This is a genomic window from Streptomyces bottropensis ATCC 25435 (genome assembly GCF_000383595.1).
Lineage (GTDB): Bacteria > Actinomycetota > Actinomycetes > Streptomycetales > Streptomycetaceae > Streptomyces > Streptomyces bottropensis.
The window spans coordinates 6,295,209-6,754,907 of record NZ_KB911581.1; the positions used below are offsets into that span (position 1 = coordinate 6,295,209).

Sequence of the window (459,699 nt, forward strand, 5' to 3'; positions counted from 1 at the left end):
CGATCGGGTTCGGCACACCGTAGGAGCCGCGGCCCGCGTCGTTGTCGAGGGTGGCGACCGGGGAGCACAGACCGTCGTTGGCGAGGTTGGTGGCGACGGCGACCAGCGGCAGGCCCACCCGGGCGGCCGCGTACTTGGCACAGTCGATGACCTTGCCGCCGCCGAGCCCGACCACGGCGTCGTAGTGACCGCCCTTCTTGATCGAGTCGGCGAGCCGCACCGCGCCGTCGATGGTGCCGTCGGCGTCGCAGAACCAGTCGGCCTCCGGGAACGCCGGGGCGAACCGGTCGCGCAGCGCGGCGCCGGAGCCGGCGCTGATGGCGAAGGCCAGCCGGCCCGACGGCGCGATGCGCTGGTCCGACAGGATCGTCGCCAGGTCATCGAGCGCGCCGGGACGGATGTCCACGACGATCGGCGAGGGGATGAGCCTCGTCAGTACTGGCACGCGATCTCACGTCCCTTGGCGAGGTCGTCGTGGTTGTCGATCTCGACCCACTTGACGTCACCGATGGGGGCCACGTCGATACGGAAGCCGCGGTTCACGAGCTCCTGGTAGCCGTGCTCGTAGAACTGCTGCGGGTCCGTCTCGAAGACCGTCTTCAGGGCGTCGGCCAGCTCGTCGGCGGCCTCGCCCTCGATGAGGGTGACGCCGATGTACTCACCGGTCGCCTCGGCCGGGTCCATCAGCTTGGTGATCTTCGTCATGTCGCCCTCGGGGCCGACGACGACCTTCATCTCCTCGTCGGCGAGGGACTTCACCGTGTCGAGGGCGAGAATGATCTTCTTGCCGTCGCCGCGGGCGGCCAGCAGGGTCTTCTCGACGGAGACCGGGTGCACGGTGTCGCCGTTGGCGAGGATCACCGAGTGCTTGATGGCGTCACGGCCGCACCACAGGGAGTAGGCGTTGTTCCACTCCTCGGCCTTGTCGTTGTCGATCAGGGTGATCTTGACGCCGTACTTCTGCTCCAGCGCCTCGCGGCGCTCGTAGACGGCCTCCTTGCGGTACCCGACGATGATCGCGACCTCGGTCAGGCCGATCTCGGCGAAGTTGCCGAGCGTCAGGTCGAGAACGGTGAGGCTGTCCTCGTCGCCCTCCGGACCGACCGGCACGAGCGCCTTGGGAAGGGTGTCGGTGTAGGGGCGAAGACGCCGTCCGGCGCCGGCCGCCAGCACGAGGCCGATCATGCGGGTTCTCCTTCATCGTGTACGGCGGGTGCGCCTGTCTTATGGGCGGTCACCCAGAAGCGGATGCTCTCGAAGAGCACCAGCAGCGCCACGGTCACGGCGAGAGCCGTGAGCGCGACCTTGAACTCTGTGGGCGCGAGCAGCGCGGCCAGGACGGTGACCAGCAGGGTCCTGCCTTCGTGTCCCCCGATGGCCCGCACCAGCCACTGCGGCGGCGCTCCGGCGTCCCCGCGGATGCGGTACACCGTGTCGTAGTGATGGTAGGCGACCGCGGCCACCAGCCCGAAAGCCGCCGGAAGGGCGCCGTTCACCTCGGCCTTCGCCGCGAGGATCAGGACGGTGCCGTACTCGGCGGCGCGGAAGAGCGGGGGGATCAGCCAGTCGAGGGGGCCCTTGAGGGGGCGGGCGACGGCTTCCGCGGACACCAGGACGTACGCGCCGGCGCAGATGACCACCGCCCGGCCGGGCCCGTCGATCCAGGCCGCGAGCACCACGACGGCAGCGCCCGCGAGGGCGAACACCGGCGCCAGGGCACGCGGTCCGCCGGGCAGGACACGGGCGAGGAACTCGGCCAGGGGCCCGCTGTCCGCGAGGTCCGCCAGCGCCCGCGCCGCACGGTCCGTCCGCTTCGCCTTGCGCGTCAGTGAGCGCAGGACGCGGCCGGCCGTGGTGTAGGTCGCGGCGAAGGCACAGCCGACGAGCAGCGCGTAGAAGGTGACGCGCGGTGTGGTGACCGCCGTGAGGACGGCGATCATGGCCCAGCGCTCACCGATCGGCAGGACGATCATCCGGCGGATCCAGACCGTCCAGCCGACGCTGTCGAGCTTGCCCGAAAGCGCGGCCGTGGGGCTGGTGTTGGCGGTGGCGTCGTGATTCGCCTCGTTGAAGGAGAAGTCGACGATGTGCCGGCAGCTCTGCAGGACCATCGCGCCGAGCGCGAGGGCCCATACATCGTCACCGCCGCGGGCGGCGCCGAGGGCGAGGCCCGCGTAGTAGGCGTACTCCTTGGCGCGATCGAAGGTGGCGTCGAGCCAGGCGCCGAGCGTGGAGTACTGCAGGGAGTAGCGGGCCAACTGGCCGTCGGTGCAGTCGAGGACGAAGGAGAGGATCAGCAGCAGGCCGGCCGCGACGTAGCCGCCGCGGGTGCCGGTGGCCGCGCAGCCCGCCGCGATCAGGGCGGTGATCAGCGAGGCCGTGGTGACCTGGTTCGGGGTCAGGCCCCGGCGGGCGCACCAGCGGGCGAGGTAGCGGGAGTACGGGCTGATGCAGTACGTGGTGAAGAAGCCGTCGCGGGACTTCACCGCGGTGCGCAGGCGTACGGCCTCGTCGTCGACGGCGGCGACCGCCCGGTGGGCCTCGTCGCGGGTCCGCGGGTCGGCGGGGACGGCGGCGACCAGGGTGCCGAGTTCGGGGCGGTACAGGCTGACGCCGTCCGCGTCGAGGGCGGCGACGATCCGGTCGGCGACGCTGTCGACGGCGACGGCGGTGCCGCCGCTCGCGGCGGGGTTCTCGCGGGTGAGCACCCGGGTCAGCGCCTGACGGCCGGCGGCCCGTACGGTCACGGCGCCCGGCAGGGCGGCCGCCTCGAAGCGGGGGTCGGTGAGTCCCAGGCGCAGGGCGTGCACGTGGCCCACGAAGCGGGCGTCGACGATCGCGACCCGCTGGTCCGCGGGCACCGCCGCCAGGAGCCTCGCGGCGTCACCGGCGTCGGAGGCGACCCGCACGTCGAAGCCGAGCGAGCGCAGATCGCCCTCCAGCGACGATCCGGGCACCGGCTGACCGGTGAGGATGGCGGTCGACAGAGGAACTCACTCCCTGGGTGCCGACGCGACCGCGCCGGACATGTACGTGGTGGAAGGCGGCCAGGCCCTGGGGGCCGGCGGCGTGTCGGCAGAGGTTATCGGATGAAGGGAAGCAGGCGTTCACCGCCCGTTCACGGCCTGATCGGTCGCACCTGCTCAGGGCGTTGCTCCTCCGCCGCGATCATCATCGGGGATGTGGGGGGTGCGCCACAAACTCCGGTACGCATATCAGTTCATACGGGGTCAAGGAGTGGGTGCGGGCCCCTGTGAGGACCGTGATCCGCGTCCCCCGCACACCGCGCGGGGAACCGTGCGTCGGGCCACGACGAGAGCCGTGCCCGCCAACCCTGCACGCCCTCCCCGGTGAACGGACACAACACGGCCCCCGGCCCGCCCCCGAATAAGGTGGCCCCATGACATGGCTGATCACAGGCGGGGCGGGCTACATCGGCGCACACGTGGCGAAGGTCATGACCGAGGCCGGCGAACAGGTCGTCGCACTGGACGACCTCTCCGCAGGGGTCCGCGGCCGCCTCCCCGAGCACATCCCGCTGGTCCACGGCTCCGCCCTCGACGCCGACCTCCTCAAGCGCGTCCTGGCCGAGCACGCCGTGACCGGCGTGGTCCACCTCGCCGCCCGCAAGCAGGTGGGCGAGTCCGTCGCCCAGCCCACCCGCTACTACCAGGAGAACGTCGGCGGTCTCGCCACCCTCCTGGAGGCGGCGGCCGGAGCCGGGGTGGACCGCTTCGTCTTCTCCTCCTCCGCCGCCGTCTACGGCAACCCGGACGTGGACCTCATCACCGAGGACACCCCGTGCGCCCCGATGAGCCCGTACGGCGAGACCAAACTCGCCGGGGAATGGCTGGTCCGGGCCGCCGGCCGGGCGCACGGCATGGCCACCGTGTGCCTGCGGTACTTCAACGTGGCGGGGGCCGCCGACGCGGCACTGGCCGACACGGGCGTCTTCAACGTCGTCCCGATGGTCTTCGACCGCCTCACCCGTGACGAGGCCCCGCGGATCTTCGGCGACGACTACCCGACCCCGGACGGCACCTGCGTGCGGGACTACATCCACGTCGCCGATCTCGCCGACGCGCACCTCGCGGCCGCCCGGCGCCTCGCCGGGGGCGCCACGGGCGACCTGACCGTGAACATCGGCCGCGGCGAGGGCGTTTCGGTCCGCGAACTCATCGACCTGGTGGGCGAGGTGACCGGCGACCGACGCCCCGCGCTCGTCGAGGCGCGCCGTCCCGGCGACGCGCCGCGCGCGGTCGCCTCGGCCGCACGGGCCGAACGGGAGCTCGGCTGGACGGCCCGGCGCGGGGTGCGCGAGATGGTCGAGTCGGCCTGGGAGGGCTGGCGGTTGCATCGCGGCCTCTGACCCGTACCGATCATGGCAACGCTCTGACCTGCACATCGTTTCCGCAGGTCAGAGCACATGACAACGGTGTTCAGTGCCGCGTTGCCGGATACCCCCCACCCGTAGTTCACTGTGGTCCGGAGCCGAACACACGGACGCTTTCGAGAGGCGGCAACCCCATGGGGGCTGGGCACGATCACGGGCACGCGCATCACGCGCCGACCACGGGTACGGCGGCAGCGGCGTACCGCGGACGGCTGCGCGTCGCGCTGTCGATCACGCTCACCGTCATGGTGGTCGAGATCGTCGGCGGCGTGCTCGCCGATTCGCTCGCGCTCATCGCGGACGCGGCCCACATGGCGACGGACGCGGTGGGTCTCGGGATGGCGCTCCTCGCGATCCACTTCGCGAACCGCCCGCCGAGCGGCAACCGCACCTTCGGCTACGCCCGCGCCGAGATACTCGCGGCGCTCGCGAACTGCCTGCTGCTGCTCGGCGTCGGCGGCTACGTCCTGTACGAGGCGATCCAGCGCTTCGTCACACCGGTCGGCACCGAGGGCGGGCTGACCGTCGTGTTCGGCGCGATCGGTCTGGTCGCGAACATGATCTCGCTGACGCTGCTGATGCGCGGCCAGAAGGAGAGCCTGAACGTACGGGGCGCCTTCCTGGAGGTGGCCGCGGACGCCCTCGGCTCGGTGGCGGTGATCATCTCCGCGACGGTCGTCCTGCTCACCGGCTGGCAGGCCGCGGACCCGATCGCCTCGCTGGTCATCGGCCTGATGATCGTCCCGCGGACGGTGAAACTGCTGCGCGAGACCCTCGACGTCCTGCTGGAGGCGGCCCCGAAGAACGTCGACATGGCCGAGGTGCGAGCCCACATCCTGGCGCTGCCCGGCGTGGAGGACGTCCACGACCTGCACGCCTGGACGATCACGTCCGGTATGCCGGTGCTCTCCGCCCATGTGGTGGTCGGCTCCGACACGCTGGACTCCATCGGCCACGAGAAGATGCTGCACGACCTCCAGGGCTGCATCGGCGACCACTTCGACGTCGAGCACTGCACCTTCCAGCTGGAGCCGAGCGGCCACGCGGAACACGAGGCGAGACTGTGTCACTGACCACCGGGACGACCCACTGGACGACGCGACCGGAGACGCCGGCCGACCGGGAGGGGGTGTACGCCGTCAACGCCGCCGCCTTCGAGACCGACGCGGAGGCCAGGCTCGTCGACGCGCTCCGCGAGGACCCCGGGGCCTGGCTGCCGGAGCTGTCCTACGTCGCCGAGGCGCCGGACGGCACGCTCGCGGCCTACGCGCTCATCACGCGCTGCCATGTGGACGAGGTCCCCGCGCTGGCGCTGGCGCCCGTCGCGGTGCTGCCGGACCGGCAGCGGCAGGGAGCGGGTGCGGCCGTCGTCCGCGCGGCACTGGAGGCGGCACGCGCGCGTGAGGAGGGGCTGGTCCTCGTCCTGGGGCATCCGGAGTACTACCCGCGCTTCGGCTTCGTACGTGCGTCCGAGTACGGCATCCGGCCGGGCTTCGACGTGCCGGACGCGGCGATGATGGCGCTGGTGCTGGACGGTTCCGCGCCGGTGGCGCCCGGCACCCTCAGGTATCCGGCCGCCTTCGGGGTGTGACGCGCGGGCCTGGGCGTGTCTGCGGGCCGGGGCGGGCGGGTAGGACATGCGGGTTCGCGCGAAGTGCCGGGAGCGGCGGTTTCGTGCGGCAGACTTGAGGCTCGAAGAACGAGGCGAAGGATGGGCATGCCGATCACACCTGCCACCGCGGTGCAGAGTTCGCAGAACGGGACCACGGAAGCGATCCTGCTGGAGCTGGTCGACGAGGACGGCACCACGATCGGCACCGCGGAGAAGCTGGCCGCTCATCAACCGCCCGGTCAACTGCACCGGGCCTTCTCCGTGTTCCTGTTCGACGAGCGCGGGCGGCTGCTGCTCCAGCAGCGGGCCCTCGGCAAGTACCACTCCCCCGGCGTCTGGTCGAACACCTGCTGCGGGCACCCCTACCCGGGCGAGTCCCCCTTCGCGGCGGCCGCGCGGCGGACGCACGAGGAGCTGGGGGTCTCCCCGGCGCTGCTCGGCGAGGCGGGCACGGTCCGCTACAACCACCCGGACCCGGACTCGGGCCTGGTGGAGCAGGAGTTCAACCATCTGTTCGTCGGTCTGCTGCAGGCCCCGCTGCGGCCGGACCCGGAGGAGGTCGGGGCCACCGCGTTCGTGACCCCGGGCGAGCTGGCGGAGCGGCACGCCGAGGACATCTTCTCGGCCTGGTTCATGACGGTGCTGGACGCGGCCCGGCCGGCGGTCAGGGAGCTGACGGGTCCGGCCGCGGGCTGGTGACGGCACCGGGTCGGTGGACCCGATCCGCGGACCGGTGATCACTCACCCCTGGATCAGGTGTGCGGGTCTGAGCGGCAGGGCGGCCCAGATCACCTTGCCGCCGCTCGCGGTGTGCTCGACGTCGCAGACGCCGCCCGCCTCCAGCGTGATCTCGCGCACCAGCAGCAGACCGCGGCCGCCGAGGCGGCCGTGGTCGGTCTCCAGGGCGGTCGGGCGGTAGGGGTGGTTGTCCTCCACGGAGACCCGCACCCACTCCGCTCCGACGGCGACCTCGACGGCCAGCGTGGGCGACAGGAGCGCCGCGTGTTTGACGGCGTTCGTCACCAGCTCGGAGACGATCAGCAGAAGTCCTTGGACGAGGTCGTCCGAGATCGGCACACCCTGACGGGCGAGCAGGTCCCGGACGGCGCGCCGCGCCTGCGGCACCGAGGCGTCGACGGCGGCAGCGGTGAACCGCCAGACCCCTTCGTAGGGCAGTGGCTCCGGCGGACCCGGGTCCTCGGAGCCGTGCCCGCCGCCGTCAGGGCGTGGGTCGCTCCCGCGCCCTTGGTCGTCCATCGTCCGGTCGCCACCCTTGCGCTCGATTGTCACCACATGTCGAGTGTTGGTAACGGAGCGCCGAGCACGGAGGACTGAACAGAAGTCAGCGCGTATCGACGACTTTCGGATCGTTCGCGAGCGAATGAGTAAGTCGTGCGACCGTCTTTGTTCGACACTTGTCCCTTGCGGAACTATTCGGGTTGTACGGGTATGACGCCGAAGCCGGTGGCGCGCCGACCGGAGCGCCCGCCGGGCCCGCGACGGGGCCCCGCTCGTACGCGCGCGAGGGGTGGCTAGCATCCGGTGCATGGAGCCTCAGCTGCTGGAATCCGTCGCCGACGGGGTCGCGACCGTCGTCGTCCACCACCCGGCCAAGCGCAATGCCATGACGGCCGGGATGTGGCGGGCGCTGCCCCCGCTGCTCGACCGGCTGGGCGCCGACCCCGGTGTACGGGCCCTGGTGCTCACCGGGGAGGGCGACACGTTCTGCGCGGGCGCCGACATCTCCACGCTGCGGGAGGCCCCGGGCGAGGCCCAGGAGCTGGCGGGTCGTGCCGAGGAGGCCCTCGCCGCCTTCGCCAAGCCGACCCTCGCGGCGATCCGGGGCCACTGCGTGGGCGGCGGCTCGCAACTGGCGGCGGCCTGCGATCTGCGGTTCGCGGAGGAGGGGGCGCTGTTCGGGATCACTCCGGCGAAGCTGGGGCTCGTCTACCCGGCCTCCTCCACGCGGCGGCTGGTGTCGCTGGTCGGGCCGGGCACCGCCAAGTACCTGCTGTTCTCGGGTGAGTTGATCGACGCGGAGCGCGCACTGCGCACGGGGCTGGTGGACGAGGTGCTGCGCGTGGGCGAACTCGCCGGTCGTCTCGCGGAGTTCACCCGGGTGCTGGTCTCGCGCTCCCGGCTGACGCAGGCGGCGGCCAAGGAGTTCGCGAACGGCCGCACCGACCGCGACGCCCACTGGGCCGAGCAGGCACGCGGCAGCGCCGACGCCGCGGAGGGCGTCGCCGCGTTCCTGGAACGCCGGCAGCCCCGGTTCACCTGGACGGTCTGAGGGGCGGCCGGCAGCGGTCACATCAGGGCGAAGCGGCTGTTGGTGCGGAACTCCTCCACCAGGTGGGCGGGGGCCTTGTGCGGGGCGCCGGCGTCGTAGGGCGGCTGCGGGTCGTACTCGGTCATCAGCTGGACGGCCTGGGCGTGTTCGTCGCCCGCGATCCGGCCCACCAGGGTCAGGCCCATGTCGATGCCGGAGGAGACCCCGGCCGCGGTGACGTACTTGCCGTCGAACACGACCCGCTCCCCCGTGGGCTCGGCGCCGTACTGCTTGAGGAAGTCCAGCGCCAGCCAGTGCGAGGTGGCCCGGCGGCCTTCGAGGAGACCGGCGCCGGCCAGCAGCAGGGAGCCGGTGCACACGGAGGTCGTCCAGGCGCTGGTGCGGTCGGCCGTGCGCAGCCACGCGAGGAGGGTCTCGTTCTCCATCTGCGCGAACTGGCCGGGACCGCCCGGCACCACGACGATGTCCGGACTCGGGACCTCGGCGAGGGTCCTGTCGGCCGTGAGCGCGAGGGCGCCGGTGTCGGAGCGGACCGGGCCCCTCTCCTCGGCGACGAAGACGAGTTCGGCGTCGGGCAGACGGCCGAGGGTCTCGTAGGGGCCCACCGCGTCGAGGGCGGTGAAGCGGTCGAAGAGGACGATGGCGATCTGCATGGGATCCCTTTCAGTGGGTGGGGGCGGAGGCCGGGCGGAAGCGGCGGCGGTACTCCGCCGGGGAGGCGCCGAGGGCCTTCACGAAGGCGCGGCGCATGGCCTCGGCGGTGCCGTAGCCGCAGGTGCGGGAGATCTCCTCGACGCCGTCGGCGGTGTCCTCCAGGAGGCGGCGCGCGTGTTCGAGGCGGACGCGGTCCACGTATCGGCCCGGGGTCATGCCCGTCTCGGCCCGGAAGGCGCGGGCGAAGTGGCGGGGTGAGAGCCGGGCGCGGGCGGCCAGGCGCTCGACCCCCAGGTCGGCTGCGGGATGCTCGGTGATCCACTGCTGGACGTCGCGGAGCGGCTCCCGCTTGGCCGTCTGGGCGGCCAGCTGGGCGCTGAACTGGGCCTGGTTGCCCGGTCTGCGGAGGAAGACGACGAGGTGGCGGGCGATGGTGAGGGCCGCGTCGCGGCCGATGTCCTCCTCGACGAGCGCGAGGGCCAGGTCGATGCCGGAGGTGACACCGGCGGAGGTGGCGATGTCGCCGTCGCGGACGAAGATGGGGTCGGGGTCGACCTCGATCGCCGGGTGGTGGCGGGCCAGGGTGTCGCAGTACGCCCAGTGGGTGGTGGCCCGGCGGCCGTCCAGCAGGCCCGCCTCGGCGAGCAGGATCGCGCCGGTGCAGACCGAGACCAGGCGCTTTGCGCGCGGGCCGTGCTCGCGCAGCCAGGCGACGGTCTCGGGGGCGGGGCTGCGGGTGCCCTGGCCTCCGGGGACCAGCAGGGTGTGCGGGGTGGGTGCGGCGGCGAGGGAGTGGTCGGGGACGAGGGTGAGCCCGCTGGAGGTGCGCACGGGCGTGCCGTCCAGGGAGGCCGTGACGATGCGGTACGTCCCCGGAGTGTGCTGTTCCGCGCCGGCGAAGACCTCCAGCGGGCCCGTGACGTCGAGGCTCTGCACGCCGTCGAAGAGGACGACCAGGACAGTTCGCATGTCATCGATTCTTGGGCGGGCGGGGCATGGCCGCAATGACGAGCACCCCTCCTTTCCTGCCATGGACGAAAAGACGGGCGGTCCGACTCCCCACGACCTACTAACCGGTCGGTAACATGCCCGCCATGACCTCCTCTCTGCCGGACCGCGCCGGGCGGCGCTGCCATGGTTTCCTCAATCCCTTCCACTCCGCGCACTACTTCTCGCCGGACCTCGGCCGGGAGCTGGCCGCCGTGGGGGTGAAGCACCCGCAGGCGGCGTACTTCGCGGTGCGGGCCGCGGCCATGGGCCCGGTCGGCGCGGGCGTGGTGACGGCGACGTTCTTCAACTTCCGTCATGAGCTGGTCGCGGAGCACGTGCCCGCCGTGTGGGAGGCCGCCGCGCCTCCGGCGGTGCTGGCGGCCCGTGAACGCGCCGTCGACGCCACGCTGCGGCGGCTGCTCGGTGAGGAGCTGATCGCCTCCGAGGAACTGGCCGAGGCGGCGCGGCTGGCCCTGCGCGCCACCGAGGCGTGCACGAGGACCGCGCGCCCCCTGTATGCCGCGCACGCTGATCTCCCCGTACCCGAGCGCCCCCACCTCGCGCTCTGGCACGCGGCCACGCTGCTGCGCGAGCACCGGGGCGACGGGCATCTCGCGGTGCTCCTCGACGCCGGTCTGGATCCGGTGGAGGCGCTGGCCAGCCACACGGCGACCGGCAAGGGCATGTCCCCGAAGTGGGCCGCCGGCACACGCGGCTGGAGCCGGGACGAGTGGGACACCGCGCTCACCCGGCTCCGGGAGCGCGGGCTGACCGACGGCGACGGCGAACTGACGGAGGCGGGTGTGGCCCTGCGCCGGAACATCGAGGACGCCACGGACCGGCTCGACCTGGCGCCGTACGAGCATCTGGGCGCGGCCGGGGTGGAGCGGCTCACCGAGCTGATGAGCACACTGGTGACGACCATGCTCGCCGCGGGGGCGTTCCCGGCGGGGATGACCGGCAAGGGCTGATCCGAACGGTTCAGGCATGAACGACGGCGGACGCGGTACCCGATCAGTCCTGGCCCAGCCAGCCGGGAAACGAAAGGGGAAGTACGTGTTCCGTGCCATCGCAGACGTGTTGCGACAGATCGGTGGGGCCATCGCGACGGTGGTCACGCTGCCGTTCCGGGCCGTGGCCCGGCTCTTCGGCGGCGCGTCGAGTTCGACGCGCGGCGGCGGGCGGGCCCGTCGGGCCTGAGACGGCCGAGTGGACCTCGGGAGCCGGACGCGAGCGACGCGTCCGGCTCCCCGTGCGTCCGGACCGTCCCTTCCGGCCACGTCCCTTCCGGCCACGTCCTGTCCGGTCCGGGTCCGGTCCGCCCGTCCCGGTCGACGAGTCTCACGGCCTGAGCCCCCGCTGTCGGTGCCACCTGCCACAATTGCCGCGCAACCCCAGTGGAGAAGGCGGTACGGGAACGTGACGACACCCCTCGTAGGGTCCATCGAAGGCAGGATCGCCGAGGAACTCGGCGTACGGGAGCGGCAGGTCAGAGCCGCGGTGGAGCTGCTCGACGGCGGTTCGACCGTGCCCTTCATCGCCCGCTACCGCAAGGAAGCGACGGAGATGCTCGACGACGCGCAGCTGCGCACGCTGGAGGAGCGGCTGCGCTATCTGCGGGAGCTGGAGGAGCGGCGGACGGCGATCCTCGACTCGGTGCGCGAGCAGGGCAAGCTGACGCCGGAGGTCGAGGCGCAGATCCGTGCCGCGGAGACCAAGGCACGGCTGGAGGACATCTACCTCCCCTTCAAGCCCAAGCGGCGCACGAAGGCGCAGATCGCCCGGGAGGCGGGCCTCGAACCGCTGGCCGAGGGACTGCTCGGCGACCCGACGATCGAGCCGTCGGCCGCCGCCGCGGCGTTCGTGGACGCCGACAAGGGCGTCGCCGATCCGCAGGCCGCGCTGGACGGCGCGCGGGCGATCCTCACCGAACGGTTCTCGGAGGACGCCGACCTGATCGGCGAACTGCGCGAGCGCATGTGGGTACGGGGGCGGCTGGCCGCCAAGGTGAAGGACGGCAAGGAGGAGGCGGGCGCCAAGTTCGCCGACTACTTCGACTTCGCGGAGCCGTTCACCGATCTGCCCTCCCACCGCATCCTGGCGATGCTGCGCGGTGAGAAGGAGGACGTCCTCGATCTCGTCCTGGAGCCCGAGGAGCCCTCCGAGCAGCCCGGTCCCTCGTCCTACGAGGGGATCGTCGCCCATCGCTTCCAGATCGCCGACCGCGGGCGCCCCGGTGACAAGTGGCTGACGGACACGGTCCGTTGGGCCTGGCGGACCCGGATCCTCGTCCACCTCGGCATCGATCTGCGGCTGCGGCTGCGGACGGCCGCCGAGGACGAGGCGGTGAACGTGTTCGCGGCGAACCTGCGCGACCTGCTCCTCGCCGCCCCCGCCGGCACCCGCGCGACGCTCGGCCTCGACCCCGGTTTCCGTACGGGCGTGAAGGTCGCCGTGGTGGACGCGACCGGCAAGGTCGTGGCGACCGACGTGATCTACCCGCACGTCCCGGCCAACAAGTGGGACGAGGCCATCGCGAAGCTGGCGCGGCTCGCCAAGGAGCACGCGGTCGACCTGATCGCGATCGGCAACGGCACGGCCTCCCGCGAGACCGACAAGCTGGCCGGTGAACTGATCACCAAGCACCCGGAGTTGAAGCTCACCAAGGTGATGGTGTCCGAGGCCGGCGCATCCGTGTACTCGGCGTCGGCGTTCGCCTCGCAGGAGCTGCCGGGCATGGACGTCTCGCTGCGTGGCGCCGTGTCCATCGCGCGCCGCCTCCAGGACCCGCTGGCCGAGCTGGTGAAGATCGACCCGAAGTCCATCGGTGTCGGGCAGTACCAGCACGACCTGTCCGAGGTGAAGCTGTCGCGTTCACTGGACGCGGTGGTGGAGGACTGCGTGAACGGGGTGGGTGTGGACGTGAACACGGCTTCCGCGCCGCTCCTCGCGCGTGTGTCCGGCATCTCCTCCGGCCTCGCCGAGAACATCGTGACCCACCGCGACGCCAACGGCCCCTTCACGTCGCGTTCCCAGCTGAAGGGCGTGGCGCGGCTCGGTCCGAAAGCGTACGAGCAGTGCGCGGGGTTCCTGCGGATCCGGGGCGGCGACGACCCGCTGGACGCGTCCAGCGTGCACCCGGAGGCGTACCCCGTCGTACGGCGGATGGTGAAGACCTCCGGCCAGGAGGTGGCGGCGCTCATCGGCAACACGGAGGTGCTGCGGTCGCTCAGGCCCGCGGACTTCGTGGACGAGACCTTCGGTCTGCCGACCGTGTCGGACATCCTGAAGGAGCTGGAGAAGCCGGGGCGTGACCCCCGGCCGGCCTTCAAGACGGCCACCTTCAAGGAGGGCGTGGAGAAGATCTCCGACCTGGTGTCCGGGATGGTGCTGGAGGGGGTCGTGACGAACGTGGCGGCCTTCGGGGCGTTCATCGACATCGGTGTCCACCAGGACGGTCTGGCGCATGTCTCCGCGCTGTCCAAGACGTTCGTGAAGGATCCGCGGGATGTGGTGAAGCCCGGGGACATCGTGAAGGTGAAGGTGCTCGACGTCGACATTCCGCGGAAGCGGATCTCTCTGACGCTGCGGCTCGATGACGAGGCGGCGGCGAAGGGGCAGGGCGGCGCGGGGCAGTCGGGCGGGGGGTCTCGGCCTCAGCGTGGGGGGCGTGGGTCCCAGCCGCCCCGGCAGCAGGGGCGTGGGGGTGGGGGCGGTGGGTCCCGGCAGGGGGCTGGGGCTCCCGCGCCCTCCAACAGTGCGATGGCTGATGCGTTGCGGCGGGCGGGGTTGGTGGACAAGAAGCGGCGGTGAGTGTGGCGGCGGGGGTTCGCCCCCGCCGCCCCTACACGTCCCTCCCCCACCAGCAGGGCCTGGGCTTTTAGGGGCGCGGGGAACTGCGCGACCAGCCCCCGCTCAGCCGCAGTCGACAGCGGTGCTCAGCCCTCCGTCACCTTGCCCGCCTCCACGGTGAGGCGGCGAGTCACGTGGACCGCGTCCAGCATGCGGCGGTCGTGGGTGACCAGGAGGAGCGTGCCCTCGTAGGAGTCGAGGGCGGACTCCAGTTGTTCGATGGCGGGGAGGTCGAGGTGGTTGGTGGGCTCGTCGAGGATCAGGAGGTTGACGCCTCGGCCCTGGAGGAGCGCGAGGGCCGCGCGGGTGCGCTCGCCCGGGGAGAGGGTGACCGCCGGGCGTAGGACGTGGGCCGCCTTGAGGCCGAACTTGGCGAGGAGGGTGCGTACTTCGGCGGGTTCCGTGTCGGGGACGGCCGCGGCGAAGGCGTCGAGCAGGGACTCGGGGCCGTGGAAGAGCCCCCGCGCCTGGTCGACCTCGCCGACCAGGACGCCCGAGCCGAGGACGGCGTGTCCCGAGTCCAGCGGGACGCGGCCGAGCAGCGCGCCCAGCAGCGTCGACTTGCCGGCGCCGTTCGCGCCCGTGATGGCGATGCGGTCGGCCCAGTCGATCTGCAGCGACACCGGTCCGAAGGCGAAGTCGCCGCGCCGCACCTCGGCGTCGCGCAGGGTGGCGACGACGGCACCGGAACGCGGGGCCGGCGCGATCTCCATGCGCAGCTCCCACTCCTTGCGCGGCTCCTCGACGACGTCCAGCCGTTCGATCATGCGCTGGGTCTGCCGGGTCTTGGCGGCCTGCTTCTCGCTCGCCTCGCTGCGGAACTTGCGGCCGATCTTGTCGTTGTCGTTGTTCGCCTTGCGCCGCGCGTTCTTGACGCCCTTGTCCATCCAGGAGCGCTGCATCTGGGCGCGGTCCTGGAGGGCGGCCTTCTTGTCGGCGTACTCCTCGAAGCCGTCGCGGGCGTGCCGACGGGCCGTCTCCCGCTCCTCCAGATAGGCCTCGTAGCCGCCGCCGTAGAGGTTGATCTGGTTCTGGGCGAGGTCGAGTTCGAGGACCTTGGTGACCGTGCGGGTGAGGAACTCGCGGTCGTGGCTGACGACCACCGTGCCCGCGCGCAGGCCGGAGACGAAGCGTTCGAGCCGTTCCAGACCGTCGAGGTCCAGGTCGTTGGTGGGCTCGTCGAGGAGGAAGACGTCGTAGCGGGAGAGGAGGAGCGAGGCGAGTCCGGCGCGGGCGGCCTGGCCGCCGGAGAGGCCGGTCATCGGCTGGTCCAGGTCGACGCCGAGGCCGAGGGAGGCGGTGACCTCCTCCGCACGCTCGTCCAGATCGGCGCCGCCCAGGTCGAGCCAGCGCTCCAGGCTCACCGAGTACGCGTCGTCGGCGCCGGGCGCGCCGTCCACCAGGGCCTGAGTGGCCTCGTCCATCACGCGCTGGGCCTCGGCCACGCCCGTGCGCCGGGCGAGGAACTGCCGGACACTCTCGCCCTCCCGGCGCTCCGGCTCCTGCGGCAGGTGGCCGACGGTCGCCGTGGGCGGGGACAGCCGCAGCTCGCCCTCCTCCGGCGGGAGCAGACCGGCGAGCAGCCTGAGCAGCGTGGACTTGCCCGCGCCATTGGCGCCGACCAGCCCGATCACATCGCCGGGGGCGACGACGAGGTCGAGCCCGGAGAAGAGGGAGCGGTCGCCGTGGCCGGCGGCGAGGTTCTTGACGACGAGGGTGGCGGTCACAGGGGGCGATCCTAACGACAGGAGGACGGGACCTCCCAGCCGCGTCGGGTGCCGGGTCCCGCCCGCCCTGCGAACTCACGCCGCCATCGGCTCCACCAGGACCGTTCCCGAGGTGCGGGCCACGATGAACGACTCTCCCCTCACCGCCTTGGGGTCCAGGCCGATGCGGTGCCGGCCGGCCGGGAGGATGCCGTCGAAGAAGCGGTAGGTGTGGGGGCGGTAGAGCCGGTCGAGGCGGTAGGCGGTCAGCTCCACGCGGCAGGTGGAGGTGATCTCGATGCCGGCCTGTCCCCCGGCGGCGACGAGACGGATCAGGCGGCGCTGCCGTGCCGGGCTGCGGTCGAGGGCGTGTTCGATCTGGGCGACGAGCAGCGGGATGATCGGGGCGAGCCCGTCGACGTAGGCGACCTTGACCCCCGCGCGGTCGAAGGCCAGGCGCACGGCGGCGCGGTCCGCCTCGCCGACGGCCCGGCCGAAGACCACGGCACCGTAGGTCCGCAGTTCGTCCTCGGGCACACCGGTGGCGTCGTGCGCTATGTCGGTGCCGATGCCGATGGCACGCAGGGCGGCGGCGAGTCTGGCGAGGACGGCGACCCGGGCACCGATGAGGAGGACCCGGCGGCGGACCGACGGCTCGGCGGCGGACTCCGACAGCAGGGACTGCAGCGCGCCGCGGTACTCGGGGCCGCGGAAGCGGAACGGACCGATGCCCGTGTAGCCGTTCAGCTTGAGGTCGGCCTCCTCCGCCGTCTGCCAGGCGAAGTCCCGCCACACGAAGTCCTCGCCGGCCCGCTCGATGACCGCGGTCACGGCTCCGCAGGCGAGGTCGGCGCATTCGGGGCAGCCGTAGATGATGTAACGGCCCTGCGTCAGGGGGGCTTCGGCTTCCAGGAGCAGGCTGCGCACCTGGGCGGTGAAGATCGAGGGCGGGACGTCGGAGGCTAGTGGGGAGACGGCATCGAGGTCGGAGAGCTGGTACAGCAGCGGGCGTCCGTCGACGATGAAGTCCACGAAGTCCCGGTGCACCTGGTAGTCACCGTTGGCGAGGACGCCACCGGCTCGCATCGCCGGTGCCAGGCCGAAGGTCGCGTACTCGGCAGACATGGTGTGAGTATCCCCACAAAGGCAGACTTCTGCGCACGGTCCGCCACATTCCGTTAGCGTCCCTGCGTGACCAAGGAATCGAACAGCGATGTGATCGTGGTCGGTGGCGGAGTCGTCGGTCTCACGACGGCCGTCGTGCTGGCGGAGGGCGGCAGGCGGGTCCGGATCCGGACACGGGAGCCCGCGGAGCTGACGACGTCCGCCGTCGCGGGCGGACTGTGGTGGCCCTATCGGATCGAGCCGGAGGAGCTCGTCGGCGCGTGGGCGCTCGTCACCCTGTCCGTGTACGAGGAGCTGACGGCCCGGTCCGGCGAGACGGGCGTACGCATGGTCGAGGGCGTACACGGCGGGACCGAACTGGACGGACTGGGTGCGTGGGCCTCCCGGGTGCCCGGGCTGCGGGTGGCGACGGCCGGTGAGTACGCGGGCGTCGGCCTGTGGGCGCGGCTGCCGTTGATCGACATGCCGGTCCATCTGCGGTGGCTGCGCGAGCGGTTCGCCGCGGCGGGCGGGGTGGTGGAGGAGCGTACGGTCACGGATCTCGCGGCGGTCGACGCGCCGGTCGTCGTCAACTGCACGGGGCTGGGGGCGCGGAAGCTGGTGCCGGATCCCTCCGTACGGCCGGTGCGGGGTCAGTTGGTCGTCGTGGAGAACCCCGGGGTCACCACCTGGCTCACCTCGGTGGATCACGGCGGGTCCGAGAGCACGTACTTCATTCCTCAGCCGGGCGGTCTGATCCTGGGCGGCACGGCGGAGGAGGACGCCTGGTCCCTGACGCCGGATCCGGTGATCGCGCGGGAGATCGTGCGGCGGTGTGCGGCGATCCGGCCCGAGATCGAGGGGGCCCGGGTCATCGAGCACCGGGTGGGGCTGCGGCCCGCGCGGCCCGCCGTGCGGTTGGAGCGCGAGGTCCTGCCGGGCGGGCGGGTGTTGGTGCACAACTACGGTCACGGTGGGGCAGGGGTCACGGTGGCGTGGGGCTGCGCGCGGGAGGCGGCACGACTCGCCTCCGGGTGACCGGCGCAGGCGCGGGGGCGAGTGCGAGTGCCTAGGCCAGTGCGCGTGCGAGCCAGTGCGCGTGCGAGCCAGTGCGCGTGCGAGCCAGTGCGCGTGCGAGCCAGTGCGCGTGCGAGGCGTGACGAGGGCGGCCGCGAAATGTCGCGGCCGCCCGCCCACTCCCCCCGCGCCCCTGCCCCTCTCACTCCGCGCGGTGGCCGATCGGGTCGCCCTCGATCTCCGTGCCCTGGCCGGGGCCGACCCTGATCTCGAAGTCGCCGTCGTAGCGCTTGTGGCCCTCGATGACGGCGAGTTCGACCGCCTCGGAGGCCATCTCCTCGCGCACCATCACCGAGTCACGGCGCAGGTCGCGCATGAGCGCGACGCACATGCCGATCATGACGACGACGAACGGCGCGGCGGCCAGGATCGTCAGGTTCTGCAGGCCCGTGAGGGCGTCACCCTGCCCGCTGCCGACCAGGAGCATGATCGCGGCTACGGCCCCGGTGACGACGCCCCAGAAGACGACGACGAAGCGGCCGGGTTCGAGCGCGCCGCGCTGGGAGAGCGTGCCCATGACGATGGAGGCGGCGTCGGCGCCGGAGACGAAGAAGATGCCGACGAGGATCATCACGAGCAGGCTGGAGACCGTGGCGACGGGGAACTCGTGGAGGACGGCGAAGAGCTGGCCCTCCGGGGTGGCCTCCTCACCGAGCCGGCCCTGCTCCTGCAGCTTCATCGCCGTACCGCCGAAGACGGCGAACCAGACGAGGCTGACCGAGCTGGGGACGAGGATGACGCCGCCGATGAACTGGCGGATGGTGCGGCCGCGGCTGATGCGGGCGATGAACATGCCGACGAAGGGCGTCCAGGAGATCCACCACGCCCAGTAGAAGACGGTCCAGCTGCCGAGCCAGTCGGCGACGCCCTTGCCGCCGGACGCCTCGGTGCGGCCCGCGAGCTGGGGCAGGTCGCCGAGGTAGGAGAAGGCCGAGGTGGGCAGCAGGTCGAGGATGAGGATGGTGGGGCCGGCGACGAAGACGAAGACGGCCAGCAGCAGGGCCAGCACCATGTTGATGTTGGACAGCCACTGGATGCCCTTCTCGACTCCGGACACGGCGGAGGCGACGAAGGCGAGGGTCAGGACCGCGATGATGCCGACGAGCAGGCCGGTGCTCACCTTGCCCATCCAGCCCAGCTCCGTGACACCGGAGCCGATCTGGAGGGCGCCGAGGCCGAGGGAGGCCGCCGAGCCGAAGATCGTGGCGACGATCGCGAGGATGTCGATGACCCGGCCGGTGGTGCCGTTGGCGTGCTTCTCGCCGATCAGCGGGGTGAAGACGGCGCTGATGGTCTGGCGGCGCCGCTTGCGGAAGGTGCTGTAGGCGATGGCGAGGCCGACCACCGCGTAGATCGCCCAGGGGTGCAGCGTCCAGTGGAAGAGGGTGGTCGCCATCGCCGTTTCCATGCGCTCGCCGGAACCCTCGGGGTTCGTGCCCGGCGGGGGCGCGGTGTAGTGGGCGAGGGGTTCGCTCACGCCGTAGAACATCAGGCCGATGCCCATGCCGGCGCTGAACATCATGGCGACCCAGGAGACCGTGCGGAACTCGGGCTTCTCGCCCTCGACCCCCAGGTGGATGCGGCCGTAGCGGCTGACCGCGAGCCACAGGGCGAAGATGACGAAGCAGGAGGCGGCCAGCATGAACGCCCAGCCACCGTTGTGGATCAGGCCGCTCAGCATCTTGCCGGAGGCGGTTTCGAGCGAGTCGGTCCAGATGGCACCCCAGAGGACGAAGGCCAGGGTGAGTGCCGCCGTCACGCCGAACACGACACGGTCCGTCCGGGGCCGCCCGCCGCCGGAGAGGCCCGCTTCCGAGCCGGGAAGCGCGCCTCCCCCGTGGTGGGGGGTCTGTTGGTCGTGCGTCACAGGTGGAACCTTTCAAGAGTGGCTGGAACTGACCCTCTCCTGCCCAGGAACGCCTATCACATGTGACCTCGACACTTTCTTGTTCAACAGGTGGTGTCGGGCACTCCCTCCGCCAGGTGGTACGGCGCCCGCTCGTCGAGCAGCAGCGGCACGAGCGCCCGCAGCCGCTGGCGCAGCGGTACGAGTACGCCGTCGCCGTCACCCTCGGGCCGTACGCGGACGCCGTGCAGGGCCAGCTCGTCCGCGAACTCTTCGTACTGCTGTTCGGTGAGCCGGTAGCCGCAGGGCGGGTCCGGGATCACCTCGGCGGGTTCGGCCGGGTCGTTGTCGGCACCGCCGACGTAGACCGGGCCGGTGTCGCGCAGGCCGGCGAGACGGGCCGCGCCGGTCACCCGGTCGACCCGTCGGCCGCGTTCACCGGCGAAGGCGAACAGCCCCTTCAGCGCCGCGAGCTGCGAGTTCACCCGGCGAAGGTGGTTGGCCGGTCCCTCGGTGCCGCCGGCCGCCGGTTCCACGCGGCTCTCGATCAGCAGTCCGACCGAGTGCTTGATTCCGGACATGTTCCGCAGGATGCGTTCCTGGCCGTCACCGGCGACCTGGCGGATCGGGTCGCCGGTGACCGGGTCGGTCCAGATGCCGTAGGTGCCGGTCGTGTGACCGGCGGCCCACGCGGCCGGGCGCACGTGGTCCAGGGAGAGGGTGCGGGCCTCGGCGTGGACGGCCGCGTCGGTGTTGAGGTTGCGGGGCCAGAGGTCGAAGAGGTCCTTGTCGTAGTACTGGGGTGTGGCACCGTATTCGTGCAGGTCGTAGACGACGTCAGGTTGGTGGTCGCGCTGGACGGCGGCGAGCGCCCGTGCCTCGCCCGTGTGCAGGGCGAGGTGGTCGCGGTTGATGTCGATGCCGTCGGCGTTGCCTCGGGTGTCGGCGGCCCGGCCGTCGGGGTTGGCCGTGGGGACGACGAGAACGGTGGTGGACCGCAGCAGCCGCCGGGTCCGCTCGTCCCCGGAACGAGCGAGGTCGCGGATCGTGGTGAGGCAGGCCTCGCGGCCGGAGGGCTCGTCGCCGTGCTGGCTGCAGATGAGCAGGACCGTGCGCGAGGCGGACCGGGCGCCGACGCGGACGAGCTGGAGCGGGCGGCCCTGCCCGGTCGTGCCGATCCGGGCGACCGACACACGGTCGCTCGCCCGGTCGACGGCGGCCAGGAACTCCTGCTCCTCGGGCTGAGTGGTCCAGCGGGCGCCGCCCGACCGCTCGAACCCGGTGCGCGGCGGGGCGGTGTCCGTGGCGTACGCGGGCGTCGACAGCAGGGGGGCGGCGAGGGCGGTGGCGATCAGCGCCGCGATCCGGGCCCTCACGCCGTGCCGCCGGGCACGCGGGCGGCCCGGCCCGGGTCGCGCACGCCGTCGAGCACGGTGGCCCCCGGGGTGGCCGTGGCGCCGGTGGTCGCCCTCTCGAAGGCGGCGGCACCGCCGACCAGCGGAACCTTCGCGGAGGTCCTCCGGAGGTCGATGGTCAGGGTGGGCGTGGCGGCCGGCGGGTCGATCAGGTCCTTGTCGGTGCCCGCGACGATCAGCGCGAGACGGTGGCCGGCCGGAACGACGTGGTCGCTCGCGTGCAGGTCGAGCGTGATCGTGTACGGGGTGCCGGGCGTGAGCGGGGCTCCGGTGCCCGAGGAGTGGTTGCCGAGGTCGGCCCAGCCGCGGCTGAAGATCGTGTAATCCACGTCGGCCGTCTTCGCCCGGGTCTCCCGGAAGCAGGAGCTGTCGCCGGTCGTGCTCGGGCCCCAGCAGGTGCGCTCGGTGAGGGTGGTGATGCCCTCGCCCGCCGCCGCGTAGTCACGGACGGTGTCCGGGCCGAGGTCGACCAGGACCGCCGAGAGGTGGGCGGCGGAGGTGGTGGACGTGGCGGTGACGGTGACCTTGGAGGAGCCGGACAGCCGCAGGTCCCTGGTGAGGGGCGCGGTGACGAAGCCCGCCTTGTCGGGGGTGGACCTGTCGACGTACGCGGCCCAGTCGGTCTCGTCCAGCGCCGGGTCGTCGGTGAAGGACTCGGTGCCGGACCGCTTGCGCAGGCCGAGGGTGCCGACGCCCGGTGCGCTGCCCTTCGCCGGGCGGAGGGTCGCGGTCCTGGTCGCGCGCGGCGGCCAGAGCGTGGACGTCTCCCACTGGTCCGGGTGGCGTTCGATGTCGGCCATGGGCTCGTCGTCGATGCCGTTGTCGTAGCCGAGGAGTTCGTGGTCGAACCAGCGGTGCAGGGTGTCGGCCCACTCCGCGCGGCGGAAGTCGAACGGGTCGACGTGGCCGGTCTGGGAGAGCCAGATCCTGCGCTCGACGCCGTGCGCGGCGAGGGCGTCCCACCACTGGCCGAAGTGCTTGGGGCGGACGTTCAGGTCCTGCTGGCCGTGGATGACGAAGACGCTGGCGTCGATCTTCCGGACGTTCCTGACGTAGTCGCGCTCTGCCCAGAAGGGGGTCCGGTCGCCGGTGCGCGGGGCCCCGTCGACCAGTTTCCGCTGGACGTGACCGCACTTGGCGCGGGCTCCCGGGCTCTCCACGTAGTCGGAGAGCCACTCGGGACCCGAGTCGTAGAGGGGGGCGCCCTTGGCGAAGTAGTAGTCGTACCAGGAGGAGATCGCGCCGATCGGGACGATGGTCTCCAGGCCCTCGACGCCGGTGGCGGCCACACCGTTGGCGATCGTGCCGTCGTAGCTCTTGCCGATCATGCCGGTTCTGCCGTTGGTCCAGCGGGCCTTGGCCAACGCGCCGCCCGTGCGGGTGGTGTACGCCCTGCCGCGGCCGTTGAGCCAGTCGACGACCGCCTTGGCGGACTGGATGTCGGAGCGGCCGCCGACGTCCACACAGCCGTCGGAGCGGTTGGTGCCGGCGAGGTCGACGGCGACGAACGCGTAGCCGCGGGGCACGAAGTAGTTGTCGTAGAACAGCGGTGTCTGGACGATGTTCCCCTGGGCGTCGTACGTCTTGCGCTGGCTCTCGTTGCCGCGTCCGCAGCAGGAGTAGTACGGGCTGGCGTCCATGATCACGGGAATCTTGCGGCCCCGCTGGGCGGGTTCGCTCGGACGGACGATGTCGACCGCGACGCGGTCCTTCCTCCCGTCGCGGTCGCCGTCGAGCCCGGTGTCCACCCAGACGGCCTCGCGGATGGCCTTGTCGTACGAGTAGACCGGTTCGCTCTTCCGGGGGGCCGGGGTGCCGGCGACCGCCGGGGTGAGGAACGAGGCCGTGAGGGCGGCGGCCGTGGCCGCCGTCGCGAGCGATCTCCAGGTCGTGAAGCGTGTGCGTCGCACAGGTATCGGCATGCGCGGACGGTACTGCGGTCAACTCCCGTGCAAAAGAGGCATCATTGGGGTTCGCGGGGCTTCGGCCACGCCTGTGGCCGAAAGGAGCCGCTCGCAGGGCCGTCGGCCTCAGGGGCGCGGCTGGACCTCCACCTCGACCGGTTCGCCGATGATTCTGCCGGCGAGGTCCGAGGCCAGCGCGAAGACGTGGACGCCGAGTTCGGCCTCGGCCCTGGCACGGTCGGCGCCGAGGCGGGCGCGGCCCTCGGTGAGGAGGGTGGTGGACTCCCGGTGGGCGTCGGCGCGGGCCTCGGCGATCAGGGCGGCACCCTCCTCGTGGGCGCGCTGACGGATGCGGGCCGCCTCGTGACGGGCTTCGGCCAGGGTCCGCGCCACCTCCGCCCGCTTGATCCGGATCTCCTCCCGCAGGGCTTCCGCCTGCGCCTCGGTTCCCTTGGTCGCCGCCTCCCGTTCGTCGAGGACCCGCTGGACGCGGGGCACGAGCCGGACGAAGAAGAGGAACACCAGGGCGAACAGCAGCGCCGCGACGACGAGTTCCGCGACGACCGGGTTGAGCGGGCCGATGTCCATCGGGAGCAGTTCCATAGGGGTGCCCTACCCGCTCGCGTCCCGGCGGTACCGCGCTCCGGCCCGGGTTCAGTCCCCGTGGTCGTACACCGTCACCGGAATCCCGCGGCGCACCAGGCGGTCCGCTGTCAGCGGTTCCACCCGGGACCATGTGCCGCCCGCGAGCCCGCAGCCGATACGGGGCATGTGGACCGAGGCCTCCAGCTCCAGGGCCTTGTCCGCGAGCAGGCCGAGGGCGGTGTCGATGGCCTCGTAACGGACGGGTGCGCCCTTGCTGCCGGTGCGGGTGCCGTGCTGGCCTATCAGGTTCGCCACCCACGTGTACGGGCCGACCCGGACGAACTGGGCGGCACCGAGTCCGAAGTCGTTGCGCGCCCGGTCGCGGTGCCAGGCGCGGTAGGCGGCCTCCGGTTCCGGCCAGCGGCGGGAGAGGGCCAGGACGAAGCCCTTGCCCCAGCCGCCCATGTCGTTGCAGACATGCGCGATGATCTTGACGCCCTTGCCCAGCGGCGTGGTGGCGTCCCCGCGGACGTAGGTGATCCCCGACATGACGCCACCGTACGGGGCGGTACTGACAATCGGCCGTCCGGAGGTCACGGCACGGGTGCGACAGCGATACTGCTGTGCATGACCACCGACACCGCGCAGAGCACCGGCGGCGGCTCCGGCGAGGGCACCGTCGAGGGCGCCGGAGAGATCGTTCTCACCGTCGACGAGCTGGCCGCGCGGGCGGGCGTCACGGTGCGTACGGTCCGCTTCTACGGCACGCGGGGGCTGTTGCCGCCGCCGGTGATCGGGCCCCGCCGGGTCGGTCACTACGGGCGGGATCACCTCGCGCGGCTCGCGCTGATCGAGGAGCTGCAGCGGCAGGGCATGACCCTCGCGGCCATCGAGCGGTATCTGGGGCAGCTGCCGGCGGATCTCACGCCGCGCGATCTCGCGCTGCAGCGTGCGGTGGTGGCGTCGTGGGCGCCGGACGCGGTGGAGACGGTGACGCGGGAGGAGCTGGACCGGCGGGCCGGGCGGGCGCTGGGGGAGGCGGAGGTGGAGCGGCTGCTCGCGATGGGGGTGGTCGAGCGGGACGGGGACGCTGTGCGGGTGGATGTGGGGTTGTTGCGGCTCGGGGTGGAGCTGCTCGATGTGCCCCTGTCCGAGGAGTCGATTCTCGCGGCGCGGGGTGTGTTGACCGAGTATTCGCGAGCTGCCGCGGGGGAGTTGTCCCGGTTGTTCCGGGAGGCGGTGGCGGGGCGGGATGCGCAGGTTGCGCGTTCGTTGTCGGGGCGTATGCAGCCGCTGGTCGTGCAGGCGTTGTTGACGGCCTTTCAGCGGTCGTTGACGGAGGAGTTGCGGGGGTGGGTGGTGGAGTCTTGAGGGGGTGGGGTGTGCCGGGGGGTGTGCCGGGGGGTGTTTTCGCCCCCGCCGCCCCTACCCGTCCCTCCCCCACCAGGGGCTGCGCCCCTTCGACGCCCATCTGCGGGTTCGGTGGGGCTTCTCGCGCAGTTCCCCGCGCCCCTGAAAGCAGGGGCGCGGGGAACTGCGCGAGCAACCCCCACCGGGCCGCACCCGGCCGACGCGCCCCCGCCCGGAGGGCTTACGCGTCTGTGAAGGGTTCTCCCCTCTGGGCCTTTTCCCGTAGCAGGGCCGGTGGGGTGAAGCGGGGGCCGTAGCGGGCGGTGAGTTCTTCGGCTCGGGTCACGAAGCCGGCCAGGCCGCCCTCATAGCCGTTGATGTACTGGAGGACGCCGCCGGTCCAGCCGGGGAAGCCGATGCCGAGGAGGGAGCCGATGTTGGCGTCGGCGACGGAGGTCAGGACGCCCTCTTCGAGGAGGCGGACGGTGTCCAGGGCCTCCGCGAAGAGCATGCGTTCCTGCATGTCCTCGAAGGGGATCCGGTACCCGGGCCTGGTGAAGTGTTCGCGCAGGCCGGGCCAGAGTTTGGCGCGGCGGCCGTCGGGGCCGTAGTCGTAGAAGCCGGCGCCACCGCTGCGGCCCGGCCGGGCGAACTCGTCGACCATGCGGTCGATGACCGCGTCGGCGGGGTGTTCCACCCACGTGCCGCCCGCCTCCTCCACGGCCCGCCGTGACTCGGCGCGGATCTTGCGGGGCAGGGTGAGGGTCAGCTCGTCCATGAGGGAGAGGACCTTGGCGGGGTAGCCCGCCTGGGCCGCCGCCTGTTCCACGGAGGCGGGCTCGATGCCCTCCCCCACCATCGCGACGCCCTCGTTGATGAAGTGGCCGATGACCCGGGAGGTGAAGAAGCCGCGGGAGTCGTTGACGACGATCGGGGTCTTCCTGATCTGGCGGACCAGGTCGAAGGCGCGGGCCAGGGCCTCCTCCCCCGTCTGCTCGCCCTTGATGATCTCGACGAGCGGCATCTTGTCGACGGGTGAGAAGAAGTGCAGGCCGATGAAGTCGGACCGGCGGACGACGCCCTCGGCCAGCTCGGTGATGGGGAGGGTGGAGGTGTTGGAGCAGAGCAGCGCGTCCGGTGCCACGACCCCCTCGATCTCCTGGAAGACCTTGTGCTTCAGCTCGGTGTTCTCGAACACGGCCTCGATGACGGCGTCGCAGCCCGCGAGGTCGGCCGGGTCGGCGGTCGGGGTGATGCGGGCGAGGAGCGCGTCGGCCTTCTCCTGCGTGGTGCGGCCCTTGGCGACCGCCTTGGCGCAGAGCTTGCGCGAGTACTCCTTGCCCTTCGCGGCCGCTTCGGGCGTCACGTCCTTCAGGACGACGTCGATGCCCGCGCGGGCGCAGGAGTACGCGATGCCGGCGCCCATCATCCCGGCGCCGAGGACGGCGGCCCTGCGGACCTGGCGCGGCTCGACGCCCTTGGGGCGGTTCGCGCCGGAGTTGACGGCCTGGAGGTCGAAGAAGAAGGCCTGGATCATGTTCTTCGACGTCTGCCCGGCGGCCAGCTCCACGAAGTAGCGCGCCTCGATGACCTGGGCGGTCTCGAAGTCGACCTGGGCGCCCTCGACGGCGGCGGCGAGGATGTTGCGCGGGGCCGGGTAGGGCGCGCCGTTCGTCTGCTTGCGCAGCGTGGCGGGGAAGGCGGGCAGGTTCGCCGCGAACTTCGGGTGGGCGGGGGTGCCGCCGGGGATGCGGTGGCCGGGCTGGTCCCAGGGCTGCCGCGACTCGGGGTTGGCGTCGATGAAGGCGCGGGCCTTGTCCATCAACTCGTCCTGCGTGGCGGCCACTTCGTGGATCAGGCCATTCTCCAGGGCATGTTGCGGGCTGTACTGGGTGCCCTGCAGCAGTACCTTCAGCAGGGCGTCGGCGATGCCCAGCAGGCGTACGGTGCGGGCGATGCCCCCGCCGCCGGGCAGCAGACCGAGGGTCACCTCGGGGCAGCCGATCTTCGAGCCGGGGGCGTCGAGGGCGACGCGGTGGTGGCAGGCGAGGGCCAGTTCGTAACCGCCGCCGAGGGCGGCGCCGTTGATGGCCGCGACCACGGGCTTGCCCAGGGTCTCGATGCGGCGCAGGTTGCGCTTGATCTCCAGGCCGCCGTCGAACAGCTGCTGCGCGGTCTCGGGGGTGGCCTTGATGAGGTCGCGGAGGTCACCGCCGGCGAAGAAGGTCTTCTTGGCGGAGGTGATGATGACGCCGCGAATGCTGTCCTTCTCGGCCTCCAGCCGGTCGGTGGTCACCGCGAGGGAGTCGCGGAACGCCTGGTTCATGGTGTTCGCGGACTGGTTCGGGTCGTCGATGACGAGGGTGACGAGGCCCGTGCGGTCCTGTTCCCAGCGGATGGTGGTGCTCTGTGTCATGACAGGGTCTCCGTAGAGTCTTTCCGCAGAAGTCTTGGGTCGGGTGGTCGCGTGTCGCGATCGGCGTCGTGCGATCGGCGTCGTGCGATCCGCGTCGTGCGATCCGCGTCGTGCTTCGGCGACGCGTGATCCGCCGGTGGTCTCAGACGCGTTCCACGATCGTCGCGATGCCCATGCCGCCGCCCACGCAGAGCGTGGCCAGTCCGTACCGCTTGTCCTGCCGCTCCAGCTCGTCGACGAGGGTGCCGAGGATCATCGCGCCGGTCGCGCCGAGCGGGTGGCCGAGCGCGATCGAGCCGCCGTTGACGTTCACCTTGTCGAGCGAGAGGCCCATGTCCCGCACGAAGCGGAGCACCACTGCCGCGAACGCCTCGTTGATCTCGACGAGGTCGATGTCGTCGATGGTCAGCCCGGCCTTGGCGAGGGCCTTGCGGGTCGCGGGGGCGGGGCCGGTGAGCATGATGGTGGGCTCGGAGCCGGAGACGGCGGCGGAGACGATCCGGGCGCGCGGGCGCAGGCCGTACCGCTCGCCGATCTCCTTGCTGCCGATGGCGACGAGCGAGGCGCCGTCCACGATGCCGGAGGAGTTGCCCGCGTGGTGGACGTGGTCGATCTCCTCGACCCAGTGGTACTCCTGCAGCGCCACCGCGTCGAAGCCGCCCAGGTCGCCGATGTCGGCGAACGACGGCTTGAGCTTGGCGAGCGAGTCGGCCGTCGTGCCGGGACGCATGTACTCGTCGTGGTCGAGCACCACGAGACCGGAGCGGTCGGTGACGGGGACGACGGAGCGGTCGAAGCGGCCGTCCTTCCAGGCGGCGGCCGCGCGCTCCTGGGACAGTGCCGCGTACTCGTCGACATCGCGCCGGGTGAAGCCCTCGATCGTGGCGATGAGGTCGGCGCCGATGCCCTGGGGTACGAAGTTGACGGCCAGGTTGGTCATCGGGTCGTTGAACCAGGCTCCGCCGTCCGAGGCCATCGGCACCCGGGACATCGACTCGACACCGCCCGCGAGCACCAGGTCCTCCCAGCCCGAACGAACCTTCGCGGCGGCCAGGTTGACGGCCTCCAGGCCCGAGGCGCAGAAGCGGTTCTCCTGGACGCCGGCCACCGTGTCCGGCAGCCCGGCGGCGATCGCGGCGGTGCGGGCGATGTCGGAGCCCTGGTCGCCCACCGGGCCCACGACGCCGAGCACGATGTCGTCGACGGCGGCCGGGTCGAGGCCGGGGAAGCGCCGCCGGACCTCGTGGATCAGGCCGACGACGAGGTCGATGGGCTTGGTGCCGTGCAGGGAGCCGTTGGCCTTGCCGCGGCCGCGCGGGGTGCGGATCGCGTCGTACACGTACGCTTCGGTGCTCACGAGTCTGGCCTTTCCAGTGCGGGAGGGTGCGGCCCGGGGGCCGGTGTCAGGCGGTGTCCTCGGCGGACGCGTCCGACGGGGAGGCGCCGTCCGGCGGGAAGGCACCGGCGGGAGAGGCGTCCGGCGCCGGGCCGTCCACGACGGAGGCGTTCGGCGACAGGCCCGGTATGCCCCAGTCGTGGGCGACCTCGGCGGTGTCGGCGCCGGGCTGCGCGGGTCCGCCGCGGACGGAGGTGTGGGTGGCGGAGAAGCGGGGCGCGGGGGCGGGCTGGGTGATGCCGCCGAAGTCGGTGAAGGTGCCCCGGGCCGCGAGGTGCGGGTGGTGCGGGGCCTCGCTCAGCGACAGGACCGGGGCCACACAGGCGTCGGAGCCCTCGAAGACGGCCGTCCACTCGTCCCTCGTACGGCTTCTGAAACGGGCCGCGACGCTCTCGCGCAGCTCGCCCCAGGCGGCCACGTCCTTGCGGGCCGGGGCCCGGTCCGCGATGCCGAGGAGGTCGACGAACTCGGCGTAGAACTGCTGTTCAAGGGCGCCGACGGCCATGTACCGGCCGTCGGCCGTCTCGTACGTGCCGTAGAAGGGGCAGCCGCCGTCGAGGAGGTTGGCGGCGCGGCGGTCCTGCCAGCCGCCGGCGGCGAGCATGCCGTGGATCATCGCGGAGAGGTGCGCGGTGCCGTCGACGATGGCCGCGTCCACCACCTGACCGGCGCCGGTCGCGCGGGCGTGGTGGAGAGCGGCGAGGACGCCGACGACGAGGTAGAGGGAGCCGCCCGCGTAGTCGCCGAGCAGGTTGGCGGGGGCGGGCGGCGGGGTGTCCGGGGCGCCGATCATGCCGAGGGTGCCGGTCAGGGCGATGTAGGCGATGTCGTGCCCGGCGCGCCGGGCGAGCGGGCCCTGCTGGCCCCAGCCGGTCATCCGGCCGTAGACGAGGCGCGGGTTGCGGGCGTGGCAGGTCTCGGGGCCCACGCCGAGGCGCTCGGCGACGCCCGGCCGGTAGCCCTCGATCAGGATGTCGGCGCGGTCGGCCAGGCCGAGGACGAGGTCCGGGCCGGCCGGAGACTTCAGGTCGACGATCACCGAGCGCTTGTTGCGGTTGGTGACGTCGTACAGGGGGTTCACGGCGAGGCCCGTGCCGCCCGGCCGGTCGACGCGGACGACGTCGGCGCCGAGATCGGCGAGGAGCATGGCGGCGAACGGTCCCGGGCCGATGCCCGCCAGTTCCACCACGCGCACACCGGCGAGCGGGCCGTGGCCGGGCGTCTTCGCCACTGTCATCGAGCCCCCATGCTCTGTGACACATTCGATGTGACACCGGTGATGTTAGGAACGGGTTCCCCTTCGCACAAGCCCCGAATGAGCAAACGCTTAGTCATCGGCGCTCAGTCATTGTGCCCGGAGTCGCCGCACGTGTCAGCCCGCACGCGCCCGGCTTCCGGCGCCGGAGTCAGCGGGCGTCCAGCTCCGCTATCAGCTTCTTCGGGGCGATCACGCGGTAGCTCTCCTCGACCCAGTCGCACAGCAGCTCCACGGCCGGGGCGCCCTTCTCCTCCAGCGGGACGCGCACCCACCCGGCCTTGCCCAGGCCGTACCCCGCGGGCTCGGCGCCGGGGCAGCTCAGGGCGTGGGCATGGGTCTCCTCGTCCCTGAGCTTGACGGTGACGCCCAGCGGATGGCCGCCGTCATCCGTACCGAGGAACACGAACACCTTCTTGTTGACCTTCGCGACGCTCTCGCCCCAGGGGAACTCCTCGACGGCACCGGGCATGGCGAGGGCGAACTCGCGTACCTTCTGCCACTTTTTCAGGGCGTTCCTCGGTACGGTCACGGCCACCTCCGGATCCCGCGCGCTCGGCTGCTCGTCCCTCACGCTAGCCTCAGCCACCGACAACGGCGCGGGGGCGAGTGCTGAGGGGTGCAATGAGCGGGCAGAACAGGCCGGATCGGGCGTACGACGTCGTTCTCTACGGAGCCACGGGGTTCGTCGGGGAACTCACCGCGGAGTATCTCGCCGCGCACGCGCCGAAGGGGCTGCGCTGGGCGATCGCCGGGCGCGACGCGGGGAAACTGGCGGCCCTGCGCGAGCGACTGCCCGGCGGTGCGGGGATCGGTGTGCTCCGGGCGGACGGGTCGGATCCGCAGGCGGTGCGCGAACTCGCCCGGCAGGCACGGGTGGTGGCCACGACCGTCGGTCCGTACATCACGCACGGCGAGGAGCTGGTGGCCGCCTGCGCCGACGAGGGCACCGACTATCTGGATCTCACCGGCGAGCCCGAGTTCGTCGACCTGACGTACGTCCGGCACGACGCACGCGCGCGGGAGACCGGCGCCCGGATCGTGCACGCGGCCGGCTTCGACTCGATACCGCACGACCTGGGCGCGTACTTCACCGTGCGGCAGCTCCCGAAGGACGTGCCGATCACCGTGGACGGCTTCGTGCGCGCCGAGGGGATGTTCTCCGGCGGCACGTTCAACTCCGCGCTCACCGGCTTCTCGCGCACCCGGGAGACGATGGCCGCCGCGCGGGACCGCAAGCGGCACGAGCCGCGCATGGTGGGGCGCCGGGCGTACGCGCCGGTGAGCGCGCCCCGGTTCGCCAAGGAGGTCGGGGCGTGGGCGCTGCCACTGCCGACCATCGACGCGCAGGTGGTGCAGCGCTCGGCGCGCGCCCTGCCCCGCTACGGGCCGGACTTCCGCTACCGCCACTACGCGGCCGTGAAGACCCTGCCCTTCGCGGTGGGCGGGGTCGCGTTCGTCGGCGCGGTCGTCGCCGCGGCCCAGGTTCCGCCGGTGCGGCGCTGGTTGGGCGACCGGCTCAAGCCGGGCGAGGGGCCGAGCGCGGAGAAGCGGGCGAAGAGCTGGTTCTCGGTGCGGTTCGTGGGCGAGGGCGGCGGTCGCCGGGTCTTCACGGAGGTCGCGGGCGGCGACCCCGGCTACGGCGAGACGGCGAAGATGTTCGCGGAGTCCGCCCTGTGCCTGGCCCTCGACGACCTGCCGGCCACGGCGGGGCAGGTCACGACGGCGGTCGCGATGGGCGACGCGCTGATCGAGCGGCTGCGCGCGGCGGGCATCACCTTCCGGGTGGCGGCGAGCCGGTAGCGGACGGCCCCTCCCGGCGTCCTCGGGGCGGGTGGGCCCTACTGGGCCCACCCCGTCAGGGTGTAGATCATCCCGGCGATCCAGGCCAGCCCCGCGATCAGGGCGAGCAGCAGCCCGGTCGTCACGACCCGCTCGACGGAGTGGGTGGGGGCGGCGGCGGGCTTCGGTGCTCGGTGCGTCGTCATACGGCACAGCCTGCCGATCATGACGTGCGCCGGCATCCGTACAGGTACTCAGTTCGTACTCAGGTATCAGGTTGGTACGTATGCGCGAAGATGCCTTGGCGCCCGCTCGCGGCCCGGAATCGGGGTTCAGCCGGTCGTGTCCCGCAGGGCCCGGCGGCAGAGGGAGTCGGCGCGGCGGGTGGTCTCCGGGAGGCGGTAGGCCGGGGTGAGGGCGAGCGTGTGGGCGCAGGCGTTGTCGAGGCTCACCCGGTGGCCGACGGAGACGAAGACCGGCTTGACGCCGTCGCGGGTGCGCAGGGCGCGGCCCACCTCCTCGGTGCCCGCGAGGAGCGGGGCGGCGCTGCCGCGCGCGGTGCCCGGGTCGTCGTGGGTGAAGGTGAAGGGGTTCTTCGCGACGCCGATCGTGGGCAGGCCGGTGAGGACGCCGAGGTGGGCGGCGAGGCCGAAGCGGCGCGGGTGGGCGAGGCCGTAGCCGTCGCAGACGACGAGACCGGGGTCGCACGGCAGCGCGTCGAGCGCGGCCAGCACGGTCGGGATCTCACGGAACGCGAGCAGTCCGGGGACGTAGGGGAAGGAGACCTGCCCGACCGCCGTGGTCTCGGCCACCACGTCGAGGCTCACCGCGTCGAGCACCACGGCCGCCGCCGCGACGACGTCGCGCTCGTCGTCGTAGGCCACGTCCACGCCGGTGACGTACCCGGTGCCGGGCGGTGGTCCGCTCTCGTCGAGGACCACCTCGCCCCGCAACTCGTCCTGCACGGCGAGGGCCTGCTCTTCGGTGGCGGGCCAGCCCGCCGGGATGCGTACGGTCGTCATGATGCTGACGAGCGTACGCATCCCCCATGGCGCGAAGATCCGGGGCTACTTGTCGAGGGCACGCTTGAGCTGGCTCTTGTTCATGTCCGAACGGCCTTGGATGCCGCGCTTCTTGGCCTCTTCGTAGAGCTGGTCGCGCGTGGGCCCCTCGGAGCCCTCGTGCGAGCGCTGACCGCCGCGCCTGCTCGACGACATGTCCCGCGTGGAGGTGCGGCTCGCGGTCCTGGACTCCCCGGACCGCGCACGCTCCTTGTTGACCGTCCGGGCGGCGATCTCCTTGGCACGCGACTCGCTCTCGCCCCGGTCCTCGGCGCTCTCCTTGATGTGCTCGTACTGGCGTTCCCTCTTGGGACTCGAACCGCGTGGCATGCGGATCACACTCCCTTCGTGATTCGAACACGCCACGGGTACCCAGCACCGCCGGAACAACTCCGCGGCGATCAGCTCTCCAGCCGGGCCACGCGCCCCTTCTCGCCCGCCGCCCAGCAGCCCCGGTCCGCAGCGCAGTCGACGGTGTCGTACGAGCCGGTGTCGACCGTGCGCCAGGTGCGGCCCCCGTCGGTGGTGACGTCGGTGCCGGTGGGGCCGACGGCGAGGGCGGTCGTACGGCTGTACGGGAGCCAGGCGACCCCGGAGCGGTAGGCGGGCGGCGGCTGCGCGGCGGGTTTCCAGGTGCGGCCGGTGTCCCCGGTGGTGGCCGCGGCCCGGGGGGACGGCTGGTCGGCGCGGTAGTCGCCGCCGACGGCGATGCCGTGCGCCCGGTCGCGGAAGGCGAGCGCGAAGACGCCACGGGCCGGATCGCCGGCCGGGACGGGGGTGTCGGCGGCCGTCCAGGTCAGCCCGCGGTCGGCGCTGTGCAGCACCCGCGCGCGTGCGGCCCCGCCGGTCGCGAGCCAGACGTCGCGCGGACCGGAACCGACCAGGCACTGCCCGCTCGCGGCGAAGCCTGCCTCTCCCTCCAGGGCCGCGGGCATGCCCTCGTTCGGCAGGACCGACCAGGACCGGCCGCCGTCCTGCGTGGACAGGATGCGGAACTTCCCGTCGACCGGGTCGCTCATGGCGAGTCCGTGACGGGGGTCGAAGAAGGTGAGGCAGTCGTAGAAGGCACGCGGGTCGGTGTTCCGGAACGACTCGGTCCATGTCGCGCCGCCGTCGTCCGTGCGGTACACGCGGGAGGCCTCCCCCTCTCCGATGGCGAGCACGACCGCCCTGCGTGCGTCGAATGCCTCGATGTCCCGGAACTGCAACTCCCGTGCGCCGGGCGGCGAGACGTCGCGCCAGGTCCTGCCCCCGTCACCGGTGCGCAGCACGGTGCCCGCGGAACCCGCCAGCCACGCGCTGTTCCGGCTGACGGCGGCCAGACCGCGAAAGCGCGCGTCGGTGCCGGTCTGCTTCGGTTCCCAGTGCGGTGGCCGGCCCTCCCCGTGCGCCTGCGCGGGCACCGCCAGGGCGGCGGCGAGCGCCACCGCGGCCAGGCCCGTCGCCATCGTCCGACTCGTCCGACTCATCCGCCTCGACTGCCCCAAGCCCCTCATGGCGGGCGAAGCTAGTGCACCGATCCGGTGCCGTCCAGATGGCCTCCGCGGGAACCGCGGGGCGGCGTCCGGTGTCCTCTCCCATGTCCCGGAACACGCGATGAGAAATCGATCACCTCGGTGATTGGGCTCGGTGACAGAGGTCACTCGACCCTCATGTGCACGGATCGGCCCGATCCGGCGTCTTCTGAAATGCCCGGCCTCAGTCATCCGGAATCCGTCCACCCGTCACAAGGGAGCAAGGCGTTGTCCACCGTCATCGAGCAGCCCGTAGAGGCCCGTCTCGTCGCCGCCGCGCCGCGGATGCCGAGCATTCCCGCCACGCTCCACTACGACCGTCGCGACCCCTTCGCCGTCCGTATGACCTTCCCCGCCCCGGCCACGCTGGAGGGCGTCGAGGTCTGCTGGACCTTCGCCCGTGAACTGCTCGTGACCGGGATGGAGGAGTCCGTGGGCTACGGGGACGTCCGCGTCCGCCCCTACGGCTACGAGCGGCTGGTCCTGGAGTTCCACGCCCCCGAGGGCACCGCCGTGGTGCATGTCCACACCGGTGAGGTGCGGCGCTTTCTGGACAGCACGATCGATCTGGTGCCGCTGGGCCTGGAGCACCACCAGGTCGACCTCGACCACGACCTGGCGCAGCTGATGCGCGACGCCTGCTGAGGCCCCGCGCCACGACGCCCGCTGAGGCCCCGCCCCACTCCCCGCCTCCACTCGCGCCGCCCCCTGAGCGGGCCGCGCGTTAATGCGTTGACAGCCTTCCGGTGCCCTCCGTACGTTGGTTCACGGTCCTGTTGCCGTCGATTGGAGAAGGACGTTGCTCGTCTGAGGTCCTGAGACACCGCGTCACACACCCCGCCGTATCCCGGCGCCCGCGTGTGTGCGTTGCGTGCGACCTCGGCGTCTGAGCCGTCCTGCCGGCAGCGGGTTCTTCCCCGCCTCCGTCCTGTCGCCCCGCGGTGTTTCGAACGCGTCGCCCCTGGCCGCTTCCCGCACCCGCGAGGTTCCTCATGTCTACTCCCCTCTCTCTCACCTGTACCTCCCTGTCGTTCGCCTGGCCCGACGGCACCCCCGTCCTGGAGGATCTGCAGGTCGCCTTCGGACCCGGCCGGACCGGGCTCGTCGGTGTCAACGGCTCAGGAAAATCAACCCTGTTGAAGCTGATCGCCGGGGAACTCACCCCGACCGACGGCACCGTCCGCGTGGCCGGCGAGGTCGGCTACCTCCCGCAGAACGTCACGCTCGACACCGGCCTGCGGGTCGACGAGACGCTCGGTATCGCCGCCGCCCGTGCCGCGCTGCACGCCATCGAGGCGGGTGACGTGGCCGAGGAGCACTTCGCGACGATCGGCGACGACTGGGACGTGGAGGAACGCGCCCTGGCGACGCTCGGACAGCTGGGCCTCGGCCACGTCGATCTGGACCGCACGATCGGCGAGGTCTCGGGCGGCGAGTCGGTGCTGCTGCGCCTGGCCGCGCTGCTGTTGCGCCGGCCCGACGTCCTCCTGCTCGACGAGCCGACCAACAACCTCGACCTGTTCGCTCGGCGCCGGCTGTACGAGGCCGTCGAGGCATGGTCCGGGGTCATGGTCGTGGTCAGCCACGACCGTGAACTCCTGGACCTGGTCGACCAGATCGCGGATCTGCACGCCGGCGAGGTCACCTGGTACGGCGGCAACTTCTCCGCCTACGAGGAGGCCCTCGCCACCGAACAGGAGGCCGCCGAGCGGATGGTGCGGGTCGCCGAGACCGACCTGAAGAAGCAGAAGCGCGAACTGATCGACGCCCAGGTCAAGTTGGCCCGGCGCAAGCGGTTCGGGCAGAAGATGCAGGACCAGAAGCGGGTGCCGAAGATCGTGGCCGGGGCGCGCAAGCGCGCCGCTCAGGAGTCCGCGGGCAAGCACCGCATCCTGCACGAGGAGCGGCTCGCCGGGGCGAAGGAGCGGCTCGACGAGGCGGTGGAGGCGGTACGGGACGAGGACGAGATCCGCGTCGAGCTGCCGTACACGGCCGTGCCCCCGGGCCGTACCGTCCTCACCCTGCTGGACCTGGAGCTGAGGTACGGCGCCCGGGTGAAGGGCGGGCTCGACCTGCGCGGGCCGGAGCGGATCGCGTTGATCGGCCGCAACGGCTCGGGCAAGACCACGCTGCTGCGGACGATCGCGGGCGAGCTGGAGCCGGTGAGCGGCGAGACGACGGCGCATGTCCCGATGCGGTTCCTGCCGCAGCGGCTCGACGTCCTCGACGACGAGCTGACGGTCGCCGAGAACGTGGCCCGGTTCGCGCCGGACGCCACCAACAACCGGATCCGGGCCCGTCTGGCCCGCTTCCTGTTCCGGGGCGCCCGCGCCGACCAGCCGGCGGCGACGCTGTCCGGCGGGGAACGCTTCCGGGCCGCCCTCGCCGCGCTGATGCTCGCCGAGCCCGCCCCGCAGCTGCTGATGCTGGACGAGCCGACGAACAACCTCGACATGGCGAGCGTGCGGCAGCTGACGACCGCACTGGAGTCCTACGAGGGGGCGCTGATCGTGGCCAGCCACGACCTGCCGTTCCTGGAGTCGATCGGGATCACCCGGTGGCTGCTGATGGAGGAGGGAGAGCTGCGGGCCACGACGCCGGAGGAGATCGAGGCGGCCGGCTGACTCGGCGGGTCCGGCGCGGACGACCGCGCCGGGCCCGCCTACCGCCGAGTATCTCAGTCGGGCCACAGCCTGGCTCCGGTGGTTTTGTCCTCGTGCGCCGGGGCTGCATGATGGCGGACCGGCGTCGCTTCACGGGCGCCGGAAAACCGTCGTTCGATTCGGAGTCACCCACGTGCCCAGCAGGAAAGCCCTCGTCCGCCGTCCCAGCCCCCGCCTGGCCGAGGGCCTCGTCACGCACGTCGAACGCACCGAGGTGGACGTCGACCTCGCGGTCGAGCAGTGGGAGGCGTACGGGAAGGCCCTGCGCGACCACGGCTGGGAGACGATCGAGGTGGAGCCGGCCGACGACTGCCCGGACTCGGTCTTCGTCGAGGACACCGTGGTGATGTACAAGAACGTGGCCCTGATCGCGCGCCCCGGCGCCGAGTCCCGGCGGGACGAGACCGAGGGGATCGAGGAGGCCGTGGCCGCGCTCGGCTGCTCGGTGAACTGGGTCTGGGCACCGGGCACGCTGGAGGGCGGCGACGTCCTCAAGGTCGGCGACACCGTCTTCGTCGGGCGCGGCGGGCGGACGAACGCGGCCGGGGTGCAGCAGTTGCGGGCCGCGTTCGAGCCACTGGGCGCGCGGGTCGTCTCCGCGCCGGTGAGCAAGGTGCTGCATCTGAAGTCGGCGGTCACCGCGCTGCCCGACGGCACGGTCGTCGGGCACATCCCGAAGATGGACACGCCCTCGCTGTTCGGCCGCTTCCTGCCGGTGCCCGAGGAGGCCGGAGCGCATGTGGTGCTCCTCGGCGGCGACAAGCTGCTGATGGCGGCCAGCGCGCCGAAGACGGCGGAGCTGTACGCGGACCTCGGGTACGAGCCGGTCGTGGTCGACATCAGCGAGTTCGAGAAGCTGGAGGGCTGTGTGACATGCCTCTCGGTGCGACTGCGGGGGCTGTACGCCTGAGCAGGTGATCCCTTCACGCTTCCGGCCCCGGGACCTGCGGCTCCACGGGGCCTTCGGCACGCCCGACGAAGCCTTGCGCCACCCCGCTGATCAGCACTCTTTACAGCACTCTTAACCTACGGCATCGTAACCTACGGATTCGTAGCCTACGATGCCGTAAGTTCAGGCCACCCGCCCGTGGCCGGCAAGAAGACAAGCCCCCTGTTCGTCCCCCTGGAGCACTTGTGTCGATCACTTCTCCTCACCTCGGCAGCCCGTCCAGCGAATGGACCGACGCGCGCCTGCTGTACGCGCTGGAGGAGGTCGTCGAGACGGAACTGAACCGGCATCTCAAGGTCACCAAGAACTGGATGCCGCACGAGTACGTGCCGTGGAGCGACGGCCGCAACTTCCCCGGCTTCTTCGAGGACGGCGAGGCCTGGGAGAAGGGGCAGTCGAAGGTCACCGAGGTCGGCCGGATCGCCCTCGTGGTGAACCTGCTGACCGAGGACAACCTGCCGAGCTACCACCACGAGATCGCCACCCTCTTCGGCCGTGACGGCGCCTGGGGCACCTGGGTGCACCGCTGGACCGCGGAGGAGGGCCGGCACGGCATCGTGATGCGCGACTACCTGCTCGCCTCGCGCGCGGTGGACCCGGACAAGCTCGAAGAGTTCCGCATGTCCCACATGGGCGAGGGCTTCGAGTCGGACAACCGGCACTCGATGCTGCACACGGTCGCGTACGTCGCCTTCCAGGAGCTGGCCACCCGCGTCTCGCACCGCAACACCGGCCACCACTCCGGTGACCCCGTGTGCGACCGCATGCTGGCGCGCATCGCGGCCGACGAGAACCTCCACATGATCTTCTACCGGAACCTGCTGAAGGCCGCGTTCGAGTTCGCCCCCGACCTCACCATGCAGGCCGTCCGCGACGTCGTCGTGAACTTCCGGATGCCCGGCCACGGCATGCCCGGCTTCGAGCGCGCCGCCGCGCAGATGGCCATCGGCGAGGTCTACAACATGCGCATCCACCACGACGACGTCCTCGCGCCCGTCATCCGCTTCCTGAAGATCATGGAGATCGACGGCCTCGGCCCCGAGGGCATGAAGGCCCAGGAGGAGCTCGGCCTCTACATGGGCGGGCTCGACGCGGAGGCCCGCAAGTTCGACGAGAAGCTCGCGGCGCGCAAGGCGCGGATGGCGGCTCGCGCGGGGGCCTGACGGACACGGTCCGGGCCGCACGGGTGGGGCAGGGGCGGGGCGGGGCGGATTCGAACCGACGTGTTCCGGTTCTGGAGACCGGCGCGCCTGCCTCTGCGTTACGACCCCGCCTTGCGGGCCACCCCAGCCCTGTGGCTCACCACTCCGCCTCCCGGTAGTCCTTGAGGAACACACCCGACACCGGGTCGCCCGCCTCGCCGCGCACGATCGGGTCGTAGACGCGGGCCGCGCCGTCGATGATGTCGAGCGGGGTGCGAAAGCCTGCGCCGGCCATGCGCTGCTTCTTCGGGGCCGGGTTCTCGTCGGTGATCCAGCCGGTGTCGACGGCGCACATGTGCACGCCCTGGTCGGCCAGTTCGGCCGCGCTGGTGCGGGTGAGCATGTTGAGCGCGGCCTTCGCCATGTTGGTGTGCGGATGGCCTGCGGTCTTGTTGCGCACGGCGAAACGGCCCTCGACGGCCGTCACGTTGACCACGTACCGGCGCCGGCGCGGCCCGGTGAGCAGCAGCGGCAGCAAGCGGTCGCACAGGAGCGCCGGGGCGAGGGAGTTGACCAGCTGGGTCTCCAGAACCTCCGCCGGGTCGAGTGCACCGAGCCGCGTCGACCAGGAGTTCTCCGGCGAGGGGTCGGGCAGCAGCCCGGCCTCGTCGGCCTCGCGCAACGCGACGGGCAGCGCGGCGGCCCCGTCCGGCAGCATCCGCAGCGGCGTGAACCCGGGTGCCTGGCGCGCTCCTTCGGGCAGCGCGTCGAACTCCCCGCCGGCCAGCAGCGCGTACGACTCCGGTGGCCGCCGTACCGTCTGGGCCGCGTTGTTCACCAGGATGTCGAGCGGCTCGCCCTCCTGGCGCAACTGCTCGCACAGGCCCAGCACCTGGCGCGGGTCCCGCAGATCGACGGCGACGACGGTCAGCCGGTCGAGCCACTTCTCAGCTCCGGGTTCGGCCCGGAAGCGGCGTACGGTGTCGTGCGGGAAACGGCTGGTGACGAGCAGGTCGGCGCCGTCGCGCAGCATCATCAGCGCCAGCTGGAAGCCGATCTTCACCCGGCCGCCGGTGAGCAGGGCACGGCGGCCGCTCAGGTCGGTGCTCAGAGCGCGTCGCGCGGTGTTGTCGGCGGCGCATCGCGGGCACAGCCGGTGGTAGAAGGAGTCGACCTGTCGATACGACGTCTTGCAGACATAGCAGTGCCGCGCCTTGTGGAGCACTCCCCCGCCGCCCGCCGCCGCTTGTGACAGCGGGGCGTCCTCGCGCCGCGAGGGGGCTCCCGTGGCGGTCGCGGCCATCACGGCGGCGTCCGCGGCGGACTTCTCGGCGCTGAGCGCCGTACGCCGCCGCTTCCATCCGTCGCGTGCGAAGGACGCGGCGACCCGCTCGGTCCTCAGCCGCACGGGGTCGTCCACGGGCAGCGCCCGCAGCCTGCCGACCGTACGGTGAAAGGCCGCCAGCTCCTCCTCGGTGATCCCGCCGCTCTCGCCCATGCGTGCCCCCGCCCGCGTGCCCGTGCCCCGTACCGCTGTCCCGGCCGCACCCACGCGGCCGTCGGACCCGTGGCACGGCCGGGCACCGCGGAAGGTGTCGAGCGCGGTGCGGACGGCCGGATTCGTACCGGGGTTTCGCCCTGCGGAGGCGGTGCGACCGTCTCCGCGCCACCTTTCGAACCGCGCCTGCGGATCCTATGCGACCGCCCGGGACGGGACCTACCGCTTTATCTCCGACCGGCTCACGCCGACGGGCGGTTCGCCTGCGGTCCGACGAGGATCGGGGCAGTGGGGGTGAGCGGGGGTTCCGGTGTCGTGGGTCAGCCGTTCTCGGCGCGCCGGAGCCGTAGCCTCTCCTTCTCGGACAGCCCGCCCCAGACGCCGAACCGCTCGTCGTGGGACAGGGCGTACTCCAGGCATGCGGTGCGCATCTCGCACATCCCGCAGATGCGCTTCGCCTCGCGCACCGAACTGCCGGGCTCGGGAAAGAAGAAGTCGGCCCCCGTCTGCGCACACAGCGCGCGCTCCTGCCAGGCGCTGTCGATCGGGGTGATCGTGTCGTAGTGCATGCGCAGCATCGTGCCGCGCGCCGAAAAACGTTCGATCAACGCGGCATCAACACGACGGTCCGGGCCTGCCATGGTCCCCGAGGCGGTGGAGCGACGCACGACGGCGCGCTGAGCGAGGCCCACGGGGAACGACGCCCTCGGCCGTGACGCGAGGCGGGCGATCGTCCCTGGACGGTGCCAGACTCGGCAGTACAGGACATGGGCCCTCGCACCCCCTCGGAGGAGCACGGCAATGCTCACCACCCGTTACGTCACCGGCGCCCCGAACTGGATCGACCTCGGCACCCCCGACATCGAGGGTGCCGCCGGCTTCTACCAGGATCTCTTCGGCTGGCAATTCCGGCCGGCCGGACCCGACATGGGCGGCTACGGCTTCTTCCAGCTCGACGGCCGCACCGCCGCGGCCGGTATGCAGAACCCGCCGGAACAGGGCCCCTCGTCCTGGAACGTCTACTTCCGGACGCCGGACGCCGAGGCCACGGTCAAGGCGGTCGAGCAGGCTCACGGCGCGGTGCTGCTGCGGCCCATGGACGTCGCCGACGAGGGCCGCATGGCGATCCTCGCCGACCGGGCGGGGGTTCCCTTCGGGGTCTGGGAGCCCCGTGGCAACAAGGGCCTCGACGTCGTCACCGACCCGGGCGCGCTGTGCTGGCTGGAGCTGCACACCCCGGACCTGCCCGCGGCCGCCGGGTTCTTCAACTCGGTGTTCGGCTGGGAGACCTCCGCGATCGACGCCGGCGGCGGCAGCTACACCTGCGTGAGCCCGTCGGGGACCGAGCCGAGTGCCATGTTCGGCGGCATCGTCCCGCTCGACGAGGACCGGGGCGAGGAGGAGTCCGCAGCGCACTGGCTGCCGTACTTCGAGGTCCCGGACCCGGACGCGGTGGTGAGCAGGACGCGGGAGCTGGGCGGCGGCGTCCATGCGCCCGCCACGGATCTCGCGGGCGCGGGGCGCTTCGCCCGGCTCGCCGACCCGTACGGGGCACGGTTCGCGGTGATCCGGAGCGAGCAGCCGCAGGGCTGATTCCCGCCCGTCGTCAGGTGCTCCGCCCGGATACCGGGTCCGGACGCCGTTCGGCCTGTCGTCATCTCATGAAGACACGAAAGTCTTGAGAGCGCTCTCAGTCATAAGTCTTGACGGCTCAACTTCCCCTGGGAACAGTGGGGGAACCACAGCAGGGGCCCCGTCCGCTGTGCCTCCACTCCCCCACGTCCCAGGAGGCCACCGTGATCTCCCGCCGTATCTTCCTGTCCACAACCGCAGCCGCCGTCGGCACGACCGCCCTCGGCGGCGCTCTCGGCACACCCGCCCAGGCCGCGCCCGCGACCTGCCAACTCGCCCTGCGCAACGCCTCGTTGCCGGGCACGGTCCGGGCCTACGTCACCGGGCACGAGCAGGCGACGGGCGCCTGGCTGCTGCTGCGGGCCGACGGGGGTGTCTACCGGCCCACCTCGCCCTCCGCGCCGCAGACACCGCTGCCGGTCGACTGCGCGATCCCGCTCGGCCCGGCGGGGTCGGCCCCCACAGTGCTGACGCTGCCTCAGATGTACGGCGCCCGCGTCTACTTCGTACGCGACAGCACCCTGCAGTTCTTCCTCAACCCGGGTCCGGCGCTGGTCGAGCCCGCCTTCGCGACGCCCGCCGATCCCAATTACGGCAAGACGTGGTCGTTCTGCGAGTTCACCTTCAACTCCACGCAGCTGTTCGCCAACATCAGCTACGTCGACCTGGTGACGGCCCTGCCGATCGGGCTGACGCTGGAGGGCGACCGCACGCACACGGTCGCCCCGCTGCCCGACGGGGCGGTGGACCGGATCGCCGCCGATCTGGTGGCGCAGTCGGCGCGGGCCGCCCAGCCGTGGGACCGGCTCGTCATCCGGGGCGGCGACGGCAAGGTGCTGCGCGTCATCTCACCGCAGAACCTGATGGCGCCGTACTTCGACCGGCCCGACCTGATGCCGTTCCGCGCCTACTGGAACTCCTCCATCGACCAGGTGTGGCAGAAGTACCGGGGGACGGACCTGCGGATCGACCTCCAGGGCGGGCGGGGCGTCCTCGCCGGCCGCGTCTCCGGCGACACGCTCACCTTCGCCGGCGGCCACTCGTTCACCAGACCGACCTCGAAGGACATCTTCACCTGCAACCACGGCCCCTTCACCAACAACCCCGGTGATTCCGACACCAAGAAGGCGCTCCTCGCCCGTCTCGCCGCCGGATTCAACCGTTCGATCATGCTCACCCACCCCACACAGCCGAACGGGACGACGACGGCCGACTACTACCGGGGGACCGTGACGAACCACTGGTCACGTGTGGTGCACGCCAACTCGCCCATCGGGTACGCCTTTCCGTACGACGACGTGCGCCCCGACGGCCAGCCGGACGTGTCGGGCGCGGCCCACGACGGCAACCCCCGCCGGTTCACGGTGACGGTGGGCGCCTGAGCGCTTCGCCGCGATCGCCCCTGCCCACGGGCCGGGGCGGTTCGCGGCGCACCGGCGTATAGCCCACCGGGCGTTGTTCGAGGAGGACCGGCTGCTCGGTGATCCTGATGGTGTCACCGGGCCGGACGGCGGTCACCGTGCCGTCGAGCCGGTGCACGAAGGCGAGGCCCGGTTCGGACGTGGTCATGGCGGTGCCGGAATCGGTCCAGCGGACGGTGGCCTCGTGACTCGGCCCGGACTCGGTCACGGTGAACCTGCATTCCCACACGTTGGCGCCGAGGCCCGAGGCCAGACCATGGCCGCAGGAGTGGATCCGGGCGTGGGCGAGCCATCGCTGCAGCTGCTCGACCGCCAGTGCCGCCCGGGTCGGCGCGCCGCCCTCGGCCTGCAGCACGACGGGGATCTTGGTGCCGCCCCAGTTGTAGAAGTACATGCGCTCGACGTTGGCGTCGCGGGCGTACAGCCCCACGAGGTAGAAGCGCACCGCGTAGTCGGCGGCGCGACGGCGGCTCAAGGGCTTCTGCAGGGGGATCTCGTACATGGTGCCGGTGTTCCACAGGCGTGGATGGACCCCGGCGCGGTGCAGGATGCGGTCGACGGTGCGGGTGAGCGCGAGCATGGTCTCCGGAGGATCGGAGGCCGTGCGCTGGTAGAGCTTGACGCCCGCGACGTCGCAGTGCCGGTATCCGCCGAGTTCCGCGAAGCGCTCAAGGACGTGGACGGCCTCCGGCTCCCACAGGCGCCCCATGCCGGGGCACACGACGGTGGCTTCCGGATCGGCGGCCCGGATCGTCCGGCCGGCTCTGCGGACCATCTCGACCAGCGTCTCCACGCTGCCGTTGTAGAACCGGGAGTCGTTCGCCAGCACCCACAACTCGTAGGCCTCGATGCGGCCTTGATAGCGCCGCACGAGGGCGCTCACGAAGGCGTCCCAGTCGGCGAGGCGGTCGGGCGGCGCGGCCCGGGAACCGTCGGCGTAGGGGCCGACCGGGCCGTTTGGACTCGCCCATCGCGGGGTGCCGCCCATGACGAACAGCGCGGGCAAACCGGCCCGTTCGGCACCGTCGACCAGCCGGTCGAGGACGTCCCAGTCGAACTCGCCGCGCCGGGGCTGGATGTTCGACCAGCGCGTGTCGCTGTCCCAGAGACGCACGGCACCCGTCCGGAACGACGGCATGGTGCCCGTGGTGCTGTTGATGGTGACGCCGAAGAGGGTGGACCGTACCGGTGCCGGGGCGCTCACCCAGGCGGGCCCGGGTATCCACTGTTCCGCCCTCCGGGGCGAAGTACCGTGCAGGGTGGGGCCGCTGCTCGTCGCCGTCATGGCCACCAGAAGGGTCACCAACGCGGCCGAGAGCGCGAACAGCAGCGAGCGTCCGCCGGGTCTTCGCGTACCGTCGGCGGGCCGCACGGCCGGCACGGGCCGGGCTCGTGGTGCGGATGGTGAGAGCGGCGGCGTGCTCGGGGGCGGACCGGTGGTGGGAGAGTCCGCTTCGGCGGGGGCGCCGACGAGGGCGGTGGCGGGGACGCCGGGCTGCTCGGGTGCCGCGAGGGCGCCGGCCGGGAGGTCGGCCGGGACGTCGGCCGGGGCATGGTCCGGAACGTGATCCGGGGAGTCGGCCGGGACGGGGTCCGGGGTGTGGACCGGGGTGTGGACATGGACCGGGACTTCGTCCGGGGCGCAGGACGCGGCCATCCACAGCCGGTACAGCTCGGCCATCTCGGCCTTGCCGGCGTTGCATGTCTTCGCTATGCGCTCGATCGTGGCGAAATCCGGCGGCACGATCTGTCCGGTGCAGTACCGGTACACGGTGGACTTGCTCGCACGGACGCCCTGGCCGATCCGCTGATAGCTGTGGCCACTGCGTTGCTTGAGGTCTTCGAGGAGGGCCCCGAGCTGCTTGCGATGCGACGCCTCGGCCATGCGGTTCCCCTGGTCTTCTGCCACAGCATCGGTCTGATACCGGGCTGCCCCCCAGCAGCCGTGCGCACAGTATGCGCCACCGTCGAACGCCGGTTCGCCACGACAGAACCCGTCCGACGGCGTACCCAGGTCGTGCGCCGAGGCCGCCCACTCCGGCGGAGGCGTTCCAGCGCTCGGCGTTCTCCCAGTACAGAGCGTGGACCGCGTTCCAGGCGTGCCAACTTGCCCTGCCCCTCTTGTCCTTCGGTTTCCGGCCACCGAAGATCTTCCTCGCCGGGCGAACCGGTGACGGGGGACACGCACCACGGCACGCTGCCGCGCTGACGACACCTGCACCCGTCCGTCCCGAGCGGGGACTCTGCGGAACGTGCCGCAGGACGCCGGGACATCCAGGGAGGGAATCCTGTTGAGGAAAGGCTTCGTATACGCGGTGCTGGTCACCGTGGCCGCAGCGTCGATGAATCTGACCACGTTGACCGGTCCGGCGGCGGCTGACACCTGTCCGACCCCGGGGTGCGGCGGTGAGGTCGACAACAACACCAACACCTACCTGTCGATCTCCAACTGCTGGGCGGACTCCTACGGCACCTGGGAGAACGGCGACAACCTGCCGTGCCACGGCAACCCGGTGCGGGTCGGCAACATGGAAAAGGCGCGGGTCTGGCTGTCCCCCGGGCAGCGGGAGGACAACTACTCCTACTTCTACGACACCGATGCCGTGAGGTTCCCGAAGGACTGCAAGACCTACTACCACTGGTGGGGCCAGTCGCGGGAAGCGAAGTCGGAGGACCGCCGTGGCAAGGACGCCATCTGGCGGAAGATCACCAGCGCCGACCACTTCTACTTCGACCGGGTCGTCTGCTGAGCCGGGGCTCCTAGGCGGAGGCGCGTCGTACCAGCGTGGTCGGGAGGACCACGCTGGTCGGCGCGCCGACCAGTTTCTGGCCCCCCTGTTCGCCGGCGACTCGCCGCTCCAGCCCCCGCAGCAGCAGCCGGGCCATCAACCGGCCCATCTCCTCGATGTCCTGACGGACCGTCGTCAGCGGCGGATCGGAGTGCTCGGCCACCGGCAGCATGTCGTCGAAGCCGACCACGGCGACGTCCTCGGGCACCCGCCGCCCCCGCTCCCGCAGCACACGCAGCGCCCCGGCCGCGGACACATCGTTGGCGGCGAACACCGCGTCCACCTCAGGACACCGGTCGAGCAGTGCCCGCATCGCGCGCTCCCCGCCCGCCGGGGTGAAGTCGCCCTCGACGATCAGCCGGGGGTCGGCGTCCACCATGACGTCCCGGAACCCGTCGAGCCGGTCCACCGCGGAGGTCTGGTCGACAGGCCCGGTGATGTGGGCGATCCGGGTGCGGCCGAGGCCGACGAGATGGCGTACGGCGTCCCGGGCGCCGCCCCGGTTGTCGCTGTCGACGTACACGGTGGGGGTGTCGCCGCGCGAGCCGTCCGCCCAGCCGGGCCGGCCGCCGAACACGGTCGGGACGCCGGCGCCCCGGATCAGGCCCGGCAGCGGGTCGTCGAGGTGCAGCGAGAAGACGAGCGCCCCGTCGACGTGCCCGCCGGCGAGATACCGGCCCACGCGCGCGTAGTCCTCCGGGCCCTCGGTGAGCAGCAGGACGAGCTGGGAGTCGTGTGCGGTCAACTCCTTGCTGATGCCCCGGAGCTGGAGAGCGAAGAAGGGGTCGGCGAAGACCCTGGTCTCCGGTTCGGCGATCACCACAGCCACCGCGTCGTGCCGCCGGGTGACGAGGCTGCGGGCCGCCTGGTTCGGTACGTAGCCGAGTTCGTCGACCGCCCTGCGCACCCGCTCGACCAGCACTTCCCGTACGCCCTCGCCCCCGTTCACCACCCGCGAGACCGTCGCCCTGGACACCCCGGCCCGCGCGGCCACGGCCTCCAACGTGGGGCGCGACGCTGTCTCGGTCACTTGGGAACTCTCCTCCGGGGCGGGTGCGCTCAGGATAGCCCCGGAGGGGGTCGTTGAGAGCGCTCCCTGATCATCGGCCGGTGCCCCGAAATCCCGTTGTGCGCGGGGTCGTCACTCGGTCGAGGATCCTCGGATGACCATGAGAAAGGCCCATGAGGGCTGAGCGCCTGTCCCCGTACGCCCGCCCCCCGCGCGCGTACCGCGATCTGCACCTCCGGCACAGCACGGTCGACGCCTTCGGCGGCGCCCACCGGCTGCTGACCGAGCACGCGAATCCCCCGGCGCCGTACGACGCCCTGGTCGTCACGGTCACGGACGGCTGCTCCCGCGCGGCGTGGCTCGGCCCGGTGCCGGCCCGTTTCCCGCGGCTCGGCTCAGCTCGGCTCCCTCCCGGACGGCGGCTTCGTCGTCGCCTACCGTCCAGGAGGAGCCGTACGTCGAGCGGTTCGCCTTCGAGGTCGAGGCGTCGTAGGGCGCGAACCGTTGCGGGCGGGCGGCCGACCTGCCCCTCTGTCAGTGGTCGTGCGCGGCCCCGGTCGAGCCGGACCCGCCCGCCGTGTCCAACGCCCCCGGATCGACGGCCACGTGCGGCTTGTGCGGCTCGTACCCCGGAATCGTGCCGTCCGTCCTGCGGACCAGGAACAGGCCCGCCATGCCCATGTCGGAGTGGCTCTGGACATGGCAGTGGTACATCCAGGCGCCCGCCCCGACCCCCTCGCCCGCGATGATCTGGAAGCCGAAGGAGTCGGCGGGTCCGACGATCTTGTTGTCGATGACCTGGCTGGGGTCGTCGGGGCCGGTGAGCATGCCGGTGCGGTTGTCGGCCCAGCGGTGACCGTGCATGTGGAAGGTGTGGTAGTACTCGCCGTGCGTGATGACGACGAACTCGACGCGGTCACCGACGGTGGCGTCGAAGTCGGGGCCGGTGTGGGCGGGCTTGTTGTTGATGCGCAGGTCGTTGAAGACGACGGTGACGGTCTTGTCGGGCAGCACATCGCCCTTGCGGCGGACGACGACCGGGCCGTAGAGGCCCTTGCGGACGCCGCCCGTGCCGTGTGCGGTGCCGACGGCGTGGTCGTGGTAGTGCCAGTAGCCGGCGCTGCCCGCCCGCCAGGTGCCGTCCGGACGGGCGCCGGGGGCGTGGGTGCGCCAGGTGTAGGTACGGGTGCCGCCCGGCTCGACGTCGCTCCTGTTCAGCTTGGTGCCGTCGCTGGACGCCTCGTAGTCGAGGCCGTGCACATGCAGACTCGCCGCCACGTCCATGGTGTTCTCGAACTCGATGTGCAGCGTGTCGCCCTCGTTGAGCTCGATCAACGGGCCCGGTATGGAGGCCTTGCCCTTCTCGAAGCCGTAGCCCATCTGCCCGTCGGACAGCTTCTCGGCGTACATCTTGATGTGCTTGACCTCGCCGCCCGCCGGAGCCGTCCTCGCCCGTCCGGCGGCGCTGGCGGCCTCGGGGGCGGTGACGGTCTCGATGGCCACGGACAACGATGTCGCGGCGGCCGCGCCGCCCAGCAGCACCCGCCGGCTGAACCCTCGTCTGCCCATCGCGTCCATGCGGAACTCCCCATGCTCATACGGATTTGCGGAGACGCGCCTGTGATCAACCTGTGTGACGGTAGCGGCACCCCAGCGGTTTCTCCACACCCAGGACAAAGTTCGCACCATTCCGGTCATAGGTCTTGGCGAGCCGCGCAAATGGGGGCTAGCTTCCATGGCGCTGTTGCTGTGACCGAGGAGGTGCCCATGTACTTACGAGGGTTGAGCGACACCAAGAGACGGGCCTGGGCGGCCACACTGACCGCTTCGGTCGTCACCGCGGGGCTCCTGTCGGGCCCCGCGGCCCACGCGGGCCAGGCGCCGGAACCGCCGCTGACAACGATGTCGATCACGTCGCCGCCGGGCGGGTCCGGACCCCGGGTGCTGATCTTCCACGGCTCCGCGGCGGCCGGGGACGAGTCGCCCGTCGTGAACGCCGGGATCGAGGCGATCGAGCGGATCGGCCTGTCGGGTCCGGCCTCCGAACGGTTCGGGGTGGTCGCCACGGGTGACGCCTCCGTCTTCACCGACGAGGACCGGCTGAGCGGATTCAACGCCGTCGTCTTCCTCACCGGCGGCGGTGACGTCCTCGACCCCGAACAGGAGGCGGGGCTGGAGACCTACATGGAGGCGGGCGGCGGTTTCGTCGGCGTCCATGACGCGGCCCGCGCCGAGCCGTACTCGGACTGGTTCACGGGACTGATCGGAGCCCGCCCGGCCGCGTCGAGCCCGGCGGGCGTACAGCGGGCGACCGTCGAGGTGGGCGACCGGCGGCATCCGGCCACCAAGGATCTGCCCGTGCAGTGGAAGCGGCCGGACAAGTGGCTCAACTGGACGAAGAACCCGTCCGGCACGGTGCACACCGTGGCCCGGGTCCGCGAGTCCACGTACCAGCCGGGATCGAGCGCCAACGGCTGGGACCACCCGGTGAGTTGGTGCCGTGACTACGACGGCGGCCGATCCTTCTACACCGCCATGGGCGGGACCGTCCAGGCGTACGACGAGACGGACTTCCGTACGCACCTGCGCGGCGCCCTGCTGTGGACCTCCCGCCTGGCGCGGGCCGACTGCAAGGCCACCATCGACGCCAACTACAAGGCCGAGCGGCTGACCCGGCCCAACCAGCCGGGGCAGAACGACCAGATCGGCGAGCCGCACGGCCTGGTCACCGCGCCCGACGGACGGGTCCTCTACATCGGCCGGGGCGGCGCCGACTCGTCCAAGCCCGTGGTCACCGACTGGAACAACCCCGACATCGGCAAGGGCAAGGGCGAGATCCACGTCTACGACCCGAGAACCAAGCAGGTCACCCTCGCCGGCGCGCTCACCGTCTTCGGCAACAAGGGGGGCGGCGACGAGCTGATCAAGGTCGAGGAAGGGCTGCTGGGCATCGAGCTGGACCCGGGCTTCCAGCACAACGGCTGGGTGTATCTCCACTACACCCCCCACTCCCGCATCGACCGCGAGACCCGCACGGCCGAGCGCCGCGTCTCCCGCTTCACCCTCGACCTCACGACGAACAAGCTCGACCTGGCCGGCGAGAAGACCCTGCTCACGTGGCCGGTGCAGATCCACAGCTGCTGCCACGCGGGCGGCGGGATGACCTGGGACTCCAAGGGCAACCTGTACATCGCCACCGGGGACAACAACTCCAGCGGGTTCAGCGGTGGTTACTCGGGCAACAACCCCGAACCGAACTACAGGGGCCTCTCGTTCGCCGACGCCCGCCGCACCGCCGGCAACACCAACAACCTCAACGGCAAGATCCTGCGCATCCACCCGGAGCCCGACGGCACCTACACCCTGCCCGCGGGGAACCTCTTCACCGGCAAGGAGACCGCCGAGGGCGGCGGCAAGACCCGCGGTGAGATCTATGTGATGGGCGTCAGGAACCCCGCGCGGATCTTCGTCGACCGGCAGACGGACGTCCTCTACGCCGGCTGGGTCGGCCCGGACGCCGGCGCGCCCTCGACGACCTGGGGCCCGGCGAAGTACGACACCTTCGCCGCCATCACGGAGGCCGGCAACCGGGGCTGGCCGTACTGCATGGGCAACAAGCAGCCCTACCGGGACCGTAGTCTGCCGGACCCGTCCAAGCCGCTGGGCTGGTACGACTGCGACCACCCGAAGAACGAGTCCCCGAACAACGACGGGCTCGTGAACCTGCCCCCGGTGACCGGCAACAACATCTGGTACTCGCCGCAGGGAGGCGCCCCCGACTTCCCCCGGGACGCCGGCGGCCTGCCCTCGTACAAGAACGAGGAGGCGACGTACCTGCTGCCGTGGCTCAAGGGCGGCGGCCAGGCCACGATGAACGGACCGGTCTACCGGTACTCCGCTTCCGGTGACAACTCGGCGCGCTGGCCCGCCTACTGGGACGGCAAGTGGTTCGTCGGCGACTTCTACGACGCCGACCAGCCGCGCCACGCGGTGGTCATGGACCCGAAGAACCAGGGCAGCGGCGGACTCCCGGTCCACGCGGAGTCGCTGAAGAAGATCGTGCCCGTCGGGGCCGAAGGCATCAGGAACCTCATGGACTGGAAGTTCGGACCGGACGGCGCGCTGTACGTCCTCGACTACGGACGCGGGTTCTTCACCTCGGACGCCAAGTCGGCGCTGTGGCGCATCACCTACACGGGCGGCGGTCCGACGCCCGCGGCCGACGAACTGGCGAGGAAGGCGGAGTGATGCGGGCTAGACACGTGTGGGCGGCCCTGCTGGCGGCCCTGCTGATGGTGCTCGGGCTCACCTCGACGCCCGCGTCCGGCCGCGCGGGGCAGGCACCGGCTCCGGACGCGGCCGTCCAGGTGCTGACCTGGACCGCCGGTGACGACATCACCAAGTACCTGACCGTCCCGCAGACCGCGGTGGCGGGCCCCACCACCATCGTCTTCGAGAACAGCAGGGCGACCGGCAACACCATGGGGATGCCGCACACCCTGACGTTCGACGTCTCCGACCCGGAGTACAACAACGACGTCCCGCTCAACATCCTGGCCAACCCCGGCGACGACCAGGGTGGCCGGCACACCACCGAGGTCACGCTCACCCCCGGCCGCTACCGGTACTACTGCACGATCCCCGGGCACGGGCAGATGCAGGGCATCCTCGTGGTGACGGAGGGCACCGGCGAGGACACCACCGCGCCTCAGACATCGGCCGAGGTCGCCGGGACGCGCAACGCGCAGGGCGCGTACGTCGGTTCGGCGTCGGTGACGGTGAGGGCGACCGACACGGGCGGCTCCGGGGTCGAGCGGGTCGAGTACGCGGTCGGCGACGACGGCGCCTGGCTGCCGTACACCACGCCCGTGGTGATCGACCGGGTCGGCACGCACAAGGTCCGCTACCGCGCGATCGACAAGGCGGGCAACACGGCGGCCGAGAAGAACGTCGGGTTCACGGTCGTGGCACCGCCGACGGACGACACGACCGCGCCGGAGACCTCGGCGACGGTGGCCGGCGAGAAGAACCCGCAGGGCGACTACGTGTCCATGGCGACCGTCACCGTCACCGCCTCGGACACCGGATCGGGCGTCAACACCATCGAGTACGCGCTCGGCGACTCGGGGGCCTGGCAGCCGTACTCCGCCCCCGTGATGGTGCACGAGGCCGGCACGCACAAGGTGCGGTACCGGGCCACGGACAGGGCGGGCAACGTCGCGGCCGAGAAGAACGTCTCCTTCACCGTCGTCGCCCCGCCCGCCGCCGACACCACTCCCCCGGTGACGGGCGTGACCGTCGAGGGTGAACGGAACTCCGCCGGCGCGTACCTCAGGAGCGCGAAGGTCACCGTCAGCGCGACCGACCACGGCGGTTCGGGTGTCGCCGCGGTCGAGTACGCGCTGGACGGCGGCCCCTATCTCGCCTACGCCGCGCCCGTGGTGGTCGACCGGGCGGGCACCCACACGGTGACCTACCGGGCGAGCGACAAGGCGGGCAACACGGCCGCCGCGCGGTCGGTGAGCTTCACCGTCGTCGCGGGCGGCGGGGTTCCGGCCCCCAACTGCGCCGAGTACGACGAGCGCTCGACGGTCTTCGTGGGCACGGTCGACTCGGGTGTGCCGAACCGGGTGACCGACAACCGGTGCCGCATCAACGAGCTGATCGAGGACGAGAAGGAGTGGACGTCCCACGCCCTGTTCCTGAAGCACGTGGACACCGTCCTCGACAAGTTGTTCAGGGGCGGGGTCGTCGACCTGCGCGAACACACCGCCGTGCGGGAGGCGGCGGCGGAGTCCGGCATCGGCAAACCCGGCCAGACCGAGGGCTACCGCACGATCCTCGACGGCACGGCCGAGTCGTTCGCCAGGTGGCAGCAGGTGGGCGGCGGTTCGTTCGAGCGGAACGCCGACGGCTCCATCACCTCCGGCACCACGAAGGCCGGGCTCGGCATGCTGTGGTTCCCCGAGCGGAAGTACGGCGACTTCTCGCTGCGCCTGCAGTGGCGCGACGACGCCCCCGGCACGGGCAACGCCAACTCCGGTGTGTTCGTCCGCTTCCCCGGGGTCCACGACCACCCGGAGGAGTCACGGCCGGAGTGGGTGGCCATCAAGTACGGCCATGAGGTGCAGGTCTTCGACCGGCCCGACGGCGACATGTACAAGACCGGGTCGGTCTACGGCTTCGACCGGGTGGGGCTCGCCGGCGCGGGCGTCACCCAGAAGGGCACCTGGAACGACTACGAGATCCGCGTGGTCGACCAGCACTACTCGGTCTTCCGCAACGGCGTCCTGATCAACGAGTTCGACAACACCGGCGGCCAGGACTTCGCCCCGCCCCGCGCGGACGACCCGGGCACCGACGGGCGCCGGTTCGCCTCCGGCTACCTCGGCCTCCAGGTGCACGGCACGACGGACGTCGTCTCCTACCGCGACGTCAGGATCAAGGAACTGTAGGGACGCCCGGGACCACTCCGGCCCGGCCCGTTGTCAGTGGCGTACGGCAAGCTGTGATCAGTGGCCGCCGTACGCCACTGCTGTGCGACGGGGAGGCTTGGTGCTCACGGGGATCGACGACGTCGACTGGGCGTCGCTGGGGCATGCGTACACCGATTCGGCGACGGACGTACCGGACCTGCTGCGGGGCCTGGCGTCGGACGACCCCGCCGAGCGGGACATCGCGCTGGACGGCATGTACGGCGCGGTGCACCACCAGGGGGACGTCTACGGCAGCACCGTGGCGTGCGTCCCGTTCCTGTTCGAACTGGCCGCGTGGGAGGGACTCGCCGACCGCGCCGCGATCGTGTATCTGCTGTGCAGCATCGGGGGCGAGGAGAAACCCGATCCGGAGGAGATAGGCGGTCTCTTCGAGGACGAGGAGGAGGACGCGGCGTACGTCCAGCCGTACCTGGACGCCTGGGAGGGGGTCCGGGCGCGTGCGGACGCCTTCCACGGGCTGCTGGCCGACCCGGACGCGGAGGTGCGCGCGGCGGCCGCCGAGGCGCTGGCCCAGCTGCACCCCGATCCGGTGCGGGCCTTCGCCTCGCTGAGCGCGCGACTGCCCCACGAGCCGCATCCGGAGGCACAGCGGGCTCTGGTGGACGCGGTCGGGGAGCTGGCCGTCAGGCACGGGGAGCGCCTGGCGGAGGAGGCGGGGCCCGTGTTGGAGGCGGTGGCGCAGTCGACCGACCGCGTCCCCGACGCACGGCTGAGCGCTCTGGATCACCTGGCGCGCAGCGCCCCGGACCGGCTGCCCGAGAACACCGCCGAGATCGCCATCGAGGTGATGCGGCACGCCCACGAGCGGAAGGCGGCCGCCGCCGGGACGGTCCGGCCCCCGGACGAGCGCCCCCGGACGGACACCCTGGTGTCGCATCTGCGCGAGCTGGAGGCCACGCGTCGCACGGAGGCCGACCACGACGACGAGACCCCCGACATCCTGCGGAGGCTCCATCGCGGTCTCAAGGACCGGACCGACATACGGTTCCCGCTGCTGCTGGACCAGCTCGGCAGCCCGGACCGGGAGCAGCGCATGCGGGCCGTCGCCATGTGCGGAGAGGTGCTGCGGGGGTGGCGGGCCCCGGACGACGAACCGGTCATCGCGCTCGCCCGGCAGCTTCGCGAGCCCGAACTCGCGCTGTGCCGGGCCGCGCTCGGGCAACTGCGCACGCTCGCTCCGATCAGCCGTGTCGTGACCGACGACGTGGTGGACTTCCTCACGGAGTTCGCGGAGCGCCGCAGAGGCGACGAGAACGGTCTGTCCTGGGACGACATGGCGTTCGGCAGGGCCATCGACCTGCTCGCGCTCCAGGGCGACGAGCGCGTGGCGAACGCGGTGCGGTCCGTGGTGGGCCGGCTCCCCGAGCTGCCCCCGCATCTCGAACGGTGGCTCGGGGCTTTCGACCGCGAGACCGCCGCCGAGCTGGGCCCCGTGCTGCACGAACGGCTCACCGCGCTCGGACCGGACGACCGGAGCACCGACGGGGACCGGCTCGTCGGCGCCCTGGGCCTGATCGCCCACGCCGAGTCGCTGGACCTGCTCGTCGATCGGCTCCGCGCGGGCGGGGACAGCCGGACGACCCGGTGGTGCGTGCTGCGGGCCCTGTCCCGGTACGGCGAGGCGGCGGCCGAAGCGGCGCCGCTGCTGCGGGAGTTGACCCATGGCGCCGGGTCCCCCGACACCCGTCTGGCGGCGGCCCATGCCCTGTGGGCGACGACAGGGGACACCGCGACGACACTGCCGGCCCTGCGGACCGGTCTGGAGTCCGACGACGCCTCCAGTCGTGACATCGCCCTGCGGCTGCTCGGCACCCTGGGTCCGGCGGCGGCGCCCCTGAGCGACCTCCTGCGCGCGACGCAGGGGACCGCACGTGCGGCGGTCACCCTCTGGCAGGTGACGGGCGACATCGACGCGGCGCTGCCCCGCCTCCTCCACCACTGGACCGCCGACCCGGGGTCCCGGCCGTCCCTGGCCGCCTGTCTCACCGGGATGGGCGCCGCCGCGGCACCGGCGCTCCCCCTGCTCCGGGCGGAGCTGGCGTCACCACGCCGCCATCACCACGACGGGTCGGCCGATCCACGCCAGGACATCACCGCCGACGAGGAGCTGCTGCGGGACTGCCGTCGGACGGTGGCCGCCCTGGAGCGCGACGCGGAGACCGACCCGGAGACCGACGCGGGGCGGAGCACCGGGTGACCGACCGGGTGCGGCGGCAACGACCCCGTCCGCGTCTCACGCCTTCCTGGCCCTGCTCGGCTGCACCCGCTTCGGCTCGCCCGGCATCTTCGGGTACTCCGGCGGATACGGCAGATCCCCGAGCCCGTGGTCGTGTTCGTCCCGCGCCGCCAGCTCCAGCAGCGCTTCCAGGGAGAAGGCGTGCTCGTCCATGTCGGCGTGGACATCGCCGACCTCCGCGAAGCGCGCCGGCATCGTCCCCAGGTCGAAGTCGCGGGGCACGGCGACGCCGACCTCGTCCCAGGTGAGGGGTGCGGAGACGGGCGCGTGCGGGTGGGGGCGTACGGAGTAGGCGGAGGCGATGGTGCGGTCGCGGGCGGTCTGGTTGTAGTCGACGAAGATCTTCGCGCCGCGTTCCTCCTTCCACCAGGCCGTGGTCACCTGTTCCGGCATCCGGCGCTCCAGTTCGCGGGCCACGGCGATGGCCGACCGGCGCACCTGGGTGAACGTCCAGTCGGGCCGGATCGGCACGAAGACGTGCAGGCCGCGGCCGCCGGAGGTCTTGGGCCAGCCGCGCAGCCCGCCGTACTCGTGCAGGACCTCGCGCAGTTCGTGCGCGGCGCGTACCGCGTCCGCGTAGTCGGTGCCGGGCTGGGGGTCGAGGTCGATACGGAGTTCGTCGGGGCGGTCGACGTCGTCGCGGCGGACCGGCCACGGGTGGAAGGTGAGCGTGCCGAACTGCGCGGCCCACACGACGGCGGCGACCTCGGTGGGGCACATCTCGTCGGCACTGCGGCCGCTGGGGAAGGTGATGTGGGCGGTGGGGATCCAGTCGGGCATGTTCTTGGGAGCCCGCTTCTGGAAGAAGTTCTCGCCCGTCACCCCCTCCGGGTAGCGCTCCAGCGTGGTGGGCCGGTCGCGCAGGGCCCGCAGGATGCCGGGTCCCACGGCGATGTAGTAGCGCGCGAGGTCCAGCTTGGTGAAGCCGCGCTCCGGGAAGAAGATCTTCCCCGGGCTGGACAGCCGTACCGTCCGCCCCGCCGCCTCCAGCTCCACCGCTTCGCCCATGCGAGCCACGGTAGGCGGAACGGAAGAAAGCCGCATACCGGGTGCATCCGCCGCGCGACACCCGCACCGCGGTCGCAGAATCGGAGCATGGATCTTCCGGTGATGCCGCCCGTGAAACCGATGCTCGCCAAGTCCGTGGCGACGGTCCCGCCGGACATGCACTACGAGGCGAAGTGGGACGGGTTCCGGGCGATCGTGTTCCGTGACGGGGCCGAGGTAGAGATCGGCAGTCGCACGGGGAAGACGCTGACCAGGTATTTTCCCGAGCTGGTGGAGGCCCTGCGGGAGCGGCTGCCGGAGCGCTGTGTGATGGACGGCGAGGTCGTGATCGTGCGGGGCGGGCGGCTGGACTTCGACGCCCTGACCGAGCGCATCCACCCCGCCGCCTCGCGCGTGAAGATGCTGGCGGAGACGACGCCGGCCTCCTTCGTGGCCTTCGACCTGCTCGCCCTGAACGACGAGTCGCTGCTCGACGTGCCGCTCACCGACCGCCGCGCGCTGCTGGAGCTGGCCCTGTCCCGTGCGACGGCCCCGGTCCATGTGGCTCCGGCGACCACGGATCGCGAGCTGGCCGAGCAGTGGTTCGAGCAGTACGAGGGGGCGGGCCTGGACGGGGTGATCGCCAAGCCGCTCGATCTGCGCTACCGGCAGGACGAGCGGGCGATGTTCAAGATCAAGCACGAGCGGACGGCGGACGTGGTGGTCGCGGGCTACCGCTTCCACAAAAGCGGGCCGGTGGTCGGCTCCCTGCTCCTGGGCCTCCACGACGACGACGGCGCCCTCCAGCACATCGGCGTCTGCGCGGCCTTTCCCATGAAGCGGCGCGCGGAGCTGGTGGACGAACTGGAACCGTGGCGCCTGGAGGATGTCCGTGAGCACCCCTGGGCCGCCTGGTCCGAGGAGGCCGCGCACGAGACGGCCCGGCTGCCGGGGGCCCCGAGCCGATGGTCGGCGAAGAAGGACTTCTCCTGGGTACCGCTGCGGCCCGAGCGGGTGGCCGAGGTCGCCTACGACCACATGGAGAACGGCGTCCGCTTCCGCCACACGGCCCGCTTCCGCCGCTGGCGCCCGGACCGCACGGCGCAGAGCTGCACGTACGGGCAGCTGGAGGAGCCGGTCACCTACGACCTGGCGGAGATCCTCGGCCCCGGCACCGGGCCCTGACGGGCGGCCGCGGCGCCGGGCGCGTCGCGGGCGGGGACGGCCCGTATCAGGGCTCCATCACGACCTTGATCGCCCCGTCCTCCTTGCGCTGGAACATCTCGTACGCGTGCGGTGCGTCGCTCAGCGGCACCCGGTGGGTGGCGAAGTCGTCGACGCCCAGGGGGTCGCCGTCCGTGAGGAGGGGCAGGATGTCGTCGGTCCAGGTGCGGACGTTCGCCTGGCCCATGCGCAGCCGGATCTGCTTGTCGAACATGGTGAGCAGCGGCAGCGGGTCGACCTTGCCGCCGTAGACGCCGGAGAGGGAGATGGTGCCGCCGCGTCGTACGAGGTGGATGGCCGTGTAGAGGGCGGCCAGCCGGTCCACGCTGAAGTGCTCGGCGACGCGCGCGCCGAGCGCGCGGGGGAGGTGTCCGGCCGTGTTCTGGACGAGCCGGGCCGCCGCGCTGCCGTGGGCCTCGGTGCCGACGGCGTCGATCACCGAGTCGGGTCCGCGTCCGGCGGTCCGGTCCTGGACCGCGCCGACCAGGTCCTTCTCGTTCTCGTAGTCCCGGAGGTCGAACGTCTCGACGCCCCGCTCACGTGCCCGGCGCAGCCGCTCGGGCACCAGATCGACCCCGAACACCTGCTCGGCACCGCGCTCCAGGGCCACCCGGCAGGCCATGTCCCCGATGGGGCCGAGGCCGAGCACGGCGACGCTGCCGCCGGGCGGGATGTGCGCGTACTCGACCGCCTGCCAGGCGGTGGGAAGGACGTCGGAGAGATACAGGAACCGGTCGTCGGACGGCCCGTGCGGCACCTTGATCGGCCCGAACTGGGCCTGCGGGACGCGCAGGTACTCGGCCTGGGCACCCGGCACGGCACCGTACAGCCGGGTGTATCCGAAGAGGGCCGCACCCATGCCCTCGCCGCTGCACTGGGTGGTCTCGCACTGGGTGGGGAGTCCGGTGAGACACATCCAGCAGGCACCGCAGGCGATCTGGAACGGCACGACCACCCGGTCCCCGACCGCCAGGTCGGGCACGCCGGCGCCGACCTCCTCGACGATGCCCATGGGCTCGTGCCCGAGGATGTCGCCCGGCGTCATGAACGGGGTGAGCACCTCGTACAGGTGCAGGTCGGAGCCGCACAGCCCGGTGGACGTGATCCGGATGATCGCGTCCGTCGGCTCCTGGATCACCGGATCGGGCACGGTCTCCACGCGTACGTCCCGTTTGCCCTGCCACGTCACTGCCTTCATCGCGCCCACACTCCGTTCCCTGCATCGGTCAGCAAGTTCCGCACGGGTACCCGACGCCTCCTCGCCGAACCAGTCAGAAACGAACCGGTATGGCCATTCATCAACGGATAAGCGCACAATCGAAGACACTATGGACGGAACGAGCACGGTACAGGGAAGACCACGCGCGCGGCGGGCGGGGCGTCGCGCGCGGACGGGGGCGCTGCTCTCCGCCCTGGCCGCGGCCGCGCTGCTGGCGGGGTGCACGGTGACCGGGCCGGACGGCGACGACGGACGAGGGCGGAGCGACGGCGGCCGGGACGACCGGACGAGCGCGCCGCCCGTGGGCTCCGTCCTCGCGGTGAAGATCGACAACGCCTCCGCCGCCCGTCCCCAGACCGGCCTCGACACCGCCGACATCGTCTACGCCGAGCAGGTCGAGGGCGGTCTCAGCCGCCTGATGGCCCTCTACGCGACGACGTTCCCGGAGAGCGTCGGCCCCGTGCGCAGCGCCCGCGAATCCGATCTGGAGCTGCTGCGTCAGTTCGACGAGCCGACCCTGGCCTTCTCGGGCGCGCAGGGCAAGCTCCTTCCGCTGATCGACCGGGCGCCCCTGCACGCGAAGACTCCCGGGGACGCCGAAGGCGCGTACTTCCGCGGCGACGAGAAGCCGGTCCCGCACAACCTGTATCTGCGCCCGAAGGAACTGATCGACCCCCCACCCGGCGCCGAAGCCCTGACCACCGGCTTCCGCTACGGCCCCCTCCCCGACGGCGGCACGCCCGAGGACTCCCGCACCGTCCGCTATCCGGCGGCCCGCTTCACCTTCGCCTGGTCGCAGGAGAGCCGTCGCTGGGAGGTCTCCATGGACGGCACCCGGGCGGTCACCACCGACGGCACCCGGGTCGCCCCGGCCACGGTCGTGGTCCAGCACGTGACGATCCGCGAGTCCCGCTTCCACGACTATCTGGGCAACAACACCCCGTACACGCAGACGGTCGGCTCGGGCCGGGCGGAGGTCCTGCGGGACGGCCGGGTCTTCGACACCCGCTGGGAGCGGAGGACCCCGGCGGACGGCACGGCCTTCACGACGGCGGACGGCAAGCCGATGCCCTTCGCGCGGGGCCAGGTGTGGGTGGTGTACGCGAAGGCGTGAGGCTACCGGGCGCCCGGCGGCTCGGCCGGGCTGCGCAGTTCCTCGGCCGCGTCGGCGACCCGTCGTATCAGCCGGAAGAACATGTCCTGCTCGTCCGGCGACAACGGTGCCAGGAACACCTGGTTCATCCGGGCCGTCCGCACCGTGAGCCTGCGGTGCGTCCGCACGCCGTCCTCCGTGAGCCGGAGCAGGAAACGCCGCCCGTCCTGCGGATCGCGCACCTTGTCGAGCAGGCCCCGGCGCCCGAGCCGGCTGATGACCTCGGACATGGTCGAGCGGTCGAGCCCCACCCGCTCCCCCACCGAGCGCTGGTCGAGCCCCGGCTCGGCGACGAGGGTGTTGAGGACCGCGAACTGCGGCGAGGTGATCTCCTCGGAGACCATCACGTTCCACAGCAGGTAGTGGGCCTGTTGCAGCCGTCGGGCCAGGTGCCCGGGGTGGGCGGAGAGGTCCACCGCGGCCATGTTCGCTCCTCGGCTCGGATGAGTCGGACACTGTGCGTCGGACGAGTCGGACCGTGCGCGCCACCGTCCGTGGGTCACCGACGGCGATGCGTACGTGCGTGACGATTCGTCCGTGCACGGCGATGCGTACGTGCACTGCAATTTGTACGTGCACGGCAATTCGTACGTGCACGGAATAATATCCGCCATCCGGCAGAGCCTGTCCAGATCCGCGCACACACGTGACACGGTCGTCCCACCAGGCCTTGACGAGGCGACCGACGAGTGGCAGCGTGAACGAAACTTCACCTAAATGCTCAGTGCCCTGATGAACTGGTTCACCGGGGGCGCGGACGAGAGGGGCCCCGCGGATGGACATGGTGGTCGCCACCGCCCCGGAGGCGGTGGCCGATGTGCCGGACGGCGTGACACGCGCCGTCGCCCCCGGCCATCCGCCGGACGCCTCCGGTGCGGGGCCGGCCGGGACGGTCTCCCTCGTTCCGGAGCGTCGACGCTCCGCTGCGGCGACGTGAGAAGACCGCGGACCGCAGGCGGGACCGGTCGCGCGGCTCCACGCGCCCCTGACGGGCGCGACATCGACCTTCACCCTTCGACATGAACGTCAGGAACCCCAGGGACAGCCCATGACCCTCACCCAGCACGACATCGACCAAGAGATCGCCGCGGAACACGCCGCCTACGCCAAGCGCGTCGCCGACGGCGCGCCCGTGGAGCATCAGCCGCGCCGGGACTACGCCCCCTACCGGTCCTCGGTGCTGCGGCACCCGAAGCAGCCGCCCGTCGGGATCGACGTCACCCAGGACCCGGAGCTGGTGGAGCTGTCCTCCCCCGCCTTCGGGGAGCGGGACATCACCGAGATCGACAACGACCTCACCCGGCAGCACGACGGCGAGCCGATCGGTGAGCGCATCACCGTCTCCGGCCGGCTCCTCGACCGCGCCGGGCGCCCGCTGCGCGGCCAGCTGGTCGAGATCTGGCAGTCCAACTCGGCCGGCCGCTACGCCCACCAGCGCGAACAGCACGACGCCCCGCTGGACCCGAACTTCACGGGTGTCGGCCGCACGCTGACGGACGACGACGGTCACTACCACTTCACGACGATCCAGCCGGGCCCGTACCCGTGGCGCCAGCACCTCAACGCCTGGCGGCCGGCCCACATCCACTTCTCGATCTTCGGCTCGGCGTTCACCCAGCGGCTCGTGACGCAGATGTACTTCCCGAGCGACCCACTGTTCCCCTACGACCCGATCATCCAGTCGGTGACGGACGACGCGGCCCGGCAACGGCTGGTCGCGACCTACGACCACAGCCTGTCCGTGCCGGAGTTCTCGATGGGCTACGCCTGGGACATCGTGCTCGACGGCCCGCAGGCCACCTGGATCGAAGAAGGACGCTGACCCGCCATGACGAAGATCGACACCAGCCGCCCGGAGACGGTGCTCCCGACGCCGTCCCACACGGTCGGCCCGTTCTACGGCCACGCCCTGCCCTTCCCCGGCGGCGGCGACATCGCCCCCGTCGGCCACCCCGACACGATCGCGCTCCAGGGCTACGTCCTCGACGGCGAGGGCAACCCGCTGCCGGACGCCTTTCTGGAGCTGTGGGGCCCCGATCCGGACGGCGACCTCTCCCGGATCGACGGCTCCATGCGGCGCGACCAGGCCAGCGGTGGCTTCCTCGGCCGCAACGGCGTGGAGTTCACCGGCTGGGGCCGCGTCCAGACCGACGCCAACGGCCACTGGACGGCCCGGACGCTGCGACCCGGCGCACGCGGGCGCAACGCGCCGTACCTCAGCGTGTGCGTCTTCGCGCGCGGCCTGCTGGTCCACCTGTTCACCCGGATCTACCTGCCGGGCGACGAGGCGGCGCTGAGCGCCGACCCGCTGCTTACCCGGGTGGACGAGGCGCGCCGGGGCACGCTGATCGCCGAGAAGCAGGGCAACGGCACCTACCGTTTCGACATCCGCCTTCAGGGCGAAGGCGAAACGGTCTTCCTGGAGTTCCAGTGACTTCTGCCGATGCCGACACCGGTCTGCTCGCCCCCGGGTGGACCGGTTCCCCGGCCGCGTCCTCGACCGGCGACACCGCCTACCTGCGGGCACTGCTCGACGCCGAGGCCGCGCTGACCCGCGCCCAGGCCGCGCTGGGGCTGGTCCCCGCAGCGGCCGGCCCCGCGGTGACCTCGGCAGCGGACACCGCCGCCTTCGACGTGACCGCCCTCGCGGAGCGGGCCCGCAGCGGCGGCAACCCGGTGATCCCGCTGGTCGCGGACCTCACCGAGGCGGTGGGCGACGCGTACGGCCCGTACGTCCACCGGGGCGCGACCAGCCAGGACATCATGGACACCGCCGCGATGCTGGTCGCCGCCCGCACCCTCGACCTGGTCCTGGCCGACCTCGGCCGTACGGAGTCCGCGCTGGCCGCCCTCGCCGCCGCGCACCGGGACACCGCGATGCCGGGCCGCACCCTCACCCAGCACGCCGTGCCCACGACCTTCGGGCTGAAGGCGGCGGGCTGGCGCTCCCTGGTCCTGGACGCCCGGGACCGGCTCGCGGTCGTACGGGCGAGCCTGCCCGCCCAACTCGGGGGCGCGGCGGGCACCTTGGCGGCCTTCACCGTCTTCCGGGCGACCGGCGCCGAGAACGGGGCCGATGCCGGGGCCGACAGTGAGGCCGCGGCCGAGGGTGACAGCGGGGCCGCCTCGGCGGGCTCCCCGGCCCCGTCGGACACCCAGGTCGACACGCGCGCACTCGTCGCCGCGTATGCCCGCGAACTCGGCCTGCGTGAGCCGGAGTTGCCCTGGCACACCCTGCGCACCCCGATCGCGGACCTCGCCGGGGCACTGGCCTTCGCCGCGGGTGCCCTCGGCAAGATCGCGGCGGATGTGCTCACCCTGGCCCGTACGGAGATCGCGGAGGTCGCCGAGGGCAGCGGGGGCGGCTCGTCGGCGATGCCGCACAAGGCGAACCCCGTACGGTCCACGCTGATCGCGGCGGCGGCCCGGCGGGCGCCCCAGCTGGCGGCGACACTGTACGGCGCGCCGGTCGCCGAGGACGAGCGGCCGGCCGGGGCGTGGCACGCCGAGTGGGAGCCGTTGCGTGACCTGCTGCGGCTGGTCGGGGGCGCGGCGCGGGACGCGGTGGACCTCGTACGGGGACTGCGGGTGAACGCCGGCGTGATGCGCGCCCACCTGGACCTCACCCACGGCCTGATCGTCTCCGAGCGGCTGGCGGCCGAGCTGGCTCCGGTGCTGGGCAGGGCCCGTGCCAAGGAACTGCTGACGCGGGTGGCCCGGCGGGTCCACACCGAGGGCCGCCCACTGGCCGAACTCCTGGCCGAGGAACCGGAGTTGCGGGGCCTCGACCTGACCGAACTCACCGACCCCACGCACTACACCGGCTCCGCCGGAGATCTCACCGACCGTGCCCTGGAGCGACGTTGACCGACTCGATGCTCAACCACCGCGCGGAGGGTCCGACTTCCGCTCCCCCGCTGCTGCTCGGCCCCTCCCTCGGCACCTCGACCAGGCTGTGGGACAAGGTGGCTCCCGAACTGTCGATCACGCACCGGGTGATCCGCTGGGACCTGCCGGGGCACGGCGACTCCCCCGCCGGCCTGCTCGCTCCGGGGGCGACTGTCGGTGACCTCGCCGCGCTGGTGCTGGCCCTGGCGGACACGCTGGGCGTCGAACGGTTCGCGTACGCGGGGGTGTCCCTGGGCGGCGCGGTCGGTCTGCACCTGGCCGCGCACCACCCGCAGCGCGTCTCGTCCCTCGCCGTGATCTGCTCCTCGGCCCACTTCAACGGGGCCCGGCCGTGGCGGGAACGGGCGGAGCTGGTGCGCCGGGAGGGGCTGGCGGGGCTCGCGGAGACCGCCGACGCGCGCTGGTTCACGCCCGGCTTCACCGTGCCGGAGCTGGTCGACGACCACCGCGCCGCCGACCCGGAGGCGTACGCCGCCTGCTGCGACGCGCTCGCCTCGTTCGACATCCGCGAGGACCTGCCGGACATCTCCGCGCCCACGCTCCTCGTCGCCGGCCGGCAGGACCCGGCGACGCCGCCCGCGCATCTGCGGGAGATCGCCGACGCGGTGCCGGGAGCCTCGCTCGCGGAGATCCCCGGCGCGTCCCATCTCGCTCCCGCCGAGCGCCCGGAAGCCGTCCTGGCCGCGCTGCGCGGGCACTTCGACGGATACGCGAAACGCGGTATGGAGGTGCGCCGCCAGGTCCTCGGCGACACGCACGTCGACGGCGCCCAGTCCCGGCAGACTCCCTTCACGGCCCGCTTCCAGGACTTCATCTCCCGCTACGCCTGGGGCGAGATCTGGACCGACCCCACCCTGTCCCACCGCGAGCGCAGCCTGATCACCCTGACCGCCCTGGTGGCCCACGGCCACTACGACGAACTGGCCATGCACATCCGAGCCGCCCGCCGTAACGGCCTCACCCCGGAGGAGATCGGCGCCGTCCTCCTCCAGACGGCCGTGTACTGCGGGGTGCCTGCGGCGAACTCGGCGTTCGCCACGGCTCAGCGGGTGCTGGCGGAGGAGGAGCGGGGCTGACCGGCCTGCCCGGAGCCAGGGCGGTGGCGGCCGCGCACTAGCCGAGCCGCTCGATCGCCTCCCGTGCCTGCCGGGCCAGGCCGTCCGCGCCGCAGGACTCGGCCAGGGTCAGCCCCCGGTTGAGTTCGGACACCGAGCGGATGGCAGTGCCGTACTCGACGCGGGCCGCGGCGTGTTCGTAACAGGCGGGCGAGGCAGCCAGGTAGGTGACTGCCTGGGTGTAGAGGGAGACCGCGGTCCGGCCGGTGGCGAGAGCCGCCTCGACGCGGAGTGCCTCACCGATGGCCGTGTCCGTGCCGAAGCGTTCGGCACGGCGGCGGACGGTCGCGGCGAGTTCGGCGGCGCGGCGCGGGTCCTCGGTGGCGAGGGCCCGGGCGAGGGCTCCGCCCCACGTGGCCGAGACGGGGTTGAAGTGGCCCCGGGCGGCCGTCGCCTTCTCGGCTGCCTCCAGTTCGTTGATGCCGTCCTTGGTGCGGCCGACGGCGAGGAGCAGCCGCCCCCGTACGGAGCGCGGTTCGGGCAGGACGATGGTGGACGGGTACGGCGGGGCGAAGTTGTACTGCTCGGCGACCTGCCAGGCCTCCTCGACGTGACCGCGGACGAGGAGCGTGTCGACGAGGTTGCAGGTCGTGCTCCAGTACAGGGGCAGTCCGCGACCGACCCGCTCGGCGAGCACCAGCGACTTGCGCAGGGAGGCTTCCGCGTCCTTGAGGCGGCCCCGCATACGGTGTCCGAGCCCGACATAGGCATGGGCCAGGGCCAGATGGCCGCCGCTCCATCCGTCGGACTCGTAGGTGCGCAGCGCCTCCGTGTACAGGCTCTCCGCGCGGTCGAGCCGGTCGGCGTAGGCGTACGCGGTGGCCAGCATCAGCAAAAGTTCGATGCCCCACTCGGAGTCGGTCCAGCCGAGTCCGGGCGCGAGGCGGCCGTTGACGAGCGCGCGGTCGCACAGTTCGACCACCTCTTCGGCGTTCTCGCCTCGTGTCATGGCGTCGAAGCCGCGCAGGATGAGCAGCGCCCGCTCGGAGTTGTCGCGGCCCGTACAGGTCGCGGCAATTGCGGCGAGCTCCTGGGAGTGCGTGGGAGGAAGCTCCTCGCCGGCGTGGACGCCCTCCCACATGTACCGCGCGGCCTGGAGCCGCATCCGCGCCGGTCCCGGCTCCAGTCGGGCGATCTCCGCGTCGACCGTACGGACGGCTTCGTCCAACTGGTCGCTGTGCACCAGTACCTGGGACAGGCGGAAGACCGCGTCGACGCGTTCGGTGCTGTCGAGTCCCGGTTCGGCGAGTGCCGAGCGGAGGTAGGCGACGGTGGTGGCGGGCGAGGTGAGCAGCGTGGCGCAGCCCAGTTCGTAGAGCACCTGGACCCGGACGTCCGGCAGGGGCGGCTCCTTCAGGGCTCGCTCAAGACAGCGGCGGGCGGCGTCCGGAGCACCCACGGCCAGGTGTTCCGTCGCGGCGGCCCGCAGTTGCTCGACCAGATCGGCCTCGCCGTCCGGATGGACTTCGATGAGGTGGCGGGAGGCCGCCGCGGCACCGCGTCCGGACTCGGTGACGGCTGTCGCGGCGACGCCGTGGAACGCGGTCCGGATGCCGGGCGGGATCGAGTCGTAGACAGCGGTGGCGATCAGCGGATGCACGAACTCCAGGTCTCCGTCGTCCACCTGACGGTTGGCCGGATCGGGCTCGGTGAGTATGCGGGCGGAGGTCAGCAGCTCGGCGCACAGCTTCGCCTTGGACCGGGGCAGGCTGGCGAGGCGCGCCACGATGTCCACGGTGATGCCGGTGTGGAGGATGGCCGCCGCCCAGGCGAAACGGGTGGCCTCGACCCCGAGTTCCTCGAGTCGGGCGACGAGCCCGTGGCCCCGCGCGGAGCGGTTCAGGGCGCGCAGTTCGGCGGCCGAGTCCTCGACCGGTTCCAGTCCGCTGTCCTTCACCTTGGCGAGGAGCTCCACGGTGTTGTACGCGTTGCCGCCGGTGACCGCCCACACCTCGCGGCAGAAGGGATCGTCGGCGTGCAGGCCGACCGTGGCACGGGTGAGCCCGGCGGTGGCTCCGGGGGTCAGTGCGCTGAGGGTGGTGACCGGCCGGGCCTTGGCGGCGATCCGGGCGAGGTGCTCGGCCCGCTCGCCGGAGGCCTCGCCGGGCCGGTAGGCCACCACGACCAGTACGCACATCTCGGTCAGGCGGTCGGCCAGGGCGGACAGCCACTGCAGGGTCTCCTGGTCGGCCCAGTGGAGGTCGTCGATCAGCAGGACGAGCGGCCACGCACGGCGCACGAGCCGGTTCACGGCGGCAACCAGGCCGTCGCACACCCCCTGCGGGTCGGCCTGACGCGCGGCCGGTTCCGCCAGGCCCAGTGCGGGTCCCGCGATGTCGTACCAGTCGCCCAGGTACTCGCGGGTCTCCTCTTCCATCAGTCCGAGCAGTCCGGGCTGAAGCAACTGGCGTACGACGTTGAAGGGGACGGACGTGATGGTCTCGCCGCCGCGTGCGTACCAGGCCGTGCAGCCCCGCTCCTCGGCGATCCTGCGGGCCTCGGTGAGGAGGGCGGTCTTGCCGACACCGGCCTCGCCGTTGAAGACCAGGACGCCACCGGGAGAAGCCTGGTCGACGCGCAGTTCGTCGATCGCCTCCTTGATGGCGGTGATCTCCGCGTCGCGCTCCCACAGGGAGGCCGAGGCTGCCGCGTCGGACCGCGCCTCCGTCATCCCGCTACCTCCCCAGGTCGCCCGAACGATGCACAGGTCATTGAGCGTAGCCCTCTGCATGGCGAAGTGGAGGCGGGTCCGGGCACGTATTGCCGAGTCGGGTGACATCGGGCGGCCGACGGACGACGCATCCGGCCGCCCACCTGTGGCGTTGAAGGTGATCGAAAGTCAACTGCCCGTGCTCAGAGGCTTATTTTCCCGGTTCCTCGAAGTAGGTGGGTCCGCACTCCTGTCGGAGACGGAACGGCCGCATCCGCCCCAGTCCGCCCCACCCCCCACCCCGTGCCGGCGTGGCCGGCGCGCAGGCCCTGCTCGCGGGCTCGGTGGGGCGGCAGGCTCGGCGACCGGGTGGGACGCCGCCCGGTGCTGATCCTGGTGATCACCCCGAAGACCGTGGCGACGACGTCACGGTGGCGCCGGAGCTGCTGGGCTGTGCCGGGGGTCGCCGCGCTGCGGTCTCCCTCCTGCCCTCCGCGGAGCTGGAGTCGTGGGGAGGGCGGCTGCCGTTCCGATCGGGGACGCCACTGCCCGATCGTGCAGTTGGCGTCCAAATCATCTGGTTAGTGAAGGAAACAGGCGATCAGTGCGGGAATTGGCCGACCGGGGCAGGAAATCGGCCCGCGGGCGCGCCGATAGGCGTCCCCTCTCATCCGGTTTTCACTCCGGCCTCATACGGTTGCACCATGACGCAGGCAACTCCTCCCGGCTGGTACCCCGACCCCGGCCAGACAAGTGACGCGCCCGCCACCGAGCGCTGGTGGGACGGCAAGGCGTGGACGGACCAGATCCGGCCCGTGGGCTCGGCCGCGGGGTTCGGGCCTCCGGCCTATTCGCCAGGTGGCGGGCCGTACCCGCCGGGTGCGGGACCGTACCCGGCGGCGGCCGGCTCCTACCCGTCGGCGGCCGGGGGGTACCCGGGGTATCCCGGGTACCCGGCGCCCGCCCCCCGGCGGGGCCTCCGTATCGGGATAGCCGTCGCCGTGGCGGCCGCGGTGCTGGTCAGCATCGGAGTGGGGGTGTACGCGCTGGCCGGCGACGACGGTGGCAGCGAGGGCAGTACGACGTCCCAGGGCTCCGGCGGGCAGAACGGCCGGGGCGACGACGGCGGCGGTGACGACGGCGGCCGGGGCGGACCCGGTGGGTCCGGCGGGTCGGACGGCCGGACCCCCGGGCCGGACGGCTCCGGGCAGCCCCCGCAGGTCGAGGACGGGTACGCCACCGACACGACCAGCGGCATCAGCCTCCCCGTGCCCGAGGGCTGGCTCGGCGGGCCCCTGCAGTCCGGTGCGCAGGTGACGACGGAGGCGTCGTACAAGTGCCCGGCCGACGCCACCAAGACCTGCACCCGCGGCGGCGCCTACTCCTCGCCCGCCGAACTGCTGAAACTGAAGGCCACCACGGCCGAGGCGGCGGCCAAGGAGGACATCTCCCAGGCCGCCGAGGACGCCTACGGCACCGAGGGCTACGGGAAGATCACCTCCCACCAGGAGCTGGCGTCCAAGGCGGTGACCGTGGCCGGCGAGAAGGGGTACTACGTCCGCTGGAAGGTGGTCACGGGCAAGGGCGACGACGGCTATGTCGAGTCGCTGGCCTTCCCCTCCCCGGCCGACTCCGCCCGGCTCGTCGTGGTCCGCTTCGGCGTGGACGTGAGCGACAAGGCACCCAAGCAGTCGGTCATCGACGAGATCACCAAGGGCATCAAGAAGGCGTCGATCAGCGGGGGCGGCAGCGGTCAGGGCGTGTGATTCTTCGCACCCCCACGCCCACCCCCGCACCCACCCCGTGCCACGCTCCGTCCGCCGGGCGGAGAAGGCGGCCGGGCGGGGTTCCTCTCCGCTCCAGAGGAACCCCACCCGGCCGGGGTGCGCGCCGCCCCCGTCCCCACGGTGCGGCGCGATCAGGTCGTCGTCCGGATCGGTGCCAGGACGGCGGCCTGAGTCTCAGGCGAGGCCGAGCGTGGGCAGCACGGCGGCCTCCATGAACTTGATGATGTACGTCTCGTCCGCCTCCTGGCCGTCCAGGACCGGGCGTGCCCGCAGGACGCCGAAGATCTGCGCCGGGACGAACTCCAGCGCCGGATGGTCCGCGGCGACCTCGCCCCGGGCCACCCCCCGGGCGATCATCGTGCGGAGCGCGTCGATCTCCGGCTCCACCAGCGCGTCCCGCAGGGCGGTCCGCAACTCGTCGTCCTGCACGGCGGCGTGGCCGAGCGCCTGGAACAGCCGCCCCTCCAGCACATAGCCCGCTCCCGCGTGCCGGGCGACCTCGCGCAGGTCGCCCGCGAGGGTGCCGGTGTCGATCCCGGCGAAGCGGACACTGCGGCGCGCGCGCAGCGCGGCCGCCACGAACTGCGGCTTCGTTCTCCACTGGCGGTAGAGCGTCGACTTGCTGCACCGCGTGGTCGCGGCGACGCCCTCCATGGTCACCGAGTCGTAGCCGCACTCGCGGACCTGTTCGAGCACAGCGTCGAAGAACTCCTGCTCACGCTCGGGTGTGAGTTTGGAGCGGCGCGAGGCTACGGCCGTCTCCGGCCCCTCCGCTGCCTGCGACGTCATGACTCGTGTCTCCTTCGGTCGTCCCCAGCCGAAAGGCCTGTCGATACGCCACTGTACCGGAACGCCGACGTATCGGTACAGTGCCGTATCGATACCCATCCGTTTCGGTACAGTGGCGTATCGGTACACTCTCGTATCGGTACTTACGCGTATCGGTACCACCGCGTATCGATCGTCCGTACCGCCAGGAGAAGCCAGCGCCACCGGCGCCGTCAGGGAAAGGGCCGGGGATGGAATGCCACACCGAGCCTGTGGAGGAGCGGGCCGCCGCGACAGCGCGTCCGCCGCTCGTCCGTGAGTTCCTGCTCGTCGCAGGGCTCTTCCTCGTCTACAAGTTCGGCCGGACGCTGGCCGACGGCCACACCGCCGAGGCCTACCGCAACGCCCACCTCATGTGGGACTGGGAACGGCTCCTGCGTCTACCGGACGAGGGCTCCGTCCAGTCCGCGCTGCTGCACGGCGACACGCTGGTCCACCTGGCGAACGTCTACTACGCGACCGTCCACTTCCCGGCCACCGTGGCCTTCCTGGTCTGGCTGTACCTGCGGCGGCCCGCGCACTACGTCTGGGCGCGCCGGATCCTCACCGCCCTCACCGCCGCCGCCCTGCTGCTCCACCTCACGTTTCCGCTGGCCCCGCCGCGACTGCTGGACGTCGCCGGTCTCGTGGACACCGGACAGGTGTACGGGCCGACGGTCTACTCGGCGGCGCCTACGACCGATTCCCTGGCGAACCAGTTCGCGGCGATGCCCTCGCTGCACTTCGGCTGGGCGCTGATGGTGGCGATCGGCCTGATCGCCGCGACCCGCTCCCGGTGGCGCGTTCTGTGGCTGCTGCACCCGCTGGTGACCCTGGTCGTCATAGTCGGCACCGCCAACCACTACTGGCTGGACGCGATCGTGGCGGGCACCTTGCTGGCCGCCGCCCTCGCCGTGATCCCCCTGCCGCACCGGACGGTCACCACCGCCGGGCAGCACTCAAAGTCCCTCGCTCCGGTCGAGGAGCCCGTCCTGGTGGGAGCGGGCCGATGAACGCCACCCTGGTCGCCGTCGCCCTGTCCCTCGTCTCGGCCGTCGCCTACGCGGCCGCCGCCGTGGCGCAGGAGAGGCTCGCCTCCCGGGGCGCCGCCACGGGCGTCGGGCGGATGCTCGCCAGCGGTGCCTGGTGGGCCTCGGTGGCGCTCAACGCGGGCGCCGCGCTGCTGCACGTCGTGGCCCTCAAGTACGGCCCCCTCACCGTGGTCCAGCCCCTGGGCGCGCTCACCCTCGTGGCGGCGGTGCCGCTCGGGGCCCGGCTGGCCGGACGCCGGGTCACCGCGACGGAGTGGCGCGGCACGGCCCTCACGCTGGCGGGACTCGCCGCGATCCTGATCGCCGCGTCCGGGCCCGCCCCCGACGACGTGCTGAGCGTCCCGGAGGCCGTCGCCGTGGCCGGCGCGACCGCCGCCCTCATCGGCTTCCTCTCCCGTCCGGGCACCAGGCCCGGACTGCGCCACGCCGGCGCGTCCGGCATGGCTTCGGGCGTCGCCTCGGCGCTCACCCAGACCGTCACGGTCGCCGCCACCGACCGCTCCGGCTCCCTCCTCGACGCCGAGGTCGTCGTGGTGGCCCTCCTGGTCGCCACGTTCGCGGTCGGCGGCCTGCTGCTGTCCCAGACGGCGTACCGAGGGGGTCTGGGCGGGCCCCTCGCGGTCGTGACCCTGGCGAACCCCCTGGCCGCCGCCATGATCGGCCTCACCCTCCTCGGCGAGGGCCTGCGGGGCGGCGTCGCCGGGGTGTCGCTCGCCGTCGCGGGAGCGGCACTCGCGGCGCGGGGCGTGGTGCTGCTGACCCGGGTGACCGGGCAGGCCGAGGTCCGGCCGACGGACCCCGCGCCCGTGGACGAGGACCACCCGGTCGCGGCCGTACTGGCCCTGGAACCCCACCGCGCCCCGGCGGAACCGTCCCTGCTCCCCCGCACGGTGCCCGGGCACCTCACTCCCCTCTGAAGCGGACGGGGAGGAGGCGCCCCGGCGACCACCGACACACCAGCGCACACCGAGACACCGGCACCCACCGGCGACCACCGGCGCCGCCCGGGAGCTACCGGGCGGCGCCCCGCCTACCGCCGCCCCAGCGCCGGATCACTCACCCCGGCCCGGCCGTTCTCCACGTGCCCGGCGAACCTCCGCAGGAAGCCCCCGTCGGCGGTGACGGTCAGGTCGTACCAGCGGCGGCTCGACGCCAGGTCGAAGACCTCGCGGACTCGCGCCCCGGCCCGCACCCTGACCGAGCGGGACCGGCCGCCGTAGGCGCTCGCGACCTTCAGGGTCACGGTGCCGGCGCCCTTGTTGGTGAAGGTCAGCTCCACGTCGTCGCCGGTGTGCCGGGCGGTCACCTCCGGCCCGGCCTTCCCCGCCTCCCCCGGTCCCGCGAAGGCCCGCAGGAAGCCGTTGGGGCCGTGCACGGTCAGGTCGTACGAGCCGCCGGAGTACGCGGAGTTCCATGTGTCCGACACGGTCTTGCCCGCCTCGGTGGTGTACGTCCACGGTCCGTCCGTACGGTTCCCGGAGGTGACGAGGAAGGCCGCTCCCGCCCTGCCGCCGGAGGCGAAGGTGAGCGTGAGGGTCCCGGCCTTGGGGTCGACCGCGCCGTCCACCCTGGGCGCGTACTTCAGCGGCCGGGCCGGGCGCACCCCGCGCTCCTGCCTCGGCATGCTGGGGTCGCCCGGCACGGCCGGCTTGTAGTCGGGGTGCCGCTCGCGGTCCTGCGGCTCGTACTCGTCGGTGTCCGGCAGCGCGGCGGGCCGGCTGTCCTTGCGGGAGAAGTCGAACGCGGCGGTGAGGTCACCGCAGATAGCCCGCCGCCACGGCGAGATGTTCGGCTCCCGCACCCCGAACCGGCGCTCCATGAACCGCAGGATCGAGGTGTGGTCGAGGGTCTCCGAGCAGACCCAACCGCCCTTGCTCCAGGGGGAGACGACCAGCATCGGCACGCGCGGTCCGAGCCCGTACGGACCGGCGACATGGTTCGCGCCGCCCGCGAAGAGGTCCGGGCCGACGTCGACCGTCGACCTGCCGCGGGAGGCGTCGCGCGGCGGGAGCGGCGGCACGAGGTGGTCGAAGAACCCGTCGTTCTCGTCGTAGGTGATGAACAGGGCCGTCTTCGCCCAGACCGCCGGGTTGGAGGTCAGCGCGTCGAGGACCTGGGAGATGTACCAGGCGCCGTAGTTCGAGGGCCAGTTGGAGTGCTCGGAGAACGCCTCGGGCGCGGCGATCCAGGAGATCTGCGGCAGCCTGCCCGCCTTCACGTCGGCCCTCAGCCGGTCGAAGTAGCCGTCGCCGGCCTTGGCGTTCGTCCCGGTGCGGGCCTTGTCGTACCAGGGGTCACCGGGCTTGGCGTTGCGGTACTTGTTGAAGTAGAGCAGCGAGTTGTCGCCGTAGTTGCCCCGGTAGGCGTCCGCTATCCAGCCCCAGGAGCCGGCCGCGTCCAGGCCGTCACCGATGTCCTGGTAGACCTTCCACGAGACACCGGCCGCTTCGAGCCGCTCGGGGTAGGTGGTCCAGTCGTAGCCGACCTCGTCGTTGCCGAGGACGGGGCCGCCGCCCTTGCCGTCGTTGCCCGTGTACCCCGTCCACATGTAGTAGCGGTTGGGGTCGGTCGAGCCGATGAACGAGCAGTGGTAGGCGTCGCAGACGGTGAAGGTGTCGGCGAGGGCGTAGTGGAACGGGATGTCCTCACGGGTCAGGTACGCCATCGTCGTGGTGCCCTTGGCCGGCACCCACCTGTCGTACTTGCCGCCGTTGTAGGCGGCGTGCCCGTCCGGCCAGCTGTGCGGCAGGCCCTCCAGGAACTGCATGCCGAGGTCGTCGGCCTCGGGGTGGAAGGGCAGGACGTCCTTCGTGCCGTCCGACTGGTGCCAGACCGACCTGCCGTTGTCCAGCGTCACCGGATGGGGGTCGCCGAAGCCCCGTACGCCTCTGAGGGCGCCGAAGTAGTGGTCGAAGGACCGGTTCTCCTGCATGAGGACGACGATGTGCTCGACGTCCTCGATCGTGCCGGAGCGGTGGTGCGCGGGCAGTGCCGCGGCCCGCTGGATGCTGGCCGACAGTGCGCTGAACGCCGTTGTGGCGCCCGCTACCTGGAGGAATCGCCGCCGGTTGACTTCAGGCATGGGTGGATGACCTCTTGTCCTGACGTGGTGCGTCGGATGTGACCTGCGCGCAAGGAATGGTCCAAGAGGAACCAACACCGGGGAAGGGCCCGTGGCGCGGGTGTGACGCGGGGAGGGCCGCCGTGCGAACAGCGGCGGGCGGGCGGCCCTCCTTCGGGCAAAGCCGGGTGCGGCGGGCTTCCGTCTGACGGAAGGGGTATTGCCCGGTCCCGGGCGCGCTCAGGAATGTGGTGGCACGCGGAGTGACGTGGCTCCGCGGTCAGGGTTCTCAGGGACGGGATCGCCATGCCTCACATGACCGCCTTCGCCAGGAATCAGTGGTACGTCGCCGCCTACGCCGAGGAGGTCGGGCGGGAGCTGCTCGGACGGACCGTCCTGGGTGAGCCGCTCGTGTTCTACCGGACCGAGGAGGAGGGGACGCCGGTGGCGCTGCACGACCGGTGTGTGCACCGCCGCTACCCGCTCTCGGAGAGCGGGCTGGACGGGGACCGGATCGTGTGCGGCTACCACGGGTTCACGTACGACACGACGGGCGCCTGCGTGTACGTGCCGGGGCAGAAGCGGATCCCGCGGACGGCGCGCGTGGCCTCGTACCCCGTGGTCGAACAGGACTCGCTGATCTGGGTCTGGATCGGCGACCCGGCGCTCGCCGACCCGCAGACCATCCCGCGCGCCCGGCACCTGGCGGCCCCCGGCTGGACCACCGTGCGCGGCATGGAGCCGATCGACGCCGACTACGGGCTCCTCGTCGACAACCTGCTCGACCTGTCCCATGAGACCTATCTGCACGGCGGCTACATCGGCACCCCCGAGGTCGCCGAGACGCCGATCACCACCGAGGTCGACGAGGGCGCCGGTGTGGTGCGGGTGAGCCGGCACATGGACGACGCGGAGTGCCCGCCGTTCTACGCGAGGTCGACCGGCATCGAGGGCCGGATCACCCGCTGGCAGGACATCGAGTACTTCGCGCCCTGCCTGTACCTGCTGCACAGCCGCATCGCCCCCGTCGGCGTGCTCCCCGAGGCGGACGGCAGCGACCCGAACGGCTTCCACACCGAGATCACCTACGCGATCACCCCGTCCTCGGACGGCAAGGTGTACGACTTCTGGATGGTCTCGCGGGACTGGGCGACCGAGAGCGAGGAGGTCACCGGGTTCCTCAGGGGCAACAACCACACGGTCGTCATGCAGGACGTCGTCGCGCTGAACCTGCTCCAGGAGACGCTGGGCACCGAGCGCACCGGCTACCAGGAGCTGAGCATCAACATCGACACCGGTGGGCTGGCCGCCCGCCGCATCCTGGCCCGGCTGGTCGAGCAGGGCGAGAAGCCGGTGGAGAAGGTCCAGTGAGCACGTCGCCCACCCACCGGACCGGAGAGGTCTACCGCGTCGACTGGCTGCCGGGCACGGACATCCTGCACGGCACCTGTCACTGCGGGCGCGAGCACACCGCGCAGGACCCCATCGAGATGTGGGAGTGGATGCTCGCCCACCCCCAAGGACACGAGCCGCAAGGGACCACGTCATGACCCCGTCCCCCTCGCCGTCGCCCGCGTCGCCCGCATACGAGGCCGAACTGGTCGTCGAGACCCGGGAGTTCGCGGCTGACGGTGTGCTGACCCTGACCCTGCGGCATCCGCTCGGCGAAGAACTCCCGGCCTGGGAGCCGGGCGCGCACATCGACGTGCTGCTGGGGCCGGAGCTGGAGCGGCAGTACTCGCTGTGCGGTGACCCGGCGGACCGCGGGGTCTGGCGGATCGGCGTCCTGCGCGAGCCCGACGGACGCGGTGGATCGGCTTACGTGCACACGGAGTTGGCACGGGGCGACAAGGTCCGGGTGCGCGGGCCGCGCAACAACTTCGCCCTGGAGCCGGTGCCCCGGTACCGGTTCGTGGCCGGCGGCATCGGCATCACCCCCATCCTGCCGATGCTGGCGGCGGCCGAGGCGGCGGGCGCGGAATGGTCCCTGCTGTACGGCGGGCGCAGTCGTGAATCCATGGCTTTCCAGGCCGAGTTGGCCGTGTACGGGGACCGGGTCACCGTCGCCCCGCAGGACGAGACCGGGCTGCTCGACCTCGGGTCCGTGCTGGACGGCCTGCCCGAGGACGCGCTCGTCTACTGCTGCGGGCCGGGCGCCCTGCTCGACGCGGTCGAGGCGCGGTGCCCGGGGAAGGCGTTGCGGATCGAGCGGTTCCGGCCGAAGGAGCGGGAGGCGGGTCCCGACAGCGAGTTCGAGGTCGTGCTGGAGCGGACCGGGAAGACCGTCACGGTGCCCGTGGGGGTCTCCGTGCTCGACTCCGTGCGGGCCGCCGGGGTCGAGGTCCTGTTCTCCTGCACGGAGGGCACCTGCGGGACCTGTGAGACGGACGTTCTGGAGGGCACCCCCGACCACCGCGACTCGGTGCTGAGCGACGACGAGCGCGAGGCCGGGGAGACCATGCTCATCTGCGTGTCCCGGTGCCAGGGGTCACGGCTGGTGCTCGACCTGTAGCGGTACGGCCCCGGCGCGCGCCCGGCCCGTGGCGGTCCCCGTCACGCACAGGTCGGCCTCGATCCGGGCGGCCGTGGCCAGCAGGTGGGGCAGCAGGTCCCGGCGCACCGACTCCACGGAGGTGCGGCCGGCGTGGACGGGGATGTTCACGCCGGCCACCACCTCGCCGTGCCGGTCGCGCACCGGGGCGGCGACCGACCGCAGCCCCTCCTCCAGTTCCTGGTCGACCACGGCGTACCCCTGGCGGCGCACCCGGCGCAGTTCGGTCCTGAGCCGGTCGGCGGAGGTGAGGGTGCGCCGGGTGAGGGGTCGGAGGTCGGCGCGGGCGAGGCGGGCGTCGGTCTCCTCGTCCGGCAGATGCGCGAGGAGCACCCGGCCGACGGAGGTGACGTGGGCCGGGAGGCGGGTGCCCACGGTGATCGTCGCCGTCATGATGCGGCGCGCGCCGACCCTCGCCACGTACACGATGTCGTCGCCGTCGAGGACGCACAGCGAGGAGGACTCCCCGACCTGTGCGACCAGTCGTTCCAGATGAGGTACGGCGAGGTCGGGGAGGGTGACGCTCGACAGGTACGCGTAGCCGAGTTCGAGCACGCGCGGGGTGAGCCGGAACAGCCGGCCGTCGGTGTGGACGTAGCCGAGGTCGACGAGCGTGAGCAGGAAGCGGCGGGCGGCGGCCCGGGTCAGCTCGCAGGCGCGGGCGACCTCGCTCAGCGTCAGTGCGGGGTGCTCGGCGTCGAAGGCGCGGACGACCGCGAGGCCCCGCTCGAAGGACCGGACGAAGTGCGGCCGGCGGGCTGCGCCGAACCGGTCTCGATCGGGCATCGTCGCCTCCAGGAACGCACGGAAACCGCACGAACGCCGCACGGACGCCACACGAACGAGGCTCCGCACCCGCGTACCGTACGCACGGCGGTGCGTGGTGCGCACGCTAGGAGCACACTTCTGCAACTGTCAACGGGCTTGCAGCGCAAGGGCATTGACCCGCAACCGACGGCGTTCTACCTTCCCGCTGAGCACTTGTGTGCGGTGTGCGCACAGCCTGTCGAGGAGCGTTCCCACCAGGGGGAGTCATGCGTCGTCTGCTCATCGGTCTCGCGGCCGGTGCCTTGTTCGTCTCCGCGACGGCCTGCGGTTCCTCCGGGCCTGGCGGCGGGGACGCGGGGTCCGGAGGCACGACCACGCTCAAACTCGGCGTCATCCCCATCATCGACGTCGCGCCCCTGTACCTGGGCGAGAAGAAGGGCTTCTACAGCAAGCGCGGTCTCGAACTGGAGCCCACGCTCGCGCAGGGCGGAGCGGCGATCGTGCCCGGGGTCGTCTCCGGCCAGTTCGACTTCGGCTTCAGCAACATGACCTCCCTGCTGGTCGCCCAGTCGAAGAACGTGCCGGTGAAGGCCGTGGTGAACGGGGTCGCCTCGACCGGCAAGGCCGGCGCCGACTTCGCGGAGATCATGGTCAGGAAGGGCAGCCCGCTCAAGACCGCCAGCGACCTGGAGGGCAAGAAGGTCGCGGCCAACACCCTGGGCAACATCTGCGACACCTCGGTCAACGAGTCGGTCCGCAAGGACGGCGGCGATCCGTCCGAGGTGGAGTACGTGGAGATGCCGTTCGACCAGATGCCGGCCGCGCTCGCCAAGGGCCAGGTCGACGCGGCCTGCGTCGTGGAACCGGCGCTGGCCGCCATCAAGTCCCAGGGCGGCACCGTGCTGGCCTCGAACTTCGTCGACGTGTCGCCGTACCTCACCGTGGCCATGTACTTCACCTCGCAGAAGTACGCCGCCGAGAACCCGGAGACGGTGAAGAAGTTCCAGGAGGCCACGGCGGAGTCGCTCGCCTACGCCGACGAGCACCCCGACGAGGTCCGCCAGATCATCACCACGTACACGAAGATCCCGCGGAACCTGCTGGAGACGGTCGTCCTGCCCCGCTGGCCCGCCGAGCCGGACCGCGCCTCCATCGAGCGGCTCGGCGAACTGGGCCAGAAGGACGGCCTGTTCGAGAAGACCCCGGACCTGGACGAGCTGCTGCCGTGAGGGGTGCCGACACGCTCCTCGGCGCGGCCGGGCTGACGGGGTTCCTCGCCCTGTGGGAGGCACTGCCGCGGCTCGGCCTGGTCGAGGACGAGTACCTCCCACCGGTCAGCCGGGTCGCCGGCGCGCTGGCCGGCGAACTCGCCGACGCGGCGTTCTGGACGGCGCTCGGTGACACCCTGACGGGCTGGGCGCTCGGGCTCCTGATCGCCGCGACCGCCGGGATCCTCATGGGGATCGTCATCGCCGTCGTGCCGTATCTGCGGGAGGCGACGTCCTCCACGATCGAGTTCCTGCGCCCGATCCCCTCGGTCGCCCTGATCCCCCTCGCCGTCCTGCTGTACGGCAGCGAACTGCGGTCGGTGCTCCTGCTGGTGGTGTACGCGTCCTTCTGGCAGATCCTGATCCAGACCCTGTACGGCGTCCGGGACGTGGACCCGGTCGCCGAGGAGACCGCCCGCTCCTACGGCCTCGGCCCCTGGGCGCGGGTCCGGCACGTGCTGTGGCCCACCGCCCTGCCGTACGTCATGACGGGCCTGCGGCTGGCCGCCGCCGTGGCCCTCGTCCTGGCGGTGACGGCCGAACTGGTCATCGGGGCACCGGGGTTGGGCCAGCGCATCTCGGTCGCGCAGACCTCGCAGGCGGTGCCGGAGATGTACGCCCTGGTCGTGGTCACCGGGCTGCTGGGGCTGCTGGTCAATGTGGGCGCCCGTACGGTGGAGCGCCGGGCACTGGCCTGGCACCCGTCGGTGCGCGGGGAGGTGGCGGGGTGAGACGGCCGCTGCTGCGGCTGGTGTACGTCGTCGCCCTCCCCCTCGTCCTGGTCACCGTCTGGTGGTTCGCCTCGTACGGCAGCACCGATGTGTTCCGGCCGCCCCTGCGCACGATCCTCGCCGCCTTCCCGGACGTCTGGACGGCCGAGCGGGCGCGCGCCGACGTGCTGCCGAGCCTGCTGCGCCTGTCGGCCGGGTACGCGGTGGCGGCCGTCGTCGGCGTCGCGCTCGGCACGGTCATCGGCTCCTACCGCCGGGTGCGGTCGGTGTGCGAGCCGGTCCTGGAATTCCTGCGGGCCGTGCCGCCGCCCGTCCTCGTCCCGGTCATCACGCTGTTCGCGGGCATCGGCGACACGATGAAGATCGCCGTCATCGCGAGCGGCTGTGTGTGGCCGGTCCTGCTCAACACCGTCGAGGGCGTACGTGCGGTGGACCCGGTGCTGTCGGAGACGGCCCGGTCGTACGGCATCACGGGCGCGGCCCGGCTGCGGAACGTCGTCCTGCGCTCGGCGAGTCCGCAGATCTTCGCGGGGCTGCGGCAGGCGCTGTCGATCGGCATCATCCTCATGGTCATCAGCGAGATGACCGCGTCCAGCGACGGACTGGGGTACACGATCGTCCAGTTTCAGCGCGGTTTCGCGATCCCCGACATGTGGACCGGCATTCTCGTCCTCGGTCTGCTGGGGTTCCTGCTGTCCGTGGTCCTCCGGCTGGTGGAGCGGCGCGTACTGGGCTGGTACCACGGTCTGCGCGCGTCCTCCCGGCGGTCCTGGTGAAACGGGAGAAGGGGCAGCCGGCGATGGACGCCTTGCTGGAAGTGGCGGGTCTGCGGAAGGTCTACGAGGGTTCCGGGCGCCGGGTGGAGGCGGTGCGGGACCTCACCTTCACCGTGGACGCCGGCGAACTGGTCTGCCTGGTGGGCCCGTCGGGCTGCGGCAAGACGACCCTGCTCAAATGCGTGGCCGGGCTGCTGAACCCGACCGCCGGTGAGGTCCGCCTCGGGGGACGGCCGGTGGACGGCCCGCCGCCGGGCATGGCTGTCGTGTTCCAGGAGTACGGGCGCAGCCTGTTCCCCTGGATGCGGGTCCGCGACAACGTCGAACTGCCCCTGCGGCAGAAGAGGTCGGGCAGGGCCCGGCGGCGGGAACTGGTCGACGACGCGCTCGCCTCCGTCGGTCTGTCCGACGCGGCGGACGCCTACCCCTGGCAGCTGTCCGGCGGTATGCAGCAGCGGGTCGCCATCGCCCGCGCGCTGGCGTACGAGCCGGAGGTGCTGCTGATGGACGAGCCGTTCGCGGCGGTCGACGCCCAGACCCGGGCCGATCTGGAGGACCTCGTGCGGGGCCTGTGGCGGGATCGGAGCATCACGATCCTCTTCGTCACCCACGACATCGACGAGGCCGTCTATCTCGGCGAACGGGTCCTCGTCCTCTCCGCCTCCCCCACCGTCGTGCGGGAACAGCTCAAGGTCGACCTGCCCGCCGACCGGGACCAGCTGCACACCCGGGTGGCGCCCCGCTTCGCGGAGCTGCGGACCCAGGTGTACGAGCAGATCCAGGCGGCGAAGCGGGGTGTCCCGCCGGTCCTGGACAAGGGGTGAGCGCGGGTGGAGCGGTTGTCCTCCGGCGCCGTCGGCGACCTGAACGCCGGCGGCGCCGGAGGGGGTGCGGCTCACCGCTCGGGAGAGGGCACCACACTCAGATGGCTCGTGGCGGCGTGCCGGGGGCGGCGCGTCCGGCGCAGCGGGTCGGCCGGGCGACCCACCTCGCGCAGGACGAGGGTCATGCGGTGGTAGCCCATGTCGCGCAGGGTGTCCGGGGTCTCGCCGACGATCCGGCAGACGGTGGCGCCCCAGCGCGGGTCCGGGTGGACGACGTGGCGTACGGCGCCGTCGTGGCGCACGGCCGCCGGGCCGACCGTGCGGAGCCAGTGCGGGAGTCCCTGGCGGTAGGCGGCGTCCATGATCGGGTCCTGGGCGATCTCCCGGCGGACGGCCTGCAGGCCCCGGTCCTTGGGGTGGTGCTCCACGGCGGCGGCGAAATGGGCGAGCATCGGCAGGCACCAGCCGGACTCGTGGTCGCCGAGGACGGTGGCGGCGTCGGGGTGGAAGAGTACGAAGCGGAGGAAGTTGTCACCCGGCATGGCCGTCGGGTGCGGCCCCACGCCGTTGAACAGGGCACGGAACGCGGCGTTGGCCAGAACGACGTCCCAGCGGTGGTCGAGGACGACGGACGGGAACAGGACGGAATCCAGCAGCACGGCGTAGTCCTGGAGGTACGCCTGTGCTTCCTGGGCTTCGAGAGTGTCGGGGACGGGCCGCGGTACCCACCGCTCCCCTCCTGCCTGAAACGCCATCGGGAGGTCACCCCTCTTGCCTATGCGGCCTTCACGCGGCGCCTTGATCCTGGTGCCCCGGTCGGATCGGTGTCAACTATCGTGGCATTCGGCGCCGGTTGACGGCTGAATCTCGCCACAGTTGTGGCGAGACCTGGATGTGAGTTCGACAAAACCGCTAGTCTCCCCGCAGTTCACGGTGTACTTGCCGGGACCAGGGTCTCGCGCCAGGCTTGGATCCACGGATTCCGCAGTACCGCGAAATTGGCCTGAGAGAGACGTAGGAGATCTGTCGGTGACGGATGGCTTCGAGGTTCCGGACGCCGCGGCGACGGTTCTGCTGCCGGCCGTCGTGGCCCGTGTCACCGCGCTGGCGGACAAGCTGCGCGTAGGCCACACGGAGGTCTTCGACACCCGACGGCTCTCGGTCGCCTCGGGCGTGCCGGAGGCCGTGGTGAAGGCGCTGCTGAGCGGGCAACGCGCCGGTGAGCCCGACGTCCAGGCCCGCTTTCTGCAGCGCCTGGACCTGCTGCGACGCACCCGTCTCAAGCCGGGCGGCCGTAAGTACACCCAGCAGGAGATCGCCGACGGCGCGGGGATGTCCCGCCAGCAGGCGGGCGCCCTCATCAACGGGGACCGGCGGCCCACGATGGAGCACTGCGACGCCATCCAGCGCTTCTTCCGGGTGCACGCCGGTTTCCTCACCGCCGAGGACCCCGAGGCGCTGGCGAGCGCCCTGATGCGGACCGAGCAGGAGCTTCTCCAGCAGCTCGCCGACCGCGAACGCGCGGCGGCCGAGGCCGCGGACGACCCGTTGCAGCGGCTGCTGCAGAACCACGGGGTGCGCTCCATCGCCTGGCGGGCGGCCCAGCTGCCCACCGACCAGCACCGCGACAAGGTGGCGGAGTGGCTGGACATGCTGCTGGAGAGCGTCAAGCGGCCCGAGTCCTGACCGGGGGAGATCTGTGGGCATCGGAAAGGAAATGCGCCGTCTGTGCGGCGAGTTGGTCGGCGAACTCACCCTGCCGGCACCGGCGGACCCCGCCGATCTCTACGGCGCCCTGTGCGACGCCATGAGCAGGCGCCGCGGCCGCCCGGTCCAGTACCGCACGGCCGTCTTCCCACCGGGCACGGCCAGCGGGCTGTGGCTGGACATGGCCGAACAGGATCTGGTCGTCATCGAGGAACGCACCGCGCCCGACCACCAGCTGGTGATCCTCGGCCACGAGCTGTGGCACATGCAGGCCGGGCACTGCGGCCGGCACGTGGAGGGCACGGCGGTCGCCGCGCGTTTACTGAGCCAGGACGCCGATCTGCGGGCGACCGTGCTGAAGGTCGCCGCGCGTACGCGTTTCGACCTGACGGACGAGCAGGACGCCGAGAGCTTCGGGCTGCTGCTGGCGAGCAAGTGCCGTGCCTGGCTCGCCGGTTCGGCGCTGCGCGCGCCCGTGCGCCGCGATCACCTGGCCGGCCGCATCGGGGCCTCGCTGGGCTACCGCGGACCGCAGGGCTGAGCGGCCCGAGACGCCGAGACGTCACGACGCGAAGACGCAGAGACATCGAGAACATGGACGGGTCCAGCTACTACCTTCCGGCCGTCGCGATGGCGATCGCCCTGGCCTCGAAGACGCCCGCGCTGCTGCGGAACTGGGGCGACCCCCTGATCAGGTCCGTGTGCGCGCTGATGACGCTGGCCACCCTCGTCTTCTTCTTCGCCGCGCCGCCGACGATCAGCGAGTTCAACCGCGTCACCGGCGTCACGAACGTCTCGGCGGCCGTCGTGTACTTCCTGCTGAGCGCGTTCAGCGGCTCCTGCCTTGTGCTGATCACCAACTGGCGGGGCGGCCCGCCCGAGACGACCCGCCGCCTCTCGCACCGCTGGATCGCCGGGTACGGCGCGGTGTGCGCGGCGATAGTGCTGCTGTTCGTGCTCGGCGACGCCCCCGTGGAGCGCGTGCGGGACTTCGACACGTACTACGCCGGCACGCCCTTCATGCGCGAGATGATCGTGCTGTATCTGACCGGGTTCACCGTCGCGGGCGTCGCGATGAACGTCATGTGCTGGCGCTGGGCGCTCCAGGTGCGTGGCTGGCTGCGCGCCGGACTGCTGATCATCGCCTTCGGCTTCCTGCTGAACGTACCGTTCGCGGCGGTCAAGCTGATCGCCGTGGCCGCCCGCTGGCAGGGCGGCGACCTGGACTACCTGAGCACGTACGTCGCCCCCGTGCTGTCGTCCGTCGGCGCGCAGGTCTGCGCGGTCGGATTCTGTCTGCCCCTGGCCGGAGAGCGCCTCGGCGACTCCTGGACCATCTGGTCGATGTACCGCCGGCTCGGCCCGCTGTGGCGGGAGTTGCGTCCCGTCTGGGCCCAGGCGAGCCACGAGGTGCGGATCTCCTGGTGGGCGCCCGCCCGGCTGCAGATGACGCAGCGGGAGTCCGACATCCACGACGGCATGCTCAGCCTGTACCCGTACTTCGACGCCGGGGTCCGTGCCAAGGCGTACGACGCCGCCGTCGCGGCGGGTTCCGAGCCCGCCCAGGCGCGGGCGGAGGCCGACGCGGCGATGGTGACGGCGGCGGTGCGGGCCAGGGAGCACGACCCGGAGGGCCGGGTCATCAGCTCCGCCACGGCCGAGGCCGCCGTCCCGCCCACCGAGAACCCCCGTGACCTCGTACGGATGTCCATCGCCCTGCGTCAGTCACCCGTCGTAGCGGCCGCCCGTGAATGGGCCGCCGCGACCAGGTCAGAGAGCGACTTCCATGAGCGAACCCGTTAGCGGCCCGCGCGACACCGTGGTCACGACATCCCGGCGTGCCGTCGTCGTCGGCGCGGGCCTGGCCGGCCTGCTGGCCGCCGCCGCGCTGCGCGACCACGCCGACGTCACCGTCGTCGAACGCGACGCGCTGCCCGAGGGGCCCGGCCCCCGCCGGGGCGTGCCCCAGGCCCGGCACGCCCATCTGCTGTGGTCCGGCGGGGCCCGCGCGATGGAGGAGCTGTTGCCGGGGGTCACGGACGCCTGGCTGGCGGCCGGTGCCCGGCGCATCCCGCTGCCGACCGGTCTGGTCTCCCTGTCGCCCCAGGGCTGGGTGCGCCGCTGGCCCGAGCTGGAGTTCATGATCGCGTGCAGCCGCGATCTGCTGGAGTCGGTCGTCCGCGCCCGCCTGCTGGCCGGGCCCCGGGTCACCCTGCTCGACCGCACCGAGATCCTGGGACTGGAGGGCGACGCCTCCCGGGTGACGGGGCTGCGGGTCCGTTCCGCCGACGGCGAGGGGCGGGTCCTCGCCGCCGATCTGGTGGTGGACGCCTCCGGCCGCGGTTCGCGGGGCTCCGCCTGGCTCGACACCCTCGGGGTCGCGCCGGCGCCGATGGACGAGGTCGACTCCGGGCTCGTGTACGCCAGCCGGGTCTTCCGGGCGCCGGCGGGCACCGAGGAGTATCCGGTGGTCAATGTGCAGCCGGACGGGTCGCAGCCGGTGCCGGGGCGCAGCGCCACCCTCGTGCCCATCGAGGACGGGCGCTGGCTGGTGACGCTGTCGGGCACCCGGGGCGGTCAACCGAACGCCCGTGCCGAGGAGTTCGAGGCGTTCGCGCGGGACGTCAGGCACCCGGTCGTGGGCGAGCTGATCGCCCGCGCCGAGCCGCTGACGGACGTCGTGGTCACCCGCAGCACGATCAACCGGCGGCGCTTCTTCGAGAAGGTGTCCGGCTGGCCCGACGGTTTCGTCGCGATCGGTGACTCGGTCGCCACGTACAACCCGATATACGGCCACGGCATGTCCGTCGCCGCCCAGAGCGCCCTGGCGCTGCGTGAGCGGGTCGCCGCGCACGGTCTGACGGCGCCCGGACTCGCGCGCCGGGTCCAGAAGGCGGTGGCGGTACCGGTGTCCCTGGCTTGGGACCTGGCCACCGGCGCCGACATCCGTTACCCGGAGGCCATCGGCAAGCGGCCGAACGCCGTGCAGAGACTCTTCGGCCGCTATGTGGACCGGCTGGCGCGGACCGCGCTCGGCCGGCCCCTGGTCTGCAAGGCGTATCTCGGTGTGGTCACTCTCAGCGCACCGATCGGCGCCCTCGTCCGGCCGGAGGTGTTCCTGGCGGTGCTGCGCGGTCCGGTCCGAGCCCCGTTGACGGAACCGCCGCTGACGGACCATGAGCGACGGACGGTGCTGGGGACGCCTCCGCGGTAGCCCCCCGGGCGACTTCAGCGCGCGGGAGAACGGGATTGTCAGTGGGGGACGGCAAGCTGGGAGCGTGCCGCCCGTACGCCGGGGCGGGCACGGAGTTTCGCCGATCCGACCAGGGGAGAGCCGTTCGATGCCGACCGCCGTACTGACCGACCGCGAGCGCGCCGCCGTACAGGCCTATCTACGGCTGCTGGGGACCGTACGAGCAGCGTTCGACGGGTCCGGGGGGGCATGCCGACCACCCGTGGTGCCGCCCGCCGTGCTCGCCGAGGCGGAGCAGGCGCTGACGGCGGCGGGACTCACGGGCAACGAGGAGGATTTCTTCCGGCTGCTGCGGAGCTGGTGTCCGGAGGTCTGAGGCGTGCGGCGACGGTCCGCCGGGGGTCCCGGTGGGCCGTCGTCGTCGGGCGCCCTAGCCGTGGTGGCTCGTCAGATACGGCGCGGCGGCCTGGTCCACCAGCTGTCGCAGGGACCGCAGGCAGGCCGCGTCGCCGTCCATTCGGTCGAGCGCCCGGTGTGCCTCGTCGCGGAACGCCGCGAGGTCCTTCTCGTAGCGGCGGAGCACGGCGGGGGTGAGCAGCAGCGCCCGGAGTTCGGTGCGGGCCCGAGCGGAACCGCGTGCGGCACGCACGAGTTCCGCGAGCCGGCCTTGTGCCGCGGGGGGTGTCTCCCGCATCGCGCAGGTGAGGAGATAGGTGACCGTGCCGTTGCGCAGGTCCTCGTCGCGGCCGGAGAGAAGGTCCTCCTGGTCGTTGAACAGCTGCCAGAGCACGCCGAAGGCCGCGCCGAACTCCCGCCATCGCTCGGTCCGTTCGGTGTCCGCGCCAGAGAGGATCGCGGCCATCGCCGTGATCATTCCGAACGGGACACCGGATTTCCCGCGGTAGACGGCGACGACCGCTTCGGGAGAGGCTTTTTCCAGGTCGCCGCGCAGATCCCGCAACTGCCCCTCGACGGCGGCGATCGAGCAGTCGACGATCTCGGCCGCGAGGGCGTTGCGCACCGCGTGCGGGAGCGGTTGCGCCTGGACGATCCGGAGGGGGAGGGCCCCTCCGGCGAGGACGGCCGCCAACAGCGCCTCGTCGGTGCCGAGTCCGGCGGGAGGGCGCCCGTGGTGGCTGTCGGCCAGGTCGTCGAGGTAGCAGGCGGAGGTCCACCACAGGACGTGGACGGCCGCCAGCGGGATCGCCGGTTCCGGGGTGCCGGTCTCGGCGGCGTGCACGAGGAGCGGGAGGACGCAGAGCGGGTAGGTCATCCGCTGGTGGTGAAGCAGCCCGGCCATGGACGTTCGTACGGCCGTGGACGAGGGCCCGAGATGCTCCAGGGCGGCCGCGATCTCCGCGTCGACGGCCGGCGAGACCCGTTCGTGCAGGTCCGCGCAGGCGAGAACGATCACCCGGCGTCCCGGGCCTCTCCGGAGCGGGCTTCCACGGCGAGCGGCGCCGTGGAACGGGGAACCGACACGGCCGTCGCCACCAGTCCCCGCCGGGCCGTCCAGCGTCCGTCGAAGGCGTCGACCCGTCGGCCGTCCACCACAGGTCCCGGCACGAGGAGTTCGGCGCGCAGCGCGCCGGAGCGGCCGCCGGGCTCGACGGAGAACTCGATGTCGGCCTCCGAGAAGTCCAGCCACCGCCCGGTGAGCGGGAACCACGCCTTGTAGACGGACTCCTTGGCACTGAAGAGCAGCCGGTCCCAGTGGACCGTGGGATCGCCGGCGGCCAGACGCCCCAGCCGGGTCTCCTCGGCGGGGAGCGCGATCGCCGCCAGCACACCCTCGGGCAGGGCGCCGTGCGGCTCGGCGTCGATGCCGAGGGAGGCGAGGTCGTCCTGGCGGACCAGGGCGGCGGCCGCGTACCCCTCGCAGTGGGTCATGCTGCCGGTGAGCCCGTCCGGCCAGCCGGGGGCGCCGCGCTCCCCCGGCACGATCGCCCGCGGCGCCACGCCCAGCTTCTCCATGGCCCGCCGGGCGCAGGCGCGGACGACGGTGAACTCGCGGCGCCGCTTCGCCACCGCGCGCGCCACGACCGCCTCCTCCTCGGGGTACAGCTCGATCCCCTCGACGGCCGCGTCCGTGTCAGGGGCGTACGCCTCCACGGCCACGACCGCTCCCGGGAGCAGTTCCTCGATCACCGGCTTCGACCTCCATCGGCAGAATGCGACGCAGCCTGCCGGGCGGTCCCGGACGCGGCCGCCACTCGCGGGGGTAACCCACGGACACCTCTTCGAAGCGGACGCCGTCCAGCCAGGTGGTCCGCGGGATGTGCAGATGACCGTAGACCATGACCTCGACACGGAAGCGGCGGTGCCAGTCGGCGGTCAGTTCGGTGCCGCACCACATGGCGAACTCGGGGTAGTGCAGGACGTCCATGGGGTGCCGGTCCAGCGGGTAGTGGTTGACCAGCACCGTCGGCAGGCCGGGCGGCAGTTCGGCGAGTCTGCGTTCGGTCTCGGCGACGCGGGCGCGGCACCAGTCCTCGCGGCTCGGGTACGGGTCGGGGTGCAGCACGTGCTCGTCGGTGCAGACGATGCCGGTGCCGTGCGCGTACGCCAGCCCCTCGTCCTTGGTCGCGCAGCCCTTGGGCAGGAACGAGTAGTCGTACAGGAGGAACAGCGGGGCGATCACCACCGGGCCGCCCGGTCCGTCCCAGAGGGGGTAGGGATCCTCCGGTGTGACGACACCCACTTCCCGGCAGAGGGCGACCAGGTGCTCGTACCGCTCGACGCCCCGGTACGGAACGGTCTCGCCGGGGTGGGTCCACAGTTCGTGGTTGCCCGGCGCCCAGACGACCTTGGCGAAGCGGCCGGCCAGTGTCTCCAGGGCCCAGCGGATGTCGGCGACGCTCTCGGAGACGTCACCCGCCACCAGGAGCCAGTCGTCGTCGGTCTCGGGGCGCATCCGCTCGACCAGGGCGCGATTCTCGGGATAGCCGATGTGCAGATCGCTGATGGCCAGCAGATTTCCCTGCCGGCCGGCCTTCGAGTCCACCCGTGCTCCCTTCCGAACACCGAACATCAACACGAGAACACACGGGCGCGCCGGCGGACAAGACCGACCTGCCGAGCCGTCCGGCCCGCGTCCCGGTGACCCCGCCGCGCGAGGATTAACACGCGCGTGACAGAAACCTGGGGCCCGGTGGCCGTATGATCCCTCCTACACCACCGCCACGCCCTCTCTTTCGCGTACGGCGGTTCGGCGTACCTCCATCCCCCCTGGCCGGGCACGGCCTGCTCAGCCGTGCCCGCGAACCCCTGAAAGGCGGCCTGCATGGTCTCTCGCGTACGCGTCTGGCTCAACCGCACGTACGCGGAGAACGTCTTCTTCATGGATCAGCTGCGGCATAATCCGCACGCTCGTCCGGTGGACATCCATGCCACGCACGGTGACGCCGACTCCCCCGTACTGGCCGCCGCCGACACCGCCGACCTGGAGCCCGAGGGCCTCTCCCCCGCCGCGTACGTCGAGTACGCGCTCGATCAGTGCGCCAAGCGCGGCATCGACGTGTTCGTGCCCCGGCTGCACCAGGCGACCCTGGCCGCGCACCGCGAGGAGTTCGCGGCCGTCGGCACGGTCCTGCTGGCGCCGACCGCCGGGGCCATCGAGGTCTTCGAGGACAAGGTCACCGCGTACGAGGCGGTCCAGACGCACGGGGTTCCGGTGCCGCCGTGGTTCCGGGTGACGAACGCCGACGAACTCGTCGCGGCTGTCGACGAGTTGGAGGACGCCGGGCACCGGGCCTGCTTCAAGCCGGCGTCCGGAGCGGGTGGGGTCGGCTTCCGGGTCGTCTCGCGCACCCCCTTCTCGCTCTCCCAGCTCAGCGGTTTCCCGAGCCCGCACGTGCAGCTCGACATGGTCGTGGAGGCCCTGCGGGCGGCCGAGGAACCCGTGGACTGGATGGTGATGCCGCGTCTGGAGCAGCCGGAGGTGTCCGTCGACTGCCTCACCGGTCCCGACGGGCGGGTGCGGATGTCCGTGGGCCGGACGAAGAACGGGCGGCGTCGTGGGTTCAGCCAGAACCCCGCGTGGATCGAGCCCGCGCGGCGGATCGCGGAGGGGTTCGGGCTGCACTACCTGACGAACATCCAGTTCCGGATGTTCGGCGACGAGCCGGTGCTGATGGACGTCAACACGCGTCCGGCGGGCGGGCTGCACCAGCTCGCGCTGTGCGGCATCAACGCGCCCTGGGCCGCTGTGCAGCTGGCGCTCGGCGAGGATCCCGGGGACGTGGTGCCGACGCGGCTGGGGCAGGACTACACGGTGGTGTCGGGAACACGGCCGGTGCGGCCGGTCGTGCTGCCGCACCAGGTCGAGACGCCGGTCGCCGTGACGCTGCCCGAGCCGGAGTCCGTGGAGGCGCGACCGCTCGCGGTGGGGGCGCCGGTCGCCTGCAAGCCGTCCGCGGACCGGCCGCTGGCGGTCTGAGGCACCCGGGAAGTCCTGCCCCCGCGGCCCGGTGGGGACAGGTCGCGCAGTTCCCCGCGCCCCTGAAAAGCAGGGGCTGCGCCCCGTGCTTTCCAGGCCGGCAGGGCCGTGGCTTTCCAGGCCGGCAGGGCCGTGGCTTTCAGGGCCGCTGGGCCTGGGCTTTCAGGGGCGCGGGGAACTGCGCGAGAAGCCCCCACCGGACCCGCACCCGCCCTCCTGCCGCCGGATAGCCTCCCGCGCTCGGCGAACCAGGCCGCAGCGGGCAAGCAGCCCGCCGCGGCCTTTCTCACCGCCCGCCGGTCACGGGGTCACCGCTCCCCCACCGCCAGCCGCAGCGTCTGCACCTCGAACGGCCGCAGGGTCACCGGGACGCCGTTGCCCTCCGTGGCCGCCTCGGACAGGGGCCGTTCGAGCAGGTCGGTGATCTGGGCCCCGGCCAGCGGGAAGCCGGTGCGCAGGACACCCCGGGCCCGGCCGCCGCTCGACTCGTAGATCCGGACCACCACGTCGCCGGACGCGTCGTCGGCGAGCTTGACCGCCTCGACGGTCACACCGTCGCCGTCGACGGAGACGACCGGCTCGGGCGCGCCCGCCGCGTCGGCGACGCGCAGCGGCAGGTTGAGGGCGTAGCCCTCGGCGACCGCGTCCTCGATGGTCGCGCCGGGGAGCAGGGAGTACGTGATGCGGTGCTTGCCCTGGTCGGCCTCGGGGTCCGGGATGCGCGGGGCGCGGACCAGGCTCAGGCGGACCGTGGTGGTCGTACCACCGTCCTCGCGGACCGTGCGGGAGACGTCGTGGCCGTAGGTGGAGTCGTTGATCACCGCGACGCCGTAGCCGGGCTCGCCGACGTGCACCCAGCGGTGGCCGGAGACCTCGAAGCGGGCCGCCTCCCAGCTGGTGTTGGTGTGGGTGGGGCGCTGGATGTGGCCGAACTGGATCTCGGCGGAGGAGTGCGGCGCGCGGACGTCGATCGGGAAGCCGGCCTTGAGGAACTTCTCGGCCTCGTGCCAGTCGATGTCCGTGGCGAAGTCGATCCGGCGGCTGCCGGCGCGCAGGGTGATCGTCTGGCTGATGCGGGAGCCCTTGCCGAACGAGCGCTCCACGCGGACCGCGCCGAGCAGCGGGTCCTCCTCGACGACGGTGACCGAGTCGGCGTCCAGCAGGTCCGTGTAGCGGTTGCGGTAGTGCTTGTCGACGTCCCAGGCGTCCCAGTAGTTCGGGAGGTCGGTGTGCAGGCGGAGCAGGTTGCCCGTGTCGCCGAGCACCTCGCGGTCGGCGACCAGGTCGCGGACCGAGGCGAGGGTGCCGTCCTCGGCGATCTCGACCCGGACCAGGCCGTTGTCGAGGACGCGGCCGGAGACGGTGACGGGGTGCGGGGCTTCGGCGGCGGTCAGCGGCGCGCTGCCGCCCGCGGGCACCTCGACGTACACCGGCGCGCCCCCGGCCGTGCGGACCACCTCGGCCCGGTCGCGCGGGCTGGTGTTGAAGACGCGCGCGTCGCCCGCGCCGAGTGCCGTGACCGCCTCCGTCGTCAGCTCCTCCAGTTCCTTCGCCACCCGCGCGTACTCGGCCTCCGCCTCGCGGTGGACCCAGGCGATCGAGGAGCCCGGCAGGATGTCGTGGAACTGGTGGAGGAGGACCGTCTTCCAGAGCCGGTCGAGCTTCTCGTACGGGTAGGAGTAGCCGGGCGCGTGCAGCGCGGCCGTCGTCGCCCACAGCTCCGCCTCGCGCAGCTTGTGCTCGCTGCGGCGGTTGCCCTGCTTGGTGCGGGCCTGGGAGGTGTAGGTGGCGCGGTGGAGTTCGAGGTACAGCTCGCCGTTCCAGACGGGGGCGTCCTCGTACTCGGCGCGGGCCTTGGCGAAGAACTCGTCGGGGTGTTCGACGACCACCTTCGGTGAGCCCTCAAGGTCCGCGAGGCGGCGGGCGCGCTCCATGATCTCGCGGGTGGGGCCGCCACCGCCGTCGCCCCAGCCGAAGGGGGCCAGGGAGCGCGTGCCGCCACCCTTCTCCTGGTAGTTGCGGACCGCTCGGTCCATCTCCTCGCCGCTGAAGCGGGCGTTGTAGGTGTCGACCGGCGGGAAGTGGGTGAAGATGCGGGTGCCGTCGATGCCCTCCCACCAGAAGGTGTGGTGGGGGAACCGGTTGGTCTGGTTCCAGGAGATCTTCTGGGTGAGGAACCAGTCGTTGCCGGCGAGCTTGGCGAGCTGCGGGTAGGAGGCGTTGTAGCCGAAGGAGTCCGGCAGCCAGACGCCCTTGGTCTCGATGCCGAAGTGCTCGATGAAGAACCGCTTGCCGTGGACGAGCTGGCGGGCGATGGCCTCGCCGCCGGGCAGGTTGCCGTCGGACTCGACCCACATGCCGCCCACCGGCACCCACTGGCCCTTGTCGACGGCCTTCTTGATCCGCTCCCACACCTGCGGGTAGTTGTCGCGCACCCATTCGTACTGCACGGCCTGGGAGCAGGCGAAGATGAAGTCCTCGTACTCGTCGGCCAGCGCGGTGACGTTGGAGAAGGTGCGGGAGGTCTTGCGCTTGGTCTCGCGGATGGGCCACAGCCAGGCGGAGTCGATGTGGGCGTGGCCGACGCCGGAGATGGTGTGGGCACTGGCGTGGGCGGGCTTGGCGAGGACCGGGGCGAGGATCTCACGGACGGCGGTCGCGCTGCCGGAGACGTCGTCGAGGTCGACGGCGTCCATGGCCCGGTCCAGGGTGTGCAGGATCTCGTGGCGGCGGGGCTCGTGCTCGCCGAGGTGGACCATCAGCTCGCGCAGCACCTGGAGGTCCAGGTCGAGGTGGAAGACCTCCTCGTCGAGGACGGCGATGTCGGCGCGCCGGAAGGTGTACAGGGGCTTGTCGCCGGCGGTGAGGATGTCGCCGAGCGGCGTGATCCTGGAGAAGTTGTCGGCGAGGATGTCGGGGTTGGAGGCCGCCTCGACCAGGTAGTCGATCGTCTCGCCGCCGCCTACGGGGTTGCCGATCGGTACGTACTGGTTGAGCGGGTTGACCGCCTTCAGCGGGGTGCCGTCGGCGAGGTGGACCAGGGCCTCGGCCTGGTTGCCGGGCCAGTCGCCGACGAACCCGAGGTCGACGACCGCCTCGACGCGGCGGCCCGCCCACTCGGCGGGGACCTGTCCGCGCATCCGGAACCAGGTCGTGCCCCACGGCGGACCCCAGGGGGTGTCCATCGCGAACGGGGTGTACGAGGCGGCCGCGGCCTCCTCGAAGGGGACGGGCTCGCCCGGGGCCTGCCAGGCCTCGACCTCGAAGGGCACGGAGGCCGCGTAGATCGCGGGCTTGATGCGCTGGGTGTGGACGCGCTCTACGCGTTCCTCGATCCGGTGGCGTTCGTCATGCATGGGAGGTCTCCAGAGAGGGCGGAGCGGTGAGCAGAGGTCGGAGGAAGGAGCCCGCACACGGGCGGTAAGCGCTTTCCGGGCGGGAGCCTACTTCAGGTACTCCAGGCCAGGGTGCACCGCCGTGTAGCCCTCGACCAGGCGGCGGGCGACGTTCACCGAGTCGACCAGCGGATGCAGCGCGAAGGCCTTCACCGCCGTCGTACGGGACCGCGCCTCGGCGGCGGCGAGCACCTCGCGTTCGACGGCCTTGACCGCGCAGACCAGGCCGGTGGCGTGGTCGGGCAGCGGGGACACGGCGACCGGGTGGGCCCCGTTGGCGTCGACCAGGCAGGGCACCTCGATGACGGCCTCGGTGTCGAGGGCGGAGAGGGTGCCCTTGTTGCGGACGTTGAGGATGAGGGTGGTGCGCTCGTCGCGGGCGATGGCCCGCATCAGGGCGAGGGCGACCTTCTCGTAGCCGCCGGAGAGGTCGTCGGCGTCGCGTTCGCCGGCGCCGGCCGTCTCCCGGTTCTCCGACATGTAGGTGGCCTCGCGCTCGGCGCGGGTGCGGTCCCAGGCCTTGAGCGCGTGGGCGTCGGGGCGCCGCATCTCCTCGTAGAAGTGGGCCTGCTGGTCCTTGAGGAAGGCGCCGCGGGTCTTCTCGACCGCCTGGTAGGCGTGCACGGCCTCGCGGTTGAAGTAGTAGTAGTGCAGATACTCGTTGGGGATGGCGCCGAGGGACTGGAGCCAGTCGACGCCGAACAGCTTGCCCTCCTCGAAGGAGCCGAGGAGGTCGCGGTCGGCGAGCAGGCGCGGGAGCTCGTCGCGGCCGGCGATGTGCAGGCCGCGGACCCAGCCGAGGTGGTTGAGGCCGACGTAGTCGATCCACGCCTCGGCCGGCTTCGCGGCGCCGAGGACGCGGGCGATCCGGCGGCCGAGGCCGACCGGTGAGTCGCAGATGCCGATGACGCGGTCGCCCAGGTGCCGGGACATCGCCTCGGTGACCAGGCCCGCCGGATTGGTGAAGTTGATGACCCAGGCGTCGGGGGCGAGACGGGCCACGCGGCGGGCGATGTCGACGGCGACCGGGACCGTGCGCAGGCCGTAGGCGATGCCGCCGGCGCCGACGGTCTCCTGGCCGAGGACACCCTCGGCGAGGGCGATCCGCTCGTCGTTCGCGCGGCCCTCCAGGCCGCCGACGCGGATCGCGGAGAAGATGAAGTCGGCGCCGGTGAGGGCCTCGTCGAGGTCGGTGGTGGCGGTCACCTCGGGGGCGTCGGGGTCGTCGGCGGCCTGCTCGGCGAGGACGCGGGTGACGGCGGAGAGCCGCTCGGCGTCCAGGTCGTGCAGGACGACACGGCTGACCCGGCCCTCGGCGCGGTCCCCGAGGAGCGCCCCGTACACGAGGGGCACCCGGAATCCTCCGCCGCCCAGAATCGTCAGCTTCACGCAACTACCACCTTTGCCGATCGTGATGGGGGCCCCTCCCGCTCCAGCGGAGCCGGGAGTGGGGGAGTGCGGGCCGTCCCCACACCGTGCGCGCGGTCCGGGCGCACGGTGCGTCCGACACGTGTCAGCCGTCGCCGCCCGGCGGCCGTGCCGGCGGTCATACGGTGACCACTTCGACCCCCGCGTCCTCGAACGACGACCGTGTGCCCGGGTCGAGGGACCCGTTGGTCACGAGCACGTCGAGTTCCCCGGGGCCGCAGACCCGCGCCATTCCCGTACCGGGGAACTTCGCGGAGTCGGCGAGCAGGACGACCTTGTCACCTGCCCTGATCATCGCGCGTTTGACCGGGACCTCGACGACGGTCGTGTCCATCACCTGCCCGCCGGGGCGCACTCCGCTCGTGCCGAGGAACAGCCAGTCGGCGTGCAGCTGCCGGAGGTTGTCCTCGGTGAGGAAGCCGACGAGGGAACGGTACTCACGGCGGACCATGCCGCCGAGCAGGACCAGTTCGATGCCCTCGTCGTCGGCCAGCTCCTCGTAGACCACCAGATTGCTGGTGATGACGGTGAGGCGGCGGCCGTGCAGCTGCCGGGCCAGGCGGTAGGCGGTGGTCCCGATGTCGAGGAGCACGGACTGACCGTCGCGGACCATCGAGGCGGCCTGCGCCGCTATCGCGTCCTTCTCGGCCACCCGCACCTCGGCGACCTCGGCGAAGGGCTGGTCGCCCTCGTCCACGACCGCGCCGCCGTGCACCCGGGTGAGCAGCCCCTCCTCCTCCAGCCTGACGAGGTCACGCCGGATGGTGGCGGGGCTCACACCGAGTTGTTCGGACAAGTCGGTGACGGCCGCCGGGCCCCCTGATCGCAGGGCCCGCAGGATGAGTTGGTGTCTACGCTCTGCCAGCACGCGCTGAACAGTACTCGTCATTCCCAATCATTTCCATGCTCACTTCTGCTTGACTCTTGCCAAACCTCTCGGAGGCGCGCACGATCTGTGCACCGAAATTGAAGACTTTTGAAGAGTGATCTTCGAACGTCTCGACGAGAGGGTGCACGCGTGGACGACGACCGGCCCGATGTGCTGCTGACCGGGCTGCTCTTCTACGACCTCGTGCTCACGGGGCTGGGAAAGCCTCCCGCCCCCGGCGAGGAGATCTGGACCGACGGCATGGGCTGCGGTCCGGGCGGCATCGCCAACCTCGCGGTGGCCACCGCCCGTTTCGGTCTGCGGACCTCCCTGGCCACGGTCTTCGGCGACGACTACTACGGCGGCTACTGCCGTGACGTCCTCGCCGGCCAGGAGGGGGTCGACCTCTCCCTCTCGCGCACCGCCGACGGCTGGCACACCCCCGTCACCGTCTCCCTCGCGCTCCCCGTTCACGACCGGGCCCTGGTCACCCACGGCCAGGAACCGCCGTACTCGCAGGACGTGTTGATGGGCGACCCGCCCGAGTCGCGCACGGCGCTCGTGCACATCGAGGCCGAGCCCCGCGCATGGCTCGCCAAGGCCGCCGCGAACGGCACCCACATCTACGCGGACGTCGGCTGGGATCCCACCCAGCGCTGGTCCCGCGACCTGCTCGACCAACTCGCCCTGTGCCACGCCTTCCTCCCCAACGAGGCGGAGGCGATGGCGTACACCCGCACCGACAGCGCGGCAGCCGCGCTCGGCACGCTGAGCGAGCTGGTGCCGGTGGCCGTCGTCACCCGCGGCGGCGAGGGCGCGGTCGCGGTGGACCAGACGACCGGGGAGTACGCGCAGGTGCCGGCCCTGGACGTCGACGTGCTCGACGCGACGGGCGCCGGTGACGTCTTCGGCGCGAGCTTCGTCGCCGCCTCCCTCGGCGGCTGGCCGCTCGCGGAGCGGCTGCGGTTCGCCGTCCTGTCCGCCGGCCTGTCCGTGGGCCATCACGGCGGAGGCCTGGCGGCGCCCGGCTGGTACGGCGTCGACCGCTGGTGGCGCTCACTGACCGACCCCGGCCTGAAGAAGGCCTACGGCTTCCTCACGGACCGCATCCCCGCCGACGTCGGCCCCCCGGTGCGCCACGCCCCGGTCACCCCGCCCGCGCGGCCCCACCGACCCCACGCACCAAAGCCCTGAAGTACCACGAACAGGAACAAACAGGAGTGACCCGTGGACCTTTCTCGTAGAGGCTTCCTCCAGGCTGCCGTGTTCACCGCGGCGGCCTCCGGCCTGACCGTCGGCTGTGGCGGCGACTCGGAATCCGGCGGCACCAAGAACGGCAAGAGCCTCACCATGTGGTACTGGGGCGGAGCCCTCAGCGACAAGGTGGTCGCCGAGGCCAAGACGCACTTCAAGAGCCAGATCAAGCTGACCAGTTCCTCCATCGGCGGCGACTTCAAGCAGAAGCTCACCACCACCCTCGCGGCCGGCGGCTCCTCCGTGCCGGACATCACCGGCATCAAGGGCGAGGACATCGCCTCCTTCCTGCCCAACGCCGACCGCTTCCTCGACCTGAACGACCTGGGCTTCAAGAAGATCTCGTCCCAGTACCTGGAGTGGAAGACCAAGCTCGCCCAGACCGAGGACGGCAAGCAGATCGGCTTCCCGATCGACATCGGCCCCACCGCGCTCTTCTACCGCGCCGACCAGTTCGACAAGGCGGGGCTGCCCTCCGACCCGGCAAAGGTCGCGGCCGAGGCCAAGACCTGGGACGACTACTTCGCGCTCGGCACCGAGCTGAAGAAGGCGCTGCCCGGCACCTTCCTGGTCAACAACATGGGCTCGGTGTTCAACATCGCGGTCGGCCAGGGCACCAAGCGGTTCATCGACCAGGACAACCACTTCATCGGCGACCAGGACCACATCCGCGCCGCGTGGGACACCGCGGTCCGCGCCTACACCCTCGGCCTCGACGCCAAGATCAACGACCAGAGCTGGAACGCCGCCGTCGGCAAGAGCCTGACCACCGAACTCGGCGCCGCCTGGCACGCGCTGGACATCGAGTCGGCGGCCCCGGGCACCAAGGGCAAGTGGCGCGTCTGCGCGACGCCGGGCGGGCCGGCCAACCAGGGCGGCTCCTACCTGACCCTGCCCAAGCAGTGCCGCAACCCCGAAGAGGCGTTCAAGATCATCAGCTGGATCCTCAGCCCGGACAACAACGCCAAGAGCTACACCGACGCCGCGATCTTCCCCGCCTCCCCGGAGACCTACGCGATGCCGGCCATGACGGGCCCCGACGCCTTCTTCGGCGGCCAGAAGATCATCGAGGTCTTCGGCCCGGCCGCCGAGGCCATCCCCGTGAGCTACGAGGCACCCGCCGACTCGGCGGTCATGGCCCCCTTCATGGCCGAGCTGACCAGCATCGAGGCCAAGGGCAAGAAGCCCGACGACGCCTGGAAGGACGCGGTCTCCCAGGCCAAACAGATCGCCAGGCGGCAGGGGGTGAAGTGAGGTGACGTCACCTCCGGTCACCGGCCCCGCCACGGTGCCTCGGCACCGTGGCGGGCCGGGCCCGGCCCGTTTCCGCCCGCGGCGCACCCCGCCCGCGGGCGCGGCGCGGCCCGCGCGTCGCGGGGTGCTGTCGTACTGGCGGCAGTACCTGGCGATCTCGCCCTTCTACCTGATCTTCCTGTCCTTCTCCTTCGTCCCCGTCCTGTACTCGCTGTATCTGTCCTTCCAGCGCTACGACGGCCTGGGCACCAAGCAGTTCGTGGGCCTGCAGCAGTTCGAGTTCCTGTGGAGCGACCCGGTCTTCTGGCTGTCGATCCGCAACACCCTGGCGATCTGGGTGCTGTCCACCGTGCCCACCCTCTTCGGCGCCCTGGTGCTGGCGACGCTGCTGCACTCGGTGCGCCGCTTCAAGGGCTTCTACCGCATCGCCCTGTACGTGCCGAACGTGACGTCGATCGTCGCCGTGGCGATCTTCTTCGGCGCGGTGTTCAGCAACGACTTCGGTCTGGTCAACGCGATCCTGGGCGTGGTCGGCATCTCGCCCGTGCCGTGGCTGAGCGACCCGTGGCTGATCAAGGTGGTCATCGCGCTGCTGATGACCTGGATGTGGACCGGCTACAACATGATCATCTATCTGGCCGGCCTCCAGGCCATCCCGCAGTCGGTCTACGAGGCCGCCCGGATGGACGGTGCCGGTCCGATCCGTACGTTCTTCCAGATCACCATCCCGATCCTGCGGCCGATCATCCTGTTCACCGTCGTCATCTCGACCATCAACGGTCTGCAGAGCTTCAGCGAACCCCAGGTCCTCTTCGCCAGCAACGCCGCCAACCAGAACCTCGGCGGACCGGGCCAGGCGGGCCTGACCACGCTGCTGTACTTCTACCAGTCGGCCTTCCTCGACAACGACTACGGCTACGGCGCGGCCATCGTGTGGGCCTTCTTCGTCCTGATCATCGTGCTCGTCGTCGTCAACTGGCGGATCGTGCAACGAGGGAGGAAGTCATGACGACAGCCGCCACGCCACGGCCTGCCCCGGCCGCGAAGCGGTCGCGCCGCCCCAGGGGCCTGTCCCCGCACGTCTTCCTCGGCATCGCCGTCCTGGTCTCGGTCTTCCCGTTCGTGTGGACGATCGTGATGGCGACCAACACCACCCGTGACATCTACAAGAGCCCACCGAAGCTGACCTTCGGCTCCCATCTGCTGGAGAACATCCGGGGTGTGCTGCACACGGTCGACTTCTTCGGGTCGATGCTCAACACCGTCGTCATCGCGTGCGTCACCACGGCCCTGGTGCTGTTCGTCGACTCCCTGGCGGCCTTCGCCTTCGCCAAGTTCGAGTTCCCCGGGCGCAGGCTGCTCTTCGGCACGCTGCTGGTGTTCATGATGCTGCCGCTGCAGCTGGCCGTCCTGCCGCAGTTCATCCTGATGTCCGAGCTGGGCTGGGTCGGCATGCTCAAGGCACTGGTCTGGCCCGCCCTGTCCAACGCCTTCGGCATCTTCTGGCTCCGCCAGTACATCGAGACCGGTGTGCCCGACGAGCTCCTCGACGCGGCGCGCATCGACGGCGCCGGCTTCTTCCGGCAGTACTGGAACGTCGCGCTGCCGATGATCAGACCCGCGATGTCCTTCCTCGCCATCTACGCCTTCGTCGGCGCCTGGAACGACTACGTCTGGCCCCTGATCGTGCTCACCGATCCCCAGCACGTCACGCTCCAGGTGGAGCTGGCCCAGCTCAACGTCGGCCACAACACCGACTACAGCATGGTCATGGCCGGGGTCCTGATGGCGTCCCTCCCGCTGGTCGCCGTCTTCGCGATCTTCGCGCGCGGGTTCATCGCGGGCGCCACCGAGGGCGCCGTACAGGGCAGCTGAACCGCTCCCGGGAAGGTGCGAGATGGCGGACCCCGACGGCGCCGGAGGGCCGGGGCGCGGCAAGGTGCTCGTGGTCGGGATGGACGGGCTGCGCTACGACCGGCTGCCCCTGTCCCGGCCCACGGCGGGCCCGCCCCGCCCGCCGGCCACGGCGCCCGTGCTGCACGGCCTGATGGCCGCGGGCACCCACGGCAGCAGCCTGCTGCCCTACGGCGAGGTGGACGGCCGGGCCGAAGGCGGACCGTCCACCAGCATGGCCTACACCGACTCCGGTCCCGGCTGGTCCAGCGTGCTGACCGGGGTGTGGCCCGACCGGCACGGCGTGAGCGGCAACGACTTCGCCGGCGCCGACTACGCCCGCCACCCCGACTTCCTCAGCCGTGCCGCCACCGCGCGGCGCGGACTGCGGACGGCGGCCGTGGTGTCCTGGCCGGAGCTGGTGCGCCGGGGCACCCTCGGCCCGGCCGTCGGCATGCGCGTGGTGCACGACGGCGAGTCGGGCGGGTACGAGGACGCGGACCGCCTCGTCGCCGACACCGCCGAGCGCTGGCTCACCGAGGACGACCCGGACGCCCTGTTCGTGTACTTCGGCGCCACCGACGAGGCCGGCCACTCGGCGGGCCCCCTCGGTCCCGCGTACGACCGGGCGCTGCTCGCCCAGGACGCCCACCTCGGACGGCTGCTCGACGCGATCGCGGCCCGCCGCCGCGACACCCGCCGCGCGGACGAGCGCTGGACGGTCCTGGTCACCACCGACCACGGGCACCTCGACACCGGCGGCCACGGCGGCGACACCCGCGCCGAGCGCGAGGTGTTCGTGATCCTCGCCGAGCCCGGTGCGCCCGCCGGTACCCGGCTGGACGCGCCACGCCTCGTCGACCTCGCCCCCACCGTCCTGGACCGGCTCGGCATCCCCGTCGACCCCGCCTGGGGCCTGCGGGGCCGTGTCCTGCCCCGGCCGGCCGCCTCCCCCTCCTCGCCCCCAACCCCGGAACGGTCATGACCGACGCACTCTTCGCCCTGCGCCCCTGGGAAACACCCGAGGTGACCTCCTGGCGGCGGCTGCCCATGAACGCCGTCGACCGGCGCGACCGGGCCCTGTCGCTCGACGGCCGGTGGCGGTTCCAGCTGCTGCCCTCGCCCGACCGGGAGCCCGGCCCCGGCTGGTCGTGGGCCGAACTCCCCGGCTCCTGGGCGCTGCAGGTGGCGCAGGACCCGCCGCAGTACACCAACGTCCGTATGCCGTGGCCTCAGTTCCCGCCCGACTCGCCGCCCGAGAACCCGACCGGTGTGTACGAGCGGGAGGTCGACATACCCGCCGACTGGGCCGGACGCCGGATCGTCCTGCACGTCGGGGCGGCCGAGAGCGTGCTGCTCGTCCATGTCGACGGGCGGCCGGCCGGGCTCTCCAAGGACTCCCATCTGGCCGCCGAGTTCGACCTGTCCGCACTGGTCCGGCCCGGCCGGCCGGCCACGGTGCGGCTCACGGTGGTGAAGTGGTCCGACGCCTCGCACATCGAGGACCAGGACCAGTGGTGGCTCGGCGGGATCACCCGCCCGGTGCTGCTGTACGCCACCGATCCGCTGTATCTGGCGGACGTGGGCGTGCGGGCGAGCCGCGACGGGGAGCTGCGGGTGGACTGCCGGGTGCGCTCGGCGGCGGGCACGGGGACCGGCGCGCTGCCCGCCGGGTGGTACGTCAGCGGGGAGCTGGACGGCCTGGAGCTGGTCCAGGACACCGGGTTCGACCGCCTCAACGCCGAGGACGACCGGGTCTCCGACTTCCTCGGCGAGGCCCGTATGGGCACGATCGTCCCCGACGTGCGGACCTGGACCGCCGAGACCCCCGAGCTGTACGGCCTCACCGTCCGGCTGCACCGCGCGGACGGCACGGTCGCCGACACCTCCCACCACCGGATCGGCTTCCGCGACGTCGAGATCAGCGGCCGGGACCTGCTGGTCAACGGGGAGCGCGTCTACGTCCGGGGCGTGAACCGGCACGACTTCCACCCGCTGACGGGGCGGACGGTGTCGTACGAGGACATGCGCGCGGACCTGCTGACACTGAAGCGGTTCGGCTTCAACGCGATCCGCACCTCCCACTATCCGGGCGACCCGGCGCTGTACGACCTCACGGACGAACTGGGCTTCTACGTGGTGGACGAGGCGGACATCGAGTCCCACGACCACGCCCATGAGATCGCCGACGACCCGCGCTATCTCAGCGCCTTCGTGGACCGCGTCTCCCGGATGGTCCTGCGCGACCGGAACCACCCGTCGGTGATCGTCTGGTCGCTGGGCAACGAGTCCGACTACGGCGCGAACCACGACGCGGCGGCGGGCTGGCTGCGGCGGCACGATCCGACGCGGCCGGTGCAGTACGAGGGGGCGGCCAGGCTGGACTGGGCGGCGACGGACGACGCCTCCGACATCGCCTGCCCGATGTACGCGCCCATCGAGGACTGTGTGGCGCACGCGCTGTCGGGCGAGCAGACCAGGCCGCTGATCCAGTGCGAGTACTCGCACGCCATGGGCAACAGCAACGGCACTCTCGCCGACACGTGGGCGGCCATCGAGGCCACACCCGGTCTTCAGGGCGGGTTCATCTGGGAGTTCTGGGACCACGGCATCCTCCAGCGTGTGAACGACGGACGACCGGCCGGGCGTGGGGGCGCCGGGCTGTACGAGAACGGCGTCGCCGGACCCGGCCTGCGCTGGGCCTACGGCGGCGACTTCGGCGAGACGGTCCACGACGGCGCCTTCATCGCCGACGGGGTGGTCTTCCCCGACCGCACGCCCAAGCCGGTGATGTTCGAACACCGGGAGATCGCCGCCCCGGTGCGGCTGTCCGTGGAGGGCGAGGGCACCTGGCGGGTGCTGCGGGTGCACAACCGGCAGCACTTCCGCGACCTCTCGTGGCTGGCCGCCGAGTGGGAGTTCGCGGCGGCCGACGGCGGCACCTGGACCCTGCCGGCCCAGCTGCCGGACGTACCGCCCGGCGGCTCGGCGGTGATCGACCGGCCCGAGCCGGCGGGCGGGGCCGGCGAGGTCTGGCTGACCCTGCGGGTGACGACGGCCGCCGACGAGCCCTGGGCCCCGCGCGGCACCGAGGTGTGCTGTCCGCAGGTCCGCTGGTACCCGGCGGAGGAGGGCGAGCCGGTGGTGGGCGCCGAGGAGGATCCGGGGCACGTCCCCCCGCCGGAGACGGACGGGGCCGGGCTGCTGCTGCACCCGCTGCTGGCCTCCCCGCCGGTCCTGAGCCTGTGGCGGGCCCCGACCGACAACGACGTCCTCGGCGGCATGGCCGAGCGCTGGCGCGCGTGGGGGCTGGACCGCGCCGAGCGCGAGCTGGTCGCCGTGGAGCGCAAGGGGTCCACCGTGCGGGTGCGGTCCCGCTGGGCGACGGGCGCCGGGGTCGTCGAGCACGAGCAGGCGTGCACGGCGCTGGTGGACGGCCGGGTCCTCGTGGAGGAGACGGCGGTGCTGCCCGAGGAGCTGACGGACGTGGCCCGCGTCGGCACGGTGTTCGAGACCGCGGACGGTTTCGACCAGCTCGCCTGGTACGGGCAGGGCCCCTGGGAGAGCTACCCGGACCGGGCGGCCGGAGCACCCGTCGGACACCACGTCGCCGGCGTGGACGCGCTGTTCACCCCCTATCTGCGTCCGCAGGAGAGCGGAGGCCGGCACGGTGTCCGGCACTTCACGCTCTCCGGCGGCGGCCACGCCCTGTCGGTACGGCTGGACAGCCCCCGGCAGGTCTCGGTCACCCGGCACCGGGCGAGAGACCTGGCGGCCGCCGGGCACCACGACGAACTGACACCCCGGCCGGGCTGCGTGGTCCACATCGACGCGGCGCACCGCGGCCTCGGCACCGCCTCCTGCGGTCCGGACACCTCGCCCCCGTATCTCGTCCCGACGGGCGTCCACCGCTGGTCGTGGACGCTGCGGGCACTCTGACCCACGAACCCTCTACGGAGTAACTGTGTGCACCTCGCACGAACCGGGGCAGGAGTCTGCCCACGCCCACTCGGGCAGACGCAACTTCCTGCGCGCCACGGCCCTGCTGGGCGCGGCGGCGACCGTCGCGCTGCCCACCGCCACGGCACAGGCGGCACCCCGGCGCCCGAAGCCCGACCCCGGAAGCCGCCGCTTCACGCTCGCCGTCATGCCCGACACCCAGTACCTCTTCGACGGACCGAGCATCGACGACAAGCCCGTCGAGGCGTCCCTGAAGTACCTCCTGGAGCACGGTGAGGAGGAGAACATCGTGTTCCTGTCCCACCTCGGCGACCTCACCCAGAACGGCACCGCGCGGGAGACCGCGGCGATCGGCGGCGCGTTCCGGCTGCTCGACCGCAAGGGCGTCGGCTACAGCGTCCTCGCGGGCAACCACGACGTGCGCTCCTCCACCGACGACCAGCGGGGTCCGACTCCGTACCTCGACGAGTTCGGGCCGGACCGTTTCGAGGGCCGGCCCACCTTCGGCGGGGCCTCGCCGGACGGCTACAACTCCTTCCACCTGTTCGAGGCGGGCGGCCGGGAGTGGATGGTGCTCGCCCTGGACTGGCGGCTGTCCGCGAAGGGGTTCGCCTGGGCGAAGGACGTCCTGGCCCGGCATCCGAGGACCCCGGTGGTCCTCACCACGCACGAGCTGGTCGACGGGGACGACTCCCTCTCCCCCTACGGGCGGACGCTGTGGGACCGACTGGTCAAGGACCACGACCAGATCTTCCTCACCCTCAACGGGCACTACTGGCCGGCGGCGCGCGCGACGCGGAAGAACACCGCTGACAACGATGTCCACCTGCATCTCACGAACTACCAGAACCGCTACTTCGGCGGTGCGGCGATGATCCGCCTCTACCGTTTCGACCTCGACCGCAACACCATCGACGTGGAGACGGTCTCCCCGTGGATCCTGGGCCGGGCCGCCGAGGGGCTCAACGAGCTGGAGCGGCAGGAGAGCGAACTCACCGGCGACGCCGACCGGTTCACGGTCGAGATCGACTTCGACAAGCGGTTCGCCGGCTTCGCGCCGGTGCCCGCGCGGCCGTCGCGGCCGGTCGCGCGGATGCTGGTGCCGGGCACGGTCGCGTACTGGCGCTTCGACGGGCAGGAGGACGGAGCGGCCGTCGGCGGCAGGGTCCGTGACCGCTCGGGCCACGGCAACGATCTCGCTCTGGTCACCGTGGGCGGCGGCACGCTCACCTGGTCCGCCGACCACCACCCCGACCAGCCCGGCCACGGCAGCCTGGAGTTCCACGGCGGCAAGCCCCCGCTGAAGGGCGCGTATCTGCGGACGGTCGACGGAGCGCCGCTGAACTCCGAGACGTTCAGGGACGGTTACACCATCGAGGCGTTCTACCGGCTGCCCGCCGACTGGAACCCCTCGAACCACGCCTGGGCGGGCCTCCTCGGGCGGACCGGCACGGGCGGCGCGGCGGGCAAGAGTGCCGACGACCCCGACGAGCCGCTGGCCACGCTGTCGCTCTCGAACGACCGGGAGCCGCAGTGGGCGGTGCGCCCGCTCGACCAGCAGGGCATCGCGACCAACTGGGGGCAGGAGACCCCACTGGAGACGTGGTGGCACCTCGCCGTCGTCAACGACGGCAAGCGCACCACGCTCTACGTCCAGGGCTGCCCGGTCGTGCGCAACCCCAAGGCGAGGGCCGTCGGGCTGACCTCGGTCGGACTGCCGTGGATCCTCGGCGGCTACGAGTACGCCGGGAAGATCGACCAGATCCTGCACGGGCGTCTCGGTGACGTCCGCATCGTCGCACGGGCTCTGCCCGTCGAGTCGTTCATGAACCACTGAGACGCGAAGGAAGAACACCGATCATGTCCGACCTCTCCGGCACACCCGAGCAACAGCTGCCCACCTGGGCCGATCCGTCCGTCTCCGCCACCGACCTCGACGCACAGGGGGTGTCGCGCCGTGGGCTCCTGCGCGGCGCGGGCCTGTTCGGCGCCGCGTTCGCGATGGGCTCCGCGGGCGCCCTCGCGGCACCGGCCTCCGCCGCCTCCCGCCCCTACGGCGGCGAGGACCCGCGCCTCGCCTACCTCGTCGGCGACCACCACATCCACACCGTCTACAGCCACGACGCCAAGTACACGTTCTCCCAACTGGCCGCCGCGGGCGCGAAGTACGGCCTCGACTGGATGGTGTTCACCGAGCACTCCAACTTCGGGCACGCCGACTTCGGGGCCGCGCTGGAGCACAAGGAGATCCTGAAGGCACGGGCCGAGAACCCCCGGCAGCTGATCTTCCAGGGCCTGGAGTGGTACATCCCGGCCGCCGAGCACTGCACGGTCTTCACGACGCCCGGCCGGAACGAGGTCGACCTCCTCACCCGCTTCGAGCGCGCCTACGACGGCAAGCTGCTGAACTACACGGACGGTTCCGCGGGCGGCGCGGACACCGCCCGCAACGAGGCGCACGCGGTGAACGCGATCAAGTGGCTGGCCGAGCAACGCCGTTCCGGCTACGTGGACGACGTGCTGGTCCTCGCCAACCACCCGTTGCGCCTCGGCATCGACTCCCCGCACGAGCTGCGCAACTGGCGGGACGCTGCCCCCGAGATCATGATCGGCATGGAGGGCGCGCCGGGCGCCCAGGGCGCGGCGCTCCCCGGCTGGCGGGGGGCCACCTCGATACGCGGCGAGTACGAGAACAAGCCGTCGGCCCAGTCCTGGCCCGGTTACCCGGCGCAGGCGTTCCTCACGTACGGCGGTTTCGACTGGGCGACGGCGACGGTGGGCGGCCTCTGGGACGCCATGCTGGCCGAGGGCAGGCTGTTCTCGATCACCACCAACTCCGACGCCCACCGGATCGTCTTCGACACCTGGAGGAACGGCGACTGGCCGGCCGGGCAGAACTTCGACAACACCGGCAAGCTGCCGGACCCGGTGAACACCGACGCCCCGCAGCCCGGCAGCGACTTCTGGCCCGGCCAGTTCAGCCGCACCCACGTGGGCGTGACCCGCTACGGGTACCGCGCGGTGATGAGGGGCCTGCGCGAGGGCCGTGTCTGGGTCGACCACGGCCATCTGCTCGACGGCCTCGACGTCCGCGTGAAGCGGGACCGCAGCCCCGGCCGGGGCGTCACGCTGGGCGGCCGGCTGCGGGTCCGCAAGGGCGAGAAGCTCACCCTGGAGGTGACCGTGACGAGCGCGTCGCGCCCCAACGCCCAGGGAATCCTGCCCGAGTTGGCCCATGTCGACGTCATCCGGGGCGCGGTGCGCGGCCCGGTGACCGACCGGGACGCCTGGCAGGCCCCCGCCACCAAGGTCGTCCACACGAAGGACGTGAGCGGCCGCAAGGGCACGTACACCCTGCGCATCCCGGTCACGGCCGGGGACGAGTCCTTCTACCTCCGTCTGCGGGGCAGTGACGGCAGGCGCAACGGGGCGGGTCACCTGGGCGCGTCCGTGGACCCGCACGGCCCGATCCCGCACGCGCCGGGCGACGGGAACCCGTGGGAGGACACGTGGTTCTACTCCAACCCGGTGTTCGTGGACATACGGTGAACACCAGGGCCTGACAGGGCGTTGGGGGAACCGCGTGACCGCCAGGACGGTCCCACGGTTCCCCACGCCCCCCTACGCGTAGAACCTGGACAGGCTCTGCAGCACGGCCGCCGGCTTGGCCGCGCCCTCGATCTCGATCGTGCCGTCGACGGTGATCTGCACCCCGCCCGGCACGTCCTCCACCGAGGCCAGCCGGCCGACGAGGCGGATCTTGGACCCCACCTTGACCGGCGAGGGGAACCGCACCTTGTTCAGGCCGTAGTTGACCTTCGTCGACACACCCTCGACGTCCAGCAGTTCGGTGAACAGCGGGATGAACAGCGACAGGGTCAGGTAGCCGTGGGCGATCGGCGCGCCGAAGGGGCCCTCGGCCGCCTTCTCGGGGTCGACGTGGATCCACTGGTGGTCCCCGGTCGCGTCGGCGAAGGTGTCGATGCGCTCCTGGGTGACCTCGATCCACTCGCTGGTGCCGAGGTCGCTGCCCGCGAGCTTCTTCAGCTCGTCGATGCCGTTCACGGTGATGCTCATGGGGCGTTCCTTGTCTGGGAGTGGGTGCGTCTAGGAGTCGGTCCCGTAGCGCTTGCGCACCCGGGCCTTGAGGAGCTTTCCGGAGGCGGTGCGCGGAAGCTCCTCCGCGATCACCACCGACTTCGGGATCTTGTACTTGGCGAGCCGCCCGGCCAGGGAGGCCAGTACCTCGTCGGCGTCCAGGGCGCGGCCCTCGCGCGGGACGACGACCGCGCGCGGCACCTCGCCCCACTTGTCGTCGGGGATGCCGATGACCGCGCACTCGGCGATGTCGGGGTGGGCGAGGAGCTGGTCCTCGATCTCGGCGGGGTAGATGTTCTCGCCGCCGGAGATGATCATGTCCTTGATGCGGTCGACGATGAAGACGTAGCCGTCCTCGTCGACGCGGGCGGCGTCCCCGCTGCGGAACCAGCCGTCGGCGAAGACGGCGGCCGTCTCCTCGGGCAGGCCCCAGTAGCCGGGCATGACGTGCGGTCCGCGGACCACGACCTCGCCGGGCTCGTCGATGTCGACCGGCGTCATGTCCGGCCGTACGACCCGCACATCGCTGAAGAAGTGCGGCACACCCGCCGAGCCGGCCTTGCTGACGGCGTGCTCGGCGTCGAGGAAGAGGGTGCCGGGGGCCGCCTCCGTCATGCCGTAGCCCTGGAGGAAGGTGAGTCCGCGCTCCTGGAAGCGGGCGATGAGCGGGGTCGGCACCGGGGAACCGCCGCAGGACAGCATCCTGAGCGACGACAGGTCGGCGTCGGCCCAGCGCGGGTGCCGGGCGATCTGGTCGAACATGGTCGGCACGCCGAACATGAACGTGACCCGGTGGCGCTCGATCAGGTCGAAGGTGGCGTCCGGGACGAAGGACTCGACCAGGACGCAGGTGCCGCCCTTGAGCAGCACGGGCAGGGTGAGCATGTTCAGCCCGGCCGTGTGGAACAGCGGGGCGGAGACGAGAGCGCGTTCGTCGGCGATGACGTCCTGGTCGACGAGCACGTTGACGGCGTTCCAGATGATGTTGCCGTGGGTGAGCATCGCGCCCTTGGGGCGGCCCGTCGTCCCCGAGGTGTACATGATGATGCAGGTGTCGTCGGCGGTGACGGGCTGGTCGATCGGCTCGGTCTCGGCCCCGGCGAGGAGCGCCTCGTACTCCGCGCCGGTCTCCAGGAACGTCCGCACATCGGTGCCGTCGCCGGGCAGCCCGGCGACGAGCCCGGTGAAAGCGGGCCCGTACACCAGTGCCTTGGCCCCGGAGTCCGCCAGCTGGTAGGCGATCTCGGGGCCCGCGAGGCGGGTGTTGAGCGGGACGAAGACCGCGCCGAGCGTGCCGGCGGCGAACAGCGTCTCCAGGTACGAGGGGTGGTTGGGCCCCAGGTAGGCGACGCGGTCGCCGCGGCGCACGCCGGAGGCGCGCAGGGCGTGGGCGAGGCGCGTGGTGCGCTCGTACAGCTCTCCGTAGGTGAGGCTCGTGTCGCCGTGGATCAGCGCGGTGCGCCGGGGGGTCTTGCGGGCACGGCGGGCGGGCCACGATCCCAGTCCCTCATTGCGCATGTCTGTGCCCCTGTCCGTCGTTGCACATGGGGGTGTCCCTCACGGTCTCGTCATGGCTTCGTCGTGACGGCCACGGTCATGGCTTCGTCAGTCCGAGCAGCCGGGCGGCGTTCTCCTTCAGGATCTTCGGCCTGACCTCGTCCTTGATCGGCAGCTTCGCGAAGTCCGCGAGCCAGCGGTCGGGGGTGAGGACGGGGTAGTCGGAGCCGAAGAGGACCTTGTCCTTGAGCAGGGTGTTCGCGTACTGCACGAGCTGCGGCGGGAAGTACTTCGGCGACCAGCCGGACAGGTCGATGTGCACGCCCGGCTTGTGCGTGGCGACCGCCAGCGCCTCGTCCTGCCAGGGGAAGGACGGGTGCGCCAGGATGATCTTGAGATGCGGGAAGTCGGCGGCCACGTCGTCGACGTGCAGCGGATTGGAGTACTTCAGGCGGATGCCGCCGCCGCCCGGTACCCCGGCCCCGATGCCCGTCTGACCGGTGTGGAAGAGGGCGATCGTGCCCGTCTCCTCGATGACCTCGTACAGGTCGTAGGCCACCGAGCGGTCGTTGGGGAAGAAGCCCTGGATGCTGGGGTGGAACTTGAACCCCTTCACCCCGTACTCCTCGACCAGCCGGCGGGCCCGCTTGACCCCCGCCCTGCCGCGGAAGGGGTCGATGGAGGCGAAGGGGATCAGCACGTCCGCGTTGGCGGCGGCCGCCTCGGCGACCTCCTCGTTGGGGACGGGCTCGGTGCCGGTCGCGGACTCGGCGTCGACCGTGAAGATCACGGCGGCCATCTTCCGCTCGCGGTAGTGGGCGGCCGTCTCCTCCAGGGTCGGCTTCCGCTTGCCCTCGACCTTGAAGTACGCCGAGGAGGCGTCGTGCAGGTCGTCGGCCAGGGAGGCGTTGCCCTTGGAGGACACCTCGGCGTGGGTGTGGACGTCGATCGCGACCAGCTCGTCCACGTTCATGACGGGTTGCGCGGCACTCATCACGCCTCCGGGATCTTCGGGGCGGGGACGCCCACGGTCTGCGGTTCGGCGCCCAGGGAGGTCGGCCACACGTCGGCCAGGGCCTCGGGGGTCCAGCCGCCGTTCGCGTACGCCGTCTTGATCTCCTGCGGGTGCGACCAGAGTGCCACCTTGTCGCCGCCGATGCCGATGGCCTGGCCGGTGACACCGCGCGCCGCCTCGGAGGCGAGGAAGGGGACCAGGGCCGCGCAGTCCTCGGGGGTGCCGAAGCCCTCGCCCTTGCGCAGGAAGTCCGGGAACGGCTTGCCCTCGCGCAGCGCCTCGACGTACGGGGCGAAGACCGGGATGGTCTCGGTCATCGCGGTGGCGGCGACCGGGACGATGGCGTTGACGGTGATGTTCGCGCGGCCCAGCTCCATCGCCCAGGTGCGGGCGAAGGCGGCGATGCCGGCCTTGGCGGCGGCGTAGTTCGTCTGGCCGAAGTTGCCGCGCTGGCCGGCCGGGGAGCCGACGAGGATCAGGGAGCCGCCCTCGCCCTGCTCGCGCATGCGGATCGCGGCGGCGCGGGCGCAGGTGAAGGTGCCCTTGAGGTGGGTGGTGATCACCGCGTCGAAGTCGTCGTCCGACATCTTCCACAGCACCTTGTCGCGCAGGATGCCGGCGTTGGTGACCAGGATGTCGAGCCGCCCGAACTCCTCCACCGCGCGTCCCACAAGCCGGTCGGCGGCCTCGGTCGTGCCGACCGGGACCACCTCGGCCACGGCCCTGCCGCCCGCCTCGGTGAGGGACTTCACGGCCGCTTCGGCCACGGCCTCGTCGATGTCGTTGACGACGACGGAGGCGCCGGCGGCGGCGAGGGCCTGTGCGTAGGCCAGACCGAGGCCACGGCCACTGCCCGTGACGACGGCGACCTTGCCGGTGAGATCGATGCTGGGCACGAGGGGATCCCTTCGGTGGGGGTGCGACGACGGACGCTGACGAACGTCCGCCGACTGCGGCTGTGAGATCGAAGCTAAGAGCAATAGTTGTTGACGTCAATAGTTGTTGTTCTCCGGGCGTTGCGTCATGCTGGGACGGAACACCGGCACGCCCCCTGCCCGGGGCCTCGACCACGGGAGCCCGCCATCGCCCGCCAGCAGACGCAGAACGCCGCCCCGATCGACGCGCGCGAGCCCTGGATGCGCGCCCTGCACGCGGACACGGGTTATCTGCTGTACCGCCTGGGGATGCGGTCCGGGCAGCTGTTCAACTCCTCCCTCCAGGAGTCGGGGCTGCGGCTGCGGCACTACGCGCTGCTGCGCTTCCTGGCCACGTCCCCCGGGGCACTCCAGCGTGAGCTGAGCGCGTCGCTCGGGTACGACCCGAGCGCGATCGTCGGCCTGGTGGACGACCTGGAGAAGCTGAGCTTCGCCGAGCGGCGCCCCGCCCCCGACGACCGCCGCAGCCGGATCGTCGTCCTGACGGAGAACGGCCGCGCCTTCCTGCGGGACACCGACGAGGCGGGACAACGCGTCACGAACGAGCTGTTGGAACCCCTCGACGCCGACGAGCGCGAGACCCTCCACGTACTGCTGCAGAAGGTCGCCGAGGCCGGACTGGGGTGACGCCATGCCGATGACCGCCGACGCGCTCCCGTGGCCGGGGCCCGTCCCCCGGCAGCCGTCGCCGCCGGGGACCGCGCCCCGGACGGCCGCGCCCACGTCCACGGGAGCCGCCCGCTCCGCGCCGGACCGGCTCCTGGCCGTCCTGGCCGCCTTCGACCACGAGCACCCGGCGCTCTCCCTGAGCGACATCGGCCGCCGGGCCGGGCTGTCCCTCACCACGGCCCACCGGCTGGTCGGCGCGCTCACCGAGTGGGGCGCCCTGGAGCGGGACGCGTCCGGGACCTACCACGTCGGCCTGCGCCTGTGGGAGCTGGCCGCGCTCGCCCCGCGCGGGCTCGCGCTGCGCCAGATCGCACTGCCGTACCTGGAGGACCTGTACGAGGCCACGCACGAGAACGTGCAGCTCGCGGTGCGCGACGGCGACGACGTCGTCTACATCGAGTGGCTCTCCGGGCGCTCGGCCGTCGGTGTCCACATCCGGGTCGGCGCCCGCTGGCCCCTGCACGCCACCGGGGTGGGCCTGGCGCTCCTCGCCCACGGCGACACCGTGTCCCAGGAGACCTACTGCCAGGGGCCGCTGGCCTCGTTCACGCCGTACACGATCATCGACGCGCCCCGGTTGCGGCGCGTCCTCGCCGAGGTGAGGCGCACGGGCGTGGCCGTGAGCAGCCGTCAGGTCACCGAGGACGCGCTGTCGGTGGCCGCGCCGGTACGCGGCCCCGGCGGTGGCGTCGTCGCGGCCGTCTCGGTCGTGGTGCCCCAGGCAGGTGCCCAGGTACCGGTGTTGACACCCGCCGTACGGGTGGCGGCACGCGGGATCTCCCGCGCCCTGGGCTGGCAGCCGGACGAGCCCCGCCGGGGGTCACTGATCCCGGGCCGGGGCTCGTCCCCCTCGTGAGGGATGTGCGGGTGAGGCGTCGGGCTCAGGCCGACAGGCCCTCGTAGACGGCCGCGAGAAGCACGAAGGCCCGGTCGTCGGAGAGCCCTTCGTCGATCATCTGGTTCATCACGTACGCCACGGACATCCGGGCGTCGAAGTCGACCAGGACGATCGAGCCGCCCCAGCCGGCCCAGAAACAGGTGCGGGGGTTGGGCAGCTGGCCGCCGTTCAGCCCGTAGCCCATGCCGTAGCGCATCGGCACGCCCAGGACGCTGTCCACGCCGTCGAACTGTTCCTCCAGAACCCGCTCGCACCCCTTCTCCGACAGCAGCCGCACCCCGCGCGCCGCGCCACCGCAGGCCAGCAGCGACTGCACGGCGGCCACCGAGCGGGCATTGCCGTGACCGTTCGCGGCCGGGATCTCGGCGCGGCGCCAGGCGGTCGTGTTGGCGGCGCCCTCCGGGACCTCCGGGTTGGGCGGCGGACCGCTCCGGGGCGGGGAGGAGGGCGGCGGGATGATCGGCGCCACCCGGTGGTCGTGTTCGGCGGCGAGCCCGATGTGGAAGTCGGCCCCCAGCGGGCCCGTGACCTCCTCGGCGAGGAAGGTGCCGAGGCTGCGGCCGGTGACCCGGCGGACGATCTCCCCGAGCAGATATCCCTGGGTGAGCGCGTGGTAGCCGGCCCCGGTGCCCGGCTCCCAGGCCGGTGCCTGCGCGGCGAGCCGCGAGGTGACGGTCGGCCAGTCGTACAGGTCCTCCAGCGTCGTGGGGGCCTCGAAGCGGGGCAGGCCGGCCGTGTGCGCGAGCACATGGCTGACGCGTACGTTCTCCTTGCCCGCCGCCGCGAACTCGGGCCAGTACGTCGCCACCGGCGCGTCCAGGTCCAGTACGCCCCGGTCGGCGAGCATCAGCACGCACAGGGCGGTCATCGTCTTGGTGGTGGACCACACATGGGTGAGCGTGTTGCGCTCCCACGGTGTGGTGCGCGCCGCGTCGGCGTATCCGCCCCACAGGTCGACCACCGGCTCACCGTCCACGAAGACGGCGACCGACGCGCCCACGTCCTTGTCGTCCAGCGAGGCCGACAGCGCCTCGCGCACTGCGGCGAACCTGTCCGTGCACGTGCCATGAGTCATCGCCATGAGGGGAAGGTAGCGGGGCCTCGCCGACGGAGCCATCGAATTGTTCGCCGGCACATCGCCGTTCAGGTCGCCGGAGCAGTTGCGCTCGCCGCGGGACGTCACCGCCGCGTCCGGCCCCGCAGAGCGACACGATTCTTCGTGGAGCCGGGCGAACCGAAAGCCCGGCCCTGCGCGTCCGCGGCCGGACATCGGGCGCCGTCGGCGGCGCCGGCCCCCATTCCTGGGCCGGACACCACCCGACAACGGCCGATCTTCACAGGGTGAACTCGCCCCTCGCGCAAGGACTTTCTCCGCTTTAACTCTTGACGGCCGCAGCGCCGGAGCGCACATTGACCGCACGCTCTTCTTGAGAGCGCTCTCAGGACGGGACTCCACGGAGCGCTCCCCCCACCCGCGCATTCACTCCGTACACCCGAAGAGGCCGCTATGAGTGAACCCTCCGGCACACCCCTCGGACGTCCCCGCACGCTCAGGCGCGCGTTCCTCGCCATGGCCGGCGCGTTGGCGCTGGCCACGGCGTGGGCGACGACCGCGCAGGGCGCCGCCCCCACACCGCCCGCAGGATGGACCCAGGTCTTCGTCGACGACTTCAACGGCACGGCCGGCACCGGCGTGAACACCTCCAACTGGCAGTACGCGACCGGCACTTCGTATCCCGGCGGCCCCGCCAACTGGGGCACCGGCGAAGTCGAGACCATGACGAACAGCACCAACAACGTCTCCCTCGACGGCAACGGCAACCTGCGCATCACCCCGGTCCGCGACTCGGCGGGCAGGTGGACGTCCGGCCGGATCGAGACCAAGCGCACCGACTTCCAGCCCCCGGCGGGCGGCAAACTGCGGGTCGAGTCCCGGCTCCAGATGCCGAACGTGACCGGGACGGCCGCCGAGGGCTACTGGCCGGCGTTCTGGATGCTGGGCGCTCCCTACCGGGGCAACTACCAGAACTGGCCGAGCGTCGGCGAGCTGGACATCATGGAGAACGTGCAGGGCCGCAACCAGGTCTGGGCCACGATCCACTGCGGCACCAACCCGGGCGGCCCGTGCAACGAGACGACCGGCATCGGCAACTCCACCGTGTGCCCGGGCACGACCTGCCAGTCCGGCTTCCACACGTACACCATGGAGTGGGACCGCTCGGTGACCCCCGAGACGATCCGGTTCTCCGTCGACGGCACACAGTTCCATTCGGTCAACGCCAACCAGGTCGACGCGACCACCTGGTCCAACGCCACCGACCACGGCTTCTTCATCATCCTCAACGTGGCGATGGGCGGCGCCTTCCCGGACGCGTTCGGCGGCGGCCTGGACGGCGACACCCGCTCCGGCGTCCCCATGGTCGTCGACTACGTGCAGGTGCTGTCGGCCGGTGGCGGCACGACCACCCCGCCCCCGACGGGCACCCGTGACGCGTACAGCGCCATCCAGGCCGAGTCGTACGACAGCCAGAGCGGCACCCTCACCGAGGCCACGACCGACTCCGGCGGCGGTCAGAACATCGGCGCGCTGGCCAACGGCGACTGGGCACTGTTCCAAGACGTCGACTTCGGTTCCACGGCCGCGAGGCAGTTCGTCGCCCGCGTGGCCTCCGGCGCCAACTCGGGGGTGAGCGGCCTCGTCGAGGTCAGGCTCGACAGCCGGTCGAACGCGCCGGTGGGCAGTTTCTCGATCGCCGGCACCGGGGGCTGGCAGTCCTGGCGGACGGTGCCGGCGAACATCAGTGGGGTCACCGGCACCCATGACGTCTATCTGACCTTCACGAGCGGGCAGTCGCAGGACTTCGTGAACGTGAACTGGTTCAACTTCGGCCGCTGACGGACGGCTTGGGCGAGGGGCGGGCTCCACGGCGTGGAGCCCGCCCCTCGTCGCGCGTCACCGCATCTCCGCCCGGAACGCCACCGGCGTGGTCCCGGTGTGCAGATGGAAGAACTTGGAGAAGTTGGCCGCGTCGGGGAATCCGACGGCCGCGCCGACGCGGCCGATCGGCAGATCCGTGTGGGCCAGCAGCCGTTTCGCCTCCAGGACGACCCGCTTGTCGATGAACCCCTTGGGTGTCTCGCCGGTCGCGGCGCGGACCGCGCGGACGAGGGTGCGGCGGGAGCAGCCGAGGTCGTCGGCGTAGGCGCTGACGCTGTGGTTGCCGGCGAACCCCCGCTCGACGGCGTCCCTGAAGCGGGTGAAGGCCGTGTCGTCGGGCCGGCTCGCCGACTCGGCCGAGGCGGCGGCGAGATGGGCCAGGCGCAGCAGGAAGGCCGTCAGGCAGTGCCGCAGCACGGCGGCGTGCAGACCGAGCGGCAGGGTGGCGGTCGGCGCGGTCGCGTCGGCGTACTCGCGTTCCAGTTGGGCCAACGAGGCGCGCAGGGCCGTCAGTTGCTCCTTGCCGGGGCGAAGCAGCGGCGGCAGGTCGTAGCGGTAGAGGCCGGTCGCCTCGACGGTGGCGCGGGGCAGGAAGCCCGGTTGCATGGTGAGGGCCCTCCCGCGGTACTCGCTCACGCGTGAGAATCGATGCACCTGCCCCGGACGGATCCACAACAGGTCGCCCGCGCCCACCTCGTACTCGGTGAAGTCGACCATGTGGCGCACCGGACCGTCGTCGAACAGCAGCACCACGTGGAAGTCGATGCGGTGGACCCCCTCCAGGGGTATGTCCGCGCGCCACAGCTCACCGTCGTCCATCGGGCCCACCCGCATCCCGACACCGGAGAGGCCGTCGTCGACGGGGAAAGGGAAGGTCTTGATCCGGTCGCCGTCCGGGAAGTCTCTTTCCGTCATGTCCTCGCCGCCGCGTCGTCGGTGTCCCAGTTTCACCGAAGGCTGGCACACGACGACCTACCCCATCAAAAGTCAGACTTTTACTTTTGAATGCGCTAGACCAATTCCGCCGTCTCAGCGAGGACTTCTTGAACATGAACTGGACAGAACTCGACCGGCGCGCCGTCGACACCGCCCGCCTGCTGGCCGCCGACGCCGTGCAGAAGGCCGGCAACGGGCACCCGGGTACGGCGATGAGCCTCGCGCCCGTCGCGTACACGCTCTTTCAGAAGGTGATGCGACACGATCCCGCCGACCCCGAGTGGACGGGCCGCGACCGCTTCGTCCTCTCCCCCGGCCACACCTCGCTGACCCTCTACACCCAGCTCCATCTCGCCGGGTACGAGCTGGAGCTGGAGGACCTCAAGGCGTTCCGGACGCACGGTTCGAAGACGCCGGGCCATCCCGAGTACGGGCACACGGCCGGTGTGGAGACCACCACCGGTCCGCTGGGCCAGGGCGTCGCCAACGCCGTGGGCATGGCGATGGCCGCCCGCTACGAGCGCGGTCTGTTCGACCCGGACGCGCCCGAGGGGGCGTCCCCGTTCGACCACACCATCTGGGCGATCGTCTCCGACGGCGACCTGGAGGAGGGCATCTCGGCGGAGGCCTCGTCGCTGGCGGGCCATCAGCAGCTGGGCAACCTGGTCTTCCTGTACGACGACAACCACATCTCCATCGAGGGCGACACGGCCACCGCGTTCTCCGAGGACGTGCTCAAGCGGTACGAGGCGTACGGCTGGCACGTCCAGCGGATCGACCCCGCGTTCAACGGCAACATCGACGTGCACGCCCTGCACGACGCGCTGCTGGCCGCGCGGGAGGAGACCTCGCGCCCCTCGATCATCGCGATGCGCACGATCATCGCCTGGCCGGCGCCGAACGCGCAGAACACCGAGGCCGCGCACGGCTCGGCGCTCGGCGCGGACGAGGTCGCCGCCACCAAGCGGGTCCTCGGCTTCGACGCGGAGAAGACCTTCGCCGTCGCCGACGACGTGCTCGCCCACACCCGGCGGGCACTCGACCGGGGCGCCGAGGCGCACGCCGCCTGGGACAGGCGGATCGCCGAGTGGCGTGCCGCCTCACCCGAACGGGCCGGCCTGTTCGACCGGGTGGTCGCGGGCCGGCTGCCCGAGGGCTGGGAGCAAGCGTTGCCCGTCTTCGAGGAGGGCACGTCGGTGGCGACCCGTGCCGCGTCCGGCAAGGTCCTCCAGGCGCTGGGCGCGGTGATCCCGGAGCTGTGGGGCGGCTCCGCCGACCTCGCCGGTTCCAACAACACCACGATCGACAAGACGTCGTCGTTCCTCCCCGCGGACAACCCGCTGCCGGAGGCGGACCCCTACGGGCGCACGATCCACTTCGGCATCCGTGAGCACTCCATGGCCGCGGAGATGAACGGCATCGCGCTGCACGGCAACACCCGTATCTACGGCGGCACGTTCCTGGTGTTCTCCGACTACATGCGCAACGCCGTACGCCTGTCGGCGCTGATGCATCTGCCGGTGACGTACGTGTGGACGCACGACTCCATCGGTCTCGGCGAGGACGGCCCCACCCACCAGCCGGTCGAGCACCTGGCCTCGCTGCGGGCGATCCCGGGCCTGAACGTGGTCCGCCCGGCCGATGCCAACGAGACGGCGATCGCCTGGCGCGAGATCCTCAAGCGCTGGACCAAGGAGTTCGGCAAGGGCGCCCCGCACGGTCTGGCGCTGACCCGTCAGGGTGTGCCGACGTACGAGGCCGACGAGAATGCCGCCAAGGGCGGTTACGTGCTCTTCGAGGCGTCGAACGGTGCGCCGGAGGTCGTCCTCGTCGCCACCGGCTCCGAGGTCCATGTGGCCGTCGAGGCGCGTGAGCGGCTGGAGGCCGACGGTGTGGCCACGCGGGTGGTGTCCATGCCGTGCGTGGAGTGGTTCGAGGAGCAGGACCAGGGGTACCGGGAGAGCGTTCTGCCGCCGTCCGTCAAGGCGCGTGTCGCGGTCGAGGCCGGTATCGGACTGACCTGGCACAAGTACGTCGGTGACGCCGGCCGCATCGTTTCGCTGGAGCACTTCGGCGCTTCGGCCGACGGCAAGGTCCTCTTCCAGGAGTTCGGCTTCACCGCGCAGAACGTGGCCGCGGTCGCGCAGGAATCACTCGCAGCCGCTCAGCGCTGACGCTCTACACACGACACGTAGGAGATGGAATTTCCATGACAGACGCACTCAAGCGCCTCTCCGAGGAGGGCGTCGCGATCTGGCTGGACGACCTGTCGCGCAAGCGCATCACGTCCGGCAACCTCGCCGAGCTGCTCGACCAGCAGCACGTCGTGGGCGTCACCACCAACCCGTCGATCTTCCAGAAGGCGATCAGTAGCGGTGACGGCTACGAGCAGCAGGTCTCCGACCTCGCCGCCCGCAAGGTCACCGTCGAAGAAGCCATCCGCATGATCACGACGGCGGACGTCCGGGACGCCGCCGACATCCTGCGCCCGGTGTTCGACGCGACCGGCGGCCAGGACGGCCGGGTCTCCATCGAGGTCGACCCGCGCCTGGCGCACAACACCAAGGCGACGGTGGCCGAGGCCAAGCAGCTGGCCTGGCTGGTGGACCGCCCGAACACCCTGATCAAGATCCCGGCCACGATGGGCGGCCTGCCGGCCATCACCGAGGTCATCGGTCTGGGCATCAGCGTCAACGTCACGCTGATCTTCTCCCTGGAGCGCTACCGCCAGGTCATGGACGCCTACCTGGCCGGTCTGGAGAAGGCCAAGGAGCGGGGCCTGGACCTGTCGAAGATCCACTCGGTGGCGTCCTTCTTCGTGTCCCGCGTGGACACCGAGATCGACAAGCGCATCGACGCCCTCGGCACCGACGAGGCCAAGGCCGCCCGCGGCAAGGCCGGCGTCGCCAACGCGCGTCTGGCGTACCAGGCGTACGAGGAGGTCTTCTCCACCGACCGCTGGAGCGCGCTGGAGAGCGCGGGCGCCAACAAGCAGCGTCCGCTGTGGGCCTCGACCGGCGTCAAGGACCCGGCGTACAAGTCGACGCTGTACGTCGACGAGCTGGTCGCGCCGAACACGGTGAACACCATGCCGGAGGCCACGCTGGAGGCCACCGCCGAGAGCGGTGAGATCCGCGGCAACGCGATCGCCGGGACGTACGAGCAGTCGCGTGCCGAGCTGGACGCGGTCGAGAAGCTCGGGATCTCGTACGACGAGGTCGTCCAGCTCCTGGAGGACGAGGGCGTCGACAAGTTCGAGGCGTCCTGGAACGACCTGCTCAAGTCGACCGAGGCGGAGCTTCGGCGCCTCGCACCCTCGGAGGGCTGAACACCTTGTCGAGCAGCAATCCGCTGCGTGACGCCGCGGACCGACGGCTCCCGCGTATCGCGGGGCCGTCGGGCCTGGTCATCTTCGGCGTCACAGGCGATTTGTCACGTAAAAAGCTGATGCCTGCCGTGTACGACCTCGCCAACCGCGGACTGCTGCCGCCGGGCTTCTCGCTCGTCGGCTTCGCACGCCGGGAATGGGCCAACGAGGACTTCGCGCAGGAGGTGCACGACGCGGTCAAGGAGCACGCGCGCACGCCCTTCCGCGAGGAGGTCTGGCAGCAGCTCATCCAGGGCATGCGGTTCGTCCAGGGCACCTTCGACGACGACGAGTCCTTCGAGCGGCTGCGCGACACCATCGAGGAGCTGGACAAGGCGCAGGGGACGGGCGGCAACTTCGCCTTCTACCTGTCCGTGCCGCCGTCCGCGTTCCCGGTGGTGATCCAGCAGCTGAAGAAGCACGGTCTGGCCGACCAGAGCAGCGGCTCCTGGCGGCGCGCGGTCATCGAGAAGCCGTTCGGGCACAACCTGGAGTCGGCCGAGGATCTCAACAAGGTCGTCCACGAGGTCTTCGCCCCGGACCAGGTCTTCCGCATCGACCACTACCTGGGCAAGGAGACCGTCCAGAACATCCTGGCGCTCCGCTTCGCCAACACGATGTTCGAGCCGATCTGGAACCGGTCCTTCGTCGACCACGTGCAGATCACCATGGCCGAGGACATCGGCATCGGCGGCCGGGCGGGTTACTACGACGGTATCGGCGCCGCCCGTGACGTCATCCAGAACCACCTGTTGCAGCTGATGGCGCTGACCGCCATGGAGGAGCCCGCCTCCTTCGACGCGGACGCGCTCGCCGCCGAGAAGACCAAGGTGCTCGGCGCGGTGAAGCTGTCGAAGGACCTGGGCCGGGACACCGTGTTCGCGCAGTACGCGGCCGGCTGGCAGGGCGGCGAGAAGGTCATCGGCTACCTCGAAGAGGACGGCATCGACCGCAAGTCGAAGACCGACACCTACGCGGCGATCAAGGTGCAGGTGGACAACCGCCGTTGGGCGGGCGTCCCGTTCTACCTGCGGACGGGCAAGCGCCTCGGCCGCCGGGTGACCGAGATCGCGGTGGTCTTCCAGCGTGCCCCGCACTCCCCCTTCGACTCCACCGCCACCGAGGAACTGGGCCAGAACGCGATCGTCATCCGCGTCCAGCCCGACGAGGGCGTGACGGTCCGTTTCGGCTCCAAGGTGCCCGGCACGTCGATGGAGATCCGGGACGTGTCGATGGACTTCGCCTACGGCGAGTCCTTCACCGAGTCCTCGCCCGAGGCGTACGAGCGTCTCATTCTCGACGTCCTGCTCGGCGACTCGAACCTCTTCCCGCGCACCGAGGAGGTCGAGCTGTCCTGGAAGATCCTCGACCCGATCGAGGAGTACTGGGACAAGAGCGGCAGGCCCGCGCAGTACCAGGCGGGCACCTGGGGTCCCGTCGAGGCGGACCAGATGCTGCAACGAGACGGACGGAGCTGGCGCCGGCCATGAAGACGGACCTCACGGACACCACGGCCAGCAAGATCAACAAGGCGCTGGTGAAGGCCCGCCGGGAGATAGGGACCCCGGCGGTCGGCATGGTGCTCACGCTGGTCATCGTGACGGACGAGGAGAACGCGTACGACGCGCTCAAGTCCGCCAACGACGCCTCCCGCGAGCACCCCTCGCGCACGATCGTGGTCATCAAGCGTGTCTCCCGCTCCCCCCGGGACCGCACGAAGTCCCGCCTCGACGCCGAGGTACGGGTGGGCGCGGACGCCGGCACCGGTGACACGGTCGTCCTGCGGCTGTACGGCGAGGTCGCGGACCACGCCCAGTCGGTCGTGCTCCCCCTGCTGCTGCCGGACGCGCCGGTGGTCGTCTGGTGGCCGGTCAACGCGCCGCTCGACCCGGCCCGCGACCCGCTGGGCGCGCTCGGCCAGCGCCGGGTGACCGACAGCTACGCCGCCGAGAAGCCCATCGAGGAGCTGCGGAGCCGCGCCGACAACTACGAGCCCGGCGACACGGATCTGGCCTGGACCCGGATCACCCCCTGGCGCTCCATGCTGGCCGCCGCGCTCGACCAGGTGGACTGCGAGGTCATCTCCGCGGAGGTGCAGGGCGAGCAGTACAACCCGAGCGTGGAGCTGCTGGCGATGTGGCTGGCGGACCGCCTCCACGTCCACGTACGGCGGGGGGTGTCGGCCGGGCCGGGCCTCAACGAGGTGCGGATGCTCACCAGCACCGGTCCCATCCGGCTGTACCGCCCCGCCGGGGGGCTCGCCCTCCTCACGCTGGAGGGCCAGCCGGACCGGGCGGTCGCGCTGAAGCGCCGCGAGACGTCCGAGTTGCTGGCGGAGGAGCTGCGCAGGCTCGACCCCGACGACACGTACGCGTCGGCGCTGCGGTTCGGGGTGGACCGGCTGGGCGGGGCGTTGTCGCCCGCGGCCGGCTCGGCGGGGGCGGCCTCCGAGCTGGACGGCGCTGCGGGACGGGGGGCCTCGGCGGCGTTGCCGCCGGCGCTTCCGGCTCTGCCGACAAGGTCGGCTGGTTCGGGTAGTTCGATCAGTGCGGCCGGCTCGTCCGCGTCCGGCTCGGCAGATGTGTCGAGGTCTGCGGATTCCGTGGCGTCCGCGGGGTCGGCCGGTGGCGAGGACTCCGAGCGGCCCACGCCGGCGCAGATGCCGCCCGTGAAGAAGGCGGCCTCGCCGTGAGCACCCCGCAGCTGGTCGTGCACCGTGACAAGGAGCTGATGGCTCAGGCCGCGGCGGCCCGGCTGATCACCAAGGTCGTGGACGCGCAGGCCTCGCGCGGCTATGCCTCGGTGGTCCTCACGGGCGGCCGCAACGGCAACGGGCTGCTCGCCGCGCTGGCCGCGGCGCCCGCCCGGGACGCGATCGACTGGGGCCGGCTGGATCTGTGGTGGGGCGACGAGCGGTTCCTGCCGGAGGGTGACGCCGAGCGGAACGTCACCCAGGCCCGGGAGGCGCTGCTGGACTCGGTGCCGCTGGATCCGAAGCGGGTGCACGCCATGCCCGCGTCGGACGGGCCGTGGGGTGCCGATGTGGGCGCGGCGGCCGCGGCGTACGCGCAGGAGCTGGCGCGGGCGGCGGGGCCCGAGAACCACGGGACCGTGCCGACGTTCGACGTGCTGATGCTCGGGGTCGGGCCGGACACCCATGTGGCCTCGCTCTTCCCCGAGTCGCCGGCCGTACGGGAGACCGAGCGGACGGTGGTGGGCGTGCGTGGCGCGCCGAAGCCGCCGCCGACGCGGGTCACGCTGACGCTGCCCGCGATCCGCGCCGCGCGTGAGGTGTGGCTGCTCGCCGCCGGGGAGGACAAGGCGGCGGCCGCGGCCATCGCGTTGTCCGGTGCGGGGGAGATCCAGGCGCCGGCCGCGGGTGCGTACGGGCGGTCGCGGACCCTGTGGCTGCTGGACGCGGCCGCGGCGTCGCGGCTGCCGCGGTCCTTGTATCCGCCTGCCTCGCCGTAAGTCCGTTCGGGTGCGGGTCCGGTGGGGGCTTCGCGCAGTTCCCCGCGCCCCTGAAGGCGCGGGGAACTGCGCGAGAAGCCCCACCGGACCCGCACCCGACAACGCACCCCGCTCAAGCCGTCAGGACGTGAAGTCGTCCTCACGGGTCTCCGGCAGCGCCCACACGCACAGCAGACTCACCAGGCACAACCCACCCGTGTAGAACCCGAGCACCAGCGGCGACGACCACTGGCTGTTCAGCCAGGTCGCGACGAGCGGAGCGAAGCCGCCACCCAGTGTGTTGGCCAGGATGAACGCCGCCGACGCCCCCGTGTACCGCAACCTCGCCGGGAACAGCTCCGCGAGGAACGCCGCCGCCGGGGAGAACATCAGGGCGAGCAGCATGAGCCCGACCGTGTACGCGCCGGTGATGACGAACCCGTCGCCCGTGCTGAGAGACGCGTACATGGGAACGGACCAGACCACGCAGCCGGCCGCGCCCGCCAGCATCAGCGGCCGGCGCCCGATCCGGTCGGCGAGCCGCGCGACGGGCAGCGTGATCGCGATCCCGGCCGCCGCCCCCACGCTCGCGGCGGTGAGCATCGTGTTCTGCGGGATGCCGAGCGATTTCGGACCGTAGGACAGGCTGTAGACGATCGTCAGGTAGTACACGGCCGAGCCGCCGATCGCCGCGCCCGTGCCGAGCAGCAGCCGGCGCGGGTGGCGCGCGAGGAGCGTCCCGAGCGGAAAGCGCGGCGCCGGGGACCCCGCGGATCCGGGAGAGGCGGGGGACGCCGGGGACGCCGCCGGGGACGAGCCCTTGAACACCGGCGACTCCGACACCGTCGTCCGTACCCACAGCCCGACCAGGACAAGCACCGCGCTGAGCAGGAACGGCACACGCCAGGCCCACTCCGTGAAGCCGTCGCGGCCCACGATGTTCAGGGTGGGCAGGATGACGGCGCTGGAGAGCAGGAAGCCGAGCGAGGGACCGACGTTGGGTATGGCGGCGTACAGCGCGCGGCGGCCGGGCGGGGCGTGTTCGGCGGCCAGCAGGACCGCGCCGCCCCACTCGCCGCCCATGCTGACGCCCTGCAGCAGACGGAGGGTCACCAGGAGGACGGGCGCGAGGAGTCCGGCGGTCTCGTAGGTCGGCAGGAGGCCGACGCCGACCGTCGCGAGGCCCATGAGCAGCAGGGAGGCGACCAGGGCGCGGCGGCGGCCCAGCCGGTCACCGATCGTGCCGAAGAGGACGACGCCGAGGGGGCGGGACAGGAAGGCCGCGGCGAAGGTGAGGAACGCGGCGAGGGTGGAGACGGTCGCGTTGCCGGAGGGGAAGAACGCCGGTCCGAGGACGAGCGCGGAGGCCGTGCCGTAGACGGCGAAATCGTAGTACTCGATGGTGGTGCCGATGAGGCTCGCGGCGGCGACCTTGGGCGCCTTGCTCGGCTCGGCCGGCGGCGAGGCGCCAGGCGTCGGGGAGGCCGACGACGGTAACGCGACCGATCTGGGGTCCACGGCCTCGGAGACGGTCTCGGACGGGGATTCGGGCATGGGGGGCTCACTTCCGGTACGCCCGGACACGAATGTCCGGGTGCAGAGGGGGACGGCCACGCATGAAACACGAACCGGAGTGTGGCTGTCACCCTAGGCCGCGAAATTCGATTCCCACAAGGAAGCCTCGGAAATGGCGGTCCGGGATCCCCGTCGAATTTTTTCGACGGACCCGTAGGCGACGTTTACACGCGACAACAGTGAATAGGGCATGTGATCCCGCGTGATCCCTATGTGATCCGTGTGATCCCGCTATGCACGCGGACAGGTCGGCAGAATGTGCCACGAACACCACCCTCGCACGGCGTCAACCCGGTAGAACCTGTCAAGTCGTTATCAAATAATCATGTGTCAACCTGCATAAAAATTGCCCACAGGTCACTCCTTGCCAACCCCCGATCACGCACGGAATGCTGACGTCCTGGCAGAACTTGAAAGTTCTACGACCATCGTTTTTCGGACATGGAGACCGCATCGGGTTGCCGCGGTTCGACTTTCTGAAATGCGGCCTCAGAGCCGGGAAGGCGCATTACCCATGCTGAAAACTGGCAAGCCATTGCGTTGGAGAAGACTTTCTCGGGCCGGTGATGACCGGCATTTGCTCATCCCTCTCGACCACAGCGTTTCGGACGGCCCGGTCGCCCCTCCCGGACAGTGGGAGGACCTCCTTCGGGCCCTGGTGGCCGGCGGGGCCGACGGGATCGTCGTCCACAAGGGGCGGGCCCGCGCACTCGCCCCGGACCTCCTCGGGAACTGCGCGCTGGTGGTGCACCTGAGCGCGAGTACGGCCTGTTCCGCCGACGTGGACGCCAAGGTGCTGGTCGGCGATGTCGAGGAGGCGGTGGCGCTCGGCGCGGACGCGGTCAGCGTCCATGTGAACATCGGCTCGGACACCGAGGGGCGTCAGCTCGCCGACCTGGGCGCGGTGGCCCGTTCGTGCGACACCTGGGGCATGCCGCTGATCGCGATGGTCTATCCGCGCGGCCCCCGGATCGAGAACCCGCACGATCCCGCTCTCCTCGCGCACATCGTGAACGTCGCCGCCGATCTGGGCGCCGACATGGTGAAGACGACCGTCGCCCTGCCGGTGGAGCGGATGGCCGAGGTGGTGGCCCACAGCCCCATCCCCGTCCTCGCGGCCGGCGGTCCACCGGACGGCTCCGACCTCATCGAGTACGGCACCGCCGTGATGGCGGCCGGCTGCCGGGGGCTCGCCGTCGGCCGCCGGATCTTCTCCTCCCCCTCCCCCGCCTCCCTGGTCTCCCGGCTCGCGGCCGTGGTGCACGGGTCCGGCGGCGACGGCATCACCGAAGACATGAGCATGACCGCTCCCCCCTCCCCCCGTTACTCGACGATCGTGGCAGGTGTCGCATGAGGTTCGCGTGGATCGATCTCCGTGAAGTCCCCCGTCCGCAGCTCCAGGCGGTGGTGGACGCGGCCGTCCACGCCCGGATGACCGGAGTGGTCTCGGCCGACGCCGAGTTGCTGGGAACGCTGCCGCCGACCGTGACCCGGGTGCTGGTGTCCGCGGAGCCCGCGGCGGCGCTCGCGAGGAAGCCGGCCGACAAGTCCGCCGACAAGGGGGGCAAGGAGCCCAAGGGCGCGGGTGACGCCAAGTCCTCCGGCGCGGCCGGGACCCTCGCGGACGCCGGGATCGACGTCCTGCTGCGGAAGTTCTCCACGCAGGACGAGCTGGACGCGCTCGCCGCCGAGAACCGGGCCGCCGTCCGAATGCCCGGCTCAGGTGGGCCCGCCACGGGTGCGCCGGTCACCGCCGCACCCGTCGCCGGCTTCGTCGACGTACGGGACGACCGCACGCTCCAGCTGTCGTGCGTGGGCGCGATGGCGCTGCCGTACACGGTGATCCATTTCGCCGACCCGACGAAGATCCCGTTGGAGATCGTGCTCGCGGCGGCCGAGTCGGCCGAGGGCAAGCTGGTGACCGTCGTCGGGGACCTGGAGGAGGCGGCCATCGTCTTCGACGTGCTCGAACGTGGTTCCGACGGCATCCTGTTCACCCCCCGGAGTGCGGACGACGTGTTCGCGCTGGCCCGGCTGCTGGAGGCGACGACCCCGCAACTGGAGCTGTCCACGCTGACGGTGGAGAGCATCCGGCACGTCGGGCTCGGCGACCGGGTCTGTGTGGACACCTGCTCGCACTTCGAGGAGGACGAGGGCATCCTCGTCGGCTCGTACTCCTCCGGTTTCGTGCTCTGCTGCAGCGAGACCCACCCGCTGCCGTACATGCCGACCCGGCCGTTCCGGGTCAACGCCGGTGCCCTGCACTCGTACACACTGGGCCCCGACAACCGCACCAACTACCTCAGCGAGGTCGGCTCCGGCAGCGCCCTGCTGGCGGTCGGCGCCGACGGCCGCACCCGGCGGGTGGTGGTCGGGCGGGCCAAGCTGGAGTCCCGGCCGCTGCTGGAGATCCGCACGCACGCGGAGGACGGGCGCCTGGTGAGCCTGACCGTGCAGGACGACTGGCACGTACGGGTCCTCGGACCGGGCGGCAAGGTCCTCAACGTCACCGAACTGCGGACCGGGGACGAACTGCTCGGCTATCTGGCGCAGGACAAACGCCATGTCGGCCTGCCCATCGGCGAGTTCTGCAAGGAGGTCTGAGGCCCCATGGGCGAACTCGTGGCGGCCGCGGCCGGTGAGGACGGGATGGGCGTCCTCGTCCAGCGGCTGTTCGACGCGCGGGACGACGACCTGCCGTATCTGACGCATCAGCGGGAGACCGTCGGCCGGGGCGGGTTACGGGAGCGGGTGGCCAAGCAGGCCGCCGTGTTCGCCGGCTACGACATCGGGCCCGGCAGCACGGTGGGGCTGCGGACGCCGCCCAGTTTCACCCAGGTCGAGGTGCTGCTCGCGCTGTGGCGGCTGGGCGCGCAGGTGATGCTGTTCGACTTCCGGCTCAAGCCAGCCGAGGTGGACGCGCTCTGCGCCGGCTGCCGGCCGCAGTTCATGGTCCGGGCCGGGTCCAACGTCCGGTCGGCCTTCGGCTTCCGGCCCGAGTACGAGGTCGCCACCGAGTGCCGCAGAGGCGGCCGGCCGGCCTCGGGCGGGCACCGGCTGGTCCAGTTCAGCTCGGGCTCCACCGGGCGTCCGAAGGTGATCGGCAGGACTCCCGGGTCGATCGCCGCCGAGATCGAGTCGTTCGCGGCGGTCCCCGGCATGCCGGGCGAGGGCGACCGGCTGCTGCTGCTCAGCTCCACGGCACACAGCTTCGGCCTGATCGGCGGGCTGCTGCACGCGCTGGCGGCCGGCGTCCAGGTCGTCTTCGCGCCCCGGGTCTCCGCCCGCGAGATCCTGCGGACCTCGGCCGAACACCGGATCACCCATCTGTTCGGGGTGCCGATGCACTACGAACTGCTCGCCGCCGCCCTCGATCCTCCCGAGCTGTCCGAGCTGCGGACCGCCGTCTCCGGTGGTGAGCTGATGCCCCCCGAGGTCGCCGCGCGGTTCGCCGAACGGTACGGCGTCGCGGTCGGCGAGGCCTACGGCACCACCGAGACCGGCATCGTCGCCATCGACGTCGGCGGCACGCTCCGGCCCACGGTCGGGCGGCCCGCGCCCGGTGTGCTGGTCCGGGAGCACAAGGGTGAACTGGACGTGGCGCTCGACGCGTCGCCGTACCTCTTCGACTCCGGCGGCACCCAGTACGAGGACGGCTGGCTGCACACCCGCGACCGGGCCACGGTGGACGCCGACGGGACGGTCACCGTGGGCGGCCGCGCCGACTCCCTCGTCGTCGTCGGCGGCCTCAAGGTCGACCTCACCGAGGTCGAGCAGGTGCTCCGCGCGCACCCGGCCGTCGAACAGGCGGTCCTGGTCCACGAGGACGTGACCGAGGCGTACGTGGCGGTCGCCGCCGGGGCCGGGAGCCCGTCGGCGGAGGAGCTGCTGCGCTGGTGCCGGGAGCGGCTCGCCGACCACAAGCTGCCCCGCGTGATCCGGGTGCTGGACACCCTGCCCCGCACCTCGAACGGGAAGCTGGTCCGCCGGGCGGCCACGCTCCAGGCGGCGGCGAGCGGCGCGTAGCGGCCCGACGGCCGACCCCCGAGAGCGGCGACTCCCACGACGAGCAGTCCTCGCACGACTTTTCGCATGACCTTCTCACGACATTCCCCCATGGAGATGGCGATCATGAGCACGTCCACCCTGGACAACGAGATCCGCGAGTTCGTCCTGACCACGGTCATCGACGAGATGAACATCCTGCTGAGCCGCGACGGCATCACGGACGAGAGCCCGGTGACCGTCGGCGGGCTGGAGCTGGACTCCCTGAGCCTGATCGAGCTGACGCTGCGGCTGGAGTCGCGGTTCGGCGTGGAGATCCCGGACACCGACATCGAGCCGCTGGCCTCCCTGACCCTCGGCGGGCTCGTCACCGAGGTCGTCCGACGCGGGGCGAAGGCATGAGCGCGGAGGTCTCCGCGCCGTCCGTCCCGGGCACGTCACCGTCGTCCGTACCGGGCACCTCCGCGTCGTCCGTGATCACCCTCGGCACCGTCCGGGAGCTGCTGTCCGACCGCAAGATCTTCCCCGGGGTCCCGGACGACCTCGGCGACGACTCCGAACTGGTCCTGGACTCACTGGGGTTGGTGTGGCTGCTGCACGTGGTGGAGGAGCGGTACGGCCTGGTGGTGGAGCCCGGCGACGACGACATCGCGAACCTGACCTCGCTCCGGCGGCTCACGGAGTTCCTGGGCGCGTCCGCGGCGGACGCGGCGCAGGGGGGTGACCGCGTTGACCGGTGACGTGACGGTGACCGGATTCGGTGTGCGCACGGCCTTCGGCGCGGGCGCGGACGCCCTGCGTCGCGGTGTCTTCGCCGGCGTCCCCTCCTTCACCCCCACCACCCGCTTCGACACCGGCCCGTACCGCACCCCGATGGCCGGCGCCGCCCCCGACGGCCCCGACGGAGCCGAGCACCGGGCCCTGCGCCCCGCCCTCGCGGACTGCGGAAGGGAGGCGCTCGACATGGCGGGCCTGCCCCCGGGCACCGAGGCGGCGGTCCTGCTGGGTATCGCGGGCGACTGCACGAGCATCACGCGCCACTGGCGGGACGCGGCGGCGGGGCCGGGTGCGGAGACGAGCGGTGGCGCCGACGGGCGCGACGAAGCCGCGTCCGGGCCCGCCGACGCGGCGGCGCACCTCGCCGACGCCGTCCCGGCGCACCTCGCCGAGTCGCTGGCCCGGGGCCTCGGCCTGACGGGGCCCCGGCTCACGTTCACCAACGCCTGTGTGGCCTCCGCCGCCGCGATCATCCATGCCTGCCGGCTGATCTCGTCCGGCCGGACCGATGTGGCGGTGTGCGCCGGCGGCTACCTCGTGGAGGAGGAGACGTTCGGGAAGTTCGACTCGGGGCGGGCGCTGTCCCGGGACGGCATGGTGCGGCCGTTCAGCGCGGACCGCACCGGGCTGCTGCTCGGCGACGGGGTCGCGGCGGTCGTGCTGGAGTCCGCCGAGCACGCGCGGCGGCGCGGGGCCCGGCCGCTGGCGGGCGTGGTCGGCTGGGGGGCGGCCACCGACGCCCACCACATCGCCCAGCCGCACCCGGAGGGCGTGGGCCTGGCCCGCGCGGCCCGGCAGGCGCTGCGGCTGGCCGGGGACCCCGACGGGTCGGCCCTCGGCTATGTCAACGCGCACGGCACCGGCACCAAGTACAACGACGGCGCCGAGACCCGGGGGCTGCGCGCCGCCCTCGCGGAGCGGGCCGGGTCGGTCCCGGTCAGCTCCACCAAGAGCACCACCGGCCATCTCCTGGAGGCGGCCGGAGTCGTGGAGTTCGTGATCACGGTGCTGGCCCTCATGGACGGCGTACTGCCGCCGACCGCGGGCCTCACGCGGCCGGACCCCGAGTGCGACCTCGACTACGTGCCGAACCGGGCCCGGCAGGCCGACCTGCGCCGGGCCCTGACCATCAACGCCGCGTTCGGCGGCGCCAACACCGCACTCGTCCTGGAGCGGCCGTGACGACGACGGACCACGGTGGGAGAGCCGCGCCGACAGCCACTCCGACCAGCACACGGACAAGCACGCCGGCCCGCGCGGAGGAGACCGTGCCGGCCGGGAAGGGGCCCCTGCGTTCGCCGCTGGGCGTCCTCACCACCGCCACCGCGACGCACGCCACCGGGCGGCCCGACGACATCCCGCTGCCCCGGCTGCCGGGGTTCGTGGAGTCGGCGTTCAGCCCGTTGGCGTACGAGGTCGCCGCGCGGTGCCTGACCGAGCGGCCCGGGGACGGGGCCCGTACGGCCGTCGTGCTGGCGAGCCTCATGGGGGACACCACCACGGCCGATCTGGCGAGCCGGCGGGTGGTGTCCGGGCGGGTCCACAACCCGCTGCTGTTCATGCAGGCCACGCCCAACTCCGTGCTGGGGCACATCAGCCGGGAGTTCCGGATCACCGGGCAGATGTTCAGCCTCTCCACGCTCGACGATCCGGTGACCGAACTGCTGGCCATGGCCGACCTCCTCCTGGAGGACCCGGATCTCGACCGGGTCCTGGTGGCGGGCGTCGAACTGGGCGGCGGCGCGCGTACGGCCGCCGTGCACCGGGAGCTCTCCGCGATCAGCGGCCGGCCGGTCCCGGACCTCCCGGAAGCCGCCGCCCTGGCGGCGGCCGTCCTGCTCGGCCGCCCCGGCCCCGGCGTACCCGTGAGCGTCCGCGCGACGGACACGCACGACGGCGCGCGGCCGGCGGCCCTCGCGCACCCCGGCAGCGTCCAGGGCCTGTTCGACCTGGCCGCCGCCCACCGGCGGCTGCTGCGGGACGGCGGCACCCACGTCCTGGTCACCGAACCCCGGACGCCCGCGTTCCGCCTGGACGCCGAACGCCTCCCGGAAAGAAACGAGACGGAGACCCATGCTCATCAGTAGGCAGGAGCGGGCGCGGATCTGCTCCGACACCGAACTCGGCGCCGGCAACGTCCTCGGGCGGCTGCGCGCCTACGCACGCCCGCTCGACGAGCCGGTGCTGCGGACCGACGGCACCTGGCGCGCGCCGGACGGCAGCCGGCCCGAGGTGCTGACGCTCGGGCAGCTGTACGAGGTGGTGGAGACGTACGCGGGCTGGTACGCGGCCCGGGGCGTGCGGCCCCGGGACCCGGTGGCCGTCCACTCCTTCTCCGCCGCCGAGTTCGCGGTGAACTTCCTGGCGCTGACCTCGCTCGGCGCCGTCCCCTCGTTCGTCAACGGCAACCTGGCCCCGGAGACCGCCCGGGAGTACGTCCGCCGGCAGGGCGCGGTGGGTGCCTTCACCGACGAGGCCCACCGCGAGGTGCTGACCGGCGACGCCGAGGTCGCGGCGGGCGGGACCGGCCTCGGTTTCCTGGTGACCGCCGCCGACATCCGGCCGGAGCACCGCGCGTCGCTCCCGCCGTCGTACCCGTACCGGCACGACCCGACCGACCCGGTGCTCATCTCCCACTCGTCCGGCACCACCGGCATGCCCAAGGGGGTGCCGCACACCCACCGCACGCTGATGTACGCCCAGGTGCACCGGCTGCGCTTCTCCACCGGCGCCGACATGGAGCGCACGCTGGTGGGACTGCCCGGCGCGCACAACGCGATGGTGGCGACGCTGCTGTACTGCCTGCTGCTGCGCACGGACATCAAGCTGCTCTCCAGCCAGCGCGGCCCGGACGTGCTGGACGCCGTCGAGGAGTTCCGGCCGACGACCGTCCTGGCCTTCGCCGGGACCTTCGGCGAGATGGCGGCGGAGGACCTCGCGGCACGTGACCTGTCCAGCGTGCAGGTGTGGTTCAACACCGGGGACGCGGCGCACGAGGCGCACATCCGGGCGCTCGTGGAACACGGGAGCCACACCGAGATCCGGCGCGACCTGAGCCGGGTCCGGGTCGACGGCTCGGTCTTCGTGGACGGCCTCGGTTCGTCGGAGGCCGGGTACTCCGTCTTCCACAACCGGCACACCAAGGACACCTCGGCCTACTCCCGCCGCGTCGGCAAGCCGATCAGCTTCGCCGAGGCCGCGGTGCTGGCGGAGGACGGCACCCCGCTGCCACCCGGGCAGATCGGCCGGCTGGGTCTCAAGTCGCCCACGCTCACGCCGGGTTACTGGAACGACTCACTGACCTGGAACCGGATGCGGCTCGGCGGCTACTGGCTCACCGGCGACCTCGCCCACCAGGACGAGGAGGGCAACTTCTACCACCTGGACCGGGTCCCGGACGCCGTGCGCACCCGCGCCGGCATCGTCTTCAGCACCCGCACCGAGGAACTGCTGCTGGCCGGGCTGCCGAGGCTCGCCGACTGCACGGTGGTGGGGGTCGCCCCCGACGGCGTCCGCGCGGACTGGGACGGCGACGGGGAGGCCGAGGCGTACGCGCTGCTCCAGCTCGCGGACGGCGAGGGCACCGACGACGACGGTGAGAACGACGAGGTGTGGACCGCGCGCGTCAACGCCGTGCTGACGGCCGCCGGGTTCCCGCCGGTCACCCGGGCGCTGCGGATGAAGCCCGACGACGTGGCCAAGGGCGCCACCGGCAAGGTTCTCAAACGAGTGATGCGGGACCGGTTCGCGGCCCGCCTGGCCGCCGCGACCGCCGCCGAGGAGCAGCACGCATGAGCACGCACAGCGACGCCGACGGCGTCAACCACCGCGCCCGCGCCGGTGAGGCGTACCGGCTCTGGTGGCAGCACGACGCCAACTGGTACCAGGGGGTCGCCGCGCGGTACGGCCAGGAGGTCGCCAACGAGATCAACGCGGAGGCGATGGGGAAGGTCGCCCTGCACGTCGGGCAGCGCGTCGCCCGGCTGCGCGGACCGCTCCCGGACACCGGCGACAGCCGCAAGGACCTGGAGGAGCTGCGCCGCCGCTACGACGAGTGCGGCGACCGGATGTTCCCGCCGGAGCTGCGCAACGCCTCCACCGAGGTCGAGGACGACGACCTCGTCGTGCTCACCCTGAAGCGGAACTTCGCGATCACCATGGTCCGGATGGCCGGTTCCCTGGAGGGGTACCGCTGCCCCTGCACCGCCGTCCACGCGGGCTGGTCCGAGGGCCTCGGCGCGACCCTGACGGAGAACCGGGCCGAGAGCTGTCTGCGGGACGGCGACCCGGCGTGCCGTCTGCTCATGCGGATCGCCACCCCCCTCGCACCGGGTGCGGAGGGCTGAGGCGTGCGTGTACTCGTCGCCGGGGCCACCGGAGTGGTCGGGCATCCGCTGGTGGGCGCGCTCCGGGCGCGGGGCCATCACGTGAGCGCGCTGGTGCGGCAGGGCTCCCTGGGCCGGGCCCCCGAGGCCGACGAGGTGGTGGTCGCCGACGCCCTCGACCGTGCCGCCGTGCTGTCGGCGGTGTCGGCCGCCCGTCCCGAGGCGGTCGTCCACCAGCTGTCGGCCCTGCGGCTGCTGGGCGACGACCCGCCCGGAGCCTTCGCCCTCACCGCGCGGCTGCGCACCGAGGGCACCGCCCATCTGGTCGAGGCGGCCCGCGAAGCCGGCGCGCGCCGGCTGGTCGCCCAGTCCATCGCCTTCGCCGCCGCCCCGGCGGGCGATCCGGTCCTGGACGAGGACGCGCCGCTGTACGTGGACGCCCCCGACCCCGGCTGGGCCTCGACCGTACGGGCCGTCGCCGAGCTGGAACGGCGGGTGACGGGTGACGGCCCGCAGGGGGTGGTGCTGCGCTACGGCACGCTGTACGGCCCGCGCACCGCGTACGCCCGGACCGGCGCGACCGCCGCGTCCGTGCTGGCCGGACGGCTGCCGCTGGCCGGCGGCGGGGCCGGGATCACGTCGTTCCTGCACGTCGAGGACGCGGTGGGGGCGGCCGTGACGGCCGTCGAGTCCGACGCCACCGGGGTGTTCCATGTGACGGACGACGACCCCGCCCCCGCCGCGCAGTGGCTGCCGCACCTCGCCCGGACGCTGGCCGCGCCCTCCCCGCGCACGGTCCCCGCGGCTCTCGCGCCCCGGCTGCTCGGCTGGTTCATGGCCCACCAGCTCAACGCCGCGCACGGCGCCGCCAACGACCGCGCCCGTACGGCCCTCGGCTGGAAGCCGGTCAGAGCGAGCTGGCGCGACGGGCTGGGCCGGGAATGACCCGAACCGATGACGCCCTCGCCCTCTGCGTGATCGGCGCCGGTCCGCGCGGCCTCTCCGTGCTGGAGCGGATCTGCGCCAACGCGCGAGGGGTCGGGCGGCCGGTCGAGGTCCACCTCGTCGATCCGTACCCGCCGGGCGCGGGCGCGGTCTGGCGCACGGACCAGCCGGGCGAGCTGCTGATGAACACGGTCGCCTCGCAGGTGACCCTGTTCACCGACGACAGCGTGGACTGCGCGGGACCCTCGGTGCCGGGACCGAGCCTCTACGAGTGGGCGTGCGCGATCCGCGGCAGGGACGTCGAGGACGGCTTCGGCCGGGACGTCGCACAGGCCCTGCCCGCACGGGCGGTGGAGGAGGCCCGGCGGCTCGGCCCCGACACCTATCCGACCCGCGCGTTCCACGGCCACTACCTGGAATGGGTCTTCCGGCACCTGCTGCGCACGGCCCCCGCGCACGTGACGGTCCGCACCCACCGGACGACGGCTGTCGCACTCACCGACGAGGCCGAAACCGGGCACGACGAGGACACCGCGAACCCGCCGCAGCGGGTGACACTGGCGAACGGCCGGCGCCTGGCGGGGCTGGACGCGGTGGTGCTCGCCCTCGGCCACGGCGCTGTGACGCCGTCGCCGGAGGAACGCGCCCTACGCGCCTTCGCCGACCGCCACCACCTCGTCCACGTGGCCCCCGCGAACCCGGCCGACACCGACCTGAGCCGTGTCGCGCCGGGCACGCCGGTCGCCCTGCGGGGACTGGGCCTGAACTTCTTCGACTGCCTGGCCCTGCTCACCGAGGGCCGCGGCGGCACCTTCAAGGAGGGCGAGTCCGGTCTCGTGTACCTCCCGAGCGGCAACGAGCCCGTGCTGTACGCCGGTTCACGGCGCGGGGTGCCGTACCACGCCCGGGGCGAGAACGAGAAGGGCGCGCTCGGCCGCCACGAGCCGCGCTTCCTGACCCCGGACGTCATCGCGGGGCTGCGGCGCCGCGTGGCCGAAGGGCGCCCGCTCGGCTTCCGCCGGGACCTCTGGCCGCTCGTCGACCGCGAGGTACGGACCGTCCACCACGAGGCACGGATCCGCGCCGCCCGGGGAGCGGAGGCGGCCGAGGAGTTCGTACGGTCGTGCCTCGCGGACCCGGACGGGCGGGGTGAGGCGGCCCTGCTCGACCGTCACGCGGTCCCGCCCGGCGAGCGCTGGGACTGGGAACGGATCGAACGCCCTTACGGAGAGCGGAAATTCGCGGGCCGCGCCGACTTCCGGGACTGGCTGCTGGCGTATCTGCGCCGGGATGTCGCCGAGGCCCGTCGCGGCAATGTGCGCGGTCCGTTGAAGGCGGCGCTGGACGCCCTGCGGGACCTGCGCAACGAGATCCGGCTCGTCGTCGACCACGGCGGAGTCTCCGGCGACTCGTACCGCGCCGAACTCGACGGCTGGTACACCCCGTTGAACGCCTTCACCTCGATCGGCCCGCCGGCCTTCCGCATCGAGCAGCTGATCGCGCTGATCGAGGCGGAGGTCGTCCAGGTGCTCGGCCCGGGGATGCGGGTACGGGCGTGGACGTCCGGTGCCGACGCGGTGGCGGGCACCGGCGAGGGCGGTTTCCTCGTGGACGCCGAGTCGGTGGACGAACCCCCGGTGCGGGTCACCGCCCTGATCGAGGCCCGGCTGCCCGCCGTGGACCTGCGGCGGAGCACCGACCCGCTGCTCCGGGGGCTGCTCGCGTCCGGCGCCTGCGGCCCGTACCGGCTGGCGGGCGCGCCGGGGCACGAGCCCGGCGGGCTGGCGGTCACCGACGGCCCGCCCCGGCTGGTGGACGCGGCGGGCCGGCCGCACCCGCGCCGGTTCGCCTTCGGGGTGCCGGTGGAGGGGGTGCGCTGGGTGACGGCGGTCGGCATCAGGCCCGGCGTCGGTTCGGTGACGCTGGAGGACTCGGACGCGATCGCGCGTGCGGCGCTGGGGCTGGGGCCGGAACCCGGGTCGGCGCCGGGGCCGACGGCGGAGGCCGGGAGCCACGAGACCGCCGTCGTTCCGTCCCCGCATCGGACATCAGGCACGAGGAGTCGAGGAGCGTGAACGCGATGTCCGTATCCGTGGGCACCGATGCCGGCCTGCTCGCCCCCACCTGGGCGGGCACACCCGTCGCCGCCGAGGTGACCGACGAGGCGTGGCTGCAGGCCATGCTGGACGCGGAGGTGGCGCTGGCCCGCGCCCAGCACGCGGTCGGGCTGACCCCCGCCGCCGCCGTGGAGACGATCGCCGCGGCGGCCCGCGCGGAACGCCTGGACCTGGCTGCCCTCGCCCACGCGTCCCGGGCGGCCGCCAATCCCGTGGTCGCCCTGGTGACCGTCTTCGGGGAGGTCGTCGCCGCGAAGGATCCGGCCGCCGCGGAGTATGTGCACCGGGGGTCCACCAGCCAGGACATCCTGGACTCGGCGGCGATGCTGATCGGCCGCCGGGTGCTCGACCTGATCGCGGCGGACCTGTGCCGCGTGACGGCCGCCCTCGCCGCGCTGGCCGACACCCACCGCCGCACCGTTCTCGCCGGCCGCACCCTCGCCCAGCACGCGGTACCGACGACCTTCGGGCTGAAGGCGGCGGGTTGGCTGGAGCTGGTCACCGACGCGTCGGTGCGGGTGCGGGCGGTGGCCTCGCGGCTTCCGGCCCAGTTGGGAGGGGCGGGTGGGACGTTGGCCGCCTATCGGGAGTACGCGATTGTGGACCGCGGGGGCCCGGACGCAACAGGCGACGGCGGCACCGGTGAGGGCGGACTGGAGCTGCTCAAGCCGTTCGCCGAGGCGCTGGGCCTCGCCGAGCCCACCCTGCCCTGGCACACCGTCCGCACTCCTGTCGCCGAACTCGGGGCCGCGCTCCAGCTCGTCACCGGAGCGCTCGGGAAGTTCGCGCTCGATGTGCAGACGTTGTCCCGCACGGAGATCGGTGAGCTGTCGGAGCCGGCCGGGGCCGGGCGCGGCGCGTCCTCGGCCATGCCGCAGAAGCGGAACCCCGCGCTGGCCACGCTGATCGTGTCGGCCGCCCGGCAGGTCCCCGCGCACGCTCTCGTGCTGGCGCAGTGTCTGCTCGCCGAGGACGAGAGACCCGCCGGGGCGTGGCACGCCGAGTGGCAGCCGCTGCGGGAGGCGTTGCGCCTGACGGGCGGGGCCGCGCACACCGCCGTCGAACTCGCGGAAGGGCTGATCGTCCATCCGGAGCGCATGCGGGCCAACCTCGAACTGACCGGCGGCGCCATCGTCACCGAACGTCTGAACGTGGCGCTGGCCCCGGTGCTCGGCAAGGTCCGCGCGAAGAAGCTCCTGACCACGGCCTCGGCCGAGGCCGCCGACACCGGCCGCCCCCTGCGTGCGGTACTGGCCGCCGACCCGGAACTGTCCGCCCGGTTCACCCCCGACCGGCTCTCGGACCTGCTGGATCCGGCCCGGTACACCGGCGCGGCCGAGGCCCTGATCGACCGGGCGCTGCGCAGACACGCCGAGCTGGGCGGGGAGCGGCTCCGGGAACCGGACCGAGAGCGGCGCCGAGAACCGCACGAAGCTCCGCGCGGTCACGAGAAGAACGGAGACACGCGGTGAGCACCGTGAGCCGGACGACCGCGACACCGGCCGCCTCACCCGCCCGCTCCTGGCCCGTCCTCCTGGTCGTGGTCTGCGCGCAGATGCTGATCTGGCTGGACACCTCGATCCTCAACGTCGCCGTCACCACCCTCGCCGACCCGGTCGAGGGCCTGGGCGCGACCCCCGGCGAGCTGGAGTGGGTGGCGAGCGCCTACACCCTGGTCGTCGCCTGCACCCTGTTCGCGGGGGGCGCGCTGGCCGACCGTTTCGGCCCCCGCAGGACGCTGGTCGCCGGGCTCGCGCTGATCGGCGTGGCCTCCGGCGCGGGCGCGTTCGTGGACAGCCCGGCGTGGCTGATCGTGGCGCGGGCCTTCATGGGGGCGGGGAGCGGCCTGCTGATGCCCGCGACGCTGACGGTCATCGTGCAGAGCACCCCCGAGGAGAAGCGCACCCGGGCGATCGCGATCTGGAGTTCGTCGAGCGGCCTCGGCGTGGCCGTCGGCCCCGTCGCGGGCGGGGCGCTGCTCAGCCACTTCTGGTGGGGCTCGGTGTTCCTGGTCAACGTGCCGATCGTGGCCCTGTGTCTGCCGGCGGTCCTCGCCGTCGTCCCCGACCTCGGCGGCTCCCGCCGCCGGGTGCTCGACCTGCCGGGTCTCGCCCTGTCGGTGCTCGGCCTGGGCGGCGTCGTCTACGGCATCATCGAACTCGGCGGCGGCAGCGTCTGGTACGGCCCGCACGTCCTGTTGCCCCTGGTGCTGGGCGGTGTCGTGCTGGCGGTCTTCGTCGCCGGTCAGCGCAGGTCCGCGGCGCCCAGTCTGGACCTGAGGCTGTTCCGGCAGCCCGGCTTCACGGCGGGCAGCGTGGTGCTGCTGATCGCCTTCATGGCACTGGCCGGTCACCTGTTCTACGCGGCGTTCTACCTCCAGGGCCCCCGGGGCCTCTCCCCCGCCGACGCGGGCACCGTGATGATCGCCGCCGCCGTCGGCATCGTCCTCGGCAGTCAGGCGTCCCCGGCGCTGAGCCGCCTGTGGTCCGCCCGCTGGACGGTCGCCTCCGGCGTCCTGGCCACCGCCCTCACCTACGTCGCCTACGCCTGGCTCGACGGGAGCACCCCCCTCTGGGTGGTCGCCGTCCTGCTGTGGATCCAGGGCTTCGGCATGGGTCTGGTCGGCACGCCGGTCACGGCCGTGATGATGCGCGGGGTGCCGCCGCGGCTGGCGGGTGCCGGCTCCGCCGTCAACAGCGTCACCCGGCAGGTCGGCGGCACCCTGGGGGTGGCCATGGCCGGCTCGATCCTCGCCGGCGTCTACCGGCACCGGATGGCCGAAGCCGAACTGCCCGGCGCCACGCGGGGTCTGTCCCCGGCGGCCGAGGAACAGGCCCGCGCCTCCGCCGAGGCCGCCCGCTCCCTGTCCCGCTCCCTGGACCTGCCCGAGCTGGCCACCACGGCCGACCGCGCCTTCCTCGACGCCATGCACGCCGCCACGCTCTCGGTCGCCGCCCTCGCGCTCATCGGATGCGCGGTGGCCGTCGTGGGCCTGCGCACACGGCCCTCGGTAGGCGCCGGAGAGAAACCCGACAAAGAGAGACGGACAGCTCGATGACACAGCCCACGCCCCGCTCGGTCCTCGTCACCGGTGGCAACAGAGGCCTCGGCCTGGCCATGGCCCGCCGTTTCGCGGCGGCCGGGGACCGGGTCGCGGTGACCTACCGGGGCACCGAACCCCCCGGCGCCGAGGGCTTCCTCGCCGTCCGGTGCGATGTGACGGACAGTGCCCAGGTCGACCAGGCCTTCAAGGAGGCGGAGACCGCCCACGGCCCGGTCTCCGTCCTGGTCGCCAACGCGGGCACCACCCAGGACCGTCTGCTGGTCCGGATGACCGAGGCGGACTTCACCTCGGTCCTCGACACCAACCTCACCGGGGCCTTCCGTGTGGCCCGGCGCGCGGTGCGGGGCATGCTGCGCGCGGGCCACGGCCGTATCGTCCTGGTCTCCTCCACGGCCGCCCTGCGCGGCGCCCCCGGCCAGACCAACTACGCGGCGGCGAAGGCCGGTCTCGTCGGCTTCGCCCGCGCCCTCACCCAGGAGCTCGGCCCCCGCGACATCACCTGCAACGTCGTCGCCCCCGGCCTCACCGAGACCGACATGAGCCGCGCTCTCACACCGGACCAGCGTGGCGCACTGCTGCGGACCACCCCCGCCGGACGCCTGGGCACCCCCGAGGAGGTCGCCGACGCGGTGGTCTTCCTGGCCGGCGCCGGGTACGTCCGCGGCGCGGTCGTCCCGGTCGACGGGGGCGCCGGACTGGGGCACTGAGGCGGCGCCGCGGGCCGGGTGGGGAAGTGGACGTCGCGCGGCCGCCCGCTTCCCCGCCCCGTACGGCTACCGTCCGCGCAGTGTCCGGTACTTGGCGACCAGCGCCTTCGTGGACTCGTCCAGGCCGGGCACCTGCGCCCCTTCCGTCAGCGCCGGCTCCACCCGCTTGGCGAGGACCTTGCCCAGCTCGACGCCCCACTGGTCGAAGGAGTCGATGTTCCAGACGGCGCCCTGGACGAACACCTTGTGCTCGTACAGCGCGATCAGCTGGCCGAGGACCGACGGGGTCAGCTCCTTCGCCAGGATCGTGGTCGTCGGGTGGTTGCCCAGGAACGTCTTGTGCGGCACCAGTTCGTCCGGCACGCCCTCCGCGCGCACCTCGTCCGGCGTCTTGCCGAAGGCCAGCGCCTGGGTCTGGGCGAAGAAGTTGGCCATGAGGAGGTCGTGCTGGGCCTTGAGCGTGTCGCTCAGCTCGGCGACCGGCTCGGCGAAGCCGATGAAGTCCGCCGGGATCAGCTTCGTGCCCTGGTGGATCAGCTGGTAGTACGCGTGCTGCCCGTTCGTCCCCGGCGTGCCCCACACCACCGGCCCGGTCTGCCACGCCACCGGTTCACCGTCCCGGCCCACGTACTTGCCGTTGGACTCCATGTCCAGCTGCTGCAGGTAGGCCGTGAACTTGGACAGGTAGTGGCTGTAGGGCAGCACCGCGTGCGACTGGGCGTCGTGGAAGTTGCCGTACCAGATCCCCAGCAGCCCCAGGAGCAGCGGCACATTGGACTCGGCGGGCGCCGTCCGGAAGTGCTCGTCGACGATCCGGAACCCGTCGAGCATCTCCCGGAAGCGGTCCGGGCCGATCGCGATCATCAGGGACAGGCCGATCGCCGAGTCGTACGAGTAGCGTCCGCCGACCCAGTCCCAGAACTCGAACATGTTGGCCGTGTCGATACCGAAGTCCGACACCTTCCCGGCGTTCGTCGACAGTGCGACGAAGTGCTTGGCGACGGCGTCGGGGCCGGCCTTCAGCTCGGCGAGCAGCCACTCGCGCGCGGAGGTCGCGTTGGTGATCGTCTCGATCGTGGTGAACGTCTTGGAGGCGATGACGAACAGCGTCTCCGCCGCGTCCAGGTCACGCACGGCCTCGTGCAGGTCGGCGCCGTCCACGTTCGACACGAAGCGGACGGTCAGGTCGCGGTCGGTGTAGGAGCGCAGCACCTCGTACGCCATCGCCGGGCCGAGGTCGGAGCCGCCGATGCCGATGTTGACGATGTTCTTGATGCGCCGCCCGGTGTGGCCGGTCCACTCCCCGGACCGGATGCGCTCGGCGAAGCCGCTCATCCGGTCGAGCACGGCGTGCACGGCCGGCACCACGTTCTCGCCGTCGACCTCGATCACCGCGTCGCGCGGGGCGCGCAGCGCGGTGTGCAGGACGGCGCGGTCCTCGGTGGTGTTGATCTTCTCGCCGCGGAACATGGCGTCCCGCAGCCCGAACACGTCGGTCGCGGCGGCCAGCTCACGCAACAGCCGCAGCGTCTCGTCGGTGACCAGATGCTTGGAGTAGTCGACGTGCAGATCGCCGACCTCCAGCGTGTACCCGGTACCGCGCCCGGGGTCCGCCGCGAACAGCTCGCGCAGCTGGACCTCACCCTGCTGCTCCCGGTGCTCGGCCAGCGCGGTCCATTCGGGCGTCTGGTCGAGCCTGGTACGGCTTTCTGCGTTCATCTCGGACTTCAGCCTTCTTTCCTACCTGGTCCTGCGTACCTTGCCCCGCTGCCGGTCCCAACCTAATTGATCACAAGGGAACACGAGCCGTCGTCCCGCGGTCGTCCGGTGCAACAACGGATACGTCCCTACCGAGCACCGGTATCAGCACGGCGACGGACAGGGCGGGGAAAGCCGACGGCAACCGACATCGGCGGCGCGCTCCGCGGAACATGACCACGCTCCGGTAAGCGCCCTGACCAGCAGGAACGCGGAACTCGCGGGCCGCAGCCCCGGAACAGCTCCGGCCAGGCACCTTCGGTGCCCGGCCGGTGTCGACTTCTAGATCTCGCCCCGCAGTTTGGCGAGCGCCTCGGCGAGGATCGCCTCGCCGTCCGCGTCGCTGCGGCGCTCTCGCACATACGCGAGGTGCGTCTTGTAGGGCTCGGTGCGCGGTGGGTCCGGGGGGTTGTCGCGGTCCTGTCCGGCCGGGAAGCCGCAGCGCGGGCAGTCCCAGGTGTCGGGGACCTGTGCGTCGCTGGCGAAACTCGGCTGGGTCTCGTGTCCGTTGGAGCACCAGAAGGAGATGCGCAGCCGGGGTGCGGACTCGCCGCGCTCGGCTTCGCCCATCGGCCCCGCCCCGACCCGGCTTCCTCGGATCGCGTTGCCACTTGCCACGGTCGTAACTCCCTGCGTAATGGTGCGGCGAAGCGAGTCGGCGTTTCGCTTCGCTGCGAGCGCCTCAGTCTACGTAAGGCCCAACGCGCGTCCAGTGATTGGAGTTACATCCCGCCCACAGACGCAAGCCCCATGATAGGCCGCGTTCGAAGTCGCGTACCCGTCATGGGGCTTTACGTGCGGATTGGTGCGTCCGTGACGCGTTGTCTCTCGGTGTCGGCCCAAAGGTCAGTTGTTGACCTTCATCAGGATGCCGAGGACGATGATGCACGCGAACCACAACAGACCGACCACGACGGTGATCCGGTCGAGGTTGCGCTCGGCGACCGAGGAGCCGCCGACGGAGGACTGCATACCGCCACCGAACATGTCGGAGAGGCCTCCGCCCTTGCCCTTGTGCATCAGCACCAGCAGCATCATCAGCAGGCTGAAGACGATCAGGGCGATCGAGAACCCCATAACCACGGCTGGACCAACTTCCTCGGATTCTGATGGACTGCGGGGACCGGCCGCGTGGCCGGTCCCCGCAAGAGTACGACGTTACGCCGTCAGGGCCTACTCACTGGTCGCGGAAGCGCACGATCTTGACGAACTCGTCCGCGTCCAGGGAGGCACCGCCGACGAGGGCGCCGTCGATGTCGGCCTGCGCCATGATCTCGGCGACGTTGCCGGCCTTGACCGAACCGCCGTACTGGATGCGGATCCTGTCGGCGATCTCCTGGGAGTACAGCTCGGCGAGCTTGCCGCGGATGGCCGCGCAGACCTCCTGCGCGTCCTCGGCGCCGCAGACCTTGCCGGTGCCGATGGCCCAGACGGGCTCGTAGGCGACCACGACGGTCTCGGCCTGCTCGGCGGGGACGTCCTTGAGACCGCCCTCGACCTGGGCGAGCGTGTGGGAGACGTGGTTGCCCGCCTCGCGGACCTCCAGCTCCTCCCCGACGCACAGGATCGGGGTCAGGCCGTGCTTGTAGGCGGCCTTGACCTTGGCGTTGACGATCTCGTCGGTCTCGTCGTGGTACTGGCGGCGCTCGGAGTGGCCGATCGCCACGAACGTGCACTTGAGCTTGGCCAGCATCGGCCCGGAGATCTCTCCGGTGTAGGCACCTGAGTCGTGGGCCGAGAGGTCCTGGGCGCCGTACTTGATCTTGAGCTTGTCGCCGTCGACCAGGGTCTGGACCGAGCGCAGGTCGGTGAAGGGCGGCAGGACCGCGACCTCACAGGCCTCGTAGTCCTTGTCGGCGAGGGCGAAGGCGAGCTTCTGGACGTGCGCGATGGCCTCGAGGTGGTTGAGGTTCATCTTCCAGTTGCCCGCCATGAGGGGCAGGCGGCTCTGTTCCGTAGCGGTCATCGAGGGTCAGTCCTCCAGTGCGGCGAGCCCGGGGAGCGTCTTGCCCTCGAGGTATTCGAGGGAGGCGCCACCACCGGTCGAGATGTGGCCGAATGCGTTCTCGTCGAAGCCGAGGATGCGCACGGCCGCGGCGGAGTCTCCGCCGCCGACGACCGTGAAGGCCTCGGAGTCGAGGAGTGCCTGGGCGACCGCCTTGGTGCCCTCGGCGAAATCGGGGTGTTCGAAGACGCCCATGGGGCCGTTCCAGAAGACGGTGGCGGCGTCGGCGATCTTCGAGGCGTACAGCTTGTTCGACTCCGGGCCGATGTCCAGGCCCATCCGGTCGGTCGGCATGGCGTCCGCGGCGACCGCGGTGGCGTCGGCCGGGGCCTTGCTCTTCAGGTCCGGGAATCCGGGCGCGACGACGGCGTCGACGGGCAGGACCAGTTCGACACCGGTCCGCTCCGCGCGCTCCACGTACTCCTTGACGGCGTCGAGCTGGTCCTCCTGGAGGAGGGAGCTGCCGATCTCGTGGCCCTGGGCCTTGAGGAAGGTGTACGCCATGCCGCCGCCGATGAGGATGCGGTCGGCCTTGCCGAGCAACTGGTCGATGACGGCCAGCTTGTCGGAGACCTTGGCGCCGCCAAGCGCGACCACGTAGGGGCGCTGGACGTCGTCGGTGAGCTTCTTCAGGACGCCGACCTCGGTGGCGATGAGGTATCCGGCGTAGTACGGCAGGCGGGCCGGCAGGTCGAAGACCGAGGCGTGCTTCCTGTGCACCGCGCCGAAGCCGTCGCCGACGTAGACGTCGGCGAGGGCGGCCAGCTGGTCGGCGAAGGCGGCGCGCTCGGCGTCGTCCTTGCTCGTCTCGCCGGCGTTGAAGCGCAGGTTCTCCACGACGGCGACCTGGCCGTCGCCCAGGCCCGCGACGGTGGCCGTGGCGGACTCGCCGACGGTGTCCGTCGCGAACGCCACGTCGGCGCCCAGGAGTTCACCGAGGCGGGCGGCGGCCGGGGCGAGGGAGAAGGCCGGGTCCGGGGCGCCCTTGGGGCGGCCCAGGTGCGAGGCGACGACGACCCGCGCGCCCGCCTCGGCCAGTGCCTTGACGGTGGGCAGCACGGCGCGGATGCGGCCGTCGTCGGTGATGGTCGTGCCGTCCAGCGGCACGTTGAGGTCGGCGCGGACGAAGACCCGCTTGCCGGCGACCGGCCCGGCGAGGAGTTCGTCGATCGTCTTCATGAAAGAGGGCTCCCGGGGAGGACGTGTGGTGCTCGTGATCGTAGGAGGGCCGCTGTGTACGTGGGTCGGGGCCCGGGCGGCGCGTCCCTGCGCCGCACGGGCCCCGACGTCACACGAAGGTGCCTGCTCTGTCGGTCAGAGCTGCTCGCCGACGAAGACCGTGAGGTCGACGAGGCGGTTGGAGTAGCCCCACTCGTTGTCGTACCAGCCGAGGATCTTCACCGTGTTGCCCTCCTGGACCATGGTCAGGGAGGAGTCGAAGGTGCAGGAGGCCGGGTCGCTGACGATGTCCGAGGAGACGATCTCGTCCTCGGTGTAGGCCAGGTAGCCCTTGAGGTCGCCGTCCTCGGAGGCCTTCTTGAACGCGGCGTTGACCTCGTCCTTGGTGACCTCGCGCTGCAGCGTGACGACCAGGTCGGTGGCCGAGCCGGTCGGGACCGGGACGCGCATCGCGATGCCGTCGAGCTTGCCCTTGAGCTGCGGGAGGACCAGCGCGGTGGCCTTCGCGGCACCGGTGGTGGTCGGGATGATGTTCTCGGCGGCGGCGCGGGCGCGGCGCAGGTCCGAGTGCGGGAAGTCCAGGATGCGCTGGTCGTTGGTGTACGCGTGGACCGTCGTCATCAGACCCTTGACGATGCCGAAGTTCTCGTCGAGGACCTTGGCCATCGGCGCCACACAGTTGGTGGTGCAGGAGGCGTTGGAGATGACGTGGTGGTTGGCCGCGTCGTACTTGTCCTGGTTGACGCCCATCACGATGGTGATGTCCTCGTCCTTGGCCGGAGCCGAGATGAGGACCTTCTTGGCGCCGCCGGCGAGGTGCTTCGCGGCGTCGGCCTTCTTCGTGAAGATGCCGGTGGACTCGATCACGATGTCGACGCCCAGCTCACCCCACGGGATGTCGGCGGGGTTGCGCTCGGAGAGGACCTTGATGGTGTGGCCGTCCACGGTGATCGTGTCGGCGGTGTGCGACACCTCGGCCTTGAGACGGCCCAGGATGGTGTCGTACTTCAGGAGGTGTGCGGTGGTCGCGGTGTCACCCAGGTCGTTGACAGCCACGATCTCGATGTCAGCACCCTGCTCCAGCAGCGCGCGGAAGTAGTTACGACCGATGCGGCCAAAGCCGTTGATGCCTACGCGGATCGTCACGAACCGATCTCCTCGTTGGTACGCCGGCTCAGTGCCGGCGAGCTGTATGGGATGTCCCCGACCGCCTACGACCCTACCTCCCCCGGGCCCGTCGAGTGACATCGAGATGCCCTATACATGCCGGTGCGGTCCGTACTCGCCAGTAGGGGTACGGACCGCCCTGGTTTTGCAAGGCGATTACCTTTTGAGCGGCCCTCCGATCATCTGATTCCAGACGTCCGCAGGGCCGCTCACGAGGCCTTCTTCCAGCCGTTCGGCGCAGTCGGCGCTCAGTTCTTCAGAGCAGCCAGCGCCTTGCCGAGCAGTGCCTTGCGGTCGGCGGCCGCGGGGACCTGCTCCAGACCGAAGCCCAGCAGCACGGTGTCGCCCGTGGTGACCGCGCCGTAGGTCTTGAACAGTTCACCCGACAGGCCCCAGTCCTTCACCACGGCCGGGCTGCCCGCGGGCGGACCGGGAGTGCTCCAGGCACCGAGCGACGTCTCGAAGCCCTCGACCGCGCCGGCCGTGCCGCCGATGACGACGGTGGCGTTGTCGGCCAGGACGCCACGACCGCCGGAACCGGGGTCGGTGACGTAGCTGAGCGACACCTCGACCTTCTTCCCGGCGTACGCGGACAGGTCGAACTCGACCTTCTGCCAGCCGTCCGAGGCCCCGGTGAAGCTGTTCCAGGAGCCGCTGGTGCCGGTGGGCGTGCAGCCGCCGGAGCCCAGGGTCAGGTACCGCTTCAGCGCCGGGTGGCCCTGGATGAAGTACCCGGCCTCGCACTCGACGGGCACGGCGGTGGAGGTGGCGCCGCCGGCCTCCGGCAGCGTCGTCCAGTCGTCCGCCCCCACCGTGTGCGCCTCCAGCAGGGCGTGGTCGTAGCCCTCCTCGGTGCTCCACAGCAGCTGGCTGCGCAGGGCGGGCCTGTCGGCCGCGCTCACCGAGGTGAGGTCGATGGTGCGGGTGAGACGGTTCCACGCGTAGTCGGTGTGCGTGGCGGCCGCCATGGACGCGCCCTCGTACGGGCCGTACGGGTTGACGGTCCCGGGGTACTGGCCCGCTCCCGCGCTCTTGAACTGCGGGAACGTCTCCACGGGCAGGGCGTCGGAGGTGACCCCGAAGGAACCGGCCGTGTTCAGCGGGTTCCCGGGCGCGTCGCCGAGCTTGCCACTGAAGCCGCCGAGCTTGCCGAGGCCCGCGAAGGCGGTGGCGTTGGGCAGTGAGGTGCGGCTGTAGGCGCCCAGGTAGTACTGGCTGAAGTCGTTCGACAGGGTGCCGTCGCCGAGGTCGACGGAACCGCCGGCGCTCTCGCCCGCCTCGATCAGCTTGCCGCCCTCGTTGAGGTAGGCGCGCAGGGCGAGCTGGGTGGCGACGCCCGGACGGACGGCGCCCGTATAGTGCACGACGGTCTTGAAGTGCTCCAGTACGCCGAGCGCGTCGGGAGCGCCCTGGGTCGCGACATCCCAGACGAGCGCCCTCTTGTTGTTGGCCTTCAGGGCGTCGACGTAGGCCTGCGTCTGGGTCGCGGTCGCGCCCTCCTCGGCGACGACGAGGATGTCGCCCTTGGGGCGTTCGGCCACGGTGTAGGTGAAGCGCTCGCTCTTGGTGGGCTTGCCGCTCTTGGTCTCACCGGTGAACCAGACCTCGACCTTGTCGCCGGGCTCGCCCTCGCGCACCCTGGCCCGGTACTCGTCGAACCAGAGGTTGTCCTCACCGCCGAAGGTCTCCCCGCCCTTCCAGGGCTTGAGCCTCTCCTGGTACGTGGCGCCGCGGCCGTTGACCCGGTAGTTCAGCTCCTTGTCGCTCACGGACCTGCGGGCGACGACGGAGACCTCCTGCTTCTTGCCGCGCGAGTACGACGTGCCGAACGTCGCCGGGGTGAAGTCGGGGGCGTCGACGCCGACCGAGGACTTCGGCCGGTCGGGCGTGGCGGCGGACTCGGCGACGGAGAGCGCGAACGGGATGTTCTTCGCGAACTCCTGCTGGATCAGCTTCTCGTCGTCCGGGAACGTGAAGACGGAGGCGCAGTCCTCGGGCTTCCAGGCGTCGTTCGGGTCGATGTTCGACGCCGTCTGGCAGGTCGACATCTCGGGGGTGAACATCGCCGTGCCGTTGACGTTGGCCGCGTGGCCGTCCGCCTCACCGTTGGTGGTGTACAGCTCGGAGGAGAGCTGGGGGTGGTAGCCGGGGACCGCGGGGTTGTCCGGGGTACCGGCCAGCGACTTGTAGAGCACGTCGTCCGGGCTGGGCGTGGCCACCTGCCAGCCGACCCCGTAGAGGATGAGTTCGGCGGCCGAGTGGTAGTTGATGCCGTACTCGAAGCCGATGCGCTTCTCGAAGGCGTCCAGGGCCTTGGTCTCGGGCTCCGAGCCCGGGCCGCCGCCGCGGTAGGTCTCGCTGGTGGGGAACGGGGACGAGCCCTCGTTGTCGTAGCCCCACTTGTAGGCGAAGTTGCGGTTGAGGTCGACGCCGTCGCCGACGGTGATGGCGTTGTCGCCGTTGACGTCCCGCAGGTTCTTGCGCCACTGGCGGTTGGCGGCGTCGCGGTGGGTGAAGTCGTAGCCGTCCGGGTTGGCGGAGATCACGAACCACAGCTCGGTGGAGTCGACGATCTTCTTGATCCGCTTGTCCGTCTTGTAGTTGTCCAGGTAGTGGTGCATCAGGCGCCGGGTCATCTCCGGCGTGATCCACTCGCGCGCGTGCTGGTTGGACATGTACAGCACGGACGGCTTGGCACCGTCCTTGGTCTTCTTCGCGTCCTTGGTCAGCTTCACGGCGAGGATGTCCTGGCCCTGGAGGGACGTGCCGAGGGAGACCACCTTGGTCAGGGACGGGTTCTCCTGACCCGTCCGCAGGATCTCCTCCTTGATGTTCCCGGCTCCGCTGTAGGGGCGGTAGACCCCGTCGGCGGCGGCGTCCACACGCGCCTCCGCCTTACGCGTGAGCTGGTGCTCCTTCAGCTTGACGCCCTGCTCCTCCAGGGCGTCCGCCTGTTTGTCGGTGAGGTAGACCTCGACCGACGCGGTGCCCTTCTCGGGTGCCTGCTCGCTGAGTTCGTGACCGTCCTGCCCGGCGGCGAGCAGCAGCGGTATCTGCTTCTTCGTCACCTCGGCCCGGAAGACTTTGACTTCGTCGGTGTCGGAGCCGTCGTTCTCGGCGGCCTGGGCCAGCGGCGCGAGTCCCGCGCCACCGCCCAGCAGGAGTGCGCCGGCGGCGAGGATCGATCTCGCTCTTCGTCTCATGAGCCCCCCTTGCATTGTTCGCCCCAGTAGCGAACAGACGCCAGGCTCATGTCAGATCTGGGCCAAGTCAAGGAGGCGACACAGGCCAATCACGGAATTCACGCGGAAAGCAGAAAGCCGGTGCCGACATGCACAAGTGGCCGTCGGCACCGGCGAGTTGAGCCTCCCCCGATGATCTGTCACCCCACCAGGTTTTCGGCCATCTCCTCGGTGATGCTGGCCTCGGTGCCCGGGATGCCGAGGTCCGACGCGCGCTTGTCGGCCATGGCCAGCAGACGGCGGATCCGGCCCGCGACGGCGTCCTTGGTGAGCGGCGGGTCGGCGAGCGCGCCCAGCTCCTCCAGGGAGGCCTGCTTGTGCTCCATGCGCAGCCGCCCCGCGGCCGCGAGGTGCTCGGGGACGTCGTCGGCGAGGATCTCCAGGGCACGGCCCACGCGGGCGCCGGCGGCGACGGCGGCACGGGCCGAGCGGCGCAGGTTGGCATCGTCGAAGTTGGCGAGCCGGTTCGCCGTGGCCCGGACCTCGCGACGCATCCGCCGCTCCTCCCACGCCAGCACGGACTCGTGGGCGCCGAGGCGGGTCAGGAGCGCGCCGATCGCGTCCCCGTCCCGGACGACCACCCGGTCCACGCCCCGTACCTCGCGGGCCTTCGCCGCGATCGACAGCCGGCGGGCGGCGCCGACCAGCGCGAGCGCCGCCTCCGGGCCCGGGCAGGTCACCTCCAGGGAGGACGAGCGGCCGGGCTCGGTGAGCGAGCCGTGGGCCAGGAAGGCGCCGCGCCAGGCCGCCTCGGCGTCACAGGTGGCCCCGGAGACGACCTGCGGGGGAAGGCCCCGGATGGGGCGGCCGCGGCCGTCCACCAGACCGGTCTGCCGGGCCAGCTGGTCGCCGCCCGCCACCACGCGTACGACATAGCGCGAGCCTCTGCGCAGGCCGCCGGGCGCCATCACGATCAGTTCGGAGCTGTGGCCGAAGATCTCCAGGATGTCCCGCTTGAGTCTGCGGGCCGCCATCGCGGTGTCCAGCTCCGCCTCGATCACGATGCGTCCGCTCACCAGGTGCAGCCCGCCCGCGAACCGCAGGATCGCCGAGACCTCCGCCTTTCTGCAGCAGGTCCGGGTGACGGGTAGCCGGGAGATCTCGTCCTTCACCGCTGCCGTCATCGCCATGGGCCGATCCTTCCATGCATCCGAAAAATACGGTCGTACGCGGCGGCCAACAGCTCCGGGTCGTGCCGCGGAGATCCGTCGGGCCGGGCCACCGGCGCCAGCTCGACCGCGGCGCCGAACCGTTTGGCGGCGTCGGTCAGGGAGTCGCGGTCGGGCACGGCGGCCTCGTCGGCCAGCACCACGTCCAGGGCGAGTTTAGGGGCGTGTCGTGCCAAAACCTCCAAATGACGCTGCGGGGAGAAGCCATCGGTTTCTCCCGGCTGCGGTGCGAGGTTCAGCGACAGCACGAGCCGGGCCTTGGTCTCGGTGAGCGCGTCGAGCAGCTCGGGCACGAGCAGGTGCGGGATCACCGAGGAGAACCAGGAGCCGGGACCGAGGACCACCCAGTCGGCGTCGCGGACCGCCGCGACGGCCTCGGGCACGGCGGGCGGGTCGTGCGGCACGACGTGCACGGACTGCACCTCACCGGGGGTGAGTGCGACGGTCGCCTGCCCCCGGACCGTCTCGACGTCGTCCGGGCGCGCCGGATCGTGCCCCTTGACCAGGGCCTGGAGCTCCAGCGGTACGGCCGACATGGGCAGCACCCGGCCCTGGGCACCCAGCAGCCTGCCCACCAGGTCGAGGGCCTGGACATGGTCGCCGAGCTGTTCCCACAGGGCGACGATCAGCAGGTTGCCGACCGCGTGTTCGTGCAGGTCGCCCTGGGACTGGAAGCGGTGCTGGATGACACGGGCCCAGGTCTGGCCCCAGTCGTCGTCGCCGCACAGCGCGGCCAGCGCCTTGCGCAGGTCGCCGGGCGGCAGGACGCCCAGCTCGTCCCGCAGGCGTCCGCTGGAGCCGCCGTCGTCGGCGACGGTGACCACGGCGGTGAGGTCGCCGGTGATCCGGCGCAGGGCGGCGAGCGAGGCGGACAGGCCCATGCCGCCGCCGAGCGCGACGACCTTGGGCTGGGCTCCCCGGCGGCGCGGCTTGGCCCCGCGCGCCTCGGCGGGCTGGCCCGCGCGGCCCTCGGGGGTGACGCGGCGCAGTCTGCCCAACCGCAGAGCAGCACGTCCGGTCACTCGCGCCCCATGTCCCGGTGCACGACGACGGTTTCGACGCCCTGGGAGGCGAGGCGGGCGGCGAGCTTCTCGGAGGTGGCGACCGAGCGGTGCTTGCCGCCGGTGCAGCCGACCGCGATGGTCACGTACCGCTTGCCCTCGCGGCGGTAGCCGGCGGCGATCATCTGCAGCAGCTCGGTGTAGCGGTCGAGGAACTCCTTGGCGCCGGGCTGGTTGAAGACGTACGCGGAGACCTCCTCGTTCAGACCGGTGAACGGGCGCAGCTCCGGGACCCAGTGCGGGTTGGGCAGGAAGCGCATGTCCACGACCAGGTCGGCGTCGACCGGGAGGCCGTACTTGAAGCCGAAGGACATGACGGTGGCCCGCAGCTCGGGCTCCTCGTCGCCGGCGAACTGGGCGTCCATCTTGGCGCGCAGCTCGTGCACGTTCAGGCTGGAGGTGTCGATGACCAGGTCGGCGTCGCCGCGCAGCTCGCGCAGCAGTTCCCGCTCGGCGGCGATGCCGTCGGTGATGCGGCCGTCGCCCTGGAGGGGGTGCGGGCGGCGGACCGACTCGAAGCGGCGCACGAGGGCGTCGTCGGAGGACTCCAGGAAGACGATGCGCCGGGTGACGTGCTTGGTCTCCAGGTCCGCGAGGGAGTCGCGGAGGTTGTCGAAGAAGCGGCGGCCGCGGACGTCGACGACGACCGCGATCCGGGCCACGTTCCCCTGGGAGCGGGCGCCGAGTTCCACCATGGTGGGGATCAGCGCGGGTGGCAGGTTGTCGACGACGAACCAGCCGAGGTCCTCCAGACACTTGGCGGCCGTGGACCGTCCGGCGCCGGACATGCCGGAGATGATGACCAGCTCGGGGATGGCCGCCTCGGGGACCCCGGCTGTTTCGATGCCCGTACTCACGTGTGCTCCGTCTTCCTGTGGCGCTGGGTGCTGCGGGGTTGCGTCGCCCACCGCGCTGTGGGCCTCCCCGCGCTCCGCCGTGTGCTCGTGGTGCTGCTCTTCCGGACGCTCCGGGCGCCCCGGGAGTTCTGTGGGCTCCGGGAGTTCCGGTCGTTCGTCGTGCTCGGTCATGTCTCCTGCCCTCGCCGCCGGTCCGGGGCGCCCGCGGCCACGGGCTCCCCAGAGGGGTCCGCCGTCGTACCGGGCTCCTCCTCATCCATGATCTCTCCAGTGGCCGTGTTCACGGCGGGCGCGGCCGGAGCCGCCTCGGCGAGGGCCACGGCGATGGTCTCGGCCGTCTTGCGGCCTATGCCGGGGACCTCGCAGATCTGGTCGATCGTCGCGGAGCGCAGCTTCTTCAGCGAACCGAAGTGTTTCAGCAGGGCCTGCTTGCGAGCGTCCCCGAGGCCGGGCACGTCGTCCAAGGGGCTCGCCCGGAAACGCTTGGCGCGTTTGGCGCGCTGGTAGGTGATGGCGAAGCGGTGGGCCTCGTCGCGGACCCGCTGCAGGAGGTAGAGGCCCTCGCTGCTGCGGGGCAGGACCACCGGGTCGTCCTCGCCGGGCACCCAGACCTCCTCCAGGCGCTTGGCGAGGCCGCAGACGGCGATGTCGTCGATGCCCAGCTCGTCGAGCGCCCGCCGGGCGGCGGCGACCTGCGGCTGCCCGCCGTCGACGACGACGAGCTGGGGCGGGTAGGCGAACCGCTTGGGGCGGCCGTCCTCCTCGGTGAAGGCGTTCGGGTCGATGCCCGCGTTCTCGTCCTCCTCGACCCACTCGCCCGTCTTCTCCTTCTCCGCGAGGTAGCGCCGGAAGCGACGGGCGATGACCTCGTGCATGGAGCGGACGTCGTCCTGGCCCTCGCCGTGCCAGACCTGCGTGTCCCCGACCCGGCCCTTGATCTGGAAGCGGCGGTACTCGCTCTTGCGGGCCAGTCCGTCCTCGAAGACGACCATGGAGGCCACGACGTCGTCGCCCTGGAGGTGGGAGATGTCGTAGCACTCGATCCGCAGGGGGGCGCTGTCCAGGTCGAGGGCCTCGGCGATCTCCTCCAGCGCGCGGGAGCGGGTCGTGAGGTCGGAGGCCCGCTTGGTCTTGTGCAGGACGAGCGACTGCTGGGCGTTGCGTGCCACGGTCTCCATGAGCGCCTTCTTGTCGCCGCGCTGCGGGATGCGCAGGGAGACGCCCGCCCCGCGGCGGCCGGTGAGCCACTCCTGGACGGGTCCGACGGGGTCGGGCAGCGCCGGGACCAGGACCTCCTTGGGCACGGAGTCGCCGGTCTCCTCGCCGTAGAGCTGCTGGAGCGCGTGTTCGACGAGGTCACCGGTGGTGACGGCCTCGACCTTGTCGGTGACCCAGCCGCGCTGTCCGCGCACCCGTCCGCCGCGTACGTGGAAGATCTGGACGGCCGCCTCCAGCTCGTCCTCGGCGACCGCGATCAGGTCGGCGTCGGTCGCGTCGGCGAGCACGACCGCGTTCTTCTCCATGGCCTTCTTCAGGGCCTCGATGTCGTCACGCAGCCGGGCGGCCCGCTCGTACTCCATGTCCTCGGCCGCGTCCGTCATCCGCTTCTCCAGACGGCGGATGTACGTGCCGGTGCGCCCCGCCATGAAGTCGCTGAACTCGTCGGCCAGTTCGCGGTGGTCCTCGGCGGAGATCCGCTCGACGCAGGGCGCCGAGCACTTGCCGATGTAACCGAGCAGACAGGGCCGGCCGGTGCGGGCCGCGTTCTTGAACACCCCGGCCGAGCAGGTGCGTACGGGGAAGACGCGCAGCAGCAGGTCGACCGTGTCCCGGATCGCCCACGCGTGCGCGTACGGCCCGAAGTACCGCACGCCCTTCTTCTTGTGCCCGCGCATCACCTGCACGCGCGGGTACTGCTCGTTCATCGTGACCGCGAGGTACGGATAGCTCTTGTCGTCGCGGTACTTGACGTTGAACCGGGGGTCGAACTCCTTGATCCAGGAGTACTCCAGCTGCAGCGCCTCGACCTCCGTGGACACGACGGTCCACTCCACGGAGGCGGCCGTGGTGACCATCGTGCGGGTGCGCGGGTGGAGGCCGGTCAGGTCCTGGAAGTAATTGGCCAGGCGCTGACGCAGGCTCTTCGCCTTCCCGACGTAGATCACCCGGCGGTGCTCGTCACGGAACTTGTACACCCCGGGAGAGTCCGGGATCTGCCCCGGGCTGGGGCGGTAGCTGGAGGGATCGGCCATGCTCCACACCCTACTGGCGGGGAGTGACAACCCGGGGGCCCTGTGGACGGAGCGCAGCGGCCGGACGGCACCGCGCCCCGGGCTCTAACGCGTCTCCAGGAAGGTCAGTACCGCCAGGACCCGCCGGTGGTCGTCCGGCTCCTCGGGCAGCCGCAGTTTCCCGAGGATGCTGCGCACATGCTTCTCCACGGTCCCCTCGGTCACCCACAGCCGACGGCCGATGCCCGAGTTGGACCGCCCCTCCGCCATCAGGCCGAGGACCTCCCGCTCACGATTGCTGAGCATCGACAGCGGATCGTCACGGCGCTGCGCGGCCACCAGCTCCTGCACCAGTGAGGGGTCGACCACCGACCCGCCCCGGCGGATGCGGTCGAGGGTCTCCAGGAACTCGTCCACGACCGTGATCCGGCTCTTGAGCAGATACCCGATGCTGCGCCCGCCGGCCAGCAGCTCCAGGGCGTCCTCGACCTCGACGAACGCCGACAGCACCAGGATCCCGACCGACGGATACCGCTCCCGGATGGTGCCGGCGGCCTTCAGTCCCTCCGTGGACTGCGTCGGCGGCATCCGGATGTCGACGATCGCGATGTCCGGCAGCTCCGTCTCGACGAGGTCCATGAGCCCGTCGGCGTCGCCCGCCTGGCCCGCCACCTCGTAGCCGACGCGCTCGCACAGGCTCGCCAGCCCCTCCCGCAGCAGCACGTCGTCGTCCGCGAGCACCACCCGTCCGCGCACCGGATGCTGATCGGCCTCCATGGTCTCGGTCTCCCCCTTGCCCGACCTGTCCCGTTCGTCTCGACAGCCTGCCTGAACACGGGTCTTACGGCTAGCCGGAAGCCTAGTTGGGGGAGGGCCGTGAAGACACCTGAACGTCTGTCCGCCATGCTCGTAGATGTGCGGCCGCGGGTGGACCGGCACCTCCGACGGGAGACGGCGAGCCATCCCGCCCTGCCCCGGGACCGGACGGCCGTCTCCGCCGTCCGATTCGGCCGCCCGGAACGTACGCCCGTACCGAGTCCCGAACTCCCCCCTTGAACGGGCCTCACCGCGTACGCTTCGGGCGGTCACACACCTCACGCAGGTCACTCACGTCACACACGCGGCTGGACGACCGCCGCGTCCTCCTCCTGCGGCGGCGTCAGCGGCAGACGCACGCTCAGCGTCGTCCCGCTGCCGGGCGGGCTGGCGACCGTCAACCGGCCGCCGATCGCCTCCACCCGGTCGATGAGCCCGATCAGCCCCGACCCCTTGTCGGGCTCCGCCCCCCCGTCGCCGTCGTCGCGGATGACCAGTTCCAGCACGCCCGAGCGCTCCTCGGCCACCACGGTCACCACGTTCGCGCGCGCGTGCTTGACGGTGTTGGTGAGGCTCTCGGAGATGACGTAGTAGGCGGCCACCTCGACCTGTTCCGGGAAGCGGGCCTTGCCGAAGGCGAGGTCGAGTTCCACGGGCACGGCGCAGCGGCGGGCCAGGGCGCGCAGAGCGGGGCCCAGGCCACCCCTGGAGAGGACGGAGGGGTGGATGCCCCGGGCCACCTGCAGCAGCTCCTGGAAGGTGTCGTCGAGGCCCCTGGCCAGCTGGTCAAGCCGCCGGGCCAGTTCCGAGGAGGGGTCCTCCACCAGGGTCTCGGCCATCCTCAGTTCCAGTTGCAGGGAGACCAGGCGCTGCTGGACGCCGTCGTGCAGGTCGCGTTCGATGCGCCGCCGGGAGGCGTCCCCGGCGGCGACCACGCGCGCGCGGGAGGCGGCCAGCTGGGCGCGGCTGTCGGCGTTGGCGATCGCGGTGGCGATCAGTTCGGTGAAGTCGGCGAGCCGGGACTCGGTGCCCCCGGGCAACGGGTCGAGGAGCGAGGCGGCCACGACGACCCCCCACAGGCAGCCCTCGACGACGATGGGGGCGCCCACACAGGTGCCCGAGCGGGCGGCGCTCCGGGTGCGGGCCACCTCGTCGATGGTCCTCCGGGCCGCCTCATGGCGGGTCGTACGCACGATCTCGGCGGCCTCGTCCCCGCGCGCGTGCGCGATCCCGAGGACCTTGACGCTGCCGTCGGGCTCGTGGCGCAGGACGGCCGCCGCCGTGCCCAGCAGGGACGCCACCTCCTCGGCGACCTTCCCGAACACGTCGGCCGGCGGTACGCCGCGCGCGACCGCGGTGGCGACCCGGCGCAGCGCGGCCTGTTCGAGCGCGGCCCGGCGGCTCTCGGTGACGTCGCGGGCGGCCGCGTAGATGAGGCCCTCCTCCGGGACCGGCCGGGCGCTCCACTGCAGCCAGCGTTCGGTGCCGTCGGCGCGGACGTACCGGTTCTCGAACTCGGCGACCTCGGTGCCGCTCGCCAGCAGCGCGATGGTCTCGCGGGTCTTGTCCCGGTCCTCCTCGTGGACGAAGTCGAGCAGGGGCCGGGAGGTCAGCGTCTCGATCGGGTAGCCCAGGGTGCGTTCGAACGCCGGGTTGACGCGCTTGAAGTAGCCGTCGACGCCGCTGATGCAGAGCAGGTCCATGGAGAGGTTGAAGATGCTCTCCAGTTCCTGTTCGGCTCGTCTGCGGCGGCCGTGGGCGGCGGCGAAGGACGCCATGGTGCCGTTCATGCCGCCCAGCAGCTGGGCCCAGGTGCCGTCGAAGGAGTCGACGTCGGCCCGGTGGCAGAGCCGGCCCGCGTCGATCGCGGTGTTCATGGCCCGGATCTCGCCGGCCAGCCGTCCGCTGGTCACCCGCAGCTCGCGGAACGTGTCGGCGACGTCCCCGAGTTCGTCGCGTCCGGTGTAGTGGATGTCGTACGAGAGGTCGCCCTCCGACAGGGCGCGGGCGCCCTCGGAGACCTCGCCGAGAGGGCGGGTGATCGAGCGGCGCAGGGCCAGCGCGAGCAGGGTGACGAAGGTCAGGACGGCGAGGGAGATGCCCAGTTCGGTCAGGGCCTGGGCCCGTATGGCGCGCAGATCGCGGTGGGCGGTGTCGTCGAGTTCGCGGGCGGCGCGGTCCTGGATGCCGCGCAGGGCGTCGACGTAGCGCGCGGAGTCGTCGAGCCAGCTGTCGTACGAGGGCCAGTCGGCGGGTCGGGGGTCGGTGTCGGCGGCGAGCAGGTCGCGGACCGTGCGGACCTCGCGTCCGGGGGCCTGGAAGATCACGGTGTGCAGTTCGGCGTTCAGTCCGTCCGAGGCGGTCAGCCGAAACCTTCTGAGCTGCGACTTCTCCAGTTCGGTCCAGCGGCCGGCGGCGGCGGTGGTGCGCCGCTCGCCGGGTGTGTGGAAGAGGATGGCGAGTTCCGCGCGTTCGCTCTCGGTGGCGGCGACGGCCCGCAGCATCGCCATGTGGGCGTCGGCCGCGCGGCCCGCGGCCCGGGTGGGGCGCCCGGCTTCGAGGCCGGCGACCGTGTCGAGCACCTTGTTCTGGATCACCTCGTACCGCTGGGTGAGGGTCCGGGCGTCCAGCGAGCCGGTACCGGTCTGGACCCGCAGGGCGTGCAGTTGGCGGCGTACGGAGTCGAGGACCCCGGCGACGTCGGACCCCACCTGCCGGTCCACGGCTTCCCCGAAGGCGTGCCGCAGGGCGTCGTCGGTGACCCGCTGGGCCTGCGTCCGGGCGCGCAGGGTGTCCGGCCGGGCATCCAGCCGGGCCTCGACCGCGGCGATCCGCTCACGGGCGACGGCGCCTCCGACCTCGCTGGTCGTGAACGAGACCTCGATCGCGGTGTCGAAGTCGCGCAGGGTCCGCGCCTCCTGCCACTGGGTCATGGCGGTGAACGCCGTGAAGGACAGCAGGACGGTGACCGGCAGCAGGACGAGCAGCATCAGCTTGGGGCCGACGCGCAGCCGCGCCAGGAACGGGACGCGGCTCGCGCCCGTGGCGGGCCGGCGGACCTCGGTGGGGCGCGGGGCGGGGGTACGTCCGTGGGACGGCGGGCGGAGCACGGCCGGGCCTCACGGTCCGGTCGGGGGGTAGTGCCCGTGGTCCGCCAGATCCTGGTCGACGGCCCGCACCGCCTCGTCCAGCGCGGGCCGCACGGCCCCTCCCCCCATGATCTTCGCGAAGGCGTGGGAGAAGGCCTCGGTGATCGCCGGATAGGCGGGGGTCTGCGGCCGGGGACGTGCGGCCCCGGCGCGCAGTTGTTCTATGTAGAGGCGTGCGCGGCCGCCCTCGGCGAAGGCGTCGGTCCGCTCGATCGCGGTTCCGGTGGCGGGAATCCCCCCGTTGGCCTCGGTCATCCGCAGGATCTCCTCGGGGCGCAGCAGGAAGTCCAGGAACCGCCACACGGCGTCGCCGTCCGCCGTGCCCGCGGGGATGCCCCACTGCCAGGAGCCCATGCCGGTGGCGCTTCCCGTGCCGAAGTCGGGCAGCGGCACGATCGCCACGTCGCCCGGGTGGGCCTCGGTGTAGCGCCCGTACGACCAGTGGCCGGCCCAGGACACCGGGGTTCTGCCCTTCTGGAAGGCCTCGAAGTCCTTGTTCGCGTCCACGTAGCCCGTCTTCACCCAGCCCTGCAGCGTGGTCAGTGCCTGGACCGACCGCGGCCCGTTGAGCACACCGTCGGCCGTTCGATAGGTGGAGCGGTCGATGAGGTCGCCGCCCGCCGACCACAGCACCGGTGCGAAGCCGTACGTGCCCCACTCGGTGTCGGCCCACTGCAGCTGGAGGTCCAGCGGCCGCTCGTGGCCGTGAGCGCGCAGCTTCTTCAGGATGCCGGTGAACTCGTCGGCGGTCCAGGCGTCGCCGACGCCCCGCGGGATGCGTACGCCCGCCTTCTTCAGCTCCGACGGCCGTACGTACAGCCCGAGTCCGGAGTCGAACGTGCCGAGCCCCCACAGCCTGCCGCGATAGGTGCCCTGTTCGAGGACGGACGGCAACAGGTCGGCGCGCAGGGACTTCGGGACGCAGGAGTCGATCGGCCGGAGGTCGCCGGCCCAGGCGTGGCTGAACAGTTTCGGGGCGTCGAAGTCGAGCAGGTCCGGCAGTTCGCCGTCGGCGGCCGCCTTGCGGACCAGTTCGTCGTGGTCGCCCTTCGGATGGTGGACGAGCCGGACGGTCACGTCGTCCTGGGCGGTGTTGAAGGCTTTCACCTGGGCGCGCAGGGCCTCCAGTTCGCCGCGTGCCGACGGCCGGTGGTACCACATGGTGATCTGCGCGGGGGCGTCGATCCGCCCGTCGCAGGTCGCGTCGGAGGCACGCCGGGGGTCCTCGTCGCCGTCCCCGCCCGCCTCGCAGCCCGCGAGCAGCAGGGCCATGCAGAGCAGGAGCGCCGCCGGGCGGGGCGTGCTGCGCCGGGGTCCGGCGGCTCGGGTCATGGTCCGCTCTTGGGGTATCCGTCGTGGGCCGCGAGGTCCTGGTCGATGCTCTCGACCGCCTTGTCCAGCGTCTTCTGGACGGGCGCTCCGGAGAAGACGATGTCGGCGACCGCGTGCGAGAACGCGACGGTGACCGCCGGGTACGCCGGTGTCTGCGGCCGCGGCCGGGCGGCGCCGCTGCGCAGCTGCTCGATGAACAGCCGCTCCGCGCCGCCCTCGTCGTACAGCGGGGACAGCTTCACGCCCCCTTCCGTCGCGGGGATCGCGCCGTTGGCCTCGCTCATCCTCGCCACCTGCTCGGGCCGCAGCAGATACTCCAGGAAACGCCACACCGCGTCGCCGTCGGCGCCCCCCGAGGGGATGCCCCACTGCCAGGAGCCCATGCCGGTGACGGTACCCGTGCCGAAGTCGGGCAGCGGCACGATCGCCACGTCGCCCGGGTACGCCTTGCTGAACTCGCCGTACTTCCAGTGCCCCATCCAGGAGATGGGGCTGCGGCCCTTCACGAACGCGCTCCTGTCCTTCTTCTCGTCCCTGTCGACATAGCCCTGCTTCACCCAGCTCTGCATGGTGGTGAGTGCCTGGACGGCCTCGGGGCCGTTGAGGAATCCGTCGGCCGTGCGGAACTCCTCGGGGTCGATGAGGTCGCCGCCCGCCGACCGCACGGCCGGTGCGAAGGCGTAGGTGTTCCACTCGTCCGCGGTGCGGGAGTCGGTGAAGTTCAGGTCGAGCGGCGCCTCGTAGCCCTGTGCGCGCAGTTTGCGCAGGATCCGCGTCAGCTCGTCGGCGGTCCAGGCGTCGTCGACGCCCTTCGGGACGCGCACGCCCGCCTTCCTGAGCACCGACGGCCGTACGTACAGGCCGAGTCCGGAGTCGAACGTGCCGACGCCCCACAACCGGTCGTCGTACGTGCCCTGTTCGCGGATGGAGGGAAGCAGGTCCTTGCGGGTCCTCGCGGGTACGCAGGAGTCGATCGGCTTGAGGGTGCCGGACCAGGCGTAGCTGTAGAGGTTCGGGCCGTCGAAGTCGAGCAGGTCGGGCAGGTCGCCGCTGGCCGCCGCGGACAGGACGAGTTCGTTGTACGGGCGCTGCTCGGGCAGGGTGACCAGTTCGACCCGCACCTGCCGCTGGGACCTGTTGAACTCCTTGACCTGGCTCTTGAGCGTGCTCTGTTCTCCGCTCTGCCCGGCGTGGAACCACATCGTGATGTGGGCGGTGCCCTCGATCCGTCCGTCGCAGGTCGTGTCGGCCGCCGCCTTGCCCTCCTCGTCCACCCGGCCGTCGCCGTCGCCGCCGCTGCATCCGGCGAGGAGCAGGACGGCCGCCGCCGAACCCGACAACAGGGCACGGCGGACGGGACGTTCTCCGAGGTCCCGGCGCTGTTTCTGCATCGCACACCCCCACTTGACCGGAGGGTACGGCCCCCAGGGCAGCGACATGCTACTCCTCGTGTCGCGCCCGATTCCCTGGGTGAGAGTGAACCCGTCGTTCCGGCACAGGACGTGGGCACATTCCACCGGAGGGTGCGCGGCGGGGCCCACTCTTTCCCGCTAGCCGGAATGTGCGTCCATGACCGCCTTGCGAGGCTGTGCGCATGTCCACGCGCTGTCTCCTCGTCGATGACAGCGCCCGGTTCCTGGAGGCTGCCCGTACGCTGCTGGAGCGCGACGGGATCCGCGTCGTCGGTGTGGCCCGCACAGGCGCGGAGGCGCTGGCACGGGCCCTGGAACTGGCCCCTGATCTCGTCCTGCTGGACATCGACCTCGACGGCGAGAGCGGTCTGGAGCTCGCCCCGAGGCTCGCGCGCACCGCCGCGTCCGTCATCATCCTCACCTCCACGCACCCGCTGGACGACTTCGAGGAACTCGTCGCCGCCAGCCCCGCCCGGGGTTTTCTGCACAAGTCGAAGCTCTCGGGGCGGGCGCTACGGGACCTGCTGGGGCCTGATCAGGGGCCCCTGGCGCGTTGAGGATCTTGCCGTCGGTGTCCGGCCATGTGACGCATCAGGTGTTGTCGGGACCTGGTCAACACGCTTCAATGCGGAGGAACTCGGGGCAAGGAGCCCTCCCTACGGATGCGCGGACGGACGGACGCGTGGACGGAGGTGCGGACAGAGGCAGCGGTACGCACGGGGGTTCGGACGGGGGTTCGGACGGACGGTCGCCGACGGCCGCGGGGTGGGGGCGGGGCCCGGGGCCCCGAGAATCCACTGGGCCCCCTCGGCCCGCGTGGTCCGACCACTACTCGTCGCGCTCTCTTCAACAGAAAGGTCTCTGCATGCGGCACGCCACAGAGCACGCGGACGTCGCGACGGTCACGGACGCCGCCACGGCGGAGTTGGAGTCGGTCCTGCGGGGCGGCCCCTTCCATGTCGCGCTGCGCGCCGCGATCGCCGCCCGCGGCCTGCCGCTGCAGCGCGTGCAGCACCACCTCTCGCGCTACGGGGTCAAGGTCGGTGTCACCAGTCTCAGCTACTGGCAGCAGGGCGCCCGGCGCCCCCAGCGTCCCGAGTCGCTGCGGGCCGTGCGAGCCCTGGAGGAGATCCTCCAGCTGCCGGACGAGTCCCTGATCCGGCTGCTCGCCCGGGCCGACGACCACCCCGGCCCGGAGCGCCCCGCCGGCCGTTCGTACCGCTCGGTCGTGGAGGCCTCCGACGTCCTGGAGCGCCTCCTCGGCGAACTGCGGGTGCCGCTCGACGGCGGTGTCCATACCGTCGGCCACCACGAGCGGGTCCGCGTCGGCGCGGGCCGGGAGCTGCTGGGCCGCGAGTCCCAGCACATCGTGCGCGCCCACAAGGACGGCGTGGACCGCTATGTGGCCGTCCATCACGGCGACCCGGGCTGCGCGCCGGAGCGGATGGCCGTCCGTGCCCTGGAGAACTGCCGCAGCGGCAGGGTGCGCTGGGACCGGGAGACCGGCGTCCTCGTCGCCGAACTCCTCTTCGACACCTGGCTGCGCAGCGGTGACACGTACCTCTTCCGCTACGGCTTCGACGACGGCACGGCCGGTGAGTGCACCGAGTACGTCCGTGGCTTCCGCTCCACGGGCGGCCAGTACGCCCTCCAGGTCCGCTTCGACGAACGGGCCCTGCCCCTGCGCTGCCACCGCTTCAGCCAGCACTCCGCCGCGGCCCCCCGCAGCGGCCGGCAGATCCTTCCTCTGAGCGGCCCGCACCGCTCGGTCCACCTCGTCGAGCCACGGGTGCGGACGGGGGTCGTGGGCATCGGCTGGGACTGGGAGTGACGGCCGGGAGGCACGGGGCCCGCGCCGGGACGACCGTCCGTCATGGTGCGCACGCCTTTGCGATACTTTCCGGCCGACAGTCCCCGAGAAAGGATCCGCCTCGTGATCGTCGTCGCCGGTGAAGCCCTGATCGACCTGGTTCCGCAGGGTGCGGGCGCGCTCGTGGATCTGCGTCCGGCGCGCGGCGGCGGCCCCTACAACACGGCCGTGGCGCTCGGCCGTCTCGGCTCCCCCACCGCCTTCTGCTCACGGGTGTCCCACGACGCCTACGGCGAGACCCTGCTGGACGGCCTGCGCGACGCGGGCGTGGAGGTGGCGTCCGTGCAGCGTGGGCCCGAACCGACGACCCTCGCCCTGGCCTCGATCGGCGAGGACGGCTCCGCCCGGTACTCCTTCTACGTCGAGGGCAGCGCCGACCGCCTGTTCGAGACCCCCGACCGGCTGCCCCCGGGCACCCGGGCCGTCTCCTTCGGGACCTGCTCTCTCGTCCTCGAACCCGGCGCGAGCGCCTACGAGAAGCTGCTCCACACCACCGCCGCCCGGGGTGTGTTCACCGCCCTCGACCCCAACATCCGGGCGGGGCTGATTCCCGACGCGGACGCCTACCGGGCCCGCTTCCGGAGCTGGCTGCCCTCGGTGTCGCTGCTCAAGCTCTCCGAGGAGGACGCGCGGTGGCTGGGCGGCACCCCCCGCCAGTGGCTGGACTCCGGGCCCGCCGCGGTCGTGGTCACCCGCGGCGGTGACGGCCTGACCGTCCGCACCCGCGCCGGCGCGGAACACTCCGTACCCGGCGAGAAGGTCGACGTCGTGGACACCATCGGGGCCGGCGACACGGTCAACGCGGCCCTCCTCCACGGCCTGTCGACGCGGGACGCCCTCTCCGCTGGGGGCCTCTCCGCCCTCGGCGCCGACGAGTGGACCCGCTTGCTCCGCTTCGCCGCCCGCGCGGCGGCGATCACCTGCTCCCGGGCGGGCGCCGAGCCGCCGTACGCGGCGGAGGTGGGCGAGGTCTAGGACCCTTCGCGCGGGGTGTCCTGTCCGGGCCGCTCGGCGTTTTCGCCCGCGGTGCCCGGCACGGTGCCCGCGGGCCCTGGAATGTTCGCGTGGTCAGCCGCCGACCGCGCGCAGCGCACCCGGCTCACGGCTGTCGAGGAGGCCGAGGGCGGTGGCCGTGGCCTTGTCGGCCGGGAGGTGGACCATGAGGCGCTGCCCGTCGTCCGGCAGCGCGAGCGTCTCGTACGCCAGGCGCAGCCGTCCCGCCTGCGGATGCTCGACGAGATCCGTGCCGTTGCGCATCGGCATGGCCGGTACGCCCTTCAGCCGCAGGGTGAACCTGGCTCCCGCGGTGACCGTCAACTCGTCGGTCAGGGCGGCCACATACGGGTCGTGGGGCGGGGCCTCGTGGCGCAGATGGGCGACCTGTTCGTCGGCGAGCCGCTCCCAGCCCGGATACACCGCGCGGGCCCGCTCGTCGGTGAACAGATACCGCGTGACGTTGGGCGGGTCCCCGTCGAGCAGACCGAGCGGGCGGGCGAAGCGCTCGTAGCCGGAGGTGTGGGCCACGATGTCGCCGAGCCAGTTGAGGAGCACGGCCGGGGTGGGCTCCAGCCGGTCGAGGAGGGCTCGGACGGTGGGGCGCACGGTCCGGGCCGGCGGAGCGGCCGCCGGGCGGACCGTCCTGTCGTCGCCGCTCCCCCCGGCCAGTCGGCGCAGCAGTACCCGGTCCGGCACGGACAGGCACAGCGCGTCCGCGAGGGCGCCGAGCACTTGAGAGGTGGGGGTGTGGTCGCGGCCCTGTTCCAGCCGGGTGAGGTACTCGACGCCGATCCCGGCGAGGGTGGCCAGCTCGGCGCGGCGCAGGCCGGGTGCGTGGCGGCGGAGACCGGTGGGCAGTCCCGCCTCGGCCGGGGTCATGGCCTCGCGGCGGCTGCGCAGGAAGGCGGCCAACTCGTTGTCGCTCACCCGTCGAACGTACAGGGTGTGCCGCTGCCGAGGGGTGCCCTCGCCCCACCACCCCCGACCGGACCGCCCGCCCGGGTGCGAAACGGCGGATGGTGGAGGCATGACGCATGACGACGCTCCGCGCCGGCCCACCGCCGGCGCTCTGCCCCTGCCCCCCGGCGACTGGGAACTCGACCCGCTCCACTCGGCCGTGCGCTTCACGGTCCGGCACCTCGGGATCGCCAAGGTGCGAGGCCGGTTCGAGCGGTTCACGGCCGAGCTGCACATCGGCGTGACGGCCGACGACGTGCGGGTGGGCGCGGAGATCGCCCTCGCCTCCCTCGACACCGGGAACGCCGACCGTGACGCGCGCACACGCTCGGCGGACCTGCTCGATGTCGAGAGGCGTCCGACGATGACCTTCCGCTCGACGGGAGTGCGCGGGGCGGGCGAGAGGTGGTCGATGGAAGGGGACCTGACCATCGGGGACGTGACCCGTCCGTTGAGGCTCGCCGTCCGGTTCGGCGGGCTCGTGGACCCACCCGGCGACGGGCGCAGGCGCGCCGGGTTCGAGGCGACGGGTGAGATCCGGCGCGGCGACTACGGGCTGGACTTCGGGGCCGGGCTTCTCGGTGATGTTGTCAAGGTGCGACTGGACATGCGGTTCGTCGAGCCCGAGGCGCGGGAGGGCTGACTGGCCACAGGACCAGGGCAGTTGAGAGAAGAACGAGCGGTGGCCCGCGGGGAGTTCCCGCGGGCCACCGCACTTTTCCGGATTTCGGCGGACCTGTCGGTCAGGCGCCGCGACGCCGCCTCAGTCCTCGCGGGCCCGCGTGGTCCTCTTCGCCGGAGCGGCCTTCTTGGTGGCCGTGGCCGCCTTCTTCGTGGCGGTGGCGGCCTTCTTGGCGGGGGCGGCCTTCTTGGCGGTGGCCGCCGTGGCCGTCCGGGCCGTCGCCGTCTTCTTCGCGGGCGCCCCGGCGGCGACCGTCCGCTTGGCCGCGGCCTTGCGCGGGGCCTTCACCTGGGCCGCGTCGCTGATCCGGTCGGCGCCCAGGATCTCCCGCAGGAACTTGCCCGTGTGGCTGGTCGGCACCCCGGCGACCTCCTCGGGCGTGCCCTCGGCGATCACGAGGCCACCGCCGGCGCCGCCCTCGGGTCCCATGTCCACGACCCAGTCGGCGGTCTTGATGACGTCGAGGTTGTGCTCGATGACGATGACCGTATTGCCCTTGTCGACCAGGCCGGAGAGCACCTTGAGGAGCTTGTTGATGTCCTCGAAGTGCAGTCCGGTGGTCGGCTCGTCCAGGACGTAGACCGTGCGTCCGGTGGAACGGCGCTGCAGCTCGCTGGCGAGCTTGACGCGCTGCGCCTCACCGCCGGACAGGGTGGTCGCGGACTGCCCGAGCCGGACGTAGCCGAGGCCGACATCCTTGAGCGTCCTGAGGTGACGGGCGATCGCGGGGACGGCCTCGAAGAAGTCCGTGGCCTCCTCGATCGGCATGTTCAGTACGTCGGCGATGGACTTGCCCTTGTAGTGGACCTCCAGGGTCTCCCGGTTGTACCGGGCGCCGTGGCAGACCTCGCACGGGACGTAGACGTCCGGGAGGAAGTTCATCTCGATCTTGATGGTGCCGTCGCCCGCGCAGTTCTCGCAGCGGCCGCCCTTGACGTTGAAGGAGAAGCGGCCGGGCAGATAGCCGCGGACCTTCGCCTCGGTGGTCTCGGCGAACAGCTTGCGGACGTGGTCGAAGACGCCGGTGTACGTCGCCGGGTTGGACCGGGGCGTACGGCCGATGGGCGACTGGTCGACGTGCACGACCTTGTCGACCAGGTCGTCGCCGTCCACACGCGTGTGCCGCCCCGGGACGTTCCTGGCGCCGTTCAGCTCGCGGGCCAGGTGCGTGTACAGGATGTCGTTGACCAGCGTGGACTTGCCGGAGCCGGACACACCGGTGACGGCCGTGAAGACGCCCAGGGGGAACGAGACGTCGATGTCCTGGAGGTTGTTCTCCCGGGCGCCGTGCACGGTGAGCCGGCGGGTCGGGTCGAGCGGGCGGCGGATGTCGGGCAGCGGGATGGCCTTCCGGCCCGAGAGGTACTGCCCGGTCTGCGACTCCGCGTTGTCGAGCAGTTCCTTCAGGGAGCCGCTGTGCACGACGTTGCCGCCGTGCTCGCCCGCGCCGGGACCGATGTCGACGATCCAGTCGGCCATCTTGATGGTGTCCTCGTCGTGCTCGACGACGATGAGTGTGTTGCCCATGTCGCGCAGCCGGACCAGGGTCTCGATGAGCCGGTGGTTGTCGCGCTGGTGCAGACCGATGGAGGGCTCGTCGAGGACGTAGAGGACGCCGACGAGACCGGAGCCGATCTGGGTGGCCAGACGGATGCGCTGCGCCTCGCCGCCGGAGAGCGTGCCGGCCGCGCGGTTCAGCGAGAGGTAGTCGAGGCCGACGTCGACCAGGAACCTCAGCCGTTCGTTGACCTCCTTCAGGACGCGCTCGGCGATCTTCTTGTCGCGGGTGTTGAGCTTCAGCTTGCCCAGGAAGTCGGCGCAGTCGCTGATGGACATGGCGGCGACCTCGGCGATCGACTTCTCCATGACCGTGACCGCGAGGACGATCGGCTTCAGCCGGGTGCCCTCACAGGTGGGGCAGGGCACCTCGCGCATGTAGCCCTCGAAGCGCTCACGGCTGGCGTCGCTCTCCGCCTCGCCGTGGCGCCGCTTCACGAAGGGGACGGCGCCCTCGAAGGCCGTCGTGTAGACCCGCTCGCGTCCGTACCGGTTGCGGTAGCGCACCTCGATCTGCGTCTTGTGGCCGTACAGCAGGGCCTTCCTCGCGCGCTGCGGGAGTCCGGCGAAGGGGATGTCGGTCCGGAATCCCAACGCGTCCGCGAGGGCTCCGATGAGGCGGCCGAAGTAGTCCTTGGTGTGGCCGTGCGACCAGGGGTGGATGGCGCCCTCGTCGAGCGACTTGTCCTCGTCCGGGACGATCAGCTCGGGGTCGACCTCCATGCGCGTGCCGATGCCGGAGCAGTCGGGGCAGGCGCCGAAGGGCGAGTTGAAGGAGAAGGAACGGGGCTCCAGCTCCTCGAAGGACAGGTCGTCGTACGGGCAGTACAGGTGCTCCGAGAACATGCGCTCGCGCTCGGGGTCGTCCTCGGGGAGGTCGACGAAGTCGAGCACGACCATGCCGCCGGAGAGGCCGAGGGCGGTCTCCACGGAGTCGGTGAGGCGGCGCTTGGCGGAGTCCTTCACCGTCAGGCGGTCGACGACCACCTCGATGGTGTGCTTCTCCTGCTTCTTCAGTGTGGGCGGGTTGGAGAGCTGGACGGTCTCGCCGTCCACCCGCGCGCGGCTGTACCCCTTGGTCTGGAGGTCCGCGAAGAGGTCGACGAACTCGCCCTTGCGCTCCCGCACCAGCGGCGAGAGGACCTGGAAGCGGCTGCCCTCGGGCAGCTCCAGCACCCGGTCGACGATGGCCTGCGGCGACTGGCGGGAGATCGGGCGGCCGCACTCGGGACAGTGCGGCTTGCCGATGCGCGCGAAGAGCAGCCGCAGGTAGTCGTAGACCTCGGTGATCGTGCCGACCGTCGAGCGCGGGTTGCGCGAGGTCGACTTCTGGTCGATGGAGACCGCCGGGGACAGACCCTCGATGAAGTCGACGTCCGGCTTGTCCATCTGCCCGAGGAACTGCCGGGCGTAGGAGGAGAGCGATTCGACGTACCGGCGCTGCCCCTCGGCGAAGATCGTGTCGAAGGCCAGCGAGGACTTGCCCGACCCCGACAGGCCCGTGAAGACGATGAGCGAGTCGCGTGGCAGGTCGAGCGAGACGTTCTTCAGGTTGTGCTCGCGCGCGCCACGGACGATGAGACGGTCGGCCACGCCGGTCCGCACCTTTCTTGAGTGAATGACAGGGGCCAGAGCCCCCGTCTTCACAGACTAGGGGGAGCCACTGACAACGCCGGTCCTGTTTCCCCGTTCCAGAACAATCCCGGGCCTTCCAGCATGCCCGACGCCGCACTCGACCATATAGCACGCGCATTCGATTTACGGGGGTGGCCGGACCGCTTCACCCGAAGGTGTGGCGGGGCTAGGGTCGGCGGCATGATGGATCACGCACGTGACCTGGCCTCTGTACGAGAAGCGACGGACCGGCTCCTCACCGCAGCCGCCGCACTGGACAACGCCGCTGTGACCGACGCGTCACGGCTGCCCGGCTGGAGCCGGGGTCACGTCCTGGCTCATCTCGCCCGTAACGCGGACGCACTGGTGAACGTGCTCGAAGGGCGCCCCATGTACGTCTCCGAGGAAGCGCGGGACCTCGACATCGGGCGGGACGCGCCGCGGCCCCTGAAGGCGCAGCTCGCCGACGTGCGCGACAGCGCGGACCGGTTCCAGGACGCCGCCTCGCTCCCCGCGGACCGGGCCCGCACGGTCGAGCTGCGCAACGGGGTCACGGAATCGGCGTCCCGGTTGCCCTTCCGGCGCTGGATCGAGGTGGAGCTCCATCACGTGGACCTCGGCATCGGGTACGAGCTGGAGGATCTTCCGCGTGAGTTCGTGGAGCGGGAGATCGACTTCCTCGTCGACCGCTTCACCGGGCATCCCGACGTGCCTCACACGCGCCTGACGGACGGCACGCACGTGTGGACCACCGGTAGCGCCGCTTCCGGATCCGAAGTGACGGTGACCGGCACCGCGCCGACCCTCCTGGGCTGGCTCGCGGGCCGCCGCGACGGCACCGCGCTGCGCGTCGAAGGAGGGGCTCTCCCGCCGCTGCCCCCGCTATAGGCTGCCACCATGACGTACAGCGGAGCGGTGAAGGTCGGCGGTCCTGCGGATGTGCACGAGCTGCCGGACCTGATGATCTCCAAGGTCGCCGTCGGCCCGATGGACAACAACGCGTACCTGCTGCGCTGCCGGGCCACCGACGAGCAGCTGCTGATCGACGCCGCCAGCGACGCCGGAACCCTGCTCACCCTGATCGGGGACGACGGGATCGCCTCGGTCGTCACGACGCATCGGCACGGGGACCACTGGCAGGCGCTCGCCGAGGTGGTGGCGGCCACCGGCGCCCGTACGTTTGCGGGCCGGGACGACGCCGAGGGCATCCCGGTGGCGACCGACGTACCCGTCGGCGACGGCGACACGATCCGGGTCGGGCGCGTGGAACTGACCGCGCGCCACCTGGTGGGCCACACGCCGGGTTCGATCGCCCTGGTCTACGACGACCCGCACGGGCATCCGCACGTGTTCACCGGGGACTGCCTCTTCCCGGGCGGTCCCGGCAGGACGACGAACCCGGTGGAGTTCACGAGCCTGATGGACGGGCTGGAGGAGAAGGTGTTCGGCCCCCTGCCTGACGAGACGTGGATCTATCCGGGCCACGGGAACGACACGACACTCGGGGCCGAGCGGCCGCAACTGGCGGAGTGGAGAGCCCGCGGCTGGTGATCAGCCGATCCGGCCGGGGCCGCCCGGAGACGGATCGCCGGTGGCCGAGCGGACCGGTGCGGGCGGTCCGGGCGGTCCGCCGCTCCACGAGCGCGGATCGGTGGCCGCTGTGCGGCTTCCCCTCATACGGTCGAAGGACGCACCCGATCCAGTCACTTCACGGAGTATCGGCGGCCGCACGCTGCCCGAGTCGACGCAGCGCCATGTCCCCCCACGCGAGGTTCTCCCGCTCGAACGCCATCCCCCGCAGCAACGTGAGGTACGGACCGATGCGCTCGGCCTCGGTGAAGTAAGCCTCCTCCGAGCGCCCGTCGAGCAGACGCCGGCGCATTTTTTCGTAGCGGGCCAGCTTGGCCGTGGCCCATTCCATGCGCTCGGCGACGGCCGCCCGCACCGCCTCGACGTCCCCCGCGTCCGCGCACTGCACCTTGACCAGCAACTCGTCCCGGATGACCACGGGCCGGCTCGCAGACGCCGCCGTGTAGGCGCGCACAGCCTGCCGCCCGGTTTCCGTCAGCGAGAACAGTCGCTTGTTGGGGCGACGCTCCTGCTCGACGACCCGGGCCGCGATCAGCCCCTCGGCCTCCATGCGCTCCAGCTCTCTGTAGAGCTGCTGAGGTGTCGTCATCCAGAAGTTGGCGACCGTCGCGTCGAACCCCTTCGCGAGGTCATAACCGGACGCCTCGCCCTCCAACAGTGCGGCCATCACCGCGTTCCGCAATGCCATTGACCCAATCTATCAGAATTGCGACTAGTCAATAAGGTGATCAAGTCCATGCGCAGACTCTCTGGACAGGGCCACTCTGAGGCCTCTAGCCTCCCCGCTATCTATTCAACTTATTGACTATGGGAGGTGGGGGTCTCATGCATCCCTTCCGCAAGGCCGTCGAGGCCGGCGACATGGACGCCGTGGCAGCCCTGCTGGCGGACGACGTCGTCTTCACCAGCCCGGTCGCCTTCACGCCGTACCCCGGCAAGGCGGTCACCGCCGCGATCCTGCGCCATGTGATCCAGGTCTTCGAGGACTTCACCTACGTCCGCGAGATCGCCAATCCCGACGGCCGCGACCACGCCTTCGTCTTCACCGCGAAGGTCGGCGGCAAGAAGCTCCAGGGCTGCGACTTCCTGCACTTCGACGAGCACGGAAAGATCGACGACTTCACGGTGATGGTGCGCCCGCTGTCGGCTGCGAAGGCGCTGTCCGAGGCGATGAGCGCCCGGTTCGACGAGATCGCCCGCGAGGCGGCCGCGCAGTGACCACGACGCCCGACTTCGACGTCCGCGTGGGCAACACCCGCAAGGACCCTTAGGCGTTCGCCGGCCTGCTCCACGGCCCGGAGCGCCCGCACCCGTCGGAGTGGCGCGCACGGGGACGGTGAACTCTCCTGCGCCGTAAGGCAGTTGGCGAGACGGCCGACAGGGGGCGTGGAGCCACCCGCACGCGCCCCGTGTGAATCGAACGCACACGCCGACGCCCCGCGCGCGCTCCCGGCGTACGCCGTGGCGTAGTCCACTGGAAGCAGGTCCGCACGGGATGACGGCTCCCGCGCGGACGGGCCGCCGGCCACCCATCCCCGCCCTCGGCCGGCGGCCCCGCCCAGCGTTCACAGGAATGCAACACACGTTCCCAGAATGCGGACAGTTACCCATGTGACCTCGACAAACAGGACGTCACGCTGTCAATCTCACGCCATGCGTCCTGTCCTGCGAGCCGCCCGCTCCCCGCGCCGTGCCGTCTCCGCCGCCATAGCCGCCCTGCTCGCCACCGTCGCGGTGGGCTGCGCCCCGCAGCCGGAGGAGGATGCCTCCGGCACGGCCTCCGCCTCGGCGTCCGGGGCGTCCTGCGCCAAGGGCGGGTTGGACACGAAGACCTCCGGCAAACTGACCGTCGCCACCGACGAACCGGCCTACGAACCCTGGTTCACGAACGACGACCCGAAGAACGGCAAGGGCTTCGAGTCGGCGGTCGCGTACGCCGTGGCCGAGCAGCTGGGCTACGCGAAGGCGGACGTCGTCTGGCAGAGCGTGCCCTTCAACAAGGCGTTCGCGCCGGGGGCGAAGACCTTCGACTTCGACATCAACCAGGTCTCGATCAGCGACGAGCGCAAGAAGGCCGTGGACTTCTCGTCGGGCTACTACGACGTGCGTCAGGCCGTCGTCGCGCTGAAGGGCTCCGCGGCCGCGAAGGCCACGAGCATCGCGGACCTCAGGAAGCTGCACCTGGGCGCCCAGGTCGGCACCACCAGCCTCAACTACATCGACGACGTGGTGAAGCCGGCCCGGGACGCCGCCGCGTACGCGAAGAACGACCAGGCCAAGTCCGCGTTGAAGAACGGCCAGATCGACGCCATCGTGGTCGACCTGCCGACCGCGTTCTACATCACGGCCGCCGAGGTGACGGACGCCCAGATCGTCGGCCAGTTCGAGAACCAGGGCGGCACCCCCGAGCAGTTCGGGCTCGTCCTCGACAAGGGCAGCGCCCTCACGTCCTGCGTGACGTCCGCCGTGGACGCGCTGCGCGAGGACGGCACGCTGGCGAGGATCGAGCGGCAGTGGCTGTCCGAAGCCGTCGACGCCCCGGTGCTCAAGTGACGGTCGTGAAGGAGGAGTCCGGGCAGGGGGACGCCGACGACGACGGCATGCCCGGCGGGGACGACGGCTACGTCCCCTCACCACGACGACTCGACCGGGAGCGCTACAAGCGTGACCGGGCCCGCCGCGCCACCGGCGTAGCCGCCCTGTCGACCCTGGCCACGGCCGTCGTCCTCTATCTGGTCGTGGTCAACGCTCCCGGCTGGCCGCGCACCAAGGAGACGTTCTTCAGCGCCGAGTACGCGCGCGAGGCGTTCCCGAAGGTGCTCGAAGGGCTGTGGCTCAACGTCCGGCTGCTGCTGGTCTGCGGCGTCGCCGTCCTGGTCCTCGGCATGCTGATCGCCGTCGCCCGCACCCTGCGCGGTCCGGTGTTCTTCCCTCTGCGGGCTCTCGCCGCCGCGTACACCGACTTCTTCCGCGGTCTGCCGCTGATCATCAACCTGATGATCGTGGTGCTGGGCGTCCCGGCGCTCAGGCTCCAGGGCGTGACCGTCGATCCGGTGCTGCTCGGCGGCACCGCGCTGACGCTCACGTACTCGGCGTACGTCGCCGAGGTGTTCCGGGCCGGCATCGAGTCCGTGCACCCCTCGCAGCGCGCGGCGGCCCGCTCGCTGGGCCTCACCAACCGGCAGGCACTGCGGCACGTGGTGCTCCCCCAGGCGGTACGCCGCCAGGTACCGCCCCTCCTCAACGACCTGGTGTCGCTGCAGAAGGACACCGGACTGGTCTCCATCGGCGGCGCGATCGACGCCGTACGCGCCGCCGACATCATCGTGGGCCGCAGCCTCAACTACACGCCGTACATCGTCGCGGGACTGGTCTTCGTCGCCCTGACCATCCCCATGACCCGCTTCACCGACTGGGTCACGGCCCGGATGGACCGGCAGCGCGCGCAGGGAGGGACGACATGAGCGACACCCGAGAGACCGTGCACGCCCCCGAGGCGTCCCCCGTGCTGCGGATGGAGTCCGTGCGCAAGACCTTCGGCGGCTCGGTCGTGCTGCGCGACGTCGATTTGGCGGTCGCCCCGCACACCGTCACCGCGCTGATCGGCGCCTCCGGTTCCGGCAAGTCGACCCTGCTGCGCTGCGCCAATCTGCTGGAGGACATCGACGACGGGGCGATCTGGCTGGACGGCGAGGAGATCACCGACCCGCGCGCCGACCAGGACGCGGTACGCCGCCGCATCGGCGTGGTCTTCCAGTCGTACAACCTGTTCCCGCACATGACGGTGCTGGACAACATCACCCTCGCCCCGCGCCGGGTGCACGGCGTGGGCCGTGCGGAGGCCGAGGAGCGGGCCCATGGGCTCCTGGACCGGCTCGGGCTGAACGGGAAGGCGGGCGCGTACCCCGACCGGCTCAGCGGAGGCCAGCAGCAGCGCGTGGCGATCGTGCGCGCCCTGGCCGTACGCCCCCGGCTGCTGCTGCTCGACGAGATCACCGCCGCCCTCGACCCGGAGCTGGTGGGCGAGGTCCTGAACGTCGTGCGCGACCTGAAGGCCGACGGCATGACGATGGTGCTGGCCACCCACGAGATGGGCTTCGCGCGCGATGTCGCCGACCAGGTCTGTTTCCTGGACGGAGGTGTGGTGCTGGAACACGGCACGGCGGAGCAGGTCTTCGGCGACCCACGTGAACCACGCACACGGCAGTTCCTGCGCCGGATCGTGGAGGCGGGCCGTCTGTGACGGGCGGTGCAAAGGACGGGTGCAAGGGGCGGATGTAAGGGACGGGTGTAAGGGCCGACCACCTGGAGATCGGGCGTTACCGTCCGCCTCGCCGGTCGGACCGGTCCGGCCCGACCGCGCACCCCCGATGACCGAGCCCTACGCCTCCGCCCTCCCCGCCCCCGCCAGCGCGGCGACGCGCTCCACGCCGAACACATAGCCCTGCACCCCGCAGCCGGCGATGACCCCGTCGGCGCGCAGGGAGACGTACGAGTGGTGCCGGAACGTCTCCCGCTGGTGGATGTTGGAGATGTGCACCTCCAGCACGGGCAGCCCGTCACAGGTGTTGAGCGCGTCGAGGATCGCCACGGAGGTGTGCGAGTAGGCGCCGGGGTTGATGACGATGCCGCTGTGGTGGAGCCGTGCCTCATGGATCCAGTCGACCAGTTCGCCCTCGTGGTTGGACTGCCGGAAGTCCACCGTGCCCCCGTGCGCGGCCGCCGCCTCGGCGCACATCGCCTCGACGTCGGCAAGTGTGTCGGAGCCGTAGATCTCGGGCTGGCGCTGCCCCAGAAGGTTCAGGTTGGGGCCGTTGAGAATCATGATCGGGGCGTGGGCCAGGCTGCGGGGCACGGTTCCTCCGGTCCTTCGGTGTGGGCGGCCGTCGGGGACCGCTGCTCGACCCCGGTTTATCACGGTGAAACGATGCGGCAGGAAGCCGTACCCTCCCCGCATGACCACGCCCGCGTACCCTCCCAAGCCCTCCTCCGGTGACCGTGTCGCCGTCCTCTCGCCCGGCGCCGGCCTGCCCGAACTCTTCCCGCGGCCCTTCGAACTCGGGCTGCGGCGGCTGCGCGAGGAGTACGGTCTCGAACCGGTCGAGTACCCGACGACCCGGAAGATGGGCGCCACACCGCGGCAGCGGGCCGACGACATCCATGCCGCCTTCGCCGACCCGGACATCAAGGCGGTGTTCACGTCGATCGGCGGTGACGACCAGATCACCGTGCTGCCGCTGCTCGACCGGGAGTTGCTGCGGGCCAACCCCAAGCCGTTCTTCGGACTGAGCGACAACACCAACCTGCTGGCCTTCCTCCACGCCACCGGAATCGTCGGATACCACGGCGGCACCGTCATGACCGCACTCGGCAGGTCCGTCGCCATGGACCCGCTGACCGCGGAATCCCTGCGCGCCGCCCTGTTCACCTCCGGGCCCTACGCACTGCGGCCGGCCGAACGCTTCAACGACATCGACCGTGACTGGGCCGACCCGGCGACCTTCGACGCGGAGCCGGAGACCGTGCCCGGCACCGGATGGACCTGGGTGAACGCCGACCGCGTGGTGCAGGGCCGGAGTTGGGGCGGCTGTCTGGAGATCCTGGGCTGGCTGCTGATGGCCGACCGCGAGGTGCCGCGCGACCTGTCCGTGTTCGACGGCGGGGTGCTCTTCCTGGAGACCTCGGAGGAACTGCCCAGCGGCGAGGAGGTCTTCCGCACCCTGCGGAACATGGGCGAACGCGGCCTGCTCCACCGGTTCTCCGCGCTCCTGATGGGACGCCCCAAGGCGTGGTCCCTGGAGCGGCCCACCACTTCGGAGGAAGCGGCCCGTTACACGGCCGGACAGCGGGAGGCCGTCCTGCGCGCCATGCGGACGTACGCCCCCGACACCACGATCGTCTTCGACGTCGATCTCGGGCACACCGATCCGCAGGTCGTCATCCCCTACGGAGGCGTGGTCCGGGTGGACGGTCCCGCCCGGCGCATCACCGTGACGTACTGAGGCCCGTTGACGCCTCCCGGAACACAGTGTCCTCGCACGAGCCTCCGCACGCCCCCCGTAACCGCCCGTCACCGTGGGTAGTTGACGCGGCATGCAACCAGCACGCACCGTGAAACCGCCGTCCATGCTGCGCCTCGCGTCCGCCTCGCTCGCCGGGACGGCCATCGAGTTCTACGACTTCTTCGTCTACGGGACGGCGGCGGCGCTCGTCCTGGGGCCGCTGTTCTTCCCGACGTTCTCACCCCTGGCGGGGACCCTCGCGGCCTTCGCCACGTTCGGGGTCGGGTTCGTGGCACGGCCGCTCGGCTCGGTGCTGTTCGGGCACATCGGGGACCGGCGCGGGCGGCGGCCGGTGCTCGTCGCCTCGCTGCTGCTGACCGGGGGCGCGACCGTGGCCGTCGGCTGCGTCCCCACGTTCGACTCCATCGGTGTGATGGCCCCCTTCCTCCTTCTCGTGCTCCGCTTCCTCCAGGGGCTCGGGCTGGGCGGGGAGTGGGGCGGAGCGGTGCTGCTGACGGCGGAGCACGCGCCGGCCGACCGGCGCGGACTGTGGTCGAGCTTTCCCCAGGTCGGCCCCGCGGTGGGGTTCCTGCTGGCCAACGGCGTGATGCTGGCACTGTCGGCGACTCTGACGGAGGCCCAGTTCGCCGCCTGGGGGTGGCGGGTGCCGTTCTGGGCGGCGGGCGTCCTGGCCGTGGCGGGGCTGTGGCTGCGGTCGTCGCTCACGGAGAGTCCGCCGTTCCTGGGGATCGACGAGCCCGCGCGCGTGCCGTTCGCCGAGGTCGTACGCGACCACTGGCGGCTCGTCCTGCTGACGGCCGGGGCGCTCGCGATCGGGTACGCGGTGTTCTACGCGGTGACCACCTGGTCCCTCGCGTACGGAACCGAACGGCTCGGTGTCAGCCGGACGGTCATGCTGACCTGCGTCATGGGCGCCGTGGTGGTGAAGGGCGCCCTGACGCCGGTGGCGGCGGTGCTGGGCGACCGCTACGGGCGGCGCCCGATGTGCCTGATCGGCTGCGGGGTCACGGTGCTGTGGATGTTCCCGATGGTCGCGTTGCTGGCGACCGGTGAACCGCTGCTGATCTTCTTCGGCTTCCTCGTGGCGATGCTCGCGTTCGTCACGATGTTCGCCGTCGTCGCCGCGTACCTGCCGGAGCTGTACGAACCCCGGGTGCGCTGCACGGGCGCCGCCGTCGGCTACAACCTCGGCGGCGTGTTGGGCGGTGCCCTGACCCCGATCGTGGCCACCGCCATGGCCCAGGGCGGGCGGGTGCCCTGGGGCGTGGGCGCGTATCTGACCGGGATCGCCGTGCTGAGTCTGGGCTGCTTCGCCCTGCTCCCGGAGACCCGGCCGGTGCCCCTGACTGCGACGGCGCAGGCGGAGGCCGCGGCGAGGTGAGCACCTCTGTGCCGTACGCATCACCTCGCGCGACGGCCACCGGCCTACGGGTTGACCGCCAGCTCCAGATAGGCCGCGAACAGCACCAGGTGGACCCCGCCCTGCAGGGGTGTCGCGCGTCCGGGGACGACGGTCAGCGAGGCCACGACGACGGTCAGGGCGAGCAGCACCATATGGGTGGCGCCGAGGCCGAGGACGAGCGGGCCGGAGAGCCAGACGGAGGCCAGGGCGACGGCCGGGATGGTCAGGCCGATGCTGGCCATGGCCGAGCCGAGGGCGAGGTTGAGGCTGGTCTGGACGCGGTCACGGCGGGCCGCGCGCAGGGCCGCGATGGTCTCGGGCAGCAGCACCAGCAGCGCGATGACCACACCCACGACGGCGTGCGGCAGGCCCGCGGCGTCGACACCGGACTCGATGGTGGGCGAGACCCCCTTGGCCAGGCCGACCACGCCGACGAGTGCGAGACCGAGCATGCCGAGGCTGATCTTGGCGGTGCGGGCCGACGGAGCCTCGGCGTGGTCGTCCTCGGCGATCACCTCGCCCAGCCGGGTGATGGGCAGGAAGTAGTCCCGGTGGCGCACGGTCTGCGTCGCGACGAACAGGCCGTACAGAGCCAGTGAGGACAGCGCGGCGAAGGTGAGTTGCGGTGTGGAGAATTCCGGGCCCGGCTTGCTGGTGGTGAAGGTCGGGAGCACCAGGCTGAGCGTGGCCAGCGTCGCGACCGTGGCGAGCGCGGCGCCGGTGCCCTCCGGGTTGAAGACCGCGAGTCCGTGGCGCAGTGAGGCCACGAGCAGACAGATGCCCACGATGCCGTTACAGGTGATCATCACCGCGGCGAAGACGGTGTCGCGGGCGAGGGTCGCGCTCTTGTCACCGCCGTCGAGCATCAGGGTGACGATCAGGGCGACCTCGATGATCGTGACGGCGACGGCGAGGACGAGGGAGCCGAACGGTTCCCCGACCCGGTGCGCGACGACCTCGGCATGGTGCACGGCGGCCAGCACGGCGCCCGCGAGCACCAGGGTCACCAGGGCGACGGCCGCGGGGGGCAGATCACGTCCCCAGCTGAGAGCGAGCAGGACGACCGCGGCCACCGGGACGACATCGGTCCATCGTGTCGTGAGCGACCGGAGCCGAGCGAGCATACGGTGATCCTTTCAGACGTGAAGGGGCCCCGCACGCCGGTGGACGCCGTGGATACGCGTCACCGTCGTGCGGGGCCCCATCAGTGATTGCCGTGCGGTACGGGCCCGGCGTCAGGCCTCGATGCTGTCCTTCTCGGTGCCTTCGGCCTTCTCCTGCGCCGCCTCCGCCTCCGCCTGCTTCTTGGAGGCGATGAGGCTGGTGATCGTGGTGACGACCAGGACCGCGCAGATCACGCCGAGCGACACGGGGATGGAGATCTCGGGGACGTGCACCCCGGACTCGTGCAGGGCATGCAGCACCAGCTTCACCCCGATGAAGCCGAGGATGACCGACAGACCGTAGGACAGGTGGACCAGCTTCTTCAGCAGCCCGCCGATGAGGAAGTACAGCTGTCGCAGGCCCATGAGCGCGAACGCGTTGGCCGTGAACACGATGTACGGGTCCTGGGTCAGACCGAAGATCGCCGGGATCGAGTCCAGCGCGAAGAGGATGTCCGTGGTGCCGATGGCGAGCATCACGACCAGCATCGGCGTCATGACGCGCTTGCCGTTCTGCTCGATCCACAGCTTGGTGCCGTGGTACCGGTCGGCGACGCCGAAGCGCTTCTCGACGGCCTTGAGGAGCTTGTTCTCCTCGTACTCCTCCTCCGCCTCGTCGGCCCTGGCCTCCTGGATGAGCTTCCAGGCGGTGTAGATCAGGAACGCGCCGAAGATGTAGAAGACCCAGGCGAAGCTGGCGAGGATCGCCGCGCCCGCGGCGATGAATATCGCGCGGAGCACCAGGGCGATCAGCACACCGACCAGCAGCACCCGCTGCTGGTACTGCGTGGGCACCGAGAACTTCGCCATGATCAGCACGAAGACGAAGAGGTTGTCGACACTCAGGGACTTCTCGGTGATGTAGCCCGCGAAGAACTCTCCGGCCGGCTGGCCGCCGGAGAAGACGAGCAGCCCGAGTCCGAAGAGGGCGGCCAGGACGATCCAGACGATCGTCCAGATTCCGGCTTCCTTGATGGACACTTCATGGGGCTTGCGGCCGATGAAGAAGTCGACCGTGATGAGGGCGGCGAGGCCCACAACTGTGAGGACCCAAAGGGTCGTTGAAACATCCACTGCGCCTCCGGCAGTACGTAACGGCAAATTTCAGCGTCGTCGCTACCGGAGGTCTCTTCCACCCGGTCCTCCGGGACGTTCCACAACGTCCGGTGCCGCCGGGCCGACGCCCCGGGATCAGGCTTGATCCGTATTGACGGGTACGCCGCAGCATGTAGGGAGTACTCCCCTCCGCACGAAAAGAGTACCCAATCACCAAGAATAGGTAAAGGGTCTGGCAAAGAAAGAATCAAAACCGCAGGTCAGGCGGCTTTGCGAGGGCTTGGTACAGGGTTGGGCTCACCGGTTCCAGGAGCGGCGGGCGTCCGCGACGCGGGCGAGGACGTCGTGCATGACCCGGCTGCCGGGCGGGACGCTCGACGGCTCGTACGTCCAGGCGTGCCCGACCCAGGGGTCGGCGAGATGGTCGTCGGGGGCGGGTGTGAGTCGCATCAGCGAACGCCACAGCGGGTCGAGCAACGGCCCGTAGGAGGCGGCTTCCTGCCGGTCGGCGACCATCATCAGGTGGACGCCGAAGGCCGGGCCCTCGTCCGCGAGATAGCGGAGCTGGGTGACGGCGCGGTCGTCGAAACCGTGCGGGAAGTCGTTGACGATCAGCAGTTGCTCGGCCGTGTCGAAGCCGGGGGGCAGGGCGTCGGCCGCACCGCCGCGCACGGCCATCTGCACGAGGTCGACGCGCTGGGTGAGCCGCCCGAGGACGTCGGAGACGCCCGCGGCTCCGGCGGCCGGCGGTCCGGCGAGCACACCCGCCCCCACCAGCGGAGCCAGCGCGGACACGCCGGCGCCGGCCGCGTCGACGACGTGCACCGTGAACTCGCCGGGCGGGTAGACCGCGAGCAGGCGCGCGGCGAGCGCCACCGCCGTGTCCAGCGCACGGCGGCGCAGCTCGTCGGAGTCGGCGAGCGAGTCGCGGGAGCCGGAGCGCCCGCTGTCGATCCACAGGCCGCGCTCCAGCGGCAGCCGGACCAGCATCGGTATGCGCACGTCCTCGCTCTCCGGCAGCCGGAGGTCGCCCAGGCGCAGGGCCATCGGGATCTCCATCGGCACCCGGTAGCCGTGCCAGACCGGGTTGTCCCAGCCGGCGAAGGCCGGGGGCAGCGCGGGCTCGACGACATCGGCCTCGGCCCGGAGCTGGGCGAGGTCGCGGTCGAGGGCGTCCCGGGCCTGGTCGACGAGCTGGGCGTGCTTGGCGCGGGCGGCCTCGCGCACCGCGTCGCCCTGCCCGCCGATCCGGCTGCGCGGGTCGGACAGGGCCCTGTCCAGCTCCTGCTCCATGCGCGACTCGGCGAAATCGACGGCGCTGCGATACGCGGCGGCGGTGCGGGCGAGGTCCTCGAACATGCCCCACACCTGGTTGTAGAGCCGCTCCTCCATGGACCAGCCGGTCGCGTCACCGGCGACGGGCCGCGCGGGCTGTCCCGGCTGGGCCGGGGGCGCGGTCGGCGGCGGAGGCGGCGGCGCGGTGGTCTGGCGGCCGGGGTGGCTGTAGTTGACGGGGCCGCCGGTGGTGGACGCGGCGGGCTGGGACCCGGCGGACGGGTCGGCCGGGGCGGGGTCGCCGTGCTGCGGCGAGAGGTGATCGGGCAGTGTGGCGTCGGGCGAGGAGCCGTACGGGGGTGTGCTGCCGTACGGGGAGGCGGGTGGATGCCCTTGCTGCGGTGGGGTGTTCCCGGGCAGGCCCTGAGGTGTCGCATCCCCGTGGGTCTGGTCGGGGCCCTGTGCGGGGGCGGCCGTCCGGCGGGGACGGTCCGTCTCCGGAACGCGGGGCGGAGGCGCGGCCACGGAGCGGGCGAGGCCCTGGACCACGGCCTCGTGGATGCTGCCGGCGAGCTGCTGGGCCTGCGGCAGCCCCTGGTCGGTGAGCAGCTCGGCGAGGCCGCCCGCGTACCCCTGGCCGATCGCGCGGACCTTCCAAGCGCCCTGTCTGCGGTACAGCTCCAGAGCGATGACCGCCGACTCCGCCTCGAGGTCGGTGATGGTGTAGCTGGCGACCTCGGTGCCGTCGAGTCCGGTGACCGCGACGAAGGGGGCGGCGACGGCACCGAACCGCGCCGGCCCGCCGCTGCCGGACGGCAGGGCGAGCAGCACGGTCACCCGGTGCACGGACGGTGTCAGGGCATCGAGGTCCACGGCGAGGCGGTGGTCGGCCGCCGCCTGTCTGGGGACCTCGACGCCCGGCAGGGTGGGCGCGCCCGGGTGGGCGACCCACTCCACGCCGTGCACCCGGCCGCGCTCGTCGCCGAGGGTGGCCCCGGCCACGATCGGCGTGCCGGCCGAGACGCGGATCTCCAGTCGGACCTCGGGGAGCGGATGGTTCTGCCCCCGGACCAGCTCGGCCGTCATCGGCTTCTTCCCCCTGTGTCGCTCACCGCGTGCTGCGTCGTGCTCGCCTAGAGAACCGGCAGGATCGCCGGCATCAGGTCCTGGAAGGTGCGCCCGTTGGCGGGCGTGCCGATGGCGGTCATCTGCCATCCCGCGCCCGCGCGGTGCACCTTGGCCATGATCTGGGCCGTGTACTGGCCGCCGCCCGCGAGGGTGTAGCGCGCGAGCTCCTGGCCGTTGGTCTCGTCGACCAGACGGCAGAACGCGTTCTGCACCTCATGGAAGGTCTGGCCCGTGAAGGAGTTCACGGTGAAGACGATCTGGTCGATGTGGACCGGCACCCGGGCCAGGTCCACGAGGATCGCCTCGTCGTCGCCGCCCTGGCCCACGCCGCCGACCAAGTTGTCGCCGGTGTGGCGGACCGAGCCGTCGTCGCTCACCAGGTGGCGGAAGAAGACGACGTCGATGGGCTGCTTGTCCGCGAACAGCACGGCGGAGGCGTCGAGGTCGATCTCGCGGGTGCGGGATCCGAACAGGCCGCGCCTGGGGGCAGCCTGCCAGCCGAGACCCATGCGTACCGCGGTCAGGCTGCCTCCGTCGTTCTTCTGCAGACTGATGGCCTGACCCTTGGTCATGTTGACGGTCACGCGCTGTTTCCCCTCTCGAACTGTCCCCTGTTTCCGCGGAGTCCGCGGATGTGCAGCACCTTACGCAGCGGCACTGACATTGCCGCAGTCCGTGTGGCACTTTGTGTCGGTCTTGCAACACAGCGCGCCCGCGCCGGGGGGTGTGCCTCCTCCCCCGGCGCTCGCCCCGGCCGTCAGGCCTGCCCCGCCTCTCTCATCTGCCGCAGCTCCTTCTTCATCTCGGAGACCTCGTCACGCAGCCGGGCGGCGATCTCGAACTGCAGGTCGGCGGCGGCCGCGCGCATGCGCTGCGTCATCTCGTCGATCTGCTGGGCGAGCTCGGCGGCGGGGCGGTCGGTCGGAGCGGCTTCCTTCACTCCTCCCTTGGCTGCTCTGGCCGCCTTGCCACCGAGGGCGGGGACGGGGGCCTTGGCGGCCTTGCCGTCCTTCCCCTGGCGGTAGCCCGTGCCGAGCAGCTGCTCGGTGTCGACGTCCTCGCGGGCGATCCGCGCGACGATGTCGTTGATCTTCTTGCGGAGCGGCTGGGGGTCGATGCCCTTCGCCTTGTTGTACGCGACCTGCTTCTCCCGGCGCCGGTTGGTCTCGTCGATGGCCTTCGCCATCGCCGGGGTGATCCTGTCGGCGTACATGTGGACCTGCCCCGACACGTTGCGAGCCGCGCGGCCGATGGTCTGGATCAGTGAGGTCCCTGAGCGCAGGAAGCCTTCCTTGTCGGCGTCGAGGATCGCCACCAGGGAGACCTCGGGGAGGTCCAGGCCCTCGCGCAGGAGGTTGATGCCCACCAGGACGTCGTACTCACCGGCCCGCAGCTCGCGCAGCAGTTCAACTCGGCGCAGGGTGTCGACATCGCTGTGGAGATAGCGGACCTGGATGCCCAGTTCCAGGAAGTAGTCGGTGAGATCCTCGGCCATCTTCTTGGTGAGGGTGGTGACGAGGACCCGCTCGTCCTTCTCGGTGCGCTTGCGGATCTCGTGCACCAGGTCGTCGATCTGACCCTCGGTGGGTTTGACGACGACCTCGGGGTCGACCAGGCCCGTGGGACGGATGATCTGCTCGACATGGCCGTCGGAGCGGGACAGCTCGTACTGTCCTGGGGTCGCCGAGAGGTAGACCGTCTGCCCGACGCGTTCCTGGAACTCCTCCCACTTCAGGGGACGGTTGTCCAGGGCGGAGGGCAGCCGGAACCCGTGGTCGACCAGGGTGCGCTTGCGGGAGGCGTCGCCCTCGTACATCGCGCCGATCTGGGGCACGGTGACATGGGACTCGTCGATGACGAGGAGGAAGTCGTCCGGGAAGTAGTCCAGCAGGGTGTTCGGCGGGGAGCCGGGCTCACGGCCGTCGAAGTGCATCGAGTAGTTCTCCACGCCGGAGCAGGAGCCGATCTGGCGGAGCATCTCCAGGTCGTAGGTCGTGCGCATGCGCAGCCGCTGGGCCTCCAGAAGCTTGCCCTGCTTCTCCAGCTCGGCGAGCCGCTCCCCCAGCTCCTTCTCGATGTCGTTGGCGGCGCGCTCCAGGCGCTCGGGGCCGGCGACGTAATGGGAGGCGGGGAAGACGTACAGCTGCTGGTCGTCGCTGATGATCTCGCCGGTGAGGGGGTGGAGCGTGGAGAGGGCCTCGATCTCGTCGCCGAACATCTCGATGCGGACGGCGAGTTCCTCGTAGACCGGGAAGATCTCGATGGTGTCGCCGCGGACACGGAAGGTGCCGCGGGAGAACGCCAGGTCGTTGCGCGTGTACTGGATGTCCACGAACCGGCGCAGCAGCTCGTCCCGGTCGAACTCCTCACCGACCCGGAGGGGGACCATGCGGTCCACGTACTCCTGGGGCGTACCGAGGCCGTAGATGCAGGAGACCGAGGCGACCACCACGACGTCGCGGCGGGTGAGCAGCGAATTGGTCGCGGAGTGGCGCAGGCGCTCCACCTCCTCGTTGATCGAGGAGTCCTTCTCGATGTAGGTGTCCGACTGCGGGACGTACGCCTCGGGCTGGTAGTAGTCGTAGTACGAGACGAAGTACTCGACCGCGTTGTTCGGCAGCAGCTCGCGGAACTCGTTGGCCAGCTGAGCGGCCAGCGTCTTGTTCGGCGCCATCACCAGGGTGGGGCGCTGGAGCTTCTCGATCATCCACGCGGTGGTGGCGGACTTGCCGGTACCGGTCGCGCCCAGCAGGACGACGTCCTTCTCACCCGCCCCGATGCGCTGGGCGAGCTCGGCGATGGCCGTGGGCTGGTCACCGCTCGGCTGGTAGGGGCTGACGACCTCGAGGGGCGCCACCGTGCGTTCGATCTTGGAAACGGGCCGCATGGAATCCACCGTACGACCCCGCACTGACAACGGGCTCCGATCAGCGGTTCTGCGGGGTGCGGGAACTGCGCTCGCGGTACTCCCGGGCGAGGTGGGGCTCCGGGTGCCGGCAGGTGTGCGCGGTGGCCTGGGCCGGGATGCCGGGCCGCCGCTCGACCGGACCCGCGTAGAACCGGCCCATGATCATGAACGGGTCGAACATCACGACGACTCCCGCGAGGAGCAGGAAGACCAGCGGGCCGATGATCAGCGGAGCGAGCAGTCCGGCGGAGGAGGAGCCGTCGGCCGGGGCGGAGGCGGCGGCGCCGTGCAGATGGACGTCGAGGGCGGCCATGCCCGTGTAGTGCATGCCGCTGACGGCGATCCCCATGACGAGACTGGCGCCGACGCTCCACAGGAAACCGCGGACCTGTCCGGCGGCCCACAGGGCGGCGATGGCGGCCACCACGGCGATCACGACCGACGCGGCCACGGTGAGCGTGTTGTATTCGAGCGTGCCGTTGAGCCGCAGTCCGGCCATCCCCAGGTAGTGCATGGAGGCGATGCCCAGTCCCGTGATGGTGCCGCCGGTGAAGAGCGCGGCCCCGGTCGCCCCCTTGGAGGCGACCATGAAGATGCCGATGCCGACCATGACGATCGCGACGGCGAGACTCGCGAAGGTCGTCAGGGGGTCGTAGCGGACCGGGGTGTGCAGGACCTTGAACCCCATCATCGCCACGAAGTGCATCGTCCAGATGCCGGAGCCGATGGCCGCCGAGCCCAGCGCGAGCCAGCCGATCCTCCATCGGCCGTCCACGAGCGTCGATCTGGTGGTGCAGCGCAGACCCAGCGCGCCACCGAGGCAGGCCATGAGATAGGCCACCACCGGTGTGACGAGTCCGTAGCTGAAGCCGTCGACCGTGCCCTGCATTCGCGGCTGCCTTTCCCGCCCTGTCGCGTCCCTGGATTCCCTGACGTGCCCCCAGCCCCGGGACCGCCACGACGGTCAGGGTTGTCGCAGAGAGTATGACCCCCACCGGAATGGTCGAACGATTTTCCGGCAAAGAAACACGCCCTTGCCTCACTTGTGCGGTGCCCGTGAGCGGACTTGGGCAACTCCATTCAATTCGTGGCCATCCTGCGCCCCTCTGCCGTTGACCCTCTGCTGTCACTCTTGAGCTGACCGTGATCGATCGACGCGAGGAGTACGCATGCACGTGCGCGCAGTTGCCGCCGCGACCACAGCGTTCTTGGGGGCCACCGTCCTCCTGCTCCCCACTTCCGCCGCGCATGCGGCCGCCGATACCGAGAATCCGCTGGTCGTCGCGCATCGCGGAGCATCCGCCTACGCGCCCGAGAACACCCTGGCCGCCGTCGACAAGGCCGACGAGATGGGCTTCGAGTGGGTCGAGAACGACGTCCAGCGCACCCGGGACGGCAGGCTCGTCGTCGTCCACGACGCGACGCTGACGCGGACGACCAACGTCGAGGAGCTCTATCCGGAGCGCGCTCCGTGGAACGTGGCGGACTTCACCGCCGCGGAGATCGCGCGCCTGGACGCGGGCAGCTGGTTCGACGACGCGTACGCGGGCGCGCGCGTTCCGACGCTGGAGCAGTACATGAGACGTGTGTCGCGCAACCACCAGAAGCTCCTCCTCGAGATCAAGAACCCGCAGCTCTATCCGGGCATCGAGCAGGAGACCCTCAAGGTGCTCGGCAACGAGGGCTGGCTCGGGCCGGCACATCTGGACAGGCTGGTGATCCAGAGCTTCGGCGCCGACGCCGTCCGGCGGGTGCACGAGCTGCGCCCGGCGGTGAAGACCGGCCTCCTCGGCACCCCGGACATCGCCGACCTGCCCGAATACGCGACGTTCAGCGACCAGATCAACTCCTCGTACACGACCATCTCCGAGTCCTACGTAGCCACGCTCCACGCGCTGGTGGGTCCGCACGGGAAGCCGCTGGAGATCCTCACGTGGACCGTGAACGACGCGGTCAACGCGCGCCGGGTGGCGGGCTACGGCGTGAACGGCATCATCACCAACAAGCCGGACGTGGTCAGAGAGGCCACGCAGGGCTGACACGGTCCGGGGCCGAGGGCGTGCGTTTCGCCGGGGTGGACCGTACGCCGCCGCCGTTGTCGGTGGCGGCCCGTACGGTGGTCGCATGAACAGCCATGCGCAGGACGAGCAGCGGGTCGTATGGGCCGTCGTCGGCACGGAGATCGGGCCGCTGCTGCTGGCCGCGACGGACGAGGGCCTGGTGCACGTCGTGTTCCACGCCACGGACGCGGTGCGCGACCAGACACTCGGCCGGCTCGTCTCCCGCCTGGGCACCACCCCCGTGGAGGCACCCGGCGCGCCGCAGCTGGCGGAGGCGATACGTCAGGTGAAGGCGTACTTCGCGGGCGAGCGTCATGACTTCGAGCTGCCGCTGGACTGGTCGCTGATCTCGGGGTTCAACCGCCAGGTGCTGCGCGAGCTGGCGTCCGGTGTCCGCTACGGCTCGGTCGTGGGTTACGGCGATCTCGCTCGGCGCGTGGGGCAGCCGGGCGCGGCCCAGGCGGTCGGAGTCGCGATGGGGTCGAATCCGTTGCCCGTGGTCGTGCCGTGCCACCGGGTGGTCGAGAGCGACGGCGGCATCGGCGGGTTCGGCGGCGGGCTGGAGACCAAGCGGAAGCTGCTGGCGTTGGAGGGCGTGCTTCCGGAGCCCCTGTTCTGAGACGGCCGTGACCGGACCGTGCGTGTCCGTGGACGGACCGTGTGTGTCCGCGTCCGGCCTGTGCGCAAGGGGCACCGAAGGCGGGTGCGGTGGGCGCGCATCGGTCAGCGGGCGGCATTCCGGCAGGCGCGGAGCAGCCGGAAACCGATCACGCCTGGTCGTAGTGGCGTGCCTCGAACACGTTGCCGTCCGGGTCCCGGAAGTAGAAGCTGCGCCGGGCCGCTCCCCGCGCGCCGAAGGAGTCGTACGAGAAGTCGGAGACGGGAACCGCCCTGTCCTCCAGGCGGGTGCGCAGTTCATCGAAGGCGTCGCCGGGCATGGCCAGGCAGACGTGGTTGACCGGGTGCCCCGCGCTGTCGGCGGCGCCGGGCACCATGGTCAGGGTCTCGGCCATGGTGAGCGGCATGAGGTCGAGGAGCGTCTCGTCGTTGAGGCGTACGGAGGGGAAGGGCGCTCCTCCCGCCGCGTACTCGGTGATCCGCACGGGCTCCAGGCCCACGGCCTCCTCGTAGAAGGCGGCCGCGGCGATCGGCTCCCGCACCCACAGGACGACATGGTCGAGGCGTGTCGTGTTGTCCTTCATGCACTTCAGGCTGGTGTCCTGCACCACAGTGCGCAAGGGTTTGGCCGGGCGCGCCGTCCGCCAGGGATGAGGGAAGAACGACAGACAGGAGGCAAGCGCGTGCTGGTGGTGTCCGAAGAGGTGCGGGAAGCGGTCGACGCGCGTCGACCCGTGGTGGCGCTGGAGTCCACGATCATCGCGCACGGGCTTCCCCGCCCGCGCAATCTGCAGGTGGCACTGGAACTGGAGGAGGTCGTACGGCAGGAGGGAGCCGTACCCGCGACGATCGCCGTGCTCGACGGGCGGCCCCACATCGGCCTCGGCAAGGACCAGTTGGAGCGGGTCGCCAACGAGGACGGCATCCGCAAGCTGGGACACCGGGACCTGCCCCTCGCGGTGGCCTCCGGTGCGAGCGGCGCGACCACCGTGTCGGCGACCGCCCAACTGGCGGCCCTGGCAGGCGTACGGGTGTTCGCGACGGGCGGGCTCGGGGGTGTGCACCGGGAGTGGACGTCGACCCAGGACGAATCCGCCGACCTGGGCCTTCTCGCCCGCACCCGGATCACGGTGGTGTGCGCCGGCGTGAAGTCGATCCTGGACGTCCCGGCCACGCTGCAGCGCCTGGAGACGCTGGGTGTCGCGGTCGCCGGGTACGGCACGGAGCGCTTCCCCGGGTTCTATCTGTCCGACTCGGGTCATCCGGTGGAGTGGACGCTTCGGTCGCCGGACGAGGTCGCGGACGTCATGCGGGCACAGGACACGCTCGACGGACCGGAGTCGGCGCTGATCGTCGCCAACCCCGTACCGGAGGAGGAGCAGCTCGATCCCGAACTGCACGCGCGCGTGCTCGCGGAGGCGCTGCGGGCGTGCGAGGCGGAGGGAGTCACGGGGCAGGCAGTCACCCCCTTCCTGCTGAGCCATCTGGTCAGGCACACGGACGGCGCCTCCCTCAGCGCCAACCTGGCCGCGGTACGCGGCAACGTACGGCTCGCGTCCCGGATCGCGGCGGCCTGGGCCGGGGCGTGACATGAGCGGGGCGCTGCTCGTCGTGGGGGACGTCGTCACGGATGTCGTCGCCCGGCACCGCGGACCGCTCGCGCCGGGCACCGACACGGCCTCCGCGATCCGGACGCTGCCGGGCGGGGCGGGTGCCAACGTGGCCTGCTGGGCGGTCCACTGGGGCTGCGCCGACGTGCGGCTGCTGGGGCGGGTGGGCACGGACGGGGCCGCGTGGCACGAGCGGGAGCTGCGGGCTTCGGGGGTACGGCCCCGTCTCGTCGTCGATCCGGACGCGGCCACGGGGACGGTGATCTGCCTGGTGGACACGGGTGAGGCGGCCGAACGCACGTTCCTCACCGACAGTGGCGCCTCGTTGCGGCTCGACCCTGACGACTGGTCACCGTCGCTGCTCGACGGGGTCGCGCGGTTGCACCTGTCGGGCTATCTGTTCTTCTCGGAGCCGAGTCGCGCGCTGGTGTCCGTGGCCATGGAGTCGGCACGCGCGCGTGGAGTGCCGGTGAGCGTCGATCCCGCGTCGGCGGGCTTCCTCAGGCGGCTGGGCGTGGCCCGTTTCCTCTCGCTCGTCGAGGGGGTCGACCTGTTGCTGCCCAGTCGCGACGAGGCGTCCCTGCTGACCGGACTGCCCGATCCGGCCGACGCGGCGGCCAAGTTGAGCCGCCTCGTCCCCTTGGTGGTGGCCAAGCAGGGCGCCGACGGCGCGCTGGTCGCCCGCGGGGGCCGTGTCGCGGCACGGATTCCGGCGGCTCCAGCCACGCCGCGCGACACCACCGGCGCCGGCGACGCCTTCACCGGGGCGTTCCTGGCGGCGCTGCTCGCGGGCGCGGAGGCCGAGGACGCGGCGATCGAGGGGTGCGGGGCGGGGGCGCGGGCGGTGCAGAAAGTGGGGGGACGGCCGCCGGGGGTGGGCTGAGGGTCTTGCGCGGCGCAGGTCGGGCGGTTGCGCCCCCGGATGCCCGCGCGGGGCCGAGCGCGAGCACGCGCACTATGCCTTTCGGGTCTATGGCTTCTATGGCTTTCGGGTCTATGCCTTTCGGCCCCACGCCGAGATCAGCGGCGGGGCGGCGATGTCCATGGCTCCGGCGGCGATGTCGGCCAGATGCCGGTCGATCTCCTCCTCCGTGGCGAGGTTCGCCTCGACGAGTGCCGCACGGAGCCCGCCGATGGTTGTCGACTCCAGCGCCGCGCAGGCGGGTGAGGCCACGGGGAAGTACGCGTCGGCCTCCACACCGCGCAGTCCCGCCGCGCGCAGCAGTCGCGGGAGTCGCCGGCCGTGTGCCGGATCGATTCCACGTTCGGCGAGCAGGGCGCGGACGGCCTCACGGAGCCTGTTGGCCAGCTGATGCTCGGGGCCGGTTTCCTCCAGGCAGGCCAGGGGTTGGAGATCGTGGTCGGCGTCCTCGATCAGGAGGCGTCCACCAGGACGCAGAGCCTTGGTCATCGACAGCAGCGCCCGCTCCCGGTCCGGCGCCTGAGCCAGGGCGAGGCGGGCGTGGACGAGGTCGAAGCCGTCGCCGGGCGGCTGGTCGACGCCCAGGTGGTGGACGAGGGCCTCGACCGGCGGGCGGGTGACCGAGGGGACGGCCCAGGAGATGTCGGTGTCGGTCGCGATGACCTTGCCGGTCGGTCCGACCTTCTTGGCCAGCCAGGAGACCACGCTGGTGCCGCCCGCGCCGACCTCCCAGCAGCGCCAGCCCGAACCCAGTCCGAAGCTTTCCATGTGCCGGAACGTCGTGGGGTCGAAGAGGGTGGCGAAGGCGTCGGGGCCCTGGCCCGTCTCGGCCTGCCGGTGGTCGAGGAGATACCCGTCGGTTCGCATCATGCCGCGATCTTCCCATTTGCCCGACTTATCACTCACGGCGACTCTCCAGCGGTCCGCGAGGTCCGTCCCCCTGACGGCGATCGGACGGCGATCGGACGGCGATCGGACGGAACGGACCGGATCGGACGTCTGGATCAGGGCGGTTGGAACACGGTGGTCGGATCACGGCGGCCGAATCAGGAACGGCCGGCGTCGGCAAGGACGTCTACATCTACAAGCGAAGTGGAACATTCCGTTCCCACAGGCTTACCCGGCACTCGTTCGGCCCTGGCAAACTGGCGCGACAAGGCACGGAGTGCGGTGCGAGGGGATTCACGCAAGGAGAACCAGATGTCCATGGCAGGGAATCTGCGGAAGGTCACCGGCCTCGACAAGGTCGGTGGTCTCCGCAGGATGGCACGGCTGGCCCGACGGCGTCCCCGCGTCGACCTCAGCCACCCGGCCCGCTCCCCGCTGGGCACCTCGGTGGTGAACTGCGTGACGTACCACAAAGGCGTCCGCTCCCCCGGTGGCCGCGATGTCGTCGAGGCCGTCAAGCAGGTCCGCAAGCACGACCACGGCTTCGTCTGGCTGGGGCTGCACGAGCCGACGCAGCGGGAGTTCGCCGGCATCGCCGAACTCTTCGACCTGCACCCGCTGGCGGTCGAGGACGCGGTCGAGGCCCATCAGCGCCCCAAGCTGGAGCGTTACGGCGACACGCTGTTCGCGGTGTTCAAGACGGTCTGCTACGTCGAGCACACAGAATTGACCGCGACGAGCGAGGTGGTGCACACCGGCGAGATCATGGTGTTCGTCGGCGCCGACTTCGTGATCACGGTCCGGCACGGGCGGCACGGCTCGCTCGGTCCACTGCGCGAGGAGCTGGAGGCGAACACGGAGCAACTGTCCAAGGGACCGGCCGCGGTACTGCACGCGATCGCGGACCACGTGGTCGACGACTATCTGAACGTCACGGACTCTGTGCAGACGGACATCGACCAGGTCGAGACAGATGTGTTCGCCGCGAACGGCGCGCGCGTCGACCCCGGGCGCATCTACCAGCTCAAGCGCGAACTGCTCGAACTCAAGCGGGCGGTGGCCCCGCTCGCCCGCCCCCTCCTGGAACTGACCTCGCGGCCGATCCGGGTGGTCGACCCGGAGATACAGGCCTACTTCCGGGACGTCTCCGACCACCTGCTGCGGGCCACCGAGCAGATCGCCGCGTTCGACGAACTGCTCAACTCGATCCTCCAGGCGCACCTGGCGCAGGTCAGCGTCGCGCAGAACGAGGACATGCGGCGGATCACGGCGTGGGCGGCGCTGATCGCCGTGCCGACCATGGTGTGCGGGGTCTACGGCATGAACTTCGAGCACATGCCCGAGCTGCACTGGCGGTTCGGCTACCCGCTCGTCCTGGGAGTCATAGCCACCGCCTGCGTCACCCTCTACCGGGGCTTCAAGCGCAACGGGTGGCTGTGACTCCCGGAGGAGAACGGGAACGGGAACGGCGCGGGGAGCGGAGTGGTGGTCGTTCGGTCGGTCGTTCGGTCGTTCGGTCGTTCGGTCGTTCGGTCGTTCGGTCGTTCGGGTCAGTGTGTCGTGCTCTTGGCGTAGACGCTCTCGACCCAGGCGGCGATCTGGTCGTCCGACAGGTGATGGGCCAGGTCGGCCTCGCTGATCATGCCGACGAGCCGCTTGTTCTCGATCACCGGGAGACGGCGGATCTGGTGCCCCTTCATCTCCTCCAGTACGTCACCGATGTCCGCGTTCGCGTCGATCCAGCGCGGGGTTCCCTTGGCCATCTCGCCCGCCGTGATCGTCGACGGGTCATGGCCCAGGGCGACACAGCCGACGACGATGTCGCGGTCGGTGAGGATGCCGCAGAGCCGTTCGTTCTGGTCGCTGATGGGGAGTGCCCCGACGTTCAGCTGGCGCATCAGCTGCGCGGCGCGGTCCAGGGTCTCGTGGGCGGGGATCCACTGGGCTCCGCGGTGCATGATGTCTCCGGCGGTGGTCATGTAGTACCTCCCGGTGCCGGACGGCCGGCGCGGCGCAGGACACACCGCTAGTCCCGGCGCCCTTCATTCTTGCCGCGACCGGAGTGAACCGCACCCGGGGGCGTAATCGGGCGGGCCCGCGCCGCCCACGGGGGATGCCGATGTGCCCCCAGACGGCGAAGTGCCCGGTACGCACACAAGGGCCCGCCGACGATTCGGATGCGCACGCCGCGCCCCGCCGCTCCGAGGGCAAGGCCGGCGCATGGGGCCCACCGGACCGCCGGACGTGGCGGAGCTTCCGGAGTTCGCTGCGTGTCTGTCAGCCGTTCCAGGCCGGGTGCCGTGGGTCGTCGGCACGCACCAGCACGTCGGCGGTGGCGGCCGGGTCCGTCTCGGCCTCGTAGCGCTCGAAGGCGGGGAGGGTCCAGTGCTCGCCCTCACGGGTGCGGCGGCGCAGGGCGCCCGGGGAGAGGAGGACATGGACGGTCAGGTCGAAGGGGAACCAGTGCTTGAGGAGGAGGGGGCCGTGCGTCAACAGGAGCGCACCGGGTGGGAGTTGGACGTAGGGGCTGCGGGTCGCGCGGTCGCTGGCGGGGTCCCAGAGGTCGGGCAGGATCCGGCCCGTGCCGCCGGGGTCGAGGGGGCCGAAGACCTCGCGCCACAGGGCGGCGGTGTCGAACCAGCCGTCGTAGTACGCCTCCACGTCCTCGTGGCCGTACTCGAACCGGAGCGACGCGGGCCGGAGGAACCCCTCGGTGCCCACGACGAGCGAGGGCCGGCCACGTATGCGCAGTGCCTCCGCCACCCGGTCGGCGAGGTCTCCCGGGCGGGCGGCCGGGGCACCGTCGAAGGCGATGCGCGGCCAGGGCGATCCGTCGTCCGGCTTCAGGTCGACGATGCGGTCGGCGAGGAGGTCGCCGAGCCGTTCCCAGGTGATCGCTTCGAATCGCACACGGCCCATGATGCCGCGCGCGACCGACCGCGCCGGAGCCGGTCGGGGCGCCGGTGCGACGACGACGTGACCACACGGCCACCGGCGGGAAAGTACCGCGTATGGCAGCGCTCGCTACTCCCCCGCCCCGTATCGGGCTTGTCGTCGTGCAGGCACTCAGGAAGAAGCACTGCGCCGAGTGCCGGAGCGGTCCGGTGGCGCTGTTGGTGCTGGAGGAGGGAGCGCCGCGTTGCCTGGACTGCGCGGATCTCGGGCACCTGGTGTTCCTGCCCCGGGGCGACACCGCGCTCACGCGGCGCGCCCGGGAGGAGAGTGCGCTGTCGGCGGTGGTCGTACGGTTCAACCGGCGCCGAAGTCGTCACGAGCGGCAGGGTGTCCTGGTGGAGGAGGCGGCGCTGGTCCGCGCGGAGGAGCGATGCCTGGCGGACGCCGAGGTGCGGCGCCGACGCCGGCTGCGGGACGCACGGCGGCGGGCGGTGGAGGACGTACGTTTCACGGACGCGTTCGCCGCGGAGGTACGACGGCTGTTCCCCGCGTGCCCGGCCGAGCGGGCCCGGGAGATCGCCGCCCACGCGTCGATGCGCGGCAGCGGCCGCGTGGGCCGCAGCGCGGCCGGACGCGCGCTGACGCAGGTCGCGGTGACCTCCGCCGTCATCGCGTCCGTCCGGCACGTGGACACGCCGTACGACCGACTGCTGATGACCGGCGTGCCCCGCCACGAGGCGAGACGGCGGATCGTGGGGGCGGTGGAGGCGAGACTGCGGGAGTGGCGGGGGGTGGGGTGAGGGGTGAGGGGTGGGGGGCGGGGGGCGGGGGGAGGCCCCCCGGAAGGGGTACCGCCAGGTTCGAAAGCCCAGGGCCGCCTACGCTCGCGCGTGGGCCGGCGTGTGCGCGCGGGGGTGACTCTGGCTGTACATCTGTTCACTTGTGGTGACGGTGGGTGCGGGGCAGGATCTTGGGGATTCGGGGGATCGAGGTGGGAGCGGACATGATCGATGGGCCGTATTTCGTGCTGACGGTGCTGGGGCTGCTCGGGACGGCGATCGTGGCGGGCGTGTTCTGCGGGTTCTCGACGTTCGTGATGAAGGGGCTGGCGTCGTTGCCGCCCGCACAGGGTGTGGCGGCGATGCAGGCGATCAACGCGAGCGCGTTGACGCCGGCGTTCATGCTCGTGTTCATGGGTACGGCGGTGCTGTGTGCGGTGCTGGCCGTCGTGACGTTCGTGCTGTGGCCGGACGAGGGCAGGGTGGCACTGCTGCTGGGCAGTGCGCTGTTTCTGTTCGGCTCTTTCGGGGTCACGATGGTGGCGAACGTGCCGCGCAACGAGACGCTCGCCAAGCTGGACGCGGGTACGGCGGAGGCCGCCACGTACTGGCGTGAGTACGTGAGCCGGTGGACGACCTGGAACACCGTCCGGGCTGTCGCGTCGGCCGCGGCCGCCCTGTCGTATCTCCTCGCGCTGGCCTGAGGCGGGGGCGGCGGGCGCGTCGTATCGTGGCGGGAAGAGAGCCGCCCGACGGCGTACAGCCTCGCGCTTCGCGCCCCCGTCCTCCTGCCCCTCAGCCCCGCGTGTTTCTCATGCCTCTCGTACCTCTCATGCCTCTCATGCCGATCCAGTCCGCCGGAGTACGGCCCTGTGCGGCCGTGCCCGTCCGCGTACGCCATACGTGAGGGAGACGGCCATGGCCGATCCCAAGGGTTTTCTGACCACGCCGCGCGAGGAGTGGCGCCGTCGGCCTGTGGAGGAGCGGGTGCGGGACTGGGACGAGGTGTATGTCCCGGGGGCGCTCCTGCCGATCGTCAGCAGACAGGCCGACCGGTGCATGGACTGCGGGGTTCCCTTCTGCCACGACGCCTGTCCGCTGGGCAATCTGATCCCCGAGTGGAACGACCTCGTGTCACGGGAGGACTGGCGGGCGGCGAGCGACCGGCTGCACGCCACGAACAACTTTCCCGAGTTCACCGGACGGCTGTGTCCCGCGCCGTGCGAGGCGGGGTGCGTGCTGGCGATCAACCAGCCCGCGGTGACCATCAAGAACGTGGAGGTCGCCATCGCGGACCGGGCCTGGGAGGACGGTTTCACACTCCCGCGCCCACCGGACCGGCTGTCCGGGAGGACGGTCGCCGTCGTCGGTTCCGGGCCCACCGGGCTGGCGGCGGCACAGCAGCTGACGCGGGCCGGGCACACGGTCGCCGTGTACGAACGGGCCGACCGGATCGGGGGGTTGCTGCGGTACGGGATCCCGGCGTTCAAGATGGAGAAGCGGCATCTGGACCGGCGGCTGGAGCAGATGCGGGCGGAGGGAACGAAGTTCCGTACGTCGACCGCCGTCGGGAGGGACGTCGGCGCGGCCGAGCTGCGGGCCCGGTACGACGCGGTGGTGATCGCCACGGGGGCCACGGCCTGGCGCGAACTGGACGTCCCCGGGCGGGAGTTGGGTGGGATTCATCAGGCGATGGAGTATCTGCCGCTGGCCGACCGGGTGTGCGAGGGGGACCTGGAGGTGTCGCCGCTGTCCGCGGCCGGGAAGCATGTGGTGATCGTCGGAGGTGGTGACACGGGGGCGGACTGTCTGGGGACGGCGGTGCGGGAAGGGGCCGCGTCCGTGACGCAGTTGGACATCTATCCGCTGCCGGAGGCGGAGCGTGACGAGGACCTCGATCCGTGGCCGACGTATCCGAAGGTCTACCGGCTCTCGGCGGCGCACGAGGAGGCGCGCGAGCTTCGGTCGGCGCCGGCGGCGGACGCGGACGCGCGACTCTTCGCGGCGTCCACGCTCCGCTTCACCGGAGACGGGGCGGGGCATGTGCGGGCCTTGCACCTGGTCGAGGTCGATGGACGGCGGCAGGTCCGGCCCGGAACCGGGCGGTCGCTGCCCGTCGATCTGGTCCTGCTGGCCCTCGGGTTCTCCGGGCCGGACCGTCACGACGGGCTCGTCGAGCAGCTCGGGCTGGCGCTTGATCCGCGTGGGACGATCACACGGGGACCGGACTTCTCGACCACCGTGCCCGGTGTGTACGCCGCTGGGGACGCCGCGCGCGGGCAGTCCCTCGTCGTCTGGGCGATCGCCGAGGGGCGCGCGGTGGCCGCCGCGGTCGACCGGCGGCTGACCGGCACGGGACGCCTGCCGGCACCGATCGGACCATACGACCGGCCCATGACGGCGTGACCGGCCGGGGGCGGCATCGCATCGCCGGGCCGCGTCGCCAGGCCGCGTCGGCGTCGGCGGGATGACCTGGCGGAGTGATCTGCGGGGTGACCCGGCCGGGTGACCTGGCGGGGCGGCGGACCCGAGTGGGTCAGCGGGTGTCCGTGCCGGCTCGTTTGGCGGTGGAGAGGGCGATGCGGTTCCACGTGTTGATGGCGAAGATCAGGGCGAGGACATGGGCCAGTTCGGTGTCGTCGAAGTGGGTGGCGGCTTCCGCGTAGACGTCGTCGGGGACACCGGCGTCGGCGACGAGCGTGACCGCTTCGGTGAGGGCCAGCGCGGCCTGTTCGCGGGGGGTGAAGAAGTGCCGGGCCTCCCGCCAGACCGGGACCATGTGCAGCCGGTCCTCGCTCTCGCCGGCCTTGCGGGCGTCGTTGGTGTGCATGTGGAGGCAGTAGGCGCAGTGGTTGAGGTGGGAGGCGCGGATCTGGATCAGTTCCACCAGGGTCGGGTCGAGGCCCTCGCGGGCCGCAGCGTCGAAGCCGATGAGGGCCCGGAAGGTGTTCCGGGCGGACTTCGCGAAGTCGAGGCGGGGCGTGTTCACCGCGTTCGCCGCGCTGGTCGCGCCCGTCGCGTTCGCCGCGCCCGTCGCGTGTGTCGGGTCCGTCGCACCCGTCGCGCCCGTCACCGTGTCCATCGCGTTCTGCACCGTGTTCGTCGTCATGACCATGAATCTATGACGGAGAAAGACCTGCCATAGGGTGCATTCTCATGGTGGATTCATGGGTCAATTCCGCGGAGCGGATCGGAGCCGATCTGCATCTCGAACTGTCCGGTCGGGGTGGGCGGCGGGCGGCGCTGATCCGGGCGTTGCGGGACGCGGTGCGCGGTGGGCGGCTCCCTCCCGGGACCCGGCTGCCCCCGTACCGCTCGCTCGCCGCCGACCTGGGGATCGCCCGGAACACGGTCGCCGACGCCTACGCGGAGCTGGTCGCGGAGGGTTGGCTGACGGCGCGGCAGGGGTCGGGGACGCGGGTCGCCGAGCGGGCCGAGCCGTTGGACGTCCCCGCGCGCAGGTCCCGGGAGGCACATCCACGCGTGCGTGGGCCTCGGCACGATCTGCGGCAGGGTACTCCGGACGCGTCGGCGTTCCCGAGGACGGCCTGGTCGGCGTCGTATCGCAGGGCGTTGGCGCAGGCGCCCAACGAGGTGTTCGGGCCCGGTGACCCGGCCGGCCGGATCGAGCTGAGGGAGGCGCTCACCGAGTACCTGGCACGCGCGCGGGGCGTGCGGGCCGAGCCCTCGCGGATCGTGGTCTGCTCCGGCTTCGCGCACGCGCTGCGGCTGCTGTTCCACGGCCGGGTGCTGCGGGGGCCGCTGGCCGTGGAGTCGTACGGGCTGGGTTTCCATCGTGAGCTGCTGTCGGCGGGCTCCGTACGGACGGTTCCGTTGCCGCTCGACGAGGACGGTGCCCGGGTGGACGGGCTGGGCCGGGAGCGGGCCGTGCTGCTCACGCCGGCGCATCAGTTCCCCACCGGCGGTCCGCTGCATCCCGTCCGGCGGTCCGCTGTCGTGGACTGGGCACGCGCGCGTGGGGGGCTGATTCTGGAGGACGACTACGACGGGGAGTTCCGCTACGACCGTAAGCCCGTCGGGGCCCTTCAGGGTCTGGATCCCGAACGGGTCGTGCACATCGGTTCGGTGAGCAAGAGCCTGTCGCCGGCGTTGCGCCTGGGGTGGATGGTGCTGCCGGAGCGGTACGTGGGCGCCGTGCTGGAGGCCAAGGGGGAGCGGGAGGCGTGGGCGAGTGTGCCGGAGCAGCTGGCGCTCGCGGACTTCGTGGTCTCCGGGGCGTACGACCGTCATGTGCGGCGTATGCGGCAGCGGTACCGGGCGCGGCGGGACCGCCTTGTCGCGGCCCTCGCCGCGCACGCGCCGCACGTCGAGGTCACCGGGATCGCCGCCGGACTGCACGCCGTGCTGCGGTTGCCGCCCGGTACCGAGCGCTCCGCGGTGAAGGCGGCGGTCTGGCGGGGCGTCGCGCTCGACGGTCTGTCGGAGTTCCGGCATCCGGAGGCCGTGGGGGACGCGCCGGACGGGCTCGTCGTGGGGTACGCGACGCCCCCGGAGCACGCGTACGGCGCGGCGGTCGAGGCGCTGTGCGGGGTGTTGCCGCCCGGGTGAGGGGTGCTGCCCTCCGGGTGATCCGCTCCGGGTGATCCGCTCCCTCACACCCGAGCGCGCCCCCCACACCCGAGCGCGCCCCCGCGCGCGACCGTGTGCATGCGCCGCGACCACATACGTGCGCCGCGACCGACGTGCGTGCGCGGCGCGTGCCGGGAAGGTCGCGCCGCGCTCGTGCGTGACCGTCCGCGAAGCCCTACGGCTTGCGCGCCACCGCCCCGTATCCCGGGATGATCCCGTCGTCCTGACCCGGGACGGGTTCGCCGAGTTCGGGGTGCCAGTGCTGGGGCACCTCGACGCCGGGGTCGACCAGTTCGAGGCCGTCGAAGAAGCGGGTGAACTCCGCACGGGAGCGCAGGGCCAGGGTGACGCCCGCGGCCTTGAGCTTCTCGGTCGCGGCCCTGGACTCCTCGGGGGTGAAGTCGGCGGTGGCGTGCGAGAGGACGAGGTAGCTGCCGGAGGGCAGTTCGGACATCAGCCGCTGGACCAGGGTGTGCGCGCCGTCCTCGTCGGAGACGAAGTGCAGCAGCGCGATCAGCGAGAGCGCCACGGGCCGGTCGAAGTCCAGGATCTTCCTGGCGCCTTCGACGACGGCGTGCGGGTCGCGCACGTCGGCCTGCAGATACTCGGTGCGCCCCTCGGGCGTACCGCGCAGCAGGGCGGCCGCGTGGGCCAGCACGATGGGATCGTTGTCGCAGTAGACGACGTGCGCATCGGGGGTGACGCGCTGGGCGATCTGGTGCAGGTTCGGCTCGGTCGGGATGCCGGTGCCGATGTCGAGGAACTGCCGTACGCCGTTCTCCGTGAGCCAGCGCGTGGAGCGGTGCATGAAGGCCCGGTTGACCTGTGCCATCACCGGCACCCGGGGATCGAGGGCCAGCATCTGCCTGCCCATGGCCTCGTCGACGGGGTAGTTGTCCTTGCCGCCGAGGTACCAGTCGTACATACGCGCGGGGTGGGGTCTGCTCGTGTCGATCTCGACGGGGGGACTCCCGTTCATGACGAACTCCATGGGAACGAGCGGCGGCAGGTGATCAACTCAAGGCCAACATAGGGAAAGCGACTGAACAACAGGGAGGACGCAACAGGCCTCAGGACAGGAGGAAGTCGGCCACCCCCGCCTTGGCGCCCTGGATGAAGGCGTTCATCTCGTCGGGTGTGTAGATCAGTGCCGGTCCGTCGGGGTCGGTGGACTGCCGTACGGCGATGCGGCCGTCGGCGAGCTTCATGGCCTCCAGACAGTTGCCGCCGTTGCCTCCGCTCCAGGGCTTGTGCCAGCCCTCGCTGCCGAGTTCCCGGGCGGGCATGCCGTTGTAGACGCGTGTGTGCGACTGCTTGCGCGTGCGCGACTGCGACTTGACGAGTTCCATTCGGTGTCTTCAGAGCTCCTTGCGGAGATCCCTGAGGATCTCCTTCGTGCGTTGTGCCGTGGCGGCCTGCGCCGCCATGCGGTCCATGACCTCGAGGTGGGTCGCCACCTCGGAGCGGTCGTCCAGATAGACGGCGCCGGTCAGGTACTCGCTGTAGACCATGTCCGGAAGTTCGGGCATGGCGAAACGGAACAGGACGAACGGCCCGTAGGTGCCGGGGTGCGGTCCTGTGTCGAAGGGGGCGACCTGGAGCGTGACATGGGTCAGCTCCATGGCCTCCAGCAGTCGGTCGATCTGGGCGCGCATGACCGCCGGTCCTCCGACGGAGCGGCGCAGGACGGTCTCGTCCATCACGCACCACAGCCGGGGCGCGTCCTCACGGGTGAGCAGTTCCTGCCGTTGCATGCGCAGGGCGACATGGCGCTCGATGTCCTCGGGCTTGGTCTGGCCGATGGCGCCCGAGGTCATGACGCCGCGCGCGTAGTCCTCGGTCTGCAGCAGGCCGGGGACGAAGTGGGGGTCGTAGCCGCGGATCAGGCCGGCCGCGCCCTCCAGGCTGACGTACATGGAGAACCAGCCCGGCAGGATGTCGTGGTAGCGCTGCCACCAGCCGGGCTTGTTGGCGTCCTCGGCGAGCCGGACGAAGGTCTCGGCCTCTTCGTCGGCGACCCCGTACGCCTTCAACAGGAGCTGGAGGTAGGGGATTTTGAGGGCGACCTCGGCGGTCTCCATGCGGCGGACGGTGGCGGCGGCGACGTGCAGGATGCGTCCGGCCTCCTCGCGCCGGATGCCCGCGCGCTCACGCAGGTCCAGCAGCCGCCGGCCCAGCACGACCTGGCCGACCGTCGGCGCGGACCGCGGCTCGCTCATCTCGCCCCTCTCTTCTCTGACTCTGCGCTGACCTACGTCGATTCCCGGCCCGTCGGGTTCCGGCAGCCGGGCGGCGCTGTTTCGGGCCTCGCGCGCCGCGCGTGGCCGTGTACGCAAACGAACACTGTGCGTGCTTAAGAACGTTGTGCGAGGGATTTCCAACTGGCGCCGCTACACGTGCTGTTGCGTGCAGTGTGCCACGGCCGTTCAGAGAGTCATACGGCACTCTGCAATTTTCAGAGTGACACTTGCCAAGTGTTCACGGCGGGGCGATAGTGGCAAGCGTGATTCCGCCCCCTGCGCCGTTAGGAACAGACGCCGCCGGAGACCGTGTCGGTCCCGGTCCGGCCGCCGGGGCGCGCCCCGAGACAATCGCCGAGCGCCGGTTTCGATTCGAGCTGGCCGCGCACCCGGGTGCGGTGGCCCAGGCTCGGCGTGTGACCCGTACCCAGCTCACCGGCTGGGCCGTCTGCGAGGACACCTGCGACACGGCCGCCCTGGTCGTGTCCGAGCTGGTGACCAACGCGATCGTGCACACCGCCAGCACTCAGATCGTCTGCGAACTGCTGGACGGCGACGAGCTGGTGCGCATAGCGGTACGGGACGAGGGCTGTGCGCCCGGTGAACCGCACCCCTCGCCGCAGCGACCGGAGGAGGAACATGGCAGAGGACTGCTCCTCATAGAGTCGCTCTGTCGTTCCTGGGGGGCGCAGCCGGTCGGTCTGGGGCTCCTGGTGTGGGCGGACGTGCCGCGCGGGCTAGCCGACGCGGTCTCCCCCGACCTGGGCGCGAGCGCGGTGACCGTCACCAGCCTGCCCCCCGCGGCGGACACGGCGGCCCGGTCCGACCTGGGCTGGGGCGCGAAGAAGCCGCCGCCGGAGGGCCGGGAGGCCGAGCCGGAGGCCTTCCGCCGCACGGGTGCCGACGGTCTCGGCGGTGGTGCCGGAGCCCGCAGGGACACCGCGACCCGCCGGGGTGGCGAGACCCGCCGGGATGGCGAGACCCGTGGAGGGACCGAGGTCCGCAGGGGCATCGCGGGCCTCGCGGTGGCCGGGGGTCGCCCGGGTACGGAGAGTCGTCGGGAAGTCGAGGTCCGGCCCGAAGTCGGACGCTGGTCGGGGGCCGAATGGGTGTGAGCGCGTCGATCGGTCCCGCTCGGCCCCCCGGTGGGGGCAGAGTGGCTCGCGTGGTGAGCCTCGACACCCTGACCCGTCTGCGCCGCGCCCAGCGCCCCGCCGCGACGCCCCGCCCCGTCCCCCTGCCCGAGGGCATGACCGCGCCCATGGGCTGCGACGCGGTGACCGTACCGGCCCGCTTCGGGCCGCTGGTCCTGCCCCGCCTGCCCCGCGTGGGGTGCGTCTACGCCGACAGGGCGCACTGGTGGTGGATCGTGCCCGCCGACTCCGACTACGCGCTGGAGTGGCCCGCCCCGGTGCGCTACACCACCGGCGCGCTGGTCGCCGACGGTGCGGACGTGCCCGCGCTGATCCTCCGGCCGGAGGGGGCCATCGCCTACACCCCGCCGATACCGCTGTACCTGGCGCTGTGCCGGGTCACCGGGACCACGCCGTCCTGGTCCCGGACGATGACCGCGTAGGACTCCGCGGCCTCTGCTGCCTCCGCGGCCTTGCCACCCCCTGCTTCCGCGGCCTTGTCACCCTTGCCTCCTCCGCCGAACGAACGGTGTGCGGCCCCTTCACCCGCCTCGCGACGTACTCCTCCCTGCCTCTTCGCGCCCCGGCGTGCTCCGGGCGGACGAGGGTCCGGTCGTCGTGCGCCCTGGTCGGGGACGGGGTGCGCCGGGATAGTGGCCTGTCGGCGACGACTCGGGGGAGGCCGTGGGTGGGCAAGGCGCGTGACGGGGACAAGCCGGAGACCTCGGAGTCGGAGCTGCTGCTGTTCGGAGGGCCGCTGCGGTACGACATGGGCTGGTCGCAGCATGCGAACGCGTTTTTGGAGCTGAACTTCCGCGCGATGGTGCGGCGGCTGCCGTCACTGCTCGCGTCGAGTTTCCGGCTGGCCTGGCAGGCGGACCGCTGGGCGGCCCGGACCGTGCTGGCGTCCGAGACGGGCCGGGGTCTCGCCCAGGCGGTGAGCCTGCTCGCGATGAACTCGATCCTGGCCCGGCTGATCGCGGACGGCACGGTCGAGCAGCGCCTGAGGGGGGCCGCCCCCGCGCTCGTGGCCATCGCCGCCGTGATGCTGGTCTCGACCCTGCTGCGGGCCGCGTCGACGTACGCCACGGGCCGGCTGGAACCGAAGGTGGAGCGCGTCGCGACCGAGCTGTACCTGGAGCGGGCGGCGGCCGTGGAGCTGTCCGCGATCGAGGACGACGGCTTCCACAAGCTGCTGGACACCGCGAAGTACGGCGCCCAGTCCGCCCGCCGGATGATCAGCTACTCGGCGCACGTGGTGAACGCATTGATCTCACTGATCGCGGCGGCCGGTGTGCTGACCGTGCTGCACCCGGCTCTGCTGCCGCTGCTCGTCACGATGACGCTGCCGAGCGCCTGGAGCGCGCTGACGATCGCCCGTCGCCGGTACACGTCCTTCCACGCCTGGGTGCAGCATGCGCGCGCGGGGTATCTGATCGGCTCCCTGCTGATCGAGCCGGAGGCCGCGCCGGAGATCCGGGTGCACGGTGTCGGCCCGTTCCTGCTGCGTCACTTCCGCTCCATGTCGGAGACGGCCGAGGCGGAACAGGCCCGCCTGGCCCGGCTGGCGGCCCGTACGGGCCTGTACGCGGCGCTGTGGACCGGGCTGGCCACCGTGGCGACGTACGCGACGCTGGGCGGTCTGCTGCTCGCCGGCGCGATGGCCCTGTCCGTGGCCGGGACGGCCGTCATCGCGATCCGCACCGGCTCCGCCAGCCTCGACACCCTGGTGCTGGAGGTGAACTCCCTGCACGAGGAGGCCCTCTTCGTGGGCGACATGCAGCGCCTGTACGTGGAGGCCGCCAAGCGCGCGATCCCGGAGGGCGGTGACGCGCTGCCCGAGGACCCGCGGGAGATCCGGCTGGAGAACGTGACCTTCACCTACCCGGGCAAGGCCGCCCGGCCCGCGCTGAGCGATGTCACCCTGACCGTGCCGCTGGGCAAGATCGTGGCGCTCGTCGGGGAGAACGGCTCGGGCAAGACCACCCTGGTCAAGCTGCTCGCCGGGCTGTACACCCCTGACCAGGGCAGGATCATGTGGGACGGCGTGGACGCGGCGGGCGCCGACCGGCGGCAGCTCGCCGAGCGCATCGCGATGGTCGCGCAGGACTTCAAGCGGTGGCCGTTCACGGCCCGCGTCAACCTGGCGATCGGACGCCCCTCGGCGCCGCTGACCGAGGAGCGGCTCGCCGCGTCCGTCGCCGAGGCCGGGGCGCAGGACGTGCTGGAGGACCTGCCGCGCGGCCTGGACACGCTCCTGGGCAGGGGATTCAGCGGCGGGCACGAACTGTCGGGCGGGCAGTGGCAGCGCCTCGGGATCGCTCGGGCCGCGTACCGGCGCGGGCGCATCCTGATCGTCGACGAGCCGACGGCGGCCCTCGACGCCCGCGCCGAACTGGAGGTCTTCGAGAAGATCCGCGCCCTGGCGGGCACCGGTCAGACGGTCGTCCTGATCACGCACCGGCTGGCGTCGGTGCGCCACGCCGACCTCGTGCACGTCCTCGACCAGGGCCGTCTCGTGGAGTCCGGCACCCCGGAGGAGCTGCTGGCCACGGGCGGGGTCTACGCGGAGCTGTACTCGCTGCAGGCGGAGCAGTTCGCGGCGAAGGTGCCGGCGCCCGCGCGGGTTCCCACGACGGCGCCGACCACGGCTCCCGTGCCGGCGCCGACCGGGGCCTCCTCGACGAAGGCTGCCGCGCCGGAGCCGGGGTGAGGTCAGGCCGACGCGGTCACGGCGGTGTCGGCGCCGCGCACGATGACCAGGAACATGTCGGTCGCGATGTCCATCACGACCTCGGCCTGCAGCCCGTCGAGGCGGGCCGCGTGCGCCAGTTCCTCCGCCGGCCACGAGCCGCGCGGCCCGCCGGCGGGAAAGCGCCCCAGCACCGTTCTCCCGTTCATGCTGCACCTCCATGTCGCGCCGTGCCCGTGGCCGGTGATCCGCGGCCGGGCAGCTTGTAGATTTAAACGCCAACCACGGGGTGAACGGCTCGGGAAGTGACGGTACTGAGACGTAGTTGACACGAGGTCAACGGTGGATCGTGAGGTACCTCTCAGAAACCACACATTCCGGTGACGCTAAGTGCCGAATCTTGCGCTAATAGTCACTCCTCGTACTCGTCGTGGTAGCGGCTCCGCTCGTCGCCCACCGCTCCCAGTGCCGCGAGGGCCGGCAGTCCGGCCGCGGTCGCGGGCGCGTCGACGGTGAGCGGCTCGCGGTCGCGCATCACGACGGCCGTCGACGATCGTGGCGCGGGCCTCGGCGGAGCGGGCGCTGTGCACGGGGGCGGACCGATGGGGCGGACCCGCGGGCGCAAGCTCACGTGCGCCGGCTCACGTGGTCCACCCCCACCGGCTCGTGCGCGCGCTCGGACGCGCCGGCCCGTGCCTACCGCTCACGGGCTCAGGCCCTGCCTCCCCGGCGGTCGGCCTCGTCCGCTGCTTCGGTCCCGCCCGACGCGTCGGTCACGTCCGGTGCCTCGGGGAGGGTGGTGCCGGTGTGCCTCTGGTGGCGGGCGAGTTCGTCGAGGAGTGCGGTGAGGCGGTCGGTGTGGTGGCGGCTGAGCCGTCCGGTGTCGTCGAGATGCACGGCGCAGGCGGTGGTGGTGTCGACCAGTCGTTCGAGGAGAGCGGCGACCTCGTCGGTGCCCTCGGTGTGCCGGGCCAGAGCGGGCAGTTCGGCTTCGGAGAGGGCGATCGCGGAGCGGGCCTTGGCGAGCGCGCGGTAGGCCTCGCGGCGCAGGGCCCAGCGTGCCGCCCGCACGTCGGCCGTACCCGGCAGGGCGGACCCGACGGACACGGTGACGCCGTTGGGCGTGGCCGAACCGCCCGGCGACGACGTCACGCCCGTCCCGCCCGTCCCGCTCGTCCCGCTCGTCCCGGAGCGTGCGCCCGGCGTGCGCGGCTCGTCGAGGACGTGCGCGACGTAGGCGTACGCCGCGGTGCCCGCTTCCGTGAGCCGGGCGCGTACGCCGCCGCCCCGCTGCCCCCTCGGCATCGGCAGATGGCCGACGATCAGGACGATGGCGCAGGCCAGCAGCGTTTCGCCGATACGGCTCCAGGAGGCCTGGGGGTCGCCGCCGACCATGACGAGGGCGAGGACGAGGACGGTGACGACGGCGGTCTGGGCGGCGAAGTGCCGGGTGGCCACGGGTATCAGCGCCCCGCTGACCGCGACGAGCGCGATGAGCCCTTCCGGCCTGGGCAGTACGGCGGCGAAGGCGGCGAAGAGCACCGCGCCGAGCACGGTCCCGGCGGCCCGGCACAGCACGCGGGACGCCAGCGGCCCCAGGTCGGGCTTGACGAGGAAGACGGCGGTCGCGGGCAGCCAGTACCAGTGCTCGTGGTGCAGCGCCTGGGCGACGGCCGCGGCGGCCCCGAAGGACAGGGCGACCCGCAGCCCGTACTCGCGTCCGCCGGACCCGAGGCCGAGCCTGAGGAGGGAGCCGAGGGTTCGGCGGCGGGTGTGCAGGGCGCGGGCGTCGCCGCCCCGGTCGAAGGTCTCGGCGGCGCGCAGGAGCGCGTCGTCGAGGGCGCGCAGCGCGGGCGCGAAGGCGGCGTCCGCCGACGGACGATGCCGGGCGCCGGGAAGGACGGGCGCGGGCAGCGGCCCGGTCGCGGTGTTGCCGCGCACGGCCGCGGCGAGCCGCCGGGGCCCTTCGGAGGCCCGCCCGACGACGGCGTCCCGGTCCCAGGCCAGCGCGGTCGCCGCCTCGGCCAGGGGCAGCGCGGCGGCGTACTGGGCGTGCAGCCGCCGCTCGGCCGACGAGCTGGCGTACCGCCGCAGCCGGGGTCCGGCGAGCGCGTCCTGGGCGTGGTCGAGGGCGGCGGTCAGCGCGGAGCGCCGGGCGAGCGCGTCGGGGGTGCCGACGGCGTCCAGCAGCCCGGCGATCGCGTCGTAGACGGCGGCGACGGCGTCCCGTTCCCCGTCGAAACGGTAGTCACCGGCGGTGAGGACCGCGGGCGTGGGCAGGGCGAGACGCAGGACGAGCAGCCATCCCGCGCCGGCCAGGTAGGCGAGCGCCCGCTCCCAGCCCGGTTCGGGCAAGGGCATGCCGGCTCCGATGGCGGCCGCGACCAGCAGTTGCGTACCCGCTCCGGACGCCACGAGCCCGACCGCGCTCATCCCGCCGGCGAGCAGTCCGAGCGCGGTGAGCAGCAGGGTGAGGACGACCGCGCCGGTGTACTGCCCCGCGTACGTGCCGACGAGCAGCCCCACGGCTCCCGCGAGCGCGGGCACTCCGAGCCGCTGCACGGCCACGCGCCTGCTTCCGGGGCGGTCGTTGATCCCGGCGAGCATGGCGCCGAGCGCGGCGAGGACCCCGACGGAGGGGCGCCCCATGCAGACGGCCACCAGGAGCAAGGGCCCACCGGCCAGTGCCCCGCGCACCACCGCGTTCCAGGGCACCGGACCCCTCTGGGCGCGCAGGGCATGGGCGAGCCAGGGCGGCAGGGGCAGGGCGGCGGGGCGGGACACGGGGCTCCTGTCGTCGGGTGAGGGCGGGGTGTGCCTTCGGGCGACGGTGGCCGGGGCGTGGGTGGTCCGGCGGCGACAGGTGATGCGCCGCCGAGGGCTTCGGTGCTCGTGCTCTCCACCGTAGGTGCCCGACCTGGAGGATATGGAACGCTCGTATTGCCGCGATGTGACGATCCCTGTAGATGCCATGTTCTTTATGAACGCAATCAGGGCGCGCACGCGTGCGCCGAGGCGAAAAGCGGCGTGAGCCGAGTCGAAAGGGGTGTGAGCCGAGGCGAAAAGGGGTGTGAGCCGAGGCGGAACGGTGACGCGGGTCATGACGGCGAAAAAGGTGGGCCCGAGGGCGTAGCCGGCCCCCGGGCCCTGTGATGCCGCCCATAGGGCACGCCGCCACGGTAAAGAACCCAGGTCAGTCGTCATGTCGCCGCGTCCTGCCTTTGGACCACCACGCATCGAGCTGCGCGGGCTGGACTTGAACCAGCATTTCGACGTCCCGGGGCCTGGGCCCGGTCGTTGCGACGATCGGCGGCGAATACTGAGTCTGGAGCAATAGTCTGAGATTGATGACGGCCCGTCCCTGAACTCTTCGGCGGGTACGGACCGCTCCTTCACGACAAGCCTCAGCTTCAGCTTGCGCTCCTCGCGCACCCCGTCCGGCCTCGGGGCCGGTCGGGGAATCAATGAGGCTACCCGAACTATCCGAACAGGTAGCCGAACACGGCGTCACCGACGCGCTGGTCGACGACGTCCACGCCGTTCGCTTCCTCCCGTGCGAACTTCACGGCCTGCTGCAGCTTCTCGACGCGGTCGAGGATCTCGTTCACGCGCCGGGCGGGCAGGGCTCCGGAGAACTTCACGGTGGTCCAGTAACCGACCGGGATGTCCTCGTAGTACACCTCCACCTGAGCGGGGTGCTTGTCGGTCGCCTCGGCCTTCACGTGGTTGCGCGGGACCTTCTTCGTCCGCACCGTGCGTACGGGCTCGGTCTTCCAGTCGTCGGTCGACGGATCCTGTGCCCACGCCTCGGAGGCGTCGAGCACGGGCAGCTTCCGCACCAGCGTGTTGATCTCCCCGAGCTGCTTCTCCAGGAAGAGCAGATAGGCCACGGGAACGTCGGCGACGAGCACGCGCCCCTCGACCTTCACGTCCGCCCGTGCCGTGCAGTTGGCCCAGTCCTTGGTGGCGGTCACATCGAACAGCCGCGTGAGGATCCCCGCGGTCTCCCGCAGCACGTCCTCCGCCCGCACCTGCACCCGGGTCGACTCGGGCGGCAACTGCTCGCCCTCCTCGTCCTTCGGCTGATAGGTGCGCGCGATACCGGCCAGCAACGCCGGTTTCTGCAGCCCATGTTGAGAGGCCGTCAGGTCCTGATGCGACTTGGCCTTGACGCCCTTCTCCACTGCGATGATCTGATTGAGTTTCGCCACGCGAGAGACGGTAACAGCGTCAGCGCACTCCCTTCGAAGGATTATTCGCGGGCGGGTGCCCAGCACGAAATGCAGGGGCGCCGGGCGGACGGCGGGGCGGCTGCGCGCCGTTCACAGCGCTGCGGGCGCACGTTCACCGCGCTGCGGACGCACGGTCACTGTGCCGCGCACGCACAGCCGCATGCGGCACGTGCGAAATTCGTGGCGTCCGCCGAAAATGGGGATGCGTCGGCGGCGGGGCGTCCGCATCATCGTCGGGTTGTCCACCACACCGACCGGCTGACCACCACGAGGAGCCTTCATGATCCGGCGCACCACCGTCCCCGGCCTCTTCGCACCGCCCATGTACGCGCACGCGTCCGTCGTCGAGGCCGGGACGAAGCTCGCCTTCCTGGCCGGTTCCGTTCCGTTGGACGCCGACGGGAAGCTGGTCGGGGAGGGTGACCCCGTACGGCAGGCCGAGCAGGTGCTGGCGAACCTCGGGGAGCAACTGCGGGCGGTGGGCAGCGACTTCGCGCATGTCGCCGCCACCGACGTGTACGTCGTCAGCGGCGAGCCCGCGGTCCTCTCGGCGGTCTGGGAAGTCGTCGAGGCGTCCGGCCTCAGCACGGGCCCGCACTCCTCGACCCTCCTCGGCGTGGCCTGCCTCGGCTACACGGGCCAGCTGGTGGAGATCACGGCGACGGCGGTGGTCCCGCAGCCCCCGGCCGAGTGAGGGCTCCGGACGTACGGGGAGGAACCCCGCCGCGCCCTCACCCCCCGCTGTCCGGCTCGGCCGGTCCGGCGGCCCCCCAGCTCCTCCTCTTCGGCAGCGGCTTCGCGTACCCGCCCACACGGCTCGTGGTCAGCCCCAGCTCCACCAGTGACTCGGCAAGCTTGACGGCCGCCCCCACCCCGTCGACGACCGGCACCCCCAGCTTCTCCCCCACCGCCCGCTGCAGTCCGCTCATCCCGGCGCACCCGAGGACCAGCACCTCGGCCCCGGCGTCCCGGGCACGCTGCCCGGCCGCGAGGAAGGCCCGGGTGGTGCGGTCGGCGTCGGCGAGGTCGAGGACGCCCAGCCCGGTGCCGACGATCGCCGCGCAGTTGCGGCCCACGCCGGCGGCGTCGAGGCTGTCCTCGATCTGCCCGCGGGAGCGTTCGAGCGTGGTGACGACGCCGTAGCGACGGCCGAGCAGACAGGCGAGGTGGGCGGCGGCCTCGGTGATGTCGACGACGGGGACGTCCACCAGTTCGCGGGCACCCTCGCGCCCGTGCTCCCCGAACCCGGCCATCACGACGGCGTCGTACGGCTCCTCGTAGGTGCGCAGGGCGTCGAGGACGGCGGCGGCGGAGAGGTAGCTGTCGAGCCAGCCCTCCGCGGACTCGGGACCCCAGGCGGGGGTCAGTCCGGTCACGATGGTGCCCGGGCCTGCCGCGGCCCGGGCACCTCGCACGATCTCCTCGGTCATCCCCTGCGTCGTGTTGCAGTTCGTGACGACGATGCGCACGCTCAGCCCTCCACGGCTGCCGGTGCTGCGATGGCCGGCTCCGAGGCCCGCTCGTCCCGGCACAGCACCGCGTACAGGCTCGCGGCGAGGGCCGTGCCGATGAACCAGGAGTACGGGGCGACCTCGCCGAAGGTCGGTACCAGGGCGAGGACCGCGGAGACGGCCGCGGCCGGCAGGAACGCCCACAGCGCCTTGGGGTTGACGCCCTTGCGGTAGTAGTAGCGGGAACCGGGCTGGGCGTCGAAGAGTGCGTCGACGTCGATGCGGCCGCGCTTGACCCAGAAGTAGTCGAGCATGATCACGCCGAACAGCGGGCCGAGGAAGGCGCCCAGGCCGCCGAGGAAGTACTGGACGACGGTGGGGTTGGAGAAGAGGTTCCACGGGGTCACGACCAGTGCCGCGACCGTACTGATCATGCCGCCGACCTTGAAGGTGATCTTCTGCGGCCAGACGTTGGCGAGGTCGTACGCCGGTGAGACGAAGTTGGCGACGATGTTGACGCCCATGGTGGCGACGGCGAAGGTCAGGGCGCCCAGCACGAGGACCCAGGTGTTGCCGACCTTGGCGACGAGTTCCGCCGGGTCGGTGATGGCCTCGCCGAACACCTCCAGCGAGCCGGCGGTGACGATGACCGACACGACCACGAAGGCGGTCGAGTTGATCGGCAGGCCCCAGAAGTTGCCTCGCTTGACCGTCCGGTAGTCGGGCGCGAAGCGGGAGAAGTCGCAGAAGTTGAGCATCAGCGTGCCGTAGGTGGCGAGGATCAGTCCGATCGCGCCGAACCATTGCCGCCACTGCTCGCCCACGGAGACCGGGTGGGGGGTCGAGGTCAGCGAGATGGTCCAGCCGGCCTTGGCGAGGACCCACACCGCGAGCGCGATCATGACCAGCCAGATCGCGGGGCCGCAGAAGTCCTGGAACTTGCGGACCGACTCCATGCCCTGGCTGATGATCAGCGCCTGGATGAGCCAGAGGGCGACGAAGGTGCACCAGCCGAGCTGGTGCAGGCCGAGGAAGGAGTGGTGCGTCCAGGACTCCAGGCCCGGCCAGGCGGCCATCAGCATGATGTTGACCGCGACGGACGCGAGGTAGGTCTGGATGCCGTACCACATGATGGCGATCACGGCCCGGATGAGGGCCGGGATGTTGGCGCCCCAGACGCCGAAGCTGATGCGACTGACCACGGGGAAGGGCACGCCGTGGCGCTGCCCGATCCTCCCCATCCGGTTCATCCCGATGTAGATGATCACGAAGCCGACGAGCAGCGAGGTGAACACCTGCCAGACGTTCATACCGAGGACCAGCAGGCCCGCGGCGAACGTGTAGTTGCCGAGGTTGTGGACGTCGGACATCCACAGGGCGAAGAGGTCGAAGACCTTCCAGTTCCGCTTCCCCGCGGGTGCGAGGTCTTCGTTGGTGAGGCGGGGGTCGGGGACGAACGCTGTGGTGCCGGTGACTTCGGCACGGTCGGCGAGGGACACGGGGCCTCCGGGAGCGAGAGGAGACGGGGTCGGGGGGCGGGGACGGGCGCGGCACCGGCGTGGGGGGCCAGGGGAGCACCTCGCGCAGTTTGGTATACCAAACTGCGCTCATCGTCCTCCCGTCAACAGTTCCGACCGATGTCGTTGTGGTTAACGGTCGGTAAAAGACCCCGGGAGTCGGCGAAGATTGCCCCATGAGCTCCCTGGCTCCGGAAGGAGCGAAGATCGAACCCCTGGGCGCGGTACGGGAACGTGTCCTCGGCACCCTGCGGCAGGACATCATCGCCGGACGCCTCCGTCCGGGCGACCGGCTCGTCGAGCGCGAGCTGGCCGACCGCTTCGGGGTCTCGCGGGTCCCGGTCCGGGAGGCGATCCGCGCGCTGGTCGCCGAGGGCTTCGTCCACTTCGAGACCCCGCGCCGCACGGTCGTCCGCCGCCTCACCCCGGCGGACGTGGCGGAACTCTTCGAACTGCGCGAAGCGCTGGAGGTCTACGCCGCCGGGCTCGCCGCCGCCCGCGCCACCCCGGAATCCCTCGCGGAGCTGTCGGCGCTGCTGGACCGGGCGGCGGAGGCGACCCGCGCCGACGACGCCGAGACGATCACCGACATCAACACCCGCTTCCACGACCGCGTCCTCGCCATGGCCGGCAACAGCCTGCTCATCTCCGTGATGGAGCCGGTCGACGGCCGCCTGCGCTGGCTGACCAGCCAGAACACCGAGTGGCCCCAACTCCTCGCCGAGCACCGGGAGCTGTACGACGCCATCGCCTCCGGCGACCCCGCCCGCGCCCGCGCCCACGCCCTCACCCACGTGCGGACCAACTACCGGTCGACGGTGCGGCATCTGTTCGGCGACGACAGCGGCGGCGACAGCGACAGCGACGAGGCGTGCGGCGGCCCGCACGGCAGACCCTGAACCCGAGGCTCAGCCCCTGGCGTACCTGTCCGTCGCCGCCACCAGCGCCTCGGCCACGTCGGGAGCGCCCGCGTCGTGCCCCACGTCGTCGACGAGCACCAATTCGCTGCCGGGCCAGGCGTGGTGCAGGCGCCAGACGATGCCGAGCAGGTTGCCGGGGTCCAGGCTGCCCTGGACGAGGGTGCCGGGGATGCCCTTGAGCAGCGGCGCGTCCCGCAGGACCACACCGTCGCCGCTTCCGTCGAGGAAGTGGCCGTTGCCCCAGTAGTGGGTGACGGTACGGGCGAAGGCGTAGCGGAAGACCGGGTCCTCGTAGCGTGGCACGGAGCGGGGCGGCTGTCCGGCGATGGCCGTCTCCCAGTCGGTCCAGGCCCGCGCGGCCCGTGCCCGCACCGCCTCGTCGGGCGACTCGATCAGCCGGTTGTACGCGGCCGCGAGATTCCCGCCCCGCTCGCCCTCGGGCAGTTCGGCGAGGAACCGTTCGAAGGCCTCCGGGAAGTACTGTCCGAGTCCCCTGGTCAGCAGGGCGACTTCGGCGTCGGAGGCCGAGGTGACCCCGGTCAGCACCAGCTCCGTCACGGCCTCCGGATGCGTCTGCGCGTACCGCAGGCCGAGCGCCGACCCCCATGACACGCCCCACACCAGCCATCGGCCGATCCCCAGATGCCGCCGCAGCAGTTCCAGGTCGGCGATCAGGTGATCCGTCGTGTTGACGGTCATGTCGGTCTCGTACGCGCTCGCCGGCGGCGTCGAACGCCCGCAGCCGCGCTGGTCCAGCAGCACGATCCGGTACGCCTCGGGGTCGAAGAGCCGCGGGAACCAGGCGTTGGCCCGGGATCCCGGCCCGCCGTGCAGCACGACCGCGGGCCTGCCGCGCGGATTCCCGCAGACCTCCCAGTACACGCGGTTGCCGTCGCCGACGTCGAGCAGGCCGTGGTCGTACGGTTCGATCTCAGGGTAGAGGGGCATCGCGCGACCCTAACCGGCCCGGGGCACGCTCGGCAGCCGGTTATCTCCCGGCCCCGACAGCTCCGCTACGCGGTGACGGCCAGCCCCGCGGACCTCGCCCCCGTACGCAGGACCTCGCGCAGCATCGCCGGGGTCAGCCGGCCGGTGAAGGTGTTGCGCTGGCTCACGTGGAAGCAGCCGTGGAGGTCGAGCCCGTCGAGCGGTACGTGGGTGCCGTGCCCGAAGACGGGTCGCGGCCGGGGTATGTCCCAGCCGGCCTCGGCGAGCGCGGGCAGCACGGCCTGCCAGCCGAACGCCCCGAGTACGACCATGGCCCGCAGCGTCGGCCGCAGCAGCTCCAACTCCCGCACCAGCCAGGGCCGGCACGTGTTCCGCTCCTCGGGAGTCGGCTTGTTCGCGGGCGGCGCGCAGTGCACGGGCGAGGTGATCCGTACGCCGTGCAGCTCCAGACCGTCGTCCGCGCCGACCGCCGTACCGCGCGAGGCGAGGCCGAGGTCGTGCAGGGCCGCGTACAGCACGTCGCCCGAGCGGTCGCCGGTGAACATCCGCCCTGTCCGGTTCGCCCCGTGCGCGGCGGGAGCGAGTCCGACGATCAGCAGCGCGGCGTCGGGCGGCCCGAAGCCCGGCACCGGCCGCCCCCAGTACTCCTGGTCGGCGAAGGCGGCCCGCTTGGTACGCGCCACCTCCTCCCGCCACTCGACCAGCCGGGGACAGGCCCGGCACCCGCTGATCCGTGAGTCCAGCGCGGCCAGCCCCGCCGCCCCGCCACTGCCACTGCCCCTGCCGCCGCCCATGTCTCCACGGTACGTCCGGTGATCGCCTCCGCTGTGCGGCCTGATCGGGGAGCCACGGGGAGCTAAGGTCGAGGCATGGCTGCTGAAGGTACGCAGGAGCGGACGAGCGGTCCGGACACCGCGGACAGGGGTGCCCGCGAGTCGGGGGCAGCGTCACCGGCGGTCGAGGCCGCCGAGGCCGCCCGTCCGGCGAGCGGTGAGACCGTGCGCGTGGACAGCTGGATCTGGTCCGTCCGCCTGGTCAGGACCCGCTCGATGGGCGCCACCGCCTGCCGGGGCGGGCACGTCCGTGTCAACGGTGAACGCGTCAAGCCCGCCCATGCGCTGCGCGTCGGCGACGAGGTGCGGCTGCGCCAGGCCGGGGGACATGAGCGGATCGTCGTCGTCAAACGGCTGATCCGCAAGCGGGTCGGGGCGCCCGTCGCCGCCGAGTGCTACGTCGACAACTCCCCGCCGCCCCCGCCCCGCGAGGCCACCGCTCCGGCGGGCATCCGTGACCGAGGCACCGGCCGCCCCACCAAACGCGACCGCCGTGACCTGGAACGCCTCCAGGGCCTGGCCGAGGCCGCGAACGCCGAGCGCCACCGCCGCCCCACATAGCGCGGCCCCGGGCCCCCCGCGAGCGGCCGTGCGCGCGAGCACACCGACAGCGCCGGCGGCACGGACGCCGGCACCGGCACCGGCAGCCCACGCCCCGGCACCCCACCCCTGCCGCGGGCATCGCCGAGGTGCTTCCCGACGCCCACCGGGAAGCCCCTCGGCGATGCCCGCCGCGCAAGCGGGTCCGCGACGCTCACGCCTCCCGTCGCACCCGTCGCACCCACTGCGCCGGCCCGGCCACGTCCTGGCGGCGCGTCCAGGCGATCAGGGCGAGCGGAACCATCAGGATGAGCGGGGTCGCCGCGTACTGCCCGTCGAAGGCGGTGATCTGCGTGATGAACGCCCCCACCATCAGCGCGCCCAGCGACACCGCCGCGACCGAGGCCAACGCGGGGATCAACAGTCCGATGGCACCCGCCAGTTCGAGCGCGCCGATGCTGTACATCCCCGCGCTGCCCCAGCCGAGCGTGTCGAAGGACTCGACGGCCGACGGGTGCGCGATCAGCTTGGGCAGCGCGCTGGCGAACGCGTAGAACAGCGCGAGCACGATCTGCAGCGCGCGCAGCGAGATCCGTGCGCCCTTGCTGCGCGCGGTGCTGGTCGTGCGGACGGCGGAAGCGGTGGTCTCGGACATGGGATCTCCTGTGTGAAGCGGTTCCGATCGCTGTCACAGAGGTAGACCGGTCCCCTCCCCCGAACTCATCGCCGTCCGCCGGACCTTCCCGCCGGAATTCCCGTCCGCCTCATCCCGCGGGCACGGCCGGCACCGCCTTCACCCACATCCGGTCCTCCGTCAGATACCGATCGACCGCGAGCCCCGCCTCCCCCAGCGCCTCCTCGAACTGCTCCCTGGTCAGTGGTCGCGCCCGGAACGTCTGGGTCCACTCGCCGTCCGGGAAGAGATACTCCACGAACACCGAGTCGACGCCGTCCCCGACCGGTTCGGCCGAGACCACGCGGACGGTGAAGCCTCGGGGGTCGACCCGCTCCCGGGGCACGTTCGTGTGGTAGTCCTCCCCCTCGCGCTGGATCAGCACGAAGCCGTCGTCCGCGACATGCCGCAGACAGGTCCGGAGGATCCCGCGCCGCACCTCGGGGTCGCCGGTGTGGACGAGGAACGACGCGAGCAGCACGACGTCGAACCTCTCCCCCAGGTCGAGTTCTTCGATCGGGCCGCATATCGTGCGGGCCCCGCGCACCCGCTCCAGCATCGCCGCCGACTCGTCGACGGCCGTGACGGTGAACCCCCGTTCGATCAGGGGGTGGGTCATGCGGCCCACACCGCTGCCCAGTTCGAGAATGCGTGCGCCCGCGGGCGCGACCCCCGCGATCACCTCCGGCTCGTCGCCCACCGGCAGGCGCGTATACAGCTCGACCGCGCAGCCGTCCGGGGTGATCGCGCCGGGTCCGGTCCCCTCGTGTCCTTCACGCATCTGGATGCTCATAACCGTCCAACGGCCGGGCTGACACGGGCCGTTCCGGTCACTCATCACCCGATGGGGTGAATGTGGGGGCACCGCGTCGGTCGTCGTGCCCGTCCGGCCGCTCGGGTCTCACCAGGCGAACCAGCCGTGCCCGCTGTACCAGTGCCCGCCCGCGCGCAGGTGATCGGCCACGGCCCGTTCGAGGCGCGTGCGGCGGGGCAGTGTCTCCACCGGCAGGTCCGGGTCCCCGAAGACGAAGCGGACCGGCAGGTCGTCCTCGGGTTCGCCGGTGCCGCAGGAGACCCGGAACCGCTCCTGGAAGCGGACGATGTTGGCGTCCGCCGGCAGGTACCGCTTCAGCTGGGGATCCAGCAGCCAGGAGTGGCAGCAGCCCGCCGTATAGCGCTCCTGGGGGAAGTGCCGGGCGAAGAAGTCGTGGGCGGACGCCAGCGAACGGTCGCACGCCTGGGGTGTCAGGGGTCCCGCGTAGTCGGGTATGTGCAGGTCGAGGCAGGGCTCCCCGGGCCCCAGCGGCAGGCCCGCCGCCGCCAGGGCGACACCCTCCCGTCCGCTGACGCGGGAGCGCTGGAACTGCAGCCGGCCGAGCTGGAACAGCTCCCCGTGGAAGTGCAGCGCGTACCAGCCCGGCGCGACGAGCCCGCCCACGCCGTACCGCCGGCGGTGCAGCACCAGTCCGCGGCCGAGGTCCGCGAGGGTGCGCCGGGAGATGTCGTCGGGGATGGCGCGCTCGCGGTGGTGGGCGCGCACGTACGGCAGGACCGCGGCGAAGACGTAGACGTGGAAGTAGCGGCCGAGCGGGCCCGACTCCAGGGGCAGCGGCAGAAGTCTCGGGCCCTTGCCGATCTTCCCCATGTCGCGCACGAGACCATCGGCGCACCGTTCGAGCAGCCAGGTCGCCCCCTCGTCGGCGGCCAGTGTGCGGCGGAGCGCGACGAGTTCGTTGATGTCCTCGTAGGGGACGGCGAGGTCCACCAGCACGTCCGGCAGCTCGTCGGCCTCCGGCAGCCGGGCCCGTGTCGCCGGGGGGCTCCCGTCCTCCTCCAGGTCCTTCAGCCAGTCGGCGAGCCTCTCGTCCGCCCGCACCGCGTCCAGCAACACCGTCGTCTCCCCCGTAGCACCGCATCGGTCTCCTGGAGAACGTACGGGGCGGGGAGTACGTTTCCGAGTAGGACGAGGCAGGAGACGACAGGGAACGGAGGGGCGATCCGATGCGTACCGGCAGTGAACCGACGACCGCGCGCAGTCCCCTGCGGATGCGGCTCTGGCTGAGCGTGTGGGGGCTGATCTGGGCCATCGCCGGGACGACGGCCTTCGCTCTGGCCGGCCGCCCCGGCTGGGCAGCCGCCTGCGCGGTGTTGTGGCTGATCGTCACCGTCGACCTGACCATGGTCCTGCGCCACATCCGCCAGGGCCCGCACTACCAGCCCGGCCGGGACGTCCCGCCGTACGAACCACCGCACACGCCCCGCCCGTAGGCCTGCGCTGCCGAGGGCGCGGGGGCGTGCGGGGCGCGCGGCCGTCAGGAGTCGAAGCGTGCCTCTTCCAGGTACTGCGGGTTGGGGTCGAGGGCCGCGGCGAGCCGGAAGTGACGCTTGGCCTCGTCGTCTCGGGACTGGCGCTGATAGGTGCGGGCAAGGGCGAAGTGCGCGAACGCGTTGTCCGGCTCGCGCTCCAGGACGATGGTGAACTCCAGCTCGGCGGGCCGCAGTTGGGCCGCCGCGAAGAAGGCGCGGGCGCGCAGCAGCCGGGCCGCCGTGTTCTCGGGGTGCTCGGCTATGACTTTGTCGAGCAGCTTGACCGCACCCCGCGGATCGCGCGCGGCGAGCAGATGCTCGGCGGCGCGGAAGTCGATGACGTGCGTCTCCGGGGTACGTCCGGTGGAACCGCTGGTCTCGGGCACGGCTGAGTCCTTCCCTTGCTGCGTGGGTTCAACGCGCCCACGGACCCGGCTATTCCAGTGTGTGTTCGGATCGTTGCCGGGCCGTGTGGGCCCGCCGGGTGAGATCCGCCCAGACCTCCCGCACCCGCTGCCGGAGGTCCTCCAGCGGTACGTCGTTGTCGATGACGATGTCCGCGATCTCCAGACGCTTCTCGCGGGTGGCCTGGGCGGCCATGCGCGCGCGTGCGTCCTCCTCCGTCATGCCGCGCAGGCGCAGCAGACGGTCGAGCTGGGTCTCGGGGGCCACGTCCACGACGACGACCAGGTCGTACAGCGGGGCGAGGCCGTTCTCGGTGAGCAGGGGGACGTCGTGGACGACGACGGAGTCCTCGGCGGCGGACTCCTCCAGCTCTCTGGAGCGGGCGCCCACCAGGGGGTGCACGATCGCGTTCAGCGCGGCGAGCTTCTCGGGGTCGGCGAAGACGAGGGAGCCCAGCCTGGGCCGGTCGAGGCCGCCGTCCGGCGCGAGCACGCCCTCGCCGAAGGTCTCGACGACCGCCGCGAGTCCGGCGGTGCCCGGGGCGACGACCTCGCGCGCGATGCGGTCCGCGTCGATCAGCACGGCGCCGTGCTCCACGAGCAGCCGCGACACCTCGCTCTTGCCGGCGCCGATACCGCCGGTGAGACCCACTTTCAGCATGCCCGGCAGCTTAGGCCCTGCCGCGGCGGGCGGGCGGAGCGGGGCTCAGCCCTCGCCCTCCCGTTCGGCCAGGAACTTCTCGAACTCGCGCCCGATCTCGTCGGCGGAGGGGATGTCGACGGGCTCGGCGAGCATGTTGCCCCGTGTCTCGGCGCCCGCGGCCGCGTCGTACTGGTGTTCCAGGCCCTGGACGAGGGCGACCAGTTCCTCGTCGCCCTCCCGGATCTGCCTGTCGATCTCCGTCTGCGTGCGGTGGGCCTCCGTGCGCAGGGCGTGGGCGACCGAGGGCAGCACCAGGCCGGTGGCGGCCGTGACGGCCTCCAGGACGGTCAGGGCCGCGTCCGGGTAGGGCGAGCGGGCGATGTAGTGCGGTACGTGCGCGGCGACACCCAGCACGTCGTGCCCGGCCTCCATGAGGCGGTACTCGACGAGGGCCTCGGCGCTGCCGGGCACCTGGGCCTCCTCGAAGGGGCTGCGGTGGCCGGGGACCAGCTCCGCCCGGTTGCCGTGCGGGGTGAGGCCGACCGGGCGGGTGTGCGGCACGCCCATGGGGATGCCGTGGAAGTTCACCGAGAGGCGTACGCCGAGGCGCTCCACGATCTGCTGGACGGCGGCCGCGAAACGCTCCCACTCCACGTCGGGCTCGGGCCCGGACAGCAGCAGGAAGGGGGCCCCGGTGGCGTCCTGGACGAGCCGCACCTCCAGGGCGGGCTCCTCGTACTCGGTCCAGCGGTCGCGCTTGAACGTCAGCAGCGGGCGGCGGGCCCGGTAGTCCACGAGCCGGTCGTGGTCGAAGCGCGCCACCACCTGGTGAGGAGCCGAGCCGAGGAGCCGTTCGACGATCTGGTCGCCCGTCTCACCCGCGTCGATATATCCGTCGAAGTGGTAGAGCATGACGAGTCCCGCCGATTCCTGGGCGAGTGCCATGTCGACGACGGCCAGGCCCTTCGGCTCCCATGCGTACAAATCCTGCGGATCAAGCACTGTGACCGCTCCTCCTCGTGTTCCTACTCCCCAACGCGGATCGGTGGCGGGGCATTCCCGCCGACCGTTCCACGTGTGCGGGGCGCGCCGCCACGGCCGTGGCACGCGCGCGTGGAGCACCCTCACGCCCGCGCCCCGGAGTTGAGCATCCGCGCCATGCCCCGGCAACGGGGCTCGCTCCCCGGCCGTCGGCTCCGCGTCCCGGGCACCCGTCGCGGTGTCGGGGCGGGCAACTCCCGGACGGGGCGGCGCACATACACCCCCGGACGCACCTCGGGCCCGCATCCTGGTGGATGCGGGCCCGAGGTGTTATCGGCTAGTGCTCAGCCGTCCGCGTTCAGCTCTGGCCTCCGGCCAGCTTCTCGCGCAGGGCGGCCAGGGCCTCGTCCGAAGCGAGGGCACCGGAGGTGTCCGCACCCTCGGAGGAGTACGAGCCACCACCCGCGGCCGGAGCCGCACCCGCGGTGTCGCCGCCCTCGGCGGCAGCGGCCTCGTCGGCCTCGCGGGACTTGATGACCTGGGCCTGGTGCTGCTCGAAGCGCTGCTGCGCCTCGGCGTACTGGCCCTCCCACACCTCACGCTGGGACTCGAAGCCCTCGAGCCAGTCGTTGGTCTCGGGGTCGAAGCCCTCGGGGTAGATGTAGTTGCCCTGGTCGTCGTACGACGCGGCCATGCCGTAGAGCGTCGGGTCGAACTCGACCGAGGCCGGGTCGGAGCCGAAGGACTCGTTGGCCTGCTTCAGCGAGAGGCTGATGCGACGGCGCTCGAGGTCGATGTCGATGACCTTGACGAAGATCTCGTCGTTGACCTGGACGACCTGCTCCGGGATCTCCACGTGGCGCTCGGCCAGCTCGGAGATGTGGACCAGACCCTCGATGCCCTCGTCCACGCGGACGAACGCACCGAACGGAACCAGCTTCGTGACCTTGCCGGGCACGACCTGGCCGATCTGGTGGGTGCGGGCGAACTGCTGCCACGGGTCTTCCTGGGTCGCCTTCAGCGACAGGGAGACGCGCTCGCGGTCCATGTCGACGTCGAGGACCTCGACCGTGACCTCCTGGCCGACCTCGACGACCTCGGAGGGGTGGTCGATGTGCTTCCAGGACAGCTCGGAGACGTGGACCAGACCGTCGACGCCACCCAGGTCCACGAAGGCACCGAAGTTGACGATCGAGGAGACCACGCCGGAGCGGACCTGACCCTTCTGGAGGGTCGTGAGGAACGTCTGACGGACCTCGGACTGGGTCTGCTCCAGCCAGGCACGGCGGGACAGGACCACGTTGTTGCGGTTCTTGTCCAGCTCGATGATCTTCGCCTCGAGCTCCTTGCCCACGTAGGGCTGGAGGTCGCGGACACGGCGCATCTCGACGAGGGAGGCCGGCAGGAAGCCACGGAGGCCGATGTCGAGGATGAGACCACCCTTGACGACCTCGATGACGGTGCCGGTGACGATGCCGTCCTCTTCCTTGATCTTCTCGATGGTGCCCCAGGCGCGCTCGTACTGGGCGCGCTTCTTCGAGAGGATCAGGCGGCCTTCCTTGTCCTCCTTCTGGAGAACAAGGGCTTCGATCTCGTCGCCGACCTTGACGACCTCGTTCGGGTCGACGTCGTGCTTGATCGAGAGCTCGCGGCTCGGGATGACACCTTCGGTCTTGTAACCGATGTCGAGCAGGACCTCGTCCCGGTCGACCTTCACGATGACGCCGTCGACGATGTCGCCGTCGTTGAAGTACTTGATCGTCTCGTCGATCGCGGCGAGGAAGGCTTCCTCGTTACCGATGTCGTTGACCGCTACCTGCGGGGTGGTAGAGGTGGTCTCGGTGCTGCTCGTCATGTGGGAAAGGGCTCCGGTACGGACAGTGAGTCGTAGGTACTGCTACGCCGGGAGCCCGTATCGCTCTGAAGAAGCCGGACAGCCTAGGAAGCGCCACTTGAGAAATCCGGTGGCGCCTCGACAACCGAGGGGACATACGACAGATGCGAGCGCAGCCTGCTACGTCTGAGGTGCGCAGGCCCGCAGCGCAACTTGTAGCATACGGGGGCAGCCAGGCAGGGTCAATGCGCGAAGGCGCACACCCGGGGCGGAACGCCGCATACCCGGCACAAAACCTGTCCCGTGAGGCCACGCGGGCCATGGCAGACCCCATTCGTGACACCACCGGGGCGGGTCGCGCCACGCGGGTTACGGAAGAGTACGACGAGGGAGCCGATCATCCAAGAGCCTGAAGTCCACGAGCCCGACGAGGTACGCGGGGCCCACGGGGCCCACGGCGCGCCGGAGGCCGACGAAGCGGAGGCCACCCGGCGCGAGGCCGGTGCGACGGAGAGTTCCCGGGCCAACCGGGGCTGGTGGGACCGCAACGCCGACGAGTACCAGATCGAGCACGGCACCTTCCTCGGCGACGACCGTTTCGTGTGGGGTCCGGAAGGGCTCGACGAGGTGGAGGCGGAGCTGCTGGGACCGTCCGAGGAGCTGAAGGGCAAGGACGTCCTGGAGATCGGGGCCGGCGCCGCGCAGTGCGCGCGCTGGCTGGCCGCCCAGGGCGCCCGTCCGGTGGCCCTGGACATCTCCCACCGCCAGCTCCAGCACGCCCTGCGCATCGGCGGATCGTTCCCGCTGGTGTGCGCCGACGCCGGCGACCTGCCCTTCGCGGACGGCTCCTTCGACCTGGCGTGCTCGGCGTACGGGGCGCTGCCCTTCGTCGCGGACCCCGTGCGGGTGCTGCGGGAGGTCCGTCGCGTCCTGCGTCCCGGCGGCCGTTTCGTCTTCTCGGTGACCCATCCGATCCGCTGGGCGTTCCCCGACGAGCCCGGCCCGGAGGGCCTGTCCGTCTCCGGCTCCTACTTCGACCGCACTCCGTACGTGGAACAGGACGAGGAGGGCCGGGCCGTGTACGTCGAGCACCACCGCACGATCGGCGACCGCGTCCGGGACGTCGTGGCGGCGGACTTCCGGCTGGTGGACCTCGTCGAGCCGCAGTGGCCCGCCTGGAACACCTCCGAGTGGGGCGGCTGGTCCCCGCTGCGCGGCAACCTGATCCCGGGGTCGGCGATCTTCGTGTGCGAGCGGGACTGAGCGGGAGCGGGTCCGGCGGGTTCCGCGTACCTCTTCCCGCGCGTGCGAGCGGGAAAGAGGCACGCGCGCGTGGAGGGCGTCTCCGGGGGCGTACGACACTGGGGGCGTGATCCGTTACGACGCCCTGGACGCACTGCCCGTGCGCACCGCCCTGCCCGCGCTGGACGACGCTCTGGAGGGGCACGGCGCGGCCGTCCTCGTCGCGCCGCCCGGGACCGGCAAGACGACGCTGGTGCCCCTGGCCCTGGCGGGGCTGCTGGACGGCGGCCCGGTACGGCGGGTGGTCGTCGCCGAGCCGCGGCGGATCGCGGCGCGGGCGGCGGCGCGGCGGATGGCGTGGCTGCTGGGCGAGAAGGTCGGCGCGAGCGTCGGCTACACCGTGCGCGGCGAGCGGGTCGTCGGGCCACGCGCGCGCGTGGAGGTCGTCACGACGGGTGTCCTGCTGCAACGGCTGCAGCGGGACCAGGAGCTGCCGGGCGTGGACGTCGTGGTGCTCGACGAGTGCCATGAGCGGCATCTGGACGCGGACACGGCGGCGGCGTTCCTGCTGGACGTGCGCGAGGCGCTGCGGCCCGGGCTGCGGCTGGTGGCCGCGTCGGCGACGACGGACGCGCAGGGCTGGGCACGGCTGCTGGGCGGGGCGCCGGTGGTCGCGGCGCAGGGCGTCTCGTACCCGGTCGAGGTGGTGTGGGCGCCGCCGCCGCGTCCGGTGCGGCCGCCGCACGGGATGCGGGTGGACCCGGCGGCGCTGACGCATGTGGCGTCGGTGGTGCGGCGGGCGCTGGCCGAGCGGGCGGGGGACGTGCTCTGTTTCCTGCCGGGGGTGGGTGAGATCGCGCGGGTCGCCGGGCAGTTGGCGGGTCTCGGTGACGTGGAGGTGCTCCAGGTGCACGGGCGGGCGCCGGCGGCCGTGCAGGACGCGGTGCTGACGGGCGGGGAGGGGCGCCGGGTGGTCCTCGCGACCTCGGTGGCCGAGTCCTCGCTGACGGTGCCCGGGGTGCGGGTGGTCGTCGACTCCGGGCTCGCGCGGGAGCCGCGTGTCGACCACGCGCGCGGGATCGGCACGCTGACGACGGTGCGGGCCTCGCGGGCGGCCGGACGACAGCGGGCCGGACGGGCCGGGCGTGAGGCCCCCGGCGCGGTCTACCGGTGCTGGACCGAGGCCGAGGACGGCCGCCTGCCGGGTTTCCCGTCGCCGGAGATCAAGGTGGCCGACCTGACCGCGTTCGCCCTCCAGGCGGCCTGCTGGGGCGATCCGGACGCCTCCGGGCTCGCGCTCCTGGACCCGCCTCCGAGCGGGGCGATGGCGGCTGCCCGCGACGTCCTCTCCGCGATCGGCGCGGTCTCCCCCACCGGGCACGCCACGGACCGGGGCGCACGCATGGCCCGGCTCGGCCTGCACCCCCGGCTGGCCCGTGCGCTCCTGGACGCGACGCCGCTGGTGGGGGCGGAGCGGGCCGCCGAGGTCGTGGCGCTGCTGAGCGAGGAGCCCCCGCGGGAGTACGGCGACGATCTCACCGCCGCGCTGCGGACCGCCCGGCGCGGGGGTGACGCCTACGCGGCGCGCTGGCGCACGGAGGTGCGGCGGCTGCGCACCGCGTCGAAGCCCGCGTCGAAGCCCGCGTCGAAGCCCGCGTCGAAGCCCGCGTCGAAGCCCGCGTCGAAGCCCGCGTCGAAGCGGGCGTCCGCGACGTGGGGCGCCGGTGCCGGGGAGGAACGGGGAGTGGGGGTCGTGGCGGCTCTGGCGTTTCCGGAACGGGTGGCGCGGGAGGACAGGGGCGGCTATCTGATGGTCTCCGGGACCCGGGCCGAGGTGGGCGAGGGGTCCGGGTTGCGCGGGGCGCCCTGGATCGCCGTGGCCGTCGCCGACCGGGCGGCGGGCGCGGGGCACGCGCGCGTGCGGCTCGGGGCGGCCGTCGACGAACAGATCGCCCGGGAGGCGGCCGGAAGTCTGTACGGCCGGGGCGAGGAGGTGGCATGGCGCGACGGGGACGTCGTCGCCCGGAAGGTGGAGCGGCTGGGGGCCGTGGAGCTGGCGGTGCGGCCGTTGCGGGAGGCGGCGCCCGGGCTCGTACGGGAGGCGTTGTTGGAGGGGCTGCGGGCCGAGGGGTTCGGGCTGCTGCGGTGGTCGCAGGACGGCACCCGGTTGCGGGAGCGGCTGGCCTTTCTGCACGGGCGGCTCGGCGCGCCCTGGCCGGATGTCTGCGACGACGTCCTCCACGCGCGCGTGGAGGAGTGGCTGGAGCCCGAGCTGGGGCGGGCCCGGCGGCGGGCGGACCTCGGGCGGATCGACGCCGGGGAGGCGCTGAAGCGGTTGCTGCCGTGGGCCACGGGGGACGCGGTACGGCTGGAGGAGCTGGCGCCCGAGCGGATCGAGGTGCCGAGCGGGTCCCGGATCCGGGTCGACTACGCGCGGCCCGAGCAGCCGGTGCTGGCGGTGAAGCTGCAGGAGATGTTCGGGCTGCGGGAGTCGCCCGTGCTGGCCGGGGTGCCCGTGCTGGTGCATCTGCTGTCCCCCGCCGGGCGGCCCGCCGCCGTCACCGCCGATCTCGCCTCCTTCTGGAAGGACGGGTACCGGGCCGTGCGGGCGGAGTTGCGGGGCCGCTATCCCAGACATCCGTGGCCGGAGGACCCGGCGACGGCCGAGCCCACCCGGTTCACCAACGCGCGGCTCAGGCGTTGACCGGCTCGGACGCCGGAGGCCTGCTGGACGCGGCCGCGCCGGGCCGCCGGCCGCGGGCCTCGACCCACAGGGAGAGGGCGAGGAGCCCGATGCCGAGGGCGAGGAAGCCCCAGGGCAGGTAGGACGTCATGAGCAGGACGAGCAGGCGCTGGGACTTCACCAGGTCGACGGTGTGTTCGATGTAGTCCTCGCGCATCTTCACGTGCCCGGCGAAGGCGGTCACCTTCTCGCGGTCGCCCAGGAGGGTGCCGCCGCGGAGTTCCTCCTTGTGGATCTCCTCGCCGTAGACGGGGGCGCCGGTCACGGGTTCGACCCAGAACTTGCGGACCGTGGTGTACCAGCGGGTCGTGCCCGTCCCGGCGACCGTCTCGCGGGTGATGCCCTCCACGGGCATGACGCGTGGGAAGGGCACCTCGGTCCAGGGGATGGTCTGCTCGAAGTAGTAGACCTCGACGCCCCGGAAGTCCTGGGTGCCCTTGTAGTGGATGGGGGCGGTGATCCGGGCCTGGGCGTCGAAGTACTCGTAGTCCCTCTTCTCCGTGAGGAAGGGCCACTTGAATTCCAGACCCTCCCGTTCCACGGGGTCGCCGTCGACCATCTCGCCCTTGGCGTGCACGGGTTCCTGGGTGTGGGCGTCGAAGATGTAGCGCTCGGGGATCCGGGAGACCATCTCCCCGTCCGGGCCCTGGACGTAGGACAGGCCGTCCCAGACGACGACGTCCCGGCCGGTGTTCTTCTCGATGGCCTCGGACGCCTCCACGTCGCCCTTGAGGGTCTGCACGATGGTGACCTTCGGGACCGTGCGGGCGGTCATCGTGGCGTAGTCGAGGAGGGTGGCGTCCTTCGCCTCCAGGACCATGTCCTGGTACTGGTTCGCCGGGATCTTGGCCAGGTGCGGGAAGGCGTACCAGCGCACCAGTGGGGACAGGGCGGTGAAGAACACGGCGAGCGTGAGCAGGATCAGGCCGGCCCTACGGCGCATCTCGGTCTCCCTCCCGGACGGTTGTGTGGGCGTGCGGCCACCCTCGGCCGGTGCGGCTACGGATGTGCGGGGACCGTCGTCAGCAACGGCTTCGGTGAGGTCTCGCCCGTCGGTGAGCCGAGCACAGTGATCGTGAACACCAGGGCGAAGGCGAGGGCCAGACCGGTCGCGGCGGCGATCAGGGCGCGCATACGGACCTCCCGACTACGGGCCTCATGACGGAAACTGATAGTTCGTCAGATCCGGCACGGTAGCAACGGCCGGGCGAGATGAGAACACGTCGCACACAACGACGACGGCGGCGCCCCTCGGGAGAGGGACGCCGCCGTGGCCGTAGGCGCGGTGGGTGCCGGTCAGGACGCGTCGGCGCTCGGTGTCGCGGGCACGTCCGATCCGGTCGGCTCGGCCGTGGCGGCGGGCGCCTCCACCTTCAGTTCGAGGGTGAGGGTCGCGCCGCCCTCGGTCTGGATGCGGAGCAGGAACGTGCCGGTGGTGTCGTCCGCGTACAGCTTCGGGAGCTTGAGGACGCCGCCCGCGTCGGTCTCCAGGGCGAAGGTGCGCACGGGCTTGCCGTCCGCACCCTCGAAGTAGGGGCCCTTGTCGTTCTCGGTGGCGTCGAGGAGCGAGGTCACGAGGGTGGCCGTGGCGGCGACCTTGTCCGCGATCTCGCCCCGGTAGGTGGCCTTCACCTCGATCCGCTCCGCGAACTCGCCGCCCGCGACACAGGTCAGCGCGGTGGTGCCGACGCGGGTGAGGGCGTCGGCCCGGCGGGCGGTGACGGTCGCCTTGTGGTCCAGGGCGGCCACGGTGCGGCCCACGACGGTGGTGCGGATCGTGAGGTCGCCGGTCTTCTCACCGGCCACGAGCGCGGGCGCGGTGGCCTTGCCCGTGCTGTCGGTGAGGACGGTCGCGACCTTCTCGCCGCCGGTGAAGGTGGTGTCCGTGCCGCCGACGACGGTGAAGCGGACCCGCACCTTCGCCACGGCCTTGCCCGCCTTGGTCTCCGTGCGGGCGGCGAGCTTGCCGGTGAAGGTGTCGCCGGCCATCGCGGTGAGGCTCGCCGCGCCCGCGTTCTCCAGGTGGTGCACCGAGTCGGTGGGCGTCCCCGGCGGCTTGGGCGGGTTGGTGGTGGGCGGGGGCGGGGTGGTGCCGCTGCCCGGCTCGCTCGGGTTCGGCTCGGGCGTCTTCGGCGGCGTGGGCCTGGGCTTCGGCGTGGAGCCACCGTTGCCGTTGCCGGTGTTGTTGCCGGTCCCCGTGCCCGTGTTGCCGCCGGTGCCGGTGTTGTTGCCGGGGCCGCTCGGCGTCTGGGGCAGGGAGCCGGTGCCGTCCGGGATCTCGTGGGTGCCCTTGCGGTAGTGCGCCAGCCACGACATGACGGTGTTGTAGTACTCCGTCGAGTTGTTGTAGCTGAGGATCGCGCTGCGCAGGTTCGCGTCGTTCGACAGGTCCCAGTCGAAGCGGCACAGGTAGTGGCCGGCGGCGAGGGCGGCGTCGTAGACGTTGTTGGGGTCCTTGGCGCCGTCGCCGTTGCCGTCGCGGCCCGCCCACTCCCAGGTGGACGGGATGAACTGCATGGGGCCGACCGCCCGGTCGTGCTTGCTGTCGTCGTCGTACGCGCCGTTGTCGGTGTCGCTGATGTTCGCGAAGCCGTTGCCGTTGAGCTGGGGGCCGAGGATCTTGCCGATCGTCGTGCCCTCGGCGTCGACACGGCCGCCACTGGCCTGGCCGGACTCCACCTTGCCGATGGCGGCGAGGAGTTGCCAGGGCAGGTTGCAGCCGGGCTTGGACTCGCGCAGGGAGGCCTCGGCCTTCTTGTACGCGTCGAGGACGGTCGCGGGTATGCCGCTCTCGGAGGCGCCGGTCGTGCCCGGGCCGCCGTCCGGACCCGTGGTCGGGGTGGGGCTGTCGAGCGACGGCAGGTCCGTGTAGTACCGCGAGTTGCCCGAAGCGGTCTCGTCGGCCTGTGTGCTCATCTCCGGCGAGGGCGAGCCCGCGGTCTGTCTGCCCGCACCGTCGGTGGTCACGCCCGGGGCCTGGGAGGCGGCGAGCGCCGCCACCGTGGCCGCGGCCAGGGCGGTCGTGGCCGCCCCCTTGCGGAGCCTCAAACCGAACTGCGCCGCCATTGAGCGAACCCCTCCCCGGTGGTCGAACGCGTCAACGTTCATTTCGCTTACTGCCGTGTATTACCGCTTCTTGACGTCTCGGGCGTTTTTCCGGTTTCGGCGAACCGGCTTTCCCGCACAGGTACACCGACTCCGGAGTTCCGGTCTTGGTTGCCCTGTCCCGGCATTCCTTTTCCAGAACTCCGGCGGCCAACCCACCGAACGGGGCGACGACCCAGGCGACCCTACGACAACTCCCGCCGCCCGGACACCCGTTCGCGCCCGATATTCACCGATTGGCCATATCGATTCACTGTCACGCGAGCGCCCTTCGGACAGGCGGGGACAGGTCACGCATACTGGCCACCGGTCATCGCCGGGCCGACACGTCCGGCCAAAGTCCGTCACAGGGGGACGACTTGCCCTTCACGCTCAGCCACGCGGCCGCCGTGCTGCCCGCCCTGCGGGCGAACGGGACCGGGCGCGGGCCCCTGGTGCCGTCGGTCCTCGTCGCCGGTTCGCTCGCGCCCGACATGACCTACTACGTGGCGAGCGTGCTGCCGGAGGCCATGGAGTTCGGCGACGTCACGCACTCCTTCGCCGGGGTGTTCACCGTCGACGTCCTCGTCACCTGGGCGCTGGTCGGACTGTGGCTGCTGCTCCGCGAGCCGCTGGTCGCCCTGCTGCCGAGGGGACGGCAGGGGCGGGTGGCCGCGCTGGTGCGCTGCGGGGCGGGAACGCGGCCGTTCAGCCTCTCGCTGGCCCTGTGGTGGTACGTCTGCGCCGCCCTCGGCTCGCTGACCCATGTCGTGTGGGACGCCTTCACCCATCTCGACCGGTGGGGGATGCGGCTGCTGCCCGTCCTCGGCGAGGAGATCGCGGGCTCGCCGCTCTACTGGTACCTCCAGTACGGCGGCTCCGCCGTCGCGGCGGTCGTGATCGCCGTCTTCGTCGTGGTGGCCCTGCGCCGGCAGCCCGTGGTCGAACCCGTGGGCGTGCCCGTGCTCTCCGCGGCCGACCGGTGGGTGGCGGGCGCCGTCATCGGGGGCTGCGCGCTGGTCGCGGCCGTGCAGCGGGTGGCCCGCTGGTGGGCGCACTGGGGGTCGGTCGCCAAGCCGTACGAGGTGATCCCGACCGTGTGCTTCGGAGCGGGCGCCGGGCTCGTGGTCGGCGTGCTCCTCTACGGCGTCGGCGTCAGGGCGCGGCGCCCGGCTCCCGCCGCTGCGGCGCCCGCGGTGGACGCGGAGGCGGACAGCTCGGTCCGCCGCTGACCGCCGGACGCCGGGCCGGGGTGCCGCTGGGGAAGCGGGGCCTGGCGGCGCGGGCGGCGTACGGGGGGACGTGCCCGAGGAGGGCCGCCAGGGGGTGGGTCAGCGGCCAGGGGTAGAGGCTGTGCGGCCGCCGGACGCGTGGGCGGGCCCAGGGGGCCCGGGTGAGGCGGGTTCGCACCCCTGACAGGCGGGTGGCAGCTGTCGCTGTACGGCGGCGGAGCGTGCGTATGCCCATGCGGGCATCCTTACGGCTGGGCGCTGCCGGGGGCCTCCTGGTGTGGGCCGGATGGGTGATCACCGGGACGGTTCTCGGGGGCGGGTTCCATCGGCGGGTGCGGGGCCATGGGGGTTCTGTCGGCGGGTGCGGGCCCATCGGCGCGGTTCCGTCGACGGGTGCGGGGCCGGTGGGGGCTTGTCGCGCAGTCCCCCCGCGCCCCCTGGAAGGCAGGGGCTGCGCCCCTTGCCTGCCAGGGGCGCAGCCCGGCCGTGGTCGGCTAGTGGGCCGCCGACTCCCAGTCCGGGCCGTGGCCCACCGAGACGTCCAGCGGGGCCCTCAGGTGGACCGCGTCGGCCATCTCGTGGCGCAGGAGCTGCTCGACGCGGTCGCGTTCGCCGGGGGCGATCTCCAGGACGATTTCGTCGTGGACCTGGAGGAGCATGCGGGAGGCGAGACCGGCCTCGTCCAGGGCGCGGCCGACGTTCAGCATGGCGATCTTGACGATGTCGGCGGCGGTGCCCTGGATCGGGGCGTTGAGGGCCATCCGCTCGGCGGCCTCGCGACGCTGCCGGTTGTCGCTGTTGAGGTCGGGCAGATACCGCCGGCGCCCGAACAGCGTCGCCGTGTAGCCCGTCGCCCGCGCCTCGTCCACGACCCGGCGCAGATAGTCCCGTACGCCGCCGAAGCGCTCGAAGTACGCGTCGATCAGGGCACGCGCCTCACCCGCCTCGATGTTCAGCTGCTGGGAGAGGCCGAACGCGGACAGCCCGTAGGCCAGGCCGTACGACATCGCCTTGATCTTGCGGCGCATCTCCGCGTCCACCGCCGACTGCTCCACACCGAAGACCTGCGCGGCCGCCGTGGTGTGCAGGTCCTCGCCGGAGGTGAACGCCTCGATCAGGCCTTCGTCCTCGGACAGGTGTGCCATCACCCGCAGTTCGATCTGGCTGTAGTCCGCCGTCATCAGCGACTCGAAGCCCTCGCCCACGACGAAGCCGCGCCGGATGGCCCGGCCCTCGTCCGTGCGGACCGGGATGTTCTGGAGGTTCGGGTCCACGGACGACAGGCGGCCCGTGGCGGCGACCGTCTGGTTGAACGTGGTGTGGATGCGGCCGTCCGCCGCGACGGTCTTGATCAGGCCCTCGACCGTGACGCGCAGCTTCGCCTGCTCACGGTGGCGGAGCATGATCACCGGCAGTTCGTTGTCCGTCTGGCCGGCGAGCCAGGCCAGGGCGTCCGCGTCCGTGGTGTAGCCCGTCTTCGTCCGCTTGGTCTTGGGCAGGCCGAGCTCGCCGAAGAGGACTTCCTGGAGCTGCTTGGGCGAGCCCAGGTTGAACTCGTGCCCCGCCGCCGCGTGCGCCTCCTTCACCGCCTGCTGCACGGCGCCCGCGAACATCTGCTCCATGGCCTCCAGGTGGGCCCGGTCCGCCGCGATGCCGTGGCGTTCCATCCGGGCCAGGAGCGCGGAGGTGGGCAGCTCCACGTCCCGCAGGAGGTCGGCCGCGCCGACCTCCGCCAGACGCTCGCCGAACGCCACGCCGAGGTCGAGGATCGCGCGGGCCTGCACCATCAGCGCGTCGGCCTCGGCGCCCTCGTCCGCCCCGAAGGCCAGCTGGCCGTCGGCCGTGGCGGCGGGGGCCAGCTCGCGGCCCAGGTACTCCAGGGTGAGCGCGTCCAGGTCGAAGGAGCGGCGGCCCGGCTTGACGAGGTACGCGGCGAGGGCGGTGTCCATGCCGACGCCCTCGACGGTCCAGCCGTGCTCGGCGAAGACCCGCATCGCGGCCTTGGCGTTGTGGAACACCTTCGGCTTGGCGGTGTCGGCGAGCCAGGCCGCCCACGCGGTCTCGTCCGCCTCGTCCAGCTCGGTCGGGTCGAACCAGGCGGCCGCTCCCCCGGCCGCGGCGAGCGCGATCTCCGCCACCGAGCCCGCGCCGAGCGCCCAGGTGTCGACCGTGGCGACGCCGAGGATCTCCGTGCCGTGCTCGGCGAGCCAGGGGGCCACCTCGCCGGAGCCGAGGACCGTGCCGTCCACCTCGACGCCGGGGGCGGCCGGCTGACCGGCGTCCGCCTCCTCGGCGCCCGGGTCGACGGCCAGCAGGCGCTCGCGCAGCGACGGGTTGCGGATCTCCAGGGTGTCCAGGACCATCGCGACGGCCTTGCGGTCGTACGCGGCGCGCTCCAGGTCGGCGACGCCCTTGGGCAGTTCGACGGTGCGCACCATCTCGGTGAGGCGGCGGTTGAGCTTGACGGCCTCCAGGTGGTCGCGGAGGTTCTGCCCGGCCTTGCCCTTGACCTCCTCCACGCGCTCGACGAGATCCGCGAACGAACCGAACTGGTTGATCCACTTCGCGGCGGTCTTCTCGCCGACGCCGGGGATGCCGGGGAGGTTGTCCGACGGGTCACCGCGCAGGGCCGCGAAGTCCGGGTACTGGGCCGGGGTGAGGCCGTACTTCTCGAACACCTTCTCCGGGGTGAACCGGGTCAGCTCCGAGACACCCTTCGTCGGGTAGAGCACGGTGGTGTGCTCGCTGACGAGCTGGAAGGAGTCACGGTCACCGGTGACGATGAGGACCTCGAAGCCCTCCGCCTCGGCCTGGGTGGCGAGGGTGGCGATGATGTCGTCGGCCTCGAAGCCGTCGACGGCGAAGCGGACGGCGTGCATCGCGTCGAGCAGCTCACCCAGCAGCTCGACCTGGCCCTTGAACTCGTCCGGGGTCTTCGAGCGGTTCGCCTTGTACTCGGTGAACTCCTCGGAGCGCCAGGTCTTGCGGGAGACGTCGAACGCGACCGCGAAGTGGGTGGGGGCCTCGTCGCGCAGCGTGTTCGCCAGCATCGACGCGAAGCCGTAGATCGCGTTGGTCGGCTGGCCCGTCGCCGTCGTGAAGTTCTCCGCGGGCAGCGCGAAGAACGCGCGATAGGCCAGCGAGTGCCCGTCCATGAGCATCAGCCGCGGACGGCTGCCGCCGGGGGTGCTGTCGGTCTTCTTCGATCCAGTCTCTGCCACGAACCCGATCCTGCCACGTACCACTGACAGCCGGACCCCAGGGACGTGACGGGGGACCGCTCCGGGCGAGGACGACCGGTTCGGCACGGGGGAATGTGACCGGTTGCGCCTGCCGGACCGGCGGCCGGCCCTCCGCCCTCGGCACCGCAGAGGAGGGGGCGGGGCGACCCAGTGCGCCGCGTGCTCGCAGCCGTACGCCCTTACGCCGAGGACACCTTGGACACCCCTCATCCGCGCCCCCACCGCCGGCCACCCCACCACTCCGTTCACCGGCGCTGACACGTGCGAGGATCGAAGGCGTAGCCTCACGCCTGAACAGCACGTGTATGCGAATGGGGAGCAGCCATGGCCGGCAAGGCGCCGAAGAGTGATCCGGTTCAGGACGCGCCGCAGGTCGCGGAGCCCAAGCATGCCGCGGCGGGCCTGCCGGCGATCGGGCACACGTTGCGGATCGCGCAACAGCAGATGGGTGTGAAGCGGACCGCGCTGACGCTGCTGCGGGTCAACCAGAAGGACGGCTTCGACTGCCCGGGCTGCGCCTGGCCGGACCCGGACCACCGGCACGCCGCCGAGTTCTGCGAGAACGGCGCCAAGGCCGTCGCCGAGGAGGCGACGCTGCGCCGGGTCACCCCCGAGTTCTTCGCCGCCCACACCGTGGCCGACCTCGCCACGCGCAGTGGTTACTGGCTCGGCCAGCAGGGGCGGCTCACCCACCCCATGTACCTGCCCGAGGGCGGCGACCGGTACGAGCCGGTGACCTGGGAGCGCGCCTTCGACATCGTCGCCGAGGAACTGAAGGCACTCGCCTCTCCCGACGAGGCCCTCTTCTACACCTCGGGCCGCACGAGCAACGAGGCCGCGTTCCTGTACCAGCTTTTTGCCCGCGAGTTCGGCACGAACAACCTGCCGGACTGCTCCAACATGTGCCACGAGTCGTCGGGCTCCGCGCTGTCCGAGACCATCGGCATCGGCAAGGGCAGCGTCCTGCTGGAGGACCTCTACAAGGCCGACCTGATCGTCGTCGCCGGGCAGAACCCGGGGACGAACCACCCCCGGATGCTCTCCGCGCTGGAGAAGGCCAAGGCCAACGGCGCGAAGATCATCACCGTCAACCCGCTGCCCGAGGCCGGCCTGGAGCGGTTCAAGAACCCGCAGACCCCGCAGGGCATGTTCAAGGGCGCCGCCCTCACCGACCTGTTCCTGCAGATCCGCATCGGCGGCGACCAGGCCCTGTTCCGCCTCCTCAACAAACTGATCCTGGAGACCGAGGGCGCGGTCGACGAGGAGTTCGTCACCGGGCACACGCACGGCTTCGAGGAGTTCGCCGAGGCCGCCCGCGCCGCCGACTGGGACGAGACGCTCACCGCGACCGGCCTCACGCGCGAGAAGATCGACGAGGCGCTGCGCATGGTCCTCGCCTCGAAGCGGACCATCGTCTGCTGGGCCATGGGCCTCACCCAGCACAAGCACTCGGTGCCGACCATCCGCGAGGTGGTCAACTTCCTTCTGCTGCGCGGCAACATCGGCCGCCCCGGCGCGGGCGTCTGCCCGGTGCGCGGCCACTCCAACGTGCAGGGCGACCGCACGATGGGCATCTTCGAACGGCCCGCCCCGGCCTTCCTGGACGCCCTGGAGAGGGAGTTCGGCTTCGCCCCGCCCCGCGAGCACGGCTACGACGTCGTACGGGCCATCAGGGCCATGCGCGACGACAAGGCGAAGGTCTTCTTCGCCATGGGCGGCAACTTCGTGTCGGCCTCCCCCGACACCGAGGTCACCGAGGCGGCCATGCGCCGCGCCCGGCTCACCGTGCACGTGTCGACGAAGCTGAACCGCTCGCACGCGGTCACGGGCGCGCGGGCCCTGATCCTGCCCACCCTCGGCCGCACCGAGCGTGACCTCCAGGGCGGCGGCGAGCAGTTCGTGACCGTGGAGGACTCCATGGGCATGGTGCACGCCTCACGCGGCCGGCTGGAGCCCGCGAGCGGGCAGCTGCTGTCCGAGACGGCCATCGTGTGCCGGCTGGCCCGCCGGGTGCTCGGCGAGGACAGCCGTACGCCGTGGGAGGAGTTCGAGAAGGACTACGCGACGATCCGCGACCGCATCGCGCGCGTGGTCCCCGGTTTCGAGGACTTCAACGCGCGCGTGGCCGACCCCGCCGGCTTCGCCCTCCCGCACGCCCCGCGCGACGAGCGGCGCTTCCCCACCGCCACCGGCAAGGCCAACTTCACGGCCGCGCCCGTCGAGTACCCGCGGCTGCCCGAGGGCCGCCTCCTGCTGCAGACGCTGCGCTCGCACGACCAGTACAACACCACCATCTACGGCCTGGACGACCGCTACCGGGGGATCAGGAACGGCCGCCGGGTCGTCCTGGTCAACCCCGAGGACGCGCGCGCGCTGAAGCTCGCGGACGGCTCGTACGTGGACCTGGTGAGCGAGTGGCGGGACGGCGTGGAGCGCCGGGCCGACGGCTTCCGGGTGGTGCACTATCCGACCGCCCGCGGCTGCGCGGCCGCCTACTACCCGGAGACCAACGTCCTGGTGCCGCTGGACGCCACCGCCGACACCAGCAACACCCCGGCCAGCAAGTCCGTCGTGATCCGTCTGGAACAATCGTCGACCGACTGAGCGTTTGCTCAGGTGCCGGCACCCGACCCCGCCGGCGGCACTTTCGATCGAGGACGGACGGAGCCCCATGGGCGAGCAGCACCACGCGAAGTTCCCGCAAGAGGTCATCGACGAGTACGCGGCCCTCGGCATCGACCTGGTGGCGATGTTCTCCGCGGGACATCTGGGCACGCGGATGGGCGTGCGGATCGTGGAGGCCTCCGCGGACCGGGTCGTCGGCACGATGCCCGTGGAGGGCAACACCCAGCCGTACGGCCTGCTGCACGGCGGTGCGTCCGCCGTGCTGGCGGAGACGCTCGGGTCGGTCGGCTCCATGCTGCACGCGGGCAGCTCCAAGATCGCCGTGGGCGTCGACCTGAACTGCACCCACCACCGGGGTGTGCGGTCCGGGCTGGTGACCGGTGTCGCCACCCCGCTGCACCGGGGGCGCTCGACGGCCACGTACGAGATCGTCGTCAGCGACGAGGACGGCGAGCGGGTCTGCACGGCCCGCCTGACCTGCCTGCTGCGCGACGCCCCGGCGGCCCCGGGCGAGCGGACGGGGACGTCCGGCTGATGCGTGCGGGCGGGGGCCGGGCCGGGGCGGGGGCGTTATCGCCTCTGGTCCCGCAGGGCGCACAGGCCCTAGCGTCGGGGCATGGCAACGGCAAGAGCACCCTGGCCGCGCGTGGCGCTCGGGCTCGCGGTGCTGACCGGCGTCCTGGCCACCGGGTGCGCGGCGCCCGGCACCACGGGCGGACCGGCGTCCGCGCGGAGCGGCGGCTCGCCGTCCCCGTCGGCCACCCCGCGCGAGGAACTGTGCGCGAAGATCGTGTCGTACTGGTCGCGGCAGGTGCTCGACAGCGGCACCTACGGGGACTACCAGTCCATGGGGCTCTCGAACGGGCAGTACGAGATCCTGCGGGCGGTCGTGGACGCGGCACGGGCCGAGCGGCGGCGCACGGGCCCGAGGGCCGCCGACCGGCTGATCGGCCGGCGGGCCCGGACGGACTGCGAGACGTGGTACCGCTCGGGCGGGCCGGGCGGGGGACCCTGGCGGTGAGCGGGATCGGCCCCGTCGAGCCGGGCGAGGGCACCTGGGACGGCTCCGAGGCGGACGCCGCGGGCGTGCCCGATCCTCCCCGCGGGGGCGCGCAGGCGTACGCCCGCCATCGCCGCGCCGTGCTCACGGTGGCGACGGCCCTCGCCCTGCTCACGGGCGGCGGCTACCTGTACGCCACCCGCCCCGAGCCCGCCCCGCCGCCCGAGCCCGCGGCCCCGCCCTACCCCTCCCAGGCGGTCGGCGTCAGCTATCTGGGCCGGGTGACCCAGCCCGCCGGGTCCCCGCGCACGAGGTTCGGCTTCGAGGTGGAGTTGCGCGTCCTGTCCGGCCCCCCGGTCACCGTCGAGCGGATGACCCAGCCCTACGCGGGTCTCACCCTGCGGACGGATCCGCGCACTCCGGTACGGATCGGGACGGACCGGCCCCGAAGGATCGTCGTCACCATGCGCGTCACGGAATGCCGGAAAGCGCCCGAGAACCCCGGGCTCCCTTTCCTGGACGTAACTCTACGTAATACGCGTGCAATAGAAGCGCACAGTTTCATGCTGGGCGAGCGCTACGCGCGGGACCTCTCCGACGCCCTCCAAGTCGCCTGCAGCAACGATTCCGCGTCAGCACCAAAAGGTTGAACACTCCTGAACCTACCCGCGTCGACCCTGCACGTTCTCACTATGTGGACAGGGCGAATCGGTCCGAATTCCGCGCATCCACCCACTGAGTACCGCTCTGCATTACCTCGTGTCATAACAAGAGCGTCACAGCCTTGGTCAGACTCTCCTACACATTCCCTACACCCGCTTAGAGTCACGGCCAGTCACCGCGCCACCGGAATCGAAGTCACGTCTTCGGCCCAGCGCTCGACTCGGCCCCTTTCAAACAGGAAGGGCCGTGCCAGGGAAAGGACTGATCGTGCGTCAACGTTCGCTCATAGCCATCACCGCCGCGCTGGCGGCGGGAGCACTCACTCTCACCGCCTGTGGTTCGCGCGACGAGGACAAGGGCGGCTCGGACACCGGCAGTGGCACCACTGTCGTCATCGGCGTCGACGCCCCGCTGACCGGTGATCTGTCCGCGCTGGGCCTCGGCATCAAGAACTCCGTGGACCTCGCCGCCAAGACGGCCAACAAGGACAAGTACGTCGAGGGCGTCACCTTCAAGATCGAGGCGCTCGACGACCAGGCGCAGCCCTCCTCGGGCCAGCAGAACGCCACCAAGCTCGTCGCCGACAAGAACGTCCTCGGTGTCGTCGGCCCGCTGAACTCGTCCGTCGCCGAGTCCATGCAGAAGGTCTTCGACGACGCCAAGCTCGTCGAGGTCTCCCCGGCCAACACCAACCCGGCCCTGACCCAGGGCCCGGACTGGCAGAAGAGCAAGGTCCGCCCGTACAAGTCGTACTTCCGCACCGCGACCACGGACGCCATCCAGGGCCCGTTCGCCGCGCAGTACGTCTTCAACGACGCGAAGAAGAAGAAGGTCTTCGTCATCGACGACAAGAAGACCTACGGCGCCGGCCTGGCCGCCACCTTCTCCGCGGAGTTCAAGAAGCTCGGCGGCAAGGTCGTCGGCACCGAGCACATCGACCCCGAGACCAAGGACTTCTCCGCGGTCGCCACCAAGGTCAAGTCCTCCGGCGCCGACGTCGTCTACTACGGCGGCGAGTACCCCCAGGCCGGCCCGCTCAGCAAGCAGATCAAGGCCGCGGGCGCCAAGGTCCCCGTCGTCGGCGGTGACGGCATCTACAGCGCCGACTTCATCAAGCTGGCCGGCGCCAGCGGCACCGGCGACCTCGCCACCTCCGTCGGCGCCCCCGTCGAGGAACTCGCCTCCGCCAAGGAGTTCGTCGCCAACTACAAGACCGAGGGCTACAAGGAGGCCTACGAGGCCTACGGCGGCTACTCCTACGACTCGGCCTGGGCCATCATCGAGGCCGTCAAGAAGGTCGTCGAGGACAACGACGGCAAGCTCCCCAGCGACGCCCGCGCCAAGGTCACCGAGGCCGTGCAGAACGTCTCCTTCGACGGCGTGACCGGCAAGGTCTCCTTCGACGAGTACGGCGACGCCACCAACAAGCAGCTCACCGTCTACGCCGTCGAGGGCGGCGAGTGGAAGGCCGTCAAGTCCGGCACCTACTCCGGCTGACCCTCACCCACACCCATCCCTGAGCCGCGCGGGGCGCCGCACCACTGGCGCCCCGCGCGGACTCGCATCCGGTCAACATCCCTCGATATATCCGAAGTCTCGGAGGACATGCGGTGAACGAACTGCCGCAGCAGCTGGTCAACGGCCTGCTACTGGGATCCATGTACGGGCTGGTCGCCATCGGCTACACGATGGTCTATGGCATCGTCCAGCTCATCAACTTCGCCCACGGTGAGATCTTCATGGTGGGCGGATTCGGCGCCCTCACCATGTACCTGTACGTGCTGCCCGACGGCACGTCCATGTGGGTGGCGCTGCCCCTCATGCTCATAGGCGGCGTACTCGTCGCCGTGCTCGTCGCGGTCGGCGCCGAACGATTCGCCTACCGCCCCCTGCGCACAGCACCACGCCTCGCGCCCCTCATCACCGCCATCGGCCTCTCCCTCGCCCTCCAGCAGGCGGTATGGGCCTGGTACCCCAACGCCCGGTCCGCGATCACCTTCCCCCAGATCGAGGGCGGCCCCTTCGAGATCGGCAGCGTCACCATCCAGACCGGTGACATCTTCCTGCTGCTCGCCGCCCCCATCAGCATGGCGATCCTCGCCTACTTCGTGATGAAGACCCGCACCGGCCGCGGCATGCAGGCCACCGCGCAGGACCCCGACACCGCCAAGCTCATGGGCATCAACACCGACCGCATCATCGTGGTCGCCTTCGCCCTCGGCGCCGCCTTCGCCGCCGTCGGCTCCGTCGCCTACGGCCTCAAGTACGGCGAGGTCCAGTTCCGCATGGGCTTCATCCTCGGCCTGAAGGCGTTCACCGCGGCCGTCCTCGGCGGCATCGGCAACATCTACGGCGCCATGCTCGGCGGCCTGGTCCTCGGCGTCGCCGAAGCCCTCTCCACCGCCTACATCTCCGACATCCCCGGCATGGACCAGTTCGGCAGCCAGTCCTGGGCCAACGTCTGGGCGTTCGTACTCCTCATCCTCGTCCTCCTCGTCAGGCCACAGGGCCTGCTCGGCGAGCGCGTGTCGGACAGGGCGTGACACCGATGACCACACAGACCACCGCACCCCTGGCCACCGGCGAGACCACCGCCGCCGGCACCCCGACCCGCCTCGTGGGCATCCCCCCGCACCTCGGCCGCGCCCTCGCCACCGGCGGCGGAGCCCTCGCCATCGTCTCCACCTTCATGGCCTGGACGTGGACCTCCGCCTTCCCCGGCGACCTCACCGTCTACGGCTACCCCGGCGGCCTCCAGGTCCTCGTCCTCATCGGCGGCGCCCTCACCACCCTCCTCGGCCTGTCCTCCTACGGCATCAAGGGCCTGCGCTGGCTGACCCCCGCGGGCGCCGACAGCGCCCTCAAACTGGCCGCACTCGGCGCCTTCGCCACCGCCTGGTACACGATCATCGCGATCAGCACCAAGCTCGGCGGCGTCGTCAACCTGGAACCCGGCGGCTGGATCGCGGGCATCGCGACCCTCGTGGCCCTCCTCGGCGCCCTCTCCCTGCCCTACGCACGACCGGAGACCGAGCCCGGCGACCCCGACGACACCGGCTGGGACCAGTTCCGCCACAAGGCCCGCCAACAGCGGACCGTCGTCAAGGGGGCCTTCGCCTCCGGCACCGCCACCCCCGCGCGCCAGCTGCCCGCGTACGCCGAGATCCTGATCATCGTCGCCGCACTCGCCCTCGGCCTCACCGTCTTCACCTACGGCATCGGCACCGAGTACGACGAACTGTTCATCGGCTTCCTCATCACCGCCGGCTTCGGCTTCGGCGCAGCCGCCAAGGCCGGCCTCGTGGGCCGGATCTCGGCGCTCACCGCCAAGCACCGCAACGTGACGATGATCGGCGCGTTCGTCGCGGCCGCCGCCTTCCCCTTCACCCAGTCCGACGACCAGTACGCGACGATCGGCGTCTACATCCTGATCTTCGCCACCGTCGCCCTCGGCCTCAACATCGTCGTCGGCCTCGCCGGCCTCCTCGACCTCGGATACGTCGCCTTCCTCGGCGTCGGCGCCTACACCGCGGCCATGGTCTCCGGCTCCCCCTCCTCCCCCTTCGACATCCACCTGCCGTTCTGGGCCTCCGCCATCCTCGGCGCCGCCGTCGCCATGATCTTCGGCGTCATCATCGGCGCCCCCACCCTGCGCCTGCGCGGCGACTACCTCGCCATCGTGACGCTCGGCTTCGGTGAGATCTTCCGGATCACCGTCCTCAACATGGACGGCACCTCCGGCCCCGACATCACCAACGGCTCCAACGGCATCTCCTCGATCCCGAACCTCAACATCCTCGGGTTCGACTTCGGCCAGGAACACACCTTCCTCGGCTTCACCATCGCCCGCTTCGCCAACTACTTCCTGCTGATGCTCCTCATCACGCTGGTCGTGGTCGTCGTCTTCCGGCGCAGCAGCGACTCCCGCATCGGCCGCGCCTGGATCGCCATCCGCGAGGACGAGACCGCCGCCCTCGCCATGGGCATCAACGGCTTCCGCGTCAAGCTCATCGCCTTCGCCCTCGGCGCCGCCCTCGCCGGCCTCGCCGGCACGGTCCAGGCCCACGTCACCTACACCGTGACACCCGAGCAGTACCAGTTCGCCGCGGTCGTCCCGCCCAACTCGGCCTTCCTCCTCGCCGCGGTCGTCCTCGGCGGCATGGGCACCATCAGCGGCCCGCTCGTCGGCGCCGCACTGCTCTACCTCATCCCGTCCAAGCTCCAGTTCCTGGACGACTACCAGCTCTTCGCCTTCGGACTCGCGCTCGTCCTCCTGATGCGCTTCCGCCCGGAGGGCCTCATCCCCAACCGGCGCCGCCAGCTCGAATTCCACGAAGAGGCCGAAGCGCCCGCAGTGCTCAGCAAGGCAGGGGCCTGACCACCATGACTACCGACACCACCACCAAGGACACCGCCCCCGGCTCCAGCGCCGCCGGCGAGACCGTCCTCGACGCCCGCGGCGTCACCATGCGCTTCGGCGGCCTCACCGCCGTACGCAACGTCAACCTCACCGTCAACAGCGGCGAGATCGTCGGACTGATCGGCCCCAACGGCGCCGGCAAGACGACCTTCTTCAACTGCCTCACCGGCCTCTACATCCCCACCGAGGGCGAAGTCCGCTACAAGGGCCAGGTCCTGCCGCCCAAGTCCTTCAAGGTCACCGCGGCCGGCATCGCCCGCACCTTCCAGAACATCCGTCTGTTCGCCAACATGACGGTCCTGGAGAACGTGCTCGTAGGACGCCACACCCGCACCAAGGAAGGCCTCTGGTCCGCCCTCCTGCGCGGCCCCGGCTTCCACAAGGCCGAGAAGGCCTCCCGCGAACGCGCCATGGAACTCCTGGAGTTCGTCGGCCTCGACGCCAAGGCCGAACACCTCGCCCGCAACCTGCCCTACGGCGAACAGCGCAAGCTCGAGATCGCGCGCGCCCTCGCCAGCGAGCCCGGCCTGCTCCTCCTCGACGAGCCCACCGCCGGCATGAACCCCCAGGAGACGCGAACCACCGAAGAACTGGTGTTCGCCATCCGCGACCAGGGCATCGCCGTCCTCGTCATCGAGCACGACATGCGGTTCATCTTCAACCTCTGCGACCGCGTCGCCGTCCTCGTCCAGGGCGAAAAACTCGTCGAGGGCGACAGCGCCACCGTGCAGGGCGACGAGCGCGTCGTCGCCGCCTACCTCGGCGAACCCTTCGAGGACGCACCCGGCCAGGACGAGGTCGCCGAGGTCGAAGCCGCCGAAGCGAACGCCGAGCCCACGACGGACACCGTGCCCGGCAAGGAGAACGACCGATGACCGCACTGCTCGAAGTAGAGGACCTCCGGGTCGCCTACGGCAAGATCGAAGCCGTCAAGGGCATCTCCTTCAAGGTCGACGCCGGCGAAGTCGTCACCCTCATCGGCACCAACGGCGCCGGCAAGACCACCACCCTGCGCACCCTCTCGGGCCTCCTCAAGCCCGTCGGCGGCCAGATCAAGTTCAACGGCAAATCGCTCAAGAAGGTCCCCGCGCACGACATCGTCGCGCTCGGACTCGCCCACTCCCCCGAGGGGCGGCACATCTTCCCGCGCATGACCATCGAGGACAACCTCCGCCTCGGCGCCTTCCTGCGCAGCGACAAGCCCGGCATCGAGAAGGACATCCAGCGCGCCTACGACCTCTTCCCCATCCTGGGAGAGCGCCGCAAGCAGGCCGCCGGCACCCTCTCCGGCGGCGAGCAGCAGATGCTGGCCATGGGCCGCGCGCTCATGTCCCAGCCCAAGCTGCTCATGCTCGACGAACCCTCCATGGGCCTCTCGCCGATCATGATGCAGAAGATCATGGCGACCATCGCCGAACTGAAGTCCCAGGGCACCACGATCCTGCTCGTCGAACAGAACGCGCAGGCCGCGCTCTCCCTCGCCGACCAGGGCCACGTCATGGAGATCGGCAAGGTCGTCCTCTCCGGCACGGGCTCCGACCTGCTGCACGACGAGTCGGTCCGCAAGGCCTACCTCGGCGAGGACTGACCTCCCGCCGCACACGACGAGGCCCGCACCCCCTTTCCGTCAGGGGGTGCGGGCCTCGTCGTACAGCCCGCGTACGGCGCGGGGATCAGCCCTTCGCGGCCTTCTTCTCATCGGCGTCCTGGATGACCGCCTCCGCGACCTGCTGCATCGACATCCGGCGGTCCATCGACGTCTTCTGGATCCACCGGAACGCGGCCGGCTCCGTCAGCCCGTACGCCGTCTGCAGAATCGACTTCGCCCGGTCCACCAGCTTGCGCGTCTCCAGGCGGAGGGTGAGGTCGGCGACCTCCTTCTCCAGCTCCTTCAGTTCCGTGAACCGCGACACGGCCATCTCGATCGCCGGCACGACGTCACTCTTGCTGAACGGCTTCACCAGATACGCCATCGCACCGGCGTCCCGGGCCCGCTCGACAAGGTCACGCTGCGAGAAGGCGGTCAGCATCAGAACGGGCGCGATGCCCTCCTCGGCGATCTTCTCGGCGGCGGAGATGCCATCCATCTTGGGCATCTTCACGTCCAGGATCACGAGATCCGGCTGATGCTCCCGGGCCAGCTCGATGGCCTGCTCCCCGTCACCGGCCTCGCCCACGACGGAGTAGCCCTCCTCTTCGAGCATCTCCTTCAGGTCGAGACGGATCAAGGCCTCGTCCTCGGCGATGACGACACGGGTCGTCAGCGGAGGCACATGCGACTTGTCATCGTCGTCGGCGACGGGCTGGGGCGACTCGGGGGCGGTCACGGGGGGCTCCTTGTCCGGGGCAGGTACTGCTGACATGAGGGTACCTAGCTGCGATATGGTGGTCAGGCAGCGGGTCGAGGTAAACCTTCGATTCACGAGCCCCGGTAGCCCAATTGGCAGCAGGCAATGGATTCAAAACCCATACAGTGTCGGTTCGAGTCCGACTCGGGGCACTTTTCCTTTGATTCCAAGGTCACCATTCAGAAGCGGATGTTCACGTTCTCGTGAACGTCCGCTTTCTGCTGCATGCGGACGCGGCGAGTAACACAGAGTGGCCGCATGTACGACATCAGCACACGCAAGCGAGCACTCATGTTGGTCGTTCAGGGGCGCAGCCTCAACTCCGTGAGCCAGGAAACGGGCATCTCCCGAGCCGCCATCCGCGCCTGGCAACAACGCCTGGAACCCCTGCCTCGCATGGCGCCCACCGATCCAGGCCCACCAGCGGATGATGGCGCGTACTCCTATCTGCTGGGCCTCTACCTGGGCGACGGCTGCATCAGCGCCCACCCCCGCAGTGGCTACTACCTACGCATCGCCTGCGCCGACGCATGGCCCGGTCTCATGGAACAGTGCCGCGAGGCCATCACGAACGTACGCCCCGGTACCGGTGTCTACCTCCTCCAGAGGGAGGGCTGCACGATGGTCACCAGCTACTCCCGACACTGGCCCCTCCTCTTCCCCCAGCACGGCCCCGGCAAGAAGCATGAGCGCGCCATCGCTCTCGACCCCTGGCAGCAGGCCATCGTCGGCAACCACCCCTGGGACTTCATCCGCGGCCTCATCCACTCCGACGGCTGCCGCATCACCAACTGGACGACCCGCCTGGTCGGCGGTGAGCGCAAGCGCTATGAATACCCCCGTTACTTCTTCACCAACATGTCGGGCGACATCATCCGGCTCTTCACGGACACGCTGGACCGAGTGGGCGTCGATTGGAAACTTGCGAACGCCCGCAACGTCTCCATCGCCCGCAAAGCCTCCGTCGCCCTCATGGACACCCACGTAGGCCCCAAATACTGACCCCCTACTTCGAACCGCCGCCCTCCCCGATGCGGTGCACCCGCACCATGTTCGTCGTGCCCGCCACCCCCGGCGGTGAGCCCGCCGTGATCACCACCACGTCCCCCTTCCCGCAGCGGCCGTACCTGAGCAGCAGTTCGTCCACCTGGTCGACCATCGCGTCCGTGGAGTCGACCCGGGGCCCGAGGTAGGTCTCCACGCCCCACGTCACGCTCAGCTGAGAGCGCGTCGCCGGGTCCGGGGTGAAGGCCAGGAGCGGGATGGGCGAGCGGTAGCGGGAGAGGCGGCGGGCGGTGTCGCCGGACTGGCTGAAGGCGACCAGGAACCTGGCGTCGAGGAAGTCGCCGAGTTCGGCGGCGGCGCGGGCCATGGCGCCGCCCTGGGTGCGGGGTTTGTTGTGCTCGGTGAGGGGTGGCAGGCCCTTCGCCGGCAGCTCCGACTCCGCCGCCGCGACGATGCGGCTCATCGTGCGGACCGTCTCCACCGGGTACTTGCCGACGCTCGTCTCGCCGGACAGCATCACCGCGTCCGTGCCGTCGAGGACGGCGTTGGCGACGTCGCTGACCTCGGCGCGGGTGGGCCGGGAGTGGTGGATCATCGAGTCGAGCATCTGGGTGGCGACGATGACCGGCTTGGCGTTGCGTTTGGCGAGCTTGACAAGGCGCTTTTGGATCAGGGGGACCTGTTCCAGGGGCATTTCGACGCCGAGGTCGCCGCGCGCGACCATGATGCCGTCGAAGGCCGCGACGATCTCCTCGATGGCGGCCACCGCCTGTGGTTTCTCGATCTTGGCGATGACGGGGAGGCGGCGGCCCTCCTCGTCCATGATCTGGTGGACGCGTTCGATGTCCCGGCCGGAGCGGACGAAGGACAGGGCGATGATGTCGAAGCCGGTGCGCAGGGCCCAGCGGAGGTCTTCCTCGTCCTTGTCCGACAGGGCGGGGACCGAGACGGCGACTCCGGGCAGGTTGAGGCCCTTGTGGTCGGAGACGATCCCGCCCTCGATGACCTTGGTGCGGACGCGGGGGCCGTCGACCGCGGTGACTTCGAGGGTGACTTTGCCGTCGTCGACGAGGATGTGTTCGCCGGGGGTGAGGTCGGTGGCGAGGCCGGCGTGGGTGGTGCCGCAGCCTTCGCTGTTCCCGGTCGCGCCGTCCTCGACGCTGATGGTGAAGGTGTCGCCGCGTTCGAGGAGTACGGGGCCTTCGGTGAAGCGGCCGAGGCGGATCTTCGGGCCTTGAAGGTCGGCGAGGGTGCCGACGCTGCGGCCGGTCTCGTCGGCGGCCTTGCGGACGTGCTGGTAGCGCTCGTCGTGTTCGGCGTGGTCGCCGTGGCTGAGGTTGAAGCGGGCGATGTCCGTGCCGGCCTGGACCAGTGCCTTGATCTGGTCGTACGAGTCGGTGGCGGGCCCGAGGGTGCAGACGATCTTTGCTCGGCGCATGGTGCGAGCCTAGGGCTTACCGGCCGGTAGCGAGGTGGTGGGGGTTGACTACTCAACGGCCTTCGGGTGAGGGGTATTTGACAAGTAGTCATCAGAATCTGAAGGGGCCCCGGCCGGGTGGGGGCCGGGGTGTCCCGGGTGTCAGGTCACAGTCGTGGGGGCTGCATGGTGAAGCGTGCGTTGACCTGTGCGTAGACGTGTTGGCGTTGGGGTTCGAGGTCGAGGGGTGGGGCGTCGGTGTCGTCGGCGCTCTTGGCTCGGGCGGAGCGCATGAGGCCGCCGGGGGCTGCGGGGCGGAGGGGTTGGGGGGCTTCGGCGCCGATGTCGGCGAGTTCGACCAGGGCGGCGAGGGTGGTGCCGAGGGCTTCGGCGTATTCGCGGGCGCGCTGTACGGCTTCTTTCACTGCCTGTTGTCTGGCCTGTTTGTGGGCGGGTGAGTCGGGGCGGAGGGACCACCAGGGGCCGTCGACGCGGGTGAGGTCGAGGTCGGCGAGGCGGGTGGTGAGTTCGCCGAGGGCGGTGAAGTCGGTCAGGTCGGCGGTGATGTGGACGCGGCCGTGGTAGGCCTGGATGCGTTCGCCTCGGCCTTTCTCCTTGAGTTCGGGGGTGAGGGAGAAGGCGCCGGTCTCCAGTCGTTCGACGGCTTGGCCGTAGGTTTTGACGAGGTCGAGGACGGTGGTGTTGCGGCGGGTGAGGTCGTCGAGGGCGGCGCGCCGGTCCTTGCCGCGGGCGAGGACGGTGACTGTGATGCGGGCTATCTCGGGGTCGACTTCGAGGCGGGCTTCGCCGCGGACGGCGATGCGGGGTGCGTCGGGGGTGCCGTAGGGGACGGCTGCGGGTGCGGCTTCCTCTGCACTGGTGGTCATACGCCCCACTCTGTCACCGATGGCCTGGTGGCAGGGGTGCGCAGGTCACCAGATCGCAACCTGTGGGGTCTGTTGCGTGGGGGGTGGTGCGGGTCAGAATCTACGCGCGTCGTCACCTTTGGGTTGTGTTGCGTCGCCCATGGTCTACGCGCGTTGAGATCCGCCCGTTCCTCCGAGGAGTACCCGAGATGCCCTTGAACCGCCGGAAGTTTCTGAAGAAGTCGGCCGTGACCGGTGCGGGCGTTGCCATCGCCGGTTCGGCCATGGCTCCGAGCGCGCAGGCGGCGGAGGCGAAGGCCACCGGCCGGAAGAAGGACACCGACCGGTACAGCTTCACCGTGATGGGGACGACCGACCTGCACGGCAACGTCTTCAACTGGGACTACTTCACGGACAAGGAGTTCGACGACAAGGCGCACAACGACGTCGGTCTGGCGAAGATCTCCACGCTGGTGAACCGGATCCGCAAGGAGAAGGGCCGTCGGAACACGCTGCTCATCGACGCGGGCGACACCATCCAGGGCACGCAACTGTCGTACTACTACGCGAAGGTGGACCCGATCACCGCCAAGGGTGGTCCGGTGCATCCGATGGCGCAGGCGATGAACGCGATGGACTACGACGCGGCGGCGCTGGGCAACCACGAGTTCAACTACGGCATCCCGGTGCTGCGCAAGTTCCAGAAGCAGTGTCGTTTCCCGCTGCTGGGTGCGAACGCGCTGGACGCCAAGACCCTGCTGCCGGCGTTCCCGCCGTACAGCATGCACCGGATGCGTACGCCGCACGGGCCGGATGTGAAGGTGGCGGTGCTGGGGCTGACGAACCCGGGTATCGCGATCTGGGACAAGGCCAATGTGCAGGGGAAGATGACGTTCCCGGGTCTGGAGGAGCAGGCGGCGAAGTGGGTGCCGAAGCTGCGGTCGATGGGTGCGGACGTCGTCATCGTGTCGGCGCACAGCGGGTCGTCGGGGACGTCGTCGTACGGTGATCAGCTGCCGTACATCGAGAACGCGGCCGGGCTGGTGGCCGAGCAGGTGCCGGGGATCGACGCGATCCTGGTGGGGCACGCGCACACGGAGATCCCGGAGTACTTCGTCACCAACAAGGAGACCGGCAAGCAGGTCGTGCTGTCGGAGCCGTTGAAGTGGGGGCAGCGGCTGACGCTGTTCGACTTCGAGATGGTGTGGAGCAAGGGCTCCTGGAAGCTGGAGAAGGTCGGCGCGCAGGTTCTCAACTCCAACACGGTGGAGGAGGACCCGAAGATCGTGTCGATGCTCGTGGACGAGCACAAGGAGGTCGTGGCGTACGTCAACCAGATCATCGGGACGAACGCGGCGGAGATGACGTCGGTGGAGGCGCCGTACAAGGATGTGGCGATCATCGATCTGATCAACCACATCCAGGCGGACACGGTGAAGCAGGCGCTCGCCTCGACCGAGTACGCGTCGCTGCCGGTGTTGTCGCAGGCGGCGGCGTTCTCGCGGAGTGCGGTGATTCCGGCGGGGAACGTCACGATCCGGGATGTGGCGGGTCTGTACGTCTTCGAGAACACGCTGGAGGCGCGTCTGATGACGGGTGCGCAGATGAAGGCGTATCTGGAGTTCTCGGCGAACTACTTCGTGCAGACGGCGGCGGACGCGGTGATCGATCCGGCGAAGCTGACGAACGCGAACGGGACGCCGGACTACAACTACGACGCGGTGAGTGGTCTGTCGTACGAGATCGACATCGCGAAGCCGGCGGGGTCGCGCGTGTCGAACGTGCGGTTCGAGGGTGCGGCGCTGGCGGACGACCGGCAGTTCGTGTTCGCGGTGAACAACTACCGGGCCAACGGCGGCGGCAACTTCCCGCATGTCGCCGCGGCGAAGATGGTGTGGTCGAACTCGGACGAGATCCGTAACACGATGATCGCGTGGGTGAAGGCGAAGGGGTCGATCGACCCGGCGGCGTTCGCGTCGGTGGACTGGAAGCTGACGCGGAACGGTACGCCGGTCTTCTAGTACGGGAAGTACGGGACGGTGGGTGTCGCCGTCGTCGAGGTCGTCGCGGGTGCGGATGCGGGGTGGGTGGTCCGGGTCCGCGACGGCTGCGGCGGCGGCGATGCCTCGTTGTCGGCTAGCGCACGTCGACGAGCGGTGTGAGTGGGGTGCGGGTGCTCGCTTGCCGGGCGGCCGGGATCCGGGGCCCGGGTTCGAGGCCGAAGGTGGTGAAGGCGGTGCGGCTCGGCAGGGGGTAGGGCTCCTTCCCGGTGAGGGTGTTGAGGATGGTGGCGCTGCGCCAGGCGGCGAGGCCGAGGTCGGGGGCGCCGACGCCGTGGGTGTGCAGTTCGGCGTTCTGGACGTAGACGTGGCGGTCGGCGGCGGTGACGGACGGGTCGAGGATCATCCGGAAGTTCTCGTCGACGCGGGAGCGTTCGCGGCTGTCGCGCCGCATGTAGGGGTCGAGGCCGGCGAGGACGCGGTCGAGGGGGCGTTCGCGGTAGCCGGTGGCGAGGACGACGGCGTCGGTGGTGAGGCGGGAGCGGGTGCCCTGTTCGCCGTGTTCGAGGTGGAGTTCGACCTTGGTGGTGGCGAGCCGGCCGGCTGTGCGGACGTGTACGCCGGGGGTGAGGACGGCGTCGGGCCAGCCGCCGTCGAGGGTGCGGCGGTACAGCTCGTCGTGGATGGCGGCGATGGTGTCGGCGCCGATGCCCTTGTGGAGCTGCCACTGGGCGGCGACGAGCCGGTCCCGGGTGGGTTCGGTGAGGGCGTGGAAGTAGCGGGTGTAGTCGGGTGTGAAGTGTTCCAGGCCCAGTTTGGAGTACTCCATGGGGGCGAACGCCTCGGTGCGGCCGAGCCAGTGGAGCCGTTCTTGGCCGGGGGGCCGGTGGCGCAGGAGGTCGAGGAAGACCTCTGCTCCGGACTGTCCCGCGCCGATGACGGTGATGTGTCCGGCGGCGAGGAGGCGATCGCGCTGGTCGAGGTAGTCGGCGGCGTGGATGACGGGCACGCCGGTCGCTTCGACGAGTGGTTTGAGGGGTTCGGGGACGTGGGGTTCGGTGCCGACGCCCAGGACGATGTTGCGGGCGTAGGTGCGGGCGAGTGCTGTGGCCTGTCCGTCGGCGTCCAGTCGGGTGTGGTCGACCTCGAACAGGTCGCGTTCGGGGTTCCAGCGCACCGAGTCGACCTGGTGTCCGAACCGTAGTCCGGGGAGGTTCTCGGCGACCCAGCGGCAGTAGGCGTCGTACTCGGCGCGTGGGATGTGGAAGCGCTCGGCGAAGTAGAACGGGAAGAGGCGTTCGCGGGTTCTGAGGTAGTTCAGGAACGACCAGGGGCTCCGGGGGTCGGCGAGGGTGACCAGGTCGGCCAGGAAGGGGACCTGGACCGTGGCGCCCTCGATGAGCAGTCCGGGGTGCCAGTCGAAGCCGGGGCGCTGTTCGTAGAAGACGGCGTCGAGTTCGGTGAGGGGGTGGGCGAGGGCGGCGAGGGAGAGGTTGGCGGGGCCGATGCCGATGCCGACGAGGTCACGGGGGGCTTCGGGGTCGGGCTGGTCGTGGGGTGGGGGCGTGCTCATGCGGGGGTGTGTCCTTCGGGGAGGTCTGCGCGAGTCGTGGGTGCTGTGGCTTCGGTGGCCGTGGCGGCTTCCACGAGCTTCAGCAGGGTGGTGAGGTCGTCCGGCCGGGTGTGGGGGTTGAGCAGGGTGACCTTGAGCCAGAGGCGGCCGTCGAGTGCGGCGCGGCCTATGACGGCCCGGCCGTCGTGGAGGAGTCGGCGGCGTACGGCGGCCACGGCGTCGTCGGGGGCGCCGGTGGGCCGGAAGAGGACCGTGCTGATGGTGGGCCGGTCGTGGAGTTCGAAGGCGGGGTGGGCCTCGACGGTGGTGGCGAAGTCCTGGGCGAGTGCGCAGACCTGGTCGACGAGCCGGCCGATGCCGTGGCGGCCCAGGGTCTTGAGGGTGACGGCGATCTTGAGGATGTCGGGGCGTCGGGTGGTGCGCAGGGACCGGCCGAGGAGGTCGGGCAGGCCGGCCTCGGTGTCGTCGTCGGCGTTGAGGTAGTCGGCCCGGTGGCCGAGGACGGCGAGGTCGGGTGCGTCGCGTACGGCGAGGAGTCCGGCGGCTACGGGCTGCCAGCCGAGTTTGTGCAGGTCGAGGGTGACGGTGTGGGCGCGGGTGAGGCCGTCGAGGAGGGGGCGGTGCCGGTCGCTGAGGAGGAGGCCGCCGCCGTAGGCCGCGTCGACGTGGAGCCGGGCGCCGTGGGCGGCGCAGAGGTCGGCGATCTCGGGGAGCGGGTCGATGAGTCCGGCGTCGGTGGTGCCCGCGGTGGCGGCGACGAGGAGGGGGCCCGGGAGGTGGGTGAGGGCGTCGTCCAGGGTGGTGGGGTCCAGGGTGCCGGCCGGGCTGGGCAGGACGACGGGCTCGGGGAGGCCGAGGAGCCAGGCGGCGCGGGGCAGGGAGTGGTGGGCGCCCGCCGCGGTGACGAGCCGTACTCCGGGGTGGGCCTCGCGGGCCAGCAGGACGGCGAGCTGGTTGGACTCGGTGCCGCCGGTGGTGACCAGGGCGTCGGCGGCGCCGATCTCCTGGGCGAGTGCCCGGGTGACCAGCGCTTCGAGCGCGGAGGCGGCCGGGGCCTGGTCCCAGGAGTCGAGGGAGGGGTTCAGCACGGTGGCGGCGAGGTCCGCGGCGGCGGCCACGGCCAGGGGTGGTGTGTGGAGGTGGGCCGCGCACAGGGGGTCGGCCGGGTCGGCGGTGCCTGCCGCGAGGGCCCGGACCAGCCGGTGGAGGGCGTCCGGCTCGCCCTCGGCGGGCAGCGCCTCGCCGAGGGCCTGGCGTACCTGCGCCGCGACCGTCCGCGGGCCGCCGGCGGGGAGGGGGCCGCCCCGGGCCTCCGCGCCTTCCCGCAGGGCGTCGAGCACCGTGTCGAGGAGGGGACGGAGGCTGCCGGGACCGTGGGGTCCCGAGGCGAGGGGCGGGGTGGTCATGGATTCCTCCGGAGCACGGGGAACCCCATCTTGTACGCCGATCGGGTGCTGAGAGCGGAAAAGCCGTTGAATACAGCCGAAAGAGGGTACGGGGGCCTGCCCTCGACGGCAGCACGCCCCGAAGGGGGCGCGCCGCCGCTGCCCGTGACCGGTCCCTACGCCTCGCGTACCCGCAGCGCGCGCCGCAGGTCGTCCAGTTGGTCCACCAGTTTCCGCCGGAGCGCCGGGATCAGGTCGCCGTCCTGGAGGAACCGTTCCCCGAGGCCGAGGGTGTCCGGGTCGACCGCGTACACGGGGAACGCCCAGCGTCCCGCGGCTTCCGCGATCGCCGGTCCGCGCCGGGCGGCGAGGGCACCCGCGTCGGCCCAGTACCGCTCGACGTACTCCGTCAGCAGGTCCGCCTGTTCGGGCTGCCAGAACCCCTGGGCGGTGGCGGTGAACAGGTAGTTGGAGAGGTCGTCGCCGGTGAACATCGCCTCCCATGCGGCCTGTTTGGCCTCGGGTTCGGGCAGCGCGGCCCGGCAGCGGGCGGCGCCTTCCCGGCCGCTGGCGCTGGGGTCGCGTTCGAGTTCCTCCGCGATGGCTGCGGCGTCGACCGCGCCGAGGACGGCGAGGCGGCCAAGGACGCGCCAGCGCAGTTCGGGGTCGAGTTCGGGTCCGCCGGGGACGGTGCCGTCGGCGAGCCAGGCGGCGATGGTCTCGGGGTGGGCGGCGACGTCGATGAAGTGCCGTACGGCGGTGAGGCGCAGGCCGGGGTTGTCGCCGTCCTCGGTGCGGCGGATGAGGTCGCGGCACAGGGAGCCGAGGGTGGACAGGCCGGCGGCGCGCTGCTCGGGGGCGAGGTAGCGGTCGGCGACCTGGGTGGTGGCGAAGGAGAGGACGCCCTGGACGATGGCGAGGTCGGTCTCGCGCGGGAGGTGGGTGCGGGCGGCCTCCAGGTAGGCGGTGGGCGGGAGTTCGGCGTCGCGTACGGCGTCGCGCAGGGCGTTCCAGACGACGGCGCGGGTGAGCGGGTCGGGGAGGCCGCTGAGGTGGCCGGTGACGGCGGTGAAGGATTCGGGGTCGAAGCGGATCTTGGCGTAGGTGAGGTCGCCGTCGTTGAGGAGGAGGAGTGCGGGCCGCTTGCCGATGGGCTGGTCGGCGGTCTGGGGGAGGTCGAGTGCGAGGCGGTCGCGGAGGGTGAGGTGGCCGTGGTCGTCGCCGGGGTCCCGGTCGTAGACGCCGACGGCGATGTGGTGGGGGCGGCCGCCGGCGCGGTCGACGGTGAGGGTGTGGGTGCCGTCGGCGGCGCGGGTGATCTTCGGGGTGAGGGTGTCGACGCCGGTGGTGCGGAGCCAGGCGTCGGCCCAGGCGTGGACGTCGCGTTCGGTGGCGCCGGTGAGGTTGTCGATGAAGTCGGCGAGGGTGGCGTTGCCGAAGCGGTGGCGGGTGAAGTGGGCGTTGATGCCGGCGAGGAAGTCCTTCTCGCCCATCCAGGCGACGAGCTGGCGCAGGGCGGAGGCGCCCTTGGCGTAGGAGATGCCGTCGAAGTTGAGGAGGGCGGCGGCGGTGTCGTCGACGGCTTCGGGGGCGACGGGGTGGGTGGAGGGGCGCTGGTCGGCGTCGTAGCCCCAGGCCTTGCGGGCGACGCCGAAGTCGACCCAGGTGTCGGCGAAGCGGCTGGCTTCGGTGAGGGTCTGGTAGCCCATGTACTCGGCGAAGGACTCGTTGAGCCAGATGTCGTCCCACCAGCGGAGGGTGACGAGGTCGCCGAACCACATGTGGGCCATCTCGTGGGCGATGACCATGGCGCGGGTCTGGCGTTCGGTGTCGGTGACGGCGGAGCGGTAGACGAACTCGTCGCGGAAGGTGACGAGGCCGGGGTTCTCCATGGCGCCGGCGTTGAACTCGGGGACGAAGGCCTGGTCGTAGGAGTCGAAGGGGTACGGCTCCTCGAACTTCTCGTGGTAGCGGTCGTAGAGGGCGCGGGTGACGTCGAGGATCTCGTCGGCGTCGGTGTCGAGGTGGGGGGCGAGGGAGCGCCGGCAGTGGATGCCGAAGGGCAGGCCGCGGTGTTCGGTGCGCACGGAGTGCCAGGGGCCGGCGGCGACGGCGACGAGGTATGTGGAGATCGGCGGGGTGGTCGCGGCCCGCACGGTGCCGTCGTCCTGTCGCTCGGTGATGCCGTTGGCGAGGACGGTCCAGGCCTCGGGGGCGGTGACGGTGAGGTCGAAGACGGCCTTGAGGTCGGGTTGGTCGAAGGCGGCGAAGACGCGCTGCACGTCGTCCATGAACAGCTGGGTGTAGACGTAGGTCTCGCCGTCGGTGGGGTCGGTGAAGCGGTGCATGCCCTCGCCGGTGCGGGAGTAGCGCATGGCGGCGTCGACGCGCAGTTCGTGGGTGCCCGCGGTGAGGCCCTTGAGGGGGAGGCGGTTGCCGTCGAGGGTCCCGGGGTCGAGGGGTTCTCCGTCGAGGGTGACCGAGCGCAGTTCGGCGGGCTTCAGCTCGACGAAGGTGTCCGCGGCCTTTTTCTTCCCCCGTACGGTGAAGTGGATGACGGTACGGGAGTCGAAGGTCTCGTCGCCACGCGTGAGGTCGAGTGCGATCTCGTAGCGGTGGACGTCGAGGAGCCGAGCACGGGCTTGCGCTTCGTCGCGCGTCAGTACGGACATGAGGGACATGCTGCCTGATGCCTCAGGCCCAGGACAGGGGCGGGCCTGGTACGCGACCTATGTCCGGTCGTGTGCGCCGTGCGTCCGGCCGTTTGCGGCCTATGCCCGGTCGTTCGCGCCGTCGTGCTGTGCGGGGACGCGCCCCCGTTCGCGGCGGTGGTCGGCGGCGGACTCCAGGTTCTCGTGTTCCTTGAGGCGGGCGCGGAGGTCGCGGACCTCGCGTTCCAGGGTGTGGGCGCGGGCGTGGGCGTCGTAGAGGTAGCGGACCTTGGTGCGCAGGGCCCAGGGGTCGACGGGCTTCATGACGAGGTCGGCGACGCCGAGGCGGAAGGCGGCGGCGGTGAGGTCGGCGTCGGGGCCGAAGCCGGTGAGGAGGATGACGGGGATGTGCTGGGTCTGTTCGACGCCGCGCATGTAGTGGACGACGTCGAGGCCGCTGACGCCGGGCATGCGGACGTCGAGGAGGAGCAGGCCGACCTGGCCGCGGAGGACTTCCTTGAGCGCGGCGTCGCCGCTGGTGGCGCGTGTGAGGCGGTGGCCCAGCGGGGCGAGGGCGCTCTCCAGGGCGTACAGCGTGTCCTCGTGGTCGTCGACGATGAGGATCCTGGCTTCGGACGGCATGACCTCTCACCGCGTGTAGTCGTTCCCTGACAAGGAGTGCTCACGCAGGATGCCCCGTCGGCGGGCCGGTTGTCACTCCCCCATGTCCGGCGCTGCGCCGGTGGTGTCCGTCGTGGTCGCTGTTTCCGCTGTGCCGCTCGTGTCCGCTGTGCCGCCGTTCAGGGCGTCGTCCGCGATGCGTTCGTGGTGCCGGATGACCTCGGCGATGATGAAGTTCAGCAGCTTCTCCGCGAACGCCGGGTCCAGCTTGGCACTTGTCGCGAGTCCGCGCAGCCGGTTGATCTGTTGTGCCTCGCGGCCGGGGTCCGCGGGCGGCAGGTGGTGCGCGGCCTTGAGATGGCCGACCCGTTGGGTGCACTTGAAGCGCTCGGCGAGCATGTGGACGACGGCGGCGTCGATGTTGTCGATGCTGTCGCGCAGCCGGGTGAGTTCCGCCCGGACGTCCGCGTCGACCTCGGCGGCCGGCGCGGTCGCGGTCCTCGCGTCATCGGTGTGGCTGGTGGTCATGGTCGTCACCCTACGACGCCGTGGTGCGGCGCCCGCACCGGCCTAGAGTGGAACGTATCGAGGCGTCTTTGGGGGTACGGACGTGGCGGACGGCGGACCTGTCGAGCACGGCTACCCGCATCTGGACACCGTGCGGGCGTCGATCACCGCGCTGTACAAGCGTCTGTCCTACGACACGATCCAGCAGTTCGCCACCAGTGTGGCCCCGGTCGACGTGGCGTTCTGCGACAGCGACGATCTTCATCTCGGTGCGCAGCGGGTGGCGCGGGAGCTGGTGCGGCACTATCGGCTGCCGCAGGCCCGGATGGTCGTCGGCTTCCGGGAGATGACGCATGCGGCGAGTGTCGAACTGGCGGCGGGGCCCGAGTACTTCGTCGAACTCAACGACCGCTTCCGGACACATCGGCGGGACATCGGGGCGGCTCTCGCGCACGAGGTGATGCATGTCTATCTGCACCGGCTCGGGCTGTCCTTCCCCGGCACCCGGGAGAACGAGATCCTCACGGACACGGCGGCGACGTATCTGGGGGCGGGGTGGCTGCTGCTGGACGCGTACCGGGAGGATGCCGCGTCGTCGCAGAAGCTGGGGTATCTGACGCCGGAGGAGTTCGGGTACGTGCTGGCCAAGCGGGCGCAGGTGTTCGGGGAGGACCCTTCGGTGTGGTTCACCAGCGCGCAGGCGTACTCCGCGTTCGCGCAGGGCCGGGTGCGGGCTCTGCGGGACGGGCAGCAGCCGCCGCTGACGGCGGCGGGGTGGGCGGGGCGGCGGCGGTACGCGCGCGACCGGCGCCATGCGCAGGACCTGCCCTCGGGTTCGCCGGGGCCGGGGGTGCCGTACGCGTTCACGCCTGACGGGCGGGGGCCGTTGCGGGTGTCGTTCCCCTGCCCGACCTGTCATCAGCGGATCCGGGTGCCGGTGCGGGGGCGGGTGCGGGCGCGGTGCGGGTTGTGCCGGACGGTTCTGGAGTGCGACACGTAGGGTTTCGGTGCGCGCGCCGGAGGTGGGGGCCATGGATCAGCCGGTCCCGTACACCGGCCCGGGAGTCCGCGCCCGCGCCAGGAGCTTTCGTACGGTCTCCCCCGCCTCCTGCGGGGTCCAGCGGGCCTCCTTGTCCGTGGTGGGGCCCGGGTGCCAGCCCTCCATGGCGGTGATGCGGCCGCCTTCCGTCTCGAAGACCCGGCCGGTGACGCCCTCGCTCGCGGCGGAGCCGAGCCACACCACCAGCGGGGAGACGTTCTCCGGGGCCATGGCGTCGAAGGCGGTGCCGGGGGCGGGGGCGGCCATGGCTTCGGCGAAGGCGCCCTCGGTCATCCTGGTGCGGGCGGCGGGGGCGATGGCGTTGACCTGGACGCCGTAGCGGGCGAGTTCGGCGGCGGCGACGAGGGTGAGGCCGACGATGCCGGCCTTCGCGGCGCTGTAGTTGCCCTGGCCGAGTGAGCCCAGCAGGCCCGCGCCACTGCTGGTGTTGATGATCCTGGCGGCGGGGGTGCGGCCGGCCTTGGCCTCGGCGCGCCAGTGGGCGGCGGCGTGCCTCAGGGGGAGGAAGTGGCCCTTGAGGTGGACGCGGAGTACGGCGTCCCAGTCGTCCTCGTCGAGGTTGACGAGCATGCGGTCGCGCAGGAAGCCGGCGTTGTTGACGAGGGTGTCGAGTCGGCCGAAGGTGTCCAGGGCGGTACGGACGAGGCCGGCGGCGCCGTCGGTGGTGGCGATGTCCCCGCCATGTGCGACCGCCTCCCCTCCCTGCTCCCGGATCTCCGCGACGACCCGGGCGGCCGGGCTGTCGGGGTCCGGCGTGCCGTCGAGTCCGACCCCGAGGTCGTTGACGACCACCTGGGCGCCCTCGGCGGCGTACGCGAGCGCGTGCGCCCGCCCGAGCCCCCGTCCGGCGCCGGTCACGACCACGACACGCCCTTCGCAGAGCCGGTGCGCGCTGTTGCTCGTCACGGGTTCCCTCTCTCCGGGTCCTGGTCCTGCGGGTCCTGGTTTTGCGGGTCCTGGTTTTGCGGGTCCTGGTCTCCTGGGTTCTGACCGGCTGTCGGGTGTCCCCGGTCGGCGGACGGTCGTCCCCGGTCGGCCGTCGACGCGTCCAGGAAGGCCGGGCGTTCGCCGCCGCCGTGGACGTGGAGGGAGGCTCCGGTGATGTAGGCGGCCGCGTCGGAGGCGAGGAAGACCGCCGCGGCGCCGATGTCGGAGGGGGTGGCGAGGCGGCCGAGCGGGACCGTGCCGGCCACGGCGGCGATGCCCTGCTCGTCGCCGTAGTGGAGGTGGGAGAGTTCCGTGCGGACCAGGCCGAGGACGAGGGTGTTGACGCGTATCTCCGGGGCCCACTCCACCGCCATGGAGCGGGCCAGGTGTGCCAGACCGGCCTTGGCCGCGCCGTAGGCCGCCGAGCCGGGCGAGGGGCGGTCGCCGCTCACGCTGCCGATCATGACGATGGTGCCCCGGGCCCGCCGGAGGTGTCCGCGGGCGGCGAGGGAGACGGTCAGCGGGGCGACGAGGTTGAGTTCGACGACGCGCGCGTGGCGGCGGGCGTCGGCCTCGGCGAGGGGTCGGTAGGGGGTGCCGCCGGCGTTGTTGACGAGGACGTCCACGCGAGGCAGCTCGGCGAAGAAGCGGTGCACCGCGTCGGGATCCCGGACGTCCAGGGGCATGAACTCGGCTCCCTTGAGCGGCACTTCGGGCGGGCGTCGGGCACAGGTCACGACCTCGGCGCCGGCTTCGGCGAAGGCTCGGGCGATGCCCGCGCCGACACCGCGCGTGCCTCCGGTGACGACCGCGAGCTTCCCGCTGAGCCGCATCCGCTGCTACCTTCCACTCACGAGACGAACCTAACAAACGTTAGGTGGAAGGTAGCTGATGCGCCGATGAGTGTCTCCACCTCGTCCCCGGAAAAGGGAATTTCCGTCGTCATGGTCGACTACCCGCCGGTGAACGCGCTGCCGGTACGAGGCTGGTACGCACTGGCCGACGCCGTGCGCGGCGCGGGCCGCGATCCCGGGGTCCGGTGCGTGGTGCTGGCGGCAAAGGGGCGCGGGTTCAACGCCGGGGTCGACATCAAGGAGATCCAGGCGGCGGGCCCGGACGCGTTGATCGGCGCCAATCACGGCTGCGCGGAGGCCTTCGCCGCCGTGTACGAGTGCGAGGTGCCGGTGGTCGCGGCCGTGCAGGGCTTCTGCCTGGGCGGCGGAATCGGGCTGGTGGGCAACGCGGACGCGATCGTGGCCAGCGAGGACGCCACCTTCGGGCTGCCCGAGCTGGACCGGGGCGCGCTGGGCGCGGCGACGCATCTGGCCCGGCTCGTGCCCCAGCATCTGATGCGCGCGCTGTACTACACCTCGCGCACGGCGACGGCCGCCGAGCTTCGGGCGCACGGGTCGGTGTGGTGGGTCGTCCCCCGCCCCGAACTGCTCGGCGGGGCAATGGAATTGGCGCGGGAGATCGCCGCGAAGGACGGCCGGCTGCTCCGGCTGGCCAAGGCCGCCATCAACGGCATCGACCCGGTCGACGTCCGCCGCAGTTACCGCTTCGAGCAGGGCTTCACCTTCGAGGCGAACCTCAGCGGGGTGGCCGACGAGGTCCGCGACACGTTCGGGACGGCGGGGAGGGGTGGGAGCGGCGGGAGCGGCGGGAGCGGCGGGAGGGGCACAGGTGGGAGAGCCGGGGCGGCCGAGAATTGCGGACCGGCCGGGGCACGTGGGCAGGTCGCGGGGAGTACGGACGTGGAGGAGGGAGGAGCCGGGTGAGTGACAAGACGATGACCGCCGACGAGGCCGTCTCGCGGCTGGCGAGCGGAATGACCCTCGGCATCGGCGGCTGGGGGTCGCGCCGCAAGCCGATGGCCCTGGTGAGAGCACTGCTCCGGTCCGAGATCACCGATCTCACCGTCGTCTCGTACGGCGGACCGGACGTCGGCATGCTCGCCGCCGCCGGGCGGGTCCGGAAGCTGGTCGCCGCCTTCGCCACCCTCGACTCCATCCCCCTCGAACCGCATTTCCGCGCGGCGCGCGAGCGGGGCGCGTTCGAGCTGATGGAGGTCGACGAGGCGATGTTCATGTGGGGGCTGCGGGCCGCCGCGCACCGGCTGCCCTTCCTGCCGGTACGGGCGGGCATCGGCTCGGACGTGATGCGGGTCAACCCCGGCCTGAAGACGGTCACGTCGCCGTACGACGACGGCGAGACCTTCGTCGCCATGCCCGCGCTGCGCCTCGACGCCGCGTTCGTGCACGTCAACCGGGCCGACCGGCAGGGCAACGGCCAGTACCTGGGCCCGGACCCCTACTTCGACGACCTCTTCTGCGAGGCCGCCGACACGGCGTACGTCTCCTGCGAACGGATCGTGGACACGGCCGAGTTGACGAAGGACGCGCCACCCCAGTCACTGCTGGTCGGCCGCCATGTGGTGACCGGCGTGATCGAGGCCCCGGGCGGCGCGCACTTCACGTCGTGCGCCCCCGACTACGGCCGGGACGAGGCCTTCCAGAAGGCGTACGCGAGCACACCGTGGGCGGACTTCGCCGAGCGGTTCCTGACAGGGGACGAGCCCGCCTACCGGTCGGCCGTGCGGGCGTGGCACCAGGAGGGCTCATGAGCAGGGCAGCCGTCAGCGGTGTCACCCGCGCCGAGTACTGCGTGATCGCCTGTGCCGAGGCCTGGCGCGGCGCCGGGGAGATCCTCGCCAGTCCCATGGGGCTCGTCCCGTCCCTGGGCGCGCGCCTGGCCAAGCGGACGTTCTCGCCGGATCTGCTGCTGACCGACGGTGAGGCGCTGCTCGTCGGACTCGACGGCACCGTCGAGGGATGGCTGCCCTACCGGCGGCACCTGGCCCTGGTCACCGGCGGCCGCCGGCACGTGATGATGGGCGCGAGCCAGATCGACCGGTACGGCAATCAGAACATCTCGTGCGTGGGCGACTGGGCACAGCCGAGGCGGCAGCTCCTCGGGGTGCGGGGCGCGCCGGTCAACACCCTGAACAACCCGACCAGTTACTGGATCCCGAAGCACTCCCGACGGGTCTTCGTGGAGAAGGTCGACATGGTGTGCGGGGTCGGCTACGACCGCGTGGCCGAGCATCCGGCCGCCGCCCGCTACCACCACCTCCCGAGGGTCGTGTCCGACCTCGGGGTCTTCGACTTCGCGACCCCCGACCACGCCATGCGGCTGGTCTCGCTGCATCCGGGCGTCACGGTCGAGCGGGTCGAGGAGGCGACGGGCTTCGCGCTCGCCGTCCCGGACGAGGTGCCGTGCACCCGTGCACCGACCGAGGACGAGCTGAGGCTGATCCGTGAGGTGATCGACCCGGAGAACACACGCGCGCGGGAGGTGAACGGCTGATGCAAACGCCTCTGACCCGGCTTGTCGGCGTCCGCCACCCGATCGTGCAGACCGGCATGGGCTGGGTGGCCGGCCCCCGTCTGGTCTCCGCGTCGGCGAACGCGGGAGCCCTCGGCATCCTTGCCTCGGCGACGATGACGCCCCCGCAACTCCGGTCCGCCGTACGGAAGGTGAAGTCCCGTACGGACGGCGCGCCCTTCGGGGTGAATCTGCGGGCCGACGCGGGGGACGCGCGGGAGCGGGTGCGGATCATCGTCGAGGAGGGCGTCCGCGTGGCGTCGTTCGCGCTCGCGCCGTCGAGGGAGCTGATCGCCGAGCTGAAGGACGCGGGCGTGGTCGTGATCCCGTCCGTCGGTGCCCGGCGGCACGCCGAGAAGGTGGCGGCGTGGGGCGCGGACGCCGTGATCGTGCAGGGCGGCGAGGGCGGCGGGCACACCGGGGACGTGGCGACGACCGTACTGCTGCCACAGGTCGTGGACGCCGTCGACATCCCCGTCGTCGCCGCCGGCGGCTTCCACGACGGGCGCGGGCTCGTGGCCGCGCTGGCGTTCGGGGCGGCCGGGGTGGCGATGGGCACCCGGTTCCTGCTCACCTCGGACTCGACGGTGCCCGGGGAGGTGAAGGCCCGCTATCTGGCCGCGACGGTCAGGGACGTCACCGTCACGCGGGCCGTGGACGGGCTGCCGCACCGCATGCTGCGCACGGAGTTCGTGAGCGCGCTGGAGGCGTCCGGCCGTGCGCGCGCCCTCGTGCGCGCCGTGCGCCACGCGGCCGGGTTCCGGCGGATCTCCGGGCTGACCTGGCGCCGTATGATCCGCGACGGGCGCGCGCTGCGGCACGGCAAGGACCTCACCTGGAGTCAGGTCCTGCTCGCCGCCAACACGCCCATGCTGCTCAGGTCCGCGATGGTGGACGGCCGTACGGACCTGGGGGTGATGGCGGCCGGGCAGGTCGCCGGGGTGATCGACGACCTGCCGTCGTGCGCGGAGCTGGTGGAACGGATCATGAAGGAGGCGGAGGAGGCGCTGACGTCCCTGGGGCGACTCGACGCCCCTCGGTGACGGTCACGGACATCCGGTGACGGTCACGGACACGGTGAGACGGTGACGGTCACAGTGACAGACATCCGGTGACCGTCACGGCTGTTCGGTGACCGTCACGGCCTCTCGCCGACCGTCGCGGTCGTTCGAGGCTCGTCACAGCCGTTCGATGATCGTCACGTTCGCCTGCCCGCCTCCCTCGCACATCGTCTGGAGCCCGTACCGGCCGCCCGTGCGCTCCAGTTCGTGCAGGAGGGTCGTCATGAGCTTGGCGCCGGTCGCCCCCAGCGGGTGACCGAGGGCGATCGCGCCGCCGTTGACGTTGACCTTCTCCGGGTCGGCGCCCGTCTCCTTCAGCCAGGCCAGGACGACCGGCGCGAAGGCCTCGTTGATCTCGACGAGGTCGATGGCGTCGAGGGTGAGGCCGGTCTTCTTCAGGGCGTAGGCGGTCGCCGGTATCGGCGCGGTGAGCATACGGATGGGGTCCTCGCCGCGCACGGAGAGGTGGTGCACGCGGGCGCGCGGGGTCAGCCCGTGCTCCCGTACGGCGCGCTCGGAGGCGAGGAGGAGCGCGGCGGCTCCGTCGGAGACCTGGGAGGAGCAGGCGGCGGTGACGGTGCCGCCGTCGATGACGGGTTTCAGGGCGGCCATCTTCTCCAGGGAGGTGTCACGGCGCGGTCCCTCGTCGACGGTGACGTCGCCGTACGGCACGGTCTCACGCGCGAAGCGGCCCTCGTCGACGGCCCGCACCGCCCGCTGGTGGGAGCGCAGCGCGTACTCCTCCTGGTCGCGGCGGCCGATGCCCCACTTCGCGGCGATCATCTCGGCGCCCGCGAACTGGTTCACCGGCCGGTCCCCGTACCGTGCCCGCCATCCCTCGCTGCCCGCGAAGGGCCCCTGCGTGAGTCCGAGGGGGACGGCGGCCTGGCGGGAGGCGAAGGCGATGGGGATCATCGTCATGTTCTGGACGCCGCCCGCGACCACCAGGTCCTGGGTGCCGGAGAGCACGGCCTGGGCGGCGAAGTGGACGGCCTGCTGCGAGGATCCGCACTGCCGGTCGACGGTCGTGCCCGGTACCTCCTCGGGCAGCCCGGCCGCCAGCCAGCTCGTACGCGCGATGTCACCGGCCTGCGGTCCGACGGTGTCCAGGCAGCCGAAGACGACGTCCTCCACGGCGGCCGGGTCCACGCCCGCGCGCGCGACGAGCGCTTTGAGGGCATGCGCGCCGAGGTCGGCCGGATGGACCCTGCCGAGCCCTCCCCCGCGCCTGCCGACGGGCGTCCGGACCGCTTCGACGATGTAGGCCTCGGCCATGGCAACTCCCTTGGTGTCAAAGGTTGTTCACCGAATGTGTGTCAGGGCCCGGTGCGTACGGCGATCCCGTCCAGGACCATCGACAGGTACTGCCGGGCGATCTCCTCCGGGCTGTACTTTCCGCTGGGCTGGTACCAGGACGCGGCGACCCAGACCGTGTCGCGCACGAACCGGTAGGTGACCCTCGTGTCCAGGTCGGCCCGGAACTCTCCGCGCGCGACCCCGTTCTCCAGCGCGGTCAGCCACACCTTCTCGAACTTGGTCTGCGACTGCTCCAGGAAGGAGAACCGCCGTTCCTGGGCGATCAGCTGCTTCGACTCGTTCTGGTAGATCCGGACGGCGTCACAATGCCGCCCGATCGCCCGGAAGGACTCGGTGACCAGCGCTTCGAAGGTCTCCCGGGGGCCCGTTCCGGCGTCCAGGACGGCGTCGTACCGCTCCCAGAGTTCGTCGAGGAAGGTCCGCAGGATCTCCTCCAGCATCGCGTCCTTGGACTCGAAGTAGTAGTAGAGGCTTCCCGCGAGCATGCCCGCGTCGTCCGCGATCCGGCGCATGGTGGTGGCGTTGTACCCCTGGTCGGCGAAGACGCGGGCGGCCTTGTCGAGGAGTTCACGGCGGCGGGCGGGCGCGGCGCCGGGCGCCTGGGGGGTCTTCTTGGTCGGCACGCTGTTCGTTGTCCTTAGGGGTGCTGGTTGCTGACGGAGACGATCTCGCCCGTCATGTACGAGGAGTAGCCGGACGCGAGGAACACGATCACGTTGGCGACCTCCCAGGGTTCGGCGTACCGCCCGAAGGCCTCCCGCGCGGTCAGTTCGGCCAGCAGTTCGGGGGTCGTGACCTTCACCAGGTGCGGGTGCATGGCGAGGCTCGGTGACACGGCGTTGACCCGGACCCCGTACGCGGCCGCCTCGACCGCCGCACACCTGGTCAGCGCCATCACGCCCGCCTTCGCCGCAGCGTAGTGCGCCTGTCCGGCCTGGGCGCGCCAGCCGACGACGGAGGCGTTGTTGACGATCACGCCTCGCCCGCCTCCCTCGCCCCCACCGCCCTCCCGCATCAGCCGCAGAGCGGCCCTGGTGCACCGGAACGTGCCGTTCAGCGTCACGTCCAGCACCCTGGACCACTGCTCGTCCGTCATGTCGACGACATCCGAGGTACCGCCGAGGCCCGCGTTGTTGACGACGATGTCCAGCCCACCGTGCAACCGGGCCCCCGCCTCGAACAGCGCCCGCACCTGATCGTCGTCGGTCACGTCGCACGGCACCGCGTGGACGGACTCCGCCCCGAACTCGGCGACCAGCTCGTTCCTGTACTGCTTGAGCCGGCGCGTGTGGGCGTCGCTGATCAGTACGCGCGCACCCTCCTCCAGGAAGCGCCGTGCCGTCGCTCCGCCGATACCGGCGCCGGCGGCCGCGGTGACGACGGCGGTGCGGCCGGCGAGGAGGCCGTGGGCGGGAGGGTACGTCGGGGGGTCGACGTTGCTCATGGGGGCACGCTAACCTACCAAACACTTGTTAGGGAAGGCTTGACGTTCGTCAGGTACACCCACGCACCAACGCACCCACGCACCCACCACTCAGCCCGTCAGCGCCGACCAGGCAGCCAGGCCGCCGGCCGGCCGGGCAAAGAAGGGCGCCCCATGGACCTGGCCCATCCCCCCGCCGACGAGGCCTTCCGCGCCGAGGCCCGCGCCTGGCTGCGCGCCCATGTCCCACCCGAGCCGCTGCCCTCCCTGGAGACGGCGGAGGGCTTCGCCGCACACCGCCGCTGGGAGGCCGAACTGGCCGCCGACCGCTGGTCGGTGGTCGACTGGCCGGCCGCGTACGGCGGCCGTGACGCGGGCCTGCTGCGGAGACTGGTCTTCGAGGAGGAGTACTACGCGGCGGGCGCCCCGGGCCGGGTGGGCCAGAACGGCATCAGCCTCCTCGCCCCGACCCTCTTCGACCACGGCACCCAGGAACAGCGGGCCCGCGTACTGCCCCCGATGGCCTCCGGCGAGGTGGTGTGGGCGCAGGCCTGGTCGGAGCCCGAGGCCGGGTCGGACCTCGCCTCGCTCACCTCCAGGGCCGTGCGTACCAACGGGGGCTGGCTGCTGACCGGGCAGAAGACCTGGTCCTCGCGGGCCGCCTTCGCGGACCGGGCGTTCGGCCTGTTCCGCAGTGAGCCGGGCGCCCCGCAACCCCATCAGGGCCTGACGTATCTGATGTTCGACCTGCGTGCACCGGGCGTGACGGTCCGCCCGATCGGCCGTCTGGACGGCAAGCCCGCCTTCGCCGAACTCTTCCTCGACGACGTGTTCGTGCCGGACGAGGACGTGATCGGCGAGCCCGGCCGGGGCTGGCGCATCGCCATGTCCACCGCCGGCAACGAACGCGGCCTGACGCTCCGCCCCCCGGGCCGCTTCCTGGCCTCCGCGGACCGGCTGCTCGGCCTGTGGCGGGCCCAGGGAAGCCCGGCGTCCGCCCGCGACCGGGTGGCGGACGCGGTGATCGGCGCCCGCGCCTACCAGCTGTTCACCTACGCGGCCGCCTCCCGCTTCCTGGAGGGCGCGCCGGTCGGCCCGGAGTCCAGCCTGAACAAGGTCTTCTGGTCCGAGCTGGACCTGGAGCTGCACGAGACGGCGCTCGACCTGCTCGGCGAGGAGGGCGAGTCGGCGGACACCGACTGGTCCGAGGGCTATGTCTTCGCCCTGGCGGGCCCGATCTACGCCGGCACCAACGAGATCCAGCGCGACATCATCGCCGAACGCCTCCTCGGCCTGCCGAAGGGCCGCCGCTGATGCCTGATCCCCTCCTGAAGGGCCGCCACTGATGCGCTTCCTCCTGGACACCGAGCAGCGGGCGTTCGCCAAGTCGCTGGACGCCATGCTGACGGCGGCCGACACCCCCTCGGTCGTACGGGCGTGGGGGCAGGGCGAGCACCGGGCCGGGCGGGCGCTGTGGTCCCGGGTGGCGGAGGCCGGGGTGTTCGCGCTGGCGGCGCCGGAGGCGTACGAGGGGGTCGGCCCCCTTCCCGTCGAACTGGCCGTGGCCTTCGTGGAACTGGGGCGGCACGCGGTGCCGGGCCCTCTCGTGGAGACGGCGACCGCGGCGGTCCTCCTGACCTCCCTCCAGGACCCGAACCCGGCAGCGCGCCTGCTCCCGGCGCTGCTGTCCGGCAGGGCGATGGCCACGGCGGCACCGGCGCCGGGGTCGTACGCGCTGGACGGGGACGCGGCGACGATTCGCCTCTCGCTCGACCGGGACAGGGGCGAGCTGCGCCTCTCCCCCGGCCACGGCCCCGTCCGCCCCTCCCTGGACCCGGCCCGCCGTCTGACCCCCCTCTCCCCCGGCGGCGAGCTCCTCCCCACGACCCCGTCCTCCCTCACCCATGCCCTCACCTGGGCCCGTGTGGCCGTGGCCGCGCAAGCCCTCGGCGTGGGACTCGCACTCCTGGACAGGACGGTCGTGCACGTCCGCCGGCGCACCCAGTTCGGCGTGCCGATCGGCTCGTTCCAGGCGGTGAAGCACCGGCTGGCGGACGCGAAGGTGGCGCTGGAGTTCGCGCGTCCGCTGGTCTTCGGGGCGGCGGTCACCCTGGACCCGGCGGATGCGGCGGCGGCCAAGGTGATGGCGTGCGAGGCGGCGTACGCGACCGCGCGCACGGCGCTGCAGCTGCACGGCGCGATCGGATACACGGCGGAGTACGACCTGTCCCTCTGGCTGACCAGGGCGCGGGCGCTCCGGACGGCCTGGGGCACCCCGGCCGAGTGCCGCGCCGCGGTGCTCGGCGCCGGTCGCCTCCGCTGATTGCCCGGGGCGCCCTCAGGCGACGATGCCCTCGGCCCGAGCCGCCGCCAGCCACTTCGGGAACTCCCCCACCAGCCGGTCGTACAACTCGCCGTCGGAGACGGTCCGCGGATCCGAGCCGGCGTGGAAGAAGCCGGCGTTGTCGACGACACGCTTCCCCGGGACGGCCAGGTCGTCGAGCCGGCGCAGGAAGTCGAACTGCCTGCTGTCGGGGTCGCCGAAGCCGATGAACCGCCAGAAGAGGGGGAGGCGGGCGGCTTTGCACAGGTACCGTTCGGCGGCGAGCCTGCTGGTGGGCCCGCCGTCCGTCTGGAACACCACGAGCGCCGGGTCCTCGGCGCCACAGTCGAGGTAGTGGTCGATGACGGCGTCCATGGCCAGGTGGTAGTCGGTCTTCCCCATGTGCCCGAGCCCGGCCACGATGCGATCGATCCGGCCGTGGTGATCGGCCAGGGTGATCTCCGTGACCGCGTCGATGCCGGTAGAGAAGAAGACGACCGGCACGCTGCCGTCGTCGTCGAGTTGCGCGGACAGCCCGAGCACCCGGTCGGCGAGGGCCTGCACGCTGCCGTCCTTGTAGTAGGGCCGCATGGACCCGCTGTGGTCGATCACGAGATAGACGGCGGCCCGCTGTCCCCGCAGCCCGTGCCGGTCGAGGCAGGCCCCGGCCGCCTTGTAGAGGTCCACGAGGGCGGGGGCGGTCTCCAGCATCTTGGTGAGACTGATCGCGGACATACGGCGGTCCTCCTGACCTCAAGGCGCTGCGGCAGCCCCGAGGTTAGGGCACTCCCCCTGTCCCCTCTGTCCTGATCGTTCGCTATTTTGTTCGCCGCCGTCCTCACCGGCTCGTCATCAGCCCCGCACCCCCAAGGAGCCGGCCGTGGAACCCGAGTCCCCGTCGTCGTCCGAGCCCGTCGTCACCACCTGCTACCGCCACCCGAAAGTGGAGTCGTACGTCCGCTGCACGCGCTGCGAACGGTTCATCTGTCCGGACTGCATGCGCGACGCGGCCGTGGGCCACCAGTGCCCCGAGTGTGTGAAGGAGGGCGCGAGAGGGGTCCGGCAGGCCCGCACCGCCTTCGGCGGCCGGATCTCGGCCGTCCCGCTGGTGACGTACGTCCTGATCGGTCTGAACGTCATGGCCTACGTCGCCGAACTGCTCCGCGAGCAGGTCGTGGACGACTTCGCGATGCTCGGCCGGGGTCTGCTCGGCCCGGACGGGCTCCACTACGTCTGGCAGAGCGCCTACCCCGCCGACTTCCACCTCGAAGGCGTGGCCGACGGCGAGTGGTACCGCCTGCTCACCGGTGCCTTCCTCCATCTCCCGCCCACCGAGGGCACGTTCGGCATCCTCCACATCGTGATGAACATGGTCACGCTGTGGAACGTCGGCAGGATCGTCGAGGCCCAGCTCGGCCGCGCCCGTTACCTCGCCCTCTATCTCCTCTCCGCTCTCGGCGGCTCCGTCCTCGTGCTCCTCCTGGCGCCCGACACCAGCACGGTCGGCGCCTCCGGCGCGATCTTCGGCGTGTGCACCGCGTACTACGTCCTGGCCCGCCGCCTGGGCGCCGACGCGGCCGGGCTCAACCGCTTCATGGCCGGTCTGCTGGTGTGGCTGGTCGTCTCGGCGGTCGTGACGTCCTGGCAGGGGCACCTCGGCGGCCTGCTGACCGGCGGTCTGACCGCCCTGGCGTTGGCCTACGCGCCTCGGGACCGGCGGCGGGTGCTGGTGCAGGCGGGGGCCTGCGCGGCGTTGGCGGCGTTGTTGGTGGTGGCGGCGGTCCTCAGGGTCGCGGCGATGACGGCCTGACCGGGCGGCGGCCACCGGGCGGCGGCCCCGCTCCCTGCGAGCCGAGCCGCCTCTCCTGCTCAGCCCCGCTCCCGTCGGTCCCCGGACGTGCGACAGCGCCTGCCCAGTCGTCCGGTCGGGGACTGGCGGGCAGGCGCCGTCTGTGTTCCGTACGCCGTTGTACGGGACGTGTGGGGAGGTCCGGGGATCAGACCATCAGCGAGCGGTCCGTCGGCCGGATCGGTGCCGGCAGTTCGCTCGCGCCCGTCAGGAAGCGGTCGCAGCCCCGGGCCGCGGAGCGGCCCTCGGCGATCGCCCAGACGATGAGGGACTGGCCGCGGCCCGCGTCACCGGCGACGAACACACCCGGCACGTTGGTCTGGAAGTCGGCGTCGCGGGCGATGTTGCCGCGCTCGTCGAGGTCCAGGCCGAACTGGTCCACGAGACCGTTCTCGCGGTCCGTGCCCGTGAAGCCCATGGCCAGCGTCACCAGCTGGGCGGGGATCCTGCGCTCCGTGCCCGGCTTCGGGGTCAGCCTGCCGTCGATGAACTCGACCTCGGTGAGGTGCAGGAACTGGACGTTGCCGTCCTCGTCGCCCTCGAAGTGGGTGGTGGAGACGGAGTAGACCCGCTCACCGCCCTCCTCGTGCGCGCTCGTGACCTTGTAGAGCATGGGGAAGGTCGGCCACGGCTGGTTCGCGGCACGGTCCTCGCCCGGCTGCGGCATGATCTCCAGCTGCGTCACGGAGGCCGCGCCCTGCCGGTGGGCGGTGCCCACGCAGTCCGCGCCCGTGTCGCCGCCGCCGATGACCACGACGTGCTTGCCCTCGGCCGTGATGGGGGGCGTCACGAAGTCGCCCTCCTGGACCTTGTTGGCCAGCGGCAGGTACTCCATGGCCTGGTGGATGCCGGCCAGTTCGCGGCCGGGGACCGGGAGGTCACGGGCGGTGGTGGCGCCCGCGGCGATGACGACGGCGTCGTACCGCTTCTTCAGGTCCGTGGCCTTGAGGTCGCGGCCGATCTCGATGCCCGTACGGAAGCGGGTGCCCTCCGCGCGCATCTGCTCGATGCGGCGGTTGATGTGCCGCTTCTCCATCTTGAACTCGGGGATGCCGTAGCGGAGCAGACCGCCGACGCGGTCCGCGCGCTCGTACACCGCGACCGTGTGACCGGCCCGCGTCAGCTGCTGGGCGGCGGCCAGACCCGCCGGGCCCGAGCCGATGACCGCGACGGTCTTGCCGGACAGGCGCTCCGGGGCCTGGGCCGCGACGTCGCCGCTGTCCCACGCCTTGTCGATGATGGAGACCTCGACGTTCTTGATGGTGACGGCCGGCTGGTTGATGCCGAGCACGCACGCCGACTCGCACGGGGCCGGGCACAGCCGCCCGGTGAACTCCGGGAAGTTGTTCGTGGCGTGCAGCCGCTCCGACGCCGCCGCCCAGTCCTCGCGGTAGGCGTAGTCGTTCCACTCGGGGATGAGGTTCCCGAGCGGACAGCCGTTGTGACAGAACGGGATGCCGCAGTCCATGCAGCGGGACGCCTGCTTCGAGATGATCGGGAGCAGCGAACCCGGGACGTAGACCTCGTTCCAGTCCTTCAGGCGTACGTCGACGGGGCGGGACTTGGCGACCTCGCGCCCGTGGTTCAGGAAGCCCTTCGGGTCAGCCATTGATCGCCGCCTCCATCATCTTCTCGGTGATCTCGGTCTCGGAAAGACCGGCCTGCTCGGCGGCGGCCTTGGCGGCGAGCACTGCCTTGTACGTGCTGGGGATGATCTTGCTGAAGCGCGCCACGGCGACGGGCCAGTCGGCGAGCAGCTTCTCGGCGACCGTGGAGCCGGTCTCCTCGGCGTGGCGGCGCACCACGTCGTGCAGCCACTGCTTGTCGGTGTCGTCGAGGGCCTCGACGGCACCCAGGTTGCCGACGTTGACGTTGTCGCGCTCCAGGTCGATGACGTAGGCGATGCCGCCGGACATACCGGCCGCGAAGTTGCGGCCCGTCTCGCCGAGGACGACCGCGTGGCCGCCGGTCATGTACTCGCAGCCGTGGTCGCCCACGCCCTCGGCCACCACCAGGGCGCCGGAGTTGCGGACACAGAACCGCTCACCCGTACGACCGCGGAGGAACAGTTCGCCGCCGGTCGCGCCGTAGGCGATGGTGTTGCCCGCGATGGTCGAGAACTCGGCGAGGTGGTCGGCGCCCCGGTCGGGACGGACGATCACCCGGCCGCCGGAGAGACCCTTGCCGACGTAGTCGTTGGAGTCGCCCTCCAGGCGCAGCGTGACACCGCGCGGGAGGAAGGCGCCGAAGGACTGGCCCGCCGAGCCGGTGAAGGTGATGTCGATGGTGTCGTCGGGCAGACCCGCGCCGCCGAACTTCTTCGTCACCTCGTGGCCGAGCATGGTGCCGACCGTGCGGTTGATGTTGCGGACCTTGATCTGGGCGCGGACCGGCTGGGCGTCGGTGGCGTCCGAGGCGGCCAGCGCGTCGGCCGCGAGCTTGATCAGCTCGTTGTCGAGGGCCTTCTCCAGGCCGTGGTCCTGCTCGATCACCTGGTGGAGCGCCGCGCCCTCGGGCAGCTCGGGCACGTAGAAGAGCGGCTCCAGGTCCAGGCCCTGCGCCTTCCAGTGGTCGACCGCGCGGGTCACGTCGAGCGTCTCGGCGTGGCCGACGGCCTCCTCGATGGAGCGGAAGCCCAGCTCGGCGAGGATCTCGCGGACCTCCTCGGCGATGAACTCGAAGAAGTTCACGACGTACTCGGCCTTGCCGGAGAACCGGTCGCGGAGCACCGGGTTCTGGGTGGCGATGCCGACCGGGCAGGTGTCCAGGTGGCAGACACGCATCATGACGCAGCCGGAGACGACCAGCGGCGCGGTCGCGAAGCCGAACTCCTCGGCGCCGAGGAGCGCGGCGATGACGACGTCACGGCCGGTCTTGAGCTGGCCGTCGGTCTGGACGACGATGCGGTCGCGCAGGCCGTTGAGCAGCAGCGTCTGCTGGGTCTCGGCGAGGCCCAGCTCCCAGGGACCACCGGCGTGCTTGAGCGAGGTCAGCGGGGAGGCGCCCGTACCGCCGTCGTGGCCCGAGATGAGGACGACGTCCGCGTGCGCCTTGGAGACACCCGCGGCGACCGTGCCGACACCGACCTCGGAGACCAGCTTCACGTGGATCCGCGCCCGCGGGTTCGCGTTCTTCAGGTCGTGGATCAGCTGGGCCAGGTCCTCGATGGAGTAGATGTCGTGGTGCGGCGGCGGGGAGATGAGGCCCACGCCCGGCGTCGAGTGACGCGTCTTGGCGACCCACGGGTAGACCTTGTGGCCGGGCAGCTGACCGCCCTCGCCGGGCTTGGCGCCCTGGGCCATCTTGATCTGGATGTCGTCCGCGTTGACCAGGTACTCGGAGGTCACGCCGAAGCGGCCGGAGGCGACCTGCTTGATCGACGAGCGCCGCGCCGGGTCGTACAGACGGTCCGGGTCCTCGCCGCCCTCACCGGTGTTGGACTTGCCGCCCAGCTGGTTCATGGCGATGGCGAGGGTCTCGTGCGCCTCCTTGGAGATGGAGCCGTACGACATGGCGCCGGTCGAGAAGCGCTTGACGATCTCGGAGACCGGCTCGACCTCGTCGACGGAGATCGGGGCGCGGCCCTCCGTCGCCTTGAAACCGAACAGGCCGCGCAGCGTCATCAGGCGCTCGGACTGCTCGTTCACGCGGTCCGTGTACTTCTTGAAGATGTCGTAGCGGCGCGTGCGCGTGGAGTGCTGGAGGCGGAAGACCGTCTCCGGGTCGAACAGGTGCGGCTCGCCCTCGCGGCGCCACTGGTACTCGCCGCCTATCTCCAGGGCGCGGTGGGCCGGCGCGATGCCGCTGGCCGGGTACGCCTTGGCGTGGCGGGCGGCGACCTCCTTGGCGATGACGTCGATGCCGACGCCGCCGATCTTGGTGGCCGTGCCGTTGAAGTACTTCTCGACGAAGTCGTCCGCGAGGCCGACGGCCTCGAAGACCTGGGCACCCCGGTAGGAGGCGACGGTGGAGATGCCCATCTTCGACATGACCTTGAGGACGCCCTTGCCGAGGGCGTAGATCAGGTTGCGGATGGCCTGCTCGGCCTCGATGTCGGACAGGAACGTTCCGGCACGGACGAGGTCCTCGACGGACTCCATCGCCAGGTACGGGTTGACGGCCGCGGCGCCGAAGCCGACGAGCAGGGCGACGTGGTGGACCTCGCGGACGTCACCGGCCTCGACCAGCAGGCCCACCTGGGTGCGCTGCTTGGTGCGGATGAGGTGGTGGTGGACGGCCGCGGTGAGCAGCAGCGACGGGATCGGCGCGTGCTCGGCGTCGGAGTGGCGGTCGGACAGGACGATCAGCCTGGCGCCGTTGTCGATGGCGGCGTCGGCCTCGGCGCAGATCTCCTCGATGCGCGCGGCGAGGGCGTCGCCGCCGCCGGAGACCCGGTAGAGACCCGACAGCGTGGCGGCCTTCATACCGGGCATGTCGCCGTCGGCGTTGATGTGGATGAGCTTGGCCAGCTCGTCGTTGTCGATCACCGGGAAGGGCAGGGTGACGCTGCGGCACGACGCGGCGGTCGGCTCCAGGAGGTTGCCCTGCGGGCCCAGCGAGGAGCGCAGGGAGGTGACGAGCTCCTCGCGGATGGCGTCCAGCGGCGGGTTGGTGACCTGCGCGAACAGCTGGGTGAAGTAGTCGAACAGCAGCCGCGGACGGGCGGACAGCGCGGCGATCGGCGAGTCCGTGCCCATGGAACCGAGCGGCTCGCCGCCGGTCTTGGCCATCGGCGCGAGGATGACGCGCAGCTCCTCCTCGGTGTACCCGAAGGTCTGCTGACGGCGGGTGACCGAGGCGTGGGTGTGCACGATGTGCTCGCGCTCGGGCAGGTCGGAGAGCTCGATCTCGCCGGCCTCCAGCCACTCCGCGTACGGGTTCTCCGCGGCGAGCTGGGCCTTGATCTCGTCGTCCTCGATGATGCGGTGCTCGACGGTGTCGACGAGGAACATCCGGCCGGGCTGCAGGCGGCCCTTGCGGACGACCTTGGCGGGGTCGATGTCGAGGACGCCGACCTCGGAGCCGAGGACGACGAGGCCGTCGTCGGTGACCCAGTAGCGGCCGGGGCGCAGGCCGTTGCGGTCCAGGACCGCGCCGACCTGACGGCCGTCGGTGAAGGTGACGCAGGCCGGGCCGTCCCAGGGCTCCATCATCGTGGCGTGGAACTGGTAGAAGGCGCGGCGGGCCGGCTCCATGGTGTCGTGGTTCTCCCACGCCTCCGGGATCATCATCAGCACGGAGTGCGGCAGGGAGCGGCCACCGAGGTGGAGCAGTTCCAGGACCTCGTCGAAGGACGCCGAGTCGGAGGCGTCCGGCGTACAGATCGGGAAGATCCGGTCCAGGGTCTCCTGCGAACCGAAGAGGTTCGAGGCGAGCTGGGACTCGCGGGCGACCATCCAGTTGCGGTTGCCCTTGACCGTGTTGATCTCGCCGTTGTGCGCGACGAAGCGGTACGGGTGGGCCAGCGGCCACGACGGGAAGGTGTTCGTGGAGAACCGGGAGTGCACGAGCGCGATCGCGGAGGCGAAGCGGCGGTCGGACAGGTCCGGGAAGAAGGGCTCCAGCTGGCCGGTGGTCAGCATGCCCTTGTAGACGATGGTCCGCGCGGACAGCGAGGGGAAGTAGACGTCGACCTCGCGCTCGGCGCGCTTGCGCAGCACGAAGCTCTTGCGGTCGAGGTCGATGCCCGTGGCGGGCGTGGCCGAGCCGTCGCTGACGAAGACCTGACGGAAGGAGGGCATCGTGGAGCGGGCCGTGGCACCGAGCAGCCCGGGGGCGACGGGCACCTCGCGCCAGCCGAGGACGGTCAGGCCCTCGTCGGCGGCGATGGCATCGATCCGGGCCACGGCCTCGTCGGCGCCGTGCTCGGGCAGGAAGGCGATACCGACGGCGTAGGAGCCGGCCTCGGGCAGCTCAAAACCGGCCACCTCGCGGAAGAAGGTGTCGGGGACCTGCGAGAGAATGCCGGCGCCGTCACCCGAATCGGGCTCCGAACCGGTCGCCCCTCGGTGCTCCAGGTTGCGAAGAACCGTGAGCGCCTGCTCGACCAGCGCATGGCTCGCCTCGCCGGTGAGGGTGGCCACGAAGCCGACGCCGCAGGCGTCGTGCTCGTTGCGGGGGTCGTACATACCCTGCGCGGCAGGGCGAGCATCCATGAAGGACCACTTCTGGCCGTTCGTGGAGTGCTGGGACGGCTGGCGCGGCGTACGCATCGGCTCTCCCGTCGTCGTCATCTGGCTGGGGGCACCTCCCAGGCCCTTGAGGCTCTGGGGGAGCGTGTGCCGAGGGACGACGTTGGCCCTCTGCGAAAGTGCAAAATTTCGTGCAGGTTACATGATGGAGCGGTTCTCGGGAAGCGGATACTTCGTCCCAACATGCGGACGCCACGGGCGCGGAGGGGTGCACCGCACGCGGTGGCGTGAACTGGCTTCGACAGGCGTGACCAGGGGGTCGACCGGACAGATCGATGTCGGCAGACCGGGGGGGGCGCAGAAGGCGTCGTCGCCACTGCTTTCAGTTGCTAGGCAGGCGTCATTGCCTGCGGCGCTTACGGCTCATGCCCAGCGGTTAAGCATTCGAAACCGCCTGGTAACGCCTACTTATGCGGTCCCACGCATACGTAGCCATCCGATTCATCATACGGCCGCTCCGATCAGGCTGCCCAGGGCGTACGTCACACCCGCCGCGGCACCCCCGAGCGCCAGCTGCCGCAGGCCGCTGAACCACCAGGTCCTGGCCGTCACCCTGGCCACCACCGCCCCGCACCCGAAGAGTCCCAGGAGCGCCACCAGCACGGCGGGCCAGAGCGCGCCGGCGCCGAGCAGGTACGGCAGTACGGGCAGCAGGGCGCCCAGCGCGAAGGAGCCGAAGCTCGACACGGCGGCGACGGCGGGCGACGGGAGGTCGCCGGGGTCGATACCCAGTTCCTCCCGGGCGTGGATCTCCAGCGCCTGCTCAGGGTCGCGCGAGAGCTGGCGCGCGACCTCTCGGGCGAGTCCCGCCTCGACCCCACGGCTCTCGTAGAGCGCGGCCAGCTCCTGCTCCTCGTCCTTGGGATGCTTGCGCAACTCCCGCCGCTCGACGTCGAGTTCGGCCTCGACGAGTTCCCGCTGGGAGGCCACGGAGGTGTATTCGCCGGCGGCCATGGAGAAGGCTCCGGCGGCGAGCCCCGCGAGCCCGGCGACGACGACCGCCTCCCGGCCGGCCGAACCGCCCGCGACACCGGTCATCAGGGCCAGGTTCGACACGAGCCCGTCCATCGCCCCGAACACCGCGGGCCGCAGCCAGCCGCCGTTCACGTCCCGGTGGGTGTGGTTGTCACGGTGCGCCTCGTGCAGCGCGGCCTCGGTGTCGATGATCGCCACGGTCAAGCCCCTTTCCTCACGTCGAACGTACGCTCGGAAAATTGCTTCTGCCAGCAAGGAAGGCCGTACTTACCTGGGCACTCACCCGGGCCGACGACTGTTCGAGAAACCCCCGCCGCTCATTCGTACAGGGCACCGCACAGATGTCGACCGGGTGATACGAGGGCGTTCCGGCAGCCGGTGGGGTGCCCGGTGTGGCAGAGATCTTCACAGCGGAAGTCTTCGGTCTCCACATCGTCGGATCTCCGCATCTGCAGATCTTCAGAGCGGATCGACCGCCCGCCGGGCCCGAGCTGCCCACCGGGCGGGAAGGGCCCCAAGGCCAGACCTGCCCTCAGGGCCAGAGAGGCGCCATATGCCTTCCATCGCCTGCATTCCTTCGGTACCGGCGCCGGGGGACGCCGCCGATCTGCGCGAGCGCGCACGCGGGGCCATGCTCGGGCTCGCTGTCGGGGACGCGCTGGGGGCGCCCGCCGAGAACATGAAACCCTCCGAGATCCGCGCACGCTGGGGGCGCATCACGGGGTACGTGGCCGAGCACCCCTCGGGCACGGACGACACCGAGTACGCCATCTTCTCCGGGCTGCTGCTGGCCCGGCACGGCTCGGCGCTCACCGTCACGCATGTGGAGACGGCCTGGCACCAATGGATCGCGGACCGGGACGAGGGCCCCTTCCGGGGCGCCGGCTTCAGCGAACGCGGCACCCTGGAGAACCTCCGCCGGGGCCTCGCCGCCCCCATCTCCGCGCAGCACCGGCACGCCTGGAGCGACGGACTGGCCATGCGCGCGGCCCCCTTCGGCGTCTTCGCCTCGGGCCGCCCGGCGGAGGCAGCCCGTCTGGTCGCCGTCGACGGGTCGGTCAGCCACGACGGCGAGGGCATCTACGGCGGCCAGGCGGTCGCGGCCGGGGTGGCGGCGGCGATGGCGGGCGCCCCCACGATCGCCGTGGTCGCGTCGGCCCTCGCCGTGGTCCCGGACGACTCCTGGACGGCCCGGTCCCTGCGCCGGGCGGTCGCGGTCGCCCACCGCGGCGAGCGCGCGGTCCGCTCCGCCGTGGTCATCGGCGGCTATCCCTGGACCGACCTGGCCCCCGAGGCCGTCGCCCTCGCCTTCGGCGCCTACGCGGCGGCCGACGGCGACTTCACCGAGTCGGTGCTGACGGCGGTCAACATGGGCCGCGACGCCGACACGACCGCCGCCGTCGCCGGCGCGCTGGCCGGGGCGACCCGGGGCGCGTCCTCGATCCCGCCCGAGTGGGCGGCGGCCATCGGCCCGGCGCGAGGCAGCTGCCTTCCCTCCATGGCCGGCCACCACGTCCTCGACGTGGCCGAACTCCTGGTCCCCGGCGAGGGCGGCAAGTGGGCCACCGCCACCGCGAGCCCCCTCCCCCACGACGAGCGCCCCCCGACCGCCTTCACCCTGGCCCCGCCCACCCGACCGGAGACCCTCTCATGACCCCACCGACACCGTGGGACGAGACAACACCCACGGCTCCCTCGACGGAGGACGACGACACGCGGCGCACGGCGACGCCGACGGGTACACCGACGGGTACGCCGACGGCGGACGAGGAGCTCGCGCTCACGCCCGCGCACACGCCGCGCGACGAGCCCGCGCTCACGCCCGCCCACCCGCCGCACGAGCACCCCGGGACGGGGTCACCCACCCCCACCCCCGAACCCGCGGTCACCGTCGCCGTCGGCGAGGTCCCCGCGCAGGGGCCGCCCGCCCCCGACGACGAGATTCGCACGCACCGCGCGGGCGGCCGGACCGACCCGGCCGCAGGCGCGGCCGAGGACGATATGACGCCGCGCCCCCCGCGGGGCTCCCGCATCGAGGGCCTCCTGCTCGGCCTCGCCGCGGGCGACGCCGCCGGCTGGCCCGCCGCCCGGCACCGGGCCGCCCGCATGCCGGAGTGGACCCGCCGTCTCACCCGTGAGCTGGACACCTTCGCCGAGCAGAACGCCACCACCACCCTCCCGGTCCCCATCGCCCTCAACCAGCCCCCCGAGCCCCTGCGCCTCGGCCCCTCCGACGACGCGGAATGGGCGGCCTTCGCCGCGGAGGCCCTGCTGCGCGCCGGCGACGCCGCCGCCCTCGGCGACCTCAGCCTGGAACGCCGCACCCGCGCCTCGATCGACCTCTCCTGGAACGCCGTGGCCAGCGAGATCGCCGCAGCCGCCGAACGCGCCCCCGAGGTCGAGTCCGCCGTGCTCCCGCTGCGCGCCCGTATCTCCGTGCGCGCCGGCCTCGGCAACCTGGCCACCGGCCTGCGCCCACCGGCCACCGGCCACGACAACCCGCACTACTTCGACGACGCGGCCTGCGTACGGGCCTGCGTGCTCGCCGCGGCCCACCCCGGCGACCCCCGACGCGCCGCCGATCTCGCCGAGTTCGACGCCCGCTACACCCAGGACGGCGACGGCGTGCACGGCGCACGCGCGATGGCCGCCGCGCTCGCGCTGGCGCTCGTCGGCGCGAACGTCGACGACTGCGCGGCGGCGGCCCTGGCCGAACTCCCCGCCGAGACGGAGATCGGCCGCAACGCCCGCCATGCCCTGGACCTCGCCCACCGCCACAGGGAAGAGGGAACTTTCGCTCTGGTCCCGCTCCTGGAGCACCAGATCGTCGACCACGTCTACAGCTACGGCATCGCCGCCGCCGAAACCGTCCCCGTGGCACTCGCCCTGGCCACCGCCGCCGAGGGCCGGATCGCCGAGGCGGTCCCCGCCGCCGCCTGCCTCTCCCGCGTCGCCGACTCCGCCCCCGCCCTCGCCGGCGCCCTGACCGGCGCGCTCGGCGGCGCCGCCGCCATCCCCGACTCCTGGCGGAACGCCTGCCGCACCCTCTCCGGGTGCGCCCTCCCCCGCCTCACCGGCACCGATCTCGTACACCTCGCCGAACTTCTCGCAACCACGGAACTCGCCACCCCCGGAGGATGATTCGGGCATGACGCCCTCGAAGGAACCCCCCACCGCAGTGACCCTCGAAGAACGCATCACCGGCGCCCTGGTCGGCGCCGCCGTCGGCGACGCGCTCGGCGGCCCGGTCGAGGGCTACAGCCCGGAGCAGATCGCCGAGCGCCACGGCGGCCGCGTCCATGGCGTCGTCGGCCCCTGGAACGGCGACGACTGGCGCACCGCCCGCCCCATCGCGCCGTACCACAAGGGCGACGGCCACGTCACCGACGACACCCTGATGACCCACGCGCTGATCCGGGTGTACGACCGCGTACGCGACCACCTGGACGCCTACGCCGTCGCCGAGCACCTGGTGCCCGACATGATGACGACCCCGCGCTGGATCCCCGAACTGGAGGCGGAGGCCCTCCCCCTGCAGCGGGTCTTCCTCGCCGAGAAGTGGCTGGTGGCCCGGATCCACTACGGCCACGTCGACCCGCGCGAGGCCGGCACCGGCAACATCGTCAACTGCGGCGCCGCGATGTACATGGCCCCGGTCGGCCTCGTCAACGCGGCCGATCCGCCCGGCGCGTACGCCGAGGCGCTCGACATCGCGGGCGCCCACCAGTCGTCGTACGGCAGGGAGGCGGCGGGCGTGTTCGCGGCGGGAGTCGCGGCGGCGTGCACGCCGGGCGCGACCGCCGAGTCGGTGATCGAGACGTGCCTGGCCCTGGCGAAGGACGGCACCCGCGCGGCGATCGAGGCCGTGTGCGAAGTGGCCGCCCCCCTCAGGGACTTCGAGTCGGCGCTCCGGCCGCTCCGCGAGGCGGTGGCCCCGTTCGACACGGTCGGCCCGGACTACCGCGCCCCCTCGCTGGGCGCCCGCCGCCCCTCCCGCCTGCACGCCATCGAGGAACTCCCCATCGCCCTCGGCATGTTGCTGGTGGCCCGCGGCGACTACCGCCACGCGGTCCTGGGTTCGGTGAACTACGGACGCGACTGCGACTCGATCGCCACGATGGCGGGTGCCCTCGCGGGCGCGCTGGGCTCGGAGATCCCGTCCGACTGGGCCAAGACCGTGGCGGAGGCCAGCCGCCTGGACCTGCACGCGCCGGCCACGACCCTGGCGGAGGTCGCCCGCCGGATCCACGCGCAGGACGTACGCCGCCGCCGGGCCCACGAGTCCGCCTTCGCCGCGCTGGCCTCGATCCGGTGACCCCCCTGGCCCCCCTCCGTCTCACCTGGGTCCAGCCGGAGGATCTTCTCGGTCACGAACTCCACCAGGCGGTACAGGACGGCCGTGCGCCCTCGGCCGTCGCGGCCCGCTGGCGCGCGGCCGGCGGCCCCCCGGCGCCCCTCCGCGCCGGCGCCTCCCCCCAGCGGGTCTCCCGCTACCTGCGGCAACTCGCCGAGGACCTGCTGGACGAACTGGCGGACCTGCCGAGCGGGTTGCGGGAGGTGGAGCCGACGGACCTGAGCGGGATCAAGGCGCTCTGCCCGAACTGGCCGGCGCCCCCGTCCGCCCCCGGCGCCCCGCCCGCACCACCCCGCCCCACCCCGGCCGCGTACCTCCCCCGTCTGGAAGCCGCCTGGCTCGGCCGCGCCGTCGGCTGCCTCCTCGGCAAACCCGTCGAGAAGCTCCCCCTGTCCGCGATCCGCGCGCTCGCGAGGGCCGCCGGCAACTGGCCCCTCACCACCTGGTTCACCGCCCGCGGCGTCCCCGCGGAACTCCTCACCGCCCACCCCTGGAACCGTCGCTCGGCCCCCACCTCCCTCGCCGAGAACATCGACGGCATGCCCGAGGACGACGACCTCAACTACCCCCTGCTGAACCTCCTCCTACTCAGCCGCCACGGCCGCGACTTCACCACCACCGACGTGGCCACGCTCTGGCTCGCCGAACTCCCCGCGGGCCGCACCTTCACCGCCGAACGCGTCGCCTACCGCAACCTCCTCAGCGGCGTCGAGCCCCCGCACACCGCCCGCCACCGCAACCCGTTCCGCGAATGGATCGGCGCCCTGATCCGCGCCGACGTCCACGGCTGGACCAACCCCGGCGACCCGGCCGGCGCGGCCGAACAGGCTCACCGCGACGCCACCCTCACCCACACCGCGAACGGCGTCCACGCGGCGATGTTCGTCGCGGCCACCATCGCGGAAGCGGCCACCGGCACCCACGACATCCACCACTGCCTGCGCACCGGCCTCACGGTCGTGCCCCCGGACTCCCGCCTGGCGAAGGCGATCCGCCACGCCCTGCGACTGGCCACCGCCCACCGCGACTTCGACACGGTCGTCGACGAACTCCACGCCACCTACGCCGACCACCACTGGGTCCACGTCCTGCCCAACACGGCCCTGCTCACCGCCGCCCTCACCCACGCCGACGGCGACTTCACGGCCTCCATCTGCCGCGCGGTGTCCGGCGGTTGGGACACCGACTCCAACGGCGCGACGGCGGGCAGCATCGCCGGCCTGCTCGCCGGCTCCCCGGACGCGCTCCCCGAGCGCTGGACGGCCCCCCTCAAGAACCGCCTGGCCACCTCGATCGCCGACTTCAACGGCACCGGCTTCGACACCCTGGCCCACCTCACCCTCCGGGAGATCCCCCACCCATGACCGAGGCGTACGACCCCCCGCTCTCCCACCTCCGCGTCCTCGACCTCGCCACCCTCTTCGCCGGTCCCCTCGCCGCCACGATGCTCGGCGACTTCGGCGCGGAGGTCATCAAGGTCGAGCACCCCACGAAGCCGGACCCGTCCCGCGGCCACGGCCCCTCGAAGAACGGCGTGGGCCTGTGGTGGAAACTGCTGGGCCGCAACAAGCGCACCCTGACGCTGAACCTCTCCACCCCCGGCGGCCGGGACACCCTGCTGCGCCTGGCCGCCACCGCCGACGTGGTCATCGAGAACTTCCGCCCCGGCACCCTGGAGAAGTGGGGCCTCGGCTGGAAGGAACTGTCGACGGTGAACCCCCGCCTGGTCCTCGCCCGGGTCACCGGCTTCGGTCAGTTCGGCCCGTACGCGCACCGCCCCGGCTTCGGCACGCTCGCCGAGGCGATGAGCGGCTTCGCCGCGATCACCGGCGAGCCGGACGCCCCACCGGTCCTGCCCCCCTTCGGCCTCGCCGACTCGATCGCGGGACTGGCGACGGCGTACGCGGTGATGACCGCCCTCGCCGCGCGTGACCGGACCGGCGAGGGGCAGACGGTCGACATGGCGATCATCGAGCCGATCCTCACCGTCCTCGGCCCCCAACCCCTCTGGTACGACCAGCTCGGCCATGTCCAGTCCCGCACCGGCAACCGCTCCGCCAACAACGCTCCCCGCAACACCTACCGCACGGCGGACGGCTCCTGGGTGGCCGTCTCCACCTCCGCCCAGTCGATCGCGGAACGGGTGATGCGCCTGGTCGGCCGCCCCGAGCTGATCGACGAGCCCTGGTTCGCGTCCGGGGCGGAGCGGGCCCGCCACACTGACGTCCTGGACGAGGCGGTCGGCGCGTGGATCGCCCGCCGCACCCGCGAGGAGGTCATCGATGTGTTCGAGAAGGCGGAGGCGGCCGTCGCCCCGATCCAGGACATCACCGACGTGATGGCCGACCCCCAGTACCGGGCCCTGGACACCGTCACCACCGTGGACGACCCCGATCTCGGACCGCTGCGCATGCAGAACGTCCTCTTCCGGCTCTCCGACACGCCCGGCTCGATCCGCTGGGCGGGCCGCGCCCACGGCGCCGACACGGACTCGGTCCTCACCGAACTGGGCCTGTCGGACACGGACATCGAGACCCTCCGCAAGGAGGGCGCCCTGTGAACCCCATCCCCCTGACCTGGCTGTACGCCCCCGGCGACCGTCCGGAGGTGGTCACCAAGGCCCTGGCCTCCGGCGCGGACGTGGTGATCGTGGACCTGGAGGACGCGGTGGCCCCGGAGCGCAAGGCCTACGCCCGCGCGGCCACGGCCGACCTGCTCTCGGCCCCGCCCCCCGTGCCCGTCCACGTACGGGTGAACGCTCTGCACACCCCGGACGCCGAACAGGACCTCAAGGCCCTCTCGCCCCTGCTCGGCCTGTCGGGGCTCCGCCTCCCGAAGGTCACCTCCCCCGCCGAGGTCACCGCCGTCGCGGAGGGGACCGCTCACGCGGAAGGGGGCCCGATCCCTCTGTACGCCCTCCTCGAATCGGCCCTGGGCGTGGAACGCGCCTACGACATCGCCACCGCGCATCCCGCGCTGCGCGGCATGGCGCTGGGCGAGGCGGACCTCCGCGCCGACCTGGCCGTCCACCACGACCGGGCCCTCGACTGGCCCCGCTCCCGGGTGGTCCTCGCGGCGCGCGCGGCGGGCCTCCCCTCACCGGCCCAGTCGATCCACCCGGACATCAGGGACCTCGAAGGCCTGGCCGTCTCCTGTGCGCACGGCCGCGCCCTCGGCTTCCTGGGCCGCGCCGCCATCCACCCCCGCCAGCTCCCGGTCATCGAGCGCGCCTACGCCCCCACCCCGCAGGAGGTGGAATCGGCCGAGGAGACCCTCAGAGCCGCGACCACCACCCCCGGCGCCCAGGCCCTCCCCGACGGCCGCTTCGTCGACCCGGCCGTGGTGGCCGCCGCCCAGAGAACCCTGACCTTGGCCAACCGCCCCACCAGACACTGACACCCACGTGCCGCGTGGTTCCCCGCGCCCCGACGCCGTTCAGACTCGCGGGGTCGGCGTCCAACCTGCCGGGGCCGAGGCCTCCGGCCCGCAGGCCTGGTTCTTCAGGGGCGCCGGGAACTGCGCGAGAAGCCCCATCGAAGCCGCAGCAGCCCCGAACCCAAAGCGCCCACCCGCCCCCTTAGGGGCAGATGGGTGCTCGAACAACTACGGGTCAGCTCTTCTCCGCGGACTCGGCCTTCTTCCCGACCACGGGGTCGGAGACTTCCGCATCCTTCTTCTTCTCGACGTCCTCGACGCTCTTGTCCTCGACGCTCTTGCCCTTGACGCTCTTGGCGTCCTTGACGTCGTCGACATCCTTCGCGTCGGTCTTCCCCGAGGCCTCCGCCGACTCCGAGTCCCCGTCGTCCTTCCGGTCCACCGCGGCGGCGCCCTCGTCCCCGTTCCCGTCGGAGACGCCCGGCTCGACGACCTCTTCCCGCCCCGGCCGCTTCCGCGCCGACAGGACCAGATAGATCACCGCGAGGACGAAGACGAGCAGCGCGGTCCAGTTGTTCAGGCGCAGCCCGAGGATGTGGTGGGCCTCGTCGACCCGCATGTACTCGATCCAGAACCGCCCGACGCAGTACGAGGCGACGTACAGCGCGAACGCCCGCCCGTGCCCGAGGGTGAAGCGACGGTCCGCCCAGATGACGAGGAGCGCGACGCCGATGCACCACAGCGACTCGTAGAGGAAGGTCGGGTGGTACGTGCCCGGCAGCCGTCCGTCCGTGGAGGAGGTGATCTCCACGGCCCACGGGAGATCGGTCGGCTTGCCGTACAGCTCCTGGTTGAACCAGTTGCCCCACCGCCCGATCGCCTGCGCGAGGGCGATGCCGGGCGCGACGGCGTCGGCGTACGCGGGCAGCGGGATCCCGCGCCGGCGACAGCCGATCCACGCACCCACCGCGCCGAGCGCGATCGCGCCCCAGATACCGAGCCCGCCCTCCCAGACCTTGAAGGCGTCGACCCAGTCACGGCCCTCGCTGAAGTACAGCTCGTAGTCCGTGATCACGTGGTAGAGCCGCCCGCCGACCAGGCCGAAGGGCACGGCCCAGACGGCGATGTCGGCGATCGTGCCGGCCTGTCCGCCCCGGGCGACCCAGCGTTTGTTGCCGAGCCAGACGGCTACGAAGACACCGATGATGATGCAGAAGGCGTAGCCGCGCAGCGGGACGGGACCGAGGTAGAGCACCCCGCGCGACGGGCTGGGAATGTAGGCAAGTTCCATGGCAGGGTCGACGCTACCCTGTCGGGCCCGGCCGACGGCGGGCGGCCCGGCAACGGGTCCATAACGCCGTGTCACCTCTGGCGCGACGCCTCACCGCCCCCGGCAGCCCCTCGGCTCACACGCCGCTCTCACCCTTTTGCCCTCGCCTCCACCATCTGCTTCAGCTTGGCGGGGGTCATGGACTGGTCCGCGTAGATGTTGGTGCCGTTGAGGAAGACGCTCGGCGTGCCGGAGAAACCGCCCTTCTGGAACGCCTCGTTCGACTTGGCGACCCAGCTGTTGTGCTTGCCGTCCTCGACGCAGGTGCGGAAGGGCGCGGTGTCCAGTCCGTCCACCTTCTTCGCCAGGTCGAGGAGCTTGGTCTCGTCGGCGAAGTCGTCGTTCGTCTCGGGCGGCTGGTTCTCGTAGAGCACGTCGTGGTAGGCCGGGAAGCTGCCCTCGTTCTGTGCGCAGGCGGCGGCGTTGGCGGCCTTGCGGGAGCCGCTGCCGCCCATGTTCCCGTCGATCAGGGTGGCGAGGTGGTACTCGACCTTCAGCTTTCCGGCCTCGGTCAGCTCGTGGATCGTGGAGCGGTAGGCGTCCTCGAAGGACTTGCAGGCCGGGCAGCGGAAGTCCTCCCACACCGAGAGGGTCGACTTCGCGCCGGGGTCCCCGACGGGGATCGCGAGGCTGTCCTCGCCGTTGGCCCCCGAGGGGGCCACGACCGGGCCCGCGCTGTCGGCGTCGTCCTTGCCCGCGTTCGCCGCCACGACGCCGATCACGGCGGCCAGGCCCAGCACGCCCAGCACCGAGGCACCCACGATCAGGACCTTGCGGCGCTTCTCGGCGGTCTTCTGCTTCTCGCGCTCCTCCGCCAGCCGTTCCCGGGCGGTGCGCTTTCCCTCACGGTTCTTCTCGCTCACATCCCGCAGAACGAACCGGGGAGGCGCACCGCGCCTCCCCGGTCCCACTTCCACCCGTTCGAGTGAGCGTTCTGCCCGTTACGTCCGGTCGGCCCCGTACGACAAACGGGTGAACGTCACGCGCCCCGGCGTACGCCCTTCGCGAGGTCGCCCGCCAGCTCGCGCACGGCGTCCAGACCGGCCGCCTCGTCGGGAGCGTCCAGCATCCGCTTCACGAACGCGGAGCCGACGATCACGCCATCGGCGAACCCGGCGACCTCGGCGGCCTGCTCGGCGTCGGAGACGCCGAGCCCGACGCAGACCGGCAGGCCCGAGCCCGTGGCCCGGGTGCGTTCCACCAGGTCCTGGGCCTGCGCGCCGACCGACGCCCGGGTACCCGTGACCCCCATCAGCGAGGCGGCGTAGACGAAGCCGCTGCCCGCCGCGGTGATCTCGGCGAGCCGCGCGTCCCTGCTGCTGGGCGCGACGACGAAGACCGTGCCGAGCCCGTGCTTCGCGGCGTGCTCCCTCCACAGCGCCGACTCCTGGACGGGCAGGTCGGGCAGGATGCAGCCCGCGCCGCCCGCCTCCGCCAGCTCGGCCGTGAAGCGCTCGACGCCGTAGCGGTCGATGGGGTTCCAGTACGTCATGACGAGGACGGGCTTCCCGGTGGCCTCGAAGGCCTCCCGGACCGTCCGCATCACGTCGGCGATCTTGACGCCGCCGCGCAGGGCGATGTCGTCGGCGGTCTGGATGACGGGTCCGTCGAGGACCGGGTCGCTGTGCGGCAGCCCGACCTCGACGACGTCGGCGCCGCCCTCGAAGACGGCCTTGATGGCGGCGATGCCGCCGTCGACGGTCGGGAACCCGGCCGGCAGATAGGCGATGAGCGCGGACCGGCCCTCCGCCTTGGCGGCGGCGAGGGTGTCGCTCAACAGCTGGATGTTGCCGCTCACTTGGCGTCCCCCTCGATCTCGGCGAGATCGGCCGCGTCGGCCGCGACCTCGGCGTCGGTGTCGTACAGGCCGAAGTAGCGCGCGGCCGTGTCCATGTCCTTGTCGCCGCGCCCGGACAGGTTGACGACGATCAGCCCGTCCTTGCCCAGTTCCCTGCCGACCTCCAGGGCGCCGGCGAGCGCGTGGGCGCTCTCGATCGCCGGGATGATGCCCTCGGTGCGCGACAGCAGACGCAGCGCCTGCATGGCCGCGTCGTCGGTGACCGCGCGGTACTCGCCCCGGCCGCTGTCCTTGAGGTACGCGTGCTCGGGGCCGATGCCCGGGTAGTCGAGGCCGGCCGAGATCGAGTACGGCTCGGTGATCTGGCCCTCCTCGTCCTGGAGGACGTACGAGCGCGAGCCGTGCAGGATGCCGGGTTCACCGGCGGTGAGCGTCGCCGCGTGCTCGCCGGTCTCGATGCCGTGGCCGGCGGGTTCGCAGCCGACGAGGCGTACGCCGGCGTCGGGGATGAAGGCGTGGAAGAGTCCGATGGCGTTGGACCCGCCGCCGACGCAGGCCACGGCGGCATCCGGCAGTCGTCCGGCGCGTTCGAGGATCTGGCGCCGCGCCTCGACCCCGATGACACGGTGGAAGTCACGGACCATGGCGGGGAAGGGGTGGGGGCCGGCGACCGTTCCGAACAGGTAGTGGGTGCGGTCGACGTTGGCGACCCAGTCCCGGAACGCCTCGTTGATGGCGTCCTTGAGGGTCCGCGAGCCGGATTTCACGGCGATGACCTCGGCGCCCAGCATGCGCATGCGGGCGACGTTGAGGGCCTGCCGCTGGGTGTCGATCTCGCCCATGTAGATCGTGCAGTCGAGCCCGAAGAGCGCGCAGGCCGTGGCGGTGGCGACGCCGTGCTGGCCCGCTCCCGTCTCGGCGATGACCCGGGTCTTGCCCATGCGCCGGGTGAGCAGGGCCTGCCCGAGCACGTTGTTGATCTTGTGTGACCCGGTGTGGTTCAGGTCCTCGCGCTTGAGGAACACCCGCGCTCCGCCGGCGTGCTCGGCGAACCTCGGCACCTCGGTGAGCGAACTGGGCCGCCCGGTGTAGTGCACGAGCAGGTCGTCGAGCTCGCGCGCGAACTCGGGGTCGTGCTTGGCCTTGTCGTACTCCACGGCGACCTCGTCCACGGCGGCGACCAGCGCCTCCGGGATGAACTTGCCGCCGAACGCGCCGAAATACCCCTCGGCGCTGGGAACCTGACCCTCGGGGTCGGGAATGAAGAACTCACTGGACATGCGGATACCTCGCAGGGGCATGGGCCCGAAGTTGGCCGGACTATGACTCGCAACGACTCGCGGTGATCACGTACGCGCGCCGCCCCCGGCGCCGTCGACCCGCCGCCGCGGGTTTCACCCGCCACGACGGCGAGCGACCACGACGGCGAGCGACCACGACGGTGTCGTTCGGCGGTGCCGAAACCGACCGGAAGCGCCCTCGGCGACCGTCGGGGCGAGAACACCCGGCGGTCAGGGAAGGCGGACGCGGCTCAGCTGCCCGCAGGGCATCGGCGCGCACGTGACCGGGGCCATCGCATGCCGTTCACCTGACCCGGCTCGTCACCGATGACGTACCGGACCCGGCGCCCGTGGACCCGGCGGGCGGGTGCCCGGCAGCCACGGGGACGGCACCCGCGCGCGAGGCGGGCGTAGGGGTCCCTGGTCGTCATGGAGATCGAGAACATCGGGGCACAGCCTACCGGCCCCGGCTCACCCGTGTGGGTGACCTCGGCCGATACGGAGGCTCCCCCGCACCCCGGCGCCCCGGCCGGGACGGGTCCCGGCCGGTCGGCGGCGAAGGCGCGGTCGGTCATGGCGGGGTCAGCCCCGCCCGTGCCGCAGCGCCGGGTGCTCGCCGGCGGCGACGAGGTCGGCGACGGCGGTCTTGGGGTCCTTGCCGGTGACGAGGGACTCGCCCACGAGGACGGCGTCGGCGCCGGCGTTGGCGTAGGCGATGAGGTCGTGCGGGCCCCGGACGCCGGACTCGGCGATCTTGATGAGGGAGTCGGGGATCTCGGGGGCGACCCGCTCGAAGGTGGTGCGGTCGACCTCCAGGGTCTTGAGGTTGCGGGCGTTGACCCCGATCACCCGGGCACCGGCATCGACCGCGCGTTCGACCTCGTCCTCGTCGTGGACCTCGACGAGCGGGGTGAGCCCGATGGACTCGGCACGCTCGATCAGCGACTCCAGCGCCGGCTGGTCGAGGGCGGCGACGATCAGCAGCACGACATCGGCGCCGTACGCCCGCGCCTCCCACAGCTGGTACGAGGTGACGATGAAGTCCTTGCGCAGGACGGGGATGTCCACGCGCGCGCGGACGGCCTCCAGGTCGGCCAGCGAGCCGCCGAAGCGGCGCTGTTCGGTGAGGACGGAGATGATCGCCGCGCCACCCGCCTCGTAGTCGGCCGCGAGACCGGCCGGGTCGGCGATGGCGGCGAGCGCGCCCTTGGAGGGGCTGGACCGCTTGACCTCGCAGATCACCTTGACGCCGTCGCCGCGGAGGGCGGCCGCGCCGTCCTTGGCCGCAGGAGCCTTCGCCACGCGCTCCTTGAGCTCGTCGAGGCTGACGCGCGCCTGCCGTTCCGCGAGGTCGGCACGGACTCCGTCGATGATCTCGTCGAGCACACTCACGCGAGCGGCCCCCTTTCAGACGGTGGAAATCGGTGACAACGTTTGACCGTCACGCATTGACAGTCGAGCGGTTCTCATGGTTCGGGCAGTTCACTGTGATGGTATCCGCAGGAGGGCGTAGGCCTCGCATCCGGTTGACGGCGGTCCCACTACCTGGACGTTCACCATTTGATCAAGGATGGAGCCAGCCACCGAACGGCAGGTTCCGGACAACCGTGAAGACCAGCGCCGACGCGCCGAGCGACCACATCTGCACGGGCCCGAGGCGCAGGCGCAGGGATCGTCCGCGCGCGGTACGGACCACCCATACGGTCCACAGCACCGCGAAGCCCAGGAAACCCGCCACGGCCAGCGCGTTGTCGGTGAGGGCGGTCGCGAGGTCGCCGTGCGCGAAGGCGTGCGCGCTGCGCAGACCGCCGCAGCCGGGGCAGTACAGGCCGGTCAAGCGCCACAGCGGACACACCGGGTAGTGGCCGGGTTCGTTGGGGTCCACGGCCGCCACGTACGCGAAGGCCCCGCCGACGGCCGCGAGCACCCCGGCGGGCACCGCGAGCGCGCGGAGCGTGCGTCCGGTGGTCCGAGGAGGGCCGCCGGTCGCGACGGTCGCATCGACCGGCTCGGCGCCGTGGACGCGCGGCGGTGGCGCGGTCGGCTGGGTGTCGGCGTTCACACACCGCATTGTGCCCCGCGCGGGCCGTACGCGCGCCGGAGGGACGGCCCGCGGTGACACGGGACCGTCCCTCCGGCGGGGGTCAGCCCTTGGCGCCGGCCGGCTCGGGGGTGGTCACGCTCTGCGCGCGGACCGCCGCCGTCTCGTACGCGGCGTGCGCGTCCTTCGGCTGGCCCATGCCCATGGCGCGCATGACCATGCCGACGACGCCGCCGAGGACGACGATGACCATGCCGGCCCAGAATCCCAGCGGCTGGGCCATCACCATGTAGGCGCCCGAGACGCAGAAACCGATGAAGGCGATGGTGACGCCGGTCCAGGCGGCCGGGGTGTGACCGTGGCTGCTGCCCGCCATGACTTGCTCCTCGTTGTTCATTGCGTCGTGCTCGATGCGTGACGCTCGATGCCTGTGCTGAGTCGGACGCTCGTCGTCCATTGTTCCGTACGGGTACGGGTGCCATGAGCGGGGGTGTCCACTCTCACGTTCCCGGCTCCGTGCGGCTCGGCGCCTCAGGCCGGGCCGGGCCCCGTGGGATCCTCGCCCCGGTCCAGGGCCTTCCACATGTCCTCGGGCCGGTCGGGGTCGACCGGACGGACCTTGCGCGGCCGGGGCGTGCCGTCGCGTTCGTAGCGGCCGGACATCGCGGGCCACTGCCGTCCGTAGCGCAGCGCGAGCAGCCCGGCGAGCAGGATGAGCGCGCCACCGGCGGCCGCGACGTACGGCCAGCCGGTGTGGCTGAGCGCGTCGACGGTCGCGGCGGTGTCACCGGAGGCCTCGGCCGCCTTGCCGTCGAGCGCGGTGCCGTCCCGGGCGCCGAGCAGCGCGGCGGCGATGATGCCCGCCCCGGAGAGGGCGAGCAGCGCGGCGACCAGGACGCGCCCGGACCGGCGTACGGCGAATACGGCGACGAGCGCGGCGAGACCCACCACCGCGAGCGCTGCCGGCACGCCCGTGACATCGCTGCCCTGGGCGGTCAGCGGGAAGTCGCCGCCCGCCAGCGAGATGGTGCCCTCCGACCAGCGCTGTCGGCTGGCGAGCAGCGCGACGGCCGCGCCGAGGGCACCGCTGAGCAGCGCCAGGGCGAGACTGCGCCGGCCGGCACGGACGGACGCGGGTTCGGAACGGGGGTGGTCTGGTGCTGCGGTCACGTACTCCACTATCGCCTGCCCCCCGGGTGGAGCGTCACCCGGGGCGCACGTGAGAAGCGCCCTACTCTCCCAACCGGTTGGCCGTGTGCACCGCGCGCAGGACCGCCGCCGCCTTGTTGCGGCACTCGGTGTCCTCCGCGAGGGGGTCGGAGTCGGCGACGATGCCGGCGCCGGCCTGGACGTAGGCCGTGCCGTCGCGCAGCAGTGCCGTGCGGATGGCGATGGCGGTGTCGGAGTCGCCCGCGAAGTCGAGATAGCCGACGCAGCCGCCGTACAGGCCCCGGCGGGAGGGTTCCAGCTCGTCGATGATCTGCATCGCGCGCGGCTTGGGGGCGCCGGAGAGGGTGCCGGCGGGGAAGCAGGCGGTCAGGACGTCGAAGGCGGTACGGCCCGCCGCGACCCGGCCGGTGACGGTGGACACGATGTGCATGACGTGGGAGTACCGCTCGACGGACATGAAGTCGACGACCTCGACCGAGCCCGGCTCGCAGACCCGGCCCAGGTCGTTGCGGCCCAGGTCGACGAGCATCAGGTGCTCGGCGCGCTCCTTGGGATCGGCGAGCAGTTCGTCGGCGAGGGCCTGGTCCTCCTGCGGGGTCGCCCCCCGGTGCCGGGTGCCGGCGATGGGGTGGACCATGGCCTGTCCGTCCTCGACCTTGACCAGGGCCTCGGGGGAGGAACCGACGACGTCGAAGCCGTCGAAGCGGAACAGGTACATGTACGGGGACGGGTTGGTCGCCCGCAGGACGCGGTAGACGTCCAACGCGCTTGCCGTGCACGGGGTCTCGAAGCGCTGGGAGGGGACGACCTGGAAGGCCTCGCCGGCCCGGATGCGCTCCTTGATGTCCTCGACGGCCGTCTGGAAGTCGGGGCCGCCCCACAGCGCGGTGTACTCGGGCAGCTCCGAGGGCGGCAGGGCCGCCGGGGGCTGGGCGACGGGCCGCGTGAGGTCGGCCTCCATGGCGTCGAGGCGGGCGACGGCGTCGGCGTGGGCCTCGTCGACGCCCGTGTCCAGGTCGTTGTGGTTGATGGCGTTGGCGATCAGCAGGACCGAGCCCTCCCAGTGGTCCATGACCGCCAGGTCGCTCGTCAGCAGCATGGTCAGCTCGGGCAGCTTCAGGTCGTCCCGTCCGCCGGGGCCGATCTTCTCCAGGCGGCGCACGATGTCGTAGCCCAGGTAGCCGACCATGCCGCCGGTGAAGGGGGGCATGCCCTCCTGGTGGGGGGTGTGGAGGGCCTCGATGGTGGCGCGCAGGGCGGCGAGGGGGTCGCCGTCCACGGGGACGCCGACGGGCGGGGTGCCGAGCCAGTGGGCCTCGCCGTCGCGGGCGGTGAGGGTGGCGTGGCTGCGGACGCCCACGAAGGAGTAGCGAGACCACGAGCGGCCGTTCTCCGCGGACTCCAGCAAAAAGGTGCCGGGGCGCTCGGCGGCGAGCTTGCGGTAGAGCCCGACCGGGGTGTCGCCGTCGGCGAGGAGCTTGCGGCTGACGGGGATGACCCGGCGGTCGCCGGCCAGTTTGCGGAACGTCTCGAGGTCCATGGCGGCTGACCTTACTGATCCAGTGACGGTACGTCGGAACCGGCGGCGCTCCCGACGCCTTCCACGGCCTTGAGGACGTCCTCGTCGAAGCAGGTGCGGGCGCCGGTGTGGCAGGCGGCGCCGACCTGGTCGACCTTGACGAGGACGGTGTCGGCGTCGCAGTCCAGGCTGACGGACTTCACCCACTGGAAGTGCCCGGAGGTGTCGCCCTTCACCCAGTACTCACGGCGGCTGCGCGACCAGTACGTGCAGCGGCCGGTGGTGAGCGTGCGGTGCAGGGCCTCGTCGTCCATCCAGCCGAGCATGAGCACCTCACCGGTGTCGTACTGCTGGGCGATGGCGGGCAGGAGCCCGTCGACGCCGCGCTTGAGGCGGGCGGCGATCTCGGGATCCAGCGCGCTGGGCGTGCCGGGGCCGGCGGGGGCTCCGGGACCGTGGGGGCTGCTGGAGGACGGCGTGCGGGTCATGCGTGCCATTGTGCCGCGCCGGGCCGGGCGGCCTCGTCCGTTGTCCACAGGCCGGACCCTCTTGTCGTACGAATGACCGGTCGTCGGGCGACCGTCCGGGTATCCGTGGCCACGCATCGGCCGGACCTGCGCTGGGCGCGGGGGTGCCCCGGTCGTAGGGTGGCTGTCATGTCTACCCATGCCAAGCGTGAACGGCTTCTCTTCGCCGACCTGTTGGAGACCGCGGGCCCCGAGGCCCCCACCCTGTGCGAGGGCTGGACGACCCGTGATCTGGCCGCGCACGTGGTCGTGCGCGAGCGCCGCCCGGACGCCGCCGGGGGCATACTCATCAAACAGCTCGCGTCGCGCCTCGACCGGGTGATGGAGGAGTTCGCCGCCAAGCCGTACGAGGAGCTGATCCAGCTCGTGCGTACCGGTCCGCCGCGTTTCTCGCCCTTCAACCTCAAGCAGATCGACGAGGCGTCGAACACGATCGAGTTCTACGTCCACACCGAGGACATCCGCCGCGCCCGTCCCGAGTGGACCCCGCGCGAGCTGGACCACGTCTTCCAGGACGCCCTGTGGTCCCGTCTGGAGCGCACGGCCCGCCTCATGGGCCGCCGCTCCCCCACCGGCCTGGTCCTGCGCCGCCCCGACGGGCGGACGGCGGTGGCCCACCGCGGCGCCCCGGTCGTCACCGTCACCGGCGAGCCCGCGGAGCTGCTGCTGTTCCTCTACGGCCGGCAGCAGGTCGCCGATGTCGAACTGGAGGGTGAGAAGGAGGCGATCGCCAAGCTGCACGAGACGAAGCAGCTGGGCATCTGACGCCCGACCGCCTGATCCCGAACGCCGGATCCCTGCCCCCCCTCGGGCGGCCGGGATCCGGCGGGGCGCGAGGTCACCGCACCGGGTGACCCGCCCCCCGCAGCGCGTTCTTGACCTCGCCGATGCGCAGGTCGCCGAAGTGGAAGACGGAGGCGGCGAGGACGGCGTCGGCACCCGCTTCGACGGCCGGGGCGAAGTCGGCGAGCCGGCCGGCGCCGCCGGAGGCGATGACGGGGACGGTGACGTGCTTGCGGACGGCCGTGATCATCTCCAGGTCGTAGCCGTCCTTGGTGCCGTCCGCGTCCATGGAGTTGAGCAGGATCTCACCGGCGCCCAGTTCGGCGGCGCGGTGGGCCCACTCCACGGCGTCGATGCCGGTGCCCTTGCGGCCGCCGTGGGTGGTGACCTCGAAGGATCCGGCCTCGGTGCGGCGGGCGTCGACCGACAGGACCAGCACCTGGCGGCCGAAGCGCTCGGCGATCTCGCGGATGAGGTCGGGGCGGGCGATCGCCGCCGTGTTGACGCCGACCTTGTCGGCGCCCGCCCGCAGCAGCTTGTCCACGTCCTCGGCGGTACGGACGCCGCCGCCGACCGTCAGCGGGATGAACACCTGCTCGGCGGTGCGGCGCACCACGTCGTACGTCGTCTCGCGGTTGCCCGACGAGGCGGTGATGTCCAGGAACGTCAGTTCGTCGGCGCCCTCGGCGTCGTACACCTTCGCCATCTCGACGGGGTCGCCCGCGTCGCGCAGGTTCTGGAAGTTGACGCCCTTCACGACCCGGCCGTTGTCCACGTCCAGGCAGGGGATGACTCGGACCGCCAGGGTCATGAATCCACGGCTCCTAACAAGGGTTCTGGAGGGCCTAGCCCCTGAATGCTTCGATCTCTACTTCGACGAGGATGCGCGGGTCGACGAAACCCTCGACGACCAGCAGGGTCGCGGCCGGACGCACCGGGTCGAAGATCTCCTTGTGGGCCCGCCCCACGGCCTCCACGTCCCGCATGTGGGTCAGGTACATCCGCGTGCGGATCACGGCCTCGGCGCCGAGGCCGAACTCGCCGAGTGCCTGGACCGCGCTGGTGAAGGCGACCTTGGCCTGTTCGTACGGGTCGCCCTCCCCGTGCAGTACCTCGCCCCTGAAGGCCGTGGTGCCCGCCACCAGGACGCGGTCACCCGCCGCGACGGCGCGCGCGAAACCGATGGACTCCTCCCAGGGACTCCCGCTCTGCACCCGCCGCACGCCTTCGGACGTCATGACGTTGTGTCCGGTTTCATGACGTGGCCTCCAGTGCTTCTTCCAGGGTGAACGCTTTCGCGTACAGGGCCTTGCCGACGATGGAACCCTCGACGCCGAGGGGCACCAGTTCGGCGATGGCCCGCAGGTCGTCGAGGGACGACACGCCGCCGGACGCCACGACCGGGCGGTCCGTCGCGGCGCACACGTTGCGCAGCAGCTCCAGGTTGGGGCCCTGCAGGGTGCCGTCCTTGGCGATGTCCGTGACGACGTAGCGGGCGCAGCCCTCCTTGTCGAGGCGCTCCAGCGTCTCGTAGAGGTCGCCGCCGTCGCGGGTCCAGCCGCGACCGCGCAGGGTGGTGCCCTTCACGTCGAGGCCGACCGCGATCCTGTCGCCGTGCTCGGCGATGACCTTGGCGACCCACTCGGGGGTCTCCAGGGCGGCCGTCCCCAGGTTGACCCGGGTGCAGCCGGTGGCCAGGGCCTTCGCCAGGGAGGCGCCGTCCCGGATGCCGCCGGACAGCTCGACCTTGATGTCCATCGCCCGGGTGACCTCGGCGACCAGGTCCCGGTTGTCGCCGGTGCCGAACGCGGCGTCCAGGTCGACCAGGTGCAGCCACTCGGCGCCCGCGCCCTGCCAGGCGAGGGCGGCCTGGAGCGGGGAGCCGTAGGAGGTCTCCGTGCCGGACTCGCCGTGGACGAGCCGGACCGCCTGGCCGTCGCGGACGTCGACGGCGGGAAGGAGTTCGAGCTTTGCCATGGCTACAGGGTTCCGATCCAGTTGGTCAGCAGCTGCGCTCCGGCGTCGCCGGACTTCTCGGGGTGGAACTGCGTGGCCCACAGGGCGCCGTTCTCCACGGCGGCCACGAAGGGCTTGCCGTGCGTGGACCAGGTGACCCTGGGGGCGGTGAGCGCGGGGTTGTGCGTCTCCAGGGACCAGTCGTGGACGGCGTAGGAGTGCACGAAGTAGAAGCGGGCGTCGGCGTCGAGGCCGGCGAACAGCCGGCTGTCGGCCGGAGCCTCGACGGTGTTCCAGCCCATGTGCGGCACGATCTCGGCCTGGAGCGGCTCGACGGCGCCGGGCCACTCGTCGAGGCCCTCGGTCTCCACCCCGTGCTCGATGCCGCGTGCGAAGAGGATCTGCATGCCGACGCAGATGCCCATCACCGGGCGGCCGCCGGAGAGCCGGCGGTCGATGATCCAGTCGCCGCGCGCCTCCTTCAGCCCCTTCATGCAGGCGGCGAAGGCGCCGACGCCCGGCACGAGCAGCCCGTCGGCGTTCATGGCGCGGTCGAAGTCACGCGTTATCTCGACCTCGGCACCGGTGCGTGCGAGGGCGCGCTCGGCGGAGCGCACGTTGCCGAAGCCGTAGTCGAAGACGACGACCTTCTTGGGGGCGCTCAATTCCACACCTCCAGCCTCATGACACCGGCGACCAGACACATCGCGGCGCCGACGGAGAGCAGCACGACGAGCTGCTTCGGCATCCCCTGCTTGACGAAGGAGATGATCCCGCCGACCAGGAAGAGGCCGACGACGATCAGGACGGTCGACAGGCCGTTCACAGCGCGCCCTTCGTGGAGGGCAGGATGCCGGCCGCGCGCGGGTCACGCTCGGAGGCGTAGCGCAGGGCCCGCGCCAGCGCCTTGAACTGGCACTCGACGATGTGGTGCGCGTTGCGCCCGTACGGCACGTGCACGTGCAGCGCGATCTGGGCCTGGGCGACGAAGGACTCCAGGATGTGCCGGGTCATCGTGGTGTCGTACTCGCCGATCATCGGCGCCATCTTCTCGGGCTCGGTGTGCACGAGGTACGGGCGGCCGGAGAGGTCGACGGTGACCTGGGCGAGGGACTCGTCCAGCGGGACCGTGCAGTTGCCGAAGCGGTAGATGCCGACCTTGTCGCCGAGGGCCTGCTTGAAGGCGGCGCCCAGCGCGAGGGCGGTGTCCTCGATGGTGTGGTGGGAGTCGATGTGCAGGTCGCCGTCGGTCTTCACGGTCAGGTCGAACAGACCGTGGCGGCCGAGCTGGTCGAGCATGTGGTCGTAGAAGCCGACCCCGGTGGAGATCTCCGTGCGGCCCGTGCCGTCGAGGTCTATCTCGACGAGGACCGAGGTCTCCTTGGTCGTCCGTTCGATTCTGCCGACGCGGCCTTGGCGAGTCATGCGTGCTGCTCCTTCTTCAGTTCACGTACCGCGTCGAGGAACGCGTCGTTCTCGGCGGGAGTTCCGGCGGTGACCCGCAGCCATCCCGGTACACCGTTGTCCCGGACCAGGACGCCCCTGTCGAGGATGCTCCGCCAGACCTCGTGCGCGTCCTCGAACCTGCCGAACTGCACGAAGTTCGCGTCGGACTCGGTCACCTCGTAGCCGAGGGCGCGCAGTTCGGCGACGAGCCGGTCCCGCTCCGCCTTCAGCTGTTCGACGTAGCCGAGGAGGGTGTCGGTGTGCTCCAGGGCGGCCAGCGCGGTCGCCTGGGTGACGGCGGAGAGGTGGTACGGCAGCCGGACGAGCTGGACGGCGTCGACGACCGCCGGGTGCGCGGCGAGGTAGCCGAGGCGCAGGCCGGCCGCGCCGAAGGCCTTGGACATCGTCCGCGAGACGACCAGGTGGGGCCGTCCGTCGAGCAGGGACAGCAGCGAGTCGCCGTGGCTGAACTCGACGTAGGCCTCGTCGACCACCACCATCGACGGCTTGGCCGCCTGCGCGGCGTCGTGGAGGGCGAGGACGGTCTCGCGCGAGACCGCGTTGCCGGTGGGGTTGTTGGGGGTGGTGATGAAGACGACGTCCGGCCGGTGCTCGGCGATCGCCTTCTCGGCGGCGGCGAGGTCGATCGTGAAGTCCTCGCGGCGGGGACCGGAGATCCAGCCGGTGCCCGTGCCGCGCGCGATCAGGCCGTGCATCGAGTACGAGGGCTCGAAGCCGATAGCACTGCGGCCGGGTCCGCCGAAGGTCTGCAGAAGCTGCTGGATGACCTCGTTGGAGCCGTTGGCCGCCCAGACGTTCGCCGCCTCGACCCCGTACCCGGACGTCTTCGTCAGGTACTCGGCGAGCCGCGTCCGCAGCTCCACCGCGTCCCGGTCCGGGTAGCGGTTGAGCCGGCGGGCCGCCTCCCGCACCCGCTCGGCGATCCGCTCGACCAGCGCCTCGGGCAGCGGGTAGGGGTTCTCGTTGGTGTTCAGCCGTACGGGGACGTCGAGCTGGGGCGCGCCGTAGGGGCTCTTGCCGCGCAGTTCGTCCCGTACGGGAAGATCGTCGATTCCGAAGCTCACTTGCCGGGCACCTTCCAGCCGAACCTTGCCTTGATCGCCGCGCCGTGCGCGGGCAGGTCCTCCGCCTCCGCCAGCGTCACCACGTGGTGCGCGACCTCGGCCAGCGCGTCCTTGGTGTAGTCGACGATGTGGATGCCGCGCAGGAAGGACTGGACGGACAGACCGGAGGAGTGGCAGGCGCAGCCCCCGGTGGGGAGCACGTGGTTGGAGCCGGCCGCGTAGTCGCCCAGGGAGACCGGCGCCCAGGGGCCGATGAAGATCGCGCCGGCGTTGACCACCCGCTCGGCGACCGCCGCGGCGTCGGCCGTCTGGATCTCCAGGTGTTCGGCGCCGTAGGCGTTGACGACCCGCAGGCCCTCGTCGACGCCGTCGACCAGCACGATCGCGGACTGCCGCCCGGCCAGCGAGGGACGGATCCGGTCCTCGACGTGCTTGGTGGCCTCGACCTGCGGCTGAAGTTCCTTCTCCACGGCGTCGGCGAGGGAGACGGAGTCGGTGACGAGCACGGCGGCCGCGAGCGGGTCGTGCTCGGCCTGGCTGATCAGGTCGGCGGCGACGTGCACCGGGTCGGCGGTGTCGTCCGCGAGGACCGCGATCTCGGTCGGGCCTGCCTCGGAGTCGATGCCGATGACACCGGTGAAGTACCGCTTGGCGGCGGCCACCCAGATGTTGCCCGGCCCGGTGACCATCGGGGCCGGCGGGCAGGACTCGGTGCCGTACGCGAACATCGCGACGGCGGTGGCGCCACCGGCCGCGTACACCTCGTCGACGCCGAGCAGCGCGCAGGCCGCGAGGATCGTGGGGTGCGGGAGCCCGTCGAACTCGGCCTGCGCCGGGGAGGCGAGGGCGATCGAGGGGACACCGGCCTCCTGCGCCGGGACCACGTTCATGATCACGGAGGAGGGGTAGACCGAGCGGCCGCCGGGGGCGTACAGGCCGACGCGCTCGACCGGCACCCATTTCTCGGTCACGGTGCCGCCGGGGACGACCTGGGTGGTGTGGGTGGTGCGGCGCTGCTCGCGGTGGACGATGCGGGCGCGGCGGATCGACTCCTCCAGGGCCGCGCGGACGGCCGGGTCGAGCTGCTCCAGCGCCTGCGCGAGGACCTCGGCCGGGACCCGGACGGACGTCAGACGGACGCCGTCGAATTTCTCCGCGAAGTCGATCAGCGCCGCGTCGCCCCGATGATGCACGGCCTCGCAGATCGGACGCACCTTCTCCAGGGCGGCCGAGACGTCGAAGTCGGCTCGGGGCAGCAGGTCGCGCAGGGCGGGTCCCTCCGGGAGGGCGTCGCCGCGCAGGTCGATTCGGGAGATCACGTTCCCAATTCTCTCAGACCCGCGTCGGCCGTCATCCGCGCGTTCCAGTGGGTGATACGGGTAGGCCGGGGAACCTGGAAGATCACCTTCACGTCTTGTGTTCAGGACGTCACCCAGCGGGCATCACCAGCGTAAACAGTTGCGCGATACACGTGGATGCGCGTGAGTGCACGCGAGGGGCGCAGGACGGGGAAGGGAACAGGCGTGAGCGAGGGGCCCGGCATCCGGGACGACGGAGATCTGCCGGACGACCTGACCGCCGCCGAAGCGGGCATGTGGCAGGCCTTCCGCAACGGCAGCGTGTACGACCTGCGCGACGGGGACGTCGCCGTGGACGACCCGCACGGCGGCCACCCCTGGGGGCCCGAGCGGAGCGTGCGGGCGCGGATCGTGGCCTGGCTGCTGCTGGACGGGCCGCCCGCGCTGGCCGGGCGGGTCTCGGCACTGAAGCTGGTCGGCGTCCAGATCAAGGGCGTCCTGGAGCTGGCGGGCGGCCAGGTGGTGCCGTACGTGGAGATGAAGGGCTGCCGGTTCGAGAAGGAGATCCTGGTGCCGGAGGCGCGGTTCACGACCGTGCGGCTGGTGGACTGCTCGGTGCCCCGGCTGGAGGCGGCCCGGCTGCACACGGAGGGTGATCTGCATCTGCCGCGCTGCCGGTTCCACAACGGGGTGCGGCTCGCGGACGCCCACATCGGCACCGATCTGCTGCTCAACCAGGCGGTCGTCTACCGCGACCGGCACGGCCGCTCGCTCTCCGCCGACGGGCTGACCGTCGCCCAGGACGTCCAGGCCGAGATGCTGGAGTCGCACGGCGAGCTGAGCCTGCGCGGCGCGACCGTCGGCGCCTCGCTCAGCCTGCGCGGCAGCCGTCTCGCCAACCCCTACGGCCGCCTCGCGCTGAACGCGCCCCAGCTGACCGTCGAGCGCACCCTGTACCTGACCCCGGCCGGCATCGGCAATCCGCTGCACACCAGCGGCAGCACGCCCGCGCGCGGCACCCGCGTGCAGCGGTTCGAGTGCACGGGCGGGATCCGGCTGGACGACGGGCGCTTCGGTGACTCGGTCGACCTGGAGCGGGCCCGCTTCACCTTCACGGACGAGCAGGAGCTGTCGCTGCGCCGCGTCCAGGTGCCCGAGCTGCGCTTTCTCGGCGACCGGCCGGAGCGCGGCAAGGTCGTCCTGTCCGGGGCGCGCGTCGGCGTCCTGATCGACAAGTCGGAGAGCTGGCCCGGCCCGGGCAATCTGCACATGGGCGGTTTCCAGTACGAGACCCTCGTGCCGCGTGGCCAGTTCCCGCTGGTCGAGCGGCTGGAGTGGGTGGCGGCGGCGACCGCCGAGTACAGCCCGGAGCCCTACGAGCGACTGGCGAGCGTGCTGCGGACCGGTGGGGACGACGAGGGCGCCCGCGAGGTGCTCCTCGCCAAGCAGCGCCACCGGCGGGAGAACCTGCCGCTCGCGGCCAAGCTCTGGGGCCACGCGCAGGACTGGACCGTCGCCTACGGGTACCGGCCGGGCCGGGCGGCGGTGTGGATGGCGGTGCTGTGGGCGCTGACCTCGCTGGCCTTCTCGCAGTCGGACCATCCGCCGATGAAGAGCGGCGAGCACCCCCACTGGAGCCCCTCCCTGTTCGCCCTGGACCTGCTGCTGCCGATCGTCGACCTCGGCCAGGTCGGCTACTGGCAGCTGCGCGGCGGCTGGCAGTGGCTGGCCGCGGTGGTGATCATCCTGGGCTGGATCCTCGCGACGACGGTGGCGGCGGGCGCAACCCGGCTCCTGAGCAGGAACTGACCGGTTCTCCCCTGTTCTCACCGGTTGTCAACCGTTCACACCTGTTCTCACCCGTTGCCTCCGGTTGCCTCCGGTTGCTCCGGTTGCCTCCGTTGTCTCCGGTTGTCTCTGGAGGCCCCTCGATGCCCCGGACCTTAATCTGGGCAGCACACAACCGGACTCGCCCTCCCGTCGTCTTGCCAGCAGAACCACCGGTCGCGATCTTCCCGGTCGCGAAACCACGACGGCGAGGACACCGGCCCGCGGGAGCGGCGCCGGTTCAAGCGCAAGGGGGTGTCATGGGGCCGCTGCGCGCGCTCGTGCGTACCGTCCGGATGGCACGTCACACCTCCCGGCTCGCCGTCGGCCTGGTCGCCGACGACGAGGTACTGCTCGACGCCCCGGACGAACGGCTCGGACCCGCGCTGGTGGCGGCGGGCCGCGGTGAGTACGCGCCGGCGGCGAAGCTGCTGGCGACCACCCGGGAGGCCGCCGAGTGGGAGAACCGCGACCGGTACGCGTTACGCCTCGCCACCTTCGCCCACGCGCGCGACGCGTGGCTGCGGGCCTGGCACGCGGCCGCCCCGCACGACCCGGACGTTCTGCTGATCAGGGCCGAGCTGGCGGTGACCCGCGGCTGGGACTCCCCCGCCCGGGTCGAACTGCTGCGCGAAGTGGGTCCGTTGGTCGCCGCTGCCGCGGAGGGCGAGCCGCGCGACCCGGTGCCCTGGCGGATCGCGCTCGACCACGCCCGGGGCACGGGCCTCGGCCACACCGGGTTCGAGCGGCTGTGGGCGGAGGCGGTCCGTCGCTCCCCGCACCACTACGGGTGTCATGTATCGGCCCTGAAGTACCTCTCGGCCGCCTGCTGTGCTCGGTGGGGGGACACCCCCCACACATCCCGGTGCTCGCACCGCGAGTGCTTCGACTTCGCCGAGCGGGCCGCCGAGGACGCGCTGCCCGGCTCCCTCGTCCGGGCCCTGCCGGTCCGGGCGGCGCTGGCGTACCTCACCGAGGGCGGTGGTGCCGTGATCCCCCGCGCGCGGCTGGACGAGGCGGCGGACGGCGCGATCGCGCTCTCCGCCGAGTACGCGCCGGGCGATCCCTGGCCCGCGGAGGTCCGCAACCTGCTGACCTACGTCCTGATCCGCCTGGAACGCTGGCCCGACGCGCTGGCCCAGCTGCGCATGATCGGCCCGTACGCCACGTCCTTCCCGTGGGACCGGATGTCCGACGATCCGCTGGGCCAGTTCCTGCACCTGCGGGACGGCGTACGGCTCGAAGTGGCGTGCTCGATCCCGCTGCGCGCACGGCCCGAGCGGCCGGGACGGGCCGCAGGATAGCGTCCGCCGGAGGTCACCAAACGAGTACGGACGAACGCGCGCGCCCCGACGACCATTAGGCTCTGGCCTCGTGACCACCGTCCGGCTGCCGCTCTTCCCCCTGAACTCGGTGTTGTACCCGGGGCTCGTGCTACCTCTGAACATCTTCGAGGAGCGCTATCGCGCCATGATGCGCGAGTTGCTGAAGACCCCCGAGGACCAACCCCGCCGCTTCGCCGTCGTCGCCATCCGCGACGGCCACGAGGTCGCGCCGAGCGCCCCCGGCATGCCTGATCCGACGGCCCAGCCCGACCGGGGCCCGACCGCGGGCTTCGGCGACGAGCCGACCAAGGCGTTCCACTCCGTGGGCTGCATCGCGGACGCGGCGACCATCCGGGAGCGCGACAACGGCACGTACGAAGTCCTCGCGACCGGGACCACCCGGGTGCGGATCCTCTCGGTGGACGCCTCGGGCCCGTTCCTCGTGGCGGATCTGGAGGAGCTGCCGGAGGACGCGGGCGACGAGGCGGGCGCTCTCGCGGAGGGTGTCCTGCGGGCGTTCCGCCAGTACCAGAAGCGGCTCGCGGGCGCCCGGGAGCGCTCGTTGTCCACGGGTGCGGACCTGCCGGACGAGCCGGCCGTCGTCTCGTACCTGGTCGCCGCCGCGATGATGCTCGACACGCCCGCCAAGCAGCGGCTGCTGCAGGCTCCCGACACGGCGTCCCGGCTGCGCGACGAGCTGAAACTCCTGCGCGCCGAGTCCGCCATCATCCGTAGTCTGCCGTCGTTGCCCGCGTCGGAGCTGACGCGGAGCCCGACGAGCCTCAACTGACGCACACGGATAGGCCGATGGCGAAGAAGTCGAAGAAGCAGCAGGCGGGCGGCACGCCCGCGACGGTGGCCCTGAGCGCGGCGGGCGTGGAGTTCACCGTGCACGCCTACGAGCACGATCCGGCGCATCCGTCCTACGGCGAGGAGGCGGCCGAGGCGATGGGTGTGTCCCCCGAGCGGGTGTTCAAGACCCTGGTGGCGGACGTCGACGGCGCGCTCGTGGTCGCGGTCGTGCCGGTGGCGGGTTCGCTGGACCTGAAGTCGCTGGCGACGGCGGTCGGCGGCAAGCGGGCGGCGATGGCGGATCCGGCTCTGGCGGAGCGCACGACGGGGTATGTCCGGGGCGGCATCTCCCCGCTCGGCCAGCGCAAGAAGCTCCGTACGGTGCTGGACGCGTCCGCGGAGGGTCACGCCACGATCTGTGTCTCCGCGGGGCGGCGGGGGCTGGAGGTCGAGCTGTCCCCTCAGGACCTGCTGAAGCTGACGGAGGCGGTTGCCGCGCCGATCGGCCGCGCGTGACCCCTCCGCGGGGTGGTCGGGGTGCCCCGACCACCCCGAGTGCCCTCACGCACTCGGCGAAGACGTACCGTACCCGTCCTCGAACGGCGGCTCCGGATCCCGCGGCCCGAACAGCGCGGTCAGGCACAGATGCACCAGCAGCGCCGCCATCGGCCACGCCAGCAACGCCCCCTTCGCGGCCAGCTTCAGCGGCGCGGAGAACGTCACCCCCTGCCCGACCTCCTTCGCCCGCGCCGCGACATCGGTCTCGGGCCCGAGCCACACCCCCAGCCGCCACGCCAGCACCCCCGCCAGCAGCCCGCCGACGGTGAGCGCCGCGACGAGCGGCACCCCGCCGCGCCGGCGCAGCAGGAAGACGACGATCGCGCACAACGCGCCGGCGCCCAGGGCCAGCAGCACGAACGTCCCGTCGACCCCGACGGCCTGTTCGCCCTCGGTGTCCTCGAAGTAGACCGCCGACCCGTCGGAGACGAGCGGCACGTGCGGCGCGAGCCACCACCACAGCAGACCGAGCACCGCACCGCCGAGCACCGCCGTGACCACGGTGACGACCGCGGCCTCGATCAGTTCGGTCCGCAGTCCGGGACCGGCCGGCTTCTGCGGCTCGTACCAGAGTTCCGCCTCGCCCCCGCCGCTGGTGGGCGGCGGACCCCAGGGGTCGTTCGGGGACTGGTTGTGCGGCGGCGGAGGGGGAGTCAACGGTGCGGTCACCCTGCCATCGTGCCAGGCCCGGCCGGGCGCCGCGTCACCGGACGGCGGCCCGCCGGTACGCCCAGGTGGCGACGGCGAGCGAGACGACCCCGACCCCCGCGCACACGGCGAGGTCCCCGAGCACGAACGCCCAGTCCGGGTTCGGCCCGAACGTCCGCGCGAGGGCCTCGACCCCGTACGTCGAGGGCAGCAGATCCCGGGCGAACTGGATGAAGCCCGGCATCCGGCCCGCCGGCAGCACGCCGAGCAGCAGCGCGGCCGACATGCCGAGCTGCCCGAGGACGGTGGCGAGTTCCGGTCGCGGGGCGAGCAGACCCAGCGCGGCACCCAGTCCGGCGAGCGCGGCCCCGACGAGCGGGATCACGGCGGCGAGCATCCAGAGGTGCGTCAGCGGCAGCCCGAAGAGCACACAGCCGAAGACGGCGGTCACGACGGTCCCCGGCACGGTGAAGGAGGCGTACGCCCCCGCCGCGCCCAGCACCACCGCCGCCGGCGGCACCGGCAGCGTCGCGTAGTGGTCGAGACCGCCGCTGGAGCGCAGCTGCCCGAAGTACTGGGCCAGCAGGTTCAGGGCGACGAACGCGACGACCAGGACCGCCGAACCGGCGACCACGGCGTGCGCCTCGGCTCCGCCGTCCACCACTCCGCGCATCAGGATCATGATCCCGATCGACTGGAAGGTGGCCACGAACAGCAGGGGGATCCGCGCGACCCGCGCCCGGGAGAGCTGCGCCCGGTACACGGCGCACAGCGAGGGCCACAGGCGCGCGCGAGGCCCCAGCTCGGCGGCTTCACGCTCCACTCGCCCCTCTGCGGCCAGGGCCTGGCCCGGCAGGATCTCGGCGGGTACGACACTCACGTCGAGCTGCTCCTCTGCGCTTCGGCTGTCGCCCATTGTCGTACGGCCACGGCGGCCCGGCCGTTCACCCGGCCGTTCACGCCCGGGCCGGCCGTTCTCCGGTTCACACCCGTGTCCCTCACCCCTTGACCAGTCCCTGTGCGCTGCCCGCGCTGCCGCCGAGCGCCAGGTAGACGTCCTCCAGGCTGGGCGTGGCGAGGGTGAAGTCGTCGAGCGCCACGAAGGCGGCGCCCCCGGTCACCGTGGCCACCACCGCGCGCGCCTCCTCGGGGGCGAGCCGGAGGGTCCAGCGGCGCCCGGACTCCACGGCGCGCGGGCGCAGCGCGGCGACCTCGGGCACGTCCAGCGGGGCCTTCTCCCGCCACACCAGCTCGACGCGCACCTCGCCGGCGACCCGCTCCTTCAGCCCGGCCGGGGTGTCGCAGGCGATGACCCGCCCCTGGTCGAGGACGGCGACCCGGTCGAGGACGGTCTCCGCCTCGATGACGTTGTGGGTGACCAGCAGGACGGTGGTGCCGGACCGGGCCCGCCGCCGGTCCACGGCGGCCCACACGGCCCGCCGGGCCACCGGGTCCATGCCGCTGGTCGGCTCGTCGAGCACCAGCAGGGGCCGCTCTCCGACGAGCGCGGTGGCGAAACAGGCGAGCCGCCGCTGCCCGCCGGACAGCTTCTTCAGCGGTCGTGCGGCGAGCCCGGTCAGACCCAGCTCCTCCAGCACGGCGTCCCGCTCGGCCCGCGCCCGCCGCACCTCCAGCCCGCGCAGCCGCCCCGTGGTCTCCGCGGCGAGCGCCACGGTCAGCTCGTCCAGGGCGGTCGACTCCTGCCCCAGGTAGGCGAGGATCCGCGCGGCCCGCTCGGGATGGCGCACGATGTCGTGGCCCAGGATGTCGACGGTGCCGTCGTCGGGCCGCATCAGCCCGGTCAGCTGCCGTACGAGCGTGGTCTTGCCCGCCCCGTTGGGCCCGAGCAGACCGAAGATCTCCCCGCGCCGGACCTCCAGCGCCACCGCGTCGTTCGCCCGCACCTCGGGAGTGCCCGGCGTGCCCCGCCGCCCCCGGGTCGCCGGATACGTCTTGGTGAGCCCCCGCACAGCGCACACGACATCCCCACCATGCCGGACCGCCTGTGCCGTACGCGTACTCACGAGGGACGAGCCTACGGGGTCCGGGGCGCCCTTTTCCCTCCGGGTCACCCGAGCCGCGCTCCCCGGCGCCCGGCCGCGAACGCCGGCGCACGCGACCCCGGGTCAGGAGGTGCTCGCGCCACCGCCGGAGGTGGTCCGCACATCGATCTCCCGCCAGAAGCCGGCCCGGATCGCGTACCGGTCGTGCTCGTCGATCTGGTCGTCCTTGTGGGCCAGCAGTCCGAACCGGGCCGCGTACCGCAGCAGCTCCCCGTCGACGCGGTGCGGCACCCGCGGATACATCCCCGACAGTTTCTGCAGATGCGTCTGGTCGGGGAGTCGGGCCATCCACCGCCGGGCGAACACCTGTCCGACCTCGAAGGGATCGCCGCCGACCGTGGTGATGTCCTCCTCCCGGTCGGCCCACCGCTGCTCCGCGCTCGTCAGCTGCGCCAGCGTCGGCATGGCCGCCGCCTCGGGCGGCTCCGCCGCGCCTCCGGGCCGGTCCACCCAGCCCTTGTCGGAGGACCACCGCAGGGTGGCCGTCGCCGGGTGCTGCGCGGGGTGCGCCCCCGGCGCCCGCATGGCGGCCAGGTCCTTCGGCGTCGGTACGCCCTTGTGCGTGGCCGCCCGTTCCTCGGTCCCGTTGCGCGCGGCTCCGGCCCCCGAGGTGTGTTCGGGCTCTCCCGTCGGCCGTTCGGTGGCGGCCGCGAGGGCCGACTCGGGCAGCGGCGCCGACAGGATCGCGGCGATCTCCGGGCGCGGCACCGGCTGCGGCGCGCAGACCCCGCCGAGGTCCTTGGCCCGTACGGCCTTGGTGATCCACATCCGGTCGAGGACCCGCCGCTCGTCGGCCTCGGCGACCAGGTCCTCGGACTGGTTGTAGTCGCCGTCGGCGGCCTGCACGGCCCACAGATGCACGGCGACGCCGTGCTCCTTGGCGGCCATCATGCCCGGCAGCAGATCCCCGTCGCCGGTCACGAGGACCACGTCGGAGCAGGCGCGATTGCGGGCCAGCTCGGTCAGTTCGGCGTGCATGGCGGCGTCCACGCCCTTCTGCGCCCACCGCCCGTCGCTGCGGGTCAGCGCGCCGAGCCGCACGGTCACCCGGGGCATCACGCGCAGTCTGCGGTGCTCGGGCTGCGGGACGCGGTCGGGGGCACCGTCGAACCAGTAGATGCGCAGCAACGGCCGCTCGGTGTCGGCCTCGGCGCGCTCGCGCAGCCCCTGGATGAGAGCGGCGTGATCGACGGTGATGCGGGAGCGGGAGGGTTCCCCGGCGAGGAGGCTGGCGGCCGCGCCGAGCAGATACCCGGCGTCCACCAGGACGATGCAGCGGTCCACGCGATCCACCCTCTTTCCGGGAGGTTTGCTTCGGGCTTCCTTCGAGTCTGCCCGACCACGCGGAGGTTAACGGCCGGAACTCGATCTTCGGCGTGGCGTCTTCACTCCGTGTGCCACACCGTGTGCCACGCCGTGCGCCCTTCCGCGACACGGCACGCGGTCCGACAACTCTGGTCACGGACGGTGATTTTCCGAAATGCGCGTGTTGTCATGCTATGTGAATCTGGTCGCGGCCCTGGCCCCTAGACCCCCTTCAGGAGGCAGATCCCCATGGCCAAGAACAAGAAGCAGGACCGTAAGCAGCCGCAGTCCGAGCGTGGTCGGCAGGAGACCCAGCAGCCCTCACTGGAGTCGCAGACCGAGACGCGCATGACCCAGGTGACACCCGGCGACATGGCCCGCAAGGGCCGGCAGAAGCGCTTCGGTCACAACTGACATCGCGGGCCGGGCCGTTGCAGCCCGGACACACCGAGGGGCGCGTCCGTAACACCGGACGCGCCCCTCGCGAAGTTCACGCCTGTCGCGCTCCGCCGGGCCTCGCTCAGCCGGCCAGGCAGGACGGGCCGAGCAGCACCTTCAGATCGCCGAACAGGGCCGGGTCGGGCTTCACCCGGTGCCGGTCCAGGCGCAGCACGGTCGTCTTGGTGGGGCCCTGGAGCCGGATCCGGACCTCGCTGTCGCCCTTGTGGTGGGTCAGGATCTCGCCGAGCCGGCTGACCATGGGCGGGGTGACACGGGTGGCCGGGATGGTGAGGATCACCGGCGCGTTGGTGCCCGCGTTCGACAGGTCGGGGACCTGCATCTCCATGGCGACCAGCCGCGGCACCTCCTCGCGCTTGTCGAGGCGGCCCTTCACGAAGACGACCGCGTCCTCGACGAGTTGGGTCGAGACGAGTTGGTAGGACGCCGGGAAGAACATGCACTCGATGGAACCGGCGAGGTCCTCCACGGTGGCGATGGCCCAGGCGTTGCCCTGCTTGGTCATCTTGCGCTGGAGACCGGAGATGATGCCGCCGATGGTGACGACCGCGCCGTCCGCGTGCTCGCCGCCGGTGAGCTGGGCGATACCCGCGTCGGCCTTGTCGGAGAGCACGTGCTCCAGACCGAAGAGGGGGTGGTCGGAGACGTAGAGGCCGAGCATCTCCCGCTCCTGGGCGAGGAGATAGGTCTTCTCCCACTCGTCGGTGGTGAATTCGACGTCGAGTCCGAAGCCCGGCTCGTTGCTCTCCTCCTCGCCCATGCCGCCGAAGAGGTCGAACTGGCCCTCGGCCTCCTTGCGCTTGACCGCGACCACGTTGTCGATCATCGAGTCGAAGTGCGCGGTGAGGCCCTTGCGGGTGTGCCCCATCGTGTCGAAGGCGCCCGCCTTGATCAGCGACTCGGTGGTGCGTTTGTTGCAGGCGACGGCCTCGACCTTGTCGAGGTAGTCGGGGAAGGAGGCGTACTTCCCCTTGGCCTTGCGGCTGCGGATGATCGACTCGACCACGTTCGTACCGACGTTGCGCACGGCTTCGAGGCCGAAGAGGATCACGTCGTCGCCCTGGGCGGCGAAGTTGTGCTCGGACTCGTTGACGTTCGGCGGGAGCACCTTGATGCGCATGCGGCGGCACTCGTTGAGGTAGACCGCCGACTTGTCCTTGTCGTCCTTGACCGAGGTGAGCAGGGCGGCCATGTACTCGGCCGGGTAGTTCGCCTTGAGGTACGCGGTCCAGTAGGAGACCAGTCCGTACGCGGCGGAGTGGGCCTTGTTGAAGGCGTAGCCGGCGAAGGGGACCAGGACGTCCCACAGGGCCTGGATGGCCTCGTCGCTGTAGCCGTTCTTCTGGGCACCGGCCTGGAAGATGGTGAAGTTCTTCGCCAGTTCGTCGGGCTTCTTCTTGCCCATCACACGGCGCAGGATGTCGGCCTCGCCCAGCGAGTACCCGGCGATGATCTGGGCCGCCTTCTGCACCTGCTCCTGGTAGACGATCAGGCCGTAGGTGACCGCGAGGACCTCCTGGAGCGGCTCCTCCAGCTCCTTGTGGATCGGGGTGATCTCCTGGCGGCCGTTCTTGCGCTCGGCGTAGTTGATGTGCGAGTTCATGCCCATCGGGCCCGGTCGGTACAGGGCCGAGACGGCGGAGATGTCCTCGAAGTTGTCGGGCTGCATCTGGCGGAGCAGGGAGCGCATCGGGCCGCCGTCGAACTGGAAGACGCCGAGGGTGTCACCGCGGCAGAGCAGTTCGAAGGTCTTGGGGTCGTCCAGCGGGAGGGCGAGCATCTCCAGGTCGATGCCCTTGTTGGCCTTCACCATCTTGATGGCGTCGTCCATGATCGTGAGGTTGCGCAGGCCCAGGAAGTCCATCTTCAGCAGGCCGAGCGACTCGCACTGCGGGTAGTCCCACTGGGTGATCGTCACGCCGTCGGTGTGCCGCACCCAGATCGGGGCGTGGTCGACGATGGGCTCGCTGGACATGATCACGCCGGCCGCGTGCACACCCATCTGCCGGACCAGGCCCTCGACGCCCTTGGCGGTGTCGATGACCTTCTTCACGTCCGGTTCGTTCTCGTACATCGACCGGATCTCGCCCGCCTCGCTGTAGCGCGGGTGGGAGGGGTCGGTGATGCCGTTGAGGTCGATGCCCTTGCCGAGGACGTCGGCGGGCATCGCCTTGGTGAGCCGGTCGCCCATCGCGTACGGGTAGCCCAGCACGCGCGCGGAGTCCTTGATGGCGTTCTTCGCCTTGATCTTGCCGTAGGTGCCGATCATGGCGACCTTGTCGGCGCCGTACTTCTCGGTGACGTACCGGATCACCTCGACGCGCCTGCGCTCGTCGAAGTCGATGTCGACATCGGGCATGGAGACGCGCTCGGGGTTGAGGAACCGCTCGAAGATCAGGCCGTGCGGGATCGGGTCGAGGTCGGTGATGCCCATGGCGTACGCGACGATCGAACCGGCGGCGGAACCACGGCCGGGGCCGACCGCGATGCCCTGGGTCTTGGCCCACATGATGAAGTCGGCGACGACGAGGAAGTACCCCGGGAACCCCATCTGGATGATGACGTCCATCTCGTACTCGGCCTGCTTCTGCCGGTCGTCGGGGATGCCGCCGGGGAAGCGGCGCTCCATGCCCCGGCGCACCTCCTCCTGGAACCAGGTGACCTCGGTGAAGCCGTCGGGGATGTCGAACTTCGGCATGAGGTTCTTGGCCTCGAACATGCCGGAGGTGTCGATCTGCTCGGCGACCAGCAGGGTGTTGGCACAGCCCTCCTGCCAGGCGTCCGAGGAGTCGACGGCGTACATCTCCTCGGTGGACTTCAGGTAGTAGCCGGTGCCGTCGAACTTGAAGCGGTCCGGGTCGGAGAGGTTCTTGCCGGTCTGGATGCACAGCAGGGCGTCGTGCGCGGTCGCCTCGTGCGCGTACGTGTAGTGCGAGTCGTTCGTGACCAGCGGCGGGATGCCGAGTTTCTTGCCGACGCGGAGCAGGTCCTCGCGGACCCGGTGCTCGATGTCGATGCCGTGGTCCATCAGCTCCAGGAAGTAGCGGTCCTTGCCGAAGATGTCCTGGTACTCGGAGGCCGCCTTCACCGCCTCGTCGAACTGGCCGAGGCGCAGCCGGGTCTGCAGCTCGCCGGAGGGGCAGCCGGTGGAGGCGATGAGCCCCTCGGACCACTGGGAGATGGTCTCCTTGTCCATCCGGGGCCACTTCTGCAGCCAGCCCTCGGCGTACGCGTCGGAGGAGAGCTTGAAGAGGTTGTGCAGGCCCGTCCTGTTCGCCGCCCAGATCGTCTTGTGCGTGTAACCACCCGAACCGGACACGTCGTCGCGCTTCTGGTGCGGCTGGCCCCACTGGATCTTGCGCTTGTTGCGCCGGGACTCGGGGGCGACGTACGCCTCGATGCCGATGATCGGGGTGACGCCGGCCTTCTTGGCGGTGTGGAAGAAGTCGTAGGCCCCGTGGAGGTTGCCGTGGTCGGACATCGCGATGTGGGTCATGCCCATCTCGTTGCACGCGTTGAACATGTCCTTGAGCCGCGCGGCACCGTCCAGCAGCGAGTACTGGGTGTGGACGTGCAGGTGCGTGAACGGCGGCTTTGACACGGCTTCGGCCTCCAAGGGACACAACAGGGGAAACAGGCGTGAACGGCATCCCCACGGGCTGCGGACAGTCTGGGGGACAGCGTCGAAGTCTATGCCTCGGGACTGACACCGCGAGGGGTGTCCCCCGTACCTTTCGACGAAGGAGTCGCGGGCACTCGCGCGCGGCTCCGCACGTTGAGAGATCGACCCACCCGTGATCATCAGGAGGCACCCCGCGATGTCGGTTCCCCAGCTCGACGACGAGCGACGCGGCGAGGAGATCCTCGCCGTCTTCGACACCGCCTTCGGCCAGCTCCTGGCCGCCGATCCGGCCGCGTTCCGCGTGAAGTTCCGGAAGATGGCGGCATCGGCCTTCGCGTTCTACCGGGGCACGGCGTGCCTGTTCTACAAGGATCTGGACGACGAGAAGGCCGCCGGTCCGTTCCTGGACGAGCGCACCTCGCGCGTGTGGATCCACGGCGACCTGCACGCGGAGAACTTCGGCACGTACATGGACTCCACGGGCCGCCTGATCTTCAATGTGAACGACTTCGACGAGGCCTACGTCGCCCCCTTCACCTGGGACCTGCAGCGCTTCGCCGCCTCCGTGGCGCTCATCGGGTACGCGAAGGCGCTCGGCGACGAGCAGATCACGGAGCTGGTGGAGACCTACGCGGCCGCCTACCGCGAGCGGATCCACGCGGTGGCGACCGGCGCCAAGCGGGACGAGGTGCCTCCGTTCACGCTCGACACCGCCCAGGGCCCGCTGCTGGACGCGCTGCGCGACGCCCGCTCGCTGACCCGTTTCGGCCTGCTGGACTCGATGACGGAGATCCGCGACTTCGAGCGCCGCTTCGCGCCGGGGGGCGGCTCCATCGAGCTGGACGCGGCCACGCGCTACAAGGTGCTGGCCGCCTTCGACGGCTATCTGGAGACGCTCCCGGAGTCCTCGCTGACCCGCCCGGACTCCTACCGGGTGAAGGACGTCGTCGGCCGCCGGGGCATCGGCATCGGCTCGGCGGGTCTGCCGTCGTACAACATCCTGCTGGAGGGGCAGAGCGACGCCCTGGAGAACGATGTGGTGATCTACATCAAGCAGGCCCAGACCCCGGCCGTCTCCCGGCACATCACCGACCAGCGGATCCGTGACTACTTCCAGCACGAGGGTCACCGCACGGTGATCTCGCAGCGGGCCCTGCAGGCCCACGCCGACCCGTGGCTGGGCTGGACCGAGCTGGACGGCGCCGGGCAGCTGGTCGCCGAGGTGTCGCCGTACGCGGTGGACCTGGACTGGAGCGACATCGACGACCTGGAGGAGATCGCCACGGTCGTCGCCGACCTCGGCCGGGCCACGGCCACGATGCACGCGGCGGCGGACGACCTGACGGGGCAGTCCCTGGTGCCGTTCTCCACGGAGCGGGCCATCGACGCGGCGATCGCCGCCGACGAGGAGGGCTTCGCACCGCTCCTGGTGGACTTCGCGCACGCGTACGGGGCTCGCGCGCGCAGGGACCACCAGATCTTCGTCGACCTCTTCCGCAACGGCCGGATCCCCGGCCTGCGCAACCACTGAGCACACGCGGAAGGGGCACCGACGCCGACGAGACGTCGGGCACTCACAGGGACCTTTTAGCGGTCCCTTACGTGCCCGCGTGGGACACTCTCAGTCGCCATGGACATATCCGGGACCCACTTCAGAGCCGTACGCGCGGCGCTGTTCACGGCTGTCGTCGTGACGCTCGGCACCGCGTCGCACGTGCTGCTGTCCGGGGTCCCGCTCCCGCTCACCGTCGTCGGCGCGATCACCGCCGCCGTCTTCCTCGCCGCCTACGCGCTGGCCGGCCGCGAGCGCGGCTTCGGGCGGATCGCCGGGGTGCTGATCCCGCTGGAGCTGACCGCCGACACGGTCTTCACCGCGGGTCAGCACGCCTGTTACGGCGAGGCGGGCGGTCCCGTCACGGGTCCGCTGCGCCAGGTCGGGCTGGACGTGCTGTGCGGCGGCGGCAGTGTGGGCGCGCCGCTGGCGCGGGTCGCCGGCGGTTCCGAGCGGGCGGCGGCGCTGCTCGCGGGCGCCGGTCCGGGGGTCGCCTGGCTGCTGCTCGCCGCGCACATCGGCGTCGGCCTGCTGGCCGCCGCCTGGCTGCGGCGCGGCGAGCGGGCGCTGGCCCAGCTGCTGGACGCCGCGGTCGCCGCGGGTTTCCGGCCGCTGCTGATCGCGGTCGCCGCGGTCCTGGTGCGGCCCCCGCGGGCCCAGCACCGGCCGACGCGCACCGCGCACCGTACGGACAGTGCGCGCACCCTTCTCCACACGCACTCCCTGGGGCGGCGTGGACCGCCGTGCTCGGTCACCTTCGCGTGACCACCTCCTGAGCACGAACAGGTCCCCCCTCACATCTCTCCGCGCACCACGTGTGCGCGTTTCCCAGGGAGTTCATCCACATGAGCAAGCGGAACAGCAGCGCGGCGAAGTCGGCGGCCCGTGAGCGGCTGCGTCTGGAGCGCGAGCGTCAGGCCAGGCGCGCGAAGGTCAGGCGGCAGGCGATCGTGGCGTCCTCGATCGTCGCGGTCCTCGCGATAGCCGGCGGCATCGGCTACGCCGTCGTCCAGAACAACCAGCCCACCAAGTGGGAGGAGGCCGCCAAGGCCACGGTGGTGGCCCCGGCGAACACCTCGGGCAAGAACGGCACCACCGTGCTGATCGGCGACTCCACGACCAAGAACGTGGTCCACCTGTACGAGGACCCGCGCTGCCCGGCCTGCGCCGCCTTCGAGCAGACCGTCGGCGAGACGGTGAACAAGGGCATGAAGGACGGCGACTACAAGCTCTCCTTCACGCTGGGCACCTTCCTGGACGGCAACCTCACCGGCGAGGGCTCGAAGAACGCGCTGAGCGCCCTCGGCGCCGCCCTGGACGTCAGCCCCGACGCGTTCCTCGCCTACAAGACCGCGTTGTACTCGACGAAGTACCACCCGGAGGAGACCACCGACGAGTTCGCCAAGGACAGCTATCTGATCAAGGTGGCGAACACGGTCGACGCGCTGAAGAACGACAAGAAGTTCCAGGACGCCGTGAAGAAGGGCACCTACGACGCCTGGGCGATGAGGATGAGCAAGTCCTTCGACGACGCCGACGGGGTCAAGTCGACTCCGACCATCAAGATCAACGACAAGGTGATCGCCAACCCGTCGACGGTCGCGGACTGGGAGAAGGCGCTCAAGGACGCGGGCGTCACCGATTAGCGGGCCGCAGGCGGCCGCCGCGGGGCACGTGTGAACGGGCGGGCGCCCCGGAGAACGACTCCGGGGCGCCCGCCCGACGGCGGCTGCGGCTACGACGGCTCGGCGGCTACGGCGCGATGTACGGCTTGACCCGCTTGCGGTAGTCCTCGGCACGCACCTCGTTGTAGTACTTGTCGGCGTCCTCGTCGTCCGAGGTGAAGATGTAGACCGGGCACTCGTCGGACTCGGCCTTGCCCTTGTACACGTACCGCTCCTTGCCGGTGCGCGCCTCGACGACCCGCACCCGGTACGAGGTGTTGTACGTCCGGATCTTCAGCGGCTTGCCGTCGGCCTCCATGTCGCAGACCTTGCCGGTCGCAGTGGCCTTCGTGCGCTCGACGCAGACGACCAGCTCCGCCTCCTCCGGCTTGTCCTCGTAGCCGAGGAACCAGCCCTTGGGGAAGTCGCCGTCGACGGGCACGCTGCTCGTCCAGCCGTCACCGGTGCTGTTCATGAGCTGCGCCGGGTGCACGGTCTTCTTCGCTCGGTCGTAGGCCGGCAGTCCTTCGAAGCCGAGCCCGTCCGAGCAGACCCGCTCCAGGTCCTGGGTCGTCACCGGAACCTCCGGTTCGTCCGCGGCGGCCCCGCCCGACGACGATCCGCCGCCGCTCCCGGCCCCCGTGGTCGCGGCGGGTGACGAACACCCGCACAGGACCACGCCCAGCACTCCTGCGGCGACCCAGATCCGGGCACGCTGCATGACGACCTCCCTGCCGAAAGAGAAAAGCGGCAGGCAGGGCATGTCCCCCCGGGTCATGCCCTGTCCCCCCTGCCCTGCCGAACAGAAGCCTGCCGGACGCAGGGCCCCCGGATATCGGGGAAGATCCCCCATGTAGTGGTGCGACCCCCGGGGAAGTGGGGGCTACCCTGTACGCGCCTCGAAGGTGCATTCGAGGGGTGCCCGGCGGGGGTTGCGTACGGGGGCGTACGCGGGCTGCCACGACCATCCCGACAGGGCGCAGGGGGCCTGCAGTTGTCGTCGTTCTCTTCGATGCCGTCGTCGTTCTCCTCGACGCGGTCCTCGGCGTTCTCGTCGGTTCCGGCGTTCTCGTCCTTCTCGTCCCTCACGTCCTTCTCGTCGTTGTCGTCGCCCACTCCGGTCGGCAGACAGGCGGAGCGGGACCTGCTGACGGCTGCCGTCGGGGCGGCCCGGGACGGGCGGGGTTCGTCGGTGTTCGTGCTGGGCGAGCCCGGAATCGGCAAGTCCCGGCTCGTCGAGGACGCCGCGTCGGCCGCCGCCGCTGCCGGGGCACGGATCCTGCGCGGGCGCGCCGCGTCCGCCGGGCGGGCCGTGCCCCTGCGTCCGCTGGCGGAGGCGGTGTTCTCGGGGTCACGGGGCGAGGGTGCGCCCTCAAGCGGGGATCTGGGCTTCTACGAACCGCTGTTGTCCCGGCTGTGCGGGCTGGCACCGCAGGACGGCGCCCCGCTCGTCGGGTACGCCGAGGCGGTGCTCCGGCTCCTGCACGTCCTCGGCCGGCAGGGCGGCTGTGTCCTGGTGCTGGAGGATCTGCACGACGCGGACGCCGACACGCTCGCCATCGTCGACTATCTGACGGACAACCTCGCCGGCCAGCGGGCCGTGCTGCTGGCCACCCTGCGCGGCGAGCCCGGCCCGGCGCTCGACCTCGCCGAGGGTGCCACGTCCCGTCGTACGGCCCGCACGATCCGCCTCGCCCGCCTCGGGCCGGGCGGCACCGCCGAGCTGGCCGCCCGGTGTCTGGGCCACGACACCGCCGAGGACGTCCCGGCGGCGGTGCTGGACCGGCTGCACACGGTGTCGGAGGGTGTTCCCTTCGTGGTGGAGGAACTGCTGCGGGCCATGGTCGACGGCGGCGGTCTCGTCCGGGACGAGAACTCCCGCTGGACGGTGACCGGCTCGCTGGACGCCGGCGTGCCCGACACCGTCGCCGCCGCCGTCCTGCAGCGCGTGGACCAGTTGCCACCGGCCGGCATCGCCCTGCTGGAAGCGGCGGCGGTCCTCGGCAGACGCTTTCCCGTGGACATCGCCGCCCGTGCGGCGGGCCTGGACCACGCCACCGCCCTCACCCAGCTCCGCCACGCGGCCCACGCCCACCTGGTCTCCGACGCCACCACCGCGTCGGACCCCGGCTGGCACACCTTCCGCCACGCCCTCACCGCCGACGCCATCACCCGCCGCCTCCTCCCGCCGGAGCGCACGGCGCTGTGCCTGGCGGCAGCGGACGCGATCGAGGCGGCGAAGGGGGTGGGGCGTCAGGAGGCGAGCGCCGGCGGGCCGGGCTTCGACCGGGCAGGCCTCGACGCGGCGGACTCTGCCGAGGCGGGCCTCGAAGGGACGACCGCCGACGGGACCGATCCGACACGCCCGAGCAGCTGGGGTGGACGCGGCGAGGACGAGGGCCGCGGAAGCCACCGTGTCGGCCTCTCCCCCGGGTCGGACCACCCCCGCCGGCCCCTGGGCGGAGACGCCGACGACGACCTGTACCGGCTCGCCGCGGAGCTGTGCGTGGCCGCGGGGCGGTCGGCGCGCGCGGCCGTGCTGCTCGTGCGGGCCGGGCGGCAGGCGGTCGCGCGGGGTGCGTTGCTGACCGCCGTAGAACTCCTCGACCGGGGTCTGGAGCTGACCGCCGACTCGCCGGACGCGCCGCCCGAGGCCGTGGCCCGGCTGCTGGAGGAACTGCTCGACACGCTGGTCCTCACCGGAGACGTACGGCGCGTGCCCGAGCTGGGAGACCGGCTGGACCGGGTCCTGACGGTCTCGGGTGCGCCGGCCACGCGCCGGGCGGCGGGCTTCCTGACCCGCGCGCGGGCCGCCGCCACCGCCCAGCAGTGGGAGGCCGGCCTGACCGCCGTACGTCGGGCGAGGGAGCTGCTCCGCGACACGCCCGACCCGGCGGCCCGCGCGGCCCTGGACGCGGTCGCCGCCCACCTGGTGCTCAACTCGCAGCGCCCGGACCGGCTGGAGGGCGCCCGCGCGCTCGCCGAGGGCGCCGTCGCGACCGCCGAGGAGGTGGGGCTGCCGGAGGTGGCGTGCAAGGCGCTGAACATGCTCGGCTACTGCCTGCGGCCCCGGGACCTCGGCGAGGCGGAGGACGCGTTCGCCCGGCTGGTCGCCACCGCCGAGGCCCACGCGCTGCCGGTGTGGCGGATCCGCGGCCTGCTGGAACTGGGCGTGCTCGACCGCGTCCGGTTCACCGGCACGGACCGGCTGCTGGCCGCGCGCGCGGCCGCCGAGGACACCGGCGCGGTGCTCCTGACGGCCTGGGCCGACATGCACCTGACCCTCGCCCACATCCTGCGCGACGAACACGACCGGGCGACGGAGTCCGCGCGCCAGCTCCGGGCGACGGCCCGCAGACTGCGGCTGCGCGAGGTGGAGCTGATCGGCGCCGGGGTGGACGGCATCATCGCCGCCTCGCTCGGGGAGCGGGAGAAGCTCGACGCCACCCTGCGCACCCTGGAGCGCGCGCTCGCCGGGCGGAGCGCCGGGGCCCTGTGGGGCTACGCCGACACCTCCGTCTGGGGCTGGGCCCAGGGCATCTGCTCCCTGCTGCGGGAGGAACACGACCGCGCGCTGGCCGAGTTCACGGAGGCGGACGGGGTCATGCGGGCACTGCCCAGCACCGGTGGCGTGACCGGCTTCCTCGGCCCGTACCTCCTCCTGCGCACCCTGCGCGGCACGGCCGACTGGGGTGAACTGGACGGCCCCGGCACCGAGCGGCTCACCCAGGTCCAGTGGGACCGCCCCTTCGCCGGCTGGTCCCGAGCCGTCCTGCTGGGCCGCGAGGGCCGCGCCGCCGAGGCCGCCAAGGCGGCTCAGGAGGCGCTGACCGGGACCGCCGGGATCCCCCTGGCCGCGCATCTCTGTCTGCGCCTGGGTGCCGAGGCCGCGCTCGCCGACGGCTGGGGCCGGCCCGTCGAATGGCTGCGTGCCGCCGAGCAGTTCTTCCACGAGCGGGGCACGACCCGCGTGTCGGCCGCGTGCCGGGCGCTGCTGCGCGACGCGGGATCCCCCGTGCCCCGCCGCCGCCAGGGCCACGACACCATCCCGGCAGAACTGCGGCGCGCGGGGGTGACCGCACGGGAGTACGAGGTCCTGCGGCTGCTCGGTGCCCGGCTGGGCAACCAGGAGATCGCCGAGCACCTGTTCCTCTCCCCCCGCACCGTCGAGAAGCACCTCGCCAGCCTCCGTGACCGCACCGGCCGCCCCGACCGCGCCGCACTGATCGCCCTGGCCAGGAAATACGCCGACGAGCGGTGAGCGGCGGGCCGACTGCTCGGCGCCCGGCCCGCCGTGGCACGGCCACTGACGGCTCCTCGGCCCGGCCCGGCCCGCGCTCGCCACCCGACGTACAGCGCACAACCGTCTGAACTCTGCGCGGATTTCAGGCTTCTGTCTTACCCCCGGCCCTACCGATCAGTAATCTCGTCGGCCGTGACCAGTCGCAGATCTCACTCCCGCCCCGACTCCCCCGCCCAGCCCACGGGTTCGGCCGCACCGAGTCGCCGTACGGTCGTCAAGGCGGCCGCCGCCGGGGCCGTTCTCGCCGCGCCGCTCTCCGCCGTGATCCCGGCACACGCGGCGCAGTCCCCCGCCTTCCTGCACGGCGTCGCCTCCGGCGACCCGCTGCCCGACGGTGTCCTGCTGTGGACCCGCGTGACACCCACCGCCGCCGCGATACCCGGCTCCGGTCTCGGCCCGGACATCGAGGTCGGCTGGACCGTCGCCCTGGACAAGGCGTTCACGAACATCGTCGCCAAGGGCTCGACGACCGCGACCGCCGCCTCCGACCACACCGTCAAGGCCGACGTCCGCGGCCTGGTGCCCGCCACGCACTACTGGTTCCGCTTCTCGGCCGGCGGCACCGACTCGCCCGCCGCCCGCACCCGCACCGCCCCGGCCGCCGACGCCGCCACCGCCAACCTGCGCTTCGGCGTGGTCTCCTGCGCCAACTGGGAGGGCGGCCACTTCTCCGCCTACCGCCATCTGGCCGCGCGCGGCGACCTGGACGCCTGGCTGCATCTCGGCGACTACATCTACGAGTACGGCACCGGCGAGTACGCCACCCGCGGCAAGGTCGTACGGCCGCACGCGCCGACCCACGAGATCGTCTCCCTCGCCGACTACCGCGTCCGGCACGCCCGTTACAAGACCGACCCGGATCTGCAGGCCCTGCACGCGGTCGCGCCGGTCGTGGCCATCTGGGACGACCACGAGATCGCCAACGACGCGTGGTCGGGCGGCGCCGAGAACCACACCGAGGGCGCGGAAGGCACGTGGGCGGCCCGGCAGGCGGCGGCCAAGCAGGCGTACTTCGAGTGGATGCCGGTGCGCCCGGCGCTGGCGGGCACCACCTACCGCCGTCTGCGTTTCGGCAAGCTCGTCGACCTCTCCCTGCTGGACCTGCGCTCCTTCCGCTCGCAGCAGGTGGGCGTGGGCGACGGCGAGGTCGACGACCCGGACCGTACGCTGACGGGCCGGGCCCAGCTCGACTGGCTGAAGGCCGGGCTGAAGTCGTCCGACACGACGTGGCGGCTGGTCGGCAACTCGGTAATGATGGCGCCGTTCGCCCTCGGCAACCTCACGGCCGACCTCTTCGAACCCCTCGCGGAGCTGCTCGGTCTGCCGAAGGAGGGCCTCGCCCTCAACCCCGACCAGTGGGACGGCTACACCGACGACCGCCGCGAACTCCTCGCCCATCTGCGGCAGAACGCGATCGGCAACACGGTCTTCCTCACCGGCGACATCCACATGGCCTGGGCCAACGACGTACCGGTCAACGCCGGGACGTACCCGCTGTCGGCCTCCGCCGCCACCGAGTTCGTGGTCACCTCGGTCACCTCCGACAACCTCGACGACCTCGTCAAGGTCCCCGAGGGCACCGTCTCCGCGCTGGCCTCCCCGCTCATCCGCGCCGCCAACCGGCATGTGCACTGGGTCGACACCGACCGCCACGGCTACGGCGTCCTGGACATCACGGCCGCGCGCGCCCAGATGGACTTCTACGTCCTCTCCGACCGTACGAAGCCCGACGCGACGTCCTCCTGGGCACGCTCGTACCGGACCCGGAGCGGAACCCAGAAGGTGGAGCGCACGTACGACCCCGTGTAGACCGCGATGAACCAGCCGCGGGACTAGAGGGTTTCGAGGAAGCCGAGCGCCACCCGCCAGGTGGCCTCGGCGGCCTCCTCGTCGTAGTCCGGCAGCTCGGGGTCGGTGTAGAGGTGGCCGGCTCCGGCGTATCTGTAGACCTCGACGTCGGCCCCGGCCCTGCGCATCTGGAGGTACCAGGCACTCAGCCAGTCGTCCGGCTCGAAGGGGTCGGGCTCGGCGACGTGCAGTTGGACGGGCAGGTCGTCCACGGACGCGGTGGCGGCGATGTCCGAGGTGCCGTGCAGAAGCAGCAGCCCGCGCGCGTTCTTGTCGCCCAGGGCCAACGTCTGGGCGGTCGCGGCTCCCAGGGAGAACCCGGCGTAGACGAGGCCACGCTCCGAGTACGGCGCGGCGGCCAGGACCGCCCGCTTGAGAAGCTCCTCCCTGCCCAGCTCCTCGTTGAAGGCCATGCCGTCCTCGACCGTGTCGAACGTCCGTCCGGCGAAGAGGTCGGGGGTCCACACCTCGTGTCCGGCGGCGCGCAGCCGGTCCGCCGCGTCGCGCACGGCGGGCCGCAGACCGTAGGTCGAGTGGAAGAGCACGATGTTCATGAGGCCATCGTGCCAGCCGGATCCGACACCCGGCCCGCCGACCGGTTCCCCGAGCAGCCCGCCGGCCGATTCGCCGACCGGTTCGCCGTAGGGCCGCGACGCCCGTACCCAGAGCGCGTCGGAAGTCACATGTTCATGACCCCGCGCGGCCGGTTACGTTCGAAGGCATGGAGAATCTACTCCGCCCATTGATCGTCGTCGGCGGTTCGGTCGTCCTCACGCTGCTCATCGGCTGGACGACCGATCTGCTGCTGCGCAAAGCGGACCAGCGGCACCACGAGACACCTCTGTGGGGCCTGCTGCGCCGCGGCCGCATCCCCTACCAGCTGTTCCTGTGCGCGGCCTTGCTCAGAGCGACGTACGACGAGGCGCAGCTGCTGGAGCAGCACCGGACCGCCGCGGGCCGCACCCTGACGCTGGTGCTGATCGGTTCGACGGCCTGGCTGGTGATCCGCATCGCGGCGGCGATAGTGGAGACGACGTACAGCCGTTACGCCCGCGTCCACCGCGACGCCGCCCGGGTACGCCGGGTGCGCACCCAGGTGACGCTGATCATGCGGGTGGTCTCGGCGATCGTCGGTGTGGTCGCCGCGGCCGCGATGCTGCTGGCCTTCCCGGCGATGCGCGCGGCCGGCGCCTCGCTGCTGGCCTCGGCCGGGCTGCTCGGCATCGTCGCCGGTATCGCCGCGCAGTCCACGCTGAGCAACCTCTTCGCCGGGCTGCAGATCGCCTTCGGCGACATGGTCCGCCTCGGTGACGTGGTCGTGGTGGAGGGCGAGTGGGGCACGGTCGACGAGATCACCCTCACCTTCCTGACGGTCCGCACCTGGGACGAGCGCCGCATCACGATGCCGGTGTCGTACTTCACCTCGAAGCCCTTCGAGAACTGGTCCCGCGGCGGCGCCCAGATGACCGGCACGGTCTTCCTCCACGTCGACCACGCCGCGCCGCTGCTCGCGATGCGCGACAAGCTCCGCGACATCCTGCGGTCCTGCTCCGCGTGGGACGGCCGTCACTACGACCTGACCGTCACCGACACGACCCCCTCCACCATGGAGGTCCGCGCCCTCGTCACCGCCAAGGACCCGGACGACCTGTGGACCGTCCGCGTCACCGTCCGCGAGCAGCTCGTCCACTGGCTCACCGAGACCCACCCGTACGCCCTCCCCCGCATCAACACCGCCGACGCGGTCCTCTCCCCGACCCACCCCAACGGCCACGTCGACGGCCGCGTCCCCCGCCTCACGCGCAGCAAGGTCCACGAGCCCCCGTGGTCGCCGGGCAGAGGCTGACAGACCGCGAGTGCGGGCTCAGCGGCCGGATCACGCCGTCTGAGCCCGCACCCGCACCTGCGCCGCCTGCGCCTGCACTCGCGTCGACCCGGACCACGTCAGCCGAGCGGCCGGGGAGGAACAGACGCAGACGCACCCACACCCGCCGACTCACCGACTCACCGACTCACCGCAGTGTCCGCCGACTCACCGCAGACTGCGCACATCCAGATGCCGCAGCACCCGGTCCACCACCTCGGGATTCGCCCCCGGCTCACTCCGCGCGGCCAGCACCTCGTGCCGAGCCGCGCTCAACATCTCCCCCTGGATCCGACGCATCCGGCGAAGCCTGTGCACCCGCTGCTCGTGCCCCTCCCGGCGTTCGTCCTCCCCCACCTCCGGGCTGATCCGCACCGCGATCTCGACGGCCCGCCGCAGCAGCCGCTCGGACATCTCCTCCGGCAGCTCCTCCGTCTCCTCGATCTCCTTCAGCCGTCGCTTCGCCGCCTTCGCCGCCCGCACGGCCAACGCCTTCTCGAACTCCTTCTCGGCCCCCTCGTCCGCCCGCACCCCCAACCACCGCACCAGCCGCGGCAGGGTCAGCCCCTGCAGCACCAGCGTCGCCATGATCACGCCGAACGCGATGAACACGATCTCGTCCCGGTCGGGGAACGGCGCCCCGCTCTCGGTCTCCAGCGGAATCGCGAGCGCCAGCGCCACGGACGCCACCCCCCGCATCCCCGACCACCACATCACCACGGTCTCGCGCCACGACACGGGAATCTCCTCGTCGTAGTCCCGCTTGGCGTGCAGCCGCCGGGCCAGCCAGGTGGCCGGCAGCAGCCATGCCAGCCGGACGAGCACCACGACGACCACGACGGCCGCCGCCCAGCCGAGCATCTCCTGCCACCGCCCGGACGCCGTACGGATCGCGTTGTGCAGCTCCAGCCCGATCAGCCCGAAGGCGACGCCGGTGACAAGCGTGTCCACGACGTCCCAGACGGTGTGCCCGGCGAGCCGTGTCATGACGTCGTCCGCCCCGAGCGCGTACTCCGCGAGGAACAGCGCGGTCGTGAGCACCGCGAGCACCCCGGACCCGTGCAACTCCTCGGCCATCACGTACGACGCGTACGGCACGAGCAGGGTCAGTCCGATCTGCAGCGTCGCGTCCTCCAGGAAGTCCATCAGCTTGTTGGCGGCCCAGCCGAGCACGATCCCCACGACGACGGCGACGACCCCCGACAGCACGAGCTGGAGCGCGGCCCGGGGCCAGGAGAAGGATCCGCTGACGGCCGCGGCGATGGCCACGTGGTAGAGCACGATGGCCGTGACGTCGTTGAAGAGACCCTCGCCCTCCAGGATCGACACCAGTCGGCGCGGCAGCCCGAGTTGGCCCGCAACGGCCGTCGCCGCCACCGGGTCGGGCGGCGCGACCAGAGCGCCGAGCGCGAGGGCCGCCGCGATCGGCAGTCCGGGCACGATCGCGTGCGCCACGGCGGCCACGGCGGCGGTGGTCACGAACACCAGCGCCACGGCCAGCAGGAGGATCGGCCGCAGGTTCGCCGTGAACTGCCGCCAGGAGGTCCGCCGCACCGCCGCGTAGAGCAACGGCGGCAACAGCAGCGGCAGGATGAGCTCCGGCGGGATCTGCACGTTGGGCACGAAGCCGGGTACGGCGAGGGCGATGCCCAGCAGCGTCATCAGCACCGGCGCCGGCAGTTTCAGCCGCTCCCCCACCGGCACACTGACCACGGCCCCGACCAGCAACACGAAGAACAGGGCCAACTGATCCATGGGGGTGCTCCGCTGGTGCTAGACGATCAAGACCGGCCAGTCTTCAGGGTGCCCCACCCGCACCGTCGAACGCTAAATCGACCGCCGCATGGACCGATGAGGTATCCCCGCGTCCAGGAACTCCGCCCCGTACGCCACGTACCCCAGCCGTTCGTAGAACCCGAGCGCGTGCGTCTGCGCCCCCAGGTCCACCGCGGTCAGCCCGCGCTCCCGCGCCGCCTCCTCGACGGCCCGCACCAGCGCGACCCCGACACCCAGCCCGCGGGCCTCCCCCACGACCGCGAGCCGCCCCAGCGCCCCGACGCCCGGAGCCCCACCGGTCTTGCCGGCGGCGGCCTCCCCGTACAGCAGCCGCCCGGCCCCGAGGGGCGTCCCGTCGTCCCGGACGGCGAGGACGTGCACGGCCCCGGCGTCGTACGCGTCGTACTCCAGGTCCTGCGGCACGCCCTGCTCGACGACGAAGACCTCCTTGCGCACCGCGAAGCACGCCTCGCGGTCGGCGGGACCGTCGGCGACGCGCACCTCGTAGGACACCGGGACGGGACTCACGCGTACGTCTCCTCGCGCACCTTGTCGAGGGCCTTCTGCAGATCGGCCGGGTAGTCGCTCTCGAACTCGACCCAGCTGCCGTCCCCGGGGTGCTCGAAGCCGAGCCGCACGGCGTGCAGCCACTGGCGGGTGATGCCGAGCCGCTTGGCGAGCGTCGGGTCGGCGCCGTACGTCAGGTCGCCGACGCAGGGGTGCCGGTGGGCGGACATGTGGACGCGGATCTGGTGGGTGCGCCCGGTCTCCAGCTTGATGTCGAGCAGCGAGGCGGCCCGGAACGCCTCGACCAGGTCGTAGTGCGTGACCGACGGCTTGCCCTCGGCGGTGACGGCCCATTTGTAGTCGTGGTTCGGGTGCCGTCCGATGGGCGCGTCGATGGTGCCGCTCGTGGGGTCGGGGTGGCCCTGGACCAGCGCGTGGTACCGCTTGTCGACGGTCCGCTCCTTGAACTGGCGCTTCAGGGAGGTGTAGGCCCGCTCCGACTTGGCGACCGTCATCAGTCCCGAGGTGCCCACGTCGAGCCGGTGCACGATGCCCTGGCGTTCGGCGGCGCCCGACGTCGAGATCCGGTACCCGGCGGCGGCGAGGCCGCCGATGACGGTCGTCCCGGACCAGCCGGGGCTGGGGTGCGCGGCCACGCCGACCGGCTTGACGATCACCAGCACGTCGTCGTCGTCGTGCACGATCTCCATGCCCTCGACCGGCTCGGCGACGATCTGTACCGGTGCGGGCGCCTGCGGCATCTCGACCTCCATCCAGGCCCCGCCGTGCACCCGCTCCGACTTGCCGACCACCGACCCGTCGACCGTGACCTTCCCCGCGGCGGCGAGTTCGGCCGCCTTGGTACGGGAGAAGCCGAACATGCGGGAGATGGCGGCGTCGACGCGCTCGCCCTCCAGGCCGTCGGGCACGGGCAGGGTACGGATCTCGGGAATCGTGCTCACCCGTCGAGTATGCCGGACGGGTGAGAGCCGCCCGACCGTGCCTGTGGACAACCTCCTCGACGCGGCGGCCCCGCTCTCAGCCCTTGTGGACGGTCCCGTCCGGGTCGAGCCCCCGGAACGACAGCAGGACGATCAGGATGCCGCCGCACACGATGGCCGAGTCGGCGAGATTGAAGACCGCGAAGCCCTTGGGCGCGATGAAGTCGACGACCGCTCCCTCGAAGACCCCCGGCGCACGGAAGATCCGGTCCGTGAGGTTGCCCAGCGCGCCCCCGAGCAGCAGGCCGAGCGCGATCGCCCAGGGCAGGCTGTAGAGCTTGCGGGCGAGCCGGGCGATGACCACGATCACGATCGTCGCGATCACCGTGAAGATGATCGTGAAGGCCTCGCCGAAGCCGAAGGCCGCACCCGCGTTGCGGATCGCCTCGAACTTCAGCCAGTCCCCGATGATCTCGATCGGTTCGTGGTGCTCCAGCCTGGCGACCACGATCATCTTGCTGACGAGGTCGAGCGCGTACGCCAGCGCGGCGACCCCGAACAGCACGGCGATACGGCGCTTGCCGCGCGGGCGCGCGGGCGCGTCGGCCTGCTCCGCCACGGCACCGTTCCCGCCGTCGGACTGCTCCGGGTCGGTCCCCGACGCGTCTGGGATGTCCGGCGTACCGATGATGCGCTCCGCCTCTGCCACGTGAGTCCCTCAACCTAGGTTCCTGACTGAGGACAAAGGTACGACACGACCCACACGGACCAGGGGCTCAGTCCGCGATCACTAGCGGCGTTCCTGCTTCTGCTTGCACTCCACGCAGAGAGTGGCCCGTGGAAACGCCTGCATCCGTGCCTTTCCGATCGGATTGCCGCAGTTCTCGCAGAGGCCGTATGTGCCCGAGGCCAGCCGGTCCAGGGCGCGCTCGGTCTGGTCGAGCATCTCGCGCGCGTTGTGGGCGAGCGACAGCTCGTGCTCGCGCGTGATGTTCTTCGCCCCGGTGTCGGCCTGGTCGTCGCCGGCGCCGTCCCCCGAGTCCCGCATCAGGCCCGTGAGCGACCGCTCGGAGGCCTCCAGCTCGGCCCTCAGCCGCACGGCCTCGGACTGCAGCTCCGTGCGGGCCTCGGCGACCTCCTCCGGGCTCCAGGGGTCCTCGCCGGGCCGTACCGCCAGCTCGCCGGGCTCCACCGCGGCGGGCCGCGCCTTGGGGACGGCGGAGGGCTTCCGCTTCGCCGCCGTAGCCGTACCAGGAGTGTTCTTCGCAACCACCGTCGTGGCTCCCGTCGTCTCGGCGGCCTGGGCCGCGTCCGCCTTCTTGACCGTGCTCTTCTTCGCAGAGGGGCTCTTCGCCACGCTCTTCGCCACGCTCTTCGCCGTGCTCTTCCCGCCCGCGTTCTTCCTCGCGGCGGGCTTGTGCGCGGCGGCCTTCCCGACCGCCGCGGCCTCCTCGGCCGCCACCGTCGTCCCGGTCACCGTCGGCTTCCCGGACGCCGTCGCCTTCTTGGCCGCGGTCTTCTTCACGGCCGTCCTCGCGGCGACCGTCCCTTCGGCCGCGGTCTTCTTCGCCACCGCCTTCTTCGCCACCATGGCCGCGGCCCCTTCACATATGGTGATCTTGCACGCGAATCGTGCTGGGACGATAAATCGACCTGAGTCCCTCGGCAACGGGGCAGACCACCCGATTCTCCCACCTCACGGCCGTCACGCGACGAGCCTGCAAGCGTTGTGCCCAGCTCCCCGCCGGGTATTCCGCCCCGCCGGAGGTCCCAGGATCCGGACGCCCCGCCCGCTCCATTCGGGTCACCCCGCAGGTCACCGCGCGCCCGGCCGCGAGGCCCGCCGAAGGCCCCGCCCCACCCCTCCCGCGCGCCCTCGAAAACCGGTCGGCCGCCGTCCGTGCGGCGCCGTACACTGGGCGCAGCGAGAAGCGTGGATGGGGACGAGTAGCGTCGTACGCAGCCCAGAGCGACCCGGGGACGGTGGAAGCCCGGGGGCGAGCGCGATGTGAAGATCACCCCGGAGCCGCCGGAAGAAAGCCGCAGCCCATGGCACCGTCCCTGGGGCGCGGCGAGTAGACCCGGTATCGCGACCTCAATGAGGGGGTTCACCGGCGCGTACGGCGCACAGGGGAACCAAGGAGGGTGGTACCGCGGGAGCGCGCCGCACACGGCGTACGAAGGATCGAAGCTCTCGTCCCTCCGACGGAAGGCAGCAAGTCCGTTGGAGGAAGCCCGCTCATGACAGAGCCGACGTACCGCCAGGTGCCCGCCCAGGTCGATCTGCCCGCGCTCGAGCACGCGGTGCTCGACTTCTGGCGCGACCAGAAGATCTTCGCCAAGAGCCTGGAGCAGTCCGAGGGCCGCCCCGAGTGGGTGTTCTACGAGGGACCGCCCACCGCCAACGGCATGCCGGGCGCCCACCACATCGAGGCCCGCGTCTTCAAGGACGTCTTCCCTCGCTTCCGCACGATGCGCGGCTACCACGTGGCCCGCAAGGCCGGCTGGGACTGCCACGGCCTCCCGGTGGAGCTGGCGGTCGAGAAGGAACTCGGCTTCAACGGCAAGAAGGACATCGAGGCGTACGGCATCGCCGAGTTCAACGCCAGGTGCCGCGACTCGGTGACCCGGCACACCGACGCCTTCACCGAGCTGACGACCCGCATGGGCTACTGGGTCGACCTGGACGACGCCTACCGGACCATGGACCCCGAGTACGTGGAGTCCGTCTGGTGGTCGCTCAAGGAGATCTTCGGCAAGGGTCTGCTGGTCCAGGACCACCGCGTCGCCCCCTGGTGCCCCCGCTGCGGCACCGGCCTGTCGGACCACGAGCTGGCGCAGGGCTACGAGACGGTCGTCGACCCCTCGGTGTACGTCCGTTTCCCGCTCACCTCCGGTCCGCTCGCCGGCGAGGCAGCGCTCCTGGTGTGGACGACCACGCCGTGGACGCTGGTGTCCAACACCGCGGTCGCCGCCCACCCCGAGGTCACCTACGTGGTCGCCACGGACGGCACGGAGAAGCTCGTCGTCGCCGAGCCGCTCGTCGCCAAGGCGCTCGGCGAGGGCTGGGAGACCACCGGCCAGACCTTCACCGGCGCCGAAATGGAGCGCTGGACCTATCAACGTCCGTTCGACCTGGTGGAGTTCCCGGAAACGGCGCATTTCGTCGTCAACGCCGAATACGTCACCACCGAGGACGGTACGGGCCTGGTCCACCAGTCCCCCGCCTTCGGCGAGGACGACCTCAAGGTCTGCCGCGCGTACGGCCTGCCCGTCGTGAACCCCGTCCGTCCCGACGGCACCTTCGAGGAGGAGGTCCCCCTCGTCGGCGGCGTCTTCTTCAAGAAGGCGGACGAAAAGCTCACCGAGGACCTCCAGCAGCGCGGCCTGCTCTTCAGGCACATCCCGTACGAGCACAGCTACCCGCACTGCTGGCGCTGCCACACCGCGCTCCTGTATTACGCGCAGCCGTCCTGGTACATCCGCACCACCGCCGTCAAGGACCGTCTCCTCCAGGAGAACGAGAAGACCAACTGGTTCCCGGACTCGGTCAAGCACGGCCGCTTCGGTGACTGGCTGAACAACAACATCGACTGGGCGCTCTCCCGCAGCCGCTACTGGGGCACCCCGCTGCCGATCTGGCGCTGTGAGGAGAACCACCTCACCTGCGTGGGCTCCCGCGAGGAGCTGAGCCGCCTCTCCGGCACCGACCAGTCCGAGCTGGATCCGCACCGCCCGTTCATCGACGCGGTCACCTTCCCGTGCCCCGAGGACGGCTGCGGCGCCACCGCCACGCGCGTCCCGGAGGTGATCGACGCCTGGTACGACTCGGGTTCGATGCCGTTCGCGCAGTGGGGCTACCCGTACAAGAACAAGGAACTCTTCGAGTCCCGCTACCCGGCCCAGTTCATCAGCGAGGCCATCGACCAGACCCGCGGCTGGTTCTACACGCTGATGGCCGTCGGCACCCTGGTCTTCGACAAGTCGTCGTACGAGAACGTCGTCTGCCTCGGCCACATCCTCGCCGAGGACGGCCGCAAGATGTCCAAGCACCTGGGCAACATCCTGCAGCCGATCCCGCTCATGGACCAGCACGGCGCCGACGCCGTCCGCTGGTTCATGGCGGCCGGCGGCTCCCCCTGGGCGGCCCGCCGCGTGGGCCACGGCACCATCCAGGAGGTCGTCCGCAAGACCCTCCTCACCTACTGGAACACGGTCGCCTTCCAGGCCCTGTACGCCCGCACGTCGAACTGGGCGCCCAGCGCGGCGGACCCGGCCCCGGCCGACCGCCCGGTCCTGGACCGCTGGCTGCTGTCGGAACTCCACGCCCTCACCGACCAGGTGACCGGGGCCCTGGAGGCCTACGACACCCAGCGCGCCGGCAAGCTCCTCTCGGCCTTCGTCGACGATCTGTCGAACTGGTACGTACGCCGGTCGCGCCGCCGTTTCTGGCAGGGCGACAAGGCGGCGCTGCGCACCCTGCACGAGGTCGTCGAGACGGTCACGAAGCTGATGGCCCCGCTGACCCCGTTCATCACCGAGCGGGTCTGGCAGGACCTGATCGTGCCGGTCTCCCCGCAGGCCCCCGAGTCCGTGCACCTGGCCTCCTGGCCGGAGGCGGACCTCTCCGCGATCGACCCCGAGCTGTCCAGGCAGATGGTCCTGGTGCGCCGCCTGGTGGAGCTGGGCCGCGCCACGCGCGCGGAGTCGGGCGTCAAGACCCGCCAGCCCCTCTCTCGCGCCCTGGTGGCCGCCACGGGCTTCGACTCCCTCGACCCCGAACTGCACGCGCAGATCACGGAGGAGCTGAACGTCAGCTCGCTCGCCTCGCTCTCCGAGGTCGGCGGCTCCCTGGTGGACACCACCGCCAAGGCCAACTTCCGCGCGCTGGGCAAGCGCTTCGGCAAGCGGGTCCAGGACGTGGCCAAGGCCGTGGCGGGCGCCGACGCGGCCGCCCTGTCCCTCGCCCTGCGCGAGGGCACCGCCTCGGTCGAGGTCGACGGTGAGACCGTCACCCTCGCCCCCGACGAGGTCATCATCACGGAGACCCCGCGTGAGGGCTGGTCGGTGGCCTCCGACTCGGGCGCCACGGTCGCCCTCGACCTGGAGATCACGGAGGAGCTGCGACAGGCGGGCCTGGCCCGTGACGCGATCCGCCTGATCCAGGAGGCCCGCAAGAACAGCGGCCTCGACGTCGCCGACCGTATCGCCCTGCGCTGGACGGCCACGGACCCGGCGGTCACGGCCGCACTGACCGAACACTCGCCGCTGATCGCCGACGAGGTCCTCGCCGCGGACTTCGCCACCGGCGAGGGCGACGAGACCTTCGGCACGCCCTTCACGGACGAGGGCCTGACCCTGACGTTCCGCCTCCGCAAGGCGTAGCCCCGTCGCCCTGCTCGGCCGGGTCGGCGAGCAGGGCCCCGCTCCGCACCACCCCCGGGAGACCAAGAAGGCCTGGGGCGCCGTGAGAGATCTCGGCGCCCCAGGCCTTCGGCGTTGTGTCCGCCGCACATCCGCGCGTATCCCCGCGCGACCGCCCCGCCCCGGGGCCCGCACGGCAAAAGGGCGGGGCCCCGGAAAGAGATCCGGGGCCCCGCCCTGAACGCTGCCGACGCCTACGGCGTACCAGTAATCGTCAGTTGTCGTCCTCGTCGATCAGGAACCCGCGCATCGGCGAGGGAGCCTGTCCCATCGGAGAGGGACCCTGCGGCCGGACCGGAGCCATCGGCTGGGTCATGGCGGGCGACATCTGCTGCTGACCGCCGTAGGAGGGCGCGGCCGGAGACGGGGCGCCGCCCATGCCTCCACCCATGCCTCCGCCCATGCCTCCGCCCATACCGCCCGGGTTGCCGCCGTACGACGGGGCGCTCGCGCCGGCCGGAGCCATGGAGGGCGCCGGGGACGGCGGCAGCGACGCGGTCGCCGGGGTGCGCGGCGGGGCCAGCGAGTCGTCCGCCTGGGTCTCCAGCTGACGCAGCTGCGACTCCAGGTACGACTTCAGACGCGTGCGGTACTCGCGCTCGAAGCCGCGCAGGTCCTCGACCTTGCGCTCCAGCGTGGCGCGGGCGGACTCCAGGGAGCCCATCGCGACGCGGTGCTTCTCCTGCGCGTCCCGCTCCAGCGCGTCGGCCTTGGCACGGGCGTCCCGCTCCAGACCCTCGGCGCGGCTACGGGCCTCACCGACGATCTTGTTGGCCTCGGAACGGGCCTCGGCGATCGCCTGGTCGGCGGTCTGCTGGGCCAGCGAGAGCACACGCGCGGCGCTGTCGCCGCCGGGACCCTGGCCGGGGCCGCCCATCGGACCGCCCATGGGGCCGCCCATCGGACCGCCCATCTGCTGCATGGGAGGCTGGCCGCCCATGGGACCCTGGCCCATCTGGCCCTGACCCATTTGGCCCTGGCCCATCTGCTGCATCTGGCCCTGGCCCATGGGGCCCTGGCCCATCGGTCCCTGACCCATCGGGCCGGGACCCTGCTGCCCACCCTGGCCACCGGGGCCGGCGGGCAGCTGCGGAGCACCGCTCGGCAGCTGGGGCGGGCCACCCATGGGGCCCCCCATCTGCTGCGGCGGGCCCGATATCCCAGCGGGTACGGGTCCACCGGGACCGCGCATACCCTGCTGCTGCATGCCGCCTTGCTGCATGCCGCCCTGCTGCATGCCGCCCTGCTGCATACCCTGCTGCTGCATGCCACCCTGCTGCATGCCGCCCTGCTGCTGGTCCTGAGGCTCCGGGGGCTTGCGCATGTTCTGCTGGTTCTGGGCAGCAGCACGCGTGGCCGCGGCCAGTTTGGCGCGCAGGTCCTCGTTCTCACGTAGCAGGCGCGTCAGTTCGGCTTCGACCTCATCGAGGAAGGCATCGACCTCGTCCTCGTCATAGCCTTCTCGGAGGCGGACGGTCGTGAACTGCTTGTTCCGCACGTCCTCGGGGGTCAACGGCATCTCTTCACCTCAACGTAGTCATCGGCAGTCGGCAAGACCGGATCGTCCACAGTCACCTCGCGAGTCCACCCACGATGTTGATCAGGATGTAGACGATGATCATCAGTACGAAGAAGGACAGGTCGAGCGCCACGCCCCCGAGACGCAGCGGCGGGATGACCCGCCGCAGAAGCTTCAGCGGTGGATCGGTGACAGTGTAGGTGGCCTCCAGAACGACCACCATCGCCTTGCCGGGTTGCCACGAGCGGGCGAACTGGAACACATAGTCCATGACCAACCGGAAGATCAGCACGATGAGGAAACACATCAGAGCGATCCAGAGCACTTGCCAAACCACGCTCATGATCCGTGCTTCCCTCTCCCCTGTCCCACATCTTGTTCCGGTCCTGCGTCTCAGCTCTGGTTGAAGAACCCGCCCTCTGCGATACGGGCCTTGTCCTCCGCCGTGACATCGACGTTAGCAGGCGACAACAGGAACACCTTCTGCGTCACCCGCTCGATGCTGCCGTGAAGACCAAACACCAAACCGGCCGCAAAGTCGACAAGTCGCTTCGCGTCTGTGTCGTCCATCTCAGTCAGATTCATGATCACCGGGGTGCCCTCACGGAAGTGTTCCCCGATGGTACGGGCCTCGTTGTAGGTCCGCGGGTGCAACGTGGTGATCCGGTAAGGCTCTCGCTCGGACACGACCTTGGGCATGATCACCGGTGCGTTCTTCTCCAGACTCGAACGTTCTTGTGTGATGGACGCCACGGGCGCGATCCGGGCGGGTCGCGCCGATTCCGCGGGGAGCGAAGTGGCGTGCGACACCGGTTCGCGCTGCGCGGGGGGCTGTACCACTCGCACCGATTCATCCCTTTGGGACTGGTGTGACTGGTGTGCCTGATGCACCGGCTCGTGCCGGCGGTGGTCCCGCTCCGGCTCCGGGTCGAGCTCGGGCTCGAAGTCGTCATCGGGGTCGAAGCCCCTGCCGTCGTACCCATCGTCCTCCACGAGGCCGAGGTAGACCGCCATCTTGCGCATCGCGCCGGCCATGCTCTGAGTCCTCCGCTCTGTGGTGGATCCACTGACGACTTCCAAGTGCCCGCGATCCACGAGGTCGTTGCGCCCGCCTCTCGACGGAATGACCATATTTTCTGCTGTGGTCCGACTTCTTGGCGACGTTACCCGAGCCCGGGACGGACTCCGAGTACCGCAGTGCCGACGCGCACATGTGTCGCTCCGGCCGCGACGGCCTCCTCGAGGTCCGCACTCATCCCGGCGGAGACCATGTTCGCAGCCGGATGGGCTCGGCGCAGGTCGGTCGACAAATCCATCAACCGCTCGAAAGCGGCCCGTTGCCGTCCGGCGTACTCCCCGGTGAGCGGCGCGACGGTCATCAGACCATCGACCCGCAGCCCCGGCGCCCCCGCGAGGAGGTCGGCCAACTCTTCGATCCCGTCCGGCCCGACACCTCCTCGCTCCCCCCGGCCGCCCGCGTCGGCGTCGAGCGCGACCTGGATGAGACATCCCACCTCGCGCCCGACCCGGACTGCCTCCTTCGACAGAGCCGTGACAAGCCTGGAACGATCGACGGACTGCACGAGATCCGCATAACGCACCACAGAGCGGACTTTGTTGGTCTGCAATTGCCCCACGAAATGCCACACAAGGGACAGATCCGAACATTCGGCGGCCTTGGGCGCCGCGTCCTGGTCCTTGTTCTCGGCGACATGACGCACACCGAGTTCCGACAGGATCCGCACATCGTCCGCCGGATAGGTCTTGGTCACCACGACCAGAGTGACCTCGTCCCGCCCGCGCCCCGCGGCCGCGCACGCCGCCGCGATGCGACCCTCCACCTTCGCCAGGTTCGCGGCGAGTTGTGCCTTACGGTCCGTCATGCCCATCAGTCCAGCCAGACATATCCCGCGAGTCGCCCTGTGGCGCCGTCGCGGCGGTACGAGAAGTGATCGCGCGACTCCAGCGTGCACACCGGCGACTGCTCCCGGTCGTGCACCCCGAGGCGCTCCAGCTGTGCGTGCACTCCGGCGCACACATCCACGGACGGCGTGCCCCAACTGGTCTCGGCGTACGCGGCCGGCTCGACGGTGGCCACCTCGGCGCGCATCGCTTCGGGCACTTCGTAGCACCGGCCGCAGACGGCGGGTCCGGTCCGGGCGACGATCCGGGCGGGCTCGGCGCCGAGTTCGGTCATGGCCCGAACGGCGGCGGGGACGACCCCGGCGACCATGCCGGGCCGGCCCGCGTGGGCGGCGGCCGCGACCCCGGCGACGGGGTCGGCCAGCAGGACGGGTACGCAGTCGGCGGTGAGGACGGCGAGGGCGAGGCCGCGCCGGGTGGTGACGATCGCGTCGACGGACGGGATGTCGCCGGAACCGGAGCCTGAGCCCGGGGCCGGGCCGGAGCCGGAGCCCCAGGGTCCGTCGACCACGGCCACGTCCGCGCCGTGCACCTGGTTCATCCAGACGACCCGGTCCGGTTCCAGACCCAGCGACTTGGCCGCCAGCTCCCGGTTCGTCGTCACGGCGCCGGCGTCGTCCCCGACCGCCCCGCCGAGATTGAGCTGCTCATACGGAGCGGCGCTCACCCCGTCCCACCTGTCGGTGAAGGCGAAGTGCGCGCCGCCCACGTGCTCGTGCCGTCCTATCACTTGAGGAAGTCCGGCACGTCCAGCTCCTCCGCCGCACTGTCCGAGTAGGACCGGGACGGCGGGACCGGCGGGGCGACGGGCACCTCGTTCACCGGCTCGGGGGCGGGCGCCGGCTCCTCCTTCGGCTTGACGCTGCCGAGCGAGCCGAAGGACGGCCGGCTCTCGGCGGCGGGCCGGACCGGCGCCGGCTCCTCGCGCTTGGCCGCGGCCGAGCCGAGGATGTTGTCCCGCTTGGCCGGGGGCTGGCCGCCGTCGAACCCGGCCGCGATGACCGTGACCCGAACCTCGTCGCCGAGCGCGTCGTCGATGACCGCGCCGAAGATGATGTTGGCCTCGGGGTGGGCGGCCTCGCTGACCAGCTGTGCGGCCTCGTTGATCTCGAACAGACCGAGGTCGGAGCCACCGGAGATGGAGAGCAGCACGCCCCGGGCGCCGTCGATGGACGCCTCCAGCAGCGGCGAGGAGATCGCCATCTCGGCGGCGGCCACCGCGCGGTCGTCGCCGCGGGCCGAGCCGATGCCCATGAGGGCCGAACCGGCCTCGGACATCACGGACTTGACGTCGGCGAAGTCGAGGTTGATCAGGCCGGGCGTGGTGATGAGGTCGGTGATGCCCTGGACACCGGAGAGCAGGACCTGATCGGCCGACTTGAAGGCGTCCAGCACCGAGACCTGGCGGTCCGAGATGGACAGCAGCCGGTCGTTCGGGATGACGATGAGGGTGTCGACCTCTTCGCGGAGTTCCGCGATGCCGTCCTCGGCCTGGTTGGCGCGGCGGCGGCCCTCGAAGGTGAAGGGGCGGGTGACCACGCCGATGGTGAGGGCGCCCAGCGAGCGGGCGATGTTGGCCACGACGGGCGCGCCGCCGGTGCCGGTGCCGCCGCCCTCGCCGGCCGTCACGAAGACCATGTCGGCCCCCTTGAGGACCTCCTCGATCTCCTCGCGGTGGTCCTCGGCCGCCTTGCGGCCGACGGCCGGGTTGGCACCGGCGCCGAGTCCGCGGGTGAGTTCGCGGCCGACGTCGAGCTTGACGTCGGCGTCGCTCATCAACAGAGCTTGCGCGTCGGTGTTGATGGCGATGAACTCGACGCCCTTGAGACCGACCTCGATCATCCGGTTGATGGCATTGACACCACCGCCGCCGACACCGATGACTTTGATGACTGCGAGGTAGTTCTGCGGTGCTGCCACGTCGAAGGCCTCTCGCCTCGAGTTACGTGTCGCCGCTTCGCGGGGTACCCGTGATGCGACGACTGATGCCGAAGTGGGACGGTCCGAACGCCGACCCGAACCCTAACGCTGAAGTTTAGGGTTACCAGTGTGACTGTTCCTTGGACTCTTCCGAACAGGACACTAAGTCGACAAGTGGCGCACGTTCAACGAACACGCCGAACCTCCCGTTTTTCTTTTCACCCTATGTGATCAGGCATAGCGATGCCCAACCAGGGTGCTGGCCTGCACCGATGCGCGTCAACTCCCTGATGACGCGGGCGCGGTGGGGACGCTCACATCGAAGTGCCCCGCGCCTGGGGCGGCTTTGATCAGGGCGGCGAGTGCGCGGGCCTTCGCGCGCCCCTTCTCCGCACTTCCCCACGCGACGGTGCGGTCCCCGGTCAACTCCAGCGTGATGGAGTCGTAGGAACGGACCTTGACGACCAGGGTCTCGTGCGCGATCACGGCCGGAATGTCACCGGCGACCCGTACGGCCCCCCGTACGAGCCGGTCCTCACCGAATCGCCGCAGACCGGCGGCGGACGAACCCGACCGGGACACCGTCAATTCCAGTACGGGAACCCCTTCCGGGGCGCGCGAAACCGTGGCAAAACGCACCCCTTTCGCGTCCACTTCGACGTACTTGCCCGCATTTCCGGCCGCTTCGACAATCAGGACCGGAGTACGTTCGCGCACTTTCAGCCCGATTCCGTGGGGCCAGGAACGGGTGACCTCGACGGAGTCGATTCGCGGCAATTTCCGCAGCAGACGTGACTCGATCCCGTCGAGTTCGACGGAAATCAGCGGATCGCCGAGCGGTACGGCGGCGGCCCGGCGCACCTCCCCCACGGTGAGCACGCGGGTGCCCGACACGTACACCCGCTCCGCCCGCAGCCACGAGGAGCCGTACAGGGCCCAGACCGAGGCGCCGCCGATCAGCACGAGAGCGACCGCGACGGCGATCAGCACCCGGGGGCCGGGGAGCCGTCGCCGGGGCGGCGGGCCGGGGTCCAGATCCTCGTCTGCGCCGCGTTCGGCGGTGGTCGGTCCGGCCACGCCCACTCCCTCTCCTGGCCCGGTTCGCCTCCGGGCGCCTCAGCCGGCGAACCGCTCCCTAGCGGTGTCCACGCCGGGCGGCGATCGCCTCGTACACCATCCCGACGAGCAGGTCGTCGGCGTCCCTGCGGCCGAACTCGCTGGCCGCGCGGGACATCTCGTAGAGCCGGTGCGGGTCGGCGAGGACGGGCAGGACGTGTCGCTGCACCCACTGGGGCGTCAGCTCCGCGTCGTCGACCAGCAGTCCGCCGCCGGCCTTGACCACCGGCTGGGCGTTCAGTCGCTGTTCGCCGTTGCCGATGGGCAGCGGGACGTAGGCGGCCGGGAGCCCGACGGCGGAGAGTTCGGCGACGGTCATCGCGCCCGCGCGGCAGAGCATCATGTCGGCCGCGGCGTACGCGAGATCCATCCGGTCCACGTACGGTACCGGGATGTACGGGGGCATCCCCGGCATCTGGTGCACCTGCGGCAGTTCGTTCTTCGGGCCGACCGCGTGCAGGATCTGGATCCCGGCCTGCTGGAGGTAGGGCGCGACCTGCTGGACGACCTCGTTGAGGCGGCGGGCGCCCTGGGAGCCGCCGGAGACCAGCAGGGTCGGCAGGTTCGGGTCGAGGCCGAACATCGCGCGGGCCTCGGGGCGGGCGGCGGCCCGGTCGAGGGTGGCGATGGCGCGGCGCAGCGGGATGCCGATGTAGCGGGCGTCACGGAGCTTGCTGTCCGGGGTGGAGACGGCGACCTGGGCCGCGTACCGGGAGCCGATCTTGTTGGCGAGGCCGGGGCGGGCGTTGGCCTCGTGGACGACGATCGGCACGCCGAGGCGCTTGGCGGCCAGATAGCCGGGCAGGGCGACGTAGCCGCCGAAGCCGACGACCGCGTCGGCCTTGGTGCGCTCCAGGATCTGCTCGGTCGCCTTGATCGTGCCGCGCAGCCGGCCGGGCACGGTGATCAGCTCGGGGGTGGGCTTGCGCGGCAGGGGCACGGCGGGGATCAGCGCGAGTTCGTAACCGCGCTCGGGGACGAGGCGTGTTTCGAGGCCGCGCTCCGTGCCCAGGGCCGTGATGCCCACGGTCGGGTCCTGCCTGCGCAGGGCGTCCGCGAGCGCGAGCGCGGGCTCGATGTGACCGGCGGTTCCGCCACCGGCGAGTACGACATGCACCGAAATTCACCGCTCTCCGGACGGACGTGCCGAGGCACGCCGTCGCATCGTGTTCCATCTCCCTGGCCCCGAAGGGCCGCCGCCACGCTTTCTACCAAAGCGGGGTTGCCGCATGGCCAGCGCCGCCCGCGCCGCGGGTTCGTCGCGCGCGAAGGCGATCAGCAACCCGATGGCGAACATGGTCGGCAGCAGGGCGGACCCTCCGTAGGAGAACAGCGGGAGCGGGACTCCGGCGATCGGCAGCAGACCGAGCACCGCACCGATGTTGATCACTGCCTGAGCGGTGATCCAGGTGGTCACGCCTCCCGCGGCATACCTGACGAAGGGGTCCTCCGTGCGTCCGGCCACGCGGATACCCGCATAGCCTAGAGCCGCGAAGAGGGCGAGCACCGACAGCGTCCCCGCGAGGCCCAGTTCCTCGCCGGTGACGGCGAAGATGAAGTCGGTGTGCGCTTCCGGGAGTTGGCCCCATTTTTCCACACTGGCGCCCAGTCCCGAGCCGAAGATCCCGCCCGAGGCGAGCGCGTAGATGCCGTGCACGGCCTGCCAGCAGTCGGCGCCGTCGGTACGGGGTTCGGTGGCTCCGATGCAGGCCAGGCGGGCCATACGGTTCTCGCTGGTCCTGATCAGGACGAACCCGATGAACCCGGCGACGGACAGCACGCCCACGAACAGCCGCGTCGGCGCCCCGGCCAGCCACAGCAGGCCGAACAGGATCGCCGTGAGAATGATCGCGGTGCCCATGTCGCCGCCGAGCATGATCAGCCCGAGCAGCATGAACGCCACCGGCACGAGCGGCACGAGCATGTGCTTCCACTGGGTCAGCAGCCGCTTGTCCTCCTTGCGGGCCATCAGGTCGGCACCCCAGAGCACCAGCGCCAGCTTGCCGAACTCGCTGGGCTGGATCTGGAAGGAGCCGCCGATGGCGATCCAGTTCTGGTTGCCGTTGATCGACTGCCCTATTCCGGGCACCTGAACCAGGGCCATCAGGAACACACAGCCGGCCAGCAGCGGGTAGGCCAGCGCCCGGTGCAGCTTGACCGGCATCCGCGAGGCCGTGAGCAGCAGCGCGGTGCCGATCGCGGCCGCGAGGAACTGCTTGCGGAAGAAGAAGGTCCCCGGCAGCGACTTCTGCAGCGCCGTGATCTGCGAGGCCGAGTAGACCATCACCAGGCCCAGCACGGTGATCAGCAGGCTGCCGCCGAGAATCAGGTAGTAGGCGGTCAGCGGCCGGTCCCAGGCCTTGCGCGCCCGGGTGAGCAGCCGCCGCACGGGGTTCTCGCGCGGCGGCCGGGAGACGGGCGGCCGTCGTGTGACGCGCTGGAGGGGCGCACGGCTCGTACGGCTACCGGGCATCGGGGGCACCCTCGCCGCCGACCGAACGGATCCGTGTCACGCGTCCCTCCCAGGGTCACCCGGCGCCGCCAGGCGGGGCCGGGCCGGGTCAGCCGTCCGCGGGGGAGAGTCCGCGCACAGCCTCCGCGAACGCGTCCCCACGCTTGTTGTAGTTGACGAACATGTCCATCGACGCACAGGCCGGCGCCAGGAGCACGGTGTCGCCCGCCCGCGCCAGCGTCCGCGCCTCGCGGACAGCGGCGAGCATCGCCCCAGTGTCGGTCCGGTCGAGGTCGACCACCGGCACTTCGGGCGCGTGTCGCGCGAGCGCTTCCCGGATCAGCGCGCGGTCCGCGCCGATCAGCACGGCGCCCCGCAGCCGCCCGGCCGCACCGGCGACGAGCTCGTCGAAGGTCGCGCCCTTGGCGAGTCCGCCCGCGATCCACACGATCGACTCGTAGGCGGCCAACGAGGCCTGCGCCGCGTGCGTGTTGGTGGCCTTGGAGTCGTCGATGTACGCGACGCCGTCCACGTCGGCCACGTGCGCGATGCGGTGCGCGTCCGGCGTGAAGGCCCGCAGGCCGTCCCGTACGGCCGCGGCGGGCACCCCGTAGGCGCGGGCGAGGGCGGCCGCGGCGAGGGCGTTGGCGATGTTGTGGGGGGCCGGCGGGTTCACGTCCGAGATCTCGGCGAGTTCCTGGGCGTTCTTCTGCCGGTTCTCGACGAAGGCGCGGTCGACCAGGATGCCGTCGACGACGCCCAGTTGGGACGGCCCCGGGGTGCCGAGCGTGAACCCGACGGCCCGGCAGCCCTCCTCGACGTCCGCCTCGCGCACCAGATCCTCGGTCGCCTTGTCGGCCAGGTTGTAGACGCAGGCGACCCGGTTGCCCTCGTAGACGCGGCCCTTGTCGGCGGCGTACGCCTCCATGGAGCCGTGCCAGTCGAGGTGGTCGGGGGCGAGGTTGAGGACGGCGGCGGAGTGGGCGCGCAGCGAGGGCGCCCAGTGGAGCTGGTAGCTGGACAGCTCGACGGCCAGGACGTCGTAGGGCTCGTCACCGAGGACCACGTCCAGCAGCGAGACCCCGATGTTCCCGACGGCGGCCGTGCGCAGGCCAGCGGCTTCCAGGATGGAGGCGAGCATCTGGACCGTGGTGGTCTTGCCGTTGGTGCCCGTGACGGCCAGCCAGGGGGCCGCGCCCGGCCCCCGGAGCCGCCAGGCCAGCTCGACGTCGCCCCAGATCTCCAGGCCGGCCGCGCGGGCCGCGTCGAACAGCGGCTTGTCGGGCTTCCAGCCGGGGGCGGTGACGACGAGTTCGGTGCCCTCGGGCAGGGTGGCGCCGTCGCCGAGGCGCACGGTGATGCCGAGCGCCTCCAGGTCGGCCGCCTGCGCACGGGCGCGTTCGTCGTCGCCGTCGTTGACGACGGTGACGGCCGCGCCGAGGCCGTGCAGGACCTTGGCCGCCGGGATGCCCGAGACGCCGAGCCCGGCGACGGTGACGCGCTTGCCCTGCCAGTCGGTCACTTGTCGGCCGCCCATCCCGCGTAGAAGAGGCCCAGTCCGACGATCACACAGATGCCCTGGATGATCCAGAAACGGACCACGACGAGGACCTCGGACCAGCCCTTGAGCTCGAAGTGGTGCTGGAGCGGGGCCATGCGGAACACCCGCTTGCCGGTCAGCTTGAAGGAGCCGACCTGGATGACGACCGACATCGTGATGAGGACGAACAGACCGCCGAGGAGCGCGAGCAGCAGCTCGGTGCGGGAGCAGATCGCGAGACCGGCGAGCGCGCCGCCGAGGGCCAGCGAACCGGTGTCGCCCATGAAGATCTTCGCGGGCGAGGTGTTCCACCACAGGAAGCCCAGGCAGGCGCCCATCAGCGCGGAGGCCACGATCGCCAGGTCGAGCGGATCTCGTACCTCGTAGCAGGCGGAGGGGTTGGTCAGGGTCTGCGTGTTGGCGCAGGACTCCTGGAACTGCCAGACGCCGATGAAGGTGTACGCGCCGAAGACGAGGACGGAGGCGCCGGTGGCGAGGCCGTCCAGACCGTCGGTCAGGTTCACGCCGTTCGACATGGCGAGGATCATGAACAGCGCCCAGATGACGAACAGCACCGGGCCGATGGTCCAGCCGAAGTCCTGGACGAAGGAGATCTTCGTGGAGGCCGGCGTCTGGTCGCGGGCGTCCGGGAACTGCAGCGCCAGGACCGCGAAGCCGATGCCGACGATCAGCTGGCCGGCCATCTTCGCCTTGGCCCGCAGACCGAGCGAACGGCGCTTGACGATCTTGATGTAGTCGTCGAGGAAGCCGACGAGACCCATGCCCGCCATCAGGCCGAGCACCAGCAGACCGGAGAAGGTCGGCGGCTGTCCCGAGATCACCTTGGCGAGGAAGTACGCGACGACCGTCGCCAGGATGAAGGCGATACCACCCATGGTCGGCGTACCGCGCTTGCTGGCGTGCTCGCGCGGGCCGTCGTCGCGGATGTACTGGCCGTAGCCCTTGCGGGCCAGCAGCTTGATCAGCAGCGGCGTGCCGACCAGGGTCAGGAAGAGGCCAATGACTCCTGCGAACAGGATCTGATTCATCATCGGGCGGCGACCTCACCCTCGTTGCCGCTGTCGAGCAGCGCCTGGGCCACGCTCTCGAGCCCGACCGACCGGGACGCCTTCACGAGCACGACGTCCCCCGGGCGCAACTGACTGCGCAACAGATCGATCGCCGCCTGTGCGTCGGACACGTGCACCGACTCCTCACCCCACGAACCCTCGTTATATGCGCCCAGTTGCAGCCAGGACGCTTCCCTGCCCCCGACCGCGACGAGCTTGCCGACATTGAGCCGGACGGCGAGCCGTCCGACCGCGTCGTGCTCGGCGAGCGATTCGTCCCCGAGCTCGGCCATCTTGCCGAGCACCGCCCAGGTCCGCCGCCCCTTGCCCATGGCTGCGAGGGCGCGCAGAGCGGCCCTCATGGACTCGGGGTTCGCGTTGTAGGCGTCGTTGACGACCGTCACGCCGTCCGGGCGCTCGGTGACCTCCATGCGCCAGCGGGAGAGGGAGCCCGCCTCGGAGAGCGCGGTGGCGATCTCGTCTGCGGACATGCCCAGCTCATGGGCGACGGCGGCCGCGGCGAGCGCGTTCGACACGTGGTGCTCACCGTACAGGCGCATGGTCACATCGCTTGCACCGGAGGGTGTGTGAAGCCTGAAGGCGGGCTGTCCGGCGTCCGTGAGCGTGACGTTCTCGGCGCGTACGTCCGCTTCGCCGGACTCTCCGAAGAGGATCACCCGGGCCTTCGTACGGGACGCCATGGCCCGCACGAGGGGGTCGTCGGCGTTGAGGATCGCCGCGCCGCCCTCCTGCGCGGACGGCAGGGCCTCCACCAGCTCGCCCTTGGCCTGCGCGATCTGTTCGCGGCCGCCGAACTCGCCGATGTGGGCGGTGCCGACGTTCAGGACGAGGCCGATCCTCGGCGGGGTCAGGTCGGTGAGGTACCGGATGTGGCCGATGCCCCGGGCGCCCATCTCCAGCACCAGGAAACGGGTCTCCTCGGTGGCGCTGAGCGCGGTGAGGGGCAGCCCGATCTCGTTGTTGAGGGAGCCGGGCGTGAACACGGTCGGCGCCTTGCGCTGGAGCACCTGGGCGACGAGGTCCTTGGTGCTGGTCTTGCCCGCGGAGCCGGTGAGGGCCACGAGGGTCGTGCCGAGCTTGCGGACGACGTGCCGGGCGAGGGCGCCGAGCGCCGCCTGGACGTCGGGCACGACGATCGCGGGCACGCCGACGGGACGGGACGCCAGCACCGCTGCCGCACCCGCCTCGACGACCGCGGCCGCGAAGTCGTGTCCGTCCACGCGCTCGCCCGCGAAGGCGACGAAGAGGCTGCCGGGACCCACCTCACGGGAGTCCCGGACGACCGGTCCGGTGACCAGCGCCGACGGATCCGGTATGTCGTGCGTCTGCCCGCCGACGACTTCTGCGATCTCGGCGAGAGAGAGGGCGATCACAAGTTCATCCCTGGGTCTGCTGGATAGCTTCGCGAAGCACCTGGCGGTCGTCGAAGGGACGTACCACGCCGGCGATGTCCTGGCCCTGCTCGTGGCCCTTGCCCGCGACCAGCACGGTGTCGCCCGGCCGCGCGCGGGCCACCGCCGCGGCGATCGCGGCGCCACGGTCCTCGAACAGGAGGACCTCGCCGCGCTCGTGCGCCGGCACGGACGCCGCGCCCTGGAGCATGGTCGCGAGGATCGCGAGGGGGTCCTCGGAGCGGGGGTTGTCGGAGGTCAGTACGGCCGTGTCGGAGAGCCGGGCCATCGCGGCGCCCATCGGCGCGCGCTTGGTCGTGTCCCGGTCGCCGCCGCAGCCGAGCACGATGTGCAGGCTGCCCTCGGTGACCTTGCGCAGCGCCTTGAGGACGGACTCGACCGCGTCCGTCTTGTGGGCGTAGTCGACGACCGCGAGGTAGGGCTGCCCGGCGTCCACGCGCTCCAGCCGGCCCGGCACGCCCGGTACGGCGGCGACACCGTCCGCGGCGGTCTGCGGGTCGATCCCGGCGACGGCCAGCGCGGCGACGGCCGCCAGGGTGTTGGCGACGTTGAAGGAGCCCGGCAGCGGGGACCTGGCGGTGATCCGCTCGCCCTTGGGCCCGACCACCGTGAACGTCGAGTCCATGGGGCCGACCCGGACGCCCTCGGCGCGCCAGTCGGCGTCCGGGTGCCCCTCGGCGGAGAAGGTGACGACGGGCACCGTGGCCTCGCCGACGAGCCGGCGGCCGTACTCGTCGTCGAGGTTGACCACGCCGAGCCGGCTGCGTTCCGGGGTGAACAGCTGTGCCTTGGCCCGGAAGTAGTCCTCCATGTCGGAGTGGAACTCCATGTGCTCCGGGCTGAGATTGTTGAAGACCGCCACGTCGAAGACGCAGCCGTCGACCCGGCCGAGGACCAGGGCGTGGCTGGACACCTCCATGACGACCGAGTCGACGCCGCGTTCGCGCATGACCGCGAACAGGGCCTGGAGGTCGGTGGCCTCGGGGGTGGTCCGCTCGGACTTGATGCGCTCGTCGCCGATGCGCGTCTCGACCGTGCCGATGAGCCCCGTGGAGCGCACGGCCTGCAAACCGCCCTCGACGAGGTACGCGGTGGTGGTCTTGCCGGACGTGCCGGTGATGCCGATCTGGAGCAGGTCGCGGCCCGGCCGGCCGTAGATCGTGGCCGCCAGCTCGCCCATCCGCGCGCGCGGGTTCTCCACGACGAGCGCGGGGAGCCCGGCGGCGGCGGCGCGCTCGGCGCCGCTCGGGTCGGTGAGCACGGCGACGGCGCCGAGGCCGGCCGCCTGGTCCGCGAAGTCGGCGCCGTGCAGACGGGCGCCGGGCAGGGCGGCGTACAGGTCGCCGGGGCGGACGGCCCGCGAGTCGTGGGTGATGCCCGTGACCTCCGCGGCGCTCCCCGGCTGCTCGGCACCCACCTGGCCGGCGAGGTCCGCGAGGGATGTGGCGGAGACCTGGAGCGGCCTGGGCGGTCCCGGATATGTCACGGGAACGTCCTTCTGGGTGGTTTGGGACTGATCAGCGTGTGGCACGGCGGTGAGCGTACCGGGCGCACCCCCACGGGAGCGAAGCGAGGGTTTGTGCGAGCGAGGCTCGGAGGTGTGGTTCCCGGGGTCGGGAGTGATCATGGTCACGAGTCGGTTCCTGGCTGGTTGCGCTGATCAGCGGGTGGATCAGGACGGGGTCAGGCGGCGAGTCAGGGCGTGAAGGCGACCGGCAGGTTCGCCGGCTTCGCCCCGGTGGGCGGGACCTGGAGGGTCTTCAGGGCGAACTCCATGACCTCCTTGTAGATGGGTCCGCAGATCTGGCCGCCGAAGTAGTTGCCCTTGGTGGCGTTCTGGATCGCGCAGTAGACGGTGATCCTCGGCTTGTCGGCGGGCGCGAAGCCGGCGAAGGACGAGGTGTAGCCGCGGTAGCGGCCGGTGGCCGGATCCACACGGTTGGCCGTACCCGTCTTGCCCGCGACCCGGTAGCCGGGGATGCGCGCCTTGGTGCCGGTGCCCTCCTCGTCGTCCACGACGGACTCCAGCATCCGGGCGAGGGCCTTCGCCGTCTTCTCGCTCACGACCCGGTTCTTCTCGGGCTCGGGAGCGGGGGTGAAACGGCCGTCCGGCCCCTTGGTGCCTCGTACCAGGGTCGGTTCGACGCGTACGCCGCCGTTGGCGATCGTCGAGTAGACGGAGGCCGCCTGCATGGCGTTTATCGACACGCCCTGGCCGAAAGGGATCGTGTACTGCTGCGAGGTCGACCAGTCGCCGGGCGCGGCGAGGATGCCCTTGGTCTCGCCCGGGAAGCCGAGGCCGGTGTAGCTGCCGATGCCGAACTTGCGCAGGTAGGAGTGGAGGATCCGGTTGGACTCGCGCTGGTTCCGGCCGAGTTCGCCGGTGGCGAGGATCGTGCCGATGTTGCTGGACTTGGCGAGGACGCCGTTGAGCGTCAGGTACCAGGTCGGGTGGTCGATGTCGTCCTTGAACAGGCGGTCGCCGCGGTGCAGCCGGTTGGGCACGGTGACGTGGGTGCCCGGTGTGGCGACGTTCTCCTCCAGTACGGCGGCCATCGACATGACCTTGGCGGTGGAGCCGGGCTCGAAGGCGTCCTGGAGGGCCGCGTTGCCCAGCGCGTCCGGGTTCGCCTTCGTGAGGTCGTTGGGGTCGAAGCCGGGCGAGTTGGCCATGGCGAGGATCTCGCCGGTGCGGGTGTCCTGCACGATCACGTACCCGCGGTCGGCCTTGGACTCCTTCACCTGGTCGGTGATGGCGTTCTGCGCGGCCCACTGGATGTCACGGTCGATGGTCAGCTCGACGTCGGAGCCGGCCACGGCGGGGGTCTCGGTGGAGCCCGCGGTGGGCACCAGACGGCCGCCGGACTGGGCGTAGCGGATCTTGCCGTCCTTGCCGGCCAGACGGCTGTTCCACTTCTGCTCGATGCCGCCGCCGCCCTTGCCCTCGGCGTTGACCCAGCCCAGTATTCCGGCGGCGAGGCCGCCGTTGGGGTACACGCGCTTGCTGCTGGGCTCCTGGAAGACGCCGGCCAGGACGTTGACCGTGCCCTTGTCGTCGCCGGACCGCTGGACGAGCGCGGACTTCAGGTCGCGGATCTGGTTCCAGACCTGGGGGGTCTGGCGGCGGGCGAGGACGACGTAGCGGGTGTTCCTGGTGCGCAGTTTCTCGGTCAGGGTCTCCTGGTCCGCGCCGAGGATCGGCGCGAGGAGGGCGGCCGCCTGCTCCGGTCCGTCGTCGACCCTCAGCTGCTCGCGCGTGAACATCGTCGGGTCGGCGGTGATGTCGTTGGCGTCGGCGCTGATCGCCAGGGCGACGCCGTTCCTGTCGGTGATCCCGCCCCGCTCGGCGGACAGCACCCGGCCGACGTAACGGTTCCGGTCGGCCTTGGAGGCGTACTCGCTCGCGTCGACGGCCTGCACCTGGAGGAGCCGTACGACGAAGGCGATCATCACCAGGGTCAGCGCGAGGCTGACCATGCGCAGCCTCGGCCGCGGGCTGCCCAGCCGGATGGTGCGCGCGGCCGGCTGGCGGGGTGAGGCCGGGCGGCGCTGCGCGGCGGGCCGGGCGCCGGGGCCTGGTCGGTGCTGCCGGCCGCCCGGGTGCGCAGGCCGGGCGGGTCCGGGTACGCGGCGGCGGGGGGGCTGCCTGCCTGAATCGGCCACTTCCGTCACCTGCCGGGGTTCGTCGGGAGCTGGATGGACTGTGGGGACGCGCTGGTGGGCGTGGGGGCCGGGGTGGGGGTGTCCACGGGCGCCGGGGTCCACGCGGGCTGCCGCGACGGCGTCGCGGAGGCCGGGGGCGTGGGGCTCGGGGTGGTGCTGGGAGGGGGGACCGGGCTCGCGGGCGGGCCGGGGTCCAGGATCTCGGGCGCGAGGACGAGCGGCATACGGGCCACGGACTGCTGGGCCGCGCTCGGTACGCCCATGACCGTGCCGTCGGGGTTCAGGAAGGCCGGGTCTCCGCCGGGGACCATGCCCAGTTCGCGGGCGCGGCGCTGGAGGGCGTCGGGCGCGGAGTAGGCGTCCACGTCGCGCTGGAGCGCCTGTTCCTCGTCGGTGTAGCTCTTGACGTCGTCCTGGAGGTCGTCGAGCTTGAACGACCCTTCACTGAGGGCGGAGTTCAGCACGAGGAGTCCGATGAGGCCGCCGCCCAGCAGCAGGACGACGAGGAGGACGAACGGGGTGCGTGCGGCGCCTTTGGGCCGCACGGGCAGGAGCCGCGCGAGACGGGCGGCCCGGCCTCTCAGTTCGGGTTTCCTGCTCACGCGTCCTCCCTGTGCGTTCGGCTTCCGGACTCACTCACCGTCCCCGCGAGTTCGCTTCTCGGACTCACTCACCGTCACCCTTCACGCACCGTGTACGGCCGCCTCGTAGGCCTCATGCGGCTCACGCGCCTCACTCAACGTCTTCCCGCACGCGTTCCGCCCCGCGCAGACGTGCGGGGGCGGCGCGCCGGTTCTCGGCGACCTCTTCCTCGGTGGGAAGTTCGGCACCACGGGTGAGGAGCTTGAGCCTCGGCTGGTAGCGCTCGGGGACCACGGGCAGTCCGGGGGGCGCGGTGATGGCCGCGCCGGCGGCGAGCACCTGCTTGACGAGGCGGTCCTCCAGCGAGTGGTAGGACAGCACGGCGATCCGGCCGCCGACGGCGAGGGCCCGCACGGCGGCGGGGATCGCCCGCTCCAGGACGGTCAGTTCGCCGTTGACCTCGATGCGCAGGGCCTGGAAGGTGCGCTTGGCGGGGTTGCCGCCGGTGCGCTTGGCCGCCTGCGGCAGGGAGTCGCGGATCAGTTCGACGAGGCGGGCGCTGTTGGTGAAGGGCTCCTTGTCGCGCTCGCGCACGATCGCGGAGACGATCCGCTTGGCCTGCTTCTCCTCGCCGTACGCCCGGAGGATCCGGACGAGCTCGCCCGCCGGGTAGGTGTTGAGGACCTCGGCCGCGCCGATGCCGGTCGTCTGGTCCATCCGCATGTCGAGGGGGGCGTCCTGGGCGTAGGCGAAGCCCCGGTCGGCCTCGTCGAGCTGCATGGAGGAGACGCCGAGGTCGAACAGGACGCCCTGGACGCGCGGCAGGCCCAGGCGGTCCAGCACGTCGGGGAGTTCGTCGTAGACGGCGTGCACGAGGGTGGCGCGCTCGCCGAAGGGGGCGAGCCGTTCACCGGAGAGGCGCAGGGCCTCCTTGTCGCGGTCGAGGGCGACGAGCCGCGCCTCGGGGAACCGGGCGAGGAGCGCCTCGCTGTGGCCGCCGAGGCCGAGCGTGCAGTCGACCACCACCGCGCCGGGCTCCGTGAGGGCCGGGGCCAGCATGTCCAGGCAGCGCCGGAGCATGACGGGGACGTGGCGGCTGTTGCTCAAGGGGCCCTCTCAGGTCCGGCGCGAGCCGCACGTACGCGCCGCGCACGCGGGGAGACGCCGGGCTGTCGCCGGTTCTCCTGGGGATTCGAGTCCAGCAGGGGGCCTCGCCTCCCGCTCCGCGTCACTCTAGTCCACGGCATATCGCGGTCAATCAACCGGCCTGCGCGTCGCGGCGCCTCCTGCGGGTGAACCGGCGATGCCGGAGAAATCACCTGTACGGTCGAGATCCGGCCACTCCTGTGGGTTACCTCACAACAAGCCTCGATGACGTTCTTTGTCCTCTCTCACAGAGCGCCTCCGGCGGTCGTGACCAGTACCGTCATGGTTATGACGACCTCCGCAGCAATTCCCACCGGCCCCGAAGGCGCCATATCCGACGGCACCGTCACCGACCGTCTCGTCGAGGCGAACCAGCGGTACGCCGCCGCGTTCACCGACCCCGGGATGGACGCCCGCCCCGTCCTGCGCGTCGCGGTGGTGGCCTGTATGGACGCCCGCCTCGACCTGCACGACGCGCTCGGCCTGGAGCTCGGCGACTGTCACACCATCCGCAACGCGGGCGGCGTGGTCACCGACGACGTGATCCGCTCGCTCACCATCAGCCAGCGCAAGCTCGGCACCCGCAGCGTGGTCCTCATCCATCACACCGGCTGCGGACTGGAGTCCCTCACCGAGGACTTCCGCAACGAGCTGGAGACGGAGGTCGGACAGCGGCCGGCCTGGGCGGTGGAGTCCTTCCGGGACGTGGACCAGGACGTACGGCAGTCCATGCAGCGGGTGCGCACCAACCCGTTCCTGCTGCACTCCGACGACGTGCGCGGCTTCGTCTTCGACGTGACGACGGGCCTGCTGCGGGAGGTCGACCCCGCCTGATCCCGTCGAACCGGGCCGCGCGCGACCCCTCTCCTACCGCCCGAGGGAGGTCGCGCGCAGCCCCGGTTTCCTGTCAATCTGCTGGCATCACGACCTACAAAAGACTACAAATCCGACATATCGCAGACCGTTATCCACAGGCGAGTGACACGGATTGGTAACGGCAGCAAGAATGCGGATGTGACGTCACGCTGAGCAGTTTCCGCGTGGTGTCCGTGTTTCGGGGTGGGCCGGTCCGCATCGCAGAGCGACGGCCCGGAGAAAGAACGGGCCGAGGAGGGCCGGGTGACGACCTATGACGATCGAGCGAGCCTCACTGATCTGACCAGCACTGTGGAGCGAGTCCGCAGTTCGGTCGAAGGAGTGATCGAGGGCAAGCCTGAGGTCGTACGGCTTTCGCTGACAGTGCTGCTCGCCGAGGGGCATCTTCTGATCGAGGATGTGCCCGGCGTCGGCAAGACCATGCTGGCCAAGGCACTGGCGCGGTCCATCGACTGCTCTGTGCGGCGTATCCAGTTCACGCCGGACCTGCTGCCGTCGGACATCACGGGTGTGTCCATCTGGGATCAGCAGCGCAAGGAGTTCGAGTTCAAGCCGGGCGCGATCTTCTCGCAGATCGTGATCGGCGACGAGATCAACCGCGCCTCGCCGAAGACGCAGTCCGCGCTGCTGGAGTCGCTGGAGGAGCGCCAGGTCACGATCGACGGCACGACGTACGAGCTGCCCAGCCCCTTCATGGTGGTGGCCACGCAGAACCCCGTGGAGATGGAGGGCACCTACCCGCTGCCGGAGGCCCAGCGCGACCGCTTCATGGCCCGCGTCTCCGTCGGCTACCCCAGCCCGGAGGCCGAGCTGCGGATGCTCGACGTCCACGGCGGCGTCTCGCCGCTGGAGGACATGCAGCCGGTGGCGCACGCGCACGAGATCGTGAAGCTGATCGAGGCGGTCCGGGGCGTGCACGTCGCGGAAACGGTCCGGCGGTACGCGGTGGATCTGGTCGGCGCCACCCGTAGCCACCCGGATCTCAGACTCGGCGCCTCGCCGCGCGCCACGCTGCATCTGCTGCGCGCGGCGAGGGCGACCGCCGCCCTGAACGGCCGGGACTACGCCCTGCCGGACGACATCCAGTCGCTGGCCGTGGCCATCCTCGCCCACCGGCTGCTGCCGACCGCGCAGGCCCAGCTCAACCGCCGGACGCCGGAGCAGGTCGTGCAGGAGATCCTGCAGCGCACGCCGGTGCCGCAGGCGCCCCAGGCGCAGAGCGCCTTCGGCTCGGTCCACGCCACGCCCGCGTACCCGCAGCAGCCGCCGCGGAGGCTTGGATGACCACCCCCGGGCCGGCGCCCACCCCGGAGCAGGACAAGGGCGGGCTGCGCACGGCCCTCGCCGGCCTCACCACGCGCGGGCGCTCGTTCCTGGCCGCCGGCATCGCGGCCGCGATCTGCGCGTACGTCCTCGGGCAGAGCGATCTGCTGCGGGTGGGCCTGCTGCTGGCCGTGCTGCCGCTGGTCTGCACGACCGTGCTGTACCGCACCCGTTACCGGGTCGCGGGCAGCCGCCGGCTCTCCCCCGCGCGGGTGCCGGCCGGCGGCGAGGCCCGCGTCCATCTGCGGATGGACAACGTCTCGCGGCTGCCCACCGGGCTGCTGATGCTGCAGGACCGGGTGCCCTACGTGCTCGGTCCGCGCCCGAGGTTCGTGCTGGACCGGGTGGAGGCGGGCGGCCGCCGCGAGGTGTCGTACCGCGTCCGTTCCGATCTGCGCGGCCGCTATCCGCTGGGTCCGCTCCAGCTGCGCCTGACCGACCCGTTCGGCATGTGCGAGCTGACCCGCTCCTTCTCCACGTACGACACCCTGACCGTCGTCCCGCGCGTGGAGGCGCTGTCGCCGGTGCGGCTGGGCGGGGAGGCGAAGGGGTACGGCGACGGCCGGCAGCGCTCACTGGCGCTGGCCGGCGAGGACGACGTGATCCCGCGTGGCTACCGGCACGGCGACGACCTGCGCCGGGTGCACTGGCGTTCGACCGCGCGCTACGGGGAGCTGATGGTGCGCCGCGAGGAGCAACCGCAGCGCGCCCGCTGCACGGTGCTGCTGGACACCCGGGCCGAGGCGTTCCTCGGCGCGGGCCCGGACTCTGCCTTCGAGTGGGCCGTCTCCGGCGCCGCCTCCATGCTGGTCCACATGCTCGAACGGGGCTTCTCCGTACGGCTGTTGACGGACACCGGCAGTTCGGTGCCCGGCGAGGGCGCGGACGGGTTCGCGGGTGCCAGCCAGGAGTCGGCCGATGCGGCGGGACTGATGATGGACACCCTCGCGGTGATCGACCACTCCGACGGATCGGGCCTCTCGCCCGCGTACGACGTGCTGCGCGGCGGCAACGAAGGGCTGCTGATCGCCTTCCTCGGCGACCTCGACGAGGAACAGGCGACGGTGATCGGCAAGATGCGCCAGCGCGGCGGCGGGGCGGTCGCCTTCCTGCTGGACAGCGAGGCGTGGACGACCGAGACGGGCGAGGTGCCCGGTGCCGGGAGCGCGAGCGAGGAGTCGCTGCGGCTGCTGCACGAGGCGGGCTGGACGGCACTGACCGTCCCGCGCGGCGCCTCGCTGGCGGACCTGTGGCGGCAGGCGGACCGACAGCGTCTCGGTGTGATGTCCGGGAGCGGCACGGAGGGACGGTCATGAGCGGGCGGGCGAGACTGGCGCTGTGCGCCTGGGCCGCGACGGTCATGGCGGCGTGCGCCCTGTTGCCCCTGGTCGACCCGGCGACCTGGATCTTCCAGGCCGCCCTGATGCTGGGTGTGCTGACCGGCGTGGGAGCGCTCACCCGGCGGGTCCCGCTGGCCCGGCCGCTGACCGTGGCCGCGCAGGCGCTGGTCGCGCTGATGATGCTGACGCTGGTCTTCGCCCGGGAGCAGGCGGTGGCCGGGATCGTCCCCGGTCCGGAGGCTTTCCAGCAGTTCGCGGAGCTGCTGCGGGCCGGCGCCGACGACGTCGGACGGTATGCCATCCCGGCCCCGCTGAGCGACGGCATCCAGCTGATGATCATCGGCGGTGTGCTGGTGATAGGCCTCATGGTCGACGCGCTCGCGGTGACGTTCCGCAGCGCGGCCCCGGCCGGCCTGCCGCTGCTCGCGCTGTACTCGGTCGCGGCGGGGCTCTCCGACGGCGCCGCGTGGCTGTGGTTCCTGCTGGCCTCCGCCGGCTATCTGCTGCTGCTCCTGACCGAGAGCCGCGACCGGCTCTCGCAGTGGGGCCGGGTCTTCGGCGGCGCGCCCCACGGTTCGCGCGCGGAGTCCGCGGGCGGCGCGGTGGCCCCGGTCCGCACCGGTCGGCGCATCGGCGCGGTCGCGCTGGGCATCGCTCTGGTGGTGCCCCTCGGACTGCCCTCCCTCGACGGGGGACTGCTGAGCGGCACGGGCACCGGCATCGGCGGGGGCTCCGGCGGCGGCACGATCTCCGCGGTGAACCCCGTGGTGGCGTTGAGCGGCAGCCTGAACGTGGACGAGGACCGCCAGGTCCTGTCCTACCGCACCAACACGGACAACATGCAGGAGATGTATCTGCGGATCGTCTCCCTGGACAGGTTCGACGGCACCTCCTGGACGCCGACCGAGCGCTCCATCACCGGCGTTCCGGAGGAGTTCGGCACCCCCATCGGCCTCGCCTCCGACGTGAAGCGGACCTCGATCGAGACCCGGATCGTCGCGGCGCAGGACTACGAGCAGAACTGGCTGCCGATGCCGTACCCGGTCACCGGCGTCGACATCGACGGCGACTGGCGGTACGAGCCCGTGGGACGCACGCTCGTCGGTGACCACGGCCAGAACACCAAGGGCGCGCAGTACAAGGTCGAGAGCCTGATCGTGCAGCCCACGGCGGAGCAGCTGGCCTCGGCGCCGGAGCCGCCGCCGTCCCTGCGGCGGGAGTACACCAAGGTGCCGGCCTCGCTGCCGCCGGTGGTGGCGAAGACCGCGCTGGACGTCACCAAGGGCGCGACGAACGACTACGAGCGCGCGGTGAAGCTGCAGGACTGGTTCGCGTTCAGCGGCGAGTTCACGTACGACACCGAGGTGCGTTCCGGGACGGGGGCGCGCGCGATCGCCCGGTTCCTCCAGGACAAGGAGGGCTTCTGCGTCCACTTCTCCTTCGCGATGGCGTCGATGGCCCGCACGCTGGGCATACCGGCCCGGGTGGCCGTGGGCTTCACGCCCGGCACCCCGCAGACAAACGGCACGATGTCGGTGGGCCTGCGCGACGCGCACGCCTGGCCGGAGCTGTACTTCGAGGGTGTGGGCTGGACCCGCTTCGAGCCGACCCCCAACCGGGGCTCGACTCCGCCGTACACGGTGCCGGAGGACTCCGGCACCGGCGGTCTGCCCGACGTGCCCCGGCCCTCGCAGTCGGCGTCCACGGCGCCGTCGGCCGTGCCGTCGGCGAGCGAGAGCTGCACCCCGCAGGAGGTGAAGCTGGGGGCCTGCGCGAGCGAGTCCGCGGCGGCCGTGGCGGATGCGGACGACGAGGAGCGTTCGCTGTGGGGTCTGCTGTTCTTCTCGCCCTGGACCCTGTTGATCGTGCCGGGCGCCCTCCTGCTGCTGGCGATCCCGTTGCTGCCGATGCTGTGGCGGCTGCGGGTCCGGTCCGTGCGGCTGGGCGCGCATGACGGCGCGGTGCCGAAGGGTGACCGTGGGCCCGCCGTCGCCCGGGACGTGACCGAGGAGGCGGGCGGACCGGGGTCTCCGGCCCCGGCGGGCAGCAGAGCCGGCGGGTTCGGCCGTTCGGAGGCCGCCGCGGCCCATGCGCTGGCCGCCTGGCAGGAGGTGACCGACACGGCCTGGGACTACGGGATCACGCCGGACGAGTCGCTGACGCCTCGCAAGGCCGCCGCGCGGATCGTGCGGATCGGGGAGCTCGAACCGTCGGCCGCGGACGCGGTGCACCGGGTGGCGGCTGCGGTGGAGCAGGTCCTCTTCGCCCCGCGTCCGCAGGTCCCGGCGGGTCTGGCCCGGGACGCGCACCAGGTCGGAACCGGCCTTCGCAAGCACGCCGACCGCGGGACGAAGCTGCGGGCACTGCTGCTGCCGCGTTCGACCGTTCGGGTGGTCTGGTCCGTCTCCGCCCGCTGGACGAACGCCCTGGAGGAGCTGCTGTCCCGCGTCCCGACGCCACGCCCGCCCTGGAGACGCCCCTCGGCCGGCCGGCCCGGCTAGCGGCCGGCGGTCGGCTGCTGCCGGCGGCTCCGCGCATGTCTGCCCCCTCCCGGGTTCGCCGGGCGGGGGCAGACGTGTGTGGGCCCGAGGGCGCGGGTCCGAGGCGTCCGTCCGTACTGCGCACGGGCTGACCGTCTGGAGCTGGGGGTGGGGCTGGGTGCTGGGACGGCGGGCTGGGGCTGGGCGGCGGCCGGGGCTGGGCCGCGGCCGGCATCACCCCGGCTGCCGCTCCGGGCACGCCGAAGCAGCCGCCACTGGAGAAGGGGCAGCTGTTCGATTTCAGGTTTCGGGTGCGGGGTTTCGGGTTTTGGGCGTACGCGAAGGGTGACCGCCCCTCGGGTGGTCACCCTTCGTCCGTTTTCAGTGCAGCGGTTCAGTTGTGACTGTCGGATCGGCGATCCGGCGGGTTCAGTGGCCGCCCTGCTCGTCCCGACGACGCTGCCAGCGCTGTTCGATTCGGTCCATCATGGAGCGGCGCTGTCGGGCCTGACGACGCGCGCCGGCGGAGCCTGCGGCACCGACGGGCTGCTCACCCGGCTTGGGGGCCTTGCGCCAACCGGTGACGGCGAGCACGGCGCAGCCCAGCATGACGAGGAACCCCACCACGCTGACCCAGATCTGCTGTGCGACCATTCCGGCCATGAGGAGCGCGATACCCACCAGAAAGCCCGCGACCGCCTGGTAGACCCGCCGCCGGGTGTACGTACGCAGCCCGCTTCCCTGGAGCGCTGACGCGAACTTGGGATCTTCGGCGTACAGCGCTCGCTCCATCTGCTCGAGCATGCGCTGCTCGTGCTCTGAGAGCGGCACGGAGTCCTCCTCATCGTGCGGTCGCCGGGGCGACCCGGGGGGTCCTCTTCAGGATAGGCAGGGATTCGCCCCCTTGAAACCCGCCCCTCTACGCCAATTCGCCAACCGGGACCGCCATGGCACCCCGACTCGCTGAGGTGTGAATTCCCCAGCGGACGGCCCGTCATGCCGGTACGGTCTCCCTCGATCATACGGCTCCGAGCGCCGTATCGGGGGGCCTGTGGCGTACTCCATCCGCCGCCGAGCCCCTGATCAGGGGGTCACCCCATTCGTCCCGGGGGCCGGATCAGGACCCGGCGGCCCCTCGCGTCTCGCCCAGCACATGAAGTTGGGTCGCCACGGAGTGGAAGGCGGGCTGCTCGGCGACCGCGGCCTCCAGCTTGAGCAGGGCGTCCAGGGCGCCCGGCTCGGTGTCGACGAGGACCCCGGGGACGAGGTCGGCGAAGACCCGCACGCCGTGCACGGCGGCGACCTCCAGGCCCGCGCCCTCGACGAGCGCGGTGAGCTGCTCGGCGGTGAAGCGGTGGGGAACCGGATCACCTTCGCCCCAGCGTCCGTTCGGGTCGTCGAGCGCCTGCCGGGCCTCCTTGAAGTGCCCGGCGAGGGCCCGCGCGAGGACCGCGCCGCCGAGGCCCGCGGCGAGCAGGCTGAGCACACCCTCGGGGCGCAGCGCGGCGACCGCGTTGCCGATGCCCTCGGCGGGGTCGTCCACGTACTCCAGGACGCCGTGGCAGAGGACGGCGTCGTACCCGCCGCGCTCGACGACGTCGAAGAGGCCGTGGGCGTCGCCCTGGACGCCGCGCACACGGTCGGCGACGCCGGCCTCGGCGGCCCGGCGCTCCAGCGCGAACAGCGCGTTCGGGCTGGGGTCGACGACGGTGACCCGGTGACCGAGGCGGGCCACGGGCACCGCGAAGTTGCCGCTGCCGCCCCCGGTGTCCAGGACGTCGAGCGACTCACGTGCCGTGGCCTTCACCCGGCGGTCGAGGGCGTCTTGCAGGACCTCCCAGACCACGGCGGTACGGAGGGAGGCGCGGGGGCGCATCGGGTCCGACACGGCAGTTGACTCCTCGGCGCGGCACCGCCTGGCGTACGGCGGAGCGATGGGCTTGCGTCTCCACCGGGCCCGGGGCCGCGGCGGAGGGTGGCGACTGCCCCAACCCTAATGGGCGGCGCCTGGGCGGTCGGTCAGCCCGCGTCCGGGACCCCCGGCTCGCCGTCCCGCCGGGGCTGGGGCAGCACCGGCTGGAGCACCAGCATCCGTTCGACCAGGCGCAGGAACATCGCCACGTCGCGTATGAGGTCGTCGGCGTCCCGCGCGCTCGCCGCGCCCTGGATGCCCGCCTCGGCACGCGCCCTGCGGGCGGCGCCGGAGGCGAACAGCGCACTCCACTCGGCGAGCTCGGGTGCTATCTCGGGGAGCACCTCCCAGGCGCTGCGGATCTTCGCGCGGCGCTTCGGGGTGAGTTCGGGGCGGCCCCGGGCGGCGAGGACCGCGGCGGCGGTGCGCAGGGCGGCCAGGTGGGCGGTGGCGTACCGCTCGTTGGGCGCCTGGTGGGCGGACGCCTCGTCGAGTCCGGAGCGGGCCTGGGCGAGCAGGTCGAGGGCGGCGGGCGGGGCCGTCGCCCGGCGCAGCACGGGGTGCACGTCGCTCGCCGGGCCGGTCAGTGAGGGGGCAGGGCCGGTGGCGCGGCGCCGGTTGGCGGCTGCTGCGTGGTGGCTGGCCATGACGAACCTCCTGTCGTCTTCGGACGACACGCTCTGACACGAGGTGCCGTATGTGCCCATCGTGCGGTATGCCACTGACAATCCGTTCTGACCTGCTCTTTTGCTTCGATCAGAAGTTCGGAGTAGCTTTTGCACTGACCAGTCAGTTCAAAGAAATACAGAGGGGCTCGGGAGCATGGGAGAGCCGCGGGAGGCCGACGCCCGGCAGGCAACGGCCGGGGGCGTCGCCGTCGGAGCCGAGGGGTTCGGGCTGAAGGGGCCGCGCGGGTGGGCGTTCCGGGGCGTCGGGTTCGACGCCGAGGCCGGTTCGCTGATCGCGGTCGAGGGGCCGTCCGGGTCGGGCCGGACCTGTCTGCTGCTGGCGCTCACCGGACGCATGAAGCCGAGCGAGGGGCACGCCACGATCGGCTCCCTACGGCTGCCGAAGCGGATGGCGGCCGTGCGCCGCGTCAGCGCCCTCGCCCACGTCCCCGGTGTGACCGATCTGGACCCGGCCCTGACCGTCGGAGAGCACCTGCGCGAGCGGGCCCTGCTCCAGCGGCGGTTCGACGGCTCCCTGCGCGGGCTGCTGCGGTCCCGCACCGAGCGCGCCGCCGAGGCGAAGGGCCGGATCGAGGCCGCCCTGACCGCCGCCGGGCTCGATCGCGAGGCCCTGCCCAAGGGTTCCCGGACCGCGGTACGCGACCTGGAGCGGATGGAGGCCCTTCGGCTGTCCGTCGCCCTCGCCCTCGTCGGCCGGCCCCGGCTGCTCGGCGTCGACGACAGCGACCTGAAGCTCTCCGGCGCCGAACGGGCCCAGGTGTGGGCTCTGTTGAGGTCTCTGACCGAGTCCGGCATCACGGTGGTGGCGGTGTGCAGCGAGGCCCCGGAGGGGGCGGTCGTGGTGTCCACGGCGCCGGAGAACGACGCACGCGCGCGTGCGGACATGGGCGACGACGGCGACAGCACCGAACGCGTCGACCACGCCGACACCACCGGCACCACCGACGAAGCCGACGACAGCGCCACCACCGAAGCCACCGAAGCCACCGAAGCCACCGAAGCCACCGAAGCCACCGACAAGGAGAACGCCGATGCGCTCGCCGAAACTCGCCGCTCTTGAGCTGAGGCGCTTCGGCCGGGGGAAGCTGCCGCGCGCCGCGCTCGTCTCGCTCCTGCTGCTGCCGTTGCTGTACGGCGCCCTGTACCTGTGGTCCTTCTGGGACCCGTACGGGCGGCTCGACCGCATCCCCGTGGCCCTGGTGAACGACGACAGGGGGGCGTCGGTCGGCAAGCAGCGGCTGACGGCGGGTGACGACATCGCCGAGGGGCTGCGCGAGAGCGACACCTTCGAGTGGCACCGGGTGGGCGCCGCCGAGGCCCGCGCCGGTGTCGAGGACGGCACGTACTACCTGTCGCTGACCATGCCGAAGGACTTCAGCGAGCGGATCGCGTCGAGTTCCGGGGACGTGCCGGAGACGGGCGCCCTCCAGGTGCGGACGAACGACGCGAACAACTACATCGTCGGGCAGATCTCGCGGACCGTGTTCTCGGAGGTGCGGACGGCGGCGTCGACGAAGGCGTCACGGTCGTTCCTGGACCGGATCTTCATCTCGTTCTCGGACCTCCACGGACGGACCGAGAAGGCGGCCGACGGCGCCGACGACCTCAAGGGCGGCATCGACAAGGCGGAGAAGGGCTCCAAGGATCTCGCGGACGGCCTGCGGACGGCCAAGGAGGGCAGCGGGAAACTGTCCGGCGGTCTCGACGACCTGGACAAGGGCGCGGGCGATCTGGAGGACGGCGCCCAGCAGGTGGCGGACGGCACCGGGAAGCTCGCCGACAAGGTCGGCGCCGCGGCGGACCAGGTGCGGCCCTTCCTCGCGAAGAACGGCGACACGATCGCCGACACCGCCACCCTGGTCGCCGACTCGGCGGCCACGATCCGGGACCACCTCGACGCGTTCGTGACGACGGCACCGGCCGCCGCGACCGGCACCCGGACCGCCTCCGACACCCTCGACGACGTGTACCGGCGACGCTGCGAGGAACCGGTACCGCCCGACGCGGCCTGCGCGGACCTGAAGAAGGCCAAGGACGCGGCGGCGAAGGCCGCCGTGCTCGCCGAGGACGTGAACACCGTGGTGAAGAACTACGACGGTGACCTGAAGGCCTTCGACAAGGACCTGGAGACCCTGGAGAAGCAGGCCCGTGCCCTCGCGAAGGCCGCGCCCACCCTCTCCACCGATCTCGACAACGCCGTCGCCAAGGTGAACGCCCTCGACAAGGGCGCCACGAAGGTCGCCAAGGGGGCGAAGACCCTGCACACCGGTCTCGGCACCGCCAAGACCGGCGCGGAGGACCTGGACACGGGTGTCGGCGCGCTGAAGACGGGCGCGGTCGACCTCAAGGGCGGCATGTACAAGCTCGCCGACGGTTCGGGGAAGCTGGCGGGCGGTCTGCACGACGGGGCCGAGCAGATCCCGGACTACGACGAGCAGGCTCGCGACAAGCGCACCGAAGTGATGGCCGACCCGGTGCGGTTGGCCACCAGGGACCTGCACAAGGCGCCCAACTACGGCACCGGGTTCGCCCCTTACTTCATCCCGCTGTCCCTGTGGGTGGGCGCCATGGTGGCGTACATGCTGATCCAGCCGCTCAACCGGCGTGCCCTCGCCGCGGGTGCCTCGGCCTGGCGCATCGCGCTGGCGGGCTGGCTTCCGGTCGCCGCCCTGGGCGTGCTGCAGACGGTCGCGCTGATGGCGGTGCTGCACTGGGCGGTCGGCCTGGAGATGGCGCGGGCGGCCGGAACGGTGGGCTTCCTGTTCCTGGTGACGGCGTGCTTCGCGGCGATCGTGCAGTGGCTCAACGCGCGCTTCGGGGCGGCGGGCCGGATCCTCGTCCTCGCCTTCCTGATGCTGCAATTGACGTCCGCGGGCGGCACGTACCCCGTACAGACCAGCCCCGCGTTCTTCAACGCGGTCCACCCCTTCCTGCCGATGAGCCATGTCGTCGACGCCCTCCGCAGGCTCATCACCGGCGGTGGCCTCGGCCCGGTGTGGCAGGCGTGCGCGGTGCTGGTGGCCTTCACCGCCGGCGCCCTCGCGCTGACCGCCCTGTCCGCCCGCCGCAAGCAGGTGTGGACCCTGGACCGACTGCATCCGGAGTTGAGCCTGTGACCGCGCACGGCACGGTTCCTGTGACAATCAGGGCCATGGAAAGCACCAACGCCCCCGGCGGCGCAGGCGGGGGCCGCCGCGAGGCGACCCGGCAGAAACTCTACGAAGCGGCGGTCACCCTCATCGCGGAGCAGGGGTTCTCCGCGACCACGGTGGACGAGATCGCCGAGCGCGCCGGTGTCGCCAAGGGCACGGTCTACTACAACTTCGCGAGCAAGTCGGTCCTCTTCGAGGAGCTGCTGCGGCACGGCGTGGGACTCCTCACCGCCTCCCTGAGCGAGGCCGCCGAGCGGACCGCGCGGGAGGGCCGCAGCAGGGTCGACTCGCTGGACGCGATGATCCGGGCCGGCCTCCTCTTCATCGACCGCTACCCGTCCTTCACCCAGCTCTACGTGGCCGAACTGTGGCGCACCAACCGTGCCTGGCAGTCCACGCTGATGGTCGTCCGGCAGGAGGCCGTCGCGGTCGTCGAGAGAGTGCTGCGCGAGGGTGTCGAGGGGGGCGAGCTGAGCGACGAGATCGATGTCGGCCTGACGGCGTCCGCCCTGGTCGGCATGGTCCTGGTGGCCGCGCTGGACTGGAAGGCGTTCCAGCCGGACCGTTCCCTGGACGATGTCCACGCGGCGCTGTCCCGCCTCCTCCAGGGCCGGGTGAGCGGACACCGCTGACCGGGCCGGGACGGACGAGAAGCGCCGGCCCGAACCGGCAGCGTCCCCCGCGTGCCACCTCGAACCGGCGCTTTCCCGATCCCCCGTGCTCCCCGTACTCCCCCGTGCCTCGCTCCCGCCGGCTCTCGTCGACGGAAGGAGCGGTCGGAGCGCGAGTGCCGTTCCGCCGCCCCGTGTCGGCGGTACCGCGGCCGCGCCCTTTCCCGTGCCTCCACCTTCTCCTTCGCGCAGGTCGGAGCCCATCCGCGCGCGTACTCATCTCACCCGTTGAGTACGTGTACTCAGCCCTGTGTACTCAGACCCAGCCCCGGCTGTTGCCGACTGGTGACGATGACGCCCGCGTTCGTACTCGCCGAAGGGCCCGGCCGCTCCCGCGAAAGTCCGGGGGCGCGGCGCCCGATAAGGTCGCCGGCATGGCAAGAATCGCGGTGATCGGCGCCGGACTCGGCGCCATGGCGGCCGCCGCCCGGCTGGCCGTCGCGGGCCACCACGTGGTGGTGCGCGAGAGCACGCAGACCTACGGCGGGGCCGTGGGCCGCTTCGAGCGCGACGGCTTCGTGTTCGACACAGGCCCCGGGCTGCTGACGCTGCCCGCCGTCTACCGCGACCTGTTCGTCAAGACCGGCAAGGAGCCGCTGGAGAAGTGCGTCGACCTGGTCCAGGTGGACCCGGCGGCCCGGCACGTCTTCGCCGACGGCACCGACCTGCGCCTTCCCAACGCCTCACGCGCGGGCGTGGTCGCCGCCCTGAACGCCGCGCTCGGCCCGGGCGCCGGCGACCGCTGGGGCGACTTCCTGGTGCGGGCCCGCGAGGCCTGGGACCGCACCCGGCGGCCCCTCCTGGAGGAGCCGCTGTGGCCCGACTGGACGGTCCTCGCCGAGCGCGAGCCGTATCCCTCAGTGCCCCACAGGCGGCTCCTGCGCACCCGCCGCGCCACCACCCTCGCGGAGGTCGGCGCGTGGGAGCTGCGCGACCCCCGGCTGACGGCCCTGCTGGAGAGCCACGCCCTCGCGTACGGCCTGGATCCCCGGACCGTCCCGGCGAGCGCGGCCGTCCTGGCGTACATGGAGCACGCCTTCGGGACCTGGTACGTCCGGGGCGGGCTGCGGGAGTTGGCGCGGGCGGTGTACGAGCGGTGCCTGGCACGGAAGGTCGAGTTCGTCTTCGGCACCGAGGTCACCGGGATCGTCGAGAAGGACGGCAGGGCGGCCGGCGTGGAACTGGCGGACGGCTCGGTCGCCGAGGCGGACTTCGTGGTCGCCGGGGTCGCCCCCGAGATGCTGGACCGAGGGGCGCGGCGGTCGGCCGTACGGAGCGAGGGCGAGGTACCGGCGCAGCGGGGGGCGACGAGCCGGCTGACCGTGCTGCTGGCGCTGCGCGGCGGTCGGCCCGAGGGCGCGGCGCACCGGACGGTGGTGCACGCGCAGGACCGCGACGCCGAGCTGGACCTCCTGTTCGGCTCCTCCCCCAGGACGGTCGCGCGGCCCACGGTCACCGTGCTGCGCCCGGACGATCCGGCGCTGGTGCCAGGCCCCGGCCACGAGGCGGTCACCGTCACGTGCGCGGTCCCCGCCCGGGAGCCGGACGCGATCGAGGGGTACGCGCAGCGGTTGATCACCTCGGCCGAGCGTGCCGTCCCCGATCTGCGGGAGCGCCTGCTGTGGCACGAGGTCCGCACCCCGGCCGACATCGCACGGACGACCGGTGCGCCGACGGGCGCGATCCCGGCCCCGGCGCTCGCGGCGGCCGGCGGAAGATGGCTGCACCCGTCCAACTCCACCGCGACACCGGGCCTGTTCACCGTCGGCGGCTGGTCCCACCCCGGCGGCGGCCTCCCGCACGCCGGGATGTCGGGGGCGCTGGTGGCCGGGCTGATCGTGGAGGGACCCGGTTTCCGCGGCTCACAGTGAGACGCCGGGGCTCAGCAAGGCCCCGGCGTCGTCCTTCGGAAAGCTGCGGAGAAGCCTTCAGAAACGGTACTGCTGCTCGTCGTAGCCGTTCTGGCCGTTGCCGTTGCCGTTGCCATTGCCGTTGCCGTTGCCGTTGCCGTTGCCGTTGCCCTGGTACGGGTACTGCTCGTCCCCCGGGAGGTCGGAGCCGAAGGGGTCGTCGGTGTTGCGCTGCTGCGGCACCCAGACACCGCCGGGCGGTGTCTCGCCGTAGCCGCCGTTGCCGTACTGGTCCTGGCCGTAACCCTGCTGCGCGTATCCCTGCTGCCCGTAGGACTGGTCGTACGAGGCCGTGGCGTCGTACGTCTGCGTGCCGATGTACGGGTCCGAGTAGGCGGCGTACTGCTGCTGGTTCGGGTCGTAGCCGTAACCCTGCTGGTCGTAGCCGTAGTAGGCGAAGGCCTCGTCCTGCGCGGACTGGTCGGCGGTCGCGTAGGGCTGGTCGGCGGCACCCGCGTAGGCGTTGTCCTCGCGGTAGACGCCGTAGGTGTTCGTGTCGTCCGGCATGGGCTCCGGCGAGTACACGGTGGCGGGGGCGGACTGCGGGCGGACGAACACGTCGTCGTCGCGGTCGTCGAACGGGTCGTCGCCCTGCCGGTACGTTCCGGCAGCGGTGGAGTCCAGGTCCATGGCCTCCAGGGCCGGATCCTGGGTCGGCTCGCCGCGCCGCCGCTTCTTGCCGGCCTTGGCGAAGGCGGACCTGGGGGGCTTGACGCCGCCCTGCTCCTCGCCCTCGTCCTCGCCGGTGCGCGGGCGGACGGCCCACCCGGCCTCGAAGCCGCGGCGGAACGAGAGGGTCACGTAGGTCTGCCCGGTGGCGAACGCGATCGCGCCCAGCGCGATGACGATCACGTTGGGGATGAGCACACCGAGGACGACACAGAGGAAGCCGGCGAAGGCCAGCAGCCGCCAGCGCAGACGCGCCTTGTACTGCAGCAGCACCTCGCCCAGCAGCCACAGCGCGACGACACCGAACGCGATATAGAGGACCGTCCAGCCCATGTACGCCCCTCTCCCTGTGGCCGCTACGCAGTGTGTCGTACGCGAGTGCGACCGGTCTAGGCCCGTGATGGGTGGTGCGGACCCAGGTTCTCGTAGATTTCCAGAGTCGCGGTGGAATTGTTCAGGGTGATGAAGTGAAGTCCGGGGACTCCTTCGTCCAACAGCCTCGCGCAGAACTCCGTGGCGAACTCGATGCCAATGGAGCGTACAGCGGCCGGATCGTCTTTGGCTGTGACGATCCGCTCTTTCAGGGCGTTCGGGATGGCGGCGTTACTGAGTTGCGGCAACCGTTCCAGCATCTTCACGCTGGTGACGGGCATGACCTCCGGGATGACGGGGGTCTCGCAGCCGGCCTTGGCCACCGCGTCCCTCAGACGCAGGTACGACTCCGGCTGGAAGAACATCTGCGTGATCGCGTAGTCGGCGCCCGCGCGGCACTTGTCGACGAAGCGCGCCACGTCGCTGTCCCAGTCCGGGGAGCGCGGGTGCATCTCCGGGAAGGCCGCGACGCCGACACAGAAGTCGCCCGACTCCTTGATCAGTCGGACGAGTTCGGCGGCGTACGTCAGGCCCTGCGGGTGCGCGATCCACTCGCCCATGGGGTCGCCGGGCGGGTCGCCGCGGACCGCGAGCATGTTGCGGATCCCGGCGTCCGCGTACTGGCCGATGATGTTGCGCAGCTCGGCGATGGAGTGGCTGACCGCGGTGAGGTGGGCGACCGGGGTGAGGGTGGTGTCGGCGGCGATCTGCTCGGTGGCCTTCACCGTGCCGGCCCGGGTGGAGCCGCCGGCGCCGTACGTCACGGAGACGAAGCTGGGGGCGACCGCCTCGATCCTGCGCAGGGCGTTCCACAGGTTCCGCTCGCCCTTCTCCGTCTTGGGCGCCCAGAACTCGAAGGAGTACGTGGTCCTGCCCGTGGCGAGCATGTCGCGCACGGTGCGTGCGTGATCAGTCCTGGTCGAAGCAGTTCCTAGGGCCATACCGGCAGGTTAGTCAGGTCACGGCCGTCCCCCAACCAGAGCTGGGAATTTTGTCCGTTTTGCCGACCTGCTGTCCACGCCTTGGACAGCCGTGGGCGGGGCGGGGCCGGTCAGAGGGCGCGCAGGCGCTCGGTGAACTCCGCCGCGGCGGCTCCGGGGTCGTCGGCCTCCGTGATCGCCCGGACGACGACGGCCCGGCGGGCGCCGGCCTCGACGACCTCGTCGAGGTTGGTGAGGTCGATGCCGCCGATGGCGAACCAGGGGCGGTCGGTGCCGAGGGTGGCGGTGTACCGCACGAGGTCCAGGCCGGGGGCGTGGCGGCCGGGTTTGGTCGGGGTGGGCCAGCAGGGGCCCGTGCAGAAGTAGTCCACGCCTTCCTGGACGGCCGCGGCGGCCGCCTCCTCCTCGGCGTGCGTGGAACGGCCGACGAGGACGCGCTCACCGAGGATGGCGCGGGCGGCGGGGACCGGAAGGTCGCCCTGGCCCAGGTGCAGCACGTCCGCGCCGATGGCGTGCGCGACGTCCGCGCGGTCGTTGACGGCCAGCAGCCTGCCGTGCCGCCGGCACGCGTCGGCGAACATGTGGAGGTGCTCCAGCTCCTCGGCGGCTTCCATGCCCTTGTCGCGCAGCTGCACGATGTCCACGCCGCCGCCCAGGACCGCGTCCAGGAACTCCGGCAGGTCGCCCTGGCGCCTGCGGGCGTCCGTGCAGAGGTAGAGCCGGGCGTCGGCGAGCCGGGCTGCGGCGTCGGGCATGGGTGGGTCCCCCGTCGGCGGTGGGCCGTCGGTGCGGCGTACGGGAGCCCCGCCCTCATGGGCCACGGCTTCCGTACGCCGTCCGGGCGGCTGCGTCGGTGCTGTCTCGGTGCTGCGGGTGGGGCGGGCGTCCGGGTCAGACGGCGAGCGCCTGGGCGCGGCGCTTCACCTCCGTGCCGCGATTCTCGCTCAGGGCCTGGGCCGGCGTGCCGGGCAGGCTCGGGTCCGGAGTGAACAGCCACTCCAGCATCTCTTCGTCGCTGAAGCCGTCGTCCCTCAGCAGGGTCAGGGTGCCGGTCAGGCCCTTGACCACCTTGTCCTCGTCGATGAAGGCGGCGGGGACGTGCAGCGCGCGGTTCTCACCACGGCGTACGGCGATGAGCTGGCCTTCCTTCACCAGCTGCCGCACGCGGGTCACCTCGACGTCCAGCATCTCTGCGATGTCGGGCAGGGTCAGCCACGCGGGGACGAGAGCATCGATCTTTGCGTCAATCTCGGTCACGCCTCCAAGACTGCCATCTGGGACCGACAGTGGGTAGCCGGGCCTCCCTCCGACGAGGGTGGTCGCTAGGCCGTCGCCGCCTTCAGGGGCCGGGCCGGGTCCCGCAGCAGCTCCGGGTCCATCGGCGTGCCCGCCTCGATCAGGCGGCGGCCCTGGGCCAGGTCCCGGGGACGGCCGACGGCTAGAAGGGCGACCAGCCGGGTCTCGCGGAGCCAGCAGACCGACCAGGCGGCGCCGGTGGGGTCGCCGCGCCGGACCATGGTGTCGGCCGAGGCGTGGTGACCGGCGTACTGGACGAAGCGCCCGAACTGCTCGGACCAGAAGTAGGGGACCGGGTCGTAGGGCTCGGGGGTCTCGCCGACGATGTTCGCGGCGACCGTGCGGGGGCCCTGGAGGGCGTTGTCCCAGTGGTGGACGAGGAGGCGCCTGCCGTACCGGCCCGAGGGGAACGAGGCGCAGTCGCCGACCGCGTAGACATCGGGCGCGGAGGCGCGCAGGTGGTCGTCGGCCACCACCTCGCCGTGCGCGCCCAGTTCGACGCCCGAGCCCGCGAGCCAGCCCGTGGCCGGGCGGGCGCCGATCCCCACGACGACCGCGCCGGCCGGCACCCGGGTCCCGTCGTCCAGGACCACCGTCCCGGGCTCGACGCGCTCCACGCGCGCGTGGGTGCGCAGGGTGGTGCCGCTGTCGGCGTACCAGGCGGTCATCGGCGCGGTCACCTCCGCCGGGAGCGCGCCCGCGAGCGGGCGGTCGGCGGCCTCGACGACCGTCACCGCGCAGCCCGCCTCGCGCGCGGCCGTGGCGAACTCGGCGCCGATCCAGCCCGCGCCGACGACCACGATGTCGTGCCGGCGGGCCAGTACGGGCCGCAGCCGCTCGGCGTCGTCCAGGGTCCGCAGCAGATGCACCCCGGGCACACCCTCGGCGCCCGGCAGCATGATCGGTTCCGCGCCGGTCGCGAGGACCAGGACGTCGTACGGGACGGGCCCGGCGGCCGTGTCGAGCGCGTGGTCGGCGGGGCGCAGGCCGGACACCTCGCGGCCCAGCCGGAGTTCGATGCCGAGCGCCTCGAAGTCGACGTCGAAGGCGGAGCCCTCGGCCTTGCCGAGCAGCACGGCCTTGGACAACGGCGGGCGGTCGTAGGGCTGGTGAGGCTCGGCGCCGATCAGTGTCACGTCGCCGGTGAAGCCCTGTTCGCGCAGCGCGACCGCGGTCTGCACGCCCGCCATGCCCGCGCCCACGACGACCACGCGCCGCGCCGGCGTCCCGCTCCTGTGCTGCGTCTGCTCGCTCACCCGGTCACCATAGACAACCGGCATTCGGTCGGTCAGCCGGTCGGGCGGGGGTCGCTCCCCGGCGGCGGGTCCGCCCGCTCGCCGACCTCCTCCACCACGCTCGTCCCGCTGCCCGGCCGCGACTCCCACTCCCAGGTCTCCTCCAACCGGACGCGCCCGTCGGCGAGTTCGGTCACGAGGGAGACGCAGTGCCCGCAGGCGGTGGTCCCGTCGGTCTTCAGCTGCGCGTACCGGAAGTCCAGCCGGTCCCCCGCGCGCGTGCCCACGAGATGGCCCCGCACGACGTCACCGCCCGCGTACTCGGCCCAGATCTCGCCGTCCCGCTCGTGGTAGACGAACCGGGTCCGGGTGCCCACCTGACCGGGGGCCTGGTCGGCGACCGGGGCGAGGACGAGACCGTCGAGCGAGCGGGCCATGGGCGGAGGCTCCCTTTCTGGGACGAACGGCGAGGGCTAGGGTGGGCCACCGTAGAGCACTCGCGGGAGCCCGGACGCACCGGGCTGAGAGGGAGGCTGGCGGCCTCCGACCGTACGAACCTGATCCGGGTCATGCCGGCGAAGGGAGGGGCTGGACGCCCATGTCGCGTACGCACACGTCAGACGTCCTCGTCGTGGGGGGCGGAATCATCGGGCTCGTGACGGCGTGGCGGGCCGCGCTGCGCGGGTTCGCCACGGCCGTGGCCGATCCCGCGCCCGGCGGCGGGGCCGCGCAGGTGGCGGCCGGGATGCTCGCCGCCGTCACCGAACTGCACTACGGCGAGCAGACGCTGCTGGGGCTCAACATGGAGTCCGCGCGCCTCTATCCGGACTTCGTGGCCGAGCTGACGGAGGCGACCGGCCTCGACCTCGGCTACCGCCGCTGCGGCACGCTCGCCGTCGCGCTGGACGCGGACGACCGCGCCCATCTGCGTGAACTGCACGCCCTGCAGCGCCGGTCGGGCCTGGACTCGGAGTGGCTGAGCGGCCGCGACTGCCGCCGCCTGGAGCCCATGCTCGCGCCGGGGGTGCGCGGCGGACTGCGGGCCGACGGGGACCACCAGATCGACCCGAGGCGGCTCTCCAGGGCCCTCGTCGCGGCCTGCGAACGCGCGGGGGTCGTGTTCCACCGGGCCAGGGCCGAGGAGCTGTCGGTGGTCCGGGAGCGGGCCACCGGGGTCCGGACCGGCGATGGTGACCGGCTGGCCGCGGAGCGGGTCGTCCTCGCCGCGGGCAGCCTCAGCGGGCGGCTCGCCGGGATCCCGCGGGACGTGGTGCCGCCGGTGCGGCCGGTGAAGGGACAGGTGCTGCGGCTGACGGTGCCGAAGCCGTACGCGCCCTTCCTGAGCCGTACGGTACGGGCCGTGGTGCGGGGCAGCCATGTCTACCTGGTGCCGCGCGAGAACGGCGAACTCGTCGTCGGCGCGACCAGCGAGGAGCAGGGCTGGGACACCACGGTGACCGCGGGCGGGGTGTACGAACTGCTGCGGGACGCCCATGAACTCGTCCCCGGGATCACCGAACTCCCGCTCACCGAGACCCGCGCGGGCCTGCGCCCCGCCTCCCCGGACAACGCGCCGCTCCTCGGCCCCACCGGGCTCGACGGTCTGATCCTCGCGACCGGGCACCACCGCAACGGGGTGCTCCTCACCCCGGTCACCGGTGACGTCCTGGCCCATGTGCTGACCACCGGTGAACTGCCGGCGCAGGCACGCGACTTCACCCCGCTGCGGTTCCGCGCCGGCGCGGCCCGCGAACTCCTGGAGCAGCCCGTATGAACACCACCGGGACGCTGACCGTCCTCGTCAACGGAGAGCGCCGGCGGATCGCTCCCGGCACGGCGCTCGACGCGCTGGTGCGGACGCTCACCGCGTCGCCCTCCGGTGTCGCCGCCGCGCTCAACGAAACCGTCGTCCCGCGCGCGCGGTGGACGACCACCGCACTCGCCGAGGGGGACCGTGTCGAGGTCCTCACCGCCGTCCAAGGAGGCTGATCCCATGGCAGACGACCCCTTCGTCCTCGGCGGTACGACCTACTCGTCCCGCCTGATCATGGGCACCGGCGGAGCGGCCGGCCTGGACGTGCTGGAGCGGGCGCTGGTGGCCTCCGGCACGGAGCTGACGACGGTGGCGATGCGCCGCGTGAACGCGTCCGTGCACGGCTCGGTGCTGTCCGTGCTCGACCGGCTCGGCATTCGTGTGCTGCCCAACACGGCCGGCTGTTTCACGGCGGGCGAGGCCGTGCTGACGGCCCGCCTCGCGCGCGAGGCGCTCGGTACGTCGCTGGTCAAGCTGGAGGTCGTCGCCGACGAGCGCACCCTCCTGCCCGACCCCGTCGAACTGCTCGACGCCGCCGAGACGCTCGTCGACGACGGGTTCACCGTGCTGCCCTACACGAACGACGATCCGGTGCTCGCGCGGAAGCTCCAGGACGTGGGCTGTGCCGCGATCATGCCGCTCGGTTCGCCCATCGGGTCGGGGCTCGGCATCCGCAACCCGCACAACTTCCAGCTGATCGTGGAGCACGCGCGTGTGCCGGTGATCCTCGACGCGGGCGCGGGGACGGCCTCGGACGTCGCCCTCGCGATGGAGCTGGGGTGCGCCGGGGTGATGCTCGCCTCCGCCGTGACCCGGGCCCAGGAGCCGGTCCTGATGGCCGAGGGCATGCGGCACGCGGTGGAGGCGGGCCGGCTGGCGTACCGGGCGGGCCGTATCCCGCGTCGGCACTTCGCGCAGGCGTCGTCACCGGTCGAGGGGCTGGCGCGGCTGGATCCGGAGCGTCCCGCTTTCTGAGTCGGATCTCACGCCATCAGACCCTCACTCGAACAGCCGAACGAGTTCGGTCGCGCGGCCGCCTGTCACAGCCCCAGGACCCGGGTCACAGCTCTGCTGCAGTACGGCCCCGGAGCCCCGCCGCCCCTGGGCCCGTCGGCGGCGGCTCGTAGACTCACCTGCGTGGACACGACCCTTCAGGACCCGCTTGTCGGCCAGGTGCTCGACGGCCGGTATCGAGTCGAGGCGCGGATCGCGGTCGGCGGGATGGCCACGGTCTACCGGACCGTGGACACCCGCCTCGACCGCGTGCTCGCACTCAAGGTGATGCATCCGACGCTGGCCGCGGACCGGACGTTCGTCGAGCGTTTCATCCGCGAGGCCAAGTCGGTGGCACGGCTGTCCCACCCGAACGTGGTGGGGGTCTACGACCAGGGCACGGACGGCTCGTACGTCTATCTCGCGATGGAGTACGTGGCCGGCTGCACCCTGCGCGACGTGCTGCGCGACCGTGGGGCCCTGCAGCCCCGGGCGGCGCTGGACATCCTGGAGCCGGTGCTCGCCGCGCTCGGCGCCGCGCACCGCGCCGGGTTCGTGCACCGGGACATGAAGCCGGAGAACGTGCTGATAGGGGACGACGGCCGGGTCAAGGTCGCCGACTTCGGGCTCGTACGGGCCGTGGACACCGTCACCAGCACCACCGGCAGCGTCCTCGGCACCGTCTCCTACCTCGCCCCCGAGCAGCTGGAGCACGGCACGACCGACGCCCGCGTCGATGTCTACGCGTGCGGTGTGACGCTCTACGAGATGCTCACCGGCGGCAAACCGCACGCCGGGGACTCCCCCGCGCAGGTGCTGTACCACGCGCTGCACGACGACGTGCCGCCGCCGTCGGCCGCCGTGCCGGGGCTGTCGTACGAGCTGGACGCGCTGGTCGCCTCCGCGACCGCGCGCAATCCGCAGCTGCGGCCCTACGACGCCGTCGCGCTGCTCGCGCAGACGCTCCAGGCGCGGGCCGCGCTGAGCGAGGAGCAGCTGGACGCGGTGCCGCCGCAGGCGATAGCCGGCGGCCATGACAACGCGGAGGACCGGACGAGCGTGATTCCGCGCTCGCTGGCCGTGTCGCGGTCCGTGGGGCTCGACCCCCACCCGGTCGACCGCACGAGCCGCTTCCGGTCGCCCCCGCCGCCCTCCCGGCGCACACGGGCCGTCCCCGGTTCCCGGCGCGGGCTGCTGGCGGCCGTCGTGGCGGTGCTGCTCGTCCTCGGCGTGGGCGGCGGCATCTGGTACATCAACTCGGGCCAGTTCACACAGGTCCCGGCGGTGTTGCAGCAGAGCGAGGCGGACGCCACGAAGCGGCTGGAGGGCGCGGGGCTGGACGTCGACGTGAAGGAGGCGTACAGCGACACGGTCGAGCGCGGCAAGGTGATCGGCACCGACCCGGCCCCCGGGGAGCGGATCCGGGACAACGACTCCGTGACGGTGACGATCTCCAGGGGCCCGGAGACCGTGAAGGTGCCCGAGACGACGGGCCTCCGGCTCGACCTCGCGAAGGACCGGCTGAAGGGCGACGGTCTCGAACCGGGCCTGGTGAACAGGGAGTTCAGCGACGAGGTCGTCCGGGGCCAGGTGATCCGCACGCAGCCGGACTCCGGCACCGAGGTCTCCGCGGGCACGGCCGTCCGGATCGTGGTCAGCCGGGGCGCCCCGGTGCAGGTGCCCGAGCTGGGCGGCGCCTCGGTCGAGGACGCCAGAACCCAGCTGGAGGAGGCCGGCCTCAAGGTGAAGATCGCCTCGCGGCGGGTCAACTCCGAGTACGACAAGGGTCTGGTGGCCGAGCTGTCGCCGGGCGTGGGCAAGCAGGTCGGCACGGGCGACACCGTCACCCTGACGCTCTCCAAGGGCCCCGTGCTGGTCGAGGTCCCCGACGTCGTGGGCGAGAACGTCGACGAGGCCACGCGTCGGCTGGAGGCCGCCGGCTTCCAGGTCGAGGAGGACCGGGGCATCCTCGGCTTCTTCGCCGACGAGGTGAAGGGCCAGTCGGTCGACGGCGGCGACACGGCGCCCAAGGGCTCGAAGATCACGATCGAGATCGGCTGACGGGGCGGCCGCCGGAGCCGCCGGCCGGGCGCCGTCGGCCGCATGACACCCTGGGTGCCGTGAGCACCCAGCAGTCCCCCGGCCTTCCCGACCTCCCCCGCCTTCCCGGCCCGTCCCGGAACCCCGTCGGCGGGCATGTCCCGGTCGCCGGTGGCCTGAACTCCGTCGGGCTGGCGTACGCACGTGATCTACGGGCCGAGACGGTCCAGGTCTTCGTGGCCAATCCGCGCGGCTGGGCGACTCCGACCGGCAACCCCCGGCAGGACGAGGAGTTCCGGGCGGCCTGCGCCGAGGAGTCGATCCCCGCGTACGTGCACGCGCCGTACCTGATCAACTTCGGGTCGCACACCGAGGCGACGGCGGAGAGGTCCGTGGAGTCGATGCGGCACTCGCTGCGGCGGGGCCGGGAGATCGGCGCGCTGGGGGTCGTCGTGCACACCGGGAGCGCGACGGGCGGGCGGGACCGGTCGGTGGCGCTGAAGCAGGTGCGTGAGTATCTGCTGCCGCTGCTGGACGAGTTGACCCACGACGACGACCCGTGTCTGCTCCTGGAGTCGACGGCGGGCCAGGGATCCTCGCTGTGCTCGCGCACCTGGGACTTCGGGCCGTACTTCGAGGCGCTGGACGCCCATCCGAAGCTGGGCGTGTGCCTGGACACCTGCCACATCTTCGCGGCGGGGCACGACCTGACCGGGCCGGACGGGATGCACCGGACCCTGGACCTGCTGGTGGAGACCGTCGGCGAGGGCCGGCTGAAGCTGATCCACGCCAACGACTCCAAGGACGTGGTCGGTGCCCACAAGGACCGCCACGAGAACATCGGCTCCGGTCACATCGGCGAGGACCCGTTCCGCGCGCTGATGACCCACCCCGCCACCGAGGGCGTCCCCCTGATCATCGAGACCCCCGGGGGCAAGGAGGGGCACGCGGCGGACGTGGAGCGCCTGAAGAAGCTCCGGGACGGCTGACGCACCCGGGCCCGGGCACGCCGCGTCAGAGTTCGGGGCCCTCCCCGGGCTCCTCCTGGTAGGAGTAGCGCTGCTCCTGCCAGGGATCGCCGATGTTGTGGTAGCCGCGCTCCTCCCAGAAGCCGCGGCGGTCGGCGGTCATGTACTCGATGCCGCGGACCCACTTGGGGCCCTTCCAGGCATAAAGGTGGGGGACGACGAGGCGGAGCGGGAAGCCGTGTTCGGCGGTGAGGAGTTCGCCGTCCTTGTGGGTGGCGAAGATCGTGCGGTCGTCGGCGAAGTCGGCGAGGCGGAGGTTGGAACTGAAGCCGTACTCGGCCCACACCATCACATGGGTGACCTCGGGGGCGGGCGGCGCGGTCGCGAGGATCGTGCGGGCCGGGATGCCGCCCCATTCCGCGCCGACCATGCTGAACTTCGTCACGCAGTGCAGGTCGGCGACGACCGAGGCGTACGGCAGGGCGGTGAACTCGTCGTGGTTCCAGCAGTGCTTCTCACCGTCGGCGGTGGCGCCGAAGACCCGGAAGTCCCAGCGCTCGGGACGGAACTTGGGGACGGGCCCGTAGTGGGTGACCGGCCAGCCGCGCTGGAGCCGCTGTCCCGGCGGGAGCTGCGACGACGCCGCGTTCTCAGATGCGCGATCTCCTGATTCGCGTTCCACCGGCTGACCCATGACTCCATCCTGACAGACCTCGACCGGTGCACATGACCAGGGTCCACCCGACTCGGACATTTAGAGCTAAGGCTGTGCTTACTTACTAAGCTCGCACTTACTGGACGATCTTCGACTGCGGTGCAATCATCGCGGCGCAACCTCCCAGTTCCCCCGCTTGGAAGGAGCTTCTGCGATGCAGGGCGACCCCGAGGTCATCGAATTCCTCAACGAGCAGCTGACCGCGGAGCTCACCGCGATCAACCAGTACTTCCTGCACGCGAAGATGCAGGAGAACTTCGGCTGGACGAAGCTCGCGAAGTACACGCGTGCCGAGTCCTTCGACGAGATGAAGCACGCGGAGGTACTCACCGACCGGATCCTGTTCCTGGACGGGCTGCCGAACTACCAGCGACTGTTCCACGTCCGGGTGGGCCAGACGGTCAAGGAGATGTTCGAGGCGGACCGCCAGGTCGAGGTCGAGGCGATCGACCGCCTCAAGCGCGGCATCGAGGTGATGCGCAACAAGGGTGACATCACCTCGGCGAACATCTTCGAGTCGATCCTCGCGGACGAGGAGCACCACATCGACTACCTCGACACCCAGCTGGAACTTCTGGAGAAGCTGGGCGAGGCGCTCTACATCGCACAGCTGATCGAGCAGCCGGAGAGCTGAGCGGGCGCGGGCCGAGGGTGGGCCGGGCCTCGACTAGGCCGCTTCCTCGAGTTCGGCGTAGACCGCCGCCCCCTGCTCGACCGGCTCCGGGCGCGGGTACGCGCCCCTGCCGAGGAGCGCCTGGATCCGGCGTACGCACGACCCGCAGTCCGTGCCCGCCTTGCAGGCCGACGCGATCTGGCGGGGGGTGCAGGCGCCGTCCGCCGCATGTTTCCTGACCTGCTGCTCGGTGACACCGAAGCAACTGCACACGAACACGCGGTCCACCTCCCGCCGGGATCGAATACGAGGCGCCATCCCGATGATCGGTGAGGCTAACCTAACCTTACCCGGCGGGCCCGAAGCGCAAAAGTGGAGTGGGGCACGGATCGTATGTGATCCGCGCCCCACCTCGCGCTCCTGTAACAGGCGCATCCCCTGCTGATCAGCTACTAGTCCCGGTACAGCTCCGCGACGAGGAACGCCAGGTCCAGGGACTGGCTGCGGTTGAGCCGGGGGTCGCAGGCGGTCTCGTAGCGCTGGTGCAGGTCGTCGACGAAGATCTCGTCGCCGCCGCCCACGCACTCCGTGACGTCGTCGCCGGTCAGCTCCACGTGGATACCGCCCGGGTGGGTGCCGAGGCCCTTGTGGACCTCGAAGAAGCCCTTGACCTCGTCGAGCACGTCGTCGAAGCGGCGGGTCTTGTGGCCGGAGGCCGCCTCGTAGGTGTTGCCGTGCATCGGGTCGGTGATCCACGCGACCGTCGCACCCGAGGCGGTGACCTTCTCGACCAGCTCGGGCAGCTTGTCGCGGACCTTGTCCGCGCCCATGCGCACGATGAAGGTGAGCCGGCCGGGCTCGCGGTCCGGGTCGAGGCGCTCGATGTAGCGCAGGGCGTCCTCGGCCGTGGTCGTCGGGCCGAGCTTGATCCCGATCGGGTTGCGGATCTGCGAGGCGAACTCGATGTGCGCGTGGTCCAGCTGCCGGGTGCGCTCACCGATCCACACCATGTGCGCCGACACGTCGTAGAGACGGCCCGTGCGCGAGTCCACGCGGGTCAGCGCCGACTCGTAGTCGAGCAGCAGCGCCTCGTGCGAGGAGAAGAACTCGACGGTGCGGAACTCCTCCGGGTCGGTCCCGCAGGCGTGCATGAAGTTCAGCGCGTTGTCGATCTCGCGGGCGAGCTGCTCGTAGCGCTGGCCGGACGGGGACGACTTCACGAAGTCCTGGTTCCAGGCGTGCACCTGGCGCAGGTCGGCGTAGCCGCCGGTGGTGAAGGCGCGGACCAGGTTCAGCGTGGAGGCCGAGGCGTGGTACATCCGCTTCAGGCGCTCGGGGTCCGGGATGCGGGCGGCCTCGTTGAAGTCGAAGCCGTTGACCGAGTCGCCGCGGTAGGTCGGCAGGGTGACGCCGTCGCGGGTCTCGGTGCCCTTGGAGCGCGGCTTGGAGTACTGACCGGCGATACGGCCGACCTTCACGACCGGCACGGAGGCCGCGTACGTGAGGACCGCGCCCATCTGGAGCAGCGTCTTCAGCTTGTTGCGGATGTGGTCGGCCGACACGGCGTCGAAGGCCTCGGCGCAGTCGCCGCCCTGGAGGAGGAACGCCTCTCCCTTGGCGACGGACGCCATCCGGGCGCGCAGCTGGTCGCACTCGCCCGCGAAGACGAGCGGCGGATACGACTCGAGCTCCGCAACGACTGCGCGCAGAGCCTCGGTGTCGGGGTACTCGGGCTGCTGCGCCGCGGGAAGGTCTCGCCAGGTGTTGCCAGCGCTCGCGCTGGACTTAGCGTTCACGGTCACGACCTCCACATTACGGGGTCGTGTCGGGCGTCCATCCCCTTGCTCATCAAGTGAGACGAACCCCGCTCGATCGGGAGCGGGGTTCGTCGGACGGTCGGCCCGGCCGGTGACGGCGGTGCCGCCGGTGTCAGTGCAGGTTCATGACCGCGCTGTCGTCGAAGCCGACCGCGAAGACCGTCCTGAGCGACAGGTTGACGGCGGCGCTGTAGCCGTCACAGGCGTTCCGCTTCTCGTCGGGCTCCTCCACGGCCTCGAACTCGTGGGGGAAGCTCGCGCGCAGCGTCGTACCGGCGCAGATGTGCTCGGTCAGCCCCCACAGCTCCTCCACCGGGTCCGCGCCGAGCTTCGGCCAGTAGCTCAGGGCCTGGGGCGTGCCCACCGCCCAGTTGCCGTTGGCGTACACCTTCCCGTCGACCGTGCGGTTGCAGGCCGTGGTGGCCCGGGTGTCGCCCACCCAGGTGTGCGAGAAGACGGCGGGCTGGAGCGCGCAGCCCTTGTGGAAGGCGAAGTTCAGCAGTCCGGCGCCGTCGGTCCAGGTCATGCCGCCCTGCAGGCCCACATAGCGGGACGCGGCGTAGGCGTCCTGGATCACCGTTCTGCCGCCGGACACGTTCAGCAGCCTCGCATGAGTTCCGGGGAGATGTCGGGTAGGGTGCGGCGCATGTTCGCGCACTCGATCCAGAACTGGTGGTGGACCGCTCATCCGGCGGCCCACTGACTGCGCGTACGCAAGACTTCGCGAAGGCCGCCCGGGGGGCGGCCTTCGGCGTTTCCAGGGCCCGGCCGCTCCTCCCCGATCACCGCGAGACCGTGATCCCCAGGGAAGAGGAACCCATGGACCTGACCCGGCTGTTGTCCGACGACCGCCCGTTCGCGCTGCTGCGCCGCCGCACACCGGGCCTGCACGACCACGACACGGTGGAGCTGCTGATCGGTCCGGTGACCACCTGCGAGCGGCTCGCCGACCTGCCCGACGAGGGGCTGGCGCTCGTGCCCTTCCGGCAGATCCGGGAACGCGGCTTCGACGTCCGCGACGACGGCACACCCCTGTCCGTGCTGGTGCCCGAGGAGTCGTACGAGCTGCCGCTGGACCGGGTCCTCGCGGAGCTGCCCGCGCACGACGTCCGGGTCGAGGGCGGGGGCTTCGACGTGGACGACGAGGAGTACGCGCAGATCGTCGGCCGGGTCCTGCGCGAGGAGATCGGGCGGGGCGAGGGCGCGAACTTCGTGATCCGGCGGACCTACGAGGGCACGGTCCCGGGCTTCGGGCGGGCCGACGCGCTCGCGCTGTTCCGGCGCCTGTTGCGGGGCGAGCGGGGCGCGTACTGGACGTTCGTGGTGCACACCGGTGAGCGCACGCTGGTCGGCGCCAGCCCGGAGGTGCACGTACGGATGTCCGGCGGGACGGTCGTGATGAACCCGATCAGCGGGACCTACCGCTATCCGGCCGAGGGGCCGACACCGGAGGATCTGCTGGCCTTCCTCGCCGACGGCAAGGAGATCGAGGAGCTGTCGATGGTCGTCGACGAGGAGCTCAAGATGATGTGCACGGTCGGCGACATGGGCGGGGTCGTGGTCGGACCCCGGCTGAAGGAGATGGCCCACCTCGCGCACACCGAGTACGAGCTGCGCGGGCGGTCCTCGCTGGATGTGCGGGAGGTGCTGAAGGAGACGATGTTCGCCGCCACGGTCACCGGGTCGCCCGTGCAGAACGCGTGCCGGGTGATCGAGCGGTACGAGCCCGTCGGGCGGGACGGTGTCGGGCGCGGGTACTACGCGGGGGCGCTGGCGCTGCTGGGACGGGACTCGGGAGGGGCGCAGACCCTGGACTCGCCGATCCTGATCCGGACCGCCGACATCGCGGCGGACGGACGGCTGAAGGTGCCGGTGGGGGCCACGCTGGTCCGGGGGTCCGATCCGGCGGGCGAGGTCGCCGAGACCCACGCGAAGGCGGCGGGGGTGCTGGCCGCGCTGGGAGTGCGGCCGAGGCGGCCCGGCCCGGAACGGGTGGGGCCGGCGCTGGCGGACGACCCCCGGGTGCGGGCCGCGCTGGACGGGCGGCGGGGGGCTCTGGCGCCGTTCTGGCTGCGGATGCGGGAGCGGACGGCCGAGCTGACCGGGCACGCGCTGGTCGTGGACGCCGAGGACACGTTCACCGCGATGCTCGCGCACCTGCTCAGGTCCTCGGGGCTGGAGGTCACGGTACGGCGGTACGACGAGCCGGGGCTGCGGGAGGCCGTGCTCGCGCACGAGGGGGTGGTGGTCCTCGGGCCCGGCCCCGGGGATCCGGGCGACCTCGGCGACCCGAAGATGCGCTTCCTGCGGTCGCTGACCGCCGAGGTGCTGCGCGGGCATCGATACGGGGTGCTCGGGGTGTGCCTCGGGCACGAACTCATCGCGTCGGAGCTGGGGTTGGAGATCGTGCGCAAGGAGGTGCCCTACCAGGGGGCGCAGACCGCGATCGATCTCTTCGGCAGGGAGGAGACCGTGGGGTTCTACAACAGTTTCGTGGCCCGCTGCGACGACGGCACGGCCGGGGAGCTGGCGGCCCACGGGGTGGAGGTCAGCCGCAGCGGGAGCGGTGAGGTGCACGCGCTGCGCGGGGCCGGGTTCGCGGGAGTGCAGTTCCATCCGGAGTCGGTGCTGACGCTGGACGGGGTGAGTGTGGTGCGTCAGCTGGTGGCGGGGGTTCAGTCACTGCGGGCGGTATAGCGGTACAGGGGGCCGCGGGGTGGTGCGGGGTCGTGGGTCGGGTGCGGGGCGGGTGGGGGCATAGTCGCGCAGTTCCCCGCGCCCCTGAAAAGCAGGGGCTGGGGCTTCAAGGGGCGCGGGGAACTGCGCGAGAAGCCCCACCGGAGCCGCACCCGCCCACGAACCCGCGCCCCGCGCCACCGGGCGCCCTCAGCCGAAGAAGACCCCCACCTCCTCGTACAGCTTCGGATCCACCGTCTTCAGCCTGGCCGTCGCGTCGGCGATCGGGACGCGCACGATGTCCGTGCCGCGCAGGGCCACCATCTTGCCGAAGTCGCGGTCACGGACCGCGTCGATGGCGTGCAGGCCGAAGCGCGTGGCGAGCCAGCGGTCGAAGGCCGAGGGCGTGCCGCCGCGCTGGACGTGGCCGAGGACGGTCGTACGGGCCTCCTTGCCCGTACGCCTCTCGATCTCCTTGGCCAGCCATTCACCGACCCCGGAGAGCCGGACGTGGCCGAAGGAGTCGAGCGAGCCGTCCTTGAGGACCATCTCGCCGTCCTTGGGCATGGCCCCCTCCGCGACGACCACGATCGGCGCGTAGGAGGCCTTGAAACGGGACGTCACCCAGGCGCACACCTTGTCGACGTCGAAGCGCTGTTCGGGGATGAGGATGACGTTGGCGCCGCCGGCCAGGCCGGAGTGGATGGCGATCCAGCCGGCGTGCCGGCCCATCACCTCCACCACCAGCACGCGCATGTGCGACTCCGCGGTGGTGTGGAGGCGGTCGATGGCCTCCGTCGCGATGCCGACGGCGGTGTCGAAGCCGAAGGTGTAGTCCGTGGCCGAGAGGTCGTTGTCGATGGTCTTGGGGACGCCCACGCACGGCACCCCGTACTCGTCGGACAGCCGCGCGGCCACCCCGAGCGTGTCCTCGCCGCCGATGGCGATGAGCGCGTCGACCTCCTGCTTGGCGAGGTTGTCCTTGATACGGCGGATGCCGTTCTCCTGCTGGAGCGGGTTGGTGCGCGAGGAGCCGAGGATGGTGCCGCCGCGGGGCAGGATGCCGCGGACGGCGGGGATGTCGAGGCGGACGGTGTCGTTCTCCAGCGGCCCCCGCCAGCCGTCCCGGAAGCCGACGAAGTCGTAGCCGTACTCCTGCACGCCCTTGCGCACGACGCCCCGGATGACGGCGTTGAGCCCGGGGCAGTCGCCGCCTCCGGTGAGTACTCCGACGCGCATGGAAAAGTCCCTTCGCCGCGGTTGCCTGGTGAGGGTCACGCTAATAGTGATCCAGGTCACTTCGACATGCGCGGGAAGGTCAATTCCGGCGAATTGCTGTTGATAGAGGGTGAGTTGATCGAAGTTGATCAAATCGCCTTCACCCTATGGGGTGATTCATGACGTTTACACGTCGTCGAGCCCGCGCTCTATGGCATAGCGGACCAGTTCCACCCGGTTGTGGAGCTGGAGCTTGCCGAGGGTGTTCTGCACATGGTTCTGGACGGTGCGGTGGGAGATGACGAGGCGCTCGGCGATCTGCTTGTAGCTCAGCCCTTTGGCGACGAGCCGGAGCACCTCGGTCTCGCGGTCGGTCAGCTGCGGCGCCTTGGGCTCGTCGGCGCCCGGCGCGGGGGCGGGCTCGGAGGCGAGACGGCGGTACTCGCCGAGGACCAGGCCCGCGAGACCGGGGGTGAAGACCGGATCGCCGACCGCGGTACGGCGTACGGCGTCGACCAGCTCCTCCGTCGAGGCCGACTTCAGCAGGTAACCCGTCGCGCCGGACTTCACCGCTTCCAGGACGTCCGCGTGCTCCCCGCTCGCCGACAGGACCAGCACCCGCAACGCCGGGTTCGCGCCGACCAGTTCCTTGCAGACCTGCGCCCCCGGCTTCGCGGGCAGGTTCAGGTCCAGGACGAGGACGTCCGGTGCGACGGCTCCGGCGCGCCGCACCGCCTGCTCGCCGTCGCCCGCCGTGGCGACCACGTCGAAGCCGGACTCGGCCAGGTCACGGGCGACGGCGTCGCGCCACATGGGGTGGTCGTCGACCACCATGACCCGGATCGGGCCGCCCCCGCCGGACGGTGCGCCCACGTCCACCGGCCCGCCGCCGCGCACACTCTCTTCGCTCTCCACGCGCTCCGTCACCGCTTCTCCGCCTTCCCCCGTACGCCCTTGGGCCGTTCCGCGGCCCTGGGCACCTTCAGTTCCACTTCGGTGCCCTGTCCGGGCACCGAGATCAGTTCGGCCGTGCCGCCTATGTCGCGCAGCCGTCCCCGGATGGAGAGGGCCACGCCGAGCCGGCCCTCGCCCTCGGCCTGGGCGAGCCGGCCGTCGGGGATGCCGGGGCCGTCGTCCCGTACGGTCACGACGATCTCGTCCGGCCAGTCCTCGACCAGGATCCAGGCCCGTGCCCCGTCGCCCGCGTGCGCGCGCACATTGTCCAGGGCGGCGCCCACGGCCGCCGCCAGCTCCCGCGCGGCCGCCGGGGGCAGCGGCACCGGTCCGCCGGGCTCCGAGAAGGTGACCGTCGCGCTCGCGTACGGGGCGAGAAGGGCCCGCAGATCCATCGGGCCGGCGTCGGCGTCGGGGTCCGGCTCGTCCACCACCCGTACGAGCGCTCCCCGGGCCGCGTCCTCGGAGATCCGGGAGACGGGGACCAGGCCGCCGGAGACCAGGGTGCGCAACGCGACCTCCTGCTCGCCCGCCATGCGCCCCAGCTCGGCCGCCTCGCCGCCGAGGGCGGTGCCCCGCCGCTGGACCATGGCGAGGACCTGCAGGACGCCGTCGTGGATGTCCCGGGCGAGGCGTTCCCGTTCACGGGTGGCGGCCTCGATCTCCAGGGCGCGGGCGAGGGTGCGCTCGGAGGCGCGGGCCACCTCGACGACGTACCCGATGGCGATCGAGGCGACCCAGACCAGGAGCACGTTGTGGACGGTGTCGCGGGTGGGTGCGCCGCGGTGGATCAGGTTGGCGGCGGCGATGAGCGTGGAGGCGAAGGCGGCCCAGCGCCAGCCGCCCTTGATGGCGAAGGCCAGCACGGCGCCGGCGGTCCATATGGACGGCAGGGTGGGGCCGCCGGCCTCGACCCGGGCGGCCGAGTCGGCGAGCCGGGTGAGCAGGATGCCGACGATGGCGATGGTGAGGTCGGCCGCGAGGAACCGCTTGGTGCAGCCGGCCGCGCTCGCCACCTTCGGCAGGGTCAGCAGCGTCCAGGCGACCAGCACCGCGAGGTAGGCGATGGCCGGCCACGGACGGGGGAACTTGTCGTACGCGCTGAGGAAGAGGCCGACGGCGTAGACCGCCGTCAGGACCCGGTAGCCGGTGAGCGCACGCCACAGCGGCTGCTCGACCGACATGCGCATGACTCGTTCGCGCTCAGGCATATCCCCCACCCACCCACCGGACCCCACGACGATCGCGTCCGGGAACGCGACCGTACCCGGGAAAGCGGCCGTTACGAAGCCGGCCGGTCCCGGTCGGCCCGGGTGTCCTCCGCCCGTCCCCGCTGTTCCCCGGCCGGCCGGTCCTTGGCCGCCTTTTCCTTCTCGGCCTTGACCAGGGCCGCCCTGGCGGCCTTGTCGGCCTCCCTCTCGGCCTTCGCCGCCTCCGCGATCTGCCGCTTGGCGGCGGTCGCGTAGATGTCCACGTACTCCTGGCCCGAGAGCTTCATGATCTCGTACATGACCTCGTCGGTCAGCGCCCGCAGCACGAAGCGGTCGTGCTCCATGCCCTGGTAGCGGCTGAAGTCGAGGGGCTTGCCGATCCGGATGCCGGGGCGCATCACCTTCGGCAGGACCTTGCCCGGCGGCTGGATCTTCTCCGTGTCGATCATGGCGACGGGGATGACGGGCGCGCCGGTGGCGAGGGCCACCCGCGCCAGGCCGCCGGGCTTGCCCCGGTAGAGGCGGCCGTCGGGCGAGCGGGTGCCCTCGGGGTAGATGCCGAACAGCTCGCCGCTCTCGATGACCTGTACACCGCTGTTGATGGCGGCCTCACCCGCGCCCCGCGCCCCGGAACGGTCCACCGGGAGCTGGCCGACCCCCTTGAAGAAGGCGGCCGTCAGCTTGCCCTTGACCCCGGGGGTGGTGAAGTACTCCGCCTTCGCGATGAAGGTGACCTTGCGGTCGAGGACCGCGGGGAGGAAGAAGGAGTCCGAGAAGGAGAGGTGGTTGCTCGCGAGGATCGCCGCGCCCTCGGGCGGAATGTTCTCCAGACCCTCCACCCAGGGCCGGAAAGTGACCTTGAGCGGTCCCCCGATAGCGACCTTCATCGCGCCGTACAACACCCGAGTGCCTCTCTCTGTTCTGAGGATCAGACCTTAACCCGGACGCCAGGAGAACGGTCCTACGCCCCTGGCCGGTGTCGGCCACCACCGGGCGAAGCCCCTGGTCGGTGTCGGAGCGGTCGCGTACGGTGAACCACATCCGCACTCATTCACACCTTTCTCACGAACAGGAGACCGAACCGTGCCGGTCCTTCCTGGAGCCGAGCCGTATCACCACGAGGGCGGGGAGGTCGGAGTACTCCTCTGTCACGGGTTCACCGGGTCCCCGCAGTCGATGCGCCCCTGGGCGGAATATCTCGCCGCGCGGGGGCTGACCGTCGCGCTGCCCCTGCTGCCGGGACACGGCACCCGCTGGGAGGACCTCCGTCCGACCGGCTGGCAGGACTGGTACGCGGAGGTGGACCGCGAGCTGCGGGCCCTGCGCGAGCGCTGTGCGCACGTCTTCGTCGCGGGGCTGTCCATGGGCGGCGCGCTGGCGCTGCGGCTGGCAGCCAAGCACGGGGACGCGGTCGACGGCGTGGTGGTCGTCAACCCGGCGAACAAGGTGCACGGCCCGGCCGCGCACGCCCTCCCCCTGCTGCGGCACTTCGTCCCCACCACCAAGGGGATCACCAGCGACATCGCGAAGGAGGGCGTCGAGGAGGTGGGGTACAGCCATGTGCCGCTCCACGCGGCGCACTCGCTGCGCAGTTTCCTGCGTCTCGTCGACGGCGAACTGCCCCAGGTGACCCAGCCGTTGCTGCTGCTGCACAGCCCGCGGGACCATGTGGTGCCGCCCGTCGACTCCGAGCGCGTCCTCGGCCGGGTGTCGTCCACGGACGTCACGGAGATCCTGCTGGAACAGAGCCACCATGTCGCGACGTTGGACCACGATGCGGGCCGGATCTTCGAGGAGAGCCTCGCGTTCGTCACCCGGCTCGTGACGGAGTCCGGGGCGGCGCGGGTGAAGGAGTCCGACGCGGAATCCGTACAGCAGTCTGACTCGGGATCCGCGGGACAGACCGGTCCGGGATCCTTGGAGCAGAGGGAAGGGACGGCCACTGGTGGCTGAGCACGACTCCGAGCGTGAGCCGGAGGAGAAGGGAGCGCCTCTCGGCGCCTCGCCCGGCGACACCCCGGGCGGCTCCTCGGGCGGCTCCGCGGGCGCCTCGTCCGGCGAACCGCCGGGCGGGTCCGCCGGTGAGGAGCAGCACGTGCCGTTCGACGAGGACGCCGCGTGGCGGGCCATCGTGGCCGGGTTCGGCACCGAGCCCCCGGACCCGCCGGGCACCAAGCCGTTCCGGTCGGTGGAGGATCTCGCCCTGCTGGAGGCCGAGCCGGAGGACGCCGAGGACAAGTCCCCCGACGCCGCGGACGCCGCCGGCCCCGCCGCCCCCAGGCCGCTGGGCAGCTCGGTGGCGTTCGCACCCGGCGTCGGCGCGGGCCCGCGCGACTACAGCGTGCCCGACCCGGTCGGCGAGGACCCGGGCGACCCGGACTCCGACGACGAGGACGAGGACGGGGACGGGGAGGGCCACTTCGTGCCGCCCGAGCCGCCCCCGCTGCCGGAGGCCGACGCGACCGCCAAGTTCGCCTGGCTGGGGGTGATCGGCGGCCCGGTTCTGCTGCTGCTCGCCGTCCTGCTCGGCTGGGAGATGACCTGGTGGCTCACCACCCTCGGCATCGGCGGCTTCCTCGGCGGTTTCGCCACCCTGGTGATGCGGATGAACGCCGACGACGAAGGGGACGACGATCCCGGCCGGGGCGCGGTCGTCTGACCCCGCGGCCGGCGTCGTACGAGGGCCCGTCCGGGAGTGTTCCGGGCGGGCCCTCGACGGTGCCGCGGACGGAGCCGAGGCGGAGGCCGGGTCGCGGCAGTCCCCGCCGCCCCCGGCTAGGGCTCGGCGGGGACCCGGAGGGCGGCCAGGACCGGCAGGTGGTCCGTGGCCGTCCTGAGATCGTCCTCGCTGATGCCGGGGTGGTCGAGGGGGACGCCACAGCCGAGGACCTCGATGCCGGGGGTGGCCAGGATCGCGTCGATGCGCTGGTGGGGGTCGGTGGGCGTGGAGCTGTACTCGCCGCCCCAGGGGGTGGTGGTCCAGCAGTCCTGGAGTTCTCCGGCGAGGCGGCGGAAGGTACGGCCGTCCGGTCGCTCGTTGAGGTCGCCGCCCGCGACCGCGTGCGTCACACCGAGGGCGGCCAGCCGGTCCAGGAGCAGGCCGCCCTGTTCGTACCGCTCGTCCTTCTGCAGGGAGAGGTGGCAGGACAGGACGCCGAGCCGGGCGCGGCCGAAGCGGACCACCGCCGTGGCGAAGCCGCGTCGGTGCAGGCCGGGGGTGAGGGGCAGGAGCACGTCGTCGGTCTGTTCGACGGTGGCGCGCAGGCTGCACAGCAGCGCGGGGCCGGAGGCGGTGGCGCCGCCGGAGAGGGTGACCAGCTGGGAGGCCGCGGCGAGCCTGGCGAGTTTCTTGCGCCAGCGGAAGAAACGGGGCGCCTCCTGGACGAGGACCAGGTCGGGGGCGCAGGCGGTGATCACCCGGGCGAGGGCGTCGGTGTCGTCCCGCATCGAGCGGATGTTGTAGCTGAGGACGCGGATGATCGCCGAACCGTCGGGGTCCGTGCGGGAGTTGGGCAGCGGCGTCATGTGGATCAATGTACGCCCAAGGACTCGGGTGCATTTGTCCTTGTGCGGGTGCCGGTGGGGCGTGTTTCCCGGGCCACGCGCCGGGCGTACGCCGATACGCCCCCGCGCCCCCTGGAGAACCAGGACGGGGGCACGGGGGCGTACCTCTCGGCTACATGATCGGGTCGGGCTCTCTGGCCAGGTCCGCCGCGCCCACCAGGCCGGCGTCGTTGCCCAGTTGGGCGGCGATGACCTCGGCCACGGGGCGCCAGTTGCCGCCCACGAGCCAGCGCTTGTAGGACTTGCGAATCGGGTCGAGGACCAGTTCGCCCTCGTCCGACAGGCCGCCGCCCACGATGAACGCGGAGGGGTCGAAGAGGGAGGCGAGGTCGGCGAGGCCGGCGCCGGCCCAGCGGGCGAGTTCGCGGTAGGAGTCGACGGCGACGGGGTCGCCCTGCCGGGCGGCCATGGAGATGTGCTTGCCCTCGATGCCGTCGGGCGTGCCGTCGCCGAGGCCGAGGAGGAGCTCGGCGTTCTCGGGAGTGGCGTTGGCGCGCTGCGCGGCGTAGCGGACAAGCGCCCGGCCCGACGCGTACTGCTCCCAGCAGCCCTGCGAGCCGCAGCCGCACTGCAGCCCGTCGGGAACCATGCGGATGTGGCCGAACTCGGCGGCGACGCCGTAGTGGCCGCGGCGCAGCTTGTTGCCGATGATGATGCCGCCGCCGAGGCCGGTGCCGAGGGTGATGCAGATGACGTTGCGATGGCCCTTGCCGGCGCCGAACTTGTACTCGCCCCACGCGGCGGCGTTGGCGTCGTTCTCCACGACGACCGGCAGGCCCACACGGGCCTCGACCTTCTCCTTGAGCGGCTCGTTGCGCCAGTCGATGTTGGGGGCGAAGTAGACCATCGACCGCTCCCGGTTGACGTAACCGGCCGCGCCGATGCCGACACCGACGATCTCGTGTCCGGCTCGCGCGCCCTCGACGGCGGCGGCGATGGCGTCCACGATCCCCTCGGGCGTGCCCGGGGTCGGCACCTTGTGGGTCGAGAGGATGTTGCCTTCCTCGTCGACCACACCGGCCGCGATCTTGGTTCCGCCGATGTCGACGCCGATGGTGAGTCCCATGAATCCCTCAGTTTCGGTCGAGCCCCGCTACGGCCAACCGTACCCGAGGCCCCGCCCCCGCAGTCCCGGCGTCCGCCGGGCGGACGCCGGGCGTCAGTCCAGGTCGATCCGCTCTCCGGGGCCCGGTTCGTCGCCCTGGCCACGGCCTTCCCGGTGGGAGGCGTCCCGGCTCGTCCAGCGGCGCTCCTGGGCCTCGACGGCGGAGCGGTACGCGGCGAGCAGTTCGCCGCCCGCGGAGGCGAGGTGGTCGAAGACGTCCGGGTTGCGTTCGATGACCGGTTCGACGGCGGCCTTGGCCTGCCGGACGACCTGGCTGACCATCTGCTGGGCCGCTCCGCCGGCGACCGCGCCGAGCAACGGCGACTGCAGCCCGGACAGTTTCTCCGCGACGGTGTCGACCAGCTTGCGCAGTTCCTCGGCGGCCGAGCCCGGCGGCGGACCGTACTTCGCCCGGCGGCGGGCCTTCTCCGCGGCGAGGTCCTCCTCGCACGCGGTCGCCCAGGCGTCGGAGTCGGTCGCGCGCACCCGGTCGGTCGTGCGGTCCTGCTCGGCCGACCGCTCCTCCTCGGCCGCGTCCTGACGACCGGCGTCGGACGTGGGGCGCTCTTCGCTCATGGCGGGCTCCTGCCTACGGTTCGTACCTTCGACGTTACCCGAACGGGGGTATGCGGTTCACCGTGTCCGGGGCCACAACAGCGGGTCCGGCGCGAATCGGATCCTCAGTTCGCCGTCGCGCAGGGCCGCGCCGTCGACCGTGCAGCGGCGCAGTGCCGACGGGAGCGGAACGATACGGCGGAACTGCCCCACCGTGACGACCAACTCGTCGCCGCGCCGGAGGAGATCCAGCTCGTCCCGTATCGCCCCGGGCAGCGGGATGTGCCACACGAACACGCCCTCGTCCCCGAGGTTGTCGGTGACGGCCCACTCGACGCGCGCGGGGACGTCACCCGTACCGGGGACCCCGAGGGCGTCGAGGTCGTCGCCGCCGCGGGGGTCGTGGCCGAGGTGAGCGACGCGCCGCACGGAACGCGCCCCGCTCGGCGCGGGCGCCTCCTCCCACTCCTCCAGCGCCTTGCGCTGCTGGGAGACGAGGCCGGCGAGCCAGGTCTCGTGCGTGCCCTCGGGCAGCACACGGTTGGCGATCAGCATGTCGACGGGCAGGGCCCGCAGGGCGAGTCCGAGGCGCGCGAGGCGTACGTGGTCGGCGCCGGCCGGGCCCGGCTCGGCGACCAGCCGCACCGTCGTCCCCGGGTCCTCCACGATCGCCGCGACGGCGGCCAGCTCCACGTCCCACCGGCCGGCCGTCTCGTACAGCCACTCGGCGGGCATCGGCACTCCGGCGAGCCGTCCGAGGATCGGCCGCAGCGCGCGGGCCGCCTGCCGCTCGGGCGGGAGCAGCCGCCGCAGGTAGCGCCGCAGCTCCTCCGGGAGGGCGAGCAGCGCGAGTGCCTGGGGGGCGGGCGGCAGGTCGACGACGAGCAGGTCGTAGGCCTCCGACAGCGCGGCGTCGCGCAGCGCCCGCAGCAGGGCGAGTTCCTCGGCGCCGGGCAGGGGGGTGAGTTCCTCGGCGTCCAGCCGGGCGGCGCCGAGCATTCCGAGGACGGACGCGGCTCTGTCCTGGAAGGCGACGAGGTCCTCGCGGAACCCGGCCGCGGCGTCGGGCCGCCAAGCGGTGAGGTTCCGCGCGGCCCGGACGGGCTCGGGTCCGGTCGCCACGCCGAGCACCGCTCCGAGGGCGTCGACCCGGTCCGCGCTCAGCACGAGCGTCCGCGCGCCCTCACGGGCCGCCTCGACGGCCGTGGCCGCCGCGACCGTCGTACGGCCGCTGCCGCCTTGCCCGGTGATCAGGATGGTGCGCATGAGGGTGAACGGTAACCCAGCGCAAGGGTGCTCACCGACGCCGAGAGGGGGCCGGCCGGGCCGGCCCCTCTCGTCCGGCCGCGCGGACGCCCGCGGCCGGGACGGCGGCTCGGCGGTCTACGCCCCGGACTCGACCCGCTTCTTCAGGCCCGCCAGCGCCCGGTCGATGATGACCTTCTCCGCCTTGCGCTTGATCATCCCGAGCATCGGGATCTTGACGTCGACGGTCAGCTGGTAGGTCACCTCGGTCACCGAGTCGCCGACCGGCTTCAGGAGGTAGGAGCCGTCGAGCGAGCGCAGCATCTGGGACTTGACCAGCGTCCAGGAGACCTCGTTCGCGCCGGCCCAGGTGTACGCCAGCGTCTGGTCGTCCTTGATCGCGCCCGCGTCCATGACGAGCCGGACCTGCTCGGCGCGGCCCTGGCCGTCGGTCTCCAGCACCTGCGCCTCCTTCACCTCGCCCGTCCAGTCGGGGTAGCGGGCGAAGTCGGCGATCACGCCCATGACGTCGACCGCCGCAGCCTCGATCGTGATGCTCGAACTGGTGAATTCCGCCATCGCCGTGGCTCCTCCAGAGACTGTCCGGTGAGGGAGGTGGGTGCGCACGTATGTGCAGCGTGAAGGCTACCGCCTGCCAAGGCTCACCATTCCAGCGCCCACGGCTTCCCGGTCCCCGCGAAGTGCCCCACGTTCACACACTCGGTGGTCCCGATCCGCATCCGCCGCGCCAGCGGCTGGTGGACGTGCCCGAACAGCGCGTACCGGGGACGGGTCCTGCGGATCGCGTCCAGCAGCGCCCGGCTCCCCCGCTCGAAGCGGCGTGCCACCGTGTCGTACACCAGCTCGGGAACCTCCGGCGGGATGTGCGTGCACAGCACGTCCACCTCCCCCACCGCCTCGATCTTGGCCGCGTACTCCTCGTCGCTGATCTCGTACGGCGTCCGCATCGGGGTGCGCAGCCCGCCGCCGACGAAGCCGAAGACCCGTCCGCCGATCTCCACGCGTTCGCCGTCCAGCACGGTCGTCCCCGGGCCGGCGTACTCGGGCCACAGCATCGGCATATCGACATTGCCGTAGGTGGCGTACGTCGGGACCGGGAACGCCGCGAACATCTCGGCGTACTGCTTGCGGACGGCCTCCTCGATCACGGCGGAGCGGTCCTCCTCGACACCCGCCCAGAGCCGGGCCCCGAGTTCGCGCGCCTCCTCGAAGCGGCGGGCGGTACGCAGTTCCACGAGCCGCGTGGCGTTCTCGGCGCCGAAGAGGTCGGGGAAGATGCCGCGGGAGTGGTCGGCGTAGTCGAGGAAGAGGACCAGGTCGCCCAGGCACACCAGGGCGTCCGCACCCTCACCCGCCCTGGCCAGGTCCGTCGCGTTGCCATGCACGTCGCTGACCACGTGAATGCGCGTCCTGTCTTTACCGCCCGGTGTGCGTGCCATGGCGATCAAGCGTAGGCGTGTGCGGCATACGTGAACAGAGCCGGTCGGACGTGCGGTTACTGGCCAGTCAGTAAGTTGGGGGATTATTCTGCTCGGGAGAACCCCACGTGTGACGCGAAGAACATCTCGCCCGGCCCCCCTCGCGTAGAGGCCATACCGACGGGTAACGTCCGGGCAGTCCAGTTGTGCTCAGGTTTTCAACCACCAGGAACGAAGAACAAAGGCGGACCTGAGCGCTCTCCCGCCCTTGGACCGCACCGTCGCAGCACACACAGAGTCGTGGCGCCGGCGCCCTATGAGGAGCAGCAGTCTTGCGCGAGTTCAGCCTTCCGGCTTTGTACGAGGTCCCGACGGACGGCAATCTGACGGACATCGTCCGTAGAAACGCCGCGCAGCACCCCGATGTCGCCGTCATCGCCCGCAAGGTGGACGGCGCCTGGCAGGACGTGAACGCCGTCCAGTTCCTGGCCGAGGTACGCACGGCGGCCAAGGGCCTCATCGCCTCCGGGGTCCAGGCGGGCGACCGGGTCGCGCTGATGTCCCGTACCCGCTACGAGTGGACCCTGCTGGACTTCGCGATCTGGACGGCCGGCGCGGTGACCGTGCCGGTGTACGAGACCAGCTCGCCGGAGCAGGTGCAGTGGATCCTCGCCGACTCGGGCGCGACCGCCATGATCACGGAGCTGGACGGGCACTCGGCGGCCGTCGAGTCGGTGCGCGAGGGGCTGCCGGCGCTGAAGCACGTGTGGCAGATCGAGGGCGGCGGGGTGGAGGAGCTGGGCCGCCTCGGCCAGGACGTCTCCGATCACGCCGTCGAGGAGCGCAGCTCGATCGCGAAGGCCGACGACCCGGCCACCATCGTCTACACCTCCGGCACCACGGGCCGCCCGAAGGGCTGCGTCCTGACCCACCGCAGCTTCTTCGCCGAGTGCGGGAACGTGGTGGAGCGGCTGCGGCCCCTGTTCCGTACGGGCGAGTGCTCGGTCCTGCTGTTCCTCCCGCTCGCGCACGTCTTCGGGCGGCTCGTGCAGGTCGCGCCGATGATGGCGCCGATCAAGCTGGGCACCGTACCGGACATCAAGAACCTCACCGACGAGCTGGCCTCCTTCCGGCCGACGCTGATCCTCGGCGTGCCGCGGGTCTTCGAGAAGGTCTACAACTCGGCGCGGGCCAAGGCGCAGGCGGACGGCAAGGGCAAGATCTTCGACAAGGCCGCGGACACCGCGATCGCGTACAGCAGGGCGCTGGACACCCCGTCGGGTCCGGCCCTCGGTCTGAAGATCAAGCACAAGGTGTTCGACCGGCTCGTCTACAGCAAGCTGCGGGCGGTGCTCGGCGGCAAGGGCGAGTTCGCGATCTCCGGCGGCGCCCCGCTGGGTGAGCGCCTCGGCCACTTCTTCCGCGGCATCGGCTTCACGGTGCTGGAGGGCTACGGCCTCACCGAGTCCTGTGCGGCGACCGCGTTCAACCCCTGGGACCGCCAGAAGATCGGTACGGTCGGGCAGCCGCTGCCGGGTTCCGTCGTCCGGATCGCGGACGACGGGGAGGTGCTGCTGCACGGCGAGCACCTGTTCCAGGGGTACTGGAACAACCCGGGCGCGACGAAGGAGGCGCTGGCCGACGGCTGGTTCCACACCGGCGACATCGGCACCCTCGACGAGGACGGCTATCTCAGCATCACGGGCCGCAAGAAGGAGATCATCGTCACCGCGGGCGGCAAGAACGTCGCCCCGGCCGTGATCGAGGACCGGATCCGGGCGCACGCCCTGGTCGCGGAGTGCATGGTGGTGGGCGACGGGCGGCCCTTCGTGGGCGCGCTGGTCACCATCGACGAGGAGTTCCTGGGCCGTTGGGCCACCGAGCACGGCAAGCCCGCGGGCTCCACCGCGGCGTCGCTGAGCGCGGACGCCGATCTGAACGCGGCCGTGCAGGCCGCGATCGACGACGGCAACGCCGCGGTGTCGAAGGCGGAATCGGTGCGGAAGTTCCGCATTCTGTCCTCCCAGTTCACGGAGGAGTCGGGCCACCTGACGCCGTCCCTGAAGCTCAAGCGCAACGTGGTGGCGAAGGACTACGCGGACGAGATCGAGGCGATCTATCAGAAGTAGTCACACACGTACGAGGCTATGGCGCGGTGTCCTCCACGAGGATCCGCGCCATCGTGCGTTCGGCGAGCGCGGTGATCGTGACGAACGGGTTCACCCCGATCGAGCCGGGCACCAGCGAGCCGTCGGTGATGTAGAGCTTCGAATACCCCTTCACCCTTGCGTAGTCGTCGGTCGCCCTGCCGAGCACGCAGCCGCCCAGCGGGTGGTACGTGAAGTCGTCGGCGAACACCTTGTTGGACGAGCCGAACAGGTCGTACCGGTACATCGTGGAGTTGGCGGAGTTGATCCGGTCGAAGAGTTTCTTGGCCATGGACGAGGAGACCGCGCTCTGGGCGGCGCTCCAGCCGAGCTTCGCCGAGTCGCTCGCGGCGTCGTAGGTGAAGGAGGCGCGCTCCGGGTTCTTGGTGATGGCGAGGTAGAGGCTGACCCAGTGTTCGAGGCCGGTGGGCAGCGGGGCGATCTCGGCGAAGACGGGATTGGCGGTGTTGGCCCAGTCGTCGATGCCCATGACCGGCATGGTCGACTGGTTCGCGCCGACCGTGTCCCACAGGTGGTTGGCCCGGCCGAGCATCACGTTGCCGTTCGAGCCCCAGCCGGCGCCGACACTGGCGTGGAGCGCGGGGAGGGTCCCCTTCGCCCGGGCACGGACGAGGAGTTCGGTGGTGCCGACGCTGCCCGCGCCGAGGAACAGATAGGTGCAGCCGTACTCCTTGGTCTCGACGACGGCGCCCGTGTCGTCGATCCGGTCGACGGTGACGACGTACGTCCCGTCGCTCAGCCGGCGGATGCCCCGGGCCCGTTCCATGGTGTGGATGGTGACGTTGCCGGTGCCGAGGGCGGCGGCGAGGTAGGTCTTGTCGAGGCTCTTCTTTCCGTGGTTGTTGCCGTAGATGACCTCTCCGGCGAGGGCCGACTTCGGCGCGGTGCCGGCGGCCTCGCGCCGCATGTGGCCGAAGTCGTAGACGCTCGGCACGAAGGTGGTCCTCAGCCCCGCCTTCTCGGCGTGGGCCCGGGAGACCCGGCTGAAGCGGTACCACTCCGTGGACTCGAACCACGCGGGGTCGATGGTGTTGACACCGAGCATGGAGCGGGCGCGCGGGAAGTACGTGGAGTACATCTCGGCGGTGTCGACGGTCGGGAACTGTTCGGCGAAGTAGGACTGGAGCGGGGTGACGGCCATGCTGCCGTTGACCAGGGAACCGCCGCCGACCCCCCGGCCCAGGAAGACCGACATGTTGGCGTAGCGGACGCGGTCCAGGACGCCGGGGTAGCTGCTGATGTCCTGGTTGACGACGTCCAGCCAGAGGAAGGTGGCGAGCGGGGCCTCGGTCCGGGTCTTGAACCACATGGACCGCTCGTCCGGTTCCCTGGTCGAGCAGAAGATCTTGCCGTCGGCGCCGGGGGTGGTCCAGGCCCGGCCCATCTCCAGCACGAGGGTGCGGATGCCGGCCTGGCCGAGGCGGAGGGCGGCCACGGCGGCGCCGTAGCCGGAGCCGATGACGATCGCGGGGGCGTTGTCGACCGCGTCGGGCTCGGCCGCGCGGGCGGACTGCAGGCCGATACGGGTGAGGCCGAGGGTGGCCGCGGTCTGGAGCGCGGCCATACCCAGTATGTGACGTCTCGTCAGCTGACGCTGCATCAGTTTTGCTGTCATGTGCGCAGCATGTGCGGATTATCGGACTCCGACTAGAGGCCGCGTCCGACCGGCGGCCGTTACCGGGGCGCCGGTCGCTCTCGAAAGACGAGTTCCGGTCGTCCTGTGGCTGGTCGCGCGGTTGCCCGTGCCGTCACGGGGCTACAGCAGGGTTTTCAAAGTTTCCGCCAAGAGGTCCCAGCGCCATTTCTCCTCCACCCACTCCCGCCCCCGCTGTCCCATGCGGGCCCGCAGCTCCGGGTCGCCGAGGAGGGTGACGACGCGCTCGGCGGCGTCCGTCGGGGAGCCGCCCCGTACGACCCAGCCGGTCTCGCCGTCGAGCACGGCGTCGGGGGCGCCGCCCGAGTCGCCCGCCACCACCGGCAGACCCGTCGCGGAGGCCTCCAGGTAGACGATCCCGAGCCCCTCCACGTCCAGACCGCCCCGGCGGGTGCGGCACGGCATGGCGAAGACGTCGCCGGCGCCGTAGTGGGCGGGCAGCTCGGCCCAGGGGACGGCGCCGGTGAAGCGGACGGACGCGGCGACCCCGGTCTCGCGGGCGAGCCCGCGCAGCTCCTTCTCGTACGGTCCGCCGCCGACGATCAGCAGCACGGCGTCCGGCTCCTTCGCCAGGATGCCCGGCATCGCCCGGATCAGCGTGTCCTGCCCCTTGCGCGGCACCAGCCGCGAGACACAGACGACGACCGGGCGGTCGGTGAGCCCGAGCCGGGCCCGGACCTCCGCGCCGCCGGAGCCCGGGTGGAAGGTCTTCTCGTCGACACCGGGCGGCAGCTGGACCATCCGCCCGGCCGCGTCGGGGGTGAGGGCCGTGGCGATCCGGGAGCGGGTGTACTCGCCCAGATAGGTGATCGTGTCCGTGCCCTCGCCGATCCGCCGCAGCAGCTGCCGGGCGGCGGGCAGCTGGGCCCAGCCCGCCTCGTGGCCGTGCGTGGTGGCCACCAGCCGCTCCGCGCCCGCCCGGCGCAGCGCCGGGGCCATCAGACCGAGCGGGGCCGCCGCGCCGAACCACACCGACGTGCAGCCGTGCTCCCGCAGCAGTGAGACCGCGCGGCGGGTGACGGCGGGCGTCGGCAGCAGCATGGTCGTCCGGTCGCGTACGACGGTGAAGGGCTGCTCGGCGTCGAAGTCGGCCGTCGCCCGGACGCCCTCGTGGCTCCGCTTCCAGGTCGAGGCGTAGACGACGATCCGCTCGGGGTCCAGCCGCAGCGCCATGTTGTGCAGAAACGCCTGGATGCCGCCGGGCCGGGGCGGGAAGTCGTTGGTCACGATCAGGGTCTTGTGCATCGCCGCCGACCCTACCGAACCGCTTCCGGCCGGCTGTCCGCAGGCACAGCCACACCGCCCCGGCCACCGCCCGGCCCGGCCACCGCCCGCCCCGGCCACGCTTGACGGCCGCTTCACAGGCCGGCGGGGGATCATGTCCCTCACAGACGCGGAACGCGGCGCTGAACGCGGCGCGGACGGACAGGGACTCACGTGGCGCAGAAGGACATGACGGGCTCTCGCCGGCTCCCGTTCGGGCTGCTCACCCTCTGGGGCGCGACCCGGCTTGTGCTGCTGCTGTTCGTCTTCAAGGTGTACGTCTTCCCGGGCCCCGACGTCACCGGTGACGTCTCGGTGATCTACCGGGGGTGGTACGAGACCCTGCGCACCGGGACGTATCCCCTGGACGACGTCACCTGGCAGTACCCGCCCGCCGCCGCCCTCGCGATCCTCTCCCCCGCGCTGCTGCCCTTCCTGGACTACGCGTCGGCGTTCTTCGTCCTCGCGTTCCTCGCCGACCTGGTGGTGCTCGCGCTGCTCCTGTACGCGGGCGCCCGCCCCGGCGGGTCCGGGCGCGGCGCCCGGGTGTGGGTGGTCGGCCTTCCGCTCCTCGGCCCGACCGCGTACGCCCGCTACGACGTGATGGTGACGGCGGTGGCGGTGGCGGCCCTGCTCGCGGGCAGCCGCCATCCGCGCGCGATGGGGGCGCTGACGGCCTTCGCGGCCCTGCTGAAGGTCTGGCCGGCGCTGCTGCTCCTGGGCGTCCGCGGACGCGCCGCCTGGGCGTGGGCGGCGGGTACCGGTCTCGTGGTGGCCGGCCTCTTCGCCCTCTCCATGCCCGGTGCCTTCGCCTTCCTGACGTTCCAGCGCGAGCGGGGCACCGAGGTGGAGTCGCTGGGCGCCCTCGTGCTGCATGTGGCCCGGCACTTCGGCTGGGACGGCGAGGTGCTGCTCAACTACGGCTCCGTGGAGTTCCTCGGCGCCCACGTCGACACGGTCAGCGACGCGGCCCTGCTGCTCAGCGGGGTGGCGTTCGCCTGGCTGCTGCTGTGGCGGGTGCGGGCCCGGCGGTTCGCGGCGCACACGCTCGCGGACGCGGCGTTCGTGGCGGTGCTGATGTTCACGGCCACGAGCCGGGTGATCAGCCCCCAGTACATGGTGTGGCTGGTCGGTCTCGCCGCGGTGTGCCTCTGCTTCCGGGCGAGCCGTATGGGAGTGCCCGCGGTCATGGTCCTGGTGGCGTCCTTCGTGACCGTCCTGGAGTTCCCGATCTGGTTCGCCCACGTCGTCGCCAGCGACTGGCTGGGCGTGACCCTCCTGTTCGTCCGCAACGGCCTGCTCGTCGCCGCGGGCCTCCTCGCCGCGTACGAACTGTGGCAGGACACGGTCCCCCGGCCCGCCCCGGGCCCCCTGCCGGACCCGCCCTCCCGCACGGAGGAACCCCTGGGCACCTGAACCGCCCCCTGGCGCGGTCGTCGTCCGGGTGCGGCTCAGGTGCGGGCTGAAAACCCAGGGCCCGCGCCCCTGAAAACCCAGGGCCCGAGGCGCAGCCCGGCCTTCCAGGGGCGCGGGGAACTGCGCGAGAACCCCCACCGACCCGCGGCCGACGATCCAACCCCCCGCACCCAGGCCTCAGCGCAGCTGGGCCCGTACGTACTCGCGCCACTTCGCCGTGAAGTCCTCGACCGTCGTCCCCAACACCTCCTCCAGCGCCCCCTCCACCGCCCCACCGCGCCCGCCGTGCGCGCCCACCGCCCGGTAGAACGCGTCGAGGCGGCCCTCGCCCCAGCGGTCGGCGATCATGCGGCAGGCCAGCCACCCGCCCTCGTAGGCCCGTGCGAGCCCGCCGGAGTCGCCGGAGAAGCCGAAGTCGGCGTCGGCGGGCAGGGCGCTCGGGGCCCGGCCCTCCGCGACGGCGCGCTCGAGTTCGGGGGCCACCTCGGACGCCGTACGGCCGGCCTTTCGGTAGCCGACCCAGTCCGCGTAGCCCTCGGAGAGCCACAGGGGCGTGGAGGTGTCGGTGTGGACGCGGGTGGCGACGTGGGTCGTCTCGTGGGTGAGGACGACCTGCTTGCCGAAGTCACCGAGCAGCGCGTACGCGTCGGGGTTGACGACGATCCGGTCCGCCGGCGCCCTCGCCGAACCCCCCGTCTCCCCGGTGGTGACCGCCGCGATCCCCCGGTACCCGGAGGCCGGCGCCCCCAGCAGCCCCGCCATCTCCTCCAGCGACTCGGGGACGACGACCACGACCCGCCGCGCCCAGTCCTCGCCCCACGCCTCGGTGACGGCGGGCACGGCCCGGTCCGCCAGCGCCGCGTAGGCCCGCAGGTCCGCCACCGACCGTCCCACCCCCAGCACCAGACTCCGCGCCCCGCGCACGGCCCGTATCCGCCCCTGCTCCCACAGCTGTTCGGTGCCCTCCTTCGAGGGCTCGTCGGCGGCGACCCGCCACACCCCGTCGTCGTCCCGGACGAGGGTCAGCGTCCGTACGGCGGTGACGGGCGCCCGGTCGTAGCCGCGTATCCGGTAGCGGAGGGCGGCCTCGGCCGTGGCCCGGTCGCCGGAGCGGTGGAAGGCGGTGAGGTCGTACGACCAGGAGGCCAGCGGCAGGCCGCGGAGGTTGGTGAACTCGGCCTCCCCGGTGGCCAGTCGGCCGGAGGCGGCGCCGGCCGCCTCGGTCGCGCGGTAGGCCGCCCCGTCCCGTTCCAGGACCGCCGTGGCCCGTCGGTCGAGCATCCGCAGCACCTCGGAGCGGGCGGTGTCGGGCGCCGCCGGCCCGCCGCAGCCGGCGAGGAGGGCGAGGGCGAGCGCGGCCGCCGGGAGAACACGTCCGGGGCCCGGGAGCACTCCGGACCCCGCACGCGTCGTGCGCCTTCGGCCAGCCACGTTCCCGATCGTACGGGGCCCCGGTCACCGGCCGTCGGCGGCCGGGACCCGGCGCCGGTCAGGGACGGGTGACCGAGGCGATCGGCATCATGCCGACGGGGTCGTGGCGGACCGGGGCGCCCGGGTAGGGGGCGTGGATGACCTGGCCGTTGCCGACGTACATGCCGACATGGCTGGCGTCGGGCCGGTAGGTGACGATGTCGCCGGGCCGGGCCTGCGAGAGCGGGACCTGGGTGCCCGCGTACCGCTGGGCCTGCGAGGTGCGCGGCAGCCCGACGCCGGCCTGTCCGTACGACCAGACCATGAGACCCGAGCAGTCGAAGCCGTGCGGGCCGGTGGCGCCCCACACGTACGGCTTGCCGAGGGCGGAGCGGGCTGCGGCGACGGCGGCGGCCGCGCGGCCGTTCGGGGCGACGGCGCCGGAGGGGTCCGGCATGTCGGTGCGGCCGGGGCCGGTGGAGCGGGAGGCGCGGTCGTACTCGGCACGCTCCTCGTCCGTGAGGGAGTTGAGCAGCCGACGGGCCGCCGCGAGCTTCCCCTCGACGACCCGCTTGTGCCGGGCGACGGCCTTGCGGCTCTTCTCCAGCTCCGTGAGCTTGCCGCGGGCCTCCGCACGGTCCTGGGACAGTTCACGCAGGGACTGCCGCAGGTCGTGGAGCTCGCCCGCCTGGTGGACGCTGATGCGGTCCAGGGCGGCGGCCGTGTCGAGGTAGTCGTCCGGGTCGTCGGAGAACAGCAGCGCGATCGACGGGTCGAGGGCGCCGGAGCGGTACTGGGCTCCGGCGAGCGAACCCAGCGACTCCCGCATGACGTTGACGCGGTCCTGCTGCCGGGCGATCGAGTCCTGCGCGATACCGACCTGGTCGCGCAGCTCGTCGGCGCGCTCGTCGGCCTTGTTGTAGGCCTCGGTGGCCCGCTCGGCCTCCTCGTACAGCCGGTCCACCTCGGCCCGGATGGTGTGGTGCGGCGCGGCGGCGGCCTGCTGGAGGGGGATGGCGCCGAGGGCTGCGGCAGCGGCGGACAGCACACCGAGGGCGGCGGCCGCGCCCCGGTCGAACCCGGACGGTACAAGGCGACTGTGGGACACCACGGGAAGCCGCACTCCCTTCGACGACGGACAGGGCCCTCCCCCGGGCCGGACGGCGACCCGGAGGGGGCGCGCTCACGGCGGGTGAGGGAAGCGCGGCCGACAGTAGCCGCGCGACCGTGTCCCAGCCAAAGACCTCGGCGGCCACACAGCGTGACGTCCGGGCTGGGGCCCCAGGTCACCAGCGGGGAAAGGGGTCAGCGCGAGGCACGGGAATTCGCCCGTTCGGGCGGCCCTGTGTCCTGATCTTGAACAAAAACAGGGCCGACCGTCACGTTCTGTGACGGTCGGCCCTGATCAGGCGGGAGGGCGTCAGGCGACGCGGACACCGAACTGGAAGGAACCGATGGTGCTCATCGACTCGTAGCGGACGACCTTGCCCGGGTACGGGGCGTGGATGACCATGCCGTTGCCCGCGTAGAGGCCGACGTGGCCGAGGTTGTTGAAGAAGACCAGGTCGCCCGGCATCAGCTGGTCGCGGCCGATCTTCGTGCCGTCGTTCTGCTGCGTGTACGTGGTCCGGGTGATCGACACACCGGCCTGGGCGTAGGCCCACTGGGTCAGCCCGGAGCAGTCGTAGGAGTTCGGGCCGCTGCCGCCGGAGACATAGGGCTTGCCGAGCTGGGTGTCGGCGGCGGCGAGGGCGGCGGCGCCCCAGCTGGAGGCGGGCGCCTCGTCGCCGAGCTCGACGCGGTCCCCGGCGTCGCGGCTGGCGCGGGTCTCCTGCTCGTCCAGATCGGCCTTCTCCTCGGCCGTCAGGGAGTTGAGGAGCTTCTGCGCGGCGGCCAGCTTGCTCTGGACTTCCTTCTTCTTCTTGGCCAGGGTCTCGCGGGTGTCCGCGAGGTCCTCCAGCTTCTCCGTGGCCTCCTGGCGCTGCTGCGCGAGTGTGCGCTGCTTGTCCTGGATCTTCTTCAGCGCCTCGACCTGCTGGCTGGTCAGCTGGTCGAGGGTGGCGGCCTTGTCCAGGTATTCGTCCGGATCGGCGGAGAGGAAGAGCTGGATCGAGGAGTCGATGCCGCCCGAGCGGTACTGGGCGCTGGCCGCCAGGCCTATGCCCTCACGCAGTTCGTTGAGCTCCTCCTGGCCCTTGGCGACGTTGTCCTGGATCGTGGAGATCTCTTTTTCGAGCTTCTCCTGCTTCTCCTCGGCCCCGTTGAGCTTGTCGGTGGCCCGCCCGGCGTCCTCGTAGAGCTTGTGGACCTTGGTCTTGACCTCGTCCTTGCTCGGCTTCTCCGCGGGCGCGGCGTTGGCGGCCTGCGCACTCAGGGCCACGGCAGCGGCGGCGGCGGTGGTGAGCACGGTCACGCGCGCACGGCTCGGCTGCTTGAGTCGACGGTGGGACGCCACGGTAGGTGAACTCCTTCATGTGAGCGACCGGCCGGCGGGGACTCCGGCGACGATCACCCGTTCAGAGGTTTGAGCCCAGACCCTAGTGACCCAACGGTGATCACTTCAAATCCCCCACAGGAAAAATCCCGTCCCAGGGCGCACAATTTACACTCAACGCACATGCGGTAATGCTCGGTTGACGCTACGTCGCGCAACGTTTCGGTCAATTCGGGCATAGGGCCTGTTTGTTGCTGTTGGGGCGGACGGTGTCGAAAGCTCAGGTAAGCCGCTTGAGGAGCACCGCGGACGCCACCGGGCGGGCACCCGCCTTCGCGATCCCGTCGGCGACCTCCCGGTCGGTGGAGGCGACGATGACCGGCCGGCCGGGCGGCTCGGCACGCACCAGCTGGCGAATCAACTCGTCGGCGGTGACACCCGGCTTGGAGAACAGCACCCGCACCCCGCGCGGCGGCGCGAGCAGCACCGGCGCGGCCAGCTCGGCCCCGTCGAAGACGCAGGTGACCTCGGCGCCGGTCTGCGCGGCGAGCTGGGAGAGCTGCCCGAGGAGTCTGAGGCGCTGCTTCTCCAGCGGCATCTGCGGATAGCCGGTCTTGGTCACGTTGTAGCCGTCGACGACGAGATGCGCCTGCGGCAGCGCCAGCAACTGGTTCAGGATCGCCGGGTCGTTCTCCGACAGCGCGCGGGCGGCGATGTCCTTGGGGGTCATCCGCCCCGGCTCGACCGCGTCGACGGTCTCGGCGGGCCGTACGGAGACCGGCGGCAGCGCCAGCTCGCGGCGCAGCCCCTGGGCGGCCTCCAGCACGGTGTCCAGCAGCAGCCGTACCCGCATGTCCTCGACGCTGCGGCCCTCGCGGGCGGCCCGCCGGGCGGCCTCCAGGGCGGTCTCCGCCTCGCCGAGCCGGGCCTTGAGCCGCCGGCTCTCGCTCTCGGCGGCGGACACCTGGGCGTGGCCCTCGGCGCGTACGGTCTCCATCTCGGCGTGCAGCTTGCGCAGGGCGGCCTCGCCCCGCTTGACGTCGCTGAGGGCGGCCCGGAGCTTGCGGTGCATCGAGTCGGCCTCCTTCTTGGCCGCCTCCAGCTCCGCGCGCAACCGCTCCGTCTCGGACTTCGTGTGACCACGGGCCTCGGCGAGCTGCTCGCGCAGCCGCTCCAGCTCGGCACGGCTCTCCTCGTCGGCCCGCTCGGCGTCCGCCCGCAGGGCCTCCTCGCCGGCGGCGGCGACCAGCTTCACCCAGCCCGTGGGGCGCAGCACATAGGCCGCGGCCGCCACGTCCAGCGGGTCAGCGGCCGGCGGCGGCGTGCCCGTGTCGAGGGCGCCGGACAGCTCCGGGTGGGCCTCCCGGAACCGCTCCCCGATCCGCTGTCTGAACAGCGTGTCGCTCTCCACGGCGGCCGCCATCGCGTTCCCGGCGAACTTCACCCGACGGGTCGGGGTGAACCGGGCGTACTGCCTGAGCTGTGCGGGCAGTTCGGCGACCGTCAGGCCGCCGAACCCGTCCGAGACGATCTGCACGACCCGCTTGCGCACGCCCTCGGGCAGCGGGCGGTCGAGCACCTCGGCGGCGCCGTCGCCCGGCCCCCCGCCTGCGGTCTCCACCATCCGTCACCCCACTGTCCGTGCGGGACCGGCTCCCTCAGGAGTCGGCGCCCGGCCTGTCCACGAGTTCCACCTGGTCCACTGCGTTGCACCAGCGGCAGCGCACCGACTCGATGGTCTCACTGACCACCTCGCGCTCCTCGACCTTGGGCTGCCCGGCGAGGTCGAGGTGCACGTACTCGACGACCTTCGACGAGCGGGTCACGTCGAACCGCGTGAGATTGCCACAGAGCGTGCAGCGCCAGCGGGTCGTGTCCGTCGGCAGGGGAACCGTCATCGTGGCTGCTCTTCCTTCTTCCAGTCTCCGTGAAGCGCCGACGTCCCGGTGCTTGTGGCTCGTAACCCTACGGCCTGACCGGTACCGGACGCCCGTTCGCCCACGGCGGCGGCGCCGATCGGCTCCGGCGGCGCGGGCGATGCGCGCGGGCGGCGAGGCGGTCTGTGCGAGTGGGTCCCGTTACGTCATGCTCTGCGCATGATCGGCAAGTGGATCGCCCCGGCCGCCCGGGCCGTACGGAACGAGTCGGCGCCCGTCACCTACGGGCTGATCGCCGCCTGCTGTGCGATTTTCCTGATCGGACCGGCTGCGGGCCTCAACCCCGCGTACGGCACCGGGGACGAACTGCTCGCCGCGCAGCGCGCGTACTTCCATCGCTGGGGCGTCGTCCCCGTCGAACTCTTCGACGGCACTCCGCGCGCGGCACTGACCCCCCTCACCGCGCTCTTCGTCCACGGCAGCTGGCTGCACCTCCTCGGCAACATGCTCTTCCTCTTCGTCTTCGGGGCGATGGCCGAGGAACGCATGGGCCGGGTGGCGTTCGCCCTGTTCTACGTGAGCTGCGGCTACCTCGCGCTGGTGGCGTACGCGGCGGCCCACTCCGGGTCGCCGCAGTCCCTGGTCGGCGCCTCCGGGGCGATCTCCGCGGTCCTCGGCGCGTTCCTGTACCTGTTCCCGCGGGCGCGGGTGACGAGCCTCCTGCCCTTCCTCTTCTTCCTCCCGCTGCGCTTCCCGGCATGGGTGACCCTGCCGTTCTGGGTGAGCCTGCAGTGGCTGGCGGCGGGGCGGCAGACCTCGGGGCCGGGCGTCGCCTATCTGGCGCACCTGGTCGGGTTCGCACTGGGGTTCGTCTTCGCGTGGGGGCGTTTCGGGCGTGGGGCTAGAGTGAAACCGCCAGCGGACGCGTCAGGACACGTCCCTGCTCCGGCCCCCGAGGGAGAGAAACAGCCGTGATCACCGCGATCGTGCTCATCAAGACCAGCGTGGACCGGATCCCGGAGATCGCGGAGTCGATCGCCGCGATCGACTCGGTGACCGAGGTGTTCTCCGTGACCGGCACGTACGACCTGGTCGCCATGGTGCGGGTGAAGGAGCACGAGGACCTCGCGGACGTGATCCCCGGCCGTATCAGCAAGATCCCGGGCGTCCTCGGCACGGACACCCATGTCGCCTTCCGCGCCTACTCCCAGCACGACCTGGAGGCGGCCTTCGCCATCGGGCTGGACGGCTAGGGGCCTCTCACGCGGGCCGCTGCGGCGGGGGTCGGTCGGGGAGGTCGACGGCCGCGACGCCCTCGGTCGAGGACGGCGTCGCGCAGGTTCGGCCCGTCGACGGACTCCGTGGCCGTCCACGGCCGCTCGCCCTCGGTGTCCGCGTCGACGACCCGTGCGGTGTGCGTGCCGTTCCCGCCGAGGGTCCTTCTGGCGCAGCGCCCGCACCCCGTGCACCCACGTCGGGGACACGCCGGGGGATCAGCCCGTTCGGGTCAGACGGCCGGGACGCAACGGCCGTTCTCCGTGCGGTAGTTCCACTTCGCGCCGTTCCGTACGAGTTCCTTCACGGCGCGCACGAAGCGCTCCACGTGCTCGTCGGGAGTGCCCGCGCCGAAGCTCACCCGGATCGCGTTGAGGGAGCGCTCGCCGGGCGCCGCCTCGGGCGCGCCGCACTCGCCCTGGTTCTGCGGGTCGCTGCCGAGGAGGGTGCGGACGAGGGGGTGGGCGCAGAAGAGGCCGTCGCGTACGCCGATGCCGTACTCGGCGGAGAGGGCGGCGGCGAAGTGGGAGCTGTTCCAGCCCTCGACGACGAAGGAGAGGACGCCGACGCGCGGGGCGTCGTCCCCGAAGAGGGAGAGGGTCCGCACCTCGGGCACCTCGGCGAGCCCTGCCCGTACGGCGTCGATCAGATGCCGCTCCCGGGCGACCAGCGTGTCGAACCCGGCCTCGGTGAGGGCCTTGCAGGCGGAGGCGATGGAGTGAACACCGATGACGTTGGGCGAGCCGGCCTCGTGGCGCGCGGCGCTCTCGTGCCACTCGACGTCCACGCCGCCGTCCGTCCGGCGGGTCACCTTGCGGCTGGCGCCGCCGCCCGCGAGATACGGGTCGGCCGCACGCAGCCAGTCGGCGCGCCCGGCGAGCACGCCGGACCCGAACGGCGCGTACAGCTTGTGCCCCGAGAAGGCGACCCAGTCCACGTCCAGCTCCTGCACGGAGACGGGGTGGTGGGGCGCCAGCTGGGCGGCGTCGAGCACGATCCGCGCGCCGTGCGCGTGCGCGGCGGCGGCCAGTTCGCGCACCGGCCAGATCTCCCCGGTGACGTTCGAGGCACCGGTGACGCACACCAGCGCCGGCCCGTGCGGGTCACGTCCGGCCAGCGCGGCCACCAGGGTGGCCACGGCCTGCCCGGGCGTACGCGGCGCGTCCAGGTAGGTCACCCGGGCGTCGCGCCAGGGCAGCAGCGAGGCGTGGTGCTCGGTCTCGAAGACGAAGACCTGGCAGTCGGCGGGCAGGGCCGCGGCCAGGAGGTTCAGGGAGTCGGTGGTCGAACGGGTGAAGATCAGCTGGTCGTCGGCCCGGCAGTCGAGGAACTCCGCGACGGTTGTGCGGGCGTTCTCGAAGAGGTCGGTCGACAGCTGGGAGAGGTAGCCGGCACCGCGGTGGACGCTGCCGTAGTAGGGCGCGTACGCCGCCACGTCGTCCCACACGCGCTGCAGGGCCGGGGCGCTGGCGGCGTAGTCGAGGGCGGCGTAGGTGACCTCACCACCGGTGACGAGGGGGACGGTGACATCTCGGCCCAGAACGGGCAGCGGGGCACAGACGGCACGGTCGGCGGCAAGGGTGGAGACAGACATGGCGAACTCCCGTGAGGGGCATGCCGAAGGAGGGCATGCGGAGAAAAGAGAAAAGGGTGCGCGGAGGCGGGGCTCGGCGGCCCTATCGCATTCGCTTGCTCACGGAAGACTCCCTCGAAGCCGCGCTTGCCGTAGACCTCGCTGCCTACGGCCCGGTCTTCACCCGGGGCACCCCGCCACGACGGAGGGTTGCCGGACAGCCAGCCGGGGCTTAGGGCTGTCACTCATGACCTGATCAGGAACGTACGTGAAGTGATCGGCGCGCCGCAACTCGTGTCCGGATGGCGGAATGGGGCGCGTGACGGGTCGAGGGCGCGGTTTCGTCTGCGGGTGCGGGTCCGGTGGGGGCTCCTCGCGCAGTTCCCCGCGCCCCTGAAAAGCAGGGGCCGCGCCCCGTGCTTTTCCCCGCCCCACCACCGCCCTTGAAGCCCGCCCGACCGCCGTCCTTGGCCCGCCCCACCGCCGTCCTCCAGCCCCGCCCGACCGCCGTCCTTCAGGCCCGCAGGGCCTGATGTCTTCAGGGGAGCGGGGAACTGCGCGAGAAGCCCCACCGGGCCCGCGCCCGACGCACTACCGGTTGGTGGCGGCGACCCACCGTTCGAGAGCTTGTCGCGCAGCCCCCGAGTCGATCGACTCCGCGGCCCTGGCCATCCCGTCCCGCAGCTGCTCCGCCAGCGGCCCGGACGTCGGCGACAACGCCACCAGCGCCGCCGCCGAGTTCAACAGCACCGCATCCCGCACCGGCCCGGTCTCGCCGCCCAGCAACCGCCGCGCGACATCCGCGTTGTACGACGCGTCGGCCCCCCGCAGCGCCTCCACGGGCACGAGCTCCAGCCCCACGTCGCGCGGGTCGAAGGCCTCCTCGGTGACCTTGCCGTCCCGGACGACCCACACCCGTGACGTCGCCGTCGTCGTCAGCTCGTCGAGGCCGTCGTCGCCCCGGAAGACCAGCGAGGAGTTGCCGCGCCCGGCGAAGACGCCCGCCATGATGGGGGCCATCCGGGGGTCGGCGACACCGACGGCCTGGGCGCGCACCTTCGCGGGGTTGGCCAGCGGGCCGAGCGCGTTGAAGACCGTCCTGATGCCCAACTGGCCCCGCGCGGCGGCCACATGACGCAGCGCCGGATGGAACTTCACCGCGAAGCAGAAGGTGATCCCGGCTTCGTCGGCGACCTCGGCCACCCGCTTCGGGGTCAGCTCCAGATTGACGCCCAGTTTCTCCAGCACGTCGGACGCGCCGGACGCCGACGACGCGGCCCGGTTCCCGTGCTTGACGACCTTCGCGCCCGTACCGGCGACGACGATCGACGACATCGTGGAGATGTTGACCGTCTTGGCGCCGTCCCCGCCCGTGCCGACGATGTCGACCGTCTCCCCGGCCACCTCGATCACGTTGGCGTGCTCGTAGAGCGCGTCGACGAGACCGGTGATCTCCTCGACGGTCTCCCCCTTGGCCCGCAGCGCCACCACGAACCCGGCGATCTGCGCGTCCGTCGCCTCGCCGCGCATGATCTGGTCCATCGCCCAGAAGGTGGCACCGGCGTCCTGGTCGTGCCCGGACAGCAGCGCGTTCAGTACCGCCGGCCAGGAACGGCCCGCCGCGGTGTCGCCTCCAGCGGGGGTCACAGCGCTCATAGCCGCTCCTGGGTGTCGTCACCGCGGGCAGAAAGGGGCCGCGCGGATCGTGAAATCACTGATGCACCCACCCTATCCAGGTCGGAGCACGGCGAAGGGCCCCCGTCCGAAGATCGGACGGGGGCCCTTCGACCGTGGTGTGGCGAAGCGGGACGATCAGTGGTGGCCGTGGCCGCTCGTGATCTCCTTGTACTCCTCGACGGTGGGCTTGGCGATCTGGCTGTCCTCGCCGTAGTAGCCCTTGCTCAGCTTGGCGCGGAGCTTCGACAGGCGCGTGATCTTGCGGGCGACACCGTTCTCGTCGACCGCGGCACCGATCTCGGCCGGCGCGTACTGCTCGTGCGCCGTGAGCGTGTGCAGCTGCTCCTGGCTGAGCGGCTCGTGGACCTCGATGAACTCACCGTGCGGCAGACGCTTGATGATGCCGGTCTCCCGACCGTGCAGCACCTTGTCCTTGTCCCGGCGCTGCAGGCCGAGGCAGATGCGCTTGGTGACGATGAACGCGATCACCGGGGCCACGAAGAACGCGATCCGGACGAACCAGGTGATCGAGTTGATCGACAGGTGGAAGTGGGTCGCCCAGAGGTCGTTTCCACCACCGATCAGCAGGACCATGTACCAGGTGATCCACGCGACACCGAAGGCCGTACGGGTCGGGACGTTGCGCGGGCGGTCCAGGATGTGGTGCTCGCGCTTGTCGCCGGTGACCCAGGACTCGATGAACGGGTAGACCGCGATCGCGACCAGGACCAGCGGGAAGATCACCAGCGGGATGAACACGCCCAGGACGAGCGTGTGGCCCCAGAAGTTGATCTCCCAGCCCGGCATGACACGGATCAGGCCCTCGGAGAAGCCCATGTACCAGTCGGGCTGGGCGCCGGTGGACACCTGGTCCGGCCGGTAGGGGCCCATGGTCCAGATCGGGTTGATCGTGGCGATCGCCGAGATCACCGAGATGACGCCGAAGACCAGGAAGAAGAAGCCTCCGGCCTTCGCCATGTACACCGGGAGCAGCGGCATGCCGACGACGTTGTTGTTCGTCTTGCCGGGGCCCGCGAACTGCGTGTGCTTGTGGTAGAAGACCAGGATCAGGTGCGCCACCAGCAGGCCGAGCATGATGCCCGGCAGCAGCAGGATGTGGACCGAGTAGAAGCGGGCCACGAAGTCGCCGCCCGGGAACTCTCCGCCGAAGAGGAAGAACGACAGGTACGTGCCGACGATCGGCACGGACAGGACCGCCCCCTCCATGAAGCGGACACCGGTGCCGGAGAGCAGGTCGTCCGGGAGCGAGTAACCGGTGAAGCCGGTGAACATGCCGAGGACGAACAGCAGGAAGCCGAACAGCCAGTTGACCTCACGCGGCTTGCGGAACGCGCCCGTGAAGAACACGCGCATCATGTGCACGAACATGCCGGCGAGGAAGATCAGCGCCGCCCAGTGGTGGATCTGCCGGATCAGCAGACCACCGCGCACCTCGAACGAGATGTGCATGGTCGAGTTGAACGCCTCGGACATCAGCTGGCCCTGCAGCGGGACGTACGGGCCGTGGTACTCCACCTCGTTCATCGACGGGTGGAAGAACAACGTCAGGTACACACCCGTGAGGATGATGATGATGAAGCTGTACAGGCAGATCTCACCCAGCATGAACGACCAGTGGTCGGGGAAGATCTTGCGCATGTTGGACTTGGCCAGGGAGTAGATCCCGAGCCGGCCGTCGGCCCAGTCGGCGACGCGCTCGCCGGCCGGTGCCTTCTCGCGCCTGTCGCGCGAACCGGTGGTGGTCGTAGTGCTCATCCGCGCTCCCAGAAGGCAGGACCGACGGGCTCATCGAAGTCGCTGACCGCTTCGAGGTAGCCGTCTTCACCGACGGTGATCCTCAGCTGCGGAAGGGCGTGACCCGCGGGGCCGAAGATGACCCGTCCGCCGTCGGCGAGGTCGAAGGTGGACTGGTGGCAGGGGCAGAGCACGTGGTGCGTCTGCTGCTCGTACAGGGAGATCGGGCAGCCCACGTGGGTGCAGATCTTCGAGAACGCCACGATGCCCTCGTGGGACCACTCCAGCTCGCGCTTGTCCTTGATGTCGTCCGGCTGGATCCGGACGATCATCAGGGCGTCCTTGGCGATGTTCTTCTGGAAGTCGTGGTCGTGCTCGCTCAGGCCGTCCGGCATGGCGAAGGTCAGCGACCCCACCGCGACGTCCGAGGGACGCAGCGGCTCGTTGGTGTTCATGTTGAGGAGCTTCTTGCCCTTGGCCCAGGTGGTGTGGCGCAGCTTGGTGCCGGGCGCCGGACCGAGGCCGCCCAGCAGCATCACACCGGAGAGCGGGAACAGGGCCAGCGCGCCGAACATCGTGTTGCGGATCAGCTTGCGACGGCCGAGCGCGGACTCCTTGGCACCGTCCGCGAAGTCCGCCAGGACCTTCGCCTTGACCTCGGGCGCCGCCTCGATCGGGTGACGCTCGTCGGCGACCTCCACGTCCGACATCAGCGTGCGGGCCCAGTGGACCGCGCCCGCGCCGATGCAGAACAGCGAGACGCCCAGCGTCATGCCCAGCGCGAAGTTCAGCGCGCTGATGTGACCGATCGGCCAGACGTAGATCGACTTGTGTACGTCGATCACGAGGTACGAGGCGATGAAGGCGACGGTGGCCAGCATCGACACCGTGAACATCAGGGCGACCGTCCGCTCGGACCGCTTCGCGGCCCGCTCGTCGATGTCCTGGACCCGGTGCTCGTGGGGCGGGAGGCCGGGGTCCGCGAAGGGATGCTTCTCGTCCGCGACCTGCACCGCGCCGTGCGCGTCCTGCTCGATGGGCAGGTTCTCTTCTGGAATCTCTTGGCTACTCATGACTTCTTGGCCTTTGCGGTCCGAGCGGCGACCCAGACGGCGACGGCGATCAGCAGGCCGAGCCCGAACACCCAGCCGAAGAGACCTTCGCTGACCGGGCCGAGTCCGCCGAGGCTGAGGCCACCGGGCTCCACGGTGTCGTCGCCGTTGACCGCGTCGAGGTACGCGATGATGTCCTTCTTGTTTTCTTCCGTCAGCGTGGTGTCGGGGAAGGACGGCATGTTCTGCGGGCCCGTCTGCATGGCCTCGTAGATGTGCTTCGGGGAGACACCCTCAAGGTCCGGCGCGTACTTGCCCTCGGACAGCGCACCGCCCTTGCCGGTGAAGTTGTGGCACTGCGTGCAGTTGGTGCGGAACAGTTCGCCGCCCTCGGCGATGTCCGCGCCCTCGGGGTCGTACGCGCTCTCGGTCGGGATCTCCGGACCGGCGCCCAGCGACGAGATGTACGCCGCGAGCTGGTCGATCTCGGCCTGCGAGTACACGACCGGCTTCTTCGGGATCTGCGCGCCCGGCTGCTGGGCCGGCATACGGCCGGTGCCGACCTGGAAGTCGACTGCCGCCGCGCCCACACCCACCAGGGAAGGACCGTCGGTGGTGCCCTCACCGCCGTTGCCGTGGCAGCTGGCGCACCCGACCGAGTAGAGCTTCTTGCCCTCCTCGATGGTCAGGGTCTGGGCGGTTTCGTCGGCCTGCGCCTTGTCCGCGGGGGCGAAGGCGGTGTACAGCCCCGCGCAGGCCGCCAACGCGATGAATAGGACGACGACCGCCGCCAGCGGATGGCGTCGTCGTGCGGAGAGCTTTTTCACGGATTACCCCGGTGTCAGGATCTTCTGCGTCGGTGCTTCTGGAAGGGTCGTTCTCGGTTCGAGGCAGGCGTTCGGTCCGCCCGGCCCGGCCGCCCGGTCTACTTGATCATGTAGATCGTGGCGAAGAGGCCGATCCAGACGACATCGACGAAGTGCCAGTAGTAGGACACGACGATGGCCGCGGTGGCCTGCTCGTGGGTGAACCTCTTGGCCGCGTAGGTGCGTCCGAGGACCAGCAGGAAGGCGATGAGACCGCCCGTCACGTGCAGGCCGTGGAAGCCGGTGGTCAGGTAGAACACCGAGCCGTACGGGTCGGACGAGAGCGACAGGCCCTCGTGCTTGACCAGCTCGGTGTACTCGAAGACCTGACCGCCGATGAAGATCGCACCCATCACGAACGTGACGATGAACCACATCCGGAGCTTCTTCACGTCCCCGCGCTCGGCGGCGAACACACCGAGCTGGCAGGTGAGGGAGGAGAGCACCAGGATCGTGGTGTTCGTCGCCGAGAACGGGAAGTTCAGAGTGCCGGCCTTCTCGTGCCAGAACTCCGGACCGGTCACCGATCGCAGGGTGAAGTACATCGCGAAGAGGGCCGCGAAGAACATCAACTCGGAACTCAACCAGATGATGGTTCCGACGCTGGTGAGGTTCGGCCGGTTGACCGACGGGTGCGCGTGCCCGGTTTCTACTGTCGTTGCTGTCGCCACGACCGACATTATGTCGGTCGCTTATCCCGCCCTCACTCCGGGGGGTGCCGTTCGGAGTGTTGCTCCCTTCCGTACCGGTGCTGACGTGGTGTTCGAGGGAGTAGCATCCGCGCATCGGGCCCTGTCCGTCTTGTTGTCCGTACGACGTCCGACCACTGCGTAACGGAGGAACAATGCAGCCGACCGCCACGGTGCTGGTCTACAGCGACGACTCGGGCACCCGGGAGCAGGTGCGGCTGGCCACCGGCCGGCGACCGGCTGCCGACGTGCCGCAGGTCGAGTTCTTGGAGTGCGCCACCCCGGCCGCCGTCATCAAGGAGCTGGACAGGGGCGGGATCGACGTCGTCGTCCTGGACGGCGAGGCCGCGCCCATGGGGGGCATGGGCGTGTGCCGGCAGATCAAGGACGAGATCTTCGAGTGCCCGCCCGCCTTGGTGCTGATCGCGCGGCCGCAGGACGCGTGGCTGGCGACCTGGAGCCGGGCCGACGCGGCGGTGACGCTGCCGGTGGAGCCGGTGGAGTTCGCCTCGGCACTGGCGTCGCTGCTGCGCCGCAAGCAGGCGCTGAGCGCCTAGCCCGCCGCGGGCCCGCCCCTACACCGACTCCGGTCTCAGGCGGGCCTGCACCTGGGCGGAGGGCGTTTCCGCGGTGCCGCCGACCAGGGCGCTGCCCTCGCGCCAGTTCTTCCAGTCGAGGTTCCAGTCGCCGTAGCCGTTGCCGAAGGGGGCCATGGTGTCGCCGGCCGAGTTGACGACCTCGACGATGTCGCCCTCGTTGATGGTGTCGTAGAACCACTCGGCGTTGCCCATGCTCATGCCGGTGCAGCCGTGGCTGACGTTGGCGTATCCCTGGGAGCCGGTCGACCAGGGGGCCGCGTGGACGTACTCGCCGCTGTTGGTGACCCTGACGGAGTGGTGCACGGTCAGGTCGTAGAAGTCCGACGCGCCTATGCTGGCGCTGGTCATGCGAACGGTGCCTTCCTTGGCCAGGACGACCTTGACGCCGTTGCGGGTGTCGTAGCCGGGTCTGCCGGTGGTCACCGGTATCTCCTTGATGACCTGGTCGTTCTTGTAGACCGTCATCCGGTGCGAGGAGGCGTCGGTGACGGCGACTATCTTGGCGCCGGTCGTCAGCTCGATGGGCTCGGCCTTCCCGCCCCAGAGCCGGTCGCCGACCTTGAGGCCCTCCAGGTTGCTGTGCACCCGGATGGTGGCCTCGGCGGGCCAGAACTCCTTCGGGCGGTAGTGGAGCTTCTTGTCGTCCACCCAGTGCCAGGCGCCCTCGGCGGCGGGGGTGGAGTCCACCTTCAACGCGCGTTCGACGACGGCCCTGGCGGCTTTGTCCTTGACCGGGCGGCTCAGCTCCGCGGTGACGGGCTGACCGACGCCGTACCGGCCCTCCTTCGGCCCGAAGGTGACGTTCAGGCGCTTCTTGGTGAGGGGGCGGCCGGTGTCGAAGGCGAGGGTCTCGCGGCCGGGGGCGCCGTCCTCGTCCTCGGTGCTCACCCGGACCGTGTAGCGGGCGTTGGCGGCCAGCGGTGAGGTGGAGTGCCAGCGGCCTCCGTCCTCGGAGAGTTCGCCCGCCACATAGCGTCCTGCGGCGTCCACGGCGGTGACGTCGGTGATGCGTCCGTCGTCCTGCGCCGTGACTTCCAGCGGCTTGTCGGGGTCGGCCTTGGCGCCCTCGCCGGTCGGTGTGTTGAAGGAGACCTGGTCGGCCGCGTCGTACGGCTTGCCCGAGAGCGGGTGGCCACCGGAACCGCAGGCGGTGACGCCCGCTCCCAGGGAGACCACCAACAGGGTGCAGCCGGCGACCGTACGGTTACGGGGTGATGTGCTCATGAGTTCACCGTAGGAACGCCCGTCAGGCGTGGCGCGCCGGGTGACCCGACCGAGCTACGGACGGTGTGGCAAAAGGGGGAAGCCCGGACCTCCTCTCGGAGTGTCCGGGCTTCCGTCCGCTCTGCGCGTGTTACGGGCGCGGTGTCACTGGTTCTGGCTCTCGCCCCGGTAGTACTCGAAGACCCAGCCCCAGAGACCGATCAGGATGATCGGGGTGGAGAAGTACAGCAGCCACCAGCCGAAGACGACGCCCATGAAGGCGAGGGCGCCACCGATGCCGAGGGCGAGGGGCTGCCAGCTGTGCGGGCTGAAGAACCCGATCTCACCGGCGCCGTCCGCGACGTCGGCCTCCTTGTCGTCCTGCGCGCCCACGTCGACCCGCCGGGCCGTGAAGGCCAGGTAGTAGCCGACCATGATGCACAGGCCGAAGGCCAGGAACAGCGCCGTGGTACCGGCCGGCTCCTTCGACCACACGCCATAGACGATCGCCATGGCGAGGACGAAGACGCTCAGCCAGATGAACATCTTGCCTTGGACCTTCACTTGCCGGCCTCCTTGCCGCTGGCCGCGAGCTCGTCCGCCGCCGGGCCGCCGTGCGCGAGCTGTTCGAGCGCGGCGATCTCCGGGTGGTGCAGGTCGAACGCCGGGGATTCACTGCGGATCCGCGGCAGGGTGAGGAAGTTGTGCCGCGGCGGCGGGCAGGACGTCGCCCACTCCAGCGAGCGGCCGTAGCCCCACGGGTCGTCGACCTCGACCTTCTTGCCGTACTTGGCCGTCTTCCACACGTTGTAGAGGAACGGCAGGATCGACAGACCGAGGACGAACGAGGCGATCGTGGAGATCGTGTTCAGCGCGGTGAACCCGTCGGCCGCGAGGTAGTCCGCGTAACGACGCGGCATGCCCTCCGCGCCCAGCCAGTGCTGGACGAGGAACGTGCCGTGGAAGCCGATGAACAGCGTCCAGAAGGTGATCTTGCCGAGGCGTTCGTCGAGCATCTTGCCCGTCATCTTCGGCCACCAGAAGTGGAAGCCGGAGAACATCGCGAAGACGACGGTGCCGAACACCACGTAGTGGAAGTGCGCCACCACGAAGTACGAGTCCGAGACGTGGAAGTCCATCGGCGGCGAGGCCAGGATGACACCGGTCAGACCACCGAAGGTGAAGGTGATCAGGAAGCCGGTGGCCCAGAGCATCGGTGTCTCGAAGGACAACGAGCCCTTCCACATCGTTCCGATCCAGTTGAAGAACTTCACGCCCGTCGGTACGGCGATGAGGAACGTCATGAAGGAGAAGAACGGTAGGAGCACGCCGCCCGTGACGTACATGTGGTGCGCCCACACCGTGACCGAGAGGCCGGCGATCGCGATGGTCGCTCCGATCAGGCCCATGTAGCCGAACATCGGCTTACGGGAGAAGACCGGGATGACCTCGGAGATGATGCCGAAGAACGGCAGGGCGATGATGTACACCTCTGGATGGCCGAAGAACCAGAAGAGGTGTTGCCAGAGCAACGCGCCGCCGTTGGCCGCGTCGAAGACGTGCGCGCCGAACTTGCGGTCCGCCTCCAGGGCGAACAGCGCGGCCGCGAGGACCGGGAAGGCGAGCAGGACCAGGACACCGGTCAGCAGCACGTTCCACACGAAGATCGGCATGCGGAACATGGTCATGCCGGGCGCGCGCATGCAGATGATCGTGGTGATGAAGTTGACCGAGCCGAGGATCGTGCCGAAGCCGGAGAAGGCCAGACCCATGATCCACATGTCGGCGCCGATACCCGGGCTGCGGACCGCGTCCGACAGCGGGCTGTAGGCGAACCAGCCGAAGTCGGCCGCGCCCTGCGGGGTGAGGAAGCCGGCGACCGCGATGAGCGAACCGAAGAGGTACAGCCAGTACGCGAACATGTTCAGCCGCGGGAACGCCACGTCCGGCGCGCCGATCTGCAGCGGCATGATCCAGTTGGCGAACCCGGCGAACAGCGGCGTCGCGAACATCAGCAGCATGATCGTGCCGTGCATCGTGAACGCCTGGTTGAACTGCTCGTTCGACATGATCTGCGTGCCCGGACGGGCGAGCTCGGCGCGCATGAAGAGCGCCATGACGCCGCCGATGCAGAAGAACGCGAACGACGTGACCAGGTAGAGCGTGCCGATCGTCTTGTGGTCGGTGGTCGTCAGCCACTTGACGACGACCTCACCACGACGCTGGCGCCGGACCGGCAGCTCGTCCTCGTAGTGGGAACCCGCTGTCTCGGCACCCTGAGGTTCATTGAGGATGCTCACAGTACGTTCGTCTCCCGGTTCTTCTCGTGCTTCGTCTGCTCGATGCCGGCCGGGACGTAACCGGTCTGGCCCTTCTCCACGAGCGACTTGAGGTGCTCCTCGTAGCGCTCCTGGGAGACGACCTTCACGTTGAAGAGCATCCGTGAGTGGTCCACGCCGCACAGTTCGGCGCACTTGCCCAGGAAGGTTCCCTCCTGGTTGGGAGTCACCTGGAAGGCGTTGGTGTGGCCCGGGATGACGTCCTGCTTCATGAGGAACGGCACCACCCAGAAGGAGTGGATGACGTCACGCGAGGTCAGGACGAAGCGGACCGTCTTGCCCTCCGGGAGCCAGAGCGTCGGGCCCGGGTTGCCGGTCTGCGGGTTCTTGTCGCCAGGAATGCCGCAGGTGTAGACGCCGCCGGCGTTCGCCGGGAAGTCCTTCTTGTACCGGTCCGGGATCGCGGCCAGGTTCTCGTCGGTGGCCGCGTCGCCGGTGGAGCCTTCGACGTTCTCGATGTAGTTGAAGCACCAGCTCCACTGGAAGCCCACCACGTTGACCGTGAGATCGGGCTTCTTGGACGTGTCGAGGAGCTTCGACTCGTCGCGGGCGGTGAAGTAGAAGAGCACCGAGACGATGATCAGCGGGACGACCGTGTACAGCGCCTCGATGGGCATGTTGTACCGGGTCTGTGGGGGAACTTCGACCTTGGTGCGGCTGCGCCGGTGGAAGAAAGCACTCCACAGGATCAGGCCCCACACCAGCACGCCCGTGGCGAGCGCGGCCGCCCACGACCCCTGCCACAGGGAGAGGATCCGCGGAGCCTCTTCCGTGGTCGGGGTGGGCATACCCAGGCGGGGGAAGTCCTCCCATGTGCAACCGGTGGCGGTCGCCAGGACCAGGCCTGCGGTCATTGCCTGCAGCAGCTTCCGCCGCATCGGGCGCCGCGGCGAGCGGTCGGAGCCGTTGGGACTCACGTAGCGCCTTCCCGAGAGTCTCGCCCGCGCGGTATGGCTGCGGCCTTCTCGCTGGTCGGTCGCCGCCCTGCGACGGGCAGGGGTTTGGATGTTTATGCGGACCAAACCCTACTGGACGCGTTTTGGGGTCGCGCGGGGAGGGGGGCCCAACACTCCGCGGGTCATGCCGAGCGCGTAATAGCTCGGGGCTTCGGGTGATTTGGCGGGTGCGCGCGCGTTGTGCCTGTTCGCGCAGTTCCCCTCGCCCCGGTGTCGTCGGCCCGAGGCTTTAGCGTTGCCCTGTGGCCTACTTCGACTCCGCTTCCTCCGCTCCCCTTCATCCCGTCGCGCGGCAGGCCCTGACGGCCTCGCTGGACGAAGGGTGGGCCGATCCCGCGCGGTTGTACCGGGAGGGGCGGCGGGCGCGGCTGCTGTTGGACGCGGCCCGGGAGGCCGCCGCCGAGGCGGTCGGATGCCGGGCCGACGAACTGGTCTTCACCTCGTCGGGGACCCGGGCGGTGCACTCCGGGATCGCGGGGGTGCTGGCCGGGCGGCGGCGGGTGGGGCGCCACCTGATCGTGTCGTCCGTCGAACACTCTTCGGTGCTGCACGCGGCGCTGACGCACGAGGCCGACGGCGGGTCGGTCACCCGGGTGGCGGTGGCCCGTACGGGGTCGGTCGCCGTGTCCTCCTACGCCGAGGCCCTGCGCCCCGACACGGCGCTTGCGTGTCTGCAGTCGGCCAACCACGAGGTGGGGACCGAGCAGCCGGTGGCGGAGGTCGCGCGGGCGTGCCGGGCGGCGGGCGTGCCGTTGCTGGTGGACGCGGCGCAGTCGCTCGGGTGGGGGCGGGTGAACGGCGACTGGTCGGTGTTGACCGCCAGCGCGCACAAATGGGGTGGCCCGTCCGGGGTCGGTCTCCTGGCCGTGCGCAAGGGGGTGCGCTTCGCGGCGCAAGGGCCCGCCGACGAGCGGGAGTCGGGGCGGGCCGCCGGGTTCGAGAACATCCCGGCGATCGTGGCGGCCGCCGCCTCGCTGCGGGCCGTGCGGGCGGAGGCGGACGCGGAGGCGGTGCGGCTGCGGGAGTTGACGGAGCGGATCCGGGCGCGGGTGCCGTCGCTGGTGCCCGATGTGGAGGTGGTGGGCGATCCGGAGCGCCGGCTGCCGGGGGTGGTCACCTTCTCGTGTCTCTATGTCGACGGGGAGACCTTGCTCCACGAGCTGGACCGCGAGGGCTTCTCCGTCTCCTCGGGCTCCTCCTGTACGAGCAGCACGCTGACGCCCAGCCATGTGCTGCGGGCCATGGGGGTGCTGAGCGAGGGGAACGTGCGGGTCTCCCTGCCGGCGGGGGCGGCGGCCGAGGACGTCGAACGGTTCCTGTCCGTGCTGCCGGGGGCGGTCGCGGCGGTACGGGAGAAGCTGGGGGCGCCGGTGAGCACCGCCGTGACGGCCGTGCGGGAGGACGCCCTCGTCGTGGACGCGCTCGGCAAGCGGTGCCCGATCCCCGTCATCGAGCTGGCCAAGGTGATCGGGGACGTCCCGGTCGGCGGCACCGTCCGTGTCCTCTCGGACGACGAGGCGGCGCGCCTGGACATCCCGGCGTGGTGCGAGATGCGGGGTCAGGAGTACGTGGGGGAAGAGCCGGCGGAGCGGGGTTCGGCGTACGTGGTGCGCCGGGTGAGCTGACGGGAGCCCCGCGCCCGTGAAGGTGAGGCCGAAGGCCTCTCTTCGGGGCGCGGGGCTGTGTCGTTATGCGGCTCCGCCGCGCGAGCGCGACCGGCCATATCGAATCCGCGGCCGACAACGCACCGACCCGGCAATCCGGTGGTCGCCCCGGCCCTCTCAGCCCAGGTGCTTCTTCACTTCCGCCGCCGCCTCGTCCCCGTAGGCCTTCTCGAACCGGTCCATGAAGTGCGCCCGCCGCAGCTGGTACTCCTGCGTCCCCACCGTCTCGATCACGAGGGTGGCGAGCATGCAGCCGACCTGCGCCGCCCGCTCCAGCGAGACACCCCAGGCCAGCCCGGAGAGGAAGCCCGCCCGGAAGGCGTCGCCGACACCCGTGGGCTCGGCCTTGCGCTCCTCCTCGGGGCAGCCGACCTCGATGGGGTCCTCGCCGGCCCGCTCGACGCGGACGCCGCGCGCGCCGAGCGTGGTCACCCGGTGGCCGACCTTGGCGAGGATCTCCGCGTCCGACCAGCCGGTCTTGGACTCGATGAGGCCCTTCTCGTACTCGTTGGAGAAGAGGTAGGTGGCGCCGTCCAGCAGTATCCGGATCTCGTCGCCGTCCATGCGGGCGATCTGCTGCGAGAAGTCGGCGGCGAACGGGATGCCCCGGGTGCGGCACTCCTCCGTGTGGCGGAGCATCCCCTCCGGGTCGTCCGCGCCGATCAGGACGAGGTCGAGGCCGCCGACGCGGTCGGCGACGGTCTTCAGCTCGATGAGGCGGGCCTCGCTCATCGCTCCGGTGTAGAAGGACCCGATCTGGTTGTGGTCGGCGTCCGTGGTGCACACGAAGCGGGCCGTGTGCAGCGTCTCGGAGATGCGCACGGAGGCGGTGTCCACCCCGTGCCGGTCGAGCCATGCGCGGTACTCGTCGAAGTCGGAGCCCGCCGCGCCGACCAGGATCGGGCGCGTGCCGAGCTGTCCCATGCCGAACGCGATGTTCGCGCCGACACCACCCCGGCGTACGTCGAGCTGGTCGACGAGGAAGGAGAGGGAGACCGTGTGCAGCTGGTCCGCGACGAGTTGGTCGGCGAAGCGGCCCGGGAAGGTCATCAGATGGTCGGTGGCGATGGAGCCGGAGACTGCGATACGCACGGCGAGGACACACTCCTGCGAAGGGAGAGGGGATTGACAGTTCACGCTACCGGGTCCTCCACCTGCTCTGAAGCAGGCGAAACTACCCGATAGTAGGTCTTTCTTCGCGGGTTCGCGGTGCGTACGGTGCCGGTATGACGAACCTCAAGATCCACGGCTCCGCCCCGTTCGACCCGGACGGCGGCAGCCTCGCGGCACTGCGCGGTGACTGCGCCCGGATGGCTCCGCACTGGGCGGCCCCCGCGAAGGTCATTACGGCTCCGGTCTCCCCTTCGCTCATTCACGGGGTCACGGTGCCCGTGGCGTCCGCCCGGCTGGTGGACGCGATGCCGGAGTACGGCTACTGAGGGAACCGCCGGCTCGCGCGCCGCGTCCCATCGCTGTCCCCCGTAGAGGGGATGCGGTGTACGACCTGCCGAAGGAGCGATGCGGTGAACTCCGAGCGACCCGACAACCCCGAGAACCCGGACGAGGGCCCCGAGCCCGACGCCGCCGAGGAGCTCGGGGCTGCCGGGGATGACGCCACCGAGGCGGAGACGGACGGGGCAGAGGCCGCCGACCGGGCGGATGAGCCTGCGCGAGCGGCCGATTCCACGGACGCGGCTGCGTCTACGGATACGACTGCGAATGCGGACGCGGATGCGGACGCGGATGCGGATGCGGACGCTGCGAGCGCCGAGGTCGTGGGCGGCGGCGGTGCCGAGCGGTCGGGCCGGCGGCGCTCCCGGGTGATCGTCGCGTCCGTGGCCGCCGCGGTGCTGCTGGTCGGGGGTGGTGGGGCGCTCCTCGCCACCACCGCTTCCGACGGGTCCGGGGGCGACGGCAAGGGGTCCGGTGCGCCCGGCGGCGACGGCACTCCCCCGCCGCTCGCGCTCGACGGATACTCCGGCGGCGGTTCGAACGGCATCGCGCCCGGTGAACCGAACCCCTACGGGGTGACCTACCGCGCCGGTGACGACCTGCCCGAGGGCCCCGGCTCGGCTCCGGTGTACGTGCTGAAGGGCGAGGTGACGGCCGCCGAGGTGGCGCGGCTCGCCGAGGCGCTCGGGGTGACGGGCAAGCCGACGGCCGAGGGTGAGGGCTGGCGGGTGGGGGCGGCCGGGGACGGTTCGGAGCCGGTGCTGCGGGTGAGCCGGCAGGCGCCGGGGGCCTGGACGTTCGACCGGTACACGCCGGGCACGGACAACTGCGTAAAGGTGACCGTCTGCGCGTCCGGCGGCACGGCCGGCGCCGGCGACCCGGTGAGCGAGGCGGTGGCCCGGAAGGCCGCGGCGCCCGTCCTCAAGGCCGTCGGCCAGGACGACGCCAAGCTCGACGCCACCCAGCTCATGGGCGCCGTACGGGTGGTGAACGCGGACCCCGAGGTGGGCGGGCTGCCCACGTACGGCTGGGCGACCGGCATCCGCATCGGCGCGGACGGCCAGGTGCTCGGCGGCAGCGGCAACCTGAAGTCGCCGGTCAGGAGCGACACGTACCCCGTCGTGGACGCGGACCGGACGCTGGAGCTGCTGAACGGCTCCGGGCAGGGCGTCGGTACCGAAGGCGGCGGCGCCGGCACCGAGCGCGGCGGCATCGGCGGCTGCACCGGTCCCGTACCGCTGGAGAGGGAGGACGGGGCGGTCGTCGGGAGCGGGACGGCCACGTCGGGCGAGACGCCGTGCGAGCGGGTGACCACGGCACCGAAGCCGGAGGCGGTCGCCGTCGAGAAGGCGGTGTTCGGGCTGGCCTCGCACCAGGTGGACGGGCGGCCGGCGCTGGTGCCGTCCTGGCTGTTCGAGGTACGGCCGACCGGGGCCGAGGACACCTACACGGTGACCCACCCGGCGATCGACCCCGCGTACCTGGCCGGCCCCGAGTCCCGTTCGGCGCCGACCGAGAAGCCCGGTGGGCCGGGTGACACACCCTCCACCGGCGCGTCCTCGCGCGATGTGCGGATCCAGGGCTGGACGGTCGACGGCGACGAGCTGACCGTGACCTTCTGGGGCGGGGTGTGCAGCGCGTACACGGCCGGGGTGAGCGAGGAGTCGGGCGAGGTGCGGGTCACCGTGACCGACACCCCGCGGGAGGGCAGGGCCTGCATCCTGATCGCCAAGGCGATGGAGCGGACGGTGCGCCTCGACGAGCCGCTGGGCGACCGGAAGGTGGTCGGGTCGGACGGCGAGGCGATCCCGAAGGGCGGCATCGCGGAGCTGGAGCCGCGGTAGGCGCCGCCGGGGCCGCACCGGGCCCGGGATGACGGAAGGCGGCGTCCCCCGTGGAGGGGGACGCCGCCTTCGTCGTACCTGAACGTCGCCGTGCGCGTACCGCTGCCGCGCGCGGGGACCCTAGCTGAAGGAGTCGCCGCAGGCGCAGGAACCCGTCGCGTTCGGGTTGTCGATGGTGAAGCCCTGCTTCTCGATGGTGTCGACGAAGTCGATGGTGGCGCCGCCCAGGTACGGGGCGCTCATGCGGTCGGTGATGACCTTCACGCCGTCGAAGTCCTTGACCACGTCACCGTCGAGCGAGCGCTCGTCGAAGAAGAGCTGGTACCGCAGGCCGGAGCAGCCGCCGGGCTGAACGGCGACGCGCAGCGCCAGATCGTCACGGCCTTCCTGGTCGAGCAGGGCCTTGACCTTGGCCGCGGCGGCGTCGGTCACGATGATGCCGTCGGTGACGGTGCCGGTCTCGTCCGATACGGACATCTACATCTCTCCCGGGTTGTACGGAGACTGCTTGCCGACGGGTGCAACCGTCGGAGCCCCGGATTCATTCCGGGTCGCGCGGATGAGCCACGCGTCTCTCTTCATGCTCGCACATGGCCCGCGGCAGGGACACGAGGTCGCGGGGGGCTGTGGACAACGCCACGCGTCGGGGCGAGCCAGGCCGTTCGGCGCGGGCGGCCGGGATTCATGTCACATGGACACTATGGCCATCGTCAAACTGACGTGAAGCGGATATGATAGATAGCGTCAATTCGACGAAAAGGATCGCCCGGTTGTCCCGCCGCCCCTCCCAGGGGGCGGCGAGCCGCAGAACAGAAAGGGTGCGTGCCGTGACCACCGCCCAGACCCAGGAACTCGACGTACAGCCGACGCCCCTCGCCCTGCTGCTGCTCGGCCGCGAGGCCGACCCGCGGAGCGAGCGAGGTGTCGAGTGCCCGGGCGACCTCCCCTCCCCGTCCGACCCCGACCTGGTGGAGCGCGCCCGCGCCGCCAAGGAGAAGCTCGGGGACAAGGTCTTCGTGCTGGGCCACCACTACCAGCGCGACGAGGTCATCCAGTTCGCGGACGTCACGGGCGACTCCTTCAAGCTGGCGCGGGACGCGGCGGCACGGCCCGAGGCCGAGTACATCGTGTTCTGCGGTGTGCACTTCATGGCCGAGTCGGCGGACATCCTCACCGGCGACGACCAGAAGGTCGTCCTGCCGGACCTGGCCGCCGGATGCTCCATGGCCGACATGGCCACCGCCGAGCAGGTCGCCGAGTGCTGGGACGTGCTGACCGAGGCGGGCGTGGCCGAGCAGGTCGTGCCCGTGTCGTACATGAACTCCTCGGCCGACATCAAGGCCTTCACCGGCAAGCACGGGGGCACGATCTGCACCTCGTCGAACGCGAAGCGGGCCCTGGACTGGGCCTTCGAGCAGGGCGAGAAGGTCCTGTTCCTGCCGGACCAGCACCTGGGGCGCAACACCGCCGTGCGGGACATGGGGATGTCGCTCGACGACTGCGTCCTGTACAACCCGCACAAGCCGAACGGCGGCCTCACGGTCGAGCAGCTGCGGGCCGCGAAGATGATCCTGTGGCGGGGGCACTGCTCGGTGCACGGCCGCTTCAGCCTGCAGTCCGTGAACGACGTACGGGAGCGGATCCCGGGCGTGAACGTCCTCGTCCACCCCGAGTGCAAGCACGAGGTCGTGGCGGCGGCCGACCACGTCGGTTCGACCGAGTACATCATCAAGGCGCTGGAGGCCGCTCCGGCCGGTTCCAAGTGGGCCATAGGCACCGAGCTGAACCTGGTCCGGCGGCTGGCGAACCGTTTCGCGCCGGAGGGCAAGGAGATCGTCTTCCTCGACCGCACGGTCTGCTTCTGCTCGACCATGAACCGCATCGACCTCCCGCACCTGGTCTGGACCCTGGAGTCGCTGGCCGAGGGCAACCTGGTCAACCGCATCGAGGTCGACAAGGAGACGGAGGCGTTCGCGAAGCTGGCGCTGGAGCGGATGCTGGCGCTGCCGTAACCGTTCCCGGGGACCGAGCGGGACACGTGCTCACCCCGACGCGGCGGGTTCGCGGTCGGGGTGGGCGGGGTCGAGGGAGAAGACCGTGCCGTCGGCGACGGCCACGACCAGCGCTCCCGCCCGGGGGCTCGCCCAGGGAGTGCCCTGGACGGACCAGGTCGGCGTGGTCCTGGGCAGCGTCTCCCACAGCAGGGTGCCCTTGACCCTGTCGAGCGCCGCGACCCTGCCGGTGTCGCTGACCAGGTAGAGGGTGCTCGTCGCGGCGTCGTACGCGGGCTCGCCCGGCCGTTCCAGACTGGTTCGGGTCCGCCACAGCAGCTCGCCCGTGTGCGGTGACACGGCGGTCACCTGGCCGCCCGACCGGGTGTAGACCAGCACGCCGCCCGCCAGGGCCGCCCGGCCCCGCCCGTTCCGGCCCGGCTTCGTCGTCACACGGGTCCCGGTCTCCAGGTCCACGAGCAGGGTCGTGTCGTATACCGGGTCGCTGCCGGGGGCCCCGTCGGTGTGCTCGGTGTCCTCCCTGACCAGGACCAGATCTCCCTGCTTCACGCCGAGGAGGACGCTGCCCAGCGGCACCTTCACGGTCCTGGCCGAGCCGTCGGCGCGGTCCACGACCAGGACCCGGGACTCCGTGTTCGCCGCCTTGGCGTCCCGGGTCACCGGACGGCAGTGCGCGTACGTGCCCGCTCCGGCCGACGTGAACACGCAGTGGTGGCCGACGGGCAACGGCAGGGACCAGCGCTCGGCGCCCGTGCGCAAGGAACGGGCCGTGAGCGTCCGGCCGTCGGGTGCGGCGGTGAGGACGAGGTCGCCGATCACTGCCGAGTCGATGTCGGTGCTGCCCACCCGGCGGGTCCACAGCCGCTCGCCGGTGTCCGCGTCGAGGGCGACGAGATCGATGGGGTCCACGACGGGTTCGCCGCTGAAGACGGTCTGCTGCACGAGGACCGTGCCGTCCCGGACACCGAGGATGCCTGCGTAGTACCGGTCCCGCACGGTGGTCGCCGGCGCGATGCCCGCCCGCCAGACCGTCCTGCCGGTCCGGCCGTCGAGGCGGACGGGGAGGACTCCCGCGCCCCCGCAGTAGACGTCGTCCCCGTGCCCCTGGCAGGAGGGAGCACCGCCGTTGTCGCCGTCCTTCGCGGGCAGTGACCGCCGTGCGCCCGCCGCCGCCGTCGCGAACAGCGTCGTCTGCCAGGGTTTCCAGCCACTGGGCGGCGGCGTCCAGCGGGAGGTCGGGGACGGCGCGGGCGTCGCCGCGTCACCGGTGCGCGCCTGGCCGGGCCCCAGCAGGTAGGCGGTCAGTCCGAGGACCAGTACGCCGACGGTGCCGGTCACGGCCCACAGGGGGCGGAGACGGCGGCGGGCGGGGTGCGGGGTGGGTGCCGGGTCCGCGCCGCTCTCCAGGTGGATCTCGGTGGCGGCGGCCGCGACCTCCTCGCGCCGGGGCACCCTCGGCAGGGCACCCGGCTCCGGCTGCGGCAGGACGGCCTCGAACTCCCGCGCCAGTTCGTCGAGTCCGGGCCGGTCGGCGGCCGTCTTGGCCAGACAGCGCGTCAGTACGGAGCCCAGCCGCGGGTCCACCCCGTCCAGCACGGGTTCGTCGTTCATCACCTGGTAGGCCGTCAGATAGGGGCTGTCCGCGTCGAAGGGCCCCCGCCCGGTGAGGGCGTACACCAGCAGCGTCCCCAGCGAGAACACGTCCGAGGCGGGGCCCGCCGTACGGGCGTCGGTGAGCTGTTCCGGGGACATGAACGGCGGGGTGCCGATCATCTGGCCGGTCTCGGTCAGGGAGAGGTTGTCCGCGGCGCGCGAGATGCCGAAGTCGATGACCCGGGGGCCGTCGTCCGCCATCAGCACGTTGGCCGGCTTCAGGTCCCGGTGCACCACGCCGGCCCGGTGGATCTCCCGCAACGCCTCCACCAACCCCAGGGCCAAGGGGCGCAGTTCGGTGTGACGGAGCGGGCCGTGGTCGCGGATCCGCTGGGCGAGCGAGCGGCCGGGCACGTACTGGGTCGCCATCCAGGGGCGCTCCGCGTCCGGGTCGGCGTCCACGACCGCCGCGGTGAAGGCGCCGCTGACCTTGCGGACGGCCTCGATCTCCTGGCGGAACCGGCTGCGGAAGACGGGGTCCTGCGCGTACTGGGCGTGCACCACCTTCACGGCGACCTCGCGCCCGGAGCGGGATCTCGCCCGGTAGACGACGCCCATGCCGCCGGTGCCGAGCCGGTCGACCACCTTGTACCCGCCGACCGATCCGGGGTCGTCGCTGCGCAGCGGCACGCCCTGGTCCCTCCCCCCGACAAGCAGTCCAACCAGCGATCAGAGGCACAGGATACGTGCGGGCGACGCACGGCGGCCGGGCCGCGGACCCTATGGTTCCGCAACCCGGCCGCCCTGGGCCTCACGGGGTGTCAGACCCCGGCGGGCTCCGGCTTCTCCGCCTGCGAGCCGGACTCCGGCTTCGTCGGCTCGGACGCCTTGCCCGCCCGCTTCAGGGCCTTCTTCTTCGCCCGGCGCTCCTTGCGGATCTCGATCATCGTGTAGAGGGTCGGGACCAGCAGGAGCGTCAGCAGCGTCGAGGTGATCAGGCCGCCGATGACGACCACGGCCAGCGGCTGGGCGATGAAGCCGCCCTCGCCGGTGATGCCGAGCGCCATGGGCAGCAGCGCGAAGATCGTCGCCAGTGCCGTCATCAGGATCGGGCGGAGGCGGTGACGCCCGCCCTCGATGACCGCCTCGACCGTGCTGTAGCCCTGGCGGCGGTACTGGTTGATCAGGTCGATCAGCACGATCGCGTTCGTCACCACGATGCCGATCAACATCAGCATGCCGATCATCGCGGGGACACCCAAGGGCGTGCCGGTGATGATCAGCAGACCGATGGCGCCGGTGGCCGCGAACGGGATCGAGACCAGCAGGATCAGCGGCTGGACCAGGGACCGGAAGGTCGCCACCAGCAGCATGAAGACGATCGCGATCGCCGCGAGCATCGCGAGGCCGAGGGAGGCGAAGGCCTCGTCCTGGTCCTCGGAGACGCCGCCGATGTCGGCGGTGGCGCCCTCGGGCAGCTTCAGGCCGTCCAGCTTGGCGGTGAGGTCGGTGCTGACCGCGCCGGTGTTGTCGCCCTTGGGCTTCGCCGTGATCGTCGCGGCCCGCTGGCCGTCGATCCGGGTCATGGAGACCGGGCCGTCCACCAGCTCGACGTCCGCGATGTCGCGCAGCTTCACCGCGCCGAGCCGCAGGTCGCGCAGCTCCTTCAAGGTCTCGGCGGGCTTCGCCGACTTGATGACGATGTCCCGCTCGGTGTCGTCGAGGATCGCCCGGCCGCTGGTCGTCCCGCGGACGGCCTGGGAGACGGCGGCGCCGAGGGTCTGGTCGTCGAAGCCGGCCGCGGCCGCCCTGTCGGTGGCCCGGACCGAGATCCGGGGCACGCTCTGGGCGAGGTCGCTGGTGACGTCCGAGACGTTGTCCATCGTCGAGACCGCGTCACGGACCTGCTCGGCGGCCTTGCGCAGGACGCCGGCGTCGGCGGCCTTCACGACCACGCTCAGGTCCTGGCTGCCGAAGGCGTCGCCGACCGCGACGGTCGTCGTACCGACCCCGGAGAGCCCGGCGAGGCCCTTCTCGATCGTGTCCTGGACGTCCGCGGCCGTGGCCGAGTCGTCCAGCATGACGCTGTACGAGGCCTGGTTGGAGTCGGTGCCACCGCCGAACGCGGCGAGGAAGCCGGAGGAGCCGATGGTGACCTGGTAGTCCTTGACGCCCTCGGTGCCGGCGAGCAGCTTCTCGACCTTCCTGGTCTGCTCGTCGGTCGCCGCGAGGCTGGTGCCGGGCTTCAGCTCCTGCTTGAGGCTGAGGACCTCCTGGTCGCCCGGGTCGAAGAAGTTCGTCTTCAGCAGCGGGGCCATGCCGAACGTGCCGACCAGGACGACGGCCGCCAGGGCCACACTGGTCAGCCGGCGGCGCGTGGCGAAGCGCAGGACGGGGACGTAGAAGCGCTGGAGGCGGCTCCTCGCCTCCTTCTCCTCGGCCTTCCGGCGGGCCTCCTCGGCGTCCTCCGGCGTGCCCTTCGGGGGGCGCAGGAACCAGTACGACAGCACCGGGACCACGGTCAGCGAGACCACGAGGGAGGCCAGCAGGGCCGCCGTCACGGTCAGCGAGAAGCTGCCGAACAGCTCGCCCACCATCCCGCCGGTGAGACCGATCGGGAGGAACACCGCGACGGTCGTCAGGGTGGAGGAGGTGACCGCGCCGGCGACCTCGCGGACCGCCTTGAGGATGGCCTCCTCGCGCTCCTCGCCGTAGCCGAGGTGACGCTTGATGTTCTCCAGGACGACGATCGAGTCGTCGACCACCCGGCCGATGGCGATGGTCAGCGCGCCGAGCGTGAGCATGTTGAGGGACAGGTCGCGGGTCCACAGGACGATCAGCGCCAGGACCACCGACAGCGGGATGGACACCGCGGTGACGAGGGTCGAGCGGATCGACGCCAGGAAGACCAGGATGACCAGGACCGCGAAGACCAGGCCGAGGGCACCCTCGGTGGTCAGTCCGTCGATGGACTTGGACACCGCCGGGCCCTGGTCGCTGACCACGGTCACGGTGGCTCCGGAGCCCAGGTCCCGGCGCATGTCCGCCAGCTTGTCCTCGACGGCCTCGGAGATGGCGACCGCGCTGCCGCCCCGGTCCATGGTGACCATGACCGCGAGGCTCGGCTCGCCGTTGGTCCGGGTGATCGAGTCGGCCCTGGCCTGCTCCTCCTTGACGGCGGCGACGTCGGCGAGACGTACGGGCTTCTTGGCGCCCTGGCCGCGCACCATCAGGTTCTCGATCTGCTCCAGCGAGGTGTAGCCGCCGCCGACCTGGACGGTGCGGTTGGCGCCGTCCTCGTCGAAGGAGCCCGCGGGGACGGTGACGCCGCCGGCCTGGAGGGCCTGGCTGAGGGCCATCGTGCTCAGGCCGGCCTTCGCCAGCTTCGCCTCGTCGGGGGTGACGGTGACCTGGAGGTCCCGTACGCCGTCGACGGTGACCTGGCCGACGCCGTCGATGTCCTCCAGCGTGGGAACCACGGTCCGGTCGAGCTGGTCGGCCAGGGCCTGCTGGTCCTGGTCGGAGGCCACGGCGAGGACGACGGTCGGCATGTCGTCCGTCGATCCCGCGATCACCTGCGGGTCCACGTCGTCGGGGAGCTGCGCCCGGACCCGGTTGACGGCCTGCTGGACGTCGGCGACGAGCTGGTCGGTGCCGGGACCGTAGTCGAAGGACGCCATGATCAGGGCGTTGCCCTCACTGGCGGTGGAGGTGACACCCGTGATGCCGTCGACGGCTTCGAGGCTGTCCTCGATGGGCTCGACGACCTGCTTCTCGACCACGTCCGGGGACGCGCCCTGGTAGGGCGCGAGCACGGACACCATGGGCAGTTCGATGGTGGGCAGCAGCTGCTGCTTGAGCTGGGGTATCGCGATCGCCCCGAAGACGAGCGCGATGATCGACATCAGACCGACGAGGGCCCGTTGTGCGAGGCTGAACCGAGACAGCCAGGACATGGGTCAGGGTCTCTCTTCCGTGGCGTGAGCAGAGGTCGAACGCCCGTGCCACATGCGGCTGGATCCCCCCATGTGTCGCCCGTGTGAAGCGGATGTGAGCGCTCACCTCATACCCTGGGCCATAGGGGGCCCCTGTTCCCTCGCTCCCCAGGGCCATTTCCTTATCCCCCGCCTACTCCGGGTGGAGTAGTCCCGGGCGCTCTCAGTCCACCCTTGGGCGTACCAGGCCCGACTCGTACGCGAAGACCACCAGTTGGGCCCGGTCGCGGGCGCCGAGCTTGGCCATGCCCCGGTTGACGTGCGTCTTCACGGTCAGCGGGCTGACCTCCAGCCGCTTGGCGATCTCGTCGTTGGAGAGGCCGCCCGCGACCTGGACGAGCACCTCCCGCTCGCGACCGGTCAGGGTGGCGAGGCGCTCCGAGCGGGCGGCGGCACCTGCGTCGCCGTCGGCCGAGTCGTCCGGCTGGGCGAGGAAACGGGCGATCAGGCCCTTGGTGGCGGTGGGTGACAGCAGGGCCTCGCCGCCGGCGGCGAGGCGGATCGCGTTCAGCAGTTCCTCCGGTTCGGCGCCCTTGCCGAGGAAGCCGGAGGCGCCGGCGCGCAGTGACTGCACGACGTAGTCGTCGACCTCGAAGGTGGTGAGGATGACGACGCGGACCTGGGTGAGCGCCGGATCGGCGCTGATCAGACGGGTGGCGGCCAGCCCGTCCGTGCCCGGCATCCGGATGTCCATCAGCACGACGTCCGCCCGCTCCAGCTTCGCCAGCCGCACGGCCTCCGCCCCGTCCGACGCCTCCCCCACGACCTCCATGTCCGGCTCCGAGTCGACGAGCACCCGGAAGGCACTGCGCAGCAGGGCCTGGTCGTCGGCGAGCAGGACACGGATCGTCATACGGGGTCCCCCGGGGCGCTGGTCACGGTCGTGCCGCCTGCACGGCGGTCGTGCGGGTCGTGAGCGGCAGGATCGCATGGACGCGGAAGCCGCCGCCGTAGCGGGGACCGGTGGTGAGGGTGCCGCCCAGCGCGGTGGCCCGTTCACGCATGCCGAGGAGCCCGTGGCCGCCGCCGTCGGCCGCCTCGCCCTCGGCGTCCTTCTTCGTCTGCCCGGCGCCGTCGTCGAGGACGGTGATCTCCACGTTCGGGCCGACGCGTACGACGCTGACCTCGGCCTTCGCCGTCTCGCCCGCGTGCTTGTGCACATTGGTGAGGGCTTCCTGGATGACGCGGTACGCGGCGAGGTCGACGGCGGCCGGGAGGGTCACGCCCTCGTCGGCGCGGACCACCTCGACCGCGAGGCCCGCGCTGCGGAAGGTGCCGACGAGTTCGTCGAGCCGCACCAGGCCGGGGGCGGGTTCGGTGGGGGCCTCGGGGTCGCCGGACTGGCGGAGCAGACCGACCGTGGCGCGCAGTTCGCCGAGCGCGGAGCGGCTGGCCTCACGGACGTGGGCGAGGGCCTCCTTGGCCTGGTCGGGCCGCTTGTCCATGACGTGCGCGGCGACCCCGGCCTGCACGTTGACCAGGGCGATGTGGTGGGCGACGACGTCGTGCAGGTCGCGGGCGATCCGCAGGCGCTCCTCGGCGACCCGGCGGCGGGCCTCCTCCTCGCGGGTGCGCTCGGCCCGCTCGGCGCGTTCCCGGATGGCGTGCACGAAGTCGCGGCGGCTGCGCACCGCGTCGCCGGCCGCGGCGGCCATGCCGGTCCAGGCGAAGATGCCGATGTTCTCCTGGTCGTACCAGGGCAGCGGGCCGGCGAGCATGGCCGTGCCCGTCAGCACGGTCATCGTCAGCAGGCCCACGCGCCAGGTGGTGGGGCGGTCGGTGGTGGAGGCGACGGTGTACAGGGCGATGACGGCGGACATCGCGACGGGGGCGCGCGGGTCGCCGGTCGCCAGTTCGGCGAGGGTGAGGGCGCAGGTGGCGGCCAGCACGGCCAGGGGGGCGCGGCGGCGGGCGATCAGGACGGCGGCGGCCGGCACCATGAGCGCGAAGCTCAGGGCGGAGGGGGTACGGGCGCCCCACTTGGCGCCGTGCTCGGCGTGGGGGTCGACGAAGGCGCCCGCCACCATCGCGGCGAGGACACCGACGGCGAGGGCCGCGTCCAGGGCGGTGGGGTGCGCCGTCAGCCAGGCCCTGACGCGCTTGCCGAGAGAGAGCGAGGTGGTCGGGCGGGGGTGCGTGGGGGCCGGTCGCGCCCCCGCGGTGGTGGCCGCGAGGTCAGTACCGCCCCATTCCCTCGGACTGCTCCGCGGGCCGGTCTCCCGTGTCCGTGAGGTCACCCCGGGATCAGACCGTCGTCGCTGAGCATCTCCCGGACCTCCTCCAACGTCGCGTCCGGGGCCGGGAGGATCAGCTCCGAGGGCTCCAGGGAGTCGTCGGGGAGAGGGGCGCCCAGTTCGCGGACCTTGTCCAGGAGGGCGTGGAGGGTGTGGCGGAAGCCCTGGCCGTCGCCGACCTCCATCTCCGCGAGGAGGACGTCGTCCAGTTTGTTCAGCTCGGCGAGGTGGGCGTCGTCCAGCCTCACCTGCCCCTCCCCCATGATCCGTACGATCATGTCGCCCTCCTCGGGGACGAGACGCCTACTTCTCGAAACGCGGAGTGTCCTGCCGCTGGGACTGCTGCTGCGGGGCCGACTGGCCCGTGCCGCCCTCGATGGCCTGCTGCTGGGCGGACGGGCCTCCCGCCAGCTCCGCCTTCATGCGCTGGAGCTCCAGCTCGACGTCCGTACCGCCGGAGAGGCGGTCCAGCTCGGCCTGGATGTCGTCCTTGTGCATGCCGGACGGGTCGTCGAGGGCACCGGAGGCGAGCAGCTCGTCGATGGCGCCGGCGCGGGCCTGGAGCTGCGCCGTCTTGTCCTCGGCGCGCTGTATGGCGAGACCGACGTCGCCCATCTCCTCGGAGATGCCGGAGAACGCCTCACCGATCCGGGTCTGGGCCTGGGCAGCGGTGTACGTGGCCTTGATCGTCTCCTTCTTCGTCCGGAAGGCGTCGACCTTGGCCTGCAGGCGCTGCGCGGCGAGGGTGAGCTTCTCCTCCTCGCCCTGGAGCGTGGAGTGCTGGGTCTCCAGGTCCGTCACCTGCTGCTGGAGCGCGGCACGGCGCGAGAGCGCCTCGCGGGCCAGGTCCTCGCGGCCCAGCGCGAGCGCCTTGCGGCCCTGGTCCTCCAGTTTCGAGGACTGGGACTGGAGCTGGTTGAGCTGGAGCTCCAGACGCTTGCGGGACGTGGCCACGTCGGCCACGCCACGGCGCACCTTCTGGAGCAGCTCCAGCTGCTTCTGGTACGAGTAATCGAGGGTTTCGCGCGGGTCCTCGGCCCGGTCAAGGGCCTTGTTCGCCTTCGCGCGGAAGATCATCCCCATACGCTTCATGACACCGCTCATGGGCTTCGCGCGCCCCCTTCTGACGGAACTCCAGCTCACAGGTCTGCGACAGAACCCACAGTACGGGCCCTGCTTCTATTACCGCACTGTTCGGGGACGGATGCGCTCATCCCCAAGGACGACTGTGTACGGCACCGCTCCGGCGTAGGGAGTAGGTGGTCCCCGGGGTCGCGTACGAACCGGTCCCGCGGAACACCGCGCCTTACCTACGGACGAACCGTCACCGCGCTCCCCCTTTTCCGGTACCCGGGCTGCTTCCCGGCCACTGTCGCCCCACCTCTGTCTCCAGTACGGACGCCGGGTGTTGCCGGATCGTTCCCCACTCGGCTGGGGTCCATGCCCCGGCACCCCGTACCCTTGGGTTTTGTGTTCCGTAGCCGCGCCAAGAGCGAGAAGGAATCGGCCGCCGACAAGGCGGCGGTGACCGACTCCCCGCAGACCCGTCACCCGCAGGCCCCCAAGGGGCGGCCCACTCCCAAGCGGAGTGTGGCCCAAGGCCAGCGTCGAAGCGTCGCCAATACGCCGACGACGCGCAAGGAGGCCGCCAAGCGCTCCCGCGACGAGCGCCGCTCCGCCATGGAGAAGCAGCGCCAGGCGCTGGCCACCGGCGACGAGCGCTATCTGCCCGCCCGGGACAAGGGTCCCGTGCGCAGGTTCGCCCGTGACTTCGTGGACTCGCGCTTCCACATCGCCGAGTTCTTCCTGCCACTGGCCGTGCTCATCCTCGTGCTGAGCATGGTGCGGGTGGCGTCGCTGCAGAACGTCGCGCTGCTGCTGTGGCTGTTCGTGATCGTGCTGATCGTGGTCGACTCGATCGCTCTCGCGTTCCGCCTGAAGAAGCAGCTGAACGAGCGCTTCCCCGACGCGAACAAGAAGGGCGCGGTGGCCTACGCCCTGATGCGCACGCTCCAGATGCGTCGCCTCCGGCTGCCGAAGCCGCAGGTCAAGCGCGGAGAGCGGCCCTGAGCACGACCCCTTTCTCCGGTAGTGCGGCGCAGGCCTGGCTGAACCGGCTGGGCACTCTGCGTGAGGTCGTACGCCAGGAGCTGGTCTCCCGGCAGGTCGACGAGCAGATAGCCGGACGTTTCCCGGTCGGCCAGCGGCTGCGGGTCCTGGACGTGGGCATGGGGCAGGGCACGCAGGCGCTGCGGCTGGCCCGTGCCGGGCACGCGGTGACCGGGATCGAACGGGAGGCGAAGCTGATCGCCGTCGCCCGGGAGGCGCTCGCCGCGGAGCCCGAGGGCATCCGGGGGCGGGTGCGGATCGTGGAGGGCGACGGCCGGGACACGGGCGTGCACTTCCTGCCGGGCAGTTTCGACGTGGTGCTCTGTCACGGCGTCCTGATGTATGTCGAGGAGCCGGACGCGCTGCTGGCGGGGCTGGCGCGGATGCTGGCGCCCGGGGGACTGCTGTCCCTGCTCGTGCGCAACGGCGACGCGCTCGCGATGCGGGCGGGGCTGGCCGGGGACTGGGCCGGGGCGCTGGCCGCCTTCGACACCACCGCGTACCGCAATCGGCTCGGGCTGGATGTGCGGGCGGACCGACTGGCGACGCTGACGGACGCGCTGGCGGGGATCGGGGCGCCGTTGCACGCGTGGTACGGGGTGCGGGTGTTCACGGATCTCGCCGCGGACGACGCGGTGGTGCCCGACGGGCAGGGGAACCTGGAGGCGCTGCTCGCGGCGGAGGAACGGGCGGGGCGGACGGATCCCTATCGGCAGGTGGCGGCGTTGCTGCACCTGTGTGGAGTGCGGGGCTGAGGGACGCCCGGCAGCTCGGGGGTGCGGGGCTCGGGGCGGGGGCGGGGCGGAGCCCCGGACAGGAACCCCGCCCCGCCGCGGAGCACTACGCCTGCAGGCTCATCGGGCCGTAGATCTCCGTCGTGTCCTCGAAGAGGCGGACCTGGTGGGCGCCGCCCTCCAGAAGCTCCTTCCAGTGCTCCCCGATCCACGACTCGGCGTCCCCCTGGGTCGTGAACTCCTCGGGCTGGACCGCGGGCTGGACCTCCGCCCCGTCGGCCTTCTCGAACCGCCACAGCCATGCCGCCATGTGAGCCTCCGTAAGTACCGGCCCGGCACCGCACACAGGGTGCCAAGCAAGATCCGGTTCCTCCCCTGAGCCTAGTCGGACGCACAAGACCTGCGGGTGGTCATCGGGACACGCGAAAATCGGGGGCGTGGAACTGACTTTGCTCGGCACCGGCGCCCCCGCGGGGCTTCCCCGCCCCGACTGCCCGTGCGCGGTGTGCGCGACCGCGCTCGGTGATGCCGCGCGCGGGGCGACCGCGCTGCTCGTGGACGGCGCATTGCTGCTCGACCTCACTCCGGGCGCCGCCCTCGCGGCCGCGCGCGCCGGGCACTCCCTGACCGGGGTGCGGCAGGTACTGCTGTCGCACCCGCACGACGGACCCGCCGTGGAGGTGCCGCCGGGGCTGCCGCAGCCGGGCCGGGTGCCGGACGGGCGTGAGCTGGCGCTGCTGACCGGGCACCGGGTGCGGGCACTGGCCCTGGACGCGCCGGGCACCGGGTACGCGGTGACCGGGCCGGGCGGGCAGCGGCTGCTGTACCTGCCCCCGAGGGGCGCGCCCGCCGGCCTGGAGGAGCACGCGGCGGAGCCGTACGACATGGTGCTCGCCGACGTCCTCGGGCGGCCGGACGCGCTGGCGCGGCTGCGGAGGACGGGTGCCGTCGGGCCGACGACCGATGTCGTGGCCGTCCACATCGACCACGACGTGCCGGCGGACGGCGAGTTGCCGCGCCGGCTCGCTGCGGCGGGCGCGCGCGCCGTGCCCGACGGGACGACGCTGACAGTGGGGGCCTACGAGGACGTGCCCGACGTACCGCGCCGCACGCTGGTGCTCGGCGGGGCGCGGTCGGGGAAGTCGGTGGAGGCCGAGCGGCGGCTGGAGGCGTTCCCGGACGTGCTCTACGTGGCGACCGGCGGGACGCGGGGCGGCGACGGGGAGTGGGCCGAGCGGGTCTCCGCCCACCGGGAGCGGCGGCCCGGTTCCTGGCGCACCGTGGAGACGTGCGACCTCGTCCCGCTGCTGAAGGAGGACGACGGGCCGCCGCTGCTCATCGACTGTCTCTCCCTGTGGCTGACGGACGCGATGGACGAGGTGGGGGCGTGGGACGACGCCGAGTGGGCCGACGGCGGGGAGCGCGCGCTCCGGGCGCGCGTCACCGAACTGACCGACGCCGTACGGCACACGCGCCGCACGATCGTCGCCGTCTCCAACGAGGTCGGCTCCGGCATCGTCCCCGCCACCGCCTCCGGCCGCCGCTACCGCGACGAACTCGGGCGGCTCAACGCGTCCTTCGGGGCGGAGTGCGAGCACGTGCTGCTGGTGGTGGCGGGACAGGCGCTGTCCCTGCGGGGGTGAGGCACGGGCTGGTCCCGACGGGAGTGAGACACGGGGTGTGGAAGCGCCAGGGGGCGCGCGTCACGTGGTGCGGCGCGCGAGGATGCGGTGCGCGCGGGGCGGGAGCGGGGTGCAGTGGCGGGTGGTGAGGATCTCGTAGCCCAGGGACCGCAGTTCGGTGAGCAGGTTGCGCGGGGGCATGAGGTGGAGGGGGCGTGGCCGGTCGCGCGGCCTCCAGTAGCGGCGGTCGCCGAGGGGCAGGGTGCCGAACGGGCGCGCGGGGTGCGGGACTTCGAGGAGGAGGTGGCCGCCGGGACGCAGCACGGTGTGGGCGGCGCGGAGTTCGTCGCGGGGGTCGGCGGTGTGTTCGAGGTGGTGGAACATGCTGACCACGTCGTAGCGGGCGCGCAGCCGCGCGGTGATCTCCGGGTCGGTGAGCAGGCCCTGGTACGCCTCCTCCACCCGCCCGGCCTCCCAGGCCCGTTCGATGCGCCGGGTCGGGTCGAGGCCGTCGAAGGAGGTGTAGGGGTGGATCGCGCGCGCTGCCTGCGGGAAGTGGCCGTGTCCGGTGCCGACGTCCAGCCAGCTCTCCGGTTCGGCGTACGGCAGCAGTGCGCGGGCGGCGCCCCGATGGTGTCCGCGGCGCCGGCGCCCGTCCGGATCGGTCCGGCCGTCGTCCGCTCCGGGGTGCTGGTGGTGTCTGAGCAGCAGGCCGTCCGCCGTGGGCCGGGGGTTCTGGAAGGCGTGCGCGCAGTCCCGGCACTCGTCCACCGCGAAGGTGCCCGGCGTGCGCCGCCTGCCCTCCGGCGCGCGCACGCGGGTACGCAACTGCCGTGAGCCGCACCAGGGGCAGTCGTCCCGGCGCGGTTCGTGGAAGGGGTCGGCTCCCGTGGCGGGTCGGCCGGGCTCCGGCCGCGGGGTGGGGGGCATGGCGGCTCCTGGGAACGACGGGATCGCGTACGCGACCGGGGTGATGACGTACGGACATTCGCACCGAAAAGGTACGTAGGTGAGCGGGATCCCGGGCGCAACGACGTGCCCGTGGCGCGGTGGGACGTTCGCCGGTCGCGGGGGCACGGTGTGGCGCGGTCGTGTTCGATCGCTGCCGGTACTGTTCGGCGAATGAGCTCGCTTAATCTCGACGACTTCACCGATCTGATCGAGCGCCCCGACGGCGGGGTGCGCCGCGACGCCGAGGCGCGGCGGGAGCGGCAGATCGTGCCGCCCGGGGCGCTGGGCCGCCTCGACGAACTGGGTGAGTGGCTGGCGGCGGCGCAGTCGGCCGTGCCGGTGCGGCCGATCGGCCGGGCCCGGGTGCTGCTGTTCGCGGGCGACCACGGGATCGCCGGACTCGGGGTCTCGGCGCGGGCCGCGGGCACGGCGGACGAGCTGGTGCGGGCCGTCCTCGACGGGAGCAGCCCGGTGGCGGTGCTGGCCCGGCAGCTCGACGTCCCCGTGCGCGTGGTGGACCTCGCGCTGGACTGCGACCCCGAGGCGCTGCCCGCGGAGGTCGTCCGGCATCGGGTGCGGCGCGGGTCGGGGCGTATCGATGTCGAGGACGCACTGACGGCCGAGGAGGCGGAGGCCGCCTTCCGGGTGGGTGTCGCCCTCGCGGACGAGGAGGCGGACTCCGGGACCGATCTCGTCGTCCTCGGCGATGTGAGCGTCGGCGGGACCACGGCGGCGGCGGTTCTCGTCGCCGGGCTGTGCGGGACCGACGCGTCCGTCGTCACCGGGCGGGGCGGGCGGGCGATCGACGATCTGACGTGGATGCGCAAGTGCGCGGCGGTCCGGGACGCCCTGCGGCGGGCCCGGCCGGTGCTGGGGGACCAGCTGCAGCTGCTCGCCGCCGTGGGCGGGGCGGATCTCGCGGCGATGACCGGGTTCCTGCTGCAGAGCGCGGTACGGAAGATGCCGGTGATCCTGGACGGCGTGGTGTCGGCGGCGTGCGCGCTGGTCGCCCAGCGGGTCGCCTTCCGGGCGCCGGACTGGTGGCTGGCCGGGCAGAGCAGCGGGGAGCCGGCCCAGGCCAAGGCGCTGGACCGGATGGCCATCGAGCCGCTGCTCGACCACGGGGTGAAGGTCGGGGAGGGGGCGGGGGCGCTGCTGGCGCTGCCGTTGGTGCGGGCCGCGGCGGCGTGGGCGGCGGAGCTGCCCGAGCGCGAGCCCGACGCGGCGGAGCCGGACGCGACGGCGCCGAAGCCGGCGAAGCCGGCCGAGGAGTACGACGCGACCTGAGTCGACCCGAGTCCCGGCCGGGGCGTCGGTTCTTCGGGTGCGGGTGAGCGGGGGCTGGTCGCGCAGTTCCACGCGCCCCTGAAATGCAGGGGCCGCGCCCCGTGCTTTTCGGGCCCGCAGGGGCCTGGGCTTGCCGGGGCGCGGGGAACCGCGCGAGAAGTCCCACCGGACGAGCGGGCCGGGAGAGACCGGGATCACGCGGGTCCCGCTCAACTTCGCACCTCTCCGGCCGGTCTTCGACCACGGCGGGCGCAACAGCGCGCCTGGTTCCTGGAGTCGCACGGACGAGGTCGCACGGATGAGGACGGACCGTTGAACAGGGCCGCCCGTCGGGCCCGCGCCGAATGGGGCCGCCTGTACGGGGCCGTGCGCCCGGCCCTGACGGGCCGTCGTCTGCGGGCCGTCCCCCTGACGCTCACCGCCGTCTGCCTCGCGGCCGCCGTTCACCTGGTGCACCGGCAGCCCTGGGGCTACCGGTTCATCGAGGACGTCGGTGCCGTGCGGGCGGAGGACCCGCTCGGGCTCGCACTGCTGCGGACACCGCTCTCCCTCTTCGTACCGGCGCTGGACCTGCCCGTGTGGGGTGCGCTGGCGCAGATCCTGCTCGTGTTCGGGATGGCGGAGATCTGTCTGGGCCGACGGCGGACCCTGGTGATCGCGTACGTCGCCACGCTGGCCGGCACGCTGTACGCGCGCGTGGGCATCGCGCTGGGGCCCGACGTCCCCCTGGTCGGGCTGCCCGCGTCGGACGCGCGGGTCGTGGACACCGGGCCGTCGGCGGCCGTGGTGGGGCTCGCCGTGTTCGTGGGGTGGCGGCACCGGGCGTACCTCACGGCGGGGGCGGTCGTGGTGGCGATGGTCGTCGAGGTGCTGGTGAAGGAGAACCTCGCGGGCAAGGAACATCTGGCGGCGATCGCGGCCGTGCTGGTGGTGTACGGGGTCGTGACCGCGCGTCAGCGGCGCTCCGGCCGCTCGGCCGACTCCGGCGGGCCGGTGCGCCCGGTCGGGTCCGACGGGCCGGCCGGGAGCGCGGGGCGGGCCGCGGACTCCAGTTCCGGTGCCGCGTCCGGGGCGCCGCCGATCCAGTCCTGCAACCGGCGGCTGGGGCCGGTCCAGCGGCGGTCGTGGCGGTAGGCGCGCTTCCAGGAGCGGGCGCGGGCGCGCGGGCGGCGGCGGTAGAAACGGCGGGCCCAGGCGGAGGTGGGGCGGGCCAGGCGAATGGCCCCGATGACGGCGATGAAAGGGATGACCACGCCGAAGATCGCCGTGCGGGTCTTGCCCTTGGCGAGGGCGATCAGGGCGATGAGGAAGTTCGTCCCCATGCTGAGCATGACGGCGCCCCGGCCCTGGACCTCCTCGTCGTCGAGGTCATTGACGCCGAAGGGCAGGAACCCGACCAGCATCAGGCCCACCAGGGCGGCCGTCAGCACGACCACCTCGACGCTCTTGCGGCCCTCCTCGCTCCAGTACACGTCGTCCAGGTGCAGGATCAGCGCGAACTCGTCCAGCACCAGCCCCACCCCCATGCCGAACAGCACGGCGGAGATCAGCGCGCCGAAGCCATGCCCGTCGCCCGCCACCGAGCCGAAGCCGCCGACGACGGTGAGGACGATGCCGGGGACGACGTGGTGGATGTGCACCCCGCCGCTGCCGCTGATGTTGCGGAACGGGCCCTTGCCCGCACGGATCAGGCGGGTGATGACCCGGGTGATCAGGAAGGTCAGGACGAACGCGGTGAGCGCGAGAAGCAGGGGCAGTTTGCCCGGCTCGATGATGTTCCGCTCCCACCAGTGGCCCATATGCGAACTTTATCCACGACCGCTCCCGGCCGCCCCCGGCCGCCGCCGAGGCCGTCGGCTCCGCCGGGTAGCCTGCGCCGGTGTCCACGACCCCCGAGCCCTGCCTCCCACCCCGCCCCGCGCTCCTCGACGGCCCGCGTTTCGCGTTCGGCACCCTCACCGTGCTGCCGGTGAGCGTGCGCCGCTGGGACCGGGAGGCCGCGCGCGCCGGGATGCTGTGGGCGCCGGTCGCCGGCCTGGTCGTCGGTCTGGGCGCGGCCGCGCTCGGCGCCCTCCTGCTGCTTCTCGGCTCCGGTCCGCTGCTCGCCGCCGTGGCCTCCGTCGCCGTACCGGCGGTCCTCACCAGGGGGCTCCACCTGGACGGGCTCGCCGACACCGCCGACGGCCTCGGCAGCGGCAAGCCCGCCGAGGACGCCCTGCGGATCATGAAGCAGTCGGACATCGGGCCGTTCGGGGTGGTCACCCTCGTCCTGGTGCTGCTGGCCCAGGTCGCCGCGCTCACCGAGGCGTACGGCGAGTCCTGGGCGCTGGGCGCCCTCGCGGCGGCCGTCTCGGCGACCGCCGCGCGGCTGGCACTGACCCTGGCGGCGCGCGCCGGCATGCCCCCGGCCCGGCCGGAGGGGCTCGGGGCGGCGGTGGCGGGGGTGGTGCCGGTTCGGTCCGCGCTGCTCACGGCCGCCCTGGTCGCATGCGCGGCGGCGGGCGCGGGGGCCCTCCTCGGCCCCTACGACCTGGGCCGTGCGGTGCTGGCGGTCGTCGTCGCCTGTGGTGCCGCCGAGCTGCTGCTCGGCCACTGCGTACGGCGGTTCGGCGGGGTCACCGGTGATGTCTTCGGAGGCCTGGCGGAAACGGCGGCGACCGCGGCCCTCGTCGTGTTCACCCTGGGGTGATCCCCGAGGGGACCTCCAGGGGGACCTTAGGGAAGTGTCTGCGGGGCGCCGACCGGGGTGGTCGGGATCAGCAGGCCTTCCGCCATGCCCCCAGTTCCCATTTCTTCAGCAGCGAGCTGAGCTGCAGGCGCCGGGCCTCGGGGCAGAAGTCGCCCGTCTGCCTCTCGTACTCGACGTGGAAGACGGCCTTGCCTGCCTCGATGAACGGGGTCAGGTCGTCGCACTCCTCGAACTGGGCGCACTGCTCGTTGACGGCGAAGTCGAAGTCGTCCACGAGTTCGGGTATCTGGTCGAGGTCGTTCTTCAGGCCGACCGCGAGGCCCCGTTCGTGGGCCAGGCGGGCGATGAGACGGTTGTAGCGGAGCTGGTCGGCGGCCTTGAGGGGGAAGCCCGTCCTGTTGCGGTAGCCGTCCATGTTGTCGGGCTCGACCGCGTCGAAGCCCTTCTCCGCGCACATGTCGATACGGGCGGCCATCAGGGGTTCGAGGACATCGGTCTCACGGATGTCGAGCCAGCGCTCACCCTCCCAGCCGTTGCCCTTGCCCACCACCGAGTCCGGGAACCTCTCGGCGTCCGGGCGCCAGTCCTCCCAGGCGCCGGTCGACAGGTAGCAGATGACCTTGCGGCCGTCGTCGTGCAGCTCGGCGACCGTGTCGGCGGAGTGGTCGAAGCCGTCGATGTCGTACACGGGGACGTCGACGGAGGTGTCCAGGCGCCCGCTGAGCTGCCACTGCCACTGGATGCCGGGCTCCGGCCGCCAGTGGGCGTCCGTCCGCTCCCCCGTGGTGCACCCCGCCGCCAACAGGAGCGGGATCAGGGTCAGCAGGGCGCGGCGGGCGGGGGCGCGGCTCATCGGGTGGGCTCCAGGGCGTGCGGCGACGTACCCCAGGGATGATCCCCCACGCCGGGTACGGCGCGGTGCACGGAGGCCCCGGGTGGCACGCCCGCGCGGCCACGAACTCCCGGTGAAGGCAGGCCGGTTCGCCGGTCATGGGCTCGGGTGGGAAGTGACGCACACCGATGAGCCGATCCTCACCGGCGGGACGAACGCGGCCCAGGTCATGGCATAGGGGACACGAAACCGACCATGAAGCCACCTAGGGGTGAACGCCCGCAGGAGTGAGCGAAACCGGTGGCCGACGCTACGCGCGAAGACCGTATGTGCCGTGCGCGAAGACCCTGGAGCGGCCACGGCCGCGCGGCGATAAGGGATCCCCCTACGCCTGAGACATGGGGATCTCCCTGCACGCCCGGGGCGCAAAGTCGGGGAGGCTGGTCGCAGCGGACACCGCACGGACGGCGGGAACGCAACCGGCCCACGCCCCAGGTCCGATGGGCCGAACAAGGGCCTAGGCTCGTTCTCGGCACGTCGACCCATCCGTTCGGCCACCGAAACTCAATCGGAAGCGAGATTTCACCACCGTGACTGCTCTCACTCTCAGCACCGCCGCCGCGCCCGGCCTCCGCGCCGACGCGATCGTGGTCGGTGTCGCGAAGGGCTCTGCATCTCGGCCTGGGGGCCTGGTCGTAGCGCCGGGCGCCGAAGCCGTGGACAAGGCGTACGACGGCAAGCTCGCCGGCCTTCTGGAGACCCTCGGCGCCTCGGGCGCGGAGGGCGAGGTGACGAAGCTGCCCGCGCCGTCCGGCTTCAAGGCGCCGCTCGTGCTGGCGGTGGGCCTGGGCGCGGTGCCCGAGAAGGACGCCTCGTTCGGTGCGGAGGCGCTGCGCCGCGCGGCCGGTGCCGCCGCCCGTGCCCTGTCCGGTACGAAGAAGGCCGCGTTCGCGCTGCCCGTCGGGGACGCCGACACCGTGGCCGCCGTCGCCGAGGGCGCGCTGCTCGGCGCGTACTCCTTCGACGCCTACAAGGGCAACGCCAAGGACCCGAAGGCCAAGAACGGCAAGGCGCCGCTCGCCGATGTCGTCCTGCTCGGCGCGAAGCCGCGCGACAAGGCCCACAAGGCGGCCGCCGAGCGTGCCATCGCGGTGACCGAGGAGCTGAACCGCGCCCGCGACCTCATCAACACCCCGCCGAACGACCTGGACCCCGAGGCCTTCGCCGCCGTCGCGCAGACCGCGGCCAAGGAGCACGGCATCAAGGTGACCGTTCTCGACGAGAAGGCGCTCGCCAAGGGCGGCTACGGCGGCATCCTCGGCGTCGGCGCGGGCTCCGCGGCCACGCCCCGGCTGGTGCAGCTGTCGTACACCAGCTCCAAGGCGAAGAAGCACCTGGCGTTCGTCGGCAAGGGCATCACGTACGACTCGGGCGGCATCTCGCTCAAGCCCGCCGGGCACAACGAGACGATGAAGTGCGACATGAGCGGTGCCGCCGCCGTGTTCGCCGCGGTCGTCGCCGCCGCCCGGCTCAAGCTGGAGGTCAACGTCACGGGCTGGCTCGCCCTCGCCGAGAACATGCCCTCCGGCTCCGCCACCCGCCCGGGTGACGTGCTGCGCATGTACAGCGGCACGACGGTGGAGGTGCTCAACACCGACGCCGAGGGCCGGCTGGTCCTGGCCGACGCGCTCGCCAAGGCCTCCGAGGACAAGCCGGACGCGATCGTCGACGTGGCGACGCTGACCGGCGCGATGATGCTGGCGCTGGGCAACCGGACCTTCGGGATCATGGCCAACGACGACGCGTTCCGCTCCGCGGTGCACGAGGCCGCCGAGGAGTCCGGGGAGCCGGCGTGGCCCATGCCGCTGCCGGACCACCTGCGCAAGGGCATGGACTCCCCGACCGCCGACATCGCGAACATGGGTGAGCGCTACGGCGGCGGTCTCGTCGCCGGGCTGTTCCTGAAGGAGTTCGTGGGCGAGGGGATCACCTGGGCCCACCTGGACATCGCGGGACCGGCGTTCAACGAGGGCGGGCCCTTCGGGTACACGCCCAAGGGCGGTACCGGGACCGCCGTCAGGACACTGGTGCGGCTGGCCGAGCGGGCCGCTTCGGGTGACCTGGGCTGATGTTCGCCTAGGAGCTCGATGCCCGAGGGGCGTGGGCGGCTGCGGGTCCGTGGTGGCTCGTCGCGCAGTTCCCCGCGCCCCTGGGGCCGCTGCCGTCGGCCCGCGTCACGAAGCACACCTTCACATCTGAGCGTGTGGTGTCTCACACCCCGGCCCGGCGTCTCGTTCGCCCTCGACAAGTGCGAAGATGGGGCTCGGCAGGACAGGGCCCCCACCACAGGGCCGAAGAAGAGCGGCCGGACACCAGCCGCCGCGCGGTCGTGGACGACCGGCGTACGGCGCACATGCATGGAGGACGTGACGTGGCGAACGACGCCAGCACCGTTTTCGACCTAGTGATCCTCGGCGGTGGTAGCGGTGGTTACGCCGCGGCCCTGCGCGGGGCCCAGCTGGGCCTGGACGTCGCCCTGATCGAGAAGGACAAGGTCGGCGGCACCTGCCTGCACCGGGGATGCATCCCCACGAAGGCCCTGCTCCACGCGGGCGAGATCGCCGACCAGGCCCGCGAGAGCGAGCAGTTCGGTGTGAAGGCCACCTTCGAGGGCATCGACGTGCCCGCCGTGCACAAGTACAAGGACGGGGTGATCTCCGGCCTGTACAAGGGTCTGCAGGGGCTCATCGCCTCCCGGAAGGTCACCTACATCGAGGGTGAGGGCCGTCTGTCCTCGCCCACCTCCGTCGATGTCAACGGCCAGCGCGTCCAGGGCCGTCACGTCCTGCTGGCGACCGGCTCCGTGCCGAAGTCGCTGCCGGGCCTGGAGATCGACGGCAACCGCATCATCTCCTCGGACCACGCCCTCGTCCTGGACCGCGTCCCGAAGTCGGCGATCGTCCTCGGCGGCGGTGTCATCGGTGTCGAGTTCGCCTCCGCCTGGAAGTCCTTCGGCACCGACATCACCATCATCGAGGGCCTCAAGCACCTCGCCCCGCTCGAGGACGAGAACTCCTCCAAGCTTCTTGAGCGCGCCTTCCGCAAGCGCGGCATCAAGTTCAACCTGGGCACCTTCTTCTCGAAGGCCGAGTACACCCAGGACGGTGTCAAGGTCACCCTCGCCGACGGCAAGGAGTTCGAGGCCGAGCTGCTGCTGGTGGCCGTCGGCCGCGGGCCCGTCTCCGCCGGTCTCGGCTACGAGGAGCAGGGCGTCGCGATGGACCGCGGCTACGTCCTGGTCGACGAGTACATGCGGACGAACGTCCCGACCATCTCCGCCGTCGGTGACCTGGTCCCGACGCTCCAGCTCGCGCACGTCGGCTTCGCCGAGGGCATCCTGGTGGCGGAGCGTCTGGCCGGCCTGAAGGCCGTTCCGATCGACTACGACGGTGTCCCGCGGGTGACGTACTGCCACCCCGAGGTCGCCTCCGTCGGTATCACCGAGGCCAAGGCCAAGGAGATCTACGGTGCGGACAAGGTCGTCGCTCTGAAGTACAACCTCGCGGGCAACGGCAAGAGCAAGATCCTCCAGACCGCGGGCGAGATCAAGCTCGTCCAGGTCAAGGACGGTGCCGTGGTCGGCGTCCACATGGTCGGCGACCGCATGGGCGAGCAGGTCGGCGAGGCCCAGCTGATCTACAACTGGGAAGCGCTGCCCTCCGAGGTCGCCCAGCTCATCCACGCCCACCCGACGCAGAGCGAGGCGCTCGGCGAGGCCCACCTGGCCCTCGCGGGCAAGCCGCTGCACTCGCACGACTGACCCCTCGGTCGACGAAGCGACGATCCAGACTTCCGCAATCGTTAAGGAGCAACAGAAACCATGGCGGTTTCCGTAACCCTTCCGGCGCTCGGCGAGAGCGTCACCGAGGGCACCGTCACCCGCTGGCTGAAGGCCGAGGGTGAGCGCGTAGAGGCCGACGAGCCGCTGCTCGAGGTCTCGACCGACAAGGTCGACACCGAGATCCCCTCCCCCGCCGCCGGCATCCTGGCGTCCATCAAGGTCGCCGAGGACGAGACGGTCGAGGTCGGCGCCGAACTGGCCCTGATCGACGACGGCTCGGGCGCGCCCGCCGCCGCCCCGGCCCCCGCCGCCGAGGAGGCTCCGGCTCCGGCCCCCGAGCCCGCCGCGGCCGCGCCCTCCACCGAGCAGGAGGCCCCCGCGCCGGCCCCGACCGCCGAGGCGGCCACCGGCGGCGGCTCCGCCGAGGGCACCGACGTGGTCCTCCCGGCGCTCGGCGAGTCCGTCACCGAGGGCACCGTCACCCGCTGGCTCAAGGAGGTCGGCGACTCCGTCGAGGCCGACGAGCCGCTGCTGGAGGTCTCCACGGACAAGGTCGACACCGAGATCCCGGCGCCCACCTCCGGTGTGCTGCTGGAGATCACGGTCGCCGAGGACGAGACCGCCGAGGTCGGTGCCAAGCTGGCCGTCATCGGCGCTCCCGGTGCCGCCCCGGCCGCCGCTCCGGCTCCGGCCGCTCCGGCTCCGGCTCCGGCCGCCCCGGCTCCGGCGCCCGCCGCCGCTGCCCCGGCGCCCGCCGCGCCGGCTCCGGCCGCTCAGGCTCCCGCTCCGGCCGCTCCCGCCGCTCCGGCTCCGGCGCCCGCCGCCGCGGCTCCGGCCGCTCCGGCTGCCGCGCCCGCTCCGGTCGCCCCGGCTCCGGCCGCCGCCCCGGCCGCGTCGGCTGCCGCCAAGGCCACCGACGAGGGCGCCTACGTCACCCCGCTGGTGCGCAAGCTCGCCGCCGAGAACGGTGTCGACCTGGGCTCCGTCAAGGGCACCGGTGTCGGCGGCCGTATCCGCAAGCAGGACGTCGTCGCCGCCGCCGAGGCCGCGAAGGCCGCTGCCGCCGCTCCGGCTCCCGCCGCTGCCGCACCGGCCGCCGCCCCCAAGAAGGCGCCGTCCCTGGAGGCTTCTCCCCTCCGTGGCCAGACCATCAAGATGCCGCGCATCCGCAAGGTCATCGGCGACAACATGGTCAAGGCGCTGCACGAGCAGGCGCAGCTGTCCTCGGTCGTCGAGGTCGACGTCACCCGTCTGATGAGGCTGCGCGCCCGGGCCAAGGACTCGTTCGCGGCCCGCGAGGGCGTCAAGCTCTCCCCGATGCCGTTCTTCGTCAAGGCCGCGGCCCAGGCGCTGAAGGCGCACGCGCCGATCAACGCCCGGATCAACGAGGGCGAGGGCACGATCACCTACTTCGACGCCGAGAACATCGGTATCGCGGTGGACTCCGAGAAGGGCCTGATGACCCCGGTCATCAAGGGCGCCGGTGACCTCAACATCGCCGGTATCGCCAAGGCCACCGCCGACCTGGCGGGCAAGGTGCGGGCGAACAAGATCACGCCGGACGAGCTGTCCGGTGCGACGTTCACCATCTCCAACACCGGTTCGCGCGGCGCGCTCTTCGACACGATCATCGTGCCGCCGAACCAGGTCGCGATCCTCGGCATCGGCGCCACGGTCAAGCGCCCCGCCGTGATCGAGACGGAGGAGGGCGCGGTCATCGGCGTCCGCGACATGACGTACCTGACCCTCTCCTACGACCACCGTCTGGTCGACGGCGCCGACGCAGCCCGTTACCTGACGGCCGTCAAGGCGATCCTGGAGGCGGGCGAGTTCGAGGTCGAGCTCGGTCTGTGAGCCTCTGAGCAGGGGCTTGTGAGCAGAGGCCGCTGATCGCGGGACGACGGTGCCCCGTCCGGAGTTCTCCGGGCGGGGCACCGGTGCGTGCGGGCTCCGCCGTCGGTGTGCGGGGAACCCGCCGCGAGCCTGGCCGGTACGGGTCTTTACAAAACTGCCGCCCGTGGGAGCGTGTAAGTCTCGTCTCACCTGCGCGAAAGGACCCCCGTGCGCCTCTCCACCGGAGGGCCGCGGCTCTATTGTCTAGAGGTCAACGCCCCTGGGGCTCGTCCCCCGCCGGTCCCCCGCCGAAGGAGCCCGCATGACCACCGCGCCCGTCGTCCACTCGCTGCGCGAACAGATCCGCGAGCACATCGTGGAAGGCATCGTGAGCGGGCGGTGGAAGCCGGGTGAGCGGATCGTGGAGCGGCGGATCGCGACGGAGCTGGAGGTCAGCCAGACTCCCGTACGGGAAGCCCTGCGTGAGCTGGAGTCGCTGAGGTTGATCGAATCCGCGCCGAACAAGGGCGTACGGGTGCGGAATCTGACCGCGGCCGATCTGGAGGAGAGCTACCCCGTACGGGCGGGGCTGGAGGCGATCGCCGCGGAGCTGGCGGCGGAGCGGCTGGCGGAGGACTGCTCGGCGCTGGAGCCGCATGTGGCCGCGCTGTACGAGGCGGACCGCAACGCCGACGGGACGTCCCAGGTGCGGCACACGGTGGCGTTCCACCGGGAGCTGGTGCGGGCGGCGGGCAACTCGGTGCTGCTGCACACGTGGGAGGGGCTGGGGATCGAGGTGTTCACCGCGCTGTCGATCCGCTGGCTGGGTACGGTCCAGCAGTCCTACGCGGAGGAGCACGAGGAGCTGGTCGCGGCGTTCCGGCGACGCGATCCCCGGATCGCCGACCTGGTCAAGTCCCACGTCCTGGGCTGCGCCCCGCACACGGACGACGAGCCGGCGTAGACGTCTCGACCGCGGGCCCGGTGCTTTTGGGGGCGCGGGGAACTGCGCGAACGCCCCCCACCGGGCCGCACCCGCCGACGTATTTCCACCCCCTCCCCCTTGAGCGCACCCCCGCTCAAACGCCGCCCCACCTGCACATACTCGGGCCCATCGCGGCACCCGGTGTCTCCGCCGGGGGCACCCCGTGCCGACTTTCTCGTGATCAAGATATTTTGCCCCGGAACCCTTTGATCGATCATCGATCAGCGGGTTACAGTCGCCGACGGGCTTCCACCGAAGCCCACCGCCCTGTCCTGCCAAAGACCAAGGGCACCCCCGAACCCTTACCGATGAGGGAACCCCCTTCGACTGAGGAAGGCGGCGCAATGACCGACTCCCACGCCATCCAGCCGAGCGCGCTCGACCAGGTCCCCGACCGGGACCCGGAGGAGACCGCCGAATGGCAGGCCTCGCTGGACGCCGTCACCAAGGCGGCCGGGCCGCACCGCGCGGCGTACCTGATGCGCCGCACCCTGGAGCGCGCGGAGGGCAACGGCATCGCGCTGCCCAAGCTGCTCGAAACGGACTACGTCAACACCATCCCCACCGCCGCCGAGCCGGGCATCCCCGGTGACGAGGCGATGGAGCGCCGTATCACCGCCTGGAACCGCTGGAACGCGGCCGCGATGGTCACCCGCGGCTCGAAATACGGCGTCGGCGGCCACATCGCCACCTTCGCCTCCGCGGCCTGGCTCTACGAAACCGGCTTCAACCACTTCTTCAAGGGCAAGGAGCGGGACGGCTCCGGCGACCAGCTCTACATCCAGGGCCACGCCTCCCCCGGTATCTACGCCCGCGCCTTCCTCGACGGCCGCCTGAACGAGTCCCACCTGGACAACTTCCGCCGTGAGGCAGGAGGCGAGGGCCTGCCGTCCTACCCGCACCCCCGCCGCCTGCCCTGGCTGTGGGAGTTCCCGACGGTGAGCATGGGCCTCGGCCCCCTCTCCGCCATCTACCAGGCGCGCTTCAACCGCTACCTCACCAGCCGCGGCATCAAGGACGTCTCCGACTCCCACGTCTGGGCGTTCCTCGGCGACGGCGAGATGGACGAGCCGGAGTCGACGGCGGCCCTCGCACTGGCGAGCCGCGAGGGTCTCGACAACCTCACCTTCGTCATCAACTGCAACCTGCAGCGCCTCGACGGCCCGGTCCGCGCCAACTTCAAGATCGTGCAGGAGCTGGAGGCCCAGTTCCGCGGCGCCGGCTGGAACGTCGTGAAGACGCTCTGGGGTACCGCCTGGGACGAGCTGATCCAGCTGGACACGACCGGCGCGCTCCTGCGCCGGCTGCGCGAGGTACCCGACGCGCAGGTGCAGACGTACCAGACCCGTGACGCCGCCTACATCCGCCAGGACTTCTTCGGCAAGGATCCCGCGCTCGTCGAGATGGCGAAGCTGCTGAGCGACGACAAGATCCTGGAGTGCTTCCACCTCTCGCGCGGTGGTCACGAGGCCCGCAAGGTGTACGCCGCCTACAAGGCCGCCGTCGAGTTCAAGGGCGCGCCGACCGTCATCCTGGCCCAGACCGTCAAGGGCTTCACCCTCGGCGAGGGCTTCGCGTCGAAGAACGCCAACCACCAGATGAAGAAGCTGTCGACGGACGAGTTCAAGCAGATGCGTGATCTGCTCGAACTCCCCATCAAGGACAGCGACTTCGTCGACGGGGTCGTCCCCTACGGCCACCCCGGCGCCGACTCCGCCGAGGTCCGCTACCTCCAGGAGCGCCGCGCCGCGCTCGGCGGTCCCGCCCCGGCCCGCCGTACGCACGCGCTGGCCCCGCTGCCGGCCGCCGCCGACAAGACGTTCGCCTCCTTCGACAAGGGCTCCGGCTCGCAGAACGTGGCGACGACCATGGCCTTCGTCCGCCTGGTCAAGGACCTGGTCCGCGACAAGCAGACCGGCCGCCGCTGGGTGCCGATCGTCCCCGACGAGGCGCGCACCTTCGGCATGGAGTCGCTGTTCCCGTCCCTCGGGATCTACTCCCCCAAGGGCCAGACGTACGAGCCGGTCGACCGCGACCAGCTGATGTACTACAAGGAGGCCAAGGACGGCCAGATCCTCAACGAGGGGATCACCGAGGCCGGTTCCATGGCGGACTTCATCGCCGCGTCCACCGCGTACTCCACGCACGGTGAGGCGATGATCCCCTTCTACATCTTCTACTCGATGTTCGGCTGGCAGCGCACGGCCGACCAGATGTGGCAGCTCGGCGACCAGCTCGGCCGCGGCTTCCTCGTCGGCGCGACGGCCGGCCGTACGACCCTGACGGGCGAGGGCCTCCAGCACGCCGACGGCCACTCGCCGGTCATCGCGGCGACGAACCCGGCGGCGCTGACCTACGACCCGGCGTTCGCGTACGAGGTCGCGGCGATCGTCAAGGACGGTCTGCGCCGGATGTACGGCGAGGCGGCGCCGGGCGAGGACCCGAACGTCTTCTACTACCTGACCGTCTACAACGAGCCGCTGCCGCAGCCCGCCAAGCCGGGCGTCGCCGGGGTGGACGAGGGCATCGTCAAGGGCCTGTACCGCTTCAACACGGCCGAGTCGGCGGGGCTGTCCCCGGTGGCGAACGCCCCGCGCGTCCAGCTGCTCGGCTCCGGTACGGCGATCCACTGGGTCCTGGAGGCGCAGAAGCTCCTCGCCGAGGAGTGGGGTGTCGCGGCGGACGTCTGGTCGGCGACCTCGTGGAGCGAGCTGCGGCGGGACGCGCTGGAGGCGGATGCCGCGCTGCTGCGCGGGGAGGAGCGGACGCCGTTCGTCCGGCAGGCGTTGCAGGGTGCGCAGGGGCCGGTGCTGGCCGTCTCCGACTACATGCGCCAGGTTCCGGACCAGATCGCGCAGTGGGTCGAGCAGGACTACTCGTCGCTCGGTGCGGACGGGTTCGGGCTGTCGGACACCCGTGAGGCCGCCCGTCGTCACTTCGGCGTGGACGCGCAGTCCGTGGTCGTGGCCGCGCTCGCGCAGCTCGCCCGCCGTGGTGAGGTGCAGGCGACGGCGGTGAAGGAGGCTCGGGAGCGGTACGGGCTGTGACACCGGCGGGGCGGTGGGGGCGTTTTCCTCGCCCCCGCCGCCCCTACCCGTCCCTCCCCCAGGGGCTGCGCCCCTTCGACCCCCGTCTGCCGGCCCGGTGGGGGTTCCCGCGCAGTTCCCCGCGCCCCTGAAGAACTGGGGCTGCGCCCACTGCTTCTCAGGGGCGCCCCCGGATCCCCGGGCCCCCACGCGCCCGGCATCATGAAGGCATGCGTGCTGCTCGGCTGATCAAGATGGTGCTGCTTCTCCAGTCCCGGCCCTCCATGACCGCCGCCGAACTCGCCCGTGAACTGGAGGTGTCCGAGCGGACCGTCACCCGGGACGCCCAGGCGCTGTCGGAAGCGGGGGTGCCGGTCTACGCGGACCGGGGGCGGGCCGGTGGGTACCGGCTGATCGGCGGGTACCGCACGCGGCTCACGGGCCTGGCCCGCGGTGAGGCCGAGGCGTTGTTCCTCAGCGGTGTGCCGGGGGCGCTGCGGGAGATGGGGCTGGAGGACGCGGCCTCCGCGGCCCGGCTGAAGGTCTCGGCCGCACTGCTGCCCTCCCTGCGCGATGCCTCCCGTACGGCGTCCCAGCGGTTCCACCTCGACGCGCCGAGCTGGTTCCAGGAGCCGAGGACCCCTGAGCTGCTGCCCGCGGTGGCGGACGCCGTGTGGGACGACCGCAGGATCGTCGCGCGCTATCGCAGGGGTGACACCGAGGTCGAGCGCGCGCTGGAACCGTACGGCCTCGTCCTCAAGGCCGGTGTCTGGTACCTGTGCGCCCATGTCCCCCTCACCGGCGGCGGCACCGGCTCCTTCCGGACCTATCGCATCGAGCGTTTTCTCTCCGTCGAGGACGGCGGCGACCGCTTCGCCCGCGACGAGGAGTTCGACCTGCCGGCCTACTGGGACGCGCAGGCGGAACGGTTCGCCCGGTCGATCCTGCACACCGAGGTCGTCGTGCGGCTCTCGGCGGAGGGCGTGCGCAGACTGCCGTACGTCGTGGATCCCGTCTCCGCCCGGGACGCGCTGACGGCGGCCGGGGCGCCGGACGAACACGACCGGACCACCCTCACGCTCCGGGTCGAGTCGGAGGAGGTGGCGCACACGCAGCTCACGGC

At 71.6% G+C, this 459,699-nt stretch carries 396 protein-coding genes, 1 tRNA gene and 2 riboswitches (2 of these 399 running past the window's edge); of the genes, 182 read left to right on the top strand and 215 right to left on the bottom strand.

Going from position 1 to position 459,699, the window contains the following annotated elements; translation table 11 throughout:
• The 3 genes in view from STRBO_RS0128110 to STRBO_RS0128120 are tightly spaced (each overlapping or abutting the next) and all read right to left on the bottom strand, a layout consistent with a single transcriptional unit that may run on beyond the window.
• On the bottom strand, positions 1-445 hold the beginning of the coding sequence (locus STRBO_RS0128110; protein WP_005484615.1) for an iron-containing alcohol dehydrogenase family protein. 620 nt of this gene lie to the left of the window's left edge; 445 of the gene's 1,065 nt are visible here — the first part of the coding sequence; it begins with the start codon at positions 443-445; its stop codon lies off the left edge, out of view.
• Positions 433-1,185, bottom strand: a complete 753-nt coding sequence (locus STRBO_RS0128115; protein ID WP_005484617.1) for a phosphocholine cytidylyltransferase family protein — start codon at positions 1,183-1,185, stop codon at positions 433-435. The genes STRBO_RS0128110 and STRBO_RS0128115 overlap by 13 nt, the downstream gene beginning before the upstream one ends.
• On the bottom strand, positions 1,182-2,987 hold the full coding sequence (locus tag STRBO_RS0128120; RefSeq protein WP_028796887.1) for a DUF5941 domain-containing protein: 1,806 nt from the start codon (positions 2,985-2,987) through the stop codon (positions 1,182-1,184). The genes STRBO_RS0128115 and STRBO_RS0128120 overlap by 4 nt, the downstream gene beginning before the upstream one ends.
• Positions 2,988-3,400: 413 nt before the next feature.
• Between STRBO_RS0128120 and galE the strand changes: the two genes are divergently transcribed.
• From galE to idi, 4 genes are all read left to right on the top strand, one after another.
• Positions 3,401-4,369, top strand: coding sequence for a UDP-glucose 4-epimerase GalE (gene galE, locus STRBO_RS0128125; protein ID WP_005484619.1), 969 nt, complete (start codon positions 3,401-3,403; stop codon positions 4,367-4,369).
• Between the two features lie 158 nt (positions 4,370-4,527).
• Positions 4,528-5,466: a cation diffusion facilitator family transporter gene (locus STRBO_RS0128130; protein ID WP_005484621.1), complete on the top strand. Its 939-nt coding sequence runs from the start codon at positions 4,528-4,530 to the stop codon at positions 5,464-5,466.
• Positions 5,457-5,984, top strand: coding sequence for a GNAT family N-acetyltransferase (locus STRBO_RS0128135; protein ID WP_005484623.1), 528 nt, complete (start codon positions 5,457-5,459; stop codon positions 5,982-5,984). The genes STRBO_RS0128130 and STRBO_RS0128135 overlap by 10 nt, the downstream gene beginning before the upstream one ends.
• Before the next feature lie 126 nt (positions 5,985-6,110).
• Entirely contained in the window at positions 6,111-6,704 is a 594-nt protein-coding gene (gene idi / locus STRBO_RS0128140) for an isopentenyl-diphosphate Delta-isomerase (RefSeq protein WP_028796888.1), read from the top strand.
• Between the two features lie 42 nt (positions 6,705-6,746).
• Here idi and STRBO_RS0128145 read toward each other — a convergent pair whose 3' ends face one another.
• A complete protein-coding gene (locus STRBO_RS0128145) occupies positions 6,747-7,262 on the bottom strand; it encodes an ATP-binding protein (RefSeq protein WP_020115187.1) in 516 nt (171 codons plus the stop codon).
• A gap of 289 nt (positions 7,263-7,551) precedes the next feature.
• On the opposite strand from STRBO_RS0128145, the gene STRBO_RS0128150 reads away from it, so the two are divergent.
• A complete protein-coding gene (locus STRBO_RS0128150; protein WP_005484628.1) occupies positions 7,552-8,295 on the top strand; it encodes an enoyl-CoA hydratase/isomerase family protein in 744 nt (247 codons plus the stop codon).
• A 17-nt stretch (positions 8,296-8,312) separates the two neighbouring features.
• Here the strand turns inward: STRBO_RS0128150 and STRBO_RS0128155 are convergent, their stop codons facing one another.
• Both STRBO_RS0128155 and STRBO_RS0128160 read right to left on the bottom strand, forming a co-directional pair.
• Complete coding sequence (locus tag STRBO_RS0128155; RefSeq protein WP_005484630.1) at positions 8,313-8,948, bottom strand: DJ-1/PfpI family protein; 636 nt, start codon at positions 8,946-8,948, stop codon at positions 8,313-8,315.
• A gap of 10 nt (positions 8,949-8,958) precedes the next feature.
• The gene (locus tag STRBO_RS0128160) at positions 8,959-9,918 is read right to left on the bottom strand and encodes a GlxA family transcriptional regulator (RefSeq protein WP_005484632.1); all 960 of its coding nucleotides are present in this window, start codon (positions 9,916-9,918) and stop codon (positions 8,959-8,961) included.
• Positions 9,919-10,043: 125 nt separating this feature from the next.
• Between STRBO_RS0128160 and STRBO_RS0128165 the strand changes: the two genes are divergently transcribed.
• The 3 genes from STRBO_RS0128165 (at position 10,044) to STRBO_RS0128175 (ending at position 13,752) form a co-directional block, all read left to right on the top strand.
• Positions 10,044-10,910 carry an SCO6745 family protein gene (locus STRBO_RS0128165; RefSeq protein WP_020115188.1) on the top strand — a complete coding sequence of 289 codons (867 nt, stop codon included), beginning with the start codon at positions 10,044-10,046 and terminating at the stop codon, positions 10,908-10,910.
• A gap of 85 nt (positions 10,911-10,995) precedes the next feature.
• A complete protein-coding gene (locus STRBO_RS45550) occupies positions 10,996-11,139 on the top strand; it encodes an LPFR motif small protein (protein WP_020115189.1) in 144 nt (47 codons plus the stop codon).
• Between the two features lie 219 nt (positions 11,140-11,358).
• Positions 11,359-13,752: a Tex family protein gene (locus STRBO_RS0128175; protein WP_005484638.1), complete on the top strand. Its 2,394-nt coding sequence runs from the start codon at positions 11,359-11,361 to the stop codon at positions 13,750-13,752.
• A 125-nt stretch (positions 13,753-13,877) separates the two neighbouring features.
• Here STRBO_RS0128175 and STRBO_RS0128180 read toward each other — a convergent pair whose 3' ends face one another.
• On the bottom strand, positions 13,878-15,518 hold the full coding sequence (locus tag STRBO_RS0128180) for an ABC-F family ATP-binding cassette domain-containing protein (protein WP_005484640.1): 1,641 nt from the start codon (positions 15,516-15,518) through the stop codon (positions 13,878-13,880).
• A 75-nt stretch (positions 15,519-15,593) separates the two neighbouring features.
• Positions 15,594-16,622 (bottom strand): hypothetical protein, encoded by a 1,029-nt coding sequence (locus STRBO_RS0128185; protein ID WP_005484641.1) that lies wholly within the window; start codon positions 16,620-16,622, stop codon positions 15,594-15,596.
• A 66-nt stretch (positions 16,623-16,688) separates the two neighbouring features.
• Here STRBO_RS0128185 and STRBO_RS0128190 point away from each other — a divergent pair, with 66 nt between their 5' ends.
• Positions 16,689-17,639: an NAD(P)/FAD-dependent oxidoreductase gene (locus tag STRBO_RS0128190; RefSeq protein WP_005484643.1), complete on the top strand. Its 951-nt coding sequence runs from the start codon at positions 16,689-16,691 to the stop codon at positions 17,637-17,639.
• Positions 17,640-17,820: 181 nt separating this feature from the next.
• On the opposite strand, the gene STRBO_RS0128195 is transcribed toward STRBO_RS0128190, so the two are convergent.
• From STRBO_RS0128195 to STRBO_RS0128215, 5 genes are all read right to left on the bottom strand, one after another.
• Positions 17,821-19,545, bottom strand: coding sequence for a BCCT family transporter (locus STRBO_RS0128195; protein WP_020115191.1), 1,725 nt, complete (start codon positions 19,543-19,545; stop codon positions 17,821-17,823).
• A gap of 83 nt (positions 19,546-19,628) precedes the next feature.
• On the bottom strand, positions 19,629-20,900 hold the full coding sequence (locus STRBO_RS0128200) for a M14 family metallopeptidase (protein ID WP_005484645.1): 1,272 nt from the start codon (positions 20,898-20,900) through the stop codon (positions 19,629-19,631).
• The gene (locus STRBO_RS0128205) at positions 20,897-22,861 is read right to left on the bottom strand and encodes a Xaa-Pro dipeptidyl-peptidase (protein WP_028796889.1); all 1,965 of its coding nucleotides are present in this window, start codon (positions 22,859-22,861) and stop codon (positions 20,897-20,899) included. The genes STRBO_RS0128200 and STRBO_RS0128205 overlap by 4 nt, the downstream gene beginning before the upstream one ends.
• A 108-nt stretch (positions 22,862-22,969) precedes the next feature.
• Positions 22,970-23,446, bottom strand: a complete 477-nt coding sequence (locus tag STRBO_RS0128210; RefSeq protein WP_005484647.1) for a F0F1 ATP synthase subunit B family protein — start codon at positions 23,444-23,446, stop codon at positions 22,970-22,972.
• Positions 23,447-23,497: 51 nt separating this feature from the next.
• Positions 23,498-23,977, bottom strand: a complete 480-nt coding sequence (locus tag STRBO_RS0128215; RefSeq protein WP_005484648.1) for a macro domain-containing protein — start codon at positions 23,975-23,977, stop codon at positions 23,498-23,500.
• Between the two features lie 78 nt (positions 23,978-24,055).
• Here STRBO_RS0128215 and STRBO_RS0128220 point away from each other — a divergent pair, with 78 nt between their 5' ends.
• Positions 24,056-24,799 carry a MerR family transcriptional regulator gene (locus tag STRBO_RS0128220; protein WP_005484649.1) on the top strand — a complete coding sequence of 248 codons (744 nt, stop codon included), beginning with the start codon at positions 24,056-24,058 and terminating at the stop codon, positions 24,797-24,799.
• A gap of 220 nt (positions 24,800-25,019) precedes the next feature.
• Here STRBO_RS0128220 and STRBO_RS0128225 read toward each other — a convergent pair whose 3' ends face one another.
• The 4 genes from STRBO_RS0128225 to STRBO_RS0128240 all read right to left on the bottom strand — a co-directional run bounded on the left by STRBO_RS0128225 (position 25,020) and on the right by STRBO_RS0128240 (position 30,377).
• Positions 25,020-27,194: a 3-hydroxyacyl-CoA dehydrogenase NAD-binding domain-containing protein gene (locus tag STRBO_RS0128225; protein WP_005484650.1), complete on the bottom strand. Its 2,175-nt coding sequence runs from the start codon at positions 27,192-27,194 to the stop codon at positions 25,020-25,022.
• A 142-nt stretch (positions 27,195-27,336) separates the two neighbouring features.
• A complete protein-coding gene (locus STRBO_RS0128230; protein WP_005484651.1) occupies positions 27,337-28,551 on the bottom strand; it encodes an acetyl-CoA C-acetyltransferase in 1,215 nt (404 codons plus the stop codon).
• A gap of 46 nt (positions 28,552-28,597) precedes the next feature.
• Entirely contained in the window at positions 28,598-29,827 is a 1,230-nt protein-coding gene (locus tag STRBO_RS0128235; RefSeq protein ID WP_028796890.1) for a CaiB/BaiF CoA transferase family protein, read from the bottom strand.
• Between the two features lie 169 nt (positions 29,828-29,996).
• Positions 29,997-30,377, bottom strand: a complete 381-nt coding sequence (locus STRBO_RS0128240) for an MmcQ/YjbR family DNA-binding protein (protein WP_028796891.1) — start codon at positions 30,375-30,377, stop codon at positions 29,997-29,999.
• Between the two features lie 92 nt (positions 30,378-30,469).
• On the opposite strand from STRBO_RS0128240, the gene STRBO_RS0128245 reads away from it, so the two are divergent.
• The gene (locus STRBO_RS0128245) at positions 30,470-31,648 is read left to right on the top strand and encodes a saccharopine dehydrogenase family protein (RefSeq protein WP_005484654.1); all 1,179 of its coding nucleotides are present in this window, start codon (positions 30,470-30,472) and stop codon (positions 31,646-31,648) included.
• 38 nt (positions 31,649-31,686) lie between these two features.
• Here STRBO_RS0128245 and mmpA read toward each other — a convergent pair whose 3' ends face one another.
• The 4 genes from mmpA to STRBO_RS0128265 form a co-directional block, all read right to left on the bottom strand.
• A complete protein-coding gene (gene mmpA / locus STRBO_RS40675) occupies positions 31,687-31,833 on the bottom strand; it encodes a morphogenic membrane protein MmpA (RefSeq protein WP_202500503.1) in 147 nt (48 codons plus the stop codon).
• Between the two features lie 126 nt (positions 31,834-31,959).
• The gene (locus STRBO_RS0128255) at positions 31,960-32,649 is read right to left on the bottom strand and encodes an endonuclease V (protein ID WP_028796892.1); all 690 of its coding nucleotides are present in this window, start codon (positions 32,647-32,649) and stop codon (positions 31,960-31,962) included.
• Between the two features lie 45 nt (positions 32,650-32,694).
• Positions 32,695-33,018: a hypothetical protein gene (locus tag STRBO_RS0128260; protein ID WP_005484657.1), complete on the bottom strand. Its 324-nt coding sequence runs from the start codon at positions 33,016-33,018 to the stop codon at positions 32,695-32,697.
• Positions 33,019-33,089: 71 nt separating this feature from the next.
• A complete protein-coding gene (locus STRBO_RS0128265) occupies positions 33,090-34,136 on the bottom strand; it encodes a WD40/YVTN/BNR-like repeat-containing protein (protein WP_005484658.1) in 1,047 nt (348 codons plus the stop codon).
• A 294-nt stretch (positions 34,137-34,430) separates the two neighbouring features.
• Here STRBO_RS0128265 and ssgD point away from each other — a divergent pair, with 294 nt between their 5' ends.
• The 4 genes from ssgD (at position 34,431) to STRBO_RS0128285 (ending at position 38,977) form a co-directional block, all read left to right on the top strand.
• A complete protein-coding gene (gene ssgD / locus STRBO_RS0128270) occupies positions 34,431-34,847 on the top strand; it encodes a spore wall synthesis regulator SsgD (protein ID WP_005484659.1) in 417 nt (138 codons plus the stop codon).
• A 347-nt stretch (positions 34,848-35,194) separates the two neighbouring features.
• The gene (locus STRBO_RS0128275; RefSeq protein WP_005484660.1) at positions 35,195-36,826 is read left to right on the top strand and encodes an ABC-F family ATP-binding cassette domain-containing protein; all 1,632 of its coding nucleotides are present in this window, start codon (positions 35,195-35,197) and stop codon (positions 36,824-36,826) included.
• A 172-nt stretch (positions 36,827-36,998) separates the two neighbouring features.
• On the top strand, positions 36,999-37,775 hold the full coding sequence (ddaH, locus tag STRBO_RS0128280; RefSeq protein WP_005484661.1) for a dimethylargininase: 777 nt from the start codon (positions 36,999-37,001) through the stop codon (positions 37,773-37,775).
• Between the two features lie 224 nt (positions 37,776-37,999).
• Positions 38,000-38,977 (top strand): acyl-ACP desaturase, encoded by a 978-nt coding sequence (locus STRBO_RS0128285; protein WP_005484663.1) that lies wholly within the window; start codon positions 38,000-38,002, stop codon positions 38,975-38,977.
• Between the two features lie 136 nt (positions 38,978-39,113).
• Here the strand turns inward: STRBO_RS0128285 and STRBO_RS0128295 are convergent, their stop codons facing one another.
• Both STRBO_RS0128295 and STRBO_RS0128300 read right to left on the bottom strand, forming a co-directional pair.
• A complete protein-coding gene (locus STRBO_RS0128295; protein ID WP_005484671.1) occupies positions 39,114-40,454 on the bottom strand; it encodes an SDR family NAD(P)-dependent oxidoreductase in 1,341 nt (446 codons plus the stop codon).
• Positions 40,455-40,774: 320 nt separating this feature from the next.
• Positions 40,775-41,023: a WhiB family transcriptional regulator gene (locus tag STRBO_RS0128300; protein WP_028796893.1), complete on the bottom strand. Its 249-nt coding sequence runs from the start codon at positions 41,021-41,023 to the stop codon at positions 40,775-40,777.
• 232 nt (positions 41,024-41,255) lie between these two features.
• On the opposite strand from STRBO_RS0128300, the gene STRBO_RS0128305 reads away from it, so the two are divergent.
• Complete coding sequence (locus tag STRBO_RS0128305; RefSeq protein ID WP_005484675.1) at positions 41,256-42,047, top strand: VOC family protein; 792 nt, start codon at positions 41,256-41,258, stop codon at positions 42,045-42,047.
• Positions 42,048-42,250: 203 nt separating this feature from the next.
• Positions 42,251-43,468 (top strand): glycoside hydrolase family 64 protein, encoded by a 1,218-nt coding sequence (locus tag STRBO_RS0128310; protein ID WP_020115195.1) that lies wholly within the window; start codon positions 42,251-42,253, stop codon positions 43,466-43,468.
• Here STRBO_RS0128310 and STRBO_RS0128315 read toward each other — a convergent pair.
• On the bottom strand, positions 43,446-45,392 hold the full coding sequence (locus STRBO_RS0128315) for a helix-turn-helix domain-containing protein (RefSeq protein WP_005484679.1): 1,947 nt from the start codon (positions 45,390-45,392) through the stop codon (positions 43,446-43,448). The genes STRBO_RS0128310 and STRBO_RS0128315 overlap by 23 nt on opposite strands.
• Before the next feature lie 406 nt (positions 45,393-45,798).
• Between STRBO_RS0128315 and STRBO_RS0128320 the strand changes: the two genes are divergently transcribed.
• Positions 45,799-46,257: a hypothetical protein gene (locus tag STRBO_RS0128320; protein WP_245170628.1), complete on the top strand. Its 459-nt coding sequence runs from the start codon at positions 45,799-45,801 to the stop codon at positions 46,255-46,257.
• A 10-nt stretch (positions 46,258-46,267) separates the two neighbouring features.
• On the opposite strand, the gene STRBO_RS0128325 is transcribed toward STRBO_RS0128320, so the two are convergent.
• Both STRBO_RS0128325 and STRBO_RS0128330 read right to left on the bottom strand, forming a co-directional pair.
• Positions 46,268-47,326 (bottom strand): LacI family DNA-binding transcriptional regulator, encoded by a 1,059-nt coding sequence (locus tag STRBO_RS0128325; protein ID WP_020115196.1) that lies wholly within the window; start codon positions 47,324-47,326, stop codon positions 46,268-46,270.
• Between the two features lie 513 nt (positions 47,327-47,839).
• On the bottom strand, positions 47,840-48,874 hold the full coding sequence (locus STRBO_RS0128330; protein WP_086016365.1) for a multicopper oxidase domain-containing protein: 1,035 nt from the start codon (positions 48,872-48,874) through the stop codon (positions 47,840-47,842).
• 198 nt (positions 48,875-49,072) lie between these two features.
• Between STRBO_RS0128330 and STRBO_RS0128335 the strand changes: the two genes are divergently transcribed.
• The 3 genes from STRBO_RS0128335 (at position 49,073) to STRBO_RS0128345 (ending at position 55,999) form a co-directional block, all read left to right on the top strand.
• Positions 49,073-51,553, top strand: coding sequence for a ThuA domain-containing protein (locus tag STRBO_RS0128335; protein WP_202500376.1), 2,481 nt, complete (start codon positions 49,073-49,075; stop codon positions 51,551-51,553).
• On the top strand, positions 51,553-53,760 hold the full coding sequence (locus STRBO_RS0128340; RefSeq protein WP_202500377.1) for an OmpL47-type beta-barrel domain-containing protein: 2,208 nt from the start codon (positions 51,553-51,555) through the stop codon (positions 53,758-53,760). The genes STRBO_RS0128335 and STRBO_RS0128340 overlap by 1 nt, the downstream gene beginning before the upstream one ends.
• Positions 53,761-53,860: 100 nt before the next feature.
• On the top strand, positions 53,861-55,999 hold the full coding sequence (locus tag STRBO_RS0128345) for a HEAT repeat domain-containing protein (protein WP_005484689.1): 2,139 nt from the start codon (positions 53,861-53,863) through the stop codon (positions 55,997-55,999).
• A gap of 36 nt (positions 56,000-56,035) precedes the next feature.
• Here the strand turns inward: STRBO_RS0128345 and ligD are convergent, their stop codons facing one another.
• Positions 56,036-57,046, bottom strand: coding sequence for a non-homologous end-joining DNA ligase (ligD, locus tag STRBO_RS0128350; protein ID WP_005484690.1), 1,011 nt, complete (start codon positions 57,044-57,046; stop codon positions 56,036-56,038).
• A gap of 87 nt (positions 57,047-57,133) precedes the next feature.
• Between ligD and STRBO_RS0128355 the strand changes: the two genes are divergently transcribed.
• Entirely contained in the window at positions 57,134-58,210 is a 1,077-nt protein-coding gene (locus tag STRBO_RS0128355; RefSeq protein WP_005484692.1) for an ATP-dependent DNA ligase, read from the top strand.
• Positions 58,211-58,256: 46 nt separating this feature from the next.
• Here STRBO_RS0128355 and STRBO_RS0128360 read toward each other — a convergent pair whose 3' ends face one another.
• On the bottom strand, positions 58,257-59,447 hold the full coding sequence (locus tag STRBO_RS0128360; protein WP_020665623.1) for a zinc-dependent alcohol dehydrogenase: 1,191 nt from the start codon (positions 59,445-59,447) through the stop codon (positions 58,257-58,259).
• Positions 59,448-59,577: 130 nt separating this feature from the next.
• On the opposite strand from STRBO_RS0128360, the gene STRBO_RS0128365 reads away from it, so the two are divergent.
• On the top strand, positions 59,578-60,582 hold the full coding sequence (locus STRBO_RS0128365; RefSeq protein WP_005484696.1) for a DUF3048 domain-containing protein: 1,005 nt from the start codon (positions 59,578-59,580) through the stop codon (positions 60,580-60,582).
• Between the two features lie 2 nt (positions 60,583-60,584).
• Here the strand turns inward: STRBO_RS0128365 and STRBO_RS0128370 are convergent, their stop codons facing one another.
• On the bottom strand, positions 60,585-61,046 hold the full coding sequence (locus STRBO_RS0128370) for a MarR family winged helix-turn-helix transcriptional regulator (RefSeq protein ID WP_005484697.1): 462 nt from the start codon (positions 61,044-61,046) through the stop codon (positions 60,585-60,587).
• Positions 61,047-61,396: 350 nt separating this feature from the next.
• On the opposite strand from STRBO_RS0128370, the gene STRBO_RS43550 reads away from it, so the two are divergent.
• The 5 genes from STRBO_RS43550 (at position 61,397) to pcaDC (ending at position 65,606) form a co-directional block, all read left to right on the top strand.
• Complete coding sequence (locus tag STRBO_RS43550) at positions 61,397-61,558, top strand: hypothetical protein (protein ID WP_020115199.1); 162 nt, start codon at positions 61,397-61,399, stop codon at positions 61,556-61,558.
• Between the two features lie 111 nt (positions 61,559-61,669).
• Positions 61,670-62,443, top strand: coding sequence for a protocatechuate 3,4-dioxygenase subunit beta (gene pcaH, locus STRBO_RS0128380; RefSeq protein ID WP_005484701.1), 774 nt, complete (start codon positions 61,670-61,672; stop codon positions 62,441-62,443).
• A 6-nt stretch (positions 62,444-62,449) separates the two neighbouring features.
• Complete coding sequence (gene pcaG / locus STRBO_RS0128385; protein WP_005484703.1) at positions 62,450-63,055, top strand: protocatechuate 3,4-dioxygenase subunit alpha; 606 nt, start codon at positions 62,450-62,452, stop codon at positions 63,053-63,055.
• Positions 63,052-64,488 carry a class-II fumarase/aspartase family protein gene (locus STRBO_RS0128390; protein ID WP_005484707.1) on the top strand — a complete coding sequence of 479 codons (1,437 nt, stop codon included), beginning with the start codon at positions 63,052-63,054 and terminating at the stop codon, positions 64,486-64,488. The genes pcaG and STRBO_RS0128390 overlap by 4 nt, the downstream gene beginning before the upstream one ends.
• Entirely contained in the window at positions 64,485-65,606 is a 1,122-nt protein-coding gene (gene pcaDC / locus STRBO_RS0128395) for a bifunctional 3-oxoadipate enol-lactonase/4-carboxymuconolactone decarboxylase PcaDC (protein WP_005484710.1), read from the top strand. The genes STRBO_RS0128390 and pcaDC overlap by 4 nt, the downstream gene beginning before the upstream one ends.
• A gap of 37 nt (positions 65,607-65,643) precedes the next feature.
• Here pcaDC and STRBO_RS0128400 read toward each other — a convergent pair whose 3' ends face one another.
• The gene (locus STRBO_RS0128400; RefSeq protein ID WP_005484712.1) at positions 65,644-68,316 is read right to left on the bottom strand and encodes an ATP-binding protein; all 2,673 of its coding nucleotides are present in this window, start codon (positions 68,314-68,316) and stop codon (positions 65,644-65,646) included.
• Positions 68,317-68,999: 683 nt separating this feature from the next.
• Here STRBO_RS0128400 and STRBO_RS0128405 point away from each other — a divergent pair.
• Positions 69,000-70,061 (top strand): DUF2510 domain-containing protein, encoded by a 1,062-nt coding sequence (locus STRBO_RS0128405; RefSeq protein WP_078531603.1) that lies wholly within the window; start codon positions 69,000-69,002, stop codon positions 70,059-70,061.
• 195 nt (positions 70,062-70,256) lie between these two features.
• Here STRBO_RS0128405 and STRBO_RS0128410 read toward each other — a convergent pair whose 3' ends face one another.
• Positions 70,257-70,871 carry a TetR-like C-terminal domain-containing protein gene (locus STRBO_RS0128410; protein ID WP_005484714.1) on the bottom strand — a complete coding sequence of 205 codons (615 nt, stop codon included), beginning with the start codon at positions 70,869-70,871 and terminating at the stop codon, positions 70,257-70,259.
• 230 nt (positions 70,872-71,101) lie between these two features.
• On the opposite strand from STRBO_RS0128410, the gene STRBO_RS0128415 reads away from it, so the two are divergent.
• On the top strand, positions 71,102-71,902 hold the full coding sequence (locus STRBO_RS0128415) for a phosphatase PAP2 family protein (protein WP_020115200.1): 801 nt from the start codon (positions 71,102-71,104) through the stop codon (positions 71,900-71,902).
• Positions 71,899-72,858, top strand: a complete 960-nt coding sequence (locus STRBO_RS0128420; protein WP_005484716.1) for a DMT family protein — start codon at positions 71,899-71,901, stop codon at positions 72,856-72,858. Before STRBO_RS0128415 ends, STRBO_RS0128420 begins: the two co-directional genes overlap by 4 nt.
• 113 nt (positions 72,859-72,971) lie before the next feature.
• Here STRBO_RS0128420 and STRBO_RS0128425 read toward each other — a convergent pair whose 3' ends face one another.
• The gene (locus STRBO_RS0128425; protein WP_005484717.1) at positions 72,972-75,023 is read right to left on the bottom strand and encodes a phosphocholine-specific phospholipase C; all 2,052 of its coding nucleotides are present in this window, start codon (positions 75,021-75,023) and stop codon (positions 72,972-72,974) included.
• A gap of 285 nt (positions 75,024-75,308) precedes the next feature.
• On the opposite strand from STRBO_RS0128425, the gene STRBO_RS0128430 reads away from it, so the two are divergent.
• From STRBO_RS0128430 to STRBO_RS0128440, 3 genes are read left to right on the top strand one after another with little or no spacing between them, the layout of a single operon-like run.
• The gene (locus STRBO_RS0128430; protein ID WP_028796894.1) at positions 75,309-76,373 is read left to right on the top strand and encodes an aromatic ring-hydroxylating oxygenase subunit alpha; all 1,065 of its coding nucleotides are present in this window, start codon (positions 75,309-75,311) and stop codon (positions 76,371-76,373) included.
• The gene (locus STRBO_RS0128435) at positions 76,370-76,552 is read left to right on the top strand and encodes a hypothetical protein (RefSeq protein WP_005484720.1); all 183 of its coding nucleotides are present in this window, start codon (positions 76,370-76,372) and stop codon (positions 76,550-76,552) included. The genes STRBO_RS0128430 and STRBO_RS0128435 overlap by 4 nt, the downstream gene beginning before the upstream one ends.
• Positions 76,549-77,514, top strand: a complete 966-nt coding sequence (locus tag STRBO_RS0128440; RefSeq protein ID WP_005484722.1) for a PDR/VanB family oxidoreductase — start codon at positions 76,549-76,551, stop codon at positions 77,512-77,514. The genes STRBO_RS0128435 and STRBO_RS0128440 overlap by 4 nt, the downstream gene beginning before the upstream one ends.
• Here STRBO_RS0128440 and STRBO_RS0128445 read toward each other — a convergent pair.
• Positions 77,491-78,339 carry an IclR family transcriptional regulator domain-containing protein gene (locus STRBO_RS0128445; protein WP_202500379.1) on the bottom strand — a complete coding sequence of 283 codons (849 nt, stop codon included), beginning with the start codon at positions 78,337-78,339 and terminating at the stop codon, positions 77,491-77,493. The genes STRBO_RS0128440 and STRBO_RS0128445 overlap by 24 nt on opposite strands.
• A 248-nt stretch (positions 78,340-78,587) precedes the next feature.
• Between STRBO_RS0128445 and STRBO_RS0128450 the strand changes: the two genes are divergently transcribed.
• From STRBO_RS0128450 to STRBO_RS0128465, 4 genes are read left to right on the top strand one after another with little or no spacing between them, the layout of a single operon-like run.
• Positions 78,588-79,550, top strand: coding sequence for an ABC transporter substrate-binding protein (locus STRBO_RS0128450; protein WP_005484724.1), 963 nt, complete (start codon positions 78,588-78,590; stop codon positions 79,548-79,550).
• A complete protein-coding gene (locus tag STRBO_RS0128455) occupies positions 79,547-80,320 on the top strand; it encodes an ABC transporter permease (protein ID WP_005484726.1) in 774 nt (257 codons plus the stop codon). The genes STRBO_RS0128450 and STRBO_RS0128455 overlap by 4 nt, the downstream gene beginning before the upstream one ends.
• Positions 80,317-81,096 (top strand): ABC transporter permease, encoded by a 780-nt coding sequence (locus STRBO_RS0128460; protein ID WP_005484727.1) that lies wholly within the window; start codon positions 80,317-80,319, stop codon positions 81,094-81,096. Before STRBO_RS0128455 ends, STRBO_RS0128460 begins: the two co-directional genes overlap by 4 nt.
• 23 nt (positions 81,097-81,119) lie before the next feature.
• Positions 81,120-81,920 carry an ABC transporter ATP-binding protein gene (locus STRBO_RS0128465; protein WP_005484729.1) on the top strand — a complete coding sequence of 267 codons (801 nt, stop codon included), beginning with the start codon at positions 81,120-81,122 and terminating at the stop codon, positions 81,918-81,920.
• A 71-nt stretch (positions 81,921-81,991) separates the two neighbouring features.
• Here the strand turns inward: STRBO_RS0128465 and STRBO_RS0128470 are convergent, their stop codons facing one another.
• Positions 81,992-82,675: an MmyB family transcriptional regulator gene (locus tag STRBO_RS0128470; RefSeq protein WP_005484730.1), complete on the bottom strand. Its 684-nt coding sequence runs from the start codon at positions 82,673-82,675 to the stop codon at positions 81,992-81,994.
• A gap of 274 nt (positions 82,676-82,949) precedes the next feature.
• Between STRBO_RS0128470 and STRBO_RS0128475 the strand changes: the two genes are divergently transcribed.
• From STRBO_RS0128475 to STRBO_RS0128495, 5 genes are all read left to right on the top strand, one after another.
• Positions 82,950-83,606, top strand: coding sequence for a helix-turn-helix domain-containing protein (locus tag STRBO_RS0128475; RefSeq protein WP_005484732.1), 657 nt, complete (start codon positions 82,950-82,952; stop codon positions 83,604-83,606).
• A 31-nt stretch (positions 83,607-83,637) separates the two neighbouring features.
• A complete protein-coding gene (locus STRBO_RS0128480) occupies positions 83,638-84,168 on the top strand; it encodes a hypothetical protein (protein WP_005484734.1) in 531 nt (176 codons plus the stop codon).
• Between the two features lie 53 nt (positions 84,169-84,221).
• Complete coding sequence (locus STRBO_RS0128485; protein WP_005484735.1) at positions 84,222-85,430, top strand: MAB_1171c family putative transporter; 1,209 nt, start codon at positions 84,222-84,224, stop codon at positions 85,428-85,430.
• Entirely contained in the window at positions 85,414-86,841 is a 1,428-nt protein-coding gene (locus tag STRBO_RS0128490; RefSeq protein ID WP_202500380.1) for an FAD-dependent monooxygenase, read from the top strand. The genes STRBO_RS0128485 and STRBO_RS0128490 overlap by 17 nt, the downstream gene beginning before the upstream one ends.
• 127 nt (positions 86,842-86,968) lie before the next feature.
• Complete coding sequence (locus tag STRBO_RS0128495) at positions 86,969-87,196, top strand: hypothetical protein (protein WP_005484738.1); 228 nt, start codon at positions 86,969-86,971, stop codon at positions 87,194-87,196.
• A 54-nt stretch (positions 87,197-87,250) separates the two neighbouring features.
• On the opposite strand, the gene STRBO_RS0128500 is transcribed toward STRBO_RS0128495, so the two are convergent.
• Genes STRBO_RS0128500 through STRBO_RS0128510 form a run of 3 tightly spaced genes read right to left on the bottom strand, consistent with a single transcriptional unit; the run spans position 87,251 to position 89,824 of the window.
• Entirely contained in the window at positions 87,251-88,234 is a 984-nt protein-coding gene (locus STRBO_RS0128500) for a polyprenyl synthetase family protein (protein WP_005484740.1), read from the bottom strand.
• Complete coding sequence (locus STRBO_RS0128505; protein ID WP_020115201.1) at positions 88,231-88,968, bottom strand: 4'-phosphopantetheinyl transferase family protein; 738 nt, start codon at positions 88,966-88,968, stop codon at positions 88,231-88,233. The genes STRBO_RS0128500 and STRBO_RS0128505 overlap by 4 nt, the downstream gene beginning before the upstream one ends.
• Positions 88,913-89,824, bottom strand: coding sequence for a metallophosphoesterase family protein (locus tag STRBO_RS0128510; RefSeq protein ID WP_020115202.1), 912 nt, complete (start codon positions 89,822-89,824; stop codon positions 88,913-88,915). Before STRBO_RS0128510 ends, STRBO_RS0128505 begins: the two co-directional genes overlap by 56 nt.
• A gap of 279 nt (positions 89,825-90,103) precedes the next feature.
• On the opposite strand from STRBO_RS0128510, the gene STRBO_RS0128515 reads away from it, so the two are divergent.
• On the top strand, positions 90,104-91,258 hold the full coding sequence (locus STRBO_RS0128515) for an ATP-grasp domain-containing protein (RefSeq protein ID WP_005484744.1): 1,155 nt from the start codon (positions 90,104-90,106) through the stop codon (positions 91,256-91,258).
• A 308-nt stretch (positions 91,259-91,566) separates the two neighbouring features.
• Here STRBO_RS0128515 and STRBO_RS0128520 read toward each other — a convergent pair whose 3' ends face one another.
• The 3 genes from STRBO_RS0128520 to STRBO_RS0128530 form a co-directional block, all read right to left on the bottom strand.
• Entirely contained in the window at positions 91,567-94,614 is a 3,048-nt protein-coding gene (locus STRBO_RS0128520) for an alpha-mannosidase (protein ID WP_005484745.1), read from the bottom strand.
• An 87-nt stretch (positions 94,615-94,701) separates the two neighbouring features.
• A complete protein-coding gene (locus tag STRBO_RS0128525; RefSeq protein ID WP_005484747.1) occupies positions 94,702-96,042 on the bottom strand; it encodes a 6-phospho-beta-glucosidase in 1,341 nt (446 codons plus the stop codon).
• Between the two features lie 157 nt (positions 96,043-96,199).
• Positions 96,200-96,949, bottom strand: a complete 750-nt coding sequence (locus tag STRBO_RS0128530; protein ID WP_005484749.1) for a DeoR/GlpR family DNA-binding transcription regulator — start codon at positions 96,947-96,949, stop codon at positions 96,200-96,202.
• 150 nt (positions 96,950-97,099) lie between these two features.
• On the opposite strand from STRBO_RS0128530, the gene STRBO_RS0128535 reads away from it, so the two are divergent.
• From STRBO_RS0128535 to STRBO_RS0128570, 8 genes are all read left to right on the top strand, one after another.
• Positions 97,100-98,143 (top strand): carbohydrate kinase family protein, encoded by a 1,044-nt coding sequence (locus tag STRBO_RS0128535; protein WP_005484751.1) that lies wholly within the window; start codon positions 97,100-97,102, stop codon positions 98,141-98,143.
• Between the two features lie 33 nt (positions 98,144-98,176).
• Positions 98,177-99,457 carry an ABC transporter substrate-binding protein gene (locus tag STRBO_RS0128540; protein WP_028796895.1) on the top strand — a complete coding sequence of 427 codons (1,281 nt, stop codon included), beginning with the start codon at positions 98,177-98,179 and terminating at the stop codon, positions 99,455-99,457.
• Between the two features lie 124 nt (positions 99,458-99,581).
• A complete protein-coding gene (locus tag STRBO_RS0128545; RefSeq protein WP_005484753.1) occupies positions 99,582-100,466 on the top strand; it encodes a carbohydrate ABC transporter permease in 885 nt (294 codons plus the stop codon).
• Positions 100,463-101,332 carry a carbohydrate ABC transporter permease gene (locus tag STRBO_RS0128550; RefSeq protein ID WP_005484754.1) on the top strand — a complete coding sequence of 290 codons (870 nt, stop codon included), beginning with the start codon at positions 100,463-100,465 and terminating at the stop codon, positions 101,330-101,332. Before STRBO_RS0128545 ends, STRBO_RS0128550 begins: the two co-directional genes overlap by 4 nt.
• Before the next feature lie 22 nt (positions 101,333-101,354).
• Complete coding sequence (locus STRBO_RS0128555) at positions 101,355-102,335, top strand: alkaline phosphatase family protein (protein WP_020115206.1); 981 nt, start codon at positions 101,355-101,357, stop codon at positions 102,333-102,335.
• Positions 102,332-105,289 carry a glycoside hydrolase family 2 TIM barrel-domain containing protein gene (locus STRBO_RS0128560; RefSeq protein ID WP_005484756.1) on the top strand — a complete coding sequence of 986 codons (2,958 nt, stop codon included), beginning with the start codon at positions 102,332-102,334 and terminating at the stop codon, positions 105,287-105,289. Before STRBO_RS0128555 ends, STRBO_RS0128560 begins: the two co-directional genes overlap by 4 nt.
• A gap of 25 nt (positions 105,290-105,314) precedes the next feature.
• Entirely contained in the window at positions 105,315-107,147 is a 1,833-nt protein-coding gene (locus STRBO_RS0128565; RefSeq protein ID WP_005484757.1) for a LamG-like jellyroll fold domain-containing protein, read from the top strand.
• 23 nt (positions 107,148-107,170) lie between these two features.
• The gene (locus STRBO_RS0128570) at positions 107,171-108,859 is read left to right on the top strand and encodes a PHP domain-containing protein (protein ID WP_005484758.1); all 1,689 of its coding nucleotides are present in this window, start codon (positions 107,171-107,173) and stop codon (positions 108,857-108,859) included.
• Positions 108,860-108,931: 72 nt separating this feature from the next.
• On the opposite strand, the gene STRBO_RS0128575 is transcribed toward STRBO_RS0128570, so the two are convergent.
• The 4 genes from STRBO_RS0128575 to STRBO_RS0128590 all read right to left on the bottom strand — a co-directional run bounded on the left by STRBO_RS0128575 (position 108,932) and on the right by STRBO_RS0128590 (position 112,816).
• Entirely contained in the window at positions 108,932-109,387 is a 456-nt protein-coding gene (locus STRBO_RS0128575) for a MaoC family dehydratase (protein WP_005484759.1), read from the bottom strand.
• A 30-nt stretch (positions 109,388-109,417) separates the two neighbouring features.
• Positions 109,418-110,926: an o-succinylbenzoate--CoA ligase gene (menE, locus tag STRBO_RS0128580; protein WP_005484761.1), complete on the bottom strand. Its 1,509-nt coding sequence runs from the start codon at positions 110,924-110,926 to the stop codon at positions 109,418-109,420.
• Between the two features lie 76 nt (positions 110,927-111,002).
• Entirely contained in the window at positions 111,003-111,878 is an 876-nt protein-coding gene (locus tag STRBO_RS0128585; protein WP_028796896.1) for an amidohydrolase family protein, read from the bottom strand.
• Between the two features lie 20 nt (positions 111,879-111,898).
• Positions 111,899-112,816, bottom strand: coding sequence for an SDR family NAD(P)-dependent oxidoreductase (locus tag STRBO_RS0128590; RefSeq protein ID WP_005484764.1), 918 nt, complete (start codon positions 112,814-112,816; stop codon positions 111,899-111,901).
• A gap of 240 nt (positions 112,817-113,056) precedes the next feature.
• Between STRBO_RS0128590 and STRBO_RS0128595 the strand changes: the two genes are divergently transcribed.
• Positions 113,057-113,482, top strand: coding sequence for a MarR family winged helix-turn-helix transcriptional regulator (locus tag STRBO_RS0128595; protein WP_005484765.1), 426 nt, complete (start codon positions 113,057-113,059; stop codon positions 113,480-113,482).
• A 4-nt stretch (positions 113,483-113,486) separates the two neighbouring features.
• Positions 113,487-114,380 (top strand): IclR family transcriptional regulator, encoded by an 894-nt coding sequence (locus STRBO_RS0128600; protein ID WP_005484766.1) that lies wholly within the window; start codon positions 113,487-113,489, stop codon positions 114,378-114,380.
• A 25-nt stretch (positions 114,381-114,405) separates the two neighbouring features.
• Here the strand turns inward: STRBO_RS0128600 and STRBO_RS0128605 are convergent, their stop codons facing one another.
• Positions 114,406-115,503, bottom strand: a complete 1,098-nt coding sequence (locus tag STRBO_RS0128605) for an EstA family serine hydrolase (RefSeq protein WP_028796897.1) — start codon at positions 115,501-115,503, stop codon at positions 114,406-114,408.
• A 426-nt stretch (positions 115,504-115,929) separates the two neighbouring features.
• Here STRBO_RS0128605 and STRBO_RS0128610 point away from each other — a divergent pair, with 426 nt between their 5' ends.
• Complete coding sequence (locus STRBO_RS0128610; protein ID WP_005484768.1) at positions 115,930-117,318, top strand: glycoside hydrolase family 16 protein; 1,389 nt, start codon at positions 115,930-115,932, stop codon at positions 117,316-117,318.
• A gap of 57 nt (positions 117,319-117,375) precedes the next feature.
• Here the strand turns inward: STRBO_RS0128610 and STRBO_RS0128615 are convergent, their stop codons facing one another.
• Entirely contained in the window at positions 117,376-118,275 is a 900-nt protein-coding gene (locus STRBO_RS0128615; RefSeq protein ID WP_020115207.1) for a helix-turn-helix domain-containing protein, read from the bottom strand.
• Between the two features lie 134 nt (positions 118,276-118,409).
• On the opposite strand from STRBO_RS0128615, the gene tkt reads away from it, so the two are divergent.
• The 5 genes from tkt to pgl are packed head-to-tail and all read left to right on the top strand — an operon-like array spanning position 118,410 to position 125,134.
• Positions 118,410-120,470 carry a transketolase gene (tkt, locus tag STRBO_RS0128620; RefSeq protein WP_020115208.1) on the top strand — a complete coding sequence of 687 codons (2,061 nt, stop codon included), beginning with the start codon at positions 118,410-118,412 and terminating at the stop codon, positions 120,468-120,470.
• A gap of 35 nt (positions 120,471-120,505) precedes the next feature.
• A complete protein-coding gene (gene tal / locus STRBO_RS0128625; protein WP_005477905.1) occupies positions 120,506-121,624 on the top strand; it encodes a transaldolase in 1,119 nt (372 codons plus the stop codon).
• Positions 121,625-121,629: 5 nt separating this feature from the next.
• Positions 121,630-123,153: a glucose-6-phosphate dehydrogenase gene (gene zwf / locus STRBO_RS0128630; protein WP_028796898.1), complete on the top strand. Its 1,524-nt coding sequence runs from the start codon at positions 121,630-121,632 to the stop codon at positions 123,151-123,153.
• A complete protein-coding gene (gene opcA / locus STRBO_RS0128635; RefSeq protein WP_005477908.1) occupies positions 123,150-124,355 on the top strand; it encodes a glucose-6-phosphate dehydrogenase assembly protein OpcA in 1,206 nt (401 codons plus the stop codon). Before zwf ends, opcA begins: the two co-directional genes overlap by 4 nt.
• Complete coding sequence (gene pgl / locus STRBO_RS0128640) at positions 124,352-125,134, top strand: 6-phosphogluconolactonase (protein ID WP_005477909.1); 783 nt, start codon at positions 124,352-124,354, stop codon at positions 125,132-125,134. Before opcA ends, pgl begins: the two co-directional genes overlap by 4 nt.
• A 120-nt stretch (positions 125,135-125,254) precedes the next feature.
• On the opposite strand, the gene STRBO_RS0128645 is transcribed toward pgl, so the two are convergent.
• Positions 125,255-126,667: an MFS transporter gene (locus STRBO_RS0128645; RefSeq protein WP_005477910.1), complete on the bottom strand. Its 1,413-nt coding sequence runs from the start codon at positions 126,665-126,667 to the stop codon at positions 125,255-125,257.
• A 535-nt stretch (positions 126,668-127,202) separates the two neighbouring features.
• On the opposite strand from STRBO_RS0128645, the gene STRBO_RS0128650 reads away from it, so the two are divergent.
• The 14 genes from STRBO_RS0128650 (at position 127,203) to fabG (ending at position 142,628) form a co-directional block, all read left to right on the top strand.
• Complete coding sequence (locus STRBO_RS0128650; protein WP_028796899.1) at positions 127,203-128,042, top strand: class I fructose-bisphosphate aldolase family protein; 840 nt, start codon at positions 127,203-127,205, stop codon at positions 128,040-128,042.
• Positions 128,039-129,292 (top strand): 3-dehydroquinate synthase II family protein, encoded by a 1,254-nt coding sequence (locus STRBO_RS0128655; RefSeq protein ID WP_005477913.1) that lies wholly within the window; start codon positions 128,039-128,041, stop codon positions 129,290-129,292. Before STRBO_RS0128650 ends, STRBO_RS0128655 begins: the two co-directional genes overlap by 4 nt.
• Positions 129,293-129,298: 6 nt before the next feature.
• On the top strand, positions 129,299-130,714 hold the full coding sequence (locus STRBO_RS0128660; RefSeq protein WP_005477914.1) for a class I adenylate-forming enzyme family protein: 1,416 nt from the start codon (positions 129,299-129,301) through the stop codon (positions 130,712-130,714).
• A gap of 96 nt (positions 130,715-130,810) precedes the next feature.
• Complete coding sequence (locus tag STRBO_RS0128665) at positions 130,811-131,095, top strand: acyl carrier protein (protein ID WP_225967402.1); 285 nt, start codon at positions 130,811-130,813, stop codon at positions 131,093-131,095.
• Positions 131,092-131,433: a hypothetical protein gene (locus STRBO_RS0128670; RefSeq protein WP_005477918.1), complete on the top strand. Its 342-nt coding sequence runs from the start codon at positions 131,092-131,094 to the stop codon at positions 131,431-131,433. The genes STRBO_RS0128665 and STRBO_RS0128670 overlap by 4 nt, the downstream gene beginning before the upstream one ends.
• The gene (locus STRBO_RS0128675) at positions 131,423-132,652 is read left to right on the top strand and encodes a beta-ketoacyl-[acyl-carrier-protein] synthase family protein (RefSeq protein WP_005477920.1); all 1,230 of its coding nucleotides are present in this window, start codon (positions 131,423-131,425) and stop codon (positions 132,650-132,652) included. Before STRBO_RS0128670 ends, STRBO_RS0128675 begins: the two co-directional genes overlap by 11 nt.
• A gap of 86 nt (positions 132,653-132,738) precedes the next feature.
• A complete protein-coding gene (locus STRBO_RS0128680) occupies positions 132,739-133,557 on the top strand; it encodes a hypothetical protein (RefSeq protein WP_005477921.1) in 819 nt (272 codons plus the stop codon).
• On the top strand, positions 133,544-135,265 hold the full coding sequence (locus STRBO_RS0128685) for a class I adenylate-forming enzyme family protein (RefSeq protein WP_005477923.1): 1,722 nt from the start codon (positions 133,544-133,546) through the stop codon (positions 135,263-135,265). The genes STRBO_RS0128680 and STRBO_RS0128685 overlap by 14 nt, the downstream gene beginning before the upstream one ends.
• Entirely contained in the window at positions 135,262-135,816 is a 555-nt protein-coding gene (locus STRBO_RS0128690; protein ID WP_005477925.1) for a hypothetical protein, read from the top strand. Before STRBO_RS0128685 ends, STRBO_RS0128690 begins: the two co-directional genes overlap by 4 nt.
• A 3-nt stretch (positions 135,817-135,819) precedes the next feature.
• Positions 135,820-136,740 (top strand): NAD-dependent epimerase/dehydratase family protein, encoded by a 921-nt coding sequence (locus STRBO_RS0128695; protein ID WP_005477927.1) that lies wholly within the window; start codon positions 135,820-135,822, stop codon positions 136,738-136,740.
• Positions 136,737-138,815 (top strand): FAD/NAD(P)-binding protein, encoded by a 2,079-nt coding sequence (locus STRBO_RS0128700; protein ID WP_005477929.1) that lies wholly within the window; start codon positions 136,737-136,739, stop codon positions 138,813-138,815. Before STRBO_RS0128695 ends, STRBO_RS0128700 begins: the two co-directional genes overlap by 4 nt.
• A gap of 5 nt (positions 138,816-138,820) precedes the next feature.
• On the top strand, positions 138,821-140,329 hold the full coding sequence (locus STRBO_RS0128705; RefSeq protein ID WP_202498777.1) for a nitrosuccinate lyase: 1,509 nt from the start codon (positions 138,821-138,823) through the stop codon (positions 140,327-140,329).
• On the top strand, positions 140,326-141,915 hold the full coding sequence (locus STRBO_RS0128710; protein ID WP_005477931.1) for an MFS transporter: 1,590 nt from the start codon (positions 140,326-140,328) through the stop codon (positions 141,913-141,915). Before STRBO_RS0128705 ends, STRBO_RS0128710 begins: the two co-directional genes overlap by 4 nt.
• Entirely contained in the window at positions 141,912-142,628 is a 717-nt protein-coding gene (gene fabG / locus STRBO_RS0128715) for a 3-oxoacyl-ACP reductase FabG (protein ID WP_005477932.1), read from the top strand. The genes STRBO_RS0128710 and fabG overlap by 4 nt, the downstream gene beginning before the upstream one ends.
• Positions 142,629-142,694: 66 nt before the next feature.
• Here the strand turns inward: fabG and pgi are convergent, their stop codons facing one another.
• The 15 genes from pgi to STRBO_RS0128790 all read right to left on the bottom strand — a co-directional run bounded on the left by pgi (position 142,695) and on the right by STRBO_RS0128790 (position 163,985).
• Positions 142,695-144,347, bottom strand: a complete 1,653-nt coding sequence (pgi, locus tag STRBO_RS0128720; protein ID WP_005477933.1) for a glucose-6-phosphate isomerase — start codon at positions 144,345-144,347, stop codon at positions 142,695-142,697.
• A gap of 321 nt (positions 144,348-144,668) precedes the next feature.
• Entirely contained in the window at positions 144,669-145,004 is a 336-nt protein-coding gene (locus STRBO_RS0128725; protein ID WP_003957010.1) for an RNA polymerase-binding protein RbpA, read from the bottom strand.
• Positions 145,005-145,232: 228 nt separating this feature from the next.
• Positions 145,233-145,463 (bottom strand): preprotein translocase subunit SecG, encoded by a 231-nt coding sequence (secG, locus tag STRBO_RS0128730; RefSeq protein ID WP_005477937.1) that lies wholly within the window; start codon positions 145,461-145,463, stop codon positions 145,233-145,235.
• A gap of 100 nt (positions 145,464-145,563) precedes the next feature.
• On the bottom strand, positions 145,564-146,352 hold the full coding sequence (gene tpiA / locus STRBO_RS0128735) for a triose-phosphate isomerase (RefSeq protein WP_020115210.1): 789 nt from the start codon (positions 146,350-146,352) through the stop codon (positions 145,564-145,566).
• A 6-nt stretch (positions 146,353-146,358) separates the two neighbouring features.
• Positions 146,359-147,570 (bottom strand): phosphoglycerate kinase, encoded by a 1,212-nt coding sequence (locus STRBO_RS0128740; protein ID WP_005477939.1) that lies wholly within the window; start codon positions 147,568-147,570, stop codon positions 146,359-146,361.
• Between the two features lie 135 nt (positions 147,571-147,705).
• Positions 147,706-148,716 (bottom strand): type I glyceraldehyde-3-phosphate dehydrogenase, encoded by a 1,011-nt coding sequence (gene gap / locus STRBO_RS0128745; protein ID WP_005477940.1) that lies wholly within the window; start codon positions 148,714-148,716, stop codon positions 147,706-147,708.
• Positions 148,717-148,985: 269 nt separating this feature from the next.
• Positions 148,986-151,940: a M14 family metallopeptidase gene (locus tag STRBO_RS0128750; RefSeq protein ID WP_005477941.1), complete on the bottom strand. Its 2,955-nt coding sequence runs from the start codon at positions 151,938-151,940 to the stop codon at positions 148,986-148,988.
• Between the two features lie 179 nt (positions 151,941-152,119).
• Positions 152,120-153,109 (bottom strand): DNA-binding protein WhiA, encoded by a 990-nt coding sequence (gene whiA, locus STRBO_RS0128755; protein ID WP_005477942.1) that lies wholly within the window; start codon positions 153,107-153,109, stop codon positions 152,120-152,122.
• Positions 153,100-154,170: a gluconeogenesis factor YvcK family protein gene (locus STRBO_RS0128760; RefSeq protein ID WP_005477943.1), complete on the bottom strand. Its 1,071-nt coding sequence runs from the start codon at positions 154,168-154,170 to the stop codon at positions 153,100-153,102. Before STRBO_RS0128760 ends, whiA begins: the two co-directional genes overlap by 10 nt.
• The gene (rapZ, locus tag STRBO_RS0128765) at positions 154,167-155,237 is read right to left on the bottom strand and encodes an RNase adapter RapZ (RefSeq protein ID WP_005477944.1); all 1,071 of its coding nucleotides are present in this window, start codon (positions 155,235-155,237) and stop codon (positions 154,167-154,169) included. The genes STRBO_RS0128760 and rapZ overlap by 4 nt, the downstream gene beginning before the upstream one ends.
• A complete protein-coding gene (gene uvrC, locus STRBO_RS0128770) occupies positions 155,234-157,318 on the bottom strand; it encodes an excinuclease ABC subunit UvrC (RefSeq protein ID WP_005477945.1) in 2,085 nt (694 codons plus the stop codon). Before uvrC ends, rapZ begins: the two co-directional genes overlap by 4 nt.
• An 84-nt stretch (positions 157,319-157,402) precedes the next feature.
• Complete coding sequence (locus tag STRBO_RS0128775) at positions 157,403-158,074, bottom strand: response regulator transcription factor (protein ID WP_020115213.1); 672 nt, start codon at positions 158,072-158,074, stop codon at positions 157,403-157,405.
• Between the two features lie 335 nt (positions 158,075-158,409).
• A complete protein-coding gene (locus tag STRBO_RS0128780; RefSeq protein WP_005477947.1) occupies positions 158,410-161,103 on the bottom strand; it encodes a PAS domain S-box protein in 2,694 nt (897 codons plus the stop codon).
• Between the two features lie 129 nt (positions 161,104-161,232).
• Positions 161,233-162,594, bottom strand: coding sequence for an ABC transporter substrate-binding protein (locus STRBO_RS0128785; protein WP_020115215.1), 1,362 nt, complete (start codon positions 162,592-162,594; stop codon positions 161,233-161,235).
• Positions 162,591-163,985, bottom strand: coding sequence for an ABC transporter substrate-binding protein (locus STRBO_RS0128790; protein WP_005477951.1), 1,395 nt, complete (start codon positions 163,983-163,985; stop codon positions 162,591-162,593). Before STRBO_RS0128790 ends, STRBO_RS0128785 begins: the two co-directional genes overlap by 4 nt.
• 203 nt (positions 163,986-164,188) lie before the next feature.
• On the opposite strand from STRBO_RS0128790, the gene STRBO_RS0128795 reads away from it, so the two are divergent.
• From STRBO_RS0128795 to STRBO_RS0128805, 3 genes are all read left to right on the top strand, one after another.
• Positions 164,189-164,563 (top strand): response regulator, encoded by a 375-nt coding sequence (locus STRBO_RS0128795; protein ID WP_005477953.1) that lies wholly within the window; start codon positions 164,189-164,191, stop codon positions 164,561-164,563.
• A 308-nt stretch (positions 164,564-164,871) separates the two neighbouring features.
• Positions 164,872-165,837, top strand: coding sequence for a hypothetical protein (locus STRBO_RS0128800; RefSeq protein ID WP_005477955.1), 966 nt, complete (start codon positions 164,872-164,874; stop codon positions 165,835-165,837).
• 102 nt (positions 165,838-165,939) lie between these two features.
• Positions 165,940-166,851 (top strand): carbohydrate kinase family protein, encoded by a 912-nt coding sequence (locus tag STRBO_RS0128805; protein WP_005477957.1) that lies wholly within the window; start codon positions 165,940-165,942, stop codon positions 166,849-166,851.
• 93 nt (positions 166,852-166,944) lie between these two features.
• Here the strand turns inward: STRBO_RS0128805 and STRBO_RS0128810 are convergent, their stop codons facing one another.
• On the bottom strand, positions 166,945-167,799 hold the full coding sequence (locus tag STRBO_RS0128810; RefSeq protein ID WP_005477959.1) for a helix-turn-helix domain-containing protein: 855 nt from the start codon (positions 167,797-167,799) through the stop codon (positions 166,945-166,947).
• A gap of 100 nt (positions 167,800-167,899) precedes the next feature.
• Here STRBO_RS0128810 and STRBO_RS0128815 point away from each other — a divergent pair, with 100 nt between their 5' ends.
• On the top strand, positions 167,900-168,472 hold the full coding sequence (locus STRBO_RS0128815) for a YceI family protein (RefSeq protein ID WP_005477961.1): 573 nt from the start codon (positions 167,900-167,902) through the stop codon (positions 168,470-168,472).
• Between the two features lie 120 nt (positions 168,473-168,592).
• On the opposite strand, the gene uvrA is transcribed toward STRBO_RS0128815, so the two are convergent.
• On the bottom strand, positions 168,593-171,661 hold the full coding sequence (uvrA, locus tag STRBO_RS0128820; protein ID WP_020115217.1) for an excinuclease ABC subunit UvrA: 3,069 nt from the start codon (positions 171,659-171,661) through the stop codon (positions 168,593-168,595).
• A 222-nt stretch (positions 171,662-171,883) separates the two neighbouring features.
• On the opposite strand from uvrA, the gene STRBO_RS0128825 reads away from it, so the two are divergent.
• Complete coding sequence (locus STRBO_RS0128825) at positions 171,884-172,570, top strand: maleylpyruvate isomerase family mycothiol-dependent enzyme (RefSeq protein WP_020115218.1); 687 nt, start codon at positions 171,884-171,886, stop codon at positions 172,568-172,570.
• Between the two features lie 9 nt (positions 172,571-172,579).
• The gene (locus STRBO_RS0128830) at positions 172,580-173,233 is read left to right on the top strand and encodes an MBL fold metallo-hydrolase (RefSeq protein WP_005477966.1); all 654 of its coding nucleotides are present in this window, start codon (positions 172,580-172,582) and stop codon (positions 173,231-173,233) included.
• 157 nt (positions 173,234-173,390) lie between these two features.
• Here the strand turns inward: STRBO_RS0128830 and STRBO_RS0128835 are convergent, their stop codons facing one another.
• On the bottom strand, positions 173,391-173,960 hold the full coding sequence (locus STRBO_RS0128835) for a PadR family transcriptional regulator (protein ID WP_005477967.1): 570 nt from the start codon (positions 173,958-173,960) through the stop codon (positions 173,391-173,393).
• 137 nt (positions 173,961-174,097) lie between these two features.
• Between STRBO_RS0128835 and STRBO_RS0128840 the strand changes: the two genes are divergently transcribed.
• From STRBO_RS0128840 to STRBO_RS0128855, 4 genes are all read left to right on the top strand, one after another.
• The gene (locus STRBO_RS0128840; protein ID WP_005477968.1) at positions 174,098-174,490 is read left to right on the top strand and encodes a nuclear transport factor 2 family protein; all 393 of its coding nucleotides are present in this window, start codon (positions 174,098-174,100) and stop codon (positions 174,488-174,490) included.
• A gap of 435 nt (positions 174,491-174,925) precedes the next feature.
• Positions 174,926-175,825 carry an ABC transporter substrate-binding protein gene (locus tag STRBO_RS0128845; protein WP_005477969.1) on the top strand — a complete coding sequence of 300 codons (900 nt, stop codon included), beginning with the start codon at positions 174,926-174,928 and terminating at the stop codon, positions 175,823-175,825.
• A complete protein-coding gene (locus tag STRBO_RS0128850; protein ID WP_005477970.1) occupies positions 175,822-176,736 on the top strand; it encodes an amino acid ABC transporter permease in 915 nt (304 codons plus the stop codon). The genes STRBO_RS0128845 and STRBO_RS0128850 overlap by 4 nt, the downstream gene beginning before the upstream one ends.
• Positions 176,733-177,515, top strand: coding sequence for an amino acid ABC transporter ATP-binding protein (locus STRBO_RS0128855; protein WP_005477971.1), 783 nt, complete (start codon positions 176,733-176,735; stop codon positions 177,513-177,515). Before STRBO_RS0128850 ends, STRBO_RS0128855 begins: the two co-directional genes overlap by 4 nt.
• Positions 177,516-177,653: 138 nt before the next feature.
• On the opposite strand, the gene aroQ is transcribed toward STRBO_RS0128855, so the two are convergent.
• Positions 177,654-178,127, bottom strand: coding sequence for a type II 3-dehydroquinate dehydratase (aroQ, locus tag STRBO_RS0128860; protein WP_005477974.1), 474 nt, complete (start codon positions 178,125-178,127; stop codon positions 177,654-177,656).
• A 100-nt stretch (positions 178,128-178,227) separates the two neighbouring features.
• On the opposite strand from aroQ, the gene STRBO_RS0128865 reads away from it, so the two are divergent.
• Both STRBO_RS0128865 and STRBO_RS0128870 read left to right on the top strand, forming a co-directional pair.
• Complete coding sequence (locus STRBO_RS0128865; RefSeq protein ID WP_005477976.1) at positions 178,228-179,274, top strand: S66 family peptidase; 1,047 nt, start codon at positions 178,228-178,230, stop codon at positions 179,272-179,274.
• A 91-nt stretch (positions 179,275-179,365) separates the two neighbouring features.
• A complete protein-coding gene (locus STRBO_RS0128870; protein ID WP_202498779.1) occupies positions 179,366-180,676 on the top strand; it encodes an MFS transporter in 1,311 nt (436 codons plus the stop codon).
• Between the two features lie 44 nt (positions 180,677-180,720).
• On the opposite strand, the gene STRBO_RS0128875 is transcribed toward STRBO_RS0128870, so the two are convergent.
• From STRBO_RS0128875 to STRBO_RS0128900, 6 genes are all read right to left on the bottom strand, one after another.
• A complete protein-coding gene (locus tag STRBO_RS0128875; protein WP_005477979.1) occupies positions 180,721-181,821 on the bottom strand; it encodes a calcium:cation antiporter in 1,101 nt (366 codons plus the stop codon).
• 111 nt (positions 181,822-181,932) lie between these two features.
• Positions 181,933-182,934, bottom strand: a complete 1,002-nt coding sequence (locus STRBO_RS0128880) for a TerC/Alx family metal homeostasis membrane protein (RefSeq protein ID WP_028796902.1) — start codon at positions 182,932-182,934, stop codon at positions 181,933-181,935.
• Positions 182,935-183,213: 279 nt separating this feature from the next.
• On the bottom strand, positions 183,214-185,277 hold the full coding sequence (locus STRBO_RS0128885; RefSeq protein WP_020115221.1) for a TerD family protein: 2,064 nt from the start codon (positions 185,275-185,277) through the stop codon (positions 183,214-183,216).
• 47 nt (positions 185,278-185,324) lie between these two features.
• Entirely contained in the window at positions 185,325-185,903 is a 579-nt protein-coding gene (locus tag STRBO_RS0128890; protein WP_005477983.1) for a TerD family protein, read from the bottom strand.
• A gap of 173 nt (positions 185,904-186,076) precedes the next feature.
• Complete coding sequence (uvrB, locus tag STRBO_RS0128895) at positions 186,077-188,206, bottom strand: excinuclease ABC subunit UvrB (RefSeq protein ID WP_005477984.1); 2,130 nt, start codon at positions 188,204-188,206, stop codon at positions 186,077-186,079.
• Between the two features lie 40 nt (positions 188,207-188,246).
• Positions 188,247-189,116: an MHYT domain-containing protein gene (locus STRBO_RS0128900; protein ID WP_005477985.1), complete on the bottom strand. Its 870-nt coding sequence runs from the start codon at positions 189,114-189,116 to the stop codon at positions 188,247-188,249.
• 280 nt (positions 189,117-189,396) lie between these two features.
• Here STRBO_RS0128900 and STRBO_RS0128905 point away from each other — a divergent pair, with 280 nt between their 5' ends.
• Together STRBO_RS0128905 and STRBO_RS0128910 are read left to right on the top strand one after the other, a co-directional pair.
• The gene (locus STRBO_RS0128905) at positions 189,397-190,266 is read left to right on the top strand and encodes a glycerophosphodiester phosphodiesterase (protein WP_005477986.1); all 870 of its coding nucleotides are present in this window, start codon (positions 189,397-189,399) and stop codon (positions 190,264-190,266) included.
• 85 nt (positions 190,267-190,351) lie between these two features.
• A complete protein-coding gene (locus STRBO_RS0128910) occupies positions 190,352-190,906 on the top strand; it encodes a methylated-DNA--[protein]-cysteine S-methyltransferase (RefSeq protein ID WP_005477987.1) in 555 nt (184 codons plus the stop codon).
• A gap of 148 nt (positions 190,907-191,054) precedes the next feature.
• Here STRBO_RS0128910 and STRBO_RS0128915 read toward each other — a convergent pair whose 3' ends face one another.
• Positions 191,055-191,489 (bottom strand): VOC family protein, encoded by a 435-nt coding sequence (locus tag STRBO_RS0128915; RefSeq protein WP_028796903.1) that lies wholly within the window; start codon positions 191,487-191,489, stop codon positions 191,055-191,057.
• A 99-nt stretch (positions 191,490-191,588) separates the two neighbouring features.
• Here STRBO_RS0128915 and STRBO_RS0128920 point away from each other — a divergent pair, with 99 nt between their 5' ends.
• Entirely contained in the window at positions 191,589-192,494 is a 906-nt protein-coding gene (locus tag STRBO_RS0128920) for a pseudouridine-5'-phosphate glycosidase (RefSeq protein WP_005477989.1), read from the top strand.
• 1 nt (position 192,495) lies between these two features.
• The gene (locus tag STRBO_RS0128925) at positions 192,496-193,398 is read left to right on the top strand and encodes a carbohydrate kinase family protein (protein ID WP_005477990.1); all 903 of its coding nucleotides are present in this window, start codon (positions 192,496-192,498) and stop codon (positions 193,396-193,398) included.
• A 111-nt stretch (positions 193,399-193,509) separates the two neighbouring features.
• Here STRBO_RS0128925 and STRBO_RS0128930 read toward each other — a convergent pair whose 3' ends face one another.
• Positions 193,510-194,307, bottom strand: a complete 798-nt coding sequence (locus STRBO_RS0128930) for a methyltransferase domain-containing protein (protein ID WP_020115222.1) — start codon at positions 194,305-194,307, stop codon at positions 193,510-193,512.
• A gap of 330 nt (positions 194,308-194,637) precedes the next feature.
• Between STRBO_RS0128930 and STRBO_RS0128935 the strand changes: the two genes are divergently transcribed.
• Positions 194,638-195,765, top strand: a complete 1,128-nt coding sequence (locus STRBO_RS0128935; protein WP_020115223.1) for a magnesium and cobalt transport protein CorA — start codon at positions 194,638-194,640, stop codon at positions 195,763-195,765.
• A 110-nt stretch (positions 195,766-195,875) separates the two neighbouring features.
• On the opposite strand, the gene STRBO_RS0128940 is transcribed toward STRBO_RS0128935, so the two are convergent.
• On the bottom strand, positions 195,876-196,304 hold the full coding sequence (locus tag STRBO_RS0128940) for a CBS domain-containing protein (protein WP_005477993.1): 429 nt from the start codon (positions 196,302-196,304) through the stop codon (positions 195,876-195,878).
• Between the two features lie 298 nt (positions 196,305-196,602).
• Positions 196,603-197,244, bottom strand: coding sequence for a nucleoside/nucleotide kinase family protein (locus tag STRBO_RS0128945; protein WP_005477994.1), 642 nt, complete (start codon positions 197,242-197,244; stop codon positions 196,603-196,605).
• A 92-nt stretch (positions 197,245-197,336) separates the two neighbouring features.
• Between STRBO_RS0128945 and STRBO_RS0128950 the strand changes: the two genes are divergently transcribed.
• From STRBO_RS0128950 to STRBO_RS0128960, 3 genes are all read left to right on the top strand, one after another.
• A complete protein-coding gene (locus STRBO_RS0128950; RefSeq protein ID WP_078531415.1) occupies positions 197,337-198,020 on the top strand; it encodes a DUF2293 domain-containing protein in 684 nt (227 codons plus the stop codon).
• Positions 198,021-198,223: 203 nt separating this feature from the next.
• Positions 198,224-198,703, top strand: coding sequence for an anthrone oxygenase family protein (locus STRBO_RS0128955; protein WP_020115225.1), 480 nt, complete (start codon positions 198,224-198,226; stop codon positions 198,701-198,703).
• Between the two features lie 214 nt (positions 198,704-198,917).
• The gene (locus STRBO_RS0128960) at positions 198,918-200,405 is read left to right on the top strand and encodes a glutamate synthase subunit beta (RefSeq protein WP_005477998.1); all 1,488 of its coding nucleotides are present in this window, start codon (positions 198,918-198,920) and stop codon (positions 200,403-200,405) included.
• 130 nt (positions 200,406-200,535) lie between these two features.
• Here STRBO_RS0128960 and STRBO_RS0128965 read toward each other — a convergent pair whose 3' ends face one another.
• Positions 200,536-201,114, bottom strand: a complete 579-nt coding sequence (locus STRBO_RS0128965; RefSeq protein WP_005477999.1) for a carboxymuconolactone decarboxylase family protein — start codon at positions 201,112-201,114, stop codon at positions 200,536-200,538.
• A gap of 41 nt (positions 201,115-201,155) precedes the next feature.
• Between STRBO_RS0128965 and pdxR the strand changes: the two genes are divergently transcribed.
• Positions 201,156-202,568: a MocR-like pyridoxine biosynthesis transcription factor PdxR gene (gene pdxR / locus STRBO_RS0128970; RefSeq protein ID WP_005478000.1), complete on the top strand. Its 1,413-nt coding sequence runs from the start codon at positions 201,156-201,158 to the stop codon at positions 202,566-202,568.
• 196 nt (positions 202,569-202,764) lie between these two features.
• On the opposite strand, the gene STRBO_RS0128975 is transcribed toward pdxR, so the two are convergent.
• The 3 genes from STRBO_RS0128975 to STRBO_RS0128985 all read right to left on the bottom strand — a co-directional run bounded on the left by STRBO_RS0128975 (position 202,765) and on the right by STRBO_RS0128985 (position 204,808).
• Positions 202,765-203,580: an SAM-dependent methyltransferase gene (locus STRBO_RS0128975; RefSeq protein ID WP_005478001.1), complete on the bottom strand. Its 816-nt coding sequence runs from the start codon at positions 203,578-203,580 to the stop codon at positions 202,765-202,767.
• Positions 203,581-203,659: 79 nt separating this feature from the next.
• Positions 203,660-203,938, bottom strand: a complete 279-nt coding sequence (locus tag STRBO_RS0128980) for a DUF397 domain-containing protein (RefSeq protein ID WP_005478003.1) — start codon at positions 203,936-203,938, stop codon at positions 203,660-203,662.
• Between the two features lie 9 nt (positions 203,939-203,947).
• Positions 203,948-204,808, bottom strand: a complete 861-nt coding sequence (locus tag STRBO_RS0128985) for a helix-turn-helix domain-containing protein (protein WP_005478005.1) — start codon at positions 204,806-204,808, stop codon at positions 203,948-203,950.
• A 284-nt stretch (positions 204,809-205,092) separates the two neighbouring features.
• Between STRBO_RS0128985 and STRBO_RS0128990 the strand changes: the two genes are divergently transcribed.
• From STRBO_RS0128990 to STRBO_RS0129000, 3 genes are all read left to right on the top strand, one after another.
• Positions 205,093-205,944 (top strand): ATP-binding protein, encoded by an 852-nt coding sequence (locus tag STRBO_RS0128990; protein ID WP_209442958.1) that lies wholly within the window; start codon positions 205,093-205,095, stop codon positions 205,942-205,944.
• Positions 205,935-206,405 carry a hypothetical protein gene (locus STRBO_RS0128995; protein ID WP_046919742.1) on the top strand — a complete coding sequence of 157 codons (471 nt, stop codon included), beginning with the start codon at positions 205,935-205,937 and terminating at the stop codon, positions 206,403-206,405. The genes STRBO_RS0128990 and STRBO_RS0128995 overlap by 10 nt, the downstream gene beginning before the upstream one ends.
• Positions 206,406-206,650: 245 nt before the next feature.
• A complete protein-coding gene (locus STRBO_RS0129000; protein ID WP_005478009.1) occupies positions 206,651-208,675 on the top strand; it encodes an ATP-binding cassette domain-containing protein in 2,025 nt (674 codons plus the stop codon).
• Positions 208,676-208,677: 2 nt separating this feature from the next.
• On the opposite strand, the gene STRBO_RS0129005 is transcribed toward STRBO_RS0129000, so the two are convergent.
• From STRBO_RS0129005 to STRBO_RS0129020, 4 genes are all read right to left on the bottom strand, one after another.
• Positions 208,678-208,863, bottom strand: a complete 186-nt coding sequence (locus STRBO_RS0129005) for a hypothetical protein (protein WP_005478010.1) — start codon at positions 208,861-208,863, stop codon at positions 208,678-208,680.
• A 203-nt stretch (positions 208,864-209,066) separates the two neighbouring features.
• Positions 209,067-209,189 carry a hypothetical protein gene (locus STRBO_RS45555; protein ID WP_005478011.1) on the bottom strand — a complete coding sequence of 41 codons (123 nt, stop codon included), beginning with the start codon at positions 209,187-209,189 and terminating at the stop codon, positions 209,067-209,069.
• A gap of 176 nt (positions 209,190-209,365) precedes the next feature.
• Positions 209,366-211,438 (bottom strand): FUSC family protein, encoded by a 2,073-nt coding sequence (locus STRBO_RS0129015; protein ID WP_005478012.1) that lies wholly within the window; start codon positions 211,436-211,438, stop codon positions 209,366-209,368.
• 695 nt (positions 211,439-212,133) lie between these two features.
• Entirely contained in the window at positions 212,134-212,865 is a 732-nt protein-coding gene (locus tag STRBO_RS0129020) for a DUF7873 family protein (RefSeq protein WP_005478013.1), read from the bottom strand.
• Between the two features lie 301 nt (positions 212,866-213,166).
• Here STRBO_RS0129020 and STRBO_RS0129025 point away from each other — a divergent pair, with 301 nt between their 5' ends.
• A complete protein-coding gene (locus tag STRBO_RS0129025; RefSeq protein WP_005478015.1) occupies positions 213,167-213,580 on the top strand; it encodes a RidA family protein in 414 nt (137 codons plus the stop codon).
• Positions 213,581-213,617: 37 nt separating this feature from the next.
• Here the strand turns inward: STRBO_RS0129025 and STRBO_RS0129030 are convergent, their stop codons facing one another.
• Positions 213,618-214,355, bottom strand: a complete 738-nt coding sequence (locus STRBO_RS0129030) for an aspartate/glutamate racemase family protein (protein ID WP_005478016.1) — start codon at positions 214,353-214,355, stop codon at positions 213,618-213,620.
• Positions 214,356-214,357: 2 nt separating this feature from the next.
• Positions 214,358-215,836, bottom strand: a complete 1,479-nt coding sequence (locus STRBO_RS0129035) for an NCS1 family nucleobase:cation symporter-1 (protein WP_005478018.1) — start codon at positions 215,834-215,836, stop codon at positions 214,358-214,360.
• Positions 215,837-216,030: 194 nt separating this feature from the next.
• Here STRBO_RS0129035 and STRBO_RS0129040 point away from each other — a divergent pair, with 194 nt between their 5' ends.
• Positions 216,031-216,753, top strand: coding sequence for a GntR family transcriptional regulator (locus tag STRBO_RS0129040; protein WP_005478020.1), 723 nt, complete (start codon positions 216,031-216,033; stop codon positions 216,751-216,753).
• 9 nt (positions 216,754-216,762) lie between these two features.
• On the opposite strand, the gene pip is transcribed toward STRBO_RS0129040, so the two are convergent.
• The gene (gene pip, locus STRBO_RS0129045) at positions 216,763-217,722 is read right to left on the bottom strand and encodes a prolyl aminopeptidase (protein WP_005478022.1); all 960 of its coding nucleotides are present in this window, start codon (positions 217,720-217,722) and stop codon (positions 216,763-216,765) included.
• 65 nt (positions 217,723-217,787) lie between these two features.
• Complete coding sequence (locus tag STRBO_RS0129050) at positions 217,788-218,516, bottom strand: uracil-DNA glycosylase (protein WP_005478025.1); 729 nt, start codon at positions 218,514-218,516, stop codon at positions 217,788-217,790.
• A 75-nt stretch (positions 218,517-218,591) separates the two neighbouring features.
• Here STRBO_RS0129050 and STRBO_RS0129055 point away from each other — a divergent pair, with 75 nt between their 5' ends.
• The gene (locus STRBO_RS0129055) at positions 218,592-219,116 is read left to right on the top strand and encodes an RNA-binding S4 domain-containing protein (protein WP_005478027.1); all 525 of its coding nucleotides are present in this window, start codon (positions 218,592-218,594) and stop codon (positions 219,114-219,116) included.
• A gap of 193 nt (positions 219,117-219,309) precedes the next feature.
• On the opposite strand, the gene STRBO_RS0129060 is transcribed toward STRBO_RS0129055, so the two are convergent.
• The 3 genes from STRBO_RS0129060 to STRBO_RS0129070 form a co-directional block, all read right to left on the bottom strand.
• On the bottom strand, positions 219,310-219,750 hold the full coding sequence (locus STRBO_RS0129060) for a DoxX family protein (protein WP_005478028.1): 441 nt from the start codon (positions 219,748-219,750) through the stop codon (positions 219,310-219,312).
• A 109-nt stretch (positions 219,751-219,859) separates the two neighbouring features.
• Complete coding sequence (locus STRBO_RS0129065) at positions 219,860-220,549, bottom strand: class I SAM-dependent methyltransferase (RefSeq protein ID WP_086016321.1); 690 nt, start codon at positions 220,547-220,549, stop codon at positions 219,860-219,862.
• Between the two features lie 120 nt (positions 220,550-220,669).
• Positions 220,670-221,659 carry an acyltransferase domain-containing protein gene (locus STRBO_RS0129070; protein WP_005478032.1) on the bottom strand — a complete coding sequence of 330 codons (990 nt, stop codon included), beginning with the start codon at positions 221,657-221,659 and terminating at the stop codon, positions 220,670-220,672.
• A 110-nt stretch (positions 221,660-221,769) separates the two neighbouring features.
• On the opposite strand from STRBO_RS0129070, the gene STRBO_RS0129075 reads away from it, so the two are divergent.
• Complete coding sequence (locus STRBO_RS0129075; protein WP_020115226.1) at positions 221,770-222,036, top strand: DUF6343 family protein; 267 nt, start codon at positions 221,770-221,772, stop codon at positions 222,034-222,036.
• A 44-nt stretch (positions 222,037-222,080) separates the two neighbouring features.
• On the opposite strand, the gene STRBO_RS0129080 is transcribed toward STRBO_RS0129075, so the two are convergent.
• The 4 genes from STRBO_RS0129080 to rpsA all read right to left on the bottom strand — a co-directional run bounded on the left by STRBO_RS0129080 (position 222,081) and on the right by rpsA (position 225,958).
• Positions 222,081-222,461, bottom strand: a complete 381-nt coding sequence (locus STRBO_RS0129080) for a tetratricopeptide repeat protein (protein ID WP_005478034.1) — start codon at positions 222,459-222,461, stop codon at positions 222,081-222,083.
• A gap of 49 nt (positions 222,462-222,510) precedes the next feature.
• On the bottom strand, positions 222,511-223,140 hold the full coding sequence (coaE, locus tag STRBO_RS0129085) for a dephospho-CoA kinase (RefSeq protein WP_005478035.1): 630 nt from the start codon (positions 223,138-223,140) through the stop codon (positions 222,511-222,513).
• 45 nt (positions 223,141-223,185) lie between these two features.
• Entirely contained in the window at positions 223,186-224,124 is a 939-nt protein-coding gene (locus tag STRBO_RS0129090; protein ID WP_005478036.1) for a PAC2 family protein, read from the bottom strand.
• Positions 224,125-224,461: 337 nt separating this feature from the next.
• Positions 224,462-225,958 (bottom strand): 30S ribosomal protein S1, encoded by a 1,497-nt coding sequence (rpsA, locus tag STRBO_RS0129095; protein ID WP_005478037.1) that lies wholly within the window; start codon positions 225,956-225,958, stop codon positions 224,462-224,464.
• 315 nt (positions 225,959-226,273) lie between these two features.
• On the opposite strand from rpsA, the gene STRBO_RS0129100 reads away from it, so the two are divergent.
• Entirely contained in the window at positions 226,274-227,200 is a 927-nt protein-coding gene (locus STRBO_RS0129100; RefSeq protein ID WP_005478038.1) for a class I SAM-dependent methyltransferase, read from the top strand.
• 106 nt (positions 227,201-227,306) lie between these two features.
• A complete protein-coding gene (gene hrpB / locus STRBO_RS0129105) occupies positions 227,307-229,883 on the top strand; it encodes an ATP-dependent helicase HrpB (RefSeq protein ID WP_020115229.1) in 2,577 nt (858 codons plus the stop codon).
• Here hrpB and pgfA read toward each other — a convergent pair.
• The 3 genes from pgfA to STRBO_RS0129120 all read right to left on the bottom strand — a co-directional run bounded on the left by pgfA (position 229,873) and on the right by STRBO_RS0129120 (position 232,988).
• Positions 229,873-230,865, bottom strand: a complete 993-nt coding sequence (gene pgfA / locus STRBO_RS0129110; protein ID WP_005478041.1) for a cell envelope lipid trafficking protein PgfA — start codon at positions 230,863-230,865, stop codon at positions 229,873-229,875. The two genes, hrpB and pgfA, sit on opposite strands and share 11 nt — an antisense overlap.
• Positions 230,866-230,921: 56 nt before the next feature.
• A complete protein-coding gene (locus STRBO_RS43145) occupies positions 230,922-231,056 on the bottom strand; it encodes an SPW_0924 family protein (RefSeq protein ID WP_005478043.1) in 135 nt (44 codons plus the stop codon).
• Between the two features lie 162 nt (positions 231,057-231,218).
• On the bottom strand, positions 231,219-232,988 hold the full coding sequence (locus STRBO_RS0129120) for a lytic transglycosylase domain-containing protein (RefSeq protein WP_005478044.1): 1,770 nt from the start codon (positions 232,986-232,988) through the stop codon (positions 231,219-231,221).
• A 398-nt stretch (positions 232,989-233,386) separates the two neighbouring features.
• On the opposite strand from STRBO_RS0129120, the gene STRBO_RS0129125 reads away from it, so the two are divergent.
• Entirely contained in the window at positions 233,387-234,238 is an 852-nt protein-coding gene (locus tag STRBO_RS0129125; RefSeq protein WP_020115230.1) for a DUF4184 family protein, read from the top strand.
• A gap of 494 nt (positions 234,239-234,732) precedes the next feature.
• Here the strand turns inward: STRBO_RS0129125 and polA are convergent, their stop codons facing one another.
• Positions 234,733-237,459, bottom strand: a complete 2,727-nt coding sequence (polA, locus tag STRBO_RS0129130) for a DNA polymerase I (RefSeq protein ID WP_020115231.1) — start codon at positions 237,457-237,459, stop codon at positions 234,733-234,735.
• Between the two features lie 345 nt (positions 237,460-237,804).
• Here polA and STRBO_RS0129135 point away from each other — a divergent pair, with 345 nt between their 5' ends.
• From STRBO_RS0129135 to STRBO_RS0129175, 9 genes are all read left to right on the top strand, one after another.
• Positions 237,805-240,084 (top strand): FdhF/YdeP family oxidoreductase, encoded by a 2,280-nt coding sequence (locus tag STRBO_RS0129135; protein ID WP_005478051.1) that lies wholly within the window; start codon positions 237,805-237,807, stop codon positions 240,082-240,084.
• 67 nt (positions 240,085-240,151) lie between these two features.
• A complete protein-coding gene (locus STRBO_RS0129140) occupies positions 240,152-240,640 on the top strand; it encodes a PaaI family thioesterase (protein WP_005478053.1) in 489 nt (162 codons plus the stop codon).
• An 81-nt stretch (positions 240,641-240,721) separates the two neighbouring features.
• The gene (locus tag STRBO_RS0129145; RefSeq protein WP_202498783.1) at positions 240,722-241,126 is read left to right on the top strand and encodes a hypothetical protein; all 405 of its coding nucleotides are present in this window, start codon (positions 240,722-240,724) and stop codon (positions 241,124-241,126) included.
• Positions 241,123-241,755, top strand: a complete 633-nt coding sequence (locus STRBO_RS0129150; RefSeq protein WP_028796904.1) for a hypothetical protein — start codon at positions 241,123-241,125, stop codon at positions 241,753-241,755. The genes STRBO_RS0129145 and STRBO_RS0129150 overlap by 4 nt, the downstream gene beginning before the upstream one ends.
• 280 nt (positions 241,756-242,035) lie before the next feature.
• A complete protein-coding gene (locus STRBO_RS0129155; protein WP_005478058.1) occupies positions 242,036-243,265 on the top strand; it encodes a branched-chain amino acid ABC transporter substrate-binding protein in 1,230 nt (409 codons plus the stop codon).
• A 113-nt stretch (positions 243,266-243,378) separates the two neighbouring features.
• Positions 243,379-244,311, top strand: a complete 933-nt coding sequence (locus STRBO_RS0129160) for a branched-chain amino acid ABC transporter permease (protein ID WP_005478060.1) — start codon at positions 243,379-243,381, stop codon at positions 244,309-244,311.
• A 5-nt stretch (positions 244,312-244,316) separates the two neighbouring features.
• A complete protein-coding gene (locus STRBO_RS0129165; protein ID WP_005478062.1) occupies positions 244,317-246,146 on the top strand; it encodes a branched-chain amino acid ABC transporter permease in 1,830 nt (609 codons plus the stop codon).
• Between the two features lie 5 nt (positions 246,147-246,151).
• Entirely contained in the window at positions 246,152-247,063 is a 912-nt protein-coding gene (locus STRBO_RS0129170; RefSeq protein WP_005478064.1) for an ABC transporter ATP-binding protein, read from the top strand.
• Positions 247,060-247,776 (top strand): ABC transporter ATP-binding protein, encoded by a 717-nt coding sequence (locus tag STRBO_RS0129175; protein WP_005478065.1) that lies wholly within the window; start codon positions 247,060-247,062, stop codon positions 247,774-247,776. The genes STRBO_RS0129170 and STRBO_RS0129175 overlap by 4 nt, the downstream gene beginning before the upstream one ends.
• Before the next feature lie 85 nt (positions 247,777-247,861).
• On the opposite strand, the gene STRBO_RS0129180 is transcribed toward STRBO_RS0129175, so the two are convergent.
• Positions 247,862-248,515: an ANTAR domain-containing response regulator gene (locus tag STRBO_RS0129180; RefSeq protein ID WP_005478066.1), complete on the bottom strand. Its 654-nt coding sequence runs from the start codon at positions 248,513-248,515 to the stop codon at positions 247,862-247,864.
• A 98-nt stretch (positions 248,516-248,613) separates the two neighbouring features.
• Here STRBO_RS0129180 and STRBO_RS0129185 point away from each other — a divergent pair.
• Positions 248,614-248,688, top strand: a tRNA-Leu gene (locus STRBO_RS0129185).
• A 106-nt stretch (positions 248,689-248,794) separates the two neighbouring features.
• The gene (locus STRBO_RS0129190; protein ID WP_020115232.1) at positions 248,795-249,538 is read left to right on the top strand and encodes a helix-turn-helix domain-containing protein; all 744 of its coding nucleotides are present in this window, start codon (positions 248,795-248,797) and stop codon (positions 249,536-249,538) included.
• Between the two features lie 4 nt (positions 249,539-249,542).
• On the opposite strand, the gene pyk is transcribed toward STRBO_RS0129190, so the two are convergent.
• Both pyk and STRBO_RS0129200 read right to left on the bottom strand, forming a co-directional pair.
• Positions 249,543-250,979: a pyruvate kinase gene (gene pyk / locus STRBO_RS0129195; RefSeq protein WP_005478069.1), complete on the bottom strand. Its 1,437-nt coding sequence runs from the start codon at positions 250,977-250,979 to the stop codon at positions 249,543-249,545.
• A gap of 146 nt (positions 250,980-251,125) precedes the next feature.
• Complete coding sequence (locus STRBO_RS0129200) at positions 251,126-251,845, bottom strand: SIMPL domain-containing protein (RefSeq protein WP_005478071.1); 720 nt, start codon at positions 251,843-251,845, stop codon at positions 251,126-251,128.
• A gap of 188 nt (positions 251,846-252,033) precedes the next feature.
• On the opposite strand from STRBO_RS0129200, the gene STRBO_RS0129205 reads away from it, so the two are divergent.
• The gene (locus STRBO_RS0129205) at positions 252,034-253,845 is read left to right on the top strand and encodes a 5'-nucleotidase C-terminal domain-containing protein (RefSeq protein WP_020115233.1); all 1,812 of its coding nucleotides are present in this window, start codon (positions 252,034-252,036) and stop codon (positions 253,843-253,845) included.
• Between the two features lie 115 nt (positions 253,846-253,960).
• Here STRBO_RS0129205 and STRBO_RS0129210 read toward each other — a convergent pair whose 3' ends face one another.
• From STRBO_RS0129210 to STRBO_RS0129230, 5 genes are all read right to left on the bottom strand, one after another.
• Positions 253,961-255,397, bottom strand: a complete 1,437-nt coding sequence (locus tag STRBO_RS0129210) for a lysine N(6)-hydroxylase/L-ornithine N(5)-oxygenase family protein (RefSeq protein WP_005478076.1) — start codon at positions 255,395-255,397, stop codon at positions 253,961-253,963.
• Positions 255,394-256,803 carry a pyridoxal phosphate-dependent decarboxylase family protein gene (locus STRBO_RS0129215; RefSeq protein WP_005478077.1) on the bottom strand — a complete coding sequence of 470 codons (1,410 nt, stop codon included), beginning with the start codon at positions 256,801-256,803 and terminating at the stop codon, positions 255,394-255,396. The genes STRBO_RS0129210 and STRBO_RS0129215 overlap by 4 nt, the downstream gene beginning before the upstream one ends.
• A 155-nt stretch (positions 256,804-256,958) precedes the next feature.
• Positions 256,959-259,463 carry an aminopeptidase N gene (pepN, locus tag STRBO_RS0129220; RefSeq protein ID WP_005478079.1) on the bottom strand — a complete coding sequence of 835 codons (2,505 nt, stop codon included), beginning with the start codon at positions 259,461-259,463 and terminating at the stop codon, positions 256,959-256,961.
• A 90-nt stretch (positions 259,464-259,553) separates the two neighbouring features.
• Positions 259,554-260,075, bottom strand: a complete 522-nt coding sequence (locus STRBO_RS0129225) for a response regulator (protein WP_005478081.1) — start codon at positions 260,073-260,075, stop codon at positions 259,554-259,556.
• A 72-nt stretch (positions 260,076-260,147) separates the two neighbouring features.
• Complete coding sequence (locus STRBO_RS0129230; protein WP_020115234.1) at positions 260,148-260,582, bottom strand: chorismate mutase; 435 nt, start codon at positions 260,580-260,582, stop codon at positions 260,148-260,150.
• Between the two features lie 82 nt (positions 260,583-260,664).
• On the opposite strand from STRBO_RS0129230, the gene STRBO_RS0129235 reads away from it, so the two are divergent.
• Entirely contained in the window at positions 260,665-261,561 is an 897-nt protein-coding gene (locus tag STRBO_RS0129235; protein WP_005478085.1) for a hypothetical protein, read from the top strand.
• A 36-nt stretch (positions 261,562-261,597) separates the two neighbouring features.
• Here the strand turns inward: STRBO_RS0129235 and STRBO_RS0129240 are convergent, their stop codons facing one another.
• Together STRBO_RS0129240 and STRBO_RS0129245 are read right to left on the bottom strand one after the other, a co-directional pair.
• Positions 261,598-262,527, bottom strand: a complete 930-nt coding sequence (locus STRBO_RS0129240) for an SDR family oxidoreductase (RefSeq protein ID WP_005478086.1) — start codon at positions 262,525-262,527, stop codon at positions 261,598-261,600.
• On the bottom strand, positions 262,524-263,381 hold the full coding sequence (locus STRBO_RS0129245; protein WP_005478087.1) for an SDR family oxidoreductase: 858 nt from the start codon (positions 263,379-263,381) through the stop codon (positions 262,524-262,526). Before STRBO_RS0129245 ends, STRBO_RS0129240 begins: the two co-directional genes overlap by 4 nt.
• 66 nt (positions 263,382-263,447) lie before the next feature.
• Between STRBO_RS0129245 and STRBO_RS0129250 the strand changes: the two genes are divergently transcribed.
• The 4 genes from STRBO_RS0129250 to STRBO_RS0129265 are packed head-to-tail and all read left to right on the top strand — an operon-like array spanning position 263,448 to position 266,975.
• Positions 263,448-264,326, top strand: a complete 879-nt coding sequence (locus STRBO_RS0129250; protein ID WP_005478089.1) for an enoyl-CoA hydratase family protein — start codon at positions 263,448-263,450, stop codon at positions 264,324-264,326.
• A complete protein-coding gene (locus STRBO_RS0129255) occupies positions 264,323-265,171 on the top strand; it encodes a CoA transferase subunit A (RefSeq protein WP_005478091.1) in 849 nt (282 codons plus the stop codon). Before STRBO_RS0129250 ends, STRBO_RS0129255 begins: the two co-directional genes overlap by 4 nt.
• Positions 265,168-265,914 (top strand): CoA-transferase subunit beta, encoded by a 747-nt coding sequence (locus tag STRBO_RS0129260; RefSeq protein ID WP_020115236.1) that lies wholly within the window; start codon positions 265,168-265,170, stop codon positions 265,912-265,914. Before STRBO_RS0129255 ends, STRBO_RS0129260 begins: the two co-directional genes overlap by 4 nt.
• Positions 265,914-266,975 carry an NAD(P)H-dependent flavin oxidoreductase gene (locus STRBO_RS0129265; RefSeq protein WP_005478094.1) on the top strand — a complete coding sequence of 354 codons (1,062 nt, stop codon included), beginning with the start codon at positions 265,914-265,916 and terminating at the stop codon, positions 266,973-266,975. Before STRBO_RS0129260 ends, STRBO_RS0129265 begins: the two co-directional genes overlap by 1 nt.
• A 135-nt stretch (positions 266,976-267,110) precedes the next feature.
• Here STRBO_RS0129265 and STRBO_RS0129270 read toward each other — a convergent pair whose 3' ends face one another.
• Genes STRBO_RS0129270 through STRBO_RS0129280 form a run of 3 tightly spaced genes read right to left on the bottom strand, consistent with a single transcriptional unit; the run spans position 267,111 to position 269,754 of the window.
• Complete coding sequence (locus STRBO_RS0129270; RefSeq protein ID WP_005478095.1) at positions 267,111-268,268, bottom strand: acetyl-CoA C-acetyltransferase; 1,158 nt, start codon at positions 268,266-268,268, stop codon at positions 267,111-267,113.
• A 41-nt stretch (positions 268,269-268,309) separates the two neighbouring features.
• Positions 268,310-268,933 carry a TetR/AcrR family transcriptional regulator gene (locus STRBO_RS0129275; protein ID WP_005478097.1) on the bottom strand — a complete coding sequence of 208 codons (624 nt, stop codon included), beginning with the start codon at positions 268,931-268,933 and terminating at the stop codon, positions 268,310-268,312.
• A 14-nt stretch (positions 268,934-268,947) separates the two neighbouring features.
• Positions 268,948-269,754: an SDR family oxidoreductase gene (locus STRBO_RS0129280; protein WP_005478098.1), complete on the bottom strand. Its 807-nt coding sequence runs from the start codon at positions 269,752-269,754 to the stop codon at positions 268,948-268,950.
• A gap of 153 nt (positions 269,755-269,907) precedes the next feature.
• Here STRBO_RS0129280 and STRBO_RS0129285 point away from each other — a divergent pair, with 153 nt between their 5' ends.
• Both STRBO_RS0129285 and STRBO_RS0129290 read left to right on the top strand, forming a co-directional pair.
• Positions 269,908-271,047: an acyl-CoA dehydrogenase family protein gene (locus tag STRBO_RS0129285; protein WP_005478100.1), complete on the top strand. Its 1,140-nt coding sequence runs from the start codon at positions 269,908-269,910 to the stop codon at positions 271,045-271,047.
• 31 nt (positions 271,048-271,078) lie between these two features.
• Positions 271,079-272,056: an acyl-CoA dehydrogenase family protein gene (locus STRBO_RS0129290; RefSeq protein WP_005478101.1), complete on the top strand. Its 978-nt coding sequence runs from the start codon at positions 271,079-271,081 to the stop codon at positions 272,054-272,056.
• Between the two features lie 15 nt (positions 272,057-272,071).
• Here the strand turns inward: STRBO_RS0129290 and STRBO_RS0129295 are convergent, their stop codons facing one another.
• Entirely contained in the window at positions 272,072-272,791 is a 720-nt protein-coding gene (locus STRBO_RS0129295; protein ID WP_005478103.1) for a vWA domain-containing protein, read from the bottom strand.
• A 145-nt stretch (positions 272,792-272,936) separates the two neighbouring features.
• Here STRBO_RS0129295 and STRBO_RS0129300 point away from each other — a divergent pair, with 145 nt between their 5' ends.
• Entirely contained in the window at positions 272,937-273,866 is a 930-nt protein-coding gene (locus STRBO_RS0129300; RefSeq protein ID WP_005478104.1) for a rhomboid family intramembrane serine protease, read from the top strand.
• Positions 273,867-274,053: 187 nt separating this feature from the next.
• Here STRBO_RS0129300 and STRBO_RS0129305 read toward each other — a convergent pair whose 3' ends face one another.
• The 3 genes from STRBO_RS0129305 to STRBO_RS0129315 form a co-directional block, all read right to left on the bottom strand.
• On the bottom strand, positions 274,054-275,514 hold the full coding sequence (locus tag STRBO_RS0129305) for a glutamate synthase subunit beta (RefSeq protein WP_005478106.1): 1,461 nt from the start codon (positions 275,512-275,514) through the stop codon (positions 274,054-274,056).
• Positions 275,507-280,117 (bottom strand): glutamate synthase large subunit, encoded by a 4,611-nt coding sequence (gene gltB, locus STRBO_RS0129310; RefSeq protein WP_005478108.1) that lies wholly within the window; start codon positions 280,115-280,117, stop codon positions 275,507-275,509. The genes STRBO_RS0129305 and gltB overlap by 8 nt, the downstream gene beginning before the upstream one ends.
• 423 nt (positions 280,118-280,540) lie before the next feature.
• The gene (locus tag STRBO_RS0129315; RefSeq protein WP_028796905.1) at positions 280,541-281,269 is read right to left on the bottom strand and encodes a VIT1/CCC1 transporter family protein; all 729 of its coding nucleotides are present in this window, start codon (positions 281,267-281,269) and stop codon (positions 280,541-280,543) included.
• 355 nt (positions 281,270-281,624) lie between these two features.
• Here STRBO_RS0129315 and STRBO_RS0129320 point away from each other — a divergent pair, with 355 nt between their 5' ends.
• Genes STRBO_RS0129320 through STRBO_RS0129345 form a run of 6 tightly spaced genes read left to right on the top strand, consistent with a single transcriptional unit; the run spans position 281,625 to position 288,821 of the window.
• Positions 281,625-282,725: an ADP-ribosylglycohydrolase family protein gene (locus STRBO_RS0129320; RefSeq protein ID WP_005478116.1), complete on the top strand. Its 1,101-nt coding sequence runs from the start codon at positions 281,625-281,627 to the stop codon at positions 282,723-282,725.
• A complete protein-coding gene (locus tag STRBO_RS0129325) occupies positions 282,722-284,212 on the top strand; it encodes an ADP-ribosylglycohydrolase family protein (protein WP_005478118.1) in 1,491 nt (496 codons plus the stop codon). The genes STRBO_RS0129320 and STRBO_RS0129325 overlap by 4 nt, the downstream gene beginning before the upstream one ends.
• Positions 284,213-284,219: 7 nt before the next feature.
• Positions 284,220-285,386, top strand: a complete 1,167-nt coding sequence (locus STRBO_RS0129330) for an ADP-ribosylglycohydrolase family protein (RefSeq protein ID WP_020665625.1) — start codon at positions 284,220-284,222, stop codon at positions 285,384-285,386.
• On the top strand, positions 285,383-286,789 hold the full coding sequence (locus STRBO_RS0129335; RefSeq protein WP_005478121.1) for an ADP-ribosylglycohydrolase family protein: 1,407 nt from the start codon (positions 285,383-285,385) through the stop codon (positions 286,787-286,789). The genes STRBO_RS0129330 and STRBO_RS0129335 overlap by 4 nt, the downstream gene beginning before the upstream one ends.
• Positions 286,786-287,985: a CaiB/BaiF CoA transferase family protein gene (locus STRBO_RS0129340; protein ID WP_005478122.1), complete on the top strand. Its 1,200-nt coding sequence runs from the start codon at positions 286,786-286,788 to the stop codon at positions 287,983-287,985. Before STRBO_RS0129335 ends, STRBO_RS0129340 begins: the two co-directional genes overlap by 4 nt.
• Positions 287,982-288,821, top strand: coding sequence for an HpcH/HpaI aldolase/citrate lyase family protein (locus tag STRBO_RS0129345; protein WP_005478123.1), 840 nt, complete (start codon positions 287,982-287,984; stop codon positions 288,819-288,821). The genes STRBO_RS0129340 and STRBO_RS0129345 overlap by 4 nt, the downstream gene beginning before the upstream one ends.
• 214 nt (positions 288,822-289,035) lie before the next feature.
• On the opposite strand, the gene lgt is transcribed toward STRBO_RS0129345, so the two are convergent.
• The 11 genes from lgt to hisI all read right to left on the bottom strand — a co-directional run bounded on the left by lgt (position 289,036) and on the right by hisI (position 298,426).
• Positions 289,036-290,091 (bottom strand): prolipoprotein diacylglyceryl transferase, encoded by a 1,056-nt coding sequence (gene lgt, locus STRBO_RS0129350; RefSeq protein ID WP_051085294.1) that lies wholly within the window; start codon positions 290,089-290,091, stop codon positions 289,036-289,038.
• Positions 290,092-290,219: 128 nt separating this feature from the next.
• Positions 290,220-290,993: a DsbA family protein gene (locus STRBO_RS0129355; protein WP_005478126.1), complete on the bottom strand. Its 774-nt coding sequence runs from the start codon at positions 290,991-290,993 to the stop codon at positions 290,220-290,222.
• A 116-nt stretch (positions 290,994-291,109) separates the two neighbouring features.
• Entirely contained in the window at positions 291,110-291,928 is an 819-nt protein-coding gene (gene trpA / locus STRBO_RS0129360) for a tryptophan synthase subunit alpha (protein WP_005478127.1), read from the bottom strand.
• A complete protein-coding gene (trpB, locus tag STRBO_RS0129365) occupies positions 291,925-293,208 on the bottom strand; it encodes a tryptophan synthase subunit beta (protein ID WP_020115239.1) in 1,284 nt (427 codons plus the stop codon). The genes trpA and trpB overlap by 4 nt, the downstream gene beginning before the upstream one ends.
• A 251-nt stretch (positions 293,209-293,459) precedes the next feature.
• Entirely contained in the window at positions 293,460-293,783 is a 324-nt protein-coding gene (gene trpM / locus STRBO_RS46090) for a tryptophan biosynthesis modulator TrpM (protein WP_005478131.1), read from the bottom strand.
• A 7-nt stretch (positions 293,784-293,790) separates the two neighbouring features.
• Positions 293,791-294,600 carry an indole-3-glycerol phosphate synthase TrpC gene (gene trpC / locus STRBO_RS0129370; RefSeq protein WP_020665626.1) on the bottom strand — a complete coding sequence of 270 codons (810 nt, stop codon included), beginning with the start codon at positions 294,598-294,600 and terminating at the stop codon, positions 293,791-293,793.
• A 172-nt stretch (positions 294,601-294,772) separates the two neighbouring features.
• Complete coding sequence (locus STRBO_RS0129375; RefSeq protein ID WP_005478135.1) at positions 294,773-295,279, bottom strand: DUF2752 domain-containing protein; 507 nt, start codon at positions 295,277-295,279, stop codon at positions 294,773-294,775.
• 73 nt (positions 295,280-295,352) lie between these two features.
• A complete protein-coding gene (locus STRBO_RS0129380; RefSeq protein ID WP_028796906.1) occupies positions 295,353-295,625 on the bottom strand; it encodes an HGxxPAAW family protein in 273 nt (90 codons plus the stop codon).
• Between the two features lie 155 nt (positions 295,626-295,780).
• Positions 295,781-296,428, bottom strand: a complete 648-nt coding sequence (locus STRBO_RS0129385) for a TIGR02234 family membrane protein (protein ID WP_005478139.1) — start codon at positions 296,426-296,428, stop codon at positions 295,781-295,783.
• A 52-nt stretch (positions 296,429-296,480) separates the two neighbouring features.
• Positions 296,481-297,959 carry an anthranilate synthase component I gene (locus STRBO_RS0129390; protein ID WP_005478140.1) on the bottom strand — a complete coding sequence of 493 codons (1,479 nt, stop codon included), beginning with the start codon at positions 297,957-297,959 and terminating at the stop codon, positions 296,481-296,483.
• 11 nt (positions 297,960-297,970) lie between these two features.
• The gene (gene hisI, locus STRBO_RS0129395; RefSeq protein ID WP_005478142.1) at positions 297,971-298,426 is read right to left on the bottom strand and encodes a phosphoribosyl-AMP cyclohydrolase; all 456 of its coding nucleotides are present in this window, start codon (positions 298,424-298,426) and stop codon (positions 297,971-297,973) included.
• 168 nt (positions 298,427-298,594) lie between these two features.
• On the opposite strand from hisI, the gene STRBO_RS0129400 reads away from it, so the two are divergent.
• Positions 298,595-299,230 (top strand): TIGR03085 family metal-binding protein, encoded by a 636-nt coding sequence (locus STRBO_RS0129400; protein WP_020115242.1) that lies wholly within the window; start codon positions 298,595-298,597, stop codon positions 299,228-299,230.
• Positions 299,231-299,303: 73 nt separating this feature from the next.
• On the opposite strand, the gene hisF is transcribed toward STRBO_RS0129400, so the two are convergent.
• The 8 genes from hisF to hisD are packed head-to-tail and all read right to left on the bottom strand — an operon-like array spanning position 299,304 to position 305,054.
• Entirely contained in the window at positions 299,304-300,059 is a 756-nt protein-coding gene (gene hisF, locus STRBO_RS0129405; RefSeq protein WP_005478147.1) for an imidazole glycerol phosphate synthase subunit HisF, read from the bottom strand.
• Between the two features lie 34 nt (positions 300,060-300,093).
• Positions 300,094-300,486, bottom strand: coding sequence for a RidA family protein (locus tag STRBO_RS0129410; RefSeq protein WP_005478148.1), 393 nt, complete (start codon positions 300,484-300,486; stop codon positions 300,094-300,096).
• 16 nt (positions 300,487-300,502) lie between these two features.
• On the bottom strand, positions 300,503-301,225 hold the full coding sequence (priA, locus tag STRBO_RS0129415; protein ID WP_005478150.1) for a bifunctional 1-(5-phosphoribosyl)-5-((5-phosphoribosylamino)methylideneamino)imidazole-4-carboxamide isomerase/phosphoribosylanthranilate isomerase PriA: 723 nt from the start codon (positions 301,223-301,225) through the stop codon (positions 300,503-300,505).
• A 2-nt stretch (positions 301,226-301,227) separates the two neighbouring features.
• The gene (gene hisH, locus STRBO_RS0129420) at positions 301,228-301,869 is read right to left on the bottom strand and encodes an imidazole glycerol phosphate synthase subunit HisH (protein WP_020115243.1); all 642 of its coding nucleotides are present in this window, start codon (positions 301,867-301,869) and stop codon (positions 301,228-301,230) included.
• Entirely contained in the window at positions 301,866-302,030 is a 165-nt protein-coding gene (locus tag STRBO_RS43950; RefSeq protein WP_005478154.1) for a hypothetical protein, read from the bottom strand. The genes hisH and STRBO_RS43950 overlap by 4 nt, the downstream gene beginning before the upstream one ends.
• Positions 302,027-302,629: an imidazoleglycerol-phosphate dehydratase HisB gene (hisB, locus tag STRBO_RS0129430; RefSeq protein ID WP_005478155.1), complete on the bottom strand. Its 603-nt coding sequence runs from the start codon at positions 302,627-302,629 to the stop codon at positions 302,027-302,029. The genes STRBO_RS43950 and hisB overlap by 4 nt, the downstream gene beginning before the upstream one ends.
• On the bottom strand, positions 302,626-303,735 hold the full coding sequence (locus STRBO_RS0129435) for a histidinol-phosphate transaminase (protein WP_005478156.1): 1,110 nt from the start codon (positions 303,733-303,735) through the stop codon (positions 302,626-302,628). The genes hisB and STRBO_RS0129435 overlap by 4 nt, the downstream gene beginning before the upstream one ends.
• Positions 303,732-305,054 carry a histidinol dehydrogenase gene (hisD, locus tag STRBO_RS0129440; protein WP_005478158.1) on the bottom strand — a complete coding sequence of 441 codons (1,323 nt, stop codon included), beginning with the start codon at positions 305,052-305,054 and terminating at the stop codon, positions 303,732-303,734. Before hisD ends, STRBO_RS0129435 begins: the two co-directional genes overlap by 4 nt.
• Before the next feature lie 204 nt (positions 305,055-305,258).
• Here hisD and STRBO_RS0129445 point away from each other — a divergent pair, with 204 nt between their 5' ends.
• The 4 genes from STRBO_RS0129445 (at position 305,259) to ybaK (ending at position 309,493) form a co-directional block, all read left to right on the top strand.
• Positions 305,259-306,842, top strand: coding sequence for a hypothetical protein (locus STRBO_RS0129445; protein WP_005478160.1), 1,584 nt, complete (start codon positions 305,259-305,261; stop codon positions 306,840-306,842).
• Between the two features lie 278 nt (positions 306,843-307,120).
• On the top strand, positions 307,121-308,164 hold the full coding sequence (locus tag STRBO_RS0129450) for a hypothetical protein (RefSeq protein ID WP_005478162.1): 1,044 nt from the start codon (positions 307,121-307,123) through the stop codon (positions 308,162-308,164).
• 70 nt (positions 308,165-308,234) lie between these two features.
• The gene (locus tag STRBO_RS0129455) at positions 308,235-308,975 is read left to right on the top strand and encodes an LON peptidase substrate-binding domain-containing protein (RefSeq protein WP_005478163.1); all 741 of its coding nucleotides are present in this window, start codon (positions 308,235-308,237) and stop codon (positions 308,973-308,975) included.
• Between the two features lie 17 nt (positions 308,976-308,992).
• Positions 308,993-309,493 (top strand): Cys-tRNA(Pro) deacylase, encoded by a 501-nt coding sequence (gene ybaK / locus STRBO_RS0129460; protein ID WP_005478166.1) that lies wholly within the window; start codon positions 308,993-308,995, stop codon positions 309,491-309,493.
• Between the two features lie 45 nt (positions 309,494-309,538).
• Here ybaK and STRBO_RS0129465 read toward each other — a convergent pair whose 3' ends face one another.
• The 4 genes from STRBO_RS0129465 to STRBO_RS0129480 all read right to left on the bottom strand — a co-directional run bounded on the left by STRBO_RS0129465 (position 309,539) and on the right by STRBO_RS0129480 (position 313,530).
• On the bottom strand, positions 309,539-310,204 hold the full coding sequence (locus STRBO_RS0129465) for a hypothetical protein (RefSeq protein ID WP_005478168.1): 666 nt from the start codon (positions 310,202-310,204) through the stop codon (positions 309,539-309,541).
• Between the two features lie 34 nt (positions 310,205-310,238).
• The gene (locus tag STRBO_RS0129470; RefSeq protein WP_005478170.1) at positions 310,239-311,099 is read right to left on the bottom strand and encodes an ABC transporter permease; all 861 of its coding nucleotides are present in this window, start codon (positions 311,097-311,099) and stop codon (positions 310,239-310,241) included.
• 82 nt (positions 311,100-311,181) lie between these two features.
• Entirely contained in the window at positions 311,182-312,207 is a 1,026-nt protein-coding gene (locus STRBO_RS0129475; RefSeq protein WP_005478174.1) for an ABC transporter ATP-binding protein, read from the bottom strand.
• 102 nt (positions 312,208-312,309) lie between these two features.
• On the bottom strand, positions 312,310-313,530 hold the full coding sequence (locus tag STRBO_RS0129480; protein WP_005478176.1) for an NYN domain-containing protein: 1,221 nt from the start codon (positions 313,528-313,530) through the stop codon (positions 312,310-312,312).
• A 270-nt stretch (positions 313,531-313,800) separates the two neighbouring features.
• Between STRBO_RS0129480 and STRBO_RS43955 the strand changes: the two genes are divergently transcribed.
• A complete protein-coding gene (locus STRBO_RS43955) occupies positions 313,801-313,965 on the top strand; it encodes a hypothetical protein (protein WP_005478180.1) in 165 nt (54 codons plus the stop codon).
• Between the two features lie 106 nt (positions 313,966-314,071).
• Here STRBO_RS43955 and dnaE read toward each other — a convergent pair whose 3' ends face one another.
• The gene (gene dnaE, locus STRBO_RS0129490; protein WP_020665627.1) at positions 314,072-317,611 is read right to left on the bottom strand and encodes a DNA polymerase III subunit alpha; all 3,540 of its coding nucleotides are present in this window, start codon (positions 317,609-317,611) and stop codon (positions 314,072-314,074) included.
• A gap of 217 nt (positions 317,612-317,828) precedes the next feature.
• Between dnaE and STRBO_RS0129495 the strand changes: the two genes are divergently transcribed.
• From STRBO_RS0129495 to STRBO_RS0129505, 3 genes are all read left to right on the top strand, one after another.
• Positions 317,829-319,163, top strand: a complete 1,335-nt coding sequence (locus STRBO_RS0129495) for a DUF2252 domain-containing protein (protein ID WP_020115247.1) — start codon at positions 317,829-317,831, stop codon at positions 319,161-319,163.
• A gap of 99 nt (positions 319,164-319,262) precedes the next feature.
• The gene (locus STRBO_RS0129500; RefSeq protein WP_005478184.1) at positions 319,263-319,949 is read left to right on the top strand and encodes a hypothetical protein; all 687 of its coding nucleotides are present in this window, start codon (positions 319,263-319,265) and stop codon (positions 319,947-319,949) included.
• A gap of 80 nt (positions 319,950-320,029) precedes the next feature.
• Positions 320,030-320,830 carry a DsbA family protein gene (locus STRBO_RS0129505; RefSeq protein ID WP_020115248.1) on the top strand — a complete coding sequence of 267 codons (801 nt, stop codon included), beginning with the start codon at positions 320,030-320,032 and terminating at the stop codon, positions 320,828-320,830.
• Positions 320,831-320,936: 106 nt separating this feature from the next.
• Here STRBO_RS0129505 and STRBO_RS0129510 read toward each other — a convergent pair whose 3' ends face one another.
• On the bottom strand, positions 320,937-321,569 hold the full coding sequence (locus STRBO_RS0129510; protein WP_020115249.1) for a hypothetical protein: 633 nt from the start codon (positions 321,567-321,569) through the stop codon (positions 320,937-320,939).
• Between the two features lie 273 nt (positions 321,570-321,842).
• Between STRBO_RS0129510 and STRBO_RS0129515 the strand changes: the two genes are divergently transcribed.
• Both STRBO_RS0129515 and STRBO_RS0129520 read left to right on the top strand, forming a co-directional pair.
• Positions 321,843-325,109 carry a helix-turn-helix transcriptional regulator gene (locus STRBO_RS0129515; protein WP_237547318.1) on the top strand — a complete coding sequence of 1,089 codons (3,267 nt, stop codon included), beginning with the start codon at positions 321,843-321,845 and terminating at the stop codon, positions 325,107-325,109.
• A gap of 174 nt (positions 325,110-325,283) precedes the next feature.
• Positions 325,284-326,960, top strand: coding sequence for an alkaline phosphatase D family protein (locus STRBO_RS0129520; RefSeq protein WP_005478194.1), 1,677 nt, complete (start codon positions 325,284-325,286; stop codon positions 326,958-326,960).
• 23 nt (positions 326,961-326,983) lie between these two features.
• Here the strand turns inward: STRBO_RS0129520 and STRBO_RS0129525 are convergent, their stop codons facing one another.
• Positions 326,984-327,553, bottom strand: coding sequence for a dienelactone hydrolase family protein (locus STRBO_RS0129525; RefSeq protein WP_005478196.1), 570 nt, complete (start codon positions 327,551-327,553; stop codon positions 326,984-326,986).
• 167 nt (positions 327,554-327,720) lie between these two features.
• On the opposite strand from STRBO_RS0129525, the gene STRBO_RS0129530 reads away from it, so the two are divergent.
• Positions 327,721-328,845 (top strand): mechanosensitive ion channel family protein, encoded by a 1,125-nt coding sequence (locus STRBO_RS0129530; RefSeq protein ID WP_005478198.1) that lies wholly within the window; start codon positions 327,721-327,723, stop codon positions 328,843-328,845.
• Positions 328,846-329,031: 186 nt separating this feature from the next.
• Here the strand turns inward: STRBO_RS0129530 and STRBO_RS0129535 are convergent, their stop codons facing one another.
• The 5 genes from STRBO_RS0129535 to STRBO_RS0129555 form a co-directional block, all read right to left on the bottom strand.
• Positions 329,032-330,618 (bottom strand): Na+/H+ antiporter, encoded by a 1,587-nt coding sequence (locus STRBO_RS0129535; RefSeq protein WP_005478199.1) that lies wholly within the window; start codon positions 330,616-330,618, stop codon positions 329,032-329,034.
• A gap of 72 nt (positions 330,619-330,690) precedes the next feature.
• Positions 330,691-331,167, bottom strand: a complete 477-nt coding sequence (locus tag STRBO_RS0129540) for a GNAT family N-acetyltransferase (RefSeq protein ID WP_020115252.1) — start codon at positions 331,165-331,167, stop codon at positions 330,691-330,693.
• Entirely contained in the window at positions 331,164-332,108 is a 945-nt protein-coding gene (locus STRBO_RS0129545; RefSeq protein ID WP_005478201.1) for an RluA family pseudouridine synthase, read from the bottom strand. The genes STRBO_RS0129540 and STRBO_RS0129545 overlap by 4 nt, the downstream gene beginning before the upstream one ends.
• A gap of 76 nt (positions 332,109-332,184) precedes the next feature.
• Complete coding sequence (gene lspA / locus STRBO_RS0129550; protein WP_005478202.1) at positions 332,185-332,796, bottom strand: signal peptidase II; 612 nt, start codon at positions 332,794-332,796, stop codon at positions 332,185-332,187.
• Positions 332,797-332,877: 81 nt separating this feature from the next.
• Positions 332,878-333,678: a TraR/DksA family transcriptional regulator gene (locus STRBO_RS0129555; protein WP_020115253.1), complete on the bottom strand. Its 801-nt coding sequence runs from the start codon at positions 333,676-333,678 to the stop codon at positions 332,878-332,880.
• 650 nt (positions 333,679-334,328) lie between these two features.
• Between STRBO_RS0129555 and ileS the strand changes: the two genes are divergently transcribed.
• On the top strand, positions 334,329-337,472 hold the full coding sequence (gene ileS, locus STRBO_RS0129560; protein ID WP_005478205.1) for an isoleucine--tRNA ligase: 3,144 nt from the start codon (positions 334,329-334,331) through the stop codon (positions 337,470-337,472).
• Positions 337,473-337,725: 253 nt separating this feature from the next.
• Here ileS and STRBO_RS0129565 read toward each other — a convergent pair whose 3' ends face one another.
• The 16 genes from STRBO_RS0129565 to rsmH form a co-directional block, all read right to left on the bottom strand.
• Positions 337,726-339,030 carry a DivIVA domain-containing protein gene (locus tag STRBO_RS0129565; protein WP_005478206.1) on the bottom strand — a complete coding sequence of 435 codons (1,305 nt, stop codon included), beginning with the start codon at positions 339,028-339,030 and terminating at the stop codon, positions 337,726-337,728.
• A 52-nt stretch (positions 339,031-339,082) separates the two neighbouring features.
• Positions 339,083-339,373, bottom strand: coding sequence for a YggT family protein (locus tag STRBO_RS0129570; protein ID WP_028796910.1), 291 nt, complete (start codon positions 339,371-339,373; stop codon positions 339,083-339,085).
• Between the two features lie 50 nt (positions 339,374-339,423).
• Positions 339,424-340,065, bottom strand: a complete 642-nt coding sequence (locus STRBO_RS0129575; RefSeq protein WP_005478209.1) for a cell division protein SepF — start codon at positions 340,063-340,065, stop codon at positions 339,424-339,426.
• Between the two features lie 128 nt (positions 340,066-340,193).
• Complete coding sequence (locus STRBO_RS0129580; protein ID WP_028796911.1) at positions 340,194-340,913, bottom strand: YggS family pyridoxal phosphate-dependent enzyme; 720 nt, start codon at positions 340,911-340,913, stop codon at positions 340,194-340,196.
• A gap of 5 nt (positions 340,914-340,918) precedes the next feature.
• A complete protein-coding gene (gene pgeF, locus STRBO_RS0129585; RefSeq protein WP_005478213.1) occupies positions 340,919-341,683 on the bottom strand; it encodes a peptidoglycan editing factor PgeF in 765 nt (254 codons plus the stop codon).
• Entirely contained in the window at positions 341,680-342,873 is a 1,194-nt protein-coding gene (gene ftsZ / locus STRBO_RS0129590; RefSeq protein ID WP_005478214.1) for a cell division protein FtsZ, read from the bottom strand. Before ftsZ ends, pgeF begins: the two co-directional genes overlap by 4 nt.
• Before the next feature lie 279 nt (positions 342,874-343,152).
• Positions 343,153-343,950, bottom strand: coding sequence for a cell division protein FtsQ/DivIB (locus STRBO_RS0129595; protein ID WP_005478216.1), 798 nt, complete (start codon positions 343,948-343,950; stop codon positions 343,153-343,155).
• A gap of 58 nt (positions 343,951-344,008) precedes the next feature.
• Positions 344,009-345,106 (bottom strand): undecaprenyldiphospho-muramoylpentapeptide beta-N-acetylglucosaminyltransferase, encoded by a 1,098-nt coding sequence (gene murG, locus STRBO_RS0129600; protein WP_005478217.1) that lies wholly within the window; start codon positions 345,104-345,106, stop codon positions 344,009-344,011.
• A 6-nt stretch (positions 345,107-345,112) separates the two neighbouring features.
• Positions 345,113-346,462 carry a putative lipid II flippase FtsW gene (ftsW, locus tag STRBO_RS0129605; protein ID WP_005478219.1) on the bottom strand — a complete coding sequence of 450 codons (1,350 nt, stop codon included), beginning with the start codon at positions 346,460-346,462 and terminating at the stop codon, positions 345,113-345,115.
• 88 nt (positions 346,463-346,550) lie between these two features.
• Positions 346,551-347,978, bottom strand: a complete 1,428-nt coding sequence (gene murD, locus STRBO_RS0129610) for a UDP-N-acetylmuramoyl-L-alanine--D-glutamate ligase (RefSeq protein WP_028796912.1) — start codon at positions 347,976-347,978, stop codon at positions 346,551-346,553.
• Positions 347,960-349,033 carry a phospho-N-acetylmuramoyl-pentapeptide-transferase gene (gene mraY, locus STRBO_RS0129615; RefSeq protein WP_005478222.1) on the bottom strand — a complete coding sequence of 358 codons (1,074 nt, stop codon included), beginning with the start codon at positions 349,031-349,033 and terminating at the stop codon, positions 347,960-347,962. The genes murD and mraY overlap by 19 nt, the downstream gene beginning before the upstream one ends.
• Entirely contained in the window at positions 349,030-350,445 is a 1,416-nt protein-coding gene (locus tag STRBO_RS0129620) for a UDP-N-acetylmuramoyl-tripeptide--D-alanyl-D-alanine ligase (protein WP_005478224.1), read from the bottom strand. Before STRBO_RS0129620 ends, mraY begins: the two co-directional genes overlap by 4 nt.
• 4 nt (positions 350,446-350,449) lie before the next feature.
• The gene (locus STRBO_RS0129625; RefSeq protein WP_078531416.1) at positions 350,450-352,117 is read right to left on the bottom strand and encodes a UDP-N-acetylmuramoyl-L-alanyl-D-glutamate--2,6-diaminopimelate ligase; all 1,668 of its coding nucleotides are present in this window, start codon (positions 352,115-352,117) and stop codon (positions 350,450-350,452) included.
• Between the two features lie 62 nt (positions 352,118-352,179).
• Positions 352,180-353,961: a peptidoglycan D,D-transpeptidase FtsI family protein gene (locus STRBO_RS0129630; RefSeq protein ID WP_005478230.1), complete on the bottom strand. Its 1,782-nt coding sequence runs from the start codon at positions 353,959-353,961 to the stop codon at positions 352,180-352,182.
• A 191-nt stretch (positions 353,962-354,152) separates the two neighbouring features.
• Positions 354,153-354,749 (bottom strand): cell division protein FtsL, encoded by a 597-nt coding sequence (ftsL, locus tag STRBO_RS0129635; protein ID WP_020115259.1) that lies wholly within the window; start codon positions 354,747-354,749, stop codon positions 354,153-354,155.
• Between the two features lie 130 nt (positions 354,750-354,879).
• A complete protein-coding gene (rsmH, locus tag STRBO_RS0129640; protein ID WP_020115260.1) occupies positions 354,880-355,836 on the bottom strand; it encodes a 16S rRNA (cytosine(1402)-N(4))-methyltransferase RsmH in 957 nt (318 codons plus the stop codon).
• Between the two features lie 327 nt (positions 355,837-356,163).
• Between rsmH and STRBO_RS0129645 the strand changes: the two genes are divergently transcribed.
• From STRBO_RS0129645 to STRBO_RS0129660, 4 genes are all read left to right on the top strand, one after another.
• Positions 356,164-356,709 carry a beta-class carbonic anhydrase gene (locus STRBO_RS0129645; protein WP_005478235.1) on the top strand — a complete coding sequence of 182 codons (546 nt, stop codon included), beginning with the start codon at positions 356,164-356,166 and terminating at the stop codon, positions 356,707-356,709.
• Between the two features lie 285 nt (positions 356,710-356,994).
• On the top strand, positions 356,995-358,035 hold the full coding sequence (locus STRBO_RS0129650) for an AAA family ATPase (protein ID WP_028796913.1): 1,041 nt from the start codon (positions 356,995-356,997) through the stop codon (positions 358,033-358,035).
• Positions 358,032-359,390, top strand: coding sequence for a DUF58 domain-containing protein (locus STRBO_RS0129655; RefSeq protein ID WP_005478239.1), 1,359 nt, complete (start codon positions 358,032-358,034; stop codon positions 359,388-359,390). Before STRBO_RS0129650 ends, STRBO_RS0129655 begins: the two co-directional genes overlap by 4 nt.
• Positions 359,387-361,915: a transglutaminase TgpA family protein gene (locus STRBO_RS0129660; protein ID WP_005478240.1), complete on the top strand. Its 2,529-nt coding sequence runs from the start codon at positions 359,387-359,389 to the stop codon at positions 361,913-361,915. Before STRBO_RS0129655 ends, STRBO_RS0129660 begins: the two co-directional genes overlap by 4 nt.
• 408 nt (positions 361,916-362,323) lie before the next feature.
• On the opposite strand, the gene STRBO_RS0129665 is transcribed toward STRBO_RS0129660, so the two are convergent.
• From STRBO_RS0129665 to STRBO_RS0129675, 3 genes are all read right to left on the bottom strand, one after another.
• A complete protein-coding gene (locus STRBO_RS0129665) occupies positions 362,324-362,725 on the bottom strand; it encodes a DUF3040 domain-containing protein (RefSeq protein ID WP_005478243.1) in 402 nt (133 codons plus the stop codon).
• Between the two features lie 286 nt (positions 362,726-363,011).
• A complete protein-coding gene (locus tag STRBO_RS0129670) occupies positions 363,012-363,782 on the bottom strand; it encodes a methyltransferase (RefSeq protein WP_005478245.1) in 771 nt (256 codons plus the stop codon).
• Positions 363,783-363,913: 131 nt separating this feature from the next.
• Positions 363,914-364,453, bottom strand: a complete 540-nt coding sequence (locus STRBO_RS0129675; RefSeq protein WP_020115262.1) for an SAV_6107 family HEPN domain-containing protein — start codon at positions 364,451-364,453, stop codon at positions 363,914-363,916.
• A gap of 175 nt (positions 364,454-364,628) precedes the next feature.
• On the opposite strand from STRBO_RS0129675, the gene STRBO_RS0129680 reads away from it, so the two are divergent.
• From STRBO_RS0129680 to STRBO_RS0129695, 4 genes are all read left to right on the top strand, one after another.
• Positions 364,629-365,555: an ATP-binding cassette domain-containing protein gene (locus tag STRBO_RS0129680; RefSeq protein ID WP_005478248.1), complete on the top strand. Its 927-nt coding sequence runs from the start codon at positions 364,629-364,631 to the stop codon at positions 365,553-365,555.
• The gene (locus STRBO_RS0129685) at positions 365,527-367,611 is read left to right on the top strand and encodes a YhgE/Pip domain-containing protein (protein ID WP_005478249.1); all 2,085 of its coding nucleotides are present in this window, start codon (positions 365,527-365,529) and stop codon (positions 367,609-367,611) included. Before STRBO_RS0129680 ends, STRBO_RS0129685 begins: the two co-directional genes overlap by 29 nt.
• Before the next feature lie 35 nt (positions 367,612-367,646).
• Positions 367,647-368,279, top strand: coding sequence for a TetR/AcrR family transcriptional regulator (locus STRBO_RS0129690; protein WP_005478250.1), 633 nt, complete (start codon positions 367,647-367,649; stop codon positions 368,277-368,279).
• 413 nt (positions 368,280-368,692) lie between these two features.
• Positions 368,693-370,189, top strand: coding sequence for a phytoene desaturase family protein (locus STRBO_RS0129695; protein WP_005478251.1), 1,497 nt, complete (start codon positions 368,693-368,695; stop codon positions 370,187-370,189).
• Between the two features lie 57 nt (positions 370,190-370,246).
• On the opposite strand, the gene STRBO_RS0129700 is transcribed toward STRBO_RS0129695, so the two are convergent.
• From STRBO_RS0129700 to STRBO_RS0129725, 6 genes are all read right to left on the bottom strand, one after another.
• Positions 370,247-371,230: a hypothetical protein gene (locus STRBO_RS0129700; protein WP_005478252.1), complete on the bottom strand. Its 984-nt coding sequence runs from the start codon at positions 371,228-371,230 to the stop codon at positions 370,247-370,249.
• A gap of 56 nt (positions 371,231-371,286) precedes the next feature.
• Complete coding sequence (metF, locus tag STRBO_RS0129705) at positions 371,287-372,210, bottom strand: methylenetetrahydrofolate reductase [NAD(P)H] (protein WP_046913840.1); 924 nt, start codon at positions 372,208-372,210, stop codon at positions 371,287-371,289.
• Positions 372,211-372,320: 110 nt separating this feature from the next.
• The gene (gene thiE, locus STRBO_RS0129710; RefSeq protein ID WP_005478254.1) at positions 372,321-372,965 is read right to left on the bottom strand and encodes a thiamine phosphate synthase; all 645 of its coding nucleotides are present in this window, start codon (positions 372,963-372,965) and stop codon (positions 372,321-372,323) included.
• A 136-nt stretch (positions 372,966-373,101) separates the two neighbouring features.
• A complete protein-coding gene (locus STRBO_RS0129715) occupies positions 373,102-373,467 on the bottom strand; it encodes an Rv2175c family DNA-binding protein (RefSeq protein WP_005478255.1) in 366 nt (121 codons plus the stop codon).
• 65 nt (positions 373,468-373,532) lie between these two features.
• The gene (locus tag STRBO_RS0129720; protein WP_028796914.1) at positions 373,533-374,762 is read right to left on the bottom strand and encodes an NAD(P)/FAD-dependent oxidoreductase; all 1,230 of its coding nucleotides are present in this window, start codon (positions 374,760-374,762) and stop codon (positions 373,533-373,535) included.
• 32 nt (positions 374,763-374,794) lie between these two features.
• The gene (locus STRBO_RS0129725; protein WP_005478258.1) at positions 374,795-375,178 is read right to left on the bottom strand and encodes an avidin-fold protein; all 384 of its coding nucleotides are present in this window, start codon (positions 375,176-375,178) and stop codon (positions 374,795-374,797) included.
• Positions 375,179-375,230: 52 nt separating this feature from the next.
• Positions 375,231-375,342, top strand: a riboswitch (TPP riboswitch).
• Between STRBO_RS0129725 and thiO the strand changes: the two genes are divergently transcribed.
• The 5 genes from thiO to STRBO_RS0129750 all read left to right on the top strand — a co-directional run bounded on the left by thiO (position 375,340) and on the right by STRBO_RS0129750 (position 380,576).
• Complete coding sequence (gene thiO, locus STRBO_RS0129730; protein ID WP_005478259.1) at positions 375,340-376,515, top strand: glycine oxidase ThiO; 1,176 nt, start codon at positions 375,340-375,342, stop codon at positions 376,513-376,515. Its footprint overlaps the riboswitch before it by 3 nt.
• Positions 376,512-376,730, top strand: a complete 219-nt coding sequence (thiS, locus tag STRBO_RS0129735; RefSeq protein WP_005478261.1) for a sulfur carrier protein ThiS — start codon at positions 376,512-376,514, stop codon at positions 376,728-376,730. Before thiO ends, thiS begins: the two co-directional genes overlap by 4 nt.
• Positions 376,731-376,734: 4 nt before the next feature.
• On the top strand, positions 376,735-377,529 hold the full coding sequence (locus tag STRBO_RS0129740; RefSeq protein ID WP_005478263.1) for a thiazole synthase: 795 nt from the start codon (positions 376,735-376,737) through the stop codon (positions 377,527-377,529).
• 162 nt (positions 377,530-377,691) lie between these two features.
• Positions 377,692-379,608: a Stk1 family PASTA domain-containing Ser/Thr kinase gene (gene pknB / locus STRBO_RS0129745; RefSeq protein ID WP_005478265.1), complete on the top strand. Its 1,917-nt coding sequence runs from the start codon at positions 377,692-377,694 to the stop codon at positions 379,606-379,608.
• A gap of 59 nt (positions 379,609-379,667) precedes the next feature.
• A complete protein-coding gene (locus STRBO_RS0129750; RefSeq protein ID WP_005478266.1) occupies positions 379,668-380,576 on the top strand; it encodes a deoxyribonuclease IV in 909 nt (302 codons plus the stop codon).
• A 25-nt stretch (positions 380,577-380,601) separates the two neighbouring features.
• Here STRBO_RS0129750 and STRBO_RS0129755 read toward each other — a convergent pair whose 3' ends face one another.
• Positions 380,602-381,249 carry a sulfite oxidase-like oxidoreductase gene (locus STRBO_RS0129755; RefSeq protein WP_005478268.1) on the bottom strand — a complete coding sequence of 216 codons (648 nt, stop codon included), beginning with the start codon at positions 381,247-381,249 and terminating at the stop codon, positions 380,602-380,604.
• Positions 381,250-381,424: 175 nt separating this feature from the next.
• Between STRBO_RS0129755 and bfr the strand changes: the two genes are divergently transcribed.
• Complete coding sequence (gene bfr, locus STRBO_RS0129760; RefSeq protein WP_005478270.1) at positions 381,425-381,904, top strand: bacterioferritin; 480 nt, start codon at positions 381,425-381,427, stop codon at positions 381,902-381,904.
• 33 nt (positions 381,905-381,937) lie between these two features.
• Here bfr and STRBO_RS0129765 read toward each other — a convergent pair whose 3' ends face one another.
• The 3 genes from STRBO_RS0129765 to STRBO_RS0129775 form a co-directional block, all read right to left on the bottom strand.
• Positions 381,938-382,171: a (2Fe-2S)-binding protein gene (locus STRBO_RS0129765; RefSeq protein WP_005478272.1), complete on the bottom strand. Its 234-nt coding sequence runs from the start codon at positions 382,169-382,171 to the stop codon at positions 381,938-381,940.
• 164 nt (positions 382,172-382,335) lie between these two features.
• The gene (locus tag STRBO_RS0129770; RefSeq protein ID WP_028796916.1) at positions 382,336-383,685 is read right to left on the bottom strand and encodes a class II 3-deoxy-7-phosphoheptulonate synthase; all 1,350 of its coding nucleotides are present in this window, start codon (positions 383,683-383,685) and stop codon (positions 382,336-382,338) included.
• A gap of 127 nt (positions 383,686-383,812) precedes the next feature.
• The gene (locus STRBO_RS0129775; protein ID WP_005478275.1) at positions 383,813-384,295 is read right to left on the bottom strand and encodes a hypothetical protein; all 483 of its coding nucleotides are present in this window, start codon (positions 384,293-384,295) and stop codon (positions 383,813-383,815) included.
• Between the two features lie 51 nt (positions 384,296-384,346).
• Between STRBO_RS0129775 and STRBO_RS46095 the strand changes: the two genes are divergently transcribed.
• Together STRBO_RS46095 and STRBO_RS0129780 are read left to right on the top strand one after the other, a co-directional pair.
• Positions 384,347-384,403 carry a trp operon leader peptide gene (locus STRBO_RS46095; RefSeq protein WP_076973970.1) on the top strand — a complete coding sequence of 19 codons (57 nt, stop codon included), beginning with the start codon at positions 384,347-384,349 and terminating at the stop codon, positions 384,401-384,403.
• A 116-nt stretch (positions 384,404-384,519) separates the two neighbouring features.
• On the top strand, positions 384,520-386,397 hold the full coding sequence (locus STRBO_RS0129780; RefSeq protein ID WP_005478276.1) for a phenazine-specific anthranilate synthase component I: 1,878 nt from the start codon (positions 384,520-384,522) through the stop codon (positions 386,395-386,397).
• 189 nt (positions 386,398-386,586) lie between these two features.
• On the opposite strand, the gene STRBO_RS0129785 is transcribed toward STRBO_RS0129780, so the two are convergent.
• The 4 genes from STRBO_RS0129785 to STRBO_RS0129800 form a co-directional block, all read right to left on the bottom strand.
• The gene (locus tag STRBO_RS0129785; protein ID WP_020115266.1) at positions 386,587-387,615 is read right to left on the bottom strand and encodes a 6-phosphofructokinase; all 1,029 of its coding nucleotides are present in this window, start codon (positions 387,613-387,615) and stop codon (positions 386,587-386,589) included.
• Positions 387,616-387,780: 165 nt separating this feature from the next.
• Positions 387,781-388,428: a response regulator gene (locus tag STRBO_RS0129790; RefSeq protein ID WP_028796917.1), complete on the bottom strand. Its 648-nt coding sequence runs from the start codon at positions 388,426-388,428 to the stop codon at positions 387,781-387,783.
• Positions 388,429-388,517: 89 nt separating this feature from the next.
• Positions 388,518-389,759 carry a MacS family sensor histidine kinase gene (gene macS / locus STRBO_RS0129795; RefSeq protein ID WP_028796918.1) on the bottom strand — a complete coding sequence of 414 codons (1,242 nt, stop codon included), beginning with the start codon at positions 389,757-389,759 and terminating at the stop codon, positions 388,518-388,520.
• Between the two features lie 71 nt (positions 389,760-389,830).
• Entirely contained in the window at positions 389,831-390,646 is an 816-nt protein-coding gene (locus STRBO_RS0129800; RefSeq protein ID WP_020665630.1) for a lysophospholipid acyltransferase family protein, read from the bottom strand.
• A gap of 196 nt (positions 390,647-390,842) precedes the next feature.
• On the opposite strand from STRBO_RS0129800, the gene STRBO_RS0129805 reads away from it, so the two are divergent.
• Complete coding sequence (locus tag STRBO_RS0129805; protein ID WP_005478281.1) at positions 390,843-391,712, top strand: alpha/beta hydrolase; 870 nt, start codon at positions 390,843-390,845, stop codon at positions 391,710-391,712.
• On the top strand, positions 391,705-392,418 hold the full coding sequence (locus STRBO_RS0129810) for a hypothetical protein (protein ID WP_005478282.1): 714 nt from the start codon (positions 391,705-391,707) through the stop codon (positions 392,416-392,418). The genes STRBO_RS0129805 and STRBO_RS0129810 overlap by 8 nt, the downstream gene beginning before the upstream one ends.
• 116 nt (positions 392,419-392,534) lie before the next feature.
• Here the strand turns inward: STRBO_RS0129810 and STRBO_RS0129815 are convergent, their stop codons facing one another.
• From STRBO_RS0129815 to STRBO_RS0129840, 6 genes are all read right to left on the bottom strand, one after another.
• A complete protein-coding gene (locus tag STRBO_RS0129815) occupies positions 392,535-393,284 on the bottom strand; it encodes an endonuclease/exonuclease/phosphatase family protein (protein ID WP_028796919.1) in 750 nt (249 codons plus the stop codon).
• 151 nt (positions 393,285-393,435) lie between these two features.
• Complete coding sequence (locus STRBO_RS0129820; protein WP_005478285.1) at positions 393,436-394,389, bottom strand: ROK family glucokinase; 954 nt, start codon at positions 394,387-394,389, stop codon at positions 393,436-393,438.
• Positions 394,390-394,482: 93 nt separating this feature from the next.
• Positions 394,483-395,004: a DUF5304 domain-containing protein gene (locus tag STRBO_RS0129825; RefSeq protein ID WP_005478286.1), complete on the bottom strand. Its 522-nt coding sequence runs from the start codon at positions 395,002-395,004 to the stop codon at positions 394,483-394,485.
• A 57-nt stretch (positions 395,005-395,061) separates the two neighbouring features.
• Positions 395,062-396,249 carry an ArsA family ATPase gene (locus STRBO_RS0129830; protein WP_005478287.1) on the bottom strand — a complete coding sequence of 396 codons (1,188 nt, stop codon included), beginning with the start codon at positions 396,247-396,249 and terminating at the stop codon, positions 395,062-395,064.
• 117 nt (positions 396,250-396,366) lie between these two features.
• A complete protein-coding gene (locus STRBO_RS0129835; protein ID WP_005478288.1) occupies positions 396,367-396,807 on the bottom strand; it encodes an SRPBCC family protein in 441 nt (146 codons plus the stop codon).
• A gap of 83 nt (positions 396,808-396,890) precedes the next feature.
• Positions 396,891-397,646, bottom strand: a complete 756-nt coding sequence (locus tag STRBO_RS0129840) for a metallophosphoesterase family protein (RefSeq protein ID WP_005478289.1) — start codon at positions 397,644-397,646, stop codon at positions 396,891-396,893.
• 353 nt (positions 397,647-397,999) lie between these two features.
• Here STRBO_RS0129840 and STRBO_RS0129845 point away from each other — a divergent pair, with 353 nt between their 5' ends.
• Positions 398,000-399,796 carry an AMP-dependent synthetase/ligase gene (locus STRBO_RS0129845; protein WP_028796920.1) on the top strand — a complete coding sequence of 599 codons (1,797 nt, stop codon included), beginning with the start codon at positions 398,000-398,002 and terminating at the stop codon, positions 399,794-399,796.
• Between the two features lie 16 nt (positions 399,797-399,812).
• Here the strand turns inward: STRBO_RS0129845 and STRBO_RS0129850 are convergent, their stop codons facing one another.
• On the bottom strand, positions 399,813-401,450 hold the full coding sequence (locus STRBO_RS0129850; RefSeq protein ID WP_483414623.1) for a GMC oxidoreductase: 1,638 nt from the start codon (positions 401,448-401,450) through the stop codon (positions 399,813-399,815).
• Between the two features lie 141 nt (positions 401,451-401,591).
• A complete protein-coding gene (locus STRBO_RS0129855) occupies positions 401,592-402,734 on the bottom strand; it encodes a glycosyltransferase family 4 protein (RefSeq protein WP_005478294.1) in 1,143 nt (380 codons plus the stop codon).
• A gap of 207 nt (positions 402,735-402,941) precedes the next feature.
• Between STRBO_RS0129855 and STRBO_RS0129860 the strand changes: the two genes are divergently transcribed.
• Complete coding sequence (locus tag STRBO_RS0129860) at positions 402,942-404,168, top strand: glycosyltransferase 87 family protein (RefSeq protein ID WP_028796921.1); 1,227 nt, start codon at positions 402,942-402,944, stop codon at positions 404,166-404,168.
• Positions 404,169-404,345: 177 nt separating this feature from the next.
• Here STRBO_RS0129860 and STRBO_RS0129865 read toward each other — a convergent pair whose 3' ends face one another.
• From STRBO_RS0129865 to STRBO_RS0129885, 5 genes are all read right to left on the bottom strand, one after another.
• On the bottom strand, positions 404,346-405,560 hold the full coding sequence (locus tag STRBO_RS0129865; RefSeq protein WP_005478298.1) for a hypothetical protein: 1,215 nt from the start codon (positions 405,558-405,560) through the stop codon (positions 404,346-404,348).
• A gap of 97 nt (positions 405,561-405,657) precedes the next feature.
• Complete coding sequence (locus STRBO_RS0129870; protein WP_020115269.1) at positions 405,658-406,689, bottom strand: C40 family peptidase; 1,032 nt, start codon at positions 406,687-406,689, stop codon at positions 405,658-405,660.
• A 309-nt stretch (positions 406,690-406,998) separates the two neighbouring features.
• Positions 406,999-408,033 (bottom strand): C40 family peptidase, encoded by a 1,035-nt coding sequence (locus STRBO_RS0129875; RefSeq protein ID WP_020115270.1) that lies wholly within the window; start codon positions 408,031-408,033, stop codon positions 406,999-407,001.
• Between the two features lie 259 nt (positions 408,034-408,292).
• The gene (locus tag STRBO_RS0129880; protein ID WP_005478301.1) at positions 408,293-409,636 is read right to left on the bottom strand and encodes an NYN domain-containing protein; all 1,344 of its coding nucleotides are present in this window, start codon (positions 409,634-409,636) and stop codon (positions 408,293-408,295) included.
• 34 nt (positions 409,637-409,670) lie between these two features.
• On the bottom strand, positions 409,671-409,910 hold the full coding sequence (locus tag STRBO_RS0129885; RefSeq protein WP_005478302.1) for a hypothetical protein: 240 nt from the start codon (positions 409,908-409,910) through the stop codon (positions 409,671-409,673).
• Positions 409,911-410,108: 198 nt separating this feature from the next.
• On the opposite strand from STRBO_RS0129885, the gene STRBO_RS0129890 reads away from it, so the two are divergent.
• A complete protein-coding gene (locus tag STRBO_RS0129890; RefSeq protein ID WP_005478304.1) occupies positions 410,109-410,864 on the top strand; it encodes a rhomboid family intramembrane serine protease in 756 nt (251 codons plus the stop codon).
• Complete coding sequence (locus tag STRBO_RS0129895; protein WP_005478309.1) at positions 410,861-411,142, top strand: Lrp/AsnC family transcriptional regulator; 282 nt, start codon at positions 410,861-410,863, stop codon at positions 411,140-411,142. Before STRBO_RS0129890 ends, STRBO_RS0129895 begins: the two co-directional genes overlap by 4 nt.
• A 254-nt stretch (positions 411,143-411,396) precedes the next feature.
• On the opposite strand, the gene STRBO_RS0129900 is transcribed toward STRBO_RS0129895, so the two are convergent.
• The 6 genes from STRBO_RS0129900 to ctaE all read right to left on the bottom strand — a co-directional run bounded on the left by STRBO_RS0129900 (position 411,397) and on the right by ctaE (position 418,767).
• A complete protein-coding gene (locus tag STRBO_RS0129900) occupies positions 411,397-412,758 on the bottom strand; it encodes an aminotransferase class V-fold PLP-dependent enzyme (RefSeq protein ID WP_005478312.1) in 1,362 nt (453 codons plus the stop codon).
• Between the two features lie 117 nt (positions 412,759-412,875).
• Positions 412,876-412,990, bottom strand: a riboswitch (SAM riboswitch).
• A gap of 338 nt (positions 412,991-413,328) precedes the next feature.
• Complete coding sequence (gene trpD / locus STRBO_RS0129905; RefSeq protein ID WP_020115271.1) at positions 413,329-414,393, bottom strand: anthranilate phosphoribosyltransferase; 1,065 nt, start codon at positions 414,391-414,393, stop codon at positions 413,329-413,331.
• A gap of 156 nt (positions 414,394-414,549) precedes the next feature.
• Positions 414,550-416,190 (bottom strand): cytochrome bc1 complex cytochrome b subunit, encoded by a 1,641-nt coding sequence (gene qcrB, locus STRBO_RS0129910; RefSeq protein WP_005478316.1) that lies wholly within the window; start codon positions 416,188-416,190, stop codon positions 414,550-414,552.
• Complete coding sequence (gene qcrA / locus STRBO_RS0129915; protein WP_005478318.1) at positions 416,187-417,242, bottom strand: cytochrome bc1 complex Rieske iron-sulfur subunit; 1,056 nt, start codon at positions 417,240-417,242, stop codon at positions 416,187-416,189. The genes qcrB and qcrA overlap by 4 nt, the downstream gene beginning before the upstream one ends.
• The gene (qcrC, locus tag STRBO_RS0129920; RefSeq protein ID WP_005478320.1) at positions 417,239-418,048 is read right to left on the bottom strand and encodes a cytochrome bc1 complex diheme cytochrome c subunit; all 810 of its coding nucleotides are present in this window, start codon (positions 418,046-418,048) and stop codon (positions 417,239-417,241) included. Before qcrC ends, qcrA begins: the two co-directional genes overlap by 4 nt.
• A 98-nt stretch (positions 418,049-418,146) precedes the next feature.
• A complete protein-coding gene (gene ctaE / locus STRBO_RS0129925) occupies positions 418,147-418,767 on the bottom strand; it encodes an aa3-type cytochrome oxidase subunit III (RefSeq protein WP_005478323.1) in 621 nt (206 codons plus the stop codon).
• Between the two features lie 164 nt (positions 418,768-418,931).
• On the opposite strand from ctaE, the gene STRBO_RS0129930 reads away from it, so the two are divergent.
• A complete protein-coding gene (locus STRBO_RS0129930; protein WP_005478325.1) occupies positions 418,932-419,333 on the top strand; it encodes a response regulator in 402 nt (133 codons plus the stop codon).
• Between the two features lie 18 nt (positions 419,334-419,351).
• Here the strand turns inward: STRBO_RS0129930 and STRBO_RS0129935 are convergent, their stop codons facing one another.
• From STRBO_RS0129935 to ctaC, 4 genes are all read right to left on the bottom strand, one after another.
• Complete coding sequence (locus STRBO_RS0129935) at positions 419,352-420,599, bottom strand: L,D-transpeptidase (RefSeq protein WP_005478326.1); 1,248 nt, start codon at positions 420,597-420,599, stop codon at positions 419,352-419,354.
• A 144-nt stretch (positions 420,600-420,743) separates the two neighbouring features.
• Entirely contained in the window at positions 420,744-421,142 is a 399-nt protein-coding gene (locus STRBO_RS0129940) for a cytochrome c oxidase subunit 4 (RefSeq protein WP_020115274.1), read from the bottom strand.
• Positions 421,139-422,878 (bottom strand): aa3-type cytochrome oxidase subunit I, encoded by a 1,740-nt coding sequence (ctaD, locus tag STRBO_RS0129945; protein ID WP_005478330.1) that lies wholly within the window; start codon positions 422,876-422,878, stop codon positions 421,139-421,141. The genes STRBO_RS0129940 and ctaD overlap by 4 nt, the downstream gene beginning before the upstream one ends.
• A complete protein-coding gene (gene ctaC, locus STRBO_RS0129950; RefSeq protein WP_020115275.1) occupies positions 422,875-423,834 on the bottom strand; it encodes an aa3-type cytochrome oxidase subunit II in 960 nt (319 codons plus the stop codon). The genes ctaD and ctaC overlap by 4 nt, the downstream gene beginning before the upstream one ends.
• A gap of 281 nt (positions 423,835-424,115) precedes the next feature.
• Between ctaC and STRBO_RS0129955 the strand changes: the two genes are divergently transcribed.
• Positions 424,116-425,498, top strand: a complete 1,383-nt coding sequence (locus STRBO_RS0129955) for a cysteine desulfurase/sulfurtransferase TusA family protein (RefSeq protein WP_005478332.1) — start codon at positions 424,116-424,118, stop codon at positions 425,496-425,498.
• A 156-nt stretch (positions 425,499-425,654) separates the two neighbouring features.
• Here STRBO_RS0129955 and STRBO_RS0129960 read toward each other — a convergent pair whose 3' ends face one another.
• Complete coding sequence (locus STRBO_RS0129960; RefSeq protein ID WP_005478334.1) at positions 425,655-426,629, bottom strand: carbohydrate kinase family protein; 975 nt, start codon at positions 426,627-426,629, stop codon at positions 425,655-425,657.
• A 134-nt stretch (positions 426,630-426,763) separates the two neighbouring features.
• Between STRBO_RS0129960 and STRBO_RS0129965 the strand changes: the two genes are divergently transcribed.
• Positions 426,764-426,976, top strand: coding sequence for a hypothetical protein (locus STRBO_RS0129965; RefSeq protein WP_005478341.1), 213 nt, complete (start codon positions 426,764-426,766; stop codon positions 426,974-426,976).
• Between the two features lie 84 nt (positions 426,977-427,060).
• Positions 427,061-428,833: a hypothetical protein gene (locus STRBO_RS0129970; RefSeq protein WP_020115276.1), complete on the top strand. Its 1,773-nt coding sequence runs from the start codon at positions 427,061-427,063 to the stop codon at positions 428,831-428,833.
• Positions 428,834-428,953: 120 nt separating this feature from the next.
• Here the strand turns inward: STRBO_RS0129970 and STRBO_RS0129975 are convergent, their stop codons facing one another.
• Positions 428,954-429,310: a HesB/IscA family protein gene (locus STRBO_RS0129975; protein WP_005478347.1), complete on the bottom strand. Its 357-nt coding sequence runs from the start codon at positions 429,308-429,310 to the stop codon at positions 428,954-428,956.
• Between the two features lie 350 nt (positions 429,311-429,660).
• Between STRBO_RS0129975 and nadA the strand changes: the two genes are divergently transcribed.
• A complete protein-coding gene (gene nadA / locus STRBO_RS0129980; protein ID WP_005478348.1) occupies positions 429,661-430,845 on the top strand; it encodes a quinolinate synthase NadA in 1,185 nt (394 codons plus the stop codon).
• Between the two features lie 30 nt (positions 430,846-430,875).
• On the opposite strand, the gene STRBO_RS0129985 is transcribed toward nadA, so the two are convergent.
• The 6 genes from STRBO_RS0129985 to STRBO_RS0130010 form a co-directional block, all read right to left on the bottom strand.
• On the bottom strand, positions 430,876-433,128 hold the full coding sequence (locus tag STRBO_RS0129985) for a protein kinase domain-containing protein (protein ID WP_005478349.1): 2,253 nt from the start codon (positions 433,126-433,128) through the stop codon (positions 430,876-430,878).
• 131 nt (positions 433,129-433,259) lie between these two features.
• Positions 433,260-436,394 (bottom strand): efflux RND transporter permease subunit, encoded by a 3,135-nt coding sequence (locus STRBO_RS0129990; RefSeq protein ID WP_005478350.1) that lies wholly within the window; start codon positions 436,392-436,394, stop codon positions 433,260-433,262.
• A gap of 202 nt (positions 436,395-436,596) precedes the next feature.
• Positions 436,597-437,286, bottom strand: a complete 690-nt coding sequence (locus STRBO_RS0129995) for a response regulator (RefSeq protein WP_005478352.1) — start codon at positions 437,284-437,286, stop codon at positions 436,597-436,599.
• A 22-nt stretch (positions 437,287-437,308) separates the two neighbouring features.
• On the bottom strand, positions 437,309-438,517 hold the full coding sequence (locus STRBO_RS0130000) for a sensor histidine kinase (protein WP_106438203.1): 1,209 nt from the start codon (positions 438,515-438,517) through the stop codon (positions 437,309-437,311).
• A gap of 149 nt (positions 438,518-438,666) precedes the next feature.
• Positions 438,667-438,945, bottom strand: coding sequence for a PspA-associated protein PspAA (gene pspAA, locus STRBO_RS0130005; protein WP_005478354.1), 279 nt, complete (start codon positions 438,943-438,945; stop codon positions 438,667-438,669).
• Positions 438,946-438,970: 25 nt separating this feature from the next.
• A complete protein-coding gene (locus STRBO_RS0130010) occupies positions 438,971-439,771 on the bottom strand; it encodes a PspA/IM30 family protein (protein WP_078531418.1) in 801 nt (266 codons plus the stop codon).
• A 336-nt stretch (positions 439,772-440,107) separates the two neighbouring features.
• Between STRBO_RS0130010 and STRBO_RS0130015 the strand changes: the two genes are divergently transcribed.
• Positions 440,108-440,737, top strand: a complete 630-nt coding sequence (locus STRBO_RS0130015) for a DUF3043 domain-containing protein (protein WP_202498791.1) — start codon at positions 440,108-440,110, stop codon at positions 440,735-440,737.
• Positions 440,738-440,817: 80 nt separating this feature from the next.
• Positions 440,818-441,531 (top strand): class I SAM-dependent methyltransferase, encoded by a 714-nt coding sequence (locus STRBO_RS0130020; protein ID WP_028796922.1) that lies wholly within the window; start codon positions 440,818-440,820, stop codon positions 441,529-441,531.
• Positions 441,532-441,616: 85 nt separating this feature from the next.
• Here the strand turns inward: STRBO_RS0130020 and STRBO_RS0130025 are convergent, their stop codons facing one another.
• Complete coding sequence (locus tag STRBO_RS0130025) at positions 441,617-441,820, bottom strand: hypothetical protein (RefSeq protein WP_005478359.1); 204 nt, start codon at positions 441,818-441,820, stop codon at positions 441,617-441,619.
• A 127-nt stretch (positions 441,821-441,947) separates the two neighbouring features.
• Here STRBO_RS0130025 and STRBO_RS0130030 point away from each other — a divergent pair, with 127 nt between their 5' ends.
• Positions 441,948-443,153, top strand: a complete 1,206-nt coding sequence (locus tag STRBO_RS0130030) for a bifunctional adenosylcobinamide kinase/adenosylcobinamide-phosphate guanylyltransferase (RefSeq protein WP_005478360.1) — start codon at positions 441,948-441,950, stop codon at positions 443,151-443,153.
• Between the two features lie 60 nt (positions 443,154-443,213).
• Here the strand turns inward: STRBO_RS0130030 and STRBO_RS0130035 are convergent, their stop codons facing one another.
• Positions 443,214-444,062, bottom strand: coding sequence for a class I SAM-dependent methyltransferase (locus STRBO_RS0130035; RefSeq protein ID WP_020115281.1), 849 nt, complete (start codon positions 444,060-444,062; stop codon positions 443,214-443,216).
• Between the two features lie 192 nt (positions 444,063-444,254).
• On the opposite strand from STRBO_RS0130035, the gene cobT reads away from it, so the two are divergent.
• Positions 444,255-445,370 carry a nicotinate-nucleotide--dimethylbenzimidazole phosphoribosyltransferase gene (gene cobT, locus STRBO_RS0130040; protein WP_005478362.1) on the top strand — a complete coding sequence of 372 codons (1,116 nt, stop codon included), beginning with the start codon at positions 444,255-444,257 and terminating at the stop codon, positions 445,368-445,370.
• A 953-nt stretch (positions 445,371-446,323) separates the two neighbouring features.
• On the opposite strand, the gene STRBO_RS0130050 is transcribed toward cobT, so the two are convergent.
• Complete coding sequence (locus STRBO_RS0130050; RefSeq protein WP_005478365.1) at positions 446,324-447,169, bottom strand: hypothetical protein; 846 nt, start codon at positions 447,167-447,169, stop codon at positions 446,324-446,326.
• 80 nt (positions 447,170-447,249) lie between these two features.
• Between STRBO_RS0130050 and STRBO_RS0130055 the strand changes: the two genes are divergently transcribed.
• Positions 447,250-448,059 carry an adenosylcobinamide-GDP ribazoletransferase gene (locus STRBO_RS0130055; protein WP_005478366.1) on the top strand — a complete coding sequence of 270 codons (810 nt, stop codon included), beginning with the start codon at positions 447,250-447,252 and terminating at the stop codon, positions 448,057-448,059.
• A gap of 67 nt (positions 448,060-448,126) precedes the next feature.
• On the opposite strand, the gene STRBO_RS0130060 is transcribed toward STRBO_RS0130055, so the two are convergent.
• Complete coding sequence (locus STRBO_RS0130060) at positions 448,127-448,912, bottom strand: endo alpha-1,4 polygalactosaminidase (RefSeq protein WP_005478367.1); 786 nt, start codon at positions 448,910-448,912, stop codon at positions 448,127-448,129.
• A 569-nt stretch (positions 448,913-449,481) separates the two neighbouring features.
• Here STRBO_RS0130060 and STRBO_RS0130070 point away from each other — a divergent pair.
• The 6 genes from STRBO_RS0130070 to STRBO_RS0130095 all read left to right on the top strand — a co-directional run.
• Complete coding sequence (locus tag STRBO_RS0130070; RefSeq protein WP_005478372.1) at positions 449,482-451,020, top strand: leucyl aminopeptidase; 1,539 nt, start codon at positions 449,482-449,484, stop codon at positions 451,018-451,020.
• 302 nt (positions 451,021-451,322) lie between these two features.
• Positions 451,323-452,711, top strand: coding sequence for a dihydrolipoyl dehydrogenase (gene lpdA / locus STRBO_RS0130075; protein ID WP_020115284.1), 1,389 nt, complete (start codon positions 451,323-451,325; stop codon positions 452,709-452,711).
• Positions 452,712-452,771: 60 nt separating this feature from the next.
• Positions 452,772-454,586, top strand: a complete 1,815-nt coding sequence (sucB, locus tag STRBO_RS0130080; protein ID WP_005478377.1) for a 2-oxoglutarate dehydrogenase, E2 component, dihydrolipoamide succinyltransferase — start codon at positions 452,772-452,774, stop codon at positions 454,584-454,586.
• Between the two features lie 301 nt (positions 454,587-454,887).
• Positions 454,888-455,529 (top strand): GntR family transcriptional regulator, encoded by a 642-nt coding sequence (locus tag STRBO_RS0130085; RefSeq protein WP_005478380.1) that lies wholly within the window; start codon positions 454,888-454,890, stop codon positions 455,527-455,529.
• A 365-nt stretch (positions 455,530-455,894) separates the two neighbouring features.
• Complete coding sequence (gene aceE, locus STRBO_RS0130090) at positions 455,895-458,597, top strand: pyruvate dehydrogenase (acetyl-transferring), homodimeric type (protein ID WP_005478382.1); 2,703 nt, start codon at positions 455,895-455,897, stop codon at positions 458,595-458,597.
• Between the two features lie 209 nt (positions 458,598-458,806).
• Positions 458,807-459,699: the 5' portion of a helix-turn-helix transcriptional regulator gene (locus STRBO_RS0130095; protein ID WP_005478384.1), read on the top strand. It continues 97 nt past the right edge of the window; 893 of the gene's 990 nt are visible here — the first part of the coding sequence; its start codon is at positions 458,807-458,809; its stop codon lies off the right edge, out of view.

Excerpts from the sequence above, each read along its gene's own strand:
- STRBO_RS0128115 (WP_005484617.1), bottom strand. The coding sequence starts at position 1,185 with ATGATCGGCCTCGTGCTGGCGGCCGGCGCCGGACGGCGTCTTCGCCCC.
- galE (WP_005484619.1), top strand. The coding sequence starts at position 3,401 with ATGACATGGCTGATCACAGGCGGGGCGGGCTACATCGGCGCACACGTG.
- STRBO_RS0128130 (WP_005484621.1), top strand. The coding sequence starts at position 4,528 with ATGGGGGCTGGGCACGATCACGGGCACGCGCATCACGCGCCGACCACG.
- idi (WP_028796888.1), top strand. The coding sequence starts at position 6,111 with ATGCCGATCACACCTGCCACCGCGGTGCAGAGTTCGCAGAACGGGACC.
- STRBO_RS0128145 (WP_020115187.1), bottom strand. The coding sequence starts at position 7,262 with ATGGACGACCAAGGGCGCGGGAGCGACCCACGCCCTGACGGCGGCGGG.
- STRBO_RS0128150 (WP_005484628.1), top strand. The coding sequence starts at position 7,552 with ATGGAGCCTCAGCTGCTGGAATCCGTCGCCGACGGGGTCGCGACCGTC.
- STRBO_RS0128155 (WP_005484630.1), bottom strand. The coding sequence starts at position 8,948 with ATGCAGATCGCCATCGTCCTCTTCGACCGCTTCACCGCCCTCGACGCG.
- STRBO_RS0128160 (WP_005484632.1), bottom strand. The coding sequence starts at position 9,918 with ATGCGAACTGTCCTGGTCGTCCTCTTCGACGGCGTGCAGAGCCTCGAC.
- STRBO_RS0128165 (WP_020115188.1), top strand. The coding sequence starts at position 10,044 with ATGACCTCCTCTCTGCCGGACCGCGCCGGGCGGCGCTGCCATGGTTTC.
- STRBO_RS0128185 (WP_005484641.1), bottom strand. The coding sequence starts at position 16,622 with ATGTCTGCCGAGTACGCGACCTTCGGCCTGGCACCGGCGATGCGAGCC.
- STRBO_RS0128205 (WP_028796889.1), bottom strand. The coding sequence starts at position 22,861 with ATGCCGATACCTGTGCGACGCACACGCTTCACGACCTGGAGATCGCTC.
- STRBO_RS0128210 (WP_005484647.1), bottom strand. The coding sequence starts at position 23,446 with ATGGAACTGCTCCCGATGGACATCGGCCCGCTCAACCCGGTCGTCGCG.
- STRBO_RS0128215 (WP_005484648.1), bottom strand. The coding sequence starts at position 23,977 with ATGTCGGGGATCACCTACGTCCGCGGGGACGCCACCACGCCGCTGGGC.
- STRBO_RS0128220 (WP_005484649.1), top strand. The coding sequence starts at position 24,056 with ATGACCACCGACACCGCGCAGAGCACCGGCGGCGGCTCCGGCGAGGGC.
- STRBO_RS0128225 (WP_005484650.1), bottom strand. The coding sequence starts at position 27,194 with ATGACACAGAGCACCACCATCCGCTGGGAACAGGACCGCACGGGCCTC.
- STRBO_RS0128235 (WP_028796890.1), bottom strand. The coding sequence starts at position 29,827 with ATGACAGTGGCGAAGACGCCCGGCCACGGCCCGCTCGCCGGTGTGCGC.
- STRBO_RS0128245 (WP_005484654.1), top strand. The coding sequence starts at position 30,470 with ATGAGCGGGCAGAACAGGCCGGATCGGGCGTACGACGTCGTTCTCTAC.
- mmpA (WP_202500503.1), bottom strand. The coding sequence starts at position 31,833 with ATGACGACGCACCGAGCACCGAAGCCCGCCGCCGCCCCCACCCACTCC.
- STRBO_RS0128255 (WP_028796892.1), bottom strand. The coding sequence starts at position 32,649 with ATGACGACCGTACGCATCCCGGCGGGCTGGCCCGCCACCGAAGAGCAG.
- STRBO_RS0128260 (WP_005484657.1), bottom strand. The coding sequence starts at position 33,018 with ATGCCACGCGGTTCGAGTCCCAAGAGGGAACGCCAGTACGAGCACATC.
- STRBO_RS0128265 (WP_005484658.1), bottom strand. The coding sequence starts at position 34,136 with ATGGCGACGGGCCTGGCCGCGGTGGCGCTCGCCGCCGCCCTGGCGGTG.
- STRBO_RS0128275 (WP_005484660.1), top strand. The coding sequence starts at position 35,195 with ATGTCTACTCCCCTCTCTCTCACCTGTACCTCCCTGTCGTTCGCCTGG.
- STRBO_RS0128295 (WP_005484671.1), bottom strand. The coding sequence starts at position 40,454 with ATGGGCGAGAGCGGCGGGATCACCGAGGAGGAGCTGGCGGCCTTTCAC.
- STRBO_RS0128300 (WP_028796893.1), bottom strand. The coding sequence starts at position 41,023 with ATGCACTACGACACGATCACCCCGATCGACAGCGCCTGGCAGGAGCGC.
- STRBO_RS0128305 (WP_005484675.1), top strand. The coding sequence starts at position 41,256 with ATGCTCACCACCCGTTACGTCACCGGCGCCCCGAACTGGATCGACCTC.
- STRBO_RS0128315 (WP_005484679.1), bottom strand. The coding sequence starts at position 45,392 with ATGGCCGAGGCGTCGCATCGCAAGCAGCTCGGGGCCCTCCTCGAAGAC.
- STRBO_RS0128330 (WP_086016365.1), bottom strand. The coding sequence starts at position 48,874 with ATGGGCAGACGAGGGTTCAGCCGGCGGGTGCTGCTGGGCGGCGCGGCC.
- STRBO_RS0128335 (WP_202500376.1), top strand. The coding sequence starts at position 49,073 with ATGTACTTACGAGGGTTGAGCGACACCAAGAGACGGGCCTGGGCGGCC.
- STRBO_RS0128340 (WP_202500377.1), top strand. The coding sequence starts at position 51,553 with ATGCGGGCTAGACACGTGTGGGCGGCCCTGCTGGCGGCCCTGCTGATG.
- ligD (WP_005484690.1), bottom strand. The coding sequence starts at position 57,046 with ATGGGCGAAGCGGTGGAGCTGGAGGCGGCGGGGCGGACGGTACGGCTG.
- STRBO_RS0128355 (WP_005484692.1), top strand. The coding sequence starts at position 57,134 with ATGGATCTTCCGGTGATGCCGCCCGTGAAACCGATGCTCGCCAAGTCC.
- STRBO_RS0128360 (WP_020665623.1), bottom strand. The coding sequence starts at position 59,447 with ATGAAGGCAGTGACGTGGCAGGGCAAACGGGACGTACGCGTGGAGACC.
- STRBO_RS0128365 (WP_005484696.1), top strand. The coding sequence starts at position 59,578 with ATGGACGGAACGAGCACGGTACAGGGAAGACCACGCGCGCGGCGGGCG.
- STRBO_RS0128370 (WP_005484697.1), bottom strand. The coding sequence starts at position 61,046 with ATGGCCGCGGTGGACCTCTCCGCCCACCCCGGGCACCTGGCCCGACGG.
- STRBO_RS43550 (WP_020115199.1), top strand. The coding sequence starts at position 61,397 with ATGGACATGGTGGTCGCCACCGCCCCGGAGGCGGTGGCCGATGTGCCG.
- pcaH (WP_005484701.1), top strand. The coding sequence starts at position 61,670 with ATGACCCTCACCCAGCACGACATCGACCAAGAGATCGCCGCGGAACAC.
- pcaG (WP_005484703.1), top strand. The coding sequence starts at position 62,450 with ATGACGAAGATCGACACCAGCCGCCCGGAGACGGTGCTCCCGACGCCG.
- STRBO_RS0128400 (WP_005484712.1), bottom strand. The coding sequence starts at position 68,316 with ATGACGGAGGCGCGGTCCGACGCGGCAGCCTCGGCCTCCCTGTGGGAG.
- STRBO_RS0128405 (WP_078531603.1), top strand. The coding sequence starts at position 69,000 with ATGACGCAGGCAACTCCTCCCGGCTGGTACCCCGACCCCGGCCAGACA.
- STRBO_RS0128410 (WP_005484714.1), bottom strand. The coding sequence starts at position 70,871 with ATGACGTCGCAGGCAGCGGAGGGGCCGGAGACGGCCGTAGCCTCGCGC.
- STRBO_RS0128415 (WP_020115200.1), top strand. The coding sequence starts at position 71,102 with ATGGAATGCCACACCGAGCCTGTGGAGGAGCGGGCCGCCGCGACAGCG.
- STRBO_RS0128420 (WP_005484716.1), top strand. The coding sequence starts at position 71,899 with ATGAACGCCACCCTGGTCGCCGTCGCCCTGTCCCTCGTCTCGGCCGTC.
- STRBO_RS0128425 (WP_005484717.1), bottom strand. The coding sequence starts at position 75,023 with ATGCCTGAAGTCAACCGGCGGCGATTCCTCCAGGTAGCGGGCGCCACA.
- STRBO_RS0128430 (WP_028796894.1), top strand. The coding sequence starts at position 75,309 with ATGCCTCACATGACCGCCTTCGCCAGGAATCAGTGGTACGTCGCCGCC.
- STRBO_RS0128440 (WP_005484722.1), top strand. The coding sequence starts at position 76,549 with ATGACCCCGTCCCCCTCGCCGTCGCCCGCGTCGCCCGCATACGAGGCC.
- STRBO_RS0128445 (WP_202500379.1), bottom strand. The coding sequence starts at position 78,339 with ATGCCCGATCGAGACCGGTTCGGCGCAGCCCGCCGGCCGCACTTCGTC.
- STRBO_RS0128450 (WP_005484724.1), top strand. The coding sequence starts at position 78,588 with ATGCGTCGTCTGCTCATCGGTCTCGCGGCCGGTGCCTTGTTCGTCTCC.
- STRBO_RS0128465 (WP_005484729.1), top strand. The coding sequence starts at position 81,120 with ATGGACGCCTTGCTGGAAGTGGCGGGTCTGCGGAAGGTCTACGAGGGT.
- STRBO_RS0128470 (WP_005484730.1), bottom strand. The coding sequence starts at position 82,675 with ATGGCGTTTCAGGCAGGAGGGGAGCGGTGGGTACCGCGGCCCGTCCCC.
- STRBO_RS0128480 (WP_005484734.1), top strand. The coding sequence starts at position 83,638 with ATGCGCCGTCTGTGCGGCGAGTTGGTCGGCGAACTCACCCTGCCGGCA.
- STRBO_RS0128485 (WP_005484735.1), top strand. The coding sequence starts at position 84,222 with ATGGACGGGTCCAGCTACTACCTTCCGGCCGTCGCGATGGCGATCGCC.
- STRBO_RS0128490 (WP_202500380.1), top strand. The coding sequence starts at position 85,414 with ATGAGCGAACCCGTTAGCGGCCCGCGCGACACCGTGGTCACGACATCC.
- STRBO_RS0128495 (WP_005484738.1), top strand. The coding sequence starts at position 86,969 with ATGCCGACCGCCGTACTGACCGACCGCGAGCGCGCCGCCGTACAGGCC.
- STRBO_RS0128515 (WP_005484744.1), top strand. The coding sequence starts at position 90,104 with ATGGTCTCTCGCGTACGCGTCTGGCTCAACCGCACGTACGCGGAGAAC.
- STRBO_RS0128520 (WP_005484745.1), bottom strand. The coding sequence starts at position 94,614 with ATGCATGACGAACGCCACCGGATCGAGGAACGCGTAGAGCGCGTCCAC.
- STRBO_RS0128550 (WP_005484754.1), top strand. The coding sequence starts at position 100,463 with ATGACGACAGCCGCCACGCCACGGCCTGCCCCGGCCGCGAAGCGGTCG.
- STRBO_RS0128555 (WP_020115206.1), top strand. The coding sequence starts at position 101,355 with ATGGCGGACCCCGACGGCGCCGGAGGGCCGGGGCGCGGCAAGGTGCTC.
- STRBO_RS0128560 (WP_005484756.1), top strand. The coding sequence starts at position 102,332 with ATGACCGACGCACTCTTCGCCCTGCGCCCCTGGGAAACACCCGAGGTG.
- STRBO_RS0128570 (WP_005484758.1), top strand. The coding sequence starts at position 107,171 with ATGTCCGACCTCTCCGGCACACCCGAGCAACAGCTGCCCACCTGGGCC.
- STRBO_RS0128575 (WP_005484759.1), bottom strand. The coding sequence starts at position 109,387 with ATGAGCATCACCGTGAACGGCATCGACGAGCTGAAGAAGCTCGCGGGC.
- menE (WP_005484761.1), bottom strand. The coding sequence starts at position 110,926 with ATGCGCAATGAGGGACTGGGATCGTGGCCCGCCCGCCGTGCCCGCAAG.
- STRBO_RS0128585 (WP_028796896.1), bottom strand. The coding sequence starts at position 111,878 with ATGAACGTGGACGAGCTGGTCGCGATCGACGTCCACACCCACGCCGAG.
- STRBO_RS0128595 (WP_005484765.1), top strand. The coding sequence starts at position 113,057 with ATGCGCGCCCTGCACGCGGACACGGGTTATCTGCTGTACCGCCTGGGG.
- STRBO_RS0128600 (WP_005484766.1), top strand. The coding sequence starts at position 113,487 with ATGCCGATGACCGCCGACGCGCTCCCGTGGCCGGGGCCCGTCCCCCGG.
- STRBO_RS0128605 (WP_028796897.1), bottom strand. The coding sequence starts at position 115,503 with ATGGCGATGACTCATGGCACGTGCACGGACAGGTTCGCCGCAGTGCGC.
- STRBO_RS0128610 (WP_005484768.1), top strand. The coding sequence starts at position 115,930 with ATGAGTGAACCCTCCGGCACACCCCTCGGACGTCCCCGCACGCTCAGG.
- STRBO_RS0128615 (WP_020115207.1), bottom strand. The coding sequence starts at position 118,275 with ATGACGGAAAGAGACTTCCCGGACGGCGACCGGATCAAGACCTTCCCT.
- tkt (WP_020115208.1), top strand. The coding sequence starts at position 118,410 with ATGAACTGGACAGAACTCGACCGGCGCGCCGTCGACACCGCCCGCCTG.
- tal (WP_005477905.1), top strand. The coding sequence starts at position 120,506 with ATGACAGACGCACTCAAGCGCCTCTCCGAGGAGGGCGTCGCGATCTGG.
- opcA (WP_005477908.1), top strand. The coding sequence starts at position 123,150 with ATGAAGACGGACCTCACGGACACCACGGCCAGCAAGATCAACAAGGCG.
- STRBO_RS0128645 (WP_005477910.1), bottom strand. The coding sequence starts at position 126,667 with ATGCCCGAATCCCCGTCCGAGACCGTCTCCGAGGCCGTGGACCCCAGA.
- STRBO_RS0128650 (WP_028796899.1), top strand. The coding sequence starts at position 127,203 with ATGCTGAAAACTGGCAAGCCATTGCGTTGGAGAAGACTTTCTCGGGCC.
- STRBO_RS0128655 (WP_005477913.1), top strand. The coding sequence starts at position 128,039 with ATGAGGTTCGCGTGGATCGATCTCCGTGAAGTCCCCCGTCCGCAGCTC.
- STRBO_RS0128660 (WP_005477914.1), top strand. The coding sequence starts at position 129,299 with ATGGGCGAACTCGTGGCGGCCGCGGCCGGTGAGGACGGGATGGGCGTC.
- STRBO_RS0128665 (WP_225967402.1), top strand. The coding sequence starts at position 130,811 with ATGGCGATCATGAGCACGTCCACCCTGGACAACGAGATCCGCGAGTTC.
- STRBO_RS0128670 (WP_005477918.1), top strand. The coding sequence starts at position 131,092 with ATGAGCGCGGAGGTCTCCGCGCCGTCCGTCCCGGGCACGTCACCGTCG.
- STRBO_RS0128685 (WP_005477923.1), top strand. The coding sequence starts at position 133,544 with ATGCTCATCAGTAGGCAGGAGCGGGCGCGGATCTGCTCCGACACCGAA.
- STRBO_RS0128690 (WP_005477925.1), top strand. The coding sequence starts at position 135,262 with ATGAGCACGCACAGCGACGCCGACGGCGTCAACCACCGCGCCCGCGCC.
- STRBO_RS0128700 (WP_005477929.1), top strand. The coding sequence starts at position 136,737 with ATGACCCGAACCGATGACGCCCTCGCCCTCTGCGTGATCGGCGCCGGT.
- STRBO_RS0128705 (WP_202498777.1), top strand. The coding sequence starts at position 138,821 with ATGTCCGTATCCGTGGGCACCGATGCCGGCCTGCTCGCCCCCACCTGG.
- fabG (WP_005477932.1), top strand. The coding sequence starts at position 141,912 with ATGACACAGCCCACGCCCCGCTCGGTCCTCGTCACCGGTGGCAACAGA.
- pgi (WP_005477933.1), bottom strand. The coding sequence starts at position 144,347 with ATGAACGCAGAAAGCCGTACCAGGCTCGACCAGACGCCCGAATGGACC.
- secG (WP_005477937.1), bottom strand. The coding sequence starts at position 145,463 with ATGGGGTTCTCGATCGCCCTGATCGTCTTCAGCCTGCTGATGATGCTG.
- tpiA (WP_020115210.1), bottom strand. The coding sequence starts at position 146,352 with ATGACCGCTACGGAACAGAGCCGCCTGCCCCTCATGGCGGGCAACTGG.
- STRBO_RS0128740 (WP_005477939.1), bottom strand. The coding sequence starts at position 147,570 with ATGAAGACGATCGACGAACTCCTCGCCGGGCCGGTCGCCGGCAAGCGG.
- STRBO_RS0128750 (WP_005477941.1), bottom strand. The coding sequence starts at position 151,940 with ATGAGACGAAGAGCGAGATCGATCCTCGCCGCCGGCGCACTCCTGCTG.
- whiA (WP_005477942.1), bottom strand. The coding sequence starts at position 153,109 with ATGGCGATGACGGCAGCGGTGAAGGACGAGATCTCCCGGCTACCCGTC.
- rapZ (WP_005477944.1), bottom strand. The coding sequence starts at position 155,237 with ATGACCGAGCACGACGAACGACCGGAACTCCCGGAGCCCACAGAACTC.
- uvrC (WP_005477945.1), bottom strand. The coding sequence starts at position 157,318 with ATGGCCGATCCCTCCAGCTACCGCCCCAGCCCGGGGCAGATCCCGGAC.
- STRBO_RS0128775 (WP_020115213.1), bottom strand. The coding sequence starts at position 158,074 with ATGGAGGCCGATCAGCATCCGGTGCGCGGACGGGTGGTGCTCGCGGAC.
- STRBO_RS0128780 (WP_005477947.1), bottom strand. The coding sequence starts at position 161,103 with ATGCTGCTCGTCCTGCTGCCGGTCACCGTCCTGCTGTCCTTCACGGCG.
- STRBO_RS0128785 (WP_020115215.1), bottom strand. The coding sequence starts at position 162,594 with ATGACCCGAGCCGCCGGACCCCGGCGCAGCACGCCCCGCCCGGCGGCG.
- STRBO_RS0128790 (WP_005477951.1), bottom strand. The coding sequence starts at position 163,985 with ATGCAGAAACAGCGCCGGGACCTCGGAGAACGTCCCGTCCGCCGTGCC.
- STRBO_RS0128795 (WP_005477953.1), top strand. The coding sequence starts at position 164,189 with ATGTCCACGCGCTGTCTCCTCGTCGATGACAGCGCCCGGTTCCTGGAG.
- STRBO_RS0128800 (WP_005477955.1), top strand. The coding sequence starts at position 164,872 with ATGCGGCACGCCACAGAGCACGCGGACGTCGCGACGGTCACGGACGCC.
- STRBO_RS0128815 (WP_005477961.1), top strand. The coding sequence starts at position 167,900 with ATGACGCATGACGACGCTCCGCGCCGGCCCACCGCCGGCGCTCTGCCC.
- STRBO_RS0128825 (WP_020115218.1), top strand. The coding sequence starts at position 171,884 with ATGATGGATCACGCACGTGACCTGGCCTCTGTACGAGAAGCGACGGAC.
- STRBO_RS0128830 (WP_005477966.1), top strand. The coding sequence starts at position 172,580 with ATGACGTACAGCGGAGCGGTGAAGGTCGGCGGTCCTGCGGATGTGCAC.
- STRBO_RS0128835 (WP_005477967.1), bottom strand. The coding sequence starts at position 173,960 with ATGGCATTGCGGAACGCGGTGATGGCCGCACTGTTGGAGGGCGAGGCG.
- STRBO_RS0128840 (WP_005477968.1), top strand. The coding sequence starts at position 174,098 with ATGCATCCCTTCCGCAAGGCCGTCGAGGCCGGCGACATGGACGCCGTG.
- STRBO_RS0128845 (WP_005477969.1), top strand. The coding sequence starts at position 174,926 with ATGCGTCCTGTCCTGCGAGCCGCCCGCTCCCCGCGCCGTGCCGTCTCC.
- STRBO_RS0128855 (WP_005477971.1), top strand. The coding sequence starts at position 176,733 with ATGAGCGACACCCGAGAGACCGTGCACGCCCCCGAGGCGTCCCCCGTG.
- STRBO_RS0128865 (WP_005477976.1), top strand. The coding sequence starts at position 178,228 with ATGACCACGCCCGCGTACCCTCCCAAGCCCTCCTCCGGTGACCGTGTC.
- STRBO_RS0128870 (WP_202498779.1), top strand. The coding sequence starts at position 179,366 with ATGCAACCAGCACGCACCGTGAAACCGCCGTCCATGCTGCGCCTCGCG.
- STRBO_RS0128875 (WP_005477979.1), bottom strand. The coding sequence starts at position 181,821 with ATGCTCGCTCGGCTCCGGTCGCTCACGACACGATGGACCGATGTCGTC.
- STRBO_RS0128885 (WP_020115221.1), bottom strand. The coding sequence starts at position 185,277 with ATGACGGCCGAGCTGGTCCGGGGGCAGAACCATCCGCTCCCCGAGGTC.
- uvrB (WP_005477984.1), bottom strand. The coding sequence starts at position 188,206 with ATGCGGCCCGTTTCCAAGATCGAACGCACGGTGGCGCCCCTCGAGGTC.
- STRBO_RS0128900 (WP_005477985.1), bottom strand. The coding sequence starts at position 189,116 with ATGCAGGGCACGGTCGACGGCTTCAGCTACGGACTCGTCACACCGGTG.
- STRBO_RS0128905 (WP_005477986.1), top strand. The coding sequence starts at position 189,397 with ATGCACGTGCGCGCAGTTGCCGCCGCGACCACAGCGTTCTTGGGGGCC.
- STRBO_RS0128910 (WP_005477987.1), top strand. The coding sequence starts at position 190,352 with ATGAACAGCCATGCGCAGGACGAGCAGCGGGTCGTATGGGCCGTCGTC.
- STRBO_RS0128915 (WP_028796903.1), bottom strand. The coding sequence starts at position 191,489 with ATGAAGGACAACACGACACGCCTCGACCATGTCGTCCTGTGGGTGCGG.
- STRBO_RS0128925 (WP_005477990.1), top strand. The coding sequence starts at position 192,496 with ATGAGCGGGGCGCTGCTCGTCGTGGGGGACGTCGTCACGGATGTCGTC.
- STRBO_RS0128930 (WP_020115222.1), bottom strand. The coding sequence starts at position 194,307 with ATGATGCGAACCGACGGGTATCTCCTCGACCACCGGCAGGCCGAGACG.
- STRBO_RS0128935 (WP_020115223.1), top strand. The coding sequence starts at position 194,638 with ATGTCCATGGCAGGGAATCTGCGGAAGGTCACCGGCCTCGACAAGGTC.
- STRBO_RS0128940 (WP_005477993.1), bottom strand. The coding sequence starts at position 196,304 with ATGACCACCGCCGGAGACATCATGCACCGCGGAGCCCAGTGGATCCCC.
- STRBO_RS0128945 (WP_005477994.1), bottom strand. The coding sequence starts at position 197,244 with ATGGGCCGTGTGCGATTCGAAGCGATCACCTGGGAACGGCTCGGCGAC.
- STRBO_RS0128950 (WP_078531415.1), top strand. The coding sequence starts at position 197,337 with ATGGCAGCGCTCGCTACTCCCCCGCCCCGTATCGGGCTTGTCGTCGTG.
- STRBO_RS0128955 (WP_020115225.1), top strand. The coding sequence starts at position 198,224 with ATGATCGATGGGCCGTATTTCGTGCTGACGGTGCTGGGGCTGCTCGGG.
- STRBO_RS0128960 (WP_005477998.1), top strand. The coding sequence starts at position 198,918 with ATGGCCGATCCCAAGGGTTTTCTGACCACGCCGCGCGAGGAGTGGCGC.
- STRBO_RS0128965 (WP_005477999.1), bottom strand. The coding sequence starts at position 201,114 with ATGGTCATGACGACGAACACGGTGCAGAACGCGATGGACACGGTGACG.
- pdxR (WP_005478000.1), top strand. The coding sequence starts at position 201,156 with ATGGTGGATTCATGGGTCAATTCCGCGGAGCGGATCGGAGCCGATCTG.
- STRBO_RS0128975 (WP_005478001.1), bottom strand. The coding sequence starts at position 203,580 with ATGGAGTTCGTCATGAACGGGAGTCCCCCCGTCGAGATCGACACGAGC.
- STRBO_RS0128980 (WP_005478003.1), bottom strand. The coding sequence starts at position 203,938 with ATGGAACTCGTCAAGTCGCAGTCGCGCACGCGCAAGCAGTCGCACACA.
- STRBO_RS0128985 (WP_005478005.1), bottom strand. The coding sequence starts at position 204,808 with ATGAGCGAGCCGCGGTCCGCGCCGACGGTCGGCCAGGTCGTGCTGGGC.
- STRBO_RS0128995 (WP_046919742.1), top strand. The coding sequence starts at position 205,935 with ATGGGTGTGAGCGCGTCGATCGGTCCCGCTCGGCCCCCCGGTGGGGGC.
- STRBO_RS0129005 (WP_005478010.1), bottom strand. The coding sequence starts at position 208,863 with ATGAACGGGAGAACGGTGCTGGGGCGCTTTCCCGCCGGCGGGCCGCGC.
- STRBO_RS45555 (WP_005478011.1), bottom strand. The coding sequence starts at position 209,189 with ATGCGCGACCGCGAGCCGCTCACCGTCGACGCGCCCGCGACCGCGGCC.
- STRBO_RS0129025 (WP_005478015.1), top strand. The coding sequence starts at position 213,167 with ATGATCCGGCGCACCACCGTCCCCGGCCTCTTCGCACCGCCCATGTAC.
- STRBO_RS0129040 (WP_005478020.1), top strand. The coding sequence starts at position 216,031 with ATGAGCTCCCTGGCTCCGGAAGGAGCGAAGATCGAACCCCTGGGCGCG.
- pip (WP_005478022.1), bottom strand. The coding sequence starts at position 217,722 with ATGCCCCTCTACCCTGAGATCGAACCGTACGACCACGGCCTGCTCGAC.
- STRBO_RS0129050 (WP_005478025.1), bottom strand. The coding sequence starts at position 218,516 with ATGGGCGGCGGCAGGGGCAGTGGCAGTGGCGGGGCGGCGGGGCTGGCC.
- STRBO_RS0129055 (WP_005478027.1), top strand. The coding sequence starts at position 218,592 with ATGGCTGCTGAAGGTACGCAGGAGCGGACGAGCGGTCCGGACACCGCG.
- STRBO_RS0129060 (WP_005478028.1), bottom strand. The coding sequence starts at position 219,750 with ATGTCCGAGACCACCGCTTCCGCCGTCCGCACGACCAGCACCGCGCGC.
- STRBO_RS0129065 (WP_086016321.1), bottom strand. The coding sequence starts at position 220,549 with ATGCGTGAAGGACACGAGGGGACCGGACCCGGCGCGATCACCCCGGAC.
- STRBO_RS0129075 (WP_020115226.1), top strand. The coding sequence starts at position 221,770 with ATGCGTACCGGCAGTGAACCGACGACCGCGCGCAGTCCCCTGCGGATG.
- coaE (WP_005478035.1), bottom strand. The coding sequence starts at position 223,140 with ATGCTGAAAGTGGGTCTCACCGGCGGTATCGGCGCCGGCAAGAGCGAG.
- rpsA (WP_005478037.1), bottom strand. The coding sequence starts at position 225,958 with ATGACGAGCAGCACCGAGACCACCTCTACCACCCCGCAGGTAGCGGTC.
- pgfA (WP_005478041.1), bottom strand. The coding sequence starts at position 230,865 with ATGCGCCGTAGGGCCGGCCTGATCCTGCTCACGCTCGCCGTGTTCTTC.
- STRBO_RS43145 (WP_005478043.1), bottom strand. The coding sequence starts at position 231,056 with ATGCGCGCCCTGATCGCCGCCGCGACCGGTCTGGCCCTCGCCTTCGCC.
- STRBO_RS0129120 (WP_005478044.1), bottom strand. The coding sequence starts at position 232,988 with ATGGCGGCGCAGTTCGGTTTGAGGCTCCGCAAGGGGGCGGCCACGACC.
- STRBO_RS0129135 (WP_005478051.1), top strand. The coding sequence starts at position 237,805 with ATGGCCGGCAAGGCGCCGAAGAGTGATCCGGTTCAGGACGCGCCGCAG.
- STRBO_RS0129140 (WP_005478053.1), top strand. The coding sequence starts at position 240,152 with ATGGGCGAGCAGCACCACGCGAAGTTCCCGCAAGAGGTCATCGACGAG.
- STRBO_RS0129145 (WP_202498783.1), top strand. The coding sequence starts at position 240,722 with ATGGCAACGGCAAGAGCACCCTGGCCGCGCGTGGCGCTCGGGCTCGCG.
- STRBO_RS0129165 (WP_005478062.1), top strand. The coding sequence starts at position 244,317 with ATGACCACACAGACCACCGCACCCCTGGCCACCGGCGAGACCACCGCC.
- STRBO_RS0129170 (WP_005478064.1), top strand. The coding sequence starts at position 246,152 with ATGACTACCGACACCACCACCAAGGACACCGCCCCCGGCTCCAGCGCC.
- STRBO_RS0129175 (WP_005478065.1), top strand. The coding sequence starts at position 247,060 with ATGACCGCACTGCTCGAAGTAGAGGACCTCCGGGTCGCCTACGGCAAG.
- STRBO_RS0129190 (WP_020115232.1), top strand. The coding sequence starts at position 248,795 with ATGTACGACATCAGCACACGCAAGCGAGCACTCATGTTGGTCGTTCAG.
- pyk (WP_005478069.1), bottom strand. The coding sequence starts at position 250,979 with ATGCGCCGAGCAAAGATCGTCTGCACCCTCGGGCCCGCCACCGACTCG.
- STRBO_RS0129200 (WP_005478071.1), bottom strand. The coding sequence starts at position 251,845 with ATGACCACCAGTGCAGAGGAAGCCGCACCCGCAGCCGTCCCCTACGGC.
- STRBO_RS0129205 (WP_020115233.1), top strand. The coding sequence starts at position 252,034 with ATGCCCTTGAACCGCCGGAAGTTTCTGAAGAAGTCGGCCGTGACCGGT.
- STRBO_RS0129210 (WP_005478076.1), bottom strand. The coding sequence starts at position 255,397 with ATGAGCACGCCCCCACCCCACGACCAGCCCGACCCCGAAGCCCCCCGT.
- STRBO_RS0129215 (WP_005478077.1), bottom strand. The coding sequence starts at position 256,803 with ATGACCACCCCGCCCCTCGCCTCGGGACCCCACGGTCCCGGCAGCCTC.
- pepN (WP_005478079.1), bottom strand. The coding sequence starts at position 259,463 with ATGTCCCTCATGTCCGTACTGACGCGCGACGAAGCGCAAGCCCGTGCT.
- STRBO_RS0129225 (WP_005478081.1), bottom strand. The coding sequence starts at position 260,075 with ATGCCGTCCGAAGCCAGGATCCTCATCGTCGACGACCACGAGGACACG.
- STRBO_RS0129230 (WP_020115234.1), bottom strand. The coding sequence starts at position 260,582 with ATGACCACCAGCCACACCGATGACGCGAGGACCGCGACCGCGCCGGCC.
- STRBO_RS0129245 (WP_005478087.1), bottom strand. The coding sequence starts at position 263,381 with ATGCGGCTCAGCGGGAAGCTCGCGGTCGTCACCGGAGGCACGCGCGGT.
- STRBO_RS0129250 (WP_005478089.1), top strand. The coding sequence starts at position 263,448 with ATGAGTGTCTCCACCTCGTCCCCGGAAAAGGGAATTTCCGTCGTCATG.
- STRBO_RS0129260 (WP_020115236.1), top strand. The coding sequence starts at position 265,168 with ATGAGCAGGGCAGCCGTCAGCGGTGTCACCCGCGCCGAGTACTGCGTG.
- STRBO_RS0129265 (WP_005478094.1), top strand. The coding sequence starts at position 265,914 with ATGCAAACGCCTCTGACCCGGCTTGTCGGCGTCCGCCACCCGATCGTG.
- STRBO_RS0129270 (WP_005478095.1), bottom strand. The coding sequence starts at position 268,268 with ATGGCCGAGGCCTACATCGTCGAAGCGGTCCGGACGCCCGTCGGCAGG.
- STRBO_RS0129280 (WP_005478098.1), bottom strand. The coding sequence starts at position 269,754 with ATGAGCAACGTCGACCCCCCGACGTACCCTCCCGCCCACGGCCTCCTC.
- STRBO_RS0129285 (WP_005478100.1), top strand. The coding sequence starts at position 269,908 with ATGGACCTGGCCCATCCCCCCGCCGACGAGGCCTTCCGCGCCGAGGCC.
- STRBO_RS0129290 (WP_005478101.1), top strand. The coding sequence starts at position 271,079 with ATGCGCTTCCTCCTGGACACCGAGCAGCGGGCGTTCGCCAAGTCGCTG.
- STRBO_RS0129295 (WP_005478103.1), bottom strand. The coding sequence starts at position 272,791 with ATGTCCGCGATCAGTCTCACCAAGATGCTGGAGACCGCCCCCGCCCTC.
- STRBO_RS0129305 (WP_005478106.1), bottom strand. The coding sequence starts at position 275,514 with ATGGCTGACCCGAAGGGCTTCCTGAACCACGGGCGCGAGGTCGCCAAG.
- gltB (WP_005478108.1), bottom strand. The coding sequence starts at position 280,117 with ATGCGTACGCCGCGCCAGCCGTCCCAGCACTCCACGAACGGCCAGAAG.
- STRBO_RS0129320 (WP_005478116.1), top strand. The coding sequence starts at position 281,625 with ATGCCTTCCATCGCCTGCATTCCTTCGGTACCGGCGCCGGGGGACGCC.
- STRBO_RS0129325 (WP_005478118.1), top strand. The coding sequence starts at position 282,722 with ATGACCCCACCGACACCGTGGGACGAGACAACACCCACGGCTCCCTCG.
- STRBO_RS0129330 (WP_020665625.1), top strand. The coding sequence starts at position 284,220 with ATGACGCCCTCGAAGGAACCCCCCACCGCAGTGACCCTCGAAGAACGC.
- STRBO_RS0129340 (WP_005478122.1), top strand. The coding sequence starts at position 286,786 with ATGACCGAGGCGTACGACCCCCCGCTCTCCCACCTCCGCGTCCTCGAC.
- lgt (WP_051085294.1), bottom strand. The coding sequence starts at position 290,091 with ATGGAACTTGCCTACATTCCCAGCCCGTCGCGCGGGGTGCTCTACCTC.
- trpB (WP_020115239.1), bottom strand. The coding sequence starts at position 293,208 with ATGTCCAGTGAGTTCTTCATTCCCGACCCCGAGGGTCAGGTTCCCAGC.
- trpM (WP_005478131.1), bottom strand. The coding sequence starts at position 293,783 with ATGACCGACCGCGCCTTCGCCGCCGACCGGCCGGGACCCGTCCCGGCC.
- STRBO_RS0129375 (WP_005478135.1), bottom strand. The coding sequence starts at position 295,279 with ATGCGGTGTGTGAACGCCGACACCCAGCCGACCGCGCCACCGCCGCGC.
- STRBO_RS0129380 (WP_028796906.1), bottom strand. The coding sequence starts at position 295,625 with ATGGCGGGCAGCAGCCACGGTCACACCCCGGCCGCCTGGACCGGCGTC.
- STRBO_RS0129390 (WP_005478140.1), bottom strand. The coding sequence starts at position 297,959 with ATGGACCTCGAGACGTTCCGCAAACTGGCCGGCGACCGCCGGGTCATC.
- hisI (WP_005478142.1), bottom strand. The coding sequence starts at position 298,426 with ATGACCCGCACGCCGTCCTCCAGCAGCCCCCACGGTCCCGGAGCCCCC.
- STRBO_RS0129400 (WP_020115242.1), top strand. The coding sequence starts at position 298,595 with ATGTCTACCCATGCCAAGCGTGAACGGCTTCTCTTCGCCGACCTGTTG.
- hisF (WP_005478147.1), bottom strand. The coding sequence starts at position 300,059 with ATGACCCTGGCGGTCCGAGTCATCCCCTGCCTGGACGTGGACAACGGC.
- STRBO_RS0129410 (WP_005478148.1), bottom strand. The coding sequence starts at position 300,486 with ATGACGTCCGAAGGCGTGCGGCGGGTGCAGAGCGGGAGTCCCTGGGAG.
- priA (WP_005478150.1), bottom strand. The coding sequence starts at position 301,225 with ATGGCAAAGCTCGAACTCCTTCCCGCCGTCGACGTCCGCGACGGCCAG.
- hisB (WP_005478155.1), bottom strand. The coding sequence starts at position 302,629 with ATGACTCGCCAAGGCCGCGTCGGCAGAATCGAACGGACGACCAAGGAG.
- STRBO_RS0129450 (WP_005478162.1), top strand. The coding sequence starts at position 307,121 with ATGGGGCCGCTGCGCGCGCTCGTGCGTACCGTCCGGATGGCACGTCAC.
- ybaK (WP_005478166.1), top strand. The coding sequence starts at position 308,993 with ATGGCGAAGAAGTCGAAGAAGCAGCAGGCGGGCGGCACGCCCGCGACG.
- STRBO_RS0129470 (WP_005478170.1), bottom strand. The coding sequence starts at position 311,099 with ATGGGCGACAGCCGAAGCGCAGAGGAGCAGCTCGACGTGAGTGTCGTA.
- STRBO_RS43955 (WP_005478180.1), top strand. The coding sequence starts at position 313,801 with ATGGCCAAGAACAAGAAGCAGGACCGTAAGCAGCCGCAGTCCGAGCGT.
- STRBO_RS0129495 (WP_020115247.1), top strand. The coding sequence starts at position 317,829 with ATGTCGGTTCCCCAGCTCGACGACGAGCGACGCGGCGAGGAGATCCTC.
- STRBO_RS0129500 (WP_005478184.1), top strand. The coding sequence starts at position 319,263 with ATGGACATATCCGGGACCCACTTCAGAGCCGTACGCGCGGCGCTGTTC.
- STRBO_RS0129505 (WP_020115248.1), top strand. The coding sequence starts at position 320,030 with ATGAGCAAGCGGAACAGCAGCGCGGCGAAGTCGGCGGCCCGTGAGCGG.
- STRBO_RS0129510 (WP_020115249.1), bottom strand. The coding sequence starts at position 321,569 with ATGCAGCGTGCCCGGATCTGGGTCGCCGCAGGAGTGCTGGGCGTGGTC.
- STRBO_RS0129525 (WP_005478196.1), bottom strand. The coding sequence starts at position 327,553 with ATGAACATCGTGCTCTTCCACTCGACCTACGGTCTGCGGCCCGCCGTG.
- STRBO_RS0129530 (WP_005478198.1), top strand. The coding sequence starts at position 327,721 with ATGGAGAATCTACTCCGCCCATTGATCGTCGTCGGCGGTTCGGTCGTC.
- STRBO_RS0129535 (WP_005478199.1), bottom strand. The coding sequence starts at position 330,618 with ATGGATCAGTTGGCCCTGTTCTTCGTGTTGCTGGTCGGGGCCGTGGTC.
- STRBO_RS0129555 (WP_020115253.1), bottom strand. The coding sequence starts at position 333,678 with ATGGTGGCGAAGAAGGCGGTGGCGAAGAAGACCGCGGCCGAAGGGACG.
- ileS (WP_005478205.1), top strand. The coding sequence starts at position 334,329 with ATGACAGAGCCGACGTACCGCCAGGTGCCCGCCCAGGTCGATCTGCCC.
- STRBO_RS0129565 (WP_005478206.1), bottom strand. The coding sequence starts at position 339,030 with ATGCCGTTGACCCCCGAGGACGTGCGGAACAAGCAGTTCACGACCGTC.
- STRBO_RS0129570 (WP_028796910.1), bottom strand. The coding sequence starts at position 339,373 with ATGAGCGTGGTTTGGCAAGTGCTCTGGATCGCTCTGATGTGTTTCCTC.
- STRBO_RS0129575 (WP_005478209.1), bottom strand. The coding sequence starts at position 340,065 with ATGGCCGGCGCGATGCGCAAGATGGCGGTCTACCTCGGCCTCGTGGAG.
- STRBO_RS0129580 (WP_028796911.1), bottom strand. The coding sequence starts at position 340,913 with ATGACGGACCGTAAGGCACAACTCGCCGCGAACCTGGCGAAGGTGGAG.
- ftsW (WP_005478219.1), bottom strand. The coding sequence starts at position 346,462 with ATGCCCGGTAGCCGTACGAGCCGTGCGCCCCTCCAGCGCGTCACACGA.
- murD (WP_028796912.1), bottom strand. The coding sequence starts at position 347,978 with ATGGGCGGCCGACAAGTGACCGACTGGCAGGGCAAGCGCGTCACCGTC.
- mraY (WP_005478222.1), bottom strand. The coding sequence starts at position 349,033 with ATGATGAATCAGATCCTGTTCGCAGGAGTCATTGGCCTCTTCCTGACC.
- STRBO_RS0129630 (WP_005478230.1), bottom strand. The coding sequence starts at position 353,961 with ATGGTCAGCCTCGCGCTGACCCTGGTGATGATCGCCTTCGTCGTACGG.
- STRBO_RS0129645 (WP_005478235.1), top strand. The coding sequence starts at position 356,164 with ATGACGACCTCCGCAGCAATTCCCACCGGCCCCGAAGGCGCCATATCC.
- STRBO_RS0129655 (WP_005478239.1), top strand. The coding sequence starts at position 358,032 with ATGACCACCCCCGGGCCGGCGCCCACCCCGGAGCAGGACAAGGGCGGG.
- STRBO_RS0129660 (WP_005478240.1), top strand. The coding sequence starts at position 359,387 with ATGAGCGGGCGGGCGAGACTGGCGCTGTGCGCCTGGGCCGCGACGGTC.
- STRBO_RS0129675 (WP_020115262.1), bottom strand. The coding sequence starts at position 364,453 with ATGGCCAGCCACCACGCAGCAGCCGCCAACCGGCGCCGCGCCACCGGC.
- STRBO_RS0129680 (WP_005478248.1), top strand. The coding sequence starts at position 364,629 with ATGGGAGAGCCGCGGGAGGCCGACGCCCGGCAGGCAACGGCCGGGGGC.
- STRBO_RS0129685 (WP_005478249.1), top strand. The coding sequence starts at position 365,527 with ATGCGCTCGCCGAAACTCGCCGCTCTTGAGCTGAGGCGCTTCGGCCGG.
- STRBO_RS0129690 (WP_005478250.1), top strand. The coding sequence starts at position 367,647 with ATGGAAAGCACCAACGCCCCCGGCGGCGCAGGCGGGGGCCGCCGCGAG.
- STRBO_RS0129695 (WP_005478251.1), top strand. The coding sequence starts at position 368,693 with ATGGCAAGAATCGCGGTGATCGGCGCCGGACTCGGCGCCATGGCGGCC.
- STRBO_RS0129700 (WP_005478252.1), bottom strand. The coding sequence starts at position 371,230 with ATGGGCTGGACGGTCCTCTATATCGCGTTCGGTGTCGTCGCGCTGTGG.
- metF (WP_046913840.1), bottom strand. The coding sequence starts at position 372,210 with ATGGCCCTAGGAACTGCTTCGACCAGGACTGATCACGCACGCACCGTG.
- thiE (WP_005478254.1), bottom strand. The coding sequence starts at position 372,965 with ATGCCCGACGCCGCAGCCCGGCTCGCCGACGCCCGGCTCTACCTCTGC.
- STRBO_RS0129725 (WP_005478258.1), bottom strand. The coding sequence starts at position 375,178 with ATGGCCCGCTCGCTCGACGGTCTCGTCCTCGCCCCGGTCGCCGACCAG.
- thiO (WP_005478259.1), top strand. The coding sequence starts at position 375,340 with ATGTCGCGTACGCACACGTCAGACGTCCTCGTCGTGGGGGGCGGAATC.
- thiS (WP_005478261.1), top strand. The coding sequence starts at position 376,512 with ATGAACACCACCGGGACGCTGACCGTCCTCGTCAACGGAGAGCGCCGG.
- STRBO_RS0129740 (WP_005478263.1), top strand. The coding sequence starts at position 376,735 with ATGGCAGACGACCCCTTCGTCCTCGGCGGTACGACCTACTCGTCCCGC.
- STRBO_RS0129755 (WP_005478268.1), bottom strand. The coding sequence starts at position 381,249 with ATGGGTCAGCCGGTGGAACGCGAATCAGGAGATCGCGCATCTGAGAAC.
- bfr (WP_005478270.1), top strand. The coding sequence starts at position 381,425 with ATGCAGGGCGACCCCGAGGTCATCGAATTCCTCAACGAGCAGCTGACC.
- STRBO_RS0129780 (WP_005478276.1), top strand. The coding sequence starts at position 384,520 with ATGGACCTGACCCGGCTGTTGTCCGACGACCGCCCGTTCGCGCTGCTG.
- STRBO_RS0129785 (WP_020115266.1), bottom strand. The coding sequence starts at position 387,615 with ATGCGCGTCGGAGTACTCACCGGAGGCGGCGACTGCCCCGGGCTCAAC.
- STRBO_RS0129790 (WP_028796917.1), bottom strand. The coding sequence starts at position 388,428 with ATGGTGGTCGACGACCACCCCATGTGGCGCGACGCCGTCGCCCGTGAC.
- macS (WP_028796918.1), bottom strand. The coding sequence starts at position 389,759 with ATGCCTGAGCGCGAACGAGTCATGCGCATGTCGGTCGAGCAGCCGCTG.
- STRBO_RS0129800 (WP_020665630.1), bottom strand. The coding sequence starts at position 390,646 with ATGAAGGTCGCTATCGGGGGACCGCTCAAGGTCACTTTCCGGCCCTGG.
- STRBO_RS0129815 (WP_028796919.1), bottom strand. The coding sequence starts at position 393,284 with ATGACGCCGCTGCCCAACTCCCGCACGGACCCCGACGGTTCGGCGATC.
- STRBO_RS0129820 (WP_005478285.1), bottom strand. The coding sequence starts at position 394,389 with ATGGGACTCACCATCGGCGTCGACATCGGCGGAACCAAGATCGCGGCC.
- STRBO_RS0129825 (WP_005478286.1), bottom strand. The coding sequence starts at position 395,004 with ATGAGCGAAGAGCGCCCCACGTCCGACGCCGGTCGTCAGGACGCGGCC.
- STRBO_RS0129830 (WP_005478287.1), bottom strand. The coding sequence starts at position 396,249 with ATGCGCACCATCCTGATCACCGGGCAAGGCGGCAGCGGCCGTACGACG.
- STRBO_RS0129835 (WP_005478288.1), bottom strand. The coding sequence starts at position 396,807 with ATGGCGGAATTCACCAGTTCGAGCATCACGATCGAGGCTGCGGCGGTC.
- STRBO_RS0129850 (WP_483414623.1), bottom strand. The coding sequence starts at position 401,450 with ATGACAGCAAAACTGATGCAGCGTCAGCTGACGAGACGTCACATACTG.
- STRBO_RS0129855 (WP_005478294.1), bottom strand. The coding sequence starts at position 402,734 with ATGCACAAGACCCTGATCGTGACCAACGACTTCCCGCCCCGGCCCGGC.
- STRBO_RS0129860 (WP_028796921.1), top strand. The coding sequence starts at position 402,942 with ATGACGGGCTCTCGCCGGCTCCCGTTCGGGCTGCTCACCCTCTGGGGC.
- STRBO_RS0129880 (WP_005478301.1), bottom strand. The coding sequence starts at position 409,636 with ATGGTGGAGACCGCAGGCGGGGGGCCGGGCGACGGCGCCGCCGAGGTG.
- STRBO_RS0129885 (WP_005478302.1), bottom strand. The coding sequence starts at position 409,910 with ATGACGGTTCCCCTGCCGACGGACACGACCCGCTGGCGCTGCACGCTC.
- STRBO_RS0129890 (WP_005478304.1), top strand. The coding sequence starts at position 410,109 with ATGATCGGCAAGTGGATCGCCCCGGCCGCCCGGGCCGTACGGAACGAG.
- STRBO_RS0129900 (WP_005478312.1), bottom strand. The coding sequence starts at position 412,758 with ATGTCTGTCTCCACCCTTGCCGCCGACCGTGCCGTCTGTGCCCCGCTG.
- trpD (WP_020115271.1), bottom strand. The coding sequence starts at position 414,393 with ATGAGCGCTGTGACCCCCGCTGGAGGCGACACCGCGGCGGGCCGTTCC.
- qcrB (WP_005478316.1), bottom strand. The coding sequence starts at position 416,190 with ATGAGCACTACGACCACCACCGGTTCGCGCGACAGGCGCGAGAAGGCA.
- qcrA (WP_005478318.1), bottom strand. The coding sequence starts at position 417,242 with ATGAGTAGCCAAGAGATTCCAGAAGAGAACCTGCCCATCGAGCAGGAC.
- ctaE (WP_005478323.1), bottom strand. The coding sequence starts at position 418,767 with ATGTCGGTCGTGGCGACAGCAACGACAGTAGAAACCGGGCACGCGCAC.
- STRBO_RS0129930 (WP_005478325.1), top strand. The coding sequence starts at position 418,932 with ATGCAGCCGACCGCCACGGTGCTGGTCTACAGCGACGACTCGGGCACC.
- STRBO_RS0129935 (WP_005478326.1), bottom strand. The coding sequence starts at position 420,599 with ATGAGCACATCACCCCGTAACCGTACGGTCGCCGGCTGCACCCTGTTG.
- STRBO_RS0129965 (WP_005478341.1), top strand. The coding sequence starts at position 426,764 with ATGACGAACCTCAAGATCCACGGCTCCGCCCCGTTCGACCCGGACGGC.
- STRBO_RS0129975 (WP_005478347.1), bottom strand. The coding sequence starts at position 429,310 with ATGTCCGTATCGGACGAGACCGGCACCGTCACCGACGGCATCATCGTG.
- STRBO_RS0129990 (WP_005478350.1), bottom strand. The coding sequence starts at position 436,394 with ATGTCCTGGCTGTCTCGGTTCAGCCTCGCACAACGGGCCCTCGTCGGT.
- STRBO_RS0129995 (WP_005478352.1), bottom strand. The coding sequence starts at position 437,286 with ATGACGATCCGTGTCCTGCTCGCCGACGACCAGGCCCTGCTGCGCAGT.
- pspAA (WP_005478354.1), bottom strand. The coding sequence starts at position 438,945 with ATGATCGTACGGATCATGGGGGAGGGGCAGGTGAGGCTGGACGACGCC.
- STRBO_RS0130010 (WP_078531418.1), bottom strand. The coding sequence starts at position 439,771 with ATGAGCGGTGTCATGAAGCGTATGGGGATGATCTTCCGCGCGAAGGCG.
- STRBO_RS0130015 (WP_202498791.1), top strand. The coding sequence starts at position 440,108 with ATGCCCCGGCACCCCGTACCCTTGGGTTTTGTGTTCCGTAGCCGCGCC.
- STRBO_RS0130025 (WP_005478359.1), bottom strand. The coding sequence starts at position 441,820 with ATGGCGGCATGGCTGTGGCGGTTCGAGAAGGCCGACGGGGCGGAGGTC.
- STRBO_RS0130035 (WP_020115281.1), bottom strand. The coding sequence starts at position 444,062 with ATGCCCCCCACCCCGCGGCCGGAGCCCGGCCGACCCGCCACGGGAGCC.
- cobT (WP_005478362.1), top strand. The coding sequence starts at position 444,255 with ATGAGCTCGCTTAATCTCGACGACTTCACCGATCTGATCGAGCGCCCC.
- STRBO_RS0130050 (WP_005478365.1), bottom strand. The coding sequence starts at position 447,169 with ATGGGCCACTGGTGGGAGCGGAACATCATCGAGCCGGGCAAACTGCCC.
- STRBO_RS0130060 (WP_005478367.1), bottom strand. The coding sequence starts at position 448,912 with ATGAGCCGCGCCCCCGCCCGCCGCGCCCTGCTGACCCTGATCCCGCTC.
- sucB (WP_005478377.1), top strand. The coding sequence starts at position 452,772 with ATGGCGGTTTCCGTAACCCTTCCGGCGCTCGGCGAGAGCGTCACCGAG.
- STRBO_RS0130085 (WP_005478380.1), top strand. The coding sequence starts at position 454,888 with ATGACCACCGCGCCCGTCGTCCACTCGCTGCGCGAACAGATCCGCGAG.
- aceE (WP_005478382.1), top strand. The coding sequence starts at position 455,895 with ATGACCGACTCCCACGCCATCCAGCCGAGCGCGCTCGACCAGGTCCCC.